Origin of the sequence: Mucilaginibacter pocheonensis (assembly GCF_031456535.1) — a bacterium.
Lineage (GTDB): Bacteria > Bacteroidota > Bacteroidia > Sphingobacteriales > Sphingobacteriaceae > Mucilaginibacter > Mucilaginibacter pocheonensis.
In genome coordinates this window covers 1-461,373 of sequence record NZ_JAVDUU010000003.1, presented here as the reverse complement: position 1 = coordinate 461,373, position 461,373 = coordinate 1, and the positions used below count along the sequence as shown (strand labels likewise).

Annotated in this window: 355 protein-coding genes, 1 tRNA gene, 1 other RNA gene, 3 pseudogenes and 1 riboswitch (1 of these 361 only partly in view); of the genes and pseudogenes, 165 read left to right on the top strand and 195 right to left on the bottom strand. The window is 41.8% G+C overall.

Features of this window, described 5'->3' with window-relative positions:
• Both J2W55_RS15280 and folB read right to left on the bottom strand, forming a co-directional pair.
• Window positions 1-741 carry the 5' portion of an FAD-binding oxidoreductase gene (locus J2W55_RS15280; RefSeq protein WP_310097246.1) on the bottom strand. Its footprint begins 657 nt before the window's first position, so only the first 741 of its 1,398 coding nucleotides appear in the window; its start codon is at window positions 739-741; the stop codon falls past the left edge of the window.
• Window positions 738-1,097 (bottom strand): dihydroneopterin aldolase, encoded by a 360-nt coding sequence (gene folB, locus J2W55_RS15275; protein WP_310097244.1) that lies wholly within the window; start codon window positions 1,095-1,097, stop codon window positions 738-740. Before folB ends, J2W55_RS15280 begins: the two co-directional genes overlap by 4 nt.
• A gap of 254 nt (window positions 1,098-1,351) precedes the next feature.
• Here folB and J2W55_RS15270 point away from each other — a divergent pair, with 254 nt between their 5' ends.
• Complete coding sequence (locus J2W55_RS15270; RefSeq protein ID WP_310097241.1) at window positions 1,352-2,533, top strand: acyl-CoA dehydrogenase family protein; 1,182 nt, start codon at window positions 1,352-1,354, stop codon at window positions 2,531-2,533.
• Between the two features lie 124 nt (window positions 2,534-2,657).
• Window positions 2,658-4,739, top strand: a complete 2,082-nt coding sequence (locus J2W55_RS15265; RefSeq protein WP_310097238.1) for an ATP-binding protein — start codon at window positions 2,658-2,660, stop codon at window positions 4,737-4,739.
• Window positions 4,740-4,747: 8 nt separating this feature from the next.
• Here the strand turns inward: J2W55_RS15265 and J2W55_RS15260 are convergent, their stop codons facing one another.
• Window positions 4,748-6,106, bottom strand: coding sequence for a GH1 family beta-glucosidase (locus J2W55_RS15260; RefSeq protein WP_310097235.1), 1,359 nt, complete (start codon window positions 6,104-6,106; stop codon window positions 4,748-4,750).
• 295 nt (window positions 6,107-6,401) lie between these two features.
• Here J2W55_RS15260 and J2W55_RS15255 point away from each other — a divergent pair, with 295 nt between their 5' ends.
• Genes J2W55_RS15255 through J2W55_RS15240 form a run of 4 tightly spaced genes read left to right on the top strand, consistent with a single transcriptional unit; the run spans window position 6,402 to window position 8,394 of the window.
• Window positions 6,402-6,872 carry a DinB family protein gene (locus tag J2W55_RS15255; protein ID WP_310097232.1) on the top strand — a complete coding sequence of 157 codons (471 nt, stop codon included), beginning with the start codon at window positions 6,402-6,404 and terminating at the stop codon, window positions 6,870-6,872.
• A 48-nt stretch (window positions 6,873-6,920) separates the two neighbouring features.
• Window positions 6,921-7,328: a hypothetical protein gene (locus J2W55_RS15250; protein WP_310097229.1), complete on the top strand. Its 408-nt coding sequence runs from the start codon at window positions 6,921-6,923 to the stop codon at window positions 7,326-7,328.
• Window positions 7,328-7,978, top strand: a complete 651-nt coding sequence (locus J2W55_RS15245) for an SCO family protein (RefSeq protein WP_310097227.1) — start codon at window positions 7,328-7,330, stop codon at window positions 7,976-7,978. The genes J2W55_RS15250 and J2W55_RS15245 overlap by 1 nt, the downstream gene beginning before the upstream one ends.
• The gene (locus J2W55_RS15240) at window positions 7,975-8,394 is read left to right on the top strand and encodes a c-type cytochrome (protein WP_310097224.1); all 420 of its coding nucleotides are present in this window, start codon (window positions 7,975-7,977) and stop codon (window positions 8,392-8,394) included. The genes J2W55_RS15245 and J2W55_RS15240 overlap by 4 nt, the downstream gene beginning before the upstream one ends.
• Window positions 8,395-8,683: 289 nt before the next feature.
• On the opposite strand, the gene J2W55_RS15235 is transcribed toward J2W55_RS15240, so the two are convergent.
• A complete protein-coding gene (locus J2W55_RS15235) occupies window positions 8,684-9,085 on the bottom strand; it encodes a DUF3574 domain-containing protein (protein ID WP_310097221.1) in 402 nt (133 codons plus the stop codon).
• Between the two features lie 125 nt (window positions 9,086-9,210).
• On the opposite strand from J2W55_RS15235, the gene rnpB reads away from it, so the two are divergent.
• From rnpB to J2W55_RS15205, 6 genes are all read left to right on the top strand, one after another.
• Window positions 9,211-9,597: RNase P RNA component class A (gene rnpB / locus J2W55_RS15230), an RNA gene on the top strand.
• Between the two features lie 126 nt (window positions 9,598-9,723).
• Complete coding sequence (locus tag J2W55_RS15225) at window positions 9,724-11,103, top strand: sigma-54-dependent transcriptional regulator (RefSeq protein ID WP_310097218.1); 1,380 nt, start codon at window positions 9,724-9,726, stop codon at window positions 11,101-11,103.
• A gap of 96 nt (window positions 11,104-11,199) precedes the next feature.
• A complete protein-coding gene (locus J2W55_RS15220; RefSeq protein ID WP_310097215.1) occupies window positions 11,200-11,661 on the top strand; it encodes a hypothetical protein in 462 nt (153 codons plus the stop codon).
• Between the two features lie 258 nt (window positions 11,662-11,919).
• On the top strand, window positions 11,920-13,383 hold the full coding sequence (locus J2W55_RS15215; RefSeq protein WP_310097212.1) for a hypothetical protein: 1,464 nt from the start codon (window positions 11,920-11,922) through the stop codon (window positions 13,381-13,383).
• A gap of 111 nt (window positions 13,384-13,494) precedes the next feature.
• Complete coding sequence (gene lepA, locus J2W55_RS15210) at window positions 13,495-15,282, top strand: translation elongation factor 4 (RefSeq protein ID WP_310097209.1); 1,788 nt, start codon at window positions 13,495-13,497, stop codon at window positions 15,280-15,282.
• Window positions 15,283-15,376: 94 nt separating this feature from the next.
• Complete coding sequence (locus J2W55_RS15205) at window positions 15,377-16,258, top strand: bifunctional 5,10-methylenetetrahydrofolate dehydrogenase/5,10-methenyltetrahydrofolate cyclohydrolase (RefSeq protein ID WP_310097207.1); 882 nt, start codon at window positions 15,377-15,379, stop codon at window positions 16,256-16,258.
• 71 nt (window positions 16,259-16,329) lie between these two features.
• On the opposite strand, the gene J2W55_RS15200 is transcribed toward J2W55_RS15205, so the two are convergent.
• From J2W55_RS15200 to J2W55_RS15190, 3 genes are all read right to left on the bottom strand, one after another.
• A complete protein-coding gene (locus J2W55_RS15200) occupies window positions 16,330-16,665 on the bottom strand; it encodes a Rieske (2Fe-2S) protein (protein WP_310097203.1) in 336 nt (111 codons plus the stop codon).
• A gap of 8 nt (window positions 16,666-16,673) precedes the next feature.
• Entirely contained in the window at window positions 16,674-17,351 is a 678-nt protein-coding gene (locus J2W55_RS15195; RefSeq protein WP_310097201.1) for a hypothetical protein, read from the bottom strand.
• Between the two features lie 128 nt (window positions 17,352-17,479).
• The gene (locus J2W55_RS15190; protein WP_310097200.1) at window positions 17,480-18,244 is read right to left on the bottom strand and encodes a hypothetical protein; all 765 of its coding nucleotides are present in this window, start codon (window positions 18,242-18,244) and stop codon (window positions 17,480-17,482) included.
• A 213-nt stretch (window positions 18,245-18,457) separates the two neighbouring features.
• Here J2W55_RS15190 and J2W55_RS15185 point away from each other — a divergent pair, with 213 nt between their 5' ends.
• The gene (locus J2W55_RS15185; RefSeq protein WP_310097197.1) at window positions 18,458-19,081 is read left to right on the top strand and encodes a 7-carboxy-7-deazaguanine synthase QueE; all 624 of its coding nucleotides are present in this window, start codon (window positions 18,458-18,460) and stop codon (window positions 19,079-19,081) included.
• A gap of 39 nt (window positions 19,082-19,120) precedes the next feature.
• Window positions 19,121-21,019: an OmpA family protein gene (locus J2W55_RS15180; protein ID WP_310097194.1), complete on the top strand. Its 1,899-nt coding sequence runs from the start codon at window positions 19,121-19,123 to the stop codon at window positions 21,017-21,019.
• Window positions 21,020-21,136: 117 nt separating this feature from the next.
• On the opposite strand, the gene recQ is transcribed toward J2W55_RS15180, so the two are convergent.
• Window positions 21,137-23,329 carry a DNA helicase RecQ gene (recQ, locus tag J2W55_RS15175; protein WP_310099080.1) on the bottom strand — a complete coding sequence of 731 codons (2,193 nt, stop codon included), beginning with the start codon at window positions 23,327-23,329 and terminating at the stop codon, window positions 21,137-21,139.
• A 249-nt stretch (window positions 23,330-23,578) separates the two neighbouring features.
• On the opposite strand from recQ, the gene J2W55_RS15170 reads away from it, so the two are divergent.
• Window positions 23,579-24,664 carry a mannose-1-phosphate guanylyltransferase gene (locus J2W55_RS15170; protein WP_310097191.1) on the top strand — a complete coding sequence of 362 codons (1,086 nt, stop codon included), beginning with the start codon at window positions 23,579-23,581 and terminating at the stop codon, window positions 24,662-24,664.
• 119 nt (window positions 24,665-24,783) lie between these two features.
• On the opposite strand, the gene rlmB is transcribed toward J2W55_RS15170, so the two are convergent.
• Complete coding sequence (gene rlmB, locus J2W55_RS15165; protein ID WP_310097188.1) at window positions 24,784-25,545, bottom strand: 23S rRNA (guanosine(2251)-2'-O)-methyltransferase RlmB; 762 nt, start codon at window positions 25,543-25,545, stop codon at window positions 24,784-24,786.
• 328 nt (window positions 25,546-25,873) lie between these two features.
• On the opposite strand from rlmB, the gene dnaB reads away from it, so the two are divergent.
• Window positions 25,874-27,439: a replicative DNA helicase gene (gene dnaB, locus J2W55_RS15160; protein WP_310097186.1), complete on the top strand. Its 1,566-nt coding sequence runs from the start codon at window positions 25,874-25,876 to the stop codon at window positions 27,437-27,439.
• 79 nt (window positions 27,440-27,518) lie between these two features.
• Here the strand turns inward: dnaB and chrA are convergent, their stop codons facing one another.
• Complete coding sequence (chrA, locus tag J2W55_RS15155; RefSeq protein ID WP_310097184.1) at window positions 27,519-28,718, bottom strand: chromate efflux transporter; 1,200 nt, start codon at window positions 28,716-28,718, stop codon at window positions 27,519-27,521.
• Window positions 28,719-28,850: 132 nt separating this feature from the next.
• On the bottom strand, window positions 28,851-29,192 hold the full coding sequence (locus J2W55_RS15150; protein ID WP_310097181.1) for a tetratricopeptide repeat protein: 342 nt from the start codon (window positions 29,190-29,192) through the stop codon (window positions 28,851-28,853).
• A gap of 44 nt (window positions 29,193-29,236) precedes the next feature.
• On the opposite strand from J2W55_RS15150, the gene J2W55_RS15145 reads away from it, so the two are divergent.
• The 4 genes from J2W55_RS15145 (at window position 29,237) to J2W55_RS15130 (ending at window position 33,033) form a co-directional block, all read left to right on the top strand.
• Window positions 29,237-29,974 (top strand): electron transfer flavoprotein subunit beta/FixA family protein, encoded by a 738-nt coding sequence (locus tag J2W55_RS15145; RefSeq protein ID WP_310097177.1) that lies wholly within the window; start codon window positions 29,237-29,239, stop codon window positions 29,972-29,974.
• Window positions 29,975-30,011: 37 nt separating this feature from the next.
• Window positions 30,012-30,989 carry an electron transfer flavoprotein subunit alpha/FixB family protein gene (locus J2W55_RS15140; RefSeq protein ID WP_310097174.1) on the top strand — a complete coding sequence of 326 codons (978 nt, stop codon included), beginning with the start codon at window positions 30,012-30,014 and terminating at the stop codon, window positions 30,987-30,989.
• Between the two features lie 25 nt (window positions 30,990-31,014).
• The gene (locus J2W55_RS15135) at window positions 31,015-31,614 is read left to right on the top strand and encodes a bifunctional nuclease family protein (RefSeq protein WP_310097171.1); all 600 of its coding nucleotides are present in this window, start codon (window positions 31,015-31,017) and stop codon (window positions 31,612-31,614) included.
• A gap of 159 nt (window positions 31,615-31,773) precedes the next feature.
• A complete protein-coding gene (locus J2W55_RS15130) occupies window positions 31,774-33,033 on the top strand; it encodes a nucleoside permease (protein ID WP_310097168.1) in 1,260 nt (419 codons plus the stop codon).
• 8 nt (window positions 33,034-33,041) lie between these two features.
• On the opposite strand, the gene J2W55_RS15125 is transcribed toward J2W55_RS15130, so the two are convergent.
• A complete protein-coding gene (locus J2W55_RS15125; protein WP_310097165.1) occupies window positions 33,042-33,758 on the bottom strand; it encodes a ThuA domain-containing protein in 717 nt (238 codons plus the stop codon).
• Window positions 33,759-33,884: 126 nt separating this feature from the next.
• Window positions 33,885-35,594 carry a GMC oxidoreductase gene (locus tag J2W55_RS15120; protein WP_310097162.1) on the bottom strand — a complete coding sequence of 570 codons (1,710 nt, stop codon included), beginning with the start codon at window positions 35,592-35,594 and terminating at the stop codon, window positions 33,885-33,887.
• Window positions 35,595-35,839: 245 nt separating this feature from the next.
• On the opposite strand from J2W55_RS15120, the gene J2W55_RS15115 reads away from it, so the two are divergent.
• The 6 genes from J2W55_RS15115 to J2W55_RS15090 all read left to right on the top strand — a co-directional run bounded on the left by J2W55_RS15115 (window position 35,840) and on the right by J2W55_RS15090 (window position 42,109).
• On the top strand, window positions 35,840-36,670 hold the full coding sequence (locus J2W55_RS15115) for an MOSC domain-containing protein (RefSeq protein ID WP_310097159.1): 831 nt from the start codon (window positions 35,840-35,842) through the stop codon (window positions 36,668-36,670).
• 30 nt (window positions 36,671-36,700) lie between these two features.
• Window positions 36,701-36,979 carry an Rdx family protein gene (locus tag J2W55_RS15110; RefSeq protein WP_310097156.1) on the top strand — a complete coding sequence of 93 codons (279 nt, stop codon included), beginning with the start codon at window positions 36,701-36,703 and terminating at the stop codon, window positions 36,977-36,979.
• Window positions 36,980-37,103: 124 nt separating this feature from the next.
• Window positions 37,104-37,538 carry an RrF2 family transcriptional regulator gene (locus tag J2W55_RS15105; protein ID WP_310097153.1) on the top strand — a complete coding sequence of 145 codons (435 nt, stop codon included), beginning with the start codon at window positions 37,104-37,106 and terminating at the stop codon, window positions 37,536-37,538.
• A gap of 234 nt (window positions 37,539-37,772) precedes the next feature.
• Window positions 37,773-39,863: a ferredoxin-like domain-containing protein gene (locus J2W55_RS15100; protein WP_310097150.1), complete on the top strand. Its 2,091-nt coding sequence runs from the start codon at window positions 37,773-37,775 to the stop codon at window positions 39,861-39,863.
• Between the two features lie 25 nt (window positions 39,864-39,888).
• A complete protein-coding gene (locus J2W55_RS15095; protein ID WP_310097147.1) occupies window positions 39,889-41,397 on the top strand; it encodes a siroheme synthase domain-containing protein in 1,509 nt (502 codons plus the stop codon).
• Window position 41,398: 1 nt separating this feature from the next.
• Window positions 41,399-42,109, top strand: a complete 711-nt coding sequence (locus J2W55_RS15090) for a phosphoadenylyl-sulfate reductase (RefSeq protein ID WP_310097144.1) — start codon at window positions 41,399-41,401, stop codon at window positions 42,107-42,109.
• A 232-nt stretch (window positions 42,110-42,341) separates the two neighbouring features.
• Here J2W55_RS15090 and J2W55_RS15085 read toward each other — a convergent pair whose 3' ends face one another.
• Entirely contained in the window at window positions 42,342-45,302 is a 2,961-nt protein-coding gene (locus J2W55_RS15085) for a TonB-dependent receptor (protein ID WP_310097141.1), read from the bottom strand.
• 505 nt (window positions 45,303-45,807) lie between these two features.
• On the opposite strand from J2W55_RS15085, the gene proB reads away from it, so the two are divergent.
• The 6 genes from proB to J2W55_RS15055 all read left to right on the top strand — a co-directional run bounded on the left by proB (window position 45,808) and on the right by J2W55_RS15055 (window position 58,705).
• Window positions 45,808-46,887, top strand: coding sequence for a glutamate 5-kinase (gene proB, locus J2W55_RS15080; protein ID WP_310097137.1), 1,080 nt, complete (start codon window positions 45,808-45,810; stop codon window positions 46,885-46,887).
• Window positions 46,888-46,890: 3 nt separating this feature from the next.
• The gene (locus J2W55_RS15075) at window positions 46,891-48,138 is read left to right on the top strand and encodes a glutamate-5-semialdehyde dehydrogenase (RefSeq protein ID WP_310097135.1); all 1,248 of its coding nucleotides are present in this window, start codon (window positions 46,891-46,893) and stop codon (window positions 48,136-48,138) included.
• Window positions 48,139-48,847: 709 nt separating this feature from the next.
• Window positions 48,848-49,936 carry a tRNA 2-thiouridine(34) synthase MnmA gene (gene mnmA, locus J2W55_RS15070; RefSeq protein WP_310097132.1) on the top strand — a complete coding sequence of 363 codons (1,089 nt, stop codon included), beginning with the start codon at window positions 48,848-48,850 and terminating at the stop codon, window positions 49,934-49,936.
• Window positions 49,937-50,135: 199 nt separating this feature from the next.
• Window positions 50,136-52,529: a type I DNA topoisomerase gene (gene topA / locus J2W55_RS15065; protein ID WP_310097129.1), complete on the top strand. Its 2,394-nt coding sequence runs from the start codon at window positions 50,136-50,138 to the stop codon at window positions 52,527-52,529.
• An 88-nt stretch (window positions 52,530-52,617) separates the two neighbouring features.
• Window positions 52,618-53,022: a hypothetical protein gene (locus J2W55_RS15060; RefSeq protein ID WP_310097126.1), complete on the top strand. Its 405-nt coding sequence runs from the start codon at window positions 52,618-52,620 to the stop codon at window positions 53,020-53,022.
• 82 nt (window positions 53,023-53,104) lie between these two features.
• Window positions 53,105-58,705 carry an alpha-2-macroglobulin family protein gene (locus J2W55_RS15055; protein ID WP_310097123.1) on the top strand — a complete coding sequence of 1,867 codons (5,601 nt, stop codon included), beginning with the start codon at window positions 53,105-53,107 and terminating at the stop codon, window positions 58,703-58,705.
• Between the two features lie 57 nt (window positions 58,706-58,762).
• Here J2W55_RS15055 and J2W55_RS15050 read toward each other — a convergent pair whose 3' ends face one another.
• From J2W55_RS15050 to J2W55_RS14955, 20 genes are all read right to left on the bottom strand, one after another.
• Window positions 58,763-60,559, bottom strand: coding sequence for a glycoside hydrolase family 9 protein (locus tag J2W55_RS15050; RefSeq protein WP_310097120.1), 1,797 nt, complete (start codon window positions 60,557-60,559; stop codon window positions 58,763-58,765).
• 150 nt (window positions 60,560-60,709) lie between these two features.
• Window positions 60,710-61,315: a porin family protein gene (locus J2W55_RS15045; RefSeq protein ID WP_310097117.1), complete on the bottom strand. Its 606-nt coding sequence runs from the start codon at window positions 61,313-61,315 to the stop codon at window positions 60,710-60,712.
• Between the two features lie 197 nt (window positions 61,316-61,512).
• Window positions 61,513-62,925, bottom strand: a complete 1,413-nt coding sequence (locus J2W55_RS15040) for a TolC family protein (protein WP_310097115.1) — start codon at window positions 62,923-62,925, stop codon at window positions 61,513-61,515.
• Window positions 62,926-62,966: 41 nt separating this feature from the next.
• The gene (locus J2W55_RS15035; protein ID WP_310097112.1) at window positions 62,967-63,644 is read right to left on the bottom strand and encodes an ABC transporter ATP-binding protein; all 678 of its coding nucleotides are present in this window, start codon (window positions 63,642-63,644) and stop codon (window positions 62,967-62,969) included.
• Between the two features lie 290 nt (window positions 63,645-63,934).
• Window positions 63,935-66,316 (bottom strand): ABC transporter permease, encoded by a 2,382-nt coding sequence (locus J2W55_RS15030; RefSeq protein WP_310097109.1) that lies wholly within the window; start codon window positions 66,314-66,316, stop codon window positions 63,935-63,937.
• Between the two features lie 84 nt (window positions 66,317-66,400).
• Window positions 66,401-68,770, bottom strand: coding sequence for an ABC transporter permease (locus tag J2W55_RS15025; protein WP_310097107.1), 2,370 nt, complete (start codon window positions 68,768-68,770; stop codon window positions 66,401-66,403).
• A gap of 77 nt (window positions 68,771-68,847) precedes the next feature.
• Entirely contained in the window at window positions 68,848-71,226 is a 2,379-nt protein-coding gene (locus J2W55_RS15020; RefSeq protein WP_310097104.1) for an ABC transporter permease, read from the bottom strand.
• A gap of 33 nt (window positions 71,227-71,259) precedes the next feature.
• On the bottom strand, window positions 71,260-73,650 hold the full coding sequence (locus tag J2W55_RS15015) for an ABC transporter permease (protein WP_310097102.1): 2,391 nt from the start codon (window positions 73,648-73,650) through the stop codon (window positions 71,260-71,262).
• A 260-nt stretch (window positions 73,651-73,910) separates the two neighbouring features.
• Window positions 73,911-74,318, bottom strand: a complete 408-nt coding sequence (locus J2W55_RS15010) for a GNAT family N-acetyltransferase (RefSeq protein WP_310097099.1) — start codon at window positions 74,316-74,318, stop codon at window positions 73,911-73,913.
• A gap of 287 nt (window positions 74,319-74,605) precedes the next feature.
• Window positions 74,606-77,074 (bottom strand): ABC transporter permease, encoded by a 2,469-nt coding sequence (locus tag J2W55_RS15005; protein ID WP_310097096.1) that lies wholly within the window; start codon window positions 77,072-77,074, stop codon window positions 74,606-74,608.
• A 148-nt stretch (window positions 77,075-77,222) separates the two neighbouring features.
• On the bottom strand, window positions 77,223-79,646 hold the full coding sequence (locus tag J2W55_RS15000; RefSeq protein WP_310097095.1) for an ABC transporter permease: 2,424 nt from the start codon (window positions 79,644-79,646) through the stop codon (window positions 77,223-77,225).
• 240 nt (window positions 79,647-79,886) lie between these two features.
• Window positions 79,887-80,918 (bottom strand): DUF4097 family beta strand repeat-containing protein, encoded by a 1,032-nt coding sequence (locus J2W55_RS14995; RefSeq protein WP_310097092.1) that lies wholly within the window; start codon window positions 80,916-80,918, stop codon window positions 79,887-79,889.
• 137 nt (window positions 80,919-81,055) lie between these two features.
• Window positions 81,056-83,431 carry an ABC transporter permease gene (locus J2W55_RS14990; RefSeq protein WP_310097089.1) on the bottom strand — a complete coding sequence of 792 codons (2,376 nt, stop codon included), beginning with the start codon at window positions 83,429-83,431 and terminating at the stop codon, window positions 81,056-81,058.
• A gap of 145 nt (window positions 83,432-83,576) precedes the next feature.
• Window positions 83,577-85,970 (bottom strand): ABC transporter permease, encoded by a 2,394-nt coding sequence (locus tag J2W55_RS14985; protein WP_310097086.1) that lies wholly within the window; start codon window positions 85,968-85,970, stop codon window positions 83,577-83,579.
• 251 nt (window positions 85,971-86,221) lie between these two features.
• Window positions 86,222-88,588 (bottom strand): ABC transporter permease, encoded by a 2,367-nt coding sequence (locus tag J2W55_RS14980; protein WP_310097083.1) that lies wholly within the window; start codon window positions 88,586-88,588, stop codon window positions 86,222-86,224.
• Window positions 88,589-88,626: 38 nt separating this feature from the next.
• Window positions 88,627-91,011, bottom strand: a complete 2,385-nt coding sequence (locus J2W55_RS14975; protein WP_310097079.1) for an ABC transporter permease — start codon at window positions 91,009-91,011, stop codon at window positions 88,627-88,629.
• Between the two features lie 39 nt (window positions 91,012-91,050).
• Window positions 91,051-93,423 carry an ABC transporter permease gene (locus J2W55_RS14970; RefSeq protein ID WP_310097076.1) on the bottom strand — a complete coding sequence of 791 codons (2,373 nt, stop codon included), beginning with the start codon at window positions 93,421-93,423 and terminating at the stop codon, window positions 91,051-91,053.
• 61 nt (window positions 93,424-93,484) lie between these two features.
• Window positions 93,485-95,848, bottom strand: a complete 2,364-nt coding sequence (locus tag J2W55_RS14965) for an ABC transporter permease (protein WP_310097074.1) — start codon at window positions 95,846-95,848, stop codon at window positions 93,485-93,487.
• A 203-nt stretch (window positions 95,849-96,051) separates the two neighbouring features.
• Window positions 96,052-96,729, bottom strand: a complete 678-nt coding sequence (locus tag J2W55_RS14960) for an ABC transporter ATP-binding protein (protein ID WP_310097071.1) — start codon at window positions 96,727-96,729, stop codon at window positions 96,052-96,054.
• 118 nt (window positions 96,730-96,847) lie between these two features.
• Window positions 96,848-98,104 carry an efflux RND transporter periplasmic adaptor subunit gene (locus J2W55_RS14955; protein WP_310097068.1) on the bottom strand — a complete coding sequence of 419 codons (1,257 nt, stop codon included), beginning with the start codon at window positions 98,102-98,104 and terminating at the stop codon, window positions 96,848-96,850.
• Window positions 98,105-98,455: 351 nt separating this feature from the next.
• Here J2W55_RS14955 and J2W55_RS14950 point away from each other — a divergent pair, with 351 nt between their 5' ends.
• The 8 genes from J2W55_RS14950 to J2W55_RS14915 all read left to right on the top strand — a co-directional run bounded on the left by J2W55_RS14950 (window position 98,456) and on the right by J2W55_RS14915 (window position 109,360).
• Window positions 98,456-99,811, top strand: a complete 1,356-nt coding sequence (locus J2W55_RS14950) for a sigma-54-dependent transcriptional regulator (RefSeq protein ID WP_310097065.1) — start codon at window positions 98,456-98,458, stop codon at window positions 99,809-99,811.
• Window positions 99,801-101,150, top strand: a complete 1,350-nt coding sequence (locus J2W55_RS14945; protein WP_310097062.1) for a sensor histidine kinase — start codon at window positions 99,801-99,803, stop codon at window positions 101,148-101,150. The genes J2W55_RS14950 and J2W55_RS14945 overlap by 11 nt, the downstream gene beginning before the upstream one ends.
• Before the next feature lie 415 nt (window positions 101,151-101,565).
• Window positions 101,566-102,018, top strand: coding sequence for a DUF2147 domain-containing protein (locus J2W55_RS14940; RefSeq protein ID WP_310097059.1), 453 nt, complete (start codon window positions 101,566-101,568; stop codon window positions 102,016-102,018).
• A 90-nt stretch (window positions 102,019-102,108) separates the two neighbouring features.
• Window positions 102,109-104,490, top strand: coding sequence for a 3-hydroxyacyl-CoA dehydrogenase/enoyl-CoA hydratase family protein (locus J2W55_RS14935; RefSeq protein WP_310097056.1), 2,382 nt, complete (start codon window positions 102,109-102,111; stop codon window positions 104,488-104,490).
• 99 nt (window positions 104,491-104,589) lie between these two features.
• Window positions 104,590-105,765 (top strand): acetyl-CoA C-acyltransferase, encoded by a 1,176-nt coding sequence (locus J2W55_RS14930; RefSeq protein WP_310097053.1) that lies wholly within the window; start codon window positions 104,590-104,592, stop codon window positions 105,763-105,765.
• Between the two features lie 20 nt (window positions 105,766-105,785).
• On the top strand, window positions 105,786-107,600 hold the full coding sequence (locus J2W55_RS14925; protein WP_310097052.1) for an AMP-dependent synthetase/ligase: 1,815 nt from the start codon (window positions 105,786-105,788) through the stop codon (window positions 107,598-107,600).
• A gap of 93 nt (window positions 107,601-107,693) precedes the next feature.
• On the top strand, window positions 107,694-108,476 hold the full coding sequence (locus J2W55_RS14920) for an enoyl-CoA hydratase/isomerase family protein (RefSeq protein WP_310097049.1): 783 nt from the start codon (window positions 107,694-107,696) through the stop codon (window positions 108,474-108,476).
• 2 nt (window positions 108,477-108,478) lie between these two features.
• Window positions 108,479-109,360, top strand: coding sequence for an SDR family oxidoreductase (locus J2W55_RS14915; RefSeq protein WP_310097045.1), 882 nt, complete (start codon window positions 108,479-108,481; stop codon window positions 109,358-109,360).
• Between the two features lie 7 nt (window positions 109,361-109,367).
• Here the strand turns inward: J2W55_RS14915 and J2W55_RS14910 are convergent, their stop codons facing one another.
• The 3 genes from J2W55_RS14910 to J2W55_RS14900 all read right to left on the bottom strand — a co-directional run bounded on the left by J2W55_RS14910 (window position 109,368) and on the right by J2W55_RS14900 (window position 113,600).
• On the bottom strand, window positions 109,368-112,199 hold the full coding sequence (locus tag J2W55_RS14910) for a hypothetical protein (protein WP_310097042.1): 2,832 nt from the start codon (window positions 112,197-112,199) through the stop codon (window positions 109,368-109,370).
• A gap of 358 nt (window positions 112,200-112,557) precedes the next feature.
• A complete protein-coding gene (locus J2W55_RS14905) occupies window positions 112,558-113,064 on the bottom strand; it encodes a hypothetical protein (protein ID WP_310097039.1) in 507 nt (168 codons plus the stop codon).
• Between the two features lie 56 nt (window positions 113,065-113,120).
• A complete protein-coding gene (locus J2W55_RS14900) occupies window positions 113,121-113,600 on the bottom strand; it encodes a CinA family protein (RefSeq protein WP_310097035.1) in 480 nt (159 codons plus the stop codon).
• Between the two features lie 127 nt (window positions 113,601-113,727).
• Between J2W55_RS14900 and J2W55_RS14895 the strand changes: the two genes are divergently transcribed.
• Window positions 113,728-114,219: a DUF421 domain-containing protein gene (locus tag J2W55_RS14895; protein WP_310097032.1), complete on the top strand. Its 492-nt coding sequence runs from the start codon at window positions 113,728-113,730 to the stop codon at window positions 114,217-114,219.
• 115 nt (window positions 114,220-114,334) lie between these two features.
• Here J2W55_RS14895 and J2W55_RS14890 read toward each other — a convergent pair whose 3' ends face one another.
• Window positions 114,335-114,820: a low affinity iron permease family protein gene (locus tag J2W55_RS14890; RefSeq protein ID WP_310097030.1), complete on the bottom strand. Its 486-nt coding sequence runs from the start codon at window positions 114,818-114,820 to the stop codon at window positions 114,335-114,337.
• A gap of 262 nt (window positions 114,821-115,082) precedes the next feature.
• Between J2W55_RS14890 and J2W55_RS14885 the strand changes: the two genes are divergently transcribed.
• The gene (locus J2W55_RS14885) at window positions 115,083-115,616 is read left to right on the top strand and encodes a YciE/YciF ferroxidase family protein (RefSeq protein WP_310097027.1); all 534 of its coding nucleotides are present in this window, start codon (window positions 115,083-115,085) and stop codon (window positions 115,614-115,616) included.
• A gap of 118 nt (window positions 115,617-115,734) precedes the next feature.
• Here J2W55_RS14885 and J2W55_RS14880 read toward each other — a convergent pair whose 3' ends face one another.
• The 3 genes from J2W55_RS14880 to J2W55_RS14870 form a co-directional block, all read right to left on the bottom strand.
• A complete protein-coding gene (locus J2W55_RS14880) occupies window positions 115,735-116,103 on the bottom strand; it encodes a hypothetical protein (RefSeq protein WP_310097025.1) in 369 nt (122 codons plus the stop codon).
• 79 nt (window positions 116,104-116,182) lie between these two features.
• Window positions 116,183-116,488, bottom strand: a complete 306-nt coding sequence (locus tag J2W55_RS14875) for a DUF3175 domain-containing protein (protein ID WP_310097022.1) — start codon at window positions 116,486-116,488, stop codon at window positions 116,183-116,185.
• A gap of 34 nt (window positions 116,489-116,522) precedes the next feature.
• Window positions 116,523-116,681, bottom strand: a complete 159-nt coding sequence (locus tag J2W55_RS14870) for a hypothetical protein (protein WP_310097019.1) — start codon at window positions 116,679-116,681, stop codon at window positions 116,523-116,525.
• Between the two features lie 159 nt (window positions 116,682-116,840).
• Here J2W55_RS14870 and J2W55_RS14865 point away from each other — a divergent pair, with 159 nt between their 5' ends.
• Window positions 116,841-118,331, top strand: a complete 1,491-nt coding sequence (locus J2W55_RS14865) for an MFS transporter (RefSeq protein ID WP_310097016.1) — start codon at window positions 116,841-116,843, stop codon at window positions 118,329-118,331.
• 148 nt (window positions 118,332-118,479) lie between these two features.
• The gene (locus J2W55_RS14860; RefSeq protein ID WP_310097013.1) at window positions 118,480-118,719 is read left to right on the top strand and encodes a hypothetical protein; all 240 of its coding nucleotides are present in this window, start codon (window positions 118,480-118,482) and stop codon (window positions 118,717-118,719) included.
• A 61-nt stretch (window positions 118,720-118,780) separates the two neighbouring features.
• On the opposite strand, the gene J2W55_RS14855 is transcribed toward J2W55_RS14860, so the two are convergent.
• The gene (locus J2W55_RS14855; protein ID WP_310097010.1) at window positions 118,781-119,383 is read right to left on the bottom strand and encodes a DUF4142 domain-containing protein; all 603 of its coding nucleotides are present in this window, start codon (window positions 119,381-119,383) and stop codon (window positions 118,781-118,783) included.
• 391 nt (window positions 119,384-119,774) lie between these two features.
• Here J2W55_RS14855 and J2W55_RS14850 point away from each other — a divergent pair, with 391 nt between their 5' ends.
• From J2W55_RS14850 to J2W55_RS14840, 3 genes are read left to right on the top strand one after another with little or no spacing between them, the layout of a single operon-like run.
• Window positions 119,775-121,493 carry a carbamoyltransferase family protein gene (locus J2W55_RS14850; protein ID WP_310097007.1) on the top strand — a complete coding sequence of 573 codons (1,719 nt, stop codon included), beginning with the start codon at window positions 119,775-119,777 and terminating at the stop codon, window positions 121,491-121,493.
• A complete protein-coding gene (locus J2W55_RS14845; protein ID WP_310097004.1) occupies window positions 121,490-122,467 on the top strand; it encodes a glycosyltransferase family 2 protein in 978 nt (325 codons plus the stop codon). Before J2W55_RS14850 ends, J2W55_RS14845 begins: the two co-directional genes overlap by 4 nt.
• Window positions 122,468-122,470: 3 nt before the next feature.
• A complete protein-coding gene (locus tag J2W55_RS14840) occupies window positions 122,471-123,451 on the top strand; it encodes a glycosyltransferase family 9 protein (protein WP_310097001.1) in 981 nt (326 codons plus the stop codon).
• On the opposite strand, the gene J2W55_RS14835 is transcribed toward J2W55_RS14840, so the two are convergent.
• From J2W55_RS14835 to J2W55_RS14820, 4 genes are read right to left on the bottom strand one after another with little or no spacing between them, the layout of a single operon-like run.
• Complete coding sequence (locus tag J2W55_RS14835) at window positions 123,444-124,508, bottom strand: glycosyltransferase family 9 protein (RefSeq protein WP_310096999.1); 1,065 nt, start codon at window positions 124,506-124,508, stop codon at window positions 123,444-123,446. The two genes, J2W55_RS14840 and J2W55_RS14835, sit on opposite strands and share 8 nt — an antisense overlap.
• Window positions 124,509-124,536: 28 nt before the next feature.
• Window positions 124,537-125,121, bottom strand: coding sequence for a D-glycero-alpha-D-manno-heptose-1,7-bisphosphate 7-phosphatase (locus tag J2W55_RS14830; protein WP_310096998.1), 585 nt, complete (start codon window positions 125,119-125,121; stop codon window positions 124,537-124,539).
• Window positions 125,118-126,407, bottom strand: coding sequence for a glycosyltransferase family 4 protein (locus J2W55_RS14825; protein WP_310096995.1), 1,290 nt, complete (start codon window positions 126,405-126,407; stop codon window positions 125,118-125,120). The genes J2W55_RS14830 and J2W55_RS14825 overlap by 4 nt, the downstream gene beginning before the upstream one ends.
• Window positions 126,408-126,424: 17 nt before the next feature.
• Entirely contained in the window at window positions 126,425-127,387 is a 963-nt protein-coding gene (locus J2W55_RS14820) for a glycosyltransferase family 4 protein (protein WP_310096992.1), read from the bottom strand.
• A gap of 385 nt (window positions 127,388-127,772) precedes the next feature.
• On the opposite strand from J2W55_RS14820, the gene J2W55_RS14815 reads away from it, so the two are divergent.
• From J2W55_RS14815 to J2W55_RS14785, 7 genes are all read left to right on the top strand, one after another.
• Window positions 127,773-128,144 carry a response regulator gene (locus tag J2W55_RS14815; protein ID WP_310096989.1) on the top strand — a complete coding sequence of 124 codons (372 nt, stop codon included), beginning with the start codon at window positions 127,773-127,775 and terminating at the stop codon, window positions 128,142-128,144.
• A 5-nt stretch (window positions 128,145-128,149) separates the two neighbouring features.
• A complete protein-coding gene (locus tag J2W55_RS14810; protein WP_310096986.1) occupies window positions 128,150-128,425 on the top strand; it encodes a hypothetical protein in 276 nt (91 codons plus the stop codon).
• A gap of 504 nt (window positions 128,426-128,929) precedes the next feature.
• Window positions 128,930-131,899: a chemotaxis protein CheB gene (locus J2W55_RS14805; protein ID WP_310096984.1), complete on the top strand. Its 2,970-nt coding sequence runs from the start codon at window positions 128,930-128,932 to the stop codon at window positions 131,897-131,899.
• Window positions 131,900-131,902: 3 nt separating this feature from the next.
• On the top strand, window positions 131,903-133,525 hold the full coding sequence (locus J2W55_RS14800) for a PAS domain-containing sensor histidine kinase (protein ID WP_310096981.1): 1,623 nt from the start codon (window positions 131,903-131,905) through the stop codon (window positions 133,523-133,525).
• Window positions 133,526-133,530: 5 nt separating this feature from the next.
• A complete protein-coding gene (locus tag J2W55_RS14795; RefSeq protein WP_310096978.1) occupies window positions 133,531-134,547 on the top strand; it encodes a chemotaxis protein CheB in 1,017 nt (338 codons plus the stop codon).
• An 80-nt stretch (window positions 134,548-134,627) separates the two neighbouring features.
• On the top strand, window positions 134,628-135,269 hold the full coding sequence (locus J2W55_RS14790; RefSeq protein ID WP_310096975.1) for a response regulator: 642 nt from the start codon (window positions 134,628-134,630) through the stop codon (window positions 135,267-135,269).
• A 120-nt stretch (window positions 135,270-135,389) separates the two neighbouring features.
• Complete coding sequence (locus J2W55_RS14785; RefSeq protein ID WP_310096972.1) at window positions 135,390-136,454, top strand: substrate-binding domain-containing protein; 1,065 nt, start codon at window positions 135,390-135,392, stop codon at window positions 136,452-136,454.
• A 59-nt stretch (window positions 136,455-136,513) separates the two neighbouring features.
• Here the strand turns inward: J2W55_RS14785 and J2W55_RS14780 are convergent, their stop codons facing one another.
• A complete protein-coding gene (locus tag J2W55_RS14780; protein WP_310096969.1) occupies window positions 136,514-138,073 on the bottom strand; it encodes a beta-N-acetylhexosaminidase in 1,560 nt (519 codons plus the stop codon).
• A 145-nt stretch (window positions 138,074-138,218) separates the two neighbouring features.
• Between J2W55_RS14780 and J2W55_RS14775 the strand changes: the two genes are divergently transcribed.
• Window positions 138,219-139,517 (top strand): NAD(P)/FAD-dependent oxidoreductase, encoded by a 1,299-nt coding sequence (locus J2W55_RS14775; protein ID WP_310096967.1) that lies wholly within the window; start codon window positions 138,219-138,221, stop codon window positions 139,515-139,517.
• Between the two features lie 6 nt (window positions 139,518-139,523).
• On the opposite strand, the gene J2W55_RS14770 is transcribed toward J2W55_RS14775, so the two are convergent.
• The 5 genes from J2W55_RS14770 to J2W55_RS14750 form a co-directional block, all read right to left on the bottom strand.
• Complete coding sequence (locus J2W55_RS14770; protein WP_310096964.1) at window positions 139,524-140,504, bottom strand: glycoside hydrolase family 43 protein; 981 nt, start codon at window positions 140,502-140,504, stop codon at window positions 139,524-139,526.
• 6 nt (window positions 140,505-140,510) lie between these two features.
• Window positions 140,511-141,527: a family 43 glycosylhydrolase gene (locus J2W55_RS14765; protein WP_310096961.1), complete on the bottom strand. Its 1,017-nt coding sequence runs from the start codon at window positions 141,525-141,527 to the stop codon at window positions 140,511-140,513.
• Window positions 141,528-141,581: 54 nt separating this feature from the next.
• A complete protein-coding gene (locus J2W55_RS14760; RefSeq protein ID WP_310096959.1) occupies window positions 141,582-142,760 on the bottom strand; it encodes an aldose epimerase family protein in 1,179 nt (392 codons plus the stop codon).
• A 385-nt stretch (window positions 142,761-143,145) separates the two neighbouring features.
• Window positions 143,146-143,991 carry a 3-keto-disaccharide hydrolase gene (locus tag J2W55_RS14755; protein ID WP_310096954.1) on the bottom strand — a complete coding sequence of 282 codons (846 nt, stop codon included), beginning with the start codon at window positions 143,989-143,991 and terminating at the stop codon, window positions 143,146-143,148.
• Between the two features lie 133 nt (window positions 143,992-144,124).
• A complete protein-coding gene (locus J2W55_RS14750) occupies window positions 144,125-145,123 on the bottom strand; it encodes a glycoside hydrolase family 43 protein (protein ID WP_310096951.1) in 999 nt (332 codons plus the stop codon).
• Window positions 145,124-145,285: 162 nt separating this feature from the next.
• Here J2W55_RS14750 and J2W55_RS14745 point away from each other — a divergent pair, with 162 nt between their 5' ends.
• A complete protein-coding gene (locus J2W55_RS14745; protein ID WP_310096948.1) occupies window positions 145,286-145,837 on the top strand; it encodes a dihydrofolate reductase family protein in 552 nt (183 codons plus the stop codon).
• Between the two features lie 153 nt (window positions 145,838-145,990).
• On the opposite strand, the gene J2W55_RS14740 is transcribed toward J2W55_RS14745, so the two are convergent.
• The 6 genes from J2W55_RS14740 to J2W55_RS14715 form a co-directional block, all read right to left on the bottom strand.
• Complete coding sequence (locus tag J2W55_RS14740) at window positions 145,991-148,774, bottom strand: glycoside hydrolase family 2 TIM barrel-domain containing protein (protein WP_310096944.1); 2,784 nt, start codon at window positions 148,772-148,774, stop codon at window positions 145,991-145,993.
• Between the two features lie 445 nt (window positions 148,775-149,219).
• A complete protein-coding gene (locus J2W55_RS14735) occupies window positions 149,220-150,260 on the bottom strand; it encodes a methyltransferase (protein ID WP_310096940.1) in 1,041 nt (346 codons plus the stop codon).
• Window positions 150,261-150,838: 578 nt separating this feature from the next.
• Window positions 150,839-152,818 (bottom strand): alpha-L-arabinofuranosidase family protein, encoded by a 1,980-nt coding sequence (locus J2W55_RS14730; protein WP_310096937.1) that lies wholly within the window; start codon window positions 152,816-152,818, stop codon window positions 150,839-150,841.
• A 366-nt stretch (window positions 152,819-153,184) separates the two neighbouring features.
• Window positions 153,185-153,394, bottom strand: coding sequence for a KTSC domain-containing protein (locus J2W55_RS14725; RefSeq protein WP_310096934.1), 210 nt, complete (start codon window positions 153,392-153,394; stop codon window positions 153,185-153,187).
• 187 nt (window positions 153,395-153,581) lie between these two features.
• A complete protein-coding gene (locus J2W55_RS14720) occupies window positions 153,582-153,752 on the bottom strand; it encodes a DUF3606 domain-containing protein (RefSeq protein ID WP_310096931.1) in 171 nt (56 codons plus the stop codon).
• Between the two features lie 79 nt (window positions 153,753-153,831).
• The gene (locus tag J2W55_RS14715) at window positions 153,832-154,290 is read right to left on the bottom strand and encodes a DoxX family protein (RefSeq protein ID WP_310096928.1); all 459 of its coding nucleotides are present in this window, start codon (window positions 154,288-154,290) and stop codon (window positions 153,832-153,834) included.
• 297 nt (window positions 154,291-154,587) lie between these two features.
• Between J2W55_RS14715 and J2W55_RS14710 the strand changes: the two genes are divergently transcribed.
• A complete protein-coding gene (locus J2W55_RS14710; protein ID WP_310096925.1) occupies window positions 154,588-156,528 on the top strand; it encodes a M1 family metallopeptidase in 1,941 nt (646 codons plus the stop codon).
• 130 nt (window positions 156,529-156,658) lie between these two features.
• Window positions 156,659-157,636: an SDR family oxidoreductase gene (locus J2W55_RS14705; RefSeq protein ID WP_310096922.1), complete on the top strand. Its 978-nt coding sequence runs from the start codon at window positions 156,659-156,661 to the stop codon at window positions 157,634-157,636.
• 302 nt (window positions 157,637-157,938) lie between these two features.
• Here J2W55_RS14705 and J2W55_RS14700 read toward each other — a convergent pair whose 3' ends face one another.
• Window positions 157,939-158,061, bottom strand: coding sequence for a hypothetical protein (locus J2W55_RS14700; RefSeq protein ID WP_310096920.1), 123 nt, complete (start codon window positions 158,059-158,061; stop codon window positions 157,939-157,941).
• A gap of 12 nt (window positions 158,062-158,073) precedes the next feature.
• On the bottom strand, window positions 158,074-159,624 hold the full coding sequence (locus J2W55_RS14695) for an FAD-dependent oxidoreductase (RefSeq protein WP_310096917.1): 1,551 nt from the start codon (window positions 159,622-159,624) through the stop codon (window positions 158,074-158,076).
• 226 nt (window positions 159,625-159,850) lie between these two features.
• Between J2W55_RS14695 and J2W55_RS14690 the strand changes: the two genes are divergently transcribed.
• The gene (locus J2W55_RS14690) at window positions 159,851-161,008 is read left to right on the top strand and encodes a zinc-dependent alcohol dehydrogenase (protein WP_310096914.1); all 1,158 of its coding nucleotides are present in this window, start codon (window positions 159,851-159,853) and stop codon (window positions 161,006-161,008) included.
• Between the two features lie 46 nt (window positions 161,009-161,054).
• Window positions 161,055-161,882, top strand: coding sequence for an SDR family NAD(P)-dependent oxidoreductase (locus tag J2W55_RS14685; protein ID WP_310096912.1), 828 nt, complete (start codon window positions 161,055-161,057; stop codon window positions 161,880-161,882).
• 75 nt (window positions 161,883-161,957) lie between these two features.
• On the opposite strand, the gene J2W55_RS14680 is transcribed toward J2W55_RS14685, so the two are convergent.
• The 10 genes from J2W55_RS14680 to J2W55_RS14635 form a co-directional block, all read right to left on the bottom strand.
• Window positions 161,958-163,190: a sugar MFS transporter gene (locus tag J2W55_RS14680; RefSeq protein ID WP_310096910.1), complete on the bottom strand. Its 1,233-nt coding sequence runs from the start codon at window positions 163,188-163,190 to the stop codon at window positions 161,958-161,960.
• Between the two features lie 113 nt (window positions 163,191-163,303).
• A complete protein-coding gene (locus tag J2W55_RS14675; RefSeq protein ID WP_310096908.1) occupies window positions 163,304-164,329 on the bottom strand; it encodes a LacI family DNA-binding transcriptional regulator in 1,026 nt (341 codons plus the stop codon).
• A 371-nt stretch (window positions 164,330-164,700) separates the two neighbouring features.
• Window positions 164,701-165,945: an NAD(P)/FAD-dependent oxidoreductase gene (locus tag J2W55_RS14670; protein ID WP_310096906.1), complete on the bottom strand. Its 1,245-nt coding sequence runs from the start codon at window positions 165,943-165,945 to the stop codon at window positions 164,701-164,703.
• A gap of 52 nt (window positions 165,946-165,997) precedes the next feature.
• Complete coding sequence (locus J2W55_RS14665) at window positions 165,998-166,936, bottom strand: dihydrodipicolinate synthase family protein (protein ID WP_310096903.1); 939 nt, start codon at window positions 166,934-166,936, stop codon at window positions 165,998-166,000.
• 157 nt (window positions 166,937-167,093) lie between these two features.
• Window positions 167,094-168,350, bottom strand: coding sequence for a YeiH family protein (locus J2W55_RS14660; RefSeq protein ID WP_310096900.1), 1,257 nt, complete (start codon window positions 168,348-168,350; stop codon window positions 167,094-167,096).
• 36 nt (window positions 168,351-168,386) lie between these two features.
• Window positions 168,387-169,823 (bottom strand): phytoene desaturase family protein, encoded by a 1,437-nt coding sequence (locus J2W55_RS14655; protein WP_310096896.1) that lies wholly within the window; start codon window positions 169,821-169,823, stop codon window positions 168,387-168,389.
• A gap of 270 nt (window positions 169,824-170,093) precedes the next feature.
• Entirely contained in the window at window positions 170,094-172,484 is a 2,391-nt protein-coding gene (locus J2W55_RS14650; protein ID WP_310096893.1) for a GMC family oxidoreductase N-terminal domain-containing protein, read from the bottom strand.
• 51 nt (window positions 172,485-172,535) lie between these two features.
• Window positions 172,536-173,093, bottom strand: a complete 558-nt coding sequence (locus tag J2W55_RS14645; protein WP_310096890.1) for a hypothetical protein — start codon at window positions 173,091-173,093, stop codon at window positions 172,536-172,538.
• Window positions 173,094-173,155: 62 nt separating this feature from the next.
• On the bottom strand, window positions 173,156-174,034 hold the full coding sequence (locus J2W55_RS14640) for a hypothetical protein (RefSeq protein WP_310096887.1): 879 nt from the start codon (window positions 174,032-174,034) through the stop codon (window positions 173,156-173,158).
• 3 nt (window positions 174,035-174,037) lie between these two features.
• The gene (locus tag J2W55_RS14635) at window positions 174,038-175,504 is read right to left on the bottom strand and encodes a metallophosphoesterase (protein ID WP_310096884.1); all 1,467 of its coding nucleotides are present in this window, start codon (window positions 175,502-175,504) and stop codon (window positions 174,038-174,040) included.
• 348 nt (window positions 175,505-175,852) lie between these two features.
• Between J2W55_RS14635 and J2W55_RS14630 the strand changes: the two genes are divergently transcribed.
• Window positions 175,853-177,469 (top strand): Na+/H+ antiporter, encoded by a 1,617-nt coding sequence (locus J2W55_RS14630; protein WP_310096882.1) that lies wholly within the window; start codon window positions 175,853-175,855, stop codon window positions 177,467-177,469.
• 20 nt (window positions 177,470-177,489) lie between these two features.
• Here the strand turns inward: J2W55_RS14630 and J2W55_RS14625 are convergent, their stop codons facing one another.
• Together J2W55_RS14625 and J2W55_RS14620 are read right to left on the bottom strand one after the other, a co-directional pair.
• Entirely contained in the window at window positions 177,490-178,647 is a 1,158-nt protein-coding gene (locus J2W55_RS14625; RefSeq protein WP_310096879.1) for a beta-1,2-mannosidase, read from the bottom strand.
• 84 nt (window positions 178,648-178,731) lie between these two features.
• A complete protein-coding gene (locus J2W55_RS14620) occupies window positions 178,732-180,075 on the bottom strand; it encodes an FAD-binding protein (RefSeq protein WP_310096876.1) in 1,344 nt (447 codons plus the stop codon).
• Window positions 180,076-180,239: 164 nt separating this feature from the next.
• Between J2W55_RS14620 and J2W55_RS14615 the strand changes: the two genes are divergently transcribed.
• On the top strand, window positions 180,240-180,764 hold the full coding sequence (locus J2W55_RS14615; RefSeq protein ID WP_310096873.1) for a hypothetical protein: 525 nt from the start codon (window positions 180,240-180,242) through the stop codon (window positions 180,762-180,764).
• Between the two features lie 280 nt (window positions 180,765-181,044).
• Here J2W55_RS14615 and J2W55_RS14610 read toward each other — a convergent pair whose 3' ends face one another.
• The 9 genes from J2W55_RS14610 to thiS all read right to left on the bottom strand — a co-directional run bounded on the left by J2W55_RS14610 (window position 181,045) and on the right by thiS (window position 189,496).
• Complete coding sequence (locus J2W55_RS14610) at window positions 181,045-182,079, bottom strand: LLM class flavin-dependent oxidoreductase (RefSeq protein ID WP_310096870.1); 1,035 nt, start codon at window positions 182,077-182,079, stop codon at window positions 181,045-181,047.
• Between the two features lie 116 nt (window positions 182,080-182,195).
• Window positions 182,196-183,026 (bottom strand): bifunctional hydroxymethylpyrimidine kinase/phosphomethylpyrimidine kinase, encoded by an 831-nt coding sequence (gene thiD / locus J2W55_RS14605; RefSeq protein ID WP_310096867.1) that lies wholly within the window; start codon window positions 183,024-183,026, stop codon window positions 182,196-182,198.
• Window positions 183,027-183,035: 9 nt separating this feature from the next.
• Window positions 183,036-184,082, bottom strand: a complete 1,047-nt coding sequence (gene moeB, locus J2W55_RS14600; RefSeq protein ID WP_310096864.1) for a molybdopterin-synthase adenylyltransferase MoeB — start codon at window positions 184,080-184,082, stop codon at window positions 183,036-183,038.
• 3 nt (window positions 184,083-184,085) lie between these two features.
• Window positions 184,086-185,207 carry a 2-iminoacetate synthase ThiH gene (thiH, locus tag J2W55_RS14595; RefSeq protein ID WP_310096861.1) on the bottom strand — a complete coding sequence of 374 codons (1,122 nt, stop codon included), beginning with the start codon at window positions 185,205-185,207 and terminating at the stop codon, window positions 184,086-184,088.
• Window positions 185,200-185,967 carry a thiazole synthase gene (locus J2W55_RS14590; RefSeq protein ID WP_310099077.1) on the bottom strand — a complete coding sequence of 256 codons (768 nt, stop codon included), beginning with the start codon at window positions 185,965-185,967 and terminating at the stop codon, window positions 185,200-185,202. The genes thiH and J2W55_RS14590 overlap by 8 nt, the downstream gene beginning before the upstream one ends.
• A gap of 14 nt (window positions 185,968-185,981) precedes the next feature.
• Window positions 185,982-186,626: a thiamine phosphate synthase gene (locus J2W55_RS14585; RefSeq protein WP_310096858.1), complete on the bottom strand. Its 645-nt coding sequence runs from the start codon at window positions 186,624-186,626 to the stop codon at window positions 185,982-185,984.
• Complete coding sequence (locus J2W55_RS14580; protein WP_310096855.1) at window positions 186,616-187,245, bottom strand: thiamine phosphate synthase; 630 nt, start codon at window positions 187,243-187,245, stop codon at window positions 186,616-186,618. The genes J2W55_RS14585 and J2W55_RS14580 overlap by 11 nt, the downstream gene beginning before the upstream one ends.
• 149 nt (window positions 187,246-187,394) lie before the next feature.
• A complete protein-coding gene (thiC, locus tag J2W55_RS14575; RefSeq protein WP_310096853.1) occupies window positions 187,395-189,278 on the bottom strand; it encodes a phosphomethylpyrimidine synthase ThiC in 1,884 nt (627 codons plus the stop codon).
• Between the two features lie 14 nt (window positions 189,279-189,292).
• Entirely contained in the window at window positions 189,293-189,496 is a 204-nt protein-coding gene (gene thiS, locus J2W55_RS14570; RefSeq protein ID WP_310096850.1) for a sulfur carrier protein ThiS, read from the bottom strand.
• A 64-nt stretch (window positions 189,497-189,560) separates the two neighbouring features.
• Window positions 189,561-189,654: riboswitch (TPP riboswitch) on the bottom strand.
• A 271-nt stretch (window positions 189,655-189,925) separates the two neighbouring features.
• On the opposite strand from thiS, the gene J2W55_RS14565 reads away from it, so the two are divergent.
• Window positions 189,926-191,278, top strand: a complete 1,353-nt coding sequence (locus J2W55_RS14565; RefSeq protein WP_310096846.1) for a Gfo/Idh/MocA family protein — start codon at window positions 189,926-189,928, stop codon at window positions 191,276-191,278.
• 76 nt (window positions 191,279-191,354) lie between these two features.
• Here J2W55_RS14565 and J2W55_RS14560 read toward each other — a convergent pair whose 3' ends face one another.
• Genes J2W55_RS14560 through J2W55_RS14550 form a run of 3 tightly spaced genes read right to left on the bottom strand, consistent with a single transcriptional unit; the run spans window position 191,355 to window position 196,133 of the window.
• Window positions 191,355-194,021 carry a glycoside hydrolase family 2 protein gene (locus J2W55_RS14560; protein ID WP_310096843.1) on the bottom strand — a complete coding sequence of 889 codons (2,667 nt, stop codon included), beginning with the start codon at window positions 194,019-194,021 and terminating at the stop codon, window positions 191,355-191,357.
• 11 nt (window positions 194,022-194,032) lie between these two features.
• A complete protein-coding gene (locus tag J2W55_RS14555; RefSeq protein WP_310096839.1) occupies window positions 194,033-194,887 on the bottom strand; it encodes an ROK family protein in 855 nt (284 codons plus the stop codon).
• Window positions 194,880-196,133: a sugar MFS transporter gene (locus tag J2W55_RS14550; RefSeq protein WP_310096836.1), complete on the bottom strand. Its 1,254-nt coding sequence runs from the start codon at window positions 196,131-196,133 to the stop codon at window positions 194,880-194,882. Before J2W55_RS14550 ends, J2W55_RS14555 begins: the two co-directional genes overlap by 8 nt.
• Window positions 196,134-196,474: 341 nt before the next feature.
• On the opposite strand from J2W55_RS14550, the gene J2W55_RS14545 reads away from it, so the two are divergent.
• Window positions 196,475-197,038, top strand: coding sequence for a Crp/Fnr family transcriptional regulator (locus J2W55_RS14545; RefSeq protein WP_310096833.1), 564 nt, complete (start codon window positions 196,475-196,477; stop codon window positions 197,036-197,038).
• A 70-nt stretch (window positions 197,039-197,108) separates the two neighbouring features.
• Window positions 197,109-197,435, top strand: coding sequence for a DMT family transporter (locus tag J2W55_RS14540; RefSeq protein WP_310096830.1), 327 nt, complete (start codon window positions 197,109-197,111; stop codon window positions 197,433-197,435).
• Between the two features lie 394 nt (window positions 197,436-197,829).
• Here J2W55_RS14540 and J2W55_RS14535 read toward each other — a convergent pair whose 3' ends face one another.
• From J2W55_RS14535 to J2W55_RS14510, 6 genes are all read right to left on the bottom strand, one after another.
• Complete coding sequence (locus J2W55_RS14535; protein WP_310096828.1) at window positions 197,830-199,236, bottom strand: efflux transporter outer membrane subunit; 1,407 nt, start codon at window positions 199,234-199,236, stop codon at window positions 197,830-197,832.
• A gap of 21 nt (window positions 199,237-199,257) precedes the next feature.
• Window positions 199,258-202,425, bottom strand: a complete 3,168-nt coding sequence (locus J2W55_RS14530) for an efflux RND transporter permease subunit (protein ID WP_310096826.1) — start codon at window positions 202,423-202,425, stop codon at window positions 199,258-199,260.
• Window positions 202,426-202,461: 36 nt separating this feature from the next.
• A complete protein-coding gene (locus J2W55_RS14525; RefSeq protein WP_310096822.1) occupies window positions 202,462-203,670 on the bottom strand; it encodes an efflux RND transporter periplasmic adaptor subunit in 1,209 nt (402 codons plus the stop codon).
• A 162-nt stretch (window positions 203,671-203,832) separates the two neighbouring features.
• Complete coding sequence (locus J2W55_RS14520; RefSeq protein ID WP_310096819.1) at window positions 203,833-204,777, bottom strand: sugar phosphate isomerase/epimerase family protein; 945 nt, start codon at window positions 204,775-204,777, stop codon at window positions 203,833-203,835.
• 12 nt (window positions 204,778-204,789) lie between these two features.
• Window positions 204,790-205,650 (bottom strand): sugar phosphate isomerase/epimerase family protein, encoded by an 861-nt coding sequence (locus J2W55_RS14515; protein WP_310096817.1) that lies wholly within the window; start codon window positions 205,648-205,650, stop codon window positions 204,790-204,792.
• Window positions 205,651-205,720: 70 nt separating this feature from the next.
• Entirely contained in the window at window positions 205,721-209,161 is a 3,441-nt protein-coding gene (locus tag J2W55_RS14510) for a ThuA domain-containing protein (protein ID WP_310096814.1), read from the bottom strand.
• Window positions 209,162-209,589: 428 nt separating this feature from the next.
• Here J2W55_RS14510 and J2W55_RS14505 point away from each other — a divergent pair, with 428 nt between their 5' ends.
• Together J2W55_RS14505 and fbp are read left to right on the top strand one after the other, a co-directional pair.
• Entirely contained in the window at window positions 209,590-211,485 is a 1,896-nt protein-coding gene (locus J2W55_RS14505; protein WP_310096811.1) for an AAA domain-containing protein, read from the top strand.
• A 153-nt stretch (window positions 211,486-211,638) separates the two neighbouring features.
• On the top strand, window positions 211,639-212,670 hold the full coding sequence (gene fbp / locus J2W55_RS14500) for a class 1 fructose-bisphosphatase (RefSeq protein ID WP_310096807.1): 1,032 nt from the start codon (window positions 211,639-211,641) through the stop codon (window positions 212,668-212,670).
• A gap of 186 nt (window positions 212,671-212,856) precedes the next feature.
• On the opposite strand, the gene J2W55_RS14495 is transcribed toward fbp, so the two are convergent.
• From J2W55_RS14495 to J2W55_RS14450, 10 genes are all read right to left on the bottom strand, one after another.
• Window positions 212,857-213,123: a hypothetical protein gene (locus J2W55_RS14495; protein ID WP_310096805.1), complete on the bottom strand. Its 267-nt coding sequence runs from the start codon at window positions 213,121-213,123 to the stop codon at window positions 212,857-212,859.
• The gene (pckA, locus tag J2W55_RS14490; protein WP_310096803.1) at window positions 213,116-214,714 is read right to left on the bottom strand and encodes a phosphoenolpyruvate carboxykinase (ATP); all 1,599 of its coding nucleotides are present in this window, start codon (window positions 214,712-214,714) and stop codon (window positions 213,116-213,118) included. Before pckA ends, J2W55_RS14495 begins: the two co-directional genes overlap by 8 nt.
• A 280-nt stretch (window positions 214,715-214,994) precedes the next feature.
• Entirely contained in the window at window positions 214,995-217,127 is a 2,133-nt protein-coding gene (locus J2W55_RS14485) for a CehA/McbA family metallohydrolase domain-containing protein (protein WP_310096800.1), read from the bottom strand.
• 9 nt (window positions 217,128-217,136) lie between these two features.
• Window positions 217,137-218,213, bottom strand: coding sequence for a cellulase family glycosylhydrolase (locus J2W55_RS14480; RefSeq protein WP_310096797.1), 1,077 nt, complete (start codon window positions 218,211-218,213; stop codon window positions 217,137-217,139).
• A 129-nt stretch (window positions 218,214-218,342) separates the two neighbouring features.
• On the bottom strand, window positions 218,343-219,494 hold the full coding sequence (locus tag J2W55_RS14475; protein ID WP_310096794.1) for a hypothetical protein: 1,152 nt from the start codon (window positions 219,492-219,494) through the stop codon (window positions 218,343-218,345).
• A gap of 138 nt (window positions 219,495-219,632) precedes the next feature.
• Entirely contained in the window at window positions 219,633-221,708 is a 2,076-nt protein-coding gene (locus J2W55_RS14470; RefSeq protein WP_310096791.1) for a beta-L-arabinofuranosidase domain-containing protein, read from the bottom strand.
• Window positions 221,709-221,724: 16 nt separating this feature from the next.
• The gene (locus tag J2W55_RS14465; RefSeq protein WP_310096788.1) at window positions 221,725-223,566 is read right to left on the bottom strand and encodes a glycoside hydrolase family 2 protein; all 1,842 of its coding nucleotides are present in this window, start codon (window positions 223,564-223,566) and stop codon (window positions 221,725-221,727) included.
• Window positions 223,567-223,638: 72 nt separating this feature from the next.
• Window positions 223,639-224,337, bottom strand: coding sequence for a DUF3823 domain-containing protein (locus J2W55_RS14460; RefSeq protein WP_310096786.1), 699 nt, complete (start codon window positions 224,335-224,337; stop codon window positions 223,639-223,641).
• A 23-nt stretch (window positions 224,338-224,360) separates the two neighbouring features.
• Window positions 224,361-226,310: a RagB/SusD family nutrient uptake outer membrane protein gene (locus J2W55_RS14455; protein WP_310096784.1), complete on the bottom strand. Its 1,950-nt coding sequence runs from the start codon at window positions 226,308-226,310 to the stop codon at window positions 224,361-224,363.
• A gap of 25 nt (window positions 226,311-226,335) precedes the next feature.
• A complete protein-coding gene (locus J2W55_RS14450; protein WP_310096782.1) occupies window positions 226,336-229,560 on the bottom strand; it encodes a SusC/RagA family TonB-linked outer membrane protein in 3,225 nt (1,074 codons plus the stop codon).
• 190 nt (window positions 229,561-229,750) lie between these two features.
• Here J2W55_RS14450 and J2W55_RS14445 point away from each other — a divergent pair, with 190 nt between their 5' ends.
• From J2W55_RS14445 to J2W55_RS14430, 4 genes are all read left to right on the top strand, one after another.
• Window positions 229,751-233,749: a hybrid sensor histidine kinase/response regulator transcription factor gene (locus tag J2W55_RS14445; protein WP_310096780.1), complete on the top strand. Its 3,999-nt coding sequence runs from the start codon at window positions 229,751-229,753 to the stop codon at window positions 233,747-233,749.
• Between the two features lie 52 nt (window positions 233,750-233,801).
• On the top strand, window positions 233,802-234,845 hold the full coding sequence (locus tag J2W55_RS14440; protein ID WP_310096777.1) for a glycoside hydrolase family 43 protein: 1,044 nt from the start codon (window positions 233,802-233,804) through the stop codon (window positions 234,843-234,845).
• Window positions 234,846-235,015: 170 nt separating this feature from the next.
• Window positions 235,016-236,929, top strand: a complete 1,914-nt coding sequence (locus J2W55_RS14435; protein ID WP_310096775.1) for an AMP-dependent synthetase/ligase — start codon at window positions 235,016-235,018, stop codon at window positions 236,927-236,929.
• A gap of 699 nt (window positions 236,930-237,628) precedes the next feature.
• On the top strand, window positions 237,629-238,831 hold the full coding sequence (locus J2W55_RS14430; RefSeq protein ID WP_310096773.1) for a DUF763 domain-containing protein: 1,203 nt from the start codon (window positions 237,629-237,631) through the stop codon (window positions 238,829-238,831).
• On the opposite strand, the gene J2W55_RS14425 is transcribed toward J2W55_RS14430, so the two are convergent.
• The gene (locus J2W55_RS14425) at window positions 238,823-239,356 is read right to left on the bottom strand and encodes a DUF4142 domain-containing protein (RefSeq protein ID WP_310096771.1); all 534 of its coding nucleotides are present in this window, start codon (window positions 239,354-239,356) and stop codon (window positions 238,823-238,825) included. The genes J2W55_RS14430 and J2W55_RS14425 overlap by 9 nt on opposite strands.
• Window positions 239,357-239,527: 171 nt before the next feature.
• Here J2W55_RS14425 and J2W55_RS14420 point away from each other — a divergent pair, with 171 nt between their 5' ends.
• The 4 genes from J2W55_RS14420 to J2W55_RS14405 all read left to right on the top strand — a co-directional run bounded on the left by J2W55_RS14420 (window position 239,528) and on the right by J2W55_RS14405 (window position 241,400).
• A complete protein-coding gene (locus J2W55_RS14420) occupies window positions 239,528-239,875 on the top strand; it encodes an ArsR/SmtB family transcription factor (RefSeq protein WP_310096769.1) in 348 nt (115 codons plus the stop codon).
• The gene (locus J2W55_RS14415) at window positions 239,872-240,297 is read left to right on the top strand and encodes an SRPBCC family protein (protein ID WP_310096767.1); all 426 of its coding nucleotides are present in this window, start codon (window positions 239,872-239,874) and stop codon (window positions 240,295-240,297) included. The genes J2W55_RS14420 and J2W55_RS14415 overlap by 4 nt, the downstream gene beginning before the upstream one ends.
• A 9-nt stretch (window positions 240,298-240,306) precedes the next feature.
• On the top strand, window positions 240,307-240,879 hold the full coding sequence (locus J2W55_RS14410) for a Crp/Fnr family transcriptional regulator (RefSeq protein WP_310096766.1): 573 nt from the start codon (window positions 240,307-240,309) through the stop codon (window positions 240,877-240,879).
• 83 nt (window positions 240,880-240,962) lie between these two features.
• Window positions 240,963-241,400: a carboxymuconolactone decarboxylase family protein gene (locus J2W55_RS14405; protein WP_310096764.1), complete on the top strand. Its 438-nt coding sequence runs from the start codon at window positions 240,963-240,965 to the stop codon at window positions 241,398-241,400.
• Window positions 241,401-241,529: 129 nt separating this feature from the next.
• On the opposite strand, the gene J2W55_RS14400 is transcribed toward J2W55_RS14405, so the two are convergent.
• Both J2W55_RS14400 and gltB read right to left on the bottom strand, forming a co-directional pair.
• Complete coding sequence (locus tag J2W55_RS14400; RefSeq protein ID WP_310096763.1) at window positions 241,530-243,008, bottom strand: glutamate synthase subunit beta; 1,479 nt, start codon at window positions 243,006-243,008, stop codon at window positions 241,530-241,532.
• 5 nt (window positions 243,009-243,013) lie between these two features.
• Window positions 243,014-247,531 carry a glutamate synthase large subunit gene (gene gltB / locus J2W55_RS14395; protein ID WP_310096761.1) on the bottom strand — a complete coding sequence of 1,506 codons (4,518 nt, stop codon included), beginning with the start codon at window positions 247,529-247,531 and terminating at the stop codon, window positions 243,014-243,016.
• Between the two features lie 381 nt (window positions 247,532-247,912).
• Between gltB and J2W55_RS14390 the strand changes: the two genes are divergently transcribed.
• The 12 genes from J2W55_RS14390 to J2W55_RS14335 all read left to right on the top strand — a co-directional run bounded on the left by J2W55_RS14390 (window position 247,913) and on the right by J2W55_RS14335 (window position 259,447).
• Window positions 247,913-248,404, top strand: coding sequence for a D-glycero-alpha-D-manno-heptose-1,7-bisphosphate 7-phosphatase (locus J2W55_RS14390; protein WP_310096760.1), 492 nt, complete (start codon window positions 247,913-247,915; stop codon window positions 248,402-248,404).
• 135 nt (window positions 248,405-248,539) lie between these two features.
• Window positions 248,540-250,057, top strand: a complete 1,518-nt coding sequence (locus J2W55_RS14385) for a hypothetical protein (protein ID WP_310096758.1) — start codon at window positions 248,540-248,542, stop codon at window positions 250,055-250,057.
• Between the two features lie 312 nt (window positions 250,058-250,369).
• Complete coding sequence (gene hisG, locus J2W55_RS14380; protein ID WP_310096756.1) at window positions 250,370-251,221, top strand: ATP phosphoribosyltransferase; 852 nt, start codon at window positions 250,370-250,372, stop codon at window positions 251,219-251,221.
• An 87-nt stretch (window positions 251,222-251,308) separates the two neighbouring features.
• Complete coding sequence (hisD, locus tag J2W55_RS14375; RefSeq protein ID WP_310096754.1) at window positions 251,309-252,595, top strand: histidinol dehydrogenase; 1,287 nt, start codon at window positions 251,309-251,311, stop codon at window positions 252,593-252,595.
• 2 nt (window positions 252,596-252,597) lie between these two features.
• On the top strand, window positions 252,598-253,326 hold the full coding sequence (locus tag J2W55_RS14370; RefSeq protein ID WP_310096752.1) for a hypothetical protein: 729 nt from the start codon (window positions 252,598-252,600) through the stop codon (window positions 253,324-253,326).
• Between the two features lies 1 nt (window position 253,327).
• Complete coding sequence (hisC, locus tag J2W55_RS14365) at window positions 253,328-254,374, top strand: histidinol-phosphate transaminase (protein WP_310096748.1); 1,047 nt, start codon at window positions 253,328-253,330, stop codon at window positions 254,372-254,374.
• A complete protein-coding gene (gene hisB / locus J2W55_RS14360; RefSeq protein ID WP_310096745.1) occupies window positions 254,371-255,510 on the top strand; it encodes a bifunctional histidinol-phosphatase/imidazoleglycerol-phosphate dehydratase HisB in 1,140 nt (379 codons plus the stop codon). The genes hisC and hisB overlap by 4 nt, the downstream gene beginning before the upstream one ends.
• Before the next feature lie 34 nt (window positions 255,511-255,544).
• Window positions 255,545-256,192, top strand: coding sequence for an imidazole glycerol phosphate synthase subunit HisH (gene hisH / locus J2W55_RS14355; protein WP_310096744.1), 648 nt, complete (start codon window positions 255,545-255,547; stop codon window positions 256,190-256,192).
• Window positions 256,193-256,196: 4 nt separating this feature from the next.
• Entirely contained in the window at window positions 256,197-256,946 is a 750-nt protein-coding gene (locus tag J2W55_RS14350) for a 1-(5-phosphoribosyl)-5-[(5-phosphoribosylamino)methylideneamino]imidazole-4-carboxamide isomerase (protein ID WP_310096742.1), read from the top strand.
• 126 nt (window positions 256,947-257,072) lie between these two features.
• Window positions 257,073-257,828 (top strand): imidazole glycerol phosphate synthase subunit HisF, encoded by a 756-nt coding sequence (gene hisF, locus J2W55_RS14345; protein WP_310096740.1) that lies wholly within the window; start codon window positions 257,073-257,075, stop codon window positions 257,826-257,828.
• Between the two features lie 89 nt (window positions 257,829-257,917).
• Entirely contained in the window at window positions 257,918-258,505 is a 588-nt protein-coding gene (hisIE, locus tag J2W55_RS14340; protein ID WP_310096738.1) for a bifunctional phosphoribosyl-AMP cyclohydrolase/phosphoribosyl-ATP diphosphatase HisIE, read from the top strand.
• Between the two features lie 36 nt (window positions 258,506-258,541).
• Window positions 258,542-259,447, top strand: coding sequence for a WD40 repeat domain-containing protein (locus J2W55_RS14335; RefSeq protein WP_310096736.1), 906 nt, complete (start codon window positions 258,542-258,544; stop codon window positions 259,445-259,447).
• A 43-nt stretch (window positions 259,448-259,490) separates the two neighbouring features.
• Here the strand turns inward: J2W55_RS14335 and J2W55_RS14330 are convergent, their stop codons facing one another.
• Window positions 259,491-260,252, bottom strand: coding sequence for a C40 family peptidase (locus tag J2W55_RS14330; RefSeq protein WP_310096734.1), 762 nt, complete (start codon window positions 260,250-260,252; stop codon window positions 259,491-259,493).
• A 67-nt stretch (window positions 260,253-260,319) separates the two neighbouring features.
• Here J2W55_RS14330 and J2W55_RS14325 point away from each other — a divergent pair, with 67 nt between their 5' ends.
• A complete protein-coding gene (locus J2W55_RS14325; protein ID WP_310096731.1) occupies window positions 260,320-261,264 on the top strand; it encodes a bifunctional helix-turn-helix transcriptional regulator/GNAT family N-acetyltransferase in 945 nt (314 codons plus the stop codon).
• An 86-nt stretch (window positions 261,265-261,350) separates the two neighbouring features.
• Here J2W55_RS14325 and J2W55_RS14320 read toward each other — a convergent pair whose 3' ends face one another.
• Window positions 261,351-261,704 carry a 4Fe-4S dicluster domain-containing protein gene (locus tag J2W55_RS14320; RefSeq protein WP_091144510.1) on the bottom strand — a complete coding sequence of 118 codons (354 nt, stop codon included), beginning with the start codon at window positions 261,702-261,704 and terminating at the stop codon, window positions 261,351-261,353.
• 101 nt (window positions 261,705-261,805) lie between these two features.
• Here J2W55_RS14320 and J2W55_RS14315 point away from each other — a divergent pair, with 101 nt between their 5' ends.
• From J2W55_RS14315 to J2W55_RS14280, 8 genes are all read left to right on the top strand, one after another.
• Window positions 261,806-262,831: an acyl-CoA reductase gene (locus J2W55_RS14315; RefSeq protein ID WP_310096729.1), complete on the top strand. Its 1,026-nt coding sequence runs from the start codon at window positions 261,806-261,808 to the stop codon at window positions 262,829-262,831.
• A gap of 109 nt (window positions 262,832-262,940) precedes the next feature.
• Entirely contained in the window at window positions 262,941-263,144 is a 204-nt protein-coding gene (locus J2W55_RS14310) for a fructose-6-phosphate aldolase (RefSeq protein WP_310096727.1), read from the top strand.
• Window positions 263,145-263,149: 5 nt separating this feature from the next.
• Window positions 263,150-263,830, top strand: coding sequence for a cell division ATP-binding protein FtsE (locus tag J2W55_RS14305; RefSeq protein WP_310096725.1), 681 nt, complete (start codon window positions 263,150-263,152; stop codon window positions 263,828-263,830).
• A gap of 279 nt (window positions 263,831-264,109) precedes the next feature.
• The gene (locus tag J2W55_RS14300; protein ID WP_310096723.1) at window positions 264,110-264,691 is read left to right on the top strand and encodes a nucleotide exchange factor GrpE; all 582 of its coding nucleotides are present in this window, start codon (window positions 264,110-264,112) and stop codon (window positions 264,689-264,691) included.
• Window positions 264,692-264,847: 156 nt separating this feature from the next.
• Complete coding sequence (gene dnaJ / locus J2W55_RS14295; protein WP_310096720.1) at window positions 264,848-266,008, top strand: molecular chaperone DnaJ; 1,161 nt, start codon at window positions 264,848-264,850, stop codon at window positions 266,006-266,008.
• A gap of 192 nt (window positions 266,009-266,200) precedes the next feature.
• Window positions 266,201-267,109 carry an ABC transporter ATP-binding protein gene (locus J2W55_RS14290; RefSeq protein ID WP_310096718.1) on the top strand — a complete coding sequence of 303 codons (909 nt, stop codon included), beginning with the start codon at window positions 266,201-266,203 and terminating at the stop codon, window positions 267,107-267,109.
• A 3-nt stretch (window positions 267,110-267,112) separates the two neighbouring features.
• Window positions 267,113-268,366 (top strand): ABC transporter permease, encoded by a 1,254-nt coding sequence (locus tag J2W55_RS14285; RefSeq protein ID WP_310096716.1) that lies wholly within the window; start codon window positions 267,113-267,115, stop codon window positions 268,364-268,366.
• 77 nt (window positions 268,367-268,443) lie between these two features.
• Window positions 268,444-269,370, top strand: coding sequence for a Ppx/GppA phosphatase family protein (locus J2W55_RS14280; RefSeq protein WP_310096714.1), 927 nt, complete (start codon window positions 268,444-268,446; stop codon window positions 269,368-269,370).
• A gap of 142 nt (window positions 269,371-269,512) precedes the next feature.
• On the opposite strand, the gene J2W55_RS14275 is transcribed toward J2W55_RS14280, so the two are convergent.
• From J2W55_RS14275 to J2W55_RS14265, 3 genes are read right to left on the bottom strand one after another with little or no spacing between them, the layout of a single operon-like run.
• Window positions 269,513-269,848, bottom strand: coding sequence for a hypothetical protein (locus J2W55_RS14275; protein ID WP_310096712.1), 336 nt, complete (start codon window positions 269,846-269,848; stop codon window positions 269,513-269,515).
• Window positions 269,848-271,245 carry a radical SAM protein gene (locus J2W55_RS14270; RefSeq protein ID WP_310096711.1) on the bottom strand — a complete coding sequence of 466 codons (1,398 nt, stop codon included), beginning with the start codon at window positions 271,243-271,245 and terminating at the stop codon, window positions 269,848-269,850. The genes J2W55_RS14275 and J2W55_RS14270 overlap by 1 nt, the downstream gene beginning before the upstream one ends.
• The gene (locus J2W55_RS14265) at window positions 271,238-271,987 is read right to left on the bottom strand and encodes a prolipoprotein diacylglyceryl transferase (protein ID WP_310096709.1); all 750 of its coding nucleotides are present in this window, start codon (window positions 271,985-271,987) and stop codon (window positions 271,238-271,240) included. Before J2W55_RS14265 ends, J2W55_RS14270 begins: the two co-directional genes overlap by 8 nt.
• Before the next feature lie 180 nt (window positions 271,988-272,167).
• On the opposite strand from J2W55_RS14265, the gene J2W55_RS14260 reads away from it, so the two are divergent.
• From J2W55_RS14260 to J2W55_RS14235, 6 genes are all read left to right on the top strand, one after another.
• Complete coding sequence (locus tag J2W55_RS14260) at window positions 272,168-273,502, top strand: MutS-related protein (protein WP_310096707.1); 1,335 nt, start codon at window positions 272,168-272,170, stop codon at window positions 273,500-273,502.
• A gap of 254 nt (window positions 273,503-273,756) precedes the next feature.
• Entirely contained in the window at window positions 273,757-275,748 is a 1,992-nt protein-coding gene (locus tag J2W55_RS14255) for a M1 family metallopeptidase (protein WP_310096705.1), read from the top strand.
• 392 nt (window positions 275,749-276,140) lie between these two features.
• Window positions 276,141-277,265 (top strand): cyclic dehypoxanthinyl futalosine synthase, encoded by a 1,125-nt coding sequence (gene mqnC / locus J2W55_RS14250; protein ID WP_310096703.1) that lies wholly within the window; start codon window positions 276,141-276,143, stop codon window positions 277,263-277,265.
• 97 nt (window positions 277,266-277,362) lie between these two features.
• Window positions 277,363-277,914 (top strand): SMC-Scp complex subunit ScpB, encoded by a 552-nt coding sequence (gene scpB / locus J2W55_RS14245; RefSeq protein ID WP_310096701.1) that lies wholly within the window; start codon window positions 277,363-277,365, stop codon window positions 277,912-277,914.
• A gap of 138 nt (window positions 277,915-278,052) precedes the next feature.
• Entirely contained in the window at window positions 278,053-278,253 is a 201-nt protein-coding gene (locus J2W55_RS14240) for a hypothetical protein (protein ID WP_310096699.1), read from the top strand.
• An 85-nt stretch (window positions 278,254-278,338) separates the two neighbouring features.
• Window positions 278,339-279,460, top strand: a complete 1,122-nt coding sequence (locus J2W55_RS14235; protein WP_310096698.1) for a GNAT family N-acetyltransferase — start codon at window positions 278,339-278,341, stop codon at window positions 279,458-279,460.
• A 29-nt stretch (window positions 279,461-279,489) separates the two neighbouring features.
• On the opposite strand, the gene J2W55_RS14230 is transcribed toward J2W55_RS14235, so the two are convergent.
• Window positions 279,490-279,831, bottom strand: a complete 342-nt coding sequence (locus tag J2W55_RS14230; RefSeq protein ID WP_076378169.1) for a helix-turn-helix domain-containing protein — start codon at window positions 279,829-279,831, stop codon at window positions 279,490-279,492.
• A gap of 306 nt (window positions 279,832-280,137) precedes the next feature.
• Between J2W55_RS14230 and J2W55_RS14225 the strand changes: the two genes are divergently transcribed.
• Together J2W55_RS14225 and J2W55_RS14220 are read left to right on the top strand one after the other, a co-directional pair.
• Window positions 280,138-280,545, top strand: a complete 408-nt coding sequence (locus J2W55_RS14225; protein ID WP_310096692.1) for an Rrf2 family transcriptional regulator — start codon at window positions 280,138-280,140, stop codon at window positions 280,543-280,545.
• 52 nt (window positions 280,546-280,597) lie between these two features.
• The gene (locus J2W55_RS14220; RefSeq protein ID WP_310096690.1) at window positions 280,598-281,251 is read left to right on the top strand and encodes an NAD(P)-dependent oxidoreductase; all 654 of its coding nucleotides are present in this window, start codon (window positions 280,598-280,600) and stop codon (window positions 281,249-281,251) included.
• 93 nt (window positions 281,252-281,344) lie between these two features.
• Here the strand turns inward: J2W55_RS14220 and prmA are convergent, their stop codons facing one another.
• The 6 genes from prmA to mce all read right to left on the bottom strand — a co-directional run bounded on the left by prmA (window position 281,345) and on the right by mce (window position 285,884).
• A complete protein-coding gene (prmA, locus tag J2W55_RS14215; RefSeq protein WP_310096688.1) occupies window positions 281,345-282,181 on the bottom strand; it encodes a 50S ribosomal protein L11 methyltransferase in 837 nt (278 codons plus the stop codon).
• 128 nt (window positions 282,182-282,309) lie between these two features.
• Entirely contained in the window at window positions 282,310-282,783 is a 474-nt protein-coding gene (locus J2W55_RS14210; RefSeq protein WP_310096686.1) for a hypothetical protein, read from the bottom strand.
• A 140-nt stretch (window positions 282,784-282,923) separates the two neighbouring features.
• Complete coding sequence (tpiA, locus tag J2W55_RS14205; RefSeq protein WP_310096684.1) at window positions 282,924-283,688, bottom strand: triose-phosphate isomerase; 765 nt, start codon at window positions 283,686-283,688, stop codon at window positions 282,924-282,926.
• A 111-nt stretch (window positions 283,689-283,799) separates the two neighbouring features.
• Entirely contained in the window at window positions 283,800-284,984 is a 1,185-nt protein-coding gene (locus J2W55_RS14200) for a GlmU family protein (protein ID WP_310096681.1), read from the bottom strand.
• Window positions 284,985-285,050: 66 nt separating this feature from the next.
• Window positions 285,051-285,299: a type B 50S ribosomal protein L31 gene (locus tag J2W55_RS14195; RefSeq protein ID WP_114006151.1), complete on the bottom strand. Its 249-nt coding sequence runs from the start codon at window positions 285,297-285,299 to the stop codon at window positions 285,051-285,053.
• Between the two features lie 180 nt (window positions 285,300-285,479).
• Window positions 285,480-285,884 (bottom strand): methylmalonyl-CoA epimerase, encoded by a 405-nt coding sequence (gene mce, locus J2W55_RS14190; protein ID WP_310096678.1) that lies wholly within the window; start codon window positions 285,882-285,884, stop codon window positions 285,480-285,482.
• A gap of 107 nt (window positions 285,885-285,991) precedes the next feature.
• Between mce and J2W55_RS14185 the strand changes: the two genes are divergently transcribed.
• The 3 genes from J2W55_RS14185 to J2W55_RS14175 all read left to right on the top strand — a co-directional run bounded on the left by J2W55_RS14185 (window position 285,992) and on the right by J2W55_RS14175 (window position 288,161).
• Window positions 285,992-287,203, top strand: coding sequence for an IscS subfamily cysteine desulfurase (locus J2W55_RS14185; RefSeq protein ID WP_310096676.1), 1,212 nt, complete (start codon window positions 285,992-285,994; stop codon window positions 287,201-287,203).
• Window positions 287,204-287,305: 102 nt separating this feature from the next.
• Window positions 287,306-287,719: a Fe-S cluster assembly scaffold IscU gene (gene iscU / locus J2W55_RS14180; protein ID WP_076378185.1), complete on the top strand. Its 414-nt coding sequence runs from the start codon at window positions 287,306-287,308 to the stop codon at window positions 287,717-287,719.
• A gap of 115 nt (window positions 287,720-287,834) precedes the next feature.
• Window positions 287,835-288,161: a HesB/IscA family protein gene (locus tag J2W55_RS14175; protein ID WP_310096657.1), complete on the top strand. Its 327-nt coding sequence runs from the start codon at window positions 287,835-287,837 to the stop codon at window positions 288,159-288,161.
• Between the two features lie 66 nt (window positions 288,162-288,227).
• Here the strand turns inward: J2W55_RS14175 and J2W55_RS14170 are convergent, their stop codons facing one another.
• Window positions 288,228-288,980 (bottom strand): nuclear transport factor 2 family protein, encoded by a 753-nt coding sequence (locus J2W55_RS14170; protein ID WP_310096655.1) that lies wholly within the window; start codon window positions 288,978-288,980, stop codon window positions 288,228-288,230.
• Window positions 288,981-289,237: 257 nt separating this feature from the next.
• Window positions 289,238-290,662 carry an ATP-dependent DNA helicase gene (locus tag J2W55_RS14165; protein WP_310096653.1) on the bottom strand — a complete coding sequence of 475 codons (1,425 nt, stop codon included), beginning with the start codon at window positions 290,660-290,662 and terminating at the stop codon, window positions 289,238-289,240.
• A 56-nt stretch (window positions 290,663-290,718) separates the two neighbouring features.
• Here J2W55_RS14165 and J2W55_RS14160 point away from each other — a divergent pair, with 56 nt between their 5' ends.
• From J2W55_RS14160 to rsmD, 3 genes are all read left to right on the top strand, one after another.
• Entirely contained in the window at window positions 290,719-291,204 is a 486-nt protein-coding gene (locus J2W55_RS14160) for a hypothetical protein (RefSeq protein WP_310096651.1), read from the top strand.
• A 69-nt stretch (window positions 291,205-291,273) separates the two neighbouring features.
• Entirely contained in the window at window positions 291,274-292,086 is an 813-nt protein-coding gene (locus J2W55_RS14155; protein ID WP_310096649.1) for a DUF3822 family protein, read from the top strand.
• The gene (rsmD, locus tag J2W55_RS14150) at window positions 292,062-292,613 is read left to right on the top strand and encodes a 16S rRNA (guanine(966)-N(2))-methyltransferase RsmD (RefSeq protein ID WP_310096648.1); all 552 of its coding nucleotides are present in this window, start codon (window positions 292,062-292,064) and stop codon (window positions 292,611-292,613) included. Before J2W55_RS14155 ends, rsmD begins: the two co-directional genes overlap by 25 nt.
• A 3-nt stretch (window positions 292,614-292,616) precedes the next feature.
• On the opposite strand, the gene J2W55_RS14145 is transcribed toward rsmD, so the two are convergent.
• Window positions 292,617-293,396, bottom strand: a complete 780-nt coding sequence (locus J2W55_RS14145; protein WP_310096646.1) for a DeoR/GlpR family DNA-binding transcription regulator — start codon at window positions 293,394-293,396, stop codon at window positions 292,617-292,619.
• Window positions 293,397-293,416: 20 nt separating this feature from the next.
• Between J2W55_RS14145 and nudK the strand changes: the two genes are divergently transcribed.
• On the top strand, window positions 293,417-293,995 hold the full coding sequence (nudK, locus tag J2W55_RS14140; protein WP_310096644.1) for a GDP-mannose pyrophosphatase NudK: 579 nt from the start codon (window positions 293,417-293,419) through the stop codon (window positions 293,993-293,995).
• 122 nt (window positions 293,996-294,117) lie between these two features.
• Entirely contained in the window at window positions 294,118-294,579 is a 462-nt protein-coding gene (gene coaD, locus J2W55_RS14135) for a pantetheine-phosphate adenylyltransferase (protein WP_310096642.1), read from the top strand.
• Here coaD and J2W55_RS14130 read toward each other — a convergent pair.
• A complete protein-coding gene (locus J2W55_RS14130; RefSeq protein WP_310096641.1) occupies window positions 294,548-295,186 on the bottom strand; it encodes an NUDIX hydrolase in 639 nt (212 codons plus the stop codon). The two genes, coaD and J2W55_RS14130, sit on opposite strands and share 32 nt — an antisense overlap.
• Between J2W55_RS14130 and pyrE the strand changes: the two genes are divergently transcribed.
• From pyrE to J2W55_RS14080, 11 genes are all read left to right on the top strand, one after another.
• Entirely contained in the window at window positions 295,185-295,832 is a 648-nt protein-coding gene (pyrE, locus tag J2W55_RS14125; protein WP_310096639.1) for an orotate phosphoribosyltransferase, read from the top strand. The genes J2W55_RS14130 and pyrE overlap by 2 nt on opposite strands.
• Window positions 295,833-295,891: 59 nt before the next feature.
• Window positions 295,892-296,287: an SRPBCC family protein gene (locus J2W55_RS14120; RefSeq protein ID WP_310096637.1), complete on the top strand. Its 396-nt coding sequence runs from the start codon at window positions 295,892-295,894 to the stop codon at window positions 296,285-296,287.
• Window positions 296,288-296,651: 364 nt separating this feature from the next.
• The gene (locus J2W55_RS14115; RefSeq protein WP_310096636.1) at window positions 296,652-298,280 is read left to right on the top strand and encodes an ABC-F family ATP-binding cassette domain-containing protein; all 1,629 of its coding nucleotides are present in this window, start codon (window positions 296,652-296,654) and stop codon (window positions 298,278-298,280) included.
• An 82-nt stretch (window positions 298,281-298,362) separates the two neighbouring features.
• Window positions 298,363-298,435 (top strand) — tRNA-Lys (locus J2W55_RS14110).
• Between the two features lie 136 nt (window positions 298,436-298,571).
• On the top strand, window positions 298,572-298,802 hold the full coding sequence (locus J2W55_RS14105) for an Arm DNA-binding domain-containing protein (RefSeq protein WP_310096634.1): 231 nt from the start codon (window positions 298,572-298,574) through the stop codon (window positions 298,800-298,802).
• Between the two features lie 296 nt (window positions 298,803-299,098).
• Window positions 299,099-299,638: a DUF4145 domain-containing protein gene (locus J2W55_RS14100; RefSeq protein WP_310096632.1), complete on the top strand. Its 540-nt coding sequence runs from the start codon at window positions 299,099-299,101 to the stop codon at window positions 299,636-299,638.
• A gap of 2 nt (window positions 299,639-299,640) precedes the next feature.
• Window positions 299,641-299,901: a hypothetical protein gene (locus J2W55_RS14095; RefSeq protein WP_310096630.1), complete on the top strand. Its 261-nt coding sequence runs from the start codon at window positions 299,641-299,643 to the stop codon at window positions 299,899-299,901.
• A 36-nt stretch (window positions 299,902-299,937) separates the two neighbouring features.
• Window positions 299,938-300,132, top strand: coding sequence for a hypothetical protein (locus J2W55_RS14090; protein WP_310096628.1), 195 nt, complete (start codon window positions 299,938-299,940; stop codon window positions 300,130-300,132).
• Entirely contained in the window at window positions 300,107-300,466 is a 360-nt protein-coding gene (locus J2W55_RS14085) for a DUF4393 domain-containing protein (RefSeq protein WP_310096626.1), read from the top strand. The genes J2W55_RS14090 and J2W55_RS14085 overlap by 26 nt, the downstream gene beginning before the upstream one ends.
• The gene (locus J2W55_RS25770; protein ID WP_374726368.1) at window positions 300,372-300,746 is read left to right on the top strand and encodes an Abi-alpha family protein; all 375 of its coding nucleotides are present in this window, start codon (window positions 300,372-300,374) and stop codon (window positions 300,744-300,746) included. The genes J2W55_RS14085 and J2W55_RS25770 overlap by 95 nt, the downstream gene beginning before the upstream one ends.
• A 71-nt stretch (window positions 300,747-300,817) precedes the next feature.
• Window positions 300,818-301,042, top strand: coding sequence for a hypothetical protein (locus J2W55_RS14080; protein ID WP_310096624.1), 225 nt, complete (start codon window positions 300,818-300,820; stop codon window positions 301,040-301,042).
• Between the two features lie 14 nt (window positions 301,043-301,056).
• On the opposite strand, the gene J2W55_RS14075 is transcribed toward J2W55_RS14080, so the two are convergent.
• Window positions 301,057-301,368, bottom strand: coding sequence for a hypothetical protein (locus J2W55_RS14075; protein ID WP_310096622.1), 312 nt, complete (start codon window positions 301,366-301,368; stop codon window positions 301,057-301,059).
• Between the two features lie 555 nt (window positions 301,369-301,923).
• Between J2W55_RS14075 and J2W55_RS14070 the strand changes: the two genes are divergently transcribed.
• The 3 genes from J2W55_RS14070 (at window position 301,924) to J2W55_RS14060 (ending at window position 306,552) form a co-directional block, all read left to right on the top strand.
• A complete protein-coding gene (locus J2W55_RS14070) occupies window positions 301,924-302,379 on the top strand; it encodes a hypothetical protein (RefSeq protein WP_310096620.1) in 456 nt (151 codons plus the stop codon).
• A 321-nt stretch (window positions 302,380-302,700) separates the two neighbouring features.
• A complete protein-coding gene (locus tag J2W55_RS14065; protein WP_310096618.1) occupies window positions 302,701-305,364 on the top strand; it encodes an outer membrane beta-barrel protein in 2,664 nt (887 codons plus the stop codon).
• 132 nt (window positions 305,365-305,496) lie between these two features.
• The gene (locus J2W55_RS14060) at window positions 305,497-306,552 is read left to right on the top strand and encodes a hypothetical protein (RefSeq protein WP_310096616.1); all 1,056 of its coding nucleotides are present in this window, start codon (window positions 305,497-305,499) and stop codon (window positions 306,550-306,552) included.
• 306 nt (window positions 306,553-306,858) lie between these two features.
• On the opposite strand, the gene J2W55_RS14055 is transcribed toward J2W55_RS14060, so the two are convergent.
• A complete protein-coding gene (locus J2W55_RS14055) occupies window positions 306,859-307,170 on the bottom strand; it encodes a hypothetical protein (RefSeq protein WP_310096614.1) in 312 nt (103 codons plus the stop codon).
• A gap of 330 nt (window positions 307,171-307,500) precedes the next feature.
• Between J2W55_RS14055 and J2W55_RS14045 the strand changes: the two are divergent.
• Window positions 307,501-307,742, top strand: a pseudogene (locus J2W55_RS14045) (winged helix-turn-helix transcriptional regulator).
• Window positions 307,743-308,650: 908 nt separating this feature from the next.
• The gene (locus J2W55_RS14040; protein ID WP_310096612.1) at window positions 308,651-308,854 is read left to right on the top strand and encodes a hypothetical protein; all 204 of its coding nucleotides are present in this window, start codon (window positions 308,651-308,653) and stop codon (window positions 308,852-308,854) included.
• A 199-nt stretch (window positions 308,855-309,053) separates the two neighbouring features.
• On the opposite strand, the gene J2W55_RS14035 is transcribed toward J2W55_RS14040, so the two are convergent.
• The 4 genes from J2W55_RS14035 to J2W55_RS14020 form a co-directional block, all read right to left on the bottom strand.
• Entirely contained in the window at window positions 309,054-309,239 is a 186-nt protein-coding gene (locus J2W55_RS14035; protein WP_310096610.1) for a hypothetical protein, read from the bottom strand.
• Window positions 309,240-309,733: 494 nt separating this feature from the next.
• Window positions 309,734-310,096, bottom strand: a complete 363-nt coding sequence (locus J2W55_RS14030; protein ID WP_310096608.1) for a hypothetical protein — start codon at window positions 310,094-310,096, stop codon at window positions 309,734-309,736.
• 145 nt (window positions 310,097-310,241) lie between these two features.
• Window positions 310,242-310,640, bottom strand: a complete 399-nt coding sequence (locus J2W55_RS14025) for a hypothetical protein (protein WP_310096606.1) — start codon at window positions 310,638-310,640, stop codon at window positions 310,242-310,244.
• Window position 310,641: 1 nt separating this feature from the next.
• Window positions 310,642-310,914, bottom strand: a complete 273-nt coding sequence (locus tag J2W55_RS14020) for a hypothetical protein (RefSeq protein ID WP_310096604.1) — start codon at window positions 310,912-310,914, stop codon at window positions 310,642-310,644.
• Between the two features lie 1,047 nt (window positions 310,915-311,961).
• Between J2W55_RS14020 and J2W55_RS14015 the strand changes: the two genes are divergently transcribed.
• From J2W55_RS14015 to J2W55_RS13995, 5 genes are all read left to right on the top strand, one after another.
• Window positions 311,962-313,491, top strand: coding sequence for an ammonium transporter (locus tag J2W55_RS14015; RefSeq protein ID WP_310096603.1), 1,530 nt, complete (start codon window positions 311,962-311,964; stop codon window positions 313,489-313,491).
• Between the two features lie 72 nt (window positions 313,492-313,563).
• Complete coding sequence (nhaA, locus tag J2W55_RS14010; protein ID WP_310096601.1) at window positions 313,564-314,790, top strand: Na+/H+ antiporter NhaA; 1,227 nt, start codon at window positions 313,564-313,566, stop codon at window positions 314,788-314,790.
• A 150-nt stretch (window positions 314,791-314,940) separates the two neighbouring features.
• Window positions 314,941-315,621, top strand: a complete 681-nt coding sequence (locus J2W55_RS14005; RefSeq protein WP_310096599.1) for a response regulator transcription factor — start codon at window positions 314,941-314,943, stop codon at window positions 315,619-315,621.
• The gene (locus J2W55_RS14000; protein WP_310096598.1) at window positions 315,618-316,994 is read left to right on the top strand and encodes a HAMP domain-containing protein; all 1,377 of its coding nucleotides are present in this window, start codon (window positions 315,618-315,620) and stop codon (window positions 316,992-316,994) included. Before J2W55_RS14005 ends, J2W55_RS14000 begins: the two co-directional genes overlap by 4 nt.
• Before the next feature lie 372 nt (window positions 316,995-317,366).
• A complete protein-coding gene (locus J2W55_RS13995) occupies window positions 317,367-319,736 on the top strand; it encodes an FtsX-like permease family protein (protein WP_310096596.1) in 2,370 nt (789 codons plus the stop codon).
• Between the two features lie 882 nt (window positions 319,737-320,618).
• Here the strand turns inward: J2W55_RS13995 and J2W55_RS13990 are convergent.
• The 6 genes from J2W55_RS13990 to J2W55_RS25765 form a co-directional block, all read right to left on the bottom strand.
• Window positions 320,619-321,110: a hypothetical protein gene (locus J2W55_RS13990; protein WP_310096594.1), complete on the bottom strand. Its 492-nt coding sequence runs from the start codon at window positions 321,108-321,110 to the stop codon at window positions 320,619-320,621.
• Window positions 321,098-321,445, bottom strand: a complete 348-nt coding sequence (locus J2W55_RS13985; protein WP_310096592.1) for a hypothetical protein — start codon at window positions 321,443-321,445, stop codon at window positions 321,098-321,100. The genes J2W55_RS13990 and J2W55_RS13985 overlap by 13 nt, the downstream gene beginning before the upstream one ends.
• A 434-nt stretch (window positions 321,446-321,879) precedes the next feature.
• Window positions 321,880-322,437, bottom strand: a complete 558-nt coding sequence (locus J2W55_RS13980; RefSeq protein WP_310096590.1) for a VOC family protein — start codon at window positions 322,435-322,437, stop codon at window positions 321,880-321,882.
• 392 nt (window positions 322,438-322,829) lie between these two features.
• On the bottom strand, window positions 322,830-323,396 hold the full coding sequence (locus J2W55_RS13975) for a cupin domain-containing protein (protein WP_310096589.1): 567 nt from the start codon (window positions 323,394-323,396) through the stop codon (window positions 322,830-322,832).
• Between the two features lie 230 nt (window positions 323,397-323,626).
• On the bottom strand, window positions 323,627-324,076 hold the full coding sequence (locus tag J2W55_RS13970) for an SRPBCC family protein (protein WP_310096587.1): 450 nt from the start codon (window positions 324,074-324,076) through the stop codon (window positions 323,627-323,629).
• A gap of 223 nt (window positions 324,077-324,299) precedes the next feature.
• The gene (locus J2W55_RS25765) at window positions 324,300-324,419 is read right to left on the bottom strand and encodes an alpha-N-acetylglucosaminidase C-terminal domain-containing protein (protein ID WP_374726367.1); all 120 of its coding nucleotides are present in this window, start codon (window positions 324,417-324,419) and stop codon (window positions 324,300-324,302) included.
• 114 nt (window positions 324,420-324,533) lie between these two features.
• Between J2W55_RS25765 and J2W55_RS13965 the strand changes: the two genes are divergently transcribed.
• From J2W55_RS13965 to xth, 3 genes are all read left to right on the top strand, one after another.
• On the top strand, window positions 324,534-325,571 hold the full coding sequence (locus tag J2W55_RS13965; protein WP_310096585.1) for a right-handed parallel beta-helix repeat-containing protein: 1,038 nt from the start codon (window positions 324,534-324,536) through the stop codon (window positions 325,569-325,571).
• A gap of 189 nt (window positions 325,572-325,760) precedes the next feature.
• The gene (locus tag J2W55_RS13960; RefSeq protein WP_310096583.1) at window positions 325,761-326,012 is read left to right on the top strand and encodes a hypothetical protein; all 252 of its coding nucleotides are present in this window, start codon (window positions 325,761-325,763) and stop codon (window positions 326,010-326,012) included.
• Between the two features lie 12 nt (window positions 326,013-326,024).
• Window positions 326,025-326,801, top strand: a complete 777-nt coding sequence (gene xth / locus J2W55_RS13955; protein ID WP_310096582.1) for an exodeoxyribonuclease III — start codon at window positions 326,025-326,027, stop codon at window positions 326,799-326,801.
• An 87-nt stretch (window positions 326,802-326,888) separates the two neighbouring features.
• On the opposite strand, the gene J2W55_RS13950 is transcribed toward xth, so the two are convergent.
• The 15 genes from J2W55_RS13950 to rhaM form a co-directional block, all read right to left on the bottom strand.
• Window positions 326,889-328,496, bottom strand: a complete 1,608-nt coding sequence (locus tag J2W55_RS13950; RefSeq protein WP_310096580.1) for an arylsulfatase — start codon at window positions 328,494-328,496, stop codon at window positions 326,889-326,891.
• Window positions 328,497-328,518: 22 nt separating this feature from the next.
• Window positions 328,519-330,978 (bottom strand): glycoside hydrolase family 31 protein, encoded by a 2,460-nt coding sequence (locus tag J2W55_RS13945; RefSeq protein ID WP_310096578.1) that lies wholly within the window; start codon window positions 330,976-330,978, stop codon window positions 328,519-328,521.
• On the bottom strand, window positions 330,975-332,126 hold the full coding sequence (locus J2W55_RS13940) for a glycoside hydrolase family 88/105 protein (RefSeq protein ID WP_310096576.1): 1,152 nt from the start codon (window positions 332,124-332,126) through the stop codon (window positions 330,975-330,977). Before J2W55_RS13940 ends, J2W55_RS13945 begins: the two co-directional genes overlap by 4 nt.
• A gap of 51 nt (window positions 332,127-332,177) precedes the next feature.
• Window positions 332,178-334,319, bottom strand: a complete 2,142-nt coding sequence (locus J2W55_RS13935) for a hypothetical protein (protein ID WP_310096574.1) — start codon at window positions 334,317-334,319, stop codon at window positions 332,178-332,180.
• 1 nt (window position 334,320) lies between these two features.
• Window positions 334,321-335,391 carry a glycoside hydrolase family protein gene (locus J2W55_RS13930; protein WP_310096573.1) on the bottom strand — a complete coding sequence of 357 codons (1,071 nt, stop codon included), beginning with the start codon at window positions 335,389-335,391 and terminating at the stop codon, window positions 334,321-334,323.
• 27 nt (window positions 335,392-335,418) lie between these two features.
• Window positions 335,419-336,225, bottom strand: a complete 807-nt coding sequence (locus J2W55_RS13925; RefSeq protein ID WP_310096572.1) for a rhamnogalacturonan acetylesterase — start codon at window positions 336,223-336,225, stop codon at window positions 335,419-335,421.
• Between the two features lie 5 nt (window positions 336,226-336,230).
• The gene (locus J2W55_RS13920) at window positions 336,231-336,998 is read right to left on the bottom strand and encodes a rhamnogalacturonan acetylesterase (protein ID WP_310096571.1); all 768 of its coding nucleotides are present in this window, start codon (window positions 336,996-336,998) and stop codon (window positions 336,231-336,233) included.
• Window positions 336,998-339,919 (bottom strand): exo-beta-1,4-galactosidase, encoded by a 2,922-nt coding sequence (locus J2W55_RS13915; RefSeq protein WP_310096570.1) that lies wholly within the window; start codon window positions 339,917-339,919, stop codon window positions 336,998-337,000. The genes J2W55_RS13920 and J2W55_RS13915 overlap by 1 nt, the downstream gene beginning before the upstream one ends.
• Complete coding sequence (locus tag J2W55_RS13910; RefSeq protein WP_310096569.1) at window positions 339,900-341,360, bottom strand: glycoside hydrolase family 28 protein; 1,461 nt, start codon at window positions 341,358-341,360, stop codon at window positions 339,900-339,902. The genes J2W55_RS13915 and J2W55_RS13910 overlap by 20 nt, the downstream gene beginning before the upstream one ends.
• Before the next feature lie 99 nt (window positions 341,361-341,459).
• A complete protein-coding gene (locus J2W55_RS13905; protein WP_310096568.1) occupies window positions 341,460-342,980 on the bottom strand; it encodes a RagB/SusD family nutrient uptake outer membrane protein in 1,521 nt (506 codons plus the stop codon).
• A gap of 19 nt (window positions 342,981-342,999) precedes the next feature.
• A complete protein-coding gene (locus J2W55_RS13900; RefSeq protein WP_310096567.1) occupies window positions 343,000-346,215 on the bottom strand; it encodes a SusC/RagA family TonB-linked outer membrane protein in 3,216 nt (1,071 codons plus the stop codon).
• 160 nt (window positions 346,216-346,375) lie between these two features.
• Window positions 346,376-349,240: a glycosyl hydrolase gene (locus J2W55_RS13895; RefSeq protein WP_310096566.1), complete on the bottom strand. Its 2,865-nt coding sequence runs from the start codon at window positions 349,238-349,240 to the stop codon at window positions 346,376-346,378.
• A gap of 10 nt (window positions 349,241-349,250) precedes the next feature.
• Window positions 349,251-350,480, bottom strand: a complete 1,230-nt coding sequence (locus J2W55_RS13890; RefSeq protein ID WP_310096565.1) for an oligogalacturonate lyase family protein — start codon at window positions 350,478-350,480, stop codon at window positions 349,251-349,253.
• 325 nt (window positions 350,481-350,805) lie between these two features.
• The gene (locus tag J2W55_RS13885; protein WP_310096564.1) at window positions 350,806-354,564 is read right to left on the bottom strand and encodes a DUF4450 domain-containing protein; all 3,759 of its coding nucleotides are present in this window, start codon (window positions 354,562-354,564) and stop codon (window positions 350,806-350,808) included.
• 12 nt (window positions 354,565-354,576) lie between these two features.
• Entirely contained in the window at window positions 354,577-354,891 is a 315-nt protein-coding gene (gene rhaM, locus J2W55_RS13880; RefSeq protein WP_310096563.1) for an L-rhamnose mutarotase, read from the bottom strand.
• A 193-nt stretch (window positions 354,892-355,084) separates the two neighbouring features.
• Here rhaM and J2W55_RS13875 point away from each other — a divergent pair, with 193 nt between their 5' ends.
• The gene (locus J2W55_RS13875) at window positions 355,085-356,119 is read left to right on the top strand and encodes a GntR family transcriptional regulator (RefSeq protein ID WP_310096562.1); all 1,035 of its coding nucleotides are present in this window, start codon (window positions 355,085-355,087) and stop codon (window positions 356,117-356,119) included.
• A gap of 3 nt (window positions 356,120-356,122) precedes the next feature.
• On the opposite strand, the gene J2W55_RS13870 is transcribed toward J2W55_RS13875, so the two are convergent.
• The 7 genes from J2W55_RS13870 to J2W55_RS13840 all read right to left on the bottom strand — a co-directional run bounded on the left by J2W55_RS13870 (window position 356,123) and on the right by J2W55_RS13840 (window position 364,144).
• A complete protein-coding gene (locus J2W55_RS13870) occupies window positions 356,123-357,133 on the bottom strand; it encodes a GntR family transcriptional regulator (RefSeq protein ID WP_310096561.1) in 1,011 nt (336 codons plus the stop codon).
• A gap of 264 nt (window positions 357,134-357,397) precedes the next feature.
• Window positions 357,398-358,339, bottom strand: coding sequence for a glycerophosphodiester phosphodiesterase family protein (locus J2W55_RS13865; RefSeq protein ID WP_310096560.1), 942 nt, complete (start codon window positions 358,337-358,339; stop codon window positions 357,398-357,400).
• A 14-nt stretch (window positions 358,340-358,353) separates the two neighbouring features.
• Window positions 358,354-358,947 carry a histidine phosphatase family protein gene (locus tag J2W55_RS13860; protein WP_310096559.1) on the bottom strand — a complete coding sequence of 198 codons (594 nt, stop codon included), beginning with the start codon at window positions 358,945-358,947 and terminating at the stop codon, window positions 358,354-358,356.
• On the bottom strand, window positions 358,940-360,394 hold the full coding sequence (locus tag J2W55_RS13855) for an FGGY-family carbohydrate kinase (RefSeq protein WP_310096558.1): 1,455 nt from the start codon (window positions 360,392-360,394) through the stop codon (window positions 358,940-358,942). Before J2W55_RS13855 ends, J2W55_RS13860 begins: the two co-directional genes overlap by 8 nt.
• On the bottom strand, window positions 360,394-361,842 hold the full coding sequence (locus tag J2W55_RS13850; RefSeq protein ID WP_310096557.1) for an FGGY-family carbohydrate kinase: 1,449 nt from the start codon (window positions 361,840-361,842) through the stop codon (window positions 360,394-360,396). The genes J2W55_RS13855 and J2W55_RS13850 overlap by 1 nt, the downstream gene beginning before the upstream one ends.
• A gap of 5 nt (window positions 361,843-361,847) precedes the next feature.
• Window positions 361,848-362,825, bottom strand: a complete 978-nt coding sequence (locus tag J2W55_RS13845) for a 2-hydroxyacid dehydrogenase (protein WP_310096556.1) — start codon at window positions 362,823-362,825, stop codon at window positions 361,848-361,850.
• A gap of 41 nt (window positions 362,826-362,866) precedes the next feature.
• The gene (locus J2W55_RS13840) at window positions 362,867-364,144 is read right to left on the bottom strand and encodes an MFS transporter (RefSeq protein WP_310096555.1); all 1,278 of its coding nucleotides are present in this window, start codon (window positions 364,142-364,144) and stop codon (window positions 362,867-362,869) included.
• Window positions 364,145-364,394: 250 nt separating this feature from the next.
• Here J2W55_RS13840 and J2W55_RS13835 point away from each other — a divergent pair, with 250 nt between their 5' ends.
• The gene (locus tag J2W55_RS13835; protein WP_310096554.1) at window positions 364,395-365,159 is read left to right on the top strand and encodes a DeoR/GlpR family DNA-binding transcription regulator; all 765 of its coding nucleotides are present in this window, start codon (window positions 364,395-364,397) and stop codon (window positions 365,157-365,159) included.
• A 57-nt stretch (window positions 365,160-365,216) separates the two neighbouring features.
• Here J2W55_RS13835 and J2W55_RS13830 read toward each other — a convergent pair whose 3' ends face one another.
• The 8 genes from J2W55_RS13830 to J2W55_RS13795 all read right to left on the bottom strand — a co-directional run bounded on the left by J2W55_RS13830 (window position 365,217) and on the right by J2W55_RS13795 (window position 382,815).
• Window positions 365,217-368,069, bottom strand: a complete 2,853-nt coding sequence (locus J2W55_RS13830; RefSeq protein ID WP_310096553.1) for a glycosyl hydrolase — start codon at window positions 368,067-368,069, stop codon at window positions 365,217-365,219.
• A gap of 33 nt (window positions 368,070-368,102) precedes the next feature.
• Window positions 368,103-371,129, bottom strand: a complete 3,027-nt coding sequence (locus J2W55_RS13825) for a glycosyl hydrolase (RefSeq protein ID WP_310096552.1) — start codon at window positions 371,127-371,129, stop codon at window positions 368,103-368,105.
• Between the two features lie 69 nt (window positions 371,130-371,198).
• Window positions 371,199-373,160, bottom strand: a complete 1,962-nt coding sequence (locus J2W55_RS13820) for an FG-GAP-like repeat-containing protein (RefSeq protein WP_310096551.1) — start codon at window positions 373,158-373,160, stop codon at window positions 371,199-371,201.
• 702 nt (window positions 373,161-373,862) lie between these two features.
• Window positions 373,863-375,350, bottom strand: a complete 1,488-nt coding sequence (locus J2W55_RS13815; protein WP_310096550.1) for a glycoside hydrolase family protein — start codon at window positions 375,348-375,350, stop codon at window positions 373,863-373,865.
• 63 nt (window positions 375,351-375,413) lie between these two features.
• Complete coding sequence (locus tag J2W55_RS13810; protein WP_310096549.1) at window positions 375,414-376,970, bottom strand: RagB/SusD family nutrient uptake outer membrane protein; 1,557 nt, start codon at window positions 376,968-376,970, stop codon at window positions 375,414-375,416.
• A 24-nt stretch (window positions 376,971-376,994) separates the two neighbouring features.
• Window positions 376,995-380,066 carry a SusC/RagA family TonB-linked outer membrane protein gene (locus J2W55_RS13805; RefSeq protein WP_310096548.1) on the bottom strand — a complete coding sequence of 1,024 codons (3,072 nt, stop codon included), beginning with the start codon at window positions 380,064-380,066 and terminating at the stop codon, window positions 376,995-376,997.
• 335 nt (window positions 380,067-380,401) lie between these two features.
• Window positions 380,402-381,829, bottom strand: a complete 1,428-nt coding sequence (locus J2W55_RS13800; protein WP_310096547.1) for an arabinose isomerase — start codon at window positions 381,827-381,829, stop codon at window positions 380,402-380,404.
• A gap of 284 nt (window positions 381,830-382,113) precedes the next feature.
• The gene (locus J2W55_RS13795; RefSeq protein ID WP_310096546.1) at window positions 382,114-382,815 is read right to left on the bottom strand and encodes a rhamnogalacturonan acetylesterase; all 702 of its coding nucleotides are present in this window, start codon (window positions 382,813-382,815) and stop codon (window positions 382,114-382,116) included.
• Between the two features lie 750 nt (window positions 382,816-383,565).
• Here J2W55_RS13795 and J2W55_RS13790 point away from each other — a divergent pair.
• The 6 genes from J2W55_RS13790 to J2W55_RS13765 all read left to right on the top strand — a co-directional run bounded on the left by J2W55_RS13790 (window position 383,566) and on the right by J2W55_RS13765 (window position 396,013).
• Window positions 383,566-386,751 carry a SusC/RagA family TonB-linked outer membrane protein gene (locus tag J2W55_RS13790; protein WP_310096545.1) on the top strand — a complete coding sequence of 1,062 codons (3,186 nt, stop codon included), beginning with the start codon at window positions 383,566-383,568 and terminating at the stop codon, window positions 386,749-386,751.
• Between the two features lie 11 nt (window positions 386,752-386,762).
• Entirely contained in the window at window positions 386,763-388,229 is a 1,467-nt protein-coding gene (locus J2W55_RS13785) for a RagB/SusD family nutrient uptake outer membrane protein (protein ID WP_310096544.1), read from the top strand.
• Window positions 388,230-388,271: 42 nt separating this feature from the next.
• Window positions 388,272-389,915 (top strand): alpha-L-fucosidase, encoded by a 1,644-nt coding sequence (locus J2W55_RS13780; RefSeq protein WP_310096543.1) that lies wholly within the window; start codon window positions 388,272-388,274, stop codon window positions 389,913-389,915.
• A gap of 8 nt (window positions 389,916-389,923) precedes the next feature.
• A complete protein-coding gene (locus tag J2W55_RS13775) occupies window positions 389,924-391,795 on the top strand; it encodes a beta-L-arabinofuranosidase domain-containing protein (RefSeq protein ID WP_310096542.1) in 1,872 nt (623 codons plus the stop codon).
• A gap of 100 nt (window positions 391,796-391,895) precedes the next feature.
• Entirely contained in the window at window positions 391,896-394,451 is a 2,556-nt protein-coding gene (locus tag J2W55_RS13770) for a sodium:solute symporter family protein (protein WP_310096541.1), read from the top strand.
• A gap of 140 nt (window positions 394,452-394,591) precedes the next feature.
• Window positions 394,592-396,013, top strand: coding sequence for a GDSL-type esterase/lipase family protein (locus J2W55_RS13765; RefSeq protein WP_310096540.1), 1,422 nt, complete (start codon window positions 394,592-394,594; stop codon window positions 396,011-396,013).
• A 1-nt stretch (window position 396,014) separates the two neighbouring features.
• Here the strand turns inward: J2W55_RS13765 and J2W55_RS13760 are convergent, their stop codons facing one another.
• Window positions 396,015-397,268, bottom strand: coding sequence for a HEPN domain-containing protein (locus J2W55_RS13760; RefSeq protein ID WP_310096539.1), 1,254 nt, complete (start codon window positions 397,266-397,268; stop codon window positions 396,015-396,017).
• A gap of 113 nt (window positions 397,269-397,381) precedes the next feature.
• On the opposite strand from J2W55_RS13760, the gene J2W55_RS13755 reads away from it, so the two are divergent.
• Window positions 397,382-397,786, top strand: coding sequence for a helix-turn-helix domain-containing protein (locus J2W55_RS13755; RefSeq protein WP_310096538.1), 405 nt, complete (start codon window positions 397,382-397,384; stop codon window positions 397,784-397,786).
• A 268-nt stretch (window positions 397,787-398,054) separates the two neighbouring features.
• Here the strand turns inward: J2W55_RS13755 and J2W55_RS13750 are convergent, their stop codons facing one another.
• Window positions 398,055-398,612, bottom strand: a complete 558-nt coding sequence (locus J2W55_RS13750) for a hypothetical protein (protein ID WP_310096537.1) — start codon at window positions 398,610-398,612, stop codon at window positions 398,055-398,057.
• A 150-nt stretch (window positions 398,613-398,762) separates the two neighbouring features.
• Here J2W55_RS13750 and J2W55_RS13745 point away from each other — a divergent pair, with 150 nt between their 5' ends.
• From J2W55_RS13745 to J2W55_RS13705, 9 genes and pseudogenes are all read left to right on the top strand, one after another.
• Window positions 398,763-399,938, top strand: a complete 1,176-nt coding sequence (locus J2W55_RS13745; RefSeq protein ID WP_310096536.1) for an SIR2 family protein — start codon at window positions 398,763-398,765, stop codon at window positions 399,936-399,938.
• Window positions 399,935-401,725, top strand: a complete 1,791-nt coding sequence (locus J2W55_RS13740) for an ATP-binding protein (protein ID WP_310096535.1) — start codon at window positions 399,935-399,937, stop codon at window positions 401,723-401,725. Before J2W55_RS13745 ends, J2W55_RS13740 begins: the two co-directional genes overlap by 4 nt.
• Before the next feature lie 4 nt (window positions 401,726-401,729).
• Complete coding sequence (locus J2W55_RS13735; RefSeq protein ID WP_310096534.1) at window positions 401,730-401,942, top strand: KTSC domain-containing protein; 213 nt, start codon at window positions 401,730-401,732, stop codon at window positions 401,940-401,942.
• An 8-nt stretch (window positions 401,943-401,950) separates the two neighbouring features.
• The gene (locus J2W55_RS13730; protein WP_310096533.1) at window positions 401,951-402,979 is read left to right on the top strand and encodes a hypothetical protein; all 1,029 of its coding nucleotides are present in this window, start codon (window positions 401,951-401,953) and stop codon (window positions 402,977-402,979) included.
• A gap of 88 nt (window positions 402,980-403,067) precedes the next feature.
• On the top strand, window positions 403,068-403,295 hold the full coding sequence (locus J2W55_RS13725) for a hypothetical protein (RefSeq protein ID WP_310096532.1): 228 nt from the start codon (window positions 403,068-403,070) through the stop codon (window positions 403,293-403,295).
• A gap of 46 nt (window positions 403,296-403,341) precedes the next feature.
• Window positions 403,342-404,249, top strand: a pseudogene (locus tag J2W55_RS13720) (ISAs1 family transposase).
• Window positions 404,250-404,436: 187 nt separating this feature from the next.
• The gene (locus J2W55_RS13715; protein ID WP_310096530.1) at window positions 404,437-404,940 is read left to right on the top strand and encodes a hypothetical protein; all 504 of its coding nucleotides are present in this window, start codon (window positions 404,437-404,439) and stop codon (window positions 404,938-404,940) included.
• 60 nt (window positions 404,941-405,000) lie between these two features.
• Window positions 405,001-405,759, top strand: coding sequence for an AAA family ATPase (locus J2W55_RS13710; protein ID WP_310096529.1), 759 nt, complete (start codon window positions 405,001-405,003; stop codon window positions 405,757-405,759).
• Window positions 405,760-406,050: 291 nt separating this feature from the next.
• Window positions 406,051-407,643 (top strand): hypothetical protein, encoded by a 1,593-nt coding sequence (locus J2W55_RS13705; protein WP_310096528.1) that lies wholly within the window; start codon window positions 406,051-406,053, stop codon window positions 407,641-407,643.
• A gap of 106 nt (window positions 407,644-407,749) precedes the next feature.
• On the opposite strand, the gene J2W55_RS13700 is transcribed toward J2W55_RS13705, so the two are convergent.
• From J2W55_RS13700 to J2W55_RS13600, 21 genes are all read right to left on the bottom strand, one after another.
• Entirely contained in the window at window positions 407,750-408,448 is a 699-nt protein-coding gene (locus tag J2W55_RS13700; protein ID WP_310096527.1) for a hypothetical protein, read from the bottom strand.
• Between the two features lie 220 nt (window positions 408,449-408,668).
• A complete protein-coding gene (locus J2W55_RS13695) occupies window positions 408,669-409,808 on the bottom strand; it encodes a hypothetical protein (protein ID WP_310096526.1) in 1,140 nt (379 codons plus the stop codon).
• Window positions 409,805-411,313, bottom strand: a complete 1,509-nt coding sequence (locus J2W55_RS13690) for a hypothetical protein (RefSeq protein ID WP_310096525.1) — start codon at window positions 411,311-411,313, stop codon at window positions 409,805-409,807. Before J2W55_RS13690 ends, J2W55_RS13695 begins: the two co-directional genes overlap by 4 nt.
• 61 nt (window positions 411,314-411,374) lie before the next feature.
• A complete protein-coding gene (locus tag J2W55_RS13685) occupies window positions 411,375-412,763 on the bottom strand; it encodes a pectate lyase family protein (RefSeq protein WP_310096524.1) in 1,389 nt (462 codons plus the stop codon).
• 835 nt (window positions 412,764-413,598) lie between these two features.
• Window positions 413,599-414,357 (bottom strand): phage integrase SAM-like domain-containing protein, encoded by a 759-nt coding sequence (locus J2W55_RS13680; RefSeq protein ID WP_310096523.1) that lies wholly within the window; start codon window positions 414,355-414,357, stop codon window positions 413,599-413,601.
• Between the two features lie 111 nt (window positions 414,358-414,468).
• A complete protein-coding gene (locus tag J2W55_RS13675; protein ID WP_310096522.1) occupies window positions 414,469-414,708 on the bottom strand; it encodes an RHS repeat-associated core domain-containing protein in 240 nt (79 codons plus the stop codon).
• A 200-nt stretch (window positions 414,709-414,908) separates the two neighbouring features.
• Window positions 414,909-415,970, bottom strand: a complete 1,062-nt coding sequence (locus J2W55_RS13670) for an NHL repeat-containing protein (protein ID WP_310096521.1) — start codon at window positions 415,968-415,970, stop codon at window positions 414,909-414,911.
• A 371-nt stretch (window positions 415,971-416,341) separates the two neighbouring features.
• On the bottom strand, window positions 416,342-417,133 hold the full coding sequence (locus tag J2W55_RS13665; RefSeq protein ID WP_310096520.1) for a response regulator: 792 nt from the start codon (window positions 417,131-417,133) through the stop codon (window positions 416,342-416,344).
• A 120-nt stretch (window positions 417,134-417,253) separates the two neighbouring features.
• Window positions 417,254-417,733 (bottom strand): hypothetical protein, encoded by a 480-nt coding sequence (locus tag J2W55_RS13660; protein ID WP_310096519.1) that lies wholly within the window; start codon window positions 417,731-417,733, stop codon window positions 417,254-417,256.
• A 93-nt stretch (window positions 417,734-417,826) separates the two neighbouring features.
• Entirely contained in the window at window positions 417,827-418,999 is a 1,173-nt protein-coding gene (locus J2W55_RS13655; RefSeq protein WP_310096518.1) for an SIR2 family protein, read from the bottom strand.
• Between the two features lie 75 nt (window positions 419,000-419,074).
• A complete protein-coding gene (locus J2W55_RS13650; RefSeq protein WP_310096517.1) occupies window positions 419,075-420,064 on the bottom strand; it encodes a DUF6602 domain-containing protein in 990 nt (329 codons plus the stop codon).
• 186 nt (window positions 420,065-420,250) lie between these two features.
• Window positions 420,251-423,091, bottom strand: a complete 2,841-nt coding sequence (locus J2W55_RS13645; RefSeq protein ID WP_310096516.1) for a hypothetical protein — start codon at window positions 423,089-423,091, stop codon at window positions 420,251-420,253.
• Window positions 423,092-423,146: 55 nt separating this feature from the next.
• On the bottom strand, window positions 423,147-426,965 hold the full coding sequence (locus tag J2W55_RS13640) for an SIR2 family protein (RefSeq protein WP_310096515.1): 3,819 nt from the start codon (window positions 426,963-426,965) through the stop codon (window positions 423,147-423,149).
• A 189-nt stretch (window positions 426,966-427,154) separates the two neighbouring features.
• Entirely contained in the window at window positions 427,155-428,135 is a 981-nt protein-coding gene (locus J2W55_RS13635; protein ID WP_310096514.1) for a hypothetical protein, read from the bottom strand.
• A gap of 7 nt (window positions 428,136-428,142) precedes the next feature.
• The gene (locus tag J2W55_RS13630; protein WP_310096513.1) at window positions 428,143-430,122 is read right to left on the bottom strand and encodes an ATP-binding cassette domain-containing protein; all 1,980 of its coding nucleotides are present in this window, start codon (window positions 430,120-430,122) and stop codon (window positions 428,143-428,145) included.
• A gap of 307 nt (window positions 430,123-430,429) precedes the next feature.
• Entirely contained in the window at window positions 430,430-431,128 is a 699-nt protein-coding gene (locus J2W55_RS13625) for a hypothetical protein (RefSeq protein ID WP_310096512.1), read from the bottom strand.
• A gap of 622 nt (window positions 431,129-431,750) precedes the next feature.
• The gene (locus tag J2W55_RS13620; RefSeq protein ID WP_310096511.1) at window positions 431,751-435,353 is read right to left on the bottom strand and encodes an ABC transporter permease; all 3,603 of its coding nucleotides are present in this window, start codon (window positions 435,351-435,353) and stop codon (window positions 431,751-431,753) included.
• 479 nt (window positions 435,354-435,832) lie between these two features.
• Window positions 435,833-436,483: a hypothetical protein gene (locus J2W55_RS13615; protein ID WP_310096510.1), complete on the bottom strand. Its 651-nt coding sequence runs from the start codon at window positions 436,481-436,483 to the stop codon at window positions 435,833-435,835.
• Between the two features lie 30 nt (window positions 436,484-436,513).
• Window positions 436,514-437,044, bottom strand: a complete 531-nt coding sequence (locus J2W55_RS13610; RefSeq protein ID WP_310096509.1) for a hypothetical protein — start codon at window positions 437,042-437,044, stop codon at window positions 436,514-436,516.
• A gap of 90 nt (window positions 437,045-437,134) precedes the next feature.
• On the bottom strand, window positions 437,135-437,584 hold the full coding sequence (locus J2W55_RS13605; RefSeq protein WP_310096508.1) for a hypothetical protein: 450 nt from the start codon (window positions 437,582-437,584) through the stop codon (window positions 437,135-437,137).
• A 58-nt stretch (window positions 437,585-437,642) separates the two neighbouring features.
• Complete coding sequence (locus tag J2W55_RS13600) at window positions 437,643-438,119, bottom strand: hypothetical protein (protein WP_310096507.1); 477 nt, start codon at window positions 438,117-438,119, stop codon at window positions 437,643-437,645.
• Window positions 438,120-438,317: 198 nt separating this feature from the next.
• Between J2W55_RS13600 and J2W55_RS13595 the strand changes: the two genes are divergently transcribed.
• Together J2W55_RS13595 and J2W55_RS13590 are read left to right on the top strand one after the other, a co-directional pair.
• The gene (locus J2W55_RS13595; protein ID WP_310096506.1) at window positions 438,318-440,342 is read left to right on the top strand and encodes a sensor histidine kinase; all 2,025 of its coding nucleotides are present in this window, start codon (window positions 438,318-438,320) and stop codon (window positions 440,340-440,342) included.
• Entirely contained in the window at window positions 440,308-440,943 is a 636-nt protein-coding gene (locus J2W55_RS13590; protein WP_310096505.1) for a response regulator, read from the top strand. The genes J2W55_RS13595 and J2W55_RS13590 overlap by 35 nt, the downstream gene beginning before the upstream one ends.
• Before the next feature lie 564 nt (window positions 440,944-441,507).
• On the opposite strand, the gene J2W55_RS13585 is transcribed toward J2W55_RS13590, so the two are convergent.
• From J2W55_RS13585 to J2W55_RS13555, 7 genes are all read right to left on the bottom strand, one after another.
• Window positions 441,508-442,065 (bottom strand): transposase, encoded by a 558-nt coding sequence (locus tag J2W55_RS13585; RefSeq protein ID WP_310096504.1) that lies wholly within the window; start codon window positions 442,063-442,065, stop codon window positions 441,508-441,510.
• Window positions 442,066-442,088: 23 nt separating this feature from the next.
• Complete coding sequence (locus tag J2W55_RS13580; RefSeq protein ID WP_310096503.1) at window positions 442,089-443,048, bottom strand: hypothetical protein; 960 nt, start codon at window positions 443,046-443,048, stop codon at window positions 442,089-442,091.
• 417 nt (window positions 443,049-443,465) lie between these two features.
• The gene (locus J2W55_RS13575) at window positions 443,466-445,040 is read right to left on the bottom strand and encodes an FAD-dependent oxidoreductase (protein ID WP_310096502.1); all 1,575 of its coding nucleotides are present in this window, start codon (window positions 445,038-445,040) and stop codon (window positions 443,466-443,468) included.
• Window positions 445,041-445,252: 212 nt separating this feature from the next.
• Window positions 445,253-446,737: a RagB/SusD family nutrient uptake outer membrane protein gene (locus J2W55_RS13570; RefSeq protein ID WP_310096501.1), complete on the bottom strand. Its 1,485-nt coding sequence runs from the start codon at window positions 446,735-446,737 to the stop codon at window positions 445,253-445,255.
• A gap of 15 nt (window positions 446,738-446,752) precedes the next feature.
• Window positions 446,753-450,136: a TonB-dependent receptor gene (locus J2W55_RS13565; RefSeq protein WP_310096500.1), complete on the bottom strand. Its 3,384-nt coding sequence runs from the start codon at window positions 450,134-450,136 to the stop codon at window positions 446,753-446,755.
• Between the two features lie 141 nt (window positions 450,137-450,277).
• On the bottom strand, window positions 450,278-451,489 hold the full coding sequence (locus J2W55_RS13560) for a FecR family protein (RefSeq protein WP_310096499.1): 1,212 nt from the start codon (window positions 451,487-451,489) through the stop codon (window positions 450,278-450,280).
• Window positions 451,490-451,723: 234 nt separating this feature from the next.
• On the bottom strand, window positions 451,724-452,386 hold the full coding sequence (locus J2W55_RS13555) for an RNA polymerase sigma-70 factor (RefSeq protein WP_310096498.1): 663 nt from the start codon (window positions 452,384-452,386) through the stop codon (window positions 451,724-451,726).
• Between the two features lie 644 nt (window positions 452,387-453,030).
• Here J2W55_RS13555 and J2W55_RS13550 point away from each other — a divergent pair.
• From J2W55_RS13550 to J2W55_RS25760, 5 genes and pseudogenes are all read left to right on the top strand, one after another.
• Window positions 453,031-453,246, top strand: a complete 216-nt coding sequence (locus J2W55_RS13550; RefSeq protein ID WP_310096497.1) for a hypothetical protein — start codon at window positions 453,031-453,033, stop codon at window positions 453,244-453,246.
• On the top strand, window positions 453,206-453,502 hold the full coding sequence (locus J2W55_RS13545; RefSeq protein ID WP_310096496.1) for a hypothetical protein: 297 nt from the start codon (window positions 453,206-453,208) through the stop codon (window positions 453,500-453,502). The genes J2W55_RS13550 and J2W55_RS13545 overlap by 41 nt, the downstream gene beginning before the upstream one ends.
• A gap of 135 nt (window positions 453,503-453,637) precedes the next feature.
• A complete protein-coding gene (locus J2W55_RS13540) occupies window positions 453,638-454,237 on the top strand; it encodes a hypothetical protein (RefSeq protein WP_310096495.1) in 600 nt (199 codons plus the stop codon).
• Window positions 454,238-454,422: 185 nt separating this feature from the next.
• On the top strand, window positions 454,423-454,743 hold the full coding sequence (locus tag J2W55_RS13535; RefSeq protein ID WP_310096494.1) for an RNA recognition motif domain-containing protein: 321 nt from the start codon (window positions 454,423-454,425) through the stop codon (window positions 454,741-454,743).
• Window positions 454,725-454,814 (top strand): annotated as a pseudogene (locus J2W55_RS25760) (hypothetical protein); the annotation flags it as partial. The gene J2W55_RS13535 and the pseudogene J2W55_RS25760, both read left to right, overlap by 19 nt.
• 169 nt (window positions 454,815-454,983) lie before the next feature.
• On the opposite strand, the gene J2W55_RS13530 reads toward J2W55_RS25760, so the two are convergent.
• The 4 genes from J2W55_RS13530 to J2W55_RS13515 form a co-directional block, all read right to left on the bottom strand.
• Window positions 454,984-455,124 carry a hypothetical protein gene (locus J2W55_RS13530; protein ID WP_310096493.1) on the bottom strand — a complete coding sequence of 47 codons (141 nt, stop codon included), beginning with the start codon at window positions 455,122-455,124 and terminating at the stop codon, window positions 454,984-454,986.
• An 81-nt stretch (window positions 455,125-455,205) separates the two neighbouring features.
• Window positions 455,206-455,502 (bottom strand): hypothetical protein, encoded by a 297-nt coding sequence (locus tag J2W55_RS13525; RefSeq protein ID WP_310096492.1) that lies wholly within the window; start codon window positions 455,500-455,502, stop codon window positions 455,206-455,208.
• Complete coding sequence (locus tag J2W55_RS13520) at window positions 455,484-456,641, bottom strand: acetyltransferase domain-containing protein (protein ID WP_310096491.1); 1,158 nt, start codon at window positions 456,639-456,641, stop codon at window positions 455,484-455,486. The genes J2W55_RS13525 and J2W55_RS13520 overlap by 19 nt, the downstream gene beginning before the upstream one ends.
• Window positions 456,642-456,648: 7 nt before the next feature.
• Entirely contained in the window at window positions 456,649-457,503 is an 855-nt protein-coding gene (locus J2W55_RS13515) for a hypothetical protein (protein WP_310096490.1), read from the bottom strand.
• A gap of 120 nt (window positions 457,504-457,623) precedes the next feature.
• Between J2W55_RS13515 and J2W55_RS13510 the strand changes: the two genes are divergently transcribed.
• From J2W55_RS13510 to J2W55_RS13500, 4 genes are all read left to right on the top strand, one after another.
• The gene (locus tag J2W55_RS13510) at window positions 457,624-458,646 is read left to right on the top strand and encodes a sensor histidine kinase (protein ID WP_310096489.1); all 1,023 of its coding nucleotides are present in this window, start codon (window positions 457,624-457,626) and stop codon (window positions 458,644-458,646) included.
• Window positions 458,647-458,648: 2 nt separating this feature from the next.
• Entirely contained in the window at window positions 458,649-459,347 is a 699-nt protein-coding gene (locus J2W55_RS13505) for a LytR/AlgR family response regulator transcription factor (RefSeq protein ID WP_310096488.1), read from the top strand.
• Between the two features lie 201 nt (window positions 459,348-459,548).
• Complete coding sequence (locus tag J2W55_RS25755; protein ID WP_374726372.1) at window positions 459,549-459,785, top strand: MFS transporter; 237 nt, start codon at window positions 459,549-459,551, stop codon at window positions 459,783-459,785.
• Between the two features lie 312 nt (window positions 459,786-460,097).
• Window positions 460,098-460,781 (top strand): alpha/beta fold hydrolase, encoded by a 684-nt coding sequence (locus tag J2W55_RS13500; protein WP_310096487.1) that lies wholly within the window; start codon window positions 460,098-460,100, stop codon window positions 460,779-460,781.
• Window positions 460,782-461,373: the final 592 nt, after the last annotated feature.

Below are 461,373 nucleotides of genomic sequence, written 5' to 3'. Positions count from 1 at the left end.
CGCTCTGAATATGGCCGATACCGCGGCACAGGCTTCCTCATTGGTGGCAAATGAAGCCAGCATCAAAGCATCCAATGTGGGTAAGGGTATCAGCTTTACCACAATTTTTGTAACAATACCCAAGGTTCCTTCCGACCCGATCATCAGCTGGGTCAAATTATAACCTGAAGCATATTTAAGCGTATTTGCCCCGGTCCATATAATTTCGCCCGATGGTAAAACCACCTGCAGGTTAAGGATATACTCGCGTATGGTGCCATATTTAACCACTCTGGGTCCGCCCGAACCGTGTGATACATTACCGCCAATAAAACAGCTGCCCTTGCTTGCCGGGTCAACCGGGTAAAGCAAACCTTTGGCCGCCACCTGGTTCATAAACTCTTCGGTAATTACTCCGGGCTCAACAGTGGCCTGCAGGTTCTGTTCGTCAATTTCAAGCACTTTATTAAAACGCTCCATAGCTATTAGCAATCCGCCTTTAACAGGTAACGCGCCGCCGCTTAAGCCGGTCCCGGCCCCGCGCGGGGTAACGGGAACCAAATGTTTATTACATAATTTCAAAAGCGCGGCAACCTCCTCCGGGGTCCGGGGTTTTGCAACAACCTCGGGGTAATAAACCAGATCCTCGGTTTCATCGCGACTGTATTTTTCAAGGTCGTTATGTTGCAGCACAACAGCATCAGCACCAACAATGGCCGTAATTGCTTCTAATACCTCGGGTGTTATTATATTATAATTCATTTTTCTGGTGGATAGTTTATGGTGACGCTGGAGTACGCTACCTTGCCTGTTAAAGGCGGATTTAGTTTTTTAATGGTTACCTGGATGGTTTTAATAAACGGATATTTATCCCTGATCCTTGTGGTGATGGACTGCCCTACGGTTTCAATCAGTTTGCGCGAATGTTTCATTTCTTCGCAAGCTATAATATATAATTGTTCGTAGTCAACCGTATTGTGCAGCCCATCTTTTAAATCGGTTGGCGGTTCAAAGCCTACCGCTATATCGACCAAAAAACGGCACCCTATTTTTTGTTCTTCGGGATAAAATCCGTGATACGCGAAAAATTCCGCACCCTGCAAGGCAATGTTTATCATGCCCCAAAAGTAATTGATTTAGTCCATTTAGTTTAAAGGTTAATATACTTTAGATCACAGAAAATTTGGTATGGGTATGAGGTTAGCCAACTTTTTACAGAAAATTTAAAAAAATAAAAAAGCAAAAACTATGTTTAAACAATTTAAACCTGTTTTTTGCTAACAAAGGCCCTCTACAATAAAAAAAACAGCTATTTAGGCTTGTTTAAGTACCCTTTAAATGCTATATATTTGCCCACCAACTATAAAATATTATGGCTAAAACGGATCTATACGAGTCGCCTGATTACTATCTGTTAGACGAATTACTTACCGAAGAGCATAAGCTGATACGCTCATCGGTTCGTAACTGGGTAAAAAAAGAATTAAGCCCTGTAATTGAGGATTATGCCCAAAAGTCGGAGTTTCCGATGCAGCTGATAAAAGGCCTTGCCGAGATAGGAGCATTTGGCCCTACCATACCCACCGAATACGGCGGCGCAGGTCTTGACTATATAGCATACGGTATCATCATGCAGGAAATTGAGCGCGGTGATTCGGGCATACGCTCGGCATCGTCTGTTCAGGGTTCCCTGGTAATGTATCCAATTTATGCTTATGGCTCCGAGGAACAGCGCAAAAAATATTTGCCGCGGTTGGCATCAGGTGAGATCATGGGCTGTTTTGGCCTTACCGAGCCCGACCATGGCTCAAACCCGGGCGGTATGACCACCAATATAAAAGATGCCGGGGATCACTATGTTTTAAACGGCGCTAAAATGTGGATCTCCAATGCGCCATTTGCCGACATTGCCGTTGTTTGGGCAAAAGACGAAAGCGGAAAAATAAGAGGACTAATTGTTGAGCGTGGCATGGAAGGCTTTACCACCCCTACTACACACAACAAATGGTCATTGCGGGCATCGGCCACCGGCGAGTTGGTTTTTGACCATGTTAAAATACCTAAAGAAAACCTGCTGCCAAATGTTGCCGGTTTAAAAGGGCCCTTAGGTTGCCTTAACCAGGCCCGTTATGGTATTGCCTGGGGAGCTTTAGGCGCCGCTATGGATTGTTATGATACCGCTTTGCGTTATTCAAAAGAGCGGGTGCAATTTGGCAAACCTATAGCAGGTTTCCAGTTACAGCAAAAAAAGCTGGCCGAAATGATAACCGAAATAACCAAAGCTCAGCTTTTGGTTTGGCGCCTGGGTGTACTTAAAAACGAGAACAGGGCAACCGCCGCCCAAATATCAATGGCCAAACGCAACAGCGTGGAAACAGCCATCAATATAGCCCGCGAGGCACGGCAGATGCTGGGCGGCATGGGCATAACCGGCGAGTATCCTATTATGCGCCACATGATGAACCTCGAATCGGTAATTACCTATGAGGGTACACATGACATTCATTTGTTGATCACCGGCATGGATATTACCGGTGAGGATGCCTTTAAATAACGCTTTAGTTTAATTTGTTATAAATAAAATTTGTTACAATTAAGTTAATTGTTAAATAATAGTTAATCAATTAGCTATTGTTCATTCTGGTCACTACCATTATATTTGTTACCATGTTTCGGTAATGTTAAACCTTAATTCTATTAACTTAAAACGTATCCTGTGCAGTCATATTCTGTGGCTGTTTTTAGCTATTTTGCTTGTTTTTAATTCCTGCTCAGGTCATCGTGATAACGGCGACTACTCGCCCGAGTTCAAAGCCATTTTTGACACGGTTGTACAGTATTCCGAAATAAAAAAAGAGCCGCAGAAAGGCACACGTTACCTTGACTCAAGCTTTAAACGGTTAAAGCAGCCATTCGTAAACGACTGGTTCCGCTTTTACAGCATTCATTTTGTTTACCAAAAAAAGGAAGCACATAACGCTCCCAAATCATTATTATATGCCGACAGTATGTTAATGATGGCTAAAAATAGTGTAACCAAAAAGCAATACCAGTTAAATTATGCTGAAGCCAATTTTGCAAGCGGCGATGCTTATTTTGATTTGCGGCAGTATAGCAGTGCCTATAAATGTTATTACCAGGGCTATTTTATCGGTAAAAACCTCATTAACAATGAAATACTGGCCGAGTATACTTACCGTATGGGTATGATATTGTTTAAACAGGGATATTATAACAAGGCCGCCAGTTACTTTAAAATAAGCTACCGGCAAAGCATGGCTTATAAAGACAATTTCAAAGCTTTTTACCAACGGCAGGAATTACTTGCCAATATTGGCGAGAGCTATAAAAATGCGAATATGATCGATAGCGCCGCGTTGTATTTAACTAAAGCGCTTGATTATATTAATGCCAACAGTGCCCGGTATAGCCATGTACCAAACCTGCTTGATGTGGCACGTGGTGTTGTTTACGGCGACCAGGGCGAAATTGCACTGATAAGCCATAAATATACACTGGCCGAGTATCTGCTGAAAAAAAGTATTGCTATTAACCTGCGTCCCGGAAATGACAACCGCGACGCCCAGCTCACCGAAATAAAACTTTCACGCTTATATCTGCTGCAAAATAAGACCGACCAGCTGTTTGATCTGCTCAAGACTTTAAGGGTACAACTTGATACTTTGAGCAATGAAGATGTTGAACCCAGTTGGAACGAGTTAATGAGCAGGTATTATACGCAGAAAAAAGATTATGAAAAGGCTCTGCATTATTTAAAAACCTATTCATCGCTTAAAGACTCGGCGGTTAATAAAGTAAACTCGCTCAGAGGTACGGATGTTAACCAGCAGCAAGCCAATTTTGATAAGCAAACGCAGATAGACAGTCTTACAGATCATAATAAAACACAGTTCATCTATACCAATCTGGCCGTAGTATTTTTTATAATGGCTGTGATCATTATTTTCCTCGTTTTCAGAAATTTAAAAAGATCAAAAAAGGACATTATAGCAGTTAAAGCCTTAAACGATCAGATAAATGACCAGAATAATCACCTGGAAGCGGCCCTGAGCAAGCTTAAATATAACAGCCAGGAAAAGGACAGGATACTTCGTGCAGTTGCACATGACCTCAGGAACCCTATAGGCGGAATAGCCTCACTAACCAGTGTAATGGTAGCCGATGATGATTATACACCCGAGCAAAAGGAAATGCTTACCCTTATAAAAGATACATCATTTAACTCGCTCGAACTGATCAATGAAATATTGGAAGCAACAAATGCCGCGAACGCTACGCTTAATAAAGAATTAACTGAGATAAATGCGCTATTAAGTAACAGCGTGGAACTGCTGCGCTTCAAAGCCGCTGAAAAAAACCAGGTTATAAACCTTAAACTGCTGGACACCCAGCAGGAACTGCTGATGAGCCGGGAAAAAATATGGCGAGTTATCAGTAACCTCATTAGCAATGCCATAAAATTTAGTCCCGCCAATGCCAACATACTGGTTAAAGCGGTAAATTATGAACGTGAGGTTCAGGTATCTGTTAAAGATAACGGCATTGGTATACCTGATAAATTAAAGGGACAGGTGTTCAATATGTTTACTGATGCCAAACGTCCCGGTACCGGCGGCGAAAAATCATTCGGCCTGGGCCTGTCCATTTGCAAACAGATCATGGAAAAACACAACGGGCGCATTTGGTTTGATAGCGATACAGAGAATGGAACTACCTTTTATCTTTCTTTGCCAAAGTAGTTATACCATCAATCCGACAAAAAATCAGCGTACCACAACCCCGAATCCTTAATAATACGCTGTTGCGTGGCATGGTCAACATAAATTAAACCAAACCGCGGATGGTAACCCTCGGCCCATTCAAAATTATCGGTTAGCGTCCATACAAAGTAGCCATTAACTTTGCAGCCCTCGTTTTTTGCCTTTAAAACCTGTGCTATATAATTTTGCAGATACTTGATGCGTTTGGGATCATTAACCTTATTATCCTTTACAACATCAGGGAACGCTGCCCCATTTTCTGTAATAATAATATTTTTGATCTGCGGATAGGCATCAAATTTTTTGATCATATGATAAATAGACGGCGGATAAACTTCCCAGCGCATGGCGGTCAGTTCTACATTGCGGTCTTCGGCCTTTACCATGCGGGCGTTTATGTATGGCGTAAAAAACGAGTATTTAACAATTTCGCGCGTATAGTTCTGTATCCCTATAAAATCAAAATCAAAATGCATATTGTCCTCATCGCCGGGCTCAAAATATTTTTGCAGACCTTTTAACACCGGCAGCTCTTTAACCGGGTAACCTAATCCTAAAATAGGCTCAATAAACAAACGGTTTATCAGCGCATCGGCCCGAACAGCGGCAGCTACATCACGGGGTTTGCTGGTAAGGGGTTCAATTTGTGAGCAGGAAAAGGTAGTACCTATTTGTGCTTGCGGCAACAGTTTACGCAGTATTTTACCGCCCGCGGCTATGCTTAAAACAACATGATGTATAGCGGGCAAAAAATTTTTCATTCCGCTGCGCCCCGGGGCGTGTATACCAAAAAAATAGCCTGCACCGGTAAATACAACAGGTTCGTTCATTACCATCCAATGTTTTACCCGGTCGCCAAAGCTTTGCGCGCACAGGGTTACAAACTCACTGAACCAATTTACAGCTTCGCGATTAGTCCATCCGCCTTTTTGCTCAAGCGCAAGCGGCATATCCCAATGGTAAATGGTAACCCATGGTTCAACCCCGGCTTTAATACAACAATCAATAACGCGGTTATAATAATCAATACCGGCCTGGTTTACATAGCCGGTGCCGTTGGGCAACAAACGAGCCCATGCTATAGAAAACCTAAAATTTGGAATATTAAGCTGCTTTACCAGGTTAATATCATCCTCATAGCGGTTATAAAAATCGCAGGCGATGCGGGCATGGTCTGCATTTAATATTTTCCTTTTTTTTGCGGTAAAAGCGTCCCATACCGAGTCGCCCTTGCCATCAGCATCATGCGCGCCTTCTATCTGAAAAGCAGCTGTAGAAACGCCCCAAATAAAATCCGGGCCAAAAAGTTGTTTGTGAATTGGTATATCCTGATCAGTTAATTCCATTAAATTGAGCTACGCAAAGCCCAAAAATGCGATTATATTTATGAAAGAAAAATTTTACCGGATAACTTAATGTATGAAAGATGATTTCATACTTTTAAGCATCATCCATTCGCGCAAACCGCTGATAAGCCTCGAAAAAACTGAAATGAATTTCATAACTCTGCTTTTTTTGTATAACTAAAGGTAACACAACAGTATAACCTAATTGTAACAGTTATATTATCATATTATTAAACAGATTGCTTTGAGTTTAACGATATAAGCCTGATACTTGTTTCAATAATGCATTAAACGGATGAGAACACATTTCATTAAAATGTTCAATTATGATCGTTTTGCTAATGATCTGATACTGAACGCCATCATTGACTCCGGCGAACCCGAGCGACCGCTGCAGCTTTTTTCGCACCTGCTAACAGCCTCACAGGTTTGGCTAAACCGTTGTAAAGGAGCCGCTCTTGAGCATAGTAACCCGTGGTCTGAATATACAGTTGCCGAGTGCCGGCAGTTGGTTAGCTATTGCCATGATAGCTGGATAAATTATGTGGAAGGATTACCGGATGCAGATTTTACTAAGGTAATTAACTACCAGAATTTTAAAGGTGATCATCTGCAAGACCAGTTAAGCGATATTTTTACCCAGGTAATTAATCATGGCACCCATACCCGGGCGCAGGCCGGGCAGCAATTAAAATTAGCCGGCGCTCAAAGTTTACCGGGTACTGACTATATTTATTATTTACGCGCGTTAAAAAGCAACATTTAACCCTTTTATTTGTAATATTTGCCACTGCTAACCCTATCAGATAAAAACATGAAAAAATATATTTTAACCATTTTTACCGGTGTTGTTTTATTAGGCTGCGCCGATGGCAAAAAACAGGAAAAGTTATTGTTAGATAGCGTAATTGCAGTTCATGATAAGGTGATGGGCAATGAGGAGCAGTTAATGAAAAACAAAATGGTTCTTGATTCATTACTAAAACATGATTCTGTTACCGTAGCTAAGAGCGCGGTTACTGAATTATTAAAATCGGTTGATAGCGCTGATAATGCCATGAGCGACTGGATGCATAAGTTTGACGCCGAGAACAAGGGCAAATCTCACCAGGAAATAATGGAATACCTTGGCGACGAGAAAAAGAAGATCATAGCTATTGATTCGCAAATAAATGTGGCTGTAAATGAATCAAATAAATTTTTGAGCACATACAAAAAATAATGAAGAAATTACTGTTATTAAGTGCTGCTGGTTTAGCATTTTTAAATGCGTGCAAACCAAACAACCAGGCAAAGCTTCCTATTTTAGGCAACCGCGAACCGGTTACTAAAACCGTAGATGGGAAAACCGTTACCGACACTGTATACTCCACCATACCAGGGTTTAAGTTTGTGAACCAGTATGCCGACACCATTACCAGCAAAAGCCTTGACGGCAAAATATATGTTGCCGATTTTTTCTTTACCACCTGCCCTTCTATTTGCCCGGTAATGCACCGCAATATGCTTAACGTGTATAACGAATTTAAAACTGATGATAATTTCAGGATCATATCGCACACCATTGATCCTAAATATGACACCGTACCGGTATTAAAAAGATATGCCGATAAGTTGGGAATAAGCGGTAATACCTGGTGGCTGCTGCTGGGTACCAAAGAAGAAACCTACGGGATAGCAAGAAACTACCTGGTATCGGTACAAGAGAAAAATCCACAGGGCGAGTATGTTCATGACGGATATTTTATTTTAGTAGATAAGCAAAAACGCATTCGCGGCACTTATGATGGTACCGATCCGGCCCAGGTAACCAAATTAATTGCGGATGTAAAAATATTAAAGGCCGAACCAGACGAAACCCCCGCCAAATGAGATACGGGCTTGTTATTTGGACAGGCTTGCTGCTAATTGTGCTGGCGGCATCATGCCAAAGTGATGAACAGGTAGAGTTTGCCCGTTATTATTCGGGCGGCAGCACGTTATATATTACGCACTGCCAAAACTGCCATGGCGAAAAAGGCGAAGGTTTGCAAGCTCTTATCCCTCCGCTTACCGATGCTACTTATCTCAAGAATAACAGATCATCGCTTGCCTGTTATGTTAAAAACGGCCTTAAAGGAAAAATAACCGTAGCGGGCAGAAACTTTGAAGGCGAAATGCCTGCCGCGACTGATCTGTCGCCTATTGAAATTGCAAAAGTGCTTACCTATGTTACCAACTCTTTTGGTAATAAGGCAGGCGTGCTTAATTTGCAGCACGTCCAGGCCGATCTGGAAAAATGCCGGTAGCAGTAGAACATTCCTAATCCAGTATTACAATTGGCCTTTTTTCTGTAAACGATTCTACATTTTACCTGCAGGTTGCAGAGTTTACTCACCCGATCTACGCTTCGCTGGATCACCCTCTCTTCGCCTTTTGGCGCAAAGAGGGGTTTTTCAAATTATAAGTAGTGTGTGTACAGTACCCAGGAACTTCATCACAGTAAAAAAACTGCTTCCCCCTCTTTCCAGCGAAGCTGAAGAGAGGGCCGGCGAGCGCAGCAATGCCGGGGTGAGTCGTCGCCGACAGTTTAAACCTTTAAGGCGTCTTGCTAATAAAACGCACATTGGATTTGGCGTCAGTACGCAATACACTTTGCTGGTGAAACCTGCGTATATACAATTGAGCAATGCTATCCAGTGCGGCATCCCTTTGCTTACTTGCCTTGCTGAAAAAGGTAGCTACTTTGGTAGGCTCGGTTATGGTTACTTTTGTTTGGGTGTCTTTCCATCGGCCGGCGGCATCCCATTCTGTATAGCCTTCAGGAAAATAGCGGCTGATAACACTGTCGCTAAACGCTTTCCATTGCTGCTCAGTTACCTGGCCACCGTTAGGGATATTCCTGCCGAAATAAAGGTCGCTTCGCTGAAAAGTTGCGCATGAAGCAAGGCTAAGGCAACATAGCACAGCCCATGTTGTAAGGTTGTTTGTTTTCATCATTGTAAACTGGTTTTGGTTTAAGGCTAAGATAAAAAAAAATGAACTTAACAGCGGTTATTACCATCTGTACCTGGCCCCTCTACTCCTCTTTTTAGCAAACCAAAACAAATTTCTGTATCTTTACCTTCGCAAAACGTTCTATCGCTGCTATCATGTATAGCGGAGGAAAGTCCGGGCAACACAGAGCATCCTGCTTCCTAACGGGAAGGCGCCGGCAGCCGGCGACAGCAAGTGCCACAGAAAATAAACCGCCCTGATTTATCGGGGTAAGGGTGAAAACGTGAGGTAAGAGCTCACGGCATTTCCGGGCGACCGGAGATGGCGGTAAACCTCAGGAGTTGAAAAACCAAATAGGTCCCGGAAGCGGAGCTGCTCGCTCCCGCAGTCCGCCATCCGGCGGATCACTCCGGGATGGGTAGGTTGTTTAAACCTGTCAGCAATGGCAGGGCCAGATTAATGATAGAAATTGCCTTCCGGCAATACAGAACCCGGCTTACAGATTTGCGGCTGACAATATACCCCTTTCCGTAAAACAGAAAGGGGTTATTTTTGTTACAAGCACAAGTGTTTATTTTTCTATACAAAATCTTATATATTAGCAACCTGAACATTGCTCCCTACTTACTTAAATAAAAAACATGGCTAAAATTTTAATAATTGATGATGAGCGATCGATCCGTAATACTTTACGCGAAATACTTGAGTATGAGGATTATGAAGTTGAAGATGTAGATAACGGCGTTGATGGCTTACAACTTATAGAAAAAAAAGACTATGACCTGGTACTGTGCGACATAAAAATGAACCGCATGGATGGCATGGAGGTACTGACGGAAGGTTTGGCTATAAAACCCGATCTGCCTTTTATCATGATATCCGGCCATGGCACTGTTGAAACAGCTATCGAAGCCAGTAAAAAAGGTGCATTTGACTTTATATCAAAACCACCCGACCTTAACCGCCTGTTAATTACCGTACGCAACGCGCTTGACCGCGGAAGCCTTGTTGTTGAGGCCAAAGTATTAAAACGCAAGGCTTCAAAGGTTAGGCCTATTTTGGGTAATTCACAAGCCATTATAAAAATAAAAGAGACTATTGACCGAGTAGCCCCTACCGATGCACGTGTATTGGTAACCGGCGCAAACGGCAGCGGTAAAGAACTGGTGGCCCGCTGGCTGCATGAAAAATCAAACCGGTCGGCCGCTCCTATTATTGAGGTAAATTGCGCCGCTATTCCTTCTGAGTTGATAGAGAGTGAATTATTTGGACATGAGAAAGGTTCTTTTACCTCGGCTATTAAACAACGCATAGGTAAGTTTGAATCGGCCAATGGAGGCACCCTTTTCCTTGACGAGATTGGCGACATGAGCCAATCAGCACAGGCCAAAGTTTTACGTGCCCTTCAGGAAAATAAGATCACCCGGGTAGGCGGCGAAAAAGAGATAGACGTTGATGTGCGCGTAATAGCGGCTACGAATAAAGACCTGCTCAAAGAAATTGAAGCCGGTAATTTCAGGATGGACCTTTACCACCGCCTTAGTGTTATACTTATACACGTACCGCCACTGGTTGAACGTAAGGATGACATAGCACTGCTTACCCAAAGCTTTCTGGATGAGATATGCAATGAATATGGCATGCCTGTTAAAAAAATATCCGAAGCTGCGCTGGACGCCCTTAAAGCCTTGCCGTGGACAGGTAACATCCGCGAGCTACGAAATATGGTGGAGCGATTGATCATATTAAGCGATAAAACCATAACTGATAATGATGTACGGGCATTTGCCAATCCATCGGCGCCGGCAGCCATTGGTGGTGATGGCGGCGGGGTTGCTCAAACAGATTTTGACCAGTTTAATAACTTCCAGGAGTATAAAGACTACGCGGAGCGCGAATACATTAAGTTCAAGCTCGAAAAAAATAACTGGAATGTTTCAAAAACTGCTGATGATATTGATATACAACGCAGTCACCTATACAGCAAGATCGAAAAATTCGGCCTCAAAAGAGGTGAATAACAGCGTTTTACGGTTCTTAAAAAAGCGGTTTGCGGCAATGCAAGCCGCTTTTTTTTATCGGTTTAAATTACTTAACATTGTAAAAACCTATATAATATGAAAGTGAAATTCTGTCTGCTTATCAGCCTTATCGTTGCAACATCCTGCCGGCAAAAAGAAACCAAATCCGACAAAAAGCCCGATCAGCCGCTTATTGGCAGCTGGCACCTGATATCGAGCAAAAGTATTACCAAGGGCGACACAACCGTAACTACGCCTCCAAAAGACCAGGAGATGGTTAAAATATTCAACGGAACCGATTTTGCCTTTTTTACCCATGATCTAAAAAAAGGTAAAGTTGACAAACCTGTTTTTGATTCAGGCAGCGGGACCTATACCCTGCAGGGCAACAATTATTCAGAACACCTTGCCTACTGCAATTACCGCGATTGGGAAAACCGTGATTTTAAATTCACTGTACAATTTAAAAACGACACCCTGGTGCAAACCGGTATTGAAAAAATTGACAGTTTGAAAATTGATCATGAAATCATTGAAACATATGTTAAAATGCGTTAATAATGCACGCTTTTGCGCGTATTATTTTCATTTTAGCATTCATTTTAACTGTTTATTGATCTAAAAACGGCATCTGGTAACAAAAGCTATAATCCAATCCTAAAAACAAACATGTTGTTGCAACATAAACTCCTCGGGCTGTCATTGTGCATGACAATGTTCTTTAACAACTGCAGATTTGACAAGACAAAACTTGCAACTATAAGCAGTGATTCTGTAATGACTATAAGTGTTGCTCAAAACACACCATTAAAAAACATGTTTGGGATAAATAGTTACGAATGGAATTTTCTGCTTGATCCTGCCAATCCAAACCTTAAAAACCATATATATGAGCCTAACATGGCTCTAATAAGGTCGTTCAGCGCGGTAAGGCACTATATGAACTGGAACAAACTGGAAAACTCTAAAGGTAATTACACTTACAACCCAACAAATAACGGCAGCTGGAATTATGACCTCATATATACAAGGTGCAAGCAGGACAGTATGTTGGTTTTGGCCGATCTGAAGAACTGTCCAACCTGGTTGGTAAGTACTTATCCCCCAAATTTGCAGGACAATGAAAATGTACCTGCACCTTACGGATCAAACCTCAGTGATCCAGCGTCATATGCAGATCAGGCGCGCGCCGCTTTTCAGTTTGCCGCAAGATATGGCTACAATACAACGGTTAACCCGGTATTGGTTAAAGTTGACAGCCGCCCCCGCTGGGCTAATGACCCGCCAAATGAGGTTAAAATTGGCCTGGGCCTCATAAAATATATAGAGTGTGATAATGAGCGCGATAAATGGTGGAAAAGCGAAGCAACCAAACAAACACCAGAAGAGTATGCGGCTAATTTATCGGCGTTTTATGACGGAAACAAGGGTAAATTGGGTAATAACGCTGGTGTAAAGACCGCTGACCCAAACATGCAGGTGGTGATGTGCGGCCTGGCAACCGCTGATGTCAATTTTGTTAAACGAATGGTAAACTGGTGTAAAATCAATCGCGGATATAAGCCGGACGGCAGTATTGACCTTTGTTTTGATGTGATCAATTACCACTTATATTCCAATGACGGTAATATATTAAGGCATTCAAAAACAACAACAGGTGTTGCCCCGGAGCTGTCTATGGCGGGTGTTATTGCTGATAGTTTTATAGAGTTCTCCAGGAGTTTACCACATCATCCTGAAGTTTGGGTAACTGAAGTAGGTTACGACATTAACCAACAAAGCAATGAAAAAGCCGTACCTGTTGGTAACAAATCAGTATTGCTTACCCAGGCCGATTGGATAATACGTTCATCGTTATTGTACATGAGGCATGGTATCAAACGTATTTTCTTTTACCAGCTTTTTGATGATAAACCAAATGGTACAATACAGTTTGCAACATCAGGGCTGGCAGAAAACGCAAAGCGCAGACCTGCTGCTGATTATATATTACAGGTAAATAAGCTAATGGGCAATTATATTTATAAAGGCACTATCAATAAAGATCCGCTTGTTGATAAATACCAATTAGGAAAACGCATAATTTATGTGCTAACCGTACCTGACCAAAAAGACCGCACCACTAATTATCAGTTAAACCTGGGCACGCCAAAGGCTACTATTTTCATGCTTAAGCCGGGCACCGACACCATGGGCAAAAAGGAAATGAGTTTAGTAAATGGTAAGTTAAATATTGCAGTGAGCGAAACGCCGGTTTTTGTAAAAGCAGGTACTGAGTAAACGGTGCCGTGCTTATCTGATTATCGGTTTATAAACAGATTTATAGTTCAATTGGCTAATTAAAAAACTACACATCAAAATCTCGTCTTAAAAAGCTATTTTTGCGGTTCAATGGAGCACATTCGTAATTTTTGTATCATAGCACATATTGACCACGGCAAAAGCACACTTGCCGATAGGTTATTAGAATATACCAATACCATAACCCAACGCGAATCGCAGGCACAACTGCTTGATGATATGGATCTGGAACGTGAACGGGGTATCACCATAAAAAGCCATGCCATCCAGATGGACTATGAACTTGATGGTCAGAAATATATACTCAACCTCATCGATACACCAGGGCACGTGGATTTCTCTTATGAAGTTTCACGCTCCATTGCTGCATGTGAAGGTGCATTACTCATTGTTGATGCTGCGCAGGGCATACAGGCCCAAACTATTTCAAACCTTTATCTGGCACTGGAAAATGACCTTGAAATAATCCCTATCTTAAATAAGATGGATCTTCCGGGTGCTATGCCCGAAGAAGTAAAAGACCAGATAGTTGATCTTATAGGCTGTAAACGCGAAGATATCCTTGCGGCATCGGGTAAAACAGGTATGGGCGTGCATGATATATTACGCGCCATTGTTGAACGTGTACCCGCCCCTGTTGGTGATCCAAAAGCTCCATTACAGGCTTTGATATTCGACTCGGTATTTAACTCTTTCCGTGGTATCATCGCTTATTTCAAAGTAGTTAACGGCGAGATCCGCAAAGGTGATAAAGTAAAATTCGTAGCTACTGAAAAACAATATCTTGCCGATGAGGTAGGAACTTTAAAACTGCGCCCGCTTCCTAAAGATGTGATCAGGACAGGTGATGTAGGCTACATTATATCGGGTATTAAGGAAGCTAAAGAGGTAAAAGTAGGTGATACCATCACACAGGTTGATCGTCCTTGTGCCGAAGGAATACAGGGCTTTGAAGAGGTAAAACCGATGGTATTCGCGGGCATTTACCCTGTTGATACCGAGGACTATGAAGAGCTTCGCGAATCAATGGCCAAATTGCAGTTAAATGATGCCTCATTGGTTTTTGAACCTGAGTCGTCAGCGGCGCTGGGATTTGGGTTCCGTTGCGGATTTTTAGGCATGCTGCACATGGAGATCATCCAGGAGCGGCTGGAGCGCGAGTTTAACATGACAGTGATCACCACTGTGCCTAACGTGTCATACATCGCCCATACAACCAAGGGTGATCCTATTATCGTAAATAACCCATCTGACTTGCCCGACCCGAGCAAAATTGATTTTGTGGAGGAACCATATATTAAAGCAACCATTATTACAAAGGCTGAATTTGTAGGGCCGGTTATGTCGCTCTGTATCCAAAAACGGGGCAATATAGTTAACCAGTCGTATCTAACTTCGGACAGGGTTGAGCTGATATTTGAGATGCCGATGGGCGAAATAGTTTTTGATTTTTATGATAAGCTAAAAACTATTTCAAAAGGATATGCTTCTTTTGATTATCACCAGATAGGTTATCGCCAGTCAGATCTTGTCCGCCTGGATATCCGTTTAAATGCGGAACCTGTAGATGCTTTATCGTCATTGATATACAGGGGCAACTCCTATGATTTTGGTAAAAAGATCTGCGAAAAGCTAAAGGAGCTTTTACCACGCCAGCAATTTGAAATTATTATACAAGCGTCAATCGGCGCTAAGATCATAGCACGTGAAACAGTTAAGGCCTTACGTAAAGATGTGACTGCCAAATGTTACGGCGGTGATATTTCACGTAAGCGTAAACTATTGGAAAAACAGAAAAAAGGTAAAAAACGCATGCGCCAGGTAGGTAACGTTGAGATACCCCAGTCAGCATTCATGGCCGTGCTGAAATTAGACTAATTTAGATCTGAGATATTAGATCTGAGATTATGAGACATAAGATGTTTCGTTGTTTTCTCATATCTAATATCTCACGTCTCCTATCTATATTACAATGCAATTACTCGACGGAAAATACGTATCAGAAAAACTTAAGGTTGAAATAGCAGAAGAAGCAGCTAAGATATTGCAAAAAACCGGTAGGCAGCCGCATTTAGTGGCCGTACTGGTTGGTCATGACGGTGGCAGCGAAACCTATGTAGCAAGCAAGATGAAAAACTGCGAAAAAGTCGGTTTTAAATCAACCCTGGTACGCTACGAAAATGATGTGACCGAAGATGAGCTGCTGAAAAAAGTTGAAGAACTAAATGCAGATGCCGACATTGATGGCATCATTGTACAATTACCCCTGCCCAAACATATCGACCCGGAAAAAGTAACCGAGAGGATTGACTATCGTAAAGATGTGGATGGTTTTCATCCGGTTAACCTCGGCCGTATGCAGCGTAACCTGCCTTCGTTTATTCCGGCTACCCCCTACGGTATTACATTGATGCTCAAAGAGTATGGCATTGATACTGTGGGCAAACATTGTGTTGTGGTAGGCCGCAGCAACATTGTAGGTTCTCCTATGAGTATTTTAATGGCCCGTAACACTACTCCCGGCAACTGTACTGTTACCATTTGCCATAGCCGCACACCCGATATTAAGAGCATTACATTACAGGCAGATATATTAATTGTAGCCATTGGCAAAAAGAACTTCATTACTGCCGATATGGTGAAGGACGGCGTGGTTGTTATTGATGTAGGAATGAACCGCGAAACCTCGGCCCTGACCAAATCGGGTTATAAGCTGTATGGCGATGTTGATTTTGAAAATGTAGCCCCTAAATCATCATGGATAACACCGGTGCCGGGGGGCGTTGGTTTAATGACCATTATAGGTTTACTTAAAAACACATTGGCTTCGGCTAATAAAGAGGTATATCCCTAATTAGGCTAAGCGGTTGATTGAGCCGGATGAATAAAACAGTAACTACTTGTTAAGTCAGCTCCATCAACCGCTTACTTACTTCCAAACAATCTATCCCATAAAGAGCTGATGCCTACATAGATCTCATCATTCTTAATGGTAACCGGATAGGTTTTAACAAAATCATTCTGACCCTCCCCGCCTTTTCCTGTTGCCAGATTGTAGGTATACCGGTGATACGGGCAAACAATTTTTCCTTTAACGCATAAACCTTCACTCAGATCGGCTCCGGCATGGGGGCAAACAGAGGAGAGTGCGTAAATCTGCCCCTCAAAACCAACCAGGCAAATGTTTTTCCTACCTGCCTTTACTTTGGTAATAAACGGCTTATCGGTGTTTTGTATACCGGTTATTTTATACCACTTCATTATCAGTGCTATTTATCATAAACCAGCATTGCATTACCAATTAGCCAGCGGAAATCATACACAATGCGGGCAAGTAATATTTTAATAGCGAGGGCATCCTTAAAATTGATCATACTATGCTCATAAACTAAAGCATCTGCTTTTTCATTCAATTTAAACCCTACGCCCTTAAATGAATACAATCTGTTATCATTATCAAATACAAAATTTTCATCATTAATTTTCAGAGATATAAGCAGGATAACAGGGTCGATTAGTTCAAAATCAAGGTAAAGATCCTCGTCTGTATTCAAATAAAGTCGAAATTTTTTATGACGGCCTTCATAAAGATCAAACAAAGCATCATCTATGAACTGGCTGTCATTAAAGCTATTGCCTTGTTCCTCTATCTTTTTAATATTGTCAGCCTCATTATCAATTCTTTTTTGCCAATAGTCGTTCATTCGAACACTATCAATTGACTTTTGTCTTATCCTGACCAAATGCTCCAGATGCTGTTTTGCATTATATGCCGGATCTTTGAAGTTATTTAGTACCTGTAACTGGTGATTTACCTGCCATAAAGCTTTTTGATGGTAATGCGCATACAGGTAATCATCTTCATCCAGGTAGCTTTTTATTGACGATTCCAGCGATCGCTTTTCGTCCTCGCACATTTCAATTAGCAGGTTAAGGTCTGATTTCATTTTTTATAATATACCGGGCAAGTTTGTTAACCTAAATTACTTAAACCTTTTTATTATGTTAAAGTAAAAGTGATTTAACAATCTTACCGATAAACTAACAGAGGCTGAGCTTAATGCGTTAAAGCCGGTTAAAAATCGATCTTCAGGTTCATTACCGCCGGGTTCTTTATCACCTCGTCCATGCTTGTAACCAGCGTTACGCTTCTCCTGTCGGCAGATAGCACGGCTTTGGAGTTATTTAGCTTTTTAACCGGCCTTGCAAACTTTAAGATCACCTTATACGGCATATCTATCAGCATAGCCTTCGCCATCATGAAGGTTGACTGGGTTTTCTTTAAAAAGGCGTTGAATTTGGCTTTATCAATTATCCGGTAAAATTTATGAGGTGTAATATCATATGAGTAATAATCCTGCCCGGCTACCATTTGCCTGGCATCAAAGGTCCTGGTAGCTTTATCATTATTTGAAAAAGCATTGATCTGGCTGTTGAGGGCAATTTTTGAAAGATTTTGAAGATAGTATTGAAGGTCGGCTGCATTTTTGGCCACATGCTTTATATTTACCTTCATCACACTTTTTTTAAGGTTCATATTGATGGACAGATCGCTGCTTTTAGCCATATTGCTTTCCTCAACAGTCATTTTTTGCTGAGTGCTATCGGGCATGGCGCTATAAAAATTGAGGGTGGTGTCTTTTACCAGACTAAATTGCGGTGTTTCTTTCACCGAGTCGGACATGAGGTTTACCAGTACCGATACGGCCTTGCTCATATCAAATCCATAAATCACATTACAGCTGCCATCGGCTTTAAAGTCATACCGTTCCTCAATATCAACACATGAGTTAAAAAAAAGCATCGCCAAAAGAATAAGCGGAAGGTAAAGTTTTTTCATTGGCCCATCGTTTTAACTAACTGAAACAGAATTACATCATAACAAATTTATACAGCAACTATCATAGGTAAAATTACGGTGTATTTAATTAAAAATTAAAGTAATAATAGAGATTATTAATGAAAATTAAAAACGCAAATTCAAAAACGTTTACCCTGCGTTTACCATTTACCTTTATGCTTTCGGCTTAAATAGGTACCTTTGCAGCAAATTATGGCACACCAAATTCCAGACGACGGCACGCTGCTTCCATTAATGGAAGAATTTTACACGATACAGGGCGAAGGGTACAATACAGGTAAAGCAGCATATTTTATAAGGCTTGGCGGATGTGATGTGGGTTGTCATTGGTGTGATGTTAAAGAAAGCTGGGATGCTGAGCTGCATCCGCTCACACCTGCTGATCAGATTGTGAATAATGCTTCGGTACATCCATCTAAAGCGGTTGTGGTAACAGGCGGCGAACCTTTAATTTACAATCTCGATTATCTGACTACTCAATTGCATGAAAAAGGTATTAAAACCTTTATTGAAACATCAGGCGCCTATCCCCTTTCTGGCGACTGGGATTGGATATGTTTGTCGCCAAAAAAATTCAAGGCGCCAATTCCGCATGTGGCCGAAAACGCGCATGAGCTAAAGGTGATCGTATTCAACAAATCAGATTTTGAGTGGGCCGAATACCATGCCAAAATGGTTTCGCCTGATTGCAAACTGTATTTGCAGCCCGAATGGTCAAAATCAAAAGAAATGACGCCGTTGATAGTTGATTATGTGATGAATAACCCTCAATGGGAAATATCTTTGCAAACACATAAATATTTGAATATCCCTTAATATTTGTAACTTACGATAATAATTATCGTATCAAAACAGATGAAAATTGTAATCATCTCGATTTTATCAATTTTTTTATCCATTTCGGCCTGGTCACAAACGCAATACACTACCACCAACAAGGACGCTATAAAGTATTATATAGCAGCTCATCAAAATATTGACGATCATACTTATGACGAAGCAATAGAGAACCTTCAAAAAGCCATTAAGGAAGATCAAAAATTTGTTGAGGCCCATTTCCAGTTGGCCGATGTGTTCCGTTTAAAGCACCTGTATAAGCAGGCTATTGAGCAGTATTTAAAAGTAATAGCGCTTAATCCCGATTTTAACAAAGCCGTTTATCTGAAAGTTGGTGAAAGTGAAATTACAGAAGCTAACTATGCACAGGCGCAGCAACATCTGGAAAAGTATTTGACCTATCATGACATTACTCCTCAAAATACCCTGTATGCTCAAAAACTGGTAAATGATGCAAAATTCAGCATTCAGGCTATACAACATCCCGTAAGTTTTAAACCCGTAAATATGGGGCCCGAAATTAATACTGCCAATGATGAATACTTACCGGTGGCCACTGCTGATGAGTCAATGCTGATATTTACGCGTAAGATCAACAACAACGAAGACTTTTATAAAAGCATTATTGATAAAGGTAAATGGCAAAAAGCCAGCTATCTTAGTGAGCAGATCAACACAGCGCAGTATAACGAGGGCGCGCAATCAGTATCACAGGATGGCAAATACCTGTTTTTTACCGGCTGTAACCGGCCGGACGGAATGGGGAGATGCGATATTTATATAGCGCAGAAAAAAGGCAACGACTGGGGTAAGCCTTTTGATTTAAATCCTCCTGTAAACACCTCAGGATGGGAGTCACAGCCTTCCATATCAGCTGATGGGCGTACCCTTTATTTTGTAAGCAACCGCGGAGGCGGGTTTGGCGGTTACGACATCTGGAAATCTACATTAACCGATAAAGGTTGGGGACAGCCGGAAAACCTGGGGCCTAATATTAATACGCCCTACAATGAGCAGTCGCCGTTTATACACCCTGATGACAGCACACTTTATTTTAGCTCAAACGGATGGCCCGGATTAGGTAATAAAGACCTTTTTGTAAGCAGACTAAGCAAAGATGGCAAATGGCAAAAGCCTGAAAATTTAGGGTACCCAATAAATTCCAATGGCGACGAAAACGGGCTTACCTTAACAGCCAGCGGCAATTATGCTTTTTTTGCCTCAGACAATTTGAATGGTTATGGCGGTTATGACATTTATACTTTTGAATTACCTGTAAATGTAAGACCACATATGGTAACTTATGTAAAAGGCAGTGTTAGGGATGCTCAAAACAATCAGCCGCTCGAGGCAGCTGTTGAGATCATTGACCTGCAAAGTAACCAGCCGGTTTACCAGGATTACAGCAGTACAGATGATGGTAATTTTTTGGCGACCATTACATCCGGTAAAAATTATGGTCTGAACATTTCAAAAAACGGGTATCTATTTTACTCAGAAAACTTTTCGCTGATAGGATACAAGACCAAAAATCCATTTAATATTTCAGTGAGTTTATCGCCCATTGAAGTGGGCAATAAGGTTATACTTAAAAACATATTTTTTGATACCAATAAATTTGATCTGGAGGCGGAGTCAAAGGCTGAGTTGATCAAGCTGATTGAGTTTTTAACTGTAAACCCGGTGGTGCATATAGAAATATCGGGGCATACAGACAATGTGGGTGCCGATCAGATCAATCAAACTCTATCAGAAAACCGGGCAAAATCAGTATATCAGTATCTTATAACCAATGGCATAGCAGCCACTCGCTTAGTCTACAAAGGCTATGGTAAAACCCAGCCCATTGCTCCAAATGACACAGAAGAAAACCGTGCTAAAAACCGAAGGACGGAATTTAAGATCATCTCAAAATGACAATAAACTAAATAAGATTATCAGAATCCGTAGAGGAATGTATGACCGTTCTGTTTTCATAAAAAAACCTTTAGAAATCAATTCCTAAAGGTTTTTTGTTGTGTACATCAGGGCAAATTAATTACCCATTTCTGATATAAATTTTATTCGCATTAGCTGTACCTCTTCACGGGTGTAATCATCGTTACCCAATTCGGCCAGCGCGTCATCAATGGAGTCTGCTTCGGCGGTACGAAAGTAATCAAACACTTCTTCCTGCTTATCTTCATCTATTACTTCGTCAATGTAATAGTTCAAATTAAGCTTTGTACCAGAGTTAACTATGGTTTCCACTTCCTTCAATATCTCTTCGTAAGTAAGCCCTTTAGAAGCTGCTATATCATCCAGATTTAAATGCCGGTCAATATTCTGGATGATAAAAACTTTTAGCGCAGATTTATTGGCCGCGCTTTTGATCACCATGTCAACAGGGCGGTCAATATCATTATCCTCTACATACTTTTGTATCAGATCGGTAAATGGCTTACCAAATTTTAAGGCCTTACCTGCGCCAACTCCCGAAATTTGTTTTAACTCATCGGTAGTAACCGGGTAATGTGTACACATCTCCTCAAGCGACGGATCCTGAAATATAACAAATGGAGGTAGCCCCTTTTGTTTAGCCAGTTTTTTACGTAACTCCTTAAGCATTTGAAGCAACTGCGTGTCCAGTGCACCACCGCCTTGTTTTGGGCCGTCCGGATCATCTTCATCATCAGTGGCTTCAATAACTTTATTCAGTAAAAAGCGAATGCTATAAGGATTATCAATAAAAGCGTTACCGGTTTTTGTTAACCTAAGCAAGCCATATTGGTCAATATCTTTTGAAAGATAATTGTTAAGTAAAGCCTGCCTTAACAAAGAGTTCCAGAGGTTTTTACCCTGTTCCTTACCCGACCCATAATAATCAAGCTGATCATGCCCATAATTCTTTATCTGGGCGTTCTCCTCTCCTATCAGTATGCTGATAATGTGGTGATCATCAAATTTTTCGCCAATATGCCTAATCAGGCTTAGCGCCTTGTGCAGGTGTTCTTCGCCATCAAAATGTTCTTTATGGCCGCAGCAATTATCGCACATGTTATTACAGCCGGCTTCATTAAAGTTTTCGCCAAAGTAATGTAACAGCTGCTTACGGCGGCATACTGAGGATTCACAGTAATCAATAACTTCTTTTAATATCTGTGTGCCAATTTCACGTTCAGAAACCGGCTTGTCCTTCATAAATTTCTGAAGTTTATCAATATCTTTTTCCGAATAAAAGGCAACACACACACCCTCGCCCCCGTCACGGCCCGCGCGCCCGGTTTCCTGATAGTAACCCTCCATGCTTTTAGGTACATCATGGTGTATTACATAACGCACATCCGGTTTATCAATACCCATACCAAAGGCAATGGTTGCTACAATAACTTCTACATCTTCCATCAGGAATTTATCCTGCGTATCGGCACGCACCTTGGGGTCTAAACCCGCGTGATAAGGTAATGCCCTTACGCCGTTTAAATTAAGTGCCTCAGCAACCTCTTCTACCTTTTTACGGCTAAGGCAATATATAATCCCCGATTTTCCCTGGTTTTGTTTTACAAACTTTACAATCTCCTTAATTACATTGCGCTTGGCACGTACTTCATAAAAAAGATTGGAACGGTTAAATGATGATTTAAAAATGGTTGCATTGTTCATTTGCAGGTTCTTCTGAATATCCTGCTGAACTTTTGGAGTAGCTGTAGCCGTTAACGCGATAATGGGGATATTCTCCCCAATATTACTGATCACCTGTCTGATTTTACGGTATTCCGGTCTGAAATCGTGCCCCCATTCAGAGATACAATGCGCTTCATCTACCGCCACAAATGAAACATGATTAAGTCGTAAAAAGTCGATATTTTCCTGCTTCGTCAGTGATTCCGGAGCAACATATAACAACTTGGTTTTTCCGGATAACACATCTTCTTTAACGCGGCCTATATCTGATTTGGTAAGTGATGAGTTTAAAAAATGGGCTATACTATCCGAGCCTCCAAAGGCCCTTAACTGATCTACCTGATTTTTCATCAAAGCTATCAGCGGTGAAATTACTATCGCGGTGCCTTCGCTCATTAATGCCGGCAACTGATAACACATGGATTTACCACCACCTGTAGGCATGATCACAAAAGTATCATTACCTGCCAGTATGTTAGTTATAATCGCTTCCTGCTCCCCTTTAAAGTTGTCGAATCCGAAAAAATTCTGGAGATTATCAAATAGCGACTTCTTAGTTTCTATCATTTGGTTAACGTGATCTTGAGATGTATTTAAAAGTTTAAAGTAACAAAATTTAATGAATAAACGATGGATTTACTTTTAAATTTTATACAAATATGATTATTGAATGAAAAACAATTTGTTTCTTTAATGTATTTAAATTGTGAACAAATTAACTATCTGACTATTTAGTTTTATTTAATACATAATTAACAGATTATTCTACATTTTTGCGCTGGCTACACCAAATAAAAACTCTTTTATACACAAATGAATAAAAACCATTATGCGATCATTATGGCGGGCGGCATAGGCAGCCGTTTCTGGCCAATAAGCCGCTCCTCGCATCCCAAACAGTTTATAGATATACTTGGCACCGGCCAAACACTGATACAAAACACCTATGAGCGTTTCCTGAAAGTTTGCCCGAAGGAAAATATTTATGTGGTAACCAACGAGAGTTATACCAAACTGGTTAAAAGCCAGCTGCCCGATATGTCCGATCAGCAGATCCTTACGGAACCTGCCATGCGTAATACCGCGCCCTGTGTGGCCTATGGCTGTTTTAAGATAGAAAGCCTTAACCCCGATGCCGTTATTGTGGTAGCCCCCTCTGACCAGCAGATCCTGGACGAGGATGCTTTTATAAGCGCCATTGAAAGGGCATTGCAAACCGCTGCCAGCCATGACTGCCTGATCACCCTGGGCATTAAGCCATCCAGGCCCGATACCGGTTATGGCTATATCCAGTATACCGACCATACCATCAACCACGATTTTCACAAGGTGAAAACCTTTACCGAAAAGCCTACCCTGGAGATTGCCAAAACCTTTATTCAAAGCGGCGACTTTTTATGGAACGCGGGTATCTTCATCTGGTCGGCCGGTGCTATTTTAAAGGCTTTTGGCCAGTACCTGCCCGAAATGCATGAGATCTTCGCGGATGCCCGCCCGGTGTACAACACGGCTGATGAACGTACCCATATCCATAAAGCCTACCAGCATTGCATCAATATTTCCATTGACTATGGCATTATGGAAAAGGCCGATAATGTTTATATCCTGCCTTCCGACTTTGGCTGGAGCGACCTGGGCACCTGGGCCTCTATTTATGACCTGGCCGAAAAGGATTATGTTGGCAATGCGGTGATCCCTTCGGAAAAGGTGATCATGTATGATTCATCTAACTGCATGGTGAATGTACCCGGCGAAAAGCTGGTGATCCTGCAGGGCATGCATGATTTTATCGTGGTGGAATCAAACAACACCCTGCTCATTTGCCCCCGCGACCAGGAACAAAATGTAAAACAGGTGGTGGCCGACGTAAAAAACAAGTTTGGCGCTAAATATATTTAGGCACCAGCAAGGAGAAGCTTTTTAATACGTTATATCAAATTGATGGTAAAGTAAAAAGCCTGGCTCTTATCGTATAAGAGCCAGGCTTTTGAAAAAGTACCCTTCGGGGCTTGAATGGGCTAAAGCCCTCTTTGCCTTATCGCTTCGTACAATATAACGCCGGTAGATACGGATACATTAAGCGATTCTATCTCACCAAACATGGGTATTTTAGCCAGATGATCGGCAATGCGGATGATTTCGTTGCGGATACCATCCTCTTCCGATCCCATGATAACAGCGGTTGGCGCGGTATAATCCGGCTTATAAATATCATCCTGCGTTTTTTCGGTACAGCAAACCAGCTGCAGGCCCGACTCCTGTAAAAACCTTATGGTTTGCATAAAGTTATCATGCCGGCAAACGGGTATTTTATACAAAGCTCCCGCCGATGTTTTAATAGCATCGGGGTTAATTTGAGCCGAACCCTTGGCCGGGATAACAATAGCATGTACACCCGCACATTCAGCAGTACGGGCAATGGCTCCCATATTGCGTACATCGGTAATGCTATCCAAAACCAATATCAGCGGAACTTCTCCTTTTTCAAATACTTCGGGAATAATGTTCTCTATTTTTTGATAAACGATTGGCGAAATAAAAGCCACTGCGCCCTGATGGTTCTTTGCTGTAAGGCGGTTAAGCTTTTCAACCGGCACTTGCTGCGCGGTAATATTATATTCAGTCAGCAGGGCTTTTAACTCGTGTGATAATCCTCCACCCGCGCCTCTTTGAATATATAGTGCCTCAATTTCTTTTCCTGAAGTAATGGCTTCCATAATGGCCCTGATGCCAAAAACCATTTGGTTGCTTTCACGCTGAGGCCTTGAATTAAATGTCATTTTTAATGCTGTAATGTTTTGGCAAAAGTAGCTATATTAATTGATTAAGCACTTATTGGACTAATATCACATTTTGGTTTTTTATAAATAATTAACAATCGCAAACTTTATTAACATTGTTGTAATTATTTGATTAACAATGGGTAAATTAGGTAATTAACAAAATAACTAACATACCATGTTAATAACCGCTACATACTTAACACAAATTGTTAATTAAGAAATACTCAAAATTATATTGTTGTTAATGTTTGAGTTGAGGCTAAAAACGGCATGTTGGCGCTTTACTAAACAAATCAAAACTAATTTTGTATATTTTTGTCAACTTATGATTTTCGAGAACGATAACCTGCAGAACAAGCCTAATACAAACGACCGCCGAAGCCGAATTACAACGCCAATGCCCTATAGCGGACTGGGCAAACTTCCACCCCAGGCAACTGACCTGGAAGAGGCTGTTTTGGGAGCCCTCATGCTGGAAAAGGACGCATTATCATCAGTAATTGATGTTTTAAAACCCGAAGTGTTTTATCGTGATAATCATCAAAAAATATTTACTGCGATAAAACAGTTATTTGAAAAATCTTCGCCCGTTGATATTCTGACGGTTACCGCCGAGTTGCGTAAACAGGGCGAGCTTGAAATGATAGGCGGAGCCTATTATATTACCGAGCTTACCAGTCGCGTGGCATCAGCCGCAAATATTGAATTTCACGCCCGCATCATCATCCAAAAGTTTATCCAGCGCGAATTGATCCGGATATCAACCGATGTTATTCAAAGCGCTTATGAAGATACTTCTGATGTACTGGATCTGTTAGACAGGGCCGAAAAGAACCTTTTTGAAATTGCCCAAAGTAACCTGCGCCGCGATGCCAGGAAAATGGACGACCTTGTACATGAAGCATTAAAAGATATTGAGGCCCTTAAAGACAAAAAAGACGGATTAACCGGGGTGCCTTCAGGGTTCACCAACCTTGACCGTATGACCTCGGGCTGGCAAAAATCCGATCTGGTAATCATAGCTGCCCGCCCCGCCATGGGTAAAACAGCGTTTGTTTTAAGCTGTGCTCGTAACGCCGCAGTTGATTTTGATAAACCAGTTGTGGTTTTCTCGCTCGAAATGTCGTCCGTTCAATTGGTTAACCGTTTAATATCCGGCGAAACCGAAATTGAACAGGAAAAGATCCGTAAAGGCACACTGGAAGAATGGGAATGGCAGCAGATACACTCAAAAATTGGCCGGCTTGAACAAGCTACGTTAATTATTGATGATACACCGGCCCTTAACATTTTTGAATTCAGGGCCAAATGCCGCAGGTTAAAATCCCAGCATGATATTCAACTTATTATAATTGACTACCTGCAACTGATGCACGGTAAAGGCGAAGGTAAAGCTGGCGGTGGCAACCGTGAACAGGAAATCGGCAGTATATCAAGAGCTTTAAAATCGGTAGCTAAAGAACTTAACGTGCCGGTGATAGCCCTGTCGCAGTTGAGCCGGGCGGTTGAAACCAGGCCTGGCAACTCCAAAAGACCAATGCTTTCGGATCTGCGTGAATCCGGCTCTATTGAGCAGGATGCAGATATGGTGCTGTTCCTTTACCGCCCCGAGTATTATGGCTTAACAGAAGACGAGGAAGGCAATCCAACCAATAACGTGGGCGAAGTAATTATAGCCAAACACCGTAATGGCGAAACCGGCACAGTGCGATTAAAATTTGTTGGTAAATATGTTAAGTTCGCCAACCTTGAAGATGGCGTGGAAGGTTTCCCTCCGGCAACTGGCAGCGCGTTTTCAGGTCTTTCACCGTCGCAGGATTTTGAGAAGCCAAGCAACTTTATTATTCGTCCGTCGCGAATGGACGATATTGATGACGAGCCACCGTTTTAGGCTTGATTTGGAATTTGTTTCTGAAGATTTACCGCTAAGCCATTCAGGCAAGTCCGAAATCGAATATCCCAAATCCAAATCAAAAAAATATTCCCAGCAAAACCCCGATGATAATGATTACCGGGGTTTTTATTTTGGTAAAATTCAATAATGAAAAAGTGCCTATCATGAGGCCATATGCCATCCAGTTGCCACCAAACGGCCTTACTAATAATATAAAAGCGGTTGCCATAAAGCCAACTGCAACGGCGTTTATGCCGCTTAATGAGTTTTTAATGCGGGTTATTTTCTTAAGGTCTTCCCAAAAAGGAACAATGAATAATATCAATATCAGCCCTGGAGTATTTACCCCTATTACAGCCACCAAACTGCCAATGATTTGACCGCCTACACCAAATCCTTTATTGCCCAAAGTTATACCACCTAAAAATGAGGTAAAAGAAAATGTTGGGCCGGGTAAAGCCTGTTGCAAAGCGTAGCCTGATAAAAACTCCGAATTACTGAGATAATGTTTAACCTCAACAAATTCTGTGTACATTAAAGGTACCATAACCTGCCCGCCACCAAAAATCAATATCCCATTTCGATAAAAATTTTCAAATAAGCGTATGGGTAAACTAAAAGGCGAGGTTTGATTGATAATAGCGCCCAAAGCAGCAAAAAACAATAATATACCAATAAAATAAGCTACCTTATTAGGATTAACATTTGAATATAATTTAACCCGGAGCTCGTTTTCCTGCTGCTGGGTTTCCATTGCCGATGATATGATCCCACCCAGTAATATCAATATAGGGAAAGCGTAAGCGTTTTGCAAAATGAGTGTTGATATAAGCGAACCGATGGCCAGCATGGTGCTTATCCGCGTTTTTAAAAACCTGCATGCAAAGGTATAGGTGGCATAAGCAACAATACCAACAGCCATAGGTTGTATAAAAGTGATCACATGTGCAAACTTTGCCTGGTTGGCAAACATTTTATAGCTAATTGCCGCTATCCCCATAATGGTTGCCGAAGGCAGTATCCATATCAGGAAGGTAATTAATGCCAATTGCAATCCACCTACCTTCCAGGCTATACCCACTAATGTTTGGGTTGATGCGGGGCCGGGCAGCACCTGTGACAGCGCGCTGAGCTCCATCAGTTCATCTTCGGTGATATAATGTCTTTTTTCAACAAACTCACGCAGCAATACAGCTATATGTGCCTGGGGTCCGCCAAAAGCAGTGAACGTATAAATAAAAACATCCCGAAGAAATAGAAGATGGCGTTTTTTCATTAATAGTTTAATTCATTGGTTCATTAGCTCACTTGTTCATTAGCATCTGTATTTACCATCTGGCGCACAATAATTAGGTCTCATTATACACCGGGCACCAATGAACTAATGAACAAGTTACTAACGAACTATTTAATAATCGTCATCGTCTTCTTCAACACCCATGGCCTGTTTGTAAACAGCCTGCAATTCCGAATACGCGTGGTTATCGCGCTTCTGTTTAGCTATTGTCATGCCGTTTTGGTAGGTCATAATTGCTTCCCCAGTACGGTTCAATGCCTCATATAACTTGCCTAAATGATAATATGTACCCACATATCCCGGGTGATTAGTAACCAGGTCCTCATAATAATAAAGGGCTTTATCTGTCTGATTCAGACGCAGATACTCTGTAGCAAGGGCATATTTTAAAAACTCGTCATGAGGTTCATTCTTTATAAACTCCAACAGCTTATCCAATCTGCTAAACTCCATTTTAAACTCTATCTTTTTTATTAAATTTGCAAAAACCTATTGATATGAAGATCTTGGTATGTGTAAGCAATGTTCCTGATACCACCACAAAAATAACTTTTACTGATAATAACACCCAATTTAATACAAATGGTGTTCAATTTATATTAAACCCTTATGATGAGATAGCCCTCTCGCGTGCTATTGAACTTACTGATGGAGGCAAGGGTTCGGTAACAGTTATCAATGTTGGTGAAGTAAATACAGAGGCCACCATTCGTAAAGCGCTGGCCATTGGCGCTACTGATGCGGTACGTATAAATGCAAAACCTCATGACGCATGGTACGTGGCTTATCAAATTGCCCAATATGTAAAAGCAAATCCATTTGACCTTATTTTAACAGGGCGCGAGTCTATTGATTATAACGGTTCAAAAGTTGCCGGCATGCTTGCCGAGCTACTGGACATCCCATCAGTATCTATTATTAAAAAACTGGATGCAACTGACAATGAAGCGACTGTTGAACGTGAAATTGAAGGGGGAAAAGAAGTCCTGACCATTCCTTATCCCTTTGTAGCTGGTACTGCCGAAGGTGTTGCCGAGCCCAAAATACCCAACATGCGTGGCATTATGTCGGCCCGGACAAAACCATTAGCCGTTGTTGATCCTGTTGAAGTAAAAACATTTTCGGAAGTGATCAGTTATGAAACACCCGCCCCACGCGGACAAGTAAAACTGGTGCCAGCTGATGATACTGCTAAACTGGTTGAGCTTTTACATACCGAAGCCCGTGTCATATAATTAAATTTAATCCGATTTTTACGAAAAACATCTAACTATGTCTGTTTTAATATATGCGGAAAACGCCGGCGGTAAATTCAAAAAATCAATTTTTGAAGCAGTAACCTACGCCCGCGCCATTGCCGATCAAAATAATACCAGCCTTACTGCCATCTCCATTGGCGATGTAAGTGCAGGAGAACTGGCCGCTTTAGGTAAATATGGCGCCGAAAAAGTACTCAATGTATCTGCCGATAAATTGAAGAACTTTGTAAACCAGGCTTATGCTTCGATAATTGCAGAAGCTGCTAAAAAACAGGGCGCCGATATTGTGGTATTGTCAAATACTTTCTCAGGCCGCGGCCTGGTCCCCAGACTGGGTGTAAAACTGGAAGCTGGCGTAGCTGATGGAGCTGTAGCGCTGCCTGAACAAAGCGGCAACAAATTTACAGTTAAAAAAACGGCGTTTTCAGGCAAGGCTTTTGCTATTGTAGAGCTAACATCGGCCAATAAGGTGATCGCATTGGTGCCTAACTCTTATAAAGTTGTGGATACCGGCGGAACGGCACAAGTTGAAGATTTTACCGCTGAAACCAAAGATTCGGATTTCAGGGCAATAATTAAAGAGGTTGTACGCTCAACAGATAAAGTGTCATTACCCGATGCGGAAATTGTGGTTTCGGCAGGACGCGGGCTTAAAGGCCCCGAAAACTGGGGTATGATAGAAGAGCTTGCGGAATTGCTTGGCGCGGCCACAGCCTGCTCAAAACCAGTATCAGACGCCGGATGGCGCCCGCATAGCGAGCATGTTGGTCAAACAGGTATTGCTGTTAGTCCAAATTTGTATATTGCAATAGGAATTTCAGGTGCAATACAACACCTGGCAGGTATTAGTTCATCAAAAGTTATTGTGGTTATCAACAAAGACCCTGAGGCTCCGTTTTTTAAAGTAGCTGATTACGGTATTGTTGGCGATGCCTTTGAAATAGTTCCTAAATTAATAGCGGCCGTTAAAGAATATAAAGCTTCAGCATAAATAATAAGGTGCGATGGGTAATAACATGAAAAAAATCAAGCTGGATATTGTAGGGCTATCATACAGCCAGACACAATCCGGAGCTTATGCTTTAGTTTTAGGCGAAGTTAGCGGACGCCGCAGGCTACCAATTATTATTGGCAGCTTTGAGGCGCAGGCCATAGCTATTGAAATAGAGAAAATGACTCCGAGCCGACCGCTTACACATGACCTGTTCAAGAGCTTTGCTCAGGCCTATCAAATTGAGGTTCAGGAAATAATCATTTACAATTTAGTTGACGGTATATTTTACTCCAAACTGATTTGCAGCGATGGTAAACGATCTGTTGAAATTGATGCGCGCACGTCTGACGCTATTGCGGTAGCTGTAAGGTTTGACTGTCCTATTTTCACCTATGAGTTTATACTTTCAACAGCGGGTATAGTAATTGAAGGTAATGACTTTGTTTATCTTGAAAACATAAACGAAACACCCGAGGAAAAAACAGTTAGTTCGGCAGTGGGCGGATTTTCATCTTTAAGCACAGATGAATTAAAAACAAAATTACAGGAAGCACTGGCCGAAGAGTCGTACGAAAAAGCCGCAAAAATACGTGATGAACTTAACCGTCGTAAAGCATCATAGTTTGATTTTGGATGTTCGATTTGGGATTTATTTTTATTCAAAGATTTAAATTCCTTTATAAGTCAATAAATTCGAAATCGAACATCCGAAATCCCAAATCATTTCATTACTTTCCATTTTTAATTTACGCTGACTATCATTATTTAAACCAGGTACCATATGAATATTAAGTTTCGCTTAATACTGATGAATTTTATGCAGTTTTTTATATGGGGTGCCTGGCTGCTTACTATTGGAGCCTACTGGTTTCAAAACAAACACTGGTCGGGGGCGCAGTTTGGGGCCATCTTCTCTACAATGGGAATTTCGGCGATCTTTATGCCTGCACTCACCGGAATAATCTCAGACAGGTTTGTGAATGCCGAAAAGCTTTATGGCATTATACATATTTTAGGAGCGCTGGTGCTGTTTAGCTTACCCCTTGTAAAGGATCCGTCAACGTTTTTCTGGGTAATGCTGCTCAATATGGTATTTTATATGCCAACCCTGTCTTTATCTATAACGGTTGCTTATTCTGCGTTAAAAAACAGCAATATTGATGTTGTAAAAGATTATCCACCAATACGTATATGGGGAACCATTGGTTTTATTGCCGCGTTATGGACGGTGAGTATCACCCATAATGAAACATCACCGAATCAGTTTTATATAGCCTCTGTAGTAGCTTTAATACTTGGCATCTATTCTTTCAGCCTTCCAAAGTGCCCCCCTCTTTCAAATAAAACCAACAATAAATCATTCGTAAGTTTATTAGGGCTTAACGCATTTGCATTATTTAAGATACCAAAATTTGCTATTTTCTTTGCCTTTTCGCTGCTTTTAGGAGCAGCCTTGCAGCTTACCAATGCTTACGGAGATACTTTTATTCATGATTTTAAAAATGTGGCGGAATATAAAGACACGGTTGCGGTTAAATACCCCGCCATCATTATGTCTATTTCCCAAATTTCAGAAACGCTGTTTATCTTAGCTATTCCATTCTTCTTGCGCAAATTTGGAATCAAGTACGTAATGTTATTCAGTATGCTGGCATGGGTATTACGATTTGGTCTTTTCGCTTTTGGTGATCCCGCCAACGGCCTATGGATGATCATTTTATCATGTATAGTTTACGGCATGGCCTTTGACTTTTTTAATATCTCAGGCTCTTTATTTGTTGAAACGCAAACCACTCCCGAAATAAGAGGTAGCGCGCAAGGCCTGTTTATGATGATGGTAAACGGATTTGGCGCATTGTTCGGGAGCTTCACGAGCGGTGTTATTATTGATAAATTTTTCACATTGCATGATCAAAGCAAAAACTGGCAGGGCATATGGCTTACTTTTGCAGCATATGCCCTGGTGATCGCTATTATATTCCCGTTCGTATTCCGTTATAAACACAACGCTGCCCTTAAGCATGCCATAGCGCACGCTTAAAGTTCTACCTATTTCTTCCCGCTGATGGCATATTGTATGCCGCCTAACAGGTGCTTCAGATATACTGGATCCGCGTATGATTCATCAGTATGGCCAAGTTCGGTATAGAACGCCCTGCCACCGTCAAAGCTATGATACCAGGCCATAGGATGATTGTCGCCATTTTCTCCACCAGTATAGCTTTTCTCATCTATTTTGATCAGCACGTGCAGATCATCGCCTATCCATTTATAATTGTACCACTCATCCCATCTTTTCCATAATGCAGGCAAATGTTTTGTGGCGATAAAGTTACGATCAACAACCTGCAAAGTAGCTTCTTGCTGTTTAGGGTGACTTTTGAAGTAAGCCCCTACCAATTTGCCATACCAGGGCCAATCGTACTCCGTGTCAGTTGCTGCATGTACGCCAACAAAACCACCGCCAGCCTTAATATATTGCTCAAACGCGGTTTGCTGAGTGTCATTTAAAACATCACCGGTTGTGCTTAAAAATATTACCGCGGCATATTGCTTTAAATTTTCAGCGGTAAATTTTTCGGCATTGGTAGTACTGTCTACATCAAAGTTATTTTCCTTTCCTAGTTTCATGATTGCCGGTACGCCAACCGCGATAGAATTATGGTGAAAGCCAGCGGTTTTGCAAAATATCAATACTTTATCTTTAGCAAATACCTGCGTTATAGCCGCGCCTATTAAAAGGCATATAGCGAGTAGTTTTTTCATAGTTGATTGTTTTAGTAAATATTTCTATAAAGTCATGCTGAACTTGTTTCTCCCCACCTATTAAGCTATATATATAACCCACACTTGGCAAGTGATTCAGAAATAAATCCGGCATGACGAGGGTTGTTATAAATTTCCTTTCTTTAGTTCATCTACAGCAAAATGGGCTGCACGGGCTGTCATGGCCATATAAGTTAACGAGGGGTTTTGACATGCAGACGAAGTCATGGCGGCGCCATCGGTAACAAAAACATTCTTAGCATCCCATACCTGATTGTGCTTATTTAAAACTGAGGTTTTAGGATCATGGCCCATTCTGGCTGTACCCATTTCATGTATACCATCACCAACGTTATGTCCTCTGTCATGTGTTTTTACATTTTTAACACCGGCGCTTTCCAGCATCGCTTTGGCCTCTTTAACAATATCTACGCGCATTTTCTTCTCATTCTCTTTAATTTCGGCATCCATTGCTAAGATTGGCAAACCCCATTTATCCTTCCTGGTTTTGTCAAGGGTGATTTTGTTTTCATGATATGGCAACAATTCGCCAAAACCGCCAATACCAATTTCCCATCCCCCCGGTTCAGTAATAGCATCTTTATACTGGGCGCCAATACTCAGTTCAGCAATCTCCCTGCTCCATCCGGTACGGCTTGCTGCGCCCTGATAACCAAAACCGCGCAGATAATCCCGCTTGTCACCAAACAAATTAGCAAACCTAACCACGTAAATACCGTTGGCCCTGCGACCATAGTAATATTTATCCTCAAAACCATCTACCTGGCCGGATGCGCCCAAGTTATAATGATGGTCCATAATATTATGACCTAATTCGCCACTACTGCTGCCTAATCCATCGGGCCAAATATCAGTAGCCGAATTCATTAAAACCCAGGCACTATTTAAGGCCGACGCATTTACAAAAACAATTTTCGCATAATACTCATATGTTTTGTTGGTCTCGGCGTCAAGTACCTCAACACCTTTAGCCTTTTTGGTGTCTTTATCATATAATATTCTGGTAACTATAGAGTATGGCCTCACCGTTAAATTTCCGGTAGCCAACGCTGCCGGCAAGGTTGATGACTGTGTGCTAAAATACCCCCCAAACGGGCAACCCTCCCAACATCTGTTCCTGAACTGACATTTGGTGCGGCCCGGTATGGCTGCTGTAAGATTAGCAGAGCGGCCAATGATCATATGCCTGGTATTGTTATAATTCTTTTTTATTCGTTCGGCCACATCTTTCTCTACGCAATTCATATCCATAGGTGGCAGATAATGCCCATCCGGCAATTGCTCTAAACCGTCCAGCGAACCACTTATGCCTGCAAATTTTTCTACATGATCATACCACGGAGCCAGATCTTTGTATCTGATAGGCCAGTCAATTGCCCAGCCATCTTTAGCATTTGCCTCAAAATCCAGATCGCTCCAGCGGTAGCTTTGCCTGCCCCACAAAATAGAACGGCCGCCTAACTGATAAGATCGCCACCAATTAAATGGTTTAACCTCTGTATAAGGGGCGTCCTGTTCATTTGCCCAATAGTCCATGATAGGTTCAACAGCTCCCCATTTGCGTGAAATAACCGGCCGTGCTTTACGCTGCGCTTGTGTTACATTGCCCCTGTGTTCAAATTCCCAGGGATTCTTCTGAGCGGTTTTATAATCCTTGATATGCTCAAAATTTCGTCCGCGTTCAAGCATAATGGTTTTCAGCCCTTGTTCGGTTAATTCTTTGGCGGCCCAGCCTCCGCTTATTCCCGAGCCAATAACTATCGCATCATAAGTATTGCCCGCCTTAGCACTGCCGTTTACATTGTTTAATGGCATAATTTAAATGATTATTAAAGATTAACTTGAATTGGTTTTTGCAATTGGATAAACAATATTATTAATTAAAATTAATTAAAGCAATGAAGCGGCTCATATAGTTACAATCGATTGTAATTATATGGTTACAAATCTTAAAGTTCATCCGCAATTGATAAAATCTGTATTTCGCATTTTAATTCAATAGCCCCGCCATATAAACAGCCGCATTTTTTTTACTTTTACCCCCATCCATTCATAATATTATGCTTACTGTAAGTGCAATAAATATCTATCCTATAAAATCATTAGGCGGCATATCGCTCACTACTGCTGAGGTTACTGATCGCGGTTTGAAATATGACCGGCGCTGGATGCTGGTTGATGAGCATAACCGCTTCCTTACACAAAGGGAGCACCCACAAATGGCTTTATTAAAGGTGGATATTAAAAGTGAAGGACTATTGGTAATCCACCATTTAAAGGGGCACGTTACCATACCCTTTAGGCCCGCCGATCATGCCCGGCAGGAAGTAGTTATCTGGGATGATACCTGTACAGGAGTATTTGTTAGCGAGGATCTGGATAATTGGTTTAGTGATGTTCTTGGGTTTAAATGCAGACTGATCTATATGCCCGATGATACCAGGCGTGAGGTAGACCAGCGGTATGCCGCAAAAGGATCAATCACCTCCTTTTCTGATGCTTATCCTTTCCTGATCATCGGACAAGCTTCGCTTGATGACTTGAACCGGCGTCTTGCCGAACCATTACCAATGGATAGGTTTAGACCAAACATTGTTTTTACTGGCGGTCAGCCTTTCGAAGAAGATTTGATGGATCATATTAATATATCCGGCATTAGTTTTTATGGCGTCAAACTTTGTGCCCGCTGTGTTATGACCACTATAAATCAGCAAACCGGAGTAAAAGCCAAAGAGCCATTGAAAACTTTAGCTTCATACCGGCATAAAAATAATAAGATACTATTCGGCCAAAATTTAACCCATGACATTACCGGCCAAATTAAAGTAGGCGACACTATTGATGTTTTAAGTATCCACAATGAGGAGCGATTTATGGTTCCTCAAAAATAAGCACTACCGCACATTAACTTAATAAACAAAATGAAACCAACCATCACCATTGAATACTGCCCAAAATGCAACTGGATGATGCGGGCAGCCTATATGGCGCAGGAGCTGCTTACAACCTTTACCGAAGATGTTTACGGGGTAACCCTGCGTCCCAGTGAAATAAGCGGCAGATATACCATTAGTGTTGATGACGAAGTATTATTTGACCGTAAGGAACAGGGACGTTTTCCGGAAATTAAGGAATTAAAACAGTTAGTTCGCGACCGTGTTAGTCCGGGCAAAAGCCTGGGCCATTCAGATAGCAAATAAAATACAGTATGACAGTTGGTTTTCGGCAATAAACTTACTCCATAGTATTAATAGTATTACTCGATATTTTTATTTATAATTAACAAAAATTCTTTGTTTACCTTTGTTAGTTTTATTTTAGAAAATGCTATCCAAAAAAACTAAGTACGCTATAAAGGCGTTGGTGATCCTGGGCAAAAACACAGATCAGCCACCAATGCAAATTTCAAAAATTGCCGAAGCTGAACGTATCCCCAAGAAATTCCTTGAGCAAATACTGTTAGATTTGCGTAACGCGGGTTTTTTATACAGTAAAAAAGGAGCCGGAGGCGGTTATAGTCTTAACCGCGACCCAAAAGAGATCTTCTTAGTGAGCATAATGCGTATAACAGACGGTCCTATTGCTATGGTACCGTGTGCAAGCCTTAACTTTTATCATAAATGTGATGAATGTCACCAGGAAACCACTTGTGGCATAAGGGACGTATTTGTTGATGTAAGAGACGCCACATTAAAAATATTGAGCGAAACCAGTATAGCCGATATTATCTCCCGAGAGCAATCACTTATAAAGCCTTAAATCTCATTTAACTGTAAAAAGCCAACTATTTTAAATTAAATTCTACCATTTCCCTATACTATATATATATTTGGGAAATGATTACTTCTTACAGTAAAAATATATTATACAGAGAATCCATGTGTTACTGCGTAAAAGACAATAAAACAAGGCTATAATTTTGTATTAACCACATACGCCTCTTTAGCCTAAGCCAAAGGGGCTTTTTTATAATTTGACTAAACGATAAAATATATGCAAAGCTTCAGAACAGAACTGGAGAACCCGATAGTTGAGAAAGATATCATTGATCTTGAAAAAAAGATCATGGCTTTTCGTGAAGGCAAGATCCATGACGAAAAATTCAGGAGTTTGCGCCTTGCAAGGGGAATTTATGGCCAAAGGCAGCCCGGCGTTCAAATGGTGCGCATTAAACTGCCTTTTGGTAAAGTTACCTTTAAACAGTTGCTGCGTATAGCCGATATTTCTGACGAATACGGGAGCCGTAACCTGCACCTTACCACCAGGCAGGATATCCAGATACATTATGTAAGCCTTGACCGCACACCCGAACTTTGGGCCAAACTGCAGGAAGATGACATTACTATTCGCGAAGCCTGCGGAAATACAGTAAGAAACGTTACCGCCTCGCCTACCGCGGGCATTGATCCGCAGGAGCCATTTGATGTATCACCTTACGCTCACGCTACTTTTGAATATTTTTTACGCAACCCGGTATGCCAGGAAATGGGTCGTAAATTTAAGATCTCTTTTTCTTCAAGCGACGCTGATACTGCCTTTTCCTACGTTCATGATATTGGCGTTATTCCAAAATTGAACAGTAATAATGAACGTGGTTTTAAAGTATTATTAGGCGGTGGCCTTGGTGCTCAGCCGATACTGGCCTCGGCAGTTGAAGACTTTTTGCCTGAGGATAAACTGATCCCTTATATTGAAGCTATTATCAGGGTGTTTGACCGTTATGGCGAACGCACCAATCGTAATAAAGCACGTTTAAAATATTTGATCCAAAAAATTGGATTAGAAGAAGTTTTACGCCTTGCCGAGATTGAAAGAACTGCTCTTAAAGTAAAGAGCTATCCTATCAATAGAGATACCGTTCCTTTGCCTGCTGTGCCCGAGCAAACCAGCTATCCCGAAGTTAATATCAGCAATCCGTTCAGGTACGAACAATGGTTAGCTACCAATGTATTTGAACAAAAGCAAAAAGGATATTTTGGCGTATATATTAAGGTTACAGTTGGCGATATTTCAACAGATACCGCCCGCGAACTGGTAAAACTCTTGCAGCCACTGGTTGCCGACGAGATCCGCATTACCCAAAATCAGGGATTGCTTTTAAAGTTTGCGCGCAAAGAAGCCTTACCTGCCCTATATGAAGGTTTGGCTAAGCTTGAACTGGCTGCTCCGGGCTTTGACAGTGTTGCCGATGTTACCACCTGCCCTGGCACTGATACCTGTAATTTGGGTATATCAAACAGCATGACCATGGCGCGTGTATTGGAAGATCTGATCTACAATGAATATGAAGATTTTATTTACAACCGCGACATTAAAATAAAGATAAGCGGTTGCATGAATTCATGTGGGCAACATGGCTTGGCGCATATTGGTTTTCATGGCAGCTCGCTTAAGGCCGGCACAAAAGTACTTCCTTCGGTACAGGTAATGTTAGGAGGCGGTACTGTTGGCAATGGCGTAGGCCGCGCCGCCGACAGGGTAATAAAAGTACCTTCAAAAAGAGCTACTGATGTTTTACGGGCATTACTGGAAGATTATAAAGCGCTTTCTCAGGAGAATGAAAGTTACCATAGCTATTATGACCGACAGGGCAAGGATTATTTTTACCGGTTGTTAAAACCGCTTGCCGATTTGACCAACCTTACCGACGACGAATTTGTTGACTGGGGACACCAGGAAACCTATGTAAGCGCTATAGGCGTTGGTGAATGCGCGGGTGTGATCATTGACCTGGTTGCTACCCTGCTTTATGAATCAGAAGAAAAGTTGGGCTGGGCCAATGAATCGTTTAGAAACGGCGCATGGTCTGACGCTATTTATCATTCCTATAATGTACTGTTAAGTTCAGCAAAAGCATTATTGTTAGACAAAAGCGTTAATACCAGTACCCAGGCAGCGGTTATCCGCGAGTTTGATGCCAATTATGTTGATAAAGGCGAATTTGACATTGAAGGCAGCTTTAACGACCTGGTATTGCAAATAAACCAGCATGAGCCATCTCAGGAATTTGCCCAGGCATATTTGGCTGAAGCTGTGGCATTTTTAGAAAAAAGCAAAGCTAAAAGGGAGGCGCTGGTACAATAATGAGCCATATAAATTTCAAAATAAAATGACATTGTTGCCAAAGGATAGTGGCTTAACAAAGGTGCAGCCAGAAGAAAACGGAGGCAACCAGCTATTTCCTGTTTTTTTAAAACTGAACAACCTGCATACCGTACTTGTAGGTGGCGGCAAGGTTGGTTTAGAGAAGCTTACCGGCATTTTACACAACAGTAACCAGGCGAAGGTAACCGTTATTTCGCGCGATTTTTTGCCCGAGGTACATGAACTGGCGGCCGGGCATGAGGGAGTAACTGTAATTCAGAAATCATTTGTTGATGAGGATCTGAATAATGCCGAAGTGGTGATAGCAGCAACCAATGACAGCGACCTGAACAATTATATCCGCCAGGCGGCGCATGACCGTAAGCTGCTCATTAACGTAGCTGATAAACCGGCGCTGTGCGATTTTTATCTTGCGTCTGTAGTACAAAAAGGCGATTTAAAACTCGCGATCTCCACCAACGGAAAATCACCTACCATAGCCAAACGATTAAAAGAGGTTTTAAACGAAAGCATACCTGACGAGTTGGATATTACCCTGCAACAGATGAGTGAGCTTAGAAATACATTGAGCGGCGATTTTGCAGACAAGGTTAGGAAATTGAATAGCGTAACCTCGGTATTGGTTGAACCAAAACCAAGTGCAAATAAAAATTTCATATGGCTTATTTGGTCAACCATCATTTTGTCTATGGCCGTGGTAATAACTGCGCTGTATTTAAAAGAACCGGGATTTAAAGATTTTGTAACCGGAATTGATCCCATATTTTATTACTTTTTAGGCGCAGGCTTTGTGTTCGCGATGATTGATGGCGCTATAGGGATGTCATACGGCGTTACTTCCACCACATTTTCCTTGTCTATGGGTATTCCGCCGGCTTCGGCCAGCATGGGGGTTCACCTTTCTGAAATATTGAGCTGCGGCATTGCCGGATGGATGCATTATCGCATGGGCAATATCAACTGGAAGCTCTTTAAATTATTGGTGATACCGGGCATCATCGGTGCGGTTACCGGGGCTTATTTGTTGTCGTCGTTGGAACATTACAGTCAGTACACCAAACCGGTTGTATCATTGTATACGTTGATACTGGGCTGTGTAATATTATCAAAAGCGTTTAACGTTAAACGGAAAAAATCGGCCGATAAAGTGAAAAGAATTTCCTTGCTTGGTTTAGGCGGTGGTTTTATTGATGCCGTTGGCGGTGGCGGTTGGGGTTCTATTGTATTGTCTACCCTTATTGCCGGTGGCCGTAGTCCGCGGTTTTCTTTGGGCACTGTAAAATTATCACGGTTTTTCATCGCGATGATGGGCTCCCTAACCTTTATCACCATGGTTACAAGCGATCATTGGCAGGCTGTAGCCGGACTTATACTGGGCAGTGCGCTGGCATCGCCAATAGCAGCCCGCATCTCTAATAAGATATCAACAAAAACCATCATGGTTTCGGTAGGGATTATCGTGATACTTGTTAGTATAAAATCGATAATCACTTTTGTTACAAAGGTTTTATAATATGAGCGAAGTAGTTAAACATATAAAAAATATAACAGCAGGCCTTGAGCCTGTTGAGGCACTGAGCAAGCTGGCTGAATTGTTTCCAGGCGAAATTGTATTTTCGACAAGTTTTGGCTGGGAAGACCAGGCCATAAGCCACATGATATTTGCCAATAAGTTACCCATAAAGGTTTTTACCTTAGAAACCGGCAGGCTTTTTCGCGAAACCTATTCGGTATGGAGCAGTACTATGGACAGGTATAAACAGCCCATATACGCCTATTTCCCTAATCAGGACCTTGTGGCCGATATGGTAAATAAAAAGGGGCCTAACAGTTTTTATGAGTCTGTAGAGAACCGCAAGGAGTGCTGCGGTATCCGTAAAATTGAACCTCTTAAACGGGCGCTAAAAGGTAATAAAATCTGGATCACCGGTATCCGCGCCGATCAATCAGCCAATCGGCACGATATGGAAAACGTAGAATGGGACGAGCAGAACCAACTGGTAAAGTTCCACCCCATTTTTGACTGGACATTGGATGACGTAAAAGCTTATATTAAGCAACATAACATTCCATATAACTCACTGCATGATAAAGGTTTCCCGAGCATAGGCTGTGCGCCCTGTACCCGCGCCGTTGCCGAAGGTGAAGATTTCCGTGCCGGACGCTGGTGGTGGGAAGATCAATCCAAAAAAGAATGCGGATTGCATGAAGTGACTGCCAAGTAAGCTAAAGACGCTTTTTTAATTATACACCTAAGCCGGTTGATCAAATTGATCTCCGGCTTTTTTTGTTCTGAAGACTTCGGCTCGTATAGCGCTATCCCCGTAAAAGGAACAAGTCATGCTAACCATCGCACACATTCACAGCAACCTTGTTTTATAAGCCACATAAAAAAAGTGGATGAACATTTCAGCCCATCCACCTTAAAAAACTATATAAAACGTATTAAAAAGTGTGCTATTGTTGCTGTTTGCTCAGCAAACCATCAAGCGTAACCGATACATAATATAACCCTCCTATTGTTGGGCCGCCTGCGTATTGAATATATCTTTTATTAAATATATTGCTTGCACCCAGTTTAAAGGTAGCATAGTACACAGGCACGCGATAGGTAACCTGTGCATCAAATGTACCTATAGCCGGCACTGTTCCGGTTACCAGCGGACTTTCCCATAAGAATGATTCCTGCCATTTATATACTACGTTAAAGCCCAGGTTTTTAGCTACCTCGCGGTTACCAAACGATACATTACCAGACCATTCCGGTGTATTAAAGCCGGTCACAAAAATATCGGAAGCCGACTGAGCCTTTAATTTATTAAAGCTTACGTTCCCTGATACGGTATATCTCTTATAGAAATTATAAGAAACACCGGCCGACGAGCCATAGTTATGATAAATATTTTTGGCATTGGTATAAACCCTGTACCTGCTTTGACCCTGGCTGGCCGCATTTGTAGCGGTACCTGTAGTCGGGTCTCGGTTTATGTCAAGCATGGCCAATACGGCTGCGTCAGAGCCAACAGTTGCGCCATTGGGCACAAATACCTGTACCTGTCCTAAAAATCCATCATAGCGGTTGGTATAGGCATCTATATCAATAAATACCTTGTTATTGGCAACTATGCCTTTATAACCTACTTCGTAAGAAGTGATCTGCTCTGGTCTTGCCGGAGGCAGGTCAGCTACTTTCAATAAATTTCTGTTAGCAAGAGCGGTAGCATCAGTGCCGCTTGCACTGCCTGGAGCAGCATTTACAGCAGCGTTAAATGTAGCTACCGACGATTGCGTATAGCTGTTGCCTAAATATCCCAGTCCGTCATTAATGAAAGGCAAACTGCCCACACGTTTTACCCGGCCATTGTTAACGTAGGACAATGCCTCAAATAAGGACGGGAAGCGGTAGCCATTTTGAAAGGTGAACCTAAAGTTATGATTTTCATTAACAGAATAAACCGCGGCCAGACGGGGTGTAAATTTGGGGTCGAAATAAGGGTTATAATCCCACCTTACAGAGCCAAACAGCTTTAATTTATTATCAAAAAAGGTTTTGGTAAGCTGGGTGAATGCACCATATTTTTTATAGGTCACATTTTTGCCGAAGCTACCATCGGCTAATGGCGTATTCCTGTCGGCAATAGGACGGCTAAAGTCAACAAAATTATTTCCATCGGGAATAATAGAATATACACGCACGTCGCCGCCCACCAGCAGGTCAACTACTTTTACTTTATCCGTAAGGTCCCATTGAGCTTCGGCATTATACATATGGCTTTTTTGTACCAGGGCCGCGCCACCGGTAACCGGGGCGTTAGGTATCAGGCTCGATTTAATGTCCCAGTTATTGATACCTATTATTGTTTTTCGCAGGGAATTAAATTCGGGGGTGCCAGGCTCTACTCTACCAGCGTCAGCGGCTTTGCGCGCGGCCTGCTCTGCAGCGGCAAGATTTGCCGACGTTAAACCGCCGTTAGCATTGCCATAAGCCGTAAGCGCGTTTTTAAACGTTGTACCCCAGGTAGAATTACTGGCATGGTTAAGATCAAGGTTATCGGCCAAAGGCTTTACGTTAAATGAATTGCCTGTATTCTCAATGGACTCATAAGCACGAACCAGGAAATCTTTTCCCTTTAACTCTACTTTATGGTTTTGTACGGTGGCACCGTCCAGCGAAATTTTATTGCCACGCTGAAAAACGCCATCCATCCTTCCATAACGATAAGTGTATGATAGCAATGTGTTTGGAGTTATTTTATAGGATAGCGTACCATCTAATTTTAAGTTGGTCACTTTAGGGTCAACCAGGTCAACCTCGTTGTAGCCAGTACGCGCTACCGTTAGGTTTGGCCGGGTAACACCATCAACAACTATACCTTTTACAACTACCGTATTACTACCGGCCAGGGCATCGTCGCCATATTTGTTCCAGCCATCATAAGCAGCGTTACTTGCACCTGATAGCTCGGGGAATGCCGGATTAGCTGTTTTGAGGTTTTGCGGATTTTGATCTTTTTGTGTGTTTGACTGCCAGTCGGTACCCTGCATATAGCTAAAGTTAACTTTAAAGGCAAACTTATCATTAAAGGCCTTGGCATACCGCAACGCGTCTTCGGTGAGCGTGCTTGCTCCCAGTCTGTCATTGCCCACATGGTTTAAGCCCTGGCGGTGATAAAAGCTAAGCCCCTGGTATTTGAAAGGGTCTTTGGTAAATAAGTTTGATAAGCCATTTATAGCATTGGTTCCATATAAAGCGGCTGCGGCACCTGGTGTAATTTCAATGCTGGCAATATCCAGTTCGGTTGGGCCAATGGCATTTCCAAGCGGTACGCCCAGCGTTGCCGATTGCATGTCAACACCATCAACCAGTTGCATAAACCTGAAATTGTTAGGGCTGTTAAACCCGCGGGTATTAGGTACCTTAAGCGTGATACTGGTGGTGGTCATCTGTACGCCTTTTACATTCTCCAGGGCATCATAAAAACTTGGCCCTGGCGATTGTTTTAACGCATTGATACTTAATTTTTCAATAGCTACCGGTGACCGCAAAAGTTTTTCCTCCTTGCGCGACGCGGTAACAACTACCTCATTGATAAGCAATGATTGCGTAGTTAGCTGGATATTTAAAGCGCTGTTGGCATTTTTAATAAAAAACTCCTGCGGTTGAAAACCTACTGCGGTAAAAACCAGTGTGTAAGGCAATTTGGCATTTGTTGTTAACGAAAACTTGCCCGCAGTATCTGTCGCGGCACTGTTCTTGGTACCTTTTATGGTAACTGTGGTTCCAACTAATGGCTGACCATGGTCGTCATTCACTTTTCCGCTTAAAATGTATGAACCGTTAAGCTGCGCATAACTTATAGCCGGTATAAGCGTAAGAAAAAGCGCAATAAGCTTTAGTGAATTAGTAAAAATTTTCATGAATAATAATGTGGTGGTTTTTAAATGTGTTGATTAATTGTTTTGACAGATGTAAGCTCAAATCATCAACAACACGCAGCAGATGCCTGCATATTAAGGGTGTAAGATAAAGCAATTTTGCAATAATGATACATAATCTATAGAATTAGTCGACAAAAATATAAAAAAATAACAACCCTCAAATCTTTTTCCAGATTTTTTTCAAATATTTGTTGTGCGCGGGGTCTTTACGCTCTTTAAATCTTGACCCAGATGCGGGGCAAAAACAATCAATTAATCACTTTCTTAAAGCAAAAAGTAGCATTCTGCTCATTTTTTAATTAAAAAAGAAGATTTTTAACTTAAAAACCGTCTTATCAACTGCAAAATCACCAATTCATATCTATTTTAGTCAAATACAACCGAATTTCAATCAATACTATGTCATTATGGCTATTTTATTTCCCAATTTGATTATTTTGGTGGTTTAAATTCGTAATATTGAAGATTCTTATTTTATGCTAAAATGTCCTTTAATTATCAACGCATCATTATTAAAATTGGCTCAAATGTTTTCACCAAGGAGAACGGCCTCCCCGATCTTCAACGGATTGAGCATTTGGTTGGCCAGATAGCCGCGATAAAAAAACAGGGAAAAGAGGTTATCCTGGTTTCATCAGGAGCTGTGGCCTCAGGCCGAAGCCTGATCACCATTTCAGAAAAATATGACGCCATTGCCGCAAGGCAGTTACTGGCATCTATTGGCCAGGTTAAGCTTATTAACACCTACTCCAGTCTTTTTGAGCGCTTTAACATCCTTTGCTCGCAGGTATTAGTCACCAAAGAAGATTTCAGGGACAGGATGCATTATCTGAACATGAAGAACTGTTTGGAGCTGCTATTACAGCACCAGGTGATCCCTGTTGTTAATGAAAATGATGTAGTATCAGTAACCGAATTGATGTTTACCGACAATGATGAACTGGCGGGCCTTATTGCATCAATGCTTAATGCACAGGCACTTATTGTTTTAACCAATGTTGATGGTATCTATAACGGAGATCCAAAAGCGCCCGGGTCAACAGTGATTGAAGAAGTTGCCGGCTCTGTGGTTGATTTCGCGACATTTGTTTCGTCAGGGCGGTCGCAATTTGGCCGGGGCGGTATGATCACCAAATCAACCATGTCGCAAAAAACCGCCCAGTTAGGTATCGCGGTACATATAGCCAACGGAACGCGTGACCATATTTTAACCGATGTGTTAGAAAACAAAGTTATTCATACTCGCTTCGTCCCAAATAAAACGGCATCTGGCAAAAAGAAATGGATAGCTCATTCAGAAAAATCGGCTACGGGCGCGGTAAAAGTTAATGACGGCGCCAGGGCCGCACTCATATCCAGCAAGGCTACCAGTTTGCTGCCGGTTGGCATTGTTAATGTTATAACCGATTTTAAAAAGGGAGACATTATAAAGCTCCTGGATGAAAAAAATAAGCTTATAGGACTGGGTATCGCTGAATACGGTGCCGATAAGGCCAAAGAACGAATAGGACAAAAAAACCAGAAGCCTTTAGTGCATTATGATTATCTTTATTTACAGGGTTAAGCTATGAATTACGACAACTATTTCAGGAACGCTCTTGTTGCGGGCAGGCAAACCACCCCTGCTCCTGCTTTAATAAATCAGGTATTACAGGATGTAGCTGCCGAAGCCATTGCTCAAACAGAATATTTACTGGCCGAAAATAAAAAGGACCTGGACCGTATGGACACGGAAGATCCTAAATATGACAGGTTGAAACTTACCGCAGCCAGAATTGAGGCTATTGCCGGCGAAATGGTAAATGTTGCGCACCTGGACAGTCCACTGGGCAAACAGCTTTCGGAAACCAATATGCCTAATGGACTTTTAATTAGTAAGGTACGCGTACCGTTGGGGGTAGTTGGCGTTATTTATGAAGCAAGGCCAAATGTAACTTTTGATGTGTTTGCCCTCTGTTTCAAAACAGGGAATATTAGTATTTTGAAAGGCGGCAGCGATGCTGATTTTTCAAACCGGGCTATTATCTCTGTGATCCATAAAGTACTGCTCAGGCATAAATTAGATGTGAACATAGTAACATTGCTGCCGGCCGACAGGGATGCTACTGCTGCGTTATTAAACGCTGTTGGTTATGTGGATGTATTGATCCCCAGGGGAAGTCAGTCGTTAATAAACTTTGTTCGTGGCCATAGTAAGGTGCCTGTAATTGAAACCGGCGCCGGCATAGTGCACACATACTTTGATGAATCTGGTGATCTTGCAAAAGGGGCCGAAATTATTGCCAACGCCAAAACACGCCGTGTGAGCGTGTGCAACGCGCTTGATTGTTTAATTATTCATGCTAACCGCATAAATGAGCTGCCCCAGCTTACCAGTATCCTCGGGGAAAAACAGGTTGAACTTTTTGCGGATGAACAAGCTTATGCGGCTTTAAAGGACAATTATCCCGAATACCTGCTTCATAAGGCCCAGCCTGAACATTTTGGAACAGAATTTTTGTCGATGAAAATGGCCATTAAAACGGTTGCTGATTTTAACCAGGCGCTTGAACACATAGCTGTAAATGGCTCCAAGCATAGCGAGGCCATAATTTCAGAAGATGCTGAGAACATTGCCGCGTTTTTAAATAATGTTGATGCCGCTGCTGTTTACGCCAATGTTTCAACCGCGTTTACAGATGGAGCACAATTTGGCCTCGGAGCCGAAATTGGCATAAGCACCCAAAAATTACATGCCCGCGGCCCAATGGGGCTCGACGAATTGACCAGCTATAAATGGATAGTTAAGGGCAGCGGGCAAACCCGCAATCCGTAACAATAAATTAACATTACCGCAACAAAAAAGGTGCTCAAAAAGCACCTTAAATTTTTTTCTCACTGTTCGCTCGGCAATTATTTAATCAGATAGTTTGCTATGGCAACAAAGCAAATAATCACTAAAATCATTCCTTGCAGTTTCTGTTCAAGTGTCAACTGGCTTATCATCTTTAAATTAATTAGGGTATAACAAATTTAAAATGTAATACCGACGTTACAATAGTGCCATGCATTTTTGCGTTTTTTTTAACAAAAAACTTACATGTTTTTTACAATGGTCAGTCGCACATTTATTCATTAAAAGAATTGCAAAAAAAACCTCGAAATATTAAAATACGTGTATGAATTACACGTATAAAAAAGCTCAGATTTGAGATCATTTATTGCCCCAGAACGCATTTTTTTGTGCTTTTTTTGATTTTAGCTCAAAAAACTATAAAGTACTCGCCTTCATCCGGTTTGCTTATTCCTGATATCATCCAAAAAATTAAAGCCTGCAATGGGTGACAGATCAAATGACTGCTATAAACTGTGTAATCCTTAAACTTAAAGCCGAATTAATACTTCATATAAACTAAGTAATAAATTGATTATTAATGTTAATTAACTATAAATTAATAACCATATTTCTTTATGCACTTTCATTTTACCCTCTGCTGACCCAATAAATACTAACATAAAATCAAAAAAGGTATCTTTGCAGCATTATGAGTAAGCATGGCAGGATATTAGTGGCAATGAGTGGTGGCGTTGATAGTTCGGTTGCAGCAGTAATGCTGCATGAGCAGGGCTATGAAGTTATCGGCCTTACTATGAAAACCTGGGATTATGCTTCGTCCGGCGGAAGTTCAAAAGAAACAGGTTGCTGTAGTCTCGACAGCATCAATGATGCCCGTGCTTTAGCTGTGGGCTATGGCTTCCCGCATTATATACTTGACATCAGAAGTGAGTTCGGCGATTTTGTGATCGATAACTTTGTTGATGAGTACCTGGCCGGCCGTACCCCTAACCCATGCGTTTTGTGCAACACTCATATTAAATGGGACGCGCTTTTAAAACGTGCAGATAAACTCGACTGTGAATTTATTGCTACCGGTCATTATGCCAACATCCGGTTACAGGATAACGGGCGTTATGTAATATCAAAAGGTAAAGACGAAAACAAAGACCAGTCATATGTGCTTTGGGGAGTTTCGCAGCAAAACCTGGCACGTACCAAATTCCCTTTGGGGAGCTTCTCAAAACCCGAGATCAGGCAAATGGCTATGGATATGGGACAGGTGGAACTTGCAGGTAAAAGTGAAAGCTATGAAATATGTTTTGTGCCTGATAACGACTACCGGGCCTTTTTGAGGCACAAGGTGACTGATCTGGAAGAAAAGGTTGCCGGGGGTAATTTCGTGCTCACAAACGGCACTATTGTAGGTAAACACCAGGGCTACCCGTTTTATACCATTGGCCAGCGCAAAGGTTTGGGTATAGCATTAGGTCAGCCTATGTTTGTTACCGGCATTGATCCGCAAACAAATACCGTAACTTTAGGTACAGCCGATGAACTTGAGCGCAAACAAGCCTGGGTTAAAAATCTTAATCTTGTTAAATACGCTAATATTAATGAGCCCATTGAGGCGATAACCAAAATACGCTATAAAGATGCCGGCACCCAAAGCACCATCATACAAATGGGCGAACATATGAAAGTTGATTTTCATCATACCGTATCTGGTATAGCGCCGGGCCAGTCGGCTGTTTTTTATGAAGGCAATGACCTGTTGGGCGGTGGCTTCCTCATGTAGATTTAGTTTTATTTATAAGGATAAAAGTTAAAATGCTGCCTTGCACTTTTCCAATGTGCATAAATAAATTTAAGCCGCAAAATACCCCTGTTTTTTAGCCCCTCCTGATAACTTTACATCATTCCAACTTTACAACATTTCAACTTTCTTCTTGCGTTTCACTTTCTTTATGTTTTATTTGCAAAAAATAACTGCTTAAATGGCCAAAAATTTACTCATTGTCGAATCTCCGGCGAAAGCCAAAACTATTGAAGGATACCTTGGTAAAGACTTTACTGTAAAGTCGAGCTATGGTCACATCCGCGACCTGGTGAAATCCGAAGATGCGATTGATATAGCTAATAACTTCAATCAAAAATATGAGGTACCGGCCGATAAAAAACAGGTAGTTAGCGAGTTAAAGAAATTGGCCAAAGAAGCAGAGATGGTTTGGCTGGCATCGGACGAGGACCGCGAGGGTGAGGCCATATCCTGGCATTTGTTTGAAACACTGGGTTTAAAAGACGCCAGTACCAAACGTATTGTTTTTCATGAAATAACCAAGCCCGCTATATTAAAGGCAATTGACACACCCCGCAAAATTGACTATAACCTGGTTAACGCACAGCAAGCCAGGCGTGTACTTGACAGGCTGGTAGGTTTTGAGCTCTCCCCTGTTCTCTGGAAAAAAGTTAAGCCTTCGCTTTCCGCAGGCCGGGTACAATCAGTAGCTGTAAGGCTCATTGTTGATCGCGAAAGGGAAATTAATAAATTTAAGTCAGAGGCTGCATTTAAGATAGTAGCCGTGTTTGGCAAAGGCAAAGAAGCTTTTAAAGCAGAGTTGCCTGAGCGTTTTGCAAAACAGGAAGATGCTGAGCAGTTTTTGAACGACTGCATTGGCGCCAATTTTGACATCCGCTCATTAGAAACCAAACCGGCCAAACGTTCACCGGCTGCTCCATTCACCACTTCAACGCTACAGCAGGAAGCCAGCCGCAAACTGGGTTATTCAGTAGCCCGTACTATGCAGGTTGCGCAACGTCTTTACGAATCGGGTAATATTACCTATATGCGTACCGACTCGGTAAACTTATCAGAAACCGCTTTGGACGCAGCCCAAAAAGAAATTGTATCAGCCTATGGCGATAAATACCATCAGCTTAGAAAATATAAAACTAAAAATGCAAGCGCCCAGGAAGCCCACGAGGCGATAAGGCCAACCTATTTCAGTAACCATACCATTGATGGGGAGTCGGCCGAAAAACGTTTATATGAGCTGATCTGGAAACGGGCCATTGCTTCGCAGATGAGCGAGGCGCAATTTGAAAAAACTACCGCAAAAATCAGTATATCAACCCGTAAAGAAGAGCTTACTGCCAATGGAGAGGTAATGAAATTTGATGGTTTCCTGAAAGTATACCTTGAATCTAATGACGAAGAGGACGATACCCAGCAGGATGGCGAAAATGCTATGCTTCCGCCTTTAACCCGGGGGCAGCGGCTGGCATTACAGGAAATGTCGGCAACAGAGCGATTTTCTCGTCCGCCGGCACGGTACACGGAGGCAAGCCTGGTTAAAAAATTAGAAGAATTGGGTATAGGCCGGCCGTCAACCTACGCTCCTACTATATCAACCATACAAAATCGCGGTTATGTTGTTAAAGAAGAGCGCGAAGGTAAAATACGCAACTTCAGGGTGCTTACTTTAAAAGGTGATGCCATTGTTAAAGAAAACAAAACTGAAAATACCGGCGCTGAACGCGGAAAACTATTTCCAACCGATATTGGCGCTGTGGTAAACGATTTCCTGGTGCAATATTTTAAAGATATTGTTGATTTTAACTTTACCGCCTGCGTTGAAAAGCAATTTGACGAGATAGCTCAGGGCTTAAAAGAATGGACAGCAATGCTCCATGACTTTTATAATCCCTTTCATAAAGAGGTACAAAGCACCATTGAAACTGCTGACAAGGCAACCGGCGAACGTGAATTAGGGATACATCCCGAAAACGGTAAAAAAGTATCGGTACGCATAGGCCGTTATGGCCCGTTTGTGCAGGTGGGCGATAGTGCTACCGAGGAGAATAAAGAAGAAAAACCACTGTATGCCAGTTTAAGAACAGGCCAGAGCATTGAAACCATCAGCCTTGAAGAGGCACTTGAACTGTTTAAATTGCCAAAAGCAGTTGGCGAATATGAAGGCAAAGTGATGAAGGTTGCCATAGGGCGTTTCGGTCCTTATATTAGTCATAACGGCGCGTTTGTTTCTTTGCCAAAAGAAATAGATCCTCTGGATGTAACTGAGGAACAGGCAATTGAGCTGATTAACGCCAAACGTAAAAAAGATGCTGAGAAATTGATCAAAACTTTTGACGAGGATCCTGAAGTTAGGGTATTGAATGGCAGATGGGGCCCTTATATCGAATTTGGCAAGCTAAACGTTAAGATACCTAAGGATAAGGATCCATTGACCCTTACTTATGAAGAGTGTAAGGCATTGGCCGATGCCACGCCCAAAGATTCAAAAAAAGGACGGTTTGGCAAAGCAGCACAGACAAAAGCGGTAACTAAGAAAGCTCCTGCGAAGAAAAAAGCTGCAGCAAAAAAGAAGTGATTTTTAGTAAGTGGCTGATGAGGGATTAAGTGAACACTTCCCGCTGTTATTTGATCCCTCATCAGCCACTCACCCAATCAACTAAAATATGATAAAGGACCTTCCCGAAAATAATGTACAGGATATTGCGGTGGCAGTAGCATTGGAGAGCGAGAGTATTGAAAGCAAGATCTGGTATGTATACCTCATTAACCTTAAAAACGAGCCCATCGAAAATGTACTGGTAACCTCAAAAGGTTATGGCGAAAAAGATGGCGTGCAGGTAAAAACATCAACCTTAAGGCATATGTTTCCGGAGGTACAGGGGCAATCGTCAAAGCTTATTGAACCTATTGATGAGCAAACGTTTGGCCTCAATAATGAATATTGGCTCAGTTATTATATCGGTAAAAATATCTACGATAAAAAATTCATCTTTTTACCTGAAAGCATTGTGGAAATGAACTTTATCAAGCTGCCGGTTTTAAATAAACCAGGAGTAATGATACGATAGCCTCCCTCTTAAAATAAGTTTTCCGTTTAATTATTTATTATCATAAATTTTTTAATTTACATGATATTAAATAAACCTATTCATGGAGAACGGATATACCAGATTCCGCAAGCGTAAAACCTTGATCACTGCCGGCACAGGCCTTGTGCTTATATTACTGATCATTTACATTATAGCCAATGGTAGTAAAAAAACTACCGTCGATCCCGCGTTCAGTAAGTACATCGAATCGTATACCACAGGGGTTATATCTAAAGATAGCCGTATCAGGATCCGTTTGGCCAGCCAGGTGCAGGTTACCCACCAGCAAAATGAGCAGGTAAGTAATGATCTTTTTGACTTCTCCCCTTCTGTAAAAGGAAAGGCCTATTGGGTTGACACCCGCACAATTGAATTTAAGCCCGATGGCAAACTTGACGCCGACAAAAGTTACAGTGCCGATTTTAACTTAGGTAAACTGATTGATGTGCCAAACCAATTTGAGCATTTCAAATTCGGCTTCCAGGTTATGAAACCGGATTTCAATATAAGTTTCAATGGCTTAACAACAGCAACCAGCACAGCTACCGACGAAATGAAGTTGGATGGCACAATACAAACCGCAGATTCTGAAGACCCGGCGCTCGTTGAAAAACTGATCATGGTTAACTATGATTTCCCGGTAAAAATAAGCTGGGAGCACAATACAGGTATTAAAACACATCATTTTAAAATAACAGGTTTAAAAAGACAGGCGGGCAAAGTTACGCCCGTTACTGTTAATTGGAACGGCGGCAGTTTAAACATCGATAAAAATGGCAGCCAGCGTTTTGATGTACCGGCTATCGGCGATTTTAAAGTACTTGACATACGGGCCGTGCAGGATAATGATCAATACGTATTGGTTCAGTTCTCTGACGCGATTATGGTTGGTCAGGAACTTAACGGTCTTATCGGCATCAGCAACATTGCTGATGCAGCTTACACTATTGACGGCAGTACTGTAAAAGTATATGCATCAGAGCGCCTTCAGGGTAATTACAGCGTGTTTGTAAATGAGGGGGTAGAAAACATATCGCACAAAAAGATTACCAAAACATACACAGCCAACGTATTTTTTGAAAACCGCCTGCCTGGCGTAACCATTCCCGGCAAAGGCGTGATCCTCCCTGATTCCGGTAAGCTTTTGATGCCTTTTGAAGCGGTAAACTTGAACGCCGTTGATGTAAGCATCATCAAGATATACGAGAATAACGTACCGCAATATTTTCAAAACAATGGCTTTGATGGCGGCCAGGAATTACGCCAGGTGGGTAAACCGGTTGTACAAAAAACCATCAGGCTTGATACTGATAAGGGTTTAAACCTGAACAAAAAGAACCGTTTTATGCTGGATATTGACCAGATGATCCGTACAGAACCTGGCGCTATTTATCGTGTAGTTATCGGCTTCAGGAAGGAATATTCGCTATACAACTGCAGCATTCTCGGTGCGGGGGCCAAAAGTGGGGACGATGAAGATAACGAGTATGGAGGTGACTATTACAGCAACAACAGCGGCAAGGTAAATGACGAAGATGATGATTTTTGGTCGAGGTATGATAATTTTTATCCCGACGGTTATAGCTGGCAGGACAGGGATAATGCCTGTACTCCGTCCTACTTTACCAAGCAGCGTTGGGCTACACGCAACATCATAGCATCAAACATAGGCCTTATTGCCAAACGCGGCACTAATAACAGCATGCTGGTGGCTGTAACTGACATTTTGAGCGCCAAACCGATGGATGGTGTAGAACTTGAGCTGCTCGACTATCAGAAACAGGTGATCTATAAAACCACTTCGGGCGGGGATGGCATTGTTAAATTTGATCTCAAGCGTAAACCTTATTTACTGGTAGCCAAAAAAGGCGAGCAACGGGGTTATTTAAAGTTAGATGACGGAAGTTCCCTACCCCTCACCCGCTTTAATGTGGGCGGAGAAGAAATACAAAGCGGGTTGAAAGGCTTTATTTACGGTGAACGTGGTGTTTGGCGCCCCGGCGATTCTATTTATGTTTCCTTTATCCTGGAAGATAAATTAAAAACCCTGCCGCCAGACCACCCGGTAGAGTTTGAACTGTACGACCCCAGTGGCAAGCTATACCGGCGCATCAATAAAACAAAAGCGTTAGATGGTTTTTACAGCTTTCATACAGCTACTGAAACTTCATCGCCCACCGGTAATTGGACGGCCAAAGTAAAAGTTGGCGGCGCTTTATTTGAAAAGAAGATAAAGGTAGAGACCATTATGCCAAACCGCATGAAGTTGAGCCTTACATTCGGTAACGCGGCCGAACTTACCAAAGGCAATAACGCCAACGGAAAACTTAGCGCGCAATGGTTATTTGGCGGAGCGGCACAGAACCTCAAAGCTAAGGTTGATGCGTTTTTATCACCGCAAACAACCAGTTTTAAAAAGTATGAAGATTATGTTTTTGACGATCCTACCCTTGCCTTTAATACGCAAACCCAAACGGTATTTGATGGAAAGCTGAGCGCCGAAGGCACTGCCACTGTTGATGCCAACATCAATGTAGAAAAACAAGCCCCGGGACAATTGAAGGCCAATTTCCTGGTAAAAGTTTTTGAGCCGGGTGGCAATTTCAGCATACAGCAAACTACCCTGCCCTATAATGTTTATACCGGCTATGTAGGTATTAAAACACCAGCCGGCAGCGATCTTTCGGGCATGTTGGTTACGGATAAAGACCATCAGATTGATATTGCCGATGTTGATGTAAATGGGAATGCCCTTGCCGGAACCCGCAATGTGCAGTTAGAACTATACAAAGTACACTGGCGCTGGTGGTGGGATCAAACCGGGGATGAAACAAGCAATTTTACACAGGATAAATATAACAAGCTTATTAGCACCGCTACTGTACAGCTCAATAACGGACGCGGTAAGTGGACCTTGCGCATCCCCAAAGCCGATTGGGGCCGTTATCTTATCAAGGTAAAAGATGAACAAACCGGTCACTCTACCGGGAAATTCATTTATGTAGACTGGCCTAACTGGTCGGAAAGGTTACAGCAAACTAACCCTACCGAAGCTGCCATGTTATCTTTTACGTCTGACAAAACCAGCTATAAGGTTGGCGAACAGGCTACGCTCACCATTCCTACAGCTGCTGATGGCCGTGCGCTTATCAGCTTTGAAAATGGCAGCAGGGTTTTAAAAACCACCTGGATAGATACTAAAAAGGGCCAAACTCAATACCGTTTTACGGTTGATGAAACCATGGCCCCCAATATATTTGTAAATGTTACCCTGCTGCAACGGCATGCTCAAACGGTTAATGACCTGCCCATACGCATGTATGGCGCAATACCGCTGCAAATAGATGACCCGGAAACAATATTGAAACCGCTGATCAGTATGCCGGATAAGATCCGTCCGGAAACGCAGTCGGCCATTACCGTATCCGAAGCATCGGGCAAAGAGATGACCTACACCATTGCCATTGTTGATGAAGGCTTGCTTGACATTACCAATTATAAAACCCCCGACCCGCATGATGCTTTTTACGCCCGTGAGGCCCTCGGTGTAAAAACATGGGATTTATTTGATTACGTGATCGGCGCTTTTGGCGGCGGCCTGGAACGTATTTTAAGTATAGGCGGCGACGGCAACTTGGGCACCAACAAGAATGCATCTGTAAACCGTTTTAAGCCGGTTGTAAAATTCATGGGGCCATTTCACCTTGCCAGGGGCGAAAAGCAAACCACGCCCTTTAAATTGCCCCAATACGTGGGTTCTGTTAAAGCTATGGTAATTGCCGGGCACGATGGTGGATACGGCTTTGCCGAAAAAGCTGTGGCTGTAAAAAAACCGCTGATGATACTGGCCACCCTGCCCCGCGTGCTTGGCCCGCAGGAAAAGATACAGTTGCCGGTTACCGTGTTTGCCATGGAACCCAATATTAAAACGGTAACCGTTTCCGTACAATCAAACGCGTTCAGCAATCTGGCTGGTAACAATTCAAAAACACTCACCTTCGCTAAAACCGGCGATCAGCTGGTTACATTTGACTTGAATGTTAAAGACTTTGTAGGTGTAGGTAAAGTAAAGATCATAGCTAAAAGCGGTTCGGAAACAGCTGCTTATGATGTTGAGCTTAATGTACGAAACCCCAACCCTCCGGTAACCCGGGTATTGGAAAAGGAACTTAAGCCCGGCGAGGCCTGGAACACCGCTTATCAGCCGGTAGGCATTAACGGCACCAACAAAAATACGCTGGAGATTGCCAGCATTCCGCCATTAAACCTGAGTAAACGGCTCGATTACCTGATAGCTTATCCACACGGCTGCGTTGAGCAAACAACGTCATCAGCGTTCCCTCAACTGTATTTAAGCCAGTTGCTTGACCTTTCGCCCATTCAAAAAGCAGAGGTTGAGAGAAACATTAAAGCAACCATCAGCAGGCTAAACGGCTTCCAGGTGCAGGATGGCGGCTTAAGTTATTGGCCCGATGGCGGCAGCGCCGATGAATGGGGAACTAACTATGCCGGGCATTTTATGTTAGCCGCCCAAGCAAAAGGTTACAGTATGCCTTTAGGCTTTATAGAGCAATGGAAAAAATACCAGAAACAAAAAGCACAAACCTGGGCGCCTGACTCGCGTAGCTTTTATGGCGACGACCTGAACCAGGCCTATCGTTTATACCTGCTGGCCCTCGCCCGCTCGCCCGAACTGGGAGCCATGAACCGCCTGCGTGAATTTAAATATTTAAGCGTTGAGGCTAAATGGCGTTTGGCGGCGGCCTATAAACTTGCCGGACAGCCGGAAGCAGGTTTAAGATTAATTGCCGGTTTGCCTACCACTATTAAACCCTATAATAGCATGTACGGCACTTACGGCTCCGATTTGCGGGACGAAGCCATGATCCTGGAAACACTTACCCTGTTAGGGCAGCAGGCAAAGGCAGCCGGGCAATTAGGTACCGTGGCCGCAAGGTTATCACAGGACGACTGGTACAGCACGCAAACTACGGCGTATTCACTTATTGCCATTGCCCAGTATTGCGGCCAAAACAAAGCGGCAGCCAAGCTTACTTTTAATTATCAGGCGGGCGCTGTCCGTAGCAATGTTAACTCTGCTTCTTATATATGGCAGTCGGCTTTAAGCACCAACGGAGGCAAAGTATTAGTTAAGAACAATGGCACTAACAAACTTTATATAAGATTGATACAAAAAGGTCAACCATCGTCAGGGCTTGATGTTAAAACTTTTGTAGATCCGCAAATTATGGGGATGCGTATTGGTTATTTTACCATGAGCGGTAAGCCAATTGATCCCACCACGCTAAAACAAGGCACTGATTTTGTTGCGCAGGTAAATATTAAAAACCCCGGCCGGCGTGGCAGATACGACAACCTGGCCCTTACCCAAATATTCCCTTCGGGATGGGAAATACTCAACAGTCGCATGCTCAACAACGATGAGGTATTTAAATCATCGCCTTCAGATTATCGCGACATTCGCGACGATAGGGTGAATACTTATTTTAGCCTCACCGAAGGCAAAGAATATACTTATTATGTAATGCTGAACGCTGCTTATGCTGGGCATTACTATTTACCCGCGGTTTATTGTGAGGCCATGTACAACAATTCCATCAACAGCCTTATTAAAGGGCAATGGGTTGATGTGGTTAAGTAACAAGAAAAGCCTTTAGCGTTGCTAAAGGCTTTTTACTTTCAAAATGGTGAAACACTTTTATTTGGCGGGATGCTTTAGCTTTAACTGCAGGCTTTCAATAGCATTGGCCAGATAAGCCATCGGTGCATTCCAGTTTATGGCTATTTCATTTGCAGCATACGCCCTGTCGTCATCTATATAGGCCTCGTCGGGTACGGTTGAGGGTACACGGATGCTGTCCTGCATTCCAGGATTGGCTCCCCCCACCAGCAAACCCGGTATTGGTTCGGCTATCCCGTCGGCTACAGAAGGCCTGTGATGCGGGTGCATGGGCGTCTTACTGCCATAGCCGGTAACATACGAATAACCGGCGGCGTTACGGCCCAGCAGGTAATCGAGATTTGCCAAAGCGTAATCGAGGTATTTTTCTACATTTGTGAGTTTATAAGCCTGAATTAATAATACACCTTCGTTTGCAGCCTCGGAGGTGCTACCCCACCCAAAATGTTTTGCCGATTGGGTCATCACAGTTTGATAAGCATTATCATCAACGCCATTCATAAGCTCATCGGCGGCAGTAATCAGTCGCTTTTTAATTTCGGGCAGCTCTTTAACATCTTTTGCATCGGTAGCGGTAGTATTTTTTACAAGCGTATAATAACCCAGCAATTTTACCTGCGACCATGTTGGCACCGGCATCTGATTATCAGGAAGCAGGTTGATGTTTTGAAGGAACCCTGTATTGTGCGTAGTAACAAACAATTCAGATGCAGCCCATATAAATTCATCAGTAAAATGGTTATCGCCGTAAGTGCCAGTAGTTATCGGCGGGGTAAATTTTTTATTAATTTCCTCCTGCTTATAGGCAAGGTTTGGATTTTTGACTGCCCATGTCCAGGCATTTTGGGCAGCATTGAGGCATGAATCGGCCAAACCAGGCAATTGCTGTTTATATTTCTTTAATATCCTCGAAGCCTGTGCCATTACCGCGGCAAAGTCTAAAGCAGCGGCTGTGCTTTTTTGCACCACATACCGCGGGGCTTTCTCTTTATCGGGCATTTCAAATTTATCAAAGGCAGCGTTTGTTAACTTATGGTAAACGCCGCCATCTTCAGTATCCTGCATGGTGATCATCCACCGCAGGTTCCATAAAACCTCATTTAATATATCTGGTATGCCATTGCCGCTCTCGGGAATATTCAGGTTAACCGTTTTCATATATTCCGGAAAATCTTCATACAAAGAAAGCAATGTACCGGTGGTTATACCGCTGTTTACAATGTATTTGTTGTAATCGCCTGCGTCATACCAGCCGCGCGGCGACGAGATAATAGTGCCAGCCTTGCGCTTTGCACTTTGAGTTGATGAATGTACCAGCACCTGGGTATCCGGATGGCCCCCGGCACGCTGCCATTTCCCGGCATATTTTTCCGGCAGCGCTATTGAGGCGCGCATATAATAATAGGCTTTAATAGCCGCGTCAGCAACAGGCTTATGTACCCGGTTTTTTATTTTAAACGGATAAGAAACAGCTCCTCCCTGTACATACAGCCGATAGCTTCCAGGTTTATTAAACATGCTAAAGTTGGCGATGCTGGTTATATTCCCGGCAAAGTCGGGCTTAACCGAAGGGGTTAATTTACCGGCAAATACTATCTTTTTTTGCAGGGTTTGGATAGTGAATGTATCCCCTTTACCATTTAATACTATCGCCTTTTTTACCGCATCGGGATAAAAACCTATCTGGTTTAATCTTATTGACACTGCTGCTTTATCACGCTGTTGTGATGAAGCCGGTTGAATGATAAACAGCGTGATAACTATCCATACGCTTATACGTAAAACAACTTTATTGTAAATGATTTCTTTGTTCATTCAGGTTATTGGATTTGGTTTATTAAAGGCAGTCGCGACAATAAATTTAAGTGCAAGCTAATCATTAGTATAATACTATTATTGCAAATAATAATTCAAAAAAAAGACCCGCTCAAAATGGCAGGTCTTTTTTTTACAATACAAATAATCTTACAATGAGAATAACTTGTAAGCTAAAGCAAGGCTAAATACGCTTACACGGGTGTGTGAATTATCATTGCCGTAAGCAATTTTATTTAAGCCACCTTCATACCTCAAATCAATTGATAAGGCGCTGATATCAAGCCCGGCTCCAACCTGCACCCCATAATTTGCATTTTTGTAACGCAAAGCGGTAGCGTCAGAAACAGCGTCGCCAATGCTTTGGTCTTTATTAACGGTAAATGAAAATACCGGACCTCCGTAAAAACGGCCGCCTAAACCAAAAGCGCCAATTTTGCCACCAACCAGCAAAGGCACATCAATGCTGGTGAATTTTGCCTTGTTCTCTACCGAAGTGTTATCCGCCTTTACGTTGATGTTTTTACCTGTTACATAAAGCTCGGGCTGAAAGTTAAGCCCTAAGCCACCAACCCGTGCCCAAACACCGGCCAAATAACCCGCACGGTTACTGTTGTTGAATATACCATTCGACGGGAAATTGGAATAATTTAAGCCGCCTTTAACACCAAATGAAAAATTGGGTATTACTTGCGCCGAGGCAATTCCGATAGTAAGAAGGTAGCTGCTTAATGTTAAAATAATTGTTTTTTTCATGTTAATTGTGTTGTTTTTAAGGTAAATGATGTTGTAATCCGCATTTATATATGCTATAAACTAACGGGTATTATTCATTAACAATATCAGGCTTGTCATGTTTTATTTTGAACTTATAAAACATGACAAGTCTGGCATTAAGAGCTAAATCGGGAATAAAAGTAGAAATTTTTTACAGAACCCGTGTTAAGTTGCTTCTAAAACGACAATTTCCCCTGGTAATAATCAAGAACCTTATTGTAAATAAAGCAATCATAACGGGCATTAATCAGGTTTATGTTGGCCCTGTCCAAGTTGTTTTTTGCAACTACAAAGTCCACAGAGGTTAATACACCAGCATTAAAGCGAATTTCGGCTGTCCTGAATGATTCTTTATAAGCCTTAACCTGTTCAACCAAAGCGCTGTACCTGTTATAAGCCGATATCATATTCAAATAAGCAGTTTCCACATTTTGCCGCAAAGTTACCTTGGTGTTCTCCTCTACATATTTTGATTCCTGGAGATCAATTTTTGCAAGCTTTACGTTATTACGGTTTTTAAAATAGTTTAAAATAGGAATGCGCAAACTCACGCCAAACTGCGTACTGTAATTGTTTTTAAACTGATCATAATAGCCTATATTTTTGTTAATATAGTTGGCTTGTGTTTCATAAACAGGCAGTTTACCTGATGGAGCATTTACAAACTGCCCGGTATTTACTGTAGATGAATCGGTAAATATAGAGTTTTGCGCGGCGCTTGAATAGTTTGTATACAACCCTCCAAATAATGATATTGTTGGAGATAAAGCTCCTTTAGCAACTTTTACACCCTTTTCGGCGCTTTGGCGTCGTAAAACAGCAGCTTTAACATAAGCCAGTTGTTGTAAGGCTGTATCAAATATCTGGTCAGAACTTTGATTTGTTTGCGTTGCCACATCCTGTACGCTTACAGGTTCAAGCTTAATATTCTTTCTATAAGGGACATTAAGGATCTGTAACAAATTCAATTTTGATGTTTCCAGTGTATTCCTGGTATTAACTACATTCAGCTGATTATCGCCATAAGTACCTTTAAGATCATAAAGATCAGACGGCAATTTATTTGCGCCCTCCTTTTCTAATATTTCCAGTCTTTCTACCTGCTTCCTTGAAACCTCAAGCTGGTTATAGGCCTGAGCCAGTAACTCGGTATTATCCAAAACCAAAAGATAGGCTGTTATTACATTAATGGTTACCAGGTCTTTTGCCTGTTGAAAATCCATTTTACCGGCCTGATATGCCAGTGATGTTTGTTTAATAGCATTTAAATTCTGCAACCCGCTAAATAGTGTCAGGCTGGCATTCAGGCTATAATTGCCTGAGGTATATGATTGGTTTACATAACTATTTGTAAATGGGTTGATACTGCGACCCTGGTTAATGCTATGATCAACCTGGCCATTTAATGTAGGCAACAGGTTTTCTTTAGCCTGGTTATAACCAACGCGGAGGCGGGCCATTTCCAGCTCGCTCTTTTGTACATCAAGATTATTTTTAATAGCAGTTTCAATACACTGCCTTATAGATAGTACAGAATCTGTTTGATTTTGAACCTGCGCTTGAGCTTTAAGGCCTACAAGGGTAATCAAACTAAAAAATATAAATTTAAAGTATCGCATTAGTAAGTTGTTCAGAGTTGTTTTGATGATTCGATTTTACCATCTAAAAGATTAATGATACGCGAACCGTATTCGGCATTTTTTTCTGAATGTGTTACCTGTATAATGGTAACTCCATCCTCTTTATTCAGCTTGCGGAAAAGCTCCATGATCTCCTCCCCTTGTTTGGAGTTAAGATTACCGGTTGGCTCATCGGCCAGTAAAAGTTTTGGTTTTGCTATTAATGCCCGTGCAATGCCCACCAGTTGCTGCTGCCCGCCCGACAATTGAGCCGGAAAAAGGTCTTTTTTACCAACAATGCTAAAGCGGTCGAGCATATCGGCTACCATGGCTTTGCGTTCGGAGCCTTTAAAATCCTGGTAAATAAGTGGGGTTTCAATGTTTTCATAAACTGTAAGCTCATCAATTAAATGATAAGCCTGGAAAACAAAACCTATATATTGTTTATATAATGCCGAGCGTTGTTTTTCTTTAAGCTGATGTATTGCATGGCCGGCAAAATATTGATAACCTTCTGATGGTTCATCAAGCATACCTATAATATTAAGCAGTGATGATTTGCCTGACCCTGATGGCCCCATGATGGAAATAAATTCGCCTTCATCAACCTCAAGGCTCAAATCGTTTAATACAAAATTTTTAAGTCCGCTTACCTGATAATATTTGGAAATATGCTGAAGTGATAACATTTTATAAATATTTGTTTTTAATTAGTGTGGGTTTTTGTTTAAAAATATCAATTCATTTTGGGCAATCAAGTATCAATAATATACCAAACTTTTAATACATTATAAATCAATACATTACATCACTAACATAGTATAAACACTGTTCGCTTATGTAACAGGGAGCGTACGGTTATGATACAATGAAACGAGTTGTGTATAGTGGGTCTCAGGTGTTTTCGGTTAAGCAGAAAAAGTAAAATCCCGGCAAATGTGTAGTGCCGGGATTTCAACTTAAAACTCAGAACGTTTGATTATTCGCTTCTTAAACTTTTAACAGGATTGGCAATTGCTGCTTTAATGGCCTGGAAACTTATGGTAGCCAGGGCAATGATGAGCGCTAAAATGCCGGCCAGCGCAAATATCCACCAGCTTATATCAATACGGTAGGCAAAATCCTGCAGCCATTTATACATAAAAAACCAGGATAACGGCGTGGCTATAAAAAAGGATATAATAACCAGGATGAGAAAATCTTTTGATAACAGGTTTACAATACCCGATACAGAGGCCCCCATAACCTTGCGGATGCCTATTTCGCGGGTGCGCTGAAGTGTACTGTACGATGCCAGGCCCAGTAAACCCAGGCATGAGATAAATATAGCCAGCACGGCAAAATTAAAGAACAATTTGCCGAATCGTTGTTCGCTGCGGTACTGCCGGTCAAAAAACTCATCTAAAAAATAATAACTAAAAGGCCTGTTAGGAATAAGTACTTTCCATTTATTTTCAATGGCCGCGATAGTTCCGGTTAAGTTTTTTGACGATATTTTTACAGAGATCAGGCCAAGTTGCTTAAGCTCTATGCGCATACTCAATGGCTTAATATTTTCCTGTAACGACCGGAAATGAAAATCTTTCATCACACCAATTATTTTGCCTTCGCGGCCCCACTGCTTAAAGCGCCGGCCAACGGCTTGCTGCGGAGAACTGTACCCGAACATTTTAACCGCGGCTTCATTTAACAACATAGCCTTAGCGGTATCAGTGCCAAAGTCCCTGGAAAAAGCGCGACCGGCAACCATTTTAATTTTAAATTGATTTACATAATCGTAATCAACAAAATAAAGGTCAAGGTTGGCTATTTGCAGGTCGCCCCTACGGTTTTCAATTTCTGAATAAGCCCCCGGGTTGCCGCCACCCGGAACACTGGATGATTGCGACGTTGATTTTACGCCGGGGATAGTTGCTATGGCTTCCTTTAAGGCATTTGCACCAGGATCGCCGTTGGTATCCAGGATCAGCATTTGATCTTTAGCAAAACCAAGATCGCGATTTTGCATAAAATTCATCTGCGTATAAACAACAATGGTACCTACTATAAGGGCTATTGATATACTAAACTGTGAAATAACCAGGGCTTTGCGTAATATATTGCCCTTGCTGCCACTTGAAAACCTGCCTTTTAAAACAACAACCGGTTTAAATGATGACAGCACCAGCGCAGGATAAACACCGGCAACTAAACCGATAGCAACCGATGACACAAACAAAATAAGTACATAATACCAGTTTGAGAATATGCCGGCACTAATGGTTTTACCGGCCAGTTGATTGAACAATGGAAGTAAAAGAACTGATAATATAACGGTAAGCACAAAGGAGATTAAACATAACACAATCGACTCCCCTATAAACTGGCTTGCCAGTTGTCCTTTCTCAGCGCCTACAACCTTTCTTATGCCTACTTCTTTCGCACGCTCAACCGAGCGGGCGGTGGTTAAATTTATAAAATTGATGCAGGCAATTAGTAATATAAATATGGCTACTATGCCAAATATATAAACATTGGTAATACTGCCAGAGCCTTGTCCGTCGCGCTTTGAATACAAATAAACGGACTTCATCGGCTCAAGAAAAAAAGTATAAAACATTTGACTCGCTTTTGCGGTCTTGCCGTAGTGCCTTTCCAAAAAGGCCGGGAATTTGGCCTCTAACGCTTTAGGATTGGTATTTGGTTTTAACAGTAAATAGCTTGATGCCCCAAAGTTGCTCCATTGATCGTCAAGGCCTTTATTAAACCGTTGCGTAAGCGATGACATGGAAATTAGCATATCTGCTTTGATCTGCGAATTTTCAGGTATATCCTTCATTATGCCCGTTACTTTGGCAGGTATAGCGTCGCCGGTAACCAATACCGTTTGCCCTATAGGATCGCTGTTACCAAAGTATTTTTTTGCCGCGGTTTCAGAAAATACAATACTGGCCTGTGCGCTTAAAGCTGTGTTGGGGTCGCCTTTTAGCAATTTAAAATCAAACACCTTAAAAAAGGTCGAATCGGCAAATACAGATCTTTCTTCCTGGAATTTAACATTGCCACGCCTGATCAGGAAACTTCCGCCGCTTACACGTACAAATGACTCAACCTCGGGAAAATCATTCTTGATATTAGGGGCAAACGGCCAGGCGGTTATACCCGTATTAATAGTTTCTGTGGGGGTTTTAATATCAGTAACCAAACGATAGATACGATTGGCCCTGGTATGAAAATTATCATAACTGAGCTCAAAGCCCACATACATAAAAATAAAAAAGCAGGCGGTAATACCTATTGACAAACCGGTAATATTGATGGCCGAAAATGCCCAGTGTTTCCAAAGGTTTCGCAGGGCAATTTTAAAGTAGTTTTTTATCATGACAATGGTTTTAATTCTATTTGCAATTACAAAATTCCATACTAAAAAATGCCTTTGTTGCCAGGCATGCCCCGGGCCCTGTGCTTATTCGCTTCTTAAACTTTTAACAGGATTGGCCACCGCCGCCTTAATGGCCTGGAAGCTGATGGTTACTAAGGTAATTGCAATGGCCACAACCGCCGATATAACAAACACACCCGGCCCAACACTTACACGATAATCATATTTTTGCAGCCAGTTTTGCAAAATATACAGCGCAATGGGCGAAGCTATTACACAACTGATGATAACCAGCAATACAAAATCTTTAGATAATAAAAACCACAATTGACTCACGGTAGCACCTAAAACCTTACGAACACCTATCTCTTTGGTGCGCTGCTCTGCTATATAAGCTGCCAAACCGAACAAACCAAGGCAAGATATGAAAACAGCTAAGCCCGCAAATATCCCGGATAGCTTACCAACCAACATCTCCTGACTGAATTTGCGGTTGTAATCATCGTCAACAAACCTATAGGTAAATGGATAAGCAGGATTATATTTAGAAAATATCTGGCTGATCTTTTCAATAGCATCATGAGGGTTTACATTTGGCGCCAGGCGATAAATAATATTCTGGTGCGGATACGTACTGTACGAAAACATAGTAGGATCAGCTTTAGCATATGGTGATTCCATCAGCGCGTCTTTTACTACCCCTATTATCCTGAGTTTCTTGCCATCCTGCGTAATGGTTTGGCTGATGGGATTTTTTAACCTCAATCGTTTTATGGCGGCTTCATTAAATATCACATTGGAGGTATCTGACGGCATGGCGTTAAAGTCCCTGCCTTCCAGCACGCGCATCCCTAATGTTTTAAAATAACTGTCGGCAACAACTATCATCCCCATTTCAACGGTTTCGCCTGCAAGTTTCCCTGCCCACTGGTCAATATCGCTGTGCCAGTAAACACCTGTGGCCGGGCTTGTTGCATGAGTTATACTTTCAATTATCCCGCTTTGAAGCAAATCGTTTTTCAGGGCGATGTAATTCTTACCCAGGTCATTATTCATGGTCGAGGTTAGCAAACGATCAAAATTATAACCCGCCGGCCGGTTTTTGGCATATTGTATTTGCCTGTAAATAACAATGGTGCTTATAATAAGGGCGATGGAACAGCTGAACTGCATCACTACCAATATCTTTCTTGATAAAGATGCTGTACGTCCCACCTGGATGGTTCCCTTTAAAACCTTTACAGGGTTAAATGACGACAGGTAAAAAGCTGGCTTGCTACCCGCAATGAGTGCTGTAAGTAATACGCAGCCTATCATCACCAGCCAAAAAGTAATGCTGCTGAACGGAATGCGGATCATGGTACCTGTAAGCGCATTAAATGGGCCCAAAGCCAGTTGTACAAAAAGCACCGAACATAAAAAGGAAATAAAGGTGATCAGTACCGATTCGGTTAAAAACTGAAAGATCAGCTGCTTGCGCTGTGAACCAATAGCTTTGCGGATACCTACCTCACGCGCCCTTTTTTCGGACCGTGCTGTGGTTAAGTTTATAAAATTAACACAGGCAATCAGTAAAACCAAAATACCTATAATACTAAAAATACGCACATAATCAATAAACCCGCTGCTGGCTATGCCGTTTTTATATTCACTATACAAATGCCAGTCGGGCATGGGCTGCATTATCACCTCAGAATTTTTGGCGTTAGTGTTATCCTCGCCTTTTTCTATATTTTTTATTTTGGGGGCCACCTGTGTATACGCGATGCCTGGCTTTAGTTTTACAAATATGTTAAATCCATTATCCCCAAAGCTGTCATATGCGCCCTTCATCCCGGCTTCTGTTTGCTCCAAAAAGCTAAAGGGAATAAGGTATTTAAATTGCAGGGATGAATTAGAAGGAACATCCTGTACTACGCCGGTAACTTTTAAATTATGAGCATTATCAATCTTAATTACTTTGTTAATCACATTATCGGTACCAAATAATGCTATTGCTGTAGATTTCGTGAGCACTATGGAGAAGGGGTCTTTCAATGCTATATCAGCACTGCCATGCAGCATTTGATATTTGAACATCTTTAAGAAATCACGACCTATCTCAAGGCCACCCAGATAAAGCTTTTTGTTATCCACCATCAACCCGTGCGAACTACCACCGTCTGATTCGGCAACGTACTCAATTTCGGGGATACTGCCGCGTAATGCGTTAGCCAGCTTAAGTGATGTGGAACTAAACGTGAGTGTTTCGCCATTGCTGTTAAAGTTTCGCCTCACCTGGTACAGTCTGTCAGAATCGGGCAAAAATTTATCGTACGAATACTCATTGTTAACCCACAGCGCTATTAGCAACGCCACGGCCATTCCGGCAGCCAGGCCCAATATATTAATAGCACTATAAGCTTTATTGTTAGCGATATTACGCCAGGCAACTTTAAAATAATTTTTGATCATGATTGTTTTATACAAATTCTATAAACCGAAATTCTGCTGTCAAAAGCATCTTGCTTTTAAGTATTGGATTTTTAATTTTACTCGCTTCGCAAACTTTTTACAGGATTGGCCAACGCCGCAATAACAGAACGGTAACCAACGGTTATAAAAGCAATAATGAATGTTGATATGATAGACATCAGGAATATACCGGGGCCAATAGGTATACGGTATTTAAAATCCTGCAGATAGTTGGTCATTGCCCACCACGCCAGCGGCGCGGCTATTACAAAAGCGACCAACAGTAATTTGGTAAATTCTTTTCCAAACAACCATAAAACATGTTGTATGTTAGCACCCAATACCTTGCGTACACCAATTTCCTTTGTTTTGCGTACCGCCATGAATGATACCAGGCCATACAAGCCCAAACAACCTATTACTATGGCAATACCGGCAAATGCTTCGATCAGGGTGAGCAGGATATTATCCATCTCATAAAACTTCTTGATGCTATCATCCAAAAACTGGTAGGAATAAAGTTCTTCAGGAAAAGTTTCATTCCATATTTTTTCAAATGACGCCAGCGACGCTTTGGCATTACGCATGTTTATTTTGATGGCGCAGGTAGAATAATTCCTGTAATCGGGCATGATGCATATTGGCGAAATCTCAGTATGAAAAGAATAGTTATAAAAATCCTTTACCACGCCAACTATTGGAGCTGTTATTGATTTGCCATCTATACTTAATGTTTTGCCAATAACGTCCTGTGGCTTCATGTTAAGCTTTTTCACAAAAGTTTCATTCACCAAAAATTCCTTTGTTGAATCGGCCGGAAAAAAATTTCGGCCCGCCACCAGTTTTAACCCAAATGTGGCAATGTAATTTTCATCCGCAGTTTTTGTATTGATACCCCAATGCTCTTCCTCGGCCCTGTTGTCAAAGTTAACACCTGTAGAATTATTTGACTGCGATGCGGGCGGCCGGTAACAATAGGACACCTTTTCAACCCCCTGTATCGCATTTAAGCGGTTACGCATAGTGTTTAATTTTACCTTATCATTTTGGGGGATGGGCAATAACACAACAGCATCTTTATTAAAACCAAGATCGGCTGTTTGTGAATAATGTAATTGTGATATAATGATAATGGTACCTATAATTAAGATCTGTGAGATGGAAAACTGTGTTACAACCAGGATCCTGCGTAATGAAAAACCACCTATGTGTTTTTGCGACAGCTTGCTTTTAAGTGCAAGTATGGGCTGAAACCTGGCCAGTACAAGGCCGGGATATGAACCCGACAGGAAAATTACCGCAATGCATATAATAATTGTAAAAATGGATAACTCCATTTTATTAAATTCCATTTGTGATTGAAACAAATGATTGATGGCCGGAAGGGCAAGGTATGATAAACCAACGGCTACAATAACCGCTACGATGGTGATCAGGGCGGTTTCGGCAATAAATTGCCAAAACAACTGGTAAGGCAGGCTACCCAGCACTTTACGTATGCCTACTTCTTTTGAGCGGTTTAAAGCCTGCGCCGTGGCCAGGTTTACAAAGTTTACACAAGCGGTTATGATTAAAAATATACCTATGAAAAACAACGCCCATAAATATTTTTTATCAGCATAACCATCTAAGTCAGCATTAAAATGAATATCGTTAAGTGGCTGCAGTTTAAAGACCCAAACCTTTAAGTCGCGGCCGGTATAATGTTTTTTCACAATCTGGGCCATAGCATTATTGGCCTGGGCCAGTGTTACCGTTGGTTTTAATCTGGTAAACGCTTCGCTGCCGCTATATACACCGCCCCAGTTTTGCTCACGGCCCTTATCTGTATATTCATCCATGTTCCCATAAGAAACATATATTTCCTGTTTACGATCGGTATTTGCCGGCAGGTCTTTTAAAATGCCGGTGATGGTAAAACTCACTTTATTATCAAGGCGTATTACTTTTCCGATAACATTATCGCTGCCAAAGTATTTACGGGCTATTTTTTCAGTTATAATGGCTTCGCCCGGTTGTACCAATACTGTTTTTTTGTCGCCTTTAAGCAAAGGGAAATTTAAGATGTCAAAATACTGCGGTTCAGTAAAGGCCACACCATCCTCTTCTTTAAATTTTTTAACCTCATTGCCCTTAGTTATGGTAATTAAATTATTGCGAAAGTTAATTACCCTCGCTGTTTTCTCGGCGAGCGTAAAGTCATTTCTGAATGTTTTCCCCAAAGGCTGCGGTACGCCGTGCGACCGGCCTACACCATCATCATGCCATTCGGTATACAAACGGTATATCCGATCTGAGTTGTTATGAAAAGTATCAAAACTTAAATGATAGGTGATCAGTGTAAAGATCAGTATACCGCAGGCTATACCTAATGCTAAGCCAATAACGCTTATGGCGGCGTAAGCCTTATTACGTTTTAGGTTACGCCAGGCAATTTTAATGTAATTCTTTATCATAGTGTTTTTGAATGCTGATTTTGTGCTCTTATATCATTCGCTCCTCAGGCTTTTAACCGGGTTGGTAAGTGCCGCCTTAATAGCCTGAAAACTTATAGTAACCAATGTAATGACGATAGCCACGATTGCCGATAGTATAAATACCCACGGCCCTATGGTTATACGGTAATCATATTTTTGCAGCCAATTTTGTAAAAAGTAAAAAGCCACAGGCGATGCTATTACGCAACTGATCATTACCAACAAAATAAAATCTTTTGATAACAACAGCCATACCTGGGCCACAGACGCTCCCAATACTTTGCGAATGCCAATCTCCTTTGTTCGCTGTTCGGCAATGTAAGCTGCCAGCCCAAACAAACCCAGACATGATATTATGATGGCCAGCCCGGCAAATACTCCGGCAAGTTTACCAACCAATATTTCCAGGTTAAATTTGTGATTATATTCATCATCAACAAACTGGTATATATAGGGATAGGCAGGATTATAGGAATCAAATATTTTAGTAAGTTTTTCAATAGCATCATGTGTGTTAACATTGGGCAACAGGCGGTACATGATACTATTGGCTGTACGCCCATGGCTAAAAATGGCCGGAGCAACAGGTGTAAACGGCGACTCCATCAGGGCGTCTTTTACCACACCGACGATGCGTACCGGCGTTGTGTTGCCGTTCCAGGTTATAAGCTGATTAATAGGGTTTTTAAGCCCTATCCTTTTAATGGCCGCTTCATTGAGTATAACACTTGTTGAATCGGCGGCCCAGTTGTTGGTAAAGTCGCGCCCTTCCAACAATGTCATGCCCAGGGTTTTAAAATAATTGTCTGATACAAATATTGCCCCAATATTTACCGCTTCATCGCCTGCGGTTTTACCTGGCCATTTATCGAGCGACATGTGGCTGTAAATATTAGTAACAGGGCTTGAGGCTGCGGCTACACTTTCAACCATTCCGGTGGCTAACAGATCGTTTTTTAATGCGTCATATTTATCATTAAGATCGCCGCTCATATCACTCATCATTAACCTTTCAGCACTATACCCGGTGGGCCTGCTTTTGGCATGTTGTATTTGCTGATATACAATTACAGTACTGATAATAAGCGCTATAGAACAGCTAAATTGAGTTACAACGAGTATTTTACGTGGCAGCGATGCTGTTTTTCCAACCTGGACAGATCCTTTTAAAACCGTTACGGGGTTAAATGAGGATAAGTAAAAAGCAGGCCGGCTACCTGCCAATAAACCTGTTAATAGCACATAAAATATCATAATGCTCCAAAACACAGGATTAGCATAAGGGATACTTATTGAGCTATTCACCAGCGTGTTAAAATACGGCAATGCGAGCTGCACAAAAAGTATTGAAAACAAAAAGGCCAAAAAAGTGATCAGAATTGATTCGGCTAAAAACTGAATGATTAGATCGCCGCGTTGCGAACCAATTGCCTTTCTTACGCCTACCTCACGGGCCCGCTTTTCTGACCGTGCTGTCGACAGGTTCATAAAATTAATACAAGCAATAAGCAATACCAGTATACCTATTATGCTAAACATGCGCACATACTCAATAAAACCACCAACCGCTTTACCGTTTTTAAAGTCGGAATACAAATGCCAGTCCTTTAAAGGGTGCAATATCACTTCGGGTTTTGCCGGCCGCATTTGCGGGCTATGGTCATACACCAGATTTTTTATCTTTGGTGCTATTTGTTCAAGGGTTACACCTGGTTGTAATTCAACAAACGCGTTGAATGAGTTATTTGTCCACGTGGTGCGGGCGTTTTTCATCCAGCTTTCGGTTTGCTCCTTAAAACTAAATGGCGTAAGGTAACTAAATTGCAGGGTTGCGTTTTTAGGGATGTCTTTGATAACCGCTGTAACTTTCAAATTTTGCTTGTTATCAATTTTTATCAATCTATTTATCGGGTCGGCATCACCAAATAATGCTTTGGCAGTCGATTCACTTAAAAGGATAGAATAAGGGTCGGTTAAAGCACTACTGGCATTGCCTTTTATAAATTGATATTGAAATATCTTCAAAAAATCCGGAGCAGCAGCACCTCCGCCGAGGTAAAGCTTCTTATCTCCTACCAGTAAAGAATGCCATTGCCAGCCTACCCAATCTGTTTCGGCAACATGTTTAATTCCAGGAATATCTTTTCGCATTACATCAGCCAGGGGAATTGCCAGTGCGGTTTGTGTATGCTCGCCATCATGTTGTGAGGTAAAATTTAGTTCTACACGATACAACTGTTTATAATTGGGGAAAAACTTATCATATGAATATTCATTAAATACCCATAAACCAATAAGTAAAGCTACGGCCATACCTGCAGCCAATCCTAATATATTAATGGCGCTATAAACCTTATTGTTCATAATATTGCGCCAGGCTATTTTTAAATAGTTTTTCAGCATGTGTTTCAGCTTAATCAACGGTATGGTTTAAAATGCATACCAAAAAATAAAACACCTGACAATCAACTATTTATAATAAAATACAAGCGATAACATGTACGCAAGCGTAACACCATGTGTACGGTTCTGATACAATAGATTGATAGCAATTAAATTGCTGTGAATGAGGTTTACAAGTAGCGATTACCGGGAGAGAACCACTGAATGGTTAAATACTGATGTTGTATAATTATCTGATCTGATTACCGCCACCAACAGCATCATAACATTTTTTCCATTATTAGGTATTTGTCTTTTTTTCCGATTAAAGAAAAACCTACCTTTTTGCACACATTTATGGCCTTTATATTGTCTTCTTTTACCTCGGTAAGGCATCTTTTAAACCCCTTGAGGACGAGATCGGCAATAAAAAAATCGACCAGCCTTCTGCCGTAACCCATTTTACGTACTGTTGGCGAAATTACCACCATTGATAAAAACGCGTTTTTGCTTTCATAGTCATTAGCGTAGTATGCCAGGAACCCAAGCAAAACGTTTTGCTCCATTACCGAAATGATGCATGCTTTTTCCATGATCTTATCAACATAGGCTTTCAGATCATCAAGTTCATATATACCGCTGCCATCGTTGAGTAACGGGTACATTAATTCGTAAATTTTTGCGCGCATAACAATAAGGTTTTAATGTTGATGCTCCAATTTATCGTTATGCTGCTGAATAAACAAGCAGAATAAAATATTGCCTGCCAGTTGTATAAACTCTCGGTTGGTTTTACACTTTTTTTTACAATTTATTTACGACCCGCTTAAAAATAAAGACATATCGACTAATGTTAAAAATACCTGAAATGAGCCGCCAAATAATGTTAAATTTAACGCTATGAGATAAAATTCAGCATTAAAACCGGGTGTTTTTTGTTCAAAACCTGCTATTAAAAAGCATTTTTAACAATTTTTTATTCGCTTCTTAAACTTTTAACCGGGTTAGCAATTGCGGCCTTAACCGTTTGGAAACTTAGCGTACACAACGCAGCCAACAGCATACCCGCACCGCTTAAAACAAATATCCACCAGCTGATGGTTGTACGGTCGGCAAAGCTTTGCATCCATTTATTCATGGCGTACCAGGCCAGCGGGGTAACCAAAACAAATGCAAGTATGGTGAGCAGTACCAGCTCAGTTGACAGTAGAGTAACAATTTGAGCAACAGATGCGCCAAGCACTTTCCGTACACCAATTTCTTTGGTGCGCAAATTAGTAGTATACATGGCCAAACCCAGCAAACCAAGGCAGCTTATGAATACGGATAACCCGGTAGCCCAGGTAAGCAACGTGGATGTATGTTGCTCATTTTCATAAAGCTTAGCTATATTTTCATCAAAAAAATGATATTCAAAATCATCTTCAGGGTAAATTTCTTTCCAGGCCTTTTCCATGCCTTTAATGGCTTTTTTCCACTCGTTGCCGCCAGCGGTTTCCCTGTTTAATGCAATATGAAATGTGCCGTTATTATTGGGTTCACTACTTGTTAAAATAGCTAAAGGCTTAATGGGCGAATGCAATGACGCGTGATGAAAATCAGCCACCACCCCTATTATCTCCATTTTTGTATCGCCGTTAAAATTATCTATCTGTTTACCAACAGCATCATGCGGGCTCCGGAACCCAAGTAACCTGGCATAAGTATTATTGATGAGGAATGCCTTAGCGGTATCAGTTGGTTTTAAATTGCGACCTGCCAGTAGTTTGATCTTGTACACATCAATATAATGCTGATCGCCAAACTTTAATTCCAGATTTACCTTAATCTCTTTTTTGCCATCTTTATAGGTAGCTTCGGTTGAATTACCTTCGGTTGAAGAAGGGGCCCCTCTGCCAACACTTACCATTGCTACCTGGGGAATGGCTCGCAGTTTATTCATAAATACCTGGTTGTGACTGGCTGTGCGGTTTTTCCACGGAGAATTAATAACGATAATAGCATCTTTTTTAAATCCAAGGTCTTTATGCAGCACATAATATATCTGCTTGCTAACCAATACAGTGGCCATTATAAAAAACTGTGCTATTACAAACTGAGCCACGGTTAATGATTTCCTTAAAAAAGCATTTCTTGTTTTACTGCTGCTGTTAACTGCCTGGTTCTTTAACACTAAAACCGGTTTAAAACCTGATAACACCATGGCCGGGTAAAAACCGGACAACAGGGTTACCACTACGGTTAATATTATTAAAAATAACAGCAATCCGGGTTGCTGAACAATATTTGCACTAATGCCGCCGGGAATAAAATCAGCAAAGAGCTTTAATATCACCGGGGCAAGTAAAATTGCAGTTATTACCGCAATGGTAGTGATCAGAAAGGTTTCGCTTAAAAACTGCCCGATCAGTTGGGCGCGGGTACTTCCCATTGTTTTGCGGATACCAATTTCCCTGGCGCGCTGCGAAGATTGGGCCGTTGTTAAGTTTATAAAATTAATACAGCCTAATATTAACAGAAATAGCCCGATAGCTAATAAACCATATAAAGTTGATTTGTTAGCAGTACGGCCGCTATCAAATGAGCCATAGTTGCCGTTAAAATGTATATCGCTCAGCGGCTGCAAACTAAAATTGCGGGTATTGCCTTTATTTTCGGGCTTAGGCGGACTGTTTTTTTTCAGCAGCTCATTTAGCTGTTTTTCTATATGCGATACCGTGGTGTTTGGTGATAACTTAACGAAAAGCTGCGAAGCCGAAGTAGTCCCTCCCCAATTATCAAGCCGCAGCTCATTTGAAAGGGATTTGTTATTATTTGCTGTTGTATAGGATATAAAATCATGAAAGGCAAAATCGGTATTGCCTTTTAACGGCTCAACAATGCCGGTAATTGTTGTGCTTATGGTATCATAAGTAACGGTGCGACCAAGCATTTGGCTGTATGATAATGACGGATAGTATTTTTTTGCCTGGTCTGCGGTCAGCACAACCTGGTTAGGCGCGTTTAATGCCGTTTTAGCTGTACCGGCAAGCCATGTATAATTTAATAAATTAAAATAGCGGCCATCGGTTAGCATTACATTTTCCTGCAGCTTGAATTTAGTTGGCACACCAGATTTAGCCGGAATAAATATGTTAGGCTGGTTCAGACAAAAAAATGGCGCCGATATGGCTATCCCGCTCACTCCGGTGCGCACAGCTTCGGGTACAGGGCCCGAAACTCCGCGGTTGTTCGCTACTTCTCCCGAAAAGGTATAATTAGAAACAACCCGGTAGATGCGGTCGCCATCGGGAAATGACTGGTTAAATGTAAAATCAAAATGAACGATCAAATAAATAACCAACGCCGAGCTGATACCAATGGATAGGCCAATAATATTAATAAGCGTAAAAAGCTTGTGCCGCCAAAAACTACGGAAAGCTATTTTAAAATAGTTTTTTATCATGATGGTTAAAACTTTAAGATCAAATTATAACTCCTGTATTGTCAGCATATTCTACTCTACTCATACTCAACCATTCATCATTCACCACCAACAAATCACCACCCCTCAGCGGTACTCACCACTCACTACACCACTACTCACTACACCATTACTCGCTCCGTAAGCTCTTCACCGGGTTGGCGCTCGCCGCTTTAATGGATTGAAAACTAATGGTTACAAAGGCTATTACCACCGCTATAACGCCTGCCATTACAAATACCCACCATTGTATGCTAATGCGGAAAGCAAAATCAAGCAGCCATTTATTCATAGCGTACCAGGCAACCGGCAGGGCAATTATTGATGCTATGAGCACCAGCTTTAAAAAGTCTTTTGAAAGCTCCGTAACAATTTGCGGAATGCTTGCGCCCAGCACCTTGCGTACCCCTATCTCTTTTACCCTTTGGGTAATGGTAAATGCCGATAAGCCGAACAAACCCAGGCAGGCAATAAATATGGCAATAAATGAAAATATGGTAAACAAACTGCCCTGCTGCTGCTCACTATCATATAGTTTTTGGAACCTCTCATCCAAAAAAGTGTATTCAAAAGGTGTTTCGGGTTGTGATTTACGCCAGGCTTCACGGATAGTATTAATAGCTCCACTAATGTTGTGCCCTCCAATTTTAATTGACAATTTGCGATACTGGCGGCTACCAGGCATACGGAACAACAGCGGAATAATGTTTTGATGCATTGACTCGAAGTGAAAATCGTTCACCACACCAACAATTTTTCCTTTTATCCCTCCATATATCATATCTTTTCCTATAGCGTTTTCGGGGGTTTTTAAGCCAAGCATCTTTACAGCTATAGCGTTTAAGATGTAGTTATTGCTGTCTGTACCAAAGTCACGCGAAAAATTGCGCCCTGCAAGCATCTTTATGCCATAGGTGGGGATAAAACCATAATCGGCACTCACATATTTTACATCGGTTTTAACCGGTAGGGATTTACTGCCTTCAAAAACGGATATTCCATTATTGTCAAGCAAACGGCCAGAAGGGATACGTGATGAACGCCCAAGCTCTTTTACATCGGCATTTTTCATCACTTCGTTCTTAAAGGCTTCAAACTGACTATCCGAAAACGGGCTGTTTACTGTGATAATGTGTTCCTTGTCAAACCCCAGCGATGTTTGCTGTATAAACCGCAGCTGCTGAAATACAACAGTGGTAGCCACTATTAAAACAATAGAAATAGAGAATTGCACTACCACCAGTACCTTGCGGAAGGACACATTGCCCGAGCCAACTTTCAGTATTCCTTTTAAAACCTTCACCGGTTTAAATGACGACATAAAAATAGCCGGGTAAATACCACTGATAAGCCCAACCACAAATGGCAACAGCAACACTGGTATCAATACATTTGGCTGATATAAGATATTAAACGAAAGGTTCAGATCTGAAAATTGATTAACAAACGGTATTAAAAGCCAGGTAAGTACCAGGGCCAGCACCAACGAGAAACAAGTAATGAGCACCGATTCGCTTAAAAACTGGGTGATGATCTCTTTTTGCTGGGCACCTATTACTTTTCTTATGCCAATTTCTTTAGCCCTTAGCGTGGAGCGGGCGGTTGAAAGGTTCATGTAATTGATACAAGCTATCAGCAAAATAAACAAAGCGATGGCCGAAAATATATATACTCTTTTAATATCGCCGTTAGGCTCAATCTCGGTATCCAGGTGTGAGCGCAGGTGTACATCCAATAGTTTTTGGAGGTGTAATTTGCTGTTCTTTGATTCGTGAGAGTTACCCGCCTCCCCGTTGTAATGAACATATTTATCTAAAAAAGCCGGGAACAACGATGTAAGGCGCTCTGTATTATAGTTTTTTGGTAAGAGCAGATAGGTGTAAAAGTCATTATTGCCCCAATTGGTACGTAATTGTTTATCGCCATATATTAAGCTATCCTTTAATGTGCTGAACGAGAGCAGCATGCCGGGGTGCAGTTGTGAATTGGAAGGGAAGGGTTTATAAATACCGGTAACCTTAAAGTTAAACAGGTTATTTAGCCTGATCTCTTTATTCATGGGATCCTCATCACCAAAGTATTTGCGGGCCATCTCCTCGGTCATCATTACCGCGTAGGGATCAGCAAGAGCAGTGGCCGGGTCTCCTTTGATGGTTTTTACCGTGAATATATTAAAGAAGTTTTCATCGGTAAAATATGCCCCATCTTCGTTAAGCAGCTTTTCTTTATAACGCATAGACACGGTTCCGGCTCCACGTACACGGGTTATAACTTTAATGTCCGAAAATTCATTTTTTAACAAAGGTGCAAATGGAGGTGCAACACATCCCAGGTTAAGGGTTTGAACCCCATCAGCGGTATTAAAGCTCCGGGTTACCCGATAAATATCTTCGGCATTTTTATTGAACTTATCATAGCTTAATTCATTTACTATATAAATGAGGATAAGCATGCAGCAGGTTAAACCAATGGTTAAACCAAAAATATTAATGAACGCTATAAATTTATGTCTGCTTATGTTGCGTATGGCACTCCGTAGGTAATTCTTTATCATGGCTTATTATTATAAATTCAAGGGCAGCCTGTTATTCTATTTTTAGGCAGCTGCTAAAAATTAAACCTGTTTAAAACACGTACCAATTATATAACTAACTATATATCAGCTAATTAATTCAATAAACACATACCTTAACTGTTCGCAGGCGTAACAGTGTATGTTCGGTTATGATACAGTTATTAAACACAAAGGCCTGGTAAACCAGGCCTTTGTGTAATATAGTAATTTTGTTTACGGTTAATTGAGGCTTAGGTTTATCCTGCCATTGCCCCTAACTTCAAACGGCGCGCCGCCACCGTTAAGTTTACCCTGCACTTTTTCTTTCTCTTTGGTGCCATTGAAATTACCGGCCAGATTAGCCTCTATTTTCTCGCCGCGAAGATCAAGATCAAGTCCCTGCTTTGAAGGAATATCCAGATCGATATGGCCGGAGCTTACATCAATTTTCACGTATTTGCCTACACTGTTAAACTGCGCGTGAAAACTGCCGCCGCTGGTTGACGCGTCAAGGGCACAAGCCAGCTGCGACAAGTTAATGCTTCCGCCTGACGTACCTGTTACAAATTCGCCGCCTATGTTGCTGGCATGTATGCTGCCGCCGCTTGTTGTTGCGTTAATATTCCCTTTTAAACCCTCCAGCTGTAATGAACCGCCCGAGGTTTGAAGCTTGATATGCCCCTGGCAATTAGTAGCATGAACGCTGCCACCACTGGTTTGCATGTCAATATCCTGTCCGGAGTTACTTATATTTATGCTTCCGCCTGATGTTCTGCCATGTATTGCACCGGTTAAATTGTCAACACGCAAACTTCCGCCGCTGGTTTCAAAATCTTGCCTACCGGTTAAATTGTCAAGACTGATACTGCCCCCACTGGTATTTAAGCTGGTAGTTACCTGCTTTGCAACAAATACCTTAAAGGAGATGTTAAGCGAATTTCGCCAGTTAAAGAAACCGCTGTTCTTGTTCTTCGCTGTGGCGTGTAATTCGCCGTTGTTCACGGCTACGTCCAGTATATAATTTTCCAAACGTTTTTTTATTTCGTCTTTTGACAGGTCGTTATTACCATTATTGCCGGTTATATAAATTTCTACGCGGGATTCCTGACCGCTGGCCCCGCTCACGGCAATGCTGCCACCTGACGTTTTAACAAATACAGCTTTGATGCCGGCACTGGCCAATGATTTTGTCATATACGGCGTGCGGTCGTTTTGTGCTAACGCGGCAAAGCACTGGCAAGCCACAAATAATAACAGTAAATACTTTTTCATGATATGTTGGTTTTATATGTAAGACCCCATTTAATAAGCATTGGTTGCATCTGCGATGAAAAAAATCCGAAAATCGCACCGCACTGCGTTATCCATCCGGTAATACAACCTATATACAACTCAATGCCAGCTTACCCCTACTCGCTTCTTAAACTATTTACAGGGTTGGCCAACGCCGCTTTAACCGACTTAATGCTGATGGTGAGTAATGCAATTATAAATGTTACAACCGCGGCCAATACAAATATCCACCAATGCAGTGAGGTGCGGTAAGCAAAGCTTTGCAGCCATTTATGCATACAATAATATCCAACCGGCATAGCTATGACCGTAGCCAGCAATACGGGTTTTAACAGATCTTTTGATATTAGCAGCAATATATTTTGTACCGATGAACCAAGCACCTTGCGTACACCTATTTCTTTGGTACGCTTAGCGGCAGTGAACGAGGCCAGACCAAACAGCCCCAGGCAGGCAATAAATATGGCCAGGCCCGAAAAAATGCTCAGCATGGTTTGTTGCTTGATGTCAGTTCGGTAGGTAGTATCAAACTGCTGATCAAGAAACTTATACTCAAATGGATATATAGGCGCCACCTGGCTGTAAATATCTTTTATAGTTGCCAAAGCGCCTTTAATGTTCCCCGGTTTTAGTTTAATAACGGCTACCCTTCTGTCTTCACTTGGCGATATGACCAGCGCATCCATATTTTCTTTAAGCGAAAGGAAATTAAAATCCTCAACCACGCCTATTACTCTTCGCCTTTTATCATCACGCAGCGTATTTTTTATCCACTTACCAATGGCTTGTTGCGGAGTAAAACCAAGCAGTTTAGCCGCGGTACGGTTTATAAGCATGGCTTCGGTGGTATCTGTAGCGTATTGCGCCGAAAAATCCCTGCCCGCTATAACTTTTAAGCCTAATGTTTTCACATATTCAAAATCAGCAAATTCAGACCTTGATTTGAAAGGTTCATGCTGTCCTTCCACATCAAAAACCTGAACATCAAAAAAACCGCCCGGTTCGCCCGACATCAGCGACACAGATGTTACCTTACCTGAGTTTTGCAGTTCGTCCTTAAAGGTTCGGCGACGGTTATAAATATCGTTATTATCAATACTTACAAGTACTGTTTGTTCCTTATCATAACCCAGCGATTTGCTTTTCACAAAGCTCATCTGGTTCATGATAACAATGGTACCAATGATCAGCAAAACCGAAATACTAAATTGTAATACAACCAATGACTGCCTTAAAAGGGTACCGCTTTTACCGAGCTTTAATTTACCCTTGAGCGCTTGTATCGGCGAAAAAGCGGAAAGGAAAAATGCTGGATAGCTGCCGGCTAAAAAACCAACAACCAATATTACCCCCATAAGGAAAAGATAAATCGGCGGCTTGTTCCACGAAATGGCTAATTCATAGCCGAGGAACTGGTTATACCAGGGCATCAGCATTAATAACAAACCGATAGACAGCGCGCATGAAATCAATGTCAGTAAAAATGACTCGCCTATAAACTGAATAATTAAATGATTGCGCAAAGCGCCCATCACTTTACGCATCCCAACTTCTTTTGAGCGCTCAACCGCTCGTATGGTCGACAGGTTCATAAAGTTGATACAGGCAATAAGCATGATAAGTATAGCAATGGATATAAATATGAATACTACATTTTTTTCGCCATGCTTAACGTTGTCAAATGCAGATGATGGTTCAAAATATATATCGGTAAGCGGGGTAAGTTTAAGATCAAACTTTGCACCAAAACGGGCCATATCCTTACCCATGTATTTATCCATAAACTGCGGGAACCGGTTTTCGAGCTGGGCTTTGCTTACCTGGCTATCAAGCAGTACATAAACAAACATGCTGTTATTGACCCAAACATTAAAACCATCATCATGTACATAGTTTGCTATGGGCATTACCATATCAAAATCCATATGCGAGTTTGCGGGTACATCCCTGGCAACGCCTGTAACTTTTAATTGCAGGCGCTTATCCATCTGAACTACTTTCCCCATGGCATTATCAACGCTGCCAAAATATCTTTTTGCGGTTGTTTCGTTAAGCACAATGCTGCCCGGTTCTTTCAGCACTGTGGCTGCATCGCCTTTGATAAGCGGGAACGAAAACAGGCTGAAAAATCCGGCGTCGGTAGCGTACACCTTCTTTTCATTAAAAGCCTTTTCACCAAATGATACCAGGTCGTTTCTGGTTTGCACGCGTACTGCCGCCTTTATTTCCTTAGGATAATCATTCAACAATGCCGGAGCATACGGACCTGATAAATAAGGAACCCTTGCCTTGGTGGCATCAAATCCACGCATTACACGATAAATATTTTTTCCCTGTTTATGAAATTTATCAAAGCTAAACTCATTGGTTATGTACAGGAATATCATGAGGCATACCGTGATACCCATAGTTAATCCAAGAATATGGATCAGGGAAAACGCTTTATTTTTATAAAGGTTTCGCCAGGCTATTTTGATATAGTTTTTTAACATGCTCTTATATTCTAAAATTCAGTTTACTACTTTAAGTGATAGGTTTTAAATCCCGGTATTTTGACTAAATTGTACGTCATATTTCTCACCACTCACCACTCACCACTCACCACTCACCACTCACCACTCACCACTCGCCACTCACCTATTCGCCGCTTTTTAAGCTTTTAGCAGGATTGGCCATAGCCGCTTTTATGGATTGTACCCCCACTGTAACCAGGGCTATCAATATGGTTGCCATACCCGCTGCGCCAAAAACCCACCATTGTATATCAATACGGTAAGCGAATTCCTGCAGCCACTTGCTCATACCATACCATGCCAGGGGCGAGGCCATGATGGTGGCCACTAATACCAGTTTTATTAAATCTTTAGACAATAATGTAACGATACTGGTAACACTGGCGCCTAAAACCTTCCTGATGCCTATTTCTTTTACACGCTGTTCGGCGGTAAAGGTAACCAGGCCAAATAAGCCAAGGCACGCAATAGAAATAGCCAGTATGGTGAATATTACCAGTATACTCCCCTGTTTTTGCTCCGACTGGTATTGACGGGCAAAGTTTTGATCAAGAAACTGGTATTCAATTTTGTTTTCAATATCAAAACGCCCGTATATTTTGCTGATATAATTGAGTGTGGCCGGTATGTTATTTTTCTCTACACGCACATATAAGTTGTCGCCGTCATTTGCCGATGCCGGCATTTGCATTACCATTGGTGCAACTTTATGCTGTAAAGAATAAGTGTTAAAATCTTTTACCACACCTATTATTTTTTGAGTGATCACATTTCCCTTTTCATCAACACCGGTACGCACCATCTTTCCAACGGCGTCTTTCCAACCCAGGTCATTTACCAGCGTTTGATTCACGATGATCGATTCACTTTTATCAGTACCCATATCTGCCGAAAAATTGCGTCCCTTGTCCATTTCAATCTGCATGGTGGGTATAAAATCCTCGTCTATTATCAGGTTTTCTACAACTTTTGAATCCGGGTTGACTTTTCCATCCGGCCCTAAATTAAAATTGACAGAGCCTATATAATTAGTTCCTATGGGATTGCCAGCCACGCCAACGCTTTCAACCGCGGGGTTTTGCATCAGCTGACTTTTTATAGCCGCTATTTTAGCCCTTGCAGATTTATCGTTGATATGAAAAGTTAATACCTGGGCTTTGTTGAAACCCAGATCCTTATTCATTACATACCGTAACTGCTGATAGATTATAAATGAGCCTGCTATCATTACAATAGTGATGATGAACTGGAACACTACCAACGATTTGCGGAAAAGCATTGTTGAATACTGCCCGCCCATTTGCCCTTTCATTGCCGGAATAGTGCGGAAGCCCGAGAGTAACAATGCCGGATATAAACCGCTCAATATACCAGTGCCCAAAGAAAATAAAACGAAAGCCAAAGTGGTTTTTGCCAGTCCAAATTGTAACAACACCAGGCTTTTGCCCGATAACTGGTTAAAGTACGGTAACACAAACTGAATGGCTATACAAGACAACAAGGTGGCTATCGCCGTAAGCATAACCGATTCGGCAAAAAACATGAACATCAGCTGTTTTTTACTGGAACCTATAACCTTACGTACACCCACTTCTCTAACCCGTACTGACGAACGGGCGGTAGTTAAGTTTACGTAGTTGATAACCGCTATAACCAGTATTAATATGGCAACCGCTCCAAATACATATACATAGGTAATATTGCCGTTGTTGCCCAGTTCATAGTCTAAATTTGAGTGGAGATGGATAGAGGTGAGTGGCTGCAATTCAAGCTGGTAATTTACCGGCCCCATATCCCCTTTAAGGTATTTGCTAAAAAACGCGCCAGAGCCCGCTTCTATCTTCCTGAAATTGTCATGATCTTTTAGCAACACGTAGGTGTACAAATTGGAGTTACTCCATTTGTCGGTATAATTGGCAGGAAAAGAACGCAGCCCTGTAAATGTAAAATGTGAATTAGCAGGCACATCGGCTATTACGCCGGTAACTGTAGTTGGCATATTTTCTATCAGCACGGTTTTGTCCAATGCGCTGGCTGCGTCGCCAAATATTTTTTCGGCCAGGGTTTTTGTTAGTACTATTGACGCCGGTTTTAATAAAGCAGTAGCGGCATTACCATATAAAAAATGAAAGCTAAAAACGTTAAAAATGGCATGATCAGTAAAACACAGGCCGCCTTCGGTCATTTTTTTATCGCCAAAAGTTATTTTGCCACCGCCTTCGGCATCAATACGGATCGCTTCTTCAACTTCAGGGTAATCATTTTTTAATGCCGGAGCAAACGGTGCCGACGTAACCGCCATATTAAGCCTACCTCCGTTCCAGGTGGCGTGTTGTACCACGCGGAATATGCGGTCGGCGCGGGTGTTGTAACGGTCATAGCTCCATTCATCGGCAACGTACAGGGTTATCAGCCAAAATGCAGCTACTCCAATGGCGAGGCCGCAAATATTTATCAACGAAAAAACCTTGTGTTTGATCAGGTTTCTCCAGGCCGTTTTAAAGTAGTTCTTTAGCATTTTTAACTGGTTTAGAATTTATATGTAAAACACATACCAAATTAATAAAATACTGAATATAAGATACTTAAGCAATATCCAACTTTAATCAAACGTTCGTAACTGAAACACTTATTGTGCGGAAATGATACAGTTTGGTGAGTGGTGAATAGGGAGTGGTGAGTTGGGAATGGACGTTTTTGCAATAATATTTTAGTTAAAGTTATAGCAATTAACCTTCTTGGTTCACTACTCACCACTCACCACACGCCTTATTCGCTGCGTAAGTTCTTAACCGGGTTACTTAAAGCCGCTTTTATGGCCTGCCAGCTTACTGTGATCATACATACTGCAATACTTACACCAATGGTAACAACAAACACCCACAAACTAATATCAGTACGGTAAGTATAATGAGCAAGCCATTGGTTCATGTAATACCAGCTGATAGCAGACCCGATAAGGAATGAAATGATAACCAATATTAAAAACTCTTTGGAAAGATTAAACCATAAGCTGCCAATAGTGGCGCCCAATACCTTGCGGATGCTGATCTCTTTTTTGCGTTGCTCGGCCGAGAACGATGCCAGGCCAAATAAACCCAGGCAGGATATAACAATTGCCAGTATGGTAAACGAACTTGATAAAGTACCAAGTAATTTTTCTGTCTTGAATTTACCGCTAAAACCTTCATCAACAAATTTATATTGAAATGGGTATTCGGGGTTATATTTTTTATAGATAGCCTCAATGGTTGCCAGGCTTTTTGATACCGGAGCTTTTGGATTTAAGCGCATACCTATTTCATTTGCCCAACCCTTATTAAAGCCTATAATTGCGGGTTTTACGGGTTCATAAGGCGATCCCCATACAAAATTTTTAACAACCCCAACAACTGTGCATGGCGTGCCCTGCCACTTAACTATTTGACCTAACGGCTCCTTTAACCGCATCATTTTAACTGCCGCTTCATTCAATACAACGGCTGCGGTATCTGCTGGCCGACCTTCTTCAAAATCCCTGCCTGCAATAAGGTTTAAGCCATAGGTTGAAATAAAATGATATGATGTCGCGATCTGATCAATCGGGATCTTGTCTTCGCCGGGCAGCTGGCCTGGCCACGTAATCCCCCATGAACTGCTGCCATTCTCCACAATACCGTTTGATGAAGGGGCCGCATCCACTACAGCTCCCGAATTAATAGCGTCTCTTCTGAAATTTTCAAACTCTTTGAACATATTACCCTCCAGACTGAGCTCTATCAAACCATTTTGTGAGTACCCTACCGGTCGGTTTTTTATGTAATTGATCTGTTTGTAAATGAGCATGCTTGAGAGTATTAAGCAGGTAGCAAAAATAAATTGCACAATTACCAGTATTTGCCTGGTGTGCAATGTTTTTTTACCGGTATTGTTTGCGCCTTTTAAAACCTTTACCGGTTTAAATGATGACAAAAACAAAGCCGGGTAACTTCCTGCCAGCAAGCCGGTTATCAGGGTGACCGTAATGGCGGCTACCCATGTCCATTGGTTAGCAAACGGGATAACCAATTGCTTGCCTATAATTTCATTAAAGTACGGCAGCAAGAGTTTCATTAGTAAAACCGCGAACAGGAAAGCAAAAAAGGCTGTCAGGATGGATTCGCCTAAAAACTGCTGAATAATGGCAACCCTTCTGGCTCCTACTACTTTACGGATACCAACCTCGCGTGAGCGGCGTTCAGACCTGGCGGTTGACAGGTTCATGAAATTAATACAGGCTATCAGTAAAATGCCAATGGCCAGAAAAAGGAACAGCCTTACATACTCTATATTGCCGCCGGTATTTACACCGTTTTTAAACTCACTATGTAAATGCCACCTGGTAAACGGGTAAAGAAACAACTCATTTTCCTTATTTACGTTATCATAACGCGCAATCAGCTTTTTGATCTCGGTATTTAGCTTACTTAGGTTTGCAACCGGTTTTAATAATACAAAGGTTGAAAATGAATAATTGCCCCATCCTGAACTCTTTATCCAGGGCTGATTTACTTCATTAAATTTCCAGGAAATGATAGCTTTAAATCTGAAAGTGGAATTTTCGGGCATGTCCTTGATAACAGCGCTAACTTTCATCAATTGATTACCATTTAGCTTTACGATTTTTCCTATAGGGTCTTCATTCCCAAAAACAGCCTTAACAGCCGATTCTGTCATGATAACTGATGCCAGATCGTTAAACGCGTCCCGTTTATTGCCTTTGACAAAATTAAGCGTAAATATGTTCAGGAAGGATGGGTCTGCAGCCATCAGGTTAATTTTAACCGGGCGGTTTTTGTAGTTAAAAAGCTGGTCATAACCCCACGTGGTGCGGGCTGCCGTTTCAATTTCGGGGTAATCCTTTATCAGCGCGCCAGCTACCTGTACCGGCGTGGCATCTCCGGTGTAAACTTCACCATTGGCCGGTTGGTTTCTTAAAACCTTGTATATCCTGTCTTTTTTTTCGTGAAAGCCATCAAAGGTAAATTCGTTGTAAACGTATACCAGCAACATAAAGCTTACGGCCATCCCCACTCCCAGCCCGCCGATATTAATGGCAGAGTATAATTTATTTTTGATCAAGCTTCTCCAGGCTATCTTAAAATAATTTTTTATCATGATACTTAAATTCTATGTATTAAAATCTTTAGTTCAAACTATTCGCTCCGCAAACTTTTAACCGGATTTGCCAGCGCCGCTTTTACAGATTGTATGCTTATGGTAGCCAGAGCAACAAGCGTAGCGCCGCCGCCGGCAATCAGGAACACCCAGGCCGTAACATTAATTTTATAAGCGTAATCCTGCAGCCATTTGTTCGTAGCATACCAGGCAACCGGCACAGCTATGAAAATAGATATGATGATCAATATTATAAACTCAGCAGCTAACAGCCTGATAATGCCGGCAACGCTTGATCCCAACACTTTGCGGATACCAATTTCCCTGGTTTTTACCTGCGCAGAATAGGTTGCCAGGCCAAACAAACCCAAACAGGAAATAACAATAGCCAACATCGAAAACATATTGAATAATGAACCTGTACGTTCATCAGCTTTATACAGCAAACTAAAGTTTTCATCCAAAAACGAATATGCAAGCGGAATATCATTATTATATTGTTTCCAACTGCGCTGGGCCGCCGCGATGGCTTTTTGAGCATCCTTACCCGTTGTTTTTATATAGATACGAAAGCAATTTTCAGGACTATATACCAAAACTGCAGGCTCTATTTTTTTACGCATGGTTGTGTAGTGAAAGTCCTTAACTACGCCTATAATAGTTCCTTTGGTTTTTTGGATGCGTATACGTTTCCCAACCGGATCTTTTAAACCCATTGCGGTAACAGCGGCCTCATTCAAAATAAAATGAGTGGTGTCATTTACAGCGCCGGTAAATACTTTTCCTTCTTTCATTTTCATGTTGAAGAAGCTTATAAAATCCTTATCAACAATTACCGGATGAAAGAACAGGCTGGATTTAGCAGACTTACCCTCCCAATCATTGTCGCCGGTCCAGCCGTTATTGTCAATAATATTACTGCCTCCCCGTGAAACAGACAAAACGCCGGGCTGCTTCAATAAGTCGGCCTTTACGGCGTCATAATGTTTTTGCATATCGCGCATGGAGAACGAAAGCACATTTTCTTTATCATACCCTAAATTTTTACTGCGGATGTATTTTAGCTGCTTGCTGATCACCAGTGTGCCGATAATAAGCATTACCGATACCGTGAACTGTAATACTACCAGTACTTTCCTGAATGCCGCGTTGCCAATACCGGCGGTTACGCGTCCTTTCAATGCTTTTAGCGGCTCAAATGACGATAATAATAAAGCAGGGTAAATGCTTGACGCTGCCAGTGTACCTAACAAGGTTACCGCTATATATATCCATACCTCATAATTAGTTATGGCAAGCTCCAGGTGCTTACCCGAGAAACTATTATACAGCGGCATCAATATATACATTAAGCCTATGGCAAATAAAGTAGCAATAACAAACAGCATAGTGGTTTCAGCCATAAACTGCATGAATAATTGAAACTTACCTGCCCCAATGATCTTACGCATACTCACCTCCTTGGCCCTCAGCATAGAACGTGCTGTTGAAAGGTTTACATAATTGATACAGGCAATTACTAATATCAATATAGCTACAATTGCAAATGTGCGTACAGTTTCAATACCGCCGTCACTGCCATCGGCACGGTACAGGTGCATATTTAGTAAAGGCTGGGCCAGGTAAGGCACCGGCGCATCATCGGGTTTGTTGCGTTCATGTATGCTTTGCAGCTTTTTTTCGAGGCTGGCAATATTTGTATTTGGCTTTAAAAGCAGGTATGTTTCAAAGCCGAAATTTATCCAATCGGCATCCATTGATGACATGCGGCCGGTGCCGTTATAACTGATGCTGCCCTTAATATAAGCCAACTGATTAAACCGGCTCAATGGCAACAATACATTGCATTTAATACTTGAATTAGCTGGATAATCACTGATTACGCCGGTAACTTTAACGCTCTCATTTAATCCTATGATCACCGTTTTGCCTATGGGGTCGTCATTACCGAAATATTTTTTAGCCAAAGTGTTTGTTATCACAATGGAATTATTGTCTGGAAAAGGATCTTTTGCATTGCCATTTATCAGATGAAAATCAAACACTGAAAAGTAGGAAGGATCGGTAAAGGCAACATTTTGCTCATTAAATATTTTGTCCTTGTACTTAAAAGGGGCATTGCCAACGTTCATGATACGTACGCCGTCTTCAACCTCGGGCAATTCGTTTTTTGCAAAGGTGGCAACCGGGGCAATTATACTGGTGAATATTTGCTTGCTTGCGTCGGTACCGCCAACTATTCCTATCCGGTATATCTCTGCACCTTTTTTATTGAACCCATCAAAGCTCAATTCATCCTGCACCCAAAGCAGCATAAAAAGCCCTATAACCAAACCAAGTGTTAGTCCTGCAACATTAATAGCAGCATAAAACTTATTATGTATAATGTTGCGCCAGGCGGTTTTCAAATAATTCTTTATCATAGTGTTAATACTAATGTCAGAAACAATACCTTCTAAGCGCTATTCGCTTCTTAAACTCTTTACCGGATTAGCCAGGGCCGCTTTAACCGACTGAAAGCTGACCGTAACCAACGCAATTATTACGGCAACCATACCGGCCGCCGCGAATACCCACCAATTTATACCAATGCGGTACTGGTAATTTTTTAACCAGTTTTGCATAACCCAATAGGCCATCGGAAACGCTGTTACGCATGAAAGCACAACCAGCTTTAAAAAGTCGCCCGAAAGCAAACCTGCCAGTCCCGTTACACTGGCGCCAAGCACCTTGCGGATGCCAATTTCTTTGGTACGGCGCTCTGCAGTATATGAAGCCAGTCCAAACAAACCGAGACATGAAATAATAATGGCAAGAGAGGCAAATATCCTTGCCAGTTTACTCACCAGAACTTCGGATAAAAACATCTGGCTAAACTGGTCGTCAACAAAGCGATAGTCAAACGGATAAGCCGGATTATCTTTCTTCATAATCTTTTGCATACTGGTTAATACCTTTTCAATATTGCTATTAGGTTTCATGCGCACATACATCACCGATGTTTGATTGGGAGATGCGCATATAAACATTACCGGATCAGGCTTGCCGTACATATTACCGTATACATAATCATTTACAACACCTACTATAGTCGCCCGGGTAGTATCCGTTTCACCGCGAAGCGTTTTTCCTACGGCACTGCCCTTGCCCATTAGCTTTTCCAATGCTTTGGTTACCAGTAAACGAATTGGCCTGCCTGTGTCTGTAGTCATAAGATTGCGTCCTTCAAGCACCTTCAAACCCGAAGTTTCCATAAATTCAGGTGTAACATATCTTTGTGATACCAATACTTTTGAATTAGCCGGTTTACCATCCCAGGTCATATCCGATGTATTATTGCCGCCGTAAATAATGGCATGATCGGCAAGCGCAACATTGCTTATATCGCCGGTGTTTAACAGGTCCTGTTTTATAAGGCTAAAATTATGAGCCATATTACCCTGCATATCCATTTCAATAAGATTGTTCTTGTTAAACCCAAGCTGCCTGCTTTTTACATGCTGAATTTGCTGGTAAACAATAACGGTACAAATAATGAGTATGATGGAAACTGTAAATTGAAGTACAACTAAACCCTTACGGATAAAGGTAGCGCCGTTGCTTTTTAACCTTACCCCTTTAAGCACAGCTACCGGATTAAATGATGAAAGGTATAATGCCGGATAACTGCCGGCCACCAGGCCGCAAACCATGGTGATGAGCAACAGTACCATGATATGCAGAGGATTACCCAAATCAATTGCTAACTGTTTTTGAACCAGTGTATTAAATGCAGGCAAAACAAGTGCAACCAAAACCATGGCGATAGCGGCAGCAACAAAGGCAATAAATAAAGCCTCTCCTATAAACTGTGCAACCAGCAATTTTTTACCCGCTCCCATTACCTTACGTACGCCCACCTCGCGTGCGCGTTTTTCACTGCGGGCTGTGGCCAGGTTCATAAAATTAATGCAGGCAATAAAAAGGATGATCCAGGCTATGGTGGTAAACAAGTGTACATATTCAATTTGTCCCCCGCCGGTTTTTTTGCCATCTTTAAAATCATCATACAGGTGCCAGTCGTTCATACCAAATAAAAAGGCATGCCCCAGCGCGGTAGGCTCACGTTTTTGAATATAATTGTATAATTGCTTATTTACTGTTTCAGGGTCAACACCTGGTTTTAACTCAACATAGGTGTTTGTTGATTGGTTTCCCCAGCTTTTTAACCAAGGATTTTGATCAAAATAGATCTGGTAAGGCATAAGCCATTCAAACTGTAAGCTTGAATTTGCCGGTATATCTTTTACAACTCCCGATACCACATAATCATGTTTGTTATCAACGCGGATGCTTTTACCTATGATATTTGGATCATTCCCAAAAAACTTCTTTGCTGTTTTTTGAGTGATAACCAATGAATGCAATTGTAAAAACGCGGTCGCCGCGTTGCCCTGTACAAATGGCAAAGTAAACATATTAAAAATAGCCGGGTCGGCATATTTGCCCGAAGCAAAAACAGATCTGTTACCCACGGCAAATAACAGTGACGTTGCGCCCTCCGTTGCACGACAGGTATTTGCCACGCCGGGCAACTCGGTTTTCATAGCCTGCGCCATTAAACCAGGTGTCGACGATTCTGTAAAAACATAAGTGTCATATTTCTGGTTCTCTTCAACCAGATACAGCCTGTCTTTTTTTACGTGTACCGAATCAAAATTTATTTCGTCCTCAACCCATAAAAATATCAGGGCGGCGCAGGCTATGCCAATTGCCAGCCCAAATATGTTCAAAAAACTGTAAGCCCGGTTTTTTAACAAGCTGCGCCACATAAGTTTTATACTGTTCCTGATCATAAAGCCTCCTTTTTATGCCCTCTTTTTTGGTACCGAGTGTTTTTGTTAATATTTATATGAGTTACTCATTTCGTAAACTTTTTACCGGATTTTCCATAGCGGCCCTAATAGCCTGGTAGGCTATGGTAATAGCCGCAATTATAAATGAAGCACTTATAGCTATGATAAATATTCCCGGCCCAATATTGATGTGGTACGCAAAATTTTGCAGCCAACTGTGCATTATATAATAGCCAAGCGGAGCAGCTACCAGGAAGGCTATCCCAATTAAAAAAATAAATTCGCGGGTAAACAAGTTAACTATGCTGTACAATGATGCGCCTAATACCTTACGGATACCTACCTCTTTAGTGCGTTGCGAGGCCGCAAAAGCTATCAGACCATATAACCCCAGGCAGCCTATTAAAATAGCTATATAAGAGAAAAATTGAAAAGCGGTGTACACTTTTTGCTCCTGCTTGTACATTGCTGCAATATGCTCATCAATAAATTCGTACTTAAAAAGATCATCAGGGAACAGTTTTGACCATTGTTTACCTATGTAACCAATAGTTTTGTTCATAGCTGCGGGCTGGATACGGATACTGGCCATAAAAAGCTCGTCAGGGCGATATTCCAAAACACAGGCCCTGCGTTTTTTGTGTTTCGACTCGCTTTGAAAATCCTGCACCACGCCTACAATGGTTGATAGCTGGTCGCCATTTAAGGTAACTTTTTTATCAATCACCTTTTGAGGGTTCTGAAAACCCAACTTTTGCATCATGGTTTCGTTTATAACGATTTTGTGCAGGGTATCATTAACATTCTTTTTCCATATTTTTTGGCCGGCCAGCATTTTAAGCTGAAACATGTCTGTATATTTTTCATCAATATACTTTACCTCCGTCACATCATCTTTGGTAAGTCCCAGTTCGGCCGAAGAAAAACTGGTAAAGGAGTTATTGTAACTTGGCGCACCTGACGAAAAACTGATCTCCTTTATGCCGGGGTAACTCTGCATCTGCTGTTTAAAAACCTCGCGTTTGGCCTGGTCAGGTAATGCTACCGAAACAACTGCTTCTTTATTGAATCCAAGATCCTGGTTTTCAAAAAAATCCATCTGGTGGGCCACGATCAGGGTTCCAACAATTAATATCTGCGATATGGCAAACTGGGCTATAACCAGACTTTTCCTCAAGGTTAATCCACGGTATGAAACACTTGCTTTATTTTTAAGGGAATCAACAGGCTGGAAAGCCGATTGGATAAAAGAAGGATATAAGCCGGCCAGTAAAATTACCAATAGCGTTATTGCGGTTATCCATCCAATTACCTCTGGTTGATACAATTGCCCGGCACTGATATTAATTGATAGTAATTTGCCTGCCTGAGCAAGGAACACTGCGCATAAGGCCACTCCTAATATTACTGATATAATAACCATTACGGTGGTTTCGCCCATAAACTGCCTGATCAGCTGTGAACGGGTAGCTCCCAGTACCTTACGCACGCCAACTTCTTTTGAACGCCTGATGGCCTGTGCAGTGGCAAGGTTTATAAAATTGATACAAGCAGTGATGATGATAAGTAAAGCCACTCCTATTAAGGCATAATAAGTATCTTTTGATGTTGGAGTTACAATACTATTGATGTACCGCTGATCAAAATGGATATCTTTTAAGGGTTGCAGCGGCAAAACCGCGTTTTTAGCAATATCGTTTCCCCAGTTTTTTTTGATGAAACCGGGCATCTTTTTTTCAAGCTGGTGAATTGAGTAATGAGGCGGAATAACAATATAAGCATAACTCCCACCAGGAATTGCCCAAAAGTGCATAGCGCCTTCCAACCGTTTGCTAATGGTTTGCAGCGAGACCAAAAAGTTTAGCGGCATGCTGGTATTACCGGGCAAATCTTTTATTACACCGGTAACCTTAAGGTTTAAGTCGTTGTTAAGTTTAATTAGCTGGCCCATTGCATTACTTTTACCAAAATATTTTTTGGCTAAAGTTTCGGTAAGTACTATGCTGTTGGATTGTTGCAGGGCTGTTTTGGCATCGCCGGCAAGCCAGGTATAGTCAAAAACTTTAGTATTTTGTTCATCAGCAAAGGCGTAATTCTTTTCGTTGTACCTGCTGTCGCCTATTTTAAGCATGGCATCGTGCAGATAAAAAACCTGAGTGGAGGCTTCCAGTTCAGGAAAATCCGTACGCATTGCGGGTATAACAGCCAATGATACGTTTGAGTTGTAATCAAGGGCATGCAGGGTTACGCGGTAGGTCCGGTTTGCTTTACTGTTATATGCGTCATAACCAAGCTCGTTCCTCACTATCAGGAAAAGGATAAGGCAGGCTGCGATACCCAGGGTAAGCCCTAAAACATTCAGAAAAGCGTAACTGAAATTACGGCGGATATTTCTGAAAGCGATGATCACATAACTTTTTAACATAATGAAAATATTAAATGTTAAGCGCCTAAACTCTAACTTATTTACCCACCCGCCGTTCGTTACTAATTGTTTTTCAGGCGATTTTCGTTTTTTCAACAGCTTAAAAACGAAAAAACTCAAGCTTGCCCCTCCCATTAAGGGAGAGGAAAGCAAGGCACTTATTAACTTATATAAACTGTCTTTTTAAGGGAGGGACGTCCTTTTTAAACCATAATGTTTTCCATAACACTTTGACCGTCAAGCAAGCGTATAATGCGGTGGCTGTAGCGGGCATCATGTTCTGAGTGGGTAACCATGATAATGGTAGTTCCCTGTTCGTTCAGGTCTGTAAGCAGCTCCATTACGTCGTTACCGTTGCTGCTGTCAAGATTACCTGTGGGCTCATCCGCCAGTATCAATTTCGGTTTGTTAACTACGGCCCTGGCAATAGCCACACGCTGCTGCTGACCACCTGATAACTGTTGTGGATAGTGGTTGCGGCGGTGCATGATCTGCATTTTGTCCAATACCTCTTCAACTCTTTTTACCCGCTCTGCCGATGGCACACCGGTGTATATCAGCGGCAACTCCACGTTTTCAAATACTGTTAACTCATCAATAAGGTTAAAGCTTTGAAATACAAACCCTATGTTGTGCTTACGCAGGTCGGCACGTTTACGCTCGGTAAAATGGGCAACCTCAATGTCATTAAAAATATAGCTCCCTGCATCCGGATCATCAAGCATACCTAAAATATTAAGTAACGTTGATTTTCCACAGCCAGACGGACCCATAATGGCCACAAACTCGCCGGTAGCAATTTCAATCGATAGCTTGTTTAAAGCAATGGTCTCTACCTCTTCTGTACGGTAGAATTTTTCGAGATTAGTAATTTTTATCATTGGTGCCTCCTAAATCGTTTCCGCCATATGACGGCAAACATGATTTTTATTTTTTTAACTTGGTTTATATAATTATATGATGTTTTATAAATGCTTTTTGTTGCAATACCGTTGCTGTTTATTTATTTAATATCAGCTCCTGTATATCCCCATAATTTTCATAGCTCGAGGTAATTACCTTATCGCCAGGGTTTAAACCTTCGGTTACTACATAATAATCAGGACTTGTCATTCCAAGCTGTATATTAACTTTATAGGCACGTTTGCCATCCTCGCTCACTTTAAATATCCAGTTACCGCCGGTTTGCTGATAGAAGCCGCCCTTAGGTACCAATATAGCTTGCCTCTCCTCGCTCAATGCCAGCCTTACCTGTAAGGTCTGCCCTTTCCTGATGCCTTTGGGCACAGCGCCCACAAACTGCATATCAACCTGGAAACTGCCGGTTGTTTTTACCTGCGTGTATACCTTTTTGATAACCAAATTATAGGTTTTATCGGCAAAGGAAAAATCACCCTTTAGCCCGGTATATATTCGCGATAAATAGTGTTCATCAATATCAACCCGTACTTTAAAGCCTGATTGTACGTCGATCTGGCCCAAATGCTCTCCCTGTTTTTTGTTTTGGCCAACCTCGGCGTCCATTGAAGTTAACTGACCATCAACAGGAGCTCTTAAAATAAGGCTGGCAACTTTCTGGCGCATCAGTTCCAATGTAGTTTTCATGTGCGCGTATTGCTCTTTTGACTGAGATGCCTGTTGTTTAACCAGAGCTGTATCCTGCGACAATATTTGTTTGGCCAACCTGTAGCGGTTAACCTGGTAATCATACATATTTTTTGCAGACTGATATTCCTGTAAACCTATCGCTTTCTGATCGTAAAGATGTTTATCCAGTTTGTAAACCCTTTCGGCTTCTTTATAGGTATTTTCAACATCGGCCATGGTGTTAAGCTTGGTGATGGTGTTCTGCTGAGCGTTGTTATGTGATATCTGCATCTGGGTTTGCTCGGCGTACACCGCGGTTTCCTGATTAGCCAGGCTTAGTTCCAGATCGGTATTTGATAGCTTTAAAATCGGGTCGCCCTTTTTCAGGGTGGCACCGTCTTCTACATATTTCTCTTCAACAACACCGCCTTCCGTAGCATCAAGATAAATAGTTGTAAGTGGCATTACCACGCCGTTTACAGGTATAAATTCCTGGAAAGGGCCTTTTGTAATAGTGCTTATGGTTATGCGTTCGGTATCAACATCAAGCTTGCTTTTGCCCGATGTAAAATAAATACTGCCGCCAACTAATAAAATAATGCCTGTTATTCCCGCAATTGTTAATATCCGTTTACTATTCCAGATCTTTTTTTCAATTTTTCTGTCCACTGTAGTTTATTATATTTTGAATAGTTGTTACAAAAAGATATGCCACAAATTAAAATACTGTATAACAGTTATTTAAGCACTAAATAACCAATTGAAGCGTTCGCTTCTGTTACAGCATGTGTCCGGTTATGATACAGTGGCATAAGGTAACCCTAAATGTTCATTATTGATTTTCAGTTTAATACTTGTATTATTATAACTGGTATGAAATTTAAGCATTTTAGTTCATTGGTTTACCGGGTCATTAGTTTATTAGTAGCTATAGTCTGTTATATTTGTCAGGCTGTACAAATAAACCAGGCCGAAACACCAACGAACTATTGAAATTAAACCAATGAACCATATAAAAAAATGATACTAAAAAAAGCAACCATATTAATTGTTGATGACGACCCGGATGTGCTAACCGCGGTAAAGCTTTTATTGAAAACAGAGGCACAGGAAGTGATCACCGAAAAAAATCCGGAAAATTTGAATTGGTTGCTGCAGCGCAACGAGGTTGATCTTGTTTTGCTTGATATGAACTTTAACAGTGCCATAAATACCGGCAATGAGGGTTTGTACTGGTTACGCAAGGTAAAAGACTGGAAGCCAAATGTCGCCGTAATCATGATAACCGCTTATGGCGATATCGACCTGGCTGTGCGCTCACTAAAGGAAGGCGCTAACGATTTTATAGTAAAACCATGGCATAACGAAAAGCTGATTGGTACCATAAAAGAGCTTTTAGACAAAAAAGAGGGCGTAAAAACCACCAAAACCACGGTAAAAAGCACTGCCGGCGATACATCCATACTGGGCGAATCAGAAGTAATGCAGGATATTTTTTATAAGGTGAATAAAATTGCCCCTACCGATGCCAACATTTTGCTCCTGGGCGAAAACGGTACAGGTAAGGACCTTATGGCCAAAGCTATACATGAACGCTCGTTACGGGCCGACAAGCCTTTTATTAAGGTTGATGTGGGCGCCCTTACAGATACCCTGTTTGAAAGCGAACTGTTTGGCCATAAAAAGGGAGCTTTTACCGATGCGCGCGAAGATCGCACCGGCCGGTTTGAAGACGCCCAGGGAGGCACCCTGTTTTTAGATGAAATTGGTAACATTACCCTGCAGCAACAAGCCAAATTGCTCACCGTGCTGCAAAACAGGCAGGTAACCCGCCTGGGTACCAATAAAGCGGTTGATATTGATATCAGGCTTATTTGTGCAACCAATGTGCCCATGCATGAGCTGGCTAACGAGAACCGGTTTCGTAAAGACTTAATTTATCGTATTAACACGGTTGAGATCAATATGCCGCCATTGCGCAGGCGCAGTGAAGATATTGTGATACTTGCCAGGCACTTCGCCAAATTGTATGCGGGCAAATACCTTAAGCCCGCCATGGACTTTGATGCGGCCGCTTTGCAAAAATTGAGGTCATACAACTATCCGGGCAATGTGCGCGAATTGCAATATACTATTGAAAGAGCCGTGATCATGGCCGACGATCATGTACTGAAACCGGATGACCTTATATTTTCAATCCTTGAAACGGCTACTGACAGTCCGGTAAGTGACGACAACATTCAGCTAAGTACGTTGGAAAAAAATGCTATACTAAGAGTAATTGAAAAACATAACGGCAATATAACCCGTGCCGCCAAGGAGCTGGGTTTAACCCGTACGGCTTTATACCGCAGATTAAGCAAATATGATATTTAACCGATACGAATGGCGGCTGTTGCTGCGTGTATTTCTGATGTTTTTAGCCCTTATTGCTGCAGCTTTTGTTACAGTGAAAGGCCTGTACCTGTACCTGGTTATATTTGTACCGCTGGTAACTTATGCGGTTATAGAAATGATCCGTTTTCAGAAAAAAGCACAGGATGAGGTAAACCAGTTTGTTGAATCAATACATTATCGTGATTTTTCAAGGCATTTTGATGTACGCCGCGCACCAAACGAACTTAAGCCCCTGCGCAAGGGCTTTAATGATATTAACACCACTTTTAAGCTCATCAGCCGGGAGCGGGAAACACAATACCATTACCTGCAAAAGATACTGGAACTGGTTGACACCGGAATTTTATCATACGAAGAGGAAACCGGCAACATCAGCTGGATCAACGAGGCTTTTAAAAACCTGATCAGTATACCTTACCTTAAAACAGTTCACTCGCTTGAAAAGCGTGAACCCAGCCTGTATCTTGAACTGATAAAATTAAAACCCGGCGACAGCAAAATTATAACCATTAGCCGCAACCAGCAGCTGGTTAAAATTTTAATAACGGCCAGCATTATGCGCAGCGAGGATATACTATACAAGCTGATAGCTTTTCAGAATGTGAGCGAGGCGCTTGATGAAACAGAATCAAAGGCATGGCAAAAATTGCTCAACGTAATGACGCACGAGATCATGAATTCTGTAGCTCCTATTTCATCACTGGCCGATACCCTGAAAAACAGGCTGCAAAGCCCAGAAATTGCAAACAGCGTTCAAAGCGGCGAACTGGAAGACCTGGAACTGGGTATTGACACGATAAAACGGCGCAGTGAGGGCCTGCTTAAGTTTACGGAAAGCTACCGCAGCCTGAACAAGATCACCAAGCTCGACCTGAATAAGATACTGGTACGCGATCTGTTTGAGAACCTGAATAGCCTGATGCGGCCTACCCTTGAGAAAAAGAACATTGAACTTGAAATTATACTGCGCGACCCAACACTTGCCATTCAGGCTGATATAAACCTGATAGAACAGGTAATGATAAACCTGCTGGTAAATGCCATTGAGGCTGTAAAAGACCGCGAAGAACCACGCCTTACCTTGTCGGCCGACATACAGAACAATAGTAAAACGCTGGTGCGGGTAACCGATAACGGCCTGGGTATGCCGCCCGAACTGCTTGATAAAATATTTATTCCATTTTTTAGTACCCGTAAAACCGGCAGCGGCATTGGACTAAGCTTATGCAAGCAGATCATGCTGCTGCATAAGGGAAATATACAGGTACAATCTGTAGAGGGCAAAGGATCCTCATTTATATTGCAGTTTATACCCTAGCGTGTATATAATTGATTTCAACGCGACCCGTCGCCTTGGTTTCCGTCGACGGGCGTGCGCGGAAACTTTCACGCCATACCTGGCTCACTGCTAATGTCATCTTGATCTGGTAAAAGAATTATCAGGAAAGTAATGAGGCATCAAAAGCCCGCGAAAAACCATTATCTTTAATAAACCAATTTATAATACTACGAATAGAAACTTTCCGAAATATTGACAAATGTTTCCGCCATTTGGCCCTTTGTTAAACTTCGTTAAAAAGGATATTTGTTTATTATAAACCAATATTAAATTAGTTTTTCCCAGAGGGATAATTACTGTTTGTTTTTTGTAGCACAGAAATAAGATGGTGGTATTTACCGCGTATCTGCATCTGTTTTAAAGAGCCTTTTAATTATTTAATAATATCACCAATATGTTATCACCAAAAAAATATTATACCCGTTTAGTATTGATCATACTAACCATGGCATCCCTAAGTATTGCAGTTAAAGCACAAACTGATAAAATTGAGGGTGTTTGGTACAATGATATCAAAAGCGCTAAAATACAGATAAGTAAAGGCGCCGACGGCAAGTTCAATGGTAAAATAATTTGGCTTAAGGAACCACTAAAAAATGGCAAACCCAAAACCGACGAAGAAAATAAAGATGAAAAATTACGCAGCAGGCCGGTTATCGGTTTACATATACTGGAGGGTTTTGTGCCCGACGGGGCAGATAAATATACCGATGGTAAAATTTACGATCCCAAAAATGGTAAAACCTACTCCTGCAATATTACTTATAAAGGTAAAACCTTAGCTATTCGCGGCTATATCGGCGTTTCGCTTTTTGGCCGCACAACAACCTGGGAACGGGCAGAATAAATAAAAAGTGGACCGTAAGTGGTAAATGGTGAGCAGAATATAACGTTTCCAACTCACCATTCACTACTCACCACTAACTAAACTTAATCTATGGATGCTAAACGAATTATAAAAAAAGTAGCTGTACTGGGCTCGGGTGTAATGGGCAGTCGTATTGCCTGTCATTTTGCAAACATCGGGGTGCAGGTATTATTATTGGATATTGCACCTAAAGACGCGCCCGCCGGCGATAAAAAAGCACGCAATAAAATAGTGAACGACGCGCTTGATTTTGCCTTAAAATCAAATCCGTCCCCCATCTATCTCAAGTCCTTTGCCAGGCGTATAAGTACCGGAAACTTTGAGGACGACATGCCCAAAATTGCTGATTGCGACTGGGTAATCGAAGTAGTGGTTGAACGTTTGGATATTAAACAACAGGTATTTGAAACGGTTGAAAAACACAGAAAACCGGGTACGCTTATCACCTCCAATACATCGGGTATTCCTATTCATTTGATGTGCGAAGGGCGAAGTGACGATTTTAAACGGCATTTTTGCGGCAGCCACTTTTTCAATCCACCAAGGTATTTAAAGCTGCTGGAGATCATTCCTACAAAAGACACTTTACCGGGGGTAGTTAGTTTCCTGATGGATTACGGCGAGAAGTTTCTGGGCAAAACTACAGTGTTAGCAAAAGATACTCCCGCATTTATTGGTAACCGCATTGGTGTTTTCAGCATTATGAGCGTGCTGCATTATGTTCAAAAAACCGGTATGACAGTGGAGGAAGTTGATAAACTGACCGGCCCGGTTATCGGTCACCCCAAATCGGCCACCTTCCGCACCAATGATGTGGTGGGCCTCGATACCATGGTACATGTGGCCAACGGCCTAAGCAAAAACGCTCCCAACGATGAAGCGAAGGAGATGTTTGTAATCCCTGAATTTGTGAACAGCATGCTTAAAAACAACTGGCTGGGCAGTAAAACCGGACAGGGTTTTTATAAAAAGGAAAAGGTTGACGGTGCCAGTCAGTTCCTGGCGCTTGATTTAAAAACGCTGGAATATAAACCATCGCAAAAAGTAAAATTTGCATCGTTAGATACTACAAAAACAGTAGAAGATTTAAAGGAAAGATTAAAGATCCTGTTTGCAGCAAAAGATAAGGCCGGCGACTTTTACCGTGCTACTTTTTACCAGCTTTTTGCTTATGCCAGCAACCGCATCCCTGAAATTGCCGACGAGCTTTATAAAATTGATGCTGCCGTAAATGCCGGTTTTGGCTGGGAAATAGGTCCTTTTGAAAAATGGGATGCTTTAGGTGTAGCCGATACAGTAAAAGCAATGGAAACCGCCGGCAATAAGCCAGCTCAATGGGTATATGAAATGTTTGCTTCAGGGGCTAACAGCTTTTATAAAATAATGGATGGCAAGCGCCAATACTATGATATCATTTCCAAAACCTACAAGATAATTCCGGGTACGGAAAATTTTATCTTGCTGAACAATATCCGGGAGGCAAACACCATTTGGAAAAACACCGGAACTACTATAACCGATATTGGCGATGGCATCATTAACCTGGAGTTCCACACTAAAATGAATACCATTGGCGGCGATGTAATAGAAGGTATAAATAAAGCCATCACCCTTGCCGAAAAAAGTTATAAAGGACTGGTCATTTCAAATGAAGGTGCTAATTTCAGTGCAGGGGCCAATGTGGGTATGATATTCATGATGGCCGTTGAGCAGGAATTTGATGAGCTGAATATGGTGATCAAAGCCTTCCAAACAGCTATGATGCGCATCCGGTATTCTTCTATCCCTGTGGTAGCCGCTCCCCATCAAATGGCCCTTGGCGGCGGATGCGAGTTGTGCCTGCACGCAGATAAGGTGGTGGCGCATGCAGAGTTATATATGGGATTGGTAGAGTTTGGTGTGGGGTTGATCCCGGGTGGTGGTGGAACCAAAGAGTTTGCTCTTCGCTTGTCTGACGAGTTGCAGGATGGCGATATTGAACTAAACAATTTCCGCGACCGTTTTTTAACTATCGGACAGGCAAAAGTTTCAACCTCGGCTTATGAAGCCTTTGAATATGGTTATCTTAAAAAAGGCCGTGATGTGGTGGTGGTATCACAAAACCGATTGCTGGCCGAGGCCAAACAACATTGCCTGCAACTGGCCGACGATGGTTATGTACAACCTGTTCGGCGTACAGACATCAGGGTATTGGGCAAGCAGGCATTGGGCTTAGGCTATGTGGGCGCCAATACCATGTACAGTGGCAATTATATTAGCGAACACGATGTAAAAATATCGCAAAAGCTGGCGTATGTATTGGCTGGCGGCGATCTGTCGCAACCATCGTTGGTAAGTGAGGAATATTTACTGGATTTGGAGAGGGCAGCCTTCGTTTCGCTATGTGCCGAACGCAAAACGCTGGAGCGTATCCAGTCTATTATTACAGGCGGTAAAGTGTTAAGGAATTGATTCAATTAGTATCAGGTAGTTACAATCAAGTATCAACACATCGAATACTTTATATAATTCGCGATACCTGATACTAAATATTACTTAAAAAGGAAAAATATGAATGCATATATAGTTGCGGGCAGCCGCAGTGCGGTTGGAAAAGCTACTCGGGGAGGCTTCAGGTTTACCCGGCCTGATACGCTTGCGGCAGATGTCATAAAACACCTCCTGGCATCAGTACCTAATGTAGATAAGGAACAGATAGAAGATGTGATTGTAGGTAACGCCACTCCAGAAGCAGAGCAGGGTTTGAATGTAGGCAGGCTCATTTCACTGATGGCTTTGGATACTGATAAAGTACCAGGCATGACGGTGAACAGGTATTGCGCGTCGGGCCTCGAAACCATAGCCATAGCATCGGCAAAAGTACATAGCGGCATTGCCGATTGTATTATTGCCGGCGGCGTTGAAAGTATGAGCCTGCTGCCTATGGGGGGCTGGCGTATTGTACCAAATGCCGACATAGCCCTCGCCCACCCTGATTACTACTGGGGCATGGGCTTAACTGCCGAAGCCGTAGCCCAGGAATACAATGTGGGGCGCGAAGAGCAGGATCAGTTTGCTTATCATTCGCACCAAAAAGCCATAAACGCTATAAAAGAAGGTAAATTTAAAGATGAGATAGTACCTGTAAATATTACTGAAATATACATAGATGAGAATGGCAAAAAAAAACAAAGAGAGTTTAAGGTAGATACTGATGAAGGCCCGCGCGCTGATACCTCACTCGATGCACTCGCCAAGCTCAAACCGGTATTTAACGCCAAGGGCGTGGTAACCGCAGGCAACTCATCGCAAACAAGTGACGGGGCAGCTTTTGTAATGGTTGTAAGCGAGCGTTTTTTAAAAGCAAATAACCTTAAACCCATTGCAAGGTTGGTTAATTATGCAGTTGCAGGCGTGCCGCCGCGTATAATGGGCATTGGGCCGTTGGTAGCTATTCCAAAGGTGTTAAAAATGGCTGATATGAAGCAGCAGGATATCGACCTGATTGAATTAAACGAGGCCTTTGCATCGCAATCGTTAGCGGTTATTAAGGGCCTTGACCTTGACCCTGAACGCATCAACGTAAATGGCGGGGCCATAGCGCTTGGTCATCCGTTGGGATGTACCGGGGCTAAATTATCTGTTCAGCTGTTTAACGAGCTGAAACGCCGGGATAAAAAATATGGCATGGTTACGATGTGTGTAGGCACGGGCCAGGGCGCTGCAGGCATTTTTGAATTATTATAACGATTTAAACCGCTGTACAAATGGAAAAGGCTAAAAGATTGTTTGATTGTATGGAAATTCAGGCTAAAAAGCCCCAGACAGATCTATTGAGTGCCAAAGAAAATGGTGCATGGCGATTATACAGCACGCAGGAAACGCATTCCATGATTTACCAATTGGCTATGGCCCTGTTAAACCTGGGTGTGTCTGGTGGTGATGGCACAACGGAAAGCCGGGATAAGATAGGTCTTATCAGTAATGGACGGCCTGAATGGCTAATAACTGACCTGGCAGTACAGCAAACCGGCGCCATATTAGTACCCCTGTATCCTAACAGTAACCCTAAAGAGTTAGAACAGATACTGAACGAAGTCGCGGTGAAATACCTGTTTGTTAGCAATAAGGAACTGTATGACAAGGTAAACGCGGTATGTGCAAATATTCCATCGTTAAAAGCCATTTATACCTTTGACCAGATAGACAACTGCCCTAACTGGACTGCTTTGCTTAAACCGCTTGAGGAAGGTTATCGCGACAAGCTAACGGCGATCAGCAAAACCATCACTGAGGATGATGTAACAACTATCATTTACACATCGGGCACTACCGGCAGGCCTAAAGGGGTTATGCTTACCCATAAAAATATAGTGAGTAATGTAATTGCCTCCGGTAAGGTGCTTAACCAAATACCAATTGATCAAAAACGCGCACTGAGCTTTTTGCCCCTGAACCACATTTTTGAAAAAATGTGCACTTATATCTATCTCTTTCATGGATTTTCCATCTCATATGCAGAAAGCATGGATACTATTGGAGCCAATATGAAAGAAGCCCAACCTTATATTTTCACAGCTGTACCCAGACTACTCGAAAAGGTGTTTGAAAAAATAATGGTAGCAGGTCTAAAGTTAACCGGTATAAAAAGAAAAATCTTTTTATGGTCAATTAAAGTTGCCGAGCAGTTTGAGATTAACAACACCAGCGCCTGGTATAAAATTAAACTGGCCATTGCCGATAAGCTGGTTTACCGTAAATGGCGCGAAGCAATTGGCGGTAATGTGCAGGCTATTGTTATAGGAAGCTCTGCCTGCCCAATTAAACTCGAAAAAATATTTACCGCCGCGGGCATGGTAGTGATGGAAGGTTACGGACTTACTGAAACCTCACCGGTTATTGCCGTTAACCGTTATCCTGAAAATGGAAGGAAATTCGGCACTGTAGGCAAGCTAATTGATGATATACAGGTTAAAATTGCCGATGACGGCGAAATACTGTGCAAAGGGCCTAATGTTACCGTGGGATATTATAAAAATCCGGAGATGACGGCCGAGGTAATAAAAGACGGCTGGTTTTGTACAGGCGATATAGGCGAACTGGATGAGGATGGATTTTTGAAGATAACAGACCGTAAAAAAGAGATCTTTAAAACCTCGGGCGGTAAGTATGTGGCTCCGCTGCCCATCGAAAATAAAATGAAGGAAAACTACTTTATTGAGCAAATGATGGTTGTTGGGGCCGAGAAAAAATTTACAGCTGCGCTAATCGTACCTTCATACACCAATTTAAAACCGTGGTGTGCAAAACACGATATCCCTTTCACATCTCACAATGAACTGCTCAGGGATAGCAGGGTTATAGAGCTGTATCAATCCATCGTCAATGGCTTTAATCCCGAGTTCAATCATGTGGAGCAGGTTAAAAAGCTCACCTTATTACCCGACGAATGGTCAATTGACAGCGGAGAGCTTACCCCTACCGGCAAAATGAAACGTAAGGTAATAACTGAAAAGTACAAGGCCGAAATTGATAAGATGTATGCAGGGGAAGAGTATGAAAACCCCTCCCTGGTACACTGATTTTTAGTTAGCGGGCGCTCAATCCCGATCTCTGTTCGTTAACATGACATTTTAGTTTTTTCCAACAACGAAATGCATTTATAACCTCATGATATGACAACATTTCAACTGACTATAAATGAAAGCCTGGCTACCATAACACTTGACCGGGGCCGGTCAAATGCCATTAACCACCAAATGGTTAAGGAGCTGATAACCTGCATACAAACACTGGAACATGATACCAATGTGGGCGGTTTAATTATAACCGGCAAACCTGGCTTTTTTTCATCGGGTATTGACCTGATCGAGGCTTACGAATATGACAAGGAACAAAGCCGTGCTTTATGGACCGATTTCCTGTTACTGCAACGTGTGTTGGTAGCCTTTAAGAAACCTATAATAGCCGCTATAAGCGGTCATAGTCCGGCTGGTGGATGTGTAATTGCTCTTTGCGCCGACTATCGTATAATGGCCGACGGCGCGTTTATTATTGGTTTAAATGAGATACCGGTAGGTATTATTGTACCCGATAGTATTTTCAACCTGTATTCCTTTTGGCTGGGACAGCATAAAGCTTATCAATATTTAATGGAGGGTAAGTTATTGAAGGTCAACGAGGCTTTTAACGCAGGATTGATAGATGAGATAAGCGCACCAGAAAGTTTAATAACAACAGCCCAAAACAAGATGAGCACTTATATGCAGCTAAATACGGTTACGTGGAGCCAAAGCAAGCTAAACCTGCGAAAAGAACTAATTAACAAGTTAAACACCGACCAAACAGTGACTTTGAACTTTATGCTGGAACAATGGTGGGCGCCTGAAACCCGTAAGGGCCTGCAAATGCTTATCCAAAATTTAAAATCTAAAACCCCGGCACCCAATAATAACTGATCATGAGCAATAACACAGCAATAACCGAAGGCATGTTACGGGATGATGCACTTAAAGGAAAAACAATTATTGTAACCGGTGGCGGTACCGGGCTTGGCAAGGCCATGGGTACCTATTTTTTAAAACTGGGCGCAAACCTGGTAATAACCAGCCGAAAGCTTGACATACTGGAAAAAACCGCCGCCGAAATGAAAACAGAAACCGGCGGCAATGTTTTGGCTATAGTCTGCGATGTACGCAATTATGATGATGTTCAAAAAATGTTGCAGCAATCGGTCGCGTTTTTTGGCCGTGTTGACGGCTTGCTCAATAATGCCGCGGGCAATTTTATTTCGCCTACAGAACGACTTTCGGCAAATGCATTTTCGGCCGTTATTGATATTGTGCTAAAAGGTTCGGCCAATTGCTCGCTGGCATTGGGTAAATATTGGATAGCCGAAAAAATATCAGGTACCATTCTCAACATCATTACTACATATGCTTTTACAGGGTCGGCCTATGTAGTGCCTTCGGCCTGTGCAAAAGGCGGTGTTTTGGCCATGACCAGATCATTAGCGGTTGAATGGGGCCGGCACGGCATCAGAACCAATGCCATAGCTCCCGGCCCCTTCCCCACCAAAGGTGCATGGGAACGTTTGCTGCCCGGAGATATGGCGCAAAAGTTTGATTTTAAAAACCGCGTTCCGCTTAAACGCGTGGGTGAACATCAGGAACTGGCGAACCTCGCCGCGTTTCTGGTATCTGATTTTTCGGGCTATATTAATGGCGAAGTGATCACCATAGATGGCGGCGAGTGGCTGCAGGGCGCTGGCCAGTTCAGCGGACTCGAGATGGTGCCCGATGCAATGTGGGACAGCATTGAACAAAGCATACGCAAAGCATGAGTTTTAGCTATCGTTTAGGGGAAATACCAAAACATGCCATTATTTTGTTTATGGCAGACGTATCTCCTTGTACACTGACCCGCATCCTGGTCATTGCATAATCTGAAATTTGCCATCCCAGCGGTAATACCGGCCATATGCGCGTATCGGGTACCTGCTCAGCCATTGGGCGAAAAAGATGAAATCCATAATGCTTTATCCGGGAAAGAGAATAGTTCCAATCCTCCGATTTCTTCATATAACCAATCCGGCTGTTCAATATTCCTACCGGAGGGGCCAGCGGCTCAAACAGATTTTTAGGCTTACCGGTTGGCTCGGTGCGTTGCGCCGAGTTAGGGAGCGCCAGGAACTGAGGTTGTACATAACTAAATACAGGATCTGCTTTGATCATCTTATTGCGTACCCTTTCAAACACATTCAATACTTGCAATGAGGTTTCCGCGCCCGAATTATCCCAGGTACCCCCATCGGTAAAGTGATGCTTGCCATTTAACTTAGCTGTAGGGCTTACATAAGGAAACCTAGCGCTCAAAAAAGCCGCGGTGCTCAGGCGCAGATCACCCGGATCCTCTATTTCCTCTTCAGGGAATATGGTTGACGGAAAATCCAGGCTATCCAATAATACAGGCGCTGTTATACCTTTTTTCCCGCTATCCACGTCAAAAGTATTGGCAAAAAGTAAAGGCACCTCATAGTTTTTCCCTTTCCACATTTTGCTTATTGTAACACTCATATCCAGGTTATGGGGATAAGTATTTCTTTCCCAATCCTGCTCCATTAATCTTGCACGGTCTGCCCATGGCGCTATTCCCAATGAAGATGCCAGCATATCCCTTCCTAAAAAAGCAACGATATTTGAAGTAAGATAATCGTTGTGGTAAATTTTAAGCGAATTAAGAGGATAAAAAACTGTATCAGCGCTTGTGTTTTGCCGGTATTGATATCGGGCGCTACAAAGCAGGGACAAGCCAATAGTACCGCCAGATGCACCTGAATAAGAAAAAACATAGTGTTGAAAGTCGCTCATATTATTATTACGCCGTAGTAAACTATCAAGCGTACCTATAACCATAGTTGTCCATGCTGTAGCCCGCAATCCTCCGCCATAAGCATTCACAAAAAAAACAGGATAAGGTGTACCGGGGTGCTTTTTCACAAAAGCCTCAATGTCTGGCTTGCGGCTGATTAGCCATTGCTCGGTATAGTTATTTAATGAGTCAAGAGATTTATGATAGTTCTCTTGCTTTTGGATAAATGCTTCGTGATAATTGGTAATAGTACTTACCGAGCGGTAAACCGTGAATAATAACAAAAACGTAATAAGGCTGACACCAGTTTTTTTACCCGCAAAAAGCAAAAAGGAAAAAAACAATAAAAAACCGGCGCCGGCACACAATACTATGGGCATAGTATAAAAGCGATTATCACTGGTTATTTCATTTAAAAATGATGGGAAATTACATAAGATGAAAAAGATCATAGCAAAAAGTCCGCTGAAGGTGACCCAGGGTGCTATATGCCATTTTTTGATGGCCGGAACGCTGGTGCGCAAAGTAGCAGTGATCATAAACATAGCCGACAAAAAAAACAGATCAAGCGACAAATAGGCAAGAAAATAAGGCTCGCGGTTTTGCTTACCAGAAATGCCTCCCCAAAAGACTATTGGAAAAATCAATAAGACCATACTCAGCCAAAAGCGCCATTGAATTACCTTAGTGTCTGATTTATAAAGCTTTTCGATCCAACGGTACCGCAATAATATCTTATAAAAGATCATCGAAGCCATCAGGAGAACCAATGGAGAAATACCGTTAAGCATATAGTCGATGTTATAAGCGTTCATGGTGTGCAAAATGCCGGTAGCCGGTATTAAAAAACCTGCAGCGCCCAGCAACCGCCCGGTATCTACTTTAATAGATGGCCTTGCACCCGCAGGTAAGCGCATATTATCAAAGTCAGTTGGCCCCATAAAAAAGCTTTTGTAACTTATTTTAAGAGAGTTATCAATGGCTTTGGGTAAATGCCAGCACATTAAAGCCAGTAAGGTGGTTATCACCAAAAAATAAAAACTGGCCCATCTGGAGGTATTAATTGATAGCAGCATGTCCTGTATTTGTCCGCTGATGAAAAGTCCGAGAAAAAAGATGAGCAGTGTAATCAATACGATACGGAACCGCCAGGAGTAAGTAAGCAATCGTCCCAGCCATGCCGATATATATTCGAGCCAAAACCTGGGTTTGCCTAATTTAAAAGACTCGTATAAAAGTTTACAAATTACAATAGTTATCAGCAAGTACTTGAGGTGCGCGGGAATGCCGATAACCCAGGCGTTGGGCAATGGTTCCTTTACCTTAAAGTGTAAAAGGGCTCGGTAGGTTGTTAAATTTTCAAAAACATCTAAAAGACCAGCCAAAATGGCCAAAGCCCCAAAAATCAAAATTGTGCGTTGTGAAATAACCCGGCGCCGGGGATTTGCTTTTTGGCACCCTATCCTTATAATTAAAATAAGCAGGAGGCTAACATATATTCCGATAAAGATATAATCAACTGTGTTTTGAAACATCACAGCATCGATCCCCGTTATTGTTTTAGAATAAGTTGCCTTACTGGTATAGATCTGATTTTTTTTGAATCCGGCTTGCCATTCTTTTAAAATGGAATCTCTCCTGGCATTAGTTGTATTTATCTCCCAATTGATTATGCCCGACGGTGTATACTTAGTTACAACCAGGTAGTTATCCTTCAGCGTTAAGCTGCCGGCAACCAAAAGGCAGGTTAACAGTAGTGAAAAAAAAGATTGAAAATGCCGGTTTACCCAATTTTGTAAGCGTCGGAACATAATAATGCGAATAGACTAAAGATACAGAAAAAGAGTAATAAATGGACGATCTTAACCAAGCATGGTATTTTTTATAGATGCGGCAAAACAACACTTAAAAGGATGTTTAACGCTTAAAATTTCTAATATTGAGGTTGGAAATTCCGGAAGCCGTTATCAAATTTTCAATCATGAGAGAGTTTGTATGCTATATCGTAACAAACATTTTATACAAGGGCGATTCTTCCGGAAAAATAAAGTACCGGGATATAATAACGGATACAGGCAGCCTGTTAAGACGAACAAGGTTTTTGATTTGCAATGTTGAATCCATCAGACAAACGCATACAGTATAGCCTGTTTACCGCATTGATATTGCCTAAGCTCCCGGAGCCATATTAAATACCGGCTTATGTAAAGTGGCTTTATGAACATCCGCGTCCTGGTTTTGCCACAGCCGGTATGCGAGGGTTGCAAATAATGCGAAAACAACATGCGCCGGCACAAGCTGTATATAATATTTATTATAATTGATCCATGGTGGTAGCGGATGCATCTTAAACGTCAGCTTCCATACTGCAACAGCCAATAAACCACTCACTGCCCCCAGGAGCACCGCGTTTTTGACAGATGGTTTAATTTTCCCCGCTTCCCATAATTCCACGTATGCGGTTGCAAACAACAGGCCTACTGCGAAATGCGCATTCCACCCCGCAATTTGGTTGAATTTTTTAGAAGTGCCGGGTACCAGGCGGTGCAGCATGGTGGCCAGGTGTTCCGGCTCACTAAAATCTTCCTTTTTTACCATAGAAACTATGTAACTAAATAAGGTCATGAAAGCTGTACCGGTTATCCCGGCAATTGTAATTTTTTTGGTTTTATTCATGGCAAACAACTATTACAATATTAAACACTATCTAAATTTCATCATCAACCGATAGGCTAAAGCTTTAGCTCGTCAATCAGCAAGCTGGCTACCCGATCAACGGTTTGAAGAACTATTTCCTCGGCTGTGCCGGAGAAAACATCGCGCACAGCTATAGCCTTATTTTTAATTAATAAGTGAATAAATATGGTTCCTACAGGTTTTTCTTTTGTTTCGCTGCCGCCCGGCATAGTGAGCCCGGTTACAGCCACCTGTATATCGGCTTTCATGAAATGACTTAGCCGCTCTGCTAATTCCTTAGTAACTTCGGCCGATTCCGGTGTGTATTCTTCTACTATTTCCTGCGGCACTCCCAATATGTCTTGCTTAATACAGGCATCATAGCAAACAATTCCGCCTTTCAAAATATCGCCGCATTCTGGAATTAATGATAGTTCTGCAGATAAGCGACCCGCTGTGGCACTTTCAGCAAATGCAATGGTGAGTTTTTTTTCTTTTAATAATTGATGACAAGCAATTAACAGGTCTGATGGCATAGTTATCCGATTTATGCACTTAACAAATTAGTTCAAATAAAGGTTTTATTGTAATGCTACGTCTTACTTAAACACTAAAGTTTATTATTTGTTAATTAATTATTACCAAAATATTAACATAAAACCCATGGAATTAATTATAACCATTTTCGGGCAGGGTAAAGATCTGAATACCTTGCAAATGAGCTGCAGGGGAATTGTTGTTTTTATAATAGCCCTGATACTCATTCGGATATCAGGCCGGCGCTCATTTGGCATCCGCACGCCACTTGATAATATCATTTCCATATCCCTTGGCGCAATTTTAAGCCGGGCAATTGTAGGTGCCTCTGCATTTGTACCTGTCGTAGTTACTTGCTTTGTGGTAGTTGCACTACACAGGCTTTTGGGTTGGCTTATTGCACGTTACAAAATGTTTGGTCGAATTATAGAAGGTGATAAGATCGTTTTATATGAAAACGGCCGGTTTATATCCACTCATTTAAAAAGAGCGCTGGTTTGCCAGGAAGATGTTATGCAGGGTATCCGGAAATCCGCGTTGACCGAGGACCTGGAAAACATCGACAAAGTTTATATAGAACGCAATGGTGAGATCACCGCTATCAAAAAAAATAACTAATCAGTTACTTATAAGTAAACATGTTATTAATTTCAAGCTGTCCTATAAAACATCTTTTCTTAATCCTTTTTAGCCGGTGTCTCCAATGACATATCCACTGGGTTTATACTGATAATCAGCTTTGTTTCTTTTTTGCCGGAGTATAAGATTTTCTGGTTTTAAAGCCGGTCTGTTTTACCAAATGGTTTTCTTCAGCGGCGTCAATTGAGTGGGTGCGCGTAATGTCACCTTCTTTTTCAGCCAACTGCGCCAGTTCAGTATAAAACTGATGTAAACGATCCAGATCCTCTTCGCCAAGGCTTTCAATATTAACCATCCGGTTACTGGTGCCCTGGTGTGAGGCTATCAATTCGTTCAGTTTCATATGAACGGCTTTCGAATCTTTATTCTGTGATTTCTGGATCAGAAATACCATCAGGAAAGTTACAATAGTAGTACCGGTATTTATGACGAGTTGCCAAGTATCAGAATAATTGAATATTGGGCCGGTAACACCCCAAATTATAATTACGGACATGGCAATAATAAAAGCAGTTGAACTGCCGGTTGCCAAAGTGGCCCAGTCAGCAAACTTTTCGAACAAATTTTTTTTCTTTCTCATAAGGGTTCATACTCTGGATAAACTACACAAGACGAGTGCAAAAGTTTTATTCTATTTAAAAAAAAATCCTACAAGTTAATTTATAAAATTAAATTGCTATTTATTTAATTACAAACTAAAAAAAAGTAATTATTAATGTAGTGTGATTTATGCGAACTGCCTTTAAAACTCTACACCTTTAAAGGTCCTGGCAAAGTCCCTGGCTATTGCCGGCGATTGGCAAAGAGTTTGTATTCTTCAGGATATAAACATCTATACAAATATGGCAACATCAACAAAAAAGAATCCTGTTCAGGGGAACAGCGCTTTAAAAGAATTATTTACAGACGAATTAAAAGACATGCTTTGGGCCGAAAAACAATTAGTAAAAAGCCTTAAGAAATTATCAAAGTCAGCTACCGCTACGGAGTTAAAAGGTGCCTTTGATACTCACCTTACAGAAACCGAAGGCCATATTAGCCGTTTAGAGCAGGTATTTGAATCCATAGGTGAAAAGGCGACTGCCAAAAAGTGCGAGGCTATGGCTGGCTTAGCTAAAGAGGCGGAAGAACTGATTGAAAGCACTGACGCTGGAACCGAGGTTCGCGATGCTGCTCTAATATCTGCGGCTCAAAAATGTGAGCATTATGAAATCGCCTCATATGGCACTTTAAAAACACTGGCTGGAGTATTAGGTTATACTGATGCACAGGAACTGTTGAATCAAACCTTAACAGAAGAAAAAAATACTGATGAGCTGTTGACAAACCTGGCAGAGAATATTGTAAACGAAAGTGCCGCAAGCGAAACTAAATAAGTAAATTAATATCAGGACGGGCCTGATCAAGGTCCTCCTGATCCCTTCTTAAGCCTTCTTAAGTTCTAATAACTGGAAAGTTAAAAACCACGAGTTAAATAATGATTTCCAAAATTGCTTAACTCGCTTTGGTATCATTATTTCTGCGTAGGCCTAAAAGGCCTAATAAACCAATTAAACCCAGCAAACCCCAAAGACCATGGCCTTCTTCTGATGCCTGGTTATTTACTTTTGGGCTATCGATTGCCGACGCTGCTTTCGTACCCGTATCGCCAGTACTTGTGCTTCCAGAATCCTGTAAGGTACCGGTACCGGTTCCTGAAACCGTAGCCGCGCCGGGAGCTCCCTGGCTGGAGCCATTTCCTGCTCCTGCGCCATTGGCTTTTGTGGTTGAGGTATCTTTAACTGTTTGTGCGACTGTAGGAGTAGTAACACCAAGAAACATGGTTATTATCAGCACATTTGCTACATTTTTAAATACTTTCATAATTAAGTTGTAATATTAATATTTAACAATGGGTATGCCATTATTCCGCGTCCTGTCTAAATCAATAAACCGGTTGCTATTATTTTTCTTTTTTCCCAAATAATTTCCGGAGCTTGTTCTTTGCCTTTTCCAGGGGAGCGCGCTGTCTTTTTGTTAAATTTCTGCCTGCCCTGTTCTCATAAAAATTGAGCATAGACATTGCGCTTTGAAAAGGCGTGGTTTTTCGCCTGTCACTTTCTTCGGCAGAGTTTTTAAGAGATCTCGCAATTTCTTCCGGGTTTTTAGACTTAAAAATGCCGTTTTTCAGATCAAGTGCATCACTTTCTTTTGTCACCCTGGCCGACCATTTTCCAGTGCCTTTACCTTTTTTTGTTTTTGTGGCCATATGAATATAATTAAGTGTTAAAATTCTGTTTTATTTATCCCTGGTCGGCGTCATCCTCCAGTTCATCAGCGTTATATGTTTTTATTTCGCCCGATTCCAGCTTTACGGTTACCCGTTCTCCTAAAATATCCTCAACTATGCCTTCGCCATTGGGGGTGATCACCTTCTGACTCTTTTGAAATATTACATTCATTATTTTTATTTATTTAATATGTATAAAATATACACTAATTAATATTTAATAGCACAATATTTAAAACAACTGACTGTCGCCGTAGTTTTAAATAAATGAATATTGGTTTATCCTTTTAAGCTTGAAACAGGGTTAGGAATGCATAAATGAGGAGGTACCATGAACTTAAAACCCCAAAAGGTATTAACAGAAAAGGAAATACAAAAAGGTTTAAAAATAGTTATATGGGATGGCCTGACAACTGAAATCATGACCTCTTTTACAGGAGGTGCTTTTCTTACAGCTATGGCTTTGCTATTAGGTGCCAACAACGTGCAAATAGGTTTGTTGGCGGCTTTGCCAATGTTTACCAATATTTTTCAGCTCCTTTCCATATGGTTGGTTAGCAAATATAATAACAGGCGGGCTATAGCAGTTTACTGCGCGTTTCTGGCCAGGATTCCGCTCATTATTATTGGCTGCCAAATATGGTGGTTCTCCAGCGGATCAATCAATATACTGTTGTTTTTTTTATTCTTTTATTATCTTTTTGGTTCTATTGCCGGCCCCAGCTGGAATTCATGGATGAAAGACATGGTGCCCGAAAATATGCTGGGAGATTATTTTTCACGCCGTACCAGGTACACACAAATTTTAAATGTTGTTCAAAGTATTCTGCTGGCAATATTAGTGGATTTTATAAAAAACCGGTATAAACAATATGAGCTTACTACTTACGCTATATTTTTTACCATTGCCGGAGTAGCTGGCATTATTGGCGGGTACGTATTATCAAAAGCACCGGAACCGCAGTCTTATTTATCCAAGGCCAATATTTTATCCCTTTTTAAGCAACCACTTAAAAATACCAATTTCCGAAGGTTACTCATTTTTAATTCTGCGTGGGTTTTTGCGCTGAATATAGCAGCTCCTTTTTTTACAGTATTTATGATAAAAGACATGGGATTACCCATTTCCTATATTATAGCACTTTCCATGATCAGCCAGCTCGCCAGCATTTTAACTTTACGTATGTGGGGTATTTTTTCAGATCGATATAGCAATAAAAGCATCATTGCCCTCAGTGCGCCGCTTTATATTTTATGTATCATAGCCTGGTGTTTTGTAGGCATTTACTCCCATTTTTATGCCAATTTAGCCTTATTATTTATCATCCATGTAGGTAGTGGTATTGCTACAGGAGGTATCAACCTATCGCTTACTAATATCAGTTTAAAACTGGCGCCAAAGGCTAATGCAATTGTGTATCTGTCCGTTAATAATATCATTACCGCTTTATTTTCGTCTTTGGGGCCTATGACCGGAGGCCTGCTTGCTGATTTTTTTCTTAACCGACGCTTGTCAGTCACCGCACAATGGATCAGCCCTCATTTTAATAAAGTATTCAAGCTAATAGCTTTGCATGAGTGGAATTTCCTGTTTTTGATCAGTGCCCTGTTATCCCTTTTTGCTTTGGAATTTTTAGGCCGAATTAAGGAGACCGGAGAAGTGGAAAAGGATATTGTAAAAAGGATCATGCGTACCAGAATCAAAAGCAACTTAAAGGAGTATTTCCTCCTGGGAAATATCATCAGTATACATGACCAATTGAGAGCTATTATAAGAAAAAAAAGGTACCCGGTTAGCAACAAGCAAGATAAGGTAAGTTAGGTAATGAAACTCAATATTTGATTTGCTATTATTAAATAAAGTATCCTAATATAATATTAATGCCTTTTCTTGTTGATATAATAAATCGTTAAAGTATATTTTATAAATTAAAAATTAAACAAATTGAAAATCGAGCGGTTTATTAATTATGAAAACATTAACCAGATTAGCTATAGAAATCACCCTAATAATTAGCGTAACCGCTTGTGACAGCAATCGCAATAGTAACACTAAACTTCACAACTCGGTTGATACAACCAGCAGCAATAAAGCCGGGGGACCGGCAATAAGAGATACAGCAACAATTACCCAACAAAGGAAAGACTCATTGAACGGTAAAAGTGATACTACCGCCAATGGAAATGTTAAGCCAAGCGGGCGACAGTAAACAATGAAGAGGTTGTTCTGATATAGAACAACCTCTTTTTAGAATATATAATAAACGGATATTATTTTACCTTGTTATGGATCTTTTGAATAGCGGCAAGGTGCATTTTTAACGTAGGTAATGTTTTAATGGCAAACGCTTTTAATTCAGGGTCTGTTAAATTTTTACCTGCGTCTTCAAATTCTTTTATATCTTTTTTATGATCCTCTAACATATTTTCTACATAGGCCTTATCAAACTCAGCACCTGATTTGGCAGCTAATTTATCCTTTGCTTCTTGTTCGTCTTTACCAAGAGTGGCGGGCAAAGTGATATTTTTGTTTTTGGCCAGCGACATTAGCTCTTCATTAGCCTTTGAATGATCGTTAACCATCATCCCGCCAAAGTCTTTTACCGCCTGGCTCGTTCCTTTTTCCTGGGCCAGCTTACCAAGCTCTACTTCGGCCATTCCGCCATTGGCAGCATTCACTGCAAACTCTGAGTTTTCTTTACTTACCGTAAGTCCAGCCGCAGAAGTTGTAGCGGTATCGTTCTTTGACGAATCTTTAGCCTGATTAGTACTATCAGCAAAAGCTTTACTGTCCTTTTGAGTGTTTCCTCCACAGCTTTGAAGCACTCCGGCTGCTATAGCAACCGACATGATTAAATTTAATGTTTTCATCATTATATATTTTTCTAAAAAACTTGTTATACCACTGATTAACAAACTGATAATGAAATTGGTTTTTGTTCATTGTTAACTTATCAAAGTCACCAATACATGCTGCAAATAGTATTAAATGTTGTGTTTCATATTATCTGTATAGGCGATTAGGTATAAATCGAAATATTATTTTTAACTCCCTCATTTAGCCTCCAAATAATATTGTTTTAATAAAAAGAACTAAGATATGCCAAGCCAACATGTTTTTTAATTAATTATTTTTCGTAAAACTATAATTTATTTCCCATGTTATTTCAAATATAAATGCGGCCTTATTAAATTATATGACCAACAAAACTTTTTCAACAAAAAACAGAATAATATCAAATAACTTTTATAAGCACCTGAATCTATGTATGTATTAGGAATAAATGCGGCTTTTCATGACTCCGCTGCATGTATATTAAAAGATGGAAAATTATTGGCCGCAACAGAAGAAGAGCGCTTTACACATTTTAAACATGGTAAGCGTCCCGTTCCTTTTTCAACCTGGGAATTACCCTTTCACGCTATCGACTACTGTTTAAAAATGGCCGGCATTCACTTAAGTGAGGTTGATCATGTGGCATATTCATTTGATCCATATATTCTTTTAGGTGAAAAATATACTGGTCGTACCTCGATAGAAATTCCTTTGGAACCTGGTGATGATACCATAAACGCCGACTGGCAAAATCCCTGGGATCCTCTGTTTTTGACTTCAATAGTGAATGCCCCCTTACAGTTGGTTGATGGTTATCCACATCATCTGCAAAAGCGGTTTACAGGTACATCAGTAAATGATTTTCAATGGCATTTTGTTGAACATCACATTGCACATGCTGCCAGCGCGTTCCATTGCTCTCCATTTGCACGGGCCGCGGTATTAACCATGGACGGACGCGGAGAAAAAGCCACCACTACCTATAATTTAGGCAACGGCAATCAGCTCACGAGGATTGGTCAGGTAAACATGCCCCATTCGCTGGGTTTACTATATGAGCAGGTAACAACACATTTAGGCTTTTTGCATTCATCAGATGAGTATAAGGTTATGGCGCTGGCATCATACGGCAAACCCGCATTCGTCAATGATTTCAGGGAAATGATACAGCTTGGAGATAATGGACGATATACCGTTAGTAATCGACGCCTGGAACAGCGCTTTGGCCCGCCCCGGCTGCGGCATGAGGAATTTACAGCACATCATTTTAATATAGCGCATTCCCTGCAACTGGTTCTTGAAGAAACCGTTTTAAACATCACCAAATGGCTGCATTCGGTCACCGGCGAAGAAAACCTTTGTATGGCCGGCGGTGTGGCGCTTAATTGCGTACTTAACGGTCGTATCCGCCAGCAGGGATTATTTAAAAATATATGGGTACAACCAGCCTCCGGCGATGATGGTACCGCCCTGGGAGCAGCCTTATGGATCGATACGGGGCAAAGAAAAAGCGATGTTAAGGATTTTATTATGGATCATGCCTACTGGGGGCCTGAATATACTGACGAAGAAATTGAAAAATTTATCAATTGGGCTAAAATACCCTATAAAAAGCTAACGAATATAGCAGAGGAAACCGCAGGTATATTGGTAAAAAACAAAATAATAGGCTGGTATCAGGGACGCATGGAATATGGACCAAGGGCGTTAGGAAGCAGGTCCATACTGGCGTCGCCAATTAGTACAGATATGCAGCAGAGACTAAATGAGGTAAAGGATCGCGAAGATTTTCGGCCGGTTGCCCCGGTGGTGCTTGAAGAAGAAGCCGGCAACTGGTTTGAGGGTGCGGGTTACTCCCCTTTTATGCTGTTTGTATATAATGTTAAACCCGAAAAGGCCGATAAGATTCCAGCTGTAAGGCATGTAGATGGCACGGCACGCATTCAAACCATCAACCGGGCCCAGCATCCTGCCTATTATGACCTGTTGAAGGCTTTTCAACAAAAAACAGGAGTACCTGTGTTAGTCAATACGTCATTCAATACTTTGAGCAAGCCGATAGTCTGCTCGCCGAGGGATGCTATTGAGTGTTTCTGGACATCACCATTTGATGCTTTGGTCATAGGATCATATTTAATTGAAAAATGAACAATATAAAAATATCGGTAGTTATACCAACTTACAACAGGCCCATATTACTGCAAAAGTGTCTGCAGGCCCTGGCTATGCAGAGATTAAATAAAGACCAATATGAAATTATTGTGGTAAGCGATGGGCCTGATAGCAAAACAGAAAGGCTGCTTAATACCTGGATTAAAAGACGAAGATCCTTAAATATCAAATACTTTAGCTTATTCACAAAAAAAGGACCGGCCGCCGCGCGTAACTATGGCTGGCTAAACGCCCGCGGGCATTTAGTTGCTTTTACTGATGACGATTGCGTTCCAGATAAAAACTGGTTGTCGGCCTATCTAAAAAGCTACAGAACAGGAGATAAAGTTGCTTTTACAGGTAAAACCACCGTTCCGGTGCCAAATCAGCCAACTGATCATGAACTAAACACATCGGGCCTTCAATTTGCTGATTTTATTACCGCTAATTGTTGCTGTCCAAAAGGTGTGTTAAAAATGATTGGAGGATTTGATGAGCGGTTCACTATGGCATGGCGGGAAGATAGTGATCTGCAATTTAAACTCATTAATGAGGGTGTCGAAATAATTAAGGTTGAAACTGCGCAGGTTGTGCACCCGGTTAGGAAAGCGCCATGGGGAGTGAGCATTAAAGACCAAAAAAAAACCATGTTCAATGCCTTGCTATATAAAAAACATCCCTGGCTATACCGAAAAAAAATACAATCCAGGCCACCTTTTCAATATTATTTCATGATTGGAGGCGCTGGGCTGGCATTTGCAGGGCTTGTGGCAACATCTATCCCATTAATCGCCGTGGGAGGGTTAATTTGGGCAGGGTTCACAGGCTCTTTTATAAAAAAAAGATTATCAGCCACAGCAAAAACAACAAGACACATATCAGAAATGATCGTCACCTCAGTAGTTATACCCTTTTTATCTATTTTTTGGCAATTGTATGGAGCTGTTAAATACCGCGTATTATTTATTTAAAACATGAAATTACCCGCCGATATTCAATCGATCATTATTTTCCGCGCCCTCCAGTTAGGCGATATGTTATGTGTTATGCCTGCCGTACGGGCACTGAAATGTGCCTACCCTAATGCAAGGATCACCCTGGCCGGCATGCCCTGGGCGTCTTCATTCACCAAAAGATTTTCTAAATATTTTGACGACTTTATTTGGTTTCCAGGCTATCCGGGCTTACCTGAGCAGCAGTTAAATCCAGCAGAATTTACAAGCTTCCTGTCAACCGTTCAGGAAAGGCAATATGACCTGGCCATACAAATGCAAGGCAATGGATCAATAGTGAACCCGATGATCGAACTATGGGGTGCCAGAATTACCGCAGGATATTTTAAGAAGGACGATTATGCGCCCAATGGCGATTACTTTATGGAGTACCCGGACTATGGATCGGAAATTGACAGGCATTTGCAACTCATGAATTTTTTGGGGATTCCCTTACAAGGAAATGAATTGGAATTTCCGCTTACTGTTGAGGACGAGGATGATTATAAAGCACTTGATGTGCAAACTGAGGTAAAAAAATATATTTGTGTTCATCCCGGCTCACGCGGTGCATGGCGACAATGGCCAACAGCACATTTTGCAAAACTTGCAGATTATTGTGCTTCGTGCGGCTTTAAAGTTATAATTACAGGAACCCAGCAAGAGCTTGATATTGTAAACAACGTTATCAGTCAAATGAAACGCCCGGCCGTTAATTTAGCCGGAAAAACCAGCCTGGGGGCAATAGGCATATTAATTAAAAATGCTTATGCACTGATATCCAACTGCACAGGCGTATCGCATATTGCGGCTGCCTTTAAAACACCAAGCATTGTGATCAGCATGGATGGAGAACCGGAAAGATGGGGACCTATAAACACGGATCTGCATTATACCATTAATTGGCTGGCCCGACCAGATTTTGATATGGTATTTCGTAAAACCATGCAAATACTTAGCTAATAACTCCTGGCTTTACACTGGTTGACACATGCGTACCAAAGGTTATCAATTCCTTCATAGCATCTATAATATTGTCTTCTGTTGGCATTTCAACCGGTTTGTTAAATAATTTATCGTTTACAAAACGGATTACTTCGTTCTTACTTTGGGCGGCCTCCGGAACATCAAATGGCAGTACTTTACATACAGAGCGCCACGGCGTGTGTTGTGGATTAGTCAACGCATACAATACAACAACAGCAGTACCAACCGCGGCCGCAATATGCGCGGTTGCTGTATTTACTGATAAAACAATTGGCGCTTTACCAATCAACAAAACAAATTCATCAATATTAAAAAGACCACCGGCCGAAAAGCTGCCAGTACCTATCGCATTTTCCAATTGATCTGTTAAAGCTTTTTCAGTGACAGAACCTGTTAAAATCAATTGGTAACCTAACTCATCGATGATTTTTTTACCCGTAGAAACCCACTTTTCGAGAGCAAATTGCCTTTTTTCTTCACTCACTCCGGCATGCAATATCATCCATTTTTTTCCGATATCTACCCCTATCCTACCCAACTTTTGTTCAACCACCGCCCATAATTCATAATTTTGTTGTAAAAAGAGGCTTTCATTTTTTGTGAATGCGCCAACAGTGGCAACTAAGCTGAGATCCCGCCATACCTGATGTTTAATAATGGAGTAAGGTTCTTTGTCTGGCACCCATTCTGTCAGCAATTGATAAGGGTTTTCCCGGCAATAAGCCAATCTTTTAGGTATCCCTGCCATGTAGGCAATCATCGCAGATGGCAGAGGATTCTGGCTGTAAACGGTAAAAATTACAGCCGCATCAAACTTACGCCCCTTTACCTCTTCAATAATTTCGTTAAATACATAGGTTTTATGAACTAATTTTGTTTTAATCCAGGGTACGTCAAATATAATTACATCGTCTATCTCGGGCATGTTTTTGGCAATACCGACTGCCATTGATGAGGTTAACACGGTAATTCGTGCATCAAAACTCTCTTTTAATGCACGAATTGCCGGCCCCGACATAATCAGATCTCCCATATTATCAGGGCGGATGCACAATATATTCTTACAACCTAACCAGCTGTTCATCTTTTTTTATAGTGGATATAATATAATCTGCCGCCATATTTATGTTTTTGATTGTAGCCGCGGGCTGCCGCATTTCGTTATAGATCCATTCCGTTTCATTCCCATTATCAATTAATATACTCCTGCAGCCTGCCCTGTTGCCTGCCTCCACATCATTTAGTATGTCGCCAATCATCCAGGAAGCCTGTAAATCAATGGCTAAGTCCTTTGCCGCTTTTAAAAGCAAACCGGGCTGGGGTTTACGGCAATTGCATGATATGGCATATGGTTTAACCTTCCCGTCAGGATGATGCGGGCAATAATAAAACCCGTTCAGGATAATGTCATGGGCATACAGCATCATCTTTATTTTATGCTCAACGGCTGATAACTTATCCTTGTCAAAATAACCGTGCGCAATACCTGACTGATTACTAACAATAACAAGCAAATAACCGTGCTGCTGTAAACGTTTTAATCCCCTAACACAGTCTTTACTTAGTGTCACCTTTTCAGGATTAACGTTGTAGGCAACGTCAACGATCAAAGTACCGTCTTTGTCCAAAAAAATCGCCTTTTTCATGCTGCTTTTGTATCCTTATTGGATGAATTTGATATAATCATGTTGTTTTTAACATTTAAACTGATCATTTTTTGATAAAGTGAACTCATTTTATGAGCTACGCTCTCCCAGGTGAAATGTTGGTTCACCCTCTTGATGGCATTCATGCTTAACCGCGCAAGCTTGTCCTGATCAAAGGCCAGTTCATTAATTTTTTCGGCCAGCTGATCCGGATCATTGGCGTTAACCAAGGCTCCGGTTTCGCCGTCAATAACGGTATATTTTATTCCGCCAACGTTTGAACCGATCACCGGCGTTCCGCAGGCCATGGCCTCCAGGGGGGTTATACCAAATGGCTCATACCAGGGCGTGGTTATAAACACATCAGCCGCCGCGTAGTAAAATTTAAGCTTATCCCTCCCCTGGCGCCCGGCGAAATGAATATCATCCAGAATATCGCCTTCAGCGGCTATTTTTTTTAGGCGGGCTATCTCCGGGCAACTATCCAGATCGGCTTCGCCGCCTACTATGACCAGCCGGGCACGCTTGCCAAGCATTTTCAGTTTGGCTATGCCTTTTATTACATTATCAACTCCTTTGCGCGGCACCATGCGGCCCAATTGCAGTAAAACAGGTACATCGGCCTGCAGGTTCAAAAATTTGCGGGCCAGGCCCTTATTTATAGGGTAAAACTCGCGCTCGCTAAAACCACAGGGGATAATCACTATTTTTTCGGGCTCGATCTGGTAATGCTGCAGCAGATCGTCCCTGTCTTGCGGGCACTCTGCAATTACATAATCGGCCTTGCGGGCTACCTCTTTTTCAATATCCACCCGCTCCGGCGGAAAACGGTCATTGCTCCCCTGGTAAATGGTACGGATATACCCCAGCGCGTGGAAGGTTACCACATAAGGGATATCCAGCGTCTCTTTTATTTGCGCCGCAACCACTGCCGACATGAAAAAATTAGCATGTATCAGGTCATAATTAATGTGTTGCTCTTCCATAAAGGCCAGCATATTTGTACCAAACTCATCCATGTAAGGCAATAGTTCCTCTTTAGGTACCTGTTTTTTGGGGCCGGCGTTAACGTGTATAACCCGTATGCCGGGCCGCCAGTTAACCACCTCCTTTTGCATGTGGTCATCACGGCGGGTATAAATGTCAATATGGTAGCCGTGTTTTGTCAGGAACTGGGCAAGCTGCGACACGTACACGTTTTGCCCCCCGGTATCAACGCCGCCCAGGCTGGCCAGCGGCGATGCGTGCTCACTGATAAATGCAATTTTAAACATAGGATATTTCATAGTGTAGATAGTTTTACTTAAGCTGATTTTAATAACCGATCCTTCGTGACCAGTTGGAATAATAACTCCCAGTCGCGCACAAAACGCCGTATGCTAAAGCGCTCCATTGCCACGGCCTGGCCATTAGCCCCTATCTGCATGGCCAGTTTCGGATCGTCAATAAGTTCTTTCATTTGCCTGATCAGGAAATCAGGGTCGGTATGTACAAAACCCGAGTAGCCGTTATCAATTACAGTCGCAAGCTCTGTAGTGGCAAGCCCAACCACCGGCATACCCATTATCATTGCTTCGCAAATGGCAAGGCCCAGGCTGGTATACCTTATGGGGTTAAAAAAGAAACGGTACTGGCTTATAAATTCTGGGAGTTGCGGGTGCAGGATCTCGCCAAGGCCATATTCGCCTGTTCCCATCCCCACCAGGTCAATAGGGATATGTTTACGTACTTCCTTAAATATATCAAAGCCAAGTAAACGCCCGCGCTTGGGCAGGTTATTGATCACCACTATCCCTTTATTTATTTTACCGGTGTATTTAACCTTGGGCAAGGTTACGCCATGTTCAATAACCGTGGTATGCACATTGCCGTTATCCCACATCAGTTTATTAAAATGGGTAACATGTACAAATACCACCTCAGGGTCGTTCATTACGTGCCGCGTATCTGTAGGGTGCCCACGCGGCGGGTCATGCTCTAAATAAACACGCGGCAACGCGCGCTGCGCGGCTGATAATATTTCATATTGATCAAACAAATAATTTTGATTGGTTTGAAACAATATGCAGTCAAACTCCATATTTTTCACTTCATCGGCAGGTACTTCAATTACATTGCTGCCAAAAGGGAAAGTTTTACCGCGGCCATAATAGCCTTCGGTTTTAACCGTTTTTACAGGTATATAAATATTATAATCGCCTTGTGACAGATAATATAAATAGCTGCCGTGAATATGCCAGGTAAAAATGTTTATTTTTCGTTTCATGATTGTTAATTAACTACTAATTAACACCGAAAGAAGCGCTTGGTTTATCGGTTCATAACCGTTTGTGACAAAATGATCATTAATATTTTTAATTTAAATTAATTAAAATATTAATAATCAGTTTATTAACATTTTAAACCGTGTTTAATTTGTTTGGTTTATGCGTAGTTTTAACATTTAAAAAGAGTATTTAACGCAGCAAATTCAGGACATATATAATTTATATATTATTTTGACGTTTTTAATTATTAAAAATAACTATTAATTGAAAATCAGGTACTTAACGTATGATAAATTAGTGTTTATACGCATAGGAATACACCGCCCTGTCTTGTAATTTTGAACATAAGCTTATCAATTAATAACTACATTAATCTCTCCATTTATGAAAAAGCGCATATTACTTATTGATGATGATGACGCTTTGCTTGAGGTATTGAATGAAGCGCTATCCTACGAAGGCTATGCTGTAAAATGTGTACAAAACACCAACGGCGTATTCACGGAGATACAGGAGTTTAAACCTGATATTATTGTAACCGATTATTTATTAAATGGGATTAACGGCGGTGAGCTTTGCCACCAGATCAAACAGAACCTGCTTACTAATCATTTGCCCGTGCTTATTTTATCGGCTTATCCCAAAATGAATAACACCCTTGAATATTATGGCTGCGACGCGTTTATACCCAAACCTTTTGACCTTTTTGATTTTATGACAAAGTTAAGTGCCTTTACCGCACCGGTACGCAACTAAGATGTATGCAAACATGCAAAAAGTTTCAAATCAATATTACTTATTTGAATGAGCAATATAGGGCTGATGTTACGGAACTGTCCTACCCCAATCATTGTATTTTATACAAGATCAAACTCAGGCAGGCTAAATTCTGGTTTATCAAATGCGCTGAAGAGTGGAAATATATAGGCGATTTTCAGCTTGCCCCAAAGCTTAAGGGCCTGCTGATCCGCAAAATTGAGAAAGTTAAGGAGGCCGATAAGTGCACTATTGACACCAACACAGCGCCTGGTATTTGAGCAGCCATTACCAATTAATTTATAAATAAAAAAAAATCCTAAAGGTAAAATCATTATATTTGACCATACCGTTTTAGCCGATACATACGTAATACCCCGCTCCATTTGATGGTATGATTACGTGGACCTCATTAAATGTGGAGCTCTTGGTCGGGTGATACGGAGATGGGTCCACGTTTGTTTTTTACAGCTTTTTCAAAACACATATAAGCCACAATCAGGTATTTAACGCAAGTTTTTAAAGTATTTATACCTAACCCATATTTAATCCGCTTACTTAGCTTTGTTGTTTGACCATGAGACCTGAAACGGTTGTATTGCCCGACCAACAAGATCAAGAAAGCTGATCCAGATCACGAATATGATACGGATCGGTTTTTTTGATTTCGGACTCCTAACGAAAATCATCCTGATCATAAAACAATTAGCTTTTTCGGTATTAAATTAATAGCTTAATACAATCTGATTAGTTTATTATTGAGCTTCAAAACAGTATCATCTATTATGGCAAAAAAACAGGTGGCGGGTGAAAGAAAAACCGAAGGCAAATCAGCCGGCTCAAAAAAAACCTCTGTTGCAAAACAAGAAATTACAAAACCCAGGGCTTTTCCTATTATCGGCATGGGCGGCTCTGCCGGGTCATTCAAAGCGTTTGAAAAGTTTTTTACACATATGCCCGCTGATTGCGGCATGGCTTTTATCATTGTTATCCATCTTGATCCTCAGCATAAAGCCCGCGTTGCAGACCTGATACAGAATTATACCAGGATGCCCGTTATTGAGGCAGAAAATGGCATACTGGTTGAGCAGGGCCACGTTTACATTATTCCTCCGCATAAAGATATCAGCATACATTACGGTAAGCTGGTTACTGTCGATTTCGGTGAGTCAAAAAACAGGCACATGACCATTGATTACTTTTTACAAAGCCTTGCCGACGACCAGTGGAACAACGCGGTAGCCATTATTTTTTCGGGGATGGGGACTGATGGCGAAACCGGGCTGCGTATGGTAAAGGAAAAACTGGGCATGGCCATGGTTCAGGACCCAGACAGCGCGGAATATTCAAGCATGCCCAGGAGCGCCATAAACACGGGCCTGGCCGATTATGTATTGCCCCCCGAAGAAATGCCCCTGAAACTGATCCAGTATTTAAACCACCCGGTATTAAACGAGAACGCCCGTGACCTGGCCATATCCGAAACAAAAACAAACCAGGTTATTCAAAACATACTTTTACAGTTGCGCTCAAGCGTTGGGCATGATTTTTCATTGTACAAGAAATCAACCATCAGGCGGCGTATAGACCGCAGGATAGCCTTTAACCAATTGCCTGATTATGTACAGTATGCCAACTTTCTGAAAGATAATTCCCAGGAAATAGAAATACTGTTTAACGAATTGCTTATAGGCGTAACCAAATTTTTCAGGGATAAAGAGGCATTTGAAATACTGCAAAAAAAACTGTTGGACCTGCTGAGCCAAAAACCTGCTGATGAACCGGTACGAATATGGGTAGCAGGCTGTTCAACAGGCGAAGAGGCATATTCCATTGCTATTTTGGTAATGGAGTGCCAGGAACAGATAAATCGCAAACACCAGGCAAAAGTGCAGATATTTGCTACCGACCTGGATATAAAAGCTATTGAACATGCCCGCCAGGGTATTTATTATGGCAATATCACTGCTGATGTATCGCCCGAAAGAATAGAGCGCTTTTTTATCAGGAACAACGATGGATTTTCGGCGAAAAAAGAGTTGCGCGAAATGATTGTCTTTGCGCAGCATAACCTCATTAAGGATGCCCCTTTTACCCGGCTTGATCTTTTGTGCTGCCGCAATGTTATGATATATCTGACCAATGATCTGCAAAAAAAGATATTGCCGCTGTTCCATTATTCACTCATGCCAAAGGGGCTCATGTTTATGGGGCCTGCCGAAACCATTGGTTCATTTGGGAGCCTTTTTAAAACCATTGATGGTAAATGGAAGCTATTTGAAAAGCAGGAAGCTGTGGCCGGCACAGGCAAAATGATCGATTTTCCCTTTAATGTTTCAAACCCGGCAGGGCGATTGTTCAAAAACGAAACCATGCAAAAATCTTTGAAAAAGAACGACCTTTCAGACATCTTTGGCAAGATACTGATTGAAAACTATACCCCTGCCGCCCTGCTTATTAATGAAAAGGGCGATATTTTATACATTAACGGCAAACCCGGCAAGTTCCTGGAACTAAGCTCGGGCGAAGGCGTAATGAACATCCATCGCATGGCCCGCGAAGAATTGAAGTATGCTTTGGGAAATGCAATACGCCAGGTATTTATCCATAAAGGACAGATAACATTACCCGAAATAAAGTTAACCGATGGTTTGCAGGGCCGGCTGGTGAATGTGGAGGTAAGCTACCTGGAAGGTACGGCACTTAATGGGTTGGTGATCATTGTTTTTAATGACCTTGGCCTATCCAAAAAACCGGCGCCACGGCTATCCAAAAAAAACCTGTCCATTACTGACGGGCAGGCCGAGGAACTGCAAAAAGAACTTATTTATACCAAGCAGCAGCTGCAAACCACCATTGAGCAGATGGAAACTTCAATGGAAGAACTTAAATCAACCAACGAGGAACTGCAAAGCACCAATGAAGAACTGCAAAGTACCAACGAAGAGTCATTGACCACCAAAGAGGAGATGCAATCATTGAACGAGGAACTCATGACCATTAACATGCAGTACCAGGTTAAGGCCGAAGAGCTAACGCAGCTTAACAATGATATGAAAAACCTGCTTGACAGCACAGAAACAGGTACCATATTTTTAGATAATCAGCTTAACATACTGCGCTTTACCCCGCAGATAAAAAAACTTTTTAACGTTATACCCGGCGATGTTGGCCGGTCCATTAACCACGTAGTATCGAATTTTAATTACCCGGCAGTGGAGCAGGACATTATGGAGGTAATTGAAAAGCTCACGGGTAAAGAAATAGAGGTAAAAACGAATAAAGGCGAATGGTATAACCTGCGTATTATGCCTTACCGTACGCTTGATAACTTTATAAGCGGCGCTGTACTTACGTTTGATAGAATAACCTTTTTAAAGGCTATGCAAACCAGGCTGAATATTTTACAGAAATATACCTCAACCGCCATTCAGCAAATAAACGAACCTGCCATACTTTTAGATAATGAATCGCTTATTGTAAGTGTAAATTCGGCTTTTTTAACATATTTTAAATTAAAGGAAAACGATATACAAAAACTATCCTTTAACGAACTGCTGCGCCACAGATGGCAAACCGATAAGCTCGACATGTTTTTAAAAAACAGTCTCCATAAAAACTCGTCGGTATCCATCGTTCATGATTTTCCATCCATCGGCCTAAAAAAACTGGTTTTTAGCAGCGATACCTTTAAAGATGTTGAAACAGCCGAGGCGTATTTGATGTTACTTACATTAAAAGAGGGAAAAATTTGACAATTGAAAAAATACGCTTCCATATTGAGTAATAACGAGTATTTAAAATTGTTTAGGCAAAAGGCCGAAACAATTTTAAATAACAAAGCCTGGAAGCCAGACAGCCTGCTTTCGGGAATGGAGGTACAGGAGCTATTGCATGAGCTGCAGGTTTTTCAGATAGAGCTGGAAATGCAAAATGACGAGCTGCGGTCATCACACGAAAGCCTTGAACTTGAGCGTAAAAAATTTTTAAGCCTTTATGACCTTGCCCCCGTTGGCTATTTTATCCTGAATCAGTTTGGTGTAATTGAGGAGGTAAATACCACCGGATCGCAAATGATTGGCGCACCAAAGGCAATTTTATTAAAACAACGGTTACAGGAGTTTATAGCCACAGAAAGCATTAAGAATTTTTATGCTTTTATACGTAAACTGCAAAATACGGGGCAAAAGCAAAATTGCCAGCTTTGGTTAAAAGCGAGCACCGGACAGTCATATTATACGCAGATTGAAGGCGTTGGCGTAAGAAACGCCAGCGGCGACAAGCAATTTTATATAGCCGCGGTTGATATAACTGAGCGTATGGAAGCCGAACAACGCCTGTACAATGCCAATGAACGCCTCAAAATGACCCTGGAAGCGTCGGCGACGGGTACCTGGGAAATTGATTTGCAAAAGCGGACCATTTTTATGGACGATTACTGCTATACCATTTATGGTTATAAACCCTGGGAGTTTGACGGCAAATATGAAACCTTTTTTGAAGCCATACACCCTGACGATGCTGATAAAATGCGCAGCGCTTTTGAAACGGCGCTAAAAGAATCAACAGAAATTGATTTGGAATACAGGATAAAAAATGGCAGCGTCCTTAAGTATTTAAGGGTAAGAGGGCATATTATTAACAAGGATAAAGATAATAACAAAGCGGCAAGCCACTTTGTAGGGATCATGATTGATATTACCGAAAGTAAAAAGCTGGAGGCAAATACCGAAGGCCTGCGCCTAAACCAGGAAAGGAATATCAATAAAGCCGTTTTGCAGGTGCAGGAAAATGAGCGTAAACGGATAAGCGAAAGCCTGCATGACAGCGTTAGCCAGCTGCTTTATGCCATAAGGCTAAATTTCCAGAACTATAAGGAGGTGTCGGCCAAAAAAGATGATTTTGCCGCCATTAATGACCTTATTGACCAGGCTATTAAAGAAACGCGCAATATATCATTTGAGCTTGCCCCATCCATATTAACTGATTTTGGCTTGCGCGAAGGCCTAAAGGAAATGATAAAACGGATAAGTATGCCCCAGTTTGTTGTGAAGAGCCAGCTTTCCATTTTAAAAGCGCGCCTTGATCCCAATTTGGAAATTTCCGTATTCCGTATTGTGCAGGAGTTATTGAACAATAGTATTAAACACGGCCGGGCTACCGAGGCTCACGTTAAAATAAATACAATAAACGGGCATATTAACATATTGGTTAATGACAACGGCATAGGCTTTAATGTTAAGGATACTGATTATCTGTTAAAAGGATCTGGATTACGCAGCATTAAAAACCGTGTTAATTTGTATAACGGAAGTATGGATATTAAATCGACAGTTGATAAGGGAACCAGTGTGTATATTATATTGAAGCACGATAATTAACTCTCATGGATATTAAAAACAATATTGTTGTTATTGGTGCATCAGCTGGCGGCCTGCAAGCCATGACAGAACTGGTATCACATTTGCCTGAGAATATCAACGCGCCGGTATTCGCGGTATTGCACCTGTCAAAAGATTCACAACCCGATATTATTCTGCAGTATTTGCAAAGCAATACCCGTTTAACATGCCGTATTCCCGTAGATGGGGAAAGTTTTCAGAAAGGTTATTTTTATCTTGCCCCGGCAAACTGTCATATGATGATTGGCAAGGATGTGATCCGTGTCAATAAAGGGCCGCATGAAAACCGCTGGCGGCCATCAATTGATGTATTGTTTCGGTCGGCCGCTGCCAATTACGATTCAAATGTGATCGGCATTATACTAACAGGCCTTTTAGATGATGGCACATCGGGCATGTCTGCCATTAAAAGATGCGGCGGAACCACCATAGTGCAGGAACCATCGGAGGCTGCCTTTCCCGATATGCCAACAAATGTTATCAACAACGTAACGGTTGATTACCGGGTGTCTATTGCTGATATAGCTTATATCCTGGAAGATCTTTTTTCAAAGCCCAAACAACCGTTTACAAACATACCGCCGGATGTAAAGCTGGAAGCCGAAATTACGGAGCGCAGAAACTTCAGCATGGAGAATTTGCGGCAAATTGCTACCCACTCCGTATTTACCTGCCCTGATTGTGGCGGGGGGTTATGGAAGATCAATAGTGATGATGAAATACATCGTTACAGGTGCCACACCGGTCATGTTTACAACGAAGATATTTTGCTGAAAAAACAGCAGGAATCGCTTGAGGAATCTGTTTGGGTGTCGATCAGAATGCTGGAAGAACGCCGCAACCTGTTGTTAACCATGGGTAAACATGCGGAGGAATCGGGCAAAATCGATCATGCCCTATCCTACCAGGAAAAAGCAAATGAAACTACTGTACACATTGAGCGGCTTAAAACTTTATTAGGCATTGTGGAGGAAAATGAAGAGCCAAAGCAATATGGATAAAACGTTGTGAGCAATATAAGATTGATTTAAACCATATAACAATTTACAAACTCCATAAGGCGTTAATTAAACAAGAGATCATGATCAATATTTTACTTGCAGAAGACCACAATATAGTAAGGAACGGCATCAGGTCCTTATTAGATAAGGAGCCGGACCTCCATGTATCGGGCGAAGGTATTAACGGTCACGAGATACTGCAGCTTTTAGATGAAGGTTCACCCGCAGACGTGATACTGGCCGATATGAATATGCCCGGGATGGCCGGTGTTGAACTTATTCAAAATGTAAAAGAACAACACCCCCATGTAAAGGTGGTGGTGCTTTCTATGCTTGATCATGAAAAATATGTAACGCAGGCATTTAATGCTGGCGCGCTGGGGTATCTTTTAAAGAACGTTAGTGCCGATGAAATGATTTTTGCTTTAAAACACGTGCACATCGGCGGCAAGTACCTATGTTCTGAATTGTCATTCAGATTATTGGAAAAACTCATATACGCTCCCGAAGCTCCCGATCAGCCTGATATAGATTTTTCTAAACGCGAAATAGAAGTGCTCACCCTCATTGCAGAAGGGCACACCAATACAGAGATAGCCGACAAGTTGTTTACCAGCAAACGCACCGTGGAAGGACACCGTCAAAGCCTTATTGATAAAACCCAGTCGCGTAACACGGCAACGCTCATTAAGTACGCAATTATTAATGGTATCATCAGCTAAAACAGCTTGCGGTCTGCGCTCCATACATTAGTAAATCCACCACCAGTCTGCATTCAGCAATAGGTGCCGCCACAACGCACCATTTTATTAAAATCCATTATATTTGGTGTTACATTATCCATGAAAAAGGCAGAAACTGAGTTAACCGGTGTAAAGGAAATAGCCCGCAGGGCAAATGTATCTATCGGCACTGTTGACAGGGTGATTCATAACCGTAAAGGGGTATCTGAAAACACCCGGCAGAAAATAAACTCCATTATACAGGAGCTTAACTTTCAGCCCAATAAAATGGCAAGTTTGCTGGCTTCCCGCAAAATATTAAATCTCGCTGTGCTGATACCCGCAGTTTCAAACGAAACAGATTACTGGCTCTATCCGCTAAACGGAATAAAACAGGCAGCCGCGGAGATAAAACAATTCGGGGTTACTGTTAAGTATTATTTTTACGACCTGGATTCGAAAGCCAGTTTTCATTCATCGGCAGAAGAGCTTTTACACGACGAACCTCATGGAATATTAATAGCACCATCATTTGTAGAAGAATCGATATCGCTTGCCAAAAAGATACATGAACTTGGTTTACCGCTGGCATTCATCAACTCCGACTTGCCTAACCAGGAAAACCTTACCTATATAGGGCCCGAACTTTACCAAAGCGGCAAGTTGGCAGCCCAACTTATTAGCTTTATTATTCAGCCGCAGGATAACATATTAGCGGTTAACATAGCTACCGATCTGGAAAACAACCACCATTTACTACGTAAAGAGCAAGGCTTTAAAAAGTTTTTTGAGGAGGCCAAAAAGCCAAACCAGGTAATTAGCCTAAACATTAACGAAACCAAACTGGCTGCGGTAGAAAAATCGCTGTTATCATTTTTGTCTGCAGACTCGGGTATCAAAGCTATTTTTGTAACTAACTCCAGGGTAAACATTATTGCCAAAATACTGGAAAAGCATAACCGCAAGGACATCTTACTTATCGGTTACGACTTTTTAAAGAAGAACATCAGTTACCTGGAAAGCGGCCAGATCACCTTCCTGATCTGTCAACGACCTAAAGAACAAGGCTACCTGGGTATTTTGGCGCTGTACAAACATCTTTTCAAAATAAGTGAAGTGGAGAGATCTGTTTATATGCCTATAGATATTATCACCAAAGAAAACTATCAGTTTTATAACGGTTAAACGTTAATTGTTTAAATCCTGCAGATGGCTCTCGCAAACGAACAAACTATTTAGAAACTTCATTTACTTCGGGCTAAGCGATCATATAAAATATGGATTTTCTGGCTCCTTAATACGTTTTCTTCCTTTATTGATGCCGGATAAAGAAAATCATTATTAAGTGCCGCAAATTCATCGTTCAGTTTTTGCTCGTTTGATAGTAGTTTTTTCAGTTGAGTAACATAAGCCGGTACCTGCGCGTTAGTAAAACCTGGCGCGTTCACTTCAGATTCTATTTTCATAAAAGTAAGGTAATACACCCGGATCCTGGCCATTAACAGGTAATGATTAAACTCCTGCAGGCCTTTTACCGGCTGTATAGATTTAAGAATACTCAGCGCCTTTTGAGCGCTATCAAGTAACTGGCTAACCGTTATTGGCTTTGGCGACATCACCTTATCATTAACAATAGCATACGGCGCGCAAAAGAGCGCTTTCTTCAGCAGCATAGCCTTTGCGTTATCCATGCCATAGTTGCCGGCGCAATAACCGGCAATAAACTCATCGATAGTTAGTTTCTTATCGTTTTTTAACGCGCTTAAATAAAAATCAATCAACATATTAAAACCCGTCATGGGGTAAACGTGGCGAATGGCATACAGATCAATAGGCTCATCTTCCGACTCAAATACAGTGGAGTAAACGCCTGATGTTGACCATGAAGTCATGATAATACCTTTATAACCCAGCTTACGCGACAGCGGCAAAAAATCCCTGATATTATTGAAGTGTTTTTGCCAGTCGGTTAAGGCATAGGTATCCGGATGGCTTCTGATAGCCGGCGATCCCCAAATCTCATATCCCGACTGCAATAATTTTGAATGATCGCCAAAACGATTCAAGTCCCACCCGTAATTCCAGTCTATGAAAACAGCTTCCCTGGGCAGCATTTTGATGTATTCAGGATGTTTCAAGGCAATATCGGCCCATAGCACCGGCTTTTTACCCAGGCTTACCACAATATCGCACAGCATTTTAACATGATCAAAATAGAGTTTTGATAAACCTATCTCTGCCGCCCGTTTTTTGCATTTTTCGCAGTGGCCAAGCAAATAGGTTTCATCGCCGCCAATATGGATGTAAGGTGAGGTATGAGTAGCAGCCAATTCGGTATAAAGCCGCGTAAACAATTGCTTGTTCAGTTCGGGTTCGCTGGGGCATACCTGGCTAAAATCTTTCTGGTCTTCGCGCAAGGCGGCATATTTATTATTTCTGAGGATATACTCCACATGCCCAAAGCTTTGCTGCAACGGAATAACCTGTACGTGCATCCCATTGCAATAACTTACAAAATCGCGAATCTCCTGTTGCGTGTAAGCGTACCTGTTGGGTATCAATGGCTCGCTTTGAAATGGATAACTGGCCTCCCACTCTACCAGTAAAGTATTTATGCCTTTGCCGGCTAAATGAGCCACAAACTTTTTTAAGGCAGGCATTTTCATCACCTGAATGCGCATATCCACATGAAAACCTTTAATTGTTATTGAATCAGGTGCATTTACATTAACAGCCCGCACGGAAAGTTTAAAGCCGGTAATAAGCAGCAGCAGCAATAAGCCGCGGCATAAATAATTCTTCATATAAAAACATTAAGCAGGAAGAGTGGGACAAACAAACGTGTACGTACACGATATCAAATATAGATAGTTGGGACAAAAAAGCAAAATATTTTTGATCTTCATTAAAACACAAAGCCGAAACTAATCTTTATCAAAATAAAGCCTAATGGAATATAGCACTATAACTAAAAAGCACATTATAGTTATTGGAGGGGGATTTGCCGGATTAAATTTTATCAGCCGCATGTTTGGCAATAAATACTATAATGTAACCCTGGTAGATAAAAATAACTACAACTATTTTACTCCCCTGCTATACCAGGTGGCCACAAGTTTCCTGGAACCAGCAAGCATTAGTTACCCGTTCCGTAAGTTGTTAAAAAACAAAGGGGAGTCTTTCAGAATGGCATCCCTAAAAAAGGTTGATACCCAAACAAATGAGCTTTATTTAAGCGATGGCGGGGTGCTTCATTATGATATTCTTGTATTTGCAGCCGGTTCAAGAACCAACTTTTTTGGAAACGAAGGTGTACGTGCCCGGGCCTTTTCCCTTAAAGGCATTGACGACGCGTTGTACATGCGTAACGAGCTGATTAAAACGATGGAGAAGGCGGCGATTGAAACCGATCCTGTGGCGAGACAAAAATTATTAACCGTAGTAATTGCAGGTGGCGGCCCAACCGGTGTTGAAATTGCGGGCATGCTGGCCGAAATGCGACGGTACATTCTGGGCAAAGACTACCCTCAATTATTGGAGGCTACTTCCGAAATTTATATTGTTGACAGCTCACCGTATCTTTTAGCGCCCATGAGCGAAAAATCGCACCAGGCGGCTTATAAAGCTTTGGCAGATCAGGGCGTGCGTATTAAATTGAACACCCGGGTTAATTTGTACGAAAACGGCGTGGTACACCTGTCTGACAACACGGTTATTGAGGCCGAAACTTTAATATGGGCAGCAGGTGTAATAGCCAACACATTTGAAGGTATTGCTCAAGAAAGCGTTGGAAAAGGCAACCGTATGCTCACCGATGCCTTTAACCGTGTTAATGGCTATGAAAACATTTATGCCATTGGGGATATCTGTCTTCAATTTAATGATCCGGCCTATCCTAATGGTCACCCGCAACTGGCCCAACCAGCTATACAGCAGGGAAAAAGCCTGGCAAAAAACCTTAATCGCCTTGCCCGGGGACAGCAAATGAAACCATTTATTTATTTTGACCGGGGAGATATGGCCATCATAGGCAGAAGAGTTGCAATGGCCGATCTGTTTAAACACAAACTGCACTTAGGAGGCTTTTTAGGCTTAATAAGCTGGCTATTTATCCACCTCATATCTCTTGCTAATTATAATAACAAGATCAAAACATTTTACAACTGGGCAATAGCTTATCTTACTCATGACCAGGCCCTGCGCATGATCTTCCGTTCGGAGAATCGTGAAAATCGCCTGGGAGAATAATTAACATTATTTAATCCCTTCACTGGTCATGATCACCCTTTTTATACTCCCATCGGGATTGTAATATAAATAGTCAATGCAAACCGAGCGGTGGAAACTGCCTGCATCGGCAGCTAAAGCACCATTATGGTATATAAAATAGGTTTTGCCTTTAAAATCAATAATAGCCTGATGATTGGTGTTGGAGTTGCCTGCCAATTCATTGATGATCCCTTTATAAACCCAGGGGCCATTAATACTCCTGCTCATGGCATAGGCTATTTTTTCGGGAAACTCATAAGCATAGGATAAATAGTACCAGCCATTCCGTTGGTGCACCCACGGAGCTTCGGTATAATGTGGTAAAGTAATGGTTTTTATAGGGCCGTCTAACTCCGTCATATTACTTTTAAGTTTGGCATAATAGCAAATACCATTACCCCAAAAAAGATAGGCCTGCCCGTCCTTATCAATAATAACCGTTGGGTCAATATCATCCCATGAATGTTTTATGGCCTTAGTCATATCGTTGGTAACCAATGCACTTCCCCGGGCATCCTTAAACGGCCCGGTTGGACTGTCGGCTACGGCTACTCCAATGGCCTTGCCCGGAATAGTTGCATGTTCAACAGCTACATACCAATAAAACTTACCGTTACGCTCAATTACCTGAGAAGCCCAGGCATCGGCTTTAGCCCAAACAAAATCCTTAACATTTAATGGCGATGGATGCTCGGTCCAGTTCACCATATCTGTCGATGAAAAGCAGGTCCAGTTATGCATTACATATCCGTTTTTACCTGCTGGCGCTTCATCATGCCCGGTGTACAGGTAAACCTTATCCTTATAAACCATAGCAGCCGGATCAGCAGTAAACTTATGCCTGATTATCGGATTTCCCGTGGAGTGTATAATGGTATCTGGTTTTACAACAACAGCTTTGGCCGGCATCAAAAAACTCCCGGCTAATAAAGCAAGCAATGCACTTGTTACTTTTAATTTTTTCATCTGATTTTATTTACCTGGATCTGATGCTACTATTGGCCATCCATTTTCCCAGTTCAGTCTTTCTATTCTTAATTTTGATATCCCCCTGTCCGCGGCATCATAACCATGAAAAATAATATAGTCCACACCATCAAAAGCAGTCACTCCATTATGTCCAACGCCATACCAGTTGCTATCGCCCGCCAGTAGTACAGACCCGCCACCTTTGTTCAAGGCTAACCCGTCCTTATCCAAATATGGTCCATTTAACTTCCGGGAGCGACCAATGATCATTTTATAGGTGCTTTTTGGACCTTTGCAGCAATAATCAATAGAGGCAAACAGGTAAAAGTATCCATTGTGCCTAAAAATAAAAGGTGCTTCAATAGCATTACCACCGGCATCTGCCGGATTACCATCAACTGCAGGCAGGCTCTCTGATTGATGCTTCCGGCGGGTAGCTATAGTAGGAATATGGTTAATATCTTCGGCAATGCTTAGTCTGTCCTTATTCAGTTTAACCAGTTTCAGCCCATCCCAAAATGAGCCGAATACCAGATAAGGCGTACCATCCTTATCCGTAATTAAATTAGGATCGATGGCGTTCCAGTTGGTTTTGCCGGGGATAGATTGGATGATCTTGCCATGATCAACCCATTTATACGACGGATCATCGGTATGCAAGGTAGTATTGGTTGCCAGCCCAATGGCAGATGTATTTTTACCAAAAGCCGATACCGAATAAAACAAGTAATACAGTCCTTTATAATAAGAAATATCAGGCGCCCAAATATGATTTTTAAAGGCAGGGACAGCATCAACCGCCCACTGTGGCGCATTTTCAAAAACCGGTTTTTCGGATTTCCAATGCGTCCTGTCTGCAGATGACCACATGGCTATGCCCTGCCCCGTGCAAAAAATATAATACAGGCTATCCTGCTTTATCATCACCGGATCATGTACTGATATATCCGTCCTTAATTCCTGGGCTTGCAAACCAGGGTTCAGGAATAATAAAGCCGCTGTTAATAAAATACTTTTCAATATAATACCGTTTACTTATTTCTTGATCGTACTATGTTAAAGGAAAAAGCTTGGTTATTGCTTAGTTGAAAACTTGTAGGTAGTAACGGTATGATACGTTTCGCCCGGCTTTAAAACTGTTGATGCAAAAGCAGGCTGGTTAGGCGCATCGGGAAAGTGCTGGGTTTCCATGCAAAAAGCAGAACGGTGACCATATGCCTTACCGCCTTTTCCATCATTTGTTGCACCGGTTAAAAAGTTACCTGAATAAAACTGCAGCCCTGGCTCATCAGTATAAACTTCCATCATGATGCCAGTTGTAGTACTGCTTACCATAGCTACGGGAGCGGCAGCATCATGCTTGTTCAATACAAAATTATGGTCGTAGCCTTTTCCATTTTTCAACTGATCATCGGCTTTATCAATATCTGCACCTATGGTTTTAAATTTGGTGAAATCAAACGGTGTTCCTTTAACCGGTTGTAATTTGCCCGTAGGGATCAGGGTTGTATCAACAGGCAAAAACGCGTCAGCATTAATCTGAACCAGGTTATCTAAAATGGTTTTGCTACCTGCCCCGTTTAAGTTAAAGTAAGCGTGATTGGTTAAATTAATTACAGTTTTTTTATCGGTAGTGGCTTTGTATTCAATTTTAAGCGCGTTGTCATCACTCAGGGTATACAACACGGTTACTGACAGGTTGCCGGGATAACCGCCTTCGCCATCTTTAGATTGATAGGTAAGCTCCAATTCCTGCGCGTTTAGCTGTTTAGCCGAAAACACTTTGGAATAAAAACCATTAAAACCGCCATGCAGGGTATTTACACCGTCATTAATATCCAACTGGTAAGCTTTACCATCCAAACTGAATTTACCTTTGGCAATACGGTTGCCATAACGACCAATAATGGCCCCAAAAAATGGTTCTTTTGGTTTTTGATAGCTTTTTAAGGAATCATATCCTAAAATGACATCGGTAGGTTTACCGCTTTTATCCGGTACAACAATACTTACCAGCCTGCCACCGTAGTTAGTGATTAAAACAGTGGCGTTACTTTTATTTTTTAAAGTGAACAAGCCTGCTTTTTTCCCCTGAACATCCGCATTAAAACTGGCCGAATCAGGTAGTTTTTGTTCTGTTAATGAAGCCGTGTCCTGCCCTGTAGTATTGTTTGAGGTTGGTTTGCTTTTACAAGCACTAAACAGCACCACAGCGCAGCTCATCATCAATAAAAAATTGTGTTTTCTTTTCATAATCTGGTTGTTTACTTAAAATCGGTTTAATTGATTATCAAATATCTTCAACGTGCATAAACATGGTTTTATCAAACGCAATGTCATTTACAACAACAGAGCGAACGGAATCTGATCCATGATCACTACCGGTTAACAACTGGTTTTTGCCTATAAATTATAATTGATTGTTAAAAGAACACTTATTTTTTTACAAAACGAAATTTTTATTTCATTTTAAATAAACGATTTGTTTTTTATGGCCGAATAGCTAAAAAAAAGTAAAGTGGTTGATCTCTTATTGCGATGCTTCTGCAGAGATCAGCTTTATAATAAAAGTTGGAGCAATAGTGAATTTGCTTCAGAAACCCTAAGCTTAATTTGTATGAATGATTTTTCGTGATTATCAGTCGGCAGGCAACTGTTTAATTTCTATATTTCTGAAATCAACCGGCTGCCCTTCGCTTTGCAGGGCGATAAAACCACTGCTCAGTAATTTTCCGTCTTGTTTGTACTTTGGATCGTAACCGTGTGCTACACCGCCGCCAATGGTTGGTTTGGAATATTGCAGTACAGTATCGCCGTTGATGATATGTGTGATTAGTTTACTACCCTGAACAATCAACTCCCCCTTTACCCACTGCTCACCGTCATAAGTCTTTGAGGTTGAGTTAATACAATGGTCTGGCCAAACTTTCCCTTTGTAAACAACATCGGTGCCCGGAGAACACATATTACCCGTTGGCCTGGGCTTACCGTCGCCTAATCCGCCCAACAACTGCATTTCAATTGAAATTGGCCAGTCCTGATCTTTGAGCATGGTTCTTGGATCCTGCGAATGAAACATAACGCCACTGTTAAGTAGTGTGTAAGGAGGCGCGGTTGTTTGCCATTTACCAACAAATCGGTATTCGTACCTTAAATGATAATAAGAGAACGGCGTTTTATAATAGAGGTGTCCAAACTGGTCGTTGAAATCTCCATACTGATCATATCTGACCTTGATCATGCCATCTTCCACGCGAAATGTATTCCCGAAGTTTTCGCCCACTTCATGGTGATTGATCTTAACAAACCAGTCTTTAGTGTCACGCCCGTTGAACAGCTTTGTCCAGCCACCATCAATATTGCCGCCGCTTAGCCTTTTTTTGCTACCGCAACTAATGATAACAAGGCAGAAAAACAGTATTAAATATCTTTTTTTATAAATCGCATCGGCATAATTTCTTTCGTTTGTCAACGTACGTTTCATATTTGTAGTGGTTATAAATTTCAGGCGGATTTCTTAGATGATCAGCCCATTAAGGCTCAATGTCAGCTTACTTCCCGAAGTTACAGATTTACCTTTAAAATCAATGATGATCTTATTTGCTGTATTTTAAATCTCAGGGAACATAAGGTCCGCGCACAATCAGCTGATCACCGGAATCATCTATTTCAAATAAATGGGGAATGCGGCGATACCGGCCATTAATATCCTGGTGGCTATGTACTGCCATTAACAACTTGCCCTGAAATGTTTTGAACAGCATGCCATGGCCGAAATTAGGCGGCGTAATAGGTTCTTTGGCCTGTACCCAGGGCCCGTTTAGCGTACCGCTCGAAGAATAGGCAACACCCTGCGTATAAACGTCATATACCCAGCTTGTCCAGATCATACCCAGGCGCCCGGTTCGGGTACGGAACACATATGGCCCGTCTGTAACTTTATTAGGGCGAACATTCCCGTTTTCATCCTTTTCTCTGCTCCAGGGAGAATCGCTGGCGCGGAATAATACTTTCCCCACTCCCACCGAGCCGCTTAAATCAGGTTTCAGTTCAATTTTCTCGATGGTGCCGTCCCAGTTCTGTAACCATTCGTAACAATATATCATATAAGGTTTCCCGTCTGTGTCCAGCCAAAATGTTCCGTCCAGCGTCGGTTTGTTAGCGGGTAGGTAAGTAGCGTCCTGCATTGGCACATATGGCCCATCGGGCTGATTGCCGACCAAGACATGAGATGCGCGGCGTTCTATCACATTGCCTTTTACGGTATCAATTTTGACGTCGCGATTGGTGAAGGTGGCAAAGTAATAATACTTGCCCTTATATGCATGCAATTCAGCAGCCCAGATCATTGGATGAGGTCCCATCCATGACCGGGGATCGGTTTTGGCAACCTCGAAAGGGCCATCCCACAATTTGAGATCTTTGCTTTTCCAGAGTAAACCGCCGGTACCTGTCATATAGTACATGGCAGTTTTTGCGTCTGCCAGGATACAGGGATCGCTCAACTGAATTGAATCAAGCGGAATACCTTTTCTCAGGGCGTTCGCTCTTTGCTGAGCAAAAGCCGCGACTGGAAAAATCAACAAAAAGTATAAAAAGGAAAAAGACTTTTTCATATCAGTAAAATCTGCCAGCTAATATCGCTTTAGATTGCACACAATCGGTTTATTTTTGTTTTTTTATTTGAATAAGCTTCGTCTACAATGTCGCTCGCAAATTATTTAATGTTATCTCTTATTTTTGATTGATATCCTTAAATTAAAACAAAACCCTTAAAAATGAGAACTGTAACATTCGGTATGAATATTTCCATCGATGGCTATTGCGACCACACTATTTTTAATCCCAGCGAAGATCTTCATGATTATTTCACAGCAATGATGGACGACGTAGACCTGCTTTTTTTCGGCCGTGTCATGTATCAACTCATGTTTCCCTATTGGGCCGATGTCGCAAAAAATCAATCGGGCACGGAAGATCAAAATAGATTTGCCCAAAGGCTTACTTCTATTGATAAAGTTGTTGTTTCACGATCATTAAACAGCGCAGGTGAAAACACGCGGATTGTTCGTGAGAACCCTGCCGAAGAACTCCTGAAACTGAAGCAACAACCAGGAAAAAAAATTTTGATTGACAGTGTAAGCCTGCTTCCTGAATTGATAGCTGCAGGCCTTATCGATGAATTTCGTTTAGTTGTACATCCGGTGATTGTGGGGAGAGGAAGACTGTTACTGAACGTAGGTAGCCTTCAGGAAAATCTTAATTTAAAGTTAGTTGATACCCAAATTTTCAAATCCGGATGTGTGGCGCATCATTACCTTAAACAGTGATTGAAGCGACCCATTGACATTTAAATTTGAACAGACCGCGCATACATATCGTGTATTGCGACCGCATTACGACAGAATTGTCGCGATGCAATATATTACGACAAATATTTACTGATCTGTCGTAATGATATTAAAACTATTTTTCGATTGTGATCACCTAAAGTCAAACCATAAGGTTTCTTTTATCGGCGAATAATTTAACGGTACGTTTTTCTGACTTTGAGGCCCCAGTTTATCTGCCGGTTGAAATTTTGTTCCAATAGCGCTTATGCTATTCAAAAAACCTAATGTCCCTTCAGGGAATGGCGGACTCGTATACTCATTGCTTGAACCCGTCGCTTTCTCAGGCTTTAGCATCTGGAAAAACATTTGCTCATCTTCGCTATAAACTGTGAACGGATGTTGTTTATTTTCAACAGTGACCCAGTAAATATTGGAATGGTAGCCCTTAAATTCGGGATAGTTCCAGCTTTCCCCGGTTACGGTGTTATTGTAGCCCTTGTGCCAAACACCAAATTGCTGGCCTTTGAGCCTATTTTTCCAAACCCGGTACGGACCGCGGCCCTCCCATTTCATTCCGGTTATTTTTTCCTCGGGATAGTTGAACTCAATGCCTGAAAAATCAAACTCGCCTTTTGGGCTATAGCTATAATCTAATTTGGCCGGTTTACCGGGACTCAATGTCCATTTCACATGAAACTGGGGCTCTCCCTCGTATGCCGGCTCAATAATATAATCATCACCCGAAAAATAATGGTTTAGCTTTTTAAGTGTGTACTTTGCGTTTACCAATACAGGTCCGTTTGATATTGATACTTCACTTTTAGCGGTATTCACCTTTTGCAGATAACCCGTTTGAATATCAAAATAGTAACTTAAATCATCAATCTTTACAACCAGGCTCCCGTTCTGTTCAATAGATTCTGTTTTGGATGCTGCCTTATTAGTTGAGCTTTTGAATTTATTTATGGGTAACTTAAGTGGCCAGCTCCAGGTAAAAATCTCTTTATTGAACTGATCAACGGCTGTTACATATAACACATCACTTTTTTGTATGTCCGCCGGTAAATTCAGCTGCAAAAAGCCCCTGGCACCCGGCTCCAGGTTTATATGACCTGCATTTCCTGATGCATTGATCCTGCCTTTCAAGTCGGTCTCATACGGCCGTGCCAACGTTACCAATTTCCAGGTAAAAGCGCATTCACTTAAATTGGTATAGGTATAACGGTTCTCTATTGTTAGCCGCCCATCAAATTTTTCGGGGATATATTTATTTTCAATCACCACCGGCGACCATATTTCTTTGATAGTATAAAAACTTCCTTCTTTTTCACGGTGCGGACCTAATATGCCGTCGGGCGCAGCATTACCCTGTATATCTATTTTTCCGTTTCTATCTGTGCGCGCCACACCCTCGTCATGGAACGACCATAAAAAGCCACCAGCTGTATGTGGATGCTTCATCATCAGGTTCCAGAAATCATCTAATCCCGCTCCGTGCCCCCCATCCTGCAAACCATGCATAAATTCTGTGGGGAAAAACACTTCCTTGCCGTACAGCACTGAATTTTCAACATAATTATAATCTGGATAGTGTTTGGTATCTGTTCCGTTAAATTTTTCCCAGGGATGGATAACCAGTCGTTGCTGCGGATCATATTTCGCATATTCCGTATCCAGATCAGTGTTAAAGCCGCCTTCATTGCCATTATCCCATATTACGATACTGGGATGATTTACATCACGTACCACCAGCTCTTTCACGAGTTTTTTACCAACTTCAGTATCATATTTAGCCTGCCAGCCCGTTAATTCATCCAACACAAAAAGGCCAAGGGAATCACAAACATCCAGAAAATGCTGATCGGGAGGGTAATGAGACATCCTGACGGCATTCATATTCATAGCTTTCATAAGCCTAACATCAAGCAGGCTGATATCCTTGCTTAATGCACGGCCCGATTCGGGCCATTCGCTGTGTCGGCACACGCCCTTAAAAATTACTTTTTTCCCATTCACATAAAAGCCATCGTGCTGTCTTAGTTCTGCAGTACGAAAACCAAATCGTTGTTTTATTCGATGGCTTACCCCTTTATTATCACCAATAGATACCACCAGGTTGTATAAATTTGGAGCCTCGGGGTTCCAGGGTAGGATATTGTTTATCTGCTGTTGCAGGGTTACCTTTTGCTGCCCTGCCTGCACTTTAGCACTAAACGGCAAACCAACCGGCTGCCCGTTAAGTTTTTGTACCTGTGCGGTTATCTTGTTATTGTTATTCGCGTTATTCGCGAATACATCAAGCGTTAATACACCGTTTGCCTTGGCGTTAATGGCAATCCTGTCAATATAAGTATCAGGAACCACCTCCAGGTAAACGGGACGGAAGATACCGCCAAACAGCCAGAAATCAGCTTTACGCTCTGCCTGGTTAACCGACTCATTGGCAGATCTTTTACTTACTGTTACCTCCAGCAGGTTATCGCCGTTATAGTTAAGCAGATTGGTCACATCGTATTTAAACCGATAAAAACCACCTTGATGTATCGGCCCGGCAAGTTGTCCGTTAATTTTAACCTCTGTCTCAGTCATAGAGGCTTCAAAAACTATAAAGACATTTTTGCCTCTTGCCCACGAAGCCGTCTTAAAATGGTATTTGTATTTACCTTGTTCCTCAGGATTTTGTGTGTCTTTATAGTAATTATAAGTACCAAATCCCTGTTGCTCCCAGTTTGACGGAACGGCTATTTTACTCCATGAACCGCTTTTTTGGCCCGTATTGATATAAAAATCCCAGTCGACAGTGTGATCTTTATCCGTCCCCGACAAATATTGATACCGTGTTTCCTGCGCCACGGTTTTTAACACAGTGAAAGGGATTACCAAACAAAGCACCAGCACTGCAGTTAATTGAATCCTGTTATATTTTTTCATCATTATATTTTAAACAGCTGGTTGTTTGCTACCATCATATAGCTTTTAACATGACAAGTCACCTGCAATATTAGCATTACAATCACTTTAATAAAAATTTATTGAAAATACATCAATTGCAGATATTTCTATTGTTATAACCACTTGTAACAAAACAGGATATTATTTATTAAAAAAACTTTATAAAAATTGACGCAACAGCTGCATTAGCCACTATTTTTTAAATACCACCAATGTAAGTTATGCTTCGGCAACGTAAACTAATTACCCCAATAAATTAAACAACAACAAGAGCCGCCTTTGTAAACTCGCGGCTCTTGTTGTTTAATAAACTTTGCTGATTATTAGTGGTTAACCGGCTTGTAAATATGGATATACCCGAAGTAAAAATTAATCCAGTTATCAAACCGGCAAAGACGGGAACGTAAACTGCAATGCTAACACGGTTTTATTTGTATGCTATTGCTGCGCTTGATGGCCCTGCCAACGGAAGCAGTGAGGTTGATTTGAACCCTGCGATATTCGCCCACCTATTAAAATCGGCAAATGTGTAATCAAATCCCGTTCCGGTTTCAATAAGCATATTCAAACTCATCATCATACCAAAAACGTTTTGCTTCCTTTCATCATCTATTATGCCCTCAATAGCTATAAACGCCCCATTGGCGGGCAGAGCATCGTAAGCTTTCCTCATTAATGATATTTTATTTTCTTCATCCCAATCATGCAGGATATTTCCCATTACAACAATATCTGCATTTGGGATTGACATAGTGAAGAAATCGCCGCTTGCAGTTTTTACACGATCTGATAACCCAAATTGCTGTATGGTAGCGCTCGCAATAGGTTCAACTGGTGGCAGGTCAAAACTTGTGCAGTGCATATGGGGATTGTGCTTTGCAACCATAAGTGAAAGCAAGCCGGCCGAACCACCTACATCAATTAGGCTCTTATATTTTGTAAAATCAAATTTTTGAGCAAAGGTCATAAAATTACCCATTTGGATACCGCTCATTGCATTGGTAAATTCCTTTAATTTTTCAGGGTCCTTATATATCAAACCGAAAAAGTCCTCGCTCCTTTTCGCTTCATTTTGCGGAAGGCCGGTAAGCAGCCCCTCGCCCAAATTGCCCCAAAATGCGTATAAACGATTGTTCATCATTTCAAGGATACCGCCAATATATGATGGCTTGTTTTTATCTAAAAATGTATCTGTGTCCAGGGTATTTGAATAAATAGCTGTATCCAAAATACCTTCACGCTTTAAAAAGCCAAAAACGGTTAAAGTATCTAAAAAGTCATAAACATTCCTGTCTGTGCAATTAAGCCTTAAAATATTTTTAACATCTTTGGCTTTCATAGTTTTCTCTTCAGCAAACCTGGTGAATAATTGAAAACTCACTGCCGTCAAAAGAATTTTTGAGGCCCAAAAGCCTGTGCCAATTTTCATAATGTTTTCAGGCGATGCCAGGTTAGTTTGCTGCTCCATTTTTTCTTCTTAGTATGATTCAGTTAGTGAATTGTAAAGATTCCTATTTGCCTATTATCTGCCCAATACGACCGGATGCCAAGATCGAAACGTATTGAACGATCGGTAAAAACTTGTACTGGCTTTAGGATATAAGGTTAAATGACTGGTTGTTTGTAAATTAAATAAATATAAATATTATTCAAAAGAAATCAAATGAGTTCCGGCAGGTTCCTTTTAGAAACTCTCGTATACCAATTTACAACTAAGTCCTTTCAGGCTGGTGAATTGAGAGGCGGCTACGATTTGACAGGAGAACTCAACAAACTATTTTAATAATAAACAGGCGGAGGTCACCAATACTTCTGCGGACATCATTGTTAATAGATCGATAGAAAAGGCGGAAGTTAAATTATGGGATACCACTTTTACGCTCGAGAAGCTTAAATTAGGCATATATGAGCAAATATGTCATTTACAATTTGCAAATTCAGTAGCCGCGGTTTTGTTTTCCATCACCACCGGCTTATGGACAGAATGTTTAATTCCCGGGTATGTAATTAATACCCGGGAATATAGGAGTTATTGCTAAACAAAGCTTATTTATTCTTTAACCTGATCACTTTAAACGAGCGTGGTTCTATGTTCACTTTTAATGTATGGCCATTAACAGTAATAGTACGCTGTACCGGGCTTACCGCATTTGGCTTTTCAAGCGAGTTTTCTGCATTCCCGTTATCACTTTGTAACGTTGTAATCGTGGCCTGCTTTTGATAACCTGCCGAACCGGTAATATTAAAGCTTACATTTTGCGCGCTGGTAGTACTGTTTACAAACTTAATGATCAGCTCATGGGTGTTGTTATCAAGGCAAGCGGTAGCATAACAGCCATCCTGCCCGGCAACCGCGTCATTATTTTGTGTTAGAGGCACAACATCTGTTCCTTTGTTAACGGAGAATAGTTGCTGTACGTAATAGTTTGGCGTTCCGTATGACTTAAGGTTGTCAAACCAGATCAAATCAGGTGTCCACTGCCAGCCCTCAACATGGGCGAACAAAGGGGCGTATGATGCCATGTTAACCACATCGGCATTGCGTTCAAGGCCGGTAATAAAAGCGGCCTCGGCCAAAGCACAATCCCAGTTATTTTTATTGTCCGGACTTCCTGTTGCAACACTTTGGGCGGCATATTCTCCTGCAAATATTTTAGGGCCTTTACGATCGTAATTATCATAACGCCTGGCATTGTCTAAAAACCATTTGGGCGAGCGGTAATAATGCTCATCCAGGATGTCGGCATTTAAACCGCGGAATGTGGTGTTGAGCAGGTCAAACCTTTCGCCGTCAGGATCCGGCCCAACGCTCGATACTATTTTAATACTTGGATATTTATCCTTGATAGCCTTGGTAAAAATTTTCCAGCGTTCAATATATTGTTCGCCCCATTGCTCATTGCCAACCCCCAGCATTTTTAGGTTAAACGGCGCCGGGTGCCCTAAGTCGGTACGTAATTTACCCCACTTTGTACTTGCATCGCCGTTGGCAAACTCAATCAGGTCAAGCGCATCCTGTATATATGGGTCAAGGTCATTTACCGACACCATCTCGGCGGTATTGAACTGACAAGCCATACCGCAATTTAATATTGGCAGCGGCGAAGCGCCAATGTCTTCGGCAGTTAAAAAGTACTCCATGAAACCCAAGCCAAATGTTTGATAATAATCTGGCGTTAGACGGTGTTTAAATTCGGTGTTCCAGCGATTGATAATATTTTCGCGCTTATCAATATCACCTATACTTTTTTTCCATTGATAACGGTTACTCAATTCACGTCCCTCTACAATACAGCCACCCGGAAAGCGTAAAAAGCCGGGCTTCAGGTCCGCCAGTTTTTGCACCAGATCGGCGCGTAAACCACCGGGGCGATTTTTCCAGGTATGCTCCGGAAATAACGAGATCATGTCCATATCAATAATACCTTTGCCACTTAGCCAAACATATAACTGTGCCTTTTGCACAGTGGCAGCAGATTTAAATTTTACGCTGTATCTTTTCCACTCTTTATCGGTTGGCAGCAACTCGGCCTTACCTATAATTGCACCATCAGTACCGCGCAGCTCCACAGATAACTTTACATTGTTGTCAGATTCCTGCTTGGCAAATAAAGAAAAACTGTACTCCTCGCCCTCTTTAACACCCATGCCTCTGAAACCTTCATTTGACAGGCCATAACCATCGTCTGATTTTACATTTACCTTTATGTAATGTGGGTTTTCAGGTCGTTCTGCGCTACGGTTAATTACTTCAATGGCGCCTGTTCCTCCGTCCTTTTTCTGTATTTTCCATGCAGCTAACGGCATGGCAAATTCAAACGAACGGTTCTTTATAAGTTCAGCATATACGCCGCCATCTGCAGCCATGTTAATATCCTCAAAAAATATCCCGTACATGGTAGGCTGAATGTGTGCCTTAACCTGGTTGGCGGCAATCGTGTAAGTTTTGGTATTGCTTGAATTTTGACCATGTGCCGGTATAAGTGCACCGGCTGCACAAATTGTTAAAAAAGCTTTTTTGATCATCTTTAGTTTATTTGGTAGCTAAAGCTAACTAATTCAACCAATATCTGTCAAATTAATTGTTAAAATAACAATTAATTTTTTTCTTGGCGTATATCACCTTGGTTCTCAAATTGGTTATCTCTGACCATTTTCATCCTTTAATAACTTAAATTTCTGATCAAATAAGAGATGTTGTTAGATCATGCTGTACCCACCAGAAATATAAACCAGGCTGATGAATATAATCGGTTGGGAGACACATATGAAGAATATCAAATAAATCGGTGATGGTTTTCGGCAAGGCCTGATATGATAGATGACGGGACTTTTTTGTTGAACAACAACTCCCGGCTAAAAAATACATGCCGTCAAAATTTGAACGGCATGTCACGAAGATTTTTCCGAAAGTTTTTCAAAATCATACTTGTCTTTAACAAAAAATTGAAGATACCGGCCCTTTACCCGCGAAGCTTTAAGTTCTTTATATGCCTTTTCGGGCACATTTTTATACAAATAGGTCTGACCGGAAACATAGGTGACCCTTAACGTACCCGTTTGCGTGTCATAATCCATATTGCTGATCACAGTCGAGGGCATAATTAAGGCGTTTGTCTCCCTTGCGCTTGTTTGCTAAATTTGGCGGGTCGTTTTAGCCTGGTGGCAATGGCGATGCCTTCGTTTGCACCGCCCTCCAATAATTCATTGAAGTTTCCACCGCTTTCCTCAGTTCTTTTGGCTGATTCTTGTAGCCGGGCGGATAATTTAGTTGTACTACGGAATAATGCTATTTTTTATTCTTTATCTCTTTTTCTATTTTACTACGCTGATTACCGGTTGATTTTTTGGCGTCTCTAACTTCGGCTGCACTGCTTCCGGTTTTGCGCGCTTCGTATTTAATTTCATGCGGTTGATTCGATACTGAATTCTTTTCCACTTTTGATCCTCTTGTTGCCATAAGTTTTTGTTTTTAACATATAACAATTGTTCTGGCTCCAGGTTTTAACCGCCTAAAAATTGTAGAGGGGTTGAATATATCACAGTTCAACTCGCGTCTTTGTATTGACCATTAACAGATCAACCGAAAGCGCACCTGCACCTGTGATCATTAGCGATAATAAACAAGCGATATACAACAGGTTTATTTCATAACCCGGTGGGCCAAATAATGGTCCGGCTGGTGTTAAGCCGATGGTTTTAATGGAGCTGAATCCATAATGGATATTTACTGTGAGCATGGCCACCAGCATACTGATGATCAATGGAATGGATACCCAGCGTGTAAAAAGACCGATCAATATTAAAAACCCGCCGATCAGTTCTGTATAAGGGGCCACAATGGACATCAGATGAGGCATCGGTACTCCTGTTTGTATAAGCAGTTTTTCAAAGCCTGCAGTTCCACGGCTTATCTTAGCCCATCCATGTGCCATAAAGCCAAAACCGACGATCAGCCTTAAACACAAAGGTGACCAGTACATATAATTATTTTTCATATAGTTATTTAACAGGTTTGTTGCCCGTTAGTCGCAATACACAGCTAACCCTTACAAAAAGAACGATTTTTTTATAACTCTATTTTTCATGATTGTAATGCCGGCTAACTGGCCTTATCTGCACTCAAAAAAACAGTGTTAGATAACTTTTTCACTATAAATAACTTTTCAAGTGACATTTTTCTCCTTTTGGCGTCGCCTTATTAGGATGCTACCTCGTATCTGTTATATTTGTTAATAAACATTAACTGAAAGCCTCAACTCATGAACAGCATGTATGTACTTTTACCTAAAAACTTGATAAAATTCCTTGCTATTCTCATTATGGCTTTTACAGGTCATTTATCATTTGGCCAATCAAGGTACAACCCTTCTGAATTGTTTCCGGCTCTGCCGCTTTTACCCCCGGGTAACGAATACAGAACAGCCACCGGAGAGCCAGGACCCGCATATTGGCAAAACCAGTCAGATTATGTGATCGATGTGTCACTGGATGATAAGCAAAATCTGATAAAAGGAACCGCTACTATAACTTATACAAACAACAGCCCTGAAGCGCTTTCTTCTTTATGGTTGCAACTGGAGCAAAATGTTTATAGAAAAGATTCGAAAGGAATACTTACGGGATTGTTTCTTTACAAAGATCCTGACAAACAGGTGGCAGACGGTGGATTTGAAATTGAGTCAATAAAGCTTGCCGGTAACAACGCCGCAGATATTACTTATCACACGTATGATACAAGAATGGAGCTGAAGTTGTCAGAACCATTGAAAAGCGGGCAAAAATTAACTTTCAGCATACAGTACCGTTATCATTTTCCGGTAAACTATAAGAATGCCGACTTCCAGGTTAACAGGACAGACTTAATGCCCTCTAAAAATGGTGGTATTTACGCTGTTGCACAATGGTACCCCAGAATGTGTGTGTTAGATGATGTAGAGGGTTGGAATACGCTGCCATATCTTGGAAATGGAGAGTTTTATCTTGACTTTGGCAATTTTAACGTAAACATTACGCTCCCTTCATCCTATATTGTTGAAGCATCCGGTGATTTGCTGAATCCGGAGGAAGTTTTAACTCCCGCTCAACTTAAGCGATGGCAATCGGCAAAAGAAAGTTCAGAACCTGTATTTATAAGGTCGGCAAAAGAGGTTACAAAGGCTTCGTCCAGGCCGGTAGCCCCAATGTGCACCTGGAAGTTTAAGATGGATAATACAAGAGATTTTGCGTGGACGGCTTCAAAATCATTCATATGGGAGGCTTTGAGCTTTAACCTGAACAATGGCAAACGTGTTATGGGTTGCTCATTGTATCCGGTAGAATCGCAAAAGCGCAACAGCTGGATGAGATCTTCGGAATATATTAAGTTTACTTTGCAACATTTTTCCGAAAAATGGTTTACCTATCCTTTTAATAAAGCCGTTAATGTTGCATCCAACCTTGATGGTATGGAATACCCTGGCATGGTATTTTGTTCTGCAAGAGATACCGGAAATATGTATTGGGCTGTGGTAAATCATGAACTTGGCCATACCTGGTTTCCGATGACTGTTGGCAGCAATGAACGTAAATATGCCTGGATGGACGAGGGTTTTAACCTTTTTATCGATAACATAGCAACCAGGGCATTTAATAAGGGTGAGTTTATTGGTTATGCGGAAATTGATGTGCCTGTTACTAATCTTTTTGCCGACACGTTACGTCCTATTCTCAGCCGCCCGGACGCTATGCCTGGCAACCAGGTATATACCGTTGAATATCAAAAAGTAGCTTATCTGTTAACGCTATTACGCAACCATATCCTGGGCCCCGACCGGTTTGACAACGCTTTTAGAAGGTATATCCGCGACTGGGCGTACAAACATCCCACTCCCTGGGATTTTTTTAGGAGCATTAACAGTTCAGCAGGAGAAGACCTGACCTGGTTTTGGAAATCAATGTTTTTGGAAAACTTCAAACTCGATCAAAGCATTGCAAAAGTTGATAACTCTACAAAGAACAGGCCCCTTATAACTATTGAAAATATGGAAAAAGCTGCAATGCCGCTCATTGTTGAAATAACTTATGCCAGTGGTTCAAAGGAACAACGCACTTTTCCTGTTGAGATATGGGAGTATACGCATTCTTACACTTTTGCTGCCAATAAAAAGGACGCCATTTCCAAAGTTGTTATTGACCCCAAACAAGTTTACCCTGATATTAATAAGGTAAATAATGTTTATGAGTTAAAAAAATAACTACCAAATCCATATCAACATAGCAGGGTAATCCAACTCGTTTTACTCATTGCATCTCTAATTTCCCTCGGCTGATTTAAAATGAGGACCAGGAATGCAAACACAATACTGTTAAATCAGTTTATAAGGTATGAGTAACAGATTATTGGCGGGGAAAACAATCGTCATCACCGGAGCCTCAAGCGGCGCTGGTCGTGCCGCAGCATTAGAGTTTGCGCGACACAATGTCGCATTGGTTTTGGCAGCAAGAAATGAGACCGCGTTGGAAGAGCTGGCAGCTGAATGTGGTATTATAGGTTCAGATGTTTTAGTTGTGGCTGCAGACGTGACAGATGCAAAAGCTATGATCAATCTGGCTAATGCAGCAAATGATTGGCGGGGGCAAATTGATGTCTGGATCAATAATGCGGGAGTGCTTGCCGCGGGAGATTTTGACAAAACCCCAATAGAAGTGCATACCCAGGTGATTGAAACCAATTTACTTGGTTATATTAATGGCGCCCATGCAGTTATGCCCATTTTTAAAAAACAACGGAAAGGCATTCTTATAAACAATATATCTATTGGTGGTTATCTCCCTGTGCCGTATGGAACCGGTTATACAGCCAGTAAATTTGGATTACGCGGATTTTCTGAAGCGCTAAAAGCAGAGTTAACCGGTTGGCCGGATATTTATATCTGTGACCTTTTCCCGGCATTTTTGGATACGCCGGGAATACTCCACGCCGCAAATTATACAGAAAAGGAATTAAAGCCTGCACCACCGGTTTATGACCCCAGGCGTCTGGCACTGGCAATGGTACAGGTTGCGTTAAACCCCAAATCAAATACTTATGTAGGCAGCACTTCTATTTTATTAAAACTGGCACATGCCGTATTTCCCGAAATAACCACCAAACTAACCGGTTCCGTGATCCGCTACTATTTAAAAACCGCCAATCCCATAGCTTCAACCAACGGTAACCTTTTTAATACCGTTCCGTACGGAATGAGCACAAACGGCGGATTTGGGTTGCCGGGTAAACCCAAAGCTCATCGCAAATATATTGCAGCCGGGTTGTTACTGAGTTTTGCAGCAGGGCTTTACCTTACCAGTTTCAAAAAATAATTATTCAGGAGGCCACAGAAACTTTTAACGATGACAGTTCTATCAAGGCAGTCATACTCTCCAGGTTTTCCAGATCTTTTACTGTGTTGATCAGCCGCGTTTGCAAATCGGGATCGATAACGCCTGATGAAAGACGGAGGAATTTTTGTATAGTATGCTCCCAACTAAACGGCCGGGTAAAAAAGCCATAATAATCCTCTTGGCAACCCCTCCAATCAATGGCACTCTACAAGGCCCGCCCTCGCCTATCGTTTGCAGTTGTTTTATAAGTTTATGAATTGCCGGTTTTGCGCTCGCGTATATCATCGAGCAATAGAATCTAACAAATGCTTTTTCAGCTGATCAACATTTTCTTTACCAATGTCTTCATAGGTAGCATTTAAAGCAAACCTGGCAATTTGTCTGTTTTGCAAATCCTTTTCCATAATAATCCGTTTTTAGCTGATTTCAACCTTTTGCAAATCCATGCGCGGCGGCCCTGTAAGTACTTGTCCATTTATATTAAACCGGCCACCGTGGCAAGGGCAGTCCCAGCTTTTTTCGGCTGCATTAAAATTGACGATACATTTTGTGTGGGTACAAACCGGGTTTAGGGCGTGTACCTTCCCCGCTGCATCTTTATAGATGGCCAGCTTTTGATCATGATATTCAACAATTTTGCCGCTATCTGCAGGTATTTCATTTAGTGAAGCAATGTCCTGGGCAAAAATCCTATCAGCTACAAAATGATAAGCAACATCAGCGTTTTCCTTGATGAAATCCACAAAACCCGCAATCGGCTTTACCCGGGACGGACTAAAAAGACCGGCATAAACAGTATCCTTGCCAATTATAATATCAGTTAATGTTTTAGCAGCGAGCGTTCCAAACATCATTCCATTCCCATTATACCCTGTGGCCATATAAATTCGGCTATCCCCACCGGGTAACTGACCTATATACGGCAATCCATCTGCCGGTATATAATACTGTGATGACCATTTGTATGGCACCGACGCGATGTTATAATATTTAGCTACATACGCTTCTAAATTCCTGAATGCTGCTTCAGGATCATCGTGACCCGTTTTATGATCTTCGCCCCCAACCAATAAATAATCATTGCCGTTTATTCTGTGTGTTCTGAAATAATGATATGGCTCTTTCATATCATAGGCAAGACTTTCAGGATAGTTCTCATCTTCGAGCCGTATCCCAAGTACATAACTACGATATGGCGCACATTTAAAATCGAGTAAATTAACGCCGGGTGGAATATGTGTTGCATAAATTATATTCCTGGCCTTGATCTGGATTTGATCGCCCTTGGCTGTATGAACATCATTCTCAAACGTAGTTTCACGAATGAAGGTTTGTTCCAATAGAATGCCTCCTGCCTTAACAAATTCTTTTGCAAGCGAGTTAATGTATTTAAGCGGATGAAACTGACCCTGGTTTTTAAACACAATAGCTTTTTGAAACGGAATAACCACACCATTTTTAACTGTAGACACCACGTCGACACCAGCCTTCTTTGATGATTCCAGAATTTCGTCCAGTTGTTTGCTTTCATCATCATTTTCAGAAAACAGATAGGCATCCTTATATTCCAGGTCGCAGTCAATATTATATTCCTTTACAAAACCGGCGATGATATCAAAAGCTTCCTTACCGCCTCTTGCAACTAATTTAGCTTCATCTTCACCAAAATCCTTTTCAATTTCGGGGTATGTGGCATCAAAAAAAGTATTTAAATGCGCGCTTGTGCCACCAGTGGTTCCATTCCCAACGTGGCGGGCTTCAGCAACAACAACGGTCTTCCCTTGCTTTTGAAGCATTAAGGCAGCTGTGACGCCGGTAATACCCGCTCCAATAACCAACACGTCATAAATTGATGCAGCAGATGGTTGCCCGCCCTTTACATCGGCTAAGGCGTCTTCCTGCCATAAACTTTTTGTCAAACTGTCCCTGCCAGCGTTCGTAGTTGTTTGTAATGAAATATCACTCATGCTATCACTAATTAATAACTTCTAAAAAATTAACTTAAATTTTAATTAAACAACATAATTCACAAGCAAAAGTTCGAAATACTTTCAAGTTATAAATGGCCTCGTAATGACAAGGTCCACCCTTAATAAAAAATGATCAATTAATATAAATGTCATTTAGATTAATTATTTTTCATAAAACTATAATTTATTCTCAATGTTATTCCTAAACATCAATCCATAAATTATGAAAGCAGCAGTATTTCACAAACCAGGCGATATCAGTTATGATACTGTAGCCGATCCCCGTATTGAAGATCCGCGGGATGTTATTTTAAAGGTTACCTCCACAGCTATTTGCGGCTCTGATCTGCACATTTTAAGCGGCGCGGTACCTCAACCTACGGATATGATTATGGGTCATGAATTTATGGGTATTGTGGAAGAGGTTGGCGCTGAGGTAAGGAACTTAAAACCCGGCGATCGTGTAGTAGTACCGTTTCCAATAGCCTGCGGGCATTGTTTTTTTTGTCAGCACGAGGCATCTCCTCACTGTGAAAATTCCAATTATAAAAAATACGGCCCCGAAGGGGGAATAATGGATCAAAAAGGTGGTGCACTGTATGGTTATACTGATCTGTATGGTGGTTATTCCGGCGGACAAGCAGAATATGTGAGGGTACCTTACGCGGATATAAGCCCGCGTATTGTACCTGATGTAATGACCGATGAACAGGTGCTGTTCTTAACTGACATCTTCCCTACGGGATGGTCGGCTATTGATTGGGCACAGTTAAAGGGTGGCGAAGTTGTTGCTATTTTCGGATCGGGCCCCGTTGGATTGATGGCGCAAAAAGCTGCGTGGATCAACGGAGCGAGCCGCGTTATAGCTATCGACCCGTTAAATTATCGTTTGCAAAAGGCCCGGATGGTTAATAAGGTTGATACGCTTAATCCGCACGAAGTTGATGTAATCAACACCATACGCGAAATGACCAACGGCCGCGGGGCCGACGTGTGCGTTGATGCTGTAGGCTTTGAGCCCGAGCGTAACTTTATGGATAAAGTAAAAGCAACCTTTAATTTTGAAAAGGGCAGTATTAAAGTTTTGGAAATGGCTTTTTCAGCTGTGCGAAGAGGTGGTACCGTCAGCATTGTGGGAGTATATGGTTCACCTTATGATAATTTTCCGTTGTATCAAATATTTGATAAAGGACTAACCATAAAACAAGGGCAGGCACCGGTTATCAATTACATTGACCACCTGATAAATCTGGTTAAGGAAGAAAGGGTGGTGTTGGACGACATCATAAGCCATGTTCTGCCTTTAAGCGAAGTATCGCATGGTTATGAAATATTCCAGAAGAAAGAGGACGATTGCGTTAAAATTGTATTGAAGCCATAATCCGCTTACCGGATAAACCAATTTAAAACATCAAAATTTATTAATTATGCTAAACAATCAAAAAACCGCCCTGATCACCGGCGCTACCAGTGGTATAGGCCTGGAACTGGCGAAGTTATTTGCCCAGGATAATTATAATCTTGTTATTGTTGCAAGAAATCAAAATGATTTAAATGATACAGCTAATGAGTTAAAAATAAAAAATGGAAGCATAACGATAACTCCCATATCAAAAGACCTTTTTAACCCTGGCGACGCTTTTGCTCTTTGCGATGAAATAAAGGCAAAAGGAATAATTATTGACGTATTAGTAAACGACGCAGGACAAGGTGTTTACGGTGAATTTAAAGATACCGATATTGAACGGGAATTAGGCATTATAAACCTTAACATATCCTCATTGGTTATTTTAACCAAACACTTTGTAAAAGAAATGGCAGGCCGCGGAGAAGGCAAAATTTTAAACCTCGCATCTATTGCCAGTAAACTGCCGGGCCCATGGCAATCGGTATATCATGGAACAAAAGCTTTTGTGCTCTCATTCAGCGAAGCTATCCGTGAGGAGTTAAAAGATTCAGGAGTTACCGTTACAGCATTACTGCCAGGGCCAACAGATACTGACTTTTTTAATAAAGCAGGTATGCAGAACAGCAAAATATTACAGGATAAAGAAGCCCTCAGCAACCCGGCCGAGGTGGCAAAAGATGGCTACGACGCATTAATGGCCGGAGATGATAAAATAATATCGGGCTTTAAAAATAAAGTACAGGTAAACATAAGTAATGTAACTCCTGATAGCAGTGTTGCTCATATGCTTTATGAACAGCAAAAACCGGTAGAGCAGGAATTACGGAATAATGACGAAGATAAATAACAGGTAATCATCAACTTGAACACTTTATTTATCGCGACAAGTTCTTAATGATCAATACCGTTCTGCAGCGGTTTATCAATGTTTCACTTTATAAAATTTAGCAGCGAACAGAAAAATAACCACGTAACATATAATAGGCAGATAATAGGCTTTCGCAACGTCATGATTAGCAATTAGTCCCATAATAAGCGGAAAAAATGCACCGCCAACAACCCCCATTGATATGAATGAAGATGCCTGTTGAGTATGGCCGCCCAAATTCTTTAACCCCAGGCTAAAAATGGTGGGGAACATGATGCTGAAGAAAAAGTTGACCATCATTAGGGCAATATAGGAAGGCCATCCTAAGCCCTGTGCTACTATAATGCACATGATAATATTGCCCAGGGCAAATGCGGCCAGCAACTTATTTGGTGCAATGAACCGCATCAGAAAAGTACCCACAAAACGCCCTAACGCCATCATGGCCATGAATATGCTCATGTAACTTACGGCTGTAGCATTACTTAAACCCATTACATCATGCCCGTAATTGATAAAAAAGGCCCAGGTACCGCCCTGTGCGGCCACGTTAAAAAACTGAGCCGCAACAGCCCAAACAAAATGCTTGTGTTGAATTAATTTTTTTGCCGGAGCAAGGTCCACATTAACAGCATCCGGATCAACAGTGGCTGGTTTAACATGCGGATCTGTGAGCGCTGGTATCTTTAAGAACACAAAGGCCAATGCGATGAACAGGATGACACAACCAATGCCTATATAAAGTGATTTAACCGATGTAAGGTCTGTGGAATTTTCAGCACCGACACGAAAAAGAAAATACGAACCAATTGCCGGACCAATAATGGTGCCCACAGCATTAAACGTTTGTGAAAAATTGAGGCGCTGATCACTGGTACGCTGATCGCCCAGGGCTGCCGCAAACGGGTGGGCTACGGTTTCGAGCGTGGCCATACCGCAACCCATCACAAATAAAGCTATACGGAAAAAGTTAAATGAGGCGGCGTTTGAGGCGGGAACAAACAAAAATACGCCTGCGGCAAATAGCAGAAGTCCTAACAGCACCCCTGGCTTATAGCCAAACTTTTTAAGGAAATAACCCGCCGGTATGCTCATGATAAAATAAGCTCCGAACACGGAAAACTGAATAAGACCAGATTTTGATTTGGATAGATTTAATACGGTTTGAAAATGCTTATTAAGTACATCGCTCATTGACAGCAGCAGCCCCCACATCAGGAAAAGGGAAGTAACAAAAATTAAGGGAATAATAAATTTCTTCTCAGTAAAGGCTGCTTTGGTCGTCATGTTTTTTTTTATAATTGGTTATGGTACAAATAAAGTAATCTAAAACGTTTTAAGTAAAATTATAAAAAAATATTTACTCCAACGTTGGAGTAGCGCAGGTGTGAAAATAAAATTTATTTGGCTTTTAAAGAGTTACGGACATGAAGGATTGCAGGTACAACTATCTGCTTTTTTATCCGGCTACTTGTTTGATCATCTATCTGTTCAAGAAGCAGATTTACCAACTGCTCAGACATCTGTGCAACAGGTTGTGCCACCGCGGTGATGCTTGGGGTAAATAATTTAAAAACGGCATGGTCATCAAAAGAAACTACACCCATATCCTGAGGAATTGCTATACCCAGTTCGTTAAGCACTTCCAGACCTTTCAATGTAAGATAACTCGTTCCAAAAAACAATGCGTCAAGCTGGGGATTTGATTTTACCAGTTCCATTATTTCATTAAAAGCATCCTGTTCTACTTTTGAATACAATATCTTTTTAACATGCGACTGGGCTTTCAGCCCATAATCATTCAACGCTTTCAAGTAACCCGATAAACGATCAGCCATTTGTGTTTGGCTGGAGTCGAGTGTTATAAATGCAATATTTTTATAATGCCGATCAATAAGTAATTCGACTACTTTGTAAGCGCTCTCAAAATTATCAATAACTACCTGATCAGTACTGATGGTTTCATAAAAACGGTCAAACAGTACTAAAGGGACGTTTTCGCTTAATAAACTCTTAATATCCTTCTCCAGGTTTTCAGATGGCGCTATAATGAATCCGTCAACATGCCTGTCTTTAAAGAGATTAATAAGTTCCCTGGTTTTCCCTGGTTCATTTTTAGTACTGCCATAAATTATCTTATAACCCCGTAAGTTGGCCTGTTCTTCAACAAAAGCTGCAACCGACGAAAAAAAAGGATCGGCAATGTTTTCAATAAGCAGACATATGATCTTGGTTTTACCTGTCCGGAGGCTTTTGGCCAATAAATTAGGTTTATATCCAACTTCCTCAGCATGTTTTAAAACCTTTTCGGCAAGTGCATCCCTCAATCCAACTTCTTTTGCTTTACCATTCAAAATCAATGAAACAGTGGTGATAGAAATATTGAGCTGCGCTGCGATATCTTTGATCGAAACCTTTTTTTTCATTTGATTAAATTATGCAAATAAGTAGTTTAAGTACAGTTAAAATACAGTAACACCGCCCAGGACTTGCTTTAACGCCCGGCTTAAATATTAATTTAAACCGGTTTCGTAATAAAGCCCTATCAGGTTGGCTGTATCATGCGATATAGTCAATACAGAGTATATTCAAATGTATTGCAGTAAACTAAGTTTATCAAACATTCGCTGGTTTATTTGCTACATCGTTGAAGCCGGGGATCTAAGGGTGCCGCTGTTTAATTATCAATTGGCCATTTTATTTACAAAGCTTAGTGTAAGATTGCTTACAGCGGCAAAAAAAACGCCCATCAGTTAAGATGAGCGCAATAATTCCCTTTTGATCAGGATAATTTAACTTATGTCCTATCAGGTGAAAATTCTTTAATGTCTATAGTAGTTGGTTCCCCGTTAACAATTTCACTTACGAGTAAGCCCGTTGCCGCACCTAAACTTAGGCCCATCATGCCATGCCCTGTGGCTACAATAAGATTGCCATACTGTTTAGTGCGCCCTATATAAGGCAAACCATCGGCAGATGAAGGCCTGAAACCAAACCAGATATCTTTTTGTTCGGGAATAGCGGGCTTTAATGCGGGAAAGTATTTAGGCACAGATTCAACAATTCCTTTTACGCGGTTCATGTTAATACGGTCATTGATCTTGTCAAGTTCCATAGTGCCGCCGTAGCGTAAGCCGCCGTTCATTGGGGTAATTGCAACCCTGGCTTCGGCCAGCAATGCCGGGATGTGCATGGTTCCGCTATCATCCTTTACGTTAAAAGAGTAGCCTTTACCCGGCATAAGCAGGATCTTTATGCCCAAAAGCCTGCCAATGGCCGGCGACCATGAGCCGCCCGCTATGATATACTCATCAGCTTTAAACTCCTCATTAAAGGACAATACCCTGCTTACTTTACCCGCTGCGGTTTCAATTTTGGTAACTTCTGTATTGGTAATTAATTTTACACCGGCAGCTTTCAGGTATTTTATTAAAGCAGCCATTAATTTATTGGGCGACAGATGTGCATCACAACGATAGTGTACCGCGCCTAATACATCCAGCTCAAGTTTTGGTTGCAGTTTCTTACACTCGACGGCGTTAAGCACTGCCATATCCAAACCAAGCTCCCTGCCCTTTTCAGCCATGTGTATTTCTTCTTCGCCGGCCTTTTCGGTTTTATAAAACATCAGGATACCCTTTTCCACCAGATCAAAGTCAAGGCCGGGTTCTTTGCTTAAGTCCTCATAAAGCTTTTTACTAAGCATAGAAAGTTCCGTTAGGGGCACTGCCGATTTTTCGACGTGCGCGGCGTTTGCTTTCTTTAAAAACTTAAGTCCCCAGGTTATTAGTTCGGGGTTTAAAGATGGTTTTACATAAAAAGGGCTTTTGCTGTTAAACATCCACCTGATGCCCTGTGTTACCATTCCCGGCGTTGCCAGCGGTACAAAATGACTTGGCACTATCATACCGGCGTTTCCATATGAGCAACTGTCTGTCATATCGCCTTTATCAAGTACAGTAACCTGATGCCCCGCTTTTTGTAAATAATATGCAGAACTAAGCCCTACTATCCCACCTCCTATTATGAGCACATTTGCCATTCTTGTAGCGTTTAGCTTAAGATAGAAATCCGAAATCTTTTTATTTATAAAATTATAATGCGACTTCGCTTAATTTTCCCCAGCTGCCTACAGGCAATTCAGGTCTTGTAGCAAGCGCATCGTTTATGATCTTTTGAACTTTTTCACGCTCGGCACCAATTAGCGGCAAACGCGGAGCACGTACATTTTCGGTCCCAATGCCGGTGGCAACTTCGGCTAGTTTAATATATTGTACCAGTTTGGGATGGATATCCAGTTCAAGCACCGGTAAAAACCAACGGTAAATAGCCAAAGCTTCATCATATCTTTTTGCTTTTACCAGGCGATAAATAGCCACAGTTTCTTTAGGGAATGCGTCAACCAAACCGGCTACCCAACCATGCGCTCCCATAACAAGGCTTTCCATGGCCAGCGGATCAACACCAGTTAATATCTTAAACCTTTCGCCAAAACGATTGAACATACGGGTAACATTTGATACGTCGCGGGTTGACTCTTTAACCGCCTGTATATTGTCATAAGAGGCAAGTTGTTCAAACATATCTAATGTAACCTCTACTTTATAATCAACAGGGTTGTTATAGATCATGATCGGCAGTTCGGTACTCGTAGCGATAGTAGTGAAATAGGTAATGGTTTCACGGGCTTCGCTATTGTAACGCATTGGGGGCAACAGCATCAAACCATCGGCACCTTTATCAAATGCTTTTTGGGCACAGTTAACAGCAGCTTTTGTAGTTTGTTCGGCTATGTTCAATATAACGGGAACTTTTCCTTTAACAAATTCCACCGTGTGAGCAAGCAGCGCGAATTTTTCGTCGTCGCTTAAAACACTCGCTTCGCCCAGGGAGCCGCCTAATATAAATCCGTCAACGCCGGCTTCAAGCTGGGCATTTAAGTTTATATCAAAGGCTTCAAAGTCAAGTTCATCGTTATTTGTAAATTTAGTGGTTACCGCTGGCAGTACACCTTTCCAATCAAAAGTTATCATTCTATAATATTTTTCACAAAACTAAAATAGTCCTAAGTAAATTTAAACCAATAATTTAGCAGACATTAACCGTATTTTATCAAATTGCAATAATATATAGCGTCTTATTACAAGTATTCATTAATTATCTTTAATGCTAACCGTCATATATTAACCGTTAAAACAGTATAAACGCTATAGCAAGGGTTATAAAAACATTAAAGGTTTGCGCAATCAGGAATGCATACAACGGTTTCTTGCTGTTCTTGTTAAAAAGATCGGCAAAATTGGTTTCCAGCCCGATACTTGTAAACGCCAGCGCAAACCACAGGCCCTGTAAGCTCTTTAAACTATCTTTAACCGTTGCAGCGCCGGTTGGCGACAAAAAGAACGAGAACAACAGTGAAGCACCGATAAAACCAAGCACGAATTTGGGGAAACGCTCCCAGATCACTTTCAAAGTTGGCTTGGTATCTTTGTCTTGTGCCGAGGGGTGTTTGGTATATGTCCAGTAAATGGAAATGGCGAATGCGGCAAGGCCCAGCAAAACGTTTTGTGAAAATTTCACAATAGTACTGATCTTTAAAGCCGTTTCGCCCACCAGTGACCCTGACGCAACCACTGCACCCGTGGTGTCAATGCTTCCGCCCAGCCAGGCACCTGTAACAGCCTGCGAAAAGTTAAAATAATGCGCTATAACAGGCATAAATATCATCATAGGAATGGCGGTAATCAGCACCATCGAAATTACATAAGATAGTTTTTTTGAATCACCTTTGATAGCTCCAGCCGTGGCAATGGCTGCTGATACGCCGCAAATGGATACCGCACTCGAAATCATCATGGCTATTTCATCGTCAACCTTTAGCTTTTTGCATACCCAATAAGCAAAGTACCATACTGATGTTACCACAAGTAAAGCCTGGATGAGCCCCAATGACCCGGCTTTTAATATATCTCCAAAAATAACGCCGGTGCCTAAAAGCACCAAGCCTATTTTCACAAACAATTCGGTTGAAAGAGATGATTTGAGCCACTCGGGCAGCTTGATAAAATTGCTGATCAGCAAGCCTAAAACAAGGCTGAATATGACCGCCTCAAGGTTTAAGGTTTTTGCCTGGCTGCTGCCGGCCAATACCAAAGCAAAAATTGTAACCAGATAAACCAATGGAAAGCCAAATGCATAATTTTTAATTGACTTACCGGTAATAAATGCGCCGATGCCCCCAATAATAAACACAAAAACAAACTGGATAAATATTTTAGTCAGGTTGGTAGTGCCGAGGACTGTTCCTGTTAATTCTGTACTATTTTTCCACCCGAATGCAGGAATTGGTAAAAGCAGGCCGGCTAATGAAAGAATGATGATCAATGAACCCAAAATAACCACTGCCCAATCTTCGTGCAGTGTTAGTTTGTTTTTAGCAGTTGACATAAGTGAAGGTTTATAATCTGATAATTTGTTATGATTTTATATGATGTTAAAAACATCTTTTAATGCACGTTTAGCCGAATGATAACCACACATGCCGTGTACCCCGCCTCCTGGCGGTGTGGACGACGAACAAATATAGATGCCTTTTGCCGAGGTGCGGTAAGGCGAAAGCCGCAATACCGGCCGGGTAAATAACTGCCCGATATCGATTACCCCACCGTTAATATCTCCTCCAATGTAATTGGGGTTATAGCTTTCCAGTTGTTGTGTATTAAAAGTATGCCTGCCAATAATATGTTCACGAAATCCCGGAGCAAAGCGCTCAACCTGCTTTTCAATAATATCGGTCATATCTTTAGTTGAGCCACTGGGAACGTGGCAGTAAGCCCAGGCGGTATGCTTGCCTTCGGGCGCACGGGTATTATCAAAAAGGCTTTGCTGCGACAGCAGCACAAACGGCTTCTCGGGGTGTAGCCCATTCCATACCTGTTGCTCGCCGGTAACAATTTCCTTTAATGTACCACCTATGTGTACTGTTCCCGCTTTTCGTACGTCTTCGGCTTTAAAAGGAATGGCTCCGTCAAGTGCCCAGTCAATCTTAAAAACACCCGCGCCATAACGATAACGCCTCAACTGCCATTTATATAACGATGAAAATTTGAATCCGGCAATCTGCATCAATTGTTTGGGTGTAACATCAAACAAAACAGTATGTGCTGATGGTAACTGATCAAAGGAATTGATAAAGGTGTTCGTTTCTATCTTACCTCCTATAGATGTGAAATATGATGCCAGTGCTTCTGCTATTTTAATGGAACCGCCTTTGGGTATAGGCCAGCCTTTCAGGTGGCCGTTGGCCATTAAAACCAAAGCAATTGCCGATGTTGCCAGATTGGTAAGTGGTTGTATACCATGCGCCGCCATCCCTGCTAAAAGACCTTTGGCTTTCTCAGTTTTAAACCGCTTGGCTAAGAAGGTTGCCGGTGTTAAAGCATCCAATCCAAAAACAGCCAAATCAAGCGGATGCTTTGGGTAGGTTAACGGACCTAATAAATCAGGGGCCAAACCAGGCCAGGATTTTGCCAGATGTGCCATCAGCTTTAAATAAGCATCTCTATCCTCTCCCAAAAGCTCAGCAGTTTCAATGACGGATTTTTTGAGCACCGCCGCTGTCCCTGTATCAAATGGATGTGCCGCTGCCACTTCCGGGTAAATATATTCCAGACCATGCGCGTGCAAGGGCAGCGTTTCAAAAAACGGCGAACCCGCAGCCAGTGGATGGACGGCAGAGCATACGTCATGCTTAAAACCGGGCAGCGTAAGTTCTTCGGTACGTAAACCACCGCCGATTGTACTTTTGCCTTCCAGCAATAAAACTGAAAGCCCGTTTTGTTGTAACAATATAGCTGCCGCAAGGCCATTTGGCCCCGAGCCTACTATCACTGCATCATAATCACGTTTCTCGGGTTTCATAAATACTTTCTGGTATTTCCGCTATCAATCTACTACCTGTAAACGGCAGTTACATGATCAAGCACAATATACACATTCATTCATTTGTCGTTTGATTAAAATTATAATGGGTATATAAACGGTATAAAAACCTTCTCTGCAAATGTACAGGTAGCGACTACCATCTGTTCGTCAGAACAACGCGGGAAGATGGCGTTTCCGGTAAGTGTTAAAAACAAGCTCAGGAAAAATGATTAACGGGTCTATGCCTATACTTTTTATTTTATTGCATTAATTCCTTGCAATAATTGGCGCTGCATAGTGTGCCAATGTCATTACGGTAACCTGCGGATTTACCCCCAGGCTGGTTGGGAATACGCTGGCGTCGCAAACAAACAAGTTGTCAAATCCAAACACTTTAAAACCTGCATCTACCACACCGGTTTTAGGATCATTACTCATCACATTACCTCCTTGCGGGTGTCCGGAACCTGTTGAAATATCAGGCGAGGCTTTCACATTTTTGCGCAGGTTCTCCTTTAGCTCTTTTACTGTTTTGTATTCATAATAGTTAAACGTATTTGGCATCACCCGTTCTGCACCGCCATTTAAATATATTTCTGCAGCTTTTTCCAAACCGTCCATCAGGCTGTCAAAATCATCTTCGGTAGGTACATAATTAATGTCACGTCCAAATAAGCCGGCAATTTTTACTTCGGCATTTGATGCTGTGCCAACCAATATACCAGTGCAAGCCATATGGCTGTATTGCTGCATGTTGTAAAAATGCTGATCAAACCAGCCTGGCATAGCTGTTGATTGAAACATAGGTGGGTTAAACCATGTTTCCATCACATATCTGCGGTCGTTCGTTTTCAAAAAATGAGATATCTGTAATCCGTCGTAAGAATTTACAGGTTGCGTAAAAGCCGCCGTTATCTGCGTGCCAAAATTAAATGCCAATTTTTTGCCTGCATTTGCAATACCCAGTTTTGATTTCATTAACAGGATGCTTGATGATACAGCTCCTGCAGACGACACAAAAGTATTGCCTTTAATAGTAATCTGCCGTCCGTTTTTGAACTTACCTGTAAGCGAAACTATCTTGCTCCCATTCCGGTTAAAGCTTATTGCTTCACAATTGGCTATTATTTGCAATGCATCGGGGTTTGCCAGCTGAGTTTGGGGCAAAATGGTATCGAGCATGGAAAGTTTTTTACCATACATGCAGCCAATATTGCAATAGCCCGAACCCAGGCAACCGTTTATGTTGGCCATAACGGAATCTAACTCAGGCTTATCATAGCCCATTTTTTTACAGGCATCGGCAAAAAGCCGCCCTCCGGGGTTTAAAAACCGGTCGTCAGTCATGGTGGGGGTGTGGGATATTTTCATGAGCTTATAAACTGCCTCCATTGAGCTTGCGTACCTTTCCCGGTCAATATCTATGCCCATTTCATTTGTCCACTTATCCAGGATATGAGCAGGTGTTTCAAAGCAAACCGCATTATTCACTACAGTAGAACCGCCAACACACCTGCCCTGAAATACTTGGAATCGAAAATCGCGGGAAAGCTGCAAAGCACCATCAGCATACAATCTGCTCACCATATCCACTTCATCTTCTGAAAATGTAAGCGTCTGCTCAAGGCCGCCGAATTCTACAAGCAACACCTTTCTGCCTGCCTGCACTAACTGATTGGCTAAAATAGAGGCCGCCGCACCGGAACCTACAATAACCACATCCGCGGTTATTTCACTTGTTTTTATGTCTGTTTCCTCCAGCACCTTCAATAAAGCTGCCTGAGAATGGGTGCCCGGAAACTGCCTTTTTCTGTCATCAATATCTTTCCTTTTAGAAAACGGCACATAACCAATGCTTTCATATACCGCGGGGTCGCTGTAATAACCCATAAAGCAAAGTTGTTTGCTCATTCGTATAGCAGCTTGCACCAATTCACCGTACCAGCGCGGCGTATTTTGAAATTCAAGATCGGTGATAAACCTTTTTTTAAGAAACGCCAGGCGCGCGGCAGGCTGCATCAAGCTTAGCAGGGGGTTGAGCGACAATAGCGGATACACCTCCATGGCGGTAAGCACCATTTTCATAACCCATTTGCTTTGAGCCTTGAATTTGATGAGATAGGTATCTACATTTATTGCCACTTTTACAGGCTCTATCTGCAGTTTAAATCTGTCAGTATCGCCGGATATGCAAACCTCAGCCAAAGCCTGTAATGTTTGAAATTGCTGTATTGACAAATATTTAAGGTTGTAACGTGCTATGCCTGCTGCCCTGAACAATATCCAAAGCACAACAAAAACAACAGTATAGGTGATCAGTTGCCAGAGGTGCGTGGTGCCCGCGGTGGCCTCCCTCCCACGGATCCATTGCATCGCTGTCCATATTATGGCCAATGCCAATACCCATTTAAACAAGCGTATCAGCGGACTAAAACGACGCACATCGCCTATTGCCAAAGCCAATAACAGAATAATTAAAAATACCTGTAATACAGAATTCCCTGATATTGTGGCATATGTATTTCCGGCTGCGGTTCGCAAAAATGCAGGTGTTAGCTTAGGAAAAAAATGAAAGAAAAGCGTAATTACTGACAAAACAAGAAGTAATTTCAAAAAAGACTTCAGGTATTTTTCTGCTTGTACCAATTCACGGTTCATAATATCAAATTTTATATAAATGTCATTTTTGTTACTGCATCTTTTTAGGCATTACCAGGGCAGGTACCTTATTTCCTGCGGATGCCCAAGCAAAAAATAACAGTAAAATATATTCAGGTTTTCACCAAGCGACAGGTAAGCTTTGCAAAGCATCAGGTCATGATCGCCCTCGTTTGGTAATACCACAAAATCACGTATCACCCTAAAAAAGCTAAGGGTAAACTTGTGAAACGGGATATCGTAATTAAAATGAGCCAGGTGTAAATACGGCTGATATAGCTTGTGATAGGGTTCATCTTTTACGTATGATGTTCTGAAATATCCCAACTGGTTAGGCCTCACCTTATGCAAGCCAACCTCCCATTGTCCAAGGTATTTCTGATGATCCTGTATCACGGTTTCGTTGTAACCATAATTAGCGCCATCCCTTTTATAGAAACCCTTTTTAAACTTTTCGCCTGATATTTTACCAATGGGTTCGTGATTCCACCCACAGTATATAAGTCCGTTTAATTTTTCTATATCCGGAGGTGTTCCTTCCAGCAAAATCTTTTCTAATGTGGCCTTGTCGCATTGGGCAAGGGTTTCGTAGGTCCATTTCTTTGACATAGCTTTATGTTTTTAAATCGGATTAAACATTTCAAGTCGGGTTTCAATCATTACTCATCACATCAGACAACCGGTTTCCAGGTTTCATTTCCCAGCAAATTATTTTTATCCAATATGTTTCGTAAAGTTGGTTCAACCCCTGCTGTTACGGCGCTCTGTTTAATGCGTGCTGTAAGCTGGTCATACATTTGCTGGTCAGGTATGGCATTCACCTGCGAAGCCATGAGTGTACTTAGCTTAAGGTATTTTTGCCGGTTTATCCATACCAGCGTAATTATAAACGCTGCCACAACGCCAATGCCCACTAAAAACCAGGTGGCGTATTTTTGAATTATCGAAAGATTTGAATCAAGACTTTTATTTAAATCATTGTTCAAAAAATGAGACAGCTTGAGCAAAGTTGAATCGGTAATGCCCGCTTGAAAACGGGTTGTAAAATGCTGCATCCCCGTATCAATTATATCACTCACCTGTTTCCTCGTTTCGTCGCCAAGTAATTTATTTTTTAAGGTCACCAGTTTGCCGTTGGTCTCGTCATTTAAAACAGCGGCAATGAGCGCCTGTACTTCTGCTTTTGACTTTGCGCCGATCAGCGCTTCACGCAGGTTTTCTATATTCTTGCGGGTTTGCTGTCCGGAAGCATCCTCTACCAGTTGCTTTACAAATACCGACCAGCGTTTAGTAAGTAAAGAATCCAATACTTTTTTCAGGTTTTTATTGGTACTGCTGCCGGCTATTATAATTGCAGAATCAAGTGTTTTATACAGATCGGCCCGAATAGCTGACTCAACAAGTCCGGAATCAATTCCAATAATCAGGTTCTTTCCTATGGATCTTGTCTGGCTGTTAAAGCCCTGGCCCAGGCTGCTGCCTGCATTTTTAAATGCGCTGCAGCCGGATAAGAAACCGCAAAAACATATCAGATAAAATATTTTTTTCATGGCTCAGTTTTTTTCAATTAGCGGCAAGTCATCGTCGCGCAGAGCTTCATCGTTCCAGCGTTGTAAAGGATAAATCTGTAGCTGTTTGGCACTGTTATAATCAAAATGAAGAAATGTATAGGTTTTATCAATACGTATATCTGCAGATGATGCCTCAAACACAGGCATCCAGGTACCAGTGTTCAAATACCATTTACCATTTATATTTCTTTGTTCAGGATTGTGTGTATGGCCAAACGTTACCACCTCCAATTCGGCATTGCCATTTAAAACGCCTTCGGCATAGGTAACAAAACTCGCCGGTGGGCTTAATTTTACCAGCGTCATGAGCCTGCCAAGTAAATAAGAAAGAAACAGGAAGCCGAGGTTTTTACCCAAGTTCAGTATTTGCTGTAAAATCCATGAAGAATCATTTATTACGGGCCCTTTCGGCAGGCTCCGGTAAACAGCATATCCGGTAATGGCAAGCGGTAAAACAATGATGAGGAAAAAAGTGATAGCATACTTAAAAACCTCCCACCACATCTTCTTGGGGATGAGCAAAATAGTGAAAGGCACATAGCAAAAAACCATTTTCAGGGCCAGTGGAAACCGTTCGCGGAACAACACGAGCAGAATATTTTCCCGGGGCCTTACGTTATCAATAAAAGGATAAACGAGCTCTATCTTATTGATCAAATACCGGTTAAAAAATGAGCCAAATGGCAGATTCAACTCTTGCTTATTATCGCTAAGCACATTCCCCTTTACGGCTGTTGTGTTTTCATAGCAATGGCCATGTTCTACATAAATCTTTTTATCGATGATAACGGAATGATCAGCAAACGTGGTGTGGCTGATAATTGCAGGCAATAAACCGGCTGTTGATAGTTGAAGCTTTTGAGAAAGTAACTTTGCAAGGTAATATTGCAAATAGTTTTGAACAGGTTTCCAATACCACTCCAGGTCATGATTGCCTTTGGTAATAATTAATTCATTGCCGTGATATATCCATAACGCGAGCCGCTCAAACAATGCCTTATGACCAGACATGCACACATGAAGTTTCCACACGGATTTATAATCATTGGTGCGCATTCCAAACGTTTTCTCTTTTTTGATAATGGAATCGCGGAGTTCTTGCTGCGTTTTAATAACCCCAACTATATGCAACATTTCTCCCCAATCCGAAAAATCCTTATCAACTACAGGAAAATTACAGATGCGTAAAAAGTCAATAAAATCGCCATTTATTATTAGTAACGCTTTGGCCGGGTCACTCTTTTTTTCCAGATGATCAATGAATCGTACAAATGACTGATCGGCAAAAAAGTTTTCTGTTCCCTCGTAATTGTTGTTCGTATTTATTCCTGCGGCCAAATGCAGGTCACTGATCACAAATATCGCCTTGCCATCAGAGTTGATCTCTATTAAAGGCGTTCCATAGTTGTTCGGTGGGAAATTAAATTCTCTGGTCCCGCTTTCTTGCATGGCGGTTTAGGTTTAAGTAATTGGTGCAGAGGTTTGGTTGTGCTTCTTCTTATTGCGCTACTTTTTAAAGAACAGCTACATTAAACAAGTGTTGCAAAATAGGCAGTCAATCAACTATATTAATTGATAATCAGCAATATATAAAACAATTTTCATATTTACAATAGCCACTGTACCTTTTGCCACCTTCTGAAAACGTTTATACCGGTTAATAGCAGACCAGTAGCCCTCATCATCAATTCAAAAGCTCTTAAATTATTAGTTTGAGCATTTTTCGTCGCATTTGCGACAGATGGATTTTGATTAATTATTGTATTTTTAGTGACTAATACCTTTTTTAATCTGCAAATGCATCACCTGATCATTCAATACGCCAGTCTTCTCGCCATTATCCTGTTAGTAGTCATGGCGGGACAAAAAATCAAAATAGCTTACCCAATTTTACTTGTGCTTACCGGATTGGTACTGGGGTTTGTTCCCGGTTTAAGCGGAATTGAAATTGAGCCCGACATGATATTTGTGATATTTTTGCCCCCCTTGCTATATGAAGCCGCCTGGAACACCTCCTGGAAGGATTTCTGGAAATGGCGTCGGGTTATTACCAGTTTCGCGTTTCTGATTGTTATTGTTACCGCTTTTGTTATCGCTATAGTTTCAAGTAATATTATTCCGGGTTTTACACTTGCGCTTGGCTTTTTATTGGGTGGCATTATTTCACCTCCTGATGCAGTTTCGGCCACTGCTGTACTAAAGGATGTAAAAGTACCAAAAAGGCTCATCACCATACTGGAAGGCGAAAGTTTGTTGAACGATGCATCCAGTTTGGTTGTTTTCAGGTTTGCACTGATAGCTGTAACAACCGGCACTTTTGTTTTTAGCCATGCGGCCGTCAGCTTTGTGATAGTAATTGTTATGGGCATAGTTACCGGCCTTGTTGTAGCGTTGATATTTTATGCTGTTCACCGCTGGCTGCCTACCACTACCAATATTGATATCATACTTACATTTTTAACCCCTTATGCCATGTATATAGTGGCCGAGGAATTTCATGTTTCGGGGGTGCTCGCCGTGGTAAGCGGCGGACTGTTCCTGTCGGCAAGGCGGCAATCTTTTTTAACCCATCGCAGCCGGCTGCAGGGAGTAAATGTATGGGAGGCGGTAGCCTTTGTACTCAACGGTTTTGTTTTTATACTCATTGGGCTTGAATTTCCGGTTATTATCAAAGACCTGGGGCCGGCCGGGATAAATCCGGCTATTAAATATAGCTTGATCATTACAGGGGTATTGATCATCACGCGTTTGGCCAGTACTTATGGTGCTTTGCTTTTTACCATATTCATCAGCAAGTATATCAAAACAGCCGATAGTAACCCGGGCTTGAAGGGGCCCCTGCTGTTGGGTTGGGCAGGTATGCGCGGTGTAGTATCATTGGCTGCCGCGCTCAGTATCCCCGCAACTCTTCATTCAGGTGCGGCTTTTCCGCATCGCAGCCTTATTTTATTTATAACTTTTACCGTGATTTTGGTTACACTGGTATTGCAGGGTTTAACGCTTCCTGCTCTCATTAAATGGGTAAACATGCCTGATCCTGATTATACCATCCCATTTGAGCAGCAAAAGCAGATGGTCAGAAAAAAACTCTCCAAATTATCTTTAGATATCCTTGAAAATAAATACGCATCCCAACTTAAAGATAATGACATGGTAAAATCGCTCAAAATGAAACTTGATGCTGATATGGAACTGTTAAACGATTGGGAAAAAGGCGATAACAGTCATCGGGCTGATGATTTTTACCGCGACTACCGAACGGTTATTAATGAATTAATGACACAACAGCGCGACCTATTGAGGACACTGAACAAAAAAGAAAATATCAATGACGATATTATTAAACAACAACTGGATCTGCTCGATTTGGAAGAAGAAAAAATACGCCAGCACTTTGATCATCGCGAAGAATAACCTTGTGCTTTTTGATGCTGTCATTGATCTGTTACCGGATCGGCAGGCGCAGGTTTTGCAGGGTCATATATGGCAACACCAACCCTCGAATCAGCGCAACCGTAATATAAAAACCATTTCTTTTTAAAATATACCATTCCTTCTATAAAAACAGTTCCATTTACGTACTGCCCGCTTTTTTCAAACGGTTCCATTGGTCTCAAAAAAGGCAAGTCGAGTCTGCTTAATGGTTTAGATGGATTCTTCCGATCAAATAAAGCTTGCCCGGCGCAATATGAATTGGCATTAAATCTCTTATCCCGGCCCTCGGCCGCCTTATTTTTGCCGTTATAAAATAAGATGATCCCTTTATTGGTCATTAAAGCGGGCGGACCACATTCGGTAAGGTCGCTATCAAAATACCCTTTGCGTGGCGATATCAGCTCTTTTAATTCTCCGTTCTTGTTAGTTACAGCCGCCCAGTCAACCAGGTTGGTTGAGGTAGCTGCATATACATGGTGCTCTCCCCAATATAGCCAGTATTTGCCTTTAATTTTTATGATCACTTGTTTACCATTCACCACCCGGGTAAGTATAGAGGCCGATTTGCTGGCTATGTTAAAAAACTTTCCGTTATAGGCTGTTTGAAAAATTGGCCCGTGTTTAGTCCAATGGATCAAATCGGTTGAAGTCGCTGCGCCTAAACGCGGTACATCACGGTTCCATTCGGTATAAAATACCACATAAGTCCCATTTGGTGTAACTGCCACCCGGGGGTCCTCGCATCCGCCCGGCCATTCATATTTTTTGGCCAAATCATTTGCCGGATAAAGTACCGGTGTCTTTAGTCTTTTAAAATGGATGCCATCATTGCTTTCAGCATAACCCAAACGTGATGTGCGATACCCGATGCCAATACCATATTGGTCTTCGGCCCGGTATAACACAACTATTTTATTATTCTTAATAGCTGCCGCCGGATTAAAAGTGTCATTTGCCTCCCAGGCTACTACCTTCTGGCTTACCGGGTCTGTAAATTTAGAACTCGTATCTGGCGAAATAATGGGATTTACATCTACCGGCCGGGCAAAGCCTCCAAAAGCCCACGAGGGTAATTTATTATCATTCGACTGTCCAAAACAAGTTTGGGCAAATAAAACCAGTATTAAAATTCGTACGGATCTTAACAGATTTATCATAAAATACAGTTTATTACACTTCAACGTATAATTATTCGGGTTTAAAAAGAGGATCCCTGAATTTATAAACTTCGAATTTTCTTTTTACACATTATAAATTTCGCGGTTTAAAAACCCGTTTCTGAATTTTCCATGCGGATCATATTCAGCTATTGTTTTTTTGAAATCATCAAGCTTTTCATATCGTGATTCCAATACTTTTGGAGCCATGGTAAATATTTTGCCCCAGTGTGGCCTTGCATTAAAAGGGGAAAGCTCTTTTTCGATAACAGGTAGCAGCTTTAATACAGCTTCGGTTTCCTGTTTCCAGGTAAAATGGATGGTGACCGAGGCTTGATTGTGACATGGGCTCATCCATAAGCTGTCAGCAGCAATGGTACGTATCTCGGTTATAAAAAGATGCGGACCTATTTGTTTTCCTAAACTGGCAACAGCCTCAATGGCTTCAACAGCATGACGCATAGGAACAAAATATTCTGATTGAAGCTCCTTACCGCTGCTCGGTGTAAAACCCATCTTAAAATGTGGCAGTCTTTCATACCACGGACCTGGCACTCCCATTTGCTCCGTACAATTTTCGGCAGAGAGTGCTATTATGGGATGCAGATTTTTTTTTGCCGCCTTTGCCCCATAAAACTCAGGGCCATTTTCGTCTTTATCGGTACCAATGCGGCTTTTTATCCAAACTTCATTGATACTGTCTTTTTGCCAGTCAGTAAATAAACTGACGCTGTAACCAGCCGAAACTATTTTTTCAAAGTGCTGTTTCACCTGTGCCATAGGCATATCGGTAAAAACACGCTGACGCATCATATAGGTTGGTTCTACTTGAAGAGTAACTTTGGTAATAACGCCAATGGCGCCAAGACTAACCACAGCGGCATTTAATTTTTCGGCATTTGCGGCTTTTGACAGATGTACTATGCTACCATCAGCTATAACTATTTCCATAGCTGTAACCGCGCTGGCCAGATTACCGTTTTTAACACCTGATCCATGTGTGGCTGTTGTACATGAACCTGCAACAGAAATATGAGGCAGCGAAGCCAGATTGGGCAAGGCAAACCCTTGTTTATGCAAATATGGCGCAAGTTCACCATACTTAATCCCTCCCTCTACCGTCACAGTTTTTGCCTTTTTATCAAGGCTTATAACCTTATTCAAATACCTGGTTGACAATAAGTTATCTTTACTATCAGCAATGGCATTAAAACAATGTTTCGTACCCAGGGGTTTAATTTTGCTATGTTTTTTTATTAATTGTTGTACCTCATCTACCGATTTTGGGTAAAATACATGATCTGTGCTGTAAGTAAGATTCCCGGCCCAGTTTTTTAACCTTTCAGGTTGATCCAATACTTTAAATGATGACAATAACGGAGTAGCCATTAAGGTAGTGCTTAATTGTATAAATGTTTTTCTTTTCATAATTTTCTTAGGTTATTACAATGTAACACTAAAAAATCACGAATAAAATACGTTTTGTTTTTCAGGGTACATTTTACCTATTTTATTTTAATTACCCAATTAAAAACATTTTTCCTTTAGAACCCTTTTATACTTAGCTATTTAAACCAATAATTCACAACATTATGAAACACGCATTCATTTTTGGGACAAGCATTTTTTTGAGCAGTCAAAATACCCTAACCTATGTTAACGGCGATAAAAGCACCGAATTTTTAAAGATCCTGTCCTTTTATCACTATCAAAAAGGCATGCCTGACCGTGTGCTTAGTATTGATGCCAACATCCTTTCTACTTCAGGAGAGTTGATCAGGGTTAGCGGTAACCGGCTTGAAGAGGGTCCCTCAACCATTCATGTAGAAGCCGATGCTAACCGTGTTTGGGTATATCAATCAGGGCACCATGAGCCGGTTTTAGATGTGTATCAGTTAGATACGCATGAATATGCCGGGTTATCAAGTCATATTACCAACGAGATTGGGGTACAGCACCCCGACGCGGTACTCACTATTAAAGGTAATTTTATGGTTGATGACGCGCATTTTTTAATCGAGAACGAAAAAATGTTTATCAATAATAATGGTTTTGCCAACGGGGTTGAAAACGCGCACTATGGTATCATGCTGTCAGCCGGCGAACCGGCCCATTGAAGCAGTCATAATTTATCATCCGCTATTATGAACCTTTAGACGCATATTCTAAGGGGTTTTTGTTTAAAATATTGTTCAAATAAGTGAATTTTAACAAATAAACCGACATTTTTGAGCGTTTTTTTTACTATTTAAGCCCGGATTAAATTCAATAGCCGGATAACGTTTAACATCAAAAAAAATTAGGTTATAAATATTTTAAGGTCATCAAAAAAGGCCGTTACACAATTGATTTATGAACGGCCTTTTTTGATGAAGATGCCAGCACTTAACAAATGTATTAAGTTGTTTTTGAAGCGATGGGTTCTATCGCCTCCAGGGCCTGGGCAAATATCTCGTAAGAGCGCATCCTGGCTTGCTGATCATATATATGCGAAGTAGCCATTACCTCGTTGACCTGGGTTTGCTGTAAAAAATCCTGCATTTGGGCTTTTATAGTTTCCTGATCGCCAATAAACGAATAAGCCAGCATTTGATTTACAGCTTCCTTCTCATAAATGTTCCAAAGGTTGTCCATACTTTCAACGGGGGGCGGCAACAACTTTCGCCTGCCGGTAACTACCCCCATAAAAAATTGCTGAACCGAGGTTGCAAGCCTGGCAGCTTCTGCCGCGGTATCACCAGCCACCACATTTACGCAGGCCATAACATATGGCTCGTCCAGGTATTCTGATGGTTGAAAGTTTTCGCGGTACAAACTAATGGCTTCCCTGAAATAGGTGGGCGCAAAATGGCTGGCAAAAGCATAGGGCAAGCCCATTGCCGCAGCCAGGTGAGCACTGTCGGTGCTTGAACCCAGTATCCATATAGGAATATCAAGTCCCTCGCCGGGTACGGCCCGTACCTTGCTGTCCCAGTTATCATCCGAAAACAGGCTTTGCAGCTTTTTTACGTCCTTAGGGAAATTATGGGGAGCGTTAAAGTTTGCCCCTCTTATAGCCATTGATGTCACCTGGTCGGTACCCGGCGCGCGACCCAGGCCCAGGTCAATACGGCCGGGATATAATGACTCAAGCGTTCCAAACTGCTCGGCGACAATTAACGGGGAATGATTAGGCAGCATGATACCGCCCGATCCAACGCGGATAGTGGATGTTCCGCCGGCAATATAGCCTATTAGTACGGCGGTAGCCGAGCTGGCTACATTGATCATATTATGGTGTTCGGCAAACCAGTAACGGGTGTAGCCTAATTTTTCAACGTGTTTTGCCAGTTGCAGGCTATTGGCGAAACTGTCTGCGGGCGTTTGCCCTTCTATCACCGTTGCCAGGTCTAAAACCGAATATAATGTCTTGTTTGATCGTTTAATGTCCATTGTTAAATTTGTTTTTCATGCGGGTAAGGTCTCAAAAGCCACACCATGAATATCCAAATTTAAATTTTAAGTAACTGAACACAGAGCGTTGCCGCGTGATATGACTTTTTACAAACCTAAATTTTACACTTAATCATCTTTTGCGGATCAAAGAAATGATTTAGCGGCCCGCTGCCGTTCCCTGTTTTAACGTCTGCCCCCTGTTCAATGGCGCTGTGTACATAATTTTTTGCTTTCCCGATTGCGGTGATCATATCACAGCCCAAAGCCATAAAAGCCGCAATTGCCGATGAAAGCGTACAACCGGTTCCATGAGTATTGTTGCTATCAATAAAGTTGGATTCAAACAGGTGTTTCAGGCCATTTTGGTCAATATACACGTCACAAAGTGTTTTACCTTTTAAGTGCCCTCCTTTTATCAGCACCGCGTTACAGCCCAGTTCAATAAAACGGGCAGCAGCATTTTCCATATCCGCAACATCCGCAATGCTCCTGTCTGCTATTAACATGGCCTCATCCAAATTGGGTGTAACCAGGGCGGCCAAAGGAAAAAGCCGGTCTTTTAATACAGTTATCGTTTTATCTGCTGCCAGCTGATAACCACTGCTTGAAACCATCACCGGGTCAAGTATAACCGGGATATGATGATATTCCTGTAAAATACCGGCTATGATCATTGCTGTTTCGGCTCCGGGTATCATGCCTATCTTAATGACCACCGGCTCCATATCAGCTATAACGGCCTTAATTTGCTGACCAACAATTTCATGTGGAACGGGATGAACGGCGCTTAATCCTAAAGTGTTTTGTACCGTGACGGCAGTAACAGCCGTTGTGCCGTAGCAGCCCAATGCGCTAAAAGTTTTAAGATCGGCCTGAATGCCGGCGCCTCCGCCGCTGTCAGACCCGGCTATACTCAGCACTACCGGATATTTGTATTTCTCCATGCTTTAACTTTAAAAGATCCCGTTCTTTATGCTGTACATTTCGCCTGTAAAAACCGGTTTTAACAGCTGCACAGCCATTTTACTGCGTTGACCTGTCTGGCAGCAGAAGATCACTTTTTTATGTACAGGAAGCGTGCCTGCCTGTTCTGTTAACTCATATAACGGAATATTGACCCCGCCAATGTTGTAGTCGTCATATTCATAAGTTTCGCGCACATCAACAAGATAAACTTCGTTGGAATTTTGAGCCAGCCATTGGTTTGCCTCATCCATACTTATTTCATAGTTACCCGGCGATGTTTCCTTTTTCAGACTGCTGCCCGGGGATGCCGCTGTTTGCTTCGTCACATTAAAAACGTTAACGCTGTTATCAAGTGAGTTGATGGTTAAAAACTTACCCGACAGCACCTCACCCATCCCGCAAATGATCTTGATGGCCTCATTGGCCATGTAGGTACCCACCATGCCGGGCAGCACACCTATTACGCCTGTTTCGGCGCAATTAGGCACTTCGTTTTCCGGCGGCGCTTCGGCAAATATATCCCGGTAGCCCGGGCCGTTATGATAATTAAATACAGCTACATGCCCTTCAAACTTAAACACAGAGCCAAATACCAGTGGCTTACCCAGTTCCACGCAAACATCATTAACCAGGTACCGGGTGGTAAAATCGTCAGAGCCGTCAACAACCAAGTCATAGTTGCTCATTAAGCTCCCGGCGTTTTCGGGCGTCAGTTTTTCGGGATAAGCGTTTATTGTGATATGCGGGTTCAACAATTCAAGTTTTTGTTTAGCAACTACAGCTTTAAACCTGCCCACATCTGATGAATTGTATAATATTTGCCTGTGCAGGTTGCTTATATCAACCACATCATGGTCAACAACGCCTATGATACCCACTCCCGCGGCCGTTAAATATTGCAAAACCGGGCAACCCAGTCCGCCGGCACCTACCATAAGCACTTTGGCTGCTTTCAGGCTTTCCTGGCCGGCAAGTCCAAATTCCGGCAGTATCATCTGGCGGCTATACCGCTGCTGTTCGTCGCGCTTTAACATGAGTTAAAAATTATTTGCCAGGCAGTTATCCCAGTCCTTCCATACCGGTTCGTAACCCTGTGCTTTGATCATTTTGGCAATCTGCTGCGGACTGCGCTCATCTGAAATTTCAAATTGCTCCAGTGATTCGGGCTCAACGGTATATCCGCCGGGATTTGTTTTTGAACCCGCGCTGATAGCCGTTATCCCCAGTTTAACAATATTATTCCTGAAACCGGGCGATTCGCGGGTTGAAATAGCTAATTCAACTTCCTCATTAAACAAACGGTAAGCGCAAATAAGCTGCACCAGTTCGCGGTCGCTCATTTCCACTTTTGGTTCCAGGCCGCCGCTAAACGGGCGCAAACGCGGGAAGGAAAGACTGTATTTGCTTTGCCAGTATTTTTTTTCGAGATAATTTAAATGCAGTGCGGTAAAAAAACAATCGGTTCGCCAATCTTCCAGACCAATAAGTACGCCAAGGCCCATTTTGTGGATGCCCGCCTGACCAAGCCTGTCGGGAGTTTCCAGCCTGTATTGAAAATTTGATTTTTTTCCTTTAGGGTGATGTTTCTTATAATCCTCCTCGTGGTAAGTTTCCTGGTAAACCAGCACCGTATTTAATCCGTAAGGTGTTAACTGCTGATAATCTTCCAGGTCAAGCGGCTGCACTTCCATAGATATGTGCGAAAAATGGGGCCGTATCAGGTCAAGTGTTCTTTTAAAATAATCTACATGTACCGTTTGGTTGGCTTCGCCGGTAACCAGTAATACATGATCATAGCCCATGTCTTTTATAGCTACCACTTCCTGAATGATCTCCATGGGCGACAGCGTTTTGCGCCGCACCTTGTTATCAAAACTAAAACCGCAGTAGGTGCAAATGTTATTGCACTCATTGGAAAGGTACAACGGAACATACATCTGTATCACCTTCCCAAAGCGCTTCTGCGTGAGCTGCTGGCTTATAGCTGCCATTTGTTCCAGATAAGGAGCGGCAGCCGGCGACACCAGGGCCTTAAAATCTTCGAGCGTACGTTTTGGCGAAGCCAATGCGCTTTCCACATCACCGGCGGTTTTGGCATAGATGCCGGCCCGGGTATCATCCCAGTTATAGGTATCAAAAATATCGTTAAAACTACTCATTCAAAAAAGAAGTTAAAGGACTGCTGGCCACCGCATGTACAGCCGGCAATGCAAGTTTTGCTTCAAATGCCATACGGCCTGCTTCCACCGCCATTTTAAAGGCCGCGGCCATTTGTACCGGGCTGCCCGATACTGCAATAGCCGTATTCACCAGCACGGCATCGGCGCCAATTTCCATTGCTTTGGCCGCATCTGAGGGTGCGCCTATCCCGGCGTCAACAATAACCGGAACATTGCTCTGGCTAATGATGATCTCTAAAAAATCAATCGTTTTTAGCCCTTTGTTGCTGCCAATGGGCGAACCAAGCGGCATTACCGCCGCGGTGCCGGCATCCTCCAGGCGCTTACATAAAACCGGGTCGGCGTGAATATACGGCAGCACAACAAAACCCATTTTGGCCAGTTCTTCGGTAGCCTTCAGCGTTTCTATGGGGTCGGGCATCAGGTATTTAGGGTCAGGATGTATTTCCAGCTTTATCCAGTTGGTTTCTAATGCTTCACGGGCAAGCTGCGCGGCAAATACGGCCTCTTTGGCTGTCCTTACGCCCGATGTATTGGGCAACAGGTTAATGTGAGGATATTTTAAACGGATCAGTATATCGTCCTTCTGATTATTTTTTACATCAACACGCTTTAGCGCAACCGTTACCAGTTCTGATCCTGAAGCCAACAAGGCATCCTCCATTAAAACGGACGAGCTGAATTTACCTGTACCGGTAAATAAGCGTGAATTAAAAGTTTTTCCGGCTATTGTTAACATCATTGTTTTGATTTTCACACTTCATTTAAAAGTGTCATGTTTAAATATTCATACATTGCTTTAACCGTGTATGCCGGGTTTTGGGCATAAGTTATAGCGCCCGATACGGCTACACCATACAGGCCGGTTTGCATAATGGGCACGATATCCTCCGGTAAAATACCGCCAATGGCTATGATGGGAATATTGATACCTGCGGCACGAACCTCGCTGATAACGCTTTCATACCCGGTTATCCCCAGTATTGGGCTTAGCTTTTGTTTTGTTTTGGTAAACCTGAATGGACCCAGCCCGATGTAATCGGCGCCTTCGGCTACCCTTTGCTGTATGTGCTGAAAGGTATTGGCGGTACCGCCGATGATCATTTTTGGCCCCACAATTTTTCTGGCTTCGGTTATTGGCATATCCTGCAAACCCAGGTGAAGCCCGTAAGTCCCGGCTTTAAGGGCAATTTCAGGATGATCATTCACTATAAGCTTCGCTTTATAAGTGGCGCACAATTCATTGATTTGTAAAGCGCAATCCAATATTTTGGCTACGGGTTGATCTTTAACCCGTAACTGGATCCATTTACAACCGGCATCAAGTGCTGTTTGTATAGCCGTTAAGTGTGTGCCGTTTTCGGATTGTTGCGATATGTAATGTAATTTATCTATCATAGTGATTTTCAATTAAGTTGGCAGCCGCTTGTTTTAAGCTTTTAAAAGCAGGTACAGCCCCGTCAGGGTTGTTCCAAACCGCTCCTAAAACAGCAGCGCCGTCAAAGTTCATGGCTGCTATTTGGTTCAGGTTAGCTTCATTTATACCACCTAAAGCAATTATATTCAAATTATTATATACCTTACTTAAAGTAAAACTACTGCTTAGTTTTGATTGATGACCGGGTTTAGAGATGCTGTTGAACACCGGCCCAAAAAAGGCATTATCAAACCCGCTTAATGTTTGTAACGTAGCTGTTTCATGCACCGATGTGCTTAATATACTTCCCTGTTGTTGCAACAAAGTCAACTTATCAATATCTGTAGCCTTGCGGTGTTTTTCCGTAAAATGCAAGCGCTTCATGCCAAAATCCATTGCTATTTCATGGTGTTGATGTAAGGCAACACATTGGTGATATCGCTCATCTATTTGCCTTATTAAAGCCGCTGCCTGTTGCCCGCTATAGTTGGGCTTGCGCAAATGAAACCTATTTAACCCAGCTTCAAACAGGCGGTTAATGATATCCGCTTCGTTGGGTATAGCTTCAGGATTTGATATAACTATCAGCTGCATAGCCATTTTTAGTTGGGCATCAATAATATCTCCTTATGTCATCGCCGGGAGGAACAACGAAGCAATCGCAAACTACGCAGGCCTCTGTATAGCATGAGATTGCCGCGCTATCCCTCGCAATGACCTATTTTAATCCATTTTTTTTAAACTTTCACTTACAGGTATATCTCACTCCCTTTTTCGGTGAACTCTTTTGATTTTTGTTCCATCCCTTTTTGCAATACGTCCTCTTCCTGTACGCCATTTTCTTTAGCGTATTCCCGCACATCCTGCGTAATTTTCATTGAGCAAAAATTAGGGCCGCACATTGAACAGAAATGGGCAATTTTAGCCCCCTCGGCAGGCAGGGTTTCGTCATGAAACTCCCTGGCCGTATCCGGGTCAAGCGACAGGTTGAACTGGTCGTCCCACCTAAACTCAAACCGGGCCTTGCTTAGCGCGTTATCGCGGTACTGCGCGCCCGGGTGCCCCTTGGCCAGATCCGCGGCGTGTGCAGCAATTTTATAGGTGATCACTCCGTCCTTTACGTCTTTTTTATTGGGCAGGCCTAAATGTTCTTTAGGTGTAACGTAGCAAAGCATAGCCGTGCCAAACCAACCGATCATGGCGGCGCCAATTGCCGATGTGATGTGGTCATAGCCCGGTGCAATATCAGTAGTAAGCGGCCCCAGGGTATAAAAAGGCGCTTCGCCGCAATGAGCCAGCTGTTTGTCCATGTTAGCCTTTATCATGTGCATAGGTATGTGGCCCGGACCTTCAATAATGGTTTGCACATTATGTTTCCAGGCAATTTTGGTAAGCTCGCCCAGGGTTTCCAGCTCGCCAAACTGGGCGGCGTCGTTGGCATCGGCAATACAGCCGGGCCGCAGGCCGTCGCCTAACGAAAAGGACACGTCATAAGCCTTCATGATCTCGCAGATCTCTTCAAAGTGCGTGTACAGGAAATTTTCTTTATGATGCGCTAAACACCATTTTGCCATAATGGAACCACCGCGCGATACAATACCGGTAATACGTTTAGCCGTCAACGGCACATAACGTAACAGCACCCCTGCATGAATGGTAAAATAATCTACCCCCTGCTCCGCCTGTTCTATCAGAGTATCCCTGAATAGTTCCCAGGTCAGGTCTTCGGCCTTTCCGTTAACTTTTTCAAGAGCCTGGTATATAGGTACAGTACCGATGGGCACCGGAGAGTTACGAATGATCCATTCGCGGGTTTCATGGATATTTTTACCTGTCGACAGGTCCATAATGGTGTCAGCGCCCCAGCGGCAAGCCCATACCGCTTTTTCAACCTCCTCCTCAATACTTGAGGTTACCGCCGAATTGCCAATATTAGCATTGATCTTGACCAGGAAATTCCGGCCGATGATCATAGGCTCGGCCTCGGGGTGATTGATATTTGCCGGGATAACCGCCCTGCCAGCGGCTACCTCCTGCCGTACAAATTCTGGCGTTATATGCCCTTTGGGAGTATTGGCCCCAAAGCTATGGCCCGGGTGCTGGTGGCTCATTACCTCATATTGCCCGTTTAACTGCTCCTTTAGCAGGTCAATGCGCTGGTTTTCGCGGATGGCTATGTATTCCATCTCGGGCGTAATGATGCCTTTTTTGGCATAGTGCATTTGCGATACATTGCTGCCCGGTTTGGCGCGAAAGGGCCTGGTTGTATTTACAAAACGCAGGTGATCCAAACCCGTGTCATTTAAACGCTCCTGCCCGTATTGTGAGGTTATTTGTTCCAGTTGTTCTACATCGCCCCTGTTCTGTATCCACTGCTCGCGCAAGCGCGACAACCCTTTTTTAACATCTATAACGGCTTCGGTATCGGTATAAGGGCCGCTGGTATCATATACAGTTACGGGTGCATTAGGTTCGGTTTCGCCAAAGCGGCCGTGCAGTTTGGTATCGCTCAGGCTGATCTCGCGCATCGCCACGCTAATATCATGAAGCTGGCCTTTCACGTAAACTTTTTTCGACGCCGGAAACGGCCCGGTGGTAATTATTTGGCTGGTGGGTATTTTTTCTGCTTTCATATTTGAGGTAAATTTTATCCGCCCTGGGTTGCTGTAATGATAATGACCTGGTCGCCGTGCTTAAGCCGCGCGGTACCCCAGTCTGCTTTTGAAATAATGGTTTGATTAATAGCGATAGCGAGCCCGTTCGAGGCCCTGTTCAGGACATCAGACAGCAGCGTTTGCACTGTGCATTCCGGGTAAATAGTATAAAGCTGTTGATTTACGGTGACTTCCATTCAGTTTATTATTAAATAAATAACTATAGGAATGGCCCCGTTTAAGGAAGGAAAAAACAACACGCAGGCTGCTTTCACTTTTCCCTTCGGCAGTACTAACTGCATCAGGTTCAAAGGGTATTATCTCAGTCCATTAAAGGACACCCCTAAAGTTGCCGTAAACCTAAGTAAAAGTTTTTTAAACCGGCAACACTTTTTAATTTTTATTGGCACACCCGTTTTTTGGTACCGTTCAATTCCGTTAAGCCGCATCCGGATCATCAACTTTCGGGGGAAGTAAGGCGATATGAATTTAGAACAAACGTTTGCGTGAAAATTTTAGAATTTAAAACCGCATTTTTATAAAAACGATCAATAATTTCATTTTTCAAAGCCTGATTATTATACAGAATCACATATACATAATTCACAATAAAACAGTTAATATACATGAACAGAAGAACATTTGTAAAAAGCGGCGCTATTGCCGCCGCCGGGTTTACTATACTGCCGTCGGGCAGTTTATTTGCAAAAGATACCGGTAAAGTACGGCTCGGATACATAGGCGTTGGCGCCAGGGGCATGAGCCATATTTCGGAAGGTGCCCTGCGCGATGATGTTGAAATTGTGGCTATTTGCGATACGCAGGAACACTCCCTGGCTATTTGCCGTGAATACTTAGCTAAAAAAGGAAAGCCTGCCGCAAAAGAATATACAGGCGGTACTGATGCCTACAAAAAACTGCTGGAAAGAAAAGATATCGATGCCGTGATCATTGCCACACCCTGGCAGTTTCATCATGAACAAGCTATAGATGCCATGAAAGCCGGCAAATATGTTGGCTGCGAAGTAATAGCCGGCCTTACGGTTGATGAGCACTGGGATATTGTTAAAACATCAGAAAAAACCGGCATTCCTTATATGACCCTTGAAAACGTGTGCTACCGCCGCGATGTAATGGCCGCGCTGAACATGGTAAGGCAGGGCCTGTTTGGCGAACTGATACACCTGGAAGGCGGGTACCAGCACAACCTGCGCGATGTTCTTTTTAATGATGGAAAAGGCAAGTATGGCGGCAAAGGTGTTGAGTACGGACCAAAGGCATTAAGCGAGGCACAATGGCGTACACAGTTTAATATTGACCGTGACGGCGACCTTTACCCTACCCACGGCGCCGGGCCAGTAATGAATTATATAGATATTAATCATGGCAACAGGTTTACAAGCCTGGTTTCATTCAGCTCAAAAGCGCGCGGCCTTGCAAATTATATTGAAGAGCTTGCTCCCGGAAGTCCCAACACCAAGATAAACTACAAAAATGGTGATGTTACCACCACCATGATCAACTGTGCCAATGGCGAAACTGTGCTTTTATCGCATGATACCCATTTACCCCGTCCGTATTCACTTGGTTTTAGGGTACAGGGCACCAAAGGTATCTGGATGGATGTAAACCAATCGGTTTATATTGAGCACAAGGCCAAGGAAGATGATGCCTGGGACCCGGCAAAAGAGTGGTTTGCCAAATACGATCACCCGCTATGGAAAAAGCACGACGCGGAAGCCGCAGGCGCCGGGCACGGCGGGATGGACTGGTTTGTATTCAATGGCTTTATTGAGGCCGTAAAACAGAAGAAACAAACGCCTATTGACGTTTATGATTCGGTAACCATGAGTGTTATCGCTCCCCTGTCAACACAATCACTCAAAGAAGGCAATAAAACACTGTCGTTCCCCGATTTTACAAAAGGAAAATGGGAAACCGGCAAACCTACTTTTGCTTTAGACGACAGCGGGTTATAAGGCTCACCTCAATAACTTACGAAGTTTTTAAAAACTTCGTAAGTTTATTCATCCTTTACAGGGCGGCTTATTCCTGTCAATTAACAGGCAGGCCCTCTTCAAATGCCGCCTGTTCGTCGCCGTTACTTTTAGCGGTATCCAGGTTCCACGCCGAAGTGACGAAATATGGAGCGGTATCCATCCCATTCTTGTTGCCGTAAGTGCATGTTAAAACCCTTGTTTCGCCCGGGGCCAGCGATATGTAGTTATCACTGAATATTACCGGCAGTATGTCATCGCCATTTTTGCCTTTTAATGCGCGCAAATGCACAAAAAACGCTACCGATTTGCCGGTATTGGTAATAGAGACCGTATGCGTTGTACTATCATTGCCCGTGGTTTCCTGCTGATGGCTGAGCTTTAACGCCGTTTTGGGTATTTGCTGCAATGCTAAATAATCGGCATAGGCGGACTCTGGCGTTGTGAACCAGCTTGATTTTTTCCAGTTAAGCGTTTCTGCTTTTTGTGATAACCAGTACCAGTTAATACTTTGCACTTTACCGCTATGATCATTAAGCTGCAGCCTTAAAAAATAAGCTGGTGATAAACCGGTAATTGGCGGCAAAGCGAATACTATTTTTGAGGCATCGGCATTAATAGCGGTTTGGGCCAGTTTAGTATATTTTACAGTACCATCTATGTTGTAAACGGTAGCTTTAATTTGTAAGCCGGTAAAGTTTTTCAGATACGAGTTAATGATACCTACCGCGTTTGATTTATAAGAATACATGATGTGCAATGGCTCCATTGATTTTTTCATGCCGAAGTAAGTACCGGCCGGATACAGGTAGTAATCATAAGTATGCCATATAATACCCGGCCAGGGGTTGCTTAGCATCCATTGTACTACTCCTGTAGCTGTGTTGTATTTTTTTAAACCATAGGCTTCCATCATGGCCCGGTGCGCTTCGTAGTTTTGGGCCTGTGCCTTTGCCACATAGTTTTTAATAGTTGCCGATGGCCCGTAACGTTCAGTTAACGCCTTATCAAAAACCTTTGTTGTACCAAACGAGCCTGTACCGCAGTGGTACAGCCATGCCGGCGAGGTTGTAAACAGCGAATCCCCGGGAATAAATTTTACCAGGCTTTCATAGGGAGGTATAGATGGCCCGGGCGATATCTCGGTTGCAAAACTCCAGGCACCACCAAATTTATGGGTACTATCTGTTTCCCAGTAAATTGGCGGCACCCATTCATAAGGGCCTGCCATTTTCACACCGCTGTAGCCCGATACTTTTGATTTAGTTTCATTGGCAGTAGCAATTACCGGGTTGGGCCATTTCAGGGCTTTCTCAATTTTCAGATAATCACTTTCAACTGAAGTATCGGTTGGCGGCATATCGCTGCCATTGAGCCACACCAGCAAACTGGCTTTATTGCGCAGCCAGTACATAACGCTGCTGTCTGATGCCATGGCCACTTTGCGCTCCGCCGCGTCCCAGTGTTCGGGGTGTTGCCATACCCCGCAGCACATCCAGCCGGTCATTACCAGCATGCCATACTTATCACACAGGTCGTAAAAATTATCATCCTCCATTTTGCCTTCCGAGCGAATGATGTTCATATTCATATCCCTCACCAGCTTTACCTCCTGCTCCTGCCGTTCGGCCGAACGCCGCTGAAAAATATCAGGCGACCAGGCCGCTCCCCGGAGCATGATAGGCTTGCCATTAACTATAAACTCCCGCGATTCGTTATTTAAAAGTTTGGAATCCATCTGGCGGATGCCAAAGTTTTCTGACAGCGTATTGCTCACTTTATCGCCTGTTACTGCCGATAGCTCAATGCGGTTTAGCTCGGGCTTGCCATATTGCCAGGGCCACCATACACGCGGGTTCTGTATATTCAGCTGTTTAAAATCCAGCGGACTAAAAGTCACATTTTTTGATTCTTTTGGCAGCAGGTGTACCTTTTGTTCAAAAGCTACATCATTATTGATATGGCCTTTTATTATGGCATCCTGCGCAGTATTGGTATAATTGGTAACCTGAGCGTTAACCGTTAAATGAGCTATGCTTAGTGATGGCAGATCAAACCGGGTAGTAACCAGCGGATATTGCACACCTACCTTGTCATACGTTTTTATTTCAACATTATTTACTATACCGCCGTTATAATCAGGCGGATACGGGATCCAGTCTGCATAATCAATGGCAAGGTCGCCTCTTGATTTGTTGGGTGTAAACGGCCTCACTATTTCCAGCGCAAGCACGTTGTTACCTGTATAATTGATATGGCCGGTAACGTCCAGTTGAATGATCCTGAAGGGCCCTTTTACCTTTGTCGAATCGGCAATTTTGACCCCGTTAAGCCATACGTTTGCTTTGTAATTGATGCCATGCAGGCGCAGTATCACATTTTTTCCGTTCTCGGAAGCGGGCAGGGTAAACTCCCGTCTAAACCACCAGGGTTTATCCAGCTTGGCATCTTTTAACTTTACCAGGTTTTTTCCCATAAAAGGGTCAAAATCATACACCTTATTAGCCAACAAGCCAGCGATCAGCGTTGTAGGCACACTTACCTTGTACCAGCCATGTGTATCATAATTCTCTTTTGAAATTTTATCTGCCGGGCCCGCGTCAGTTACGGCCGATTGCATTTTCCAATCGTCCTTCAAGATCAACTGAAAGTTTTCCTGTCTTGCCTGGCCAAATGCCCCATAAAAGCACAAAGGCAGTATCAGCGTTAATATGAGTTTTTTCATGGTATTGAAACTTATAATTGACTATCATAATACAATGCCGCGGCACCAATAATGCCGCTGTTCTGCAATTCAGATACCTCTATCCTTATCCTTTCAGCGGTTTTTGTATAAGCAAAGGTTTTTATTTCCTGCCACATGGTTTGCTCAAAAAATTCATAGGCATGCCGAACAGATCCGCCCAGTACTATCAACTGCGGGTCGTAAGCATACATCACCTGCTTAATAGCATGGCCTATATGTTTGCCCAGTTCGCGGTATAACGTTAACGCCTTTGCTTCACCATTTTTCGCGTCTTCAAATACCTGTACCCCATCAAGCCCGTAAACGTTGTCAAAAAAAGACCCGCTGCAGTAATATTCCAGTACGTTATCCAGGTACGGAAACAATCCAAATTCACCGGCGCCGCAGTTAAATCCCGCATATAAGCGTTTGTTTATCATTACGCCGGCCCCCAAACCGGTTCCAAGCGTTAGCCCTATCATCGAATCAGAATTATTTCCCTTGCCAAAATAATATTCGCCTATGGCAAAGCAATTCGCGTCGTTATTTACATAAACCGGTATCTGGTAACGCTCTTCCATCAATTGCTTCAAGTGTACCTCTTTCCACGATGGAATGTATTGCACATCATATACTATCCCCTCGGCTACATCAACTACGCTGGGCACGCCAATGCCAATAGCCAACGCTTTATCCCGCTGTAATAATGCATCGGCCACTTGATAAATATCGTTCAGCACGTCCTCAACCGAACCATCACTTTTTATTTTTTGTGATATGATATCGGCCAGAGAGCTGCCGTCTACAATAGCCCCGCGTATGTTTGTAGCACCCAGATCAAGCCCTATAACTTTGGTATTATTCATTGTTGGTTTTCTTTTTTATGTCGATGGTTTTATTGGTGATCAACGGCTTTGCCCAAAAGCCCACACTAAGGATGTAACCCAGGGTGATATATAAAAAGAACATCCCGGCCCGCAGGCCAAAGGCATCGCCCAGCAAGCCTATAACCGGGGGTATTATAGCGCCGCCTATAATGGCTGTAACCAGCAGGCCCGCAAAAGAGCCATGGTCTTTATTGACAGAATTAAGCGCGAGCGAAAAAATAATAGGATACATGACCGAAGCAAAGAAGCCAACCAAAGGGAAAGCAGCTAAAGCGATGTTTACCGGCCCAAACAATGCAGCCGTTAAGCAAACCAAAGCCAGTACAGTAAAGCCAATAAGCACTTTGCGGCTATCCATTACTTTTAATAAAAACAGCCCCAGGATGCCGCCGGCAGTCATTAAGCCCCAAAAATAGGCAACGGTATCAGCACCCTTTGTTTGCGGGTTAAGGCCATGATAAGTGCTTAAAAATTGCGATATCCAGTTGGCAATACCCTGCTCCGTACCTACATAACAAAACATGGCTACCAAAAACAGGATCACAACCGGTTGTTTAAACAGCGCGAAATGGGTTTGTAATGAGCCAACCTGTTCATCTTCCTTCAGTTCTACCTTAGGGAATTTGGTAAAAGCCAGTAAAATAACCATGGCCAGGCAAATTACAGCAAAGAGCCAGTATAGGGATATCCAGGGCAAATCTTTAGGCACCAGGGAATGTAGCAACTCCATCATACCGCCCCCATTGCCCTCTTTTAAGGCCTTAACCATATAAGAATAAACCAGCGGACTAAGAAAAGAAGCCAACCCAAAGATGAGTTGGGCAAGCACCGAAGTAAAGGCGTAATTCTCTTCGCCGCCTGATGTTCTTAATAAAGGGTTTATCACTACCTGCAGCATTGCCATTCCGCAGCCTATTAAAAATAACGACACTATGGCGCTTAAATAGTTTGGCACCATAGCCAGCAGCAGCGACCCCAGGAAAGCAACTATAAAGGCTGCTACCATGATCTTTTTTTCCTTAAATGTTTCCAGCATAATAGCCGACGGGACAGACATTACCCCATAAGCGATAAAGAATGCCAGGGGCAGCACCCCGGCCAGCGTATAACTCAGCTTAAATACCTTGATAATATCCGGTATCAGAGGTCCTATTACGTTGGTTAAAAAGGATATCACAAAAAAGATCAGCATGATCAATGCTACAATGTAGTAGTTACGCTTCATTGGCTAATATTAAAGGTTTATAATTCTGCCTGCGTTAATATCCGCATAAAATCATTTAAAATTTGCAACTTATTTAATTTGTTACAATATCTTTTTAAAAAAATTTACAAACTATATAGCAGGTCTGATTTGTATTTGATGAGTGAGCAGGAAATTACATCAATTATCACAAAGATACATGATGGATTGACTCCCTAATATTATTTTCAATGTATAAATATTGTAATCAATACTTTTATGATATAAAACTGTTTTGTTAATACTGATACAATGGGTACAATTGCGGAAACAGATATTTTCTGTTTACGAACAGGAGTGCTTTTAAAACAACCAATTTTAAGGTGGAAATCGAACAGATCATCAACCAGATCCATACCATTCCTGAAACATCAGGGTTAAAATTACGCCGGGTAACTGAGGAGATCAGTTTACCCAAAGGGCATATTTTATTTGAAGCTGATAAAATAGGCCGAAGCGTTTATTTTTTAAAAAAGGGTATTGTACGTGCTTATTTGTTTCAGCACGATACCGAGGTAACTTTTTGGTTTGGCCGTGAGGGCGATACCATTATCTCCATGAAAAACTATGTAGAAAATAAGCCAGGATACGAAAACATTGAACTTTTAGAGGACTGCGTACTCTACCGCATCAAAAACCGCGACCTGCAAAAGCTGTTTACCGAAGACATACACATTGCCAACTGGGGCCGCAGATTTGCCGAGACCGAGTTAATTAAAACAGAAGAAAGGCTCATCTCCAGGCAATTCAGCATGGCTGCAGACAGGTATAAGGCTTTGCTTACCAACAGTCCCGACCTAATTCAAAGGGTACAATTGTTTCATATTGCGTCCTACCTTGGTATTACGCAGGTTAGCCTGAGCCGCATAAGAGCCGAGATCAGATAGCTGCATTATTTATCCTATGTTAATTTTTAGGCTGTTTATACTCCCCAACTTTACAGTAAAATAAATTACTATGAATTGGATAATATTAATCATCGCAGGTTTCTGCGAGGTAGCATTTGCCTCCTGTTTGGGCAAAGCAAAAGAAACCACAGGTACCGAGATGTATCTTTGGTATGGCGGATTTTTGGTAACCATGACCCTAAGCATGGTACTGCTTCTTAAAGCCGCGCAAACTTTACCTATTGGAACAGCTTATGCAGTTTGGACAGGGATAGGCGCTGTAGGCACAGTATTGGTTGGTATTTTGGTGTTTAAAGACCCGGCCAACTTTTGGCGGCTGTTTTTTATGAGCACTTTGATCATCTCCATTATCGGGATCAAATTTGTTTCTGAATAACTATAACAGTGGCGGGACATGGTTTTGTGGACAATGTTGATTTCCACACCTGGCAGGCCATAAGCTGAGTTCTGAAATTTGTTTAAAACGTTGATGATAAAATGAGGTAGTTTTTATTCCCGCTTCATTGCTGTAAGTTACGAAAGCCCACCCAACCCGCCTGAGAGTGCGATTAGAGCGGGCTTTCGTACAGCAATGACGGTCTAATTAATAGATACGTCGTTGTTAGCATAGCGAAAGATCTTCCCCGCCCTGCCGGGCGTCGACTTTTCTATCGAAGAAGATGCTTCACTCCGTTCAACATGACACCTGTATTTTTACAGCAAATCACAGATAATATTTCGGTATCTCACTTGCAAAGTCGCTTTTGAAACTGCTACAGTAACTTGTGCGCTTACCGCCACCCGCCACCTAAGGCACGATACAGGTTTACAATGGCCTGTAGCTCCTGTAATCTGTCGCTCACACCGCTTAGCTGGGCGGCCAACAGGTTCTGTTCAGAGGTTAGCACATCGGTATAATTTGTTGCCGAACTATATCTTAACAATTCCTGGGTGTAATCTACCGACTTTTGCAGCGCCTGGATCTGTTTGCTGCGGGCATCCTGTTTTTCAACAGCTGTTTGGTGCGCGTATAACGCATTTGAAACCTCCTGCCCCGCTACCAGCAGGGTTTGCTGGAAACTGTTCAGTGCCTCCTGCTGTTGTGCCTGCGCGGTGCGCAAACGGGCTTTATTTATCCCCTGGTTAAAAATTGGCTGTGTTAAACCAACCGCGGCGTTGTAAAATATCGACTTATTAAAAAAATCTTTCAGGCTTAAGGTAGATAATCCGCCTGAAGCAGTTATGGTAAATGAGGGATAAAAATAAGAGCGGGCAAGGTTAGTGTTTTCAAAAGCGGCCCTGAAAGTATATTCACTTTGCTGTACATCAGGCCGGTTGGTGAGCAGTTGCGCCGGGATGCCGGTTTGCAATTCACTTACAAGTTTTTGGCTATCAAGCGTGCCGCGGTTAACCGGACCGGGAGGCCTTGAAAGTAGTATGTCCAACGCGTTCTCTGTTTCGCGGATGCTGCGTTTAATATCAGGGATAGATACTTCGGCAGCATAGCGGTTTGCCTCGCTTTGCACCACCGCGGCCCCGTTTACAACAGCACCCTGCTTAAGGTCCTTCATCGTTTCTATATCCTTTATCCTGTTTTTGAGGGTTTGCTGCGTAATTTCCAGTTGTTTATCTAAAGCCAGCAAGCTAAAATAATTGTTAGCTATATCTGCTATCAGCTGGGTTTGCACTGCTCTTTTGGCGGCGTCGCTTTGTAAAAAGGTGGCCAGGGCGGCCCGTTTGGTGCTGCTTAATTTACCCCAAACATCAGCTTCCCATGATGTGCTTAAACCAGCCTGGTAAGTAGTGGTTAATGTATTGATATTAATGCCCGGAGGAAAATTAAGGCCGGCCTGCGACTGCTTTGAGCGCTGGGCACTTACATTGCCGCTTAAACTTGGAAAATAAGCTGCTTTACTTTGTTGCAGCGATGCCTGCGCCTCCAGTATCTTTTGCACAGCGGTTTTAAGGTCCAGGTTATTATTAAGGCCCTCCTGTATCAATGATTTTAATACCGTATCTGCAAACAGGCTTTGCCAGGGCATGGATGCCAGGGTAGCGGTATCTGTTGAATGCCCATCGCGGTACAAGCCATCGGTAGCTACATCAGGCCGCTTATAGGTTTTGGTTATTTTGCATGAAGCCAGCACGCCCAAAAGCATGGCGGTGAAATATATATATTTTAAACAGTTTCTGTTCATTGTGTCTTTTTAATTGATGGGTCAATGAGCTGGTTCTGCTTCTATCGTGTCATCTTCATCGTCTTCATCCCCGTGTTTCTTTGGGCCGCTTATTTTTTCCTGTAAATACTGAAAAATAATGAACAATATGGGGATCACAAATACGCCGAAAACGGTACCCACAAACATACCCCCAACTGCGCCTGTACCTATGGAACGGTTGCCATTGGCCCCGGCCCCGCTTGAAACCATTAACGGCATAATACCAAATATAAAAGCAAAGGAGGTCATCAGGATGGGGCGCAAACGCGCTTCGGCCCCGGCAATGGCTGCCGGTATCAGGTCCATGCCTGCCCGCCGCCTTTCCAACGCGAACTCAACAATCAGGATAGCGTTTTTAGCCAGCAAACCGATAAGCATAATGAGTGAAATTTGCAGGTAAATATTACTGCCGACGCCAAAAATTGTCGCGAAGATGTAAGTACCTGCCAAACCTACCGGTAAAGAAAGCAGTACCGCGAACGGCAGGATATAGCTTTCATATTGGGCGCTCAGCAAAAAGTAAACAAACACCAGGCAAAGTAAAAATATATAAGCTGACTGTGTACCGGTGGTTAATTCCTCACGCGTTAAGCCCGAAAATTCATACCCATACCCTGCCGGTAAACTTTCAAGCGCCACTTGTTTAATGGCGTTTATGGCATCGCCGGTGCTATAGCCCGGCTTGGGCTGCCCCGAAACCGAAATAGCCGTAAACAGGTTAAACCTTGAAATAGACTCGGGGCCAAACACTTTTTTCAGCGTAATGAATGAGGTGATGGGCGCCATAGTGCCCGAACTGTTGCGCACGAATATTTTGCTTAAACCTGTTTCATTGGCACGGTAATCATAATCGGCCTGTATCATTACGCGGTATTGCTTGCCAAACTGGTTAAAGTTTGAGGCATACAATCCGCCGTAGTATCCCTGCAGCGTATTCAGAACCGAATTTACGGTTACACCCGCTTCTTTACATTTAGCCACGTTAATATCAACCTGGAACTGCGGAAAGTTGGGGTTAAATGAAGAATTAAGACTTTGAATTTCGGGCCGTTTGCCAAGCGCGGCTATAAAATCGTTGCTTACTTTAAACAGTTCATTGATGGTATGACCGCCTTTATCCTGTAATTGAAACTCAAAACCATCGCTATTGCCAAAGCCCTGCAATGTAGGCGGCGAAAAATAAAATACTGTTGCTTCCCTCAGGCCGCTGGTTTTACCGTAAAGTTGCCCGATAATGCTCTCCTGACTGTCTTTTTTATCTTTACGGTGCTCCCATGTTTTCAACTTCATGATCACCATGGCGTAAGCGCTTCCCGAACCTGCTATAAAGTTAAACCCCACCAGTTTAAGCGTATTTTCAACAGCCGGGAAAGTATGGCCTATACTATCTATCTTGTTGGCAACCGCGTCGGTACGCTCCATTGATGATGCCGGTGGCAGGCTAATGGCGGCAAATACTACGCCCTGGTCTTCATTAGGTACAAAGCTCGAAGGGGTTGTTTTTACCAGATAGACGAGCGCCGCGCCAAATACAGCAACAGCTGCAAGTGCTATCCACTTTTTATGCGCCAGGAAATTTACCGACTTTTTGTATTTACCGCTTACCGCCTCAAAAGCGGTGTTGAATATCACATAAAAATGATTGATAAAACCATGCTTGGGCGTCCCTTTTTTGTGGGGTTTTAAAAACAGCGCGCACAATGCCGGACTAAGCGTTAAAGCGTTTACCGCCGACAATAAAATAGCCACCGCCAGTGTAATACCAAACTGTTTGTAAAAAACCCCTGTTGACCCCGATATAAAGGTTACCGGTAAAAATACTGCCGACATAACCAGGGTAATGGAAACTATAGCTCCAGATATCTCGTTCATGGCATCTACTGATGCTTTGCGGGCCGATTTGTAGCCCTGGTCAAGCTTGGCATGCACGGCTTCAACCACTACAATGGCATCATCAACCACAATACCTATGGCCAGCACCAGTGCGAAAAGGGTAAGCAGGTTTATAGTAAAACCAAACAGGTTCAGGAAAAAGAAGGTGCCCACAATAGCTACCGGAACAGCAATTGCCGGGATAAGTGTTGACCTGAAATCCTGCAGGAAAACAAACACTACAATAAATACCAGTATAAAGGCCTCAATAAGGGTGCTGATCACCTTTTCAATTGAGGCATCTAAAAGCTCATTGGCATCAACCAGATACGTGATCTTCATTCCTTTGGGAAAGGTTTCTGAAGCGGCATCCAGGATCTTTTTTGATTGGTTGATAACTTCCCTCGCATTGGAGCCAGCCGTTTGACTGATAGCCACACCAACTGATGGCAACCCGTTGGTTATGATGTGAAAGGAATAATCAAGCGACCCTAATTCCACACGGGCCACATCATTTAAACGCAGTAACTGCCCGTTACCTACCGATTTGATGATCATGTTGCCAAACTCGGCCGCTGTTTGCAGCCTCCCCTTGTACCTGATCACATATTGAAACGACTGGTTACTGTTTTCGCCAAATTTACCCGGGGCGGCCTCAATGTTCTGTTCATTCAGCACATCGGTAATATCATCAGGAACCAGGCCATAGCGCGACATTACATCGGGCTTGAGCCATATGCGCATGGAGTAATCCCTTGAGCCAAAAACCTCGGCATTGCCCACGCCGGTAACACGCTGTATTTGAGGCACCAGGTTTATCTTAGCGTAGTTTTGCAAAAAGGTTTCATCGTACGTTTTGTTTTCGCTGTATAGCGAAAAGATGATCAGGTTACTGCTCTGGCTTTTGGCCACCGAAACACCCGATTGCGTAACCACCAGCGGCAATAAGCTGGTTGCCCTTGAAACCCTGTTCTGTACGTTCACGGCAGCCAGATCAGGATTAGTACCAACCTTAAAGTAAACAGTTATGGATGCCGAACCATCATTACTGGCAGAAGAGGTCATGTAGGTCATGTTCTCCACCCCGTTGATCTGCTCCTCTAATGGAATAATAACACTTTTAAGCACCACATCGGCATTGGCGCCGCTATAAAAGGCCTGCACCTGCACCGTCGGGGGCGCAATATCAGGGTATTGTGATATAGGTACGCTTATAAGTCCCAATATGCCCAGTATCAGCAGCAAAACTGAAATAACCGTTGATAATACGGGACGTTCTATAAATTTCTTAAGCATAATTTTGCTTTTTGCAGAATAACAAATTAAAGTAGACTATTTAAGGTTGCCGTAAACAGATGCCGCGCTAACCGCTGTAGGTTTTATGGCAGTACCGTCTCTTAAATTATTGGAGCTTTCCAGTACTATTTTATCGCCCGCGCGCAGGCCTTCAGTTACTACATAAAATTGCCCGGCAGTATTGTCCATCACCTTAATGGCTACGTTTTTTATCTTGTTTTGATTATCAACTACATACACAAAGCGTTTATCCTGTAATTCATAAGTAGCGCTTTGGGGCACCAGCAAGGCTGATTTTATGGTATTGGGTATCCTCACCGTTGCGCTGCTACCACTGCGGATAAGCCCCCTTGGATTAATGAACCCTGCCCTTACATTGGCCGCCCCGGTGGCAGTATTAATTAAACCGTTCACGGTTTCAACACGGCCGGTATGCTCATAGGTGGTTCCGTCAGGCAATATGAGCGACACATTAGGCAGCTTGCTCAATTTGGCTTTAAATGTAGTACTACCTGTACTATCCTTGCTAAAGTCAAGCAATTGCTTTTCGTTCATAGCAAAGTAGGCATAAATATTAGCGGTATTGTAAACCGTTGTTAACGGATCTGTCGTGGTGCTGGTAACCAGGCTACCCAGCTTATAGGGCAATGATCCTATAACCCCGTTTACAGGACTGGTAATGGTTGTATACCCCAGGTTAACTTTGGCATTTACCAAGCTTGCTTTGGCCTGTGCCAGGGCCGCAGCCTTCGACTGTTGGGTATATTCGGCCGATTCCAGCTCATAACGGCTGATAATGTCCTTTTCAACCAGTGGCTTTACCTTGCTCACCTGCATTTTGGCCAGGCTCAGGTCGGCCTCTGCTGTTTTAATACCGGCCAGCGCCGTACGCACCTCCTGTTCATATTGCGGCGCATTTATTTTAAAAAGCAATTGCCCCTTTTTTACAATAGAGCCTTCATCAACGTATATTTTTTCAACATAACCATCAACTTTAGGTCTTATCTCAATATTTTGCTGCCCTTGTATACTTGCCGGGTAATCAACGTTTAAAGTGGCAGAGCGTGGCTGTAAGGTAAGCACTTTGTAATCCAATACCTCTTCGGCAGGGCCCTTTGCCGCTGATTGATTGTTATTGCCGCAGGAGCCCAAAATAGCCGCCGACAAAACAGCAGCGAAAAATGCTGTTGCCTTTTTAAGGTTGATGATGTTATTGTTTTTGCAGGATTTTTTGAAGGACATCATAGATAACTAATCGTGAAAACATCAGGCATAGGGGCGCCTGCCACTAAATACGGAAAAATTTTTTGGTTTGACAGTTAAAAGCTGTTAATAGTTACAGCTTTTTTTAAAAGGATAAGCTTGTCATGCCGAGTTCGTCAATATCTAATCAGTTTTTGGGAGGGATTAAACTGCTGCAGTTACAGCCTTCATTTTTTGGAGGGCTGTTTTAGCTACTACCAGCGCGTCTTGCTGATAATAACTTTTATTAAATACCTCGCAGGATATAATAAGAGGCTTTTCGGGGTTTTTAACCAGTTGCAGTATGCGTTTCAGGGGCGCAACGCCGTCGCCAACATACACCCGGTCTGGTTCAGATATTTTATCAGGACTGATATCTGAAAGATAATCATTTACGTGGAATATATCAAGCAATGGTTTACCAACAAACTGCAAACTCTCAACTGCCGACTGCCCCTTGTAAATATGAAATACATCAAGCAGGAGCCGCGCTTGCGGGTGACCGCACTGGGCCGCCACATATAGTACCTGGCTTATATGTTTCAGGTTTACCGAACCGCCCCACATTTCCAGTTGCGGTATCACTCCGGTTTCGCTTCCTATTTGTAAAATAGTATTATACCGCTCGGCAATGACATCCAGATCTATCAGGGCCGATTTAGTGGCTCCTGCCGGTGGCGCGGCTATTCTTTTACAACCTATAAGGCCAAGCGTTTCCATTTCTGCGCGCAACTGGGCAACTCCCTGTTTACGGGTAGCTTCATCGTCTACTATCCACTGGGCAAAGCCAATCGCATTCTCAATGGTGATACCCAGATCAGTAATGATCTTTTTGGCCTCAGTTACCGAGCCGCCAGTCTTAAGATACGCCTGCAGGGTATCAATCCATATTTCAACGGATGTATACCCAGCTTTGGCGGCCACTTCAAGCTCTTTCACAAAGCCTAAATTATGACCACGTATGGTGCTCATGTTTAATGAATACACAAAACCATGATCATGCTTGCCAGTGCTGATAACCGGCGCTGCAGCGGAATCTTTTACAACCGCGGCACCCGCTGCCAGTCCTATGGTTTTTATCACCTGTCTCCTACTTAATAAGTTATCCATCAGCATATTATATCAATAAGTTAAACTTTTGATATAAGCAATGGTTACGGGCAGTTGAGTGCTGTACGATGGGCTTTCATCCTCAATAAAATAATGTTTAATGCCTGCCTTTTTCGCTGCCTTCAACACTTCGGGTATATTAATTTGCCCTGTGCCCAAAGCCACATCATTTTTAGTATCGGTACCGCCTGTAAGATCATTGGCCACACCCTTGCGTATATCTTTCAGGTGCATGAGCTTCATACGCCCGGGGTATTTATTGATAAGCTGCGCTGGGTCCTGCCCGCCATGGAACGACCACAATATATCGATCTCGAACGACACATATTTAGGATCGGTGTTTTTGGCGATATAGTCAAATAGGGTACCATCTTCATATTTACCAAACTCATAACCGTGGTTATGGTAACAAAAAGTAAGGCCGTTATCTTTCAATATTTTGCCAACACGGTTAAAATCGGCAACGGCTTTTTTGGCATCCTCAAGGGTAAACTCTTTTTTATGAGGTATCCAGGCTACCATAACATAGCTCGCGCCCAGTGTTTTGGCCAGCTTTACTACAGCGGCGGGGTCCTTTACAATATCATCGTACCCGGCCCCTACCGACGGTATTTTTATTCCCCGCTCGTCGCAAAGTTTTTTAAACTCGCCCTTGTCCATATCTTTTGGCCCTTCGCCCTCCAGTTCGGTTATGCCCAGGGCTTTAATGGTATCTAAAACGGCCACTGTAGCTTTGGGCATACTGCTGCGAAAAGTGTAGGCCTGCACACCTATTGCATTGGTAAAAAGTGGTTTGCCTGTTTGGGCAAACGCGAGGCTGTGCCCCAAAAACAGGGATAAGCCGGTACTCAAAAAAATTAAATATCTTTTCATAAAAACAGGATCATGTATGAGGTTAACAGGAAAAAAATTTAAACATTATTTATTATTACCAAACTGTCCATTATTGAAACTGAATATCCTTTAAGCTGATGATGCCATCGCTTGGTTTAGTGCGTTTTATGGCAAAAAAGTAAATATCATGCTTACCTTTTACCGGCTTTTGTACATCGCCTGTTAACCATGCGGTTTTTTTCCAGTCGCCGGTTTCACTGTATGCCGTTGAGCTGATAACCGGCCCGGCCTGCGAATCAATACGCACCTCAATTTCGCCGGCGGCATCTTTTGACGCGTACTGATAAGCAAACTTTTTAACGTTCGACAGATCAACGTCCCTGAACATGACATAGGATTTATGACTGCCAGCCGAAAGATCATCCTTAAAGCGGTTAAACCCTTTTAACTCGTCGGCAAAAACCGCCTTCACATTGGCATTGCGCAGTGTAATCACATCGGTACCGGTAAGCGGCCCAACTCCCCTGCCACCCTTGTCGGTATAAGAGGCAAGCAAGGTGTACTCGCCACGCGGCTCGGCGTCATTAAATTTAAGGTTAAGGCTGCCATGCAGCGGTAAAGGCAGCGCCTTATTCTTTTTATCGGTCAGCGAAAAAATATACCTTACAATTTCTTTGGTGTCAGCGCTGGACAATTGCGGATGCGCGCTCATTACATGCTCGGTACCCCAACTACCCGCACCGCCGTTGATGATCTTTTTTGATAATTTATCAACCGATCCTTTTTGGCTTTTGTAACGGTTGGCGATAGATATAAAACTTGGCCCTACCGCTACTTTATTAATGGTATGGCATGATTTACAATCGCTCGAGGCCATTAGCGCCTTGCCGGGATAGCTTACCTCAGCAGCTGACAGCGCGGCCAGGTTACGCACTGTTTTATTATCTGCCGATGGCTGGGGGTTATATATATAAAACAGCTTTACACGCTTTGGATCAATCACCTTATCCTCTTTATCCTTTACTATTACATGATATTTAAAGGGTTTTCCCTTCCATATAAATGATTCGTTATCAACACTGGCGATAGTTACAGACGGAGCGGTATTGCCAACCCTTACTATGATGGTATCGCGGCTAACCAAACCGGCTTTATCAGTTACTTTAAGTATGGTTTTGTAAGTACCTGGTTTAGTATAGGTGTGTGTAGCTGATGATGTGGAAGCGCCAACGATTTTCCCGTCAAACAACCACTGGTAGGTAATTTTATCATCATCGTCCAGATCCTTGCTGCCCTGGCCGTTAACGCTGACCGTAAGCGGTGCCTGGCCGGCTATTTCTTTTTTAACCGGCATATTTTTTAGTTCAGCAGTAAGGTATTTGGTGTGCTGATACAGGTGCATCATAGCCGTATCAGTTATGCCAGCTTTTGCAATTGGGGCACGGTTGCCGGTGTTGTATTCAATTTTCACCAGGCGGGCATCCTCATTCTGTGCTCCGTAAACCGAGCCATATTCCAGCATATAAAATGTACCGTCGGGCCCAAACTCCATATCAATTGGCCGTCTGAAATCGCCATTGGAAGGCATAAAGGCTTCATTCCTAACGTAATTTTCGTTTTCATCAAACCGCAGGTCAATAACCCAATTGCGCATCCAGTCGGCTACAAACAAAGCACCGTCATAGTACTCCGGGAATTTATTGGGGTTTTTAACCGAGGCATTGTATTCATAAAAGTCGCCGCCAATGGCGCACCTGCCGCCCATACCAAGTTCAGGAAACTCGTCTGACGAGGCATAAGGATACCAGATCATGGCCGGTGTAGCCGGTGGCAATACATTTAAACCGGTATTATTGGGCGAGTTATTTACCGGTGCTTTTGGATCAAATTTAGGGCCGGGTGTGTTGGTTACAAAATCCCAGTGCGAGTAGGCAAAATTATTCCCTACAAAATAGGGCCAGCCAAAATTACCTGGTTTTTTGGCCTGGTTAAATTCATCATAACCACGCGGACCTCTTGGCGAATCCTTACCGGCATCGGGCCCTACCTCGCCCCAGTATAATACAGATGTTTTAGGGTTTACAGCTATGCGGTATGGGTTACGGCAACCCATTACATAAATTTCGGGCCTGGTTTTAGGTGTCCCTTTCGGGAAGAGGTTTCCTTCGGGAATAGTATAAGTACCATCGGCCTCGGGATGGATCCGTAAAATTTTCCCTTTAAAATCATTGGTATTGCCCGCACTGCGCTGGGCATCAAGGCTGTAATGTTCCTGGCCGGGGCGTTCGTCCAAAGGGGCATATCCATCTGCAGGAAAAGGGCTTGAGCTATCACCGGTTGACAGGTACAGGTTGCCGTTCTTATCCCAGGCCAGTGAACCGCCGTGGTGCGCCCCGCTCACTTTTTGAACCGGCACTTTAAGCAATATCTTTTCTGATTTAAGGTCGAGCACATTTTGCGAACTTAACTTAAACCTTGACAGCTGAAAATTAAGCGGCTCGTCCTTTTGCCCGGCGGGCATGTAATAAATATATACAAACTGATTGCTTTCAAATTTAGGATCGATGGTTAAACCAATTACACCGGTGCCACCCTCATAGGTTATAGGAAACTTATGAATAACCTTAAATTGTTTGGTGCGTGTATTATAAACGGAAAAATTGCCCATTAGCTGCGTAAAAAACACCCGGCCATCCCCGGCCACGGCCAGTTCCATAGGCGACGCGATATTGCTTACCAGCACCGTTTTAACAAAACGGCTTTGATCTGGCGCCACCCTGGAGTAGGCTTTGCTGTAATCAAGCGGCTTGCCGTTGCCCATAGCATATTTAATACCGCCCAGCAGTTGCCCCAGGAACAGTGGATCGCTGTAACTTTCGTCAGTATGGCCGCAACCAGTATAAAACGACCGGCCGCCGTCAAATTCATGATACCAGGTAATAGGATGCTCGGCTCCGTTTGTACCGCCGTCATATGTATTTTCGTCAAGGCTGGCTAACACATGTATGCCGCTGTAAATAGATTTATAGTTGTACCACTCGTCTGTTCGTTCCCAACGGGCGGGCAGGTTGGCAGTTATAGGGTTACTCCTGTCGGTAACATCAATAGTTGCCTTGCGGATATTTGAATTATTGGGATGACTTGAAAAATATGCCCCCACAAGCTTACCGTACCATGGCCAGTCGTACTCGGTATCAGCGGCGGAGTGTACACCGGCATAACCGCCCCCGGCTTGTATATAGCGTTCAAAGGCGGCCTGCTGCACAGCGTTAAGTACATTGCCGGTTGTACAGTTAAATACAACAGCCTGGTATTTTTTTAAATTTTGATCATTAAAATCATCGGCATTGGTGGTAGTATCCACTTCAAAGCCGTTCTCCTTACCCAGTTTTTGAATAGCTGCTATACCAAACGGAATACAGGAATGGTGCCAGCCCAGTGTTTTTGAAAAAACAAGAACCCGTGGTTCAGGAGCCGGTTTTTTAAATGAATACAGCAAGAAGCTAAGTCCGATCAATAAAACACAGGTAAATTTTAATTTTAATGACATGATATGAGATAATTTAGTTGATGTTCCAATTATCAATCAGTAATAGTACATCACCGTAAACCGCACATTTACAGCAGCCTTTTCTATATGATTGGCAAAAAAGTACAATAAAGTGGTAAAATACTACCGGCTAACTAATTGGTTATTACAATATTAATATTTATTGTGTATCTAATACACTAATATTACATCCTTTAAATCTTTGTAAGTAAATTGTTACTTTTTGAGGATGACGGGATTGGAGACTTTTGGGACTAAGGGACTATTGGACTTTGGGACCAAGATCTGAGAACCAAGGATACTCGGCTTACTTTACCCTTTGATCTTTACTATAGAGTTCAAAATCTAAAAGTCCTATAATCTAATAGTCATATAGTCCAAAAACCCCATAGTCCAAAAGTCCCCAAGTCCTGCTACCTTTGCAGCAAATGGATTATTTCAAAAATCTGCTCAACCTGCTGAACAAAGAAAAGGACGAGGACCGCAACGCTTATCTTAAATTAACAGAAAACACGTCGGCTGCCAGCCGGAGGGCACAGGGCCTTACCTGGTATCCCATTGCTATAAGAGGTACCGAACCCGGCCGCGGCGATTATATCAATACCGAGGTGGAACGCACCACGCATAAGGACCTGGCCCATCAGTTCCGCTTTGGGGTGCCGGCTGCTTTGTTCTCCAACCATGATCCAAAGAACAACCGTGTGGAAGGCATCATTACGTACCAAAATACCGACCGCCTCAAGATCACTTTATATACCGATGAACTGCCCGACTGGACCCGTGATGGCAAACTGGGCATCGACCTGCTTTTTGACAACAATAGTTATGACGAAATGCTGCAGGCCCTTAAACAGGCCGCAGCACTGGCTGCAAGGCCAAAGGAAGGCCGTTTGATCAATATACTCACCGGCCAGGGATCGCCGGCTTTTGATACACTGCCACCGGTAGTTGTTCCGCGTTTGAACACTTCGCAGATGGCGGCGGTTCAAAAAATAGTTTCGGCACAGGATCTGGCCATTGTTCACGGGCCGCCGGGCACCGGCAAAACAACCACGCTGGTACAGGCTATTAAAGTGCTCATCAGTCAGCATAAAAAACAAATACTTGTTGTTGCCCCCAGTAATACCGCCGTCGACCTGTTAAGCGAAAAACTGACTGATGAAGGGCTTAATGTTTTGCGCATAGGTAATCCGGCGCGGGTATCTGAAAAGCTCTTCTCCCTAACGCTCGACAGTAAAATGGCCGGGCACCGTGATAACAAAGAAGTAAAAAAATTAAAAAAGCAAGCCAGCGCTTATAAAGACATGGCCCACAAATACAAACGCAGCTTTGGCAAAGCCGAACGCGACCAACGTAAGGCACTTTTTCAGGAAGCACACAAGATCATGAAAGATGTGGCCGCTACTGAACAGCATATTATTGATGATCTGGTAGCCACAGCCCAGGTAATCACCGCTACACTGATAGGCGCAAATCATTATACCATACGCGATACTCAGTTTGATACCGTAATCATTGATGAGGCAGGCCAGGCGCTGGAACCGGCCTGCTGGGTTCCTATATTAAAAGCACAAAGAGTAATACTTGCCGGCGATCATTGCCAGCTGCCGCCAACAGTAAAGTCGGCAGAGGCCGCGCAAAAAGGGTTAAGCACTACCCTGCTCGAAAAATGCGCCACCCTGCATCCCGAAGCTGTTGTATTACTGGACGAACAATATCGCATGAACGAAGCTATTATGGGCTTTTCGTCGGGCGTGTTTTATCAGCATAAACTTAAGGCGCATGCTTCAGTAGCTCACCAAGTGCTGTTTACCGGTGATATGCCCGTGTCTTTTGTAGATACTGCCGGTTGCGGGTTTGATGAACAGCAGGAAGGCACCAGTTTAGCCAACCCCGAAGAGGCCGCGTTTTTGCTAAAACACCTGAGCAAATTAGCCGCCGGTTTAAAAGAGTCTGATACTTTTCCAACCATTGCCATTATTGCCCCCTATAAAGAACAGATCAGGATATTGAATGAGCAACTGGCCGCGCACCCCGAGCTGCTTAAATACATGAACCATATTGCTGTTAACACGGTCGACAGTTTTCAGGGACAGGAACGGGATGTGGTTTATATCAGCATGACGCGCAGCAATAACCAGGGCGAGATCGGCTTTCTATCAGATATCCGCAGGATGAATGTGGCATTAACCCGGGCCAAAAAGAAACTGGTGGTCATAGGCGATAGTTCAACCCTTACACGTTTGCCATTTTATGCCGCTTTTGTTGATTATGCCGAGCGTTTGAATGCCTATGAAAGTGCCTGGGCTTATGCTGGTGATTAAGACCACATATTATTACCATTTTACTACACATTTACACTATTACGCAAACGTTACCGGTGATTAATGTGGCTAAATTGTTGCATTGTAGGCTTTTTTATAGTTATATTGCCTAAGAAAAAGCAACAATAATTACGTAAAATATACACTAAGCCTATGGCACAAATCAAAACTTTAGGGCAATTCATCATTGAAAATCAAGCCGACCACCCTTATGCAAAGGGGGAGCTTTCACGTTTGCTGCGCGATATTGGGATAGCAGCCAAGATTGTAAACCGGGAGGTAAATAAGGCCGGATTGGTTGACATGCTGGGCCAGGCAGGCAGCACAAACATACAAGGCGAAAATCAGCAAAAGCTGGATATTTATGCCAATGAACAATTTATAGCCGCCCTGAAAAGCGGAGGCGAATGCTGTATCGTAGCATCTGAAGAAAACGAGGAAATTGTAATGCTTGACACCGATGTGTCATTGCATGCTAAATACATTGTAGCTATTGACCCGCTCGATGGCTCCTCAAATATTGATGTAAACGTATCAGTAGGTACCATATTTTCTATTTACCGCCGGCAAAGTACAAGCGGGCGGGCAACCCTGGATGATGTGCTGCAAAAAGGCGTAAACCAGGTAGCTGCAGGATACGTGATATACGGAACATCAACCATGCTTGTTTATACCACCGGCAAGGGTGTTAACGGCTTTACCCTTGATCCCTCTATCGGCGAGTTTTGCCTGTCGCACCCCAATATGCAGATACCTAAAACCGGGATCATTTATTCTATTAACGAGGGTTATTACGTCCATTTTCCGCAGGGCGTAAAGTCATATATCAAATATTGCCAGGTAGAGGATGACAGCACCCATCGCCCGTACAGTTCACGCTATGTTGGTTCGATGATTGCCGACCTGCACCGTAACATGATCAAAGGCGGTATATTTATTTATCCTGTAACGGCGGCGGCGCCTGACGGCAAACTGCGTTTGGTTTATGAATGCAACCCGATGTCGTTCATTATTGAACAGGCAGGCGGACGGGCCACCAATGGTAAAAAACGTATCCTGGAGCTGGATGTAAGATCGTTACACCAGCGCACCCCTATCTTCATCGGATCGGAACAAATGGTATTAAAGGCCGAAGAATTTATGGCTGACGCGGATGAACAAGAGCAAGTAAGTATTGCATCATAAAAAAAGTAAAGCATCTTTTCCATAGAGATGTCGAAGTTTAAGACGAAGAAGATTCTTCGCTATCGCTCAGAATGACAAGACTTTTTTGGGATGCCAAAAACTTACACTTTGTCATGCTGAACGGAGTGAAGCATCTTCTTCTATAGAAAAGCTGACTCTTGGCATGACGAAGAAGATTCTTCGCTGTCACTCGGAATGACAAGAGTTTTTATATTTACTCCCCATTTTGTCATGCTGAACGGGGTGAAACATCTTCTTCAATAGAAAAACCGGCACCTGGTAGGGCGAAGAAGATTCTTCGCTATTGCTCAGAATGACAAGGCTTTTTATATCTATCCCCACTTTGTCATGCTGAACGGAGTGAAGCACCTTCAATAGAAAAGTTGGCACCTGGTAGGGCGAAGAAGATTCTTCGCTACCGCTCAGGACAAACTGTTTTGGTAACCTACCCAAGCGTAACCGCTGCCGGTCCTACCGAACATAGCATTCCATCAGAAAAACCTTTATACTGGCTGCAATTTTTACGAAAAAGCTGTGCCAGGTGATTGGCCGTTTCTTCGTAACTATATGGGTCGGCCCAGGTATTTATGGGGTTTAGCAGGTTTGATGGCACACCCGGGCACCATGCAGGTATCATCAGATCAAAAATAGGGAGCTTTTGGCGCGGAACACTATCCAACTGACCATTAAGCGCCGCTTTGATCATGGCGCGGGTATAGCTCAATTTTATTCTTTGGCCGGTACCGTATGAACCACCTGTCCAGCCGGTGTTTACCAGCCATACGTTCAATGAGTATTTATCCAGCTTTTCGCCCAGCATTTCTGCATATTTAGTGGGGTGCAGAGGCAAAAACGCCCGCCCGAAACAAGCCGAAAACGTAGCTTCGGGTTCATTGATGCCACATTCCGTACCTGCTATTTTAGCTGTATAGCCCGATAAAAAGTAATACATGGCCTGTTGCCTGTTCAATTTGGAAATAGGCGGCAACACACCAAATGCATCAGCTGTCAGGAAAAATATATTCCGCGGAACATCGCCTATAGCAGGGCATACCGCATTGCTAATATAGTGCAGGGGATATGACAAGCGGATGTTTTCGGTTTTTGACAGGTTATCAAAATCAACAGTTTTTGAAAGCGGGTGAAAGCAAACGTTCTCCAAAAGCGCGCCAGGCTGCATAGCATGGTATATCTGCGGTTCTTTTTCGGCGGTTAAACCGGCTATTTTGGCATAACAGCCCCCCTCAAAGTTAAAAACAGAATTTTCGCTCCATCCGTGCTCATCATCACCTATCAGTTGCCGGTCCGGATCGGCCGAGAGGGTTGTTTTGCCCGTACCAGATAGGCCAAAAAAGATAGCGGTATCGCCACCTGCCCCTTTATTGGCAGCGCAGTGCATAGGCAGGATATGGTGCTGGGGTAACAAAAAATTTAACACGGTAAATACCGCTTTCTTTATTTCGCCGGTATAACCCGTACCCCCTATCAATATCACCTTGCTGGTAAAGTTGATCATCACAAAATTATGCTGCCGGGTGCCATCAACCGCAGGGTCGGCTTTAAACCCGGGGGCCGATATAATGGTCCATTCCGGATCAGCGATCTCATCAGGGCGTAAAAATAAGTTATAAGCAAATAAGTTCTGGGTGGCCGTTTCGGTGATCACCCGCAAGGTTAAACGGCTGCTTTTTTCAGCGCAAACCATGGCATCGCGCACAAAAATAGTTTTGTTATTAAGGTAAGCTATTACCTTAGTGTACAGAGCATTAAACACCACTGTGCCAATTGGAATGTTAATATCGCCCCACCAAATGGTATCTTTTGTGAGCGCGTCAGACAAAATATAGCGGTCCTTTGGCGACCGGCCTGTAAATTCGCCTGTATCGATAGTCAGTACGTTACAATCTGTTAAATGGCCCTCTCCGCGTTCCAGAGCCATTTTTATTAAATCCTGTGGCGATAATTGATAGTGAATTTCCTGACCCTGACCGAGTTCAGGAACGCCCAACTGCAACGTTGTTCCCTTGTTAGTGACTTGTCCCATATCACGTTAAATTTTATAATTGGTTAAGACAAAACTAAGATTACAAAAATGTATTTCAAAATACATATTCGCTGATAATCAATCAGTTGTATTAAATACACTAAGCCATTTAATACTACTAATCAAGGGGTTACCATTACATTTGGCCGGGAATTTTTTGCGTAATTTTAATAGCTGTATTATTGACAGAAATGGCTTAAAAACAACTGATATACATTATTTTCACATATTTTGTACCGGTAATAACGGTATTATAGCCATATGTTGAAACAACGCTAATCTATTTAAACCAAACGGTTTGGGTAAAGGCGCCGTTAGCGGCTGCGTCCCAGATTTCTAAACGTGCCCAGGTTCTGCCTTTCAGGTTAACAGGGATATTAAAAGCTTGTACGCCAAAGGCTTTAGTATAATTCAGGTTAATATATTTGCGGTAAACCTTTTTACCATCACCAGAAATTATCTCTGCAAAATTTAGCGGGAACGTCCAGTCGGCTTTGAATTTGATATTGCACTTGCCATCAGCAGGAAGTTTAATGGTTTCGCCCGACTCATGACCATTTACTTTAAAATCAGCTATCAGCACCTCGCCTGTGGTTGAAAAAAAGCGCCCTTTTTGCAGCACATCCAACACCGGTTGCCAGCCATCCTTAAATTGAGGTTGTTTGTTTAACTGCAGGTAGTTTACGTTGAGGTGCGCATACATTTCATTCTCCGGCTCAATGCTAAACAAATCGGCTTCCGCGAGCACTTTTTTCTGCAGCCCCCAGTTATTCATATCATCAAGCAGGTCGAGCGCCCGCTTGCCCAGGCGGGGTTGGGAAAGATCAGCAGGCAAGGCTTTCCAGGCCGCACCTAAAAACCGGTTTGAGGTAAAAAATGCTTCATCCTTATAAGCGTCCGGAAAACCGGTTGAGCCTTTGGTACGGGCATGCGCTGTCCAGGCCAGTCCGTTTTCAGCTTTTAGCAGGGCCAGCATATCATTTTTATCTCCTATATGGTATATTTTGCCATGTTCGGCATCAGTGGTTACCAATGGTGTTCCCGGCTTGCGCGACATGATCCAGTAAACAGGTTTCGGGAAAAACTCCAGCCAGTGGCCGCCAAAAAATTCGTTTGGCTCTTCGCCGGGCAATAACAAAAAATTAGCAGACGACAGGCGCCGGCACTGATCAAACAACGATTTTAATTCCAGCAGCCGCTGCCCGTCCGGACCTTTGGGGTGGGCAGTGTAGTGAAACTCGGCCAGGTGAACAATATTTACACCCAGTCTTTTAAAAACATTAACGAATGAAGGACTGTCTGGAACCGGCTTGCCCGCCAGTACCAAACTCATAATAAATTCGTTATGAAAATGGCTCGTCATGGTTTTATAACCCGGCAGGGGTTTATAACTGTCATTATGCGTATATCGCTTAACATTAGCCAATGATCCTGCTGCATTGCCGGTGCTTAACAGGCAGAAAAAATTAAGCCGCTGCTTTGTACCCGGCGGCGCGTTAAACCAGGGTACATAACGTTTATCGCCATAAAGCTCCTGCCTTATGCCGAGGCCATAACCTTTAAGCATATTGCGATAATTGTTCCCGTACCAAACAAATTTGAGGTTAAAGGCTTCATCGAGCGGATAAAAATATTGATGTGGGGCCGGGAATACCGCTATACTTCCGCCGGTGTTGGATCCAATAACGCTTCTGTATTTTACAGCAAGGTTTTTAGCTGTATCAGGCGTATTAAGGTTATCTGTTTGCAGATGTTCGTAAACATCGCTCCAGGATACTTTTTTAACCGGCGGCTGTTTGGCAACAAGCCCGGCATCATATACTATGGCGGTGGAATCTATTTGTGTAGCTATTACCGCGGCCACGTTAAAAAGCGGCTGACCATTATAAAGGGTAATCTCCAGATCGCCCTTAAAGTTTGGCGCTTCTACACCGGTTATGGTCATGGTAGTGCGTGAACCGGATGTGGTTACACTGACATCATTTTTATTAAAATCAACTTTATAAGAACGATGGGGCTTGGAGGGAACCTTATCAAAAAATATATTCCAGCCGTTTTGCGATACCAGGTCGCGCTTACCTACGGTAAGTATAAATTGCGGATCAACGTTATTAATTATCTGCTTATATATTCCATTGGTACTTAGCTGAACGCTTTGAAACAATGGAGCATCTTTACTCAAATTAAACACCAGGCGCCCATTACTGTTACCGCCTGCAGGCCAGGTAACTGTGACATGGTCATGATCTGATTTTAAGCTTACTCCTGATTTAGGATTAAAGTTTTTAAGATTGATAGCCTGCCCATTAGCCCTGTTCATATTAAATAAAAACATAACCAGACCGCCGGCTATCAGCAGTAATAAATATTTAAGCTTTACTTTCATAACTATCTGCACATCTAAAAACCACATATCCCAAATCTATTTGCCCCTGCCAGTCAAACTTTTTATCAGTTCGGTTTCTTCTGGTTTGTAAGGAGTGCCATCCTTGCGGAAAATATCATGAAACCATAATTTAGGCTCGCTGCCGTCCGGTATCGGGGTATCCCAGGCGTAAATGGTATTGGTTTTGCCTGATACAAAACCCCAGTTTATTGCCCCTACATTCTCCTTTTTGAGCATTGGCAATACGGTACTGAACAAACTATTGCGCGGGCGGGCCATATATTCGGTACAAATAAGCGGGCGGCCAAGCATTTTCAGGAACTGTACGGTTTTTAAATGGTCGGGCTCGGGTGAGTAATCATGATAAGTGATCACATCAGAATTGGCTACCTGAAAGGCGTTTAAGTTTTCTAATCCCCAGCTCCAAACACCGGCGCTAATAGGCTGGCCTGGGTTTACTTCCCTTGCCCATTTAAAAACATTTTTTAGCAAGGGCAGTGATTTGTCGCCTTTACCGGAGTTGCCCGGTTCATTATACAGGTCCCAAAGCAATATGCGCTTGTCGGCAGCAAAGCGTTTTAATACGTCTTTTACATATTTTTCAAGCGCTGGAAAATTCGCGGCGTTCTCAGAAGCCGGCTGTCCGGGATCCTGCATCCAGCCAGAGTTGTGTATGCCTGGTTTTGGTTCGGGCTGTTTACCTGTTTTGGGCACTTTGTTCCAGCAATCATCAAAAAACACAAACATGGTTTGTATGCCATGTTTACTTGATATGGCCAGATACTGGTCCATCCGCTTTTTAAAACCTTCGGGATCCTGCTGCCAGGCCAGGTGGTGCAGAAACACGCGCATCACATTCATGCCTATGCCCTGGGCGTAGCCCAGCTCCTTATCAATGGTTGCCGGGTCAAAAGTGTCGGACTGCCACATCTCCAATTGGTTTATGGCTGTGCTGGGTATAAAATCGCTGCCTACCAGCCACTGGTGCTGCGCGTACCATGCTTTTGCTTTTTGCGCAGGCCATACCCCGGCCGGGCCTTTTTGCTGGGCCGATAATTGAATGCTGAACAGCATAATTAATGCCAGGGCCTGTAATTTTAGTTTGTTTTGCATTTATGTAAGTGTTTTAATATGTCAATTATTAAACTGAGCGGGCCTCACCCTGCCCTCTCCAAAGGAGAGGGTTCTGACGAACCATATGCCAATGAAGTCCTCTCCTTTGGAGAGGATTTAGGTGAGGCATTAGTTAGCCTTGTCATTTACCAGATGCCCTTTTATCATCCAAATGGATGTATGCCCACTGTAGGCATCTGTTGATGTTAAAGCGATTATTGTGTCATCCTTAAGCACACACAATGAGTTCCATAAGCCGTGTTTATTTAGCGGAACATTAAAGGGCGTTGCTGTTTGTACAAAATTTTCACCGCGGCTGTCGCCCACGGCCACCTGCATACAAGCCAGCTCCCAGTTGCTGCCCCGGTTTTGCGTGCTCTGGTATGATAAAATGGTTTGCCCGCTGTGCAGCTGGCGCAAATATGGTGCCCCGGCATAAACAGTATCAGCTAATTTGGGGGTTAACGCATAGGAGCGTTCGGCATCATGGGTGCCTACCGTTTTTTTCCAGTTTTGACCGAACGTATTGCGGATAATTGACGGTTTAAACTGGCCGCCGGTATTGTCCTCAATAGAAAACAAGATCTCTTTTTTCCCCTTAAGAATGATGGGCACGGGCATGCCGTCGCGATGTCCGGCACTGAAAGAAGCTATCTCGGGCTGTTTTGTCCAGGTTAATCCGTTATCCGGTGATCTGAACAATGATATATTTTGCTCGTTCGAGTGGGTATAAACGCCCTCATCAGAGAAATATAACTGCACCTCGCCCGATGGCAGTTGTATTTGCGAAGGTTCCCAGCAGCCATTTTCAAACTGGCTGCCGGCCTGGTATATAAGCCGCTCGTCGCGCCAGGTTTTCCCGCCGTCGTAGCTTTTTTTGGTACAGATGGCAAAATGTTTGGTGGTATCCCAACTGCCGTTTATTTTATGTGGCCGCGGATTGTATGATGCCAGCAGGGAGTGGTCATTCAGTTCAAGAATATCAGGTACGGCCATAGCAATACCCGGTAACGGCTGGGCAATTACCGTAGGTGCAAGCCAGGTTTTACCCTCATCATTACTTGTAGTACACTCCACACCGCCGCCACTTTCATAAACGCACAATAAACTGCCATTGCCCAATTGTATCATACGGGCATAGTTTGCGTTGCTGTTTCCGTTTAGTGGTGCCACCTGTTTTAGAGATGCCTGGTCCCAAACAATGCTTGCAGCAGCTTTCTGCTGCCCTTGTACCAAATACGGGGCAAAGGCAAAAATTAACAAAACATAAAATAACCTCATTATCAATATTATATATCAATTATATCATCTTTTACATCATCAAGCCAAAAGGTTTATCGCTGTAGGTTACCAAGTATAACAGCGCTAAACATTTGATGATGCCTTTCCATTTCGTTTGATTTTAAGTTCAAAAGCTGTTCATTCGGCTACAGGGAACGATGCGATCCTTAACCTTGCCCCTCCCATAGGTACCAGTGTTAATTCTGACAGGGGCTGGTCTGTTTTAACAGGGCTTTGGGGCAGTAATCCGCAAAGGCCATACTGGTCAATTGTCCAACCCGGGATCTTCTTACCTTTAGCTTTAAGTTCAATTGGCGCATTGGCGTTGGTAAAGGGATTATCATCCTTTGGCCAGCTACGACGGATGATCTCAATAGATTTTTCCGGATGTTGCGCATCAATCACTAAACCATAATTCCAGGCCGAGGCAGGATGAATTTCATATGAGGGCCATTTCTGAGGGTCGGCGGTAGCCTGCCAATGCGAATCGCCCTGGGTTGATGTCCTGCTGTCTTCTTTGGTGTATTGCTCATCAATTTTAAGGGAATAGGTAAGCGGGCCATAATTTATGCTCACACTATTCTTATTGGTGCTCCATTGGCGTACTTTTAATTGCATAGGTAAATGCAGGGTTATCTTGTCGCCATTTTTCCAGGTTTTGGCCAGCCTGATATAGTCGCCTGTTGCTGTGTTTACGTTTACGGCAACGCCATTTACTTTTACGCTGGCCCCTTTACACCATTCAGGTATACGCAGGTAAAGCGGGAAATTTACCGCCCTGGCTGTATTTACCGTAAAATAAACCTGATCCTCAAACGGGTACCTGGTGGTTTCATTAAGGCTTACTGTTGTGCCATTACCTACTTTGGCGGTAACCTGGCCTTGTGTATAAAGCGTTGCAGCTATCCCATTATCTGGCGTGGCCATCCAGCTGTTTTCGGCATAATAAACCCAGCCTGCAGCATGATTATGCTGACAACAGCGGCTGCTAAACGGGTTCATCATTAAAAACGGACCTTCATTGGCTATGCCAGGGTTGTGATTTTTACTATCGCTTACAATCATATTTGGCGCGGTTAAATAGCGTAATGACCGGTAATCGGGCATAAAAGCTGCCGAAAAGGTGTTAAACGCTACATCCTCGCAGTTTTCGGCCCAAAAACGGTCGCCGGTATTACCCAGCAGCATTTGGTCTGATGTCATTTGTTCTACCATACCGCAGGTTTCAACCGCCTGGCGCGGGTCGTCATAACCTTTACGGGCATTTTCATCGGCACCAAACATACCGCCCGGCACCTGCCCATATATGGCGCGGATCAATTTAAAATCGTTGTAGGTGGCGTCGAGGTCTTTAGGATCATGGCTTTGCAGATAAAACGTTGCCGGCTCTCTGAAGCATTGGGCCACATTTACGTTATGCCAGTTGGGCAGGTCATGAGCCTGGCGCCAGTTGGCCGTATTCCTGTCAAGCTTGGCGGCAAGATCAAGTAAAAATTTATCTCCCGTGCGATTATAAAGCCAGTAAACACTGGTCATGTTATCACCACCGCGACTGTTTTCCCAATAATCTTCTAAAAATTTATCATCAGGTACAGATAGTTCATATTTGAAATATTTGGTCATGAAAGGGATTACCCGCGGATCTTTGGTGTATTCATAATACGATTGCAGGCACCACAGCATCGGCATATTTGTCCACAGATCGCGGTTGCCCTTGTTCATCCTTGCCGGACCAAAATCGCCGTCTTCGCGCTGATTATTCAGTACCGCATCGATCCAGAATTTTGCCTCGGCTATCATTTTTTTATCGCCAAGCATGTAACCAATATTAGCGTAACCCTTTAACCAATAGGGCAACTCCTCCCATCCGTATTCGCCTTTACCTTCTTTATTCAGCCAGGCGTTATTTGTTTTGGATAACCAGATACTGATTTCGCCAAGGTTGCCTGTAAGGCCATCCCGTTGCAGTTCAAGTGCTTTTTTTAGCCAGCCACCAGCTTTAATACTCCCCACGGGCAACCGGGTAAAATACTGTTTTTGCAGCGGAGCCCGGTTATTTACATAAAAGGCGTTAAGTTGCTGATTATCAACTTTTGTTACAGTACTTGCCTTAATACCGGTTTGAGCCGTGGCAGTATATACGCCACAACATGCAATAGCCGAAGCGAAGCAAATGCCTTTTTTAATATGGTTTATTTTGTTTTTAAAGCGCATAAATTAACTGCTTATATTATTTAACTAAAGATGGGTCATACAACTTTAGGTTGACCTTTTGTAATGATTCAACGGGCATTTTAATCACCTTGCGGTCATAGGTCATGAAACCGTTAACCTCGCCTTCCACATCGGTTGTTTGGGTGTATACCGCCGCAGACAAGCCTAATTTAATTAACTCCTGAAGCCTATCGGTAAAAGAAGCGTATTTTTTAAACAGGTCGTCTGCATTTTTAAAGTTCTGGTAGCCCCAGTTTTTATTAGCCTGCCAGGTATGGCCGTCAACCGGCCAGCCTAAGCCGCCAAATTCGCCCAATACAACGGCTTGCGTTTTGCCAAATATTTCGGGGCGCGGCATAGCCGGTTGCGGATAATTATGCAGATCGACTATGTTACCGGTAGCATAAAAATTACCTCCGCTGGCACTGTTCACCAGGCGCGACGGGTCTTTTTTCATTGTCCACTCGGTTATTTCCACGGTTTTAAACTGGCCCCAGGCTTCATTAAATGGTGTCCAAACAACGATGCACGGATAGTTATAAAGTGCATTCATGATGGCGTTCCATTCCTTACGGTAATAGCCTTCAGATTCAGGTGTACGCTGCTGATCTGTAGCCCTATCCAATACCCCGGGGCGGTTTTCCCAGTGATTGCCCAGATCGCCGCTGGGCATATCCTGCCAAAGCAGCATACCGGTTTTATCGCAATAGGCATAATAACGGGCTGGCTCTACTTTAATGTGCTTGCGGATCATGTTAAAGCCCATCGCTTTTAACTTGTCGATATCAAAGGTCATGGCCTCGTTAGTTGGTGGGGTGTAAAGCCCATCAGGCCACCAACCCTGATCAAGCGGACCATATTCAAATACAAACTTGTTGTTCAGCAACATGCGCTGCACCCCATTAGCATCAGCACCCAGGGATATTTTACGCATGGCGAAATAGCTTTTTATTTCGTCGATGGTTTTATTATTCCTGATAACGGCAACACTTAGGTCATAAAGAAAAGGGCTGGTTGTTGACCATAGTTTCTGATCTTTTATGTCAAGAACAGCTATCGCGCCTGCATCCACAATTTTTTCATCAATCTGCGTTTTGCCGTCCCAGGCGGTGATCTTTAATTTATCGCCGGGCTGGCTATTTGCAACCTCTGCCGAAACCGACAGGTTATGATTATCAATATTTGGAGTTTGTTTGGTTGCGTCGATATGTGTTTTGGCTACGCCTTCCAGCCAAACAGTTTGCCATATGCCCGTTACCGGCGTATACCAAATGCCTTCGGGCTTTTTAACTTGTTTACCACGCGGCTGCGGGCCATCGTCTGTGGGATCCCAAACGCTTACTTTTATTTCCTGTTTTGAACCACCTTTTAAATAAGGGGTTATATTGAATGTAAAGGGATCAAATCCGCCCTCATGTATACCCGCGCTTTTGCCATTCACAAAAACTTCGGTACGCCAGTCAACCGCGCCAAAATGCAGCAGCACATCCTTACCTTTTAAGGTTTTGTTAAGGCTGATGGTGGTTTTATACCAGAGCATGCTATCCTTGCCAACTGTTTTACCAACACCTGAAAGCGCCGATTCAACCGCGAAAGGCACCAGTATTTGACCGGTATACTTTGCCGGGCCGGTAACCGCCTTAGGAACAATGGCGTAGGTCCAGATACCGTTGAGGTTTTGCCAGTTGGACCTAACCATTTGCGGGCGCGGATACTCGGGCAGTGGTGCTTTAGGGTCAACCTTTTCGGCCCAGGGTGTGGTAATTTTGTCTTTAATAAGATGCCATTCGCCCTGTTGTGCACTGGCCGAAAGAGAACCTGAAATTAAAAGAGATAAGCAAAAGTTGAGTTTCTTCATTAGGTATTAATGTAGGGATTTATTCTATAAAGATAAGGGGCTATACCAAAAGTACAGCCCCAATAATTTGTATTAAAATGACAGCTTGGCTAACGGAGAAAATATCATATCCTCTACCCCCGCTATCTTGATACCTACACGGGCAAACACATAATTTTGCGTTGGTGAGATACCTGGTATAGCAGCATTCATGGTAATGTTGTTCAAGCTGGTTATATCCGGCCCGGCAAGATCCGTAACTGCTATATTATCCACCCCTGACACAAACTGTGTTTTGTTGATATACAGGCTAACCCGCTCAATATCCTTTGCATTGGCATCGGTGACTACCTTTTCGATGTTGAAATTTGCGGTTACCTTGCCGCCGCCCGCGGTTAACTTAGCATTCCTGATCATATAGAACGGGGTTACTTCCACATCCATGGTTTGGTTGCCGGTAAGCGACACCGCTACGGTATCGCGTTTACCCGAAGCCAGTTCTTTCCACAGGAAAGGTCCCTGATTGGGCGGTATGGTAAATTTATAGTTACCCTTAAACAATAAGGACGAATAAGTGCCATCCTGCGCAAAGGATTGGCTTATGGGGCCCACTTTGCCAAAGCCGGGCTGGTAAAGCTCATAAGGTACCTGGTTATATTCAACGCCGATAGCCTCGCCTTTGTATACCAGCTTGCCTGTTAGCTTTAAAGAAGGCGCGTCATAATTATCCTTTTTACAACCAGTAGTTGCTGCCAGGAGCGCCAGTATGATATAATGAAATTTTATTTTCATGATCTTGTTTGATAAGTAAATACTTATTGATTTGGTTGTTTAACAATTTTTGGGTTGGCCGATAACACATCGGTACCAATCTGAGAGTAATAATTGCCCAGCTGAAACCTGTTGGCCCCGGTTACAGAAGCCGGCCTTACTTCCTTAAATAACCATTTACCGTTATTGGCATTACCCGGATTGTAATACTTATACGGCCATAAACCATAAGGCTGCGTGTTGCGTTTGGTGGCCTTGCCTATGTTACTAACCAGGTCGGTAACAGTCATTGGGGTACCATCCCAAACGGAAGTAGCCAGTCGCCAGCGTTTCATATCATATAAGGTATGACCTTCAAATACAAGTTCAACACGGCGCTCGTGAACTATTCTGTCAAATGTAATTTCGGCTGGGGTTAGCGGAGTAGTCAGGCCTGCCCGTGCCCTTACCTGGTTCATATAACCGGCAGCTACCGATGTTTGGCCAAGCTCAAATGCAGCCTCGGCAGCGTTTAACAATACCTCGGCGTAACGGTAGCGTATAAAGGCTACATCACTGCCACGGCCGCGGCGGCCCGACCCTACTGCAGGATCAAGGTACTTACGGATATAAAAACCGGTTTGTGACCTGAACTCCTGGCCATTTACCACACCATCCTTACCCACCACCTGTACAGGTGTTGATGTACCTGGCAATGGTTTTAAGTGACCGGCATCATCACTGGTAAGTACGCTGCCATCGGCTAATTGGTAGCCTGCCCAAACATCAGTTTTTTTGCCTTTAAATGAACCGCCTGGTAAAAGTAAAGTACCGGCAAGGCGGGCATCGCGGCCAGCAAAAATATCAAGCTGATTGGCATAATACACCGGGTTGCCCGAGCCGTCTGTTGTTGCAAGCGGCGCATAGGTATTATCCAGCTTTTCAAATGCTTCGGCCACGTTTAATGAAGGGTTTAAACGGCCCGCGTCCAAACCTTCGTCTGATATGGAAAAAGGCTGGTTATTTGTGGTGAAACCATGCACTTTGCCACTATTCACCTTAAAATCTTCCACAAATATGGCTTCCTGGTTCACACTACTTTTATCAAGAAAAATGGCTGCAAAGTTATCAGCCAGATCAGGCAAAACCTTATATAGCTGGTATGCGCCTGCACTGCCGTTAATAATAGCCTGTGCCGCTGTCAGCGCTTTGGTATAGTATCCGGCAGCCATGCTTGCGGGTATGCCTACTTCGCCGCCCGGCAGTGATACCTGCGGTGTTTTAGTGCCATATTTAGCAATAGAGCCTGCATATAAAGCGGCCCTTGCTTCCATTGCCAGCGCGGCGGCTTTGGTAGCCCTTGATTTTTCGTTAACATCGGCCGGCAACTGGTCTTTTATGGCCTCTGCTTCGCTGATAATAAAATCATATAGTTCTGATTCTTTCGCGCGCGCCTTTTGCAGCGGGGTAACATTACCTGAGTAATCATAGGCCAGCGGATCTGTGATCAGCGGAACGCCACCCATCCGTTTAACCATTTCAAAATAATAGTTAGCGCGTAAAAACCTGGCCTCGGCTAAAAAACGGGTTTTATCGGCATCGGTAAGTTTGGTTGCTGCCGTTGCCCGTTGAATGAACAGGTTAAGGTCACGGATGTAACCATAATCCCATATTTTCCATTCACCATAGTCCCAGCCGGTTCTTTGTACTATAAAACTGCTGCCGTTCTCTGATGGAAAAGCCTCGCTGAAATCAGCAAAAGTGCGCCATCCGGGTTCGGTATCGCCGTTAGGAGTTGCAGGGTATTCCCGTGATGGATACCCATCCAGGCTCGAAAAATCCCGTTGACGGTTATACAGATCACCCAGAATGGATAAAACCAGGGCCGGATCTGAAAAGGCCAGCTCAGTAGGTAACACCTGCTTAGGCGGGACATCTAAAAACGAACTATCTTTTTTGCATGATCCTGTAATTAACAGGCTTGCAATTATTGTGATTAATGATATTTTTTTCATTTGAAATTTAAACTTAGGGGATCAATTAAAAAGTTAAATTAACACCAAAGTTGAGCACCTTACTTTGCGGGAACTGAAGCCCGTTATCGTCAGTAACCTCCGGATCAACCGAGTATGATTTAAGGTTATCAAATGAGAACAGGTTGTACGCGTTAACATAAAATCTGGCCCGTTTGATCTTTACCCTGGTTAACCATTGTGATGGCAGCGAATAGCCCAGTTCAATTGTCCTTGCACGCAGGTATTTTACGCTGTGCAGCCAGAATGATGAATTGTTTTGCCCGTTGAGTGAGTAACTGCTGTAGTCAAAACCGGGGTTAACCCTGTTTGCAGGATATTTGCCGGGCACCCATTGGCTGTTCACATTAAATGGATCGGTGCGGTGCCACCTGTCTTCAAATATGGTGTTCAGGTTGCCATTGTTCTGGAACGCCCACCGTGTTTCATAATTCTGGAACCAGGTATACCCTGCACCTCCGGAGAAATCGGCATGAAAATCAAAACCTTTGTATGCCGCGCCAATGGTAAAGCCAAAGTTGATATTGGGCTGTTTACCATAACCAAAGCCAATGGGACGTTCATCATACTTATCAATTTTACCGTCACCATTCTGATCCTTGTACATCAGGTCGCCGGGCAGCAGTGAGCGGTTGCCTTTGCCATCATTATTAATGGTGTAGTTGTTGATCTGCTCCTGCGATGTGAACTGGCCAACCACTTCATACCCCCAGTCGATATGTGAATACCTGTTTTGTATAGAGTTACGGTATTGATCCCAGGAGTTTTCAAACAGCGGGTTGTATTGCATCAGGTCCTTAGAGCGGGAAAATGAAAAGTTGCCGCCCACGTTAAAGCTTACGTTGCCAATTTTACTGGCGTAGTTCAATGCAATTTCTTCGCCATACTGCGCGTCGCTGTTGGCGTTTTCCTGCGGCAGGGAGTAACCTATTTCAATAGGAACTATAACATCGTTTTTAGTACCCAGCAGACCGGTACGTTTACGGTAGAAGTAATCAAACGAACCGGTTAACTTATTGTTCAGCAAGCTAAAATCCATACCAACATCGGTAATCTTGCTTTTTAACCACGAGATACGGGTAACCGGGATGCCTTTATCCCTTGACACGGTTACGGCGTTACCATCTAATATGGCGGTACCCTGGTTGTAGTTATAGCCCGGCAAATATGCATAGGCCGCTACAATAGGATTAGCTGAGTTATTGGGATCGCGGTCATCACCCAATACACCGTAAGATGCCCTGAATTTTAAATCATTAAGCACACTGTTTTCGCCCAATATTTTTTTCGCAAAGCCTTCCTGCGTTATACGCCAGCCGGCAGATACGCCCGGGAAGTAACCTACCCGTTTATCAGGGGCAAACAGGTAAGATGCATCCCTCCTGGCCGAAGCTTCCAGGTAATATTTATTGTCGTAGTTATAATTTACACGGCCGATATAACCAATACGCGCCTCTTTATCATCACGATCCTGATACTGGTCAGTAGTAGGGAAATAAATAAGCGGTAAGTTATTTGAAATTGGCGAGGCATGTATCCAGTTCCTCAAATGATTCAACTCAATACGTTCTGCAACAAAGGTTGCGCCTATGGTGTTTTTGCCAAACGTATTGTTATAGTTTAACTGGGCCTGCATGGTTTTTGCAAACTCTTTCCTTTGTTCGCGCTCGCGCCATGGGTTGGTACTGCCGCCGGTTACGTCATAGGTGTTTGTTTCGGGCCGGTAGGTATAAGCCTCATAGGTATACTCCTGGTTATTAAGCAAATAGTCGGCAATATAGTAGGAATATAAACCTTTAATAGCTAATCCTTTAACGCCGGGTATCTGGTATTCGGCATTGAAGTTGGTTTGCAGCACGCGCCAGTCGCTGTGATATAAACCCGACAGGTCTTTATTCAGGAAGGCGTAATTTGATTCGGTGTGCCCAATGTCATTTAAATAAGCCGGGTTGTCATTAGCGTAAGGCCGCTCTAACGGGGTGTTACGCAATACCGCAAATTTGGCTAAAAAGTAATCATCTCCTCCTGGTACACCCGGGTTCTCACGGGTTTCAATACGGCCGTTAATGTCCAGGCTCACCTTTAAACCATTGGCAACCTTAAGAGAAACGTTCGACTGGATATTGGAGCGGTTAAATTTATACTCTTTACCCAACTGTGAGTTTTGAAACAGGTTGGTTGCCGATACATAATAATTCACTTTATCGGTACCGCCTGTAAAATTGGCATTAACCGAATTTTGCGGCGCGTTGTTATTGCTCTTCAAAACATAATCGCGCCAGTTAAAGCTGCGGTAACCTGGGTCGGTACCTGCTTTATATTTCTCAAGCTCGGCCGGGGTTATGCTGGTTGAACCATCTTTGTTTACCTCAGCTTCGGCTTTATAGCGCATGTAATCATAAGAGCTGGTTAGTACATTAGGGAACCGTGTCCAGTTTTGATAGCCTGTATAGGCATCAATATTAATGCGGCTCTCGCCCGCTCCTTTTTTTGTAGTTACCACCACAACGCCGTTGGCCGCACGCACACCGTATATAGCTGCCGAACCATCCTTTAACACGGTAATGCTTTCCACATCATTTGGCGAAAGGTTGTTAAACTGGCCCTCGTCCTGCTGTATACCGTCAATTACATACAGCGGCGACCCCATGTTACGGATCTGGATACTGGCGCTTGCCCCCGGGCGGCCTTCAGACTGCCTGAACGTTACACCCGGAATTTTACCGGCCAAACCCGTACTTACGGTTGAACCGGCATGTACCCGCTCCAGGTCTTTACTGGTAACGCTGGATATGGCACCCGTTATTGATTCCCTTTTTTGCGTACCATAACCGGTTACCACGATTTCCTGAAGAGATGAGCTGCTTGCTTTTAAGCGGATAGGGATAATTGTGCGGCCGTTAATAGGCACTTCCTGGGTTGTAAAGCCTATGTAGGTTACAACCAGCGTTCCGTTAGCATCAGAAACCGCAAGGCTGAAATGCCCTTTGGCATCTGTTGTTGTACCCGCCTGGGTGCCTTTTACCCTGATAGCTACGCCGGTAAGCGCCTCGCCTGTTGTATCGGCCACGGTGCCACTAACCTGTATCTTGTTTTGGGCATGTGCCGCGGGCGAAATGAGCGCGCAAGCCAGACAGGAAAAAATAATTAATGTTACTTTTGGGCACCATTTACTGGGTGGCCACTGCAAGCGGAAATATTCTACTTGCCTGAGTAGTAAAAATTTTCTCATAAATGATATATTAATTGGTTAAGTTTCAGTTTAAAAATGTACGATTGACATATTTAAATCATCCTGTAAAGTAAAAGGATTTACCAGCTGGTAATTAACCAAATCATATCAATTATTAGTCGAAACGTATCATTTTTTACTTGAACGAAAACCCAGAAAGAGAATAGTTATATTTGTTTAGCGAACGATTTTGAAACCTGCATATTTAGCTTATTTATTATTATTACTGCCCTTTAACATCTGCAATGCACAGTCATATTACTTTAGGCATTACCAGGTAGAACAGGGGCTTTCAAATAATACGGTTTACTGCACACTGCAGGATAAACACGGTTTTTTATGGCTTGCCACCAAGGATGGATTAAACCGCTTTGATGGTTACACGTTTAAAACTTTCAGGCACAACCCCAGGGATAAGAACAGCGTTTCGAGCAATATGATACACGCCCTGTGCCTTGACCAAAACGGCAATTTATGGGTAGGTAACGATCAGGGGCTTGACAGGTATGATTTTAAAACCGAAACATTTACGCACATCAACGCGTCAAATACCGATGCGGTGCGGTGCATTGTGAACGACAAAAACAACAATTGCTGGTTTATTGCCGGTCCGCTGCTGATGAAACATGATGGCCGAACGGGCGCGATAACCGAATTCAAAGCATTTCAGCATTTTGAGGCAACATCAATAGCCATTAATAATGACGGAGCGGTATGGGTATCATCCACATCAGGAACCCTGGAGAAATTAGATACGGTTAACCGTTCGTTCACCAGCTACAGCATGTTTAAAAACTCCAGGTGGACAGCATCAAACTTTATTGAGAAAATATACCCGGCAGGCAATAACAAAATATTTGTTGGCACTACCAACCAGGGTTTTAAAGAGTTTGACTGCGCAACAGGCAATTACCGCGATCTGTTAACCTATAACCCCGATAAGACCGAAATATATGTGCGGGACTTTGTAAAGTATTCGGACAATGAATTTTGGATAGCTACAGAATCAGGGGTATTTATTTATAATGTAAAAAAGGGCACTTTCATCAATCTGAAAAAGCATTTTAATGACCCCTACTCTATTTCAGACAATGCCGTTTACTCTTTGTATAAAGATGCCGAGGGGGGCATTTGGGCGGGCACCTTTTTTGGAGGGGTAAATTATTATCCAAAACAATACTCCACCTTTAATAAATTTTATCCGGCTTCAGACAAAAATGGCCTGCAGGGCAACGTAGTGCGCGAAATTTGCAAAGATATGTACGGCAATATCTGGATGGGGACCGAAGACAATGGATTAAACAAGCTAAGTCCGGATAAACGCACCTGGACACATTACTATCCCGGTGTAAAAAATGGCATATCAAACACCAACATACATGGTTTGCTGGCCAACGGCAATGAACTGTTTATCGGCACGTTTGAACGCGGCCTTGATATTATGGATATACCCACCGGCAAAGTGATCAGATATTACCTGGCGGGCAAGGCTAAAAATATGTTAAAAAGCAATTTCATTATTACTTTTTGCAAAACCCGTACAGGCACAATCCTGGTTGGCGCTACGCGCGGGCTTTATAAATATAACATCAAAACAAAAGACTTCACCCTTATAAACGGTGTACCCGCATATGATTTTATTTACGCGATAACAGAGGACCATAACGGGAAAATATGGGTGGGCACGGTGCATGATGGTATTTATTGCTATGATCCGGTTAAGGATTGGGGCAGTAAATTAAATGATGACAAGGGTACAACCGATGTACTCAACAGCAGCTCGGTTAACGGCGTATTTGAGGATAGCGACCATCAATTATGGTTTGCGACAGAAGGGCTTGGTTTGTGGAATTATGACCCGGTGCAGAAGACCTTTAAATTTTATGACCTGGCAAACGGCTTTCCCAGTAACTATATTTTCAGGATACTGGAAGACGATCGTAAAAACCTGTGGATAAGCACTACCCGCGGGCTCGTATGCTTAAACATCACTAACAGGAATATCAAGATCTATACTAAAGCCAGCGGGTTGTTAAGTGACCAGTTTAATTATAACTCAGCATTTAAGGATACGGATGGCACCATGTATTTTGGCTGTGTTAAGGGGATGGTGAGCTTTAATCCCTCACAATTTAAAAAGAATAATTTTGTAGCCCCTGTATACATTACGGGTTTCCAGGTACACAACCAGGAAATTTCTGTTAACAGCAGCGACTCGTTACTTCACAAATCAATTATTTGCACTAAGCAAATTAACCTTAACCACAACCAGTCTTCATTCAGTATTGATTTCGCGGCATTGAGCTACCCATCGCCAGAGATGACCCAGTATAAATACATGATGAAGGGGCTTGATAAGGGCTGGATATCTTTAAAAACAAACAGGAAGGTATATTTTACCCAGCTGTTACCGGGGCATTATACTTTTATTGTTAAGGCGGCAAACAACAGCGGCAGCTGGACCTCCAAAGAAACCCGGCTCGAAATTATAATTACCCCGCCCTTTTGGGAAAGTGTTTGGGCCTATATTATTTATGCGGCATTGCTGCTGCTTACCATATACTATTTACTAAGGCAGTATCACATCAAAACCCGCGATAAAAACAAACGGCTGATAGAAATACTGGAAAATGATAAGGAAAAACAGATATACAACGCCAAAATTGAGTTTTTCACCAATGTGGCCCATGAGATCAGGACACCGCTTACCCTTATTAAAGGGCCCATGGAAAAGGTGATCAAAAAAGCCGGAGATGTGCCCGATATCCAGAACAACTTAAAAATAATGGAAAAGAATACCGAGCGGCTGCTGGATTTAACCAATCAGCTGCTCGATTTCAGGAAGACCGAAACCAATGGCTTTAGCCTCAGTTTTGTAAAAACTGATATAACCGAAATGCTCGCCGACACTTTTTTAAGGTTTAAGCCTATGGCCGAGGAAAAGAACATGCGTTACGAACTGAGCCATCCGCGTAAAAATGTATATGCTTATGTTGATATTGAGGCTTTCACAAAAATTATCAGCAACCTTATCAATAACGCTATCAAATACGGTAAATCTGTTGTGGAGGTTGAGCTGCTGGAATATGCTGATGGCGACAGCACTTTTTCTATAGAGATCAGGAATAATGGTTACATAGTTCCTTATGAAATGCGCGAGAAAATATTTCAGCCTTTCTTTCGCCTCAAGGAATCTGAAAAACAAATAGGCACGGGTATTGGCCTGTCACTATCGCGCTCACTGGCCGAATTACATAAGGGCTTGCTGGTATTGAACAGATCAATCAATGAGCTTAATATTTTTATGCTTACCCTTCCGGTACATCAGGAAAAAGAATTTGACCTGTATAACATTCCCGATGAATATGAATCAACTGACATAAATAAAGAGGAGGATTTTGACTTTATGAAACCGATTATACTTTTAGTAGATGATAACCCCGAGATACTTGATTTTATTTCGGACGATCTGAGCGATAAATATTCAGTTATTAAAGCGCTCAATGGCCAGGAAGCCCTTGATATGATTGAGATTGAGAACATTCAGCTCATTATAAGCGATGTAATGATGCCCGTAATGGATGGTTTTGAATTATGTAAGAAAATAAAGACCAATTTTGATTACAGCCACATACCTATTATACTGCTTACCGCAAAAAACACCCTCCAAAGCAAAATAGAGGGGTTGGAAGTTGGAGCCGATGCTTATATAGAAAAGCCCTTTTCGCCCGAGCATTTGCAGGTGCAAATAGCCAACCTGCTTATTAACCGTAATAAAATAAGGGAACATTTTGCAAGTTCGCCGCTGGCCAATATCAATACCATGGCTTACTCAAAACCTGATGAAAGCTTTTTAGACAGGTTGAACGCGGCGATCAACAAAAACATCCAGAACCCCGATCTTGACGTGGAGCATATAGCAGGTTTAATGAACATGAGCAAACCTACCTTGTACCGCAAGGTAAAGGCAATATCAAACCTCACCATTAACGAGCTTATTAATATTACCCGGTTAAAAGCCGCAGCCAAACTGTTGGAAGCAGGAGATTATAAAATATACGAAGTGGCAAATATGGTTGGTTATAGTTCACAATCGCACCTGGGCCGTAACTTTTTAAAACAATTTGGCACCACCCCTACCGAATATCAGCAAAATAAAAAAAACCTTAAAACACGGTCGGTCAACTAAAGCGGCGAACAATTGCTCATGACGGCTCTGCCACATTAAAAAATTATACCGGATGAAAAAGATACTAACCATCTGCTGTTTTATAATATTATCAACTGTTGTTTGTATTGCTCAGCAAAAAAAGTCGGCTACATTTACCAACCCTTTATTGCCCTCGGGGGCCGATCCCTGGGTTATTTATAAAAATGGTTTTTATTATTACACCAATTCCACCGGTAATAACCTGGTGATCTGGAAAACAAAACGTATTACCGAACTTAACCAAGCCGAGAAGAAGGTTGTTTGGACGCCACCTGCCGGTACCAATCATTCAAAAGAGCTTTGGGCCCCCGAACTGCACTTTTTAAAAGGTAAATGGTATATGTACTTTGCTGCCGATGATGGCAACAATAACAATCACCGTTTATACGTAATTGAGAACGCGTCGGCCGATCCGCTGCAGGGCGAATGGATGTTTAAAGGGCAAATAGGCGACAGCACCAATAAATGGGCTATTGATGGTTCTGTTTTTGAAAACAAAGGCCAATTGTATATGATATGGGCCGGCTGGGAAGGTGATGTGAACGGTCAGCAGAACATATATATCGCGAAAATGAAAGATCCTTTCACTATCAGCAGCGAACGGGTTAAAATATCAAGCCCGGAATATCAATGGGAAAAATACGGCGACCTGCACGATGACAATAACCCTGCACATGTAAATGTTAACGAAGGACCCGAAATATTGAAGCACAACAATAAGCTATTCCTCATTTACTCGGCAAGCGGCTGCTGGACCGACTACTATGCCCTGGGGATGCTTACTGCCACGGCAAGCAGCAATCTGCTGGATCCTGCTTCATGGAAAAAATCGCCCCAACCGGTTTTTAAGCAATCGCCCGAAAATGAAGTTTACGCGCCCGGACATAATTCGTTCTTCAAATCGCCAAATGGCCGGGAAGACTGGATACTTTACCATGCCAACTCAAAGCCCGGTCAGGGATGTGGTCATGACCGTTCACCCCGTGCACAAAAATTCGGCTGGAAAAACGATGGCTCGCCAAACTTTGGCACCCCTGTAAAGACGGGAACAGCATTGGCAACGCCAGCTGAATAGGATCATATCAAAAACGACAAAAAAAGTGTTAAAATTGTAACTATTGGATCAAAACCAAGCACTTTTTGCGACAAAATGAAGCGCTAAACAGGCTTTTTTATATTGTCTTTTCATTTTAGTTTTAGCATTAAAAAACATAAGTTTGATGTTTGTAAACCCTTTTAAATTTAATGAACCAGGTAACAGAACCATCAACAGTTCCAGGCTTTATTCGTAACGTTGTAGCCAATATCCATCCCGACAGCCAAACTTTTTTAATACATAAAGTAAAGGACACATGGGTTGAAATAACCTATAAACAGGCACTGGAAAAAATAGATGCCATATCGGCCTGGTTCCTGCATACAGGTGTCAAAAAAGGCGACCGTCTTGCATTACTGATCGAGAATGGCCCCGATTATGTTTATTACGACCAGGCCCTGCAGCAAATTGGTGCAATAAATACCTCCATTTACCCTACCCTTACCGAAAGCGAAATTGAATATATCCTGAACGACTCGGGCGCTAAAACCATCATTGTGGGCAACCCGTTCCTTTTTCGCAAGGTGCTTAAGGTGGCTAATAACTGTGAGGCACTTATTCGCATTATCCCCACTTTTGATGATTTTGAAAAATACAGTGATAAACTTACCCTTAACGCCGGCGTTATTGGCTTTAACCAACTGATACAGGAGGGGTTAGCTATTATTGAACAATACGCACAAGCCGTTAACGCTGCCCGTGAAGCTATCTTATCATCAGATATTTCCTGTCTGATCTACACATCGGGTACAACGGGAATACCCAAAGGAGTAATGCTTACGCATCATAACCTTACTCAAAACGTTATTAACAGCCTCATACAGATCCCTTTTATCGAAAAAACAGATCTGTTCTTGTCATTTCTGCCGTTATCGCATGTATTTGAACGTACTGCTACCTACCATATTTGCCTGTATAAAGGCTGCAAAATAGCATTTGCCCAAAGCCTGGAATTGCTGGCCAAAAACATGGCTGAGGTTAAACCAACCGTATTAAACTGCGTACCGCGCCTATTGGAACGCATACATGACAAAGCCATTAAGAACGGAACTTCGGCTGGCGGAGTAAAATCAAAAATATTTTTATGGGCGCTTGAAATCGGCAAAAAATACCGGCTGGTTAAAGAAGCCGGAAAAACGCCCAATTTAATATTAAACAGCCAGCATAAACTTGCCGAAAAACTGGTATTCAGTAAAATAAAGGAAAAAACCGGCGGACGCTTAAAGTTTATGGTATCAGGCGGTGGTGCATTGCCAAAAAATATAGGTGAGTTTTTTGGCGACCTGGGCATCATAATACTGGAAGGTTTTGGCCTTACCGAAACATCACCCGTTATGGCCGTTACGGAGCATCACCGGGTTATATACGGTACAGTAGGCCGCATTATACCGGGTATTGAAGTAGCTATTCAAAATGTTGACACACAGCATATTTACACCATACAAACGCATGATAATTTTAAGGAGGACCTGATATCAGAGGAAGGAGAGATCATTGTACGCGGGCACTGTGTAATGAAAGGATACTGGAACAAACCGGAAGAAACAGCTTCGGTAATTGACCCTCATGGCTGGTTCCATACCGGCGATATTGGTCGTTTTTACCGGGGCAACCTGCAAATAACTGACCGCCTTAAAAACATGCTGGTAAATGCGTATGGCAAAAACATTTACCCTACCCCGGTAGAGAACACCTATCTAAAAAGCCATAAAATTGAACAGATATTTTTAGTGGGCGACAAGCGGGAATACCTCACAGCCATCGTTGTTCCTTCGCGTGAGAACATGCAGGAAACCTTTGGCCTTAAAGACGCTTTTTTTGACCAGCCCGAAATATTTATTGAAGACAAGGAATTGGTTGACTGGATTGGCCTGGACCTGCGTAAACTAAGTAATGAGCTGGCTAAGTTTGAGCGCATCAAAGCATTCAAAGTTAAACGCAACCCATTCAGCATGGACGAAGGCGAAATTACACCTACCATGAAAGCTAAGCGTAAGGTGATTGAAAAAAAGTACGCTGCGGATATTGACGAAATGTACCTGCAGGAAACCGAAGCGGATTGATGACCGTTGATTTTCTGGGATTGCACTTATTACGCTGATTTAACAGAATTTCGATTTTAATTCCCACAAAAGAAATACGTCGGAATAATTGGGAACTTTTTTAGTTGTAATCGTTTCCGGTAAAAAAATTAATACTATCAATATCAATTCATTAAACTTACCGGGAAAATAATGATCCTAAAACATTTTTGAAATCCATTCTTTTGAGGTATATTGCCTTAAATATCAGATAATTGATATATAAAAAAAGCCACTGCTCTAACAGTAGCTTTAATTTAAGAATGGGTAAACTTGCTTTAGGGCATTGATAGCGGGGGTAAGGTCTCTAACTAAGTCCCCCGCCTCCTGTTCTTCTTTCTACTTCAAATATAACATATTCTTGATTAACATCATTAATTAAATATATTAATTAAAGTACCAGCTCCTATAGCTTCTATATCTACATTATCACTCAAGTCTTCCTTACTTAATAACCACCTACTTATAATTATATGAAGAACTACTATTAGAACTATAGGTTAGCTTTGTATATAAATGCCGAAGATTTCTCACTATCGTTCGATGACATGCTTTTATGTTTATCTCACATACTACTGCGAACCTTCGGCTTGCGGCAGCCTAAAATCACATATTACCTTTACCTAGAGAAACGTAACTGAGTCGCTTTTCGTTTAAAATTAAAATACTAACTTTGTTAGCATGAAACGATCCGGAAGCGCCGATCTGCCTTTACATTATGGTTATGTGCCTAAATGGCTTGCCGAACGTATGGCTAAGCTTGGGCTTGCCGTAATACAAAATATTGTGATTGAGTATGGCAAGGAAGAGGTACTTAACCGCTTGAGCGATCCTTTCTGGTTTCAGAGCCTGGGCGCGGTAATGGGTATGGACTGGCATTCGTCGGGCATAACTACCTCTGTTATGGGTGCTCTTAAAGGCGCTGTTAATCCGCACAGCCGCGAACTGGGTATTTATATTTGTGGAGGCAAGGGTAAATATTCCAAACAAACACCAACCGAGTTATTAAAAATCAGCGAACGAACCGGTCTTGATGGTAACCATCTGGTTAAATGCAGCAAGCTGAGCGCTAAGGTTGACAATACAGCCATTCAGGATGGCTTTCAGCTATATACGCATAATTTTATTTTAAGCGATACCGGCAAATGGGCTGTAATACAGCAAGGGATGAATGCTATAAACAAAACCGCGCGCCGTTATCACTGGCATTCAGAGCAGCTTAATTCATTTGTTAATGATCCGCATACCTCTATTTATGGGCAAAATCAGGGTATGATTCTGAACATGACCGATAAACAGGCCGACAGTTCCAGAAACGGGGTAATGCAAATAGCCGCCGAAAATCCGGAGCATATGATACGGGAGATCAATAAACTGGTTATGCCAGGCCACCATCATGTTACCGCCAAAGATGTAGACCTGAAACGGCTTGGCGCCATGTTATGGCTGGCGCATGAGAAACAACCTTCGGATTTTGAGGAATTGCTTTTGCTGCAGGGATTAGGTCCGCGAACCTTACAATCGCTCGCGTTGGTGAGCGAGGTGATCCACGGTACGCCGTCCCGGTTTAAAGACCCCGCAAGGTTTTCCTTTGCACATGGCGGTAAAGACGGTCACCCCTTCCCTGTCCCCATCAAGGTTTATGATGAAACTATCAGTACGCTCCAAAATGCGGTTTATAAAGCAAAAATCGGTGAGTCTGAAAAAAGCGAAGCCATCAAGCGCCTGTCGAAAATTGCGGAAAATGCCGAAAGAGATTTTACTCCTAACGCTAACTTTGACCAGGTGATAGCCCGTGAACGCGAAGATTCATGGAAATACGGCGGCCGTACCGTTTTTGGAAAGGCCAAGCCACCGGTACAACAACAATTGAAATTATTTTAAATTTAAGTTGATAGTCCTGGCCGAATCAAGCCGGGCTTTTAAAACCGGAAGTTCTTTTAGTGCAAAATCTGATATATTGACATTTTTGCCCCGGCTGGCGGCATTAAACAAGTTCACCTGCTGCTCGTGCTCACTAACCATTTCCTGTATATAGGCTTTATCAAATACGGCAGCACGTTTTTTTTCAAGGCCGGCTATCATTTGCTGATGCAATAAATTAATGGAATCTTCGGAGGTTACAAAATTATCAGTCTGCAATTTTTTCAGATCGACAGCCAGCCTGGTATGATCATCTATCATTTTTTTAGCGAACTGAATAACCTGCTGGTTTTTAGAATTTGATATAGCAAGGCCCGAAACTTTAACTGTTGTAAGGGCGGTTTCTGTTGCGTTGGTAAAAAACAACAGGCCATCATTGTCAACAAGGGGTTTATTATTATAATTATTGGCACGTTTGTTACTTTGGCACGACTGAACCAGCATCAAAACCACAAAACCCAGTATCAAACCCCTTATTTGCCTCATATCAATTTATTCCTTCCTGTTATAATCTAACAAAAATCATACATTCTGGTTTACCCATCTTTTAATATTTCACTTGCGTTATCCGTTCATTATATTTTTTTAATTTTTTATTGCGTAACCAAAAGGTTTCATTATATTTGTAACCATAAGGTTTCATATAACCATAAAATAATGCACAGAGACGTTTTTAAAGCGATTGCAGATCCAACCCGGCGCGAGATTATTAACCTGATTGCCCATAAAAGCATGAATTTGAATGCCGTGGCCGATAATTTTGACATGAGCCGCCCAGCGGTATCAAAACATATAAAAATACTTACTGAATGTGGCCTGCTGGTTATTAAACAACAAGGCAGGGAACGATTTTGCCAAGCCGACCTTCAACAGCTAAAAGAAGTAACCGACTGGGCCGAGCAATACCGCAGGTTCTGGAGCCAAAAACTGGATGCCTTAGGCGATTTTCTTAACAAAGACCAGGAAGAATCAACCAATATTAAACATAAAAACAAAAAGCTATGAGCGCACAACCTTTTGTAATTGACAGGATTTATAACGCGCCGGCCGACAGGGTTTGGCAGGCGATCACTGATAACAGCAAAATGAAGGAATGGTATTTTGACATTCCTGAGTTTAAACCCGTGGTTGGCTTTGAATTTACATTTACCGGCGGCAGCGAAGATAAAACCTATGTTCACCTGTGTCGCGTAACGGAGGTTATTGAGGGCCGCAAATTGTCGCACACCTGGAAATATGAAGGTTATGAAGGAGAATCGGAAGTGACATGGGAACTGTTCCCGCAGGGCGACAAAACAAAAGTGGTACTTACTCATACCGGCCTCGAAACCTTCCCGCCGTTAAAAGATTTTGCAAGAGAAAGCTTTACTATGGGCTGGACAGAAATTGTAGGCCGTATGCTGAAAGAATATGTAGAAAAAAGTTAATATTGCTTTATGCAATCAAGCCTGATAGACCACATCAATAAATTTATTGAGCTTACTGATGCCGATATCGGGTTGATCAATTCGGCTGTGGTAGTAAAGTCAATCAAAAAAAAGACTTTCCTGCTACAGCCTGATCACATTTGCCATGAAATTTATTTTGTAAGTAAAGGCTGCCTGCGCCTGTATTTTATCAACAAAAAATTAAATGAGCAAATAACACAGTTTGCCATTGAAAATTGGTGGATAACTGATTACCACAGCCTTGAAAATAATGTGCCTTCCAATTACTATATACAGGCGGTTGAAAATTCAGAGGTTGTTTGCATCAATAAAAATAAGCTTGATGATCTTTTTGAAAAAGTTCCCCGCCTTGAGCGCTATTTCAGAATAGTGCAGCAAAGGGCTTTCAGCGCGGCGCAAAAGCGTATTGAATACATTTACAGCTTTACCGATGAAGAACGTTATCGCCACTTCAGGAGCCTTTTCCCTGGTTTTATACAGCGTATACCACAATATATGCTGGCATCCTATCTTGGGTTTACGCCTCAATTTATGAGTAAAATAAGGGCCAAAAAAATTTAAAACTTTCCGAATTTCTTAATCTTGATTCATTTTTTGAAGGCTGTTTTGTCCCCAACTTTGGGTTTAACAAAAATGATAAGAAAATGAAAACAAGAATTGTAATCCCCAAAGTTGAACCAGAAGCATACAAAGTATTAGCAGTTTTAAACAACTATGTTGAGCACAGCGGCTTAACAAAAACACATAACGACCTGATAAAAATACGTGCTTCACAAACAAACGGCTGCGCGTATTGTATTGATATGCACACCAAAGATGCCCGTAAACACGGCGAAACCGAGCAGCGTATTTATGCCCTGAACGCCTGGCGCGAAACTCCTTTTTTTACTGACGAAGAAAGAGCGATACTGGCTTTAACTGAAGAAGTTACCTTGATACAAAACCATGTATCTGATGAAACCTACCAGGCTGCCGCGGCCATTTTAGATGAGCGTTATCTGGCACAGGTAATTATGGCTATCATAAATATCAGTGCATGGAACAGGATTGGCATAGCAACAGGTATGCAGCCCAGTTTATAAGCGTTTACTCTGCTGTATTTTGCAACATCTCCCGGATAGTATAAAATGGAGAGTGACAAGATAATTCAACACAAAAAAAGCCGGGTCTCTTACAAGAACCCGGCTTTTGGATTTGGATTTATAATTTAATTAAAACACTTGTTCAAACTGGTTAACAGAGTCTTTACTTTCCAGCACGGAGTGCCCCATTAAAAACTCATCAACCTTGCGGGCGGTTTCGCGACCTTCAGATATAGCCCAAACCACCAGCGATTGTCCCCTGCGCATATCACCCGCTGTAAACACTTTGCTAACATTGGTACGGTAAACACCTTCTTTCGCTTTAACGTTTTTACGTTCGTCAAGCTCAACTCCCAATTGTTTTATCATGCCTACATGCTGCGGATGCACAAAGCCCATGGCCAGGAATACCCGCTGACATGGAATCTCGCGTTCAGAGCCCTCAACAACATTGAGTTTTATCGGCCGGCCCATTACATCCTGCTCCCAGGTTACATCAACAACTTTTAAAGCACGCAGGTTACCGTTTTCATCGCCCAAAAATTCTTTGGTATCAATACCCCAAAAACGCTCAACACCTTCTTCATGCGAGCTGGTTGTTTTCAGTATCATGGGGTAAGTAGGCCATGGCATATGCTTTGTACGCTGTTCGGGCGGTTGAAACATTACCTCGAATTGTTTAATTGATTTTGCACCCTGGCGGTTTGATGTACCTACGCAATCAGATCCGGTATCGCCACCGCCTATTACCACTACATCTTTACCTGTAGCTAAAATATCTTCGGCATCAACGTCTATGCTGCTTACACGCTTGTTTTGCTGTTTCAAAAAGTCCATGGCAAAATGGATACCTTTTAGTTCGCGACCCGGAATGCTTAGGTTACGCGGAATGGTTGAACCACCGGCAAGCACAACGGCATCATTACCGCGTACAAGTTCCTCGGCCGATACATTAACCCCTACCTCACTGTTGCATTTAAACACAACACCATCTTTTTCCATCACTGCAATACGGCGCTCAACAACCCATTTTTCCAACTTAAAGTCGGGAATGCCATAGCGCAACAAGCCTCCTGGTTTGTCGTCACGTTCATAAACAGTAACCGCATGACCAGCTTTGATCAACTGAGCGGCGGCAGCAAGCCCTGCCGGGCCAGAACCAACCACAGCAACCTTTTTGCCGGTTTTAACCAACGGAGCTGCAGGTTTAACCAAATTTTTCTGATAAGCTATTTCTATAATATGCTTTTCAATTTCCTCAATGGCAACCGGCGGTTTATTGATACCCAAAACACATGCTGATTCGCACGGCGCGGGACAAATACGCCCTGTAAACTCAGGGAAATTATTAGTTGACGACAAAATATGGTAAGCCTCTTCCCAGTTTTTACGATACACGGCATCGTTAAACTCGGGGATGATATTTCCCAGCGGGCATCCCGAATGACAAAAAGGGATACCACAATTCATACACCTTGCCGATTGCTGATTCAGCTTCTCGTCGGTATATAAATTAACAAACTCTTTATAGTTCTTTACGCGTTCAGCAGCTGGCACTTTTGATGGAAGTTCCCTGTTAAACTCCTGAAATCCTGTTGGTTTTCCCATGAAATTTAGCCTATTGTTTGATATTGTAATTTCTCTAATACTTTTTTATACTCTTTTGGATACACCTTAACAAACTGAGTTGATACGGTATTCCAATCTTTTAGCAATTGCTGGGCAAGTTTACTGCCTGTAAGGCTGATGTGTTTACGCAATAATGCCAGTATCTGCTCTTCGTCCTGTACGGTCAAAGGGTCAAGATCAACCATCTCGGTATTGCAGTTTTCTGCAAAAGAACCATCAGGATTGTATACCCAGGCTAAACCGCCACTCATGCCGGCAGCAAAATTTCTGCCTGTTTTACCCAGTATAAGCGCGCGGCCACCGGTCATATATTCACAACCATGATCGCCTATGCCTTCAACTACTGTAGTAGCGCCTGAGTTTCGTACTGCAAAACGTTCACCAGCCATACCGCCTATAAATACCTCGCCAGATGTAGCTCCGTACAAAGCAACGTTACCGATGATGATGTTTTCTTCTGGTGTAAATGTTGCTTTTGGCGATGGATAGATGGCCAATTGAGCGCCTGATAAACCTTTACCTACGTAATCATTAGCCTCGCCTTCCAGCTCAAAAGATAAACCCTTGGTAGCAAAAGCACCAAAGCTTTGCCCGGCCGAACCTTTGAATTTATAATTGATAGTATTATCAGGTAACCCTGCCGATCCATATTTTTTTGATATCTCGTTTGATAACAATGTGCCTATGGTACGGTTCACGTTGATCACATCAAATGATGCAAATACAGGTGTTTTATCTTCAATTGCAGTTTTAGCTTTCTCTAACAATTGCCAATCCAATATATCATCCATACCATGATCCTGTTTTTCGCTATTGTACAGGGTCATTCCTTTGGTATTGGTAACCGGGTGTAGTATACCCGAGAGATCTATCTTTTTAGCTTTCCAGTTATCCAGGTGGTCTTTCACTTTAAGGAACTGAACACGGCCAACCATTTCATGAATGGTACGGAAACCAAGTTCGGCCATGATCTCGCGAAGTTCTTCGGCCATAAAGCGGAACAGGTTAACTACATGTTCAGGTTTGCCTGAAAACAATTTCCTTAATTCAGGATCTTGCGTGGCAACACCTACAGGGCAGGTATTTAAATGGCATTTGCGCATCATGATACAGCCGCCGGCAACAAGGGCAGCAGTAGCAACACCCCATTCTTCGGCACCCATCAGGGCGGCAATAGCCAAATCACGACCAGTTTTTAACTGACCATCTGTTTGTAATACCACACGGCTGCGTAGTTTGTTACGTACCAGCGTTTGGTGGGCTTCGGTTAAACCAAGTTCCCATGGTAAACCGGCATGTTTTACTGAGCTTATTGGCGATGCGCCTGTACCGCCATCATAACCAGCTATCAGTATCACATCGGCGTGTGCTTTGGCAACACCGGCAGCTATAGTACCAACACCTGCTTTTGAAACCAGTTTAACATTGATACGCGCAGCACGGTTAGCATTTTTAAGATCGAATATCAATTGAGCCAGATCCTCAATTGAATAAATATCATGGTGAGGCGGCGGTGATATTAAACCTACTCCTGGTGTGGAGTGACGTGTACGGGCTATCCAATCGTCAACTTTATGACCCGGCAATTGTCCACCCTCGCCTGGTTTTGCACCTTGCGCCATTTTTATCTGCAATTCATCGGCATTGGTGAGGTAATTTGAAGTTACCCCAAAGCGAGCCGAAGCTACCTGCTTAATAGCAGAACGCATAGAATCGCCATTTGGCAGTTTTTCGTAACGTATTTCATCCTCACCACCTTCGCCGGTATTGCTTTTACCGCCAATGCGGTTCATAGCTATGGCCATGGTGCTATGCGCCTCATGTGATATGGAGCCGAATGACATAGCGCCGGTAGCAAAGCGTTTCATGATGTTTTCGGCTGGTTCAACCTCATCAAGACTGATGGCCTCACGGTGATGGGCAAAGTCAAGCAAGCCACGTATAGTAAAATGCTTTTCGGTTTGCTCATTGATCACTTTAGCATAATTTTTATATACCGCGTAATCATTAGTGCGGGTAGCATGTTGCAATAAGTGTACAGTGGTTGGGTTAAACAAATGCACCTCACCCCTGCGTTTCCACTGGTATATACCACCCTCTGGCAGTAAATTATCAGCGGCTTTTGCTCCAAAACCTATTCGGTGCTTGCAAAGCGCTTCGCGGGCAATTTCATCAAGGCCTAAACCGCCTATGCGGGTAACAGCACCTGAGAAATAACGATCAACAACCGCTTTATTTAAGCCTAATATTTCAAACACCTGCGAACCGTGGTATGATTGCAATGTTGATATCCCCATTTTTGAGAATATCTTTAGCAAACCATCGTTCACAGATTTTACATAATTTTTATGCAATGTTTTGATATCCAAACTGGTTTCCAGGCTGCCGTTGTTTTTAACCGTTTCAATGGTTGACAGGGCCAGATATGGATTGATGGCAGTAGCACCAAATGCAAGTAAGCAGGCAAAATGATGTACTTCCCAGGCATCGCCGGTTTCAACAACCAGGCCTACGGCACCACGACGACCTTTTTTGATCAGGTGGTGGTGTACCGCAGATACAGCCAGCAATGATGGTATAGGCGCGTGCTCAGAATCAATAGCACGGTCTGAAAGGATCAATACCTCAAAACCATCATCAACTGCATCTTCGGCATAACGGCAAAGTCTTGCAATACCTTTTTCTAACGAACCCGGCATGCCATCTGCATTAAAATAAGTTTGCAGCGTTTTAGCGTGGAACAGGCCTGTATCAATACTTCTCAGTTTTTCAAGCTGATGGTTCTTTAATATAGGGTGCTTTAATACCACACAATGGCAGTGCATTTTATCCTCATCGAGCAGGTTACCGTTGTTACCTATAAAAGTAGCCAGGCTCATTACCAAACGCTCACGTATAGGATCTATCGGCGGGTTGGTAACCTGCGCAAAAAATTGTTTAAAGTAACTTGATAAATGCTGCGGCTTATCAGATAATATAGCCAGCGGCACATCGGTACCCATTGAGCCTACAGGTTCTTTACCATCAACAGCCATTGGCTTAATTATGGTATCAATATCTTCGCGGCTGTAGCCAAATACCTGCTGGTAACGGAACACAGCCGGCTCTGAAAGACTAGCGAAAGCCAAACGGGGCTCAGCCAATTCGCTCAGGTTAATTTTATAGTTCTCTAACCAGCGGCCATAAGGCTGCTGTGAGGTTATCTTCGCTTTTATTTCGTCATCAGTGATGATGCGGGCTTGTTCTGTATCAATCAACAGCATTTTGCCGGGCTGTAAGCGGCCCTTGCGTAATACAGTGCTTTCGTCAATGGCTAAGGTACCAGCTTCTGAAGCGGCAATTACCCGGCCATCATTAGTGATCACATAACGCAGCGGGCGCAAGCCGTTACGGTCAAGCAGGGCGCCAACCAGTTTACCATCGGTAAAGGTGATAGCGGCGGGGCCGTCCCAGGGCTCCATCAAAGTTGCATGATATTCGTAAAATGCTTTTTTAACCGGGTCCATCTGCTCATTGCCATCCCATGCCTCAGGTATCAGCATCATCATTACATGTGGTAATGAACGGCCAGAATGCAATAATATCTCAATAATATTATCAAGGCAGGCAGAGTCAGACTGGTTATTGTCAATTACGGGCATGATCATTTCCATTTCCTCGGCTGTGAAGTACGAAGAAACGTATGATTTTAACCCTGAATAAAACCAGTTGAGGTTACCGGTAAGGGTATTTATCTCGCCGTTATGGGCTATCAGGCGAAAAGGCTGCGCCAGTTTCCATGACGGGAAAGTATTTGTTGAAAACCGTGAGTGGATCATGGCAAAGCCCGACGCGATGCGCGGATCATTCAAATCAGAATAATATTTGCGCAGCTGATAGGTTGTTACCTGGCCTTTGTAAACAATTGTTTTACATGACAGTGAAGTAAAGTAAAAATATTCACCAGCTCCCGGAATGGTTTCGTTTATAGTTTTATTAATATACCTTCTTAATATAAACAGCTTGCGCTCAAAATCGTCGGCATTGACAATGCTGGTTGGCCTTGCAATAAATATTTGCTCTACATCAGGTTCGGCCTGGCGAGCAGTTTCGCCAACCGCCATTGAATCCACAACTAATTTGCGGTAACCCAATTTTATAAGACCTAATTTTTCAATAGCATTAGTAATTACATTGCGGCAGGCTTTCTTTTGTGCAGAATCCTTTGGAAAAAATATCATCCCAACACCATACTCACCGGGCTCAGGCAGGCTGATCTCCAGGTTTGAGCATTCTTCCATCAAAAACTCATGTGGTAGTTGTATCATAATACCGGCGCCATCGCCGGTTTCGGGGTCGCATCCGCAGGCACCGCGGTGTTCCATGTTCTCTAACATGGTAAGCGCATCATCAATTATCTGGTAACTTTTATGACCATTAATATTGGTTATAAATCCAGTTCCGCAGGAATCGTGTTCAAATTCTGGCCGGTAAAGGCCCTGGTGGCTCTCAGTTTGATTCATCGTAAATTTAAACCAGTTTTATAAAAAGGGTGTAATTACGAAATTACAAAATACTACATAAATTATAAAATCATCGTTTATTTTTTAAAATTTCTAAAAAATCCATTACTAAAGCAATGTTTATTTAACAAAATGGTAACACAAAAGACTAATTATTATGATAACAAAAATTTAAAACCGCATTTCGTTATTTAGAATCAGTATAAAGTTGCACAAACAAACCGATATTCATTTATACAATCGGTAATTTTTGCAATTACAGAATTTAATTTTGTTTGATTTGCCCACCTGAAAGGTAGAATTAATGCGCTATTTACATCTGAGATCGGCAACGCTCACGTAAATTTAAGAATTATTAACTTCGCCAAAAAATTTAAACAGATGCCTGCAAAAAATAAAGCCGTTTTTTTAGACCGGGATGGTGTACTTAACCAGGAAATGGGTGATTATGTTCGCCGTTTTGAGGATTTCCATGTATTAGACAATTTTGAAGCCCTTAAAACACTACAGGACAAGGGTTATATGCTGCTGGTGGCTACCAATCAGGGCGGTTTGGCCAAAGGCTGGTACACGGAAGATGAACTGGCAAAAATGCACAGCCACCTTAAACAGGTTTATATGGAACGTGGTGTTGATATAGTGGATTTTTTTTATTGCCCGCATCACCCGCTGTTTACCGGCGATTGCGACTGCCGCAAGCCCAAACCGGGCCTTTTATTGCAGGGTATAAGCAAATACAACATCGACCCTTCTCTATCCTACTTTATAGGCGACCGTGAGCGCGACGTGGAAGCTGCAACCGCTGCAGGTGTTAAAGGCATCCTGATAGATAGCGACCAGCCGATAAGCACCGTACTTGACCTGATAGATTAAGTACTCTCTAAATATTAAGGCCTTTTTCTTTGGAAAGGGTAAGGTGAGACAACAACAAGCTGAGATGATTTTTTTATAAAACCTAAAACATTTTACGCTCGTACTACTTTTACCTCTATTATTAAATAAAACTGCATGCAATTAAGCCGTTACTTAAAAAACTCCGATACTTTCATCGCTGCCGTAATTGGTTTTATTGCTATATATTTATTTTGCAGTTATAGTGGCATAGGCATATCGCCCGACTCTATTATGTACATCAGTGCCGCCCGGAGTTTAAATACCAACGGTACACTGCACACCTTTAATCATGTACCTATAGTTGATTTTCCGGTATTCTACCCTATTTTCCTGGGTATTGTCATGTTTATTACCCGTATTGATCCTACTATTTTTGGGGTCGCGCTGAATGGGCTCATGTTTGGCGCCTTAATATATACCAGCGGATGGATCATGCACCGCTTTGTGCCGGCATCCCGGCCGTATAAATGGTTAATGCTGTTAGCCATTATATTGAGCCCGGCGCTATTGCAGATATATTCCTACTTATGGTCGGAAACCTTGTTTATCCTCGAAACGCTGCTTTTCCTGGTGGCTTTCAGGGAATATCTTTTAAAACATACCGTCAAAACACTGCTCATAGCTGCCATCATTGCGGCTATCAGCTGTGTTACCCGTTACGCGGCAGTTACTATAGTGGGCACCGGGGGCTTATTATTGTTGCTTGACCGGGTTTTGCCGCTTAAAAAGAAAATTGTTCACATCATCATATACGGTTTTGTTTGTATATCCTTACTGGTATGTAACCTGTTATTCAACGCCTTTATGTCGGGCACTGCAACCGGTCCGCGCGAGCCATCAATTACGCCGTTTGACAAAAACCTGTATTATTTTGGCACGGTAATGTGCGATTGGATGGGTCTTACACCTGATCAATATTTCCTGGCTACGCCGCTTGCCATTATTATACTGGTAGGTTTTATAGCGGCACTGGCCTTTAATTACTATCGCCGCCGGCTTGACAGTTATGAGAACCTGGCTATTACTTTTGCGTTGGTATACGGGTTGTTCATTATTTTATCATCAACATTTTCCCGTTACGAGCGTATCAATCACCGTTTATTGGCTCCTATTTATATACCTGCGCTTTGGGGTTATACCAGCTGGGCCCTGCTGCTGCTAAAAAAGATCAGCAACATAAATACACGCCGGGTTGTAGCAATTGTGTTTATCGCACTGATGCTGGGCTTTGTGACCAAAGAATTTTTTATTGATAAACAACGGTATATGGAGCAGGTTGCCGACGACTATGGCGTACCCGGCTATACATCAGATGATTGGCTCGAATCGCCGTTTGCAGCATATCTTAAACATATTGATAAAAGTATGTTTAAGCCAAAAGTTACTATTTATACTGATGCGCATGAGGCGGTTTACTTTTTTTCGGGTATGTCATCGTACCTGGTGCCTCATAAGTTCTTTCAAAAAGATATCGCCAAGTTTCATAAAAAGAAACATTTTTACCTAATCTGGTTTAAGAACCTTGAAAACCCCGAGCTTATCCATTTAAAAGACATTGAAAAAGTAAAATCGCTAAAAATGATAAAAGACTTTGGCGATGAGGGTGCGATTTACGAATGCGGGGAAAAGTAAAAAAATATCAGAATGGAATAATAAGCTACGTACAATTTACATAATTGTAAAATCTACAAAGTTTACACCTTCTAATTTTGATAATTTTAAAATTATTCCGTTTTTGGTCAAGAAATTTTGATTTAAAAAACATCTGCCTATATTTGCGACAGCTAATCTATAGTTTTACTATATAAAAATGAACGGTATCGCACTACATCATCTTCATCTGCATCACCACCATGTGGTGATCAGCTAATTATGTATGTTTCTACGCGAAATAACAACCTCCGTTTATATCCTTTTTTATTATAGTTCCTTAAATTCAATCTTTTGAAAACACTTAAAATAGCGATCCAGAAATCTGGTCGGCTCAACGAAAAATCTGTTGAATTATTAAAAAATTGCGGCTTAAATTTTGAAAATTATAAAAGCTCGCTTATCTCCCCGGTATCAAACTTCCCTTTAGAGATCCTTTTTCTGCGCGATGATGACATTCCTGAATATGTACAGGATGGCATTGCCGATCTGGGTATTGTTGGCGAAAACGTGATACAGGAAACCGAAGTAGAGGTAAGCTACCTGCAACGTTTGGGCTTTGGCAAATGCTCCTTAAAAATAGCCGTTCCCAACAATAATTCGATCCAGAACCTTGCCGATCTTAATGGAAAAGCCATAGCAACCACATACCCGGCTATATTGGGTAAATTTTTAAATAAACAAGGCATACAGGCCGATATCCGCACCATTTCAGGTTCTGTTGAAATTTCACCGGGCCTGGGCTTAAGCGATGCCATTTGCGACCTGGTTTCAACCGGCGGCACCTTAAAAAGCAACGGCTTAAAGCCATTTGCCGATGTAATGTCGTCAGAAGCAGTGCTGATAGGTGGTAAGGGTTCAGAGAACGCGGATCTTGTTCAGGAACTGATACAGCGCATACAATCTGTTTTACGCGCAAAAGAGACTAAGTATGTGGTACTTAACGTTCATAAAGATAATCTTGCAGCGGTAACTGCCTTACTGCCGGGCGTAAAAAGCCCTTCGGTAGTTGGACTGGCCGAGGCCGATTGGGTTGCCGTACATACTGTTATACCCGAGCGCGACTTTTGGAACAGGATAAGCCAGTTGAAACAGGCAGGCGCACAAGGCATTGTTGTTATGCCAATTGAGAAAATAATACTTTAGCCCCTAAGCCCCTAACGGGGGTGAAAATATGGCTATAATGTAAATATTAACCTTTTAAATTCTCCCTGCAAGGGGGTTAGGGGGCTTATGAAGACATATAATTTTTCAGATTTAAGCACAGCAGATATTCAAAAACTGGTTCAACGCAATGTTGATCCGGCTAACGAGATCCGCACTATTGTTGAGGAAGTAATTAACAACGTACAACAGCATGGCGACCGTGCACTGTATGATTACGCCAGCAAATTTGACAGGGTTGAATTGAGCAAACTGTACCTTGACAAAACCGAACTGGAAGAACTGGCCGAATCGGTATCGGCCGAACAAAAGGCCGCGCTCAAAACCGCCTATAACAATATCTATAAATTTCATCAAACCCAGCTAAAAACCGAGGACAAGGTAGAAACCATGCCGGGCGTAACCTGCTGGCGCGAGTTAAGGCCGATTGAAAAAGTTGGTTTATACATTCCCGGCGGAACGGCTGTTTTACCAAGCACATTCTTAATGCTGGGTATACCCGCCCGGATAGCCGGCTGCCATGAAATTGTAGTATGTTCGCCACCGCAAAAAAACGGAAAGGTTAATACCTTTATCGCTTACGTTGCCCTGCTGCTGGGTATTGATAAAATATACCTTGCCGGAGGTTCGCAGGCTATAGCGGCCATGGCTTTAGGTACAGAGAGCGTTACAAAAGTTGATAAGATATTTGGCCCGGGCAACCAGTTTGTAACCAAAGCCAAAACCATCATACAATCAACCACCACTACGGCTATTGATATGCCAGCGGGGCCTTCGGAAGTATTGGTTATCGCTGATGAAACCGCTGACCCGGCTTATATAGCCGCTGATTTGCTGGCACAGGCAGAACATGGTATTGACAGCCAGTCGGTATTGGTTTGTACATCGGCCAAAATTGCCGCAGATACGCTTGCCGAGATTGAGAAACAACTGCCCACATTGCCCCGTGCCGAAATAGCTAAAATGGCTATTGATAACTCTTACATAGTAGTTACCTCCAATTTGAACGAAGCCATGCGGCTGAGCAATCAGTATGCCCCTGAGCATTTGATATTGGCAACCGAAAACTGGCAGCAGATAACCGGAAGCATTGTTAACGCAGGCTCAGTTTTCCTGGGTAACCTGACCCCCGAAGCTGCCGGCGATTATGCCTCAGGTACTAACCATACCCTTCCGACCAGCAGCTACGCCAGGGCTTATTCGGGCGTATCGGTTGATTCCTTTGTTAAAAAAATCACTTTTCAGCACATCACCCGCGAGGGGATCAGGAACATTGGCCCATCAGTTGAAATACTGGCCGAGCTGGAAGGTTTACATGCGCACAGGAACGCGGTATCTATCAGGAGTAATAAATAAAAATGAAAAAAATTAGCTATTTATTGACTTTGTTTGTACTTGCTGCCTGTCATAGTAATAAGAAACCAGAACTGGGGGCCGATACACTAAAACAAGATATAACCGCAAAAACAGTCGCTCCAAAAAAGGCTGATCAGGACAGCTTAATTAAGCCATATAAACTAATTGCGGATTATATGGTAACTGATACCGGATATGTAGATGCTACTGTTATGGGAGCAACCTATGCTGTAATAACAAAAAACGGCAAACTTGTTGATACCATTGAAAAGGGTTACGGAGTTCAAAAAGTTAATGATCACAGCTATTTATATCGCACTATAATGGATACCGGGCCGCTTGAAGACCCCACATCGGGAAAAGCAGGATATAAAAATAATATCAGCGGATCCCTTGGCAATTACATACTCACACTAAATGGCAAAAAGCAAAATCTGTCAAAATTAATTCCTGATTTCAATGATTATTTTTCATCACCATCAGTTATAAATGGCAAAATTTATTACTGGCAAATAAAAAAAATCGACACAACAGGAAACAACAGTATTTCAGCTGCACAATATGACCCTGTCACTAAAGAAACGATGAATCATTATTTAGTTAATGATTATATAGAAACAGATAACGCGGATCATTTTGCAGCGCCGTACATAAAAAACGACACCATTTATTTTGATGGTGAAAATAACAAACTAAAAAAATTCACAAAAGATCTTAAGCTTTATAATTAGAATGTTTAACATCAATAATATACTTAGAGAAAATATAAAACGCCTTGTACCCTACTCCTCTGCCCGTGATGAGTACCAGGGCGAGGCCAGTGTTTTCCTGGATGCTAATGAAAATGCCTTCGGGTCGCCTTTAAACCAGCAATTTAACCGCTATCCCGATCCTTTGCAGTATGAGGTAAAAAAGCGCTTAACCGAAATAAAAGGGGTACCTCCCCGTAATATATTTTTAGGTAACGGCAGCGACGAAGCTATCGATATCCTTTTCCGCAGTTTTTGTAACCCGGGTGTTGATAATGTGATCATTGTGCCCCCTACTTATGGTATGTACCAGGTATCGGCCAATATTAATGATGTGGAAGCCCGCAAAGTACTGCTTACCGAAGATTACCAGTTAAACCTGGAAGGTATTGCCGAAGCTATTGATGAGCATACCAAACTCATTTTCATTTGTTCGCCAAACAACCCGACAGGTAATTCCATAAACCGCGAGGATGTAGAAACCCTGCTGGCTAACTTTAACGGACTGGTAATTGTTGATGAGGCTTATATTAATTTTAGCCGGCAAAAAACTTTTATACAGGAACTTACTGAATATGCCAACCTGGTGGTATTGCAAACGCTTTCAAAGGCCTGGGGACTGGCTGGCTTACGTGTAGGCATGGCCTTTGCCAGTGAAGAGATCATTGAGGTAATGAATAAGGTTAAACCTCCATATAATGTTAATGAGGCATCGCAACAGCTGGCTTTAGAGGCGTTGAACAATATTGACCAGGTGAACGGCTGGATAAGAGAGACTCTGTTACAGCGTGACAGACTGGTGCTTGAGCTCAAAAACCTGGAATTTGTACTGGATATTTATCCGTCTGATGCTAACTTTATACTCGTGAAAACCACTGATGCCAACGGCATTTATAACTTCCTGGTTAATAAAGGCATTATCATACGCAATCGTTCCAAAGTTGAACTATGCGAAGGTTGCTTACGTATTACAGTAGGCACACCCGATGAAAACACCATACTACTTCAAACCCTACAAAATTTCAAATGAGCTTACAGAAAATATTGTTTGTTGACCGCGACGGCACACTGATCAAAGAACCAGCTGATGAGCAGATAGATTCCTTTGAAAAGCTGGAATTTTACCCTGGCGCGTTAACTTATCTGCCTAAAATAGCCAAAGAGCTTGATTTTGAGCTGGTAATGGTTACCAATCAGGACGGTTTAGGTACGGCCTCATACCCCGAGGACACATTTTGGCCGGTACATAATTTTATACTGAAAACTTTTGAGGCCGAGGGCGTAAAATTTTCGAATATTGTGATTGACCGCACTTTTCCGGCCGAAATGGCGCCTACCCGCAAACCGGGCACCGCGCTGCTTACACAATATCTTGATGCCGAAAAGTATGACCTGCAAGGTTCATTTACCATTGGCGATCGTAAAAATGATGTTTTGCTGGCCCGCAATTTAGGGGCAAAAGCTGTTTGGCTAAATAACAATTCGGGATTGGGAGGAGCTGAATTTACGGAAGCCGATCATCTTGGCGATACCATAGCCCTGGAAACTACCAACTGGCAAAAGATCTATGAGTTTCTGAAACTTGGCCAGCGTGTGGTTGAGCACCGCCGAACCACTAAAGAAACCGACATTTATATTAAAATAAACCTGGACGGCACCGGCGAAGCCAGTGTTTCAACTGGTTTGCATTTTTTTGACCACATGCTTGACCAGATAGCACGCCATGGCAGCATTGACCTGGAGATCACTGCAAAAGGCGACCTGCATATTGACGAGCATCACACTATTGAAGATACGGGCATTGCATTAGGCGAGGTTTTTGCAGAAGCTTTAGGCAACAAAAAAGGCATTGAACGCTATGGTTTTTGCCTGCCGATGGATGACTGTTTAGCACAGGCAGCCATTGACTTTGGCGGCCGTAACTGGATTGTATGGGACGCCGAATTTAACCGGGAAAAAATAGGCGAAATGCCAACGGAAATGTTTTATCATTTCTTTAAATCGTTCTCTGACGCGGCCAGGTGTAACTTAAATATAAAAGCTGAAGGACAAAACGAACATCACAAAATTGAGGCCATATTTAAAGCCTTTGCAAAGGCAATAAAAATGGCAGTTAAGCGTGATGTAGATAAGATGGTTTTACCAAGTACCAAAGGAGTATTGTAAGCCCGCTGCCCTTAAAAGGGAAGTAAATAAAACAATGGAAACAACCGAACAAAATACAACAGATATTTCCAACGCGTCTCCTTCAGGGGGCGGCGTGGGCATCATTCGATATGGGGCAGGCAATATCTTTTCGCTAACAGCCGCATTAGACAGGCTGGGTATTCCCTATGGCATGATCAATACGGTGGCCGATTTTGATAAATTTGACCGTTATATTATTCCGGGCGTAGGTCATGCCGGTGCTGCCATGAACAAATTAGTACAAACCGGGCTGGTACCAACCATTAAGGCGCTTACCAAACCTACCCTGGGCATTTGTGTGGGTATGCAATTGCTTACCTCCTATTCAGAGGAAGGCAATAGCAGTTTGCTTAATATTTTCCCCATAAAAACGTTAAGATTTAAAGACAGCAGTACCTATAAGGTACCTCATACCGGCTGGAACCAGGTGTTTCCAGAAAAACAAAATCCATTATTTAAAAATATACCGTCCGGATCACACTTTTACTTTGTACATTCATACTTTATTGAATATGATAAGGCATACACTTTATTGTCGGCCACTTATAACAATGAATTTTCGGCATCAATTTGGCATGATAATTTTTACGGAGTACAATTTCACCCTGAAAAGTCAGGTGTGTATGGCGAAACATTGTTAACAAACTTTTCAAAATTATAAAGACATGTATATTATCCCTGCTATTGACATATTGAATAAAAAGGTGGTGCGTTTGCGTGAAGGCGATTATGGTCAGGTAACAGAATATGATGTTACCCTTGAAGAAATGATTGAGCGCTACCAAAGCAATGGTACCAACTTTATACATATCATAGACCTGAACGGTGCCAAAAACGATTTCAGCAATCAGCAATACCTGTTTGATGTGATCCGTAAAACCGACATGAAAGTGCAGTACGGCGGCGGCATACGCAGCATTGATAAAGTTAAAGAACTAATTGATGCAGGCATTCACCGTGTAATTGTTGGTACTCAGGCCTTGACCAACCCTAACTTTTTACCAGAACTGGGTTCGGCCATTTGCGGTCGCGATAAATGTTCAGACCAGGTGGTTATAGCGATTGACGTACTTGATGAGGTGATCAAATATTCGGGATGGATGGAGAGCTCACCCATTAAACTAAAGGATTACATTGATAAATGCCTTTCATTAGGATTTTTCCGATTTTTATGTACCGATATAAACAAAGACGGAAAACTGGGTGGCGCGGGTGTTGACCTGTACGAAAAACTGCTTGACCATTCACCTTTCATTAAGCTCATAGCCTCTGGCGGTGTAAGCTCCATGAAGGATATTGAACAGCTTAGCCGTCTTAAAGTTGAATCATGCGTAGTAGGCAAAGCCATTTACGAAGGCCACATATCTATTGAGGATGTTAAGAACTGGAACCTGGAATCGCTGATTTCAATATAAGCCAGATACCTCATCGCCATTAATACAACACGTCATTGCGAGGTACGAAGCACTTTCCGTTTACAGAGCAACTCTGTATAGTATAGAGATTGCTTCGTTCCCCGCAATGACGCTCTAATAAAACCCATGCTAAGTAAAAGAATTATTCCCTGTCTTGATGTTAAAGATGGCCGCACGGTGAAAGGCGTGAACTTTGTTGACCTGCGCGATGCGGGCGATCCGGTTGAACTGGCCTGGAATTACTCGCGCCAGGGTGCCGACGAACTTGTTTTTCTGGATATAACCGCCACCGTTGAGCGGCGCAAAACCATGGTGGAGCTGGTAAAGGCGGTTGCCAGGCAAATCAACATACCCTTTACTATTGGCGGCGGCATCAACGAAATTGCCGATGCCGATGCGTTGCTGAATGCAGGCGCCGATAAAATTTCCATTAACTCGGCCGCGGTGCGTAACCCAGAATTAATTGATGAGCTGGCCAAAGCATTCGGCGTTCAATTTGTGGTGATCGCTGTGGATACCCGCCGCATCCATGATAAAAATATTGTGCATCTTAATGGCGGGCGCTTACCCACAGAGCGCGAAACCCTGGAGTGGATACTGGAAGCCGAAAGCCGCGGAGCAGGCGAAATCCTGCTTACATCAATGGATCATGACGGTACCAAGAATGGTTTTGATAACGGTTTGTTAAAAACAGTTAACGATGCCGTACATATTCCTGTTATTGCATCAGGAGGTGCGGGTGCAGTACAGCATTTTGTAGATGTATTTGAAAAAACAAATGTTGACGCGGCACTGGCGGCATCAGTATTTCATTACGGCGAAATATTGATACCGGATTTAAAAACCGTATTGCAACAAAATAATATAGAAGTAAGGATTTAATGAGGTTGGGGTTACGCGCTTCGGGGTTATCTTTGTTCAAGATAACTGCATACCCGAACTCCATAACCCGCAACCCGCAACCGATAAAAATGAATATAGATTTCAACAAAACCGACGGACTGGTTCCGGTTATTATACAGGATGAGCAAACTTTAGAGGTGCTGATGCTGGGCTACATGAACCAGGAAGCTTATGATAAAACCGTGCGGGAAAATATTGTGACCTTTTTTTCGCGCTCCAAAAACCGCTTGTGGACAAAGGGCGAAACCAGCAGCAACTTTCTGCATGTAAAAAACATCAGTATTGATTGTGATAACGATACCCTGCTTATCAAGGTTAAAGCCGATGGCCCTACGTGCCATACCGGTTCGCGCAGTTGCTTTAAAACCGAATTCAATCAGAACTTTATACTGGAACTGGAAAACATCATTGCCGATAGGTATGATAACCCGGTTGAAGGGTCGTATATTAACAAGCTACGCGGCAAGGGCCTTAATAAAATAGCCCAAAAGGTTGGCGAAGAAGGTGTTGAAACCGTTATAGCGGCCCTGGCCGAAACAGAAACAGACCTGATCAACGAATCGTCTGACCTGGTTTTTCACCTGCTGGTACTGCTGCGCGAAAAAGGCCTGGACCTGAAAACCATAGCTAAAAATTTAGAAGGAAGGCATAAGTAAGTTGCACCACGTTCAACGTACCCCTTAATGTAAAAAATGTTAGTAGAGAAAATAGCTGAATTAAACGGACACGTTAATCCCATTTTTACGCTGGAGCTATCACAAAAACCAGGTATATTATTTACCGGTGGCAATGACAAAGGTTTGGTAGAATGGAGCCTGAAGGATTTTTCTTTTATTAAGGTGATGTTCCCGGTAAATGCTTCTATTTATGCTATTCACGGGCCCGAAGGTTACCCGGTATTATTCGCCGGCCTACGCAGTGGCGAGGTACTGGTATTTGATTTCATACGGCAAAAACTCATTAAATCGCTCAGGCATCACCTGAAACCCATTTTTGACATTAAATCAACCGGTAAAAAGAATGAATTGCTGATAGCCTCTGAGGATGGAACCGTATCTGTATGGAGCCTTGCCAGTTTAGAGATGGTGCACAGCATCAAGGTATCTGCCGATACTATTCGCTGTATAGCCATATCACCCGATGAAAAACAGGTGGCTTTTGGCTGCCGCGATAACACCATAAAAATTTACGACCTGGAAGACTATGCCTTGTTAAAAACCCTGCACGGCCATACCATGTCGGTTTTTGCTGTAGCCTACAGTACCGATGGTACCTATCTCGCCTCCGGCGGTCGCGATGCCCAGGTAAAGATCTGGGATAGCAACACCTATCAGCCGGTTAAAAATATCCCCGCGCATTTGTTCGCGGTTAACCACATCCTGTTTCATCCCTCCCTGCCCTATTTTGCCACCGCCAGTATGGATAAAAGCATTAAGATATGGGGATCTGACGACTTTAAATTGTACAAGAACATCAGTCGCGAAAAAGGCCACCCCAGCCACGCACTTTCAGTTAATAAACTGGCCTGGAATGGCGATCAGCTAATATCTGCAAGTGATGACAAAAACGTAATTGTTTGGGACATTAAGTTCGATTGAAGATCAAACAATTAAACAAGTTCGGCCTCACACCAGTTATATATTACATAAACCGCTTTATGTTGTGCAATTTATGGGTGTGCCGTTTTTGATCCTCTGAGTAAATACCGTCATTATCAATTGAATCAATTTTTACCTTGCCCGAGGCATGAATGATTTGTGCACTGTTAAGCAGGATGCCCACATGCGTTACACGGCCTGCCTCATTGTTAAAAAAGGCAAGGTCGCCTAAGCGGGCCTTATTCAAACTTTCTACCAAAACACCTTCCTGTACCTGATCGCTGGCGTCGCGTTTTATTTTGATGTTGTTAAGCTTAAATACCATTTGCGTAAAGCCCGAACAATCAATACCAAAATGAGTACGGCCACCCCACAAATAGGGCGTATTTAAAAATGATTTAGCTGTGGCAGTTATACCCTCGCGCTCACCAATCTCACCTATCACCTCAAAACGATCGGCACCAACGGCGCAGGTTGTACCTTTTAAAAAAGCCAGCGAGCTACCTGCAGGAAGGTAAATAACGCTATTATCAGCAATTTTCCAGGCCTGCGTTATTGGCCTGTAGGTTAAAGGCCAAGGCTCCTGTTTGAAACTTGCATATGCTATATGACCAAGGGCGGCAAATTGCAGCCTGCCTATCCACCCGGTATAGTTGTCACTTTCGGTAATGATTTTCACCCACCGTTCGTTCCATTCCGTAACTTCAAATATTTCGCCAAATAACACCTGCGATACCTGTTCACTGCGGTCATTGGGTTCTGCACGCAGCGGTATAACTGCAAGATTACAAATACCGTATTCCATTTATAATTGATATATGCAAAAATAAATAAAAATAATAAATATATTTGTAAGCACTTACGTAATTACTATGAGCATAATTGATCAACTGGAAGAATTAGCGATTGGAGCAAGGCTCAAACGCTTATATGAGTATTTTGCCAAAGACGTTGTTTTAATATATAAAGACGAACAACTTAATTTTGAGCCGAAATATTTTACCCTTTATTACCTGATAAGCAAACAAGGCGAAGCCGGGGTTACCGAAATTGCAGACGAGCTGGGCCTTACCCATCCGGGGGTAATACACCTGGCCCGCGAACTGGAAGAACTGGGCTTTATTGAATCAGTAAAATCAACAACCGACAGCCGCAGGCGTATACTTCGGCTATCAGAAAAGGGAAAAGAATCCTTACCAAAGTTTGAGCGCCTTTGGGCAAAAATACTAACGCTTAATAAAGAGCTCTTTAACAATCAACAAAACAACCTGCTAAGCGCCATTATGGAAACCGAAGCGCAGTTGAATGAAAAATCATATTACCAGCGGTTTCAGGAAATGTTTAACCCGAAAGGACAAAGTACGGTTAATGTAATAACCTATGATCCGCAATACGCGCGTTATTTTAAAAACCTGAACATTGAATGGATCAATACTTATTTTACTGTTGAAGAACATGACCTGGAGCAGCTTAACCACCCCGAAGAGCATATTTTGGCCGATGGCGGCGAAATATTTTTTGCACAGATCAATAATGATATTGCAGGTACCTGCGCCCTTATTAAAACCGGGCCGGCAGAATATGAACTGGCCAAAATGGGTGTAAGCCCCCGCTACCAGGGCCGCAAAATTGGCAACCTGCTTATGGAAGCCGCGATAGCCAAAGCCAGAGAGCTGGGCGGAACGCGGATTTGGCTGGGCTCAAACAGAAGGCTTATCCCCGCGCTGTCATTATACAAAAAATATGGGTTTAAAGAATTTAATGCAGGCGCATCGCCCTATGCTCGTGCAGACGTACACATGGAGCTTAACCTTTAATATAGATTTGAGATATGAGATATGAGACATTTTAAAAAAAAGGGAACGGCAAGCCGTTCCCTTTTTAATATCATTAAAAATTGATGTTATTCGTTCATATGCAGCCAATCTTTCTTGGCTAAAAGTTCTTCCTGGCTTTCGCGGATATCTTCATCATCCACACAACAATCTACAGGGCATACTGCGGCACATTGTGGTTCATCATGAAAACCAACACACTCAGTACATTTATCAGGAACAATATAATATATATCGTCAGATAAAGCAGCCTGGGTTTCTTCGGCGTTCAATGTATTCCCATCGCCAAAATCAATAACACCTTTAAGCCCCGTACCATCGCTAAAACGCCATGCCGCGCCTGCATCATATATAGCATTATTAGGGCATTCAGGTTCGCAAGCTCCGCAGTTTATACATTCATCGGTGATTTTAATCGCCATATTTCTAAATATCTAATATTCTCAATTAACTTTGCCTGCAATTAACAAGCGTACAAATATAACAAAAAAAGGGTTTAAGGGTTTAAATCCTTACCATATATATGTCAAAAATTAATATAAAAAACGCAATAAATTCATTTTCGAGCTTAGGAAAGCAGTTAATCGAGCCCGATGCCCGGCTCCTGGCCATCATCAATGATGAACAATACCACAATGCCTGGTTTACGCCCGAAAGTGTTTTGAGGGCTGTAACAGCCATCGGCAAAATGCTTAATGAAGCCGACCTGCAAACCTGGCTGTCAAAATACAACCTGGATAATACCGGTCGGCCCAAAAAAGTGGGGCTTATTTTAGCGGGTAATATTCCGCTTGTAGGCTTTCATGATGTTTTGTGTGTATTGGCATCAGGCAATTTCGCGCTCATTAAAACATCATCGCAGGATGCTCATCTAATAAAGCACATCCTAAAACTATTGGTTGATATTAATGCCGGTTTTGCAGATCAATATAGCTTTGTTGAACGCCTCACCAACTTTGATGCTGTAATAGCGACGGGCAGCAATAACAGCTCACGTTATTTTGATTATTATTTTGGCAAGGTACCTAACATTATCCGCAAAAACCGCAATAGCATAGCCTTGCTTACCGGTACCGAAATCGCCGAAGAGTTATTTGAGCTGGGACATGATATATTTGATTATTACGGGCTTGGGTGCCGTAATGTATCAAAGTTGCTGGTACCCGAAGGTTATAATTTTAACTTCTTCTTTGAATCTATAGAGGAGTTTAAAACCATAATCCATCACCATAAATACAGCAACAATTATGATTATAATAAATCAATATACCTGGTAAACGGCGACAAACATTTTGACAATGGTTTTTTAATGCTAAAGGAAGATGACAGGATAGCCTCTCCCTTATCCGTGGTTTATTACAGCTTTTATGCCAATATGGCCGCGGCACAGCAAATGCTTACAGATCAGAGCGAAAACCTGCAGTGTATTGTTACTACAGCCCCGGTTAATGTACCCAGCCAGGTGGTAGGTTTTGGCCAAAGCCAGCAGCCTGCTTTATGGGATTATGCCGATGGTATTGATACAATGGATTTCTTGTCAAATCTTTAAAATAACAATACCTTTGGCGCGGGGGTAAAAGGCGTAAAGGGTATGGTAATAGTTGTTACCGGCAAACACAATCTTTTACCTTTATCCTTTTAGCTTTAAACTTAAAAAAATGTATATTATAAAAGTTAAAGGCGTTGCCAAAATACCCGATTATGTACAGTTGCGTGATGATAAATTTACGTTGCTGGCTTATTTTAGGGTTGACAGGCCCGATAAATCACTGGACAAGGCAGGACTGGCCGATAAGGCCGAATATATTATGAACATTATAAAAGATCTGCCTTTTGGACAGATCCTGAAATTAGAGCTATAAAAAAGATGATCGGAAATTCTATTATAAAGCTAAACAATGTTGATATTTTTCAGCAGGCGCACCTGGTACTATCAAATGTGGACCTGCATGTTGATAAGGGTGATTTTGTGTGGCTTATTGGCCAAACGGGATCAGGCAAGAGCAGCCTGCTTAAAGTAATTTATGGCGACCTGGGCATTAAAAACGGTACCGGCCATGCTTGTGGTTATGAGTTAAGTAAACTGCCAGGCCGCGATGTTCCGTACTTAAGGCGCAAGCTTGGCATTGTTTTTCAGGATTTTCAATTACTTACCGACCGCACTATTGAACAAAACCTGCTGTTTGTGATGCGCGCCACCGGCTGGAAAGATAAAAAGCTAATGGCCGACCGTGCGCTTGATGTTTTAGAGAAAGTAGGCCTGCGTTCAAAATTAAAGAAAATGCCGCATGAACTTTCGGGTGGCGAGCAGCAACGTGTGGTAATTGCCCGGGCGCTGCTTAACGACCCCGAGATCATACTGGCCGATGAACCAACCGGCAACCTTGACCCTGAAACATCTGAAGAGATCGTACTGTTGCTGAAACAGATCAGCCAGTCGGGCACCGCGGTATTGGTTGCCACTCATGATTATCATATCATACGCGCCTTTCCGTCGCGCATTATCAAATGTGAAAATGGTAAGGTATTAGAAGACGCGGAGATATAACCACCGACTGGTTTTATTTTGTGATTTTGTTGATTTATTTTCCGCTGCAGGGCGCATCACCTGTGCCTCGGGCAGCACATGATATTTAGCGCGACAAAACAGCTGCGATGTGCCTTTACGTAAAAATCCGCGTCATCAAATAAATCAGCGGTCAACCTGTCACTCCTGCACAAAAAGTGCCAGTCCTGCCTGATGTAAAAACATGGTACTGACAGCTTGTCGGCTTTAGGGCAATGGCAGGATACTTGATTGGCACTATCAGCTATGAATTTTAATGATATGTTAAAAAAAAAGAAGAAAGAAAATACGGATACTCCTGAAAATATAAATGTGACAGATAAGGAGAACATAATTGACGAACAATTGGGTCATGAGGAGCAACCAGAACTCACCGCACCTGCAGCAGCACCATCTGCCGAGGAAAAATTGCAGGAAGAACTGGCCCAGGCAAATGACAAATACCTGCGCTTATATGCCGAGTTTGACAACTTCAGAAGACGTACCATAAAAGAGCGCGCGGAAGCCCGTGAAACCGAAGGCAAAGAGTTACTTGTTGCCCTGCTGCCAGTTTTAGATGATTTTGAACGCGCGCAACGTTCAATGGAAAAAGCAGTTGATGTTGCACCTGTTAAAGAGGGTGTTACTTTAATTCAAAACAAATTAAAAAATATACTGGGGCAAAAAGGCCTGAAGGAAATGGAATCAATAGGCGCACCGTTTGATGCCGACCTGCATGAAGCCATTACCAACATACCTGCCCCTACCAACGATTTAAAAGGTAAGGTGATTGACGAAATGGAAAAAGGTTATTACCTGAAAGACCGCGTTATCCGCTTTGCAAAAGTGGTTGTAGGAGCTTAAATTAATTATTTGATTATTGAAGGACTGAAATGTTAAATTGTCTTTCCTGCTAATCAAAAACTAAGACGGTTCATAAATATTAAAATTGAATTACGGGTTATGTATTCCTTTTAAATCAATAATTCAATAACTCAATAATTCAACATTATAAAATATATGGCTAAAAGAGATTATTACGATATCCTGGGAGTTGCTAAAGGGGCAAATGCCGATGATATAAAAAAGGCTTATCGTAAAATGGCTATTAAATATCACCCTGATAAAAACCAGGGGGATAAAGAGGCGGAAGAAAAATTCAAGGAGGCAGCCGAAGCTTACGAAGTTTTAAGCAGTCCTGAAAAACGCCAGCGGTATGATCAGTTTGGTCATGCGGCCAATGCTTCGTCGCCAAATGGCGGCGGTTATGGCGGCAGCATGAACATGGACGATATATTTAGCCAGTTTGGTGATATATTTGGTGGCGGCAGTCCGTTTGAAGGTTTCTTTGGTGGCGGCCGTCAAAGCGGCGGTGGCGGCAGGCGCGTTGCCCGTGGCAGCAACCTGCGTATTAAGGTACGTTTAACACTGGAAGAAATTGCCAACGGCGCCGAAAAGAAAATCAAGGTTAACAAACAAATTGTTTGTAAAACCTGCGACGGCAGCGGCGCTAAAGATAAATCATCGTTCCAAACTTGTAAAACCTGCGGTGGCTCAGGAGCGGTACGCAGGGTAACCAATACTATACTGGGCCAGATGCAAACTACCAGCACCTGCCCTACCTGTAATGGCGAAGGTACTACCATACTTTCAAAATGTAATGTTTGCCACGGCGATGGCGTGGTACGCGGCGAAGAACTGATCACCATAAACGTACCTGCCGGTGTAAGCGAAGGTATGCAGCTGAGCATGAGCGGCAAAGGCAACGCGGCCCCACGTGGCGGTGTACCCGGCGATCTGATCATACTGATAGAGGAAATTCCACACGAAACGCTAAAACGCGACGGCAACAACATCATATATGACCTGCATGTAAACTTTATTGATGCCACATTGGGCACAACTGTTGAAGTGCCTACCATTGATGGTAAAGCCAAAATAAAAATTGATCCCGGTACCCAGGGCGGCAAAATATTGCGCCTGAAAAGTAAAGGCGTACCCGAAGTAAACTCCTATCATCGTGGCGACCAACTGGTACACATTAACATATGGACACCAAAGGCCCTTAGCCGCGAGGAACGTGAGCTGCTTGAAAAACTACAAAACTCGCCTAACTTTAAACCCAATCCCGGCAAAAACGAAAAAAGCTTTTTCGAGCGGATGAAGGAATATTTTGAATAACCCTTGAGGTGAAAGAATAAAGGCAAAAACCGAAAGGTATATACAAAGCCCGGGACCATAATTGATCCCGGGCTTTGTGGTTTTTATAGTTTATATTTATTGCTGGTATAACCAGGTATTGTTAACTCCTGTTCATGTAACATTTTAAAAACCCCTGTATCTAAACCATACTATTAATAATTAAACGCATATATGCTAAGCATACGCAATATTGTTAAACAATACGCCGGTCACCGGGCATTGAATGATGTAAGCCTTGAAGTTGAAAGCGGGCAGATATTTGGGCTCTTAGGCCCGAATGGTGCAGGTAAAACTTCGCTTATCCGCATTGTGAACCAAATTACCGCGCCAGACTCAGGCGAGATATATTTTAACGGCGAAAAGCTTGATCAATCGCATATTGGCCGCATGGGATATTTACCCGAAGAACGCGGCCTTTACAAGAAAATGGAGATAGGCGAGCAAATGATATACCTTGCCCGCCTCAAAGGCCTGGGCCGCGATGAAGCCAATAAGCGCCTTAAATACTGGTTTGAAAAGCTGGGCATTGAAACCTGGTGGAAAAAAAAGATAGAGGAACTATCAAAAGGGATGCAGCAAAAGGCCCAGTTTGTGGCAACAGTACTGCATGAACCCGACCTTATCATCCTTGATGAACCTTTCAGCGGTTTTGACCCGGTAAACGCCGAAGTGATCAAAGATGAAATACTGGAACTTAACCGCAAGGGTGCCACCATCCTGTTCTCAACTCACCGCATGGAATCAGTTGAGGAACTGTGCGACTCGATAGCCCTGATCCATAAATCCGAAAAGATATTGGATGGCACGGTAAAAAATATCCGCAACTCGTACCGTAATGACACCTATCTTGTTGAATATACAGGTGCGCTATTAAACTTTGATGGTTCCCAGCCCTTTGGCATTATAGGCGAAACCATCTCCGACGACGACAGCCATACCATTCGCATCAAGTTAACTGACAAACACTCCTCAAATGATGTGCTGCAATACCTTATTCCCAAAACCCACATCAATATGCTGCAGGAAGTAATACCCAGCATGCACGAAATATTTATTGAAAAAGTAAACCACATTGCCTAAATCATGAATAAAGTATTACTCATTATACAGCGCGAATACATTACCCGCGTACGGAAGAAATCTTTTATCATCATGATATTTGTTGTACCCCTGTTAATACTGATCATGGGTGCTGTAATTGCAATGGTTGCTAAAAGCAGTAACCAGCTTTCAACTTTGCAAATAGTTAACGTGGTTGATAACAGTAAAATTTTCGAAAAGAAATTTCACGATGTATCAAATATCAAATTTGTAAAAGGCGATCAGGATCTGAATAAAGCCAAGACTACATCAAAAAACGATGAAAATATTTCCACACTGTTTATCCCTGCCGATTATTCTAAAAAGGGGGCGGTACAAATATTCTCTAAAAAGAAACCTGCTTTTCAACTAACCGAGGAGATTGAAAAACAGATGAATGACATCGCTATCAATAACAGCATGTTGCAACATCACATAGATCCGGATGTGGTTAAAGCTATCAAAAACAGCAATATCAGCGTAAAAGCAGTCGAAATTACCAGTACCGGCGATAAAGACGCCAACATTGGCCCTAACATTGCCATCAGCATAGCTTGTTCTATATTTATTTATCTCTCGCTTTTAATTTATGGCGGGCAGGTAATGCGCGGGGTAATTGAAGAAAAAACCAGCCGCATCATTGAAGTGGTAATATCGTCTGTTAAGCCATTTCAGCTTATGCTGGGCAAAATAATTGGGGTTGGCTTAGTAGGCTTAACCCAGTTTTGCGCCTGGATCATCCTGTCGGTTATTTCATCCAAAATAGCAGGCGAGGCCTTTAATTCGCCGGCAAGCCCCATGAGCGGGATATTGCAAACCTTGCAAACTATCCCTTTTGGCTATATATTAAGCTGCTTTTTATTTTACTTTTTAACCGGTTACCTGTTGTACAGCGCCCTTTTTGCAGCTGTAGGCTCGGCGGTTGACAGTGAAACTGAAACCCAGCAGTTTATGTTCCCTATTACTATGCCTTTGTTGTTTACCTACCTCCTGTCAGTATCGGTTTTGTTCAGGGCGCCCGATAGTCCGCTTGCGGTTTGGCTTTCTATAATACCATTTACCGCGCCCGTTGCCATGATGGTACGTTTACCTTTTGATCCGCCGGAGTGGCAGCTGGCCCTATCCATGTTTATGATGGTGGTTGGCTTTTTATTTACCACCTATGTAGCCGCCCGTATTTACAGGGTTGGTATATTGATGTATGGAAAAAAAGCAAGCTTTAAAGAATTGGGCAAATGGTTCTTTTATAAGGAGTAAACAAGCGCAGCCTTCAATATATATAATAAAATCCCCGGAATGGCTAAACAATTTCGGGGATTATTTATTTTAGATGCATGACTAAACGCGTTGCTGTAATGGACCTTGGTACCAATACCTTCCATTTATTGATTGCCGAAGGCACTGTAAACAACTATCACGAAATTGTACATTACCACGAAGCCGTAAAGCTTGGTGAAGGCGGTATTAACAAAGGCTACATTTTACCCGATGCCTTTGAACGCGGCTTAAATACCATGCAGCAATTTCAGCAGCAAATTGACGCAAACCAGGTGCAGCAAGTACGTGCTATAGCTACCTCGGCCCTGCGCAATGCATCAAACGGTAAAGATTTTATAAATGAGGTAAAGGCCCGGACAGGCATTGGCATAGAGATCATCGACGGCGAGCAGGAAGCAGATTTTATATATAACGGCGTAAAAATAAGCGGTTGTTTATCGGCCAAAAACTCGCTCATTATGGATATTGGCGGCGGCAGCGTAGAATTTATTTTGGGCAACGCCGGTAACATCATCTGGAAACAGAGCTTTGAAATTGGCGCGGCCCGCCTTATGGACCTTTTCCACCGTACAGACCCTATCCCCCCGGCATCTATTGAAGCACTGGATGTTTTTCTGGATGATAAGCTGGCTGCTTTGTTTACCGCGGTTAAAGGCCATGAAGTAGATACTTTAATAGGTTCATCGGGCGCATTTGAAACTTTTGCTGAATTGATAGAAACAGAAAAAGGCCATTCGTTTAATCTGAAAACCACTAAAAACTACAGTTTTGATCATGAGGAACTGCTTGTTCAAACCAGTAAGCTGATACAATCAACCCATCAGCAAAGGGTGGGCAATAAAAGCATTATTCCGGTAAGGGTTGACATGATCGTGGTAGCTTCCCTTATTACCCGGTATATTATGCACAAGCTGGCGATCAGTAAAGTGCTGATGTGTACCAACTCGCTCAAAGAAGGCGTTTTAGCCGGAATGCTTGATTAATAACCTGAGATGTTGTGCCGAGTTATTTTAACATCCTGTTGATTTGATAACTCGTAACGCTGCAAGCCTTGTATTTGGGATGCTGAAACAAGTTCGGCATGACTATGGGCGGGGCTATGCTCAAATTTTCTTTCAGATTATTTTAATGCATTGATCCCAAACTGCCGAACGATACGCAGGTTGAAAAGCCTATAGCCAAAACCAGTGCCGCGCTCAGGAGCCACAACCAGCTGCGCTTTGCTAAAGCCATAATGATACAAACAACTACGTGTATTAGTATTAAAAGCGCGTCGAATATAAAGCCGCCACCGCTGGTATCAAGTGAACATAATACAGTATAAATTGCCAGTATAAGTATATTAATACCCACAACTTTCATCCCTACGGCACTTTTCTTTTGCGGCGCAGCATCAGGTGTTGTTCCCTCCGGCTTATTTTCCCCGCTGGGTGGGTGGCTCTCGTTTATATTATCTTCCATTATACAGCTATTTCATTACGTAATTGTTCCAGGTATTCCCTTTTATCGTCCCGGTAAAAAATGTTCATGGTCTCAAATGGGATGATCTGCATATCCTTGTTTACAATATGCACACATGATTTTTTGATAGCGCGCACATCAAAATTCTGAGCATCAATAAACTGCATTATAATCACCCTGAACAGGTTATCATAACTCAGGCTGGGTGCGTCTATCTCGGGCAGGCAGCACAGCAGCGAGTGTAAATGCTCCTTCGCCTTATCAACCGAATTGCCGGTGCTGAACATATTGAGCAAATGCCCTTTCAGGCGTTCGTCCTGCTCATACACAATGGTGTTTTTAGAGTTATCAAGGAGGTCATCAGGGTTTATCATGCGGGTGAGCGGTATTACCTCGCCGCCAAGTTTAAGCGCATAGCCCATCACCAGCGCATCGGGGTTGCAGGGTACCGGGATCAGGTCGTTATGATTAAATACCTTGGTTTGTTCAAGAATGGCGGAGCGTACTTCTGTCAGCGTATAACGATCGGTTTGTTCATTAAAATTCTGTAACCGTCCGGCTTGCTGCGTAGGCTGAAAAGTTACTCCACGCACACAGGGCTGCTGCAGCGCATATTCAATTATCTCGCCAATTTCGTCTGTATTTAGTCCTTTTTGCAGGGTAACCACCAACGTGGTCGACAGATTGTATTTATTCAGGTTTTCAAGTGCTTTTGCCCTTACCTCACGCAAATCCTCGCCACGCAACTGTTCCAGGGCTTCCTTTTTAAAGGAATCAAACTGCAGGTAAATTTCAAAATCGGGCATATATGCAGCCAGCCGCTTTACAAATTGCTCGTCTTTAGCTATCCTGATGCCGTTGGTATTTACCATGAGATGTTTGATGGGCTTTGTTTTGGCAATGTCAAGTATCTCAAAAAACTGCGGGTGCACTGTAGGTTCGCCCCCGCTTATCTGTACCACATCCGGGTTTCCCTCATTCTGCACAATAACATCAAGCATTTGCTCAATTTCGGCCAGGGTACGGTGCCGGCCATAGGTTGGCGATGACATGGCATAGCAGGTTGGACAGCTTAAATTACACCTATCGGTAACCTCAACCACGGTAAGGCAAGAGTGCTGTTCGTGATCCTGGCACAGGCCACAGTCGTACGGACAACCGTAATGCGTTTTGGCATTAAATTTAAGCGGCATTTCGCTGCGCTTGGCATAGTTGCGGCAGTTTTTGTAATATTCAATATCAGTAGCTATCAACACCTTTTCAAAACCATGCTGCCTGCAATTCTTGAGCATGTAAACTTTATCGTCCTCAAAAACTATTTTGGCGTCAACCCGGCGCAAACAGGTTGAGCAAATGCTCAGGGTAAAATCATAATATATATATGGGCGTTCAGGCATAGGCTTTGATAAGTTTTGAAGGATATAGAAATACTTTATAATAATACAAAATACCCACGATACAAACCAACTGAATTACTGACAGGCCGAAGCCAAAAAAATAATCGGGCTTAATAATTTCAACCCAAAACCTGAATAACAGGTAGCTTACCATAAATAGTTTAAACCGCGCACCATTGGCAAATTGATAACGTTTCTCCCACACCTTCAACACCAGCCAAAGCATCAGCCAAAATAAAATTTCATATAAATTGGTGGGGTGCCTGCGTATGCCATCGCCAAAATCAATGGCCCAGGGCAGATTTGAGGCAATGCCATAGGTGCCGTCTTCCAAACCGGCCAGGAGACAGCCTGTACGCCCGATGATCATGGCCAGTATAAGCGGATAAACCATCATATCGCCCGATGATACGGTTACACCTATTTGCTTTTTGGTAAGCTCTACCCCTATTAGGCCACCCAGCATACCGCCAACAATGGTTTTGTTACCCATAAAGTAGATCAATCCAAAACGTGGCAATAAAGCAGGGTTTTCCAGTACCCCCACTATATGCGACCCCACAAACGCCCCAAATGCAGCGCCAATAAAGATAAGCAGGCGGTTACCGTCGCTTATCTGGTCGGTGTTGTGCCGGCGTAAATACACATAATACCGGTAGCCTAAAAAATAGGCGAGTGTTTCGCATATAAAATGCACAGGGATCTGTGATTTACCAACTGGGATATTTACGGGAAAATGCAAGTTATACAGGATTGATCACCTAAAATAGCTTTTTTCCTGATGAAAGCAACCTGTTTGTTTCTTACTATTGTTAAGTGGGGAGTGCAGAGTATTAAGAACTAAAAAGTTTGTTAATGACGTTTAATTATTATCAGATAATCTAACAGAAAGTTTAGCTTTAAGCAACCCTTACAAGTATTTATGAATTTCGATATAGATAGGCAAACACTAAATGATTTGGCAATATTTCAAAATAACAGTTCGCGCCAATCTATATATAGTCTTTTTAACCACACTGATACAATTGGAGGCACTGAAACCTTACATGATATGTTCAATAAGCCGCTTATTGATCCTATTGAGATAAAGGAAAGACTGGCAGTGTTTTTATATATCGAGAAACACAACATAAAGATCAGCTTAAATAGAAATGATTATGATTTTGTAGAATTTTATTTAAAAAAACATTATCACGCTAAACCATTTTCAATTATAAGCAGGTTCCTGGAAAAAACCATATATGCGTTTAAGTTTAATAATAATGATTATTATATAATTAAAACCGGTGTAGAAAGCACGCTGTCAATACTTGACAACTTAATAAATTACGCCGATGCACTGCAGGGCGACCTGCCTAAAAAAATACAGGAATTCCGTTCAATTATTTTGAACACTTTCCTACCGAAAGAATTGGTATGGCTAAAGCAACTTATAAAGAAACCCAATCGCAGCGCTACGGACATAGCTAAAGCGGACCACTTTTTCAGGCAACTCGCTTACGAGCGAATGAAGGTTTTGTTAAATGTTGCTTATCAGTTAGATGTTTATCAGTCCGTTAGTGTAAGCTGTAAGGCCCTGGGGTTCACCGTTCCTGTAGTTAATGAACATAATGTAACGGGATTAGCTATTAAAGGTTTATTTCATCCTTTTATTGCCGATCCTAAAAGTAATGACATTGAATTTAATACCGACAAAAATGTTTGTTTTATTACCGGTACTAATATGGCGGGAAAATCATCTCTGCTTAAAGCAATTGGAATTGCTATCTATTTATCTCAAATAGGGTTTCCAGTACCTGCGAAAAGTATGGTGACTTCGGCATTTAAAGGTCTGATTACAACCATAAACTTAGCGGACGATGTGGAACAGGGACATAGCCATTTTTATAAAGAAGTATTACGGGTTAAACAAGTGGCTGAAAAAATCAATCAATCAAAAGGTATTTTCGTAATTTTTGACGAACTGTTTAGAGGTACTAATGTTAAAGATGCCTATGATGCCTCTCTTGCCATAATCACTGCCTTTGCAGAAGTAAAAACCTGTTTCTTTGTAGTTTCTACGCATATTGTTGAAGTTGCACATGAATTATCATCCATTGAAAATATTAATTTCAGATATATGGAAACTGTTTTTGAGGATACAAACCCGTTAAACACTTATAAACTCAAAGAGGGTATTACAGAAGAGCGATTAGGGATGTGGATTGTGAACAATGAACGAATTTTGGAAATAATAAAAAACTCTTTAAAGCCTTAGCATTTGCGGAAGACTCACCCCGGCATCGCTGCGCTCGCCGACCCTCTCTCCGGCTGCGCCGCAAAGGGGGTTGAGAAGATAATTTTTCTTTGCTCCTTTATTCAATTTATCTTTTACCTGGTTTTGTCCCCAACCCTCTTTGCGGCGCAGCCGGAGAGAGGGTGATCCAGCGTAGCGTAGATCGGGTGAGTCTAACCCGTGCTCATTTTAAAGTTACAGCCATCCTTTGTATATTGGGAGCTCAAATGCGCTTCATGAAATTAAAATTTACCAGCCTTGGACTACTTGCCGTTTTAACCCTGAACGTACAAGCACAGCAAACAAAGATCAATCCTAACGATACCACCTCAAATTACAATCCCGCTGCCGCGTTTTCGCCGCAGTTCTATAGCGAAAAAGGCAATGAATTTCATGCGGCCAATGGCAATCCCGGCCTTAAATACTGGCAAAACCGGGCCAACTATACTTTAAACGTAAAACTGGATACTGTTAGCAAAACCATAAGCGGCACCGAAACTATCGACTATATCAACAACAGTCCGGATGAACTGCAATACCTGTGGCTGCAAATGGATCAAAACACCTATAAAAAAGATGCACGGTCAAATTTTGTAACGGGTTTTACACCAGCGCCCAATCAGCATACCGACGGCTACCAGATAGAGTCGGTTAGCGTAGAAGAAGGCGGAGTGGTTAAGCCGGTAAAATTTGTAATAACCGATACGCGCATGCAGGTGCGTTTAACCAAAGCAGTGCTACCCAACAAGGGCCAGGTACGCTTAAAGATCAGGTATCATTATACCATTCCGGGCACATTTGGCGGCCGCACCGATTATACCGATACCAAAAATGGCAAGATCTATGAAGTTGCTCAGTGGTTTCCACGCATGTGTGTTTATGACGACAGTCGCGGCTGGGACACCCTGCCATTTTTGGGCAGTGGCGAGTTTTATTTAGATTATGGCGATATTGACTACAGCGTAAATGTGCCCTGGGACATGATCGTAGCTGGCTCGGGTGAGTTAATGAACCCCAAAGAGGTGTTGACCGCCAAACAAATAGCCCGCCTGGAGGCCGCCCGCAGCAGCGACAAAACGCTGATGATACGTGATTTGGCCGAAGTAAATGATCCTTTGAGCCGCCCAGTGCAAAAAGGCACGCTTACCTGGCATTTTAAAATGCTTAATACCCGCGATGTTGCCTTCGGCGCATCAAAAGCTTTTATTTGGGATGCCGCCCGTGTAAACCTGCCCGATGGCAAAAAATCACTGGCTATGAGCGTTTACCCTGCCGAGAGTTACGGTAACGATGCCTGGGGACGAGCTACGGAGTACCTGAAAAAATCAATCGAGTATTTTTCAGAAAAATGGTTTCCATATCCGTATCCTGTTGCTATAAATGAGGCCGGTATTGCCGGCGGGATGGAATACCCCGGCATAGTGTTTGACGGCATTACCGATAAGGGCAGTGTATTGTACTGGGTAACGGCGCATGAAATTGGCCACAACTGGTTCCCGATGATCGTAGGGTCAAACGAACGCCGTTTTGCCTGGATGGATGAAGGGTTAAATACCTTTATTGATGTGTATGCTTCTGACGCTTTCAACAAAGGTGAATATGCCCCCAAGCGCGACGGCGAGTATGCCGAACATGGCGGTAACCCTGCCGATGAGATCATTCCGTTTATAACGGACTCGGGGTCGCCAAGCATCATGACAGCGCCTGATGCCATACCCGAAAAATACCGCCATCCCCTCACCTATTTTAAACCCGCCTTCGGGTTGGTTTTGCTGCGCGAACAGATATTAGGAAAAGATAAGTTTGATTACGCTTTTCGCAACTATATACACCAGTGGGCCTACAAACACCCGCAGCCCGATGATTTTTTCAGGTCGATTGAGAACGGCGCCGGCGAAGACCTGAGCTGGTTTTGGAAAGGCTGGTTCTATAACAACTGGACGCTTGACCTTGCCCTGATTGACGCCAAACAAGTAGATAACAAAAGCGGAAAAGGCATAAGCATTACCGTGGTAAACAAAGAAAAACTGCCCATGCCTTTTACTATTGAAGTAAAATATAAAGATGGCAGCAAAAAACGCACTTACCTGCCGGTTGAAACCTGGCTTCAGCGTAAACAGATCACCCTTACCCTGCCGGCCACACAGGAAGCAGAAAGTGTAACCCTTGACCCTGACAACGCCCTGCCCGATTTAAACAGGAAGAATAATAAGTTGAAGGTGAAGTAGTGAGTGGTGAATGGCAAGTAGTGAGTGATTGAAAAAATGAAGTAAAAAAAATCGTCATCTTGAGCGGAGGTAAATATTCAATGCAGGCGATAAGCCAGGCGTATGACCTTTTTCCAGTTGACGATTTTTATGATTTGAACAGGTTGAATTTAAATTTTTTAAAATCATCAAAAACGAATAAAAAAAGTGTTAAAATGAATACTATTCAAATGTTTTTGAACAAATTTGGGCTTGTATTTACTGTTATTCGGGGGCATTTATGTTAAAATAACGCTTTAAAAAGTCTTTTGCTGGTAATTGCAAAAATACCGGCAAAAACACTACCCTCATTAATTTGTCAATCTTGCCATCCATATTAAACTATTAATAACCTAAAGCTTTATCTTTGTTAAATGAACACAGCCGATCTGTTGCAACGTGCTTTACGGTTTGATTTTTTGACCCAGGATGAGGGGGTTTATCTATATAATAATGCCTCAACTGCCGATCTGATGTATACAGCCAATGAACTGCGTAAAAAGCAGGTTCCGCATGGCAAGGTTACCTGGCAAATTGACCGCAATGTGAACACTACCAATGTATGTATTGCCAATTGCAAGTTCTGTAACTTTTTCCGCAGGCCCGGCCACGAGGATAGCTATATAACTGATATTGAAACCTATAAAAAGAAAATAGAGGAAACTTTCCGTTACGGCGGCGATCAGTTGCTGCTACAGGGCGGCCATCACCCCGACTTGGGGCTTCAGTTTTATACCGACCTGTTCAGGGAATTAAAACAACTGTATCCCAAGCTAAAATTACACTCTTTAGGTCCGCCGGAGATTGCTCACGTAGCCAAACTGGAGGGTATGTCGCATATTGATGTCCTGCGGGCCATGAAAGAAGCAGGTCTCGATTCGTTACCCGGCGCAGGTGCCGAAATACTGAATGACCGCGTACGCCGCCTGATATCAAAGGGTAAATGCGGCGGTAAAGAGTGGCTCGACGTAATGCGTGCCGCACATCAGCTTAATTTGCCCACATCAGCCACCATGATGTTTGGCCATATTGAAACTATTGAGGAGCGTTTTGAGCACCTGGTTTGGATCCGCGAGGTACAGGCCGAAAAACCCAAAGGCGCCTATGGCTTTGTAGCCTTTATACCCTGGCCTTTTCAGGATGATGGCACTTTGCTGCGTAAAGTAAGGGGCATTACCAACAATGTAACCGGCGACGAATACATCCGCATGATAGCCCTTAGCCGCATCATGCTGCCAAATATCAAAAACATACAGGCATCATGGTTAACTGTGGGTAAACAAGTGGCCCAGCTATGTTTACATGCCGGTGCCAATGATTTCGGCTCTATCATGATCGAAGAAAATGTAGTATCGGCAGCCGGCGCCCCGCACAGGTTTACCGCCAAAGGCATACAGGAATCAATTATTGAAGCTGGTTTTGAGCCACAATTACGTACACAGAAATATGACTGGCGCGATATTCCTGCCGAAATTGAGGAACAGGTTATTAACTATTAAAATGAGTGATGATAGTAAAGTGCTAAATAATTGATTGAATTAACAAGCAAAAATTATACATTTTCTACACACCATTCACTGCTCAGCACTGCCAAACATGGAACATTATATAGAGGCATTAATTTTTGCGTCGGAACAGGGCATCCGTATAGAGGAGATCATGTATTGCTTGCAAGCGGCCTTTGAGCGCGACTTTACCACCGAGGAGGTTGTTGAAAGCTTAACTGCCATACAACAGAAGTATAATGACGATAACCTGGCCATTGAACTGGTAAAAGTGAATAACGGATACGAGTTTTTCACCAAAAAAAAATACCATCCTGTTATTAATTTATTACAGCTGCAACGTTCCAAAAAAAGGCTAAGCCAGGCCGCTTTAGAAACACTGGCTATCATTGCCTATAAACAACCGGTAACCAAAACGGATGTTGAACAAATACGTGGCGTAAATTGTGATTATTCGATACAAAAGCTGCTCGAAAAAGAGCTAATAGCCATAATTGGGAAGTCGGAAAGCATTGGGAAACCTATTTTATATGGTACCAGCAGCATGTTTATGGACTATTTTGGAATAAACAGCATAGAGGAATTACCTCAGATTAAGGATTTTACAACAAATGCAATTGCCATTGGCGAGCAAACAGAATAATTTAAAAAGATATTTTTAATAAAAATGATTTTAATTATTTTTACTACTGAATTAGATAAAGGAAGTAGCTAAAAATTTAATACTTTTAAACTGATTTAAATTTATATTGATAAAGTTTTACAAATAAAATCCGTTGCAATGGGAACGCCAAAAAAACCGATAACTAAAAAGATCGACAACTCGGAAGATGACAATGATGATGACGACGATCAATTACTTGACCCCAAAACAAAGAAAAAAGTAGTTGACGAAGATGAGGATGATTATGATCTGCCTTTGGATGATGATCTGGGCCGAGGTTATGAATCATTTGACGATGACGACGACGACGATTATTGATTTTTAAGATATATAGCTAATTTAAAAAGCATTCAGTATATGCCACTGAATGCTTTTTTTTATATTTAGCGCTCTCACAGCACCTATGACCATTACTGAAGTAAAAGATAAAGCATCCAAAAAAGCCTTTTTAAACGTAGCCCGTATTATTTATAAGAACGATAAAACTTGGGTTTGCCCGCTTGACAACGATGTGGAAGCAGTATTCGATCCTTCAAAAAACAACTTTCACCAGGATGGGAAGTGCGTCCGCTGGGTACTTACCGATAACAATAATCAGCTGATTGGCCGGGTTGCTGCATTTATCAATAATAAAAAGGCGTACCATTATGAGCAGCCAACAGGCGGCATGGGCTTTTTTGAATGCATTGATAGTAAAGAGGCTGCTTTTATGTTGTTCGATACAGCCAAAAAATGGCTGCAGGATAATGGCATGCACGCAATGGATGGTCCCATTAATTTTGGCGAAAATGATAACTTTTGGGGGTTGCTGGTTGAGGGTTTTACCCATCCATCCTATGGAATGAATTATAACCCTCCTTATTACAGGGCTTTTTTTGAGGATTATGGATTTAAAACGCTTTACGAACAGATCACTAATCATCTCGATGTGCATAAACCTTTTTCTGAACGGTTTACAAAAATTGCAAACTGGGTAATTCAAAAGCCCGGATATGATTTCAGACATTTCAAGATAAAGGAAATGGAGAAATTTGCAGCAGATTTCATAGAGATCTATAACGATGCCTGGCGCGATTTTGAAAACTTTGTACCCATAACCCAGGCCACTATAGCTGAAAGCTTTGAAAAAATGAAGCCTTTAATGGATGAAAAGTTGATATGGTTTGCCTACATTGACAATGAACCAGCATCATTCATTATCATTTTGCCCGATGCAAATCAAATGCTCAAGCCGCTTAACGGAAAACTTGACCTGATAGGCAAGCTTAAATTTTTATATTACCGGTGGAAAGGTGTATCAAGAATGCGTGCCATTGTAATGGGCACCAAGCAAAAATTCCAGAAACATGGGCTTGAATCGGCCATGTTTATTAAGCTTAAAGAGTATGTTTTACCATTAAAACAATATGACGAGCTTGAATTATCGTGGGTGGGAGATTTCAATGAAAAAATGATTGCCATTCATAGCGCTGTGGGAGCCACCTTTGGCAAAAAGCATTTAACAATGCGTTACATTTTCAAATAGGCCCGGCATTCCACCGGGCATAAGTGTATTTATGCGGTTGCTTTGGAGTGCCTGAGCTCTTCAAACAGTTCAATAACCTTTTTTTGCAGATCAATAACTTCTGTTTCACGATCCATTAACCGTTTGTTAACTGTTTCAAGTTCATTTACAAATTTTTGATCCTGCTCGGCATCATTAAATGTAAGTAGCTGAACTACTGACATTTCAAACAAAGTAGCTATTTGCTCAAGTCTTGATAAATTGATGTCTGTTATTCCTGTTTCGATTTTTGAAAAAGCAGGAATAGATATATCTAAACGTTTTGCAACATCCTCCTGGCTCCAACCCTTTTGATGACGTAATAATCTAATTTTTTTCCCAAGTGTTTTCATGTGACTTTAATAATAGTATTTAGGTTTCGTGAAAGTTAATTACTTTGCAATATTATTTATTATTGCGCTAATTATCAACTAATTTGCACAATTTTTTATTTAAAAGTGAGGTTTACTAAAACAATTTTAATTCAAAGCAGTTTTAGGGCGCGAAATACACAGTTTAAACAACGGTGTACCAGCTTATTAACTCATAATTAATTTAAGCTTTTATCATCCTATCGCAATTTAATGCCCTGTCAAAAAAAAACTTATAAAACTTAAAATATCTGTTGTACATTTGTACTGTAACTTTTTTAATTACAGATGAACGGACAATTTCAGATAGCCATGCATATACTTACGCTTCTTGATCATGCAGATGGTGAACTTCTATCATCTGAATACATTGCGGGCAGCATTAATATTAATCCGGCATTGGTACGTAAAGAGATACGTAATTTGCGTAAATATGGCTTAATTGCCAGTAAAGAAGGCAAAGCAGGTGGTTATAGCCTGGATTTGCCGGCTCCGCAAATTATCTTAAGTGATGTATATAAAGCAGTTAAGCATCAGCCTGCGTTAGGGCAGGCAAAAAATTTGCCTAACCCAAAATGCACGGTTGGCAGGCAAATTACCCAACATTTAAATACACTGGCCAATGAGGTGGACAATTCCATATTTAACAAGTTAAGTACGATTACCCTGGCAGATTTTAGTCAGCAATTCAAATAAAAAAATTTACAAAAAACTGTAACAAATTTAATTACAATAAACAACAAACATTATGAAATTAGTACTGATAGGCGCAACCGGAAATGTAGGCGCAACCATTTTAAAAGAAGCTTTGCAACGCGGTCATGAAGTAACCGCCATTGCCCGCAACCCCGAAAAGTTGAACATAACAAACGATAGGCTTACCCTTAAAGCAGCGGATATTTTTGATATTGACAGTTTAGCAGCTATCCTTGCCGACCATGACGCTGTAATAAGTTCATACAACTCCGGATGGGCAAACCCTAATATTTATGACGATTTTATTGCCGGTTCAAAAGCTATTCAGCAAGCGGTAAAACAATCTGGAGTGAAACGTTTACTGGTCATTGGCGGTGCCGGAAGTTTAGAAATAGCCCCTGGTGTTCAACTGGTTGATTCACCAAGCTTTCCCGCAGCATATAAACCCGGCGCTTCGGCAGCCCGCGATTATCTGAACATTATCCGTACGGAGGAAGATCTTGACTGGACATTCTTAAGCCCGGCCATTAACATGCACCCAGATTCGCATGGAGAACCCACACGGAAATTTCGCTTAGGTACTGATCAACCGGTATTTAACGAAAAGGGTGAAAATTTTATTCTTATTGAAGACCTGGCCGTAGCTGTCATTAACGAACTGGAAAACAATCAGTTTATAAAAAGACGATTTACCTTAGGATACTAATATTCTTTGTCTGGACGGAGGATTAAACAGATTACCGCGATATGATATTTTCATCAAATAACCGTTAATCTGTTTAATCCAGGTTCAGATAACCTATTTTATAAATTTAGCAGCCACCCAGTCGTTTGCTTTTTTGTGACTGATAAATTTTAACCCATATTTACGGGCCTCGTCAGTGATGATCTCCAAATCGGGCAATTCATAAAATCCGCTTAAATACATCTCCCCTTCCGGTTTCAGCACCGCTGCATAACGTTCCATTTGATCAATCAGAATGTTTCGATTAATATTTGCCAGGATAATATCATACTGCTCGTCAGGTATTGCTTCTTTAGAGCCGCATAAAGGTGTTATGTTTTCAATATGGTTTAGAGCCGAATTTTCAATAGTGCTTTCATAACACACCGGGTCATAGTCAATAGCTGTAATTTCGGTTGCATTCAGTTTGGCAGCCATGACAGCTAATATTCCCGTACCGCAACCCATATCCAGTACCTTTTTGCCTGCAAAATTATTCTCCAGTATCAGCTGCAGCATCATGGAGGTTGTTTGATGATGCCCTGTACCAAAGGCCATTTTAGGATCAATTACTATTTCATACGGAAATTGCGGTTTAGCCGGATGGAAAGTTGCCCGAACATATATTTTATCGCCTATTTCTATAGGTTCAAAGTTACTTTCCCATACTTCGTTCCAATTTTTTTGCGGAATGAGCGTAACTTCATAACTAAAAGTAAACATATCCTTATAGGGCATCAAATGTTCAATCAGCTTTTCCTCGTTAAAATCAGCGATTGGTATATATGCCTTAAAGCCAAACTCGAGTTCCTCAAAAGTATCAAAACCAATCTCTCCCAAAGCATTGATCAACAGATCCTGTTGGTAATCTTCGGTGGTAATTGTGGTAAAAAGTAATTCGTAATAATTCATATAAAAACAGATAACTATTAAGCCATCCCGACTTGTTTCGGGATCTCGCAGGACATGCAATCTGCATATCCTTTCCCACTTTATATGTGAGATATGACTTTGGCATTCAGCGTGACGCTTAAATTTTATCAGGCAGCATTTTCCAATTCCTCGGGCGTTTCCGTTTTGCGCATCCGTTTACCGTCAATCAAAAACAATATTACAAAGGTAACCACCCAATAAACAAACTGTATTTCAGAAAGATACCACCAAAAACTAAGCAACGGCTGGTTGCCCTCAGCCGGGTCCCATATGATATAGCTGATGGAGCCGGCAAATGCAATACAGATTAATGCGATGCAAATCCCGATTATTAAACGGGCCTTAAAACTTTTAACGGCTTTTTTATCCCATAAAGGTACTATAATGAGGTACTGCGTAAGGATACCAACCAAGAACAATAAGGGCCAAAAAAGATGAAAGTAAGCCATCAAACTGTACATATTACCATTCCCTATCTCAATCAGTTTCATGGGGTGAGCAGGCATATTATACCAAACTACCAACCAAAAAATGCCAAAATCAATTAAAACCGGCAACAGAACCTTTAATAGCTTCCTCATAATTAGATCTGAATGTTAGATCTGAGATTTGAGATATTCTCTCCAACTCAAATTAAACATCATAAAGCATATTCTGTTTGAAATACAAAGAATGATATAAAATACTTGTCTCAAATCTCATATCTGACATCTCAAATCTATCAATTGAACACTTTTAAAATATCAACAAAATCGCGCGATTTTAGAGAAGCACCGCCTATCAACCCGCCGTCAATATCTGGCTGTGCAAATAATTCGGGAGCATTTTTAGGATTGCAGCTGCCGCCGTACAAAATGGTGGTAGCATCAGCAACTTCCTGGTTGTATTTTGCGGCTATTTCCTTACGGATAAATTCATGTATCTCCTGTGCCTGGTCTGATGTTGCGGTTACTCCCGTACCTATAGCCCATACCGGCTCGTAAGCTAAAACCAGTTTTGAAAACTGCGCTGCATCTAAGTGAAATATACCTTCAACAAGTTGCGTCCTGATCACATCAAAATGTTTGTTGGCTTCGCGCTCCTGCAGGGTTTCGCCAATGCAAAATATTGGGTGCAGATCATTCTTCAATACAGTATCTGTTTTTTTGGCCAGTAGTTCATTGTTTTCGCCAAAATACTGACGACGCTCAGAATGACCCAGGATCACATAAGCTGCACCTACCGATTTGATCATTTTGGCAGATATTTCACCTGTGTACGCACCGGCTTCGGCCTGATGGGCATTTTGCGCGCCCAATGAAACTTTGGTATAACCTTTTGCCATCTGAGCCAGGCTGTGGGTATGTATAAATGGACTGCAGATAATTGCTTCCTGTGTTCCGGTCACCTCATCTTTTATCATATTGATGATCTCAGAAAATAGCCCTAAACCTTCGTTATAGTCAAGGTTCATTTTCCAGTTTCCGGCAACAATTTTTTTTCTCATGATATTATTTTTAGTTTGATTAAGTTAATTTATGTTTGAGTGAATAATTCAAAATAGCAATGCGGTTGAAGTTGGACTGATTGAACACCATCCTCATAACCACTCTTTGCTTCAAAATCTCCTGTATTCCTCGGTTAATTCAAATACTTTTTTTAACAGTTCCTGTTCGGTTTCGTCAAACACCCGATGTTCACGCCGGTCAAATACTTTTTGAGCGGTTTCAAACATTTTCTTAATAGCATATACCTCAAATCCCTGTGCTCCCCCCCATGCAAAATCAGGCACAAAATTACGCGGAAAGCCCGATCCAAAAATATTGGCGCTTACGCCCACTACTGTACCGGTATTAAACATGGTATTGATGCCGCATTTGGCGTGGTCGGCCATGATAAGGCCGCAAAATTGTAAACCCGTATTGCGGAAACGCTGACTGCTATAATCCCATAATTTAACATCAGCATAATTATTTTTAAGATTGGAATTATTAGAGTCGGCACCGATATTGCACCACTCACCTAATACGGAGTTACCCAGGTAACCCTCGTGCCCTTTGGATGAATACCCCCAGATAATTGAGTTGTTTATTTCGCCTCCAACGCGAGAATAAGGACCGATAGTAGTGGCTCCATATATTTTTGCCCCCATCTTAACCTGCGAGTGCTCGCAAATGGCAAAAGCGCCGCGTATATGGGTACCTTCCCAAATCTCGGTATTATTTGCCAAATAGATGGGTCCGTTGGTGGTATTGAATGTTGAGCAATCTGCAACGGCCCCCGGCTCTGCAAAAAAATCTTCGCCAATAATGGTATTGGTTTCGCTTATAGCAGCGCTTGTACGGTTTTTGGTAAGCAATTGAAAATCTTTACGAAGTTCAATGTCATTTTTCCTGAAAATATCCTCCGGATAGCGGATAGACACAAACAAATGCGGATAATTGACGATACTGCTAAATTCGGCACCCGGGTTAAAGATCCCTGCATCGGTTTGGTTTAACCTTACAGCCAATAATTGTTCATTGTATTTAAGGGCTTCGCCGGTTTGCAGCTTATCAATAGCTTCCAGCAGTCCTTCGTCCGGGCATACGGCGCCATTTATAAATAAATTATCAGCCTCATATTTTGCGGGGAATTTAACCTGCAAATAATCAACGGTATAAAAAGAATATTCTTTTTTTAAATATTCAGACCACTTTTCGGCTATTGTAAGTATACCTATGCGTAAATGCGCAACAGGCCTGGTATAGGTAAGCGGTAATAGTGTTAGGTGTGCGTTATCGTCAAAAAGGATAATAGCCATGACGCAAAAATAAAAAAAGTCCCGGCTGCAAAGCCGGGACTTGTAAATATTTAATTAAACAAGCAATTATTTCTTGTTGTAACGTGTACGGAATTTATCGATACGACCTGCAGTATCAACCAGTTTCATTTTACCGGTATAAAAAGGGTGTGATGTATGCGAAATTTCTAATTTCACTAAAGGATATTCGTTACCGTCTTCCCATTTTACGGTTTCACGGGTATCGATGCAAGATTTGGTCAAGAAAGAATAGTCGTTTGACATATCTTTAAAAACAACTAATCTATAGTTTGATGGATGCAGATCTTTTTTCATTATATATATATAAAACTTACCTTCTGTACTTTTTAAAAGAGGCGCAAATGTAATTAAAAAATTGAAAAGTAAAAAATCAAAAGTAAAAAGTTTTGCATTGTTGAAACAATTGACTTTTCTTTAATTTCCGACACGGCTTGTTGCGGCAAATAGCAACAGGAGATACTTCACATCATGGCGTTAACCAACGATACTTTGACACAACTCTATCAATACCCCATTAGCACTTTTCGGGTGCACAAAACAAACCAGTTTATTATCAGCACCGGGCTTTGGTTTATCGCTTAGCAATACAAACCCCTCTTGCTTTAAACGCTCCATTTCGGCCACTATATCATCAACATCAAAAGCGATGTGGTGTATGCCTTCTCCCCTTTTTGCTATAAATTTGGCAATCGAGCTGTTATCATCAATTGCCTGTAATAACTCAACTTTATTGGGGCCGGTTTTTAAAAAGGCGGTTTCAACACCTTCCTGTTCAACCAGTTCTGTTTTATAAATAGTGGTATTTAATAGTTTCTCATATACACCGCCGGCAATCCTTATATCGCTTACAGCAATACCAATATGCTCTACTTTATTCATGTCCAAATATTGTAAATTAATGGTCAGGTTTAACATTTTGCGCTTTGTTTTAAATGATTTTAAATAAAAACTTGCGTATCTTTGTTTTGTTAATACATTTTTAAGATATGAATATCCCCATTTATTTAGATAATAATGCAACAACCCCAATGGATCCCAGAGTCCTTGAGGCTATGTTACCCTATTTTAACGAAAAATTTGGCAATGCGGCAAGCCGTAACCATTCGTTTGGATGGGTGGCCGAGGAAGGTGTTGATTATGCACGTGAGCAGGTAGCCAAATTAATTGGCGCATCTGATAAGGAGATCATTTTTACATCAGGTGCTACCGAATCAGATAACCTTGCTATTAAGGGTGTATTTGAAATGTATAAAGATAAAGGTAACCATATTATTACCGCTGTTACTGAGCATAAGGCAGTACTTGATGCCTGTAAACACGTGGAAAAATTGGGAGCAAAAGTTACCTACTTACCAGTGAAGGAAGACGGATTAATAGATCTTGCCGAGTTGGAAAAGAATATGAACCCCGAAACCATCCTGGTATCGATCATGTATGGTAATAACGAAATTGGTGTGATACAACCCATTAAAGAAATTGCTGCTATAGCACATAAACATGGCGCTTTGTTCATGACTGATGCTACCCAGGCAGTTGGTAAGATCCCGGTTGATGTTAATGCTGACGGTATTGACCTTTTGGCATTATCAGCACATAAAATATATGGCCCTAAAGGCGTTGGCGCGTTATACGTTCGCCGTAAAGGCCCCCGTGTTAAAGTTACTGCCCAAATGGACGGTGGCGGCCATGAACGCGGTATGCGTTCAGGCACCTTAAACGTTCCAGGCATTGTTGGTCTGGGTAAAGCCTGCGAACTTTGCGGTTTAGAAATGGAAAGCGAAGCAAAACGACTTTCGGCTTTACGGGATAAATTGCAAGCAGAACTAACCGTGTTAGAAGAAAGCTATATAAACGGAAATGTTGAACACCGCCTACCGCACGTAGCCAACATATCATTTAAATATGTTGAAGGTGAAGGCCTTATGATGGCTATGAAAGATTTGGCTGTGTCATCTGGTTCGGCCTGTACATCAGCTTCGTTAGAGCCATCATATGTTCTGAAAAGCTTAGGCTTGTCAGATGATCTGGCACATTCGTCTATCCGTTTTGGATTAGGCCGGTTCACTACCGAAGAAGAAGTTGATTACGCGATAAAAGTAACCAAAGAGGCAGTTACCCACTTGCGCGAGCTATCACCACTTTGGGAAATGTTTAAAGAGGGAATTGACCTTAACTCTATTGAGTGGGCAGAGCACTAAATAAATTATTGTGTGTTACGTTTTACGTAATACTTTATTGAGAAAGAAACAAATAAAAAACAGCGCATTACATAAAAGTAACGCATACAACAAAATATAAAAATGGCATATTCAGATAAAGTAATCGATCACTATACTAATCCCCGCAATGTGGGCACTTTAGATAAGAGCAGTCACAAAGTTGGTACGGGTTTAGTAGGTGCGCCTGAGTGCGGTGACGTTATGCGCCTCCAGATTCAGGTTGATGATAACAATGTTATCACCGATGCAAAATTCAAAACTTTCGGCTGCGGTTCAGCTATCGCATCATCATCATTAGCTACAGAGTGGTTAAAAGGTAAAAGCATTGATGATGCCATGAAGATAGACAATATGGACATTGTTGAAGAACTTGCCCTGCCGCCGGTAAAAATACACTGCTCAGTTTTGGCAGAGGATGCTATAAAAGCAGCAATTAATGATTTTCGCGTAAAAAACGGCTTAGCGCCAATTGAAAGCGAAAAAGTACATCATTAATTAGATGCGAGATATCAGATGTGAGACTTACATCTGATTTATATGTATAATTGATTTGATGCTTTGTGATTGAGTTTATCTCATGTCTCAAACTCATATCTCAAATTTACTAACAATGGTAACTGTAACTGATAAAGCGAAAAGTAAAATAGAACACCTCATGCAGGATTCAGGGCTTGATGCTTCTTATTTTCTGCGTGTATCTGTTCAGGGAGGAGGCTGCTCAGGCTTATCATATAATCTTGATTTTGATAACGAAGAGAAAAAAGGCGATCAGTTTTTTGAAGACAAAGGTATCCGTTTCGCGCTTGATATGAAATCGTTCCTATATCTTGCCGGCACAGAGCTTGATTTTTCTGATGGTCTTAATGGTAAGGGCTTCAATTTTAATAATCCCAACGCCAGCCGCACTTGTGGCTGCGGCGAAAGCTTCTCCGTATAAAATTCATTACGAAATAAAACAAAAGCGGCCCTAAATTGGGCCGCTTTTGTTTAGCTTGAATTTGTTTTAAAACATACTGTCCCCTTCGGGAATGGACTGCTTCACACTCCAGCGCTCGGCAATTTTATTGTCCTCTACCCTGAATATCTCGTAAAGCGCAAATAGCTTACCCTCGCTTTTAAATTCTGATTGCGTTGCAACGTAACCGCCTTCGCCAATAAGCCGGTGCAGTTTAATTTCACCTCCTATACCATCACACAGGTAATTGATCAGGCTTTTGCCACTCCCAATTATTTCGGGGTCATGCTCAATATAATCAGGCTTTATAAATTGACTTATAAGTACAGGTGCTTGTTTACTGATAACTGCTTTATAAAACTCTTCAACAATATGCTTGCTATTTTCAGCCGATGCATGCTTATCAATTTCGCTATTGCCGTTAATGGCTGTAACAGCGAGACCCGTTTGATCGGGCATTTCCTGTATTGCATCCCAGTGCTCGGCCAGCATGCCATCTTTTAGTTTAAAAAAATCAATAACAGCCATCCGCTTGCCCATAAACTGGATATCCAGATGCGTAACTACAAAGTCGCCTTCTTGTATAGCCCTGACGATGGGCGATTTTGCTTCGACAGATGGAGGTGGCAGCGTTTTTAAATAATTAATCATAGCTGTAATACCAGCCCTACCCTGTTTTGCAGTACGGTTATGTTGAATATAATCTTCGCGCACAAATTCCGGTATCAGCTCGGCCTTGCGCTGGCCAACAATCAATTTATAAAATGACAGTACTCTTTGTTTATTTGATATAGTATCCATAATAGTATTTGCTTTAACGGCCGGGCATACGCATATATATATGCAGCAAATGCCCCAAGCCAATAGATTTGTAATTTTCATTACCGTTCTGAAAAATAAATGATGTAAAAATTAGTATGTGCGAAACACTAATGCTAAAAACTCAGCATTTTAATAACCTGATTATCAGGCCGGATTTTTGGCAATCCTTTTTTGATATGTTGTAAACGTAATTATGGTTTAAAGATAGCTTATTTATGATAAAGGTTGAAAGATTTTTAGTCCTCTAACGGCGCCGAATAGAACCGGTTATCAAAATTCACCAGGAAAAGTTCAGTGGTAGCACGGGTGAAGGCTGTGTAGAACCATCGTAAAAAATCCATATTGATCATTTCTTCAGTAACATAGCCCTGATCAACAAATACAGCATCCCATTGTCCGCCCTGGGCTTTATGACAAGTGATAGCATATGCAAACTTTATTTGCAGGGCGTTATAGTATGGATTTTGCTTTAACTCATTATGCATTGCCTTTTTGTTGGCCATATGCTCATAATCCTTCATTACCTCCTCATAAAACCGTTTTTGATCGGCTTGCGACAGGGCCGGCGAATCGGCATAAAGTGTATCCAGCAATATTTTGCAGTCCAAAGTCGGGTCTTCGGCATAATCAATAAATTCTATCTGTACATCGGCAAAACGGAAACCATACATATCTTCAATTCTGCGTACTTTTCTTATCCGCGCAATATCGCCGTTAGCTATAAAGTTGGTGCTGCTTTCGTCCTGATCCTGCAGCCAGAAATAATTATTCTTAACCACCATGATCTGGTCGCCGCCCGTGAGTTCCTCTTCGCGGTATAATATCCTGTTCCTGATTTGCCCATTGTATAAATTGGCATTCTTATTTGAGCGGCAGATGATGAGTGTACGATCATGACCATATTTATTGTAAGCATAATTAAGCCCTTCTTCCAGTCGCTCACCTGTCATCCGGAAAACGTCTTTATAACCTTTGGTAATTATCTTCGGGGTGGTAATTTCCGAATGGCGGATAATGTCGCGTATCCGGGTTGCATTAAATAATATACCAGAATCCTTTCCCTGTCGCAGCACATCAGTAAGCTCATAGCTAAAAACGGTTACCCCAAACTTATCTTTCATGATCTGTTCATTGAGCGCAGGGCTATTTTCAGAGCCTACAGGAGGCAGCTGCGCCGTATCACCCACTAATACCAGCTTGCAGTTTTTGGTGTTATATACGTACTTTAAAAGGTCGTACAACAGCGATGAGCGGTTAAAGCCATTTGGCTCGTCAGATATCATAGAGGCTTCATCTACAATAAAAAGCGTATTACTGGCCAAATTATCTGTAATGGCGAAACCGTCATCTAAATTTAAAGCCGATTTTTTGCGGTATATGCGCTTATGTATGGTAAACGCTTTGCGCCCGGAGTAGTTGGTTATAACTTTAGCCGCACGCCCTGTAGGCGCCAGCAAAACAGCTTTATATTTATATTGCCGCAATGCTTTTACTAAAGCGCCCAATACAGTGGTTTTACCAGTACCCGCATAACCTTTCAGAATAAAACACTCATCCCCTTCATCACTCAACAAAAAATCATGCAACCGGTTAAATAATTCCAATTGCTGCCCTGTTGGCTGATGCGGAAAAGCTTTGCGAATATGATCATGGTCTGTCACTCTGCAAAAATGCTGATAAGTAATTTAATTAAATAAGATTAGTTTTACATTTGACAATGGAATTTGATGAAAATAAAGACAGGGAAGCTGAAAACCAATACCCAGACGAGGATTACGTAGATATATATTCAAAAAGAGCTATATTTTGGTTCTCGGTGTTTAGCCCCCTGTATGCAGGCGTATTGTTTATAATTAATTTGTGGGTAGCCGGATACAAAAAGGTAATAAGTCAGGTGTTGGCTTTTTTATTCATGTATTATTTACTGGTATTCTTTGTGATCAGGTCGCTAAATATCAAACTGGATATGGAGGCGCTAAGAAAATTTTCATCCGGAACTCCAATAACATCATTGAGCCAGATAATGCCCTTTCTTGAAATTACTGCTTTAACCTTAGGGTTTAATATCATAGCCGGGATTATCCTAACCAGGTATTTCTTTAAGAAATACTTTCCTGACGATGATTATTATCCAAAATCTGTTTTGCGCCCTTTGATAATTTATATTCTTTTATCTCTTGTGTTGGGCCGAACAGGTTTTTAACTGCTTGGGCATTTTTATCAGTTGTACTTATAGTATCTATTAAAAAACATTACTTTTGTTTAAACAGGCATGAGCGAACACAATTATAACTACCATGATGATAACTTTAGCCTTAAAGAGGCCAACGGTTATAATTTATTAATACAGATTGATAGGACATCATTTTCATACGCCGTTACTGATCAAAATAAATTAATTGCCTGGGCTGAAAATCATTCATTGGACGAATTAAGTGACCCACAGGAACTGCTTGATCTTTTGTCGGCCAAGTACAAACAGGTGGTTATCGGTTTACCAGCCAACAGCTTTACGCTTGTTCCGCAGAGCTTGTTCAATCAAGGGCACGTTACAGATATTGCCCGTTTTCTCGATGTAAAACCCAACGAAAAAATATCTGCACAGCCATTGGATAATGACAATACCATTATTTATAAAACTGATAAAGCTATTATAAATGCGGCCGAGGACTTTGGTTTGCAAAACACTGTATTTTCATCAAAAGGCTGGATAACTGCCATTGCAAACGATAATCCGGCTGATAAGAACCTGTATCTTAACATCAACAGAAATGAGGTAGAGATTGCCGCTTTTAATACCGGCAGGTTACGCTTTTACAATAAATTTGAATTTCAAAACAACGAAGAACTGGCTTATTTTGCCGCTTTGGCAATTAATGAACTAAACCTGCAGCCTGTTGATACCTACATCTATTTAAGCGGCGACATAGAGGCTGCAGATCAAAGCGCCGGTTACCTGGCCGAGTTTTTTGGCAGGGTAGAAATAAACGGCCAGCAGATAGTAGAATTACCCGGCGAAATAGCATCACACAAAATATTATCACTTGCTGCTTTATCCTTATGCGCATCATCGGAGGCAGTTTAAAAGGCCTAAGGCTTAACCCACCCAAAAATCTTCCCGTGCGTCCTACCACTGATCTGGCCAAGGAGGCATTGTTCAATATTCTGCAAAATCAAATTGAGTTTGAAGATATAAAGGTGCTCGACCTGTTTAGCGGTACAGGCAACATATCTATGGAGTTTGCATCGAGGGGTGCCGCCCAGGTAATATCTGTCGACCGGAGCATCCATTGTGTAAATTACTTAAAGGATACATCGCGCCAGCATAAATTAGAGCAAATAAAAGCTTACAAGGAGGATGTTTTTAAATATCTGCAAATGGAGACTGAACAATACGACCTCATTTTTGCCGATCCGCCTTATGACCTGAATAAGATTCCGGAAATTTCAAAAATTGTTTTTGAACGGGATATCCTAATGCCCGGTGGATTGTTGATAGTAGAACATCAATCTATGCAAAACCTGAATACTCACCCGGCATTTGTAGAACAACGTAAATATGGACATTCGTCGTTCTCCTTTTTCAGAAACGCTTCTGACCAACAGCTTTAAGCGTTACACTTTTAAAATAGTAAGGGCTGAATTTTTAAAACAATCAAGTTTAGCATCATCAGCGTTGGTGATAATGGCATTTACCTTATCAAGGTTAGCAAATTTCAAATAGGTTTCTTTTCCTATTTTACTGTCATCACATAATACGAAAGTATATGCACTTTGATCAATATAGGCTGATGTAATGCCAGCTTCCAGCTCGCTATTGGCAAACAGGCCATTTGCTGAAATGCCATCTACGCCTAAAAAGGCCTTTCCTGCACGGTATCGGGCTATGTGTTCATTTGCCATTTTACCATGTACCGCCTGCCGGTCGCTATCAAATTCTCCGCCAATGATGTTTAATGACACAGCGCAATTTTGCAATTCATAAACAACAGGAATAGAATTAGTTATAACCTTTATCTTTTTATTTTTCAGAAACTGGCACAAACGAAAAACTGTGCTGCCACAATCCATAAAAATAATATCCCCATCGTTAATATGTGCTGCTGCCTCCCGGCAGATGTTATCTTTTACCATGGAGTTTTGGGCAGCTTTATTTACAAAATCATGCGGCCTGGCCAAAGGGTTAATCTTCATGGCACCCCCATGGGTACGATAAAGCAACCCATCGCTTGCCAACTGGTTAAGATCACGGCGGATAGTGATCTCTGAAATGTCTAATTCTGTGGCAAGCAACTTAACGTCAACTTCACCCGCATTATTTAATTTATCCAGTATTTTTTGTTTTCTTCTTTGAAAGTTCATGTCAATCCCGTTACTTTGATCAAAAGTAATCATAAACAATCAATTTCAATCAAATGAACAATATTAAAATTTTAAAAAAGGAAATTCTGTCTGACAATTGGTATACGCTGAATAAGATCACTTACCAAACTACGCAGGGCGATGGCTCCGTTCTGGAACTTAGCCGTGAAGCGTATGACCGTGGTAATGGCGCTACCGTACTTTTATACAACACCAATAGCAAAACCGTGATACTAACCAGGCAGTTCAGGATGCCAACTTATATTAACGGTAACCCAAGCGGACTGCTTATTGAGTGTTGTGCCGGTTTATTGGATAAGAATAATGCGGAAGACTGTATCAGGAGAGAAACCGAAGAAGAAACGGGCTACCAGATTACCAATGTAAAAAAGGTGTTTGAAGCTTACATGTCGCCCGGATCAGTAACAGAGATACTATATTTTTTTATAGCAGAATATACAAAGGACATGAAAGTGAGCAATGGCGGCGGTCTTGATGAAGAGCACGAAAATATAGAAGTGTTAGAATTACCGTTTACAGAATCTTTGCAGATGATTAATACCGGCGAAATAAAGGATGCCAAAACTATCATTCTTTTACAATATGCTCAAATTAATAGCTTAATATCATGACCGGCAATTCAAATATCCATAGCATAATGCTAAACATTAAAAAGCGACCAATTATTTCGTTCCGTACGCCTAAACATTAGAAATCATTGTTACTTTTGGGAAAAGCATAACATCAACTCACTATGAAAATTGCTCTTTTCCCGGGCTCGTTTGATCCGGTTACCAAAGCCCATGTAGATATTGTAAAACGGTCTGTTGACCTGTTTGATAAGGTTTACATAGGCATAGGTGCCAATAGCGGTAAACAAGGGTTATTAAGTATTGAAACCCGCGAACAAATGCTTAGGGCTGTTTTTAAACATGATGAACGCATTCATATAGTAGCGTATGAAGGGCTTACCGTAAATTTTTGCAAAAGCATTGGCGCAACCTACATGATCAGGGGGATACGTACGGTATCAGATTTTGAGTATGAAAAGGCGATAGCCCAGATGAACCATGCCCTTATGCCCGACATTGAGAGCATTTTTATTGTAAGTAAACCCGGTTACTCATCTATAAGTTCAACCATAGTGCGCGAAATTATGCGGCATCATGGCGATGTTGCCCAGTTTATTCCGACAGATGCATTAGCTTACTTGTAACCAGCTTTTCTTTATGCAGCACATCCATTATTGACGGGAATGTATTAGCAATAATGGGTTCAATATGCTCTTTTTTAAACCAGCGTACATCTGTAATACCTTCTTCTTTTTGCGGTTTTAATTTTTCCTGGCCTTTGCTGGTCATATTGAACCAATGCGTTTTTTTAAGCACCACCTCGCCCCTGTTAATATAAACATGGTATGTTTTGCAAATTTTATTTTTTAATTTATTCACTTTAATACCGCACTCCTCTTCAACCTCGCGCACTGCAGCATTCCTTATTGTTTCGTCTTTCTCTATCTTTCCTTTGGGTAGGTCCCATTTGTTATTACGGTAAATAAACAAATAATCGCCTGCCGCATTCATAACCAAGCCGCCGGCGGCTTCAATAAGTGTTATGTTTTTTTTAACAGATTTTAAAAATGCTTTAGCATTACTGCATTGTATGTAAAATAACTTTTTAGGATTTGCCAATATCCAGGTGTAAATTATTCTCAAATCAAAGGTCTCAGCATCAAGCCTTTCATAACTTTTTACTTTTGCAGGTTCTAATTCCGTTATCAGGATAACCTTTTCGTTAATATAAATTCTGTATTTTTGAGCCATGTTTAATAATAATGAGATCGAGCAGCAAGTAGCTGAATTCCTGCTGCAAATTAAAGCAATTAAATTACAACCTAACAATCCTTTTACATGGGCGTCGGGATGGAAATCACCAATTTATTGTGACAACCGCGTAACACTTTCTCATCCATCTATCCGCACCTATATCAGACAACAATTAGCGGCTGCTATCCATGAAAAATTTGGCAGCGTTGGCTGTATAGCCGGGGTAGCCACCGCAGGCATACCCCAGGGGGCCCTGGTAGCCCAGGATCTTGGCTTACCTTTTATTTATGTACGGTCAAAACCCAAAGACCACGGAACCGGGAGTTTAATTGAAGGCGATATAACAACAACTACGGGTAAACGGGTAGTTGTTATTGAGGATCTTATATCAACCGGAAAAAGCAGCCTGCAGGCGGTTGACGCCCTGAGGTCAGCTGGTTATGAGGTAGCAGGCCTTGCTGCCATATTCAGCTACGGATTTGATGTGGCAACCCAAAATTTCAAACAGGCAAACTGCCCTTTTGTAACCCTTTCAAATTACAGCGCATTAATTAAATATGCCGAGGAGCATCAATACATTATTGATAAAGATGTTGCTGTTTTAAAACAGTGGCGTGAAAATCCGGCGGACTGGGGCAAATAGCCTTCAATTCCTTTAAACAGGCACTTAAAACTTACAATTCAGAAACCTACCATTAAAAAATGACCATTTTCACAAGCAATACCAGCATTAATAAACCAATAAATGAGGTTTACGGGTTTTTGGCCGATTTTAACAATCATCAAAAGCTGATGCCTGAAAATATACAAGAGTGGGTTTCAACCGTTGATGAGGCCAGCTTTAACATACAAAATATGGGTAAGTTATCCTTAAAGATAGATAGCCGCATATCCGATCAGGAAATAACGATAACACCGGCATCAAAGCCACCTTTTAACCTGGAACTAAAATGGTCGTTATCTTTTGATAACGACCATACTGATGTCCTTTATACGATCAATGCCGATCTTAATATGATGATGAAAATGCTCGCTTCAGGTCCACTGCAGAAATTAGCAGATTATGAAACGCAGCAATTAACTGCGATACTAAGTTAAAAGGCCGGTTATTGCAGGTTTTAATAAACCTTCCTTTTCTGTGTATTGTTGATGGCTATTACAACATTGATAATAACCAAAGCGATAATTAATGCTCCCATGACTGGTATTATTTAATAGTTTATAAAGATGTTTAGTCAAAGGCTGTTCCATTTTTTCAAAATAGTTTATTTCAGTAATATAACACTCAAAATGAATGTTTGTTATTAAAGTTAACCATAGATTGGGCAATTATATACACGGCAGTGTCAATTAATGCGGTTATTTTAATACCAAAATCCCCAGTTGATTCCACACAATATCATTCCAAATACTCCGGAAGTAAAGTATTTACCGTATTTTTGCGGCAAATTACAGGTGTAGTATGATTACGGTTTCTAATTTATCTTTACGTTACGGGAAGCGGACTTTATTTGAAGACGTTAACCTTAAGTTTTCACAAGGCAATTGCTATGGTATTATTGGTGCCAATGGAGCGGGCAAATCAACATTTTTAAAGATCCTTTCCGGCGATATTGACCCTACAAGTGGTTCGGTAAGCTTTACACCAGGCGAGCGCATGGCTGTTTTAAGTCAGAACCACTATGCGTTTGATGAGTTCTCGGTTATTGAAACCGTAATGATGGGATACAAGGAAATGTATGCCGTAATGAAAGAAAAGGACGCCATATACCTTAAAGAAGATTTTAGTGATGCCGATGGTGAACGCGCGGGTGAGCTGGAAAACCTTTTTGCAGAAATGGATGGCTGGAACGCCGAAAACAACGCTGCTACCCTGTTAAGTAACCTGGGCATAAAAGAAGAGTTTCATTATAAATTGGTAAAAGAGCTTGACAATACGCAGAAAGTACGCGTGTTATTAGCACAGGCGCTTTTTGGTAAACCAGATATCCTGTTACTGGATGAGCCAACCAATGACCTGGATATACATACCGTGAGCTGGCTGGAAGATTTTTTGGCCTCATATGAAGCCATTGTATTGGTAGTATCACACGACAGGCACTTCCTTGACACCGTTTGTACCCACGTTGTGGATATTGACTTTGCAAAAATGACCATTTATACCGGTAACTATACCTTTTGGTACGAGTCGAGCCAGCTGGCTTTAAAACAGCGTGCCGATCAGAATAAAAAGGCCGAAGACAGGGTTAAGGAATTGCAGGAGTTTATACGCCGCTTTAGCGCCAATGCATCCAAATCAAAACAGGCAACCAGCCGCAAAAAGGCCCTCGATAAAATTAATCTCGACGAAATACAGCCGTCAAACCGCAAATATCCCGGCATTATATTCAACAATCAAGGTCGCGAAGCCGGCGACCAGATACTGCAGGTTGAAAATTTAAGCAAGACATTAAATGGCGAGTTTTTATTCAACAACATTAGCTTTACGGTAAACAAAGGCGATAAAATTGCAATACTGTCTCAAAACAGTTTGGCAACAACAGCTCTATACAATATTTTAACCGGAAGAGATACTGATTTTAAAGGCAGTTTTAAGTGGGGCATTACTATCAATGCGGCGGACATTCCTATTGATAACTCGGATTATTTTAAAGGAAAAGACGAAAACCTGATCGACTGGCTTCGTGAGTACTCTCCCGGTGAAAAAGATGATCAGTTTATCCGCGGCTTTTTGGGCAGAATGCTGTTCTCGGGCGAAGAAGTTTTGAAAAAAAGCAATGTACTTTCCGGCGGCGAAAAAATGCGCTGCATGTTTAGCCGTATGATGCTGCAACAAGCAAATGTTTTGATGTTTGATGAGCCTACCAATCACCTTGACCTTGAATCCATCACGGCGCTTAATAATGGCATGAAAGATTTTAGGGGTACTATCCTTTTCACCTCACGAGATCATGAACTGGTTGAAACAGTAGCCAATCGTATTATTGAACTTACCCCAGGCGGTTATATTGATAAACTTATGACCTACGATGAATATATTAATAGCGATGTTGTACAAAAACAACGTGAGGATCTGTATGCTTTAGCATAAAAATTAAAGGTTTTCGAATGATCCAAAATCATATATAATTCGAAAATAATTTCGTTTATTTGCAGCCCAACAAATTAAAAATGACTTGGTAGCTCAGTTGGTAGAGCAACTGACTCTTAATCAGTGGGTCGAGAGTTCGAGCCTCTCCCAGGTCACTTAAGAAAGCCTTCTTAGCACAAACTAAGGAGGTTTTTTTATTTAGGCTCAATGATTGGGATTGACTGGTATTTAAAATGTTTGCACATTGTTTGCACAAGTTTGCGCATCTGAATGACCACAACAGATGGTTTTATGATAACATATAAAATGGTTCTTGATGAAAGAAGAGCCAAAGCTGACGGTAAATATCCTATCATGTTTAGGATTACCTTTAACCGAAACACAAGCAATTACTCAGCCGGTATTGCCATAAAGAAAGAGCATTGGAACGCTCAAACCTCAATTATAAACAGTTCCTGTCCTAACTATAAAGACCTAAACAAAAGTCTGTCAAGTAAATTCTTAAATGTGCAAATGGGCTAACAGAAAGTGGTTAAAGGAGAATAAGGAAGAGTAGCACTTTAAATATATGATCATTTGACCCATTCCTTCACAGACGGGTTGCTCTATTCGCAGGCGGCTCGCAATATTTCTACAGGTTTGAAATGTATAAGTTAAATTGTAGATTAGCATTAACCTTATTACGATAGCATATGAAATGTCCCCATTGTATAGTTGAGTTTCACTCCGAGTTTAAAATTAATCAACTAAGTGATGATAAGAATGGTTCTTGATACATTCAAAGTTGCATCTGTCCAAATCCAAAGTGTCTTAAGGGTGTGCTATATCTCGTAAATGGTGATTGCACTTATAATGGTTATGGTGGCTATACACTCGGTCAAATTGTTTCCACCAGACTAATTTATCCTAACGGAAGTAATCGACCGCCAGTTCCAATCGAAGTAACTAAGCAGGTTGCCGATGATTACATAGAGGCTTGTTTGGTCATTAGTGATAGCCCAAAAGCAAGCGCTGCTTTAAGCAGAAGATGCCTGCAAAACCTGCTCTTAGAAAAAGCCGGAGTTAAAAAGGGCGACTTAGCTATTCAAATACAAACAGTTCTTGATAGTCAAAAGCTTCCCTCCCACCTTGAAGAAGACATCGATGCGATACGAAACATCGGAAACTTTGCGGCTCATCCTAACAAGAGTAAAAGTACAGGTGAGATACTTGAGGTAGAACCCCACGAAGCCGAATGGAACTTAGAAGTATTAGAATCCCTATTTGACTTCTATTATGTACGACCTGAAAAGGCCAAAGCTCGTAAAGCAGCTTTAAATACAAAGCTCATGGATTCCGGTAAACCACAAATGAAGTAAAAATGGGTAAAGACTATACTGAAATTGTTGTGGAGAGCTTCCTACCCACCAGTACCGCGGGTCTACATGGCAAGGTTCATATAAGACCAGTTGCAGGGCAAGATCCTTTTCTTCCTAGCATGTTTGTTGAATGTTCTAAAGAGCTTTCAGAGGATTATGAGGTAGGTACTAAATTTCTTATTAAGGCTAAAGTAACTTCCCGTAAAGGCAAAGGCGTTTTTATATACAGCAGTTATAAATGGCGATATGTTGTATTGAATTAGAAGTGAACTGAATAAACGGATAAAACGAAAACTAAAATGAGCGGAGATCAATTTCAAGAAAGCAATGTTAAATCAACCATTGAAGCTGTAACAGGTCTTGTCAAAGCTGTTCCGGTTTATGAAGATGCATTACAGCCTGCTGCGAAACAAGTAGGTAAATCCCTTGAAACCGGTTGCAAAAGTTGTCAATATAGCTTTAGTGCCCTTGAAAGGGCTTGTATGGGGTTATGAAAAAATTGAAGAATGGATAAATATGCGAGTAGTTCAAAAACTTGAAAATGTACCACAAGAAAACATAATCACCCCTCCCTTGCAAATCGCAGGTCCTACTATCGAGGCTTTACGGTACACGGGAGAAGATAACGAAATACGCGAGCTGTACGCTAATCTTCTTGCCACATCAATGAACAAAGAAACGTTACATAAAGCCCATCCTGGCTATGTGGAAATTTTGAAAAATATATCAACTGATGAAGCTATCTTACTTAAAAATTTTGTTACAACGAAAATATATCCTTGTATTGACCTACATTCTCAATACCCAAATGGCTCATTTTTTTGGTAAGTACTACAGTTTCACAAGTTTTCAAAGAAATATGTCAATTAGAATTGATCTGGTTCCATCATACATAGATAACTTGTGCAGGCTTGGCATATTAGAGAAACTTTTAGACTCATGGGTTGCGACGCCCAATATTTATGATCAATTAACCGAAGATAGTTTATTAGATGATATAAAAAAAGAAATTATCCAATCGGGAAACACATTAAAATACAACAAAGGTTTGATACAGTTGACTATGTTTGGTAGACAGTTTATTGACAACGTTGTCAAAGAAATCTAATAGCAATCTAACCTAACATAGAAATCATAGATTCGAAGAATGAAGCGAATCATCATTATCCCAATCATAACATGGAGAAATGCTTTGTAATACAACCGTTTGACGACGGCAAGTACGATAAACGATTTACAGATACGTTCAAACCAGCAATTATTAAAGCAGGTTTAGAGGCATATAGGATTGATACTGATTTAAAAGTTCGGATTCCAATCGATGAAATAGAACAAGGTATCAAGGACTCTGCTCTGTGCTTTGCCGAGATCTCTACAGACAATCCAAATTGCGATGCAAATTAGTCTAAGGAGCTTCATTATGTTGGTAACGCCTCATCATTACTTCCAGCAGTTTCTTTAGCTAATCGATTAGCAATAAAAAGCTTCAGCAATTCATTCTGTTCTTGAATGAGATTATTTTGTTTTTGTAATAAAGAGGTTTGCGCCTCTTGATTGTTTAAAACTACATCAACTTTCCAATACCATAGCATGAGGCTTCTAATGACAAGAAATATGACAATGGCTATGCCAAATACAATTAGTATGGTGATGATTTCAGGTGCACCGGTAGATTGAAGAAGAATAAATGTAAGGGTCTGCATAAGGTTTAGATTAGGTTGTGCTAACATACTAACCTTATAGATTAATTACAAGAAAATATTCATTCTCATCACAAAGTTAGCTGATCTGTCAGCATATAGCCACTTTGTTTCAAGGTAGTATATCGAAAAGGGGTATCCCTCATTCTTCGTGACCCTCCACATTTTCTCAATCTCCACCTTGCCTTTAGTGCTGCCTGTCAGCAGTTCGTCTGTTCGAGAATTCACTCGAATTAAACTTACTGTTAACTGAGATAAAGAACCAGCTACTACTGTATTCGAACGATTTGTCAATGGACAATCCTTTCACATTACCTAATAAATATTGTTCATTTCCCTCTTGGCGACCTGTCAAAGGCTTTCAATTAGCCCTTGATAGGCTCAATATATGCAAGCAACCGCTTAGTGATTTTACATTGCAGTATCTTGCTATCTCAATTATCGATATATTGTCATAGCTGTCTTGGACGATCTACTTCACGACTTCTTTTTTTATTAAATATTTCACAAATATTTAATAAGCGATAAAAGATATTTCCTTATACTTGCAACAGTAATTAAAAATAAAACTTAAACCTTAAAAAAATGAAAAAAACCCTTTTTTTACTTTCCTTCCTTTTTATTTCTGTAGCAGGCTTCAGTCAAACTTATCTATATCAATATGATCCAAATTTTCCGTATAGATACGACGGGGTCTTTTTAAGAAATCAAGACACTGGTGAAATTTTTATAGTCTTTGAAGGAAAATTACGGTATATACAAACAATTGAGACGCTTAATGGGCTGTTTGTCAATGCGCATGACTATATTAAGGATGTCCTTCCCCGGGTACTATCCACGTATACAAGGGAGACTCCCGTTTCTCAAGTCAGTGGATTTGTTAGATATACACCGAATCAAAGAGTCTACCTTAGAGAAGGGACATTACTCCGATGGATATCTTCCATAGATATTGCACATCAATATAACTTTAATCTTAATATCGCTGAGAATGTAACGAGCCTTTCAGGGTATACCATTGGAAGTCCCATACTTTATTAATATATTTAAATATTACTACTGACGGTTACTCATTGGTAATATTAAATTAGCTTATTTTAATTAACACTAAAAAGCAGTCTAACCTCAGACTGCTTTTGGTGTTAATAAATCTAATTAGAAAGGCTTAAAATATTACAAATAAAAACGGCTTGTAGTGGCATACTGCAAAAAGACCGTATTTTAAAAAGTAAACTTCCGGGTTTGAAATGAACTATTGCTTGTTAGAGGAATATTTTTGGCCAGCGAATCTTAATTATTGATCCGGCTTTAAGCTGTCCCGATTGAATTTTTTGCATTAGTATTTTAACCTCATATGATTTAATGCGTTTTATTTTTGTGTTTTGTGTTTGGTGTATAACAGTAACAAATGTTTATGCCCAAAACCATGCAACTATAAAAGCAGTTGTAGTTGATTCTTTAAATAGACAGCCAATACCGCTTGCAACAGTATCTATTCTGCGTTTAAAAGATACAACGTTGGTTTCCTATACCACCACCGATATAAACGGAGTCTTCACACTACGTAATTTAAAAGAGGAACCCTTAGTTCTACTCATATCACACGTAGGATACCGCAGTTTGCATGTGAACATTGATTTAAAAAAAAATGAAGTTATAGACCTTGGCCAACTATACCTCAATGAAAGAATACTGCAAGAAGTAATTGTAAGGGGTGAAGGTATCCCAGTGATTATAAAAAAAGACACAATTGAGTTTGATGCAGAAGCTTTTAAAACGCGTCCCAATGCGGTAGTTGAAGACTTGCTTAAAAAATTACCTGGGGTGCAGGTGTACCATGACGGGCGTATAACCATAAATGGTAAAGAAATTTCTAAAATAAAGGTTGACGGTAAAGATTTTTTTGCAATAGATCCTAAAATAGCTACAAGAAACCTCGAGGCAGATATGATAGCCAAAATACAGGTTTACGATGATCACGAAAAAGATCCCGACCGTCTGGTTTCCGATTATGAGACAAAAAAAATAATTAATCTTAAATTTAAAAAGGCCTTTGCCAAAGGTTCATTAAGTAAATTTATAGCGGCTGGTGGTAGCCAGGAACGGTACGATGCAAACGTTTTTTACGGCTTATTTGAGAAAAAGCTGCAGATCGCTGTTAATGCCAACAGCAATAATTTAAGCGGTACTGGCATATTTAGCGACGATAATCAAACAAGTAACATTTACGGCGGGCAGTCAAGTAAAGTAAAATCAACAACTGGCACATTTCATTTTGATAACAGCTTTGGCAAAACCCTTAAGATCAACGGCGACTACCAGTATTTGAAACAAGTAACTGATAACAATTCGACAGGATATTTGCAGCAGTTTATCGGGGATGCCACTTTGAATACTAAATCTGTGAATGTGCAACACCAGGCGCAAAATTCCCAGAGTCTTGCATTAAGGGTAGAATGGGATCCCGATTCCACTTCCATAATTAAATACGAGCCAATATTTGCGTATAATTACACAACCCACAATAATAGCGCTGCCGGCGTAAGTACAAATAACTTTCTTTTATTACTTAACAATAATAGCAGCACTGATTATGGAAGCGGCAGCGATGTTCAATTCCATCATGATTTAAGCTATTACCATAAACTGCGTAAAAAATATGCCTCGGTCAGCATTTCCAATGTGATCAATATTCATCCGCAAAACGGGCATAATTTTACTACGAATGATTTGATATCCTACGTTGCGACGCTCCAGTCCGATACTTTGCACCGGTTAGCTAAGACAACCAATATCAATAATAGCGAAGCCCTTACCGTTGGATTATATTATCCGATTAATAAAGAACTATCAACTAATATTGCAATTTCAGGCACGCACGAGCGTAATGCCGGTGATTTACTTACTTATGACCAAAATTTCAAAACGGGATTGTATACCATTTTTCTACAGGATCAAAGCAGTAACCTTTTCAGGGATAACTGGCAACAATTTATAAGCGCTGACTTTACCTGGCTGTTTTCCCCGAAAAATTCTCTAAAAGTCGGTTTGTCGGCCCAATGGCAACAAATAAATAATCATTTTAGCAGTTATATGGCCGATTTAAACCAATACCTTTTTTATCTCTTACCTTCTGTGGAACTCCGTTTAAATAGGATTGCCTTTAACTATGGAAAAGAAATAATGCAAGCCGCTATTGACGATTTGCGGCCAATATCCATTGTTTATAGTCCGCTGTACACTTTTGTCGGCAATCCGAATCTTAAACCCACCAGCGTTCACCATTGGGGTGTTAATTATTATGATTACAACTCACAAAGTCAGATATCTTTGAATATGTCATCAAATATTACTGTTGAGTCGAACACTATTATAAAAAAGCGAATGGTTAGTGCTGAAGGTTTAGAAGTGAGTACACCGGTAAACCGTAATGGTAGGTTTAGCATTAATTTTAACTTTTTTGTTGGCAAAAACTTTAAAAAGATAAACAAATGGCAAATAAATGCAACTACCGGTGCCAATGTGGTAGCTGGACACAATTTATTTAATGTAAATGGGAATGATGGTTATCAAAACACGACAGCAATTAGTGCTACAGAAGAACTTAAGGTAAATTGGAATGATATGTTAGAAATAAGGTCCGGATACAATGTAAATTATTCAATAACTAGATATCAATTGGTGAATTTAAAAAATTCAGGATATACAATGCAAAGAGCGTTATTATCTTTAAACGTTTTTTTGCCGCAAAAATATACCTGGGGTATAAATGATGCTTATTCCTTTAATCCGTTGGTGGCATCGGGTTTCCGACGATATTCAAATTTAGTAAGTCTTTCCGTTGCAAGACATATACAGAAAAAAGATAAGGGTGAATTGAGGATTACCTGCTACGATTTGCTAAACCAAAGCATAAATTCGATACATTTCGCTTCAGAAAATACCATAAACGATACACAGTATCAACCCATAAAACGATATTTTCTGCTCACTTATACTTATCGTTTTAATAATTTCGGACATTGAGTTCTTGAAGATATGACATCTTATTTATTAACGAAACAGAAATTAGGAATGAGGTCAAATTCTACAAGAATATATAATGTTTTTGCTAATATTGCAGTAATTTATAATATATAGTAAGCTATTTTTAAGGAGATGACCGCCATATATGGAAGATTTAATATTGATATGTTGCCGATTGAGACTATCAATGTTACAGGAAAAATTGACGAGTTCCTGAAGGGTAATACAATTGAAATTCCAAAAGACACTAATTTTGATACGCTGTTTGGCACGGTTGGCAACAACGAAAGAAACTACTTGCAGATATCTGTCAATGATCAGGTGTTTAATATAGCAGAAGACGAATATATTGAGAATATCAAACTCGATTTGCTAAAGAAAGTTAATAGCATAAAGATTGTTTATTATATATATACAAGTCCAAATTCGAATTGGCGTGGCATAGTTTCAGGGCAATTATACCAATTGAAAAGCTATGGCATATTATCAGAGGCCGATTTGTATGTTCATGTTACTGACAGGAATAATTATACGGAAGAAATAAAAACCCTCATTACCAACATAGTCCCCGCCGCCATAATCAGCACCTCATCCATTAATCAATTTGAGTATCCTGCAATTAAATTATTGCATGACTTAGCAATACAATATCCAAATAATAATTTCATTTACTTTCATAGTAAGGGAATGACACATAATTTGCATTCACGATCTCTTCAGGAAATGATGCTATTTACCAAAACATTTGAAAATTGGCGTAAAAACATACAGTTGCTTAATAAGGAAGGAAAAAATAAGATGGGTTTATTTTCATCTGAACGTGGGTGGATATGGTATAATTTCTGGTATGCCAAAGGCAACTATTTAGCAAGTTGTACAGCACCCGAAATCTCTGATTTTAGATATTATTATGAAGCGTGGCTTGGTGAGGCTGCTCCTGATCAACAAATACCTGCCACTGATTGTATCAATCTGTTTACAATAAAAAATGTATCTAAGTCGTATTTTACACCTGTTGAGGCTGATATTTATAAAGAAAATCTCATGGAGAAATTATTTTCACATGCCGAATCAAAGAATTTTCGCGTGGTTCGAACATCCTTTATGATATATTGCCAGTTAAAGGTTGACTCTTTCTTTAAACAATTCAAGAAATCGAATCTGAAAAAGGTATTCAATATTAAATAGGCATCCGGGGGCAGAATAACTATAGCTACAGATATTCTTTGTTTCAAACGAAAATAATATAAATTGCTAATACGTAATCTACATAATTCCTTCTGTTATTATTGCTGCGTTTTATCGTTTTCCTGATGACTTACACTTGTTGCATACCATATATGAAATATGCTGATAAGCAAGGGACTAATTACACACATGGACTTAATTAATCCTGCTGTATATGGGAAATAAAATTCGCTATAAGGACATTTGAGTTTATCAATTCGGGATTTATACTATCTGTATAAACAACAGAATTTCTATTTCCCTGAATTAAATTAAAGTGTTAATGTATCTGTAGCACGCTTTACTGCTAACCGTAGGTGTTGCCTGTCCTTCCGATACAAATGATGCTGCGACGTAAACTTGTTGGAACAAGCTTAATTGGTAATCTGCACCATCAAGAATATCAACTTCTACCAATTCAACATCTTTGCTCAATACGGCATAAATGACACTATCTTCAAAGTGTCTTTCAGAATCTGTAATCTCAGACATCAGGCTACTTTCATATTCGGTTGAGATCAGTTTTCCAATACGCTCGCCGTTTGCCAATGTTTTGATTCTAATTGCGTCTATTTTCATAATGTAAATGTAGTTATAGGATTTCTGATTACATCCTTAACCATTTTACAAAGGGACGTTAGTAAGTGCTGTTAATTCAGTTTTTGCCGACCTCTATAAAGTAAGAATTTTAGGATTTTTCCGAATTGTAATAGAGGGTGAGATAATAATTATTCTGCATAATCGCGTGTTTTGCGCCAATGCCCTTGTCAATTTGACCAACTTACAGGACATTTGCTCTGTAAAATTAATCTGAAATGAGATTTGAACAACAAAATAGAAGATAGCCTCTGTCCTTTCACCACAACGATCGCGTTGATTGGGGGACGATGGAAATCGATCATCATTTATATGCTTTTAGACCATACCAAAAGATTTGGCGAAATAGCTGCAAGGATGCCATCCTTTTCCAGAAAAGTGCTGACCGAACAGTTGAGGAATTAGAAGCTGATGGTCTGATCAACCGAAAGAAATTCAACGAAATCCCTCCGCGTGTAGAGTATTCCTTAACAGACCTGGGGCGAAGCTTAAAACCAATATTAATCGATATTGCAACTTGGGGGCTGGAAAATATCTTGGATGCCAAAATATAAATCCAGTATCTCCAATTTAACTGATTGATGCAGAAAAGAAAAGATTTTTGATCCGGGCAAAACTAATCAGATTGCTGGCGAATTAGGATTTAAATATCAGCAGCATTTTACAAGACTGTTCAAACATAATCTGCTAATCCCCCCAAAAATTGTAAAAGCCTTTAGCAGGAATACTTTGAATATAGCTGATATGACTTAGAAAGCCGATTTGACATAAAAAAACCGTACTTCGAACATTTCGAAGTACGGTTAATACCTTAATTAGCTAAATTTAGAACAGTACTCCTTGACGTAGTTGGTTCGAACCAGTTTATACAAGAACTAATTTTGTTATCGAAGTTCCCGCTAAGATAAAATATTAATTGAACGTTAATGATAATTGGATATTCCCGAGGCGTTGACAAGCGTGCTTCAGAATACTGCTCAGCGTGGATAAACAATAGTACTTGCCTCCTCTTCGCCAATTTGCTTTCGTTTCCTAAAAACTTGAAATAAAGCGCTAAAGGTTAGGTGTCCCGGTGGTCCCGAAACTGTCAAGCTTATCCGCTGTTCCCCAATGTTCCGTTAACGCACGCCGCCGGGCCGTTCGGCAATGCCCGGCCTTCCTCTGTCCGGATAAAAGCGATCATGCTGTTTTCATATTGAAGATTGAGTCAGGCCTAATTTATATATTCCGCATTGGTAGGAATATCCATTCAGTAATTGTCTCGGAAAGTAAAGATTATTTGATATAGTCAAGAAATGACTGTATTCAACAGAAACCTACAAATAACCAAGCCCAGCTTTGTATTGGCGGGGCTTGGTTATTACTACTTTGTTAAGCATAACAGTCCGAAGTCGGAGGCATTCGGACAGCGCTGAAACTCTACGGACAGTGGGTTAGGCCCTCTATCGAGGTGGTTATCCGTATGGCGGATGCTCGGGATGTTTCATTGGATTACCTTGTTGGCAAAACGGATATGGAACTGGACAGTTCTACCCTTAATCGCATCCGGGAAGTGACCGCCCTGCCTGATGAAGACAGAAAACAAGTCTTTATGGTTGTGAATGCCCTCATCCGTGATTTTAAGCTAAAAAAGCTTATGCCCATTAAACAACAAAGCCCCGGTTAAGGGGCATGGTTATTAATACTTTTATTTATTCTTAATGTAAGGCTCGGGATGTTTCAGGTATTCTTGGGTCACTTCCTGTACATCATGCAAAGGATAGCTTGTAAAAAGTAAAGCCCAACGCTGTGGCTGTACTTTTTAACTCAATGAAGCTTAACGCTTTGTGTAATCGTATTACTTCGAGCTCTTAGTAATACGATTACTACTTCCTCTTTAATCCATTAAATTCTAAAATAGGGTCAATCGATGCATCATTGAGTTCAACTTCTTTAAGGATAGATATAACTTTGTTTACATCTTTTCTTTCAATTGCTTCATAAAAAGCGTCGATCAAACCACTTACATATAAGCGTTCATTCACTGTCATTCCTAAATATTTCTTTTCCATAATTAAAATGCGGGATTTGCACCTGATACTCTTGTTTTCTTTACGTCCTTTGGATTGATAATGTATTCTGGGATACCCCCTCCTTTATGGCCATCTAATGGTTGAGCTAGCCTTTTTTCGATAATCTTACTAGGATCCACAAGTCCTTCTATCACAAATTGGCCTGTACTCGTTGCGCCACTTGCACCTCCAGATGGAAGACCCGCAGCCTCTCTAAAGTTATCTACGCTACTGGGATTGCTTTGGGTCCAAGAAAAGCCGTCTGCTCTTGCATCCCACCAAATACTCGGAATACTTTACTCTCTGTCGATACTCCTTCGGCAACTTTCGCAACCTCTCCAAGTTTTGCAGCTTCACCCATTTTAGCAACATCACCAGCTTTTCCAATGTCACCTCCTGGTATACCTAACTGGATTGCTTCGCCTGTAACAACTGCTAGGTATTGCGTCTTCAGTCTTCGGAATGGTTTCCGCAATACTAATAGTTTGTTTGTTTTATATTAGCGCGGCACTAACGAGCGTCGTACGCACTCCAGAACCAGTAAGACTAATGTCCATCCCAACCGAATCTCCATAAAACTTGCCACTATGCGGAATGTCTAAGCCATTAACAGTTAGCTTAAAGTGAAACCCTGCTATATCAAGCTTCCCATCTTCTATCGGAAACTCGCCATGCGGACTTTTGACGGTACCGATGATCGAATCACCAACAAGTGAAAGATTGTATAGCAATGGGTATTTGGTACCATCGGCAGCAATTAGCTTGCCCGCCCATTTTCCAGAAAGATCAGCATGCGCTACGATAAAAATGGCAAAAGCGCATAAGAATAAAGCGAGTGTAAATGTCTTCTTTTTCATGATATGGTTAGTTGAATTGAGCTAATACTTGATTCGCGATATCAAACAAATGGAGAGCCATACTGCACACTTGGGTTGATAAATTTATTTTTTTGCCTTTTATAGTTCACTGCAACTTTTAGGAAATTAAGTTCATCCAGTGTTTTCATACGCAAACAAATTGTTGTTCAGAAATAGTGAAAACATCTCTCGTTTCTTTGTTTTTGTCATGAAATGCATAGAATACTTCGATGTTTTCCTGATCCAAGAATCGTTTTAGATAAAGCATTTCAAACGTTCGTTTTGATTGATAAATCGCCTTATCATTAATCGAGATGTAATTTAAAGTAAAGAAATTATCTGCTTTCCACTTTGAAATGCGATGATATTTAATGAAATAAATTTTTTGACAAGCGTCATCTTCTAAAAAGCTATCAACAATACAATTGTCTGAAATTAAAGTATCTCCCAGATATAAAGAGCAGATCCATGGACCGCCCATATTAAGAATCTGATCTACATTCTCAATCTTAAATTCTAATCCACAAAGTTGTTTATTCATCATATTAAGGTTTTATAAAAGGTACTTTTTCTGGCACATATATTTGTAACCAAGTTCCCGGTAATAGTCCTGGTTGAGGCCCTACGGAAGCCGAATCACTTGCCGCCAAATTTGTTACACTGAAACTTGCCACGGGTAAGTCAGCGGAGGATTTTATTTCTTTGATTTGCGCGGATATTTTTTGATCTGCAAATAGAGAGAAAAAAATAGCAGATAAAGGGCGTAGTGTTTCATGGCAACCGAATTTAATTTTTTGAACACCAATGCCTTGAGGCAAATATATGTATTATTATTTGCCAGGTTTGCAAAAATTTTGCGGACCACTCATCATCCTTGTCATATCTAAACACAACTGAAATAGCTGAAATAATAAAGCCCGGATCACTCGCTGACGGAGCTTTGTTATGATACCAGCTTTAACTTCAAACGACGAAGCCGGGAGTTTGATCAACAAAAAATTGTTGGTCATGCCAAGGACTATTTGCAGCCCGAACAAGACTTGAACCAACAATGAACATGGAACATTTAACATCTAAATTAAATTTGCGAGTCGCTTTATATCATCCGTAAAATGGTTCGAGAAGTACCTATTGGGGAGCAATACCAAGATTTTATCTTTACATTGACTTTGTAATTGTAACGCAGAGCCTCAGTCGATTTTATTTGTGCGGTTCTCTGATCGAAAAATCGTCCTGGATGCTAATAACCATAAGTTATTGCGATCTCCTATAATTTACGGGGTTAGCTGATCCTTCAACCAAGCGACTTGCTGTAACCCCTTGTCAATGCTCAGCACATCACTACTAAATTTCTTTTTTCTCTTCTTCGTTCGAAACAATATAACCATCCTCGCTGACACTGTATTTAGAATAGAATTCAACTGACTGCTTGCCGGCGTTTCCTTCACGTTTGCGTTTTTTCAACGGAAGAAGCGGTAAAGAAACAAAACAAAGGAACAGTATGATTTTTATAATTGTCAAGGCCATATTAGTGAATCTTTAAAGCTTTTTCAGAAAAACATTATCTAATGGATTGGTTTTTTTATTAATTGTTAGTTTTTTATTATTTAAAAATGGAAAAACATAAAAAAAATAACTAAAATTCTGCTTTATTAATATAAATCTATTTATAAACGGCCGCTAAAATCATGTCGAATTTAAATTCTAAGGTTTTTCTAAGGTTCTAATGATTCATTAATATGTATTTTTAGCATAAGTCATTTATAAAGCGTTAAAGAACGGCACTAGAATGCTTTTATTTCGATTTAAAATTAAAAAAAGCTTAAAATTTACATATAAGTCAATCAAACTAACCCTTTTAACACATGAAAATTAAAATTCTACAAAAAAAAATCCCGGCATACCTGGTCTTAGGTATGATCCTACTCGTTGCTTTTGTTTTAATAGAGCCGGTTCGCTCGTTTGCCCAGGATGCTACCGGTGGAAAAACCGGTACCATCACTGATGTCACCGCGGCCAAACCCGGTGCACCTACTGCCGCTGAACTTGGGGACGCCGTTGGTCACAACAAAATCGCCATCAACATTATGTGGACACTTATTGCTGGTTTCCTGGTGATGTTCATGCAAGCCGGTTTCGCTTTGGTTGAAACTGGTTTTACGCAAAAGAAAAACGTAGCTCACACCATGGGGATGAACTTTTTAGTTTATGCATTGGGTATGTTTGGTTTCTGGATCTGCGGCTTCGCCTTTATGTTCGGCGGTGCTTTAAACGCGGCAACTTTAGGTGGTGCACCTGGTGTAGTCAGCCATGAGGTCATTATACATATGTTTGGTCATGATTTTGGAATTGCCGGTTCTGTAGGCTTTTTCCTGAACAGCAAAGTGTATGATGTGGGTGTATTTACACTGTTCCTGTTTCAAATGGTGTTCATGGATACTACCGCCACCATCCCTACAGGCTCAATGGCTGAAAGATGGTCATTTAAATCATTCCTCATCTTCGGTCTATTCATCTCCATGTTCGTATACCCTCTATATGGCAACTGGGTATGGGGCGGCGGCTGGTTGTCTCAGTTAGGAGCTAACTTCCATTTAGGTCATGGCATGGTTGATTTTGCTGGCTCATCAGTTGTACACATGGTAGGTGGTGTTGCTGCACTTGCCGGTGCTATCATTATTGGGCCGCGTATTGGTAAATTCAATGCACACGGTACTGCTAATACTATTCCCGGTCACAATATACCGATGGCTTTACTGGGCACCTTCATCCTGGCTTTGGGTTGGTTTGGTTTCAACCCTGGTTCAACATTAGCCGGTGGGGATTTCCGTATCAGCATTGTTGCAGTGAATACCATGATGGCCGGCACCGCCGGAACGCTTGCCGTATTGGCACTTCTTTATATACAGAAAAAGAAACCCGATCCTGGCATGCTGGCCAACGGCATGCTGGCTGGCTTAGTGGCGATTACAGCTCCTTGCGCTTTTGTAAACTCGATATCATCGGTTATTATCGGCGCAATAGCAGGTTGCCTGGTAGTTTTAACCATTCATTTAATGGATAATAAATTCAGGATCGATGATCCTGTAGGTGCTTTTGCAGTCCATGGTGTAAATGGAGCCTGGGGTGTACTGTCATTAGGCTTATTTGCCGATGGTTCTTACGGTGATGGCTGGAATGGTGTCGCAGGCCCGGTAAAAGGTTTGTTTTATGGTGATGCCAGTCAATTTGGCGCGCAATGCGTAGGTACGCTTACCTGCGGCGTATTTGTATTCATAGTGATGTATATCTTCTTCAAGGTATCAAATAAAATTACCCCAATAAGGGTAAAAGCGGAAGACGAAGTTGCCGGATTGGACATACCAGAAATGGGTGTTTTGGGCTACGTTGATTAATTAAGTTTGAAAGTTGAAAATTACCTGCCTGCGAGAGGCAGGTAATTTTATTAAAAGGAAAGGGAATGTTACATGAAAAGGATATTATTAAAAGCCATCAATCCATTAAGGATATTAATTAACGACAGCCGTTTTACTGGCCTGATGTTAATTGCCTGCACCGTACTTTCCATGTGTCTGGCCAATTCGGGATTCGCGACTGCCTACAAAAAGTTTTGGCATGGCGATCTGGTAACCCTTTCATCTATACCCCTGCCCGAAAACTTTTTAAGCTGGATCAACAATTTCCTGATGGCTTTTTTCTTTTTGATGGCTGGCATGGAAATCAAACGGGAATTGGTCAGCGGTGAGCTTTCTTCTTTTAAAAAGGCAGTACTTCCTTTTGGAGCGGCCCTTGGCGGCATGACCGTGCCTGCATTGATATTCGTCGCCTTTAACCTGCATACCAGTTATTTACATGGTTGGGGAATACCCACAGCTACCGACATCGCTTTCTCGGTTGGCATAGCCTCCCTGCTGGGTAAGCGAATACCTGTAGGTTTGAAAATACTACTGATGGCGTTGGCCATTATTGATGATCTGGGGGCCATCGTTGTTATCGCCCTATTTTATGGCGGACATATCAACTGGTTATTTTTGGGTATCGGCGGATTGCTTTACGCGGCATTGTTCGCAGTCAATTATGCAAAGATCAAATTCGGCCCGATGCAAATTGTGCTTTCCCTGGCACTTTGGTATGCTTTTTTTAACTCCGGAATAGAATCAAGCATTGTCGGTGTTTTGGTCGCCTTCGCTACACCGGTTGCAGAACTGCCGAAAATTGAAAAGGCCATACACCGATGGGTGAATTTCCTGATCATCCCATTGTTTGCCTTAGCAAACACAGCGATATTATTACCGGAACATATAATAGGATCGTTAGGTACTACTGTTGGTCTGGGTATTATATTCGGCCTGGTGATTGGCAAACCCATCGGCATTTTCCTGTTCAGCCGGATACTGGTGGCCTGTAAAGTTGCCAGTTTACCCCGTAATGTGGAGTGGAAGCAGGTTTTCGGAATGGGGACACTTGCAGGTATCGGTTTCACGATGTCAATATTTACCACTATGCTGGCTTTTAAAGCGGAAGCTTTTCAGGATATCGCTAAAGTTGCCATATTAGTCAGCGTTTTACTATCATTAATATTCAGCATGGCTTACTTCCTGATCATCAGCGTCAATATGAAATTTGAACATGCAGGTGAAACAGAGCAAGCCCCTTCGACAGCAGAAGGCAAGCTGGAACTTGAATTAGGATAAGTTATATTTTACTATATATCTTGTTTTGGGTCTTTTATTTTAGGGAAATAATGGAAACCACTTAAAGCTTCGGACTAATCAACCGGAGCTTTATCTGTATATTGGGGCATCGTCCGTTATGTTTATTTTACGCTTATCTCTTCATTATACATGATTTATAAAATTCTGCTATTAGAAGACGATTATAAAATGTCCAACGAGATCAAGATTTTCCTGGACAGCCGGGGATTGTTTTGCGATGTCGTGTACGATGGTAAGTTGTTTTTCAAACATCTCCTGATTGAAAACTATGGACTATATATTTTGGATGTCAATGTACCTTCTCTTAACGGCATCGAAGTGTGTAAGAAAATCCGGGCAACAGATAAAATTAAGCCAATCCTGATATTAACGGCCTACAGTGATGTGGAAAACAAAATCATAGCATTTGAATCCGGTGCAGATGACTATCTCGTGAAGCCGTTTCACCTGGAAGAATTATTCGCGCGTATTAACGCCCTCCTGCGAAGGAGCTATCACATAGATGAGGCCAACAGACAAATCCTGGTTGTTGACGATCTTATTATATACACCGGTGAAATGAAGGTAACCAGGGCCGGGAAAGAAATCGCCCTGACTCCTAAGGAATACAAACTTGTCGAATTACTCGCGATAGCAGAAGGCAAACCGGTTTCCAAGCAAACGATTGCGACCAGGGTATGGGATATCAACTTTGAAACCGGAACAAATACTATAGAGGTATATATTAATTATTTAAGAAATAAGATCGATAAAGGCTTTAACAGGCCACTGGTTCATACCCGTGCAGGATTTGGTTATTATCTCAAATGAATTTAAAACAGCGCTTTTCGTTTATTTTCAGCTCTCTCTTTTCAGTGCTTTTAGCTACTGTTACCTTAACCGTATACCTGCTATTTGCCCATTTCAGACAAGATGAGTTTTCCGCGTTAATGGCCGAAAAAGCCCAAACAACGGCAAAACTCCTTATTGAAGTGAAAGAAATTGACTATAAAATGCAGAAGATCATTGACAGCAACAGCATCAATAAACTCTATAAAGAAAACACGCAGATTTATAACGAAGACTACAAACTGATCTATAACAGCAATGATACGCAAACCGTAGATTTAACCCATACCGATCTTGACCAAATAAAAAAAGAGCACCGGATCTTTAAAAAGGACGAACAGTATGATATTCTCGGACTGTATTATACCTATGACTGCAAGCATTATTACGTAGTAGTTTCGGCCGAAGACACTTACGACAACAATAAACTTAATTATTTAAAATATCTCCTGTTCGGCGCTTTTATCATAGGCACCGCCGTTGTCTGGCTCTTATCCTTCAGTTTGAGTAAAAAGGCGTTGCAACCATTGGATAACTTCCGTAAAAGGATACAGAAAATAACGGACAGCAATTTGAAGGTCAGGCTCTCAGAAGCCAAGCGGGAAGACGAAATCAACGCGCTGGCCCATTCCTTTAATCAGATGATGGACCGGATCGACAACGCCTATAACAGGCAAAAGGAATTTACGGGCAATGCTTCTCACGAATTACGGACACCTGTTGCCCGTGTGGCAGCACAAATAGAGAATCTAATTCGGCGACCTGACCTGGACTACGTTATAAGGACAAATCTGATCAGCATTTTCGAAGACACATTCCAGCTTTCCGAAATTATCAGTTCACTGGTGGCATTAGCTGACATCAACAGCAGTGAACATCAGTTCTCTTTTACCAGGATCAGACTGGATGAACTGGTATTCAACGTCGTGGCCGGTCTATCAAAAGTTTTTCCGGACTTTAAATTAAAATTTGAAATTGAGAACAATACCGGAATTACAGCAGAACCTGAAATTGCCGGCGACGAAACCCTGTTAAAAATCGCCCTGTTGAATCTGTTTAAAAATGCCTACATCTATTCTGATAATCACGCACTGGAGTGCCTGATCAGGCAAGGCGACCAAGGAATTGACCTGCTGATCACCAATACAGGAGCGGTTCCGAAAATAGATGATACAGCCACTCTTTTCACCGCCTTTTACCGGGGCAGCAACATTGGAAACATTGCCGGAAGCGGGATTGGATTGAGTATTGTTAAGCGGGTACTCGAATATCATAAAGCCCATGTTATCTATAACATCATCGATCAGAATACCAATCAGGTGCACCTATCGTTTTACCCGCTAAAGGACGGTTAAATTGTGACTTATAAGACCTGATTTAGTCCAACAGTTTTTATACCTTTATTTTTTCGCAAGATTTGTAATTGATCTGCATCAAAAAAATCGGTTGGCAATTCGGTGTGTAGTGAATCTAATTTAAAATATTGAAAGTCAACTTATTGAGAATCGCGTTCGATTCCCCTGCCGGCTTGAACCGGCTATCGTCCGGCGCTCTCTGGATTCTGCTACTATAAGGCGCCACGTTCATCTTTGAACTATGTAATATAGGCAAGGATTATAATCCAACGGAAATAGTTTAAAAACTTAACAGAATTTAACGATTAAGTTGCTCAAGAAGTTCGTATTTTCATTTTCGGATATTAATTTCAATCAATTGGAGCATATCATATGATGAACATCTACCTTAAAATTGCCTGGCGAAGCATCACCAAAAGAACCTTCTACAATGTACTAAATATTTTTGGCCTGGCGCTTGCTATTGTCTGCTGTACACTGATCTACCTGTACAATAATTACCAGCTGAGCTTTGATACATATCACAAAAACGCAAACAACATCTTCCGGGTGGTATATGAACTGCATCTGGAAAAAACCGAATATGATAAGGGTAGCTCATTTGCTTTATATGATGCGCTGCGGACAAATAATTTGAAGATCAAACAGGTCGCATTTTCAATAAATAATCAAAGCTTTCTTGTGAACGTCGACGGTAGCCTCGACAAGCGTTTTAAAGAAGAAAAGAATGTTGCATTTACCAACACCGAATGGTTTAACCTATTCTCTTATCATTGGTTAAGCGGCGGTCCATCGCAGCTGAATGAACCTAATACCGTGGCCGTAACGCAAAAACAGGCGGATAAATATTTCGGCACTGCAGATGCTGTTGGACGAACAATTGCCATTAATGGGCAGCATCTTGCAGTTGTAGGTGTGATAGCGGATAGCCCCTACAATACTGATCTAAAATCTGACCTATACCTATCCTTACCGTCCCTTAAAACTTTATTACCTAAGGTTGAACCCGGCTTCTTTAAGGACTGGGGATATTTAAACAGCACCAACAGCACTTTCGTATCACTTGTTAAACCTGCGCAAAAGCAAACAGTTGAGCTTGAGCTAGCGCGTTTGACAAAGCAGCACCTTGGCGATGGGGCTAAGTATTATTCATTCAAATTACTTCCTTTAAAAAACGCACATTTTGATGCACGTTATGGTGGAAAGATCCAAAAGTCGTTATTGCTCGCACTTGGTATCATCGGGTTGCTAATATTGGCAATCGCCAGCATTAATTATATCAATATCATGATTGCCGGCCAGGCGCGCCGTAGTGTAGAGATTGGCACACGAAAGGTGCTGGGTGGATCGACCTGGCAACTATTCATGCAGTTCATTACGGAGTCATTATTGATCGGTTTGATTGCAGTGATCATTGCCGGCGGTGTTGTTTTGTTATTTATGCCTGCCATCAACAACTTATTGTTTGATGCCGAGCCGGTGCACATCCTATCGTTCAAAGAGCTTTTCTTGTTTTTGCTGATAATGCTGTTAATCATTACCACAGGTACCGGTGTTTATCCCGCGATGGTGCTGAGCCGGGTAAAAGTTTTTAACGCATTGAAAAATAATTTGTGGAACACCAAGGCCGGCGTTAGCCGAAAAGTGTTGGTAGTTATCCAAAACGTGATGGCGCAAACACTGATCACCTGCACCATCATTATTGTGATGCAGGTTGATTTTCTGAAGAATACAGACAAGGGCTTTGACCGTAAAGCCGTTATCATAGTGCCTGTCGGCAACATTACCGCCTCCCAAAAGGAGCAGTTACGCAACACGCTCAGGACGATGCCGGGCGTGCAGTCGTTTAGCTTTTGTAATAATCCGCCATCAAGTGATAGTCAACGAGGATCAACCGTTAAATTCAGCGACCGCGAGTGGGAAAAATGGCCGGTGCGTTTTGCCATTGGCGATTCAGCTTATGCCCGGACATTTGGTTTGCAACTGGTTGCCGGTAGGAACGCGCGTACCAACAATGCTATGCCTGAGTACTTGATCAACGAAGGTATGGCGAAGATGTTGCACGTTAAAAGTGTGAATGACATCCTGGGCAAAACCCTACTCCCCGGTGATGTGAAAGGCGTGATCGTGGGTATTGTTAAAGACTTTAACGTGCGCTCATTGATCGAACCTATTGAGCCTTCCGTGATTTTGGAACAAAAAGAAATTCAAACTAATGTAGCCATCAAGCTTTCGGGCGCGCATACCGAAAATACTTTGAGTAATTTAAGATCATCCTACGCTCGCATCTTACCCGATCAGGTATTCAGCTATAAGTTTATAGACGAGGAAATAGCGAGATTATACAAAACCCAAAACCTCCAGCAGAAGTTAATCTTAAGTGCAGCAGTCGTTGCGATCATCATTAGTTCGATGGGTTTACTGGGGCTGATCTCACTGATCACTATTCAGCGAACCAAAGAGATAGGTATTCGCAAGGTGCTGGGTGCAAGCATCACCGATATTACTACGATGCTTTCCAGGGAATTTTTGGTACTTGTGAGCGTCTCATTTGTTGTTGCCTCGCCTATTGCCTGGACGGCGATGCATTACTGGCTCAATGGCTTTGCTTATCGGATCACTATTCAATGGTGGATCTTTGCGCTGTCCGGTGTCTCCGCGGTTTTGATCGCTTTGATAACGGTGAGTTTTCAATCGGTAAAAGCAGCGTTAGGTAATCCTGTGGAAAGCTTAAGAAGCTAGTAAATATTAGCGAACATGAATGCCGCCTGTATTTTAATGGGACGACTTTGATGAATAATTTTGCAGAAATTGATAATGTTGGGAATCAACCAAAATGAAAATAATAGCACGCCATTGTCACATCTATGGATTATTAACGTTAACCAATGGCCAACCGTAACAATCTACATGACGTCTCGGAATATCGACAACTTCACGGATTTCGCAGACCAAAAGCTACAGCATAGACCATACTAAATGCTAACCAACAAATACGCGATGCAATTACTAAATCCACTTATTAATTAGCCCGAACAGGACTAAACTCGAACCGCTTGAGGGATGGAATTAAGATTTTATCGGCTATAGAATAATTGGTTCATACCCAGTCTGGGGACATTTTAGAATAGCGATCCCTCTGCAACTCATTACGTTAAACTTCCATATCCCTTTTCCCTTTTGAGTAAGCTTAAATTCACTATCTCCGTGATTGCTAACCCACCATAGGGGCTGTCAAAATTAGATTCTTCTGATCTTAAGGTTTGATATAGTTGGTCAATTTCTTTAATTTCGTCAGCATAGACGAACCCAACGTCATTTCTTGGAAAATTTCTTTTTAATATATCAGCGAACCGGTAAAAACCCTGGTAGATGTCGATGTATCCTTTTGCATTTTTTACGTATAATTTAATCTCATCTATGGATTGGAAACGGTTTTCGGGAGGGGGTTACATTCCAAGTTCAGAAAATACGCTTGCTATTTTTTGAAACTAAAGAGAGCTTACCAATCAGGTAGGCTCTTTCCAAAAACTTACTATGCAATACAATCCAGACACTATTGAACTTGGCAATAAAGCGGTCATTATTGGTCTAACGGGGTCGATCAGGTGCAGTTTATTCAGTCTAATGTTGAGTCTCGTAGAATTTCTTTACAATTAATTCCGGAATGAAAATTGTCTTAGGGTCTTCTTTCTTAATTTGCAATAAAGTGCTGGTTATGATTTCAACAACCTGATTAGGGTAATAATAGATAAAATCACCAGGTTTAGGTTTGCATATTTCTGAATTGTCAATCGAAAAATAAAAAACTATAGGGTGTCCATTAGTTTTCATCGCTTTCGAAAATTGATACCCTATCAAAAACCCAAAGCCTGCCTTTATAGCCTGGGGAACCTTATTTATAAAACCGATTTTAACTACTTTATTACGTGCGTCTGTTTTTAGTTTTACAAACGCATATATCCATTCACAATTCTGTTTTAAACTATCAGGCACTTTATAGGCTTTGCCTACGAATTTTGTAAAGTCATTGATTTCTTTTGTTTGCGATTTTCCTACTAAAATGAAAGAATAAAAAAATAGGGATAAAACGATACATCTTCTTAATGTTTGCATGGCGTTCCTGAATTTCCTGATTTAAATTTAGTGTTTGTTAGCTCTATATCCGTTTTTTCTACCTGTGAAAGTCCTGTATATAAAGTTCCAGCATCTTCTTCTAATCCACCCCAAGCTAAATTTTGGGCATCATTTGCAGTTAAGTTGGGATATAGTTTCACCAATTGGTCTGCCATAACCGTGATATAATTTCGCGCCATATCCATATGTTGGTTCACAATAGTTTGGCTGGTTCTCAAATATGCGTGAAGTGCTTCATGTATTATTGTGGCTGTAATGTATTCTTGCGAAGCATTGCTCAACCCCGTTTTATTTAAGGTTATGGATAGATCCATCGCATCAATAATTTTGCGAGTTGGATTTATTGTTTGAAAATGAACATAGTCAACGTCCGTTGTTCCATCTATTGTATATTATATGATGATCTGAAAAAATGGATGACAGGTAAGTCCTTTGCTACACCGGTTAAAGCAAAACAAATTAATTACCATCCTGTTCACCCTGCCTTCTATAAATAGCTTCCTGATATTATTAACATTAGAACCCCTCCTCTTATCCGGCGAGAACAAAACTATTCCATCATTTAATTTAAATTATAGTTGAATATTTATGGAGGCTATTTTCCTCAAATCTTCCATAAAAAAGTTCGAAAACTGTAGTCGAACCGTCACTGAAAAAAGCACAGTAATACTCAATGTTACTGTGCTTTTTTGTTCATTGATTTCTTCAATAAGCGAACACAATAAAAACATCGTATGTGCTTTTGGTGTCACTGGTTATTTCCAGTTGGACGTTCGCTTAAAGCAATGTTGCCGCGTCGCTCAATCTCAGCTGTATCAAAATCCTTTTTCCACGACAACATCACCCATACATGTCCGAACGGGTCGCGCACTGAACAGGAACTGGCACCGTAAAACATATCCGTTATTGGCTGGATCTGCTCTGTGCCTGCAGTCATAGCGCGACGTAACAGCGCCGCGTTGTCATCGACCATGATATGAAGCCCGGCCGTGCAGCCTCCCAGTTCGCGCGGCCCACCATACACACTATCCTCCCCCGGATCCCCGATCATAATTACTGAGCTGCAAATCGCAATCTCCGCATGCACGATCTTTCCGTTCTTGCCAGCCACACGGAACAGTTCTTCCGCGCCGAATGCCTTCTTGTAGAACTCGATCGCCTCCGCTGCGCCATTGACATAAATATGGGCTACAATGGCATTCCAATACCGGCCTGGTCGCTTGCCTGAATGCCGGATCACATTTTCGCGATCCTGTTGTATATTGAATTCGGAAGATCTATTTGCGTCCAATCGTTGGCTTTTCATAGAATTAATTTATGGTTTCAATTCAGCGTTTCTCAAAGTGAAAAAGTAATAAGATCATGCTGAAGAAGTTTTGCGATTTTCTAAAATTTATTTTTTGCTCGTATTTTCAAACTGTGATCAGTTAGTTAACAGAGGGTCTGAGATAAGGTTTTGATGCGCTTCTTTACGAATTTTAATTTCAGTTATTTATTGCCTCGTAATTCATTTACTTCTTTAAAGCTACAATTTTCCTACAATCCTCAATAAAAGAGTTCGACATCCGTACTTTCGGGGTCACAAAGCACAGTAGTACTCAATATTACTATACTTTTAATAAAACGTTCTATAGCTAACTTCCAGCCATGTACGGCACCAGAATTTTCTTACAATCCATTAATAAACAGACAGGAAGACTATTCTATCTTTAATGGCGGCCCGGCAATCTGCATTCCGTTATCTGCGAAAAGCTTAACAAGCTCATCATGATCAGGTTCATGATCTAATCCTGCCAGGGTAACAAAAAAGTTTTCCATTTTGCCTGCTGGCTGAAAAATGACTGTCATTTTTCCTTTTTCTGACACTTGCGTCCATGCATGTGGAACCTTCATCGGCAAGTAAATGCTGTCTCCAGCCGAAAGATGATATTTATCATCGCCCACTTTAAAAAAATATTCACCTTCTAATACATAAAATACTTCATCCTGTGTATGATGTATATGTAACGGTGTTCCTTTGCCTTGCGAAAGGCTTGTTTGTTCAAAAATGGCCATATTTCCATTATTGTCGGTTCCGGATACTTTAACATCCAGGACATTTAAATTTACACCTTTCAATTTAATATGACCATGCAGTCTTCCTTCACCCTTATTGGTTTTAAACCCTTTACCTACCCCCGTTTGATTCAGAATACCAAAAGATTTACCAATTAAAGGAAGTGCTGCTGTTGCTATGGCTGTAGCAATAAATTTTTTTCTTTTCATCGTTGTAGTCAGGTTTAAACTGTAAAAAGGCTTACATAACCAAAGCTACTTATAAGACATTGAAAATGAAATGATTATTTTTATTTAAGACGATCTAACGATAATGCTTACCGAAGATTTGTTGGCACCGGTCAAGACTTGTGGCCCGTTCTATACCGATTATTCCCTGTTTTGTAAACCTTTAACCGCAAATCAAGTTTTTAGACCTGATCTGCGGTATTTTTGTTCAATCAGGCATCTGGTATCACAGGTTCCACCAGCTTAGCGAGCTTTTCCAGCGATTCCTGCCAGCCTAAATAGCACATTTCTACAGGTATCATAGACGGAATCCCTTCCTGCGTGATCTTGATCTCTGTACCCACTAAAGTTTTCTGCAGCCAGACAGTGGTAATCATTTCACCCGGCAAGTTAGGGTCGTCAAATTTATCAGTGTATTTCAGAGACTCATTGGGTTTGATCTCCAGGTATTCTCCACCAAACGAATGGCTTTTACCGGTGGTGAAATTTTGAAACGACATTTTATAAGTGCCACCTACCTTTGCGGTCATTTCATGAACGATACAAAGAAAGCCATATGGGGGCAGCCAGGAAGCCATTGCCACGGCTTCGGTGAACGCCCGGTATACCTTTTCCGGTGATGCTTTAAGAACTCTGTGCAATGAAACATTGTTAGTTGACATAAAAATATTTTTTTTGTTTCCTACTCATCTGGCTTTTCGGTTTCGCCCGTTTTTACAATGGTCGCTGCTCCATTTTTGAGTTGATCGTTTTACTTATCGGCTTCAACATTACAAATGTGGTCAGAAAATTTGATTATGACCGTGGCCACATACGACAAATTAATGGGTTGTTTGCGACTTAATGGCACCTTAATCTATACGCGGGTTAAGGTGCGATAAATTTTCAGGAAGCATCTATTTTTTCAAGTAATCCGTTGAGCAGCTCAAAGAACTTTTGCCGGCGCACCTTATAAAAACCATTGAGCAAACTACTCCATTGTCTGCATGAGTATTCATGCAGCACGGCGGCTTTATTTTTAAAGTATAAAATATTAAATTGTGCATCTATAATTCCTTCATCCTGACGTAGCAGACACGATTAGTTTATAAAAAGTAATAAATAACTTTAAATAATCATATGTACAGGCACATTATCATTTTTAGTTTATTATGGGCGGTGGTTTCAGTAAAATCAGTAGCGCAAACCCTGTTTGTAAACCCGGTGAAGGGCAAAGATTGTTCAACGGGCGCAATAGATGCACCACTGGCAAGCCTTGGCAAAGCGGTTGCCCTGGCCAATGAGTTTAAAGGAACACAACCGGTTACAATAAAACTTGCTCCGGGCTTATACCTGCTCACCGACCAGTTGGTACTTAAACCTTTTAAAGCAACACAAAGCACAGCCAGTTATACCATTGAGGCATTGGTAATGCCAGATGATACCCGCTGGTTGCCATCCATGATGCCGGTGATCCAATCTGTTTCTCCAAACAATAAAAACTGGGGTAAATTTGACCATTGCGCCGGCTTTCAGGTAGAAAGGAATAATGTCCGTTTCCGGGGACTTAAGTTTGTCGGCAATACCAACCCTACTGTGGTTTATTATTACGCCATTGAACGCCACTTTGCCGAATTAAAGGACATGGAAGTCTCCCAGTGCATTTTTGCAGGGAGCAGGAACTCAGCGCCAATACAAGGGGCCTTATTTGCACAGGGCAGCGGTATTAAAGTAGATCATTCTATATTTTACGAATGCAAGAATGCTCTTTTGCTGTTTATGTCGGTGACTGGTTTCTCTCTAACCAATTCAATTATATATGGCTCTTACGAAGGCGCGATCTGGTTTGGAAAATATTCAGACTTTGTCTTTACCGACAATATAATCGCCAACAACCGTTGCTTTTGGATAAGCATGAAAGATTATACCTCGCACTACACATTCAGCAATTCTGTGATCACCGGTAATAATATGTTCATGGGCCTCAATAACAACGGTGTTATAGAAAATGACAATCAGACCGTGCCGACAACAAAAAATATTCAAAGGGAAGGGAAAGTGGAGCTGAACGTGGTAGCTACTGATACCATCCCCAAAAACTATCTGCATTTGTCTCCTGGTTCTGCAGGGCGTGACATTTCCGCGGGCCTGTTCAAATCTGGAAATATCAGTAAGTGATTGGATGAATTTTCAACCGTTTCATTTAAAGTCTTGTAGTTCCTGATTTAGTTATGCTCTAAGAGGCAGCGGATAGGCTGGTAGCACCGCCTCAGTAAAATCATTACATTTGCAGGTAGGGTGATCGATTATCCGGGCCGTAATTGTGGTAACGGTAACAAATAAATACGGATTGAAAAAGTAACTAATATGGAATCAAAAATATTTTCTTATAAAGCCGAAGGCATTACGCTTGAGCCATTAAATGAACACTGCAGGGTGAGCCCGGTTTTTGATAAGAAAGAGCTCCTTGAAAAGATCCGGAAGTTCTTCAAGCAAGATAATTTTAAAGTAGATGAGCACTCATTGAATTATAAGATAGAGGATGGTCAGTTGTTTATACAGGGTATTGCTGTGAAGCACCAGGAGCCATCATCCATCGGATTTATGAAAAGCAATTAGTTCCTCAATCATATGAAAATAGCTACCTACAATGTCAATGGCATCAATGGGCGTTTGCCGGTGCTGCTCCGCTGGCTAAAAGAAACCGCACCGGATATTGCTTGCCTACAGGAACTGAAGGCGCCTGATGAGAAATTCCCGGAACAGGCCATCAGGGATGCCGGTTATAACGCCATTTGGCACGGGCAAAAAAGCTGGAACGGAGTAGCGATCTTGGCGAAGACAGACATCAAGGAACTCCGGCGCGGGCTGCCAGGAGACCCCGACGATAGCCATAGCCGCTATATAGAGGCAATGGTTAATGGAATTGTGGTGGGTTGCTTGTACCTGCCCAATGGCAACCCCGCCCCCGGGCCCAAATTCGATTACAAGCTGGCCTGGTTTGAACGGTTAAAATCGCACGCCTCGGGATTACTCGCCCATGGCCTGCCAGTAGTTTTAACCGGTGATTATAATGTTATGCCTACCGAGCTTGATGTGTACAAACCCGAGCGATGGCTTGATGACGCGCTTTTCCGGCCGGAAACCAGACTGGCGTTTAAAACATTGGTAGAGCAAGGCTGGACCGATGCGATCCGCAAACTTTATCCTAACGAAAAAATCTACACGTTCTATGATTATTTCCGCAATGCCTACGGCCGGGACGCTGGCTTACGTATCGACCATTTTTTATTAAGTCCGGAACTGGATAAACATCTTCTGACCGCAGCTGTTGACCGTCATGTGCGGGGCTGGGAAAAAACGAGCGATCATTGTCCCGTTTGGATCGAACTTAGTGATCAATCGTAAACCTGATAAAACCAAAATAAAATAACTAAATCCCTGTCTTTCATGTAAAATTACCGCGTGGGCGTTAATGGCGATAGGCTAAAACGCCTATTCGCCTTGTGACTTAGGCAATTCATCAAAAGCTATAACACCGGCTCTTGCAACCCATGCATGGTACATTGCGGTTAATTCAGCTACTTTTTTAGGGTATTTATCACTCAGGTCGTTCAGCTCTGCGCGGTCTGTACTGATATTATAAAGTTCCCATTTATTTTCCGGGCGTTGGGATACCAGTTTCCAGTTGCCCTGCCTTACCGCCCGGTTACCTTCATGCTCAAAGAAAAGCCCGTTGTGCCCTGCCCATTTTTGCCCCTTAAATACAGGCACCAGGCTTACGCCCTCGGTTGGTGTAATAGAATTACCATGATAAACTTTTGGATAGGGAACTTTTGCCAGGTCAAGACAAGTGGCCATCAGGTCAATGATATGAGCAGGCTTATTAACAACAGAACCGGCTTTTATAATCCCGGGGTAATAAGCTATAAATGGTGTGGCAGTCCCCCCTTCATATTCCCAGTGCTTAAATAAACGAAAGGGTGTATTACTGACATTAGCACCCAGGGGACCATAGGATGTAAAAGAAGAAGGATCAGTTGCCGGCTTATCATTTGCCGCTAAAATTTCTGGTGTAAAACCAGGACCTTTTATACTTTCGTTACTGGCTCCGTTATCTGACAAAAACATGATGATGGTATTTTTGTCCTCACCTAGTTCCTGCAATTTTTTCCTGATCCGGCCTATGTTTTGATCCATTCGGTCAATCATTGCAGCATAAACTGCCATTTTGGTGTCAAAGCGATCTTTTTCTTCAGCTGTTAAACTATCCCACTCGGGTACACTTTTATCTCTTGCTGATAGTTTTTCATCTTTCCTAATGATGCCCAGTTGTTTTTGGCGTTCAAATCGTTCTTGTCTCAGCACATCCCAACCTTTCAAGTATTTGCCCTTATATTTGGTAATATCGTCTGGCAAAGCTTGTATGGGCCAATGCGGACTTGTAAATGCCATGTAAAGAAAAAATGGCTTGTTTGTATTTTTATTCTCATCAATAAACCTGATCGCATAATCCGCATAAGCGTTAGTTGAATACCAGTTTGGCCCTGGGTTAAACTCCTTATCATCCAAAGCGATGGTTAATTTTTGATTGGGGCGGTATGGCCTTGTGGGATTAAAATAACTGCTTGCTCCATCTATCAAACCAAAATAACGATCAAATCCGCGTTTAACAGGCCAATGTGCAGGATTGGTACCCACATGCCATTTACCAGCCATTAGTGTGTTATATCCACCTGCTTTTAATGCTTCGGCTATGGTTACGCAGTTTTGGTTCAGGTATCCCTGATAAGCCGGTATATTCCTGTGGTTTACCATATCTCCCACACCAGCCTGGTGCTGATATAGCCCAGTCAATAACGATGCGCGGGTTGGACAACAGCGTGAGGCATTGTAAAACTGTGTCATACGCAACCCGCCTTTTGCCAGCGCGTCCAGATTGGGCGTTTGTGTTTCGGAGCCAAAACAGCCTATATCGGAATAACCCATGTCATCGGCTAAAATTACAATGATATTAGGGCGATTGGAAGTTCCCCTGTTCTGAGCTGATAAAGAATTGTTTATAAGAGCAGCGAGGATTAGAACGCTTAATACTTTTTTCATAGGATAATTGACAGGGTGTTTATTATTTTATATCAAGGGCAATATCTTCACTATTATTATGCGCTGGCTTTATCCACAACAAACCAGCTGACTTGTCAAAGTACCAGCCCGGTTTTTTTTCCAAGGCATTAACGTTGTCAAAGGCAGTTAACACCGAACTGTTTTCAGAAACCGAAACGGGTGGGTTATCACCTATCCAATGGATTTTTGCCAGGTAACTATGTTGTGAAGATTTGTAATTGCCAACCGGTTTTTTGATAGACAATTTCAAGCCACTTTGCTGGTTAGCCAGGGTTATTGCAGAAATAGCGTTTTCTCCTTTTTGGTATTTCAGGCTGAGCCCATCATCTTCATACAATTTAAATTCCGATGCCGCGCCAGGAAATACATCAAGGGTAATCACATCTACCGGCTTTTCGTCCATATATTTCATGGCGGGCTGCATGGGTATGATACCACCTGCTTTTACAAAAAGCGGCAGGCAATCCATAGGGGTTAGTACTTGGACATATTGTTTCCCATTGTATCTTTTACCGGTCCAATAATCAAACCAGGTGCCTTCAGGTAAATAAATGGTACGAGTTTGGGCTCCTTTTGTTGTCACCGGACAAACCATCAAGTTGTCACCTAACAAATATTGGTCTGCTATGTCATAAGTATTGGCATCATCCTGATATGGCAACACCAGAGCCCGCATTAACGGCATACCTGTTTGGTATTGAATATTGGCACTGCTGTATATATATGGGGTTAAGCGGTAACGCAGGTCGTCATATTTTTTAAAATTAGCCAGGGCTTCCGCGCCGTAGTTCCACGGTTCCTTATATCCGGGATGATCCATTCCGAATACCATGGCAACCGGACTAAACATACCAAACTGCACCCAGCGCATATATAATTCCGGATCGGCTGCATGTTCAAACCCTCCCATACAATGCGCCCAATAGCCCACTCCAGATAGTCCAATATTTAGTCCAGCTTTTATAACAGGTGCAAAGTACTGCCATTCGCTTGGCCAGTCTCCTGCAAAAATATAAGGATAACGTTGTATACCCGAATAACCTTCACGCGTTTGGTTTAACCCGCGCATACCGTTATATTTCTGAAAATTCAAATACGGCGCCTTAGCGTACGCAATAGGAAATACATTATGAAGCTGAGCGATCTCTCTGCCGGTAGGTCCTACTTTCTCGCTCTCATTAGCTAAAGAACCAAATGCGCTGCCCTCATCTGTTTTGAGAAATTTGGCCCCTATAGAAGCCACCTTCATTACACCATTATTCCACCACCAATTGGTTGCCTGTTGGTCAAAAAAGTTCACAAACTCGCCAGGCTTGCCATTTTCGGGATAAGTAAAGCCTTTGGCACGTGCTTCATCAAGCAGGTTCAGATTTTTGGCGTTATCAAACCGGGGTCTGATATGTAACCCTACCATTTTAAAATGCATTGCGTACAGGCTATCAAACATAGCTTTAGGATCTTTAAAGGTTTCCCGCCATTCAAATGTGGTAGCGCCTTTGCCACCATTTTTACCAAACAGGCGCCAGGTTGAATCCAGAAACAACAAGTCGACCGGGATGCCCATTTCGCGCATTTTACGGGCCAGGGCTATCACATATTGATCATACGTAAGCTCCTCATGCCCCCAGGTACCGCCACTGTATGTACCCATGTGCAAACCAAACGCAAAGCGGGGCAATAAAGGTGATTTACCTGTAATGGTTAAATAACTATTTAGTATAGAAGGAAATGCCGGCCCATAAATGAAATAATAATCAAGCTCACCGTCATAAGCCTTAAAACTATATTGTTTATTGCTTTTACTGCCCATATCCCACTCTGTCGCGGATGAATTGTGCAGATAAATACCATATCCGCGCGTACTCATAAAAAACGGTACGGGGCAATAATTAGCCTCATTAACATTATAAGCACCCAACAAATTATTTTTACTCTTACCCCGACCAACATTTAATTTTAACAACTTGTTGCGCTGATCAGTGAAATCCATGCGCTCGCCAAAGCCAAAAAAATGTTCATCTGCCATAAGGTCCTTAGTGCAGCTTACAGTATCCATGTTATGGCTTAAACCTCCTAGTTGTTCATATTCCGATGAAAGCATAATACCTTTCCTGTCGGATACGTTGATCTTAAACGGCGATTTGATAACGGTGATAATCAATGCTGATGTTTGAACAACAATAGCCGATTTGGCATCGGTTATTTTATAAGCAACTGCAGGCCATGTATAATTTTCCTGCATTAGGTGTTCGTCTGCCTGGAACTTGCGGCTCCAACTGGCTCTTATCCTGAACATGGAAGGAGAGCAAAATTCAAGCCTGACATCGCCGTTGGAATTGCTAAAAGTTAATGTATTGCCCTGTTTTTTGTACCCCAATTTGTTGACGCCAATACCTGTTTGAGCGCGCGCATTGATAGCCATCAGCAAAACAAACCCGACTAACATAAATATTTTCTTCATGATTTACTCAGTTTATACACCTCGCTGCCGGCCAGCAAGAAACAGCCTAACCCATAGTCTTCAAAATCTGGCAAATTATTATAACCCACCGGTTGCCCATCTTTGGGTTCTTTACCGGTACCCTGAACAAAACCAAGCATCCCATCGGCATGCAGGCAATCTTTTGACATTGCATTCCACGCTTTAATAACCATTGGTAAGTACGTTTTCTTTTTCAGGATGCCGTGGTTAATACCCCAGGCCATGCCGTAGGTAAACAGCGCGGTGCCAGATAATTCCTTACCGCCAAAATTGGTGGAATCCTTTAAACTTACATTCCAATATCCATCCGCACGTTGCAAAGGCACCAATGCTTCAATCATTTCTTTATAAACACTCAGGTATTCATCACGATGCGGCGCATTTTTTGGCATTACATTCAACACACGCAACATGGCGGCAACCACCCATCCATTACCGCGTGACCAATAGCAGTTTGCACCGTTAGGCTCTTTATAAGGCGGCACAAAATCTTTATCACGCCACCAGAGATGCTCTGTAGTATTATAAAGGCCGGTACCGCCGTGTACTGTTTTGGTGTAATTATAAATATCGTACATCTTTTCATAGTACTTATTATCTTTATAAACTTCGCCCAGTTTTGCATATACCGGCATAGCCATTTGTAAAGCGTCAATCCAGTTCCAGTCGTCTTTTTTTTCGCTATTTACCATTAAGTCAATACTTTGCTTTATTTTTTCTATCCGCTCCGGCTTTTTATCAATCAGATATAAGTCAATATAAGTTTGTCCACAGCATTGATTATCAGCATTACGGGTGTTTACTGCGCCTCGCGGACTCCATTGGTGTTTTTGCGCCCAATCAACCGCGTATCCGTAGTATGTTTTTTGAGGATCAATTTCATACAAAGCCATCAGCCCTTCGTAATAAACCGCTCTTGTCCATAAATTACTCGTACGCGTAATACCTTTTACAATTACGTCGGCACCGGGGTCTGGCCATTTTTGCATAAAATAGCTATTGGCTAAAGTCATATCTGCCAGCACCTTGCTTTTCAGGGGTTGTTGTGCCAGTGCTACGCCTCCCGTTATAAAGATTATACCGACGCTTAATGTCGCTTTTCTTATGCTTACAAATAGGTTATTCATATGATATATTAAAAAAAGATTATGTTCAATTCAGTGTTTTGTTTTCAGATGCTAAGGCATTTTTTTAAGTCCCTCCCACCGAACTTTCCATTTGCCGTTTTTGGGAAAGCCCGGATTCGCGGTTGTTGATCCGTCCCAGCCGGCACACATCATGGCAACAGCTGTCAGCAATCCTCCATTACCCGGTAGGTATAAGCGTAAACGACCGTCCTGATAATTATGCCCGTTAAGTAAATAAGTATTGGTTTTTATGGGCATGAATAAAGCTTCGATGGCTTTTTCCGGCATATTTAACCGGGTGGCGGTCATAGCGGTCATTGGAAAATCCCATCCCCAGGTATCTTTCCAATCCCATACATCCCATACCAGGTTAAAGGTTTTTTTCATCACATTTATGTTCAGCTTATTGTCATACGGCAACATACCGTAAGCAGCGAGTACAGCGGGATGATCTGTTTTTAACTTAGGATTAGTATAAGCATCCGGGGAACTTTCCGCTGCCAGGTAAACACCGTCCTTTTGAGGAAGATTGGATAGTTTTCTGAGGATAAGGGCATACTTTTCATTCGGCTGCATTCTTAAACGCTTACGCCATAATTGAGCCGTGCTAAGTGCCCACCGCCAATATTGGAGCTCATAGGTGGGATTAAATGTTTCTTCGGGATTGTAACGTTCCTGGGCCAGGATAATGCCCTTGCCTAATATATAACGGTCATGTTCGCGGTCATAAGTGGGGAACGATGCCATAAAATCTGCATCGGCAAACACCAGATCTTTATACTTCTCTAACGTTTTTTTATTGGGATGTGCCCGATAATCCAGCTCGGCAAAGTAAATAAAATGTGGTTGCTGCCATATCAGGAACGCTCCTACCGACGAGGGACTTTCATTGCCATCAGGGTCAGTCATTTTTTGCCAGCGCACACCATCATAACCCTGCCTCTGGGCTATGGCCCGCGCATTGGCCTTTGCATGGTGATACCAGGCCATACTGTTCTCAAGTAATTTTTCGCGCCCCCACAATGCGAAGTGAGTGCCATGCCACCAGTGCATTTCCAGGTGAGGTTTGCCATACCAGCTATTGTAGGTAAGCCCCGTTTCCTGCGGTGGATAATTTCCAGCACATTGTATTTTGGTAAGGTATTGTGATAACACAACGCGCCGTTCCAGTTCACTGGCCCGCGGGTCTGTACTTCCTTTAAAATCAACAGCCCCGCCGCTTTGCCAAAAAGCTTTCCACTGCTGTATGCTATTTGCCAGCGTTTGCGTAAAGCCTGGTACGGCCATTGCTGGTTTACGAGGTGTAAACAGACAGGTAAACATCAATGAATCCGTTTTATCATGTGCAAATAGCACAAACTGATGGGCAGCAATATTTTTTACAGATGCTGCACCTTGCCAGGCAAAACTTACAAAATATTTGTTGGTATCAAGTTGATGAACAATAGTAGCCTGTTGTTTCCCGGAGCTAATAATTGATGAGCTATGTTTTTCGGGATATTTCCAATTGTCACCATAATCAGCAAACTGGTTGGTAGGATATGGGAAACGCAGCAGAACTTTGAGCCTGCCTTCGATAATTAGTTTTGATTTTACTTTAACGCCTATAAGATCCTGGCCCTGGTGAACACAAGTTTGTACGTGTACTGGTTCACCATCAAATGTAAAAGAGCTGATAATGATACCCGTCCACAAATCCAGTTTTTGGCGAATATTTTGAATATCCTGCACACTGGCCGCAGTCCCATCTTTATGCAGCAATATAAAACCCAGGTTGCCCAATTGCAGCCTGTGAACATTTCCCCTGAACCAATTTGCGGCATCTTTGTTGCGGCCCGGTTGATTCCATTGTACGGCGTAAGCGGCTTTACGACCGTTAAATGTGTACGTTTTTAATGTTTCGGCAAACTTATAACCCGTGGTATCTTTAAAACTATGCCAGCCCCATTCAGATTGTGTACCCAGCGGAATGCCTTTGTCATAATGTTCAGGAAATGTTTGAAGGCCCGTGGCATCAACAGTAAAGGCAAAACGCCCGTTACCTACTGATAAAGCGGACAGCGAATCTGTACTTGTATTGATAACGTTATGCCGTTGTACCAATTCCCTGCGATCAATTTTTGTTTGTGCATTTGTAAATAAAGGGAAAACAAAAACAAAAAACAGGATATATATCTGTTGCAGCTTACTCATACTATGATTGTATTTTAAATATAAAAGGCGAAGCCGTCATGTATCTTCCTCCTTGCGAGGTAGTGAACAGGTACGTTGGTTTACCATTTTGAAACAACAACTGCGGCCTTTCAAAGCGTCCGTACTTGTTTAAGTATTTAGGTGGCGGAGGTTGGTTTATATGATAATAATCTGCATTAAAATATCCTATTTCGGGCTCCCGCCAATGTTTACCATTTTTTGATTCCATATATAAACCGTATTGATGGTTAAATACCCCCATATCGCGCGCAAGCATTTTAAAACGTCCTTTATCCAACCAAACAAAGGCATCTTCCAACTGGGTATTATTGCCCCGGCCCGAAAAATCAATGACCGGATTACCGCTGTATTTAATATATGGCCCCTCCAACTCATCAGCAATGGCCAAACCATACTTACGGTTCCCTTTTACCAGTGGGTCAGTTGAGGTTTCGTATTCTTTAGTATTCCATGATTTATAAAACAGCCAGTATTGACCATTTGGATGTTTTATAAATGCCGGATTAGTGGTGCAATGATCATCCCATGCACCCTGAGGGCCGGGCAACAATAAAGGCTGATCTGGCCGTTGCCATGGCCCCTCGAGGCTATCAGCTGTTGCCAGCCCGATACGCTTGGTATTGGTTTTTCCGTTGGAATTGCCCATGAAAAACAGGCAATATTTACCATCAACTTTTTTGATAGAAGGATTGTGGCAAGTAGTAGCGTCCCAATATCCCGGCCCACGGGGCGAAAGCACAATACTCTGAAATTTAAATTCACTTTCCGGGGTATCGGCAATGGCATGGCATATCTCCGAGCCATTAATCCAGCCCCCCATTTTTTTTGAGGCAATCCATCTTGAAAAAAACAGGTGGATCCGACCATCAGGACCTTCTATAGGGCTGTTACACCAAACATAATATCCTTCCATTTCAAGCGTACGTCCCACCGGCTTTAGTTTTTTTGCAAAAGCGGAAATATGGTCATCAGAACTACCCAAAACCAAACCCGGCAATAACATCATAGCCGACGACAAACCCAACTGTTCAACAAATTCCCGTCTTTTCATAGCTTATTTTCAATGCCTTTTCCCATCCTATTTCAAATACTTATTCAATGCCAATTGCCTGTGATTTTTTATCCCCTGTATTACAAACCCAGCATTTAACTGTGCTCCGGTTTCAAGGGTATGCGTGGCATCTGTGCCGAAATAAGTTGATTTTACCTTTGCTTCGCCCTCAGTGTCATAATCGTCGGCAATGAGTTTATTCAAATCTATAAAGTATGCTCCCGTCTGTTCGCTTACGTCTTTAGCCCATTGTCCATAGCTGTCGATATTATTACGCCCGGCTGATTTACTATCTTTCCAAATATTACGGGGAATAGGCGAGCAGATAATTGCCGTGGCGCCTCTGGCTTTGATATCATTAACGAACTTGCGCATATACCATCCATAGGTATGTACCACTTCCTTAACCTTCCTGATGGGGTTATAAATTTCCTGCTGTTCGTTTCCAATGCCTTTAATAGTGCCCCGGGCCCGGGCTGTATCGTCAAGTGCCCCACTGTCGTTATGTCCAAATTGCATGATCACAAAATCGCCTGGTTTAACCCTGACATATACCTTATCCCATAAACCCATGGTTTGAAAAGTGCGGCTGCTTGTACCACCCAAAGCGTCATTTTCAACAACTATGCGTGTGGTATCAAAATAAGGAGCAATAAAATTACCCCATCCCCACAAGCCGCCATCACCCTTTCCTTTGCCGTTTTTTACAGTGGAGTCGCCAATAAGATATAAAACCGGTTTTTCCGCTGGTCTTTCCATCAAAAAAGATGAAAGCAACAGCGCTGACAATAACATCAAGCTAAACGCTCCATTTTTTCGTATATAATGTTTCATGACAATTAATGTTTTAAATATTTGTTTAAAGGGTTTTTAGGGTCGGCACGGATACCGGCAACAACAGATTCGGCATTGATGGCAGCCCCTTGCTTATTAGTATGGGTATGATCACCCGGGAAAAATTTCTTTACAGAATCAGGTCCCCATTGATCGTATTTATCAGCTGTTATGCTGTTCATATCAATAAACAAAACGCCTTCCTGCTGCGCTACCTCACGTGCCCACTGACCGTAATCATGATTGGCCCTGATCACTTTGCCATCCCGAAATTCGTTACGCGGGATCATCGACAGCACAATTGGGGTTGCTCCTTTAGCTTTGGTATCCCTTATAAATTTCCGAAAATACCAGCCGTAGGTATGCACTGTTTCTTTTAACCCGTTTGGCCAAGCGATCTCAACATTTTCCTGGCCGGTTCCCTTAAGAACACCACGGTAACCGCTTTTAGTGGTATCGGGTTTACTCCCTTCATTATGGCCAAATACCATCATTACATAATCACCTGGTTTCAGCAACGAATCAACCTTTTGCCAACGGCCTTCCTTTAAAAATGTGCGTGTGCTTCGGCCGGCCATAGCATGATTTTTTACACTGATCATTGACAGATCAAAATAATCAGGAACAATGCTTCCCCAACCCCAGGTCTCTTTATCAGCGTTGTGCGTTGTGGAATCGCCTATAAGGTACAGCGTCGGCTTTTGCTGATAAACAAACGCCAGGACTGCAAAGATGACCATGATTGATAATATGCCTATTTTTACTGTCTTCATTACTGTTTTTTATTGTTTTTGGGCTTCAGTTCATCTGGTGTACCATTTGTATAAGATACAAATACCTCCTTTGAGCCGGTTTTGAAAATATCTTCAATTGTATTCAAACTAATCTCCGCAGCCGGCTTAAAACCCGGCGACGCCATATATTTTATAATACTGTAATACAATTGTTTTGCAGCCGGCCTGTTGTTATCCGTTTCAGGTGAAAGATCGGCACTGCTAACAACAATGCTTCCCCTGCCAACTTTTGCTTCAAATAGCAAAGCCAGACGGCGGTTCATGAACCAGGTGTCGATGGGCTGTACAATGGGGCGAAACGTGAGCGGAAAGTCCTCTAAATGCATTACCTGGGCGTTAAATAAAATATCCCACCATTGAAGCTCGCTGTAGGCTGAGGTAGGGAAAGCGTTGAATATGGGGTGCCGGGGATCGCAAACAAAACCAAGCGTATGCGGAGGGCGCATTTTAAACCAGGAAGTGTTCCAGAATACGGGAGTAAACGACTGAATAATTTCCTTTCCCTTGATCACCTTGCCCGAAGCATTTAAAAATACTTTACCGCCATCAGCTAATACTTGTTTTGCTTTATCGTCCAGCAACGTAGTATAATATACATCGTTCTTAATTTTGGGTAAGGTATCCGGATAAACCCAAAAATCCCAGTCATTTACATAAGGCGTGTTCGGAACTGATATTTCCAGGTTAAGTTTTTGAGGAGATCTTACCTGCAACAACGATATCCCGATTTCTCTGGACTGCTGACAATTGCCCATCACATACCTTTTTTTTGCTAAAACACCCTGCCTGATGATCTTATGTTGTTGATTGGTTATTTTCCAGGTTAAGGCGGCTGTCATTGGCCTGCTGTAATTAAACAGTTCAACCTCGGCTTTCAAGGCCTCTTTGTTCTGGTATACAAATTTATCAGTGCGTATAAGCGGTACAGTAGCGTTACAAAAACGCGAAAACGCTTTGGAGGTAATGTATCCCTTGCTATCCCAAAAAGCGTTAAGCACGCCTACCAGGGCTGTACCCTGCCCCGGATAATCATTTAATGATAATAGCTGAAACCCCGAATAACCGGGGGTGCGCATGGCTTTTTCAATTTCATGTTTATAACACAAAGCCTGCAATTTTCCGGATGAGGTTAGAAACTTTTCGGCCTCATCTGCCATACCATGATCCTTCAGGTCTTCCTGAAACAGTTCAAAGTTCCGTGCCCGGTAAACACCGGTGTATTTACTGATCTCTTTAAAATCGGGGAATGCGCAATACTGCCCCATTTCATGAGCAACAAAAGGTACATTAAACTTAGCTATCTGACTGCTGTAATCAGTGTTGGTTTCCGGGCGCTTTCCCCAGGCAAGCCCTCTTGCACCAGCACGGGCCATATATTGGTTGTTAGGTATTACGGGCCAGCTGCCACCCACCGCGGCGCCTGTATACAACCTTCGGCTGTCCTTAGTTTTCCAGTAATCTACAAATTTGGTAAGATACTCCACCTGCTTACCACTGGGCTCGTTGCCGTATGCCATCATACAAAAAGAAGGATGGTTACCGTACCATTTAGCCATGCGGTTTGTTTCGTCGTAAATGTATTGGTCAATTGGTTTTCCCAAACCCAGGCCAATACCATGATTTGCCCATGAAGGACCTTCCACATGCAAGTAAAAGCCAGCTTTATCGGCTGCATCAAAAGCAGCCTCAGGCGGGCACCACGAGTGAAAGCGCATGTGGTTTAATCCATGAGCCCTGCATATTTTAAAAATACGGTCCCACGCCGCTTCTGTAGCGGGGGGATATCCTGTTAAAGGAAATTCGCAGTTATTTACCGTGCCTCGTAAAAAAACCGGCTTTCCGTTTATTGTAAATTGCTTGCCATCAGCTTTAAACTCATGCATACCAAAGTTAACCTGTCTAATGTCAGATACGCCATTCACTGTAAGCGTGGCAGTAAGCTTATATAATGCAGGAGAAAATTCATCCCAAGTTTGCATTTTCTCTCCCAAAGGCAATACCATAGTTACTTCTGAAAGACCGTTCTTTACAACAACAGTCTTGCTTATGAGGACTGTTGACTGAGTTTTTTTTGTATTGAATGCTGTGGCATGCAAAGTGAGCTTCCCAGTCAGTTCACCTTTTTCATTTTTTACCATCACATAAACGCGCGCTAACTTGTGCCTCAAGTCTGGATATATCTGTACATCATCCAACCATGCTACAGGGCCTGCCCGAAGCTCCATTTTACCGATCACACCATTCCAGTTACCTTGTGTGTGATCTGTAATGCTATGGGAGTCGGGCCCCACATTGATATCCTTTACCCGGTTATCAATACAAAGTGTTATGGTATGCTTTCCTGCTGATATTTTATCGCCCAGATCGAACTGGTGAGGCGCGACCAGGCTATTTTGTAAGCCAACCTCCGTACTATCCAGCCAAACGTGGCTTTCTGTATGCACTCTTTCCAAAAAAAGCACGATGCGCTTATTATTCCAATCAGCAGGTATAATTATCTCCTTTTTATACCAGGCTGCCCCCGTATAATGCTTTGCAGGTGTAAGCCAGAAAGGTATTTTTAAATTACCGGGGCGGCGGTATTTAGCCATGTGCGGATTATAGAACCATGAACTGTCATAGATACTGCCCGTCCACCTCGTTTTCAGCGTAATATCATCTCCTTTCAGATGTTGGGCCATTGAACCTGGTAAGTGTATGGTATCAGCTAATGTTTTTAGAAACCATTTCTCTTTAATTCCCTGATCGGCCGGATCAGTTTGAAATTGCCACTCGCCAGAAAGTGAAATTGCATTGCCTGATGTGCGAGGCACCGACCATGCGCAGAAAAATAGCGCCAGGATAGCACCATAGCAAACCATGGATCTTTTTATGCTCCACTTATCTTTGACCGGATGCATCGCCATTAAAATCTATTTGGGTATTGTCCAAAGCCTTTATCGCTGAATTTTTCCACTCCCAACCTTGTGCAAATTTCACATTGCCCGCCGTAGCAGCACTTATATCAACATTTTCAAAATGAAAATTTTGCATGGCTGATTCTTTTAGCCCTATGGCATTTATAGCTTTTTTTGCTCCGGTTACCTTAACGTTTGAAATAAAAATGTCTTTAAAATGCGGAATTCCCTTTTCTGCCGGTTCTACCCGGTGTAGCATCTTTTTCCAATGTTCAGGCAAAGTATTCATATCATACCCCTCGGGCAGTTTAGAATAACTGTAACTTGGGTTCCAGTTTAAGGTAAACTGAAATGCCGTGCCTACGCCAGTCATGGTGATGTTAGTAAAGTGAATATCCTCAACGGTACCGCCCCGGGTTATGGCCGATTTCAAATTTAAACCATTGTTGGTTCCATTACTAATAAGGTCAGTCGCCAGTACGTGTCTTATACCTCCGGATGTTTCGCTGCCACAGGTAAGTAATCCTGCCCCTGCCCTTGATATACATTTGCGTATTACCACATATTCGGTTGGCCTGTTCACCCTAAGTCCATCCCAGTCACGACCTGCCTTAAGGCAAAAGTCATCATCATTACAGTCAATATCACAATTTTGAACTAATATCCAGCTGGATGAATCTATATCTATACCGTCCGTTGATGGCCCGTGGCCATCAACATTGTTGCGGATAGTAATGCCATCAACAGTAACTTGCCTGGAATAAAGCAATTGCACAGTCCAGAAACCAGCTTGTTGCAGCGTAATGTTTTTAATGATGATATCAGTAGAATTGGAAACGAGTAATGTACGAGGGCGTTTAGCATCGTAATCTACAATCCAGCGCAGCCCCTTGGGATCATATTCAGCACGCATTTTGCGATAAATATCCCAAAATGGTTTGCCCTGAGCATTCACCAGCCCTTTACCTGCGACGGCAGCGTTTGTTTGCCCAATGATATTGATTAAAGCAGCAGGCCATTTCATCTCAATACCGGCTACACGGGTATTAATTTCCGGGTAATCTTTTATATTTTGGCTACCCATCAGCTCCACTCCTTCACCAATATTCAGGCACACATTTTCTTTTAGAAAAATTGAGCCTGTTAAATATTTGCCGGATTTAAATGAAACAATGCCGCCACCTTTTGCCGAACATTTGTCAATAGTTTGTTGTATGGCATTTGTATTCAGCGTGCTGCCGTCGTTAGTCGCCCCGTTATCATTTACATACCATACTGTTGTTTTTGATGGATACTGTTTGGCCCCAACTTTATTTGTCCAATCCAGTTTCATTTGTGCTTTCACTACGGTTACAGCTATAAATAATAAGAAAAAAGAACTGTGCAGTAATTTCATAGGTTTGTTTTCATTGATATTATTGCTAAACCACCAGTGGTTAGCCATACGGGATTACGTTTGATAGTGGTTTTACCCCCGCTTCCAGCAGGGAGTAAAACCACTATGTTTACTTATGACATTCGACTCTTATTTCATATTTCCGATTTAATATCCGGGATTTTGTGAATACAACCCTGGCGTTGTATCCAGCTGCGATTGTGGAACCGGATAGATCACATAATTGGCGACAACCGGCTTGATACTCTTTTGCGCATCTTCCTTAGCAATCCAGGAATTCATGACGTTTATCAGGTCACCGCTTCTTTGCAAATCAAACCAGCGCGAACCCTCGTTGGCAAATTCTCTGCGGCGTTCGCTGAACAACTGGGGCAGTGTCACTCCCGAAACCGGCGCTAAGCCAGCCCTGGTACGAACCTGGTTGACAATAGCGTCAACATCACTTTGCGAACCGGTTGCGCCATGCAATATGCACTCGGCCTTAAGCATTAAAATATCTGTATATCTGATAGCTATAAAATTAATTCCCCAATCGAAACGGCTGGCAACGGGAGTTTTGGTAACATCAAGCCACTTTTTAAAAAATGGACGATTTTCGGTACTTCCGGCATTTGTATATCCAGCCGTATATAAGCTAAAATCTTTACGTACGTCACCGGTTTCGTAACTATTAGCCAGATCATTTGACACAGGAATGATCTCTAAACTGCCGTTTGATGTTTTACCACCAATAGATAAAAAATAACCACTGGGAGCAAGCGTCCATGGGAACGAAGCGCCATAAAGATCACTTGTACCACTTATGCCGCTGGTATACATTACATCAAAAACAGCTTCCTTATTGACAGCGGGGTTTTGATTATTATAAGAGAATATGTTACTATAGCTGGAATTAAAAGTAAACTGATTGCTATTGATAATATCTTGTAACAATGGCAATGCAAGGTTCCATTCATTTGCCCCCAATCCAGGCCCCTTTATACCATAATCAGGACCTGATCTGGCCATATAAACCTGGGCCAATAAAGCCTCGGCAGCATATTTAGTCGCTCGCCCAACATCGCCTGCTGAATAAACGGTTGGTAAATTGGCTACAGCTGATTGCAGATCAGCGATGATCAGTTTATAAACATCAGCCACCGGACTGCGACCAATGGTATTTGCCTCCTGACCACTTACAACATGATCAATAATAGGCAGTTGGCCAAAATATCTAACCAGATCAAAATAATAAAACGCGCGCAAAAACTTTGCTTCGGCTTGCAATCTTGCAGCTAAAGTGGCCGAGCCTATGTTACTACCGTTTTTAGCGATCTGCTCAAGCAAGGTATTGGCCCTGAAAATCCCATTAAAATCTGTGCCCCAGGCTTCTGTAACGTAAGCATTTGCAGCTAATGATGGTGAAAAATCATTTACCGGATCCCAATCCCGAACGGTAACTGAAACGCCGTAAATATTGTCAGATCGTATCTCAGACAGGTTGGCCAATCTTACCGGATAGTTGTGCAGATCTCCATAAATTGCATTAGAAGCCTGCAGAAAATCACTTGGTGTTTTATAAAAAGTTGCCGTTGTAGGAGTAGAGATGGGCACCTGATTTAACTGCTTGTTGCAGGAAGTCATCAGGATAACGGCCGATATGGTTGATAGAAAAAATATCTTTTTCATGTTGATAATGTTGAAATGATTAAAAAGTAACATTTAACCCGAAGATGAGTGATTTAGCCAGCGGTAAACCTCCATAGTCACCAGCTTCAGGATAATTAGTGTCAGAGCTGATGGCTGTGTTTTGAGCTTCCGGGTTGAAACCGCCATAATATTTATCATGTCCAAAGAAATTTTCGGCAGTAACGTAAATACGTGCGGCGCCTAATACCTTTGTTTTAAAAACACTCTTTAGATCATAACCTAAGGTAATATTCCTAACCCGCACATAATCTGACGAATACAACCAATCGGTATTAGCTACAAAACCAAATGTTGAGTAAGCTTTGCTTACCCGTCCATCACCCTGATTATCTGGCGATCTCCAACGGTTAGCATAAAATGCCGGAGCATTGTCAGTAAATCCCTGACCGGTACGGGTGATGGCCCTGCCCAACAGAGAATAAATCGACCCTCCGTTTTGACCTTGTACTAAAACACTCAGATCAAAACTTTTCCAGCGTACGGTATTGGTGATGCCCCAGGTATATGTAGGGTTTGGATGACCAACTATTTGTTTATCAGCTTCGGTTATTACACCGTCGCCGTTCAGATCCTGATATTTAGGGTCGCCAACGGTTTGGCCTGTGCCATAGGTTGCCGCGTGATTGTCTATATCAGCTTGCGTAAGGAAACCTATCTGCCTTACAACATAAATACTGTTTAAAGGCTGGCCTACTCGTAAAATGGCATCAGAAACATCAAATGAATTGGGAATAATGATCTGTTTTTGGTTACCATACAGACTTACAATTTTATTGGCATAATGACTAATGTTAACTGATGTGCTCCATTGAACTTTACCAATTAAGTTGCGGCTGGTTAATTCCAGCTCCTGGCCAATGTTACGTACTGAGCCCGCATTACGCAGTTGTGAGCTGAAACCCGTTGATTGAAGAATGGGTACATATAACAATAAATTTGTATTTAACTTATTAAAATAATCAAATGAACCCGTTAAACGGTTACTAAGAAACCCAAAATCAAGACCGACATCAAAGGTTTGGGATTTTTCCCATTGGATATCCCGATTGACCAGATTGCTTGGAGCCTGACCAATGGCCAATGGCTGTGTAGTTCCCAGTACGTACCCGTATGAGCCTAACTGTTCAATACCTCCATAGTCGGGAATAGCATTATTGCCGTTAACACCATAACTTGCACGCAGCTTTAAATCACTTATTACAGGAAGCTTTTTCATAAAATTCTCCTGTACAATTCGCCACCCTAAAGATGCAGATGGGAATATGCCATATTTAGTATTTGCTCCAAAGCGGGAAGAACCGTCTTCACGCAAACTTGCCGATAACAGATATTTATCTTTGTACCCGTATTGCACACGGCTAAAATAAGATACCAGAACATTTTTGGTACTGGTTGTATTACCTGTTACGTTAGCAGCTGCGTTTAACGTTTGTACGGTATTGTTCACATATCCGCCCAATGACGATAATGTTGACTGATCTAAACGATCGGTGTTATATGATTGCCCAACCAATACATTCAGGCTGTGTACCGCGTGAAATGTGGTATTGTAAGTAAGGGTGTTCTCATTAACAAACGTTTGCCTTTTAAAAGTGTTGAATGATCCAGAGGTATTTGCAGCAAGGTTAGCATTTGATACCGGGTTAAATGTTCTGGAAGCCAATGTACCTGATATGGTATATGGTGTATAGCTATTGGATGCATTATCCACATTATCAAGATTCAGTGAACTTCGTAAGGTTAAACCTTTAATGATCTCATATTCTGCAAAAATGCTGCCCAGCGTACGGTATTTTTTTGTTTGCCCCACTTTATTTTCCAATTTGGCAATTGGACTGTTGGCAGAATTACCCCAGGTGTATTGTCCATTTTTAAAAGCATTAGGGTACAAGCCTACCGTATCTTCCTGTATAGGACTGTAACTAATGGCCTGGTGAAAAATATTGTCCTTTCCCTCCACACCCGGATCCTGGGTAATGGAGTAAGTAGGTGCTATATTTAAACCCAACTTTAAATTCTTAGCCGCGTGTACTTCTACATTGGCCCTTGCAGAGTATGCTTTATAGCCCAACCCTTTTACAAAACCATCCTGGTTTGCGTAATTTCCAGATATAAAATAATTAACATACTCATTACCACCACTTGCACTCAGAGCTTGATTTTGCATAGCGCCTTTTTGTTCTACAGCTTTCTGCCAGTCAACATATTGCAGACCGGGATGACCTGGCATTGCCCATCTCGGGTCAAGCATATAAGCCGAACTAAAAGCACCCCCATTAAGCGCCTGACGCTTGGCTACATCGTCATTCGCAGTGGCTCCCTGTGCTCCAAATTTGAACACATAGGCGGCGTTGATCATTTCCGTAGCACGGTCAATCCATTGATCGCCGTTAAGCATAGGCAGATATTTGCTGGCCTCATTATATCCGTAATAAGCGTTATAGGTAATTTTGGCTTTCCCGCTTTTGCCTTTTTTAGTTGTAATCAGTACAACACCGTTTGATGCTCTTGAACCGTAAATGGCAGCAGCGGCAGCATCCTTTAAAACCTGAATATCTTCAATATCATTTGGATTGATGTTATCGAGTGGGTTACCTGATCCAAAACTACCGCCGCTCCCTATAGCGGATACGGACAAGGGAAATCCATCAATTACATACAAAGGTTCATTACCAGCGCTTATAGAGCCGGTACCACGAACATTAACGCTGAATGCCTTTCCCGGAACTCCGGTAGTTTGCTTAACGGTTACGCCAGCCATTTGGCCTACAAGAGCCTGGTCAACACGCGTTATGGCACGCTCGTCAAGGTTATCTGCTTTAAAAGTAGCTACCGCGCCGGTAACATTTGCTCTTTTTTGAGCACCGTAACCAATAACTACTACTTCATTAAGCTGCGATTCTGTTTCTGTGAGGCTTACGTTAATCACATTGCTTGTGCCAACGGTAACCTCTTTAGCAGTGAATCCAATTGATTTAAATACCAACACCTGGCCTGCTGCGGCCTTAATGCTGTATTTGCCACCCACATCGGCGGTGGTGCCCGATTTGGTATCCTTTAATTGCACAGAAGCTGCAGCAACCGGAAGGTGTTTACTGTCAGTAATAGTGCCCGAGATAGTTAGCTGCTGTGCAAAAGTGCTGGATATGCCTATTGCCCCAAAAAAAAGCAACAGCAATAGCATTTTGCAAGAATGGATAAAAGTTCTTTTCATAAAATTAATTTTGGGTTTTAACTGTTTGGTGCAGTTTGGTAATAATTGAATAAACGAACTTAAAAGTTAATTTCAACAAGACCATCCTGTAGCGTCCTGCCTGATAGCGCTTATTGCCCAGGGAAAACGACCGTGTGGATCGTTTTTCCCTGGGTACATATTATTTTACTTTCAAATATTTAATTGCGCTCAGGGTTACCGGCCCAACTAAGCCAGATAGCTTTGGAACCCAGTTTATAGCGGTAAAAAGGCCGTCGGGGCCCTTTGAACCCGCACTATGAGATTGAAAATTGGTATTGTAAAATATCCGGTAAGGAATATTTTTTTTATCCATATCTATAATACGGTTCACCATTAAATTAGCCACTTTCACCTGCAATTCATTCACTGTCCTTAACTGTCCCGATAGTATGGTAACTGTATATTGCGGCCCGATAAGTGTTGCAAGCTTATTACCATTAAGATACACTTCGGCATTTTCATATACCTTACCCAGATCAAGTTGCCAGGCCATTGCAGCCTGCTTAGGCTTTTTAAACCTGATGGTATAACTACCGGTACCCGAAAAAGCTTTAAGTTCTTCTCCGGCTAAATCTGTCCATGATTTAAGCTCATTTAAGTAAAGTGTTTTAGGCAACGTTGGGCCTCCTTCGGTAAACTGAACCGCCCAATTTCCTTTTATTTCTACGGGTTTGCCTGTGAGCTGGTAATAGGTGTAATTAGCAGCATTTATTTTTAACGGAGAAGTTTGTAAAATACAACTTTCACCAGGATGCAATTGCAGGAACACAAGGGTTTGTCCATCTGTCTGTTTGTGACTTTTAGCCAGTCCATATTTTTTGGTCATGGGATTAAAGATCACTACTGAGGCGGCATCAACTGATAGATTTACCCAACCATCAACTGACTTTTCGCTTTGGTTAGCAACAAAGTAACTGTTACCGGTTTTGTAGGTTCTGCGCACAAATTGCAGGCCGGCATCTGTCATGCTTTCTCTCCTAACACCCGCCGCATTCAGCAAAGCACTCATATTTTCGGCAATTAAAACTCGTCCTTTGCCGGTTACAGCAGTTTGTACGCCGTTGCTACCCTTTGTAAAGCTAAGTGTGGCCAGTAAATCCTTTAGTTTCTTTCGCCGTTCGTTTAAACGTGCGTATCCAGGTACATCATTTGGCATATTTTTATAGACAATGGCTGTTGCACCCAAGCGTGCCATATCCATTAACTTATTAAAAGTTTCAATCGGAATGTACTCGCAATCAGGCAGCAATATGGTTTTATAATTATTGCCACCTGTGGTTATAACATTACCGTTAGATTGCAGTGCCCATATTTGTTTGTCAGATATAAAATCAAACGTGTATCCCTTTTTCAGCATTTCTTCTGTAGAAAGTTCAAAGCCTGTACCTTTAAAATCGGGTTTCATAGCGTCATAATGCTTGAGCAACCCATTCTTACCTGATTCTGAAAAGCTATCAAACAGTGGATAATAAACTAAGACATCGTTATTTGGCCTACCCTGCTGAAGGAACGATTGGCAGTTGGTTATGTATTGATTAAGTGTTGAAAAATCATTCCAGAACGGATTGGTCTGATTAAAATGTACTGCAGCATAAAACAACCAGCCAGGCCATTTTGCATCTTTGGGTGAATAGCTGATGCCATGGTAAAAAATATGATTAACACCGCCTATAAAGTATTTGTCGATAGCCTGTTTAACATCTCCCAATGATGATAAAAAATGATCATTAAGCCAGGTTGCAGACTCTGACGAGGCCAGTGGTTTATTCATAACGTGTGCTGCGGAGGTGGCGAATTTAAATCTCAAAATATCATCCCCTTCTGTTTCGGGGATGTCAATAGCTGCATAAAGATCTAATATATTTGATGGCGACCCGTGTGATTGATTGCGGATTAAAGCGCCTTTTGCTTTGGCCCATTCATGCCATGGCTTGGTGAAATTATCTAATAGCAGATCAGATATGGTTTGCCGGTAATCACACAGTATCCTGGCATTGATCTCTTTATCATCATTTCCAAACAAGGCAGGTAAATGCTCGCGAAGATCATAACCACGGCGCTTAAAAAATTCCTCAAAAAAACCAGGGGTTAAATTCGATTGACCCCGCGCATCATCTACCTCATAAGAATCATTAAAATAGGCCCTTATCGTGCTCACATTCTGATCTTTGAAAGCTTCATCAAACCGGTTCAGATAATGTTCAAGGGCTGGTTTTGAAAAATGATCAATAACATATCCTTCGCCGCCGGGTGCGGCACGTTCAACCATTTTGCCATGCCATCCCTGGAAAAGCGCGTACAGTTTCCAGTTACCTGCAGGCGCTGTCCAATTCAGTTTGCCGTCAGCATCCACTTTGTCAGTTAGGTTAAGCGTTTTTCCTTTATCATCATAAGCCATTAAAGTTATCAGGGGAATACGCTTTTCAAATCGTACCTGATCAAGTGCCATCAGCTGGAGGTTTTTATTACTGCTGATGGGTTCAACCAAATCGGTGATCTTTGGCGCTACCCCATCGGCCCTCACTAATGGTTGTTGTATAAAAACAACAGGTTCGGTTAGTTTATCCCCACCTTTTAGCTCGTAATTTTTCCAGAACAATTCCTTACTTGCATCCTCGTTGCTTACCCATGGCCCGCCAAACGGCCAGCCGGTTGCATTGGCCAGGTCAATACCCATATTTAAACGCTTCGCTTCCTGAAGAGTATATTTAAGCATGTCAACCCATTGGGGCGATAAATACTGTATAAACTCGTTTTCGCGCCCTTTAACACCATAAATAGGTGTTATTTCCATACCACCTAAACCGGCCTTGTGGTAGCTTTCCATATTCCAGGTAAGGTCTTTTTTATTTACTGCACTGCCCTCCCACCACCACCGGGCCCAGGGTTTGGTTTGCTTAGTAGTTGCGGGCCAGCCAACTTGCGCTGAAACGGTTTGCGAACCAATTAAAAGGAAAAGGACAAATACCGCTGCTATTCTTAAATTATTTTTGTTTAATGACATTCCGAATTGTTTATTGGTGTTTGGCTACTTCTACAGCGTAAATCCCTTCTCTGCCTTCAAAATTGGCTCTGAATATAACCCATTTTTCATCCGGCGAGAAATGGACATTGGGTTCAAGATGATAATTGTGATTTTTCATATTGACCAATTTTTCCGACTTGAAGTGATCACCATCTGGTTTAAACAGATAAATCCACATACCATCAGGTGCCTTAGCTACCTGCCCGGCATTTCCGCCGTCGCCGGCAAAGGTTTGTTCATCCTTAGTAACGTTAAAATGGATTGACCATTCGTTACGATCCATTTGATAAACCCGGTCCTCTTTTCCTGTTTTCATATTAATTCCGGCCAGGAAAAAGGTCTGCCCTTTCGGTTTCTGCAAATCAAACCACTCTGTATTTCCAAGCGGCGAAAAAAATTCATGCCCGGCAATTTCGTTTACCATGGTTCGTTTATGCAACAGTTTATTTTCCCCGGTTTTTATATTGATATTCCATATGCGGTCGACTTTTTCCCAGGGACCTTCGTGGCAATAAGACAGATTATACGGGTCTGTTGGTGAAAAAAGCAAATGGTTTGTCCATTCATTTTCCTGGCGTATTTGTTTTAATGTTTTGTATTTAACATCAAGCACATAAAGCGTATGTTGTATATGAGCGTCATATATCCGGTTAAAGAAGTCATGTTTTTCGGGGTACTTAGCCAGTATTTCGCGTTCCTCATCTCCGGTTGCTTTTACACAGGCCATAAAAGTGCCGTCTGCATTTATGGTACCTACCCTACCTTTAAAATCCGGAGCGAACGCATAAATAAACCTCGTTTTATGGGTGTTCACATTTACAGCAAAAATACTGTCGCCGCTTTGATAAAAAGCTTCATGGGTTTTAGCGCAAACCATTTCACCTGATACTTTTTGGCGGTTGGTCAACTGTTCTGTCTTTTGCGTTTTCAAATTAACTGTAAAAAGCTGCATGCCTTTTTCCGTTTTTCCATAAAATACCATCAGGTCACCTTCGCTCTTTTGTTGCGAAACAAATGGAGTGTTGTTAAAGTAAAAACTCGCGTTGTCGCCTTCACGGTTTACCAGGCGAACTACCTTATGGCCGGTGACTTTATCTATCCATTGGGCAGGCATTGGCTTGGTGCCACCTGTTTCCATTACATTCTGGGCCATAATGGCGCTGAGGTTTGCCTGTAAAAAGGCAATTGTCATCAAAGTAAGGTGTTTTCTAAAACTCATTGTTATTGTATTTACTCGGTTTGCGCATGACTATCATTAGTAAATGACCCTTTCTGAAACTCATTAGCTGGCTTAACACTCCATAAACCCGCATTTTACCTTATGCGAGCAATGTTAGCGGCAGGGCTGGCATCAAACAAATGCAAAAAAAGACAACAAAATTCCGAAAGGTAATTTGATCATAGCAGACAGTATTATTGGGTTGGTTGGCCAAACGAGGCCAGGTTTACAATAAATTAAAGTTATAGCTTGTTTAAGCAAGGCGCATCCTGCACCGTCCTGATCAGGAGGTAAAGTATTGTAACAAATTCATCACGCTAATTATCTACTCACGTATCAAGGTGACCGCCATCAGTCCAATTACTACATCATTAGCCAGTGTTTTTAACTGAAGGCTCTTAAGCGGCTTCTTACTGTCAAGCGGCATATCCAGCACAATGCCCGCCCCGCCATCAATGGCTTTGTTACTAAATCCCTTAATAGTTGTATATGTTTTATAGTCGGTAGTCACCTCACCGGTTTTAAAGTACACCCGCAATGGTTTAACGGCACCGGTTTTAAAAGCAAAATCATCATAATCATCATCTTGCTCAATAGGCCACCAGTTTTCGGGATTTTTGATATTTAAGGTAGTTTGTGTTCCATCCTGGTAAGTAACAATCACTTTTGCATTGGTAATACGGGTTTGCATAGGGTTAGTTGAGCCCGCCATAAGCAAATAAGCATGTATTGCCCTACCTGATAGTGGAATTGTTGTTTCGCCTGGGTAGTTATCCCACCGCGAGGTGAAGAGAATATTTTGGCTATCATCAACAGGTGTAGCAAAAGTTATTTGGTTGGGCAGTTTAAAAAGCCCATTACCTTTGCCAGCCAGGCGTTTCAAACCGCTGTCATCAATGTTCGCTGTAACAAGCGGGTATGCCCAGTTGCCTATGCCCTGCCATGGCAATTGTAATGTAGGTGATTTTGGCCTGGGCGAAAGATATTTATTTTTAAAGATTTGGGTAAGCCTGTCATTAAAATACACTTTCAGATCAACATGATCTGATTTACCCTGAATTAAGCCGTTTGAATTCCAGCTTATTAACGCGGTGTCAACAATATATTTGCCATCGGACATAAGGACGTGATTGCTACCTGGAATAAGATAATTACCTGGAACAGTAAAAATTGCAGGCTGCCCTTTATGCCTGATCACAAGACTTTTTCGATAGGCCGTTCGCAACTCAGGGTTAATAACCACCGATATAGCTTTTGCGCCGTTATTACTGGTCACTTTAAATTGAGATAAATTACCGGCCCGCTGTGTATCAGCCGTTATAGTTATTGGAGCTACAATATTTAAATTAACGGGATGCCACCAGGTAAAGCTTCCTTGCTTTAGCTTTAAAAAAAAGGTATGGTTACCATATGTATTTGCCATTGTAGCCTTTATATGGTTGTTTGAGATAAAAGAACCATATAATACATGCTGCGGATCGTTAACCTCAATAACCCTGGCCTTATTATAAGTTTTTTTAAATACACTTTTAACCACAACCCTGTTTACAGGTTCTACTGGCTCGGGCTTTTGTGTACCCCAGGTTATTTTGAATTGATAAACTTTCTGTGCTCCGGCCACGATTTGCAATAAAGGCTCCCCAACAACATTTTTAACAGCGGTCCATTTAACCGGCTTGTTATTTAAAGTAACCGAAGTTATAGAAACAGACCTTGCTGTAACCTGCAATTTCAAATTATACAATTTGTTGAAAGATGGCTTTATTGTATAGTTATCCACTTGCCCCTGTCGCCTAAAATAAAACTTAACGTCAGGTACCAATAGTGAAGCATGATTCCATAACTCTGGTAAACCCGGCTTTATGGTTAATGTGTCCGTAAGCAGATTAGGGCGGATGCCAAACAACCCTTCCACCAATGAACGGGCGGCCATTCCTATAGGATCGGCAAAATCCCGGTACAACTCTCCCCTATGCGTATCATAAAATGAGATCTGCTGAAAATTGCCAGGGCTGCTTCCCAGGTACATACTCTCCAGAATGGTACTTTTCCACAGCTTAAAAGCATCCTGCGACCTGTTACCTTGCCAATAGGCCAATGCTGTATGCAGGTTTTCGGCCATTGCCACATTGTTCAACGACCAATCATACGGCAGCCAGTTGGTGGTTGATAGCAGGTAATTATTTCCTGATAATCCCTTTGCAATAATCGGAATATGCGGTATTTGGGTATCTATATATCTTAACGTCTGGTAAGCTTGCAAGGCATTGGGTATATCGGAGTCAATGGCATGGTAAACGGTCCACAACCCGGCCGACGGGTGTAATAAATGTAAACCCAGCAAATCCTGATATTCGGCATAACTCCCAGTGCCCGGCATCCACAATGTTTTATTTATTGCTGTTAATATTTTATCAGCTTCCTGTTGGTATGGTTGCGGATCTTTACCTATCAACGCCGCCAAATATGCTGCCATTTTATTGGCTTTATAATTATAAGCGGATGAATGGGTTACGCCACCTCCACTATACTGAAGAGCATCGCTTGCCCATATAGCACAGTACGCATCATATAAACCATCTCCATCAGTATCAAAGTTCCGCTTTTCCCAGGCCAGGTGTCTTTCGATAACCGGCCACATTTTTTTCACCTCATCCAAACTTCCTGTCCATTTAAAATGATTAAGCAATTCATCTATATAGGCTAAATTCATATCATAATGATGCGGGCGGATATCACCACCGGGATTTCGGCTGATATAACCACTGCTAAACATAGCTGTGCCCAGCTTTTCCTGTTGACGGGCCAGATGCAAGGCCGTATCGGCTACAACAGGACCGTTTGCCGGTTCAGTAACTTGCGATAAAGCATAACTGCTAAAATGCGACCATGCCCGGTCATGCCAGCCCAGAGGGTCGGCCACGTACGGACCCCGCCAGGCCGGCAGGCGCATGCGCCAGGCTACTGCACCGTGCATATATGACGGGCTTTGCCAAACGCCATCGGCGGCTATGCTCAGCGCACCGCCAACTGTATTTATGTAATGGTCAGGTGTATGAATGATAACCCTGGAAGCTATTTTTTTTTGGGCGTCTTCAGCTTCATTAAATAATTTTTCGGGACTGGATCCCGCAATAGATCGCCCATTTTGGATGACCCAATACATGTTTTTACCGCCATGATTTACCGCTAATCCGGCTATAGCCGGATTAGCCACAGCTTTTGAGTTAAGCATTACAAACGGCGTAGCTTGTTCACGCGCATCAGCTAAATGAATGTTTGAGGATGGAGGAAAAATACCATACAGCACATTTTTTCCGCATACTTCTGTATTCTTTTCATTTGATTTTACCTGGTCATTTTCATAGCGTACGGCTTCGTTCATACTTTTTCCGCGGAAATTGAGGGTAAAGTTGCCATCCGTGAACCGAAAATCGTTCCCTTTACAATAATCGGGCTGCATATAAAAAACTGATTCAGGATCAGCGCCTATATCACCGTCCCTTGAAAACTTTTTACCTGTAGCGCCTCCAAATGCCCAAAATAACTTAAGCTGTTTGTTGTCATTTAAAAGTCGGGCTTTCACCAAAATATTTTCGGCCGAAGCACCGGCCAGCACTTCAATATGAAGCAGGGCTGTTTTCCCCAGCAAATCGTCCTTAATAGTATAGATCATAGCGCCCGGCCTATACCGGGCTTCAATAAACCGGGCATTGATAAGCCATTTACTTTCACTCCCCTTTATGAGGCCAAATTTTAGATTGCCTCCCATGCCCGGCAAATAAAGGGCGAACTCCGGCAAATCGCCGGCCTCTACCCTAAAAGCAGTATGGGTGCCATAAAGTGCCCTGTTAAAGCGGTGTTTGCCATTTATTATAACAAAATCATTCCCATCAGGATGATAGCGTATGCTCCTGCTTTTATTATGCCATGATTGCGAAGCGGGTTGTGCGTACGCGTTGAAATCAAATAGTAGTAACAGTCCGCCAACAAAAAAGATAAACCAGAAAAATTTGCTAATGGCCTTGAAATAACGGCTTGAAATTAAAACTTCAGGCGTTGATATATTGGTAAAGCCAGCCATATTGCAGGGTTACTATGGTAAATAAAAGAGCTCTTTCAGCGGTGCACTTGCTGGCGAATGATCTGAATTGGTTTCCATTATATCCGCCATATAGGCCCACCACTGTTGTATGAGGGCTTGCTGTGGTAGCGAATCGAGCAGCAACCTATCGTTTATTGTTAAAACACCAAACAGGCTATTGGTTTCTTCATCTAAAAATATTGAATAATCGCTTATTTCTGCGTTTTTCAGCAGCGCAACAAGCTCGGGCCATATTTCGTCATGCCGTTTTTTGTACTCCTGCTCAAAGCCGGGAAAAAGCTTCATTTTGAACGCTATCCTTTCCATAAAAACAATAAAAGAGGTTAAAATTGGTTATTAGCTACAAGTGACTTTTTAATTAAAGCCCTGCACTTTTGCCAAAGTAAGCTTGCTTTATGAAATAACCATCCTGTAGTATCATGATTACCTTGTAAAAGTTACATTAGCCTTGTTAAGTTTACCTTAAATTTAACAGACATACTTATTTTAATAAATACGCATGAAATCCTCCCGTTTTTTTGAATACATATATATTGACTATTATTCGGCTACACCCAAATATATTCAGTTAGCTAATTCAATTATTAAAAGCGTGCGCGAGGGTAAGTTACTGATCAACGAAACACTCCCCTCGATCAATGAACTGAATCTTAATTTTGAGATATCACGGGATACAGCCGAAAAAGCGTATAAACACCTTAAGTCTATTGGTTTGTTAGGATCTGTGCCGGGCAAGGGATACTACATTAAACACACTGCAGCCGACCAGCAGTTTAAGGTTTTTTTAATATTTAACAAGCTTAGCACCCATAAAAAACTTGTGTATGATGCCATTGTTGACGGCCTTGGCCATGAAGCAGCAATAGATTTTTACATATATAACAACGATTTTGAATTTTTTAAAAAGCTGCTTCAAAACCGGAGCAATAACGATTATACGCATTTTGTAATTTTACCCCATTTTATGGATGGCGGCGAAAATGTGCACGACATTATTAATACATTACCTAAAGAGAAACTTATCATACTCGACAAACTTGTTCCGGGTGTAAAGGGGGATTTTGCAGCGGTGTATGAGAATTTTGAAAAGGATATTTCAAAGGCCCTGGAAGAAGCCCTTCCCCAACTTATGAAATACCACACATTAAAAATTATATTTCCCGAATACACGTATTTCCCGGGCGAAATACTAAAAGGTTTTTTTAGCTTTTGTATACAGTATGCCTTCACTTATAAAGTAGTTCATGATATACAGCAGGAGCCAATAAATGAAGGAGAGGTTTTTATTAACCTGATGGAGAACGACCTGGTTGTTTTAATTGAGCGGATATTAGCCACCAAATTGCAAATTGGTAAAGATATTGGTGTTATATCGTATAATGAAACGCCGTTAAAAAAAATAATTTTGAATGGATTAACAACTATATCAACAGATTTTGAGAAAATGGGCCAGTTGACAGCCCAGATTATCAAGAACGGAACTCCGGCCCGCTATGAAGTACCTTTTTATTTAACCCTGCGCGCTTCCCTGTAGCATTTACAACGATTTTCTGATAATAATCTTAAACTCATTTTTTATAATTGCCGGCTTGGTTTGCAGTATCAACTCCGCCGTTTTACGTCCCATGCCCTCAAAGTCAGTTGAAATCACTGTAATATCCAACAGCTCTTTGAAAACTGTTTCATTGAAGGAAATGATGCCGATGTCCCGTCCCAATTTATTCCCGGTAATTCTAACACCTTTGATCAGATCTGCCAAATCATGTTCGGTAAGAACAATATAAACGGCCCCCTTTGTAAGTTCATTGACATTAACCGTAGTGATAATTTCAAATACTCTGTTATTCTCGAGACAAAATTGCTGTACACCATCTTTAATTTCTGGTGGATGATTACGGTCAGCAGGGTAAACAACTATCACTTTCTTATACTTCGCTATGCGATCGGCAACCACATTCAGCGCATCATAAATATCACTTTTGAAATCCTGGTATACAGACGACCATTTATCCAGTTTCGGAATGTCCCTATCCAGCAATATCAATTGATTTGTTGGAATTTTTTTTAAGATATTTAAATAGTCCTGTTCATTAGCATAATCAAAAAAATGAGGCATTACCACATAATAATGATATGCTCCTATATTGGCTTCTATACTTTCTTCAAGGAGTGCAGGATTATAATGATGAATGTGCAGGTCAACCTTTGCCTTGTCACCAAGGGTATGAACAATTGCATCATAAACAACTTTTTTATATGAACTTAGTTTATTAAAAATCAGTAATACCCGAATCCTTACGTCGGTTTTGCCAATTACAAAATATCCCTTACCCGAAACAGAATGAATATAACCGTCCTGTTTTAGTTGGATATATGCTTTTTCTATGGTATCACGGGCAACTTTATATTGCTTGCTGTAAGCGTTTATTGATAAAAGTCTATCGTTTTTACGGTAGATCCCTTTATCGATATCTTTTTTTATGGAATTGGCTATTTGCTGCACCAATGACTTCATTTCATCATAGTTTGTCCTTTCCGTTTTCAGCATATTTTTAAATACCATTTCATTACTATTCGATTTAGGGATGCTCAGGCAATTTAAGAAGGTACCTGATAAACATAGCATTGGCAAGCAACATTACATAAATTTATAGTAATATTCCAAAAATCCGCAAAGTATTATCCTTAAATGGAAAAGCCAAACTATTGGTGGCTAATCATCAATTCATGTTTTTTGGTTATAGCCGGGCACAAGTATTGAAGATGATCAAATTAACTTTAGCAAACAAGGGCAAAATAATTTACCTAACAATTATAGCCTGACCTTTCCCCAAAACCTTTTTTGTAAACCCGATTTTGGCATAATTGATTTTATGGCCGTCGCCACCTCAATAGGCAGGTCAGATTCAAGAATATCAGCACCCATAGTAAATGTTTCACGGTAATGGGCGGCACGTTCAGCAGGGTCTTTTAGCTTGTCATAGGATGGAGCTGCAGAAATCATACACATTACTCCTTTCGAGTGCAAAAGGTCAAGCAATTCTTTATTTTCAGGCTTATTGGTCGGGCCGATATAAGCTATCATGTTTTTCCAGGGGACCCCGGCCTTTTCGTACGTATAAAAAGCTGCCTTTGTTAACACAAAGGCCGACATCATATTTTTAGGATTATTATCATAATAGAACCGGGCCTGCTGCGCGTTGTGGACAGTCAGCATAACTTCATCATTTTTGCATTCTTTTAATAACATTGCAGTCATTTCAAGCGGCACGTCCTTATGGTCAAGATTTAAAACGGTTTTGCCCTTACTCCACAATATTACATCCTTAAGGGTTGGTATTTTATAGTTCGTAACATTTCCCTGAGGATCTTTTAACCTGAATTGCTGTAACTCCTGAAAAGTGTAATCAGAAACCTTGCCTTTGCCGGTTGTTGTACGATCAAGCGTTTCGTCGTGCATTAAAACGATCACGCTATCTTTAGTTAACCTCGGATCTATCTCAAAAAAAGCTGGCGTATATTTAAGTGTATTTTCAAAAGTGGCAATGCAGTTTTCCGGATATCCGATAGTTGTTCCTCCGCGGTGACCACTGATGACCGGCATATCATTACCGGTATGTTTAAAGTATTGTTGAAACTCCTGAGTATTTTTAAATTGAAGTGCGTTTATTTCCCTTTGCGCTTTCGAAATTTTTGCTGTAGCGGTTAATAGCAGGAAGGATAGAATTACTTTAGATAATGATAACCCGTTCATGGTAGTAAAATAGTTTAGGCGTTTAATTTTTTTAAGGTGATTTCACCGGTTTCGTCCAGCTCAAAAAAAGTGATCGCAGAATTCTCCTGAAATACCCTTCTATAGTTTTTTAATTCCATACTCAATTTATAGGCCATGTACAAACGGTTTATCCCGTTGTGTGCCACCACCACGATGGTACGGTTCGCATGTTTCTGCAACATTTCATTAAAAAAAGCATCCACCCTTTCAATAACCTGAGCTCCGGTTTCGCCTGTGCCGCCAGCTTTCGCACTTGCCGGATCATTCATCCATGCCGCCCACAAGTGTGGATCTTCGGCTATAAACTCTTCCTTTGTTTTACCTTCCCAGGTACCAAAATCAACTTCAATAATGCGCTGATCTGTTTGTACTTGTTTGCTTCCGGTAGCTATCCCCGCCGTAATACTGGCCCTGCTTAAAGGAGATGAATAAACTGCATCAAATTTTTCATTTCTTAGTTGACGAAATACGTTTTTAGCTTGTTCTATTCCTTTATTGGTCAGTTCGGCGTCTGTTCGGCCACAGTAGCGGTTGCCATCGGCATTATAGGTGGTTTCACCGTGCCTTAATAGGTAAACTTTAAGCATCAGCCTCTTCTTTAATATAATTTTTTTGCTTTAAAACCTCAATAAATCTGTGGTAGTCGGTGTCATATTGTTCTGCCAGCGCCTTTTCAGGATGGATCTCTTTTTCAATTAAAGCCATATGTTTAACAGCCTCCGTTAACGAGCCGTAGTATGTTTTTGAAGTGGCCAAAATAGCGGCACCTACCGCTCCAGATACGTGTTTCATTTTATAAACCGGCTTATTGAGCACATTGCTTCTGATTTTGAGCCAGGTATCGCTGTTGCTTGCTCCTCCTGCTGTATAAATAGCATTTACTTCTTCGCCCGATAATTCCTCTATCATTTCATAGGCATACCTTTCCAGGTAGGCAACACCTTCCATATTTGCAGCAAACCGCTCTGCTTTTGTTAGCCCTTCGGGTTCAAAACCCCTTGCCTGTGGCGCCGAAAACGGAAAACGTTCACCCTCCTGCCGCAGCGGGTAAGCTATATGATGCGTTGGAATAAGGCCGCGTGCCCGCTCGTTTAAATTAACCAGATCGTCACCAAATTCATTGGTAACCCAATCTGCCCCGGTGTTGCTGGCGCCACCGGGCATCCAATAACCTTCGGGGTGCCTGTGACTATATAAACGGCCGTATGGGTCAGGTACTTCATTTAAAGTTACTCCTTTTATTACCATAGTGGTGCCAATAGTTGTATTCCACTCGCCAGGGTTTATAGCTCCTGACGCTATTTGCGAAGCGCAACCATCCGTTATACCCACCGTAATTTTAACTGTTTCGGGCAGACCAAGCTTCTCTGCTATATTTTTTGCGATAGTACCAATCACTGTTCCTGACGGCACAACGTTGGGAAGCCACTCTTTTTTTAACGATAGTTGGGTATGTAAATATTCAGGCCATTCATACTTACTAACGTCATAACCTGATTTAAAAGCATTTGTGTAATCGGTAATACCCCAAACGTTACTCAACATACCGGTAACAAAATCGGCCGCGTGTATCCATTTAGCAATTTTAGCCGCTTTCTCGGGATACGTTTCCTGAAACCATACCATTTTAGGCAACCCACTCGAAAAGTTAAAAGCGGTATAACCCCTGTTATGAAATTTCACCGCGGCGGCTGTGCATTTTTCTGCCTGATGAACAGATCGTTTATCACTGTACATAATGGCATTGTGCAAAGGCTGGTTATTTCCATCTAAAGGAATAACCGTGCCGGATGTAGAAGTTACCGTAATAGCTTTTATGTTATGAGCAATAGTTTTCCCCCCCGCGCTCTGCAGTAAAGCAGACAATGAGTGGTAACAAGCACTCCACCATTCTTCTGGCGATTGTTCTTCTCTTGACTGATCATTCAACGGAAATATTTGCTCTGCCGACGAAACGATCGTTCCTTTTGCGTCAGCCAAAACAACTCTTGCTCCTTGCGTTCCAATATCTATCCCTATAAAATATGATGCCATCAACTCAATATTTCTTTAAATGATGAACGGGTCTTTTTCCATTCACTATACAATAACTTGTAATGAGCTCTTTCCGCCGGTTCCACAACTTCAAGGGTTACCGCAGGCGGCTGTTTCTTTTCAAGCGCTTTGTTACATATTAAAACACCTCCCACCACCGAAGACTGGCGGTAACTGTTACGGATCATTACTTTTTTATTTAAAAGCGCTGCTATAAACTGCCGTAAAGTGTGGCTCTGAACCCCACCCCCACATGCCCATATATAATCCTGCTCATGAGCGCTTACATTATTTAATGTTTTATAATTTTCGCATATACTACAGGCTATGTCCCAAAGCGTAGCCCAAACAAAACTGGCGCGTGTTAACTGATGTGATACAGGAGCATCAAAAATAAACCCGCCCTTTGTTAACGGAGCTTTTTCATCGGCCAGCAAAGACCCAAGTGATGCTATACATTGAAAACTGTTTACTTCTGACAATTCCTGTTCAATAACCGCGTAGTCTTCATTGGGATAAAAAATTTCTTTTAACCGCTGATAGTTTAAACCTGTTACACCAGCATTGGCCTCAAACATGAAGCTATCCGCATCAGTGTGCCTGCCTGTCCATGTACGTTCTTTTTCATCAATAACGTATTGACTGGTAAGTTTTATAATAGGTGTTGTTGTTCCTGATACAATTACTACGTCATTAGTTTCGGGACAGGTACTCATAATAGCCAGTTGGGTATCACTGCCACCAACTATTATCCTGGCATCGGCAGGTATACCCAAATTTACCGCCTGCTCATTGGTGATGGTTCCCAGGATTGTTCCTGAATGAATAAGAGGAGGTAATATTAACACGTCTATATCAAAAACATCGCAAAGATCTGCAGACCAGCGTTTCTTTTCTACATCATACAATAGAGTTTCCGATGCCTGGGAATGTTCATAATGAACAACTCCACTCAACATGTATTCTATCCAATCGCTGATACTTAGGAAAGTAGAAAAGTCATTCCATATATCTTTCCTTCTTTCACGGATTCCTGCAATTTTCATAGCAGAAAAAAGCGATGTGGGATAACGCCCGGTTAGGCGATAAACGTAGCTTTTGTCACCAATCATATTCTCCCACTCCCTGCCCCGGTGATCAATATTGGGCAAACCTATCTGCGATTTGCCATTTTTGTCAAGCAGCACAATTCCTTCACGCTGACTGGTTGCTGTAAGCGCGAGAATATGTACATCACCTGCCTGGGCCAAGGCCTTTTTTGTGAGGCCTGAAACTTGCTCCCAAAGCTGCTGCGGGTCAAAATACAGTGCTTCAGGATAATTATTATCTTTATGATACACGATATTTTCACGGTCGATACCAAGTATGTCACCTGTAACTGTCGCCACTGCAACACGCACATTACCAGTACCTATATCAATTACAATATATGCTTCCTTAGATGTCATTCCGGTCAGGCTATTTTTTTCTTTGTATTGTTCTCATTTGATAAAGCCCAGTTCAGGATCCTTTCATTTAAAATTTCAACATGATGGTCTTCAACTTCGTGGGTGGCACCTGCAGTGTGCGGCGTTGCCAAAACATGCGGATGATTAATTAACTGATAATCTTTTTGGTCAGGTGGTTCAAAATCAAATACATCCAATACGGCGCCCCTGATCTTATTGTTTTCAATAGCGTTAAGTAAATCGTCGCGCTTTACTACACTGGCCCTGGCTGTATTTACAAATATGGCTTCCGGTTTCATCATGGAGATCAATTTTTTATCAATCATACCAATTGTTTGATCATTAACCGGCAAATGAATTGAAACAATATCGCTACTTTCAAAAACATCTTCCAGGGATGTTTTGTGATAGTCGGGGTTGCTGCTTTCGATATAAGGGTCATAAAATTTTATATGGCAAGGAAAATTCCTAACCATGTCGGCAATTCTTTGACCAACCGCTCCAAAACCTACCATACCAATTGTTTTCCCAGCCAGTTCATTACCCTTAAACTGCAGGTACGAAGTGTGGGCGCCTTCTTCCCAATTTTTGCCGGTTAGCCATTGCCAACCCGGAATAGTATTACGCATCAGGCTGATTACGTTGGCTATAAACAGTTCAGCAACAGCCTGGGCATTACGTGCCGGTGTATAAAACACTTGTATCCCTTTCGCTTTAGCAGCCTCAAGATCAACATTTGATGGAGTGCCCCTGCAAACGCCTATAAATTGCAAATGAGGATGTAGATTTATCACATTAGCTGTTACATTATCATGTTCCGTAATTAAAGCATCAGCACGCGTTTCATCAATCAGCTTATTAAGTTCAGTTTCATTAAATGCCCTGCCATTATCCTTCCAGGGCTTATAAATAACTTCGCCGAATTTACCGGAAAGTATGTCCTGTCCTTTTTGATTATACGGAGCTGTTATCAGTATCCTCATATTGTTTTTATGTATTTGTTAGTAAATTTCTCAAGGGGATTTTACTCTATTTTGAGTGTAATTTTAGCCGAATCTTTTAACGAATGCGCTGTTTTGGCATTATCAGGAAGCGAAATATACCTGGTTAACAGGGCGCTGATAAAATACAGACCGGCTAATATCCAAACCACGCCTTCATTACCTACACTTCCTATAAAAACTCCAACAATGGCAGGGCCAACAAACACTGCCAAACCAGCGCCCAGGTTTAAAACTGCCATAGCAGCGCCTTTGTCTTTTTTAACCAGCGAAGGCACAAGTGCCGACAGTGGAACATAGCCGGCCAGCAAGGCGCCCCACAATACGCCGCTAAGCATTACCAGCCAAAAACTACCTCCAAATAAAACCGGGGAATAGTAAAAGAGCAAGGTTGTTAAAGCGCAACCAACTCCGCCAAACCACATTACTGTATTTTTCCATCCGAAATTGTCGCCAACAAAGCCAAAAATTAAATTGAAAGCGATGTTAGCTGTAAAGATGGTTCCCCAGATCTGCAGCCATGCGGTAGTAGAAAATCCGTGGGCAGCCATATAAGTGGGCAAAAACACCGGAAAGGCAAATTGAGCAGTTGTATTTATGATGCGGACAATACCGCCAAGCAAAACCTTTGGCTCTTCTTTCATGATGGTGAGTCCTTTGGCCAGTTCTTCTGATTTACTTACGGTTCCCTCGCCGGCTTTAAATTTGTCTGTATTTAATACAAGCGCGAAAAAGGCTCCCAGTACAACCCAAAATATAGAACTCCATAATGTATTGAGATAACCGAGGTGTTCAATTGCCCAGCTTGAATAATAGGCTCCAAAAACGTTTAAACCTCCAGTAAAAACAAACCAAAACCACCCAACTGCTGTACCCAGTTTTTGCTGGGGGCTCCGGTAGGTTATCCAAACTAAAAAAGAATAAGCAAAAAGCGGATAACCGAACCCCCTTATGGCGTAAGTGATCAGCATAACCGGAAAATGCAGTTCGGGCATTCCGTACCCGACAAAACCAATTGTACCCAATATATATAGCAGAATACCGGCCATCATGGTCTTTTTAGGGCCATATCCTTCGGCTAAAACACCAGAAAACCACGATGATATGGCTATGGTTACCCCATACACCGTAAACAGCGATGCTGATTGCTGAATATTTAATCCCCTGCCCAACAAATACGGACTTAACCAACCTTGCTCAACACCATCACCCATCATAAAAATAAGGATCCCCAGATAGCCCCAGGCCAGATGTTTTGGAATACCTGCTTTATCAAGTACAGATTTGCCCGATTGAGTCATTAGCTTCTTTATTTAATTTATTATTAGTTGATTCAAAGGTTAAAAGACAGCATTTGGTGTTACTATCTTGTTAGGTTTATTTTAATTAAAAAAAACTTTAATATATTGATTTAATCTTAAACAAATAAAGTATTTAAAACTTAATAAAACAAAATTAAATTAAAATAAATATTTTGAAATATAAAATCCGTATAAATTAAAAGGTTTATTAACATTATTTTTTCTATTTTTAGATCATATTTCTGAGTAAATGAAAAATATAACTGACAGACACCAGTTTATCCTGGAAAAATTAAAGAAGGAAGGAAAAGTTAACATTATTGACCTGGTGGAAGAAATGGGCGTATCCGGAGTAACCATCAGAAAGGATTTAAAATCGTTAGAAGATAAGAACTTGCTGTTCAGGACACACGGCGGCGGATCTTTAAATAACCCCTACGCAGTTGACCGCCCTATTTATGAAAAGGAATTTATTAACTCCGATGAAAAGAAAAAGATAGCCAAAGCTGCTATTGAACTTATTGGACAAACAGATTCTATTATGATAGGCTCCGGCACCACCGTTTTTGAACTGGCCCGTATGCTTCATCCAGCTAAACATTTAACTGTTATCACCCCTGCATTAAAGGTAGGGCTGGAACTTAGTAACCGGCCTAATGTTGAAGTATTACAACTGGGCGGTTTAATCAGGCAAAACTCATCGTCCGTTGCGGGAGCGCATGCTATGAGTGTTCTGGATGATATTTCCTGCAGTATATTATTTCTGGGAGTTGACGGCATAGATATAGATTTTGGTATAACCATTTCAAATTTATCAGAAGCTACGCTTAATCAAAAGATGATAGAAACAGCGCAAACAGTTGTAGTTTTGGCAGATAGCACCAAGTTTGACAGACGCGGACTTGGCCGCATATGCAGCCTGGAACAAGTTCATTATATTATTACCGATGCGAAAGTTTCAAAGAACACTGTAAAAGCGATAGAAGAAAAAGACGTTAAAGTTATTATTGTTTAACAGCTTCACATCAGGCAAAAGATGGTTACAGCGCCACCTTTTGCCTGATTATCATATCTATCCCAATTCAACCGGGCCTAAAACCCCCATGGTATAAAGCGGCTGCTTTTTACCTCTGATCCATTTCAAAGAGTCTTTATTGTCTTTTAAAGAATACATGTAATTACCCAGCGTTGTAGCAAGCTGAATAATTAGCAAATTACTGCCTTTTTTTACAACACCCTTTACCGCATATACATGATCGCCATACCATCGGTTACCCAGGTCTTTTCCGTTTAGTATAACTTTACTAACACCTTCTACTTTCCCCAAATTCAAATAACTTATATCAGCCGGGTTATTCACTATAAAAGAATTTTCATATACAGCATCCCCGGCAAAAGCGGCAAGATTGTGATCATCCTTAAAATCAATTAGTTTATCCAACTTTTGGGTTTGCTTACTGCCATCTACATGGTTAAGCGTTAGATTCCAGGGCGATGTAACGGTAAGTATCGCTTTTTTTGAAAAATCAATCGCGTTATATTTTTCACCATGCCGCCTAAGGTCAAAAACAATCAGTTTGGTTTCTGCCGGCCCCAGTGTTACTTTCAGACGATTCTTTTTCCCTGCGGTTGGATACAAATATCTTTCACCTGTTTCGGCATCCCATAACCAGGCTGTTTTATCAGGTGTTACGTTAAAGTCGGCATTAAATTCAAATCTTTTGCTATTGCTGTAATTAGAGATAAAAAAGGCGTCGGCGCTGTCAAATTTGTAATAAACCTGGCTAACAGAAGCCTGAGGATCATCTATTTTCATATAAGGCGTAATGCCAAACCGTTCTTGTATATTTTTATACCAATCAATTATTTTACCATTGAGTGTTGGTGCCGGATACATTACTACGTTTTTGTTTTTTATTCCTTTAATGATGTCGTTTACTTGTTTGTCCAAGGTTAAATGGTCATTATATCCCGGCGCTTTATACGGGTATTTATCAATGAATATGATTCGACCACCTGCATCGGCAAAGCGCTTAATGGCTTTGGCTGTATTCGGGTGTATGGTTTCCGCCTCCACAATCAACAAGGCTTTGTATTGCCGTGGCCCATATACAAGCTTTCCGTTTAAAAAAGTGGCTTTTTGTAAAACGCTTTCGCTTACATAGTCGCAGCCACTACCATTTTGATGTATGGCTTCCCATATATTATGCACATACGAAGGCAGCGCCCTCTCTGGAAATGGATCCCATTGGGCTGCATATTTACTCCACAGATCGGGCAGCGGGTGCATAACAGCAACATCCGATACCAGTGTACCGTTTTGAAAAACCGCAGACAGTCTTCCTTTATAACCCACCCATTGCTTTAAATAAGGCCACCATGGATTACGCTCATTAAAGAAGGTTCCATACCGTATCCAGCCTGGGAACCGTGCATCGGCAGGACTATAATTGAACCCATGCAATATAGAATGTGTAACTCCCGAAAGGTTACTTTGATCGCCGGTTTGTTTTATCCTTTCCAGAGTAGCGTTAAAAACGAGCTCGGTATTGGTAATTTCTTCACAACTGATGAGTTTTTTACCAGCCAGTCTCGCTCCTGACGATACAAATTTATTTACTTCTGAGTATGCCCTGCCTTGTTTATAATCAAAATCCTTCAGTTCCTGCCCAATGTGGGTACGGATCCAGGTTTCACATTCCGGCACATCGATCTGCATGCTTGAGTCTGAAGGGTGGTATTCCCGGCCATAGGCCTGCACCCTTGATTTAACACCGTTGGTTTTGCACCAGTTTAAAAACGTATCTAAAAAGCGTTCCTGAAATAATTCCATTTTGGTTATTTCAAAATCATAGCGCACCCGGTCTAAGGTATCTTTTAACTGCTCGCCCGGTACCGAACCATATTTTTCATCCAGTGCCCGGCCTAAACGCCCGGTCTTAAATAAAATAAAAGGCAAATATGCATTGAGCGAATATTTTCTGCGTTTTTCAAACTGTTCCAGCATATCATCGCACCAGTTGGCGCCTTCAAGTTCCAAACTGTCAGTAAACACTGATCTGAATTTATTACCCATTAATCCTATTTTTGGAGTAATAGCATCAGACATTTTGTTGAGGTATTTTTGAACCGCCTCTTTATTATAATGATTCAGAACCGGTCCGCTGGCACCGGGGGCGCCAAACATTACCGCCATAAAGCCCGTAATTTTGACAAGGAAATAGAGTACGTGGTTTCCATCGGGCACATCAATGGTTATCAGATCTTTATCTGTTTGGCTATCCAGGTTAACCACCTGATCTATGCTTTCTAAATTAGCCGGAGCTAACCTGAGTACACAGAGCTCTTTAAAACTTTTTAAGTTCTTTGAGGATATAGGCGGATCAACAATTTTTAGTAATTCCTCACGGGATATTTTAAGTGTTTGCGGCCCACTAATGTCTTTGGTGCCCAGGGCCATAATTTGGGTCTGCTCGTCTTTTGTTAAAAACTCACCTCCAAACGGCCAGCCCGATCCTACAATAATATCACAGATCATTCCACGCTCATTAGCTGCTTTTAAAGCAAAATCAAGCAATTCAAGCCATTCATCGCTTAACCATTCGTGTTCCTTGTAATGTAGTGGATCGGCAGTTTCAGGGAACCTGATGGAGTTAATTTCTACACCGCCGATACCTAATCCTTTCAGCATATCCAGCTCACGCAAAAGCTCTTCCTTTACAATCCGGTTGCCATTCCACCACCAGCGCACAAAAGGCTTCGCTGTATTTACCGGATCTTTAAAAGCTTTATATAGGTTGCTCTCTGGCAAAGCCTTGTCATTGTTAAAATTATACCACGCCGTATTTTGGGTAACGCGAGCTAATGGCAATCCCGCAATTGTTACCGAACCTAATTTTAAAAATCGCCTTCTGTTTATGCTCATAATTAAGATTTTACAAGTATTTATAGTATCTAATTAGTTATTTTCAACCTGTATGGTTACCGGGCCCAGCAAACCCGAAGGCAGTAACGGATCATCCTGTTTAAACACGATATTAGTATTGGTCAATCGTTTTTCGACGGGCAAAGCGGCGTCGCCGATCAGGCGGTTTGGCCACAGGTTAATTACTTCTATCTTTAAGACGTTTTCGCCTGATTTTAAGGCAGATGAAACAGCTATGCGCCAGGGCGAAGTCCATACAATGCCCAAATGCTTGCCATTGAGGCTTACGTCGGCAATATTTTTTACTACACCCAGGTCTATATAAACCTCAGGTTGCTTAGTATCAGCTATAAAATCGAACTTTTTGGTATAAATAGCTCTCCCTGAGTAGTATCTGACGCGTTCGTCCGGGTGTTTGCTCCAATCTTGCAGGGTTTCAAATTCTATCGATTTGGGGCCGCCCCATTTGATATCAAATTCCACGTGCCATGCTCCGATAAGCTCTTTTACAGGCTTGAGTTCGGGGTAATTATTTTTCTTTTTTATTACTGATAATGAATTATTTACAGGAAATATTACAAACCAGGATTGAAAAGCCTCAAACTTTAAAGGAACCTGAATACGGCCATCTACCCGACTAAAATCAGTCTTATTATTGATCTTTCCGCTAACCGCGTCCCATATTTCGGGGGTACGGTTCTTTACCCGGAACGTGCAGGTTGACTGCACTGTTTTAGCATGTCGGTTGGTAACAAAATAGATCTCTGCTTCGGGTGTTGACCGATGGATAAAGTCAATCCAACCATCCCCGTCTGTAGTGTATTCAAAGTCGGGCAGAACCGAATTTCGTAGCAAAACTTGCCTGATATCATCACCAAAAACAATAAATCCTTCACCATAACCATTCATTTTAACACTTTTTCCGTCAATTTTACCCCAAATTTCATCCGCTTTGTTTTTTAGGGCTTCATCGCAGTGCGGATAGTTTTTAAGACCAGAATCCTGCAGAGGTTTTGGACCAATAACGGTAGCCCCCGCTTTTACCAGATCGGCAATCTTATTCAACACCGCCAGCGGCATCCGGTCATGATCGGGCAGTACGAGAACTTTATAGCTCATGCCGTCGGGCAAAACCAGTCTTCTGTTTTTAACAGAAAGACGGGTTAGCAAAACCTCTTCATTGCACACATCATAATCATATCCTTTACCCAAAGACGGATCTGTATGTTTTTGCGCTACAAGGTTGGGGGCAGTATCGCCATTGTAAAATAAAACATCGGCTACAAACATTCCCAATCGCAGCAAATACTGGCAACGGGCCACATAGTCAAAAAAAGCGCCTGATTTTTCCCACCAGGTTACATTGGGGTTAAAATGAGTGCCGGCGCCATATTCATAACCGGGCTTGCCATCTTTTGGCCGGGCGGCGGTTGAAGTATGTATAGCAATACGGTTCACGCCTTCGCAGTAAGCCCGGTCCAACGCTTGCTTGAGCGACCCAGGATAATCAAGCCAATGCCTCATGGTGGTAAATGCCTCTGCAGATACCGTTTGCTTTCCATAAATATGCGAAGCCGAAGCCACCATTTTTGTAACCTTATTTTGCCCCTTATCCAGTCGGGATACGCCATAGGGCTTATCATCGGTTAGCGTGCTTTGATCTTCGTGATTTGGCCCAAGCCAAAATTCGCCCATGGGGAAATCGCTGCGACCAAGGTTTTTGAGCCCATCCATACATATAGTGCCAGAGCGGCTTGGCCCGGCAGCTTCATTTTGCACTTTTATACCGGCATTATGGCACAAATCGGCAAAACGCTTATAATGCTCATCGGCCATACAATCAGCCAGGGTTTTGCGGTAATCGTTTAAAAAACGGTCGGATATTTCCGCGCTGCCAATAATATAGCCGGAGAGCACAGGCAGATAAGGTTTGGCATCATAACCGCGATAATGTTCAAATTGCTGCAGTATGTTGGCTGTCCAGTTCGGAAATCCGTCCTCAAAACTGTCATCGCAAAAATATTTAGGCTTGTTGCCAACTTTGGCTGCCTCTTCCAATAATACCTTACCTATGTTTTCAAATTGCAGCTCTACCCCCTTACGGTCAAACCAGTCGATCGACAGGCCATCGGCTTCGGGCTGGGCTATCATAAGCCTGGACCCTGTCATCCGGTGCCCGGTACGGATTATTTTCCAGTTACCGGCGGGCACATCCCAGTCCAGGTGCCCATCTTTATTAACCTTGTTTGTAAGATCAATAACCTGAGCGGGAGCAACCGGAGTATCTGAGGGTTTATTATGCCATTGGGTTAAAACCGGCCCCATAACAGCCGTTGCCAAAGTAAAGTTGCTGGCGTCTTTATGATTGGTTTTGGCCGCCAGCACTTTAGCGCGTTCACCGCTGATGCGGTTATTGCTGCTGCTGTTATCAGGTATGGCAACTATGGCTGTATCCTGATAATCAAGCTGCTCAAGCGGCAGATCTATATACTCCTTATACCCGGGCGGGTTAAACACATTATCATACCCTGCCCTGTTACCCGGCAACGGTAATTTGTCAGAGAACTTTCGCGGACCGGTAACCGCCAACTCGGCCTGCAGGTACCAGCGGCCGGAGTTTTCTGGTTTTATCCAGGGGCCGCCCATACACCAGCCCGAAGATAAATTGACGCCGACAGCTATATTTAACCGTTTAGCCTCTTTCATGGCATGGCGGTAAAGAGCTTTCCACTCGTCTGACAAAAACTTTACGCCCAGCGGAAACGGTACGCCACCTAAACCGCCGGCCGAGTTTACCAGCAATACCTCGCCCATGCCTTTAGCCCTGAATTCTTCCAGATCGCGCGTTATGCCTTCGCGGTCAACCAAACCGTTGAACCACCACCAGTAGCAGGAAGATCTTGCAGCATTGGGAGGATGAATAAAATTCCTTCGCAACTCATTTATACCGATCACATTAACGCCATTAATAACGGCGCCCATAGCGTTGGACTTAAAAAGAGCGGCGCCCGCTGCCGCTATGGAACTAACCTCTAAAAATTTTCTTCTGTTGATGTTCATAAGCTCTGGTAACAAAACCGGGCGATAAACTTTGCCCGGTTTTATGGTAGTAGTATTTTAAATATCCCATCACGGGAAAAAGAATTTACGGATATGGTATGGCAGGTTTAGCAACTTATCGCCGCTGCCGCCATAAACCGTGGTTGTAACGGCGCCATTATTATACATGTATAATGTTTGATTTGAAGGACGGTAAATGGCCGGATGCGTTTTTCCGTCGCCAAAATAGTCGCCCGGTGCAGGTATATCCCCGGCAACCGGTGTTAAAACCGTTACATTGTTAACGCCTGTATTCGCGCTGTCCAGATGCCATATGCCGGTAGCAGGATCAAAAATGGCTACATCTGTTTTGCCGTCGCCATTGTAATCGCCCGGTACGGGTATATATCCGGCGTCGCCATAATGCTTGTTGGTAATCTGGCCTCTTACGTTCCACATACCTGTCGAAATTTTATAGTATGCCGCATCTACCTTACCGTCGCCGTCATAATCACCGGGTACCGGTATAACGCCGGCTTCACCATAATCATAACCTGTTTGGCCTTTTATATACCAATGATATGGGCTTGATGGCCTGAACATGGCAATATCCGCTTTTCCGTCGCCGTTATAATCCGCGGGCACGGGTATATCACCGGTTTCACCATAAACCGCCGTGGTTTCTGTAGCCAGTTTAATATACCAGGTTAAGTTAGCCGGCCGCCATACCGCCAAATCTGTTTTGCCATCGCCGTCATAATCCCTGGAAACCGGCAAATCGCCCTGGGTAGCACTGCCATAAGTTACGTTTGCCATACCCTGAACCTTCCATACACCCAGATTAAAGAAAGACAGGTCCGATAATCCGTCACGGTCAAAATCACAGGAACGGGCAGCCGTTTCTTCATGAAACAAAGGCCTTGTAAACTGGCTGTCGCTGTCGGTTTCAAACTGCGAAATATACGGGGAGAAAGTTTTTACACTAATGAGATCTTTAGCGGGAGAAAATTTCATTAAACGCATATAACCATTACCACCCAGCGTCCTGAACTGGTAATCAGAAACAAAAGTCTTTATAGTTTTACCACCGTAGGTGTCCTGCCTGTAGCCTTCGCCGTTTACATGCCCGCCTAAAAACATAAATACATTAGGGCATGATTTTACCTTATTATAAATTTCCTGGGTTTGTGCCGAATAGGTTGACGGAGTTGCAGGGCTACCGGCATAGTGGGTAACAATAATGGCCTTGCGGTCGGCATAGGCACCTGTTAAAAGCCCTTTTGCCCAGTTATTCATGTTATCCCTTTCGGTTACCGATGCGGCATCGGTACGGTCATCATATTCAATATAAATGGCAATAAAATCTATTCCGCCAGCGCTGAACAGGTCATAATGACTGTCATTATTGTTGCCGTAGTGCCCGCCATAAAAAGACATTCCGCTAAAGCGCGGCGTAGCAAAACCAAAATATTGGTTATAATAAGTGGTGGTACTAAAACAGCTTCCGCGGTCATTAGTATTGGTTCCGCCGCCAACCGGGTCATGGTTGCCCTGGTCATGGTTACCTACGGCCATACCGTAAGGGATACCTGCGACATCAAGCTTGGCCATGGCAGTATCCGCGCGCCGCCATTGTACCGGGCTGCGGGTTGGGTCATCGCCATTTTCAGAAATATCGCCCAGGTGAATAACGTAAACAATATTGGAGTCTATCCGGTGATTTACTATCCAGTTGGTTTGGGCATAAAACATGCCGATAACGGAATTATATGTGGTACTTTGGCCGGTATAGGTTTGGGTATCAGGGATAACCACGATCATAAAATCAGGCCCTGACGCCGAATTAGTGGTTAGTTTTGACTGAACGGAAGCATTGGCTTCATTTGAGCCCTGCTGCACCAATGATGGCTTTTTACACCCCGCAAGAACAATATATGGGATTAAAACCAGTGCGAAAAACCTGTGCAGTGAGGTGTACCTCTTTACAAAAACCTTGTTATTCTTTTTCTTAATAACATTGGGGGAATGTTTCAGCTTTAAAATTGGCTTCATGATAATTGGTTTGTTGGTTTAGGTAGTTTATTGATCATTTATTGGGTTATGTTATTGTAGTGGAGTGTCATCTGCTTGTCGAAGGGCGCTTGCAGAGGCCTTTCCCCGCTATCCTTCGACAGGCTCAGGATGACAGCCTTTTTTTGTGTCATTGCGAGCGATCGCGCGGCAATCCCGGCATCACAGGGTAGCCCTGTATAGTTCGCGATTGCTTCGTACCTCGCAATGACGCGCGGGGAATGTTGTCATCCTGAGCGATAGCGAAGGATCTTCTTCGCCCTGCAAAACGCTGGCTACCCATAGGTGAACGGGCCTGTCACCCTCAGCCCGTCGATGGGCGCGCGCAGAGGCCTTTCCCCGCTATCCTTCGACAAGCTCAGGATGACAGTCCTTTTTTGTGTCATTGCGAGCGATAGCGCGGCAAGCGCGGCATCACAGGGTAGCCCTGTATAGTTCGCGATTGCTTCGTACCTCGCAATGACGCGCGGGGAATGTTGTCATCCTGAACGATAGCGAAGGATCTTCTTCGCCAGGCTTAACGCCGGCTACCATAGGCGGACGGCCTTTCACCCCGAGCCCGTCGAAGGGCGCGTGCAGAGGCCTTTCCCCCTATCCATCGACAAGCTCAGGATGACAGCCCCCGCTTTATGTCATTGCGTTTTTTTAAGCGGCTTCAAAGAACGGACAGTATTATTTGTGTTATTATTGAAAGGTTAAAACCGCTACGGCAAACGGCTTAAGCGTTATGGTGCTACTCTCCAGCTGCAATTGCGCAACCGGGTTTTCACCCGTGGTAACATCCACATAATCAACCCGGGCGTTCTTAGCATCGGCAGGTAACTCAAGCTGTACTTCTTTATTACGCCTGTTTATCAGCAGCAGCTTTTTACCTTTAGCGGTTATAAATGCCTGGCCGGTAACATCCTGGCTTGGGATGGCGGTAGTTTGCAGCTTATCGCCCGGACCAAAATTATCTTTGAGCAACTTCAGCACCCAGTAACGGGCATTGGGCTTGCTGTTTTTCCAGTTCATCATACTTACATCCGGAAATTGTGTAGGGTAACCTACCAGCTGCGACTCGCCGGCAACATCAATACCTATTTTGGTAAGTTCAAGGTAGATGTAGGCGTACATGGCGCCTGATAAATTCCAGTAGGCATCGGGGATAACACCCTTATAATCGTGGTCTTGTAATATATTACCAATTTCATTTATCTGTGTAAATACATGCGGGGCAAGTCGTTTGCGTATGTTTTCGATATACCTTACGCGGTCAAGAAAACCATTAGCCTGATCAAAAAACGAATACTGATAGCTATCAATGGTTTGATCATCAGAGGCAGGCCGCCCATAAAAATGATAGGAAATTCCTTCTAAAGGCACACCGGGCTTATGGTTTGCCGGGTTTAAGAAATACTCAAACCATTCGGGGTTGGTTTCATGAGCCACTGATATACCCACAAATTTTGTTTTTGGCGATACCTTTTTTAATTCGGTTACAACGGCATCATATATTTTGGTATACAGCTGCGGCGATATCCGGTGTTCCAGATCAGGCTCATTAAGCACTTCCCAATAAGGTATGTTATAGTAATGGCCCGACTTATGGAACTTACCCAACTCGTCGGTAAAGCCACCTTTGGTATACCAGCTTAAAAGCCTTGCAAAATAACCCGCCACCTCTTTCATCGAAGGGTCGCGAAGCTCCCTGCCCTGATTATACACCCAATTAACCTCGTCAGGATTGGCATCAACTACAACCGGTTTATCGGTTTTAAACATCCATACGGGTATGGTACTAAAGTTTATTACTACTGAATGCCCTTTTGTAGCCTCCATCAGATCCTGCATAACGGGATCTGCATAAGTAAAATCCCAGAATGTTTGCTCTTTTGTAGGTGCACTCAGCTCCACAACCGCGGCTTTGGGGTACGGGAACCACGGCACATAGCGCACATAATCGGCACCTAAATTTTTTAATGCATCAAAAGTACCTTTGTGAATAGGCGAATTTTTACGCAGCATTGGGTTGTATACTACCTGCAAGGTTGGCGTTGTTTTTGAAACCGAAACTGTTTTGTCCCAGTTTACAGTCACCGCTCTATTTTGTGCATAAAGCTTTGGTGCCGATAAACATACCATAGCACTCATAATCATGAGGCCAATGCTTAAATGAGTTTTATTTGCCATATCTGTTATTTACTTAGTTATAAAAAATGATTAAAAAATTCAGGCGCCGAATAAAATCAATGACTAAAAATAACCAGGGTTTTGTGTTAAATCAGGATTTAGCTCTCTTTCTGACTGTGGTATAGGGAATAATAACCTGTTGTTGTTAATGCCAAACGCGTTGCCAGGAAGGAATTTATATATTGTTTTTGCCTTAGCGCCGTAGGCGGTCATCACCGGTATTGCTGTGCCTGTGCGCACCAGGTCATGCCAGCGCTGGTTTTCAAACGCGAGCTCTACCCTTCTTTCGTGCATAATAACAGCCCGCAGGTTTGCCTGGTCTGTTGCTGTACTTGCAGGTAAGCCGGCACGTGCACGCACGGTATTTAAATTAGTTAATGCCTGCCCTGATTTTCCCTGCTCGTTCTGTGCTTCGGCCAACAGCAAAAGCGCTCCTGAATAGCGGTATACAGGCCAGTTATCATTTGTATTGTTGGCTGTTATGTGTGTATGAAGATACTTTTTAATATAAGGCACACCTACTTTACCATCTGCCGGCGTATAATTTACAATACTTTTATTGGCCGTAATGGTAAACAAATCGCTGGTATTATAAGTACCTTCGGCAATACCGATAGAAGCGTCAAGGCGTTTGTCGCCCGATTCATAAGAGTCTATCAGGTCCTGTGTAGGCGTATTCCATCCACCCGTGCCCGAATTATCCGTAGCAACTACAGTTGTGCCAAATGTGGTAATTATACCGGTATTTTTGGTTCTTGGTAAAAACTGATAGATAAAGTTACTTGGCTGGGTGCCTTTATCTGTACCCTGCAAAAACTGTATTTCAAAAATAGACTCTTTACTGTTTTTGTTTGTTGTAGAAAACGCGTCGGCATATTCGGCATTAAGTCCGTACCCCATTGCAGGTAATGTGCTGAGCAATGTTTCGGCTTCGGCATATTTCTTTTGGGTCATATACACATCGGCCAGTAACATGGTTGCCGATCCTTTGGTTGCCTGCCCGCTTTGCGGAAATTTTGCCGGCGGGGCCAGTTCTTTAATCGCATCATTAGCATCCGCGATGATCTGGGTGTAAACCTGGTCGACGGTTGAACGCGGCAGAAAAGCTTCCTGGGCGTTGGTTACTTCTTTTAAATATAAAGGAACAGCGCCAAAAAGACGTACCAGCTTAAAATAGTTCCAGGCCCTTAAAAACTTTGCCTGGCCATCAATATCATTTTTTACGTTGACATCAAGGTTTACCGCGGCCAGTCGCCCAATAACGATATTTGATCTGGAGATACCGTTATAGCAATGAAAGTACACCGCGTTGGTATAAGCGTTGGTTGGATCGTCGACCCAATCAGATATGGCCTCTCTTTGAACATAGGCAGTACCACGGTTACTTGGATAGGGTTGATAATGGGCATTATCAGACCTCATTTCGGAAGTAAAGTAGTCATTAACTGATAAATCCTGCAGCGGAGCGTAAGCAGCAGCGATAGCCTGCCTGAAGTCGCTCTCGGTTTTATAGAAAGTACCGGGTGAAACTGAGTCATTAGGGGACAGGTCAATAAAACTCTTTTTACAGGATGCTGCTGTAAATGCAAGTATGGTAATTAAGATATATATCTTTTTCATGTCTTGTTAAATATTGAAATGATCTTATTTAAATGTAGTTTGGATGCCAAATGAGAACGTTCTTGGCACAGGATAAGCGTTTTCGTCCACACCGATCCCCTGAGTGGCATCCAGGCCCGAAAAGCTGATCTCGGGGTTCATGCCGGTATATCCTGTTATAATGAAAGCTTGCTGAACAGATCCGTATACCCGTAAGTTTTTCAGCATGCCGCCGTTCTTTAATTTGAAATTATATCCCAGCGAAATATTTTTTGCGGTAAGATAAGATCCGCTTTCAAGCCATTGTGAGTTTACCTGTCGGCCCATAGCAGTAGTACCGGTTTTTGTTCTCGGGTAAATACCAGAACCAGGATCTTCGGGTGATCTCCAGTGGTCAAGCGCGGCGGCAAGCAACATTCTTGAACCATCCATATTGGTTTGATAAGCCCATTTGGCGGCATTTAAAATTTGCCCGCCAACAGCTCCGGCCATTGAAATGTTCAGGTCGAAGTTTTTATAAGTAAAGGTGTTTGTGATACCGAAATTAAAATCGGGGGTTGGGTCGCCAATGAATGTACGGTCGTTCACGTCATCAATCACTCCATCACCGTTAATGTCCTTCACCTTAATTGTACCAACATCAGAAGAGCTGCCGTACTTAGCTGAATTGGCCAGATCAGTAGCATCTTTGTATAATCCCTCATAAACAAAACCATAAAATTCTCCTAAATGGTGACCAACCTGGTTGCGGTAATAATCAGAAGAAACAGTATTGTTCCGGCGGATAAATCCCGGAGATACCAGCGATTTGATAATGTTTCTTTCAAATGAAACATTGAAACTGCTATTCCATTTTAGCTTACCTGTTAAGTTCACGGTATTTACACCTATTTCATGTCCCCAGAAAGCAAACTGCCCGATGTTAAAATTGATGCTCGAAAAACCCGACGCTCTTGGGATGGGCCGTGACTGGATCAAACCGTCTGACAGTTTGTGGTAATAATCATAGGTAATACTAATGCGGCTTTTGAGGATCGACAGGTCTAAACCAACATCAAACTGTTTGTTACGCTCCCAGGCCAGCTCAGGGTTTCCTAATGTACCAATGGTTTGCCCCGCAACAGAAACCCCGTTTAATACATAGTTGTATTTCCCCAGTGCAGACAAGGCGGTGTAATTTCCGATTGTGTTATTGCCGGTTATTCCATAGCTTGATCGTATTTTAAGGAAATCAATTATCTTGATGTTTTCCATAAATGTTTCATCACTCACTATCCAGCCTGCTGATACAGACGGAAAATATCCATACTTACGGTTGGTTCCAAACCTTGATGACCCGTCGCGGCGTACAGCGCCCTGTAACAGGTACTTACCTTTGTAGTTATAATTTAAACGACCAATGGCTGATAACAGGGAGTACTCTGTAATATTACTTGAGCCCGCGGTTATAGATGTAGCAGCACTTAAGTAAGGTATATCATCATTTGGATATCCTGTGCCTGATACTGAATTGCTTACCTGGCTAAATTTTTGCGCCGAATAACCTACTAAAGCCTCTATATTATGGTCATTGGCAATTGTTTTATTGTACTGAACGTTTGTTTCAGCGGTCCAGGAGTAATTGTCAACCGAACTGCTTAAACCCGTAGCTATGGAGTTGGCTGTGATGCTGGCAGGAGTAAACTGGTTACGTGTTTCTGCGCCTTTGTCTGCACCTGCGTTTACCTTTATGCTCAGCCCTGGCAAAAACTCATAATTTAAATAAGCATTACCCAATATGCGCGTGGTAATATAATCGTCTTTATTCAGCATGAACTGGGCAAGCGGGTTGATGTAGGAAACCATACCCGGCGAGTTCACATTTTTGGTGTAAGTGCCATCCGGATTATATGGGGATATCAATGGACTTGATTCAAAAACCCTTTCAAACAAGCCGCCAACGCCATCCGTATTCAGCCTGTTATTATGATCTAAGCGATAACTTGGCGCAAGGTTAAACCCTATTTTTAATTTGTTATTGCTTAAAGTTAAGTCCTGATTTATGCGCAGGGAAAAAAGCCTGGTACCGGTATTTATAATTACACCCTGTTGCGACTGGTAACCCGCCATTACTGTTGATGTAGATTTTTCACGTGCAGTTTGCACAGTAAGATCATAACTTTGTATTGGAGCTGTGCGGGTAAGCAGTTTAAACCAGTCGGTTCCTTCGCCATACTGGCTTGGGTCTGCATAAGCAGGATCAAGCTTGGGATTTGTTCCCGGCTCATATTTTACCTGATCCTGATACCTTTCATTCATAAAGGTGGCAAACTGATTGGCGTTCATCATATCGGGCACCCTATTCATTGGGATCTTTTGCACACCATAATTGCTACTGAATTGTATTTTTGAATCACCTGCCTTAGCATGCTTGGTGGTTATCAGGATAACACCATTTGCTGCACGCGAACCATATAAAGCGGTAGATGACGCGTCTTTTAATATCGTAAATGTTTCAATCTCATCGGGATTAATATTGTTGATGCTACCGGTAACAGGCAAACCGTCGATAACAAACAGGGGCTGATAATCTAAAGTAAGCGATGCCGCGCCACGGATACGGAACGCCATGCCGCGCCCGGGCTGACCACTGGTTTGTGAAATATCAACACCGGCAACTTTTCCCTGCAATTGCTGTGCAAATTGCCCTACCGGCATATCCTGCAGCGGAGTCGCGCTGATCTGCGCTATAGACCCGGTAACCTCCCTGCTGCGTTGCTTACCGTAACTTACAGTAACCTCGTCAAGGCCCCTGGCGGCCATTTTCAGTTTGATGTTAATTTCCCCACGGTTGCCAACCACCGTTTCTACTGTTTCAAAACCGATCATCTTGAAAACCAGAACCGAGGATGGTGTTGCATTAATCGAATACTCGCCGCTGTTATTTGTTGAAACACCATTTTGCGTGCCTTTAACTAATACAGCCACTCCCGGAAGCGGTTCATCCCTTTCATCAGTCACCTTTCCCCTAATCCTGCCCGCCTGCTGGCCAAATGCCATGTTGCCGAAAAGCAAGGCAAACAGGAATAAATAAAAATGCTTTTTTTTAATAATAGCATAGTAGAGTTTTTTTTGCATAATGGTTTAATTTTTTAATAAATGAATTCTAAAGCCCATTAAATGGGTCAGGAACTGATTAACAGGAAATAAATTATTAATGGTTAATTGGTTAGCTTCACTAATTCTATTCAAATAAATAAAAATAAAATAAATAAAACAAAATAAAACTTCAAAAAACATAAATTTTAATAATTTTAAATACTTTTAATCGATTTGTTAAATCAAATGCAATAATAAAGCTACCATGTTAAGATAAACTTACTTTAATGTTATTATAAAAAGAAAGGAGTTGAAACAATTTTAAATAGTATTAAACCCAAAGAATGTTATTAATGCACAAAAACTCCAAGTTTTTAACATACCTGCACCATATCTATATTAAGCAATTGCCCCAGTTTATGCAGCTTTGAACTGATATGCCCCACACCTACCGCGCAGTGATGCGCCGGCCCATAGCTATTCCAGTTATTCACAAAATTGCGCGCTCCAATACTGAATTGATACCGGCTGTTGGTATTGCCTATCTCCAGCACCGGGCCAGCTACAGACATTCCCTCGGCTACCAGCAGCATTAGTTTACCTCCTTGTTCTACAACCGACAATAAGGTTACCGGGCCGTGTTTTACCGACATCTCTACGGATAATCCCCTACCCACCTTACCGTGATATACTTTTAACGGGCGCACCTTGGTCTTCCCTTCGGCTATTTTAATATGCCCGGGGCCGTCATGCCCCATTAGCACCACGTCATCCTTAAAATCCATCGCATAATATTCGGTGAATGAGCCGCCCGCCCCAAAGCTGTCCATGATTTTCATCGCCTGGGCGTTTTTTATCTCATATTCTCCCGCCACAGGTATGTTTCTGGCAGTCAGCAGCGAGTTCCCTAAAATGATCGAGCTGATCGTATCTTCATTATCCGCATTACCCGTGCCTTTATAGTAATAGGCCATAGAGCCAAGCTTATGTCGGTCAACCAATTCATCCAGCGCTATCGAGGTTCTGGCCGCTCTTTCTAATTCTTCTATCGGGCAGTCGTCCTGCACTTCAAACTGTGCCCGGAAAAGCGCTACCCTTTCAGCTATGTGTTCTGCAGTGACTAATTTTCTGAGCCCGGCCAGTTCATCCACTTCCAGCAATTCTATGTGGCCGCCAAAACTGGCATATTGCAAGGTTAGGTCACTGTATATATCCAGCATACCGCTGTAGTAATGCCCCATACAGCCCAACCTATTGTAGGCCATGGCATGAGCCACTTTAGCCGCTTCTACCCATTCCGTCACTTCATCCCAGCATTCGGGGTCGTTATGCAGCATACCGGTGATCTGGTGAAACCTGATTCCGGTCCGTTTAAATACATTGGCAATTTCGGGCACGGGGCAGGCCGAACAATACGCCAGCCATTCGCCCGTCATTGCGGTACGATCTTCCATCCGGTTAAAAACCTCATAATCAATAGCCGCCTCCGGCGCAAGATTCAGGATGATGACCGGCACCTTGGCTCTTTGCACTACAGGCAGCACCGTAGATGATAGTGCATAAGTGGTTACATACAAAAAGATAAGGTCAACATCCTCCCGCCTAAACTTACTCCCGGCCTCAAAGGCTTTTTCGGCCGTATCGATCAGGCCCAGGTTTACAACCTCCGGATGGATCGCTTTAAGCTTTCCTTCTACTACTCCCATATACCTTTTCAGTCTCGTTTGCAATCCTGCAAACTGACCCCAATAAGCATCCAGCCCAATACCGAATAGGCCTATTCTTAATGTATTTGATTCCATGATTTTCTGTTGATTTTAGATTTATTATTTTGGTTTAATTGATCTTGATGAATGGAAATGAAACTCACCAAGGCCCAAATTAAACAAAATGAAATTATTTAAAATAAAAAAAAAGAATATTTAATCAGATTGCGGTATTTAATGCACGTCCGGCAGCGGCATATACTTTATTTCGGAGTAAAATGGAAGGGATCTAAAGCAGGCGCTTTTATACCTAAGTTGTTAGCTATTGACCAACACTTCTCATAAATTTTATTTTGGACGGTGAAAAACCGATACCCGATTTAAGGCTTGAGAGCAATATGTCGCACAATTTCAAGCTTTAATGACCGGACGCCGTCCAGCACTATCTCAGCCACTTTACGGGCGCCCAATTCATTAAAGTGAGTATCGTCTGCCCGGCCCTCCGGATAGTTGATGCTTTCTCCCGGGGCCAGGTAATTAAATAGTTTTTTTGATTCCTCGGGCCCGAGCTTTTGTAATAAAGCCTGACTCTCCTTATCCAGATCTATAAGCGGAACTTTTTGTTCCGAGGCAACTTTACGTACGATCGCCGAATAAACATCATGTGTTCCCACTACCACGCCTGTTGTATCGAACTTTCTTCGAGCAACCGGGGTAAGTAATACAGGCTTTGCTTTTTTCTCCCGGGTTTCACGGATGAATTTTTCTAAATTATCCTTGTATCCCTGTTCATTAATATAACTCTTTTTGGTGGGCACTTCATCATTGTGGCCAAATTGTATAAATACGTAGTCGCCTTCGTGCAAACTACCAACAATGGAATCCCACAAACCTTCATTAATGAAAGTTTTTGTACTCCGGCCATTCTGCGCACGGTCGTCAACAGTTATCGTATTATCAAAAAATGTAGCGAAAGGCATCCCCCAGCCTGTTTCGGGAAAAGCCTTAGGCTTTTTGATCGCCATGGTTGAATCGCCTGCCAGATAAATGGTGCAATGGCCCGGAATAAGTAAAAAGGACATCAGAAACACCGCGTTTACTAAAACACAGGCAAATAATAAGCTCTTAAATTTAATACGATTACTACAACGGGTCATAATTTGAATTTCATGATCAACGGCTATGTTTTCACTTACGGTGTTTTAACAGCAGCGCTCACAAATTTAAAGCGGACAGTGATTAAACCATCCCTCTTTTGGTAACATTTTAATTATATCCCGGATTTTTGCTTAAACATATCCTTATTGGTCACCGCATCAATTTGTCCCTGTGGTATTAATCTTACCATCTGGCCCACCCTTTTCCACCAGCTTCATCAATCACAAAATACTTTCTTAAAAAATCTGAGGGGGCTTATTAATAAAAGACCATGCCGTAGTTGCTTCATACCTACAATGCGCGTGGGCCTGATTTTTAATCACTTATACAGCATATTGCCTCCCAGAACTCCATATTAAAAATTGAATAATAAAAATCGTGAATAAAATTTGCAAATAAAATTTACAACTCACATATTTGTATATATGTATGACATAAATACATTTTAAACCAATTATTAATTTCTGTTTATTGAATGCTTAGTGAATAAACCTGGCGCCGCCCCCTCGAATCGCCCTATAACCTTAAACCAATAAAAATCAAAATTATGAAAACCCTCCTTTGTTATAGTCCGTAACACTCCATTTAGTGTTAATTTGTCTACATGTACTACATATTCCTGCGTTAAACTACAACTACCCCAACCTTTATGAAACCAACAAACCTTAAGTCATATGAGAAATCTTTTCATTTTATTGATGCTATGTGCTTTTGCCATAAATGCAGATGGCGCCTTATCTAAAAGGATACCTAAACCCATTCCTGGTTACTTTGATATTTCAGTTAGCGGCGTTGTTACCGGTCAGGACGGCTTGCCTTTGCCCGGGATTATGGTTAAAATAAAAGGTACAAACATTGCAACCGCTACCAATCAAAACGGCGCGTTCAGGTTAACACTAAAATCATTGGATGGTATCCTGGTTTTTTCGGCCATGGGGTATGTCAGTAAGGAAGTAACTATTAACAACTCCTTAAAATATGATGTAGTACTAATTGCTGACAGTAAATCATTGAATGAGGTTGTCATCATTGGATATGGCACACAACAAAAACTGACGGTGAGTAATTCCATCTCTTCCATGACTTCAGCACAGATCGAGAAGCAAGTTACGGGTAATATATTAACTGCTATGGAAGGCCAAATGCCCGGTGTAGAAGTTAGACAAGGTTCGGGAAGGCCCGGAGAAAACCCAACGGTTAGAATCAGGGGCACCGGCTCCATCAACGCCAGTAACGCCCCTTTATATGTGGTTGATGGTTTGCCTCTGGAAGATGCAAGTGATATCAATTCAATAAATCCAAATGATATAGCCACCATTGATGTTTTAAAGGATGCCGCGTCGGCCGCTATTTATGGTTCCCGGGGCGGAAACGGCGTAATCATCATTACTACAAAAATGGGGTCTGCAAGGCGTACCAAATTTGATTTTTCTTTTTATACAGGCGCAAGTGAAGTTTCAAAAAAAATGCAGGTATTAAACAGAGACCAATATATTCAGTATCAAAAGGAAGGGTTTCAATATACATGGGTACAAAGCGGCGGAGATCCATCAATACCCAACGCCCAGCGGCCAAATGGCTACCGGTATTTGCCAATGTATGATAATCCTGATACAATAGCCAACACCAACTGGCAGGACGAAATTTTCAGAACTGCAATTGTTTCAAATTATCAGGTTGGGTTGCAGGGCGGAAGTGATAAATTTAACTACTATGTATCTGGTAATTACCTTAACCAGGAAGGTATTGTTAAAGCTACCAATTTATCGCGTTACTCATTTAGGGCCAATGTAAACGCCACTTTAAATAAATATCTGAAAATGGGATTTAATATTACACCTACCTATGGCGTTGAAAATTTGCGACCTACTGACGGGCATTTTAATGGTGCATTTAACGATGGTGCAACCTTAATATCTGCCTTAATGATGCCGCCTACTATTCCCGCCAGGTTTCCCGACGGTACCTATGGGCAAACCCTGGGCAGTAAAATATTCACCGGAAATGTTGCAATTACTTCGCCATTGCAAAAACTGGAAGATCCTAATTATATAAATAGAAGCAATACTTACCGGTTACAGGGAATGACTTATATTGAGGTTAATCCGATAAAAGAATTAGTTTATAGGATGGATTTTGGCGGGGATTACAAAAATGCTTCGTCACTTTTTTACCGGCCATCAACCGTAAGTACTGCTTCTGCAGGGGTAAATATCCCAGGCGTTCAAAGCAACGTTGCCAATATTGCAAGTAATAGTAGTCAAATAACCGCAAGCAATTATACCTGGAACAACCAGGTTACCTACAATAAAACCTTTGCCAAAGTGCACCGTTTAAATGCAACAGCGGTATTTTCTATACAAAAAAGCAATTCAGACTTAACAACGCTTACCGGACAAAGCGGATCGTTTGCCAATGACCTCATTCAAAATGTTCAGGGTGCCAGTATAATTAATGGCACGTCAAGCAGTCAGGCCTGGAGTTTAATGAGCTATTTGGGCAGGGCTACCTATGATTACAAAAGTAAATATTTATTAACTGCCTCTGTAAGAAGGGATGGAACCAGCCGTTTTGCCCCGGATCATCAATGGGGAACATTCCCATCAGTTTCAGCGGGATGGCGTATTTCGGAGGAAGACTTTTTTAAACAAATAACCGCAATAAGCGAATTGAAGGTAAGAGCGAGTTATGGCGTTACCGGCAACTTTTCAATCGGGAACTATGCCTGGCGCAGCACGTTGATCAGCTCCAATTATAATTTTGGTTCAGGTGACGGAAAATTGGTTAACGGTTACGCCCCAAATAACTTTAAAAGCCCTAATCTGACGTGGGAAACAAATAAACAATTGGGCGGCGGTTTTGATATCGGGTTATTGCGTAACCGTATCTATTTAGCTGCAGATATTTATCGCAGGGTTACATCTAATTTATTGTACAACAGGCCTATACCTGGAAATTCCGGATTTAATCAATATTTGGGCAATATTGGCAGTGTGGAAAATAAGGGCATCGAATTGGATCTGAGAACGACTAATATCGTCAGTCGAAAATTTACCTGGAATAGTAGTATCAATTTTTCCCTGAACAGAAATAAAGTTATAAAGCTGGGCGAGAATAACGAACCTATTTTAGCGACTACCGAAAATACGGTTACTCAACTCATTCAGGTAGGTCAGCCTTTTGCTGTATTTTATGGTTACCCTACGGCGGGCATATTTAAAGACCAGGCAGACGTAGCTGCCAACCCACAGATGAAATTTTCAGCTGCTTCGGGTCCCGGCGATACAAAGTTTGTAGACACTAACAAAGATGGTGTTATTTCAGAAGCCGACCGGACAATTCTGGGTAATCCTACACCCAATTTCTCTTATGGAGTTACAAACAGCTTTTTCTATCAAAATTTTGATTTGAGCATACAAATCCAGGGCGTGCAGGGCGGGGATATTTATTATTTGGGATCTCGTTTTGTTGGGGCAAACCAGCTTACATTCAATCAGCTTGCCGTATCAGTTTTAAACAGGTGGAAATCTGAATCAGAGCCCGGAAATGGCAACTATCCCAGAATTGGTTCTGTAGGCCTGGCCCCCTCCAATGTTCAGCGTTATCTGTATGACGGAAGTTACCTGAGGATCCGCAACGTTTCATTAGGTTATACCCTGCCGCCGGGCAAGCTTAAAAAAATTGGCGTTAGCGCGCTAAGGCTTTATGTAACAGGCCAAAACCTATACACTTTTACCAAATATATAGGGTATAACCCCGAGGTTAACCAATACGGAGAGGCTGTAAGCAGTATAGGGCTCGATTATGGATCTTACCCGCTAAGCCGCTCTGTTGTATTCGGAATAAATCTCTCATTTTAAAATCAATGATCATGAAAAAGAAATTTATAGTAGTTATATGCGTGCTGTTGTTTACTCAATGCAAAAAGGACTTTTTAGATATGCAACCAATTACAGTTGGAACAACAGATGAATTTTACAATACACAGCAAGACATGATCAATGCCGATAACGCGATGTATTCTGTATTGCAAACAACAAACGCATCAGATTATATGGTTGGCGATATCCCTACAGACGACTCGACACCGGGTGCGGGAACTTGCGCGACGGGGATCTGCGACTTTGATTTTTTCGACCTGGAGCCGTCTGTAACTGTTTCGTCAGGCGTTCTTAATACCCGCTGGACATCCTTATATAAAGGTGTCAGCCGGGCAAACATCGTTTTGAATAGAATAGATGGAGTAAAATTCAGCGATCCGGCTTTAAAAAACAGGATAATCGGGGAAGCGAAATTTTTAAGGGCTTACTTTTATTTTTCGCTCGTGAGAACTTTTGGCAGTGTACCATTAATTCAAAAAGAACTGAGCTCACCCGAAGAAACTTATATCTATAAACGAGAGGAGCTGGCAAATATTTATAAATTGATTCAACAGGATTTCGCCGATGCCTATGCCCTGTTGCCGTCTTCCTATACAACTCTCGATATTGGCAGGGCCACAAAATGGGCAGCAGAAGGTCTGTTAAGCCGGGTATTGCTGTTTCAGGGCAAATTTGCTGATGCCCTGCCCCTTTTAAAAGATATTATTGACAACACAGCCGGTATATATGGCTTTTTGCCCAATTATGCGGATGTATTCAGATATGATAATGGCAACAATAAAGAGATCATTTTTTCCATTCAATATGCCCGTGGTTTCCTGCCAAGTCAGGGCAGGGCTCCACATGCCAACTTTATACCCCTGGGGACACAATTGCAGCCAATTGGCGGGCAAGGGTACAATTTGCCTACCCAGGATATTGATCTGGCATTTGAACCAAATGATGCGCGCAAAAGCGCCACCGAATCTCAAACCATTACAAAAAGCAATGTGACATCGTCATTTCCACATGTCAGAAAATACCTTGACCCCGCTGAGACGCAGGCTAATGATACCAGTGTTGATTTCCCGGTATTACGGTATGCTGATATATTGCTTATGTATGCAGAATGTTTAAACGAAACGGGTAACCCCGCAAGCGGCGTTGTTTATTTAAATATGGTTAGAACTACGCCAAGAACCAATTTACCCGCTAAACCGTTAACCATTAACCAGTCAGACCTAAGAACAGCGATCGCAAACGAAAGAAGAATTGAATTTGCATTTGAGGGCCTGCGCTTTTTTGACCTTGTAAGAACCAATAGCCTTGAAACCGTAATGAATGCCTACTTCACTAAATATAATATCACAAACAATGGCGTACCTGTGCATATAGATGCTCACAACAGGATATTTCCAATTCCGCAGCAACAAATTGATACCAACCCTCAAAACATACAACAAAACCCAGGGTATTAATTGTTTGCAACGAAAACGTGTTCATTTGAATCACCAAAAGCTATGAAAAAGATCAAATTTTACATTGGCGCTTTCTTCCTGTTATGCTGCATCGTAAAAGGCTATGCCCAAACGGAAACAGATGATAACAGATTTTCCGGCAATAAGAATAACCCCGAACGGCAGGCATGGCTCAGGGACCGGGGTTTCGGTATGTTTATTCATTTAAATATCGATGTCCAATTAGGAATAACGATCAGTCACTCGCTTGTAGGAGCTTCTGAAGCATATTGTAAAAAGTACTATGAAACTTTACCTCAAACCTTTGATCCTTATAAATTTAACGCTTACGAAATTGCAAAACTGGCCAAGTTAGCCGGAATGAAATATATTGTTTTTACAGCAAAGCATCATTCCGGATTTTGTTTTTGGGACACCAGAACAACCGATTTGAATATTATGCATACACCATATAAAAAAGACCTGTTGAAAGAATATGTCGAAGGTGTTCGTAAAGCAGGTTTGGCCGTTGGCTTATACTATTCTCCGGAAGACTTTAAATTTTTATATGATCATAAAATCCCGATCAAAAGAGGCGATATTAAGTTGAAGGATAACGAGCACAAGGCTTATGATGATCTGGTAAAACAGCAAACAACAGAGCTTTTTACCAATTACGGCCAAATAGATGTTTTATTTATAGACGGAGAGCCTAAAGACCCCTGCAAAAAAGTGGCCTGGTCGCTTCAGCCCAATGTGGTCATAACACGTGGGGCAATTAACACCCCCGAACAAACCTTACCGGGCGCTGCACAGGACCAATTTTGGGAGTCATGTATCACAATGGGCACGCAATGGAATTACAAGCCAACCAATGATCATATAAAAACAGGCGGAAGGTTAATTGAGTTGCTTATTGAAGCACGGGCAAAGGGAGGGAATTTTCTTTTAAATGTTGGCCCCCATCCAGACGGCTATATTCCATATGAACAAGAGGTTAATTTAAGAGAAATGGCCGCCTGGAACTTTATAAATGAGGAGGCCATACAAGGTGTGAGACCATGGATAATTGTACACGAGCATAACATTTGGTTTACGGCATCAAAAGATAAAAAGACAGTTTACGCCATAATTACCAGGCAACCGGACTGGCCGTTAGGCCAGCGGAAGGAGATCATACTTAAATCTGTAAAGTCTACACCATCTACCAAAATTTCCGTATTGGGCCAAAACAGTGAAGTTGTTGAGTATCAAAACGCAAAAGATGCCTCTTCTCGTTTTGAACAAAAGAATGACGGGCTGCATATTTCTGTGGTCAGAGCTCAAAGGGTATACGACAACAATAAATGGCCAAATCCCGTAACAATAAAACTTGAAAATATTGAACCCGCGCTTGACCCGCCTGTTATTATCACGGGTAACGCCATTACGCAGAACGGTGAAGCCGTATTAAAAGGAAGTTTGGTAAAAAAGGGGGACGCACCTATCGTTCGTGTCGGGTTTGAATATCGTCCTTATGCCGGATTTGCTGAAAACCTGAATAGTACCGCATGGAACACCACGAAGTATGCAGAAAGAAACAGCGAGGGCGACTACACAATTTCATTAAAAGGTTTAAAGAAAAATACACCATATGAATATCGGGCAGTTGTGGTTCATCCTCAAATAACGATACAGGCAGATATAAAAACATTTACAGTAAAATAATTAACCTCATGAATTACCTGTTAAAAAGCAATTTAAAAAAGCTGTTAAAAAAAGGCTCATTTGTTTTTACACTTCTGGTTATTAACAACATAGCCCCTACCCTTGGCCAAACTACGGCGTATAGCTCAGGTGAACTTGCATATCGCATGGATATGGCTTACCGAAGGTTAACGGACAGTGTTTATAACCCGGCATTTACCGAAAAGTTTATTTTAGCCGACGTTAACATCGATCCGGATAATGCCAGGAGATTTTACAATTTCAGCGGAGATCTTTCCGGGCGATATATCGAAGTGATGTCGTTGATGGACGCAAGTGACGCCAAAGTAAATCTTCATCAATTAGTAAAAAATGCCATTAAATGTCAAAAGGCCGATGGCAGGTTTGGCAGTGCGCAACTTGTGTTTTCAAAAGAAGAGATAGGGAAACAACACATGGCTTTACTATGGGGGAACGGCCGCTTGCTTGTAGGATTATTAGCGTATTATAACCGCTATCATGATAAGGAGGTTTTAGCATCGGCAGTAAAATTGGGCGATTTTTTTATAAAAGCTTACAGTGTATGTGGTACTCCTGAAATTGTTAAAAGACTTGACGGCTTTGGCGCCAACGGAATTATTTGTGTAACTCAATTTGTTGAGGGCCTGGTAACCTTATCTCAGTTAACCGGAGATCATAAATATGCCAAACAAGCGGCAATTACTTATAAACTGCTTCCTGATCGAGGCAAGCAGCATAGCCATGGCTATTTAACCACATTAAGAGGTGTGTTAATGTTATATGATTTTGATAAAAATGCTGCCGACCTGGCTTATGTAAAGAATGCTTACGACAATCTTATACTATCTGGCGATTATACCAAATTTGGCAGCGTAAGGGAATATTTTGGCAAAGATGCCATTGAACGCGACGAAGGTTGTTCTACCGCTGACTTTGTCCGCTTGTCATTTGATCTTTATAAGACGACCGGAGACTCACGATACCTGGAAAAAGGTGAACTCGCATTGTTTAATGCCCTGTTTTTCAATCAATATTATACAGGGGATTTTGGGCATCATATTATTACCAGTGATGGTTCTGACCCTCATTACCTGCATGCGGCCTGGTGGTGTTGCACCATGCATGGTTTAAGGGCATTGTATGATGTTCGGGGAAATTATATTATCAATACCCGGTCACCGCAATTTAAAGTGGATCTGTATATAGACCATGCTTATAAAACCAGGGATTTAGATATTTCCATAAAAAGGTTCAAAAACATTGGCGACACCTTATTTTATCACTTTAAAATACAGCATATTAACAAACAGTTGTTATTTAGAATGCCTGCCTGGGCGTCAAACGTAGTATGCTATATTAATAACAAAAAAGAAACCCACAGCATTGTAAACGGATATATTTCATTTCAAAAGGAGATCAAGGCAAAAGATGAGATCAGCATCGGCTTTTTATTAAAAAAAACAATAACGGTTGCTTCCGGAGAGCATATACCGCTTGCCGAAATTAAGGGTACTGTAAAAGGTGTTTTACAGTATGGGCCCTATATTTTAGGTGTAGACGATAAGGCTGATCCGGATTTTACCGCAGAACCAAACAACAACATTTTATACCTTAAATCGGTAACGCCAATTAAAAACGATATGCATCATAATTTTGAAAACATATCATTTCTTACCGATACCTATCTTAACATCAATTACCAGCATGGCGGCTATCCGTCATTATCTCAAACCGTTTTACGGCCAATTTCTGAAATGACCTTTGATCGTCACGGGTATTTGCTTTTAAACATTTCCTATTCTTCAGATAAAAATGGAACTGATATTCAGCGCAAAGAATCTATGCAAAATCCCTGGAGACAAAAACTAAAATCACAATAACGATGATCAACCTGTCCCTTAAATGATGAGTGACATTTTTCAGCGCTCAAATGCCACAACAGGCTAAGAACATTTGATAAAATATAATGAAGAAGCTTAAATGAAGAAATACTTCTTAAAATTATCCATCGGACTAATCATGGCCCATTTTACTGCAAATGTGTTCGGTCAATCTTTTTTTAAGTGGGAGAAATTGCCCTCCATACCTGATTCAGTTGGTTTTGCAGGATCTTTCGCCGGAATATCCAATGGCGCTTTATTGGTAGCAGGAGGATCAAACTTTCCAGATGGAGGCAAACCCTGGACAGGAGCGTCCAAAGTTTACAGCGACAGGATATTTGTTTTAGATAAACCCGACGGCAAATGGAAAGAAGCCGGCAAATTGCCAAGGCCGTTAGGGTATGGTGTATCGGTTTCATGGAACGGGAATTTGATTTGTTTGGGCGGCAGTAATAGCCAGGGCAGTTACGCTGATGTATTTATAATAAAGTATATAAACGGTCAAATTCAATTTGATAAACTACCGCCAATGCCGGGTACGCTCGTCAACGCCTCCGGAACTCTTATTGGAGATGTTATATACATAGCCGGAGGGATTAAAGGTCCGGATTCAAAAACCACGGAAAATATTTTTTGGTCTTTTGATCTCTCATCAAACCCAGCAACAAATAAATGGAAAACGCTTCCTGCATGGCCGGGGCCGTCAAGGATGTTGAGCGTTGCTGGGACGCAGGAGGGCAATTTTTATCTTTTTAGCGGAGTAGAGTTAATTGATGGCAAAAGGAAATATTTGTCAGACGCGTATTGTTATTCGGCTATTAAAGGGTGGAAAAAGATTGCCCCGCTGCCTGAACCTGTTGCTGCGGCACCTTCACCGGCTACATCGTCCGGTCAAATGCATTTACTGGTTTTTGGTGGTGATGATGGTATCCTGGCCCCTAAAATGGCCGAATTAAAAGACAAACACCCCGGTTTCTCCGTTAAAATATGGGATTATAATGTAGTTACAGATACATGGTCGGCACTTGGCAAAATACCCTCGTTTCCTAAGGGGAATGGTCATACTAACCTTTGGTCGCCGGTAACAACTGCAGCGGTTGCCTGGAAGGGAAGTACGGTATTTCCCGGTGGGGAGGTTCGTCCGGCAACGCGTACTTCTAATGTATTGATGGTGTCTCCCGCACAGCCCCCCGGCGCGTTTCAGTTGTTAGACTGGACGATAGTTGGGATCTATTTTTTATTAGTAATAGGAATAAGTGTTGTAGTATCCCGAAACATGAAGAATACCACAAGTGAGTTTTTCCTTGGAGGGAAAAAGATTCCCTGGTGGGCAGCGGGCCTGAGTATCTTTGGCTCAAAATTGAGTGCTTTAACCTTTATCGCTATTCCCGCCAAGGCTTATGCTACCGATTGGGTTTATCTGTTGAGTAACTTAATGATCGTGGTTGTAGCACCTGTTATCATTTATTTTTATTTACCTCACTTCAGAAAACTAAAAATAACCAGTGTATATGAATATCTTGCTATCCGGTTTAATGCAAAAGCCCGATTCCTGGGAAGCTTAAATTTCGTCATCTTCCAGATCAGCCGTCTTGGTATTGTTATATATTTACCGGCACTGGTATTAAGTACTGTTACCGGCGTTGATATATGGTTATGTATTATCGGGACAAGTATAATCACCACGGCGTATAGCATATCCGGAGGCATTGAAGCGGTCATCTGGACCGAGGTTATGCAGGTTGGTGTATTATTAGGTGGGGCCATATTAACCCTGGGCTTTATAGCACATTCCATTGATGGCGGATTTGGGCAAATTGTTAAAGAGGCCTTAAATCATGACAAGCTTCGGGTAGCCATACTGGGCTGGAGACGGCTTGAACCGGTTTTATGGGTGGTTTTTATCGGGGGATTTCTTACCCAGTTGGTCACTTATTCTTCCGATCAGGTAGTAGTGCAGCGATATTTGACAACCGCAACCGAAAAGGAGGCCAAACGGTCAATTTATACAAACGCGGTATTGGTTATTCCTGCATCTTTGATCTTTTTTAGCGTTGGCACCGCGCTTTGGGTTTATTACCGGCATAACCCATCTATGCTAAACCCCCATGGCCGAACTGATGATGTATTTCCCTGGTTTATTTCTCATCAACTTCCTGCCGGTTTATCAGGGCTGGTAATTGCGGGGTTATTTGCAGCCACTATGTCAACCATCGGCTCAAGTATGAATTCCATCGCTACGGTAATTACTACAGATTTTTATAAACCTTTTAAACCAAACAGTACTGATAAAGAATGTTTCGCGTTTGCCCGATGGGTTACGTTAGTGTTAGGCTTATTAGGCTGCATGATCGCCATTTACCTGGTCACCCGGCAGGATTCTTCCATTTTTGATCAATACCTTAAAATAATCGGCTTGTTCGGCGGCTGTTTAGCAGGCATGTTTGTTGCAGGGATATTTTTTCCTAAAATCAATGGCAACGGAATACTAATGGGTTTTGCAGTTAGTGCTATCTCGCTTTATTTGATACAGATGGCGAATGTTGTGAACTTTTTTTTATACCCGGTTATAGCAATATTGATATGCGTACCGGCCGGATATTTCTTTAGCATTTTGTTTCCGGCAAGGGCTTCAAAAACACCTATGATTGAATAAAACTCGCAGGAGAAAATTTCAAAGCAGGCAAGATAAGTTACGAAAAACAAAAAAACGACAATAATACCGCGCGGGTTGTTAAACAAAACAAAAAAGTAAAACCGGCCGATATAACGTCAAAATATCAAACGCTTACACTAATGAAAAAAACATTATCGATAGTTGTATTTATACAGGCTTGCATATGGCTTAGTCCGGGCTTTGCGCAATCAAAAATTAAAATAGCCTGTATTGGCAATAGCATCACTTATGGCCGTGGTGTTGCAAACCGTGAAACGGACGCTTACCCCGCGCAACTACAGGCTTTATTGGGTAACAACTACACTGTGATGAACTATGGCGTGAGCGGCACTACCCTGCTGCGTAAAGGCAATGCTCCTTACTGGCAAACACAACAATACCAAAATGCCTTAAATAGCCAGCCGGATATTGTATTCATTAAACTCGGCACGAATGATAGTAAGCTGATCAACCGGGCTCACTTAAATGATTTTGTGGATGAATATAAAGATTTTGTCTGCTCATTTACCCGCCTTTCCTCAAAGCCAAGGGTTATATTGCTGCTTCCCGTGCCTTCGTTTAAAAAAGATACTGCCCAAATATGGGACCAGGTTATTGTCAGGAAAATCATACCTGCTATTCAACAGGTTGCTTATGACATGAATATTGAAGTTATTGATCTCCATTCGTTGCTCATTGATAAACCACAATTTATTCCTGATCAGGTACATCCGGATAAAACCGGCCTGTCTGTTATTGCTAACAGGTTAGCCGAGTTGGTTAAACAGAAGCGGGATACGGTATATGATATTTTTAGTAAAATAGACAGTGCAAAAAAAATCACATCATTTTATGGCTATCAATGCGCTGACTTCCAGTACAACGGCCGTAACTGCAAAATAGTTAATCCTAAGTGGTCAGATAAAAAACACTCCTGGATCTGGCGCGCGAGGTTTTGGGGGACTGAGCCGCAGGTTGAAATTGCATTATTGGAACGCGGTTATCATGTTGTGTATTGTGACGTGGCCGAATTGTTTGGCAATGCAAAAGCTATTGGCCTTTGGAATAATTATTATTCATTATTGAGAAAAGCGGGCTTATCAAAAAAAGCGGTATTGGAGGGTATGAGCCGCGGCGGGGTATATGTTTATAATTGGGCAGCCGAAAACCCGCGCAAAGTAGCTTTTGTTTATGCAGATAATCCGGTACTTGACCTAAAAAGCTGGCCGGGTGGCAAGGGCAAAGGCCCTGGAAGCCCGGCCAACTGGGAAACGCTTAAAAAGGATTACCAAATCACTTCAGAGGAAAATAGTTCGTCCTTTGCCAATAGCCCCATGGATAAAATTAAAAAAATAGTGAAAGGCAAATATCCCATGCTGCATGTTTGTGGGGACGCCGATGAAACAGTGCCGATGGACGAAAACACCTTACCCTTTGAACAAAAAGTAAAAGCGCTTGGCGGCAATATTATTGTAATACATAAACCCAATGCTCACCACCACCCCCATAGCTTGCCAAACCCAACGCCCATAGTCGACCTGATATTAAAGCTCAAAAAATAAATTAAAAGTTATGGACCGACGGTTTATAACCGCACAGAACTTTAATGATGCCAATCAGTGAGCTTTCAACCGCCTGATGCAATATGAATACGGCAAGTTGATCGTTGTTATTGTTCATATAGAACCGGGCCCCCTTCAAAAACTCCTGCCCCTGTCTTCCCCATCTTTGCCAATTGTCAGTCCTCCGGGTGTGCAGCACTTCGTTGGGTAAATTTGATGGCATCAGAAGTTCAAGGTCGGGCGTTTTGTAAGCGGTAATACCTTTAGCCATGGCATCGTTCCAGAACCTGCTGCCGTTTGTTAAACCATGAACGGCGCTCCTGGTTTTGTGCACGAAAGCTAAAACCGATGCCAGCGGCCTGCATTTGTCCTCGATCTTATTGGTCAGCTCATGTTCAGTGAGCTTATCCTGGCCGGTGGTAAGGATCAGTAAACAATAAGTGAGTGGTTCTGCGTAAATACCGAGGTAAACGATCATCTGTACGGCAGGTACTTCTTTTACAATCAGCTTTACCAATTCGTTCAGTCCCAGCCTTTCGCCTGGCGTGAGTTTCGGCCCTAAAGGTTTGATGGCTATCTGCGGTGTCAGTCCAGCCTCATCACCTACTGCCTCCGATGATACTTCCCTGTTTCCGTTTTTTCTCGTCTTTACCATCGGTTCGTTTTCCCTTTGACAAATCAGCCAGGACGCCGCATAAAGTTTGAGCATGTTTTCATAAACGGCAATAACCTCGCCTGGCATCATGGTTTCATCTATCGGGCTTGTATAAAGCGCAGCATGTAACCATTGCTGCAGATAATCCCTGTACATTTGCGGCTTGATCTTTTTAAATATCTTCCGGAATACGGTATAAGGATTCAGTAATTCCTCCGTTGATAAGCCATTGGGGAAATAGACCCATGTAGCTCTTTCTTCAGCCAGCTGACTCTTTTCCAGTTTTTTATATTTCCATGAGTTCTCCTGATAGGCCAAAAGCAACAGGTAAGCTGCCTCCAACAGCCTTAAATTAAGATCATAGCTAAATAAAAGCGTGCCGGGGCCATGCCGCTTATCATTAAAGTACCGGTCACTGATGACGCAATCACGCCATTTTTTCAAGTCCTGGCTATGACTCTTCACACTCCCGGTGTTAAAGAAGTCGGCTATTACGGACAAAGGATCCTGGATTTCGGAATGCCTTAATGTTTTAGGATAATGTTCCCATGGTGCATACTTACTGCAATACATAGTCATTACATTTATCCCGGCCTGCATGAACCGGTATAACAAAAAAACAGCTAAACTTAGCCGTACCGAACCATTGTGTTTTGTATTTTACAATAAAGCGGTTGTTTCGTACTTTTACAGTATATTCATACTTTTAACCTATGGGAGACGCTGCATTACATATCGGTAGAAAAATTAGTCGTATCCGGGAACTTCGCGGCATGAAGCAGGAAAGCCTGGCCGCTGAACTTGGTATCAGCCAACAGGCCGTTTCCAAGATCGAGCAAAGTGCGGATGTCGAAGACGCCGCTTTGGAGAAAATTGCTAAAGTTTTAGGGGTGTCCGTTGAAGCAATAAAGAATTATAGCGATGAGGCTGTTATCTACAACATCCAAAATAATTACGAAGGTTCAAACAACCATGGATCAAACGTTGGACACCAATTCAATTTCAGTCCCATCGAAAAAATAGTGCAGTTATATGATGAGAAAATAGCTTTGCTCGAGCGCCTTTTACAAAGCGAAAAAGAAAAGGTTGAGGCTTTGAAAAACAATAGAATCCACTAAACTTTCCTGGTTAAATTGTGATACTGTCTTGCGGCGGCGTCATAAGAAACATTTACTACTCCCTATCGAAGGCGACTTTGGAGCCTTGATGAACAGCCGAAAGACCGACGGGATGTAGGATTAAAACCTTTTTGATGTAATCAAAAATACATCTTGCTAAATGCGCTAACGCGGCATTTTGCTCCTGCGTCCTGGTCAATTGCTTATCCTGGTGTATTGTGACTGGTCTTTTAATAGTGTCCATTTTATCCACGTACGGTAGCCTGGTTTATTTTAGTCGCAGGTGTGGATTTTTTGCTTTGATTTCCCAAAGCCATTCCTGGGCTTTGGTTTTCCAGTTACGTATTGGAAATCCTTTTCGGCCTTCCCAACCCGCGCTTTCGTAGTGCTGAAAAAACTTCTCGGCCTCAGTTTCTGTAAAACCTGCTTGGTCAAAAAAGATACGTACGTGTTCCCTGGCGGGCGGCACTTCGACGCCCAAACCTGTTTTGATAGAAGAACGTTTTTTAATAGCCATGACGACATTTGTGATTTTCCATGACCTTAAGAATGTCTTCGTAATCGAAGTAAAGGCAGCAGCCGATTTGGAGTAGGGAAGTATGCCGTTGATGCGGAGGGTGAGCAGGTTGGTGATCGATACGCCTAAGAGCTTGCGGACCTCATGGGTTTTGAGCCATTTTTTGGTGGGCTGTCCTGCGTTTTCTTTCACGCTTTTTTTGACTTCTAAAAGCAGTTCGGTTTTGAATTCGTGGAGGTCTTTGACTATGACGAGTTGTTCACCGAATAGTTGGGTGTACCCGCCGAGTTTTTGTTTTTGATGAGGCAAAGTTGGGGGGATGAATAGTGGAGAATGTCCGACGTAATGAGATGTCGGAGAGTGAAAAACAGAAATTGGTAATTACAATTACCGTTAAAAAACGGGGATGGTTTTGATTTAAAAATACATAGCTTTATACATACTAAACAATATCACAATATGGCCGATTATGTACATGATCCACTCCGAGAACTTACTGAAATAAGAAATCAACTTTCTTATACAAAACGACTGGGCTTTCTATTTGGTGCTGGTACTTCTAAAGCGATGGGTATTTCAGACATTAATGCCTTAACAAAGAAAATTGAAGAGAGTCTTGATGCTACTAATAAAGCTTTTTTTTCAACGGTAAAAGCCAGCCTGGATGCGGATCAGCAACATATTGAGGCCATTTTAAATCAAATCAGACTAATTCGGCAAATTACCAGCGATAAAAAGGCCAAAGTTTATGAGGGCATTACAGGAGAAGACGCAAAAAAACTGGACAAAACTATTTGCGATAGCATTTATAAGATTATATCTACCGAGGAAGAAGGGGCAAATGTTAGCATTGCACGAAAGTTTATTAGTTGGCTCAATTGGATGTCAAGGGATTTTGTAAAAGAGATATTTACAACCAATTACGATATGATTCTCGAAAAATCGTTCGAGAATTTGCTGATCCCTTTTTACGATGGTTTTGTTGGGTCTTTCGAGCCATTTTTTGCACATGAAACATTGGACAGCAAATCACGATTTGATAAACCGCCGGTTTCATGGATAAGAATTTGGAAGCTTCACGGATCTCTTGGTTGGTTTTGGAAACTAAATGAAGATAAAAAAACTTATCGCGTGATCAGGTTGAGTTCCGGCGCAAAAGACAAGTATCCAGATTCGGAATTAGTTATATATCCATCGAGAGATAAATATGAATCATCAAGAAAACAACCGTTTACCAGTTATTTTGACCGACTTAAAGAATCATTAATATCTGGAGAAGGAATATTTATTATCAGCGGTTATTCATTTTCTGACGAACACGTTAATGAGGTTATATTTAACGGATTAAATCAGAACAATCGTTTACATATTATTGCCTTTTTTTATGCAGACGAACCATTAGACAATTTAGTTAAGCACACTAAAAATGTACCTAATTTTACACTAATTGGTCCGACAAAAGCGTCCATTTCCGGTATGTATGGAAAGTGGACGTTAGCGAAGGATGGTGAACTTGTAGACCCATTTTGGGATAAAACCAATAGTAAGCTAAAGCTTGGAGATTTTAAAGAGCTGGTCAACTTTCTGATACTATCATCTGGCCTCAAGGATAAAATAGATACTCACGTCAAATGAACACTGATATTACCTATTTAGGCCGCGTGATCAATGTAAACAGTGGCAGTGTAGAGGTTGAAATTTCGAAAGAAATCCCCTCTGCAGCACCAATCATTAACGGGAGACTTTATAAAATCGGGCAGATTGGAACTTTTGTAAAATTCCCGGTGGGAAATTTAACCTTATTCGGCTTAGTTTCGTCTGTCAGCAATACGCCAGCCTCCATAGAAAACATAGAATATGAACCCAATTATGGTTCGCGGTTTTTACAAGTACAATTAATTGGGGAAAAGTTGGGTAATGATCCCTTCGAAAAGGGTATCGGAACTTTCCCGACAATCAACGATGAAGTCCATTTAGTTACTGAGGATGACCTCAGTAGGATTTATGGTGTCAAATCGAACGGCTTTATTGAAATAGGTAAACATGCGTCATCTGAAAATTTGCCGGTGTATATTAATTTACATAACCTTGTTTTGCGGCATTCTGCTATATTAGGGTCAACCGGTAGCGGCAAGTCAAATACAACTGCCAATGTCATCAAAAGAATTCTTGAGGATAATCAGGGTTCGCGAATAGTATTAGTAGATACGCACGGCGAATATGCGTCTGCTTTTGAGGGTAAAGCAAAGGTCTTTCGGATCAATGAAAAGAAAAATCCCCTTTTTGTGCCTTTTTGGATGATGTCATTTGACGAGTTATCTTTTTTCCTTGTTGGCCGAACGGAAGGACAAGAAAAGCCCGAAGACAAACAATTACGCGAAAAAATCATAGAACTAAAGAAAGTTAATTGTTCAAAGCTAAAGGCTGGTTCAGTTAATCCGGATTATGTCACTGCTGATTCGCCAATTCCGTTCGATATTAAACAACTTTGGTATGACTTCGACAGGGAGTTAAACGCAACATACAACAGTGGCAGCGATCAGATTCCCGCAAATGAATGTCTTATAGAAGAGGGTGATCCTAAAACGTTTAAACCTGCCAGCTTTACGCCTTACACTACCCTTAACGCTGTACCTTATAAGTCAAAAAGACAAACAATGTATCCGTATGTCGGTAAGATTTATTCCCGTATAAAAGATACGAGGTATAGTTTTATGTTTAACCCTTCTAACTATGCAGATGCTGATAGTGCGAATGACCTAGATGATTTACTTCGCAACTGGATAGGCAATTCGGAAAGGCTGACGATTCTTGATCTAAGTGGTGTACCATTCGAATTGATCGATATATCAGTTGGATTGATCAGTCGCTTTCTATATGACTCTATGTATTGGGGACGATTTGATGACTACACTGGAAGAAGTCGACCGTTGCTTATGGTGTATGAAGAAGCTCATTCATACTTGCCGAAATCTGAACGAACATTGAATGTATATGGTTATGCGCGAAAAGCAGTGGAGAAAATATTCAAGGAAGGTAGAAAATTTGGCATAGGGGCTATGGTTGTAACACAAAGGCCATCGGAAATTTCAGAAACGATATTAGCACAAGTTGGAACTTTTATAGCGCTTAGGTTAACTAACAGCGGGGATAAAAACACTGTACAATCATCAGCACCTAATAATATGAATAGCCTGATCGAATTACTGCCCTCATTACGAATAGGTGAAGCAATCGTTGTCGGCGAAGCAATCAATATCCCATCCAGAGTTAAAATTAACTTAGTTGAGCCACGCCCATCAAGCAATGACCCGGATTTATCTAAAGCTTGGAACAAAGCTTTCGTCGCTGACGAAAATGATTACAAATCAGTAGTATTATCAATAAGAGAACAAAAAGTAGAATCCAAACCTAAAAAATAACAATATGGACATGATCTCAGTTAACTCTTCGGCTATCTCAAAGGTTGGTTATGATGCCGATACCGCAACACTTGTACTTGAATTTACTAAGGGAAATGTATACGAATATTATGATGTTCCCCAATATGAATATGATGGTTTAATGTCTGCTGAATCTGCGGGCAGCTATGCCAGTAAAAATATCTATAAGGCGTATACGCAAAATAAAATTGGTTAATTTAGGGAATGATTAAATTAAATCAGCAACTTAAACGTCTCGAAATCCAGTCTTTTGAAATAGAAAATGCAGTAGTTTTTAACTATTTCGACCGGCTTCCTGCCGTAGATCGTGAAGAAAAGCTCTTACGTGCTATTTACATTGGTGTATTAGCGCTAATGGAAGATCGCTTGTCCGCCTTTCTATCAAAGACTTCCAATGAATTGGGTACAGAGCTCGAAAGTTTGAAAATGATCTTCGAAATGAAGAAGGAAATTTTCTATAAGTCTGCGGTAAAAGGCGTGCTGGCTGAGGAAGAGATAGCTGACTTTCTAAATAAGTACTTTGACGAAAAACATCTGAAAGATAAAGCGATCTTAATACGCAATACAGCGGGCTTGCTGAAAGGCAATAAAACGGGTGATATAATTTGCGAGCTAGATGGCAAAGACAACGAAAGAATCGTTATCGAATGTAAATTTGACAAAAGCATTCGCTTGGGCGATATCAGCAAACAGGATATTTTCACAAAGAAAACCGACACAGCATGGAGTCAATTGATTGAATCACAAGTTAATAGGGAAGCGCAGACGGGATTAATTGTTTTTGATATTTCATTAGTTGATCATTCTATTTTAAATAAAATTGAAAACGTTGGCTTTATCCCGGGTGTCGGTTTTATTACTATAATTGATTCACAAAAAGGTGATTATTCCAATTTGGCCATCGCCTATATGTTAGCCAGGGACATTGCTATCAATGCAAAAAAAATAGATTTTGACAAAGACCTGCTAGCGATTATTGTAAATAGGATCATTAAGGATCTTAATGAAATCCTCACAATCAGGTCTTTAGTAGAATCAAATATTGAGAATAATAAATTAATTCTCAAACAACTAGAAAAGAGCATCTTGTTAATGGAGTTTAATCAACACTATTTGAAGAAATTTCTAAACGATGGAACATTAACAAAATCTGACTTATTAAATTATTATCAGGGAGAGGATGTAAAAGAGAAATACCGAGTTATTGAAAAAGAAATAAACGATAACTTTTAAGGTTCTTCAATAATGGCCATTTATGTATTCGAAGAAGTATGCAACACTTGGATTTGTGTACAAGGCCATCACCTATTAACCTTACCTTATGGACTGGCTGACTGACTACACCAGGTTTCTGAATTGCGTTGACCCAAAAGATCTCAGGATCGAAGCGGCTATGCAACTAAAAAATGCAAATCTGCCATCAAAGCTTTATAAATATAAATATCCTACAGATTACACTATCGAGAACCTCCGTACCGATACCGTATGGTTGAATAAACCGTCGGAGTACAATTGTAACCCTCCCTTAGTTCGGACTGGTATTTTATAGACTTATTTAATTCAAAAATATAATTATTGTTATTGTAACTGTGGAGATGTTAAGCTTTGAACACACCTGGCTTTATTTACTGCCTTTGGCCATCTATCTTGAAGATAGACAGATCCCTTTCTCCATGATCAATGCCTTACAGATCAAACGGTCCTTAGGGCTGGTCAGAGGAAAAAATGACAAGGTTGATGCGAAACGTATTGCTGAATATGCTTGCCTGTACCGTGAGAAACTGGCTCTTACCAAAATGCCCTCACGGGAGATGATGCAACTACAGCCACTATTAGCTTTACGAGACCACCTGCTCCGTCAAAGGGCTGGTATGGAAGCTACCCAGCATGAACAGGCCCGGTTTCTGTCTAAAACGCATTCAATAGACCAGAAAGCAATCGCTGAACAGATCATTGAAAGTAAGGGCGATTATATCCTGGCGTTGAAACAAAACCAGGAAACACTTTACGATCAGGTGATCAACCAGTTCCATTTCAAAGAAGACAGTTACAGCCAGCATCTGGACAAAGGGCATGGCAGGGCGGAGATCAGGACTTGCAAAGTCATTCATCAACTCAACTGGATCGACGAAAGGGAGAACTGGAGTGGGATGAAGAGCATTATCAAAATAACTTCTGAAAGAATAATAGGCGACAGCCAACCCTGCAAGACCGCTATTATATTTCCAGCCTTCAGGCCGATGCGGCTTATTTTAACCAGGCTGTCCGGGCTCATTGGGGAGTCGAGAACCAGCTGCACTGGCAATTGGATGTCGGTTTTGGCGAAGACCATAATACAACACGCAACAAACAGGCGGCACAAAACCTGGCCGTGGTCAGAAAGATAACCCTAAATATCCTGAAAGCTGACAAAACCAGTAAGGCCAGCCTGAAAGCCAAAAGAAAAATGGCCGGTTGGAATCATAAATTTCTCCTATCATTAATCGCTAAATCAGATTCTTAATGCGTCAGCCCGGCGGTGCCGCGTGGGGAATATTTAATTCGTATTTTAGAATAAATAAGAATATAAAACTGTTATGAAAACTTACTATTTATTAGAAAAAATGCGATATTAGTATCCTAGTTTTGGCGAAAGCCAATGTGACAAACTATTAACTTTACCTAAGGCTTGTTAAAATCACTAAGTAATCATGAAAATTTTAAAAAAAAACGAAACTATACTCGAGTATAGAGTTAATGTTGATCTGGAAGAAACGAACATTGAAGCCTCGCATCAATCTACAAGGAGTTATCAATGGCGTAACACTGCTTCTGGTACTCATATTTTATCTTATCATATTAATTTCTCGGCTAATGTTAAAGAAAGCAATGTCATGTTAATTTTTTATCGGAGCCGTCTCGAACTCGAAATTAATCTTGAAACGGAGGAGAAGGATCTCGAGGAAATAGCTGCAGTGATAGAAGCGTCTACCGATGCTATGATAGCTTTTATAACTCAAAATAGCTTATCTTATGCGTCGATAATTGGTTTAGAATATCATCGCTTTGAAGGGCCCCATTTTGAAGGTTTAAAAAATAGTTATCAAATACTTAAAAGTTTGCCGAGATTCGAAGAACTAACAGAAGAGGGTAGAAATATTCAAATGTTAATGGCCAAGCAAGGGCAGAATTTAAATATTCGGTTCAATAATTGAAGTCCCTCTCCCTTTTTCATGAAATCTCATTAAGGTCCGTAACAGAATGAGTTTATTCTAATGATAAAAGCCCTTCCTTATCTACAAGAAATCTGCTTAGATTTAAGCGGCGTCACGTCTTTTGATGAGTATCCATTTGACATCCCTTCCATAAGAAATCTAAAAAGTTTATCATTTGATTCAAACGTCACGTTTATTGTTGGCGAAAACGGTTCGGGGAAGTCAACACTTATTGAGGCTATTGCACTTTTGCTTGGATTTTCATTACAGGGAGGCTCAAAGAATTTTCAATATGAAGAAGGGCAAAATCTTCCTCCACTATTCAGATATTTAAATGGGATAAAAAGTTTTAAGCAGCCAAAAGACTTTTTCTTTCTTCGAGCTGAAACATTTCATAACGTCTCGACCACTCTTGAAGAATTGTACGCTCAAAAAAAAGACGTATTATTAAAGAATTACGGCATAGATTTAATTCGCAGTTCACATGGGGAAGCATTTATGGCAGTATTAGCAAATAAGCTTAAAGGACGTGGCCTCTATATTTTCGACGAACCCGAGGCGGCGTTGTCACCATCAAGGCAATTGGCCGCTGTGCATTTAATTGACAGCTTGGTCAAAAAGGACTCGCAATTTATAATTGCTACTCACTCGCCAATTCTGCTCGCTTACCCCAATGCGGTTATTTACCAATTTGGCAATGAGGGTATTAGAAAAATAGACTATGAGGAGACAGAACATTTTATGGTGATGAAATATTTCATAAATAATTATCATGAAATAATTAGCGAAGTTATTCGAGAAGATATTCGGGAACCTTAACTTAAGAATTCATAGATTGTTAGTCTTTGCAAGCGAGTGAAAAATACCCAACAGGATTCAAGATCTTTTATTCGAATCAAGGAGATTTTCTGTTCAATTCCAGCGATTCTTTATTGCGTGATTACAATTTTATATTACACCTTTGATTATCAATTCTCCTTTAACTACAAAATCTTATTTAATCAGAACTATACGCTTCTATTACTCTCCACTACATTTTTTTTCCTGGATATAATCGCATCGTTATTCAGAAAAAAAATAACATTGGCATCTCTTACGTGTTATATGATTATGTTTTTGCTGTTTTTGTACGCTTATAAGCACAGTGAGAATGAATATTTAACAATTGTTACAGTTTTTGCTTTCACCTTTTTTTTGATGGTGCGTTTTTCAGCTACTGTCTTGCATAAATTCGTAGAATTATTTATGATTATCGGAATAGTTGAGACATGTGTCTGCCTGAGGCAGATAGCATTTCATAGAGCTATTACAGGGACTCTTAATAACTCTGGTGTTGTCGCAATTTTTTTAGCTCTACAATTACCCTTATTCTTTCATCTGTGCAAAAGACAATCAAATCGCAAAAGCCGTCCTATGATTACTCTACTGTCTTCAAAAATTACATTATGCGTAATTGTTGCAGATATTTTCTTGATATTCTACTCTCACTCCCGAACTGCTTTGTTATTATTAGGCATGTATGGGTTAATATTTGCCTTTAATTTTAAGTCAATTCTAACCCAGACCCCATTTTTAGTTAATTATAAGAAATGGATAAACTTATTGGGTTGGATTAGTGCGAGTGTAATATTAGTTCAATTCCTTTTTCTATTGACAAATAAAAAGAATTCGTTTTTTGGAAGATATATTATGTCGCATATTGCGTTGTCACACATTAAAGATCATTTTTGGTTTGGTACCGGAGTAGGACGTTTTACATGGTTCTACCCATCTTGGCAATCCGAGTTTTTCAAGTCTATCAGAGGTACAAATGCAAGTGCTGCTAATCTCGCTACTGACTCATCTATCATTTTTAACGATTGGGTGCAATTATTTGAGACTATCGGTTTTTTGAGGTTTACTATATGTGTTGCTTTTATAGTTTTCATCTTTCTGACAAAAGCAAAGAGGCAAAAGTCTCTGTTGTTTTTTTTGAAAGTTTCTCTTGCTGCCATTCTTTTAAGTGCTGCATTTTCATATCCGTTTCACATAAACCTCATCCTATATTTTCTGACTTTGATTCTGGCATTGTCGATAAAATCTTCCTGGACAAATGATCTCATTTTAGCATTTCAGATGCCGAGTTTTAAGTTTTACAGATCAATTACCACCATTATTTTTATCACACTTATGGCTGGAATTTTTATTATTACGAAAGGTTTGTGGTTAAAATGTTACGCAGTACGAGAGTGGCAACAAATGAATAATCATTATCTTTCTATTACTAAAGAGCGAGATAAGTACCTTGAACTTTACACAAATTTGAATGATGATGGTAAATTTTTAACTGATTATGGCCAATTTATAATCGAAAACACCAACGAGATTGATAAGGGGATTAAAATTTTGAGTCAAGCGAGAGCGAAATTCATGTCGAAAAACTTAATGGAAACGCTTGCCTATGCTTATTGGAAAAAGAAAGATTATACAAAAGCGATAAACTGCTATCTTTGGATAGATAATTACCAACCATTCCTGTATTCTCCTAAAATTTGCCTGATGAAGATATACATCGAAACCGAACGATTCGACTTAGCTACCCAAATGGGGCAAATAATAATTAACACCTCTCCTAAAGTTCCTTCGGGAGAGGTGTCAGACATAAAAAGGCAAGCGCATGATTTATTAGTATTGATAAGCGCATCGAATCAGCGCAAGGAATAATACTTTTGATGTCGATTAAATGTACACTTCTTGTCGCAGGAAATGCTCTTGAGCGGAGTGCTGCAAAAATCAATATGCATTTCTTGCCTGTTTTGGTTGAAGGCTTTTATAGGGCTCTTGTTGTACTGTAAGAAGATTGACTTGAATAGAAGGATGTAGTTTCGCCTACATGAATATACTGATAATTAACCGTATAACTCCAAGTTGCCGTAATGCCGTTTGATGTAGCATATTTGGACACAACGGTAGCTTGGCATTTAACGTCATTAATGATTTGTATAGGGTCGTTGAGTACCACGTTATAAGATTGTACAACACCATTTATTACATCAATATATAAAGTTACTGTGAAACTAAAACCAGAGGTAGGTCCTATACCAGGACTTACATCGTCACTGGCAGGTGGATTGCTGCTAGAGGGGTCACCGGGGTTACCACCACAGCCATAGCAACCATCGCCTTCTGAATCAGATACGTTGCTATACGCTAAAGCTTGCTTGCTGCTTAGTACCAGCGGAATAACGAAACTTTGCATACCATTACTATCAGTGACATGCTTGTTTAATGTCGAATAGCTTTTGGGCAAATGACGCCTTACTTTGCTGCCATCCTTCATTATCATGTTAATTACGCCGTCCTTATCGATTGATACGGACGCTGGCGTTTGCGCAATCATCCGATCAATCTTCTCTTTTGCCATCGCATCGGTTGGTACTGTGTTATTTTCTTTGCGACAGGCGACAACTGTCGTTATTATTAGTAGAACTAAATAAATCAGTGGTAGATATTTTTTTAAGACTTTCATTTGAATAAAGTATGAGTAAAAGATTGTTTAACTTCCGAATTAAATCGTAACTGTTAATACAAGTTGAACATAGTGACCCGGTTTAACGCCTAAACCAGATCATTAGGATGAACTATTCGTCATCATGTAAAACCCATGGTTATCTATAACATATGGATTTCTTGATTAGAAAGGTGGATCTCGGGCCATAGCAGGTGAATTTAATTATGTAATCGGTTAACTATTTAGCTTTATATAGCACTACGCCATAAAATATCGTATTTGGAGGCCGATCGTCCCAATTAGCCCAGTTATGAGACTCATCAGTTTTGTACTTCAAATGATAAGTTCCGGCTGGCAAGAGTAATGTAGTATCGACAGCTTGATTTTTGAGTGCGCCTCCGACATAATGGGAATAAAAAGCATTAATTTCCCACAACATATCGCCCTTTGTATTTACAATTTGACATTGATCAGCAAACGTTGATGAACGTAATAGGTTTCTTGAGAAAACTTGACCTTTTTTAGAATCCGCCACTTTGACCAGAAAATAAATTCCTTCATCGTTCCATGCTGTTTGGAATGATGCGGATAAATCCGCACGATCAAAGTTTGTGCCCCCTAAAACCACATGATTAATACCCGTGGATTTCCGTTTTTTCCATTGCGCAGTATCTGTTAATAAAGGTCGATTACTGTACATCGATCTTATTGCTGAACTGTTATTTTGTGTACTTTTTGTGTTATCAAATGAAATACCTCCTTTAAGTTTAGGCGAGTAAAGAGGATCCTCATTTGAATACCATGCAATTTTTGCCTTTTGCTTCATGTTGTCATCGTTGTCGCCGACGGCGATGTCAAAGTTTAGTGTACTTCCTTGCTGTACTTTTTGGAAATTTAGCGCTTTCCAGGGAATGGTAATAAAAGCATAATAGCAGTGATTGCTTTTATTATAAAAGCAGAAGTAGTTGGTACCCTCTTTTTTGTATTGGCTTGTATCTTTACTAGTAGTACTATCAATCCAAGGATAAACAAACGACCTTTTTACAGACATTTTGTTACAGCTATTACATCCAAAGTTTATTTCTACATCATCATTTTTAAAAAAATATCTTCTCGGTACCGTTGCCAAGTCAGGATTGAGTTCAGAGACTGCATACAATTGAAGTTTGGTTGGTTTGATCAATCTGAATGTCGTATCTTTGTCTGTATAAGCAGGTAGATTGATGATTTCGGCCACAGGCTCATCATTGACGTACTGTTTTTTTATGAGATGGTTATTACCATTACGATCATCCTCCAAAAGTCGTCGAATTCCTTGTCTTGATGAGCAACTTACGTGCAGAAATATTATTCCGCATAGCAATATTTTTGTTTTCACCACCATACCTGTTTACCGTTTTTTATTGTGAAGATCCGCTCGTTAGTAGCTTTGTCACTACTATGTATCCAATACAATCCATTCTTCGCTACCGCATCAAAATTTAAATGGTTGCCTGTTGCCGTAACCTTTGCTAATGATGTCCATTTGTTATTCCATAAAAACAATTCATAAGACTTACCTTTAGTGATGGAAGGTCCAAGTGGGCTTTTTTTGTCGATTTGCAATTTAGTATTTGACTTAGGAGTCGTATTTAAAAAACATATTTTTCCATCTGTGTCTAAAATAAATGGAGCTGAAATAGGAATTGTTTTACCTTTGTTGAAACGTCCTGGCAAGTAAAGTATGTTTCGACCCATTTTTCGAAAGACAATTGAATTTGAATTAGTCGGTGCAACCCCCCAAAAAATAGGACGCCAAACATGCTTATTAAAAACAAATAGGTAGTAAATGTTAGCATCTTTTAATTGTTTAGACTTTCGAATAGTGACATCAGAGACAGGAACATAATCGTCAGTCACGTCGGCTATATGTGAACTATTCAAGTTAACCGGAACATCCTCATCACCGTAGTTAATCACGGGTAAACTGCTTGATTGAGCGGTAAACGTGCGTCTGAAAACTTTTGCACGTCTTCTTTGAAAAGCCAATTCAATTTTTGTTTTGCCGGGATCTGATTCCGACCCGACGAATGGTATTGGTTTATGATGATAGATCAAAGCATTCCATTGATGTCCGCCATTTAGGTTTCCCCAATACTGTGTAAAGTCCATTACTATGGGAACTCCCATTGCTCTCATTAAATAAGCAGTATATTGGGTCGCATGGACACATTTTGCCGATCGCACAGAATCGAGCTCCGCAAAATTCGGATCGAAGGGAAATGGAAAAGATCTTATCTTAAAATTTTGTTTCAACTCCTCATTTAATAAAAGGCAAGCTTTATAAGCATCACTGTTGCCTTTCATTGAGTCGATCAACCAATGATGTGAGTGTTGAATTTGGTCCATCCAGTCGTTTGGCCGTTCATCAGCCAGTTTATATGGCAATATCCACTCGCAAAACTCGTCAAAAGTTAAATCCTTTGTCCAAGGTTGTTGCCAGGCAATAAAAGCAGCATTTATGTGGTTGATCAAAAAGCGAGCCTTTGTTGTCTTTACATCGAGCGAATATTCTATTCGTCCAATGTTGCCTCTAGGAAAATTATTAGTTTTTAAGCTGTCCCAGATTTTTACATAGTTTTTTTTATCCTCTTCCTTTGTATGAACAAGTTTCCGAAATAACGCGTCGTAATTTTTGACACCGGTACCCGACGGATGGTATTGGTCTTTCATTTTAGCAATCAAATAATAAGCCGCCTTTAACTTTGTCGCATTTCCTTCACCCTTGAAATATTTAATTACCTTTTCTATTTCAGAACGGTTATCACCTGACAACGAGAGTGTGGTTGTCACTTCAATTGGCTCATAATTACACGACAATTGTAAGCAGAATGTAACTGTCATAAAAAACAAGTAGATCGACCTTTTCGGGGACATATGACACATTGTGTGCTCAGTTTTGATTTTATATAAATGAGTTAAGATATACTTCTAGCCAGGTGTATCCCTGTTTATTGTGTTGGTTACTTTCATTTGGGTCATGAGGGTTTAAAAAATGCTCAAGCTCCCACTTATCGGGTATTCCGTCTTGGTCAGAATCCTGTAATGTTTTGCCATTATGATAATTCGGCCATCCGCCCACCTGGACGGGGTCATCAATAATGCCAGGTTTCGAGAAGGTGCCGGATGCGGTACAGGTGCGAGAAATTACCTCTTCTGTCACTCTTTTATCTACAGCATCTCTTTTAGGTGTATTTGCACCAGCATGTTTAAGGATGTCTTTATAAGCTAAAGTAATAGGTTGAATAGGGACAGGAACTGCTATTGGATAAGTACCATTTAGAAAAACGGATAATTTTAAGGTTTCGGGTAGTTCGGTAAGATCTACTCCCTTCTGATTATTACTATCGAGCATAGATTCACCTTCCATTACATTACCGAATATGAATATTTGATTATTTCCAAACGATTTTCCTTCAGTATAATTCACTTTAAGAAATTTATGAATCGACGGCGTAGCAGGGCCAGGTATATATAAATTATTAACTAAGTTAATGACAGACCTGCCATTCGATATGTTTACTTCTCCACCATAACATGCGTTTTCTGTTCCCCAGTTGAATATTAGATTATTCTGGAAGTCAATCACTGCAATGGTGTCATGAGATCGTGATCCATTGAATCTTACTGTTCTACTTCTGTTGTTTGCAATGAGATTGTGATGAAAGGAAGAGTATTGTCCTCCCCATACCCCGCAATACGATCTATTTCCCTTTTTATGGCCAGCATTGTAAAGTCCCTCACTAATAATGCACCATTGAATCGTGATATTTTTAGTGTCATAAATTGCGGCACATTCCTCGTTTGCCCAGCTAAACGAACAATGGTCTACGATTACATCATGACAATTTTCGATATCGATCCCATATTGTCCGAAAGGGTCTCTTCTTCCGGGTCGTGCACGTAAATACCTAATAATAATATTGCCATGGTTGCCAGCAGAGCCAGAAGCTGCGCCGTTAATCTTAAGTGAGTAACCGTTAAGACAAATGCCGTCTCCGGGAGCTGTCTGACCTGCAATGGAGATATCAGAACGGTTAACTTTAATGTCACTTTTTAAAGTGATTAATCCTGATACCGTAAATATTATTGTAATCGGTTCACCAGGATATTGTTGAAACGCCTGTCGGAAACTACCTTGACCATCGTCTTGTAGATTCGTAACAAAAACCACCCTTCCACCTCGCCCACCAGTAGCATATTTACCATATCCTTCTGCACCAGGAAATGCTAAGGCTCTCTCGTCACAATCCCATTTGAAAAATATTGAAAGCAATAAAAATAAAACACACATACTCGTCATTTAATTAATTATTAAGAAACTTGACTTGTCACTGATGTAAACGAATAATTTCAACTTGTTTTGGAGATCATAAAATTTTGTAACCTCGGAAGTGGAATCAAATAAATAATCATAGTATAGATTCTCATTCCATTTTTGCTCCCTCGCAAATTCCCTCAACAGAACATTTACAGTCTTTGAATTTGTAGAAAGGACAAGAACATCTTGATCAATGGCACATCCAAAGAAAGGCGATTCCAACTTTAGACTCTTTTGGCTACCATATGATAAACTAATATCATGTGCGGTATCAATATAAGATATCAGTGTATTGGAAAGTAAGCACTTAAGACCCTTTTTTTTCAAGAGCGTGTCTACGAGGGGATTGTATTCTCCATCAAAATTCTGTTTGATTTTCAAAAGGTCTGAGAGTGAATAATTGTAAAAATTAAAGTCCTCTGTTTGATCTTGCACTATCTGCGCCTTGGCGTTGTTTACAGAAAACAAGCAAATTGCCAACCCCAATAAAAGGAATAGCATAGTAGTTGAGGCTCGTTGCATCATAACTTGCATTTTTTCAAGAAAAGGAAGGTGTATACCTAGTTAGTTAACTAATGTCGTTTTTATTTACGGTCAGAAAAATACTGAGAATTGGTGATGCCGTTAATGTGTTCATAAGTTTAGGTGTTGGTATATTCGAAGATAAATTTAATTTACATGCAAATCAAGAGAAAAGATTTAATTTGCAACTAATTAAATTTTAGACTGAATAATTTACAAAATCGGATATAGATCCGAAAGCTAATTAATAAATTTAAATCCATTCAAACTTTAGTTTTCAAGTCTACTAATGCAAAACTGAGATGCGACCTCTTCGGATGGCTGGGAAAGGGCTTCTTGAACGTTCAATCAATTCTGAGAATTGAATTTGATGCTCTACGGCCATTTTCTTTTTATAAAGGGTAAATAGTTCCTTTTCATCCAGAATGTCTTTTTCAGGCTCTATATAAGAACATTGATAAGAACTTAGGGTATTTCTGTTCAACCATTCCCTTTCTACAGCAGTTTTGAGTACCGAGCGGACTTTCTTTAGGTAACACATAGTGGTATTGTTGCTGATGTGTTCTTTAAGCGTGAGGTAATCTACAAAGTCCTCTGCAAAAGACATCTTTACTTTGCTCAGTGGAATATCTTTGGCTTTATATTCAGATTGGAGAAATGCAACTACTTTGTCTTTAGCTGTATTCCATTTAGTCAGTGTGGCTGGGGAACGCTTATCACCTGCGACTTTTAATTTAACACGGTCAATGACAAAATCAATAACTTCCATTAAGGTCTTTTCTCTTTCGCGTTTTCCCTGGTAAGCCTGCTTAACCATGTTGGTTGAAACGTAATCTTCATTGATACATAACTGATCGTACAGCTGCCTGATCTTTAGGGTCGCGGCATCTATGGCATTATCAATTAGTCGGGACTCAATTGATGCTCCCCGTACATAGCCGGTTTCCTGGTTAATGAAATTTGCTTTCCGCTTCCGGTTAACGATTAAAATCCCGTCCTTCCGTTCTTGATTTTTTTCCTTTAATTTAATTGCGTTCTTCGTCATCGCAGATAAAGTAATGTATAGCTTAATCGTTATTAAAATAAATATAACACGACCATTTTTTAACTTAAATATCCCAGCGGTTATAAGTTTAAATCAGCAAATAAGCGCAGATCAGACAGGAAATAGTTCGAGATTTGTACAATAGGGGTCCCAAAGGTCACCGCCATCGGGATCGTTCAGGCTTACCGGATTATTGCCCATCCCAATGTACGGGCTAAGGCCTACTCCTTTTGGGTCAACAGATGACCACCTGCCTGCTCTGCCGTTATACATTCTCAGGCCAAGGTTGTTTAGCCCAATTACCGCATAGGCTTCCCGGTTTTCTTGGGCATGGTTGGTTTTGCATATCAATATTGCGGAGTTAGCTGTTTTAAAGGTTCGCTGCGTTGTGACTTTATTATTTATTTTTTGCTAATTTGTCACGAATTTATCCACCCTGAATAGCGGGATTATGTTCCAATTCTAGGAGCAGATCATGCTTTGGAACCAAGTGTCGTTTTTAGAAAACACCTGCTGCTAGTAGTGAATCAGCAAACGATCGCCTGTACAAATTAATTTTTGATTATTTTACGAAGATTGTCGACTGAACCGCAGCTTATATAAAGCGTGGTTCCATAAATAGCCATTCCAAAGAAATTTGCAAATCGTGCATTCTCACCGGGGCCGTTTGTGATTCCTTCTGCGTTTTCGCCAGTGATATTGGTCATTACATTTTTATCACTCAGGTGCACGATGTTATTTCTAATCTCACCGGGTGTGAATGTGGTCATTTGCAGAAAAAAGTTTTCTTTGGCTGTTACCTTCATATTTTTATCCCGATGTGAGGCCGAAAAATCGCTGATATAACTTTGTCTCTGGGCATCGCCAGACAGACTAAAAATGGTCGTTACATTTCCGTCCCTTGTTATCTTCCGTAAACCGGTGTAGGAAGCGAATTGTTCGCTCGCTACCAGGTAACCATCTTTTAAAAATTTTATAGATACTAAACCATCTAAACCGGCTTTATCGCCTTTACCATCAACCACCTGGTGGAATCCGGCCCTGCCCGCCAGCACGGACCCCGACTTTCCGTCTGGCGTAATGGCTACGATCCGCTGGTCGCCCGCATCGGCGATATAGATCGTCCCATCATCTCCTACTGCCAGGTCACTCGGTGTATGTACTTTGACGTTATGTATGGCCATTTTGGCAACGATCACCCCAGTTGTGGTCATTTTTAAAATACGGTAGAACTTGCTACTATCCAGTATGCTATATAAATATCCGTTTGCCGCCAGTTTTAAACCAAGTGGATATATTTTGGGCGGAAAACTGGCGATCAGCGTCAGTACTCCCTGCGAGCTGATTTTATAAATTTTATTATCGTCGGTTGCCGCAGAATAAATCGTTCCGTCGTCTGCCGTGCAAATAGCCCTTAAACCGGGCCCGTTACTGACTATCGTGCTAACCGTATATCCACTGCTATCTGCCAGAGCAACAGAACGGTTTTCCATGCTGTTTTTTTGAATATCAATTGCAGAGGGAGGGGTTTGCAAGCTGTCCTTTTTGCAGCCTGCAAGCATTTGCAGGAATACCATCCCGCAAATAAATAAATAACATATTTTGCATTTCATAAGTCAAAAAGAAATATAGATTAGTAATTAATTAACGGTCAACTGTACCAGGGGCTGATTTATTGAGAGTGGCTGAACAAATCTCGCTTAAAATTAAGCGCAAATATTTTATTAAAAGCATACATATAAAATATGTATATAAATATGTGTAAAATATGTATATCAAATTGATAACTTATGAAAAGCGTTTATTGGCTTAGTGATTGCCGCAGCGTCACAAGGAAAGCCGGCTGAAGACTGAAGACAACAAACTACATGATGTCCATCCCGCCATCATTAACCTACGCTGCAATTATGAAACACTAACTCCGTTCATTAAAAGTTGATCATAAACGGTAATTGTTTTTTGAGCCGAGTTTTCCCAAGTGAAGTCAAGGTTTATCCGTGTCATTTTCTTTTAACACTGGCGCATTTTTGTTTTTATATTCACTCGGTAGCATGCCTATAATTTCCTTAAATCGATGCGAAAAGTATTTAGTGTCATTAATTCCTATCATATAAGAAACCTCCTTTATGGAAAGTGGTTGTGTATCAATAAGCATTGCAGCATACCTGATTTTTACCTGCCTCATAAACTCTATAGGGCTTTGCCCTGTTAAGCTTTTTATCTTTTTGACAAATACACTGCGACTCATAGACATTGTCGAAATGAGGGCATCTACATTAAATTCATTGTCACTTATGTTTTTTTCAATTTCTTTTTTTACCGCTGATAAAAACCGCTTATTAGCATCAATAAAATGATTATTTGGCTGAGCAGGTATCTTTTCATTGGCGTTTTCTACCTGTTGATGAAGGCTTCCATATAAGCGCTTCCTTTGTTCTAAGATGGTTCTAACCCTTGATCGAAGCATTTGAGTATTAAACGGCTTCGTAATAAAACCATCAGCACCATGTTCATAGGCTGTCATTTCCGTATCCGGATCTGTTTTAGCGGTTAAGAAAATAAGTGGGATGTGACTGGTGGCCGGTTGTTTCCGAAGTTCATCTAATAATTCAATGCCATTCATTTCAGACATCATAATGTTAATTATAATAAAATCAGGCGTTTCATCTTGGGCCATGGTTAGTGCCGAAACACCATCGCCGGCCTGGAGTAAATGATAAGTTTTTGCTAATAAACCTGCAATATATGGATATTTCGGAGCCGTTGACCATAGCATTCCGAAAAAGAGTTCAGAGCGTTCCGTTACACTTTGACCATGCTATCTTCTTGAATTAGATAGCTAAATTTTAAATTCATTAACACAACCCATGGTTTTAATAAGCACGGAACAAGATGGTCAAGCATGCCGGAATATCCACTCTTTGGCCTCTATTTTAATGACTTCCTCCATTTCTCCCATCTCGTCGATAAAAAAGTACTGCCGCTCCTGTTTGCTTTTTAACTCCTCGTAAAGTTTGTAATAATTCACAAAGTCTTCGGAGATGTCAAAATAACGCTGTTTATTGTGAGAAAAGAATTTATCGAAAAGCAGCGGCTCAATGCCTTCGTCGGAAAAGGCGTGGTATTCCGAGCGCCATTCACCATCTCTCATCTGACTGATGACAGCTGGCTTCCCCTCACTACCAGGCTGCATATCCCAGCTCCTGCTTTCCAATGATTTCTTCGAATGGCTGCGATGGATCAGGCAGGCATATATCAGTGTGCTATCGCCTGGATCGGTTGTCCCGCCTTTGTAGACGGTGATCCATCCTCTGTGAATAAAAGATCTCTTAATCTGCTCCAGTTGATCTTTTAATAAAAATTTATCGATATCCATTGCTTAGGCTTTACCAAAGATAGCAGCTTTGATCAATGTTTGGCGAAAGGTTTGCTTCTCCTTACTGAAGACAGAAACTCCGGGACTGTATTGTCACAAATTAAAATGTGTAACAGTTAAATTTTCCAGGTTTTTGACAATTAGCTTTCCGCCGGCGCGTTCACAGAACGCGTAGGTGTCGTTGTGTGGATAGGGATCGACCAAAAAAATCGGCCGGCCGCCTGCATGTTCAATGATAAGTTGATTGATCTCCGTGTCACGGCAACCGTATCCGATAATGATTAAGCGGTCCGATGTTTCCAAATTCTTTCTAAAGTGATCGAATACGACTTTATAATAAATGGGTTCATTATATCTCAGGATTTTCGAAGTGGTTCCTGAAAGAAAGTCAGAATGATAGTTGATCCAGTCCCTAATGTAAATTTTGTCGCCATCCTCGCTCACCACTTCTTTTAACAGGTCGCCTGCGGCGATCCCTTTCTTGATTTTTATAAAATTGTCTATGCCATAATTCTGAATGTGGAAAGGGTACTGGTCAATACTGCCATGTAATTTGTACAGATTGTACCGCTGGTCGTACTTTTCCGCGAAGAAAGAAAGCCTGACTTTATATTGATCCCGAAGTTCGCCGAAATAAGGGGAACCCATCTCTTCAAAACCGTCCGCTAATTCTCCTTTCAGCCAGTCAGAACTTTTGAACGTTTCGAAAAACAGATCATGATTTAGCGTGTGGATATATACCTTGCCAATATCACCCCATTGGGTTAAACAATGTAAAAATCCGGTATAACCTGGATAAATAACTCCGCCAATATGTGCCGGCTCGTAAAACTTTATGCCTTCGCCATCCACAAGATATTTTGCTATCAACTGATTATAAATGTTGATCGTACCATACATTAAGTTAACGTCGTCAGTTTCACTTTTGTGCTTTTTCCGAAAACCCTCGCAAAAAGCCTTTAGGTTTTCAGATTCCTTTTCATCATTCAAAGCATTGGACAAGTAGTCATAGAACGCTTCGTAATCAAAAGCCCTTGTGCTACAGTAAAACTGTATCAGCTCCAGTAGAAAAAGTTTGAGTTGAAAATAGCTGCTATACCAGAATGGGTCCTGTTGCGTGCCCGAAGGAAAGTCACAAACAGCCCCACCAGTCGAAACGCAGAAGTCGGTTACTTTAAGCCCTGCAATAATGCCATTAAGCTTTCTGGCACTTGGGTAACCTTTATTGACCGAAAAGCCAGCTCCTAATAATAACGATATTGCCATTTTGTTTTCTTTCAAAAGTTAATATCGTAAAAAAGACAGGTTTGTACTAACCAAGTAGTCAAAATTTGGGGTTAATTATTTGTTTTTAATATTGTTTCGCAGAAACTTTTCGGTTTCCTCATTGTATTTTTTAACATCATCAGGATTAGCGTACGTTACACTGACGGCGCTACCCTTTTCCCAGTCCGTAGTACCAAAACCGTACATGCTGGATAGTGCATAAGGCTTATAACTACCTCTGAGTAGCGCAATAATGTCAAAGGCAAATTCTGAAAAGTACGCTTCCGAATGGTTCAGTCTTGCCCTTAAATGGAGATCACCCAACTTCTTGCATTTTGAGTATGCCCAAAAAAGTAAGGAATTGTTGTTGGGCTTTTCGTCATCGCGCAAATATTCGAACTTAATTATACCGCTTGAATATATTTCGTGGGATTCGGGACGAAGTACGTAACCACCATAAAAATTCCTTAAATCGGAACCTTCCAGAAAGGCGTCCAGCGCTCCAAAATCCTTCTCGTTCGATTTATGTAATTCGAAGAAAACCGCTGCACAGAAGAAATTCTTTGGCAGGTAAAACCGGTAGTCATGGATAGAAGGTTTGCTGATGCCCATCAAGGGCCTTAATTTTCGCAACTGCTCAACCGCCTGCTTCACACTTTTTTTATTGAAAACCGCCTTCACCTCGATCACGCCGCAAACATATTCTACAGGTATTGCCATTGATCTTCCAGAGGGGAATGCATCATGGGCTCCTTCGACCCAAAGCACAGGTGATTCCAGCTTGTCGTAGATGATCACATCGTAGTGGACAAAGTCTTCTGAATTTGGCACACCTTGGGAAATAATAAATCCAGATGTAACACCATACCTTTTTGGTAAGAAATCGCTAAGCCATTTTCGGAATTCGGCTTCAGCTACGTTTCCGTGTCCAGTCTGCACCGTTCTTTTACTGCTATGCACTCGAGCCCTATCATATGCGGCAAGCATGTCGTCTCTTCCGGTTAGAAACTGTCTCCACCCTTGGTTGGGAATTTGTATTTTTAATGAGGATTGGTCGTTTGACATAGCGTTAGCCAATGCTAATTTACAAATTCAAAACGAAAGACATAAACCACAAGAATAAGTGTTAATTGCCGGTCTGAGAATATTTATGGAATCAGATAGACCAATATTAAAGAGTAATACAAAAAGTTCAATCATATTTAATCATGTTAATAACCCTTTAGATAATAGCGTTACCGTAGAGTCCTATTATAAGAAATATTTAAAATAAATCTCTGATAATCTGGGTTGGTAAGTATGTTTAAGATAATCGTATAATAACTCGCCAACCTTGCCGATCTTAGCTAATCTTCGCAACACATTATCGTGATCAAGTGCCAATAACCACTCGGGTTCGAAATTTGCATAATCGTATTTCTCAGGATTAACAGCCCATGTTTCAAACTGCGGCAGATCAACGAACGTTTGTATGGCCGGGGTATCAAATGGAATATTTAAATAATATAGCTGATTGATGAAATTGATCATATGAACAATATCATAATGCGGTTCACCATTTTTCATAACCATTCCTCTACCACGATGTAAATACACATCCTTTACATAAAGATCAAAAAGGTCCCCTTGATCCCAGGAAACGATACCAGCCGACAGCATCTTGATATACATGAACTGATCGAAACGCCTCCTTAGCGACATTTCAAGTTCTGCAAGCAAGATTAATTTTCCATCATCATCCAGGACTTGGTAAAGAGGCACAAGTTCGGCTGGGTGGCACTCGCCGTTATGATTGGTTGTATTGGCGATTGCCGTCTTAAGTAGCCCGATCTCGCGAATTTTTACTTCAGGGTAAAACTTTTGATGCGCGACCGCTAAGGAACAGATCAAGGAATTATATTTATGAGTACCATAAGGGTTATTTTGGATAGCATGTTTTAACATATCCAGCAGCTCATGTGCTTTAAAGATCGCGCCATGTCTTTCAATGAACTTACCCAACTCGGCGAGATCGAAGTGCGCCAAAAAATCTTCAGTTTGGACGACTCCAAGGATCGGTCCTGCTAGTCCTCCTGGCAGTTGTTCGGGCTTGAATTCTATCTTGGCAAGTAAGGTGAAAATATTGGCAAAGATTCTTGTATAACTGTCGCAAAAATGGTTGTTGATCAATTGTGCGGACAAGTCATCCTCTTTTAAATAATGGTTCCATATACCCGATTTGCTCTGAGAACTTAATAAATGCATTGCTTTGCTGACAATTTCCCAATGTTTATCATCATGGACCTTTATATCACCAGCCAATGATAGAATTTTTTTGAACTCGGTTTGGTCTACGTACAAGATCGCTTCTGTCAAAAAGAACTCCGGGAGGGCAGTCAGTTTTTGTTCAGGTAAGATGTACGACTTGACATAGGAGCGGAAAATCGCCGCCACAAGATCCCGATAGTCAGAAAAAATATCAAAAACAAAAAAGTTCTTGTGAAAGTAAAAATGCAAGAGATTGTAATGCCAAAGTAGCGCATTCAAATCCCGATGATCGTGCGTATTTTTATCTACCTTTTGGGCGATTTCATGAATTGATTCTTTAGCAAGGTTGAATAAGCGATTTTCTTTGACCTCTATAAGATATTTCCGCACATCATCGGCTACATAAAAATCAAGCTCCTGATATAAGGTGCGGTCCAGATCGATACTTTTAATGTCATCCTTTATTGCCTGATCAAGTTCGTTGTAGCTATAAGAACGAATCAGTTGGGGCAATTTGAGCTGGTTGATCTTAGCAATGAAATAGCCCACCTTATTGCTATTTGAGTTGAGAACCAGTTCCGACTTTTTGTATAAAAAATAGGATTTCTTAAAATTGTCGGTGGTCAGCAGATAATGACCATATGCCTCTTCCAACGGTTCCAATGAATGCTCATGTTCGGCATCTTTGACCTTTTTAATCAACGCTTTAAAATCCAGCGAACGGTAAATACAGTTCAGACATTGGCAAACTTCTGATGCCTTCAGTCTGGGGTTTACTGAGCTTAGTTTATTGCGATCAATGTATTGTAGGTCCTGAAGTCCCGAACCGGCGTTTGCTTTCAGCTGTTCTTTCGCATCTTTGAAAAAATAAATATCAGTAATAGCGCAGGAAGAAAGGCGTTCCAGGATGAAAATTAGTTTCTCAACAGACTCATGGACCTTGGCTTTTGTGAGTTGCTTAACGTAGTTTGCAGAAAAGACTGGCCTTTCATTTTCAATTGTGAAGTTTTGCATCAAGTCGGCGATTTGCCTATTTAGCGTAAGGAATCCTCCCTTATGGAAATGAAAGACCCTATCCTCGCGCACATTGAATGGTTTAATGTTGCACAGAAAATTAGGATCAATAAAGCCAAACCCTTCAAAATCTTTAAGAGTGAAATAAATATCATCAAGAATATGCAGGTCGGGCTGATTTTTAGGCGACTTGGTTTCCCTTAATTCAAAAAGTTTTTCTGTAGAAGCTTTAACTTGGTTCGTAAGGCGATCTTTGTGAAAAAGAAAGAGAAATTGCTTCAGGGGAGCCTCATCCTGCAAGCCTTCAATGGTAAAACTTTGATAAGCTTGCTGTCCTGAATAATGGTAAAAGCGAATTTCCAAAAAATTTGTCACGATAACCCATTTACAATTACCTCCCGCCCGACTGGCATAAAGAAAGCCTTGGTCAACGGGGGATATGGATAAGGCTTCGCGTTTCTGCACTTTATCCAGGTCTATCTTCGGCCCTTTGACTTCGACAACAATATGTACCTCGCTTTCTATACCGTTCTGTATAACCTTGAATTGACCCATAGCGGCGTCCGGTTTGGTCGCTCCAACCACAGACTTGTGTTCTTCCTTGATTTGCCACTTACGGGAGTTCTTATAATTAAACCCAAGCACGTCCCCCAATATTTCCATCACAAAATGAGATTTAACTTCTTCCTCCTTTTGAAACTTTCCGGACAATAAGGAATCATGCCAGTTCTGCAAAATCGCTTTTTTGTGCTGAATGTCCGGAATAGCAGAAAGGCGAAAGGTCTCCAGGTAGGGTTGCAAAAATTCGTCGGTGAAAATGGCTTCAGGCATAAGCTAAGTTAGTAATTAAAAGTTTTTCAGGCATCCATGTACGTCGAGCTCATTTTTAAATACTACCTGCCTGAGGTAACCGTGCAACATATTGTTTCACATTATTAAAGCACGAAGTTCTGGCCCATTCAAGCCACCATTTTGTGTGTTCATCCGGATGTTTGCTGCGATGTAAGTCTGCGGCGATGCGAACTAACTTCTCTTTAACAAAAGCCTGGTCTGATGAATCGAGCGATGTGTCGCGGTATTTTTTTAAAATATCAGACAGCAAAGGAACTAAATGAGCGAATTCTTCCTTACTTGTCAACTTTTCCATCCACGCTGCAATATAACTGATACTGGCCTCAAGTGCCGGTTCATTTTGAAGCAAAACCCGATAGACAACTAAGCTTACCTGCTTTGCAGTAGCGGTCCCGACATAAACAGCAGTGCTTAGTTCGGAGAGCGCCCAAACCACTGTACCGTGTACTTCACTGATAAGTCCGCTTTCCAGTTCTTCGTAATTCCGATCCCTGTAATAATATACCTTTATCTCCTCGAACTGTTCTTTGAAACCAGGTTCATCTTTCAAAATATCACTAAATTTTTCAAGGAACCAGTACATCTCTTCTAGTACTTCAGTAAAGGAGAATATTTCATCAGCACGACCCAGGAAGCGCTTAAGGGGCACAATCCTTTCTCTTAAAAGATAGTATAAAGACTTAACCTCTTCAGGTAGCCATTCAAGCCCGTTCTCTTTCAGGCTAGTTGCTGAAATGCGCCGAAGTGGTACCAAATAGTTAATTCCACCAAAGCTTGCGGTTTCATCTTTAACACCGGTATAAAACGCAAACCCACTATCAATAATACCTTGCTTTAGTTTGCTACGCAGATGTTCGTCATCTCCAATAAAATAAAGGAAAATGGACCATGAATTACTATTTTCAATTTTTGAAAAATCAAAATTATTCAACGTGACATGTAGTAATTCAAGTTGTTCCGGCCTCAACATCGTATGAATATTTCCTAAGGCATAAATTACGTCCTCTTTATTATTTTTCAATTTAGATATCAGATCATCAATTACGGAGTCAATCTCTATCGATAAATCTATTTTTTGACGGCGATGGAATTCATTTTGATTAAGAAGGTAAAGATAGGTAATCGCCTGTTCGCTCACTCCAGCTTGGATTTGTTTCAAGGAATCTGCAATAACCATTTGTACAGTCGCCGTCTTGGTAATATATTTTATTCCATTCTCAAAGAATTTGAGGAAGCTTTCTTTTCGACGGTGGGTGTCAAATATCTCTTTGTTTTCCTTAAAATATTGCCAAAGCTGAGTGAATCCAGGTTCCCAACTGTCAGGATCAACTGCTATAATCGCAGTTGAAAGAAACTGCAAAATACTTTGCTTATAAGTGCCCGGTGCAGCTTCATATCCAGTTAATAGTTGTTGGGTAATATGAGCTAACTGGGGTTGAACTACGTCACTATATGCGTACTCCTGGCCTACACGATTTAAAAATTTGTTATCGCTATATTGTAAACTGTAAAACAAGAATGCCGAGGGGTAATGCTCGAAACCGGCCAGTTGGATTTCCCACCATTCATTTACATCTATGCGGTATACTCTTGGCAAGCAAAGTTGAAATCCCGACTCGCCAAGTATCATTAAATATTGAAGAGCGCTATCGGCTATGTAACGTTTGCTCACGCGAGTGGAGCGGCCGGTATCATATCTGCCATATCCCAACGGTTCCGGTTTTGATTCTCGCTTTTTAAGGTCATCTCGCAAAGTTTTAAATCTGCTGTCAAGCGTTTGATAGCCCGCTTTTTCGTAACTTCTTAATATCCTGGCAATTTTTTTGTCACGGTTCCAACTTCTTGAAATTTTAATAAAATTCAACAGTTCGTAACCGTAAAGAGCTTCCTCCTCATTTAAGCCACTGCCCTCTTCTAACAATTTCCATAAATCGTTTATTACCCCAGTCAGGTCAAATAGACTTAAAAATCCTGACCTTGAGATTTGCTCGCGGCCAACAGTTTTCCAATTATTTAAAGTTTGGAATAACCCGGCAAAGTCAAATGAATAGGCTGCCGCCAGTGTCTTATCATGAACAGTCTGCTGGGCTGTGTAAATTCCCCTTAGAGATTGGTTCCGCATCATTAAACGATCTAACGTCGGGGCCAGAATGCTTTGCGCAATAATAAGCCGGAGTTCCTCATTAATCCCATCCTCCACAGGAATGAACAAGTCTGAAACTGCTTTTAAAAGCAGCGTTTTTAAATTGTGGTCTTGGTCGATTTCACGCCAATGAACCAAATGCTTATCTAACTTAGCATGCCGGATTAGTCGGTCAGGAACCATTGTATGGCTGTAGTCGAAATTGGGAAACCAGACTTGGTTATCAATCTTTTTTAACTCCTGTAGTGTCGCTTTCGCTTTATCAACATCCGGCAATTTTGTTAATTCAACTATTCCCAGGTTAGCCCAATATCTTTTTCGGGTTTCCTCCAAAGGCAATTGAATTTGCGGAATGTCAAAGTTATTGTGATCAGCGTTTTCGAGAAACAGGATGAAGGCGAGCAGTGCCGACCGATCATCGCATATAGTAATTGCCCCTTCGGTATGTTGGTTTAAAAACTTCACGACATCGTTATGCTGAAGAGGGATTCGCACAATACTGTGATTTTCGTAGAACAGACGAAGCTCTTCTGATATTTCATCCGCAGCAACGTCTATAAGATAAATCTTATAATTATGACGATTGTTTTTGACTGCCTCTTTGTGTAATATATCTTTTACCCAATTTAACCACGCTTTAAAATTGGGGTCTTGTCCGGAAAAACCGATCAGACAGAAAGATTCCTGAAGGAGCGCTATCCGCATCAACTGTGTAAAAGCTTGGTGCTGCTCTGGATAATTATCGAAATGGCTGCGTGAGATGACGTACTGTTTGTGCGGGTCGCTATCAAATCCAAATTCAAACATCTTCCGCTGTTCAAAAGAACGTAACGATCCGTGGAGTTTGATAATGTTCTTAGTTCTTTTTAGCCTCAGATCTGCGGCACTTCGAACAACATCGTACCGCCTTAACAATAACGTTTCTTTATCTCGAAGAGCTTGCTCGTTTTCAGTGATTGCGTCCTCAAGCAATTTGATCCTCTCTTCCAAAGACTTACGGCGTTCCTCGATCTCCGATAAATCTTCGGCTTCTGAAATGTCAGCTTTTTGCCCTACAGGCCGTCCATCTGTCATCTGTTCAACAGGTTGAGGATCGTCGGGCATCTCGGAAAGTTCAGTTGTCACCTTGGACTTTTCTTCGTAATTATGGTAATTCTCCTTTTCAAGCTCAGAAATTTCCTGTCTTAACTGTGCAACTTGGTCTTCTCCGACAAAGCAATCCAATAGTTCGTCATAATTAGTGGTGTAGATGTTATTCCAGGGAAGCCTGATGAGTTTTTGGTGCAAAGACAGTTTTTCTGCAGGGAGTTCGACAATATCTCCATTTGTATGTAATAAGAAGCGGCCGCCGTTTTTTTGTATTACAGGGGTACGCTTTTCTATATAGGTGACGATCGCTTCCGGATAACCTTTTTGGCGGATATATTCCTCGACAACCTCTAAATAGCCTACGCGATTTGTAATTTTTAGGCACTGTTCTTTTACAAACGTTTCAGGCATTTCCGAAAGGCTCAGTTCTCTGTTATTTAATTGCCAGGCCCGTTCTATGTCATCATTGTAAACTTCTTTAATTAGATCATAAAGCAAACCCGACCAGCTCAAAAAATCCGGATGAACATTCATGCTAAAACCAGCACCTACCAAAACACTCATTTGATCGCGCACAAGTTTGTTTCGGAGTTGCTTAAGTTCTTTTTCGTAATTCAACATAATAACATTCCTTTTTTTTTGGTTGCTCCAGACCGAGCTAAATCAATATAAACGTGTTGGCATCTTTGTCCAGCTTTTAAGAACTACTCTGAATATGTTAGTTAAATCGTGTTGATTTAAGCTGTTTTCCTAAACTAATTGGTTCGGCATATGCTCATGTATTTTGAACTTAAGTTCAAATGTAAGTTATTAATGGTTGGCTTGATTAGCGGGTTCGATTAAGCCTAAGTCTAGGCTAACATCTCTTACGAACTTGGATAGCGGTCTTTTGTGTAGTTCGTCTTCAGCAACATAATTGCCAGTTAACAATCTATTGATGTTTTCTGATGTGATATAATCTTTAAAAGTATTTCGTAACGTTTTCTTATAATCAGGTGTATAAACTTCGGCTTTTAAAAGCAGCTCTTCAGCGACATCCCGGTATTCGGAATAAATTCCTTCGATCTCAAAAAGTCCAATATGGTCAGCAAATCCCCTTGTTGCTTTGTGGTCGGATTTTACTTTGATAACGATATCATCAAGCTTACGGCTATTGAGGAAACGCCCTTTACTTTCTTTTTCCAGATAAAAATGAAATGGTGAAGCACCTGGCTGGTCTTCGTACAATTCAAATAAGATCTTCTTTGTGCTTTTTACATTATTGCAGCTTGCGCAAACGGGATTCAGATTGAATAGCGAAATGCTAAAGCAAGGGTAACTGTTTTTTGCCAGAAAATGGTCAACTTGGAACTTAGCACGACGTACCCAATCAGTTGTTCCGGGTACCTGTTTTCGCTTGATCGACAAAGTAGCTTGCGCATTGCAATAAACGCAAGTTTTTATTCCGAGTTTGGCAAAGTATTTTGGATAGAACACTTCACGCCAATGCTTGTATCCTAAAGCCAAAATGATCTTTTTTCGAAAGGATTCAAACGGTGCCGATTCCATGACTGATGCATCAACGATCTCGTCGAAATTTTTCTTTAAGGTCGCCAATATCGAAGGGATCGCTGTGATTATCTCGCCAGAAAGCTCATGAATAGTTTGCGCGTAGAGGATCTCTAAAGGATCTGTCAGATCGTTGTCTATCAGTGCTTCAAGGTTTTGTTCTAAGTAGGTTTTTTGCTTTAAGATATCGTTGGGAAACTCGGCTATCACCTGCCTTACTGCGGCTATTGCTATTGATCTCATTGACTTGTTAAATTTTTGATGCCTTCAATTCTTGCAAACGACGGATCTCCCGGTCGATCTCGTCTGGCATTTGTAAATATCTGTCGGAATATAGCTCGTTTAAACTGCGTTTAATTAGCGGCTCACCGACCATGTCGATCATAGAGCGCAGCATGGACTGATCCCATAGTATACGTAGTTCAGGCTTTTCTTTAGGTTTATTGTCATCAGGCAAAAGATAGTAAAATGCAGAACTGATAACCTGCCGTGCATATTCTCCTATAAATCCATTTTCTTCCAAAAAGAAACTATTGGCAAGCAGATCATGAATATTGCCCCCAAAAGTTTCGTTTACCTGTGCGACCTGCTCTGTCTTATATTGCTTCGGTCTTAGATACAAAATATTACTATTGGGAATATCAGACAAGATAAATGGTGAATGCGTTACGAATAAAAAATTGATAGATGAGATATCCTCAAGATTTGCTGCACGTATATTATCAAACAGGTCTTTGAGGAACCGACGCTGCAATTCTGGATGGTAATATAGTTCGACCTCGTCAAAGATGATGTTAATGTGTTCATATTTTATAAGCTGACCGTCCAATGCATTAGTATTCAACGTTTCCTTAACGGAGTTGATGTTTTTCAAATGGTATATAAGCGAAGACAGCGCATACAATCTTTGTTTTTCACCCGAGCTTAATAAATTAAATTTATCCTGTTTGTTGTGAAACTCTATGTCTACAGAAAAAAAAGATGGTGGTACGAGTGTGATTAGTGGCACTCCCGATTGCTCACCTCTAATCTTCTGTAATCTTGTTGTTAGACCGTTGACAGATCTGGCAAACACGGTTCGCTTTTTTGGTACGGTGGTCAGGTAAAGGAAATTGATCGCTTGTTTGATCTTATAGGCAACATGGCTTTCATCTGCTTTTAAAGATTTGAAGAACCTTTCCAACAATTCTGGACTGTTTAAGAAATCGCGGTATTTAAGATAACGTTTATATTTTCTGGATATGCTTTCAAGTTTAACTAGAATATATTTTTTTGCAAATTCCTCACTATCTTCTGACCCAACTTTGAATATTCTACCACTAAAAAATACTGCTCGGATAATGCTGTCGGCAATTATCCAATAATTGTTATAGTTTATTACGAGCTCTGCTCTTAATTTCTCTTCGGGTTTATATTTGATCTTGTTCTCATCGATCTTAAACACAAGTCGTTCGGGCGTCTTTCCATCGTTTCCTGACCACAGTGCATATCCGGAACCGTCCAAAATGTTGGCTAGGAGCCTAGATCTGACCAGGTAATTTTCGACATTTATATCTATAATTCCCCTACGGCGATAAGGATTAAGGACTATTGGCGTTTGATAGGAATCATTTTTATGAAATATCGCTTTGATCCAATGGCCCGTATCCATTGTATTCAATGAGTAAGATGAATAATTGATCACAACGCTATAAAATAGTTGCTTAAGATATTTTATATCATTGATGGCCCGCCCGCTTAGAAAACCCTTTTTTGAATCATTGAATTGAGTCAGTCGTAGATTGTTACCGTTTGAGCGCAAACGATAATAATTTTTATCTATTTTGTAGTAAATATCAACATTTACATCTTGTTCCTTTAAATATTGAATCAAAGGCTGTTCTTCAAGTGACGAGTCATTATCTTCTATATCATCATCGTATTTTTCGATAAGATTTAATTTGTGACTGATATTGTAGAGTACAGCATATAAAAGCTCAGCCAAGCTACTTTTCCCTGCGCCGTTCTTTCCAACTATTGCACTCACGTTTACGTGGATGTGTCCAATGTCATACACTGACGGTACTGATACCTGGGGTTCTATAATCTCTTCTTGCTCTCTGCCATAGGGTAATATTTTGTACCTGTTTGCTAAATAATAAACTTCTCCAGGGTTTAAAACTTTTAACAACTTTGGAGAGCAAAAAAACAATGGTTTGATCGCGATCAGTTTTAGGCCTTCGTTATTCATGAATGAGGTTAGGAAATTAAAGTAATGCTATTCTACTGCTAAAGTTAGAATATTTACCTGAAATTCTTGTCCTTGTCCAAAGTGTTCGGGTTACTTGGTGCGGACTAGGGGGCATTAAGTCATGAGGGTCAACAGTGCGGCTTTTTCATCGACTTGAGATAAAGTGAGCACGAGGGTTGCTGGTATTTCGTGGAGGCTGTGTGTGATTTCTTGTACTAAGAAAGTATGACGCGGGTGCCCACTGGGTCGATTTAGTAATTCATTAGCGTGCCCTCAGGTAGCAACGGTATTCTAAGTAAATTACTTGCTAAACCATTGTAATCAACCGTAAAGTTTTCTTTTCTGCAGCGTATTCTAAAGCAATTAGCAGTTTTGTTTTCTTTCCGGAATCATTTCGTATAGCCTCAATCATTATATTAAATTGAATGGTGTTTGGCGAAAGCCGTAAATTAAAAATATAGTTAGAGTTAATTTTCAATCGTATTTCATTTTCGAGTTCATATACCGACATCTCCGACAAACCGGCTCTACCTAAGCTGTGGTTTTTGTTTTTTAAAAGGTAATTAAACTTTGATTCATCAATGATTATTTTAAAATCTGAAAGTTTAACTATTGTTGTTGATATTGCATTTAGCGAAAAACGAACGTCATCTCCTGATAAACTTGCCGGGCGTTCTATTTTGTAGGATAGAAATAAGCCAAAATGCTCAGTGCTAACGGATTTGCACTTAAATCCATATTCCTCAAAAGGGTACCACGTTGGATTGTACATACCAGTAACCTCATTGGGAACGATGATCTCATTTTTATTGATAATGAAACCTCTAACTAGAATAGTCGAAATGTAATTTTTGAAACTGCTAGAAAAAGTCAAATCGAAAAAACCCACATAAGGCGGATAGTCGATCAAGTTGGTTCTAATACCATCGAATACAAATTCAGAGAGATTGTTTATGTATTGGATAATACCAGCCTCACTGACCCCTTGCCGCCAATTTGAAATCATTTATTTATAATTGATAATCAGAACCCAAAGTGGTCAATCCAATTTTGGCAAGAGGGGTCAACCAAGTGTGGATTATCCACAATATCACCAAAATCGATTATCTGGAAAAATCAAAAATAGTTGTTGCCGGGCAGCATTTGCCGATTGGCGATACTTTTAAAAATGCTGTTAAGCTAAAGTTGGGGTGGTAAGCTCGGGTTATATCTATTTGACCCGGTATATATGGGCGGTCACCTGCTGGCCGAGCCGGATATCCGTGCACTTGATCAGGCTTTGAGCTATGCTGCCTTGCATTAAGCAGGCTGCTGCTTAATGCAAGACTCCACTAGCGTGGCCTCCTACCACGTCTTTGTCCTGAGAGGGTGGTCAGGAATAGAACCGGAATCAGGGGATCTATTTGCGGCGCTCTTTAACAAATGCAAACCGCCAAAACACATCATTACATCTACCACGCAGATATCAAAGGCGTTATTATAAAAAAATGCGCCCCGTATCTCACCCCGGAGCGCACCACATAGCGTGTGTCAACTAAACCTCAGATCACATTTAAGTGGACCTAAGTTCTTTTGCTGCATGACGTCCTAACCGAATTATTATACCAGCGAAAAACGACAAGAGCTATTTATTCGCTCCTCAGACTTTTTATAGGATTGGCAACAGCTGCATTGATTGCCTGAAAGCTTACTGTTATCAAGGCAACCAGTAAAGCGCTGAACGCAGGCAAGGCGAACATCCACCATTCTATAGCAGTACGATAGGCATAGTTTTGTAGCCAGTTATGCATGAACAACCATGCAACCGGAAAAGCGATAACGCAGGAAAGTGTAACCAGTTGAAGAAATTCTTTCGCCAATAAGGCCATTAACCCCGTGACAGAGGCGCCCAGTACTTTGCGTATCCCGATCTCTTTTGCCCGGCGTTCAGCAGTATAGGCAGCCAGCCCGAACAGGCCAAGGCAGGAAATGAATATGGCGAGCATCGCAAATAAACCGGCAAGTTTGCCGATAAGCGTTTCATTGGAAAAAAGTTTGTCAAAGTCTTCATCAGCAAACCGGTATTCAAAGGAAAATCCTGCATTTTCCTTATTCATTACGTCAGCTGTTTTTGCTAACGCCTGTGATAAGTCGGCGTTGGGTTTAAAACGTACTGCCATTACCGTAGGACCATTATTGCTGTTTAATAAAATAAGCGGCGCACTGCCGCCATAGATATCGTTGTAAACAAAGTCCTTAATGATACCAACGACGGTCAACACGTGTCTGCCGGCGTGAATGATACTGCCTACCTTTCCTTCCTTCCCCATTGTGCCGGCCATACTTTCATTAATGATAACGCTGCTGCTATCTGTCGTTCCCGCATAAAAGTCTCTTCCGCTCACTAATTTCATCTGCATCGTTTTTAAATATTCAGCGCTGACAACGTTGGAATGAATAGGCAACTTGGCATTCGGGTTTTTGCCCTGCCACGTAAATCCGTCACCTGCGCTGTAAACGTGCAAGGCGTCGTGTAGACTGGTCGCCGCATTTTCAACATAGCCTGTCGCCATCAGGCTGTTTTTGATCGTGCTGAAATGCGCTTTCATATTTCCCTGGATATCCATGTAGATCAGGTTGTTCTTGCTATAACCGATATTCCTGTCCCTGATATGCTGAACCTGTTTATACACGACAATGGTGGCTACGATCAGCATAACAGAAGCGGCAAACTGGGTAACGACAAGTCCTTTGCGAATGAAGACGACATTTATGGAGTTCTTGATCTTCATCCCTTTCAGCACGCTTACCGGATTAAAGGATGACAGGTAAAAGGCCGGATAACTACCCGCAATCAGGCCTGCAACCAGGCCAATGGCCAGCAACCCGCCAAAATGTAACGGATCAAAAAGGTTTACAGCTAATTCCTTTTGTACAAGGTCATTGTAAAAGGGGATCAATAAGTATAGCAATACCACCGCGCATAACATCGAGATAAATGAAAGCAGTACGGATTCGCTGATGAATTTTCCAATCAGGCTTATTTTATTCGCTCCCATCACTTTAAGTACCCCTACTTCTTTCATACGCTGTTCTGAGCGCGCCGTGGAAAGGTTCATAAAATTGATGCAGGCGATCAATAGAATAATAACGGCTATCATGGAAAAAAGCTTGACATATTTGATCGCCCCACCGTCCTGCACGCCATTTACAAAATTGCTGCGCAGATGCCAGTCGTTCATGCTGAATAAAAAGCATTGGTTAACCGCTTTGTCCACCTTGGTGCTCAAATAGCTCTTCAGGACCTTATTGACCTCGGCCGGATGGGTACTTGGAGAAAGCTGAACGATCGTTTCTGTCAGATTGTTACCCCATGGTTTCAGCCAGGTATTTGCGTCCTCCCAGGTGGTATACGGTGACAGCCATTGAAAATGATAATAACAATTTGCAGGCAGATCTTTAAACACGCCGCTTACCGTGTAGAGCCCGTCAACGCTGTATGCGCCCTGTGCATTCATCTTTATCATCTTGCCAACTGGATTGCGATCGCCAAAAAACTTTCGGGACATCGTTTCGCTGATCACGACATCTTTAGGATGGCTTAACGCTGTCGCGCGGTCACCATAGATGAAAGGCAAATCATACATGGCAAGTATAGAAGGATCTGCATACATGCCGTTTTCTTTGATTAACTTCTCACCGGATACCACCAGCTCATCCATGGCCCAGCTCAGGCGGCCACTGTTGACGATGCCGGGAACGTCCGCTTTTAACGCGGCCGCCAACGGGCCGGGTGTAGACCCATTGGTGTTAATGCCAGCATCACTTTTTTCATTTTGCATCACGTGGTACAGGTAATCCCGCTTTGCAAAATTGTGGTTAAAGGTGAGTTCATCCTCTACCCACAGAAATATCAGCGCCGCGCAAACGGTGCCTACTGCCAGGCCGGCAATATTCAGGATGCTGTAGGCCTTATTCTTTTTTAGATTCCGCCAGGAAGTTTTGAAATGATTTTTAAACATGGGATTGCGCTTTATTTTGTCAGCAGGAGACCACCGCGGGGTAGTTTCCTGATTCAAAATTAACGGCGCTGGTGGACGGCGACTGCCCAAATCATAAGTTGGGAACTCTATTTTTATGGCGTTTTTGTATTCAACAGGACTTTTTCCGGTGAGCTGCTTAAAAATCCGGTTAAAAGTGCTTTGCGAATTAAATCCGGATTCATACGCTATACCGAGCAGCGTCAAATGATCATAAGTCGGGTCCTGCATTCTTCGCGCGGCCGCCTGAACGCGGTATTCGTTTACGAAGTCATTGAAGTTTTTTTTCAGCGCCGTATTGATGATGCGCGAAAGTTCATGGGGATGCAGTTTGATTTTGCAGGCTAAGGAATTTAAACTGAGGTCCGGATCTTCGTAGTAGCGGTTCACTTTCATCGCGCTTTTCAACCAGGCGCTTCGCTGCTTCAGTTCTTTCGGGATCAACACATACTGAGACGGCGCCTTTTCAACCGGCCTGCTGACTCCAGGCCGCAAACAGATGACAATCACGTTCCGGATAAACACTACCGCGAAAAACAAATATAAAGGATAACCGGAGCGTCCACCAATTGAATGATGGTAATAGAAATGATCCGCCACAGTAAATGGTATCCAAAGCAGCCATAAAAAGGCAAAATTCCTCAACATACGATTCAGCCATTGGAATTCGTGCCGATAACGATCACCGGCTATGAAGTTCATTCGCTGATAATAGCTGCCTATTAATTTACGGCATAGCAACAAGTAAATGGCAACTGAAAGAAATACCAGTATTTGATGTATTGGATTCCATTGTTGAAAGATGAGCGTATCGCAGGTCGGTTTACCGGTTTTTCTGCTTTCATTGATCTGTAATATTAGGGCGCCCATCTCCAGTAATAAGGGGCTGAAATGCAGCAGGTCCTTCCAGCGAAAGGGGTATTGCGGGCTAGTTGTTTTTAAGACGTAGAAAAAGATGAGGGAGCCGGTCACTAGTGAAAAGTTCAATGACAGCCAGCTCCAACGAGGGAAATCTGATCCGAGACTGATATCTCTGTAAAGGTCCCACACAAGCCCGAGCATGGTCAAACCCAGGGCCAGGCTTAAAAAACGATTAGCGCCCCTGCCCTCCTTTTTTGTGAATCCCACTTGCAGGGCATAACAAAGCCCTATCAAGCTCACCCCAAGAAAAGCCAGGCCATATATATCAAAATGAAATGTATATGTGTTCAAGTCCTATACTTAATTCAAAGGCCGGTCCAATTTATAAGTTATTGGCAGATAAGCAATTGAAATCTAACAAATAATTACTTGTAATAAAATCGTACGCCTGCCTGTGCGGTTTTGTTACAACAAATTTTTAATACTTTGCTGTAACTTGCAAGTTTTCGCGCTATTAAGAGGCTGTAAAAAGTAATTGAATAAATATAGGACTTGAAAGCATATTTAAAAAGCTAAGGAGAAACTACAACAACTGAATTAACAGTATTGCGAAACGCGAGGTTCGCATCATGAACTTGGATTAGGCATGGAGCGACGATATCAAAGACGAAGCTTATAAGACCAGGGTAGTCGTAGAAGCGCCATTGCCGGTGGTCAATAGCCAGTCGAAAGCTGCTGATAATGGGTACCCAATGGTTCATTACAACTAAGCCTATTCCTAAAGAATAGGCTTAGTTGTATCAGAATCTGTGATTGTATAGCCAATGATCTTAGGAACGTATGCTGATATTGCTGATAAATAACCTGGCACCGTTTTCAGATTTATTAGGGCCACTTATATAAAAATACCTGGCCGTCCCGGGTTGAAAGAGCACAGTATCTGCCAGCTTGGTATCATCCACGTAAACGGCCATTTGATTGCCGCGTACGACCAACTTAATATGAACCGGTCGGTTCGCCGTTGCAGAAAGATCAAACTTGGTGTTGGCCTCCTTTTTCAAATCATAATTTCCGATGTTAACAGCGTCCGCATCATAATAATGCAGTTGCACAAAGGTCCCGCCGTTGCTGATATATTCCCTGGCAGCATTGTCCTTTACAAAACCAAAAGAAATAGGCGAGATGTCTTTGATCTGTTCTGCCTGCGCCAGTATATCAAATTCAAATGTAAAGCTCCCGGGAAGGGTAGCAGGCCTGTTCAATTTATAGGTGATGTTATCTTGTATTGACAGCCATTTACCCGGCTGGCCGACGGGACGGGCAATCGTAGCAGCGCCGTTTGTTTTAATACTGCGAGGGGTTGCACCTATTTCGTATTTGGAGAAATCTTCGTTAAAATCCATATTCTGAGCTGCCGCCTGAAATACAGAAAGGCTGCTAAAGACTATAAGCAGCCCGGTGACCAAAAAGTATCTTTTCATATTGAAAGACATAAAGTTTAAAGTAAAAAATCAATTATAGGGTGCTGAGAATTTGCCTTCTGTAACCGTAAGATATTCTTCGCCACCGAGCAGTTTTAGCTTTCCTGAAAAGGTTGCTTTAACACCCCATTTCGTTAAACTGGTTATGGTTAAGCTGCTTCCATCAAGGTCCCCGCCATTATAGATAGTAGTACCCACGATTTTACCATCCTTCATATTCTGGATGGAGTATTTACCGGCAAGTAACAGGTCGCTTGCATCGTTGGCAGTGTAGGTAGTCTCCTTCGCCCCTTCCTTCAGGTGCATGTCTATGCCAAATCCGGTAACCATGTCATGCTTTTCCCATCCGCCAATTACTACAAAATGTACGGTGTCCGTAGCAGGTTTATCATTGGCATTCACGCTGTAATTAAACTCGTGCAACTTGCCGTTGATCTTACAGGTAAGATATTTTTCGACATCTCCCGCTACTGTACCACCGTTCTTTTTGCAGGCAGACAGACCCATTATGGCCAGCGCCATGAGGCAGGCAAGTTGAGCCTTCCTTATTATATTTTCCATATGGTGTCGATTTGATTTAATAAGCTGTTCGATGAAGATGATCAGGTTCAGCAAACAGCAAGTCCGGTATAATCCTTGGTCCGGTGATGGTTATTTCAGTTTAATGGATATTTCACCGTCATCCATGCCCTCAATATTTTTTTCCGCAAACACTTCCGGAGAAGCTTTTTGGAGGGTTTTAAGAATGTCTGATGTAGATCCCCAATGCTGAAGAGTAATCGAAGACCCCGATGCGCCATATTTCATCTTGGTGCTTTCAATCCCTTTCGCTGCCTGCAGTTTATCATTAATGTTTCGTAAGGTTGCAAAGTCAACGCCGCTAATTTTCACTGTAGTTTTTGTTTCTGATGAAGAGCCGTTCTTCTTTTTTCCAAAAAAACCCAGGATTTTGTCGCCGGTACTTTTTGTTTTGTCTGCGGTATGACCCGCACGGTCGGCTTTGTCGTTTGCCCTGTCGATTTTGTCCAAAAGTGCTTGTGCCCTGGTTGTTGTGAGGCTGAATAACATCAGCGCCGAACAAATGATCATGATCTTTTTCATAGTTATTAATTTTAGTATAGATGTTAGCTATTAAACCATTGCATGGTATTCACCTTTTTTAATAGGTATAATCGTGGGTAAAATCTGTGCTTTTGGTAACCGTAAAATCTTTTTCATCGTTTTTAACCTCACCGTTTATTTCTGCTTTGTAACTAATTTTGTAGGGCGAGTTTTCCACGTTTAAACACTGCACTCCTACACTGATCGCACTTAATGGCTTAATAGATTCAATTACATAAGTTTTAGTGGTTCCGTTAAAATTATTTTTACCGAGGCTAACTGAATTCTCGCTGTTTTGTACCACACCGTTTACTTTCCAAACAGTACCTTCTTTCGGGTCGTTGGTTAAACCTACCATTACAAAGGAGATAAAAGCGGATGACGGTGCACCGGTCACGGTAACCGTAAACTTGGCATTACGCCCGTTTGAGGGTGTGGGATCGCCGCTGCTTTTTTTGCTGCATGATGAGAAACTTGCAAACAAAACGGCACAAATAGTAAAGGCAATTAAATTTTTAAAAATGGATTTTTTCATAGTTATTTGATTAAGATAATAGATAGACCGCAAAGCTATTCGTTGGCCTTAGCACTTAAAATCCCCTTATTGGTGGTTTTTTTTCTCCTGATTTTTAGGTATTTTATCATCAGCGGCCGTAACTTTTAGCAGGTTCTGAATTTTTAGCTGCATATTTAAAACCGGTAGGCCATATCTGTTGACCTGCCGGTGATTGAAATGAAGAAGATTTATCTGATCCCAGTCTGCCTGCTGATAACCGTCTACGCTTTAGCGCAGCAACAGATCCCTCTAAATGAAAAACAGCACGTCGACAGTTTGGAAAACGTCCTGCGGTCAAATGGACCGGATAGTGCAAAGGCCAATGCTAATTTCCAATTGGTTGAATACTGGAAATTCAAGGATACCGTGAAAAGTAAAACGTATTTAATGCGCGGCAAACAACTTGCAGCGAAATACCCCTATTTTAGAGCATTGGCGCATTTTTATGAAGGGCAGTATTATTTTAACTGGAACGCGGCTAAAGCTGCTGCTGCCTTTAAAAAAGCGGAAGAGGCCTTTTCGGCGTTTAACACCCCGAAAGCACACGGCAGGCGTGCAGCTGCATGGTTCAACTACGCTATAATGAACAGGGATACCAAAGGATACGAGTTTATTACCCGCATTATACTTGAAAAAGTTCTGCCGGAAGCGGAAAAAGCTGGTGAAAAAGTAATGCTGGCGCATTTCTACACGCAGCTCTCTACCGTATTGATGAACAATTACCAGTTCGCCAAGGCGGCGACCTATAATCAAAAGGCAATTGAGCTGTTGCAAACCGAAAGCCCGCGCTCAACCAATCTTTTGTTTGCTTATCTGAGCGGTGTAAGCATCTATTGCTATGACGGCAAATCAGCAAAGGCAAAGCCTTTGTTAGCAAAAGCTAAAGCGATAATAAGTGCCTATCCCGAATCCGTAAACTATCCGCTGTATTATTATAACGAAGCTTTATACTATTTTACTGTTAAATCTTTTGAACAGTCGCTGGTAAGCGCTGATAAGGGAATTGTTCTTGCAAAAAAATACAATCAGAAACAATTGCATCAGCAGTTCCTGTTCAGAAAATATGAAGTCTACGGACAGCAGAAAGCGTATGCCAAAGCCAGACAAATTTTACTGGATATTGCAAAGGATGGCACGCTTATGGCAACCGCTAATGATAAGGCGACGATTTACGCAGAATTGTCAAAAACCAGCAAAAACCTGAAAGACTACAAAGCCGCTTACTTCTGGATGAATAAGTATCAGGTACTAACAGATAGTATCCACAAGGACCAGACCGCGCTGAAGATCAATGAACTGGAGACCAAATACCGCACTGCGGAAAACCATCAGAAAATTGCTGCTTTACAGGCGCAAAACAAACAAGCAGCCCTGAAAGCCAGGAATGAGCATTTATACAACTGGCTGCTGGTCATCGGTTGTTTATCGCTGCTCATTACGCTTGGACTGGTGATCCTGAATGCGAAAAACAACCGGAAACTTGCGGCTCAAAAGGAGATCAACTATCAGCAGCAACTCCATGAATTGGAGCAAAAGCAGCAGCTTAAAGTAACCAAGGCCATGCTGGATGGCGAAGAGCATGAACGGGAACGCGTTGCCCGCGACCTGCATGACGGACTGGGCGGAATGCTGGCGGGTGTAAAAATAGGTTTATCGGGTTGGTCAAATAATAACTCGGACCTATCCGGGGACAAAGACCTGAACCACATTATTGGCCAACTGGACTCTTCGGTTTCGGAGCTGAGGCGTATCGCCCGTAATTTGTTACCGGAAACGCTTCTGAAGTTTGGACTGGAAGTGGCATTGAAAGACTTGTGTGAGTTTTATATGCGCGATGAGTTACACATTGATTTTCAGACTTTTCATATCCAAAAAAGCATTACGCTGAGCGTACAGCTTAGCATATATCGCATGGTACAGGAGCTTTTTTCCAATGCTATCAAACACGCGAACGCTTCAAATATCATGTTACAATGCAGTCAGAACGATCACATTTTTTTTATAACCTTTGAAGATGATGGCTGCGGATTCGATACGGCTATGCTGGAAAATAAGAAGGGTATGGGTTTAGATAACCTTAAAAACCGGATCACTTTCTTAAATGGCAAATTTGAGTTACAGTCAGTTATCAATGAAGGAACAACCATTAATATCGAACTCAATATCAATGAAGACGCCAAAATTACTAACCGCGATAGTTGACGATCACCCTATTGTGATCGAGGGCTTAAAGACATTGCTACAACATGAGGAGAACATACACCTTGTTGGCGGCTTTTGCAGCGGCGCGGATATTCTTTCATATATCAGGACTAATCCCGTAGATCTCATTTTGTTGGACATTACGCTTCCTGATATTAACGGAATGGAACTATGCCACATGATCAAAAAGGAATCAGTAATGGCCACTATACTTATTTTAAGCAATCATACCGAGAGAAGCATTATCATGCAAACCATTCAAAACGGTGCCAGTGGCTACTTGCTTAAAAATAGCGCTGTTGAAGAGCTTAGATATTGTATTGCGGAAGCGGTAAAAGGAAACATCTGTTATAGCAAAGCGGTGATGGAAATAATTAGCCGGCCATCAAAAAATGAATTGCAAGGGGCACCGCGTCTTACCCGGAGGGAGAAAGAAATACTGTCTATGATCGCCACAGGCAAGACCAGCCAGGTGATCGGCCAGGAACTATTTTTAAGTCCGCTTACTATTGATACCCATCGTAAAAACCTGATCCAGAAATTTGGGGTGAAAAATGTTGCTGAACTAATCATGGCTGCTACACAACAGCAGATACTGTAGAAAAAACCGCATGTTCTATTGCTGATCACATCACTGATTTCAGCCGTTTGTTATCACCAAAAACTCGGATTTTTATCGCTTCGGCACTCGCAGCCCTCATTATCACCCTGTTCATCATCAGTTTCCAGGCCATTAAGGCCGCGCTTTCAAACCGTGCCCGTAGCTTACGCTCAGAATGACCGGTGCATTTGCCAAAAGAGCTTAGATAGCAAACATGCGATCTGAGATTTAGTTGATACACTTTTGTGGTGCGTTCCGGGGTGAGATACGGAACGCATTTTTATTTCATCCAAAAACCGGCATCCGGATTTTTTGGACATGACAGGAAGCTACCTCGTCCCGAGCAAAGTTAAACGCCAATGACGACCCAGGAATTTATAGTTTCGGACTGCCTAAATCGGCGGTCCCGGCGACGAATCCAAAGTTCTTTTCTTTTAAAAAAGACACCATGCGAATCCAGATAAAAAAGGGACGAAAAACTTTTTTAGATTTAAGTGAAAGGCCGAGGTCTATAAAATACTTATTGATGAACATCAGGATGATCACAAACCTTACCACAGTATTTTATTGGGTTGCCCCGCGCATTGCCCTGCGGTTACGACTGTTCTGCGTCTCGCAAAAATGCGCAGGGACAGGCTCTTTTCTCCATATTTTGTTGCCCGCTCGTTTCGGGTTATTCCTAAAATGTTCGTTCCGCTCCAGAAAATACTTGTTAATGGCAGCCTGGCACTCTTCGATATTGCCGTAATTGCTGTTGTGTATAACCGCTTTTGCCAGACCGCCGAAAACCGATTCAATGACGTTCAGGAACTGAGTACATGACGGTAATGGCACGCGAACGATCAATGGTTTATGCACTTTGTTATGATCTTCGATAAAATTGATCAGAATTTTAGAGCGGTGCCAGCTTACATTATCCCAACAGAGGTATATACGTCTTTGATCGGCATACAGGGATGCCAGTGTCTCAACAAGTTTTATGGTCTCGAAGGTGTTTTTTCTTGTCGAAAAAAAATGGGTTGCCTGATTGGTAGACAGTTCCAAAGCCGCAGTACATATCACAACCCCTTTATGTTTTTGCTTGTCCGGTACATAATACGGTTCATTATCTTTTTTAAGCATCCTTCCTCCTTTGATTTTAACGCCTACAGGTCCGTACTCGTCAATCGAAAAGAACTTCTCGTCTTTCCGCAAACGTTGCAGGATACGTTGTAATTTATCGATCTTTTCACGGTACTTAGGGTCTTTGCACGTAAGCATGTCTCTCGACTTTTTGAAACGGTATCCATTCTTTCTAAGGGTATAAGATGCTTGCATCCAAGAAATTTTTTCAGCGTAAATCTTTTCATACATATCGTCAGCGCAGTGATTGTCCAACTGGTGCGATTTAGTCCATGCGTTGTCGGCGGTTCATGGAGTAGCTTAATGAGGTTTTCTGCTCGTTGCTTCATTCGCTTTATTACGGTAGGAAATATTTTATGTATTGGTGGTTTAAAAGCAACCAGCCCCTTGCTGAGGTAAGTACTGATCCAGTTCTTAATTGTTTCGTTAGTCGTCTCAGCCTTATCAGTTATGGTCTTATAACCGGAGGTTTGAAGCGCCATGAGCAGCGTAGTTGCAATCTGCCATTTCCGATGGTCAGATGAATGCCTCCATTTTTTCAAGGCTTTTACATCGTATTCCGGCATAGACGCGAGAAGTTTTGGTATTTCGGGCACATCATTTACCTTTATCCACTCATAAAACAATGCAGTAAATGGCAGGTAGGCATAACCGTTAGGATACATCGCTCTATATTTTCTCCATACCGGCTTAGCTTTCACACCTGGCTTTTCGGCAGCGAGCAGCCGTGGCAAAACTTTGATAAAATTAACATAAAGTGGCGTCAATCTGTGGCTCTTGGGTTCTTCCGGCATAAAGAAGTTCATATCTTTCAATCGCTCCGGGTAGGTTGCTTTGATACGTTTAAACTCGTTTATATACCTCCAGGAGGTAACTGTGGAAATGCCCAGCTTTTTAGCGATCCTATAAGTAGTTTCATCGCCGCGGATGAACTGCCTGCGCATCATGTTAATTTTCTTTTGGGGAATCTGATGCCTTATCATGGCGCTTAGCCGTTGATGATTTGATAATAACCGGCTGTCAAGCCGATTGTTTTAGCCAATGACAGACTTCAGTCATATTTAACGTATCTTAATCATCAACAGCCAGCGGAGTTTCGATTGGCAAGGAAGGAATTTCAAACTATATGATAAAAATCAAAATAACTGGAACCCAATACTATTTAGCTATATTATCCAAACATTTCTTTCTCTTTTAAAAAGAACTCTATATTCTATATTATGCAAGAAACATCTGTACAAAACTATGAATCAATGATTTATAAATAAGATTACCCATATCTCCAGACGCTCTGATTTCGAAGGCTCATTAAGATGGAACAACAACGAAACTTTCAGAAGTATATCTGGATAGCGGCTTCGGGGGGCTATCACAGCGTGCTAATTTCATAGCATGCACTGTCAGGATTTATCATTATTAATCCAATGCTTCTCGTCCCGGTTCAGTATAACACCATCTTTTTTCAGTACTCGCTGCAATTGTTTTAGGTCAATGTCCTGCACTGGCTTATTATTCTTTGCAGCAATTATTGCGGCAACGCCTGCGGCCTCACCAAGTTGCATCCAGGTAACTTCAACCCTGATTGAGCAAAAACCGACATGGGAGGCTGAAACGCAAACGGGCACCAACAAATTTGTACATTCACTTTTTCTTGGAGTGATGATGCCATATGAAAGTTCATATGGTTGGTCAACTTTAACCCATATACGGCCTTCGTTTATGTATTGTGTTTTGGATATAGCCACTTTTTGCACATGATGACAATCCACAAAGTGGGAACCTAATGCAATAGCATCCGTTTTTTTAGGTTCTTCAAAAATGTCCTTCTGCGTTTGTACATAGCTTCCTACCATTCGGCGCGCTTCCCGGATATATAAATAATATGGAAAGTTATAGTTGTCCATAAATTCATCGGGAGCCAACCCATATCTGTTAATCTCATCGTGTAACGGCTTCGGCACGGACTGATCATGTTCTAAAAAATAAAGCAAGCCAAGTGTCCAGTCCTTATGATCCTGAAATATCCGTTTCCGCTTTTTATAATCTGCATCAGGGTAGTCGGTATTACCACCAAAAAAGCCAAGCGATATAACCGAATTTTGTTTATTATTGGCTTCAAACTTTCCCGGCGGGTAATTCCAGGAATACAAATCAATGATATCTGACAGTTTGGTATTAGGATGTTCGGCCAGCAGGTGCTTAAGCGTAATGAAGCGGTTTGCATCGTAATGCGATGGCAAAGGAAATGGCACTCTATCGGAGTTGGTGGACATTATCAACCGAAAATTATAATTGATGATCCTTTTACTGGCTTCCCCGTTAGTTAAATTTTTTGCTTCAACAAACCCCGGAAGCAAATTTCCATTGTCATCATATGGCGAAACATCGATAGGTTTATCCAGCAAACGAACACCGGCAAGCGATTCATCATATTGAGCTTTACTTTCCCGGCCATAAGTATACGATACACCCGCTCTTGCCATCAGATCGCCTTCATAAGTTGCGTCGATAAAAGTATCACCGCTCACAGTTTTTCCATTTGTCAATATTATGCTTTTGATAACGTCATCTCTTTTGATTACTTTGTTAACGAAAGCCTCGTAGATCACAGAGACGTGCTGTTCGGTCAGCATATCCACAAATATTTTTTCTGCAACATGCGATTCAAAGTAAAAAGCAGGTTTATTCATTCCATAAGCTTTACCTATGCGTGTATAGATTTCCAACGGAATTCCAGAGATGGTTTCCTCAATCATATGTTCTGTTTCCGCAGTTCCGATTCCGCTTGTATTCATACCGCCTACATGACGGGTCTGTTCAACTAAAATTACTTTAGCACCCTGTCTGGCCGCCGCTATCGCAGCTGATATGCCCCCGGGTGTACCACCATACACCACGACAGTGGGTTGGTCGGCAGCATTTAGCTTAAAAGCGTACAGTATAAGAAGCGCAGTTACTATATGTATTTTTTTCATTTTTTTAATTATGTTACTGATTTCTCTATCAATAAGTTACACTGCAACGTCCAGGCAGCAAATTTAGGTTTGCCGGACAATAAGCAGTTTTTGCATCACAGTAGTTCACTTTCAGAGCGAATGACAAGAACTCATATCCTTCGTTGTTAGCATACATCGCATTTTAAAACAACAAATAAAGCGCGCTGGTGCGCTTTATTTGTTAAACGGTATCAAAAGCCTGGATTTTGAGTAAGTGCGGAGTTTACATCCATCTGATGTTGCGGAATAGGATAAAGCAGATTCTTTTGTGAAACCGGTATCCCTGCAGCTTGAAGGGTGCTGATATATTTGCCAGTCCTTAACAAATCCCAGCGGCGGTGGCCTTCAAAGCAAAGTTCCCATCCCCGTTCCTGTAAAACCGCATCCCTAAACTGAGCCTGAGATAAGCCTGCCAGATTCTGAGGATTGGCAGACGGGTTACCATTTCTCGCACGAGTCCGCACCTGATTTATTGCATCATAGGCATCAGAGGTTGGTCCATTGATTTCATTAATTGCTTCGGCATAAATAAGAAGCACATCAGCATATCGTATGATCATGAAATTGTTCCGTGCGTCAAATTCGGCGCAGGGTGAAGGATCCCAATATTTATCAACACAAGGTCCGTTACGCGCAAAGACCAATTGGTTGTTTGCCGGGTTCACCTTTTGAGTGATAATAGTAACTTGTTTGCGATAGTCACCTGCCAGGTAAGAACTAACATATGAGGGTTCGACATTGTACGATCCACCACCCTGATTAATAGGATATGAAAAATAAATTGAAAAAAATTCAGCCATCGAACTACCATAAGTGGTTTTTACGCAACTGTATTGTGCTGAAAAAATATGCTCCTGACCATTCTTATTTTCGGGTGGGAAAATGTTTTTATAATCCGGAAAAAGACTATACACTTTTGAATCGATTACCTGTTTGGCGTAAGCGGCCGCATTTGTATAATCTTTATGGGTAAGGTAAACTTTTGCTAAAATTGATTTTACCGCGCCGCTTGTTGCCCGCCCGATTGTCCCGGCGGCAGTATATTTTGCCGGGAGGTTTGCAGTATCAGCATCTTTTAAATCGCTGATAATTTGAGTATAAACCTGATCAGATGGAGTACGTTTTATACTAACATTTACAACATCTGAAGTTGGTGTGGTAACTAATGGCACATCATCAAATGCCTGCACTAAATCAAAGTAAGTTAATGCCCGCAGAAATTTAGCCTCCCCTATTACCTGAGCTTTGACAGTGGCATCCATGGTGATCCCAGGAACGTTTTTGATTACCCGGTTAGCTCTGTCAATCAATAAGTAACAGTTCGTATAAAAGGTATCAAAAGTAGGATTGGATGGCGAATAATTATTAGTTTTAAGATCTAATATAGTCGCGCCGATGGTCGACTCAACGTTCAATTCTTCTGAATTGACATCCGCCAGGTTGATCATCGTCATACTGTATATAGTGCGCAATCTATCATACACTGCGTCAAGGGCAACGGTGGCGTCACTTGCGGTTTTGAAAGAGTTTTCCTCTCCCAAAAACGAATAAGGCTTCTCGTCGAGATTATTTTTACAACTACCTCCAAGAATTAACACTATAGTCAGGGAACCGCACAAAAGGGTGCGCACCTGTAAAAGCAGCATTTTATTCAATAACTTATATTGTGGTTTCATGTTTATCAGATTTATTTAAAATGCAGTAGACAAACCCAGCATGTAGATCCTTGATGGCGGATAATTGAAATTATCTCTTCCATAAGTGGTGTTACTATTGAAATCTCCGTTGACTTCAGGATCATAGCCGGTATACTTGGTGAAAGTAAGCAGGTTTTGTGCGCTAACGTAGATGCGGGCTTTCTTAATTACCTTGGTAAAGGTTGGCAACTGGTAACCGAAAGTAACATTTTTTAAGCGCAGGAACGAGCCGTCTTCTATCGCAAAGTTCGAAACTGCCGGCAAAACCCATTGACGTATACCCCCAACGGTGTTACTCGGATTAGTGGCTGTCCAATGATTCAGATAGTATGATTTCAGGTGGTTATACTGAGCATCTATCAGCGTGGTAAAAGTGTTATAAATTTTGTTGCCTTGTACCCCTTGTAAGAAAAATGAAAAGTCGAATGCTTTGTACGAGAAATTGTTTGTCAGGCCGAAAATAAATTTCGGAAGGCCGTTCCCCAGCACCTGGCGATCAGTTGACTCATTGTAAACGCCATCACCGTTTGCATCTTTCCAGCGATATGCGCCTGGCAGGCTACCAGCTTGTGCCAATGGGCCAGCAGCTGCAATCTGTTGCATAGTTTGCCATACGCCATCAAAGACATTACCGTAAAACGAACCCAATGGTTTGCCAACCTGTACTATGGTTAACCCAGAAAAATAATGATCCACGCCATTAGCAAGCGATACGACTTTGTTTTCGTTATAAGAGATGTTGCCAGCCGTTGTCCATTTGAACCCTTTTGCTCCCTTGTCAATGTTTACTGAGGTAATAGCAAGTTCAAAGCCCTTATTTTGCACGCTGCCAATATTGCGCAGTACACTGGTGGCGCCTGTAGTTGCAGGTAAATCCACAAATACCAATAAACCGCTGGTTTTTTTCAGGTAATAATCGCCAACAACGGTGATTCGATTATTCAAAAAACCTGCATCTAATCCAATATCCAATTGCGCTGTTTTTTCCCATTTCAGATCGGGATTTTCAATGCGTGAAACTTGATTGGTAAGTACTTCGACATCGTTAAAAACCGTTTTACCGATAGTGTATTGCGAGAGGGAATTATACAAGCCAATTCCGTCATTGCCGGTTATGCCATAACTGGCTCTCAGTTTTAGATCATTAATGACCTGGCTGTTTTTCAAGAATTTTTCGTCAGATACGCGCCAGGCGAACGCGCCGGAAGGAAAAAAGCCATACTTATTATTGGCCCCAAAACGAGACGAGCCGTCTTCTCGTGCACTAACAGTGAACAAGTAGCGGCCTTTGAAGCGGTAATTTACCCTGGCCAAATAGGAATTCAGACCCCATTTTTCCAAACCGCTGCTCGTGATATCAAGCGTACCGGCTGCTGACAAATTATTAGCGCCCAATACGTAGTTGGGAAAATTCTCAGCCTCCTGGTAGGTCCGTTGCATTCTATTGCTTTGGAAAGTTACACCTGCGAGAACATCAAAAGCGTTATTCTCGTTTATTTTTTTGGTATAGGTAAGTGTATTTTCATTTAAAGTATTAATATTTTCGGAAGTACCATTGCTTCCATAGCCATTACGACCACTGCCAGCAAGCGTTTGCGGCGTAAAGAATACGTTCCTAAATGAATTTTGAATATCTGCACCGAAACTTACATGTGCTTTCAAACCATCGATGATGCTAAAATCACCAAATACATTACCCAGCATTCTATCGGTTGTAAGCAAATTCGTTGAAGTGTTTTGGACAGCAACCGGATTGGGAGTACTTGCAAAACCGGTGCCGGGCCCCAAATTAAGCAATTGGTAACTGCCGTCCGCTGCATAAACGGGGCTGGCTGGTGATATGGTCAATGCTTCATATACAGGACCGGCAACCAGATCTTCCGATACACCGTTATTAACTGTGCGTGACACTGTAAGGTTGGATCCAATTTTGACATGATCACTCAGGGTTGCATCCAAATTAACTCTTGAAGCATAGCGCTTAAAGTTATTATTGATGATAATTCCATCCTGATTCAGGTAGTTTCCGCTTATCAGGTACCGTATCTTATCGGTGCCCCCGCTAATCGATAATTGATAGCTTTGCATAGGCGCAGTCCTGAAAATTTCTTTTTGCCAGTCCGTACCCTCACCGTAAGAAGCAACTGGTTTTGGATAAGCTCCACTGGGATTTCCAAACCGTAAAGCAAAGCCGAGATTTGCAAGCTGCTCATTTTTTAAATTGAGATGATCCATAGCATTACCCAGCTTTAGTTGCTTTACAGCTTGCTGCTCGCCTGCATAGCTTTCAAACTCAATACTGGGTTGTCCGAGTTTCCCACGCTTGGTGGTTACCAGGACAACGCCATTAGCTCCCCTCGAACCATATATCGCAGTTGCAGAAGCATCCTTTAATACTTCTATTGATTCAATATCACTTGGGTTAATGGTAGAAAGTGGGTTAGCATAGCTGGCCCCACTACCGCTCGCACCGTTTGCCGCGGTAAGGACTGAAATGGGAAAACCGTCAACTACATATAAAGGATCATTGCTGGCAGAAATAGAATTGCCGCCACGCACCCGGATCGTTATCCCGCCGCCGGGCGCATTGGATGCCTGAGTAATCTGCACGCCGGATACTTTCCCTTCCAGTGCCTGGTTAAACGAGTTAATGGGCTGTGCCTTGATTTCATTGGATCCTATTGAGGAAACCGAACCAGTGAGATCTTTTTTCCGGACAGTGCCGTAACCGATCACCACGATTTGGTTCAATCCTTTTGATTCCACTTTTAATTGAACATTAATTGTAGTGCGTCCTTCAATAGGAATTTCCTGGGTTAAATAACCAACACAAGTAAAAACAAGAGTTCCCTTGCTATCAGGGATATTAAGGAAATAATTGCCTTTGGAATCTGATATCGTTCCTAAATTAGAATCTTTTAATTTAATACTTACTCCGGGTAGATTTCCTTGTTCATCCGTCACTTTTCCAATTATCCTGATAGCGGCTACAGATTTATTGATGATAGGGATAGGCAATTTTGGCGTAATTAATATGGTTTTTTGATTTATCACATAATTAAATGGCTGATTGAGAAAACATGTTTTTAAGGCATCTTCTAATGAACCATCTTTTATTCTCATAGTAACAGACTTTGCTCTGATTAAAATATCAGGATCGCAAAGAATACTGTAACCGCTTTGCCGGCGAATGTCATTCAAAGTTTCCCACAATGGGGCATTCCTTTTATTAAGGTTAATCTTTTGAGCAAGAGAGGAAGCGCTCACCTGCACAAAAGTGATAAGACAGATAAAAAAAGAAAGTTTCATTACTCTCCATAATTTAGGATGAAAGCGGAATGTACGCCCGCGTTCAAATACAGTATAAATTTTATACATTTGAATCTTAGGTTAATTAAATAATTGGTTGTTAACAGCGATCATAATGATTACCTACTTATGCAGCTCCCAAGGCTGTATTCTCACCAGGGGTGGTTGCAACGCCCCTGGTGATTTTTTGGTAATCTCTTTTTAGTAAGATTAATTCGTCAAGATTACCCTCCTTCCTTCTATTTTATAGTGAATCCCGGATATTATTGTTATATTATCAAGCAGTTCTGTAATGTTTTTGTATTTAGATATAATGCCCCTTAGCTTCTTTTGGCCCGCACTGGTGTGGTATTCCACATCCACATCATACCACCTCGCAGCTATTTTTAACACCTCCTCGATCCGTTCATCATTAAAAACAAACAACCCGTTTTTCCAGCCCATAACCTCATCTAGGTCTGCATTCCTGATGGTTAAAGGCTCTTTCAGATTATTAATGGCCATCTGGCCTGGTTTTATAATTACATGGTTGTTTTTACCGCTTACTTTTACCGAGCCTTCCAGTAAAGTCGTTCTGATATCGGAATCGTCTTTATAAGCCTTGATATCAAAATGTGTCCCTAACACCTCCACTGTTTGCTTACCATCTACATTGACGTGAAATGGCTTACCCGGATTCTTAGCGACTTCGAAATAGGCCTCCCCGGTTAATTTAACCAGACGTTCTTTTCCCTTGAATGCAACAGGATAGCTTAATGATGAAGCTGCATTAAGCCAGACTTGGGTACCATCCGGAAGGGTTAGTTGATATTGTCCCCCTTTAGGTACATACAAAGTGTTTAACTGATTCCCGGTGCCTGGTTGAGCGGTTGCAGAACCAGCGCTCTGATAATCTATTCTGCCGTCTGTATGCTTGCTCACAGTTGTTCCGGCCTGGTAAGCAATGCTGCCGCTTCTTGCAGCTTGAAGATCTATTTTATTCCCATTGGATAAAACCAATATTGCTTTGTTGACACCCGGCGTTATCTCTGTCTTTTTAACATGAAGCGATAGCTGCTCTGTCCGCGGTTTGTTCTTATATAACAAAAAGCCTATAGCGAGCGTTACAAGAACTGTTGCAGCTACGGCAATTCTTATGACATAGCTTCTTAATCTATGGGGTCTCAACCCGGTATTCTGGTCATAGCCGATCCGGGCTTTCACATCCTTCAATGCCGTTTCTGCATCAAATTCAAGCAGGTGCTCGATGTCTTCGTTACGGACACTTTTATTCGACAGTTTTTCAAGGATTTCCCTGTTGCTAACGCTCTTATCTAACCACACCGCCAGCTCAGCCTCTTCCGCGGCAGTAAGGGAATTACTAAGCTTTCCTGCTAAAAGCGCGCTTATATGAAATGAATCATACAACTTTTTGTCCGACATGGCTTATTAATTGGCTTTAATATAATAGAAACAATACACAATGGTCTTTCCTCTAAAGGAATTGAAAAAAAATAGTTGCATTCTTAAAATCTTTCTGGCAAATCATTGTAACGACCCAGGGAAAATTGGGTAACAAACTTACAATCAATGACTTTTAAATTTAAAAAGCAACCTAGCTGAAGCAATGGCTAAAAAAGCGATGCAACCATAAAATATTGATCTCGGCAGAATTTCTTATCTGAAATACACGGACAGTATCACGGCAGTCAGGGTGCTAAATCCTCTTCCCGAAAGACGTTTCTTTAAAATCGAAAGTCCGCGCATTTTTTGATTATAAACAGTACTTACTGTTATATTAAGTTTGCCAGCAATCTCCTTAGGTTGTAATCCGTCTTCAAAGATCATTTTGATAATTTTCGCACATTGTTCAGGGAGGGCATCTACTTCAATTGCAATCTCGCGTAATACTTCTGCGTAAATAATCTGATTAATTATCGGTTCCTGAAATTCATCTTCCAGTAACCCAAGCTCGACACCATGCTTTATTTTTCGTTGCTCTTTGTTTAAAAAATTAATCGAGGCATTACGGGTGCTTATGTATAGAAAAGCTTTTATCGAGTTCAGGCTGACAAAATCCGCATGTTTATTCCATAGCTTATAAAAAGTGTCCTGAACAATTTCCTCCGCGACAAACCTCTCAGACGTTAGCCTGGTGGCAAAAAAACAAAGCGCGCTATAAAATTTCCCGAAAATATAATCAAAAGCTTGTATGTCGCCAAGTTGCAACCTGTGCAATAATTCAGTTTCATTCAGATCCTTTAATTGGTCAACCGCCATCGCGTCAGGGGAAAGTACACCCAAATACAAATTTAGGTAATTAAAGTTGGAAATATCCATGCTTTTGCGTGAAGCGAAACCTGGCATTACAAGCTGCAAAGACTTCGTTTGTCTTTATGCTATTATCGAAATGCCAACCCAAATTAATCCTTGGCGTGCGATCGAAATTAGTAAGCAAATATTTTTATAAGGCTGATTTTTTATTGTAAATATGTAAACCTATATAAGTGAATGGTGGCACACCAGGTTTTAACAACAGATAATAAGAGCGCCTATACTTATAAAATGACGTCCGTTGTCTCATTACTAAAGAGCTGATCAACAAAGTCTCGTTCCAAAACCCTGCTTTTATTTGAGTAAGCGCAGGCTAAAGAATTCGAGCTGTTTTTGTGAAGCAGGTCTGACATCAGCCTCATTTAATAAATATACTCATCGTACATAATCAATCTGTTGATCAAAACCGGGAACCCTAACAAAACAGTCCGGTAAGATAGATCTCTGTGTATGCAATGACCATACATTATTAGTGCATCCAATGAAATGTTAACCGGGACAAAAAGAGCTATATATAAAAACAGTCTCCTATCATTGCAGTAATAACAGACTGAAGTATATCAGCAGGCTGTCCGATTACAAAGATTTGCCATAAAACGGATCACGCAAATTTCACATATTAGCGGCCCGCTTAACCTTATCCAGTCAAAATGAAAAAACTAATACTTTTACTCTTCTTTAGCATTGCCCTGTTTTCCTGCAAAAAAGACCATTCCGGTAACCCTGGTACGACCAATGCATCATTACTGGTGGGAAAATGGATCTATACCCAGGACACCATCAGGGATTATAAAAACGGACAGTTAAACTTTACCAGTAATACAGGTGGCCGTAGTTTTGACGGTGCTTTTTTACGAACAATTTGATAAAAATGCTCAGGGCATCTCCGCTGGTCCCAATGGCCCCACGGAATCCAGCATCCTCCATTTCAATTACAGTTTAACCGGAAATGCACTGACGGTAAACTACCCGAAACAAGCTGATATGGACGCTGCCTCCTATCAATTCACCATAAAATCGCTCACAGCAAGTCAACTGGTACTTTATTATGAAGAGACAAAAACGGAAACAGACAGCACCGTTCTTAAATACACAGAGATCGAATATTTACGAAAAGAATAGCGCTGCTGCCTCCTCTAACCAAATAGGCCGGAGACCGCACAAACAAACGACCAAATAACCGCACAATTTAGCCTTTGTTGCCCTGCTTATTTTAATTTACTAATAAATTTAGTAATTTTGAACAAATAACAGATCATGCCAGACAATAACACCCTGATCGCGGTGAGCGCCTTCTCCGGACTGGCCGGCGCGCTGCTTACACAAACACTGACGGGCTTGTTTACCTATTACAGTGACAAACGAAAATCCCGCCTGGAACTGCACAAACAGTACCGGGACAAGAAAATAGAAATCGCGGAGAACTTTTATTTTATGACAGGTGAAACAATGTCCATTTTGAAGAAAAGTGTCAACATTCACAAAAACCGTAATGACTCCAGAAGCGAAAGCAGTTTGAAATTTCTCAGTAGTGAAATAAAAAAGCTGGATGCCCACCTGAAAAAGCTCAACGAGAAAAACTGGAAACATAACCTGATGGGTCTATATTTTAATATATCCCTGTCTTTTAATGAAATTATGGAAGCCAATACGCGATCTCATATCCTGTTCCTCAAATACCTGGATATTTCAGACAAAATAACCAAGGCGGCGGAGGCGGATAAAGAAGCGCTTTACGGCCAGTATAATATAACGATATTTGATTTGTGCATGCAATACGACGACATTTATAACATGCTGGAAAAGGACATGAATAAAGTTAAAGCAGAACTGCTCGACAGCTTTACCGGAAAGTAATTGTTTGGCGTTTGTTTTTCTCAAGAGCATTGCTGACAGAAAACACTATCGGTTTTATTCCAAGATAGCTGCAATACCGGTACCGTTACCTGCACTTCGCATTCTGCCAGATGAATCAAAAGGAATAAGATGGGGTAACCTATTAAAATGGTACTTACGTTTGCATATTATATCAGTATTTATCTATGAAATTATTTGTCTGTGGTTTTCCCCTGGACATGACAGAAATGGACATCGTCAAATTGTTTAATGTACATGCAACCGTAGGCACCATCAAGATTGTCCGGGATAAAAAGACTAAACGATGCAAAGGCTATGCTTTTCTCGAAATGACCGATCAGGCCGGGGCGGACCGAGTGATTGAAGCGCTTGACGGGAGTCCACTTGGCGACCGGTTGCTTACCGTCAGGCAAACTGCAGAAAAGGTTCCGGTGACTGAGCTTCCCTACAGGGCTGATCGTGATGGCAGGATGATTACAATTATAGCAGACCGCATGAAGCATTAGGAGGTATTACTCCAGACCTTTTTAAGAGGATGAAAAACATAAACCAACAACAGTATCACAATGAAAATTAACATTTATCCAATTCTGCAGGTCAGCCCTGTATCAGGTGGCTTCTACTTCAAAGCTATATTCACATGGTGGCATATACTTGCAGTGATTGCTGTAGTTATTTTGATAATATATTTAATAAGGAAAAAACGTAAATAACAGATAATTTAGTCTATTACACACCAGTCCGAACTAAGGGAGGGTTACAGCCCGCGGCGGAGGTATCGTGATCTTATCCGTTCGATTAACGGTGTTATGAGCTATGACCAATGCTTTATAAGAATCCACCGATAGACTGCCATTGGCATCATAAGCGTAAGTTCCTGCTGTCATCCCCGAAAAATTTCAAAAGCCATAACCTGTATAATTAGTACCTGCTCCATCACTTGCCGTTTTCAGCCGATTGGCCGGATCTTAAGTATAGGCCAGATTATCAAATTCTATCCGGGTGCCGCCTTCAATCGTAGCGGAGTCGCGCTTTAACGCCAGCAGGTTACCTCCTGTGTTGTAGCCGATATTACATGTTGGCGATGATATTAAAAGCACAGAGCGCTCTGCATAAATACTACGAGAATACCGGTCAAGGCCGTCATAGTAGCAATGGTAAATGAACAGCAAAATAATAATGGAACGATAAAGGTGGTTTTGCGACGTTTTTCCATTTTTTCTGGTGATTTGAAGGCTAAGATAAATTAGATATACCGGAGCCATTTTTTCTCCCGGTGTTTTGTTTTGTATTTACCATACCATTTGCATATTGGGTACATTAAAACTACCATGCTCATCCAGACCAAGTACACCGCCCACAATTGCAGCCCGCTTCCTGATTTTGGCCTTCCGAAATTCGAGCCGAACACCATATCAGAGGTTTTATAGCCTTCTAAAAGAACCATGATCAATACAAAAGGATGGATAATATACCAGTGAACAAGGAAATAGAACAACGGTACCCTACCATATACGCGTACGATATCCGTCCACTTATTTTTTATGAGTTGAACCCAGGAAAGTATTAAAAACATAATGCCTAAAAACAGTAAGCAAAATAAGAGCGACGGTGGATATTTGGTGACGTTAGCAAAGGAAAGCAATGTGTACAGCAGACCTTTTTGAACGGTCCATGGGCTAGGATCACCATAAATATTTATCGCTCTTAAAACGATAAACAAAGCTATTGCTGTTAGGCCGATTTTTAAGAAAAGTAGTTTTTGTCGCTCTTTGGGTAGTTGAAAAAAGCTACTGGCACCAAAACCAACCAACATAATACCCAACCATGGTACGGGAGGATAGCCCATAAAAAATATTCTGCCATTACCCAAACTGAACACTTGGGGTGAAAAAAATGGCATTAATATTTTTTGGTAAAGTGGAGTTCCAGCACCCGGAGCAAAAACGATGAGATTATGTAAAGCGAGTATTATGACTCCAATGACCCCGGTTAGCCGGTGCGGCAGTTTATACAATAAGCTAAGAATAATAAAACTAACGCCAATAGCGGCAATCACTTCGAAAATCAAAAAATGAAAACCGATATCAAACCACATACCGAAATTTATCAGTGTAAAATCCAACAAGATAAGCCACAAACCTCTTGATAATAGGAAAGCCCTTGCACCTTCTCCACGATTGGCTTTAATGGATAAGTAGACCGATACACCTGATAAAAACACAAAAGTTGGCGCGCATAAATGGGTAGTCCATCTAGTAAAAAATAAAATAAATGTCGTTGTTCGAAGGTCTGTCGGAGATTGTGAAAGAGATGTAACGTAAAAAAAGTCACGCACATGGTCGAGTACCATAATTATCATAACCAAGCCCCGCATAAAATCAATACTTTCATTTCTTTTCATACCCGTGTCACTTCCAGTTTTCGATATCTTCCACCCATTGTTGCCTTTTCATAGTCAACGCAATAAGCAACGCAGTGCCGCTAAAAGCTAATGCGTCGAAAGTGCTCGCCAATAGATTTCCCCGGTTAGCAGCAATTGGATGTGCAAGCGTACCCGGAACATGTACGAGCCAAACCCATAAAAAAATCATCAGGAAAAGAAACAGGGCTATTATCCTTATTCGTATTCCCAGAATAATAGTTACACCAGCGGATATCATAGCTATCCCGGTAAGGTTTACCCAAAAAAGATGATTAGCCATGCCGGCAGGGACAATATCTACCATATAGGGGGCATAAATTACATGAGATATTCCGTAGCTTGTAATCGTGTACAGGAAAAATAGATTACCGTAAGGCATAAGCTTCGCCAAAAAACCTTTTTCCGCCGAAGGATCACTTTCGAAAGAAAAAGCCACTACGAAAGCTCCACCAGCGAGAGCCAACTCTTTTAAAGGAGTCGCCCATAAACCCAAATGATACAATTTATTAGGTTGTGACAAAAGTTCGTAGGTGATATGAGTTCCAAAAAACAAGGCCAGCCAAACCCCAGCTAAAAACAAGGAAGCCTGTCTGCCTTTGCCGGGTATGAAAATCAATATACCTGTGGCTATAAGATAAATTCCAAAAGCATAGGCAAAAAGGGATAGCATAGGCAAATGGTCCTGGTAAACAGAAAAAAACACATCCCGGAATGTTCCAAAATAAAACTGTTGAAAACCATATACAATAAGTGCAAGGGCATAAAAGGTTCTGCCAATATATATTAGTTGTTGCATTGTGATTCGTATTTCATTGCAGCCAAATGTAAATACAACAATCATTCTCAATTACTTTTACCTGTACATAACTGATATGGTCTTTATCCGGCGTTCACCAAAAAAAAACGTTGTTTACAGCTACTCGGGAATCCAAAGAGGTAAAAAGCGTTATTTTGTAAATAGATGAAGATTAATAACGAAATTCTTTTTAACCTCCTTTTTTGGACGTTGTATTTTTTGTACCAATGGCTTGGGCTGGCGTCATTGTACACAGATTACGATAAATATTTTATTAATGCCTGCATGGCGTTGCCTGTATCGTTCTTATTTTCACTCTTGGCCGTCCATGTCTTTTTTAAACGGATATATCACAAAAATAAGAAAGTAGCCTTGGCTGGTCTGATTTTGTGTTCGTTTTTGCTATTGTTGGCTCGACGTTACATTAATTATTATATTGTCTATCCAAAATATTTTCCGCAGGCAACATGGATGCCCTTTTTTTCATTCGGGAAGATACTGACCGAGTTTGTCAATCTATATACCATAACAGGGCTATATGCTTTATATTACTTTATACGTTCGTGGTACCGTGAACGGAACAGGGTTCAAGAACTATTGCAACAGAAAACGATGGCGGAGTTGGATCTGCTTAAGGCCCAGGTTCAACCGCATTTTATTTTTAACATGCTAAATAATATTTACGCGACTGCTTTAAAAACCAGTCCCGACACTGCCGCTTTAATTTCACACCTCTCCGGATTTCTCGATTACAGTTTATACAATTCATCACAGGATAAGGTACCATTGACTACTGAGATTGATTATTTGAAGAATTATATTGAACTTCAAAAAAGCAGGTATGGTGGTAAATTAGACGTATCGCTAAATATTTATAATGAAATTGGCGGGTTGACCATTGTTCCGCTTCTTCTACTACCGTTAATTGAAAACTGTTTCAAACACGGTGTTGCCGGGTCTATTGGTAAGAGTTGGGTAAGGGTTGATGTATCCAGGCAGGATGCACAACTTTCGATTAAGATAGAGAACAGCAAAGAAGAGGATGATCAACCTAAAGCTGACTCTGGTGGCATCGGATTGGCCAATGTCAGGAAAAGATTGGATTTGCTCTATCCTGATGCGCATGAGATCAAAGTAATAAACGAGCTGGCTACTTATCTTGTTATTCTAAAACTCAAAATCAAATAAAGATGGTAAAATGTTTAATAGTTGATGATGAAGAGCCGGCAAGGGAACTGATCAGGCTTCATCTTTCAGATTTCGAAGGATTTGAAGTTGTGGCTTCGTTAGACAATGGTTTAGATGCATTTACCTTTTTGCAGAAGAATGTCATCGACTTGGTTTTCCTGGATATTCAAATGCCCAAAATTTCAGGTCTCGAATTAATCGGGGCACTGAAGGCCGGCCCCCAATTTATCTTTACGACCGCGTTCAGAGAATATGCGGCCAATGCCTATGAGCTGGATGTTTTGGATTATCTTGTCAAACCTATTACAAGGGAAAGATTCATGAAGGCGGTATTCAGGTATATGCACAAAAACATGCAACCGCCCCCGGACTACCAGGATGCCTATCATTTTTTTAAAGTCGGCAGGGAACAGGTCAAGATATTTTTAAAAGATATTATTTTTATTGAGGGGCTCGCTGATTACATTCAGGTACACACGGTACATCACGCTTATATCGCTTCGGAAAAGTTGGGTTACATGGAGGAAAAACTTCCTGAACAAGAATTTACAAGGATTCATAAGTCATTTATTATCGCTTTGGATAAGATGACGAGCTATACGGCAGAACAGGTTAAGCTTGGTGATCGGTCCCTGCCATTAGGAAGGCTTTTTAAGGGTAATTTCCTTAAAAAAGTCAGTAGTAAAACTGAAAAAAATTAGTTACTGAACCATCCGATTTGGAGGCCACGCTTCAGCCCGGGCGTATATCTTGTTTACCTTTACAACAAGCCTGGCTTTTGTGCTTTCACAGTTGGATGTTTTGATTGTCAACGTCGCCCTTCCACAGATCGGTAAATCCTTTTCGGCCGGTATGAGTACCCTGCAATGGGTCGTTGACGGTCATGCCGTTGCTTTCGCGGTATTGATGCTGGCGTCATTAGCGACCCGTTAGGTTCCCAACGGCTCCTCCATTTGAGTCTACTGCTGTTTGGCTTAGCTTCTACCTGCTGTGGATTGGCCTGGAGCCCGTTTGCGTTGATCGGCTTCCGGGTATTGCAGGGTGTTGGTTCTGCCATTATAATTCCTACGTCTCTATCGATCCCCAAACACACTTCTTCCGATGAACCAAAAAAAAGTGCCCGGGCGGTGCCGTCATAGGAAATCTGCAAAGAACAAACTGGAAGATTGAAAAAGCGTCCTTATTCAGCATCCGTGATTAATGTAATTTAAGTATATAAGTCAAAAAAGTCCATGAAATCAAAAACTATAGAAAATCGCTCCCGGTTCGCGCATCCGTGGGGCAATGGCAATTGATAGCGGTGCTTTCCCATTTTGTTTCGGAAAGGAAACAACTTAATAGATTTGCAGCACGCATGTTTTGCAGAAATAAAGGGAAGGGCGACCAAAACCGTAAAGTTGATTTTACATTTGCGTATAATTAGCTCAATATTCATTAAAGCTTTTCGACCAATGATTGACAGAACTAAAAAAACTTATTTATTTATACCAGGTGGGTGGCATGGTGCGTGGACATTTGATCCAATAACAACGCGAATGAAATCAGTTGAAAAAGATTGTTTTTCTTTAACATTACCCGGACTCGAGCAAAAAAAAGTTAGTCAAGACAAGATCGTTAATTTGACAACACACATTCAATTTGTTATTGATTTTATTGTTGAGAAGAAATTGACCGATGTGATCTTATGCGGGCATAGCTATGCTGGAATGGTTATTACAGGTGTAGCTGATAATATTCCTGAAAGAATTTTCGCGCTTGTATACATAGATGCCTATATTCCAAAAGACGGGGATTCATGTTGGAAGCTAACTAGTGATCAATATCGTGAGCTTTTTGCAACCGGCGCAGCTGTGGATGGATTTAATGTAGTTAGCAGACCGGGTTCTGATAGTAGAAGACGCCCACACCCTTTGGCTACCTTTATGCAAAGTCTACGATTAATTGGTAACTACAAGCAAATTCGAGATCTTACTTTTATCTATCTCAGCGGCTGGGAAAATACTCCTTTCCGGCAACAATATGAATTACGTAAAAATTCCCCAGAATGGCGAGTGGAGGTGATTGATTGCGAACATAATGTTATGGAGCATCGCCCTGATGAATTGACTGAAATTTTACTGAGTATAGATAAATAGGCAGTTTATATAGTCTTGACTCATAATATTTGGATGATGCGACACGGCAGATCAGTAAACAAACGAGGAAACCCTCAGATGTAATTTTCTTATTCGAGCCTGAAATACAGCCATTCAACTAAGCAATAGCTCAAATGCCAAACAGGTTAAAGAATATATTGATTTTCTATAGGTTGTTAGATCGAAAAAGAAAGTGAACACTAGCTAAATGCTTTTTAAGGCAAAGACATATTTTCGCGGAACGGTTAATTAACCATGCGTTTGTGTCTTTGTTTTTGATATGTATTTCAATATCAGGCTTATGGGAGGCGACCACAAGATAGTCTCTCTCATTATTCAGAGGGATAGGTAAACGTAAACCCGTTCGGCTGAATCACTTAAAAGTCGCGCAGGTTATTGGGCGCTCTGACCTGCACAACTTGACTTAAGCGTAACGGCAGCGGGCTGGTTTATTTTTAATGATCTGTTAGTGCTAATACAATACGTTGCCCTTTTGACCTGATACGGTATAAGCTGCCATTACCGGTTTTTCCCATCACACCTTGTATAGTTTGCAACTGGTAAGCATGGCCATCAAACTCATATTGGGCAC

Coding starts and splice junctions, on each gene's coding strand:
- J2W55_RS14685 (WP_310096912.1), top strand. CDS start 161,055: ATGCTAAACAATCAAAAAACCGCCCTGATCACCGGCGCTACCAGTGGT.
- J2W55_RS14185 (WP_310096676.1), top strand. CDS start 285,992: ATGAATATCCCCATTTATTTAGATAATAATGCAACAACCCCAATGGAT.
- J2W55_RS14820 (WP_310096992.1), bottom strand. CDS start 127,387: ATGAAACGAAAAATAAACATTTTTACCTGGCATATTCACGGCAGCTAT.
- J2W55_RS13940 (WP_310096576.1), bottom strand. CDS start 332,126: ATGAATAACCTATTTGTAAGCATAAGAAAAGCGACATTAAGCGTCGGT.
- J2W55_RS14695 (WP_310096917.1), bottom strand. CDS start 159,624: ATGAGTGATATTTCATTACAAACAACTACGAACGCTGGCAGGGACAGT.
- J2W55_RS14890 (WP_310097030.1), bottom strand. CDS start 114,820: ATGAGAAAGAAAAAAAATTTGTTCGAAAAGTTTGCTGACTGGGCCACT.
- J2W55_RS14015 (WP_310096603.1), top strand. CDS start 311,962: ATGAAAATTAAAATTCTACAAAAAAAAATCCCGGCATACCTGGTCTTA.
- J2W55_RS13660 (WP_310096519.1), bottom strand. CDS start 417,733: ATGGATATCGATAAATTTTTATTAAAAGATCAACTGGAGCAGATTAAG.
- J2W55_RS14645 (WP_310096890.1), bottom strand. CDS start 173,093: ATGTCAAAGAAATGGACCTACGAAACCCTTGCCCAATGCGACAAGGCC.
- J2W55_RS13885 (WP_310096564.1), bottom strand. CDS start 354,564: ATGGCTGGCTTTACCAATATATCAACGCCTGAAGTTTTAATTTCAAGC.
- J2W55_RS13685 (WP_310096524.1), bottom strand. CDS start 412,763: ATGTGTGTTTTATTTTTATTGCTTTCAATATTTTTCAAATGGGATTGT.
- J2W55_RS13860 (WP_310096559.1), bottom strand. CDS start 358,947: ATGCTTAAAGTTTACCTATTAAGGCACGGTGAAACCACCTATAATGCC.
- J2W55_RS14700 (WP_310096920.1), bottom strand. CDS start 158,061: ATGGAAAAGGATTTGCAAAACAGACAAATTGCCAGGTTTGCTTTAAAT.
- J2W55_RS14435 (WP_310096775.1), top strand. CDS start 235,016: ATGAACCAGGTAACAGAACCATCAACAGTTCCAGGCTTTATTCGTAAC.
- J2W55_RS14370 (WP_310096752.1), top strand. CDS start 252,598: ATGAAAAAAATTAGCTATTTATTGACTTTGTTTGTACTTGCTGCCTGT.
- J2W55_RS13825 (WP_310096552.1), bottom strand. CDS start 371,129: ATGAACATCAACAGAAGAAAATTTTTAGAGGTTAGTTCCATAGCGGCA.
- J2W55_RS13965 (WP_310096585.1), top strand. CDS start 324,534: ATGTACAGGCACATTATCATTTTTAGTTTATTATGGGCGGTGGTTTCA.
- J2W55_RS14105 (WP_310096634.1), top strand. CDS start 298,572: ATGATAACATATAAAATGGTTCTTGATGAAAGAAGAGCCAAAGCTGAC.
- J2W55_RS13670 (WP_310096521.1), bottom strand. CDS start 415,970: ATGAAATGCAAAATATGTTATTTATTTATTTGCGGGATGGTATTCCTG.
- J2W55_RS13575 (WP_310096502.1), bottom strand. CDS start 445,040: ATGAAAAAAATACATATAGTAACTGCGCTTCTTATACTGTACGCTTTT.
- J2W55_RS13625 (WP_310096512.1), bottom strand. CDS start 431,128: ATGATTTCAAATTGGCGGCAAGGGGTCAGTGAGGCTGGTATTATCCAA.
- J2W55_RS14240 (WP_310096699.1), top strand. CDS start 278,053: ATGGGAACGCCAAAAAAACCGATAACTAAAAAGATCGACAACTCGGAA.
- J2W55_RS14130 (WP_310096641.1), bottom strand. CDS start 295,186: ATGGCTCAAAAATACAGAATTTATATTAACGAAAAGGTTATCCTGATA.
- J2W55_RS13820 (WP_310096551.1), bottom strand. CDS start 373,160: ATGAAGCCAATTTTAAAGCTGAAACATTCCCCCAATGTTATTAAGAAA.
- moeB (WP_310096864.1), bottom strand. CDS start 184,082: ATGTTAAAGCGCGACGAACAGCAGCGGTATAGCCGCCAGATGATACTG.
- J2W55_RS14920 (WP_310097049.1), top strand. CDS start 107,694: ATGACAACATTTCAACTGACTATAAATGAAAGCCTGGCTACCATAACA.
- J2W55_RS14785 (WP_310096972.1), top strand. CDS start 135,390: ATGAAAAAGGCAGAAACTGAGTTAACCGGTGTAAAGGAAATAGCCCGC.
- J2W55_RS13855 (WP_310096558.1), bottom strand. CDS start 360,394: ATGGCATCATATTTTATAGGGATAGATATTGGAACGCAAGGAGCAAGA.
- J2W55_RS13590 (WP_310096505.1), top strand. CDS start 440,308: ATGAAGACGCCAAAATTACTAACCGCGATAGTTGACGATCACCCTATT.
- J2W55_RS14910 (WP_310097042.1), bottom strand. CDS start 112,199: ATGTTCCGACGCTTACAAAATTGGGTAAACCGGCATTTTCAATCTTTT.
- J2W55_RS13760 (WP_310096539.1), bottom strand. CDS start 397,268: ATGCAGGCCGGGATAAATGTAATGACTATGTATTGCAGTAAGTATGCA.
- J2W55_RS13730 (WP_310096533.1), top strand. CDS start 401,951: ATGATTAAATTAAATCAGCAACTTAAACGTCTCGAAATCCAGTCTTTT.
- J2W55_RS14465 (WP_310096788.1), bottom strand. CDS start 223,566: ATGAAGAAACTCAACTTTTGCTTATCTCTTTTAATTTCAGGTTCTCTT.
- J2W55_RS14400 (WP_310096763.1), bottom strand. CDS start 243,008: ATGGGAAAACCAACAGGATTTCAGGAGTTTAACAGGGAACTTCCATCA.
- J2W55_RS14275 (WP_310096712.1), bottom strand. CDS start 269,848: ATGGAAGATAATATAAACGAGAGCCACCCACCCAGCGGGGAAAATAAG.
- J2W55_RS14060 (WP_310096616.1), top strand. CDS start 305,497: ATGACCGCCATATATGGAAGATTTAATATTGATATGTTGCCGATTGAG.
- J2W55_RS15245 (WP_310097227.1), top strand. CDS start 7,328: ATGAAGAAATTACTGTTATTAAGTGCTGCTGGTTTAGCATTTTTAAAT.
- J2W55_RS13850 (WP_310096557.1), bottom strand. CDS start 361,842: ATGACATCTAAGGAAGCATATATTGTAATTGATATAGGTACTGGTAAT.
- J2W55_RS14665 (WP_310096903.1), bottom strand. CDS start 166,936: ATGATAACTTTTGATTGGAAAGGTGTACTGCCAGCGGTAACCACTAAA.
- prmA (WP_310096688.1), bottom strand. CDS start 282,181: ATGAATTATTACGAATTACTTTTTACCACAATTACCACCGAAGATTAC.
- J2W55_RS14840 (WP_310097001.1), top strand. CDS start 122,471: ATGAAATTACCCGCCGATATTCAATCGATCATTATTTTCCGCGCCCTC.
- J2W55_RS14580 (WP_310096855.1), bottom strand. CDS start 187,245: ATGGCTATGCAGCTGATAGTTATATCAAATCCTGAAGCTATACCCAAC.
- J2W55_RS14590 (WP_310099077.1), bottom strand. CDS start 185,967: ATGTTAACAATAGCCGGAAAAACTTTTAATTCACGCTTATTTACCGGT.
- J2W55_RS14550 (WP_310096836.1), bottom strand. CDS start 196,133: ATGAAGCGTAACTACTACATTGTAGCATTGATCATGCTGATCTTTTTT.
- J2W55_RS14735 (WP_310096940.1), bottom strand. CDS start 150,260: ATGGAGCAGCAAACTAACCTGGCATCGCCTGAAAACATTATGAAAATT.
- J2W55_RS13890 (WP_310096565.1), bottom strand. CDS start 350,480: ATGAGTTTTAGAAAACACCTTACTTTGATGACAATTGCCTTTTTACAG.
- thiH (WP_310096861.1), bottom strand. CDS start 185,207: ATGAGTAGTTTTAACGATATTTTTGATACCTATAACTGGGATGATACC.
- J2W55_RS13745 (WP_310096536.1), top strand. CDS start 398,763: ATGGCCGATTATGTACATGATCCACTCCGAGAACTTACTGAAATAAGA.
- J2W55_RS13775 (WP_310096542.1), top strand. CDS start 389,924: ATGAATTACCTGTTAAAAAGCAATTTAAAAAAGCTGTTAAAAAAAGGC.
- J2W55_RS14160 (WP_310096651.1), top strand. CDS start 290,719: ATGGAATTTGATGAAAATAAAGACAGGGAAGCTGAAAACCAATACCCA.
- J2W55_RS14170 (WP_310096655.1), bottom strand. CDS start 288,980: ATGGATACTATATCAAATAAACAAAGAGTACTGTCATTTTATAAATTG.
- iscU (WP_076378185.1), top strand. CDS start 287,306: ATGGCATATTCAGATAAAGTAATCGATCACTATACTAATCCCCGCAAT.
- J2W55_RS14090 (WP_310096628.1), top strand. CDS start 299,938: ATGAGCGGAGATCAATTTCAAGAAAGCAATGTTAAATCAACCATTGAA.
- J2W55_RS14095 (WP_310096630.1), top strand. CDS start 299,641: ATGGGTAAAGACTATACTGAAATTGTTGTGGAGAGCTTCCTACCCACC.
- J2W55_RS15005 (WP_310097096.1), bottom strand. CDS start 77,074: ATGATAAAAAACTATTTTAAAATAGCTTTCCGTAGTTTTTGGCGGCAC.
- J2W55_RS13875 (WP_310096562.1), top strand. CDS start 355,085: ATGAAATCCTCCCGTTTTTTTGAATACATATATATTGACTATTATTCG.
- J2W55_RS14385 (WP_310096758.1), top strand. CDS start 248,540: ATGCAATTAAGCCGTTACTTAAAAAACTCCGATACTTTCATCGCTGCC.
- J2W55_RS13975 (WP_310096589.1), bottom strand. CDS start 323,396: ATGAAAAGAAAAAAATTTATTGCTACAGCCATAGCAACAGCAGCACTT.
- J2W55_RS14035 (WP_310096610.1), bottom strand. CDS start 309,239: ATGGAAAAGAAATATTTAGGAATGACAGTGAATGAACGCTTATATGTA.
- J2W55_RS15225 (WP_310097218.1), top strand. CDS start 9,724: ATGGCTAAAATTTTAATAATTGATGATGAGCGATCGATCCGTAATACT.
- J2W55_RS13815 (WP_310096550.1), bottom strand. CDS start 375,350: ATGGCAAATAAAACTCATTTAAGCATTGGCCTCATGATTATGAGTGCT.
- J2W55_RS14475 (WP_310096794.1), bottom strand. CDS start 219,494: ATGAGGTTATTTTATGTTTTGTTAATTTTTGCCTTTGCCCCGTATTTG.
- J2W55_RS14895 (WP_310097032.1), top strand. CDS start 113,728: ATGGAATTAATTATAACCATTTTCGGGCAGGGTAAAGATCTGAATACC.
- J2W55_RS14625 (WP_310096879.1), bottom strand. CDS start 178,647: ATGATAAATCTGTTAAGATCCGTACGAATTTTAATACTGGTTTTATTT.
- pckA (WP_310096803.1), bottom strand. CDS start 214,714: ATGGGACAAGTCACTAACAAGGGAACAACGTTGCAGTTGGGCGTTCCT.
- J2W55_RS13690 (WP_310096525.1), bottom strand. CDS start 411,313: ATGACAGTTACATTCTGCTTACAATTGTCGTGTAATTATGAGCCAATT.
- J2W55_RS14770 (WP_310096964.1), bottom strand. CDS start 140,504: ATGAAAAAATTAAAAGTAACAAGTGCATTGCTTGCTTTATTAGCCGGG.
- J2W55_RS14070 (WP_310096620.1), top strand. CDS start 301,924: ATGAAAAAAACCCTTTTTTTACTTTCCTTCCTTTTTATTTCTGTAGCA.
- J2W55_RS14825 (WP_310096995.1), bottom strand. CDS start 126,407: ATGAAATATCCTATGTTTAAAATTGCATTTATCAGTGAGCACGCATCG.
- J2W55_RS14885 (WP_310097027.1), top strand. CDS start 115,083: ATGGCAACATCAACAAAAAAGAATCCTGTTCAGGGGAACAGCGCTTTA.
- J2W55_RS14080 (WP_310096624.1), top strand. CDS start 300,818: ATGGAGAAATGCTTTGTAATACAACCGTTTGACGACGGCAAGTACGAT.
- J2W55_RS13840 (WP_310096555.1), bottom strand. CDS start 364,144: ATGACTCAATCGGGCAAATCTGTACTTGATAAAGCAGGTATTCCAAAA.
- J2W55_RS14780 (WP_310096969.1), bottom strand. CDS start 138,073: ATGAAGAATTATTTATGCCGCGGCTTATTGCTGCTGCTGCTTATTACC.
- J2W55_RS13930 (WP_310096573.1), bottom strand. CDS start 335,391: ATGAAAAGACGGGAATTTGTTGAACAGTTGGGTTTGTCGTCGGCTATG.
- J2W55_RS15085 (WP_310097141.1), bottom strand. CDS start 45,302: ATGAAAATTTTTACTAATTCACTAAAGCTTATTGCGCTTTTTCTTACG.
- J2W55_RS14025 (WP_310096606.1), bottom strand. CDS start 310,640: ATGATGAATAAACAACTTTGTGGATTAGAATTTAAGATTGAGAATGTA.
- J2W55_RS13700 (WP_310096527.1), bottom strand. CDS start 408,448: ATGAAAGTCTTAAAAAAATATCTACCACTGATTTATTTAGTTCTACTA.
- J2W55_RS14610 (WP_310096870.1), bottom strand. CDS start 182,079: ATGGACATTAAACGATCAAACAAGACATTATATTCGGTTTTAGACCTG.
- J2W55_RS14715 (WP_310096928.1), bottom strand. CDS start 154,290: ATGAAAAATAATTATATGTACTGGTCACCTTTGTGTTTAAGGCTGATC.
- J2W55_RS14935 (WP_310097056.1), top strand. CDS start 102,109: ATGGATGCTAAACGAATTATAAAAAAAGTAGCTGTACTGGGCTCGGGT.
- J2W55_RS14485 (WP_310096800.1), bottom strand. CDS start 217,127: ATGTGGTTTTTAGATGTGCAGATAGTTATGAAAGTAAAGCTTAAATAT.
- J2W55_RS13680 (WP_310096523.1), bottom strand. CDS start 414,357: ATGACGAAGAACGCAATTAAATTAAAGGAAAAAAATCAAGAACGGAAG.
- J2W55_RS14790 (WP_310096975.1), top strand. CDS start 134,628: ATGATCAATATTTTACTTGCAGAAGACCACAATATAGTAAGGAACGGC.
- fbp (WP_310096807.1), top strand. CDS start 211,639: ATGGCACAAATCAAAACTTTAGGGCAATTCATCATTGAAAATCAAGCC.
- topA (WP_310097129.1), top strand. CDS start 50,136: ATGGCCAAAAATTTACTCATTGTCGAATCTCCGGCGAAAGCCAAAACT.
- J2W55_RS13865 (WP_310096560.1), bottom strand. CDS start 358,339: ATGAACGGGTTATCATTATCTAAAGTAATTCTATCCTTCCTGCTATTA.
- J2W55_RS14795 (WP_310096978.1), top strand. CDS start 133,531: ATGGATATTAAAAACAATATTGTTGTTATTGGTGCATCAGCTGGCGGC.
- J2W55_RS14775 (WP_310096967.1), top strand. CDS start 138,219: ATGGAATATAGCACTATAACTAAAAAGCACATTATAGTTATTGGAGGG.
- J2W55_RS14120 (WP_310096637.1), top strand. CDS start 295,892: ATGACCATTTTCACAAGCAATACCAGCATTAATAAACCAATAAATGAG.
- J2W55_RS15135 (WP_310097171.1), top strand. CDS start 31,015: ATGAAAAAAATCAAGCTGGATATTGTAGGGCTATCATACAGCCAGACA.
- J2W55_RS13905 (WP_310096568.1), bottom strand. CDS start 342,980: ATGAAAAAGATATTTTTTCTATCAACCATATCGGCCGTTATCCTGATG.
- J2W55_RS13900 (WP_310096567.1), bottom strand. CDS start 346,215: ATGAAAAGAACTTTTATCCATTCTTGCAAAATGCTATTGCTGTTGCTT.
- J2W55_RS13835 (WP_310096554.1), top strand. CDS start 364,395: ATGAAAAATATAACTGACAGACACCAGTTTATCCTGGAAAAATTAAAG.
- J2W55_RS14930 (WP_310097053.1), top strand. CDS start 104,590: ATGAATGCATATATAGTTGCGGGCAGCCGCAGTGCGGTTGGAAAAGCT.
- J2W55_RS14415 (WP_310096767.1), top strand. CDS start 239,872: ATGAGCGCACAACCTTTTGTAATTGACAGGATTTATAACGCGCCGGCC.
- J2W55_RS13960 (WP_310096583.1), top strand. CDS start 325,761: ATGGAATCAAAAATATTTTCTTATAAAGCCGAAGGCATTACGCTTGAG.
- J2W55_RS15110 (WP_310097156.1), top strand. CDS start 36,701: ATGAAACCAACCATCACCATTGAATACTGCCCAAAATGCAACTGGATG.
- J2W55_RS14995 (WP_310097092.1), bottom strand. CDS start 80,918: ATGAAAAAGTATTTACTGTTATTATTTGTGGCTTGCCAGTGCTTTGCC.
- J2W55_RS13915 (WP_310096570.1), bottom strand. CDS start 339,919: ATGCATCCGGTCAAAGATAAGTGGAGCATAAAAAGATCCATGGTTTGC.
- J2W55_RS13655 (WP_310096518.1), bottom strand. CDS start 418,999: ATGGCAATATCGTTATTATTAGGAGCTGGCTTTTCGGTCAATAAAGGT.
- hisF (WP_310096740.1), top strand. CDS start 257,073: ATGCTAAGTAAAAGAATTATTCCCTGTCTTGATGTTAAAGATGGCCGC.
- J2W55_RS13715 (WP_310096530.1), top strand. CDS start 404,437: ATGAAAATTTTAAAAAAAAACGAAACTATACTCGAGTATAGAGTTAAT.
- J2W55_RS14660 (WP_310096900.1), bottom strand. CDS start 168,350: ATGTCAACTGCTAAAAACAAACTAACACTGCACGAAGATTGGGCAGTG.
- J2W55_RS13520 (WP_310096491.1), bottom strand. CDS start 456,641: ATGAAAAGAAATGAAAGTATTGATTTTATGCGGGGCTTGGTTATGATA.
- J2W55_RS14420 (WP_310096769.1), top strand. CDS start 239,528: ATGCACAGAGACGTTTTTAAAGCGATTGCAGATCCAACCCGGCGCGAG.
- J2W55_RS14690 (WP_310096914.1), top strand. CDS start 159,851: ATGAAAGCAGCAGTATTTCACAAACCAGGCGATATCAGTTATGATACT.
- lepA (WP_310097209.1), top strand. CDS start 13,495: ATGGAGCACATTCGTAATTTTTGTATCATAGCACATATTGACCACGGC.
- J2W55_RS14630 (WP_310096882.1), top strand. CDS start 175,853: ATGCATCACCTGATCATTCAATACGCCAGTCTTCTCGCCATTATCCTG.
- J2W55_RS13980 (WP_310096590.1), bottom strand. CDS start 322,437: ATGAAAAGCCAACGATTGGACGCAAATAGATCTTCCGAATTCAATATA.
- J2W55_RS13640 (WP_310096515.1), bottom strand. CDS start 426,965: ATGTTGAATTACGAAAAAGAACTTAAGCAACTCCGAAACAAACTTGTG.
- J2W55_RS15220 (WP_310097215.1), top strand. CDS start 11,200: ATGAAAGTGAAATTCTGTCTGCTTATCAGCCTTATCGTTGCAACATCC.
- J2W55_RS13795 (WP_310096546.1), bottom strand. CDS start 382,815: ATGTCCTTTTTACTTATTCCGGGCCATTGCACCATTTATCTGGCAGGC.
- J2W55_RS15095 (WP_310097147.1), top strand. CDS start 39,889: ATGACATTGTTGCCAAAGGATAGTGGCTTAACAAAGGTGCAGCCAGAA.
- J2W55_RS13830 (WP_310096553.1), bottom strand. CDS start 368,069: ATGAGCATAAACAGAAGGCGATTTTTAAAATTAGGTTCGGTAACAATT.
- J2W55_RS13530 (WP_310096493.1), bottom strand. CDS start 455,124: ATGACAGCAGGAACTTACGCTTATGATGCCAATGGCAGTCTATCGGTG.
- J2W55_RS14860 (WP_310097013.1), top strand. CDS start 118,480: ATGAAAACATTAACCAGATTAGCTATAGAAATCACCCTAATAATTAGC.
- J2W55_RS14555 (WP_310096839.1), bottom strand. CDS start 194,887: ATGAATAATACCAAAGTTATAGGGCTTGATCTGGGTGCTACAAACATA.
- J2W55_RS14480 (WP_310096797.1), bottom strand. CDS start 218,213: ATGCAAAACAAACTAAAATTACAGGCCCTGGCATTAATTATGCTGTTC.
- folB (WP_310097244.1), bottom strand. CDS start 1,097: ATGATAAACATTGCCTTGCAGGGTGCGGAATTTTTCGCGTATCACGGA.
- J2W55_RS14565 (WP_310096846.1), top strand. CDS start 189,926: ATGAACAGAAGAACATTTGTAAAAAGCGGCGCTATTGCCGCCGCCGGG.
- coaD (WP_310096642.1), top strand. CDS start 294,118: ATGAAAATTGCTCTTTTCCCGGGCTCGTTTGATCCGGTTACCAAAGCC.
- pyrE (WP_310096639.1), top strand. CDS start 295,185: ATGTTTAATAATAATGAGATCGAGCAGCAAGTAGCTGAATTCCTGCTG.
- J2W55_RS15270 (WP_310097241.1), top strand. CDS start 1,352: ATGGCTAAAACGGATCTATACGAGTCGCCTGATTACTATCTGTTAGAC.
- J2W55_RS15000 (WP_310097095.1), bottom strand. CDS start 79,646: ATGATAAAGAATTACCTACGGAGTGCCATACGCAACATAAGCAGACAT.
- J2W55_RS14725 (WP_310096934.1), bottom strand. CDS start 153,394: ATGCCCTCGACTGTGATCAGCAATATGGATTATGACACGCAAACGGGT.
- J2W55_RS15020 (WP_310097104.1), bottom strand. CDS start 71,226: ATGATAAAGAATTACATTAAAATTGCCTGGCGTAACCTAAAACGTAAT.
- J2W55_RS13570 (WP_310096501.1), bottom strand. CDS start 446,737: ATGAAACCACAATATAAGTTATTGAATAAAATGCTGCTTTTACAGGTG.
- J2W55_RS14675 (WP_310096908.1), bottom strand. CDS start 164,329: ATGAAAAAAAAGGTTTCGATCAAAGATATCGCAGCGCAGCTCAATATT.
- J2W55_RS14805 (WP_310096984.1), top strand. CDS start 128,930: ATGGCAAAAAAACAGGTGGCGGGTGAAAGAAAAACCGAAGGCAAATCA.
- J2W55_RS15260 (WP_310097235.1), bottom strand. CDS start 6,106: ATGGAATTAACTGATCAGGATATACCAATTCACAAACAACTTTTTGGC.
- J2W55_RS14980 (WP_310097083.1), bottom strand. CDS start 88,588: ATGATAAAAAATTATTTTAAGATAGCCTGGAGAAGCTTGATCAAAAAT.
- J2W55_RS14720 (WP_310096931.1), bottom strand. CDS start 153,752: ATGGCAACAAGAGGATCAAAAGTGGAAAAGAATTCAGTATCGAATCAA.
- J2W55_RS14740 (WP_310096944.1), bottom strand. CDS start 148,774: ATGATGAAAAAATATAACAGGATTCAATTAACTGCAGTGCTGGTGCTT.
- J2W55_RS14270 (WP_310096711.1), bottom strand. CDS start 271,245: ATGCCTGAACGCCCATATATATATTATGATTTTACCCTGAGCATTTGC.
- J2W55_RS14455 (WP_310096784.1), bottom strand. CDS start 226,310: ATGAAAAAAATATCATTAATCACAATAATTGCAAGCCTGTTAATTACA.
- J2W55_RS14210 (WP_310096686.1), bottom strand. CDS start 282,783: ATGAGGAAGCTATTAAAGGTTCTGTTGCCGGTTTTAATTGATTTTGGC.
- J2W55_RS14230 (WP_076378169.1), bottom strand. CDS start 279,831: ATGAAAACACTTGGGAAAAAAATTAGATTATTACGTCATCAAAAGGGT.
- J2W55_RS14255 (WP_310096705.1), top strand. CDS start 273,757: ATGAAATTAAAATTTACCAGCCTTGGACTACTTGCCGTTTTAACCCTG.
- hisC (WP_310096748.1), top strand. CDS start 253,328: ATGTTTAACATCAATAATATACTTAGAGAAAATATAAAACGCCTTGTA.
- J2W55_RS14290 (WP_310096718.1), top strand. CDS start 266,201: ATGCTAAGCATACGCAATATTGTTAAACAATACGCCGGTCACCGGGCA.
- J2W55_RS14745 (WP_310096948.1), top strand. CDS start 145,286: ATGAGAACTGTAACATTCGGTATGAATATTTCCATCGATGGCTATTGC.
- J2W55_RS14330 (WP_310096734.1), bottom strand. CDS start 260,252: ATGGAATACGGTATTTGTAATCTTGCAGTTATACCGCTGCGTGCAGAA.
- J2W55_RS14040 (WP_310096612.1), top strand. CDS start 308,651: ATGGCGGATGCTCGGGATGTTTCATTGGATTACCTTGTTGGCAAAACG.
- J2W55_RS15265 (WP_310097238.1), top strand. CDS start 2,658: ATGTTAAACCTTAATTCTATTAACTTAAAACGTATCCTGTGCAGTCAT.
- J2W55_RS15120 (WP_310097162.1), bottom strand. CDS start 35,594: ATGCCATTAAACAATGTAAACGGCAGTGCTAAGGCGGGCAATACTTAT.
- J2W55_RS13540 (WP_310096495.1), top strand. CDS start 453,638: ATGCCAGACAATAACACCCTGATCGCGGTGAGCGCCTTCTCCGGACTG.
- J2W55_RS13610 (WP_310096509.1), bottom strand. CDS start 437,044: ATGGAAAATATAATAAGGAAGGCTCAACTTGCCTGCCTCATGGCGCTG.
- J2W55_RS14195 (WP_114006151.1), bottom strand. CDS start 285,299: ATGAAAAAAGATCTGCATCCATCAAACTATAGATTAGTTGTTTTTAAA.
- J2W55_RS14405 (WP_310096764.1), top strand. CDS start 240,963: ATGAAAACAAGAATTGTAATCCCCAAAGTTGAACCAGAAGCATACAAA.
- J2W55_RS13985 (WP_310096592.1), bottom strand. CDS start 321,445: ATGGATCTATCCATAACCTTAAATAAAACGGGGTTGAGCAATGCTTCG.
- hisH (WP_310096744.1), top strand. CDS start 255,545: ATGGAAACAACCGAACAAAATACAACAGATATTTCCAACGCGTCTCCT.
- J2W55_RS14705 (WP_310096922.1), top strand. CDS start 156,659: ATGAGTAACAGATTATTGGCGGGGAAAACAATCGTCATCACCGGAGCC.
- J2W55_RS15105 (WP_310097153.1), top strand. CDS start 37,104: ATGCTATCCAAAAAAACTAAGTACGCTATAAAGGCGTTGGTGATCCTG.
- J2W55_RS14755 (WP_310096954.1), bottom strand. CDS start 143,991: ATGAAACGTACGTTGACAAACGAAAGAAATTATGCCGATGCGATTTAT.
- J2W55_RS14430 (WP_310096773.1), top strand. CDS start 237,629: ATGAAACGATCCGGAAGCGCCGATCTGCCTTTACATTATGGTTATGTG.
- J2W55_RS15035 (WP_310097112.1), bottom strand. CDS start 63,644: ATGTTATCACTTCAGCATATTTCCAAATATTATCAGGTAAGCGGACTT.
- J2W55_RS15190 (WP_310097200.1), bottom strand. CDS start 18,244: ATGAAAAAACTTTACCTTCCGCTTATTCTTTTGGCGATGCTTTTTTTT.
- J2W55_RS13635 (WP_310096514.1), bottom strand. CDS start 428,135: ATGAGATCAATAGCAATAGCCGCAGTAAGGCAGGTGATAGCCGAGTTT.
- J2W55_RS14510 (WP_310096814.1), bottom strand. CDS start 209,161: ATGTCATTAAAATTAAAATTTACCTGTGTTTTATTGATCGGACTTAGC.
- J2W55_RS15090 (WP_310097144.1), top strand. CDS start 41,399: ATGAGCGAAGTAGTTAAACATATAAAAAATATAACAGCAGGCCTTGAG.
- J2W55_RS15125 (WP_310097165.1), bottom strand. CDS start 33,758: ATGAAAAAACTACTCGCTATATGCCTTTTAATAGGCGCGGCTATAACG.
- J2W55_RS13550 (WP_310096497.1), top strand. CDS start 453,031: ATGAAAAAACTAATACTTTTACTCTTCTTTAGCATTGCCCTGTTTTCC.
- J2W55_RS15100 (WP_310097150.1), top strand. CDS start 37,773: ATGCAAAGCTTCAGAACAGAACTGGAGAACCCGATAGTTGAGAAAGAT.
- J2W55_RS14970 (WP_310097076.1), bottom strand. CDS start 93,423: ATGATCAGGAACAGTATAAAACTTATGTGGCGCAGCTTGTTAAAAAAC.
- J2W55_RS14145 (WP_310096646.1), bottom strand. CDS start 293,396: ATGATTACTTTTGATCAAAGTAACGGGATTGACATGAACTTTCAAAGA.
- J2W55_RS13555 (WP_310096498.1), bottom strand. CDS start 452,386: ATGGATATTTCCAACTTTAATTACCTAAATTTGTATTTGGGTGTACTT.
- J2W55_RS13970 (WP_310096587.1), bottom strand. CDS start 324,076: ATGTCAACTAACAATGTTTCATTGCACAGAGTTCTTAAAGCATCACCG.
- J2W55_RS14880 (WP_310097025.1), bottom strand. CDS start 116,103: ATGAAAGTATTTAAAAATGTAGCAAATGTGCTGATAATAACCATGTTT.
- thiC (WP_310096853.1), bottom strand. CDS start 189,278: ATGAAAGCAGAAAAAATACCCACCAGCCAAATAATTACCACCGGGCCG.
- J2W55_RS14175 (WP_310096657.1), top strand. CDS start 287,835: ATGGTAACTGTAACTGATAAAGCGAAAAGTAAAATAGAACACCTCATG.
- rhaM (WP_310096563.1), bottom strand. CDS start 354,891: ATGGAAAGGATAGCGTTCAAAATGAAGCTTTTTCCCGGCTTTGAGCAG.
- J2W55_RS13725 (WP_310096532.1), top strand. CDS start 403,068: ATGGACTGGCTGACTGACTACACCAGGTTTCTGAATTGCGTTGACCCA.
- J2W55_RS14335 (WP_310096736.1), top strand. CDS start 258,542: ATGTTAGTAGAGAAAATAGCTGAATTAAACGGACACGTTAATCCCATT.
- J2W55_RS14325 (WP_310096731.1), top strand. CDS start 260,320: ATGAGCATAATTGATCAACTGGAAGAATTAGCGATTGGAGCAAGGCTC.
- J2W55_RS15195 (WP_310097201.1), bottom strand. CDS start 17,351: ATGAAATCAGACCTTAACCTGCTAATTGAAATGTGCGAGGACGAAAAG.
- J2W55_RS13805 (WP_310096548.1), bottom strand. CDS start 380,066: ATGCAAAAAAAACTCTACTATGCTATTATTAAAAAAAAGCATTTTTAT.
- J2W55_RS14635 (WP_310096884.1), bottom strand. CDS start 175,504: ATGCAAGAAAGCGGGACCAGAGAATTTAATTTCCCACCGAACAACTAT.
- J2W55_RS14030 (WP_310096608.1), bottom strand. CDS start 310,096: ATGAAAAAGAAGACATTTACACTCGCTTTATTCTTATGCGCTTTTGCC.
- J2W55_RS14870 (WP_310097019.1), bottom strand. CDS start 116,681: ATGAATGTAATATTTCAAAAGAGTCAGAAGGTGATCACCCCCAATGGC.
- J2W55_RS13920 (WP_310096571.1), bottom strand. CDS start 336,998: ATGAAGACAGTAAAAATAGGCATATTATCAATCATGGTCATCTTTGCA.
- J2W55_RS14640 (WP_310096887.1), bottom strand. CDS start 174,034: ATGAAAAAAATATTTTATCTGATATGTTTTTGCGGTTTCTTATCCGGC.
- J2W55_RS14950 (WP_310097065.1), top strand. CDS start 98,456: ATGATACTAAAAAAAGCAACCATATTAATTGTTGATGACGACCCGGAT.
- J2W55_RS14055 (WP_310096614.1), bottom strand. CDS start 307,170: ATGAAAATAGACGCAATTAGAATCAAAACATTGGCAAACGGCGAGCGT.
- J2W55_RS14300 (WP_310096723.1), top strand. CDS start 264,110: ATGTTAAAAAAAAAGAAGAAAGAAAATACGGATACTCCTGAAAATATA.
- J2W55_RS14905 (WP_310097039.1), bottom strand. CDS start 113,064: ATGAATAAAACCAAAAAAATTACAATTGCCGGGATAACCGGTACAGCT.
- J2W55_RS13630 (WP_310096513.1), bottom strand. CDS start 430,122: ATGAATAACGAAGGCCTAAAACTGATCGCGATCAAACCATTGTTTTTT.
- J2W55_RS13755 (WP_310096538.1), top strand. CDS start 397,382: ATGGGAGACGCTGCATTACATATCGGTAGAAAAATTAGTCGTATCCGG.
- hisB (WP_310096745.1), top strand. CDS start 254,371: ATGAGCTTACAGAAAATATTGTTTGTTGACCGCGACGGCACACTGATC.
- J2W55_RS14525 (WP_310096822.1), bottom strand. CDS start 203,670: ATGATGTCCTTCAAAAAATCCTGCAAAAACAATAACATCATCAACCTT.
- mnmA (WP_310097132.1), top strand. CDS start 48,848: ATGAGTAAGCATGGCAGGATATTAGTGGCAATGAGTGGTGGCGTTGAT.
- J2W55_RS14875 (WP_310097022.1), bottom strand. CDS start 116,488: ATGGCCACAAAAACAAAAAAAGGTAAAGGCACTGGAAAATGGTCGGCC.
- J2W55_RS14925 (WP_310097052.1), top strand. CDS start 105,786: ATGGAAAAGGCTAAAAGATTGTTTGATTGTATGGAAATTCAGGCTAAA.
- J2W55_RS13945 (WP_310096578.1), bottom strand. CDS start 330,978: ATGAAGAAAATATTTATGTTAGTCGGGTTTGTTTTGCTGATGGCTATC.
- J2W55_RS13925 (WP_310096572.1), bottom strand. CDS start 336,225: ATGAAACATTATATACGAAAAAATGGAGCGTTTAGCTTGATGTTATTG.
- J2W55_RS15205 (WP_310097207.1), top strand. CDS start 15,377: ATGCAATTACTCGACGGAAAATACGTATCAGAAAAACTTAAGGTTGAA.
- mqnC (WP_310096703.1), top strand. CDS start 276,141: ATGAACACAGCCGATCTGTTGCAACGTGCTTTACGGTTTGATTTTTTG.
- J2W55_RS14005 (WP_310096599.1), top strand. CDS start 314,941: ATGATTTATAAAATTCTGCTATTAGAAGACGATTATAAAATGTCCAAC.
- J2W55_RS15130 (WP_310097168.1), top strand. CDS start 31,774: ATGAATATTAAGTTTCGCTTAATACTGATGAATTTTATGCAGTTTTTT.
- J2W55_RS13710 (WP_310096529.1), top strand. CDS start 405,001: ATGATAAAAGCCCTTCCTTATCTACAAGAAATCTGCTTAGATTTAAGC.
- J2W55_RS15215 (WP_310097212.1), top strand. CDS start 11,920: ATGTTTGGGATAAATAGTTACGAATGGAATTTTCTGCTTGATCCTGCC.
- J2W55_RS14460 (WP_310096786.1), bottom strand. CDS start 224,337: ATGAAAATAAAATTTCATTATATCATACTGGCGCTCCTGGCAGCAACT.
- J2W55_RS14855 (WP_310097010.1), bottom strand. CDS start 119,383: ATGATGAAAACATTAAATTTAATCATGTCGGTTGCTATAGCAGCCGGA.
- J2W55_RS14470 (WP_310096791.1), bottom strand. CDS start 221,708: ATGCGCTTTAAAAACAAAATAAACCATATTAAAAAAGGCATTTGCTTC.
- J2W55_RS14900 (WP_310097035.1), bottom strand. CDS start 113,600: ATGCCATCAGACCTGTTAATTGCTTGTCATCAATTATTAAAAGAAAAA.
- J2W55_RS13770 (WP_310096541.1), top strand. CDS start 391,896: ATGAAGAAATACTTCTTAAAATTATCCATCGGACTAATCATGGCCCAT.
- J2W55_RS14815 (WP_310096989.1), top strand. CDS start 127,773: ATGAAAAAGCGCATATTACTTATTGATGATGATGACGCTTTGCTTGAG.
- J2W55_RS14865 (WP_310097016.1), top strand. CDS start 116,841: ATGAACTTAAAACCCCAAAAGGTATTAACAGAAAAGGAAATACAAAAA.
- J2W55_RS15055 (WP_310097123.1), top strand. CDS start 53,105: ATGGAGAACGGATATACCAGATTCCGCAAGCGTAAAACCTTGATCACT.
- J2W55_RS13525 (WP_310096492.1), bottom strand. CDS start 455,502: ATGGCTCCGGTATATCTAATTTATCTTAGCCTTCAAATCACCAGAAAA.
- J2W55_RS14845 (WP_310097004.1), top strand. CDS start 121,490: ATGAACAATATAAAAATATCGGTAGTTATACCAACTTACAACAGGCCC.
- J2W55_RS13995 (WP_310096596.1), top strand. CDS start 317,367: ATGATGAACATCTACCTTAAAATTGCCTGGCGAAGCATCACCAAAAGA.
- J2W55_RS14000 (WP_310096598.1), top strand. CDS start 315,618: ATGAATTTAAAACAGCGCTTTTCGTTTATTTTCAGCTCTCTCTTTTCA.
- J2W55_RS14730 (WP_310096937.1), bottom strand. CDS start 152,818: ATGATCAAAAAAGCTTTTTTAACAATTTGTGCAGCCGGTGCACTTATA.
- J2W55_RS14280 (WP_310096714.1), top strand. CDS start 268,444: ATGACTAAACGCGTTGCTGTAATGGACCTTGGTACCAATACCTTCCAT.
- J2W55_RS15185 (WP_310097197.1), top strand. CDS start 18,458: ATGGCACACCAAATTCCAGACGACGGCACGCTGCTTCCATTAATGGAA.
- J2W55_RS14535 (WP_310096828.1), bottom strand. CDS start 199,236: ATGAACAGAAACTGTTTAAAATATATATATTTCACCGCCATGCTTTTG.
- J2W55_RS14835 (WP_310096999.1), bottom strand. CDS start 124,508: ATGGGAGATCTGATTATGTCGGGGCCGGCAATTCGTGCATTAAAAGAG.
- J2W55_RS14530 (WP_310096826.1), bottom strand. CDS start 202,425: ATGCTTAAGAAATTTATAGAACGTCCCGTATTATCAACGGTTATTTCA.
- J2W55_RS14390 (WP_310096760.1), top strand. CDS start 247,913: ATGCCTGCAAAAAATAAAGCCGTTTTTTTAGACCGGGATGGTGTACTT.
- J2W55_RS14425 (WP_310096771.1), bottom strand. CDS start 239,356: ATGAGGCAAATAAGGGGTTTGATACTGGGTTTTGTGGTTTTGATGCTG.
- thiD (WP_310096867.1), bottom strand. CDS start 183,026: ATGGAGAAATACAAATATCCGGTAGTGCTGAGTATAGCCGGGTCTGAC.
- rsmD (WP_310096648.1), top strand. CDS start 292,062: ATGCGCATCATCGGAGGCAGTTTAAAAGGCCTAAGGCTTAACCCACCC.
- J2W55_RS13605 (WP_310096508.1), bottom strand. CDS start 437,584: ATGAAAAAGATCATGATCATTTGTTCGGCGCTGATGTTATTCAGCCTC.
- J2W55_RS15030 (WP_310097109.1), bottom strand. CDS start 66,316: ATGATAAAAAACTACTTTAAAATTGCCCTGCGAAACCTTTGGAAACAC.
- J2W55_RS14655 (WP_310096896.1), bottom strand. CDS start 169,823: ATGAAACCCGAGAAACGTGATTATGATGCAGTGATAGTAGGCTCGGGG.
- J2W55_RS13585 (WP_310096504.1), bottom strand. CDS start 442,065: ATGCTTAAAAAAGATAATGAACCGTATTATGTACCGGACAAGCAAAAA.
- J2W55_RS13765 (WP_310096540.1), top strand. CDS start 394,592: ATGAAAAAAACATTATCGATAGTTGTATTTATACAGGCTTGCATATGG.
- J2W55_RS15075 (WP_310097135.1), top strand. CDS start 46,891: ATGAATTACGACAACTATTTCAGGAACGCTCTTGTTGCGGGCAGGCAA.
- J2W55_RS15140 (WP_310097174.1), top strand. CDS start 30,012: ATGTCTGTTTTAATATATGCGGAAAACGCCGGCGGTAAATTCAAAAAA.
- J2W55_RS14965 (WP_310097074.1), bottom strand. CDS start 95,848: ATGTTAAAAAGTTATGTGATCATCGCTTTCAGAAATATCCGCCGTAAT.
- J2W55_RS14305 (WP_310096725.1), top strand. CDS start 263,150: ATGATCGGAAATTCTATTATAAAGCTAAACAATGTTGATATTTTTCAG.
- J2W55_RS14200 (WP_310096681.1), bottom strand. CDS start 284,984: ATGGCTATTATCCTTTTTGACGATAACGCACACCTAACACTATTACCG.
- J2W55_RS13510 (WP_310096489.1), top strand. CDS start 457,624: ATGAAGATTAATAACGAAATTCTTTTTAACCTCCTTTTTTGGACGTTG.
- J2W55_RS14450 (WP_310096782.1), bottom strand. CDS start 229,560: ATGAGAAAATTTTTACTACTCAGGCAAGTAGAATATTTCCGCTTGCAG.
- J2W55_RS15170 (WP_310097191.1), top strand. CDS start 23,579: ATGAATAAAAACCATTATGCGATCATTATGGCGGGCGGCATAGGCAGC.
- J2W55_RS14440 (WP_310096777.1), top strand. CDS start 233,802: ATGAAAAAGATACTAACCATCTGCTGTTTTATAATATTATCAACTGTT.
- J2W55_RS14670 (WP_310096906.1), bottom strand. CDS start 165,945: ATGGCAAATGTGCTCATAATAGGAGGTGGGATAGTAGGGCTTAGTTCT.
- J2W55_RS13910 (WP_310096569.1), bottom strand. CDS start 341,360: ATGGCTAACCACTGGTGGTTTAGCAATAATATCAATGAAAACAAACCT.
- J2W55_RS15145 (WP_310097177.1), top strand. CDS start 29,237: ATGAAGATCTTGGTATGTGTAAGCAATGTTCCTGATACCACCACAAAA.
- J2W55_RS14115 (WP_310096636.1), top strand. CDS start 296,652: ATGATTACGGTTTCTAATTTATCTTTACGTTACGGGAAGCGGACTTTA.
- J2W55_RS14065 (WP_310096618.1), top strand. CDS start 302,701: ATGCGTTTTATTTTTGTGTTTTGTGTTTGGTGTATAACAGTAACAAAT.
- J2W55_RS13810 (WP_310096549.1), bottom strand. CDS start 376,970: ATGAAAAAGATATATATCTTAATTACCATACTTGCATTTACAGCAGCA.
- J2W55_RS15180 (WP_310097194.1), top strand. CDS start 19,121: ATGAAAATTGTAATCATCTCGATTTTATCAATTTTTTTATCCATTTCG.
- J2W55_RS15255 (WP_310097232.1), top strand. CDS start 6,402: ATGAGAACACATTTCATTAAAATGTTCAATTATGATCGTTTTGCTAAT.
- J2W55_RS14260 (WP_310096707.1), top strand. CDS start 272,168: ATGAATTTCGATATAGATAGGCAAACACTAAATGATTTGGCAATATTT.
- dnaB (WP_310097186.1), top strand. CDS start 25,874: ATGATTTTCGAGAACGATAACCTGCAGAACAAGCCTAATACAAACGAC.
- J2W55_RS14850 (WP_310097007.1), top strand. CDS start 119,775: ATGTATGTATTAGGAATAAATGCGGCTTTTCATGACTCCGCTGCATGT.
- nhaA (WP_310096601.1), top strand. CDS start 313,564: ATGAAAAGGATATTATTAAAAGCCATCAATCCATTAAGGATATTAATT.
- J2W55_RS13580 (WP_310096503.1), bottom strand. CDS start 443,048: ATGATAAGGCATCAGATTCCCCAAAAGAAAATTAACATGATGCGCAGG.
- J2W55_RS15240 (WP_310097224.1), top strand. CDS start 7,975: ATGAGATACGGGCTTGTTATTTGGACAGGCTTGCTGCTAATTGTGCTG.
- J2W55_RS13950 (WP_310096580.1), bottom strand. CDS start 328,496: ATGAAAAAAGTATTAAGCGTTCTAATCCTCGCTGCTCTTATAAACAAT.
- J2W55_RS14285 (WP_310096716.1), top strand. CDS start 267,113: ATGAATAAAGTATTACTCATTATACAGCGCGAATACATTACCCGCGTA.
- J2W55_RS13785 (WP_310096544.1), top strand. CDS start 386,763: ATGAAAAAGAAATTTATAGTAGTTATATGCGTGCTGTTGTTTACTCAA.
- J2W55_RS13705 (WP_310096528.1), top strand. CDS start 406,051: ATGTTTTTGCTGTTTTTGTACGCTTATAAGCACAGTGAGAATGAATAT.
- J2W55_RS13500 (WP_310096487.1), top strand. CDS start 460,098: ATGATTGACAGAACTAAAAAAACTTATTTATTTATACCAGGTGGGTGG.
- J2W55_RS14515 (WP_310096817.1), bottom strand. CDS start 205,650: ATGAAAAGATATTTAATTTTTTTGAGTACCGGCTTATCCCTGTTTTTG.
- J2W55_RS13870 (WP_310096561.1), bottom strand. CDS start 357,133: ATGCTGAAAACGGAAAGGACAAACTATGATGAAATGAAGTCATTGGTG.
- J2W55_RS14985 (WP_310097086.1), bottom strand. CDS start 85,970: ATGCTAAAGAACTACTTTAAAACGGCCTGGAGAAACCTGATCAAACAC.
- J2W55_RS14540 (WP_310096830.1), top strand. CDS start 197,109: ATGAATTGGATAATATTAATCATCGCAGGTTTCTGCGAGGTAGCATTT.
- tpiA (WP_310096684.1), bottom strand. CDS start 283,688: ATGAGAAAAAAAATTGTTGCCGGAAACTGGAAAATGAACCTTGACTAT.
- J2W55_RS14830 (WP_310096998.1), bottom strand. CDS start 125,121: ATGAAAAAGGCGATTTTTTTGGACAAAGACGGTACTTTGATCGTTGAC.
- J2W55_RS14940 (WP_310097059.1), top strand. CDS start 101,566: ATGTTATCACCAAAAAAATATTATACCCGTTTAGTATTGATCATACTA.
- xth (WP_310096582.1), top strand. CDS start 326,025: ATGAAAATAGCTACCTACAATGTCAATGGCATCAATGGGCGTTTGCCG.
- J2W55_RS13740 (WP_310096535.1), top strand. CDS start 399,935: ATGAACACTGATATTACCTATTTAGGCCGCGTGATCAATGTAAACAGT.
- J2W55_RS15025 (WP_310097107.1), bottom strand. CDS start 68,770: ATGATCAAAAATTATTTTAAAGTTGCCTGGCGTAATATCGCTAACAAT.
- J2W55_RS14410 (WP_310096766.1), top strand. CDS start 240,307: ATGCAATCAAGCCTGATAGACCACATCAATAAATTTATTGAGCTTACT.
- J2W55_RS15050 (WP_310097120.1), bottom strand. CDS start 60,559: ATGAACAAAGAAATCATTTACAATAAAGTTGTTTTACGTATAAGCGTA.
- scpB (WP_310096701.1), top strand. CDS start 277,363: ATGGAACATTATATAGAGGCATTAATTTTTGCGTCGGAACAGGGCATC.
- J2W55_RS14750 (WP_310096951.1), bottom strand. CDS start 145,123: ATGAAAAAGTCTTTTTCCTTTTTATACTTTTTGTTGATTTTTCCAGTC.
- J2W55_RS13615 (WP_310096510.1), bottom strand. CDS start 436,483: ATGAAAAGATACTTTTTGGTCACCGGGCTGCTTATAGTCTTTAGCAGC.
- J2W55_RS13515 (WP_310096490.1), bottom strand. CDS start 457,503: ATGATTGTTGTATTTACATTTGGCTGCAATGAAATACGAATCACAATG.
- J2W55_RS13595 (WP_310096506.1), top strand. CDS start 438,318: ATGAAGAAGATTTATCTGATCCCAGTCTGCCTGCTGATAACCGTCTAC.
- J2W55_RS15235 (WP_310097221.1), bottom strand. CDS start 9,085: ATGATGAAAACAAACAACCTTACAACATGGGCTGTGCTATGTTGCCTT.
- proB (WP_310097137.1), top strand. CDS start 45,808: ATGTCCTTTAATTATCAACGCATCATTATTAAAATTGGCTCAAATGTT.
- J2W55_RS13790 (WP_310096545.1), top strand. CDS start 383,566: ATGAGAAATCTTTTCATTTTATTGATGCTATGTGCTTTTGCCATAAAT.
- J2W55_RS15250 (WP_310097229.1), top strand. CDS start 6,921: ATGAAAAAATATATTTTAACCATTTTTACCGGTGTTGTTTTATTAGGC.
- J2W55_RS15150 (WP_310097181.1), bottom strand. CDS start 29,192: ATGGAGTTTAGCAGATTGGATAAGCTGTTGGAGTTTATAAAGAATGAA.
- J2W55_RS14320 (WP_091144510.1), bottom strand. CDS start 261,704: ATGGCGATTAAAATCACCGATGAATGTATAAACTGCGGAGCTTGCGAA.
- J2W55_RS14075 (WP_310096622.1), bottom strand. CDS start 301,368: ATGTTAGCACAACCTAATCTAAACCTTATGCAGACCCTTACATTTATT.
- J2W55_RS14220 (WP_310096690.1), top strand. CDS start 280,598: ATGAAATTAGTACTGATAGGCGCAACCGGAAATGTAGGCGCAACCATT.
- J2W55_RS13645 (WP_310096516.1), bottom strand. CDS start 423,091: ATGCCTGAAGCCATTTTCACCGACGAATTTTTGCAACCCTACCTGGAG.
- J2W55_RS14680 (WP_310096910.1), bottom strand. CDS start 163,190: ATGACGACCAAAGCAGCCTTTACTGAGAAGAAATTTATTATTCCCTTA.
- nudK (WP_310096644.1), top strand. CDS start 293,417: ATGAACAATATTAAAATTTTAAAAAAGGAAATTCTGTCTGACAATTGG.
- J2W55_RS14615 (WP_310096873.1), top strand. CDS start 180,240: ATGAAACACGCATTCATTTTTGGGACAAGCATTTTTTTGAGCAGTCAA.
- J2W55_RS13505 (WP_310096488.1), top strand. CDS start 458,649: ATGGTAAAATGTTTAATAGTTGATGATGAAGAGCCGGCAAGGGAACTG.
- J2W55_RS15010 (WP_310097099.1), bottom strand. CDS start 74,318: ATGCGCGCAAAAATTTACGAATTAATGTACCCGTTACTCAACGATGGC.
- J2W55_RS14310 (WP_310096727.1), top strand. CDS start 262,941: ATGTATATTATAAAAGTTAAAGGCGTTGCCAAAATACCCGATTATGTA.
- J2W55_RS14960 (WP_310097071.1), bottom strand. CDS start 96,729: ATGATAAAAATTACTAATCTCGAAAAATTCTACCGTACAGAAGAGGTA.
- J2W55_RS13990 (WP_310096594.1), bottom strand. CDS start 321,110: ATGCAAACATTAAGAAGATGTATCGTTTTATCCCTATTTTTTTATTCT.
- J2W55_RS14810 (WP_310096986.1), top strand. CDS start 128,150: ATGCAAACATGCAAAAAGTTTCAAATCAATATTACTTATTTGAATGAG.
- mce (WP_310096678.1), bottom strand. CDS start 285,884: ATGAATAAAGTAGAGCATATTGGTATTGCTGTAAGCGATATAAGGATT.
- J2W55_RS14975 (WP_310097079.1), bottom strand. CDS start 91,011: ATGATAAAGAATTATTTGAAAACCGCCTGGCGCAACATTATACATAAT.
- J2W55_RS15115 (WP_310097159.1), top strand. CDS start 35,840: ATGCTTACTGTAAGTGCAATAAATATCTATCCTATAAAATCATTAGGC.
- J2W55_RS13935 (WP_310096574.1), bottom strand. CDS start 334,319: ATGAGTAAGCTGCAACAGATATATATCCTGTTTTTTGTTTTTGTTTTC.
- J2W55_RS14315 (WP_310096729.1), top strand. CDS start 261,806: ATGTCAAAAATTAATATAAAAAACGCAATAAATTCATTTTCGAGCTTA.
- J2W55_RS13735 (WP_310096534.1), top strand. CDS start 401,730: ATGGACATGATCTCAGTTAACTCTTCGGCTATCTCAAAGGTTGGTTAT.
- J2W55_RS14990 (WP_310097089.1), bottom strand. CDS start 83,431: ATGTTAAAAAACTATATCAAAATAGCCTGGCGAAACCTTTATAAAAAT.
- J2W55_RS13665 (WP_310096520.1), bottom strand. CDS start 417,133: ATGCTATGGTCAACGGCTCCGAAATATCCATATATTGCAGGTTTATTA.
- gltB (WP_310096761.1), bottom strand. CDS start 247,531: ATGAATCAAACTGAGAGCCACCAGGGCCTTTACCGGCCAGAATTTGAA.
- J2W55_RS13535 (WP_310096494.1), top strand. CDS start 454,423: ATGAAATTATTTGTCTGTGGTTTTCCCCTGGACATGACAGAAATGGAC.
- J2W55_RS13565 (WP_310096500.1), bottom strand. CDS start 450,136: ATGTATAAAATTTATACTGTATTTGAACGCGGGCGTACATTCCGCTTT.
- J2W55_RS13845 (WP_310096556.1), bottom strand. CDS start 362,825: ATGAGGATACTGATAACAGCTCCGTATAATCAAAAAGGACAGGACATA.
- J2W55_RS14650 (WP_310096893.1), bottom strand. CDS start 172,484: ATGAACCGTGAATTGGTACAAGCAGAAAAATACCTGAAGTCTTTTTTG.
- J2W55_RS14350 (WP_310096742.1), top strand. CDS start 256,197: ATGTATATTATCCCTGCTATTGACATATTGAATAAAAAGGTGGTGCGT.
- J2W55_RS25770 (WP_374726368.1), top strand. CDS start 300,372: ATGAAGCTATCTTACTTAAAAATTTTGTTACAACGAAAATATATCCTT.
- J2W55_RS13780 (WP_310096543.1), top strand. CDS start 388,272: ATGAAAAAGATCAAATTTTACATTGGCGCTTTCTTCCTGTTATGCTGC.
- J2W55_RS14505 (WP_310096811.1), top strand. CDS start 209,590: ATGGATTATTTCAAAAATCTGCTCAACCTGCTGAACAAAGAAAAGGAC.
- J2W55_RS13600 (WP_310096507.1), bottom strand. CDS start 438,119: ATGAAAAAATCCATTTTTAAAAATTTAATTGCCTTTACTATTTGTGCC.
- J2W55_RS14155 (WP_310096649.1), top strand. CDS start 291,274: ATGAGCGAACACAATTATAACTACCATGATGATAACTTTAGCCTTAAA.
- J2W55_RS14225 (WP_310096692.1), top strand. CDS start 280,138: ATGAACGGACAATTTCAGATAGCCATGCATATACTTACGCTTCTTGAT.
- J2W55_RS14945 (WP_310097062.1), top strand. CDS start 99,801: ATGATATTTAACCGATACGAATGGCGGCTGTTGCTGCGTGTATTTCTG.
- J2W55_RS15060 (WP_310097126.1), top strand. CDS start 52,618: ATGATAAAGGACCTTCCCGAAAATAATGTACAGGATATTGCGGTGGCA.
- J2W55_RS14235 (WP_310096698.1), top strand. CDS start 278,339: ATGACCATTACTGAAGTAAAAGATAAAGCATCCAAAAAAGCCTTTTTA.
- J2W55_RS15015 (WP_310097102.1), bottom strand. CDS start 73,650: ATGCTGAAAAACTATTTAAAAATAGCCTGGCGCAATATTATGAACAAT.
- J2W55_RS14585 (WP_310096858.1), bottom strand. CDS start 186,626: ATGATAGATAAATTACATTACATATCGCAACAATCCGAAAACGGCACA.
- J2W55_RS14760 (WP_310096959.1), bottom strand. CDS start 142,760: ATGAAAAGAAAACACAATTTTTTATTGATGATGAGCTGCGCTGTGGTG.
- J2W55_RS13650 (WP_310096517.1), bottom strand. CDS start 420,064: ATGTCAAACGACCAATCCTCATTAAAAATACAAATTCCCAACCAAGGG.
- J2W55_RS14560 (WP_310096843.1), bottom strand. CDS start 194,021: ATGAAAAAACTCATATTAACGCTGATACTGCCTTTGTGCTTTTATGGG.
- J2W55_RS13800 (WP_310096547.1), bottom strand. CDS start 381,829: ATGGAATCAAATACATTAAGAATAGGCCTATTCGGTATTGGGCTGGAT.
- hisIE (WP_310096738.1), top strand. CDS start 257,918: ATGAATATAGATTTCAACAAAACCGACGGACTGGTTCCGGTTATTATA.
- dnaJ (WP_310096720.1), top strand. CDS start 264,848: ATGGCTAAAAGAGATTATTACGATATCCTGGGAGTTGCTAAAGGGGCA.
- J2W55_RS15045 (WP_310097117.1), bottom strand. CDS start 61,315: ATGAAAAAAACAATTATTTTAACATTAAGCAGCTACCTTCTTACTATC.
- chrA (WP_310097184.1), bottom strand. CDS start 28,718: ATGAAAAAACGCCATCTTCTATTTCTTCGGGATGTTTTTATTTATACG.
- J2W55_RS14915 (WP_310097045.1), top strand. CDS start 108,479: ATGAGCAATAACACAGCAATAACCGAAGGCATGTTACGGGATGATGCA.
- hisD (WP_310096754.1), top strand. CDS start 251,309: ATGAAGACATATAATTTTTCAGATTTAAGCACAGCAGATATTCAAAAA.
- J2W55_RS14620 (WP_310096876.1), bottom strand. CDS start 180,075: ATGAAAAGAAAAACATTTATACAATTAAGCACTACCTTAATGGCTACT.
- thiS (WP_310096850.1), bottom strand. CDS start 189,496: ATGGAAGTCACCGTAAATCAACAGCTTTATACTATTTACCCGGAATGC.
- J2W55_RS15200 (WP_310097203.1), bottom strand. CDS start 16,665: ATGAAGTGGTATAAAATAACCGGTATACAAAACACCGATAAGCCGTTT.
- J2W55_RS13560 (WP_310096499.1), bottom strand. CDS start 451,489: ATGTCGGACAAAAAGTTGTATGATTCATTTCATATAAGCGCGCTTTTA.
- rlmB (WP_310097188.1), bottom strand. CDS start 25,545: ATGACATTTAATTCAAGGCCTCAGCGTGAAAGCAACCAAATGGTTTTT.
- J2W55_RS13895 (WP_310096566.1), bottom strand. CDS start 349,240: ATGTCATTAAACAAAAATAATTTAAGAATAGCAGCGGTATTTGTCCTT.
- J2W55_RS14520 (WP_310096819.1), bottom strand. CDS start 204,777: ATGGATAACTTATTAAGTAGGAGACAGGTGATAAAAACCATAGGACTG.